Origin of the sequence: Donghicola mangrovi (genome assembly GCF_013377535.1) — a bacterium.
Taxonomy (GTDB): domain Bacteria; phylum Pseudomonadota; class Alphaproteobacteria; order Rhodobacterales; family Rhodobacteraceae; genus Donghicola; species Donghicola mangrovi.
Genome location: NZ_JABCJE010000003.1, coordinates 170697 through 531934, shown reverse-complemented (window position 1 = coordinate 531934; position 361238 = coordinate 170697). Strand labels below are relative to the sequence as shown.

Below are 361238 nucleotides of genomic sequence, written 5' to 3'. Positions count from 1 at the left end.
CACCCTTCAGGCTCATATCGCCATTGGATGAATGTTCAGTGGCAGGTCACCTTCACCTGCTCTTCATCAATCGCAGCCTTCTTGCTGCTCCCGCGCTCGAAGACGCCAGAAGCGCCTTCGAGTAGAGCGCGCTTCCACTGATGGATCATCGTCGCCTCTCGGTGTTTGCTTCGCAATCACCTGCCGGTAACAGATGCACGCCGAACCGGCTCGCAAGCTCGGCGGCCGTTTCCTCACCCTTTAGGGCTTCCAGCGCGACCTTCGCCTTGAACTCAGGCGCATGCTGTTTCCGCTTCGACATCTCTGATCTCCTTCTCGTCGAAGATCAGCAGACTGCAAATAGTAGCTTATGTAAGTGTCCGAATTTCGGGGGGTAGCTCACGTGCATCTTTGAGGGTCAGGCTGTTTTAAGGAACGTTGTCGCAACTCAGAAACTCTGCGCTGCGGAATCGCTTCTCCAGATACACAATTTAAACACCCGCCCCGGCACCGAGGCCGTTTCTCGGAGAAAAGTCCGGAGAGGCTACTATCCGGACATGGGCATCGTACTCAGGAAGATTTCCTGCCCCAACCCTGAACTCAGATCCGTTGCCGGGGTTCGTCTTCGATCTCTTGTCGATCTTTTCCCCTAGTTCCGCGAGGTCTTTGAGCAACGGTAACAGGGCCTGCTCCTTAACTTCAGAGGTGTTTGGGTATGTCTCCGAGACATGCTGTCTGACGAGGTCGGTATAGCTTGTAGACGTCTTGTCATTCACGACTTTCGCCACTCCGATCAAGTTTTTCTCAAGCTCAGGAAGAAGGCAGAGTGCTCGGCGCCAACGATGTTCGTTATAGTCGAAGTCGTTGACCAGCTTCTCGGCGGCGGCAAGGCCATATCCTTGCAATTTTTTGATGGTGTCACCAGTCATGTTGATATTGCTGCCGCCCTCCTTGTTTTTGAGCCTGATCGTTACGATACGCTCATGCATCCCAGGCACTTCGCTCTGAAGGCTGTCTTGCCAGTCCTTGGCGACATTTCCGATCGCAGCAAAGAAGCCAACGACGTTTTTGAATAGGTTCACTTTCATCTTGCGCCGCGGCCACTTGCCCTGCTCGAAGACAAGACGATCTGTAGCGTCGTCTCCGGCGCCCTCGTTGATTGAACCAAGCGAGATCGCAAAGGTCGGCCGCGAGGGGAGCCATGCGTCAAAGAAGTGGACTGGAAGGTTGGAGGCGATGCCGCCATCCGAGAACAGGCAGCGTACCCATTCCTCGCCTGGCTTGGCACCATGGTCCTTTCGGTAGAGGGGCACGGCCTGCAGTAGGATCGGAAAACTGAGCGACATGCGCGCGATCAAGACGACTGGGAAATCGCCGCCTGTGGGCATTGGAAACAAGTCCTTCCCCCCAGGGCCCTCAATTCTCTTCCCCACAGCAATGCTTACCATGTAATCGACCACATTCTTGGGAATGATCCTTTCGAACTCTGCGGGATTAAAAAAATAGAGCTCCGGCACCATCATGGGCAATCTGAAGGGCCGCTGCGACGTCAGGTCTGTCGTCATGGCCGCGAATGCGATCCCCGGCTTCTCCTTCCCAGAGCCGTCGGGATCTCCCCGACCGTTTGCCAAATCGCCAGTCGTCAGCGGCTTGCCGCTCCCGGCAATGCCTGCAATCTCGTCAATCTTCCGTGCCAACCAATCACTTATCCCGTTATCCACCATGCCGTCCCGCTGTGATGTACCCGGCACCATGCCATAATCGTTGGCCTTAAGCTGGGCATGAACACCACAAATGGCGGAATAGGCCAACTGACCGAGAAACCAGCCGCCGCCGATAAAAACACCTAATGCACCGAGGCCAAAACCTAGACCTGCAAAACCTGCGACAGCACTGCCTCCGGCGATCAAGGACCCGTTCCGAGCGGCTTTTTTCCTATACGGCTTCAGATGCGGCCAAATTGTCTTGATATAATCCGGCATAGAGGGCTTATTCTCTGGATCCGCCCTCAAGTCTAAGCAGTCGAGTATCGCGTCGAAGAGCGGTTCCATGTCCTTTGACGGCTGGAGGAACCTGGTAAGGTTGTCGCCAAGCTCAGACGAAAGCGCTTCAACCATTGCAAATCCGCTGGCGTCCGTCCGTCCATCCGAAGTCTGCCTTCGGTATTCAGCTGCAGCCGCGACAGTTGCAGCCATTGCTCCGGCGGATGTTCCGCCTACGGACCTCAGGCGAAAGTGCTTTCCTAGCAGGGCTATCGCTGGGGGATAAACGACACCTGACGTGGTGCCACCCTTCATGACCAGATCGCATTCCTTCAAAGTGCATTCTCCCCAGATTGAATCTAACAATGATACAACCTTCGCGAGCATCATGATGACATGTCAAACGCTTTCTGGTTGTTTTGGAAGGCTACCCGTTGCAGTGCTCTTGTCATAAGCAAGATCTGTGTCGACAAAGCCCCTGTGCTTGTGGCTGGGCTGTTTTTGAGTACAGCATAAGATCAAAATAGCGTTGCCGCTTGTCTGCTTCTTCTCAAAGGGTTCTGAAATCGCGGCAAGCACAAGTCGACGGCGACCGGCAGAAAGGGCTGAGAGCGGACCTGCGGCGGCGCAGCGCCAGAAGCGTATGCTCATAGTCGGCAGACGTCATTCCCGGCCCTGAGCGGACTTTGACCCCAGCGAATTGATGCTGCGAAGTGGCGCGTCGAACTGGTTGTTCGACGCCTGCACCAGATTTGCAGCGCGGCGGAACAAATCGAAAGAAGAGAACAAGCAGAATACACCCTTGGTGCCCGACGCTCGTGAGGATAAAGAAATTGCGAAGGGCAGATCCCGCTAGGTCCATTTTTGGTCGGCACGTCTGATTTTCGGACAGATGAGTTCCGATCTTAAGTAAGAACGCGCGTTTTTCATTCCTGCCGAGCATTTGATCTCAAAACGCCATTGAAGGCCAATTCGAAAGATGGATCGAGGGTTGTATTGTTCTTGGGCTGCAATCGGCCGTAGTTCTTCCAGTCATTCGATATGCTTCGACAATGCCAGAACTCGGCCGTCCGACTTTTGAACAAATCAGAGAATGGCAAATGCTCAAGTGAATGAGGACGCCATTGAAGCGCACCAAGCAAGCGATCAGGAACAATACACCATTTTGCCGGGCATGGTTTGGCCTCCTCGCGTTTGAATGTGTGGTCCGAGTGCCGAGCCTCGGCTTGCAATGTTGGCGACGGATATCTCCAACTGCCTTCAAACCTGACAAATCCGAACTTGGATTGGTGTGCCTGATCAAAGACATTCAGCCCGTTTGTGTGAACCAACTCGTCGATATCACAGTTCAGAACCGCCCTGGCCTTGGACAAAAACCGCAAACGCGCGATGTTCATGACGCAAGTCTGCAAAAACTGATCGCAAAGCAAATATGGGCGCTCTCCTCGGGGGCCATATGGCAAGGGAATGCTCAGGACTTTTGCCTTTTGAATTCCGGCCTTTCGAAGAACATCTTCGATCTCTTTGGGGCCATAGCCTGCGGAGCCATTATCCACAAATAGAACCGCATCTGCATTTTGATGATGGGCGTGGAATTTTGCCCAATCATGAATCCATTCCAGAGAATTATCCTTTGACAAAGTAAGCAGAACGTTGTGCGAGCGGAATGTTTCGGTGTCGCTGGCATTGACTTCGGTTTCTGCGCACCAGTTGCCAATGCGCACGGACACCTTTTGAGGAGGGTATTGCGCGGGCAATTCAATTAAGGCGTGTCTTTTGAATTCCCGAAACTTCGCATCGACGCGGATATTGTCCAAACGGAACCGCGCGGTCTTCAGAATGGTGCTCAAATTGTTCAGCCGCGGGCACACCAGAACAACTTTTCCTCTTACGTGAACCGCATCCACCCAGAGCGTGTCGGCATCGAAGTTCTGATCATATCCCGTGGTTTTATACTTGGCCGGAACCTCCGAAAGGCGCGTGTGACCGCTTCCGAACAGGGAGCAGGTCGCGAAATCTCTGGCAGAACTCACTGCGTTGAAGTTCAGTTTCATCAGAAAACCCTCCGGATTGTGCATGGCCAAGTGCGACCGGAGTACGTGCCTAAATATCGCGGCGTCTGACCTGAACCTTACGAATTTGTAATCCTTGGTTCGATGCGCGATGCATCTTGCTGGGCATTTGCAGCGCCCCTGCGCAGGCGGCACGCTTTCGAAAATTACCGATCTTTAATCTGCCGGTCATGCAAACCCATTTTCGCCCTCCCACCTTCAAGTCACACCCGATGAAAAAGGAGACTTTGAAATGAAACGGATGAAAGAATGGATGGCCGAGGTTCTGATTGCACTGGTCGTCCTTGCCAGTTTTGGATTTGGCCTGATGGCAATGGGCTTTGCTTTGGTCGTGGGCTTGGTGATTGCGCTGGCCGTCCGCCTAGTCGGGCCGCATCTATTGGCCGAAGCGGAAAAGCGCGCGTCGGAGTTACGCGAAAAGGCGATGAACCCGACCACTGGCGACACCACAGAGGCAGATCACGCAACCGCATAATTACCTCTGATCTCGTAGGACACGGCACCATCCAGTCCCGAAGGCTCCCTCCTTCGGGACTTTTGTTTTGTCCGATGGGGCCCTGAAAAAAGTGGAGACATTACCGATCAGTAATGTCTGGGCAACGCTTCGGGGCATTTTCGGGTGCGATTGATCGGCAACGGTTCGCAAAAAGGAAAGCCGATGCCTGATCCTCAGACCCCTCCCGCCGTCATCACGCGCGATTTGTCGGTTCGCTATGGCGATCATACCGCGCTGCATCCGTTGACCCTGAGCGTGGCGCAGGGCGAGGTGTTCGGATTTCTGGGTCACAACGGCGCGGGCAAAACGACCACGATCCGCCTGCTGACAACCTTGCTCAAGCCGACAGGCGGGGCGGCCTCGGTGGCGGGGCACGACATCAGGTCAGCCCCCCTCAAGGTGCGGTCCGCGATTGGCTACCTGCCAGAAAACGTTCGCCTCTACGACCGCTTCACCACCCAGGAGAACCTGATGTTCTTTGCCCGTCTGTCCGGGCTAAAGGCCAAAGCTGCCAAAGAACACGTTGCCGAAACACTGCATTTTCTGGGCATTGATCATCTGGCAGATCGCCGCGTCGGCACCTTTTCCAAGGGGATGCGCCAGCGGGTCGGGTTGGCACAAGCGATCCTGCACGCGCCCTCGGTCCTGTTTCTGGACGAGCCGACCTCGGGCCTTGACCCGATGGGCGTGCGTCATCTGCGAGAGGTCATTGATCGTCTGCGGGACAACGGCATGACCATTTTCATGAACACCCACCTGCTGAGCGAAGTTGCCCGCAGCTGCACCTCGATCGGCGTTTTGGCGCAGGGGCGTCTGGTGTTCCACGACAGCATTTCAGCCTTGGACGGGTATGACGAACGCGCACTCGAGGAGCTCTATGTCGGGGTCGCCCGCCAAGGAGAGGCCGCATGACCGAAGGCGTGATTGTACGGCAGGCGCTGTCCGGTCTGATCCGCGATCGTGGCGTCTTGCTGCTGGCGGCGATCTTTGCCGTGATGGTGTCGGTCTCCGCCTGTCTGGGCTGGAGCGCGACCCAGACGGTGAACGCGATCTATGGGCAGGCGGTGGTGTGGCTGACTGACCAAGGCGGGGTGATCCCACCGAACCCGCTGCACGAGGCGCCGCCGCTGGCCAGTTTGCGAAACCTGCCGGTCTATGTCTCTTTCCTTGGGGCCTTTGCGGCCATCGTGATCGGCCAAGCACTGGTCGAAGCAGACCGGCGTGCCGGCGTACTGCCACTGATCGGCTCACGTCCCGCGACCCCGCAGGCCGTGGCCCGAGGGCGGGTGTTGGCTCTGATCACGGCGACGGGTGGATTGATGGCTGTGGCCGCAATCGTCGCGGTGGTTGCGCTGCAGACACTGCCCGTCCAGATGCACCAAGCCGACTGGATCGCGCTGTCCCAAGCACTGGCGCTGGGTTGGCTTTATATCGCGATCTTTGGCCTGCTGGCGTTGGGACTGGCAGCGCGCCTGCCCGGAACGGCGGCGGGGCTATTGGCGGCGACGGTCATTTGGCTGGCAATCACCTTTGTGCTGCCTGCCTTGACCGGCAACGTGAACCCGACCGCCGCGATCAATCCGGTCTCTGCGCTGGCGTCCGTGCCCGACACGCCGGTGTTTCATGTGCTTTCACGTCTTTTGGGGCCGCTGTCGCTGTCCGAGGCCTTTGGTTGGGCCGAAGCGCAGATCATGGGCTACCTGCCCGAAGGGTTGCCCCCGCGCGCACCGCTGCCCGTGTTGGACCTGGGGCTGGCGACATGTGCCAGCGCCGCCTTTGCCCTCTGGGCCAATCAATCCATTGACCCGAACGGAGGCCTAGATGCCTGAGACCCTGTCCCCCACCGCGCAGATGGTCACCATCGGCCTGCGCGATGCCCGCGAAGCGTTGCGGGACCGCTTTGTCCTGATTGCCACGCTGGCCCTGACGGTGGCTGCGCTGACCTCTCTGGTGACGGGCGCGATGGCGCTGCACGGGGATGCGGCCACCTATGCTCAAGCCAAGGCGCTGCTTTTGAAACTGGGCAAAGACACCTCGGCAATCGCAGCGCCCGAGTTATACCCCTTGAAGCTGCTGCGCGGCACTATCGAGCAGATCGAGATCATGGGGGCCGTGATCGCCCTTGTGGCGGGGTATCGCGCGGCGGCGGCAGAGCGCGGGCGTCAAACGCTGGCACTGATCCTGACCCGTCCCTTGGCACACTGGCGCTATCTGGCGGCCAAACTGGCGGGGGGCGTGGGGTTGGCTATGGCCTCTCTGGGGGTGGTGTTTGTCGTCACCGCTTTGATCCTGCCCGTGGTATCGGGCGTCGGGCTAACTACGGACGATCTGCTGCGTCTGGCCATCACGTGGGGCGCAGGTGTGCTGTATCTGTCGGCGCTTTATGCCTTGGGGTTCGGGCTGTCCTTGTGGGCGCGATCTCCGGTGGCGGGCCTGATCGGAGCATTTGCCTTGTGGCTTTTGGTCGTGCTCGTGGCCCCGCAGATCGGCGATACGATGGACCCCGATAACCAAGTCGCAGGCGGCATCTATGCGCAGCTGTCTGTCCCCAAAGCCGAACAGGACCGCATCAAAGCCGGCTTTGCCACCTATGAAACGATCCGCGGCGGCATCGAGCAGGCCTCTGTCACCAAGCATTTCGAGCGGTTCACCTTTGCGGTTCTCGGGATCAAGGACACCTACACGGGCAAGCCCCTTGGTCCGGTCCTGACCGAAAAATCCGGCGATCTGCTGTTCCTGATTTTCTTCACCCTCGGCTTCGGCGGCCTTGTGCTGCTGCGCCCGATTGACCCCGACCGTCTGACCAAGGAGACCTGACCCATGAAGACGCTTTCCCCCGCTCTCGCCATTCTGCTGCTAATCGGCACGCTATCGCCCGCGTTGGCGGCTGACACCGATGCGGATGCCGATGGTATTCCCGATATCGCCGAACCCTTGCTGCATACCGATCCGATGAACGCGGATACTGACGGCGACGGCATCGGTGATCTGGCCGACAGTGACGCCATCAACGCCCCGAGCCCTATTGCTGAGGGTGGTGCCGCAGCCACCTATCGCATTGGCGAGCTGCTGGTTGAAAACAATGTTGATCCCGTGGCCAAGAAAGACGCCCCTGATCATCTCGAACTACAGGTATTCAACGACGGCAGCGCGGACCTGACCGACTATACGCTGTTCTATACCTTTACCGACAACGACAGCGGCGTGACCGAAGCCTATGTCGTGCGTCCCGCGGTTCTGATCCCCGCAGGCGGCGAAGCGCGCATCCACGTGGACGAAGGCACCATGCCCGGCCACCTGAGGGCGAACCCCAACTCGATCTACCTGACCTCGATGGCGGGCAAGCATGTGACGGCCACCCTGCAAGCCACCGGTCAGGCAGCCGTTGAGGCAACCGTTGAAAAGGACCCGGGCGGAGCGGAACAAGCGGACTAATCCGGCGTCCTGAACATCTCATGGGTGACTAAAAACGCCGGTGGACGATGGGTCCGCCGGCGTTTTCCGTTTCGATATATTGCCCCGTGTCCATTCAGTCAGGAAACGCGATCCTGACCTCTAAACCGGGGCTGGCGTCCCCAAGCGCAAGGGGCGCGCCATGCAGATCCGCGATGGCCTTAACCATAGCAAGCCCGAGGCCCGAACCAGGGGTCGATCGGCTTGCCTCGAGCCGCGCGAGACGGCGCAGGACAACGTCTCTTTGGTTTGCCGGAATGCCCGCGCCACCGTCCCGCACGATCAGCGTCCGCCCAATGACGGCCAGATGGATGTCCGTTCCTGCAGCATGACGCAAAGCGTTCTCGATCAGGTTGGCGATCAGGCGTGACAGCAGGTTGCGGTCCCCGGTCACGGGCAGCGGCCCGTTCAGGGCATGGGTCAGGTGAATGCCTGCATCCTCGGCCGAGGCGTCGTAAATCTCGGCCATGTCAGCGACCAGAGCCCCCAGATCAACGGGCCCGAAGGTATCGCGGCCTTGCCCGCCCTCAAGCTGCGCGATTTGCAGAAGGGACTGAAAGGTATCAATGATTTGCGCCGTTTCCGTGCGCGCCTGATCCAGCTGATCACGGGCATCCTCCGGCAAATCCGTATCCCCCAACGCCTCGAGACGGACCGCCAGCCGCTGGATCGGGGTCTTCAGATCATGGGCAATGTCCGCGCCGATCTGGCGCAAAGCACCTGTGGCGGCCTCTTGGGCTTCGGCCATGCGGTCCAGATCGCGCGAGATGTCCCCCAGATCAGTGTCGGGATGGGGGCTGCCAACCCGCGCGGTCAAAGTCCCGCCAGCAAGCGTGTGAAGCGTGCCGCGGATCGCCTCAACGCGGGCACTGGTGCGCCGCACCACAACAATCCCGATGGCAGAGGTCAGCATCAACGCAGGCAGCAAAGCAAACCCGAGGATCGCCACGAATGTCTCGCTCAACTCTGCCACGCTATCGCGGCCGACGGCGACCAGCAGCGCACCGGGGGCCAGATCTGCGCGGCGCACAAGATAGCTGTCCGCGATAGGCTCCGGCAGGGCAGTGGCGTCCGCATCGATGATGCCTTCGGGCAGGTCCGAGACGCTGCCGACCGTTTGATCCCCGATCGTCAGCCGCAGCAGCATAGCCCTTGGATCGGCGGCTGAGATGATCTCGTGCGCGCGTTCCAGCCGCTCTTCGGGTTCGGGGATGGCGCGCAAATCCTCGATCACCTGCTCTGCGCGCAGGGTGATGTCCGCAGCCAACGCATCCCGCATCACCCAGAACGCCATCGCAAGCCCGACGGACATGAACAGGGTGAACACCGCGATCAGCAGCACCGAAAGCCGCAGTGGGGTCGAACGCAGGGTCTTCATTCGGCGATCCGGTAGCCAGAGCCTCGGACCGTCTCGATCAGGGTGACCTCGAAGGGTTTATCCACCTTGGTGCGCAGGCGGCTCATGTGGCTTTCGACGACGTTGGTTTGCGGGTCAAAGTGAATATCCCAGACCCCTTCCAGCAGCATGGTCCGGGTCTGCACGCGCCCTTTGCGCCGGAGCAGATGCTCCAGCAGCGCAAACTCGCGCGGCTGAAGGTCGATGGTCTGTCCCCCGCGGGTGACCTTGCGGGTCAGCAGGTTCATCTCCAGATCAAGGGCCTTCAGGATCGTCGGCTCATCGCTTGGCGGAGGGCGGCGTGACAGCGCCGTCAGGCGCGCCGAAAGCTCCCCAAAGGCGAAGGGTTTGGTCAGATAGTCATCGGCGCCCGCGTTCAGCCCTTCGATCCGGTCATCCACCCCGCCCAAAGCGGTCAGCAGCAGAACCGGAACAGGCTTCTTTGAGGCCCGCAGTGTGCGCAGGATCGACATGCCGTCCACCTCGGGGACCATGCGGTCCAGAACCATCACATCATAGCTGCCGGTCATCGCCTGCATCAGACCATCGCGGCCATTGTCCAGCAAATCGACAACATGCCCTTCGGCCCGAAGCCCCGAGGCGATGTAGTCGCCGGTTGTCGGATCGTCCTCGATCACCAGAATATGCATGGGGCCTCCGAAGGGGATAAAGTGGTAAAGGGCGGCCGGTTTTGCCCGCCGCCCCACAAGGTTAACGATTTGCGCAGTCGGTGTCAGTCATCGTCCTGCTCGTCGGTCTCGTCATGGTCATCTTGCGTTTCCATGACCTTTTCGGCCGAGCCATCTGCAGGGTTCACAAACCAGGTCTGCACCGTTCCTGCGGCATCGGCGATCTCGACTTCATAGCCCCAGAGGCCAGCATCGTTATTCTCCCAACCGGCCGCCAGCGCGGTGCCACCGGTCAGCGACTGCGCCGCATCTACGGCTTGGGTCAGGTTCATGCTGCTCTGCATGGCTGCCTGCACCTCCTGAGCGTCGGACATCTCGGTGTGATCGGTGCCTGCCCAAGCGGTTCCTGCCAGACCTACAGCAAATGTTGCGGGGATGAGGGACATAGCGATGATACGTTTCATGGATCTAACTCCTGTTCAGGGCCGGCGGGATGCCGTGGCCTCGTGTCAGTCAGATGTTGAGCAGGATTTGGCATTGCATGACGCCCGCATTGATTAACCGTAATCATCACGTCCGTCACATTACGCTTTCCCAACCTTGCCGTCAGACGCGCGCAGATATCGGGGATCATGAAGGCCTCATCGCAATTTCGGGTGAGGACCCACTTCATGAAACAATTGCTGCTTGCCACCGCGCTAATCGCTCTGCCGGTGGCCGTATTCTCGGGCGTCGAGCACTATATCATCGCCCCCAAAGCCATAGACACCAGTGTCACAACCACTTTGCTGGCCCCTGCCGCAACCCTAGGGGATATGTCGGCCTTTGCCGCCATCGTCACCGACACGCAAAAGATCGCACAGACCGGCGATTTCATCGCAGCCGAGACCCGCATCACCGACCTCGAAACTGCGTGGGATGACGCCGAAGCCACCTTGCGCCCCAAGGCCCCGCTGCTGTGGGGGAATGTGGACGACAAGGCTGACGCTGCATTCTCGGCGCTTCGCACCGGCCAACCGGATGGGGCCCATGTGGACGAGGCGCTCGCTCAACTACAGGCCACGCTGGCTGACCCGTCCCTTGGCCTCGCGCCCGTGAGCACCGCTGAACTGCTGAACGGGATTGCTGTCAGCGATGCGGCCGGCCATCCGCTGCCCTGCGAAGTGATGCTGACGGACCTGCGCGACGGTATCGCGGCGGGGCGCACTTCTGCCGACACCCAGCCCCAAATTTCTGACCTGCAGTCCAAAGCACTAGAGCGTTGCAACGCCGATGACGACCGCCGTGCCGATGCCTTCACCGCTCAGGCGCTTGCCCTTCTTGCCCCCGCACAGGTGACCAAATGACCTCGATTTATGCCCGCTCCGACCTGATCGACGGGTCCAACCCCAACCCGCTGAACAAAGTGCCCGAAGTCACGGCTGCCTTCTGGCTGATCAAGCTGATGGCCGTAACCATGGGGGAAACCGCCGCCGATTATCTGAACGTCAACCTCGGCCTTGGCCTTTCGACCACCTCGATGATGATGAGCGTCATCCTGATCGGAACCTTGGCGCTACAATTCTCGCGCAGCCGCTATGTGCCCTGGACCTATTGGCTGAACGTGGTGCTGATTTCGGTCGTCGGAACGCTCCTGACCGATAACCTTGTCGACAATCTTGGGGTCAGTCTTGTGACCTGCACGATCGGCTTTTCCCTGCTGCTCGCGGGCACCTTCGCCGCGTGGTTCGCCACAGAAGGCACCCTCTCGATCCACGACGTCGACAACACCCAGCGCGAGACCTTCTACTGGCTGGCGATCCTGTTCACCTTTGCGCTCGGCACCGCTGCGGGCGATCTGGTGGCCGAACAATTTGCCTTGGGATATCTGGCGTCCGGTATCCTCTTTGGGTCGGTTATCGCGTCGCTGGCGATCGGGTACTTCTTTCTCGGGCTGGACGGCATCTTGGCCTTCTGGCTGGTCTATATTCTGACACGCCCCCTTGGCGCGTCCTTCGGAGACCTACTTTCCCAGCCGACAGACTACGGCGGCATGGGGTTTGGAACCATCCTGACCAGCCTCGGTTTCCTCTCGGTGATCGCTCTGATCGTCGTGGCGATGACAATCGCCCACCGTCAAGAGCGCTGATTTAAACTTCGATGATAGAGCGGACGGCCCGATGTGCCGTCCGTTATATTTCAAGGTTCACGCAAAGAGCCTAGCAGGTCGCTGAAGAAGCCGGGCCTGGCGCACGTTTGAAGAACATGGTTCTCCCTTCTGGCTATCGACCGAGGGAGAACGTCATGCGGGGATCGGACAAAGCAAGCGGGTCGCTTTTCAGCTACGTTGATTTGGATTCCCGCATTCCGGGGCGCCATCCGCTGCGGCTGATCCGTCGGGTGGTCAACGAGGCACTGGACAGCCTTGATGCCGATTTCGACGCGCTCTACACCGATTTCGGCCGCCCCTCGATCGCGCCCGAGAAGTTGATCCGGGCTAGCCTGTTGCAGATTCTGTTCTCGATCCGCTCGGAGCGGCAGCTGATGGAGCAAATGAATTACAACCTGATGTTCCGCTGGTTCGTGGGGCTCGGGATCGATGACAGCGTCTGGGTCCCCACCCTATTCACGAAGAACCGCGATCGGCTGCTGAACACCGACATGTCGCGCAAGGTCATGGCCGCGATCCTCGAGCATGCACAGGTGGCGCCTCTCCTGTCGGAGGATCATTTCTCGGTCGACGGCACGCTCATCAAAGCCTGGGCTTCGATGAAGAGTTTCCAGCCGAAGGCGCCAGACGATCACCCGGGCGATGATGATCTAGGCGGCCCGCCCGGCCCGAGCGATACCCGGACCACCGAAAGCACCGCATCTTCCGAGACGCCCAAGATGACCCGCCCGACCCAACGCAGCCGCAATGACGAAGTCGACTTCCGCCGCGCGAAACGCTCGAACGCCACCCATGCATCGACGACTGACCCTGCTGCGCGGCTCTATCGCAAGTCACCCGGCACCGGTGCGATGCTCTGCTTCATCGGCCATGCCTTGATGGAAAACCGGGCCGGTCTGATCGTGCAGGCCGATCTCACCCGGGCCGATGGCACGGCCGAACGCCGCGCGGCACTGGACATGATCCATCGACATTCGCCGGGCTCCACCCGGCGCCTGACCCTCGGGGCGGATCGCGGCTACGACGTCGCCAGCTTTGTCGCTGATCTCCGCCAGGCGTGTGTCACACCTCATGTCGCTCAGAAGCGCCGACATTCCGCCATCGATAGCCGAACGACACGACATCCCGGATACGTCCTCTCCCTCAAGCACAGCAAACGCATCGAAGAGACTTTCGGCTGGGCCAAGACCACAGGCGGCATGGCGCAGACGATGCTGCGCGGCATCGAGCATGTACGCGCCCGCTTCATCATGACAATGGCCGCAGGCAATCTCGCCAGATTGCCGAAACTCCTTGCCATGTGAGACGCCCGAGGGCCAGCTGGAAGCGCCACAACGGCGCAAGAGGGGGAAAAGCACGACGGACATCCGAGGAAAGTGTTCCGCAGAAACGACTATTTCAGCGACCTGCTAGACACCCGCCTTGCTTGGTTTCTGCTGCCTGATTTCAAAGTCAACGGGCGACAGCGATGCGTTTTTTGTGTGTTTGCGCTTCGGGTTGTAGAAGTTTTCGAAGACGTCGCTCCCGGCAGCGTATCGCGACACCTTATGATAGACGCCCCAAGGTGTCTCTCTCTGCCTTCGCGTTCGCGGCTTCCGTCATCAATTCGGATGAATACTGACCCTACCAAAACTATACGAGATGCTAAGACGCCCCCAGTTCATAGAATTTCAAGATTGGCTATGATCGCATCCGGGTCCTCGATCGATTTGAAACTGATCCAGTCTTCTTCGCCGTAGCGCAGGCTGAGCCAATCGCCGATGACTTCAAAATCATAGTGCTCGACTCCACTCAGAACGATGACATCGCCTTCTTTGCCATTGAAGTCGGCGATCAGATCCTGACCGTGGCCGCTTTTGAACTGGAAAGTGTCCGCGCCTCGGCCGCCGGTAAGAGTGTCGTTCCCCAGTTCTCCCCAAAGCGTGTCGTCATTCACGCCGCCATTCAGGTCATCAGCGCCCTTGCCGCCCGCCAACAGATCATTGCCTTTGCCGCCCTCAAGGGCGTTGTCATTGGGATCCCCGACAATGCTGTCACCGAATTTGGTCCCGCGGACATTCTCGATACGCACCCAGCTGTCGGTGCCGTAGGAGCCCAAGTCTTGTTCCCCGAGCGACAGCTTGATGTCCACAGCCTCTTCGCCGAAGGAAAAGTCGAGCCAATCGCTGCCTCCGCCGCCATCGTAGATGTCATCCCCGTCACCGGAGAGTGCGATGAAGCTGTCTCGGCCCGCCCCGCCGTCGATGACGTCAGAGCCGCGAAGACCCACAAGCGTATCGTTGCCGCCCTGCCCTTCGAGCAGGTTGTCGTCGTTGTCTCCGGTCAACTCGTCGTGTCCGTCCGTGCCTAGCAGGGCCTCGAAGCCTGAGGCGGTGATGCTTCCACTTCCCACGTCCTGCGCCGTGCTCACAGCCAAGCTGAAAATGACCCCGCTGAGCCCCTCATCAAAGCCTAAGGTGTCATAACCCTCGCCACCGGTCGCGGTATCCTCGCCATTTCCGGCCAGCACGGTGTCATTTCCGGTGCCACCATACAGACGGTCATTCCCGCCGTTCCCGGCCAGCAGGTCGTTGCCGTCATTCGCCGTCAACACGTTGTCTTCGTCATTGCCGGTCAGTTCATCATCGCCGCTCGCGGTAGTCACGTCCTCGATCCCGATCAGGGTGTCGGTGCCTTCGCCGGTGGCGACGCCTTCGGTCAGGTCGACGGTGATGTCATTCCCGCTCTGATAAACCGCCAGATCCGCGCCCGCGCCCCCATTCAACGTGTCGTCTCCGCCGCGCCCCTCGAGCGTGTCGTTCCCGTCATTGGCGATCAGAAGGTTATCGGCAGAGTTGCCTGTAATACTGTCCGTCCCGTCCTGAGTGATCACGTTCTCGATGTTGACGAAATCCACGGTCAGACCGAGCTCGTCGTTGTATTTGGTTTCCCCCAGATCGACAATGCGGTCCAGTTTGCCCAGAAATTCCAGCGTGTCCTCACCGGAGCCGCCGTTGATTTGCTTCTGGCCGGTCTCGACGACGAAAAGGTCATCGCCGTCGTCGCCGCGCAGCATTTCGAAGCCGCTTCCGCAAATGATGGTGTCATCGCCGGAACCGGCCTCGACGCTGTCATCGCCATAGCCAGTCTCGATCCAGTCGCTGCCGCCCCCACCATAGAGCGTGTCATCCCCGACCCCGCCATAGAGCGTATCCGCGCCCCCCTCGCCGTACAGGATGTCGGCGCCAGTACCGCCCGACAGGGTGTCTTCGCCCCCTTGGCCGTGAAAGAGGTCAGCGCCGCCATTCCCCGTGATCTCGTCATTCAGGTCGCCGCCATACACGACGTCGCGGCGGTTAGAGCCGTTGAAGGTCAAGGTCAGGTTCGTGCCCGTGTTGTACCGTACGAAGCCAGAAAAATCGCCGGACGTTTCCTCGGTCAGTTCGGCCAGTGTCTGTCCGTAGCCGTAGAGCCCCAATCCCGTGTCCACGGACACCCCGACATCGGTAGACGCATCGAACAGCACGACATCGCGCCCCCTTTGGCCCCCGATACTGGCATTCACTCCTTCGATCACAAAGTTATCGTTGCCCTTGCCGCCGCGCACGTACGCGCCACTTGCGGCGACAATCAGGTCATCCGCATGATCGCCACCGTTTACCCTGATTGTACTGGTCAGCACAGTGATGTGGTCTTCGCCGTCATAACCATTCAGATCGGTAAAGGCATTCGCCGCGTCCTCGTCGACGACAAAGATGTCATTCACCACCGATCCTTTGATCTGCTCAAGCCCCGCATAGTTGACGACGGCCGAATTGCCCGTCAGCAGATTGGTCACCTGGCGGGTGGTCATATCCAGCAAAAAGCCCGCGCTTGAGGACGATGTGGCAAAGCGGAGGATATCTTTGTTGGTCTCGCCATCCACCGTGTAAGCGAACGCGCCTAAATCATTGATCCAGAAGGTATCGTTGCCGGATCCTCCATAGAAATTCCCGCCGTCCTCCAGATAGATTTTGTCCTTACCTGCGTTTCCGTAGACCGTATCAAGACCCTCCTCGCCATTGAGGGTGTCGTTGCCGCCACCCCCTTCGATCAAGTCCGCATCATCGCCGCCATAGAGCCTGTCGCCCCCGCCGTCGCCATAGAGCGTGTCATCCTGAGCGCCGCCCCACAGCTCGTCCCGCCCAGCGCCACCCTCAAGGCTATCCGCGCCATCCTCGCCATAAAGGGTGTCATTGCCCCCCGCGCCAAGGACCGTGTCGGAATTCCCGCCTGCGCTGATCTCATTGGCGACACGGTTCCCGGTGATATGGTCCGCGCCACCCGCTGTTATGGCGTTCTCGATCACTGAATCCTGCTGGATCCAGAGGTTGTTCACACCGCCCAGAATGTCGGAGTATTGACCAGATCTCAGATCAAGGACGGCATCGAAATTGAACGCCGCCGCCGAGGACCGCAGATTCAGTTCATCCTCTCCGCCGGTGTCGATGATCGTCAGGGCCGGTACGACAATTCCTCCCACTTCGATCATTTGCTGTTCGAGCAGGTCGAAGTTTTCGTTAATGAAACTGTGGCTCACATTGCCGTTGAAGCCCCAGCGGGTGGCCTCCTCCTCCATGCTGAAATCGATATTGTAATGCATATCGAGCGCCAGCAGATCGACCTCGCGGTAGGTCCACGGACGACTGCTGAAATCAAATATCCCCGGTTCAAACTGGTTCGGCGCGACATAGGACATGATCGAGTATCCGCGGCTGTCATTGCTGAACACCCGTTCGCTCGACGAAACGGTCCCGTTGTAGTCCCCCAGATGCCCCAGCCCCAGCAGGTGGGTGAATTCGTGTATGAAAACGCTTCGGTATTCCATCACACTGTAGGGATCATCCAGATCGAACGCGGACAATTCAAAGCTGATATCCGGATGATCCTGATAGTGGTCACGATCGGTGAAGGGCAGGCCCAATCCCAAATCCGCCGAAGCCGCAGCAAATTCGGTCCCCCCGAAAAAGGCGTCCCAGTCATCGACCCGATGAATATTTACATCCCCGTCGTCGCCATCGCCGACCTTGAAGGAGACATCGATATTCATCACATCCGCAACATAGCGAAAGGAGTCTTTGACGATGTCTTTGATCTCCTGAGGGATCGGGTCATCCTCGTCGAAATGGACCTTGATCTTGTTGTTTTTGGGGAACCAGCCACTGCTGCCGAAATTGAATTTGCGCCAATGCCCGTCGACCCCACCGCTCCACTCGAAATAGCCATGACGTAGCTGGTAAACCATGTCATCAAGTGATCCGTTCTGCATGGCGCGCCCTCCTCTGGCTGGGGCGCAGAAGCACCCTCATCCTTGAAAGGGTACCCGACGGCAGATCATCTTGTGGCGACAGGCAGGCTATCTTTGGCGTGGAAGGGCAGTATCATCCGCACAGGGGCCGCGTGAATTCCCGAATAGTCGGCGCGTGGCCTGCATCTGCCAAAGAAAGTCCCAATCGGAGTTTCAAAAATGGGGCTGCCACATTCGGGCCACTCACAAATGAGTTTCGTACTGCTACAGGATAAAATTGTCTTCCTGTAATGACCCCACATTCTTGATCAGGATTTCGAAATCAGCTCTGCGGTCGCCATCAACATCGGCGGAAACCAAAATGTGTCGCCCCGTATCGGTGACCCAAACGCTATTGGCCGACGCACTGGCAGCGAAATCGAAACTCTGATTGCCGCTCGCTCGCAGGTCAGCGTCGATGTCGCTGAGGTCGATATAATCCTCTCCACTATCGAACTGCAGGATTTGGTCGCGCCGCCGCCCGGTGGAGCTGTCGTCCGCTGTCTCAAAGACAAAGACATCGGTATCCCGATCACTTCCGGCAAAGAGCCTGTCAGATCCGCTTCCCCCGATCAGGGTGTCCGCGCCGCTGCTGCCCTTTAGAACGTCGCCGCCACCGCCACCGCGAAGGACATTATCCTCTGCGTCGCCAGTTAGCTTGTCGCTATTCGATCCCCCGATAAGGTTCTCGATCCTGATGGCCTGCAGCCAGCCCCCGCCGTCCACATCCGCCGCCGCCCGCGGCGCGGCAAAGTTCTGGAACGCCCCGTTTTTGCTCAGGGAAAAGGTCAGCTTTGCATCAAAGGACGAAAAATCTATGGTGTCGCTGCCGGCCTGCCCCCGGACAGTCAACAAGTAGGAAGGGTCGGTTTCGGTCACCTTAATGATGTCATCGCCGCTCCCCAAGGATGCCGTGGCGATGCCGCCTGCCCCCATGATCACCGTGTCTGCGCCGTCGCCTGTGCGAATGGTATCGACATAGCCACCACCCGTGGTCACTGTGTCATCGGCTCCGGACAGGCTGATCGTGCCTGCGCCTTCTGCGCCAATCGTCACATCCACCAGAGCGTCATTGTACACCAACAGCGATCCGATCCAGCCGTCGGAATGGATCTCATGGGCATTGTCAGAGTTCCCGAACAGAGCAATCTGCGCAACCCCGCCGGACCCGATATCCATGGTCATGTTGCTGTTATAGCCTGCGATCGTCTCGATATTGCCGGCGTCCGTGGTGATTGACTGATCCCCATTGTTGGCCTTGATGCTGTAAATGCGACTGGTGTCGCGCACATCGAATCCGGCATCCCCCTCGACCTCGACGTAGTTCAGGGTGGAGTTCCGTTTGACGACAACGTCACTGGTGCCAAAGCTGCTCACGGTCCCCATACGGGCGCCACCTGTGATCGTCAGGCTGTCATGCCCGTCTCGCAAACGCAGGGTCCCCATCCAGCCGCCGTCCAGAGTGACGGTATCATCGCTCGATCCCAAGGAGGCTTGCTGAACGGTGCTGTCCGTCATCCTCAGATTGGTGGTGCCGTCGCTATAGACGGTCAGCCCACCCACGTTCCCTTCATCGACGGTGATGGAATGTTGGCCCGTTGACAGGGTAATTTGGTCAATCCCACCAGAGTTGATGTTGATGGTATTGCTGGCCTCCACAAACGATGCGACCGACGTGACATAGCCTTCGGTCACGGTCACCGAATTGACGCCACCGCGCACTTTGATCAGGCCTGCCCCACCGGTGCCCACGGTCACCGTATCGTCCCCATCAACATCGATTTCCCCGACGTATCCTGAACCCGTGATCACGCGGTTCACGTCCGCCTCGAGCGTGATCGCTTTGGTATTCTGGGAGCCAAGGGTGACGTCATGCAAATCACCGTCATACCCCTCGATAAACCGCACTTTTGTCGTTTCCAGAACGACATCAGAATTATCGCCAAGCTTCAGGTAATGGATATTGCGCCCAAGGCCATCGTCAATATCGCGGATGATTGCGGTGTTCAAAGTTTCCGCCCCGAACCGGAGCGCCGAAATCGACCAATCAGACCCACTGAGCAATGTAGTCGTAATCAGATGGTTGCCGACCGTTTCGTCATAGATGCTCAAATAGCCCAACCATCCGCCATCGTCCCAGCAATCCGTTCCCCACAGAGTGTCGTAATCGCTCGACCCGTCCAATGCGATTTCAAGTCTATTCGCCCGCATCTGTCATCTCCCCTAAATCCACTTGCGAATGGTAGGCGAAGACGCTGGGTGCTCAATTCGAGGGAGACCGTGCAAGGGGATGCTTTTGGCAGCAATTCAGACGGGACAGCACCATCGGGCGTATCAAACGCATTGCGGATCAGATTGCAAACTGCCTGAAAGAACCAATTTCCTTTGAAGGCGCCAAATGGCGTCATTCATGATACTCTAGCTAAAATGTTTCTTCTTCATGGTGTTTGGGATTAAGGCACCGCAGAATTTTCACAAGATGAGCGATCTAGGACAATTAGCATCAGGGGAACAGTACTACATCATCACCAAGATGAGCTATCCCATCCCCGGCCGTTTTAGCGGCGAAACACCGTTCACGTTCAGGAACACCGAATAGAGCGACGTCGTTCCGGCGATAAAGAGCCGGTTCAGTTTTGCCCCGCCAAAGCAAACATTTCCAACGATCTCGGGAATTTTGATTTTGCCGATCAACTCGCCTGCGGGGTTCAGGCAGTGAACGCCATCCGCCGCCGAACTCCAAATCCGGCCCCCTTGGTCCAGCCGGAAACCGTCAAAAAAACCAGCTGTGCAGTCCGCAAAAACCTCGCCCCCCGAAAGGCCCAAACCATCTTCGCTGACGGAAAAGCGGCGGATGTGGGCCGGGCCGCCTGCCTCGTGGGTGCCGCCAGTGTCCGCGATATAGAGCGTGCGTTCATCTGCCGAGAACGCCAACCCGTTGGGCTTGACGAAATCGGTCGCGACCGCTGAAACCTCGCCGCTGCTGGGGTCGATCCGATAGACATGGCACGCGCCAATCTCGCTTTCGGCCCGCTCGCCTTCGTAGTCCATCATGATCCCGTAGCTCGGGTCGGTGAACCAGATAGAGCCATCAGATTTCACCACCACGTCGTTGGGCGAGTTCAGCCGCATACCCTGCCATGCGTCGGCCAGCACGGTGATAGAGCCATCATGCTCGGTTCGGGTGACGCGGCGGGTCAAGTGTTCGCATGTGACAAGGCGCCCTTGGCGATCAACCGTATTGCCATTGGCATTCATCGAGGGTTGCCGGAAGACCGAGACCGACCCGTCGGTTTCGTCGAAACGCATCAGCCGGTTGTTCGGGATATCGGACCACAGCAGATAACGGCCCGCGGCAAACCAGACCGGCCCCTCGGACCAGCGCGCGCCGGTCCAGAGCCGCTCAACGCGCGCATGGCCGATCACACACTCCCCGAATTCGGGGGCAATCACCTCGAAGCCGGTTCCTTCTAGCAGTCCGAACATCTGTCTTCTTCCTTGTTCACTGTCTCGCACGCGCCGGGCGATGAGCCCGTCAAACAGAGTGTCGGGCCCCTTGGGGAAAAGGGCCCGACCTCCGGCCGATGTGTCCACCTGCCGGAGTCTCTCTCCTTCGATCTCCGAAATAGCTTGCCCTAGTGCGGATCACGAAAGGGGATGGAAAGGACGGTGGCATCCTTTCCGAGGAGCCCTCACTTACCCCAAAGCCCAGCGTAAGCCTCGCGATAGGGGCTGTCCGGATCAAAGCTGTTGCTGTCCCCCATCTTGGCCAGCCCGTCTTGGGTAACCAAGGCAGGCGTGGTGATGTAGCCAGAGCACGCCTCGCCCGAGATGGCGCGGTTCAGTTCGTCCACCAACTGCCAGCCCTGAAGGTTCAGCGGCTCGGCAACCGTGATCGACTGATAGTTGCCCGTGCGGATGCGTTGGAACGCCGCTTCGGACCCGTCGCCCGCAGAGCCAGCCTTGGGGGCATCGGCGCTAGGCACCCCGACCGAGGCCAGCGCAGGCCCCATGAAGTCGAAGTACAGATCGTTGATGGCCAAAGCGTGGGTCCATTTCGCGCCGTACTTCTGGAGCAGGCCCGTGGTCAGGGGCCCCATGCGCGACGATGTTTCCGCGATGGGCGTGTCGACGTACTCCAGCACGGTGCCGCCACCCGCTTCGATGGTGGCTTTGATCTCGTTCGCCTTGTCGATGGCGATCTGGTAGGTGGAGTCGGTAAAGATCACCACGCCAACATCCTTGCCACCGTCATTGATCGCCCAATCGGCTGCCACATCGGACACAGCCATCGCATCGGTCGAAACGTTCGCAAAAATGCCGCCAGGGGCATCGCAGCCGATCTTGGGTCCGCTGTGCCAAGCCACCATCGGGATGCCAGCCTTTACGACCTCTTCCAAGGCCGCCTGCTGTTCCACCGCATCAAAGCCGTTGATGATGATCCCGTCGGGTTTCAGCGCCATCGCCTGCCCGATCGCCCCGGTACGCCCTTGGATCGAGCCTGCGCCGTCCAGCACTCGCAGGCCCCAACCGATTTTGGCAACGGCTTCCTCCACGCCGTTGGTGACCCCCAGAATACCGCCGTTTTTCAGATCGCCGGCCACGACGACAATCGACTTGCCTTCGGCGGCTTTGGGGCCGGTGCTGGGCCCGTCAAAGGCCGTCTCGGCCAAGACCGGCGACGCAATGGCTGCCATCATGGCAATCGTCGACATCGAACTGATAAATCTACGCATGAGCATTCTCTCCTCCCAGAAACTCTTCGTTATTTTTTGGCGCCCTTGCGCCGTTGGGCGTATCCCGCGATGCCGATTGCGATCAGCAAGGTGACGCCGTTGAACATCGGCTCGACCCAGAAGGACCCGCCGAATTGTTGAATGCCGGAAATGCCGACCGCCAGAATGGTCACGCCAATGATGGTGCCCCATACGTTGACCCGGCCCGGTTTGATGGTGGTGGAGCCCAGGAATGCCCCCACCAGAGCGGGCAGCAGAAACTCCAGCCCGACCGAGGCCTGACCGATGCGCAGTTTCGATGCCAGCAGCACGCCCGCAAAGGCGGTGATAAAGCCCGAGGACATAAAGGCGCCGATGACGAACTTGCGGGTCGGGATGCCGTTCAGCTGCGCGGCGCGCTGGTTGGCGCCGATCGCATAGAGATAGCGACCGATCGGCGTGAACTCGAGCACGAGCCACATGATCAGGGTGATCCCCAGCACGTAAAAGCCCGTGATCGGAAGGCCAAAGATAAAGGTCCCGTTGACCGCGTAGAAGCTGTCAGGCAGCGCACCAACCATCTGACGCCCGCCTGTGTGCCACAGCGCAAGCGCATACAGGACGGTGCCGGTGCCAAGGGTCGCGATGAAGCTGTCGATCTTGGCGACCTCGACCAACATGCCGTTCAGAAAGCCGGTCAGCAGCCCAAGCGCCAGCACGATCACAATCACGACCGGCCAAGGCAGCCCAAGCATGGTCTGAAGCGAGATCGCCAGAATGTGCCAGAGCACGATGCCATAGCCCACGGTCAGGTCGATGCGGCCCGCTGCCATCGGGATCATCGCCCCAAGCGAAAGCAGCGCGATAATCGCCTTGTCCGAGATGATCGCACGCAGGTTCAGCATCGTCGGAAAGGTCGTCGGCAGCAGGATCGAGAAGGCCGCAATCAGGATCGCGGTCAGGATCACGAGGCCATAAACCGGCAGCAAACGCAGCATACGGGTTTTCGTGTCGGCATTACGCAGTTCGGCCCGTGTCGGTTCGAGGGCATTGGACTCAAGCGACGGCATGGCTGGCTCCTTGAGGGGCGACCGCATTCGAGGCGGAGGCTGTCTGAATTAGATTTTCGGTACTTAGGGCGGGGCCGGAGAGTTCTCCGACGATCCGGCCCTGGCTGAAAACGATGGCGCGGTGACAGATCAGCGAGACTTCCTCGAAATCGGTCGAGACGACGATAATGCCGACCCCTGCCGCCATAGCTTTGTTCAAAAGCGCATAGATCTCGGCCTTGGCGCCGACATCGACCCCTGCTGTCGGGTCCTCGCAGATCAGCAGCTTGCGGCCACTTTCCAGCCACCGCCCGATCACGACCTTCTGCTGGTTCCCACCAGACAGGCTCTCGATCGCCATGGACTGGTCGTTGGGGGATAGCGCGACCTCGGCCCCGATCTTTTCGGCCAGCCGCGTCTCATCCTGTGGTGTCAGAAACGAGAACAGCTTACGCCCCACAGAGGCCGGATTAAGGTAGGTGTTCTCGCGGATTGTCAGGGACATGGCGACGGACTCCTCGGTCCGGTCGCGGGCCACGAGGCCGATCCCCGATTTCAACGCCGTCTCGGGCGAGGTCAGGTTGGGCTTTTCCCCGTTGAGGCGGATTTCGCCGGAAAAGGGAGCCGCCCCGAACAGCGCCCGCGATACGGCTTCGTGCCCTGCCCCGCGCAGCCCGACCATGCCGACGATCTCGTTGCGGTGGAGCGCGAAATCGACGGGGCCCGCCTCGGCCACATGCAGATCAGAGACGGTCAGCAGCGCCGGACCGGCCTCTGTCACGGGCTTCATCACTTGCCGCGTTTTGCGGCCCACGATCATGTAGACCAGTTCCTCGGGGGTCGTATGCTCGATATCGCGCATCCCCACCAATTCGCCGTCTCTCAGCACAGCGACGCGGTCGGCAATGCGAAAGATTTCATCCAGACGGTGCGAGACGTAAATCATGCCAACGCCCTGATCCTTGAGCGGACGCAAGGCTTCGAACAGACGCTCCACCTCATCGGCTGGCAAAGAGGCCGTGGGCTCGTCCAGCACCAGAAAGTCACAATCGACGGCCAAAGCACGGGCAATTGCCACCAGCGATTTCTCGGTCCGCGACAGGTCCTGAACGCGGGTGGTCGGGTCAATGTCGCAACCAACCTTGGCCAAGGCGCGGGCGGCAAAATTCTCGACCTCGCGCCACCGGATCAACCCGCCTTTGCGGGCATAGCCCAGCGCCAGCGCGATATTCTCGGCCACGGTCATCCATTCGATCATGCCAAGATCTTGGTGAATAAAGGCAACGGACTGCCGCTGGCCAAAACCGCCGGGGCGATGTTCATAGGGCTGGCCGTCAATCAGGACCTGCCCTTCGTCGGGGCGATGAATGCCGCCCAAAATCTTGATCAGTGTGGACTTGCCTGCGCCGTTCTCTCCAAGCAGGGCGACAACCTCGCCTCGTTCGATATTCAGAGAGACATTCCGCAGTGCGTAGGTGCCACCGAAATGCTTATTTATCCCGTTGAAAAACAGGTTTCTTCTTGCCTCCGCAAGCATCTCGATCCTCCTCCAGGATGCTTGTACGGATAGCTCGATGCTCCTCAACATCGCCTTGAGTTACCCGTAACGTAAGGGTATCATTATTTCAAATTGGCGGTCCGTCAATATAAATAAGTTACCCGTAACGTAGGTGTCGGACCCTAGAAACAGGCAACTGGAAAAGTGAACAAGAACAGCAAGGTAAGCCTCGCGGAGGTCGCAGCGGCGGCGGGGGTGTCGAAAATGACCGCCTCGCGTGTGCTGCGCGAAGAAGGCGGCTATTCCGAGCAGACCCGCGACAAAGTCATGGCCGAGGTCGAGCGCCTGGGCTACCTGCCGAATCGACTGGCGACGGTATTTGCGGGCGATACCAGTTCCACGTTTGTGGGGGTCTCGATCCCCGGTCTGGGCAATGAGATTTTCACCCAAGTGCTCGAAGGGATCGACCGCAAACTGGGCGCCTATCAGCATCAGACCATGCTGGGGATGAACGAGCATTCCCTCGACCAAGAGGAACGCTGGATCGAAACAGTGCTGTCGTGGAAACCGGCCGGACTGATCGTGACAGGGCGGGCCCACAGCCCCAAGGCCGTCCATATGATGCGCGGCGCGGGCATCCCCGTGGTCGAGATTTGGGACTACAACTCCAGCCCGATCGACATGTGCGTGGGTCTGGACCATTTCGACAGCGGCTATGCGATGGGACGGCATCTGGCCGAACGCGGCTACCAGCGTTTCGGCTACGTTGGCACCTTTCACCAGACCGCAAATGCCGCTGCGGCGCGCCTGTCCGGCTATCGCAAAGCCATCGAGGACGCCGGAGGCACGCTGGTCCAGCCGGTGCTTCTGCGGGATGTGCCGGGCTTCTATCCTGGTCATTACGGGACCGAGCAGCTGCTTGCGGCGCATCGCGGCGTCGAGGTGATCTATTACCAGAACGACAACCTAGCGGTTGGCGGTATTCACTACTGCCAGAAATTGGGGATGAGTATTCCAGAGGACATCGGCATCGCCGGTTGGGGCGACATGCCGATCGCCGCCATCCAGCCCGTCCGGTTAACCTCGACCGCCGTGCCCCATCTGAGGATCGGCCAACTGGCCGCCGAAATGGTGCTTTCCCGCATCCAAGGCCACGAGATCAAGAAGACCCGGGATGTGGGGCATGTTTTGATCCCCGGTGCGACTGTGCTTTGAAGGTTCTGATCTATTCAGAATTTACTGGGTCAGTTAGTTCACGACCTAAGGTGCCCTACCCACCCAATTGCGCAAAAACAAAAAGGCCGCCCGAAAGCGACCTGTTTCCGATTGCGATGTGGGCGCCTCAGCCAGCCAGCCCCAGAACCCACGCCAGCACCAGCGCCCCTGCCCCAAGTCCGGCAAGGCCGATATACAGCCTGCGGGTGATCTTGCGCTGGATGACCATCATCTCCATGCGGTCATAGCCGTAGTGGCGGCCGAAATCCTGATAGGACCCGCCATACTGGTTACGCGCCACAGCGACGCGCGCGGGTGCCGAATGCCTGTCAAAATGGTTCATGTGCATAGTCCGTTCCCACCAATTCCCCCGAGTCCATTTTCGCAAACTGCACCCAAATTAAGAATAATCTCTTAACGGCACCTGCCGGAGCATTCCGGATACCCGCCCCACCCCATCGGTTAGGGCAGATGCTCAATCGCACAGATAGGCCAGCCGCAGACCGCCCCAGTGCCGCCCGTTCACGATGATCGGCGCCGAAACGTCCTTCATCATCTTGAACTCGCCATTGCCCATGTCGCGGCGATAGGCTTGCAGCAGGAACGGACGCTTGCTCTGTCCCGCCGCCAGACCCACGCGGTCGTTAAAAATCCGGCGGTTCCGCGAATGCTTGGCGTTGTATTCGGGGTCACCGAACCGCTGGGGCTGGCCGAATTTCAGGTTGTGAGTCGGGATATAACCGTTCCGGTCAATCGCCGCGCAGAACACCACCTTGTCCGAGAATTCCAGCATCGGCTCCTGAAAGGACGGCAGAAGCGCATCGGTCAGGTGGGTAAAGCGGGTCATGTGCTGCTTGGGATCGCTGCCCGGAACCTCGATGTAGTTGTCATCGAAAAGCTCGCGCTCTCCGATCCGACCGTGGCGGACCGCGCTCGTCAAGGCTTGGGAAATCCCGTCGGCGACCCGTTTGACGACCTCGATATAGGGAGTATCAAAGGTCTCGACCCCCAGTTGGGCCGACAGGGCCGTCAGGGTTTCCGCGCCCTCGTTGATCTGCAGAAGGGCGTCGTTGGCCTTGGCCAGACTGCCCGCCGATTGTTCGACGTTGACGATCAGCGCGTCGATGTCATTCTGGGTGTCCTTGATCGACACGTCGATCACCCCAGAGGCCGCCACGATATCCTGCTGGGCCGAACGCACTTTGCCCAAGGTCACGGGGATCGCGTCGATCTCGCCCTCGACGCCGGTGGTCTGCTCGCGGATGCGGCCCGCCAGTTCGCCCGCGGTCGAGGCATTGCCCCGCAGTTCCGCCAGTTCCTTGTTCAACTGATCGATCGTGTCCGAGATTTCCGAAGTCGCCTGCCCCGCCTGGTTCGACAGTTCCTTGACCTCGCCCGCGACGACCATAAAGCCACGGCCGTGTTGCCCTGCCCGCGCCGCCTCGATCGAGGCGTTCAGCGACAGCAGGTTCGTCTGACGGGAAATCCCCGCCACATGGCGCGACACCTTGGCGACCTGATCCAGCGCAGCCTGCAGCCCCTCGAGCTGAGCGGACATCTGGCTGACCTGCTCGGTCAGGCGGGTCACGTTCGCCACCATAGAGTTCAGGTTGCCGCTGGTTTCCGCCATCCGGCCCTCGGCCTGCTGAGAGATGTCCAGCGCACGCTCGGCGGCACTGCTGACGACCCGGCTCTGCTCTGACATCTGCAGGGCACGGCCATGGATGCCGCGAAACCGTTCGGCCTGTTCTTTGACGCGGTCTGCGGTGTCATTCACGTCGCCAGAAACTTCGGCGACCGCAACGCTCAGGCCGCCAACGCGTCTGGCGATGCCACTAATAGCCTTATCACGCTGAGCCTGATCCGCCCCCTGATGGAGTTCAGAGTTCGGAAACATCGCGATTTCAGCCATTGGATCCCCCGGGAATTTGCTAAGATATTGTCCAAGGGAACGACATATCGCGAAAACCCTATAGACCAATCCGCAATAAGGATGCCTGCGACCCATACGGATAGCATGGGCGCCTTAACGGCCGCGACAGAACGCAACACAAGTCGATGAAAAGTAAGGGGAAAATGGCGCACCCAAAGGGATTCGAACCCCTGGCCTCTGCCTTCGGAGGGCAGCGCTCTATCCAGCTGAGCTATGGGTGCGTCGTGATGCGGTATAGCGGGACCGCTAAGGCCCCGCAATCGCAAAATTATCCAAGCAGTTCCTGAGCCAGCTCCAGCGCGTCGACCAGAGCGTCCACCTCGGCGGTGGTGTTGTAGGCGGCAAAGGACGCGCGGCAGCTGGCGGTGATGCCCAGATGCTCCATGAGGGGGCCACAGCAGTGGTGGCCCGCGCGGACGGCAACGCCTTTTTTATCGAGGATGGTCGAGATGTCATGGGCATGGGCCGCCCCCGACATAGTAAAGCTGAAGATCGCGCCCTTGCCCGGTGCCTTGCCCTGCACCTGCAGCCAGTTCAGGCCCAAAAGACGCTCCTGCGCATAGTCGCGCAAACTGGCTTCGTGGGCCGCGATGTTCGCCATGCCAACGCCCATCATCCACTCCAGCGCCACACCCAGACCGATCTGCTGGACGATGCCGGGGGTGCCGGCCTCGAGCATCATGGGGGTGTCGTTATAGCTGACAGCGTCCTTGGACACCTCGCGGATCATATCGCCGCCACCCATAAAAGGACGCATCTCGGCCAGACGATCCTTGGCGATGAAAATCGCGCCAGAGCCCGAGGGGCCATAAAGCTTGTGGCCAGTGATTGCATAGAAATCGCAGCCGATGTCTTGAACATCGACCGGCATGTGAACCGACGCCTGAGAGCCATCGACCATCACCGGCACGCCTCGCTCACGAGCCGCCGCACAGATGGTTTTCACATCCACCACAGTTCCCAGCACGTTCGACATCTGGGTGATGGCGATCAGCTTGGTCTTGGGACCGATGGCGTCGATGACCTTTTGCGGATCAAGGCTGCCGTCTGCTTCGGGATCGACCCATTTCAGCACAACCCCCTGACGTTCACGCAAAAAATGCCAGGGCACGATGTTGGCGTGGTGCTCCATCGTGGACAGGACAATCTCGTCCCCGGCTTGCATACGGGGCATGGCCCAACCATAGGCGATCGTGTTGATCCCCTCGGTGGTACCGGTGTTCATGACGATTTCGTCTTCGCTCGGGGCGTTCAGGAAACGGGCGACGATGCCGCGCACACCTTCGTATTTCTCGGTCGCAAGGTTCGACAGGAAATGCAGGCCGCGGTGGACGTTCGCATATTCTTCGGAATAGGCGCGGGTGATGGCGTCGATCACCACTTGGGGCTTCTGCGCGCTGGCACCGTTGTCCAGATAGACCAGCGGCTTGCCGTTCACCTGCCGCGACAGGATCGGAAATTCGGCGCGGATGGCGTTTACATCAAACATGGGCAGAGCCTCCGATAGAAATTACACGCCGAGCAGCGACATCAGCACGACCAAGCCCAATGTAATGCCCGTAAAGGCCAGAACAACCGAGGCAATGGCGCGGCCGAGCGTTTCAAACCCGTGCGCAACTTTGACAAATCTGACGGTCAGCCACAGGGCATAGAAAACGACCATCAAGGAAAAGACATCCCCCAGCGACGGGATGGCCAAGGATAGAACGCTCTGCGGGATTTGCAGGGCAATCAGCATGACCTGCATCCAGCTAAGCACCAGAACGATCTGGTCTAGACGCGCGTTCCCCTCGAGGGCGCGGCCGGTTCCCAGCATCGCAAAGGACAGCACCGACAGGTTGGCGGTCATCATCACCACCAGCGTAAACGGCGGGATCACCTGCCCCAGTCCGGTCGGAAGCAGCAGCTCGGTGCCATAGAACATCATCACGCTGGCGATGATGGTCAGGCCGAACAGATGCCAGACGGCCTTGGACGACAGGTTCAAAGACAAAAGTTGCGCGGCCACCGCATCGGGGTCGCGCAAGGTCGCTAGAATGGTTTGCCAGACGAGAGAAACGTTCAGAGTCATGGCCCTTGCCTATGCGTCAACTGTCCCTGTGGCAAGTGGGCCCGTCCAGTAGGCCACACGCAGCCCGCTGATCAGGAACCAAAAGAAGGCCGCAACCCACAGCGTGCCAACCGCGGTCACGCCCTTGCCGGGGGCCAGCCCTTCGGTCAGGCCATGGAGCAACAGCAGCGGAACCGAGGCGAAAAAGCCCCAGAACAGCGCCAGCCGCGCGCCATAGGATTTCCCTTTGCCGCCAATGATGCGGACGATCAGGTGCAGCACCCCCGCCAGCACATAGAACAGCAGCGGCGCGAAAAAGACCCACGCCATCAGGGGGCCGGTCATGGCCTCGGTAAAGTCCTGACCGGTAGTCACGGCCTCTCGGGAAATGCGGGGCCACTGGCCAACAAAGGTCAGCCCGCAGCCCGCAATCAGCCAGAAAAGGGCGCGATCCTCGCGCTGGCCCATGCTGGACAGGCGGGTGAACACCTGTCCGGGCCGGCGATAGGTCGCGACCATATCCTGAGTGACCGACATTACAGATCGTCTTCCAGATCAAGCCACGCGCGGATGCGACGCAGGATCGCTTCGCGCAGCTCTTCGGATTCGATCTCGTCCACCGCCTCGGCCAAGAAGGCCAGAACCATCAGGTCCTGCGCCTTGCGCTTGGGCACGCCACGGGCACGCAGGTAGTACAGCGCATCCTCGTCAATCGCACCCGAGGTCGAGCCGTGCGAACACGCCACGTCATCGGCATAGATTTCCAGTTCGGGCTTGGCGAGGAACTGGCTGTCCTCGTCCAGAAGCAGCGACTGGCTGATCTGGTAACCGTCGGTCTTCTGAGCGCCCTGCTTGACCAGGATTTTGCCCTGGAACACGCCGGTTGCACCGTTCGACAGCACCTTCTTGAACACCTGACGGCTTTCGCAGTTCACGGCGTCATGAGTGATAAAGATGGTGTCGTCCTGATGCACGTCCTTACCGTCCGCCATCAGCGCGCCTGCCACGTGGGCAATCGCGTCATCGCCGGTCAGCTCGAGGATGCATTCGTTGCGGGTCATCTTGCCGTTCGGGGTCAGGGTGAACGACTTGAAAGTGCTCTCGGAGCCCAGACGCGCGAACATGTGGGTCAGCAGCTGACGTTCCTGATCGCGGCCTTGGCTGCGCACGTGGTGGAAGGCTGCGGTGTCGGCCACGGTGACTTCGGTCACAGTGTTGGCGCGGGCACCAGCGGCACCGGTTTCCAGCAGGGTCACGGATGCGCCCTCTTCGACCTTGATCACGTGGTGCAGCACCACGTCCGAGGTGTCAGAGCTGCGCTCGTAGACCACGTGGATCGGCTTCGCTGCCGCGCCGGTGGCACGGATCACCAGACCATCGGTCGCATAGGCGGTGTTCAGGGCCGCCAGCGGACGCTCGACGGGGTCCTGCCCTGCGGTTTCCAGCGCGCCGTAGATGTCCTTGGCCCAGTGGATGTCAGCTTGCGCGGCATCGGCCAAGCGGCTGATTTCCACACCGTCCAGCGCCAGCGCGTCAGAGGCATCCGCATCGAACGCGCCGTCACGGAAGACAACGGTCAGAACGTCCACGCCCTCGAAAACCTGCGTGCCAGCATCTTCGGCCAGCGCCGCAGCAACCGGTTCAGCCGAGGTGAACGCATCGGGGCGGGTGTATTTCCAGTATTCGTCGCGGCGGATGGGCAGACCCATCGCGTCCAGACGGCCAGCGGCATCTTTGCGGGCAGCGGTAATCCACTCGCCGCCTTCGGGCATCGACAAGGCGGGCTGGCGCGCGGCCAGAGCGTCCTGTTTCTGCTGCTTCAGCTGTGCTCGTTTGATCGCCATTACGCGTTCTCCGCCAGCAGGTCTGCGTAGCCGTTCTTTTCGACTTCCAGAGCCAGCTCGGGGCCACCGGTCTTGATGATGCGGCCGTTCGCCATGATGTGCACAACGTCAGGAACGATGTGGTCCAACAGGCGCTGGTAGTGGGTGATCACGAGGAACGAGCGGCCTTCGGAACGCAGGGCGTTCACACCGTCGGAAACCAGCTTCATCGCGTCCACGTCGAGGCCCGAGTCGGTCTCGTCGAGGATGCACATCTTGGGCTCCAGTACTGCCATCTGCAGGATCTCGTTACGCTTCTTCTCGCCGCCCGAGAAGCCCATGTTCACGGGGCGCTTCAGCATGTCGCCGTCGATCTTCAGGGTTTTGGCCTTTTCGCGGACCATCTTCAGGAAGTCGGTCGCCGACATTTCCTCTTCGCCGCGGGCCTTGCGCTGTGCGTTCAGTGCGGTGCGCAGGAAGGTCATGTTCGACACGCCGGGGATTTCCACGGGGTACTGGAACGCCAGGAACAGGCCTTCGGCGGCGCGCTCTTCGGTTTCCGCTTCCAGCAGGTCAAAGCCGTCCATGGTGGCCGAGCCTTCGGTCACTTCGTAGCCATCGCGGCCCGACAGAACGTAGCTGAGGGTCGACTTGCCCGAGCCGTTCGGCCCCATGATCGCGTGGACCTTGCCGGTTTCGACAGTCAGGTTCAGACCCTTCAGGATCTGCTTGTCCTCGTCTTCAAGTTTGACGTGCAGGTTTTTGATTTCCAGCATTTTTTCGTTCCTTCTAAGGTCGGATCAGCCCAGCACCACGGCGGTGCCCGAGGCCGAGACCATCAGCATGTTGTTGATTACTTCGTAGTCCAGATCGACGCCGACGACAGCGTTCGCACCACGGGCACGGGCGCGCTCTTCCATCTCGGCCAAAGCGGTTTCGCGGGCCTCGGCCAGCGATTTCTCATAGGCACCGGACCGGCCACCGATGATGTCGGTGATGCCCGCAAAGATATCGCGGAACACGTTCGCGCCGAGGATGGCCTCGCCGGTGACGATGCCCTTGTAGTCGGCGATCTGGTAACCTTCGACAGAGGGTGTGGTGGTCACGATCATCACTTCATCTCCTTGCGGTGCAGGTCCATATCCCTGCGTTGCATCTCTTGGGTTTTGTTCCGGCGGAAGGACCGCACGATAAAAACAGTTCCTATGACGATCGGTTGAACCAGATAGAACAGAACCATGAACATCAGGGCCTGTGTCTTGCCTTCCAGTCCGAACAGCTTCCCGAACAGAAGCGTGATCCCCGCCGTCGCAACCATCAGTGTGAAGAGGATCAGTCCGAACACAAGGCGCAGACTGAACCGTTCTTTGAGCGCGGCCCCAGAGTAATGGTTCCGAATACCGGAACCTGCCTCAGGGCCGCGATCCATTATCCCACCGAGCCTTCCAGAGAGATTGCAACCAGCTGCTGCGCTTCCATGGCGAATTCCATGGGCAGAGCCTGAAGCACCTCTTTGCAGAAGCCATTGACGACCAGCGCCACGGCCTCTTCCTCGTCCATGCCGCGCTGACGGCAGTAGAACAGCTGATCGTCGTCCACCTTGCTGGTGGTCGCCTCGTGTTCCACGCGGGCCGAATTGTTCCGGACCTCGATGTAGGGAACGGTGTGCGCGCCGCACTGGTCCCCGATCAGAAGGCTGTCACACTGGGTGTAGTTGCGGCCGTTCTTGGCCTTGGGGTGCATGGTGACCTGACCGCGATAGGTGTTCTGCGCCTTGCCCGCGCTGATCCCTTTGGAAACGATGCGCGATTTGGTGTCACGGCCCAGATGGATCATCTTGGTGCCGGTGTCCGCCTGCTGCATGTTGTTCGCGATGGCGATCGAGTAGAACTCGCCCTGGCTTTCGTTGCCGCGCAGGATGCAGGACGGGTATTTCCACGTCACAGCCGAGCCGGTTTCCACCTGGGTCCACATGATCTTGGCGCGGTCGCCACGGCAATCGGCGCGCTTAGTCACAAAGTTATAGATGCCGCCCTTGCCGTTCTCGTCCCCGGGGAACCAGTTCTGAACGGTCGAGTATTTCACCTCGGCGTCTTCTTCGATGATGATCTCGACCACAGCGGCGTGCAACTGCGCGGTGTCACGCTGGGGGGCGGTACAGCCCTCAAGGTACGACACATAGCTGCCCTTGTCCGCGATGATCAGGGTGCGCTCGAACTGGCCGGTGTTTTCAGCGTTGATGCGGAAATAGGTGGACAGTTCCATCGGGCAGCGAACCCCCGGCGGAATGTACACGAACGAGCCGTCCGAGAAGACCGCGCTGTTCAAGGTGGCGTAGAAGTTGTCGGTCGCGGGTACAACGCTGCCCAGATACTTCTTCACCAGCTCGGGGTGCTCTTTGATCGCTTCGGAGATCGAGCAGAAGATCACGCCGGCCTTCTTCAGTTCGGCCTGAAAGGTGGTACCCACGGAAACCGAGTCAAACACCGCGTCCACGGCAACCTTGCGGCCCTCGGACGGCGCGTTCTCGGCGCCCTCGATCCCGGCAAGGATCATCTGTTCCTTCAGCGGGATACCCAGCTTTTCATAGGTCGCCAGCAGCTTGGGATCGACCTCGTCCAAGGACTTGGGCTTGGTCTCCATGCTCTTGGGACGGGCATAGTAGTATTGGTCCTGAAAATCGATCTCGGGATAGGTGACCATCGCCCAATCAGGCTCTTCCATCTGCTCCCAACGCTCGAACGCTTGCAGACGCCATTCGGTCATCCACTCGGGCTCGCCGTTCTTTTCGGAAATCAGACGTACGATATCGGGGTTCACGCCTTTGGGGGCGTATTCCATCTCGATGTCGGTGTCCCAGCCATACTTGTAGGCCCCGCCCATCGCGCGGACGGTTTCGACCGTTTCCCGATCCACGCCCTCGCGGATCTCTTCATCCAAGGTTGCCATTGGCGTCCCTCCTGTTCGCATACCGTTCACGCCCCGCGGGCGCGAAATTTCCTGAACTGCTTGCCCCATGCATCCGCAAAGCGCAGCACGTCCTCTTCCGTTACATCCGGCCCCAGACTGATGCGGATCGCACCGCTGGCTGTGGCCTCGTCAAATCCCATCGAAGTCAGCACGCGGCTGGCGCGCACCTTCCCGCTCGAGCACGCAGATCCGGCGCTGATCGCAAAACCGGCCAGATCCATCTGCATCACTTGCGTCTCGCCCTTCCATCCGGGAACCGCCACCACAGTGGTGTTCGGCAGGCGCTCCGCCCCTTTCCCGACAAAAATAGGCAACTCCGAGTCATCTTCCAGAGCGTTTTCTAGAATATTTCTAATTTCCGCAACCCGTTCCCAAACGCCATCGGCCAGATCACGGGCCGCGGCCTCGGCGGCTGCCCCAAAACCGACCATTCCGATGACATTTTCAGTCCCCGACCGGCGGCCCATTTCCTGACCGCCGCCCTTGATGCGGCTCTCCACATCCAGACCGCGCCGCAGAACCAAAGCGCCAATGCCCTTAGGCCCGCCAAGCTTGTGCGCCGACACCAGACCCATCTGCGCTCCGCTCCAGTTGAACGCGAACGGCACCTTGCCAAAGGCCTGCGTCATATCACTGACAGCCAGCCCCTCGGGCAGCGTCTGCAACACACCGGTCTCGCTGTTGGCCAGTTGCAGCACCGATCCCGCCGGATCATCCACGCGCACCGCCCCATCAGCCGACACAGGCAACTCCGCCGAAACCCAAGCCGCAACCGCATCATGCTCGACCGCCGCGCCCTTCAGCCCGCGCCCGGCGCAAGCCAGCGCCGCCGCCTCGGTCGCCCCAGAGGTAAAAACAACATCCGCTCCCTCTGCCCCCAGTGCCGACGCCACCTGCGCCCGCGCCTTCTCGACCAAAGACTTCGCCGCACGCCCCTCGGCATGAACGCTCGACGGGTTGCCGACCACATCCATGGCCGCAATCATCGCCGCCTTGGCCTCGGGCCGCAAAGGCGTGGTCGCATTCCAGTCCAGATAGACGCGCTTCACAGCCCCAGTCCTTCTTCTTGGTCAAAATACTCCGGGGGAGTCGCGCAGCGACGGGGGCAGCGCCCCCATTCAACAGTCATCACTCGTCCACCACGTCGAACAGGTTCGGCACCGCAGGGCACGGGGCCAGCTGGTTCTTGATCACGTCCTGCAAACGGGTCTGGTGCAGGAAAACATAGACATGGGCGCTCAGCCCTTCCCACAGACGGTTCGACAGCGACTGCGCCCGCGATCCCGACAGCGCACCAGATGCCCCTGCCCCTTTGTGCATCGCACTCACCGTCTCATCGACCGCACCCAGAATATCTGCCACCCGAATATCGGACGCCGAGCGCGCCAGACGATACCCGCCTCCGGGCCCGCGCACCGACTCAACCAGCCCCGCACGGCGCAGTTTCACGAACAGCTGCTCCAGATAGGGCAGCGAAATGTCTTGCCGCTTCGAGATTTCACCCAGAGTAACCAGATGATCCTCGGGTTGAAGGGCCAGATCGACCAGCGCAACCATTGCATAACGGCCTTTAGTGCTCAGTTTCATTGGTCACCCCCACGGCGAATAGATTGACGTGCGCAGCCCCAACGCTTACATCGCAGTGCACACAACCGATCGTCAGATCCGGATTTAGAACCCTTCTAAGGTGGTTGAGCAATTCCGTCAAGAATTCCCGACCCCAATATTCAGGAGAGCGTCAGCCCATGCCCGAGGTCATTTTCCCCGGACCCGAAGGCCGCCTCGAAGGCCGCTACCACCCTCAAAAAGACCGTGACGCCCCGATTGCCATCGTCCTGCATCCGCATCCGCAATTCGGCGGCACGATGAACAACAAGGTCGTCTACAACCTGCACTACGCCTTCTATAACATGGGCTTTACGGTGCTGCGCTTCAACTTCCGCGGCGTCGGCCGCAGCCAGGGTGAGTACGACCAGGGCGTGGGCGAGTTGTCGGATGCCGCATCGGCACTCGATTACCTGCAGTCCATGAACTCGAACTCCAAGCATTGCTGGGTTGCGGGCTTCTCGTTCGGCGCGTGGATCGGTATGCAGCTTCTGATGCGCCGCCCCGAGATCACCGGCTTTGTATCGGTCGCTCCGCCGGCGAACATGTACGACTTCAGCTTCCTTGCGCCCTGCCCCAGCTCGGGTCTGATCATCAACGGCACCGCCGACCGCGTCGCGCCGCCCGCTGATACGGTCTCGCTGGTGAAAAAGCTGCAGGAACAGAAGGGCATCACCATCACTCACGAGCAGATGGAAGGTGCGGGCCACTTCTTTGAAGAGCCCCACATGGAGCCGATGATCGACCACGTCAGCGGTTACGTCAAACGCCGCCTGACCGAGAACAGCCGCTAAGCCATGTCGATCACCGAAGACCTTGCCGACAAGCTGGCCATCGACGTGATCGCCGCCATGGAAACGCTGGGAGACGACCGTCTGCCCGACGAGGTTGCTGCCGTGATCGGCGCGACCTCACCCACCACCGAAGAGGCCTTCCGCACCGCCGTGCGCGTGCGGATCGCCGAACAGCGCGCCCGCAAGTTTCTGGCCGAAAAGCTGGGGACCCTCGCGGAATGAGCATGGACCGGATTTCAGCGCAGCTCGCCTTTCTGACCGAGGCGGATCGCCTGAAATCCGTCAACCGCGCCACGACGCTCTGCGATGCCTCGCGCCGCGAAAACTCTGCCGAGCATAGCTGGCACATCGCCCTTTACGCCCTGACCATGGCCGAGCACGCCATCCGCCCCGTCAATGTCGGGCGGGTGATTCAGATGTTGCTCTTGCATGATATCGTCGAGATCGACGCAGGCGATGCCCCCATCCACGGCGCCCCCGACCCCGAGGCGCAGGCGGCACTAGAACAGGCCGCCGCCGACCGTCTGTTCGGCCTGCTGCCCCCCGACCAGCGCGACACTTACCGCGCCCTGTGGGAAGAGTTCGAGGCAGCCGAAACCGACGACGCGATTTTCGCCAAGTCCATCGACCGCGTGCAGCCTGTCATCGCCAATCTGGAAACCGGCGGCGGCAGCTGGATCGAATACAGCGTGACCACGGCGCAGCTGGAAACCCGCGTCGGCTCCAAGGTCAAACGCGGCGCCCCCGCCATCTGGGAAGCGTTGAAACTACGTATCGACCGCTGGTTCGAGGCGAACACCTGACATCGCCGCAGTGCAGCTTTGCGCACGCAGCATCTAGACAGGTCAACAATACTGCCCTAAATTGGGCAGTATGCCAGCCTCCTATCATATCCCCCCCTCCCCGCAGAAACACACTCTGCTCGAAGACCTTCAGGGTCTGTCGATCGGCCTGATCACCACCTCGATCGGCCTGACCTTTCTGACCCAACTCGGGTTCATCACAGGGCAAACCGCAGGGCTTGCGCTGATCATCAGCTATCTGACGCACCTGAGCTTCAGCTGGGTGTTCTGGGGGATCAACATCCCCTTCTATATCGTCGCGTGGTTCTACATGGGCCCCGAATTCACCATCAAATCCGCGATCAGCGTCACGATCCTGTCCATCCTGATGGCCGTGGTGCCCGGCCTCATGCCCTTTTCCGAGCTGAACCCGTGGTTCGGGACCGTGGCGTTCGGGGTGCTGACCGGCTTTGGCCTGCTTGGGACGTTCCGGCACAAATCGTCGCTCGGCGGCCTTGGCGTGCTGGCCCTGATGGCGCAGGAATACCTGAACATCCGCGCGGGTTACGTGCAGCTTGGCTTCGACGCGATCCTGTTTTCGGTGGCCTTTTTCCTGTTTGATCCCCACGTCGTCATGTTCTCTTTGCTGGGGGCAGTCATTCTGAATGGCGTTATAGCCTTTAACCATCGGCGCGACCGTTATATCGCGGACTGAGATTTTTCCCGATGATCAAAAAGACAATCGACATGGCAGAGCCGCATAATTCTATTAACCACACCATTGCCGACGACGCCCAAGCCTTTGCCCTTGGGACCACCATGTGTTCGCTGGGACTGCTGATCCTGACCAATCTGGGGCTGATCACCGGACAGACCGCCGGTCTGGCGGTTTTGCTCAGCTACATTACAGGGATCAAGTTCGGCATCCTGTTTTTTCTGGTGAACATCCCGTTCTACGTGCTGGCCTATCTGCGCATGGGCCCGCGTTTCACGATCAAAACGTTCATAGCCGTGGCGCTGCTGTCATTCATCGCAGACGCGCTGCCGAACTATGTACAGTTCAGCCAGATTGACCCCGTTGTGGGCACGATCATCATGGCGGGCGTTACGGGGCTTGGCCTGATGGTGCTGTTCCGGCATGGCGCATCCCTTGGCGGGATCGGTGTTCTGGCGCTGTATTTGCAGGACAAAACCGGCTTTCGCGCGGGTCACACCCAGCTGATCTTTGACGCCTGCCTGTTCACGGTGGCGTTCTTTATCCTGCCGTTGCCGACGGTTCTGTATTCGCTGCTGGGGGCGGTGATCGTGAACCTGATTATCGCGACGAACCACCGCCGCGACCGGTATATCGCGCTTTAGGCGACCTTGTGCGCCCGGTGCAGATCGGGCGCAAAACACCCCTGCTCCATCCCGTCCGGCCCGAACCGCAGCCAGCTGCCCGCAGGCACCTCGACCCAATCGGTTTCGTCGGTTTCCAAGGGTTCGGACACCACAGCCCACCCGTTCCGCGTATCGCTCCAGCGATAATAGAGCGAGGGCGCGAATTCATCCGACGCATAGCGCATCGCATAAAGGTTCACCCCGTCCGACAAGGCCGCCGCCAGTCGCATATGGGGCAAGCCGCCCTTTTCCTCGGACAGGATTTGCAGCCGGGCCACCGCTCGCAGCATGGCACCGTGGGGATCATCCTCCAGCCCCTCGTCCAGGGCGATCAGGAACAATGCCTCGCTGTCCGTGGCGCCCTTGCGGCAGTCGTACAGCTTGGCCGAGATCATCATGTCCACGTCTTTGCGGATGGCGTTGAAGCCCCCGATCTGGCCGTTATGCATAAAGCTCCACTTGCCCACCGAAAACGGATGGCAGTTGTTGCGGCTGGTCGCCGTGCCGGTCGAGGCCCGCACATGGGCCATAAACAGCCCCGACTTCACCTGATAGGCCAGTGAGCGCAGGTTCGGATCGGACCACGCGGGGTTCGTGTCGCGGTACAGACCCGGTTCCTCGCGGTCGCCATACCATGCCACGCCGAACCCATCCGCGTTGATCGCGGTCGAACATTGGGTCGCACAGTGGGACTGATGGACCAGCGAATGCTTGGGGTCCGTCACGACTTCGGACAGAAAGATCGGCTCTCCGATGTAGGCGGCCCAGCGGCACATTGGCGTATCCTTGGCGTTTGCGAATGCTGTCTTGCAGCATGCAATTTACAGGCCAGAAAAGTCAGGCACAAGTTACACCAAAGCGCCCCATGGGTCCCCGTATCCTTTTTGCACATGCCAAAGGCGGTTCGGGCTTATGGACAAGGCATCCTGACGCCGCTAGACAATTTCGGAACGCTTGGCCCACGCCAGAACGAAAGAGACGACATGCCTTCGCTGAACGATATCCGCTCGACCTTCCTCGACTACTTCGCAAAGCAGGGACACGAGGTTGTGCCCTCGTCGCCCCTGGTTCCGCGCAACGACCCGACGCTGATGTTCACGAACTCGGGCATGGTGCAGTTCAAGAACTGCTTCACCGGTGTCGAAACCCGCGATTACAAGCGCGCCACCACCGCGCAGAAATGCGTCCGCGCTGGCGGCAAGCACAACGACCTTGATAACGTCGGTTACACCGCACGCCACCACACCTTCTTTGAAATGCTGGGGAACTTCTCGTTCGGCGACTATTTCAAGGAACAGGCGATCCATTTCGCGTGGGAACTGCTGACCAAGGATTTCGACATCCCCAAGGACAAGCTGCTGGTCACCGTCTATCACACGGATGACGAGGCTGCAGACATCTGGAAAAAGGTCACCGGTTTCGAAGATCACAAGATCATCCGCATCCCGACCAAAGACAACTTCTGGCAGATGGGCCCGACCGGCCCGTGCGGCCCCTGCACCGAGATTTTCTTTGACCACGGCGAACACATTGCCGGTGGCCCTCCGGGTTCGCCCGACGAGGACGGTGACCGCTTCATCGAGATCTGGAACAACGTTTTCATGCAGAACGAGCAGTTCGAAGACGGCTCGATGATCGATCTGGAAATGCAGTCGATCGACACCGGCATGGGTCTGGAGCGTATCGGCGCCCTGCTGCAAGGCAAGCACGACAACTACGACACCGATCTGATGCGCAGCCTGATCGAGGCCAGCGCCGACGTGACCGACGGCGAGCCTGACGGCCCCGGCAACGTGCATCACCGCGTGATCGCTGACCACCTGCGCTCGACCGCGTTCCTGATCGCCGATGGCGTGATGCCGTCTGCCGATGGCCGTGGCTACGTTCTGCGCCGCATCATGCGCCGCGCGATGCGTCACGCGAACCTCTTGGGTGCCAAGGACCCGATCATGCACAAACTGGTGCCCGCACTGGTTCGTCAGATGGGCGCGGCCTATCCCGAACTGGGCCGCGCACAGTCGCTGATCGAAGAAACGCTGGAGCTGGAAGGCAAGCGCTTCAACTCGACCCTCGACCGTGGCCTGAAGCTCTTGGCCGACGAAGTGGCCGAGCTGCCCGAGGGCGCGCCCCTGCCCGGCGCCGCTGCGTTCAAGCTCTATGACACCTATGGCTTCCCGCTCGACCTGACCCAGGACGCGCTGCGCGAACAGAACCGCACCGTGGACACCGACGGTTTCGACGCCGCCATGGCCGAGCAAAAGGCCAAAGCCCGCGCGGCTTGGTCCGGTTCGGGTGAAACCGCCGATGCCAGCATCTGGTTTGATATCGCCGACGAAAAAGGCACCACCGATTTCCTTGGCTATGACACCGAAACCGCCGAAGGTCAGATCGTGGCCATCGTCAAGGACGGCGCCAAGACCGACAAGCTGGCCGCAGGCGACACCGCTCAGATCGTTCTGAACCAGACCCCCTTCTATGCGGAAAGCGGCGGTCAGATCGGCGACACCGGCGTGATCGAAACCGATACCGGCAAGGCCCGCGTCACCGACACCAAGAAGGCCGCTGGCGTCTTCATCCACATGGTCGAAGTCACCGAAGGCACCATCGACCGTGGTCAGGGCGCGGAACTGGTTGTGAACCACGATCGCCGCAGCGCGATCCGCTCCAGCCACTCGGCCACTCACCTGCTGAACGAGGCTCTGCGCCACGCTCTGGGGGATCACGTGGCCCAGCGCGGCTCGTTGAACGCCGAGGACCGTCTGCGCTTTGACTTCAGCCACAACAAGGCCCTGAGCGCCGAGGAACTGGCCCAGATCGACGCCGAGGTGAACGAGTTCATCCGCCAGAACACCAAGGTCGAAACCCGCATCATGACCCCGGACGATGCCCGTGGTCTGGGGGCGCAGGCTCTGTTCGGTGAAAAGTACGGCGACGAAGTTCGCGTTGTGTCCATGGGCAACCTGCCCGGTTCGGGCAAGGGCATGGACGGCGCGACCTATTCGCTGGAACTCTGCGGCGGTACCCACGTCGGCCAGACCGGCGAGATCGGCCTTTATCTGACCCTGTCCGATAGCGCCTCCAGCGCCGGTGTCCGCCGGATCGAAGCGCTGACCGGCCAAGCCGCCCTGAACTACCTGCGCGAGCAGGCAGAGCGCGTTTCCGAGATCGCTGGCGTCCTCAAGGCGCAGCCCGCAGACCTGACCGCCCGCGTTCAGACCCTGCTGGACGAGCGTAGGAAGCTGGAAAACGAAGTGGCCCAACTGCGCCGCGAACTGGCAATGTCCGGTGGCGGCAAGGCCGAAGTGGCGGCCCAAGACGTGAACGGCGTGCCCTTCTTGGCGCAGGTTCTGTCGGGCGTGACCGGCAAGGACCTGCCCTCGCTGATCGACGCACACAAGGAAAAGCTGGGCTCGGCCGCGATCCTGCTGATCGCTGAGGCGGATGGCAAAGTGGCCGTGGCCGCTGGCGTGACCGCCGACCTGACCGACAAAGTCAGCGCCGTGGATCTGGTCAAGGCAGCCGTGACCGAACTGGGTGGCAAGGGTGGCGGTGGCCGTCCCGACATGGCTCAGGGCGGCGCCAAGGATGCCGAGAACGCAGACGCCGCCATCGCGGCCGCCAAAGCCGTGATCGGAGCCTAAGATGCCCGCACTCTGGATCGCACACGTCCACGTCACCGACGCCGAGGCCTATGGCAAATACGCCAAGCTGGCCGGACCCGCGATTGCGGCCCATGGTGGTCATTTCCTCGCCCGTGGCGGGGACTACCACATCCTCGAAGGGGCAGAGCGCGAACGCCATGTGGTCGCGCAGTTTCCCTCGAAACAGGCGGCGATCGATTGCTATCATTCGGCGGAATATCAGGCCGCTCTGTCCCACGCCAAAGGCGCGGCAGAGCGTGATCTGGTCATCGTAGAGCTGACCGAATAACCGGAACGGAACCGGCCCCCACGGGGGCCATTCACCGGACCACCGGAAAACAAAAGGCCCCGAGGATCACCTCGGGGCCTTTGCTTTTAGGCCTGTTTCGCCATGCGCTTACGCTCGTGCGGATCGAGGTAACGCTTGCGCAGACGGATGCTGTTCGGGGTCACTTCGACCAGCTCGTCGTTGTCGATGTAGGCGATCGCTTCTTCCAGCGACAGCTTGATCGGGGGCGTCAGGCGAACCGCTTCGTCGGTGCCCGAGGCGCGAACGTTGGTCAGCTTCTTGCCCTTCAGCGGGTTCACGTCCAGATCGTTGTCACGGCTGTGCTCGCCGATGATCATGCCCTCATAGACTTCGTCCTGGGGGTCAATGAACATGCGGCCACGATCTTCGAGGTTCCACAGAGCGTAGGCAACCGCCTGCCCTGCTTCCATCGAGATCAGAACGCCAGCGCGACGGCCGGGGATCGGGCCTTTGTGGGGCGACCACGAATGGAACACGCGGTTCAGAACGCCGGTACCACGGGTGTCGGTCAGGAACTCGCCCTGATAGCCGATCAGACCACGCGACGGAACGTGCGCGATGATACGGGTCTTGCCGGTGCCTGCGGGCTTCATCTCGACCAGTTCACCTTTGCGGGTGCCGGTGATCTTTTCGATGACAGCGCCGGTGTAGTCGTCATCCACGTCGATGGTGACTTCTTCGATGGGCTCCATGCGCTGGCCGTCTTCGTCGCGGAACAGAACCTGAGGACGCGAGATCGACAGCTCGAAGCCTTCGCGGCGCATGTTCTCGATCAGAACGCCCATCTGAAGTTCGCCGCGGCCGGCAACTTCGAAGGCGTCGCCGCCGGGGGTGTCCGAAATCTGGATCGCGACGTTCGATTCGGCTTCTTTCATCAGACGGTCACGGATGACGCGGCTCTGAACTTTCTTGCCATCGCGGCCCGACAGGGGGCTGTCGTTGATGCCGAAGGTTACCGAAATGGTCGGCGGGTCGATCGGCTGTGCGGGCAGCGGTACGTTTACCGACGGCGCAACAAGGCTGTCTGCCACCGTCGCTTTGGTCATGCCCGAGATGGTCACGATGTCGCCTGCAACGGCTTCGTCGATGGGCTGCTGGCCCAGACCACGGAACGCCAGGATTTTCGCAACGCGGAAGTTCTCGATCAGCTCGCCCTTGCGGGTCAGCGCCTTGAGGCTGTCACCGGTTTTCAGGGTGCCTGCTTCGACGCGGCCGGTCAGAATGCGGCCCAGGAAGTTGTCGGAACCCAGAGTGGTCGCCAGCATCTGGAAGGGCTCGTCGGCGCGTTCCTGCTGCTTGGGGGCGTGCACGTGGTCAACGATCAGGTCGAACAGTGCGCTCAGGTCCTGACGGGGACCGTTCAGTTCGGCGTCACACCAGCCAGCGCGGCCCGATGCGTACATCGAGGGGAAGTCCAGCTGCTCTTCCGAGGCGCCGAGGTTCGCGAACAGGTCGAAACATTCGTCCAGCGCGCGATCGGGTTCTGCGTCGGGCTTGTCGACTTTGTTCAGAACAACGATGGGGCGCAGACCCAGGGCCAGAGCCTTGGAGGTCACGAATTTGGTCTGGGGCATGGGGCCTTCGGCGGCGTCCACCAGCAGGACCACACCGTCCACCATGCTCAGGATACGCTCGACCTCGCCGCCAAAGTCGGCGTGACCGGGAGTGTCCACGATGTTGATGCGGGTGCCCTTCCATTCGACGCTGGTCGCTTTGGCAAGGATGGTGATCCCGCGCTCGCGTTCCAGATCGTTGCTATCCATGGCGCGTTCGCTCACGGCCTGGTTTTCGCGGAAGGCACCGGATTGTTTCAGAAGCGCGTCAACCAGAGTCGTTTTGCCGTGGTCAACGTGCGCAATGATCGCGATATTGCGAAGATCCATGAGTTCAGCCTTTTCCTGTTCGTGCGCCCCCTACCGCGCAGACGCAGAAAAAGCCAGAAAGAAAGCGGCCCGAAGGCCGCTTCTTTTCATTTCGTGATTTATCCGTCGTCCGAAAGTCAGTCGTCCGAAAGGACGTCGTCGTTATCTTCGTTGGACATCGAGAAATCCAGCCCGTGGGCGGCGCGGATTTTATCCTCGATCTCGTTGGCGATCGACGGGTTCTCCTTGAGGAAGGTCTTGGCGTTCTCGCGGCCCTGACCGATGCGCTCGTCCCCGTAAGAGAACCACGCCCCCGATTTGTTGACCACGCCGGCTTTGACACCCAAATCAAGGAGTTCGCCGGTTTTCGAGATCCCCTCGCCGTACATGATGTCGAACTCGACCTGCTTGAACGGCGGGGCGACCTTGTTTTTCACGACCTTCACGCGGGTGGCGTTCCCGACAACCTCGTCGCGGTCCTTGATCGCGCCGATGCGGCGGATGTCCAGACGAACCGAGCTGTAGAACTTCAGCGCGTTACCACCGGTGGTGGTTTCGGGGCTTCCGAACATGACGCCGATCTTCATACGGATCTGGTTAATGAAAATAACCATACACTTCGAGCGGCTGATCGAGCCGGTCAGCTTACGCATCGCCTGGCTCATCAGGCGGGCTTGAACGCCGACGCTCGAATCACCCATGTCGCCTTCAAGTTCGCTTTTCGGGGTCAGAGCTGCCACCGAGTCCACGATAACCATGTTCACAGCGCCCGAGCGCACCAGCGTGTCGGTGATTTCCAGAGCCTGTTCCCCGGTGTCGGGCTGCGAGATCAGCAACTCGTCGAGGTTCACACCTAGCTTTTTCGCGTACTGGGGATCCAGCGCATGTTCTGCGTCCACGAACGCACACACCCCGCCCTTTTTCTGCTCTTCCGCGATGCAGTGCAGGGTCAAAGTGGTTTTACCAGAGCTTTCAGGACCGTAAATCTCGATGATCCGGCCCTTGGGCAGACCGCCGATCCCCAGCGCAATATCAAGCCCCAGAGAGCCGGTGGATGTCGCCTCGATTTCCTGCATGGGGTTGTTCTGCCCCAGCTTCATGATCGAACCCTTGCCGAACTGGCGCTCGATCTGTGCGAGCGCGCTTTCCAGCGCCTTCTGCTTGTCTGCCTGTGATTTGCTGTCCATGCTCAAAAGATCTGCCATTGCCATTCTCGACATCCTTATTCCACACCCTGACACGGGCGGCAATCATTGCGATGTTCTCGCCTTGTTCTCATATTGGACCAAAAAGAGAACATTGCAATAGAAACATGATGCAAATATTTTCGGACAAGCAGGTTAATGGGCGGTTATCATAAGCCCGAATAACAGAAGGGTTCCCGTATGCTGGTGTTTTGGAAGCAGAATTTGGCGCTATTATCCGTGCCCAAGACAGGGACCACAGCCCTCGAGGCCGCCCTGGCCCCCACTGCCGATATCGTGATCTCGAACCCGCCCGAGCTGAAACACCTGCCCGTTTATCGCTACACCCGATTCATGGAAAAGATGTTCGACAAGGCTACGGGCCGTAAACCGCAAACCATCGCCGTGGTCCGCGAACCCGTTGATTGGCTGGGCAGCTGGTACAGATACCGTCAGCGGCCCCAGCTGAACGGCCACCCCAATTCCACCGCCAATGTCGATTTCGATACATTTGTGCTGGAGTACACCAAGGGCAAACCCGCCCCCTTTGCCAACGTGGGGTCTCAGGCGCGGTTTCTGGCGGGGGATGACGATGCCCTGTGCGGTGTGGATCATCTGTTCCGCTATGACCGGCTGGACCAGCTCTATGCCTTTCTGGAAGAGCGGCTGGACACCAAGATCACGACCGAACGTCTGAACGTCTCCCCGACCCGAGAGATCGCCCTGTCGGACGAGGTCACCCAGCATCTGCGCCAGAAATGCCCCCGCGAATTCGAGCTCTACGAGGCAGCCAAGTAATCAGGCGGCCACGGCCTCGCCCATCTGTTCCTGCACCGTCGCGGTCAGGTCCGTCAGAGAGAACGGCTTGGGCAGGAACACCGAATTGGCGATGATCTTCTTGGCATCGCCAAAGGTTTCCTCGGCATAGCCGGACACGAAAACCACACGTAGGTCGGGGCGGGTGCGCATCGCCTCGGCCACCCAAGTGGGGCCGTCCATGCCGGGCATGATCACATCGGTCACTACCACATCCACGCTGAAATCGGGCGTTGCGAAATGGCGCAGGGCTTCCTCGGCCGACGCCGCCTCGACCACCTCGTAGCCGCGCATCCGCAGGGCACGGCTGGCAAAGGCGCGCACAGGGGCCTCGTCCTCGACCAGCAGCACGCGGCCGTCCCCATGGCGGATGCGGACGGGTTCGGGCGCAGGGATTTCCACGGGCGCTGGTTCGGCGCCATAGACCGGCAGCAAAATGTCGAACCGCGTCCCCTGCCCCGGCGTACTGCTGAGAAAGATATACCCACCGCTCTGTTTGACGATCCCATAGGCGGTGGACAGGCCCAGCCCCGTCCCTTCGCCCGCCTTTTTCGAGGTAAAGAACGGCTCGAACACCTTGGACTGGTGTTCATAGGGAATGCCCGTGCCGTCATCCTCGACCGAGATCAGGACATAGCGGCCTGCGGGGACCTGCGCACGGTCGCGCATGATCGGCATATCCAGCACCTGCTCGGAGGCCGTGATGCGGACCTCTCCGCCCTCAGGCATGGCGTCGCGGGCGTTTACCACGAGGTTCATCAGCACTTGCTCAAGCTGGCGCTTGTCGGCACGGATGGGGCCGGTCTCGGACTTGTGCTGTAGCTTCAGGTTCACCTTTTCTCCGACCAGACGGTTCAGCAGATGGGTCAGGTCCGACAGGGTCGCGCCCACATCCAGCCGCTCGGGGTTCAGGGTCTGCTTGCGCGAGAACGCCAAGAGCTGACTGACCAGCGCCGCCGCGCGGTTGGAGTTCTGCGCGATCTGGATCAGGTCCGCATATTCGGGGTCCTGCGGTTCGTGGCGCAACAGCAGCAGGTCGCAATGCCCCGAAATCGCGGTCAGCAAGTTGTTGAAATCGTGCGCCACCCCGCCCGCCAGCTGGCCAATGGCCTGCATTTTCTGGGTCTGGGTGAACTTGGCCTCCATGACCTTCAGGTCAGTGGCATCGTTCAGCACGACCATCACGCGGGGCAAATCCTGACCGTTCAGTTGCGGGGTCAAGGTCACCTGCACATAGCGTTCAGTGTCTTGCTCCAAGAGGCGCATGAATTCGGGCTGACCGGGGGCCTGACCGTCGCAGACCTGCTTCAGCCAGTCAGTCAGCGACCGGCCCAACCCCTCGAGCAAGCCCGAAAGATGCACAGGCAGCGGGCGCACGGTGGCCTCGTCGCCATAGATCAGACGGCGCGCGGCACGGTTCGCCGACAGCAGCGCCCCGTCGGCATTGCAGGTCAGGATGGCCACGGGCAGACGCTCGATCTCGGGCTGCTCGACGCGCTGGGTGCCTGCGGGGGGCGACACCAGCAGGATGTCGCGGCGGCCAGCCTCTCGGGACAGTTCGACGGCCAGATATTGGCGGATGGCGCGGTTGGTGCGCACGGTGATCAAGCGGCCATGCTCGACCGGCGGATCGACAAAGGCGTCGCGGGCGTGGCGGCGGGTGCCCCCCAGCATCTGCCGCAGGGCGTTGTTCATCCACAGGATCGCGCCGTTCCGGCCAAGGGTCAGCCGCGGCGCCTCGCCATAGGATTCGGGCAGCGGCATTTCCTCGATCACGGTGCGGTTGCAAAAGGTCCAGAGCACGCGCCCCTGCCCCAGCCGCGCCAGCGAGGTCGCATAGCTGTCCGAGGTCAGCGCGCACATCCCTTGGGCCTGCCGCCCCTCAAGGCAATCGGCCAGCAGCGTGTGGGCGCGCGGCGCATGTTCCCCAAAGAACCCGAACACAGGCGCCCCGATTTCAACGCCGGTCAGGACGGTGGTGATCATGGGGGCGAATTGCAGGACCTTGCCATTGCGGTCGGTGATCAGCGCAGGGCACGGGAACACATCCAAGAGCCCCTCGTACTGGGGATCCGCGGTTCTGGGGCGGGCCTTGGCGCGGGTTAACAGGACGATAACGCCCGTGGTCAGACCGGCCAGACTGACCAGCACCGCCACCAGAGCCGCAACACTCATCCCCGGCATCTCGGGCATCAGCGACACAGCCGCCGCGACCCCCAGCAGAAAGATGGAAAAGACGATCGCCGCCAAGGTGACCGGCAGCTGGCGCAGTGACTTCCAGAACTTTTTTGATGGCATGAAACGACGCCCCCGAACGAAACCCGCTCTTTTGCTAAGCCAAAACAATTAAGAGCAGCTTAACAAAAGGCGGGATCAATCAAAGGAGGTAATTTCTGTTAGGGCTTTCTAAATACTGCCACAAAGAACCCGTCCCCGCCCATCAGCGGCGTAAACAGGCGCTCTGTCTCTAGCGTCCAGCCCGGATGACCCGCCAAGAACGCCTCGACCTGCGCGTGGTTCTCGACCTCGAGGACCGAGCACGTCGCATAGGCCAGCGCCCCGCCAGCCGCCACCAAGGGCGCGGCGTCCCGCAGGATTTGCGCCTGAAGCGCCGTTACATCGTCCAGCAATGCTTGGGTCAAACGCCACTTGCCCTCGGGCGCGCGGCGCCACGAACCGGACCCAGAACAGGGCGCATCGCACAGCACCAGATCGAACGGCCCCTGCCCGCGCAACTCGGTCGTGCGGCAGATGCGAACGGCGATCTCGGCGCGGTCGGCACGGTCGGGCAGATCCTTCATCCGTTGGGGGTTGGCGTCGTGGGCGAACATGGTGGCGCGGGTCAGCGCGGCCATGGCCAGCGTCTTGCCACCGCCGCCCGCGCAATAGTCCAGCACCTTGCCCTGCTTGGGCAGAGGCAGCGCGTCGACCAGCGCCTGACTGGCGGCATCCTGTAACTCCACCTGACCAGTCAGATAGGCAGGCGATTGCTTGATGCGGCGGGCGTTTTCGGTGACCTCCAGCGCGGTGGGCGACAGGGGGTGCGGCACGGCCACAATCCCGTCCACGGCCAGAGTGGCCACGGCAGCCTCAACGTCAGAGGTCCGCAGGTTCACCCGCAGAAACACCGGCGCGCGGTGGCGCTGGATGGCCGCAACCTCGGCCGCGTCATCGCCAAGGCTCTGCTGCCACAGGGGGAAGAGCCACTCGGGGATGTCCAGCGCATCGGCGCCCTCGGGTGCGTGGCCGTAGCCCTTTTCGGCCTCGGTCATAGGCAGGGGCGCGTGACCCTCTCCGGTGAACAGGCTGTCCAGATCGACCCCCGCTTGGGTCAGCAGGCCGATCATCAGCCCGCGCCCGCTGTCATCACCGCCCACAGCCGCACAGGACGACCGCTGGCGCAGCACGTCGAACACGTGGTCGCGAATGGCGGCACGGTCCTTGGAGCCCGCGAACCGGGCGTTCCGCGCCCATGTGGTCAGCGCCTTTTCCGCCGGTTCCCCGTCGGTGATCTGGTCCAGAATCTCGATTGCGGCCTGAATGCGTGCGGCAGGTGTCATACGCGCCCCCTTTGGAATGGCAGAGGGCCGCCCGAACGCCGGACGGCCCCTGTTTTACAGTGTCAAACGGGCCTTAGCCCACGCGGTAGTTCGGCGACTCGCGGGTGATCTGAACGTCGTGGACGTGCGATTCCTTGAGGCCCGCGCCGGTGATGCGGACGAACTCGCAGTTGTGGCGCATCTCTTCGACGGTCGCACAACCGGTATAGCCCATGGCCGCGCGCAGGCCGCCAACCAACTGGTGCAGAACAGCCGCTGCGGGGCCTTTGTAGGGCACCTGACCTTCGATCCCTTCGGGGACCAGCTTGTCGCTGGCGGCATCCTTCTGGAAGTAACGGTCGGCCGAACCACGGGCCATCGCGCCAAGGCTGCCCATGCCGCGGTAGGATTTGAACGAACGGCCCTGATACAGGATCACTTCGCCCGGCGATTCATCGGTGCCCGCGATCATCGAGCCAACCATCGCGCAGCTTGCGCCCGCCGCGATGGCCTTGGCAAAGTCGCCCGAGAATTTGATGCCGCCGTCCGCGATGATCGGAGTGTCGCCTGCCGATGCCGCGCAATCCATGATCGCGCTCAGCTGGGGTACACCCACGCCAGCAACCATACGGGTGGTGCAGATCGAGCCCGGCCCGATGCCGACCTTGACCGCATCCGCGCCCGCATCGATCAGAGCAGCGGTTGCCGCGCCGGTCGCCACGTTGCCTGCCACGATCTCGACGCGATCGCCGAATTCTTTCTTGATGCGTGCAACCGCAAGGCCAACACCTTCGGAGTGGCCGTGGGCGGTGTCGATGACAACCATGTCCACGCCTGCTTCGATCAGGGCGGCGGTACGCTCGTAGCCCGCGTCACCCACGGTCGAGGCCGCAGCCACACGCAGGCGGCCCAGCTCGTCTTTGCAGGCGGTGGGATTCAGAACGGCCTTCTCGGTGTCCTTCAGGGTCAGCAGACCGGTCAGGTGGCCAGCAGCGTCCGTCACCAGCAGCTTCTCGATGCGGCGGGCCTTCATCAGGCTGATCGCTTCGTCGCGGTCTGCGGGTTCTTTCAGGATGGCCAGGTTGTCGCTGGTCATCATCGCGCTGACGGGGGTCTTGTCGTCGGTGGCGAAGCGCATGTCACGGTTGGTGACAATACCGACCACGCGGCCCTCGGCGTCCACAACGGGGAAGCCGGTGAAGTTGTAGCGGTCAATCAGGGCCTTGGCGTCTGCCATGGTCTGGTCGGGGCGCAGGGTTACGGGGCTGTAAACAATACCGCTCTCGAAACGCTTGACGCGGCGCACTTCGCGCGCCTGCGCCTCGATGTCGAGGTTGCGGTGGATCACGCCCATCCCGCCAGCCTGCGCAAGGCAGATCGCCATGCGGGCTTCGGTCACGGTATCCATAGCCGAGGAAAGGAGGGGAATGTTCAGGGCAATTTTCTTGGTCACTCGGGTCCGCGTATCAGCGGTCGAGGGCATCACATTACTTGCGGCCGGAACAAGCAGTACATCGTCGAAGGTCAGCGCCTCGCGAATCTTCATGGCGGGTCTCCGTGGAAGCTTCGTTTGGCGCTTCCCTATTGCACCGAATGCCCCAAGGGGAAAGCCTTATTTGCGCGTGCGGCAACATATCTGCCTTGCGTGTCGGTCGGGACTGGGGGATTTTCCGACGCTTCCGGCCTTTCCCTTGGCGGCGCAGGGCCTATGATCCGCACGCGCAACAGACTTTTCAGGAATATTCCCATGACCGACGCACTGGTTATTTTCACCCCCTCGGGCAAACGGGGCCGCTTCCCCATCGGCACCCCTGTGCTGACCGCCGCCCGCCAACTGGGGGTCGATCTGGATTCGGTCTGCGGCGGACGCGGCATCTGTTCCAAGTGTCAGGTCCAGCCTTCCTACGGCGACTTCCCCAAGTTCGGCGTACATGTGGCCGAGAACGCCCTCAACGACTTCAACGCTGTCGAGGAACGCTATGATCGTATCCGCGGGCTGAAGGCCGGTCGCCGTCTGGGCTGTCAGGCCACCGTTCAGGGCGACATCGTGATCGACGTGCCGCCAGAGTCTCAGGTCCACAAGCAGGTCGTCCGCAAGGCCGCGACCCAGCGCGACATCGTCATGGACCCCGCCACCCGCCTGTATTTCGTCGAAGTTCAGGAACCCGACATGCACGACCCGACCGGCGATTTCGAACGCCTGAAGGCCGCGCTGAAAGACCAGTGGCAGATCGAGGGCGTCACCGCCGCTCTGCCCTTCCTGTCGAAACTCCAGCCCACCCTGCGCAAGGGCGAATGGAAGGTCACCGTGGCCGCTCACAAGGGCCATCAGGACACCACCGTGCAGCTGCTGGACATCTGGCCGGGCCTGCACGAGGACGGCCTTTATGGTCTGGCGGTTGACCTTGGCTCGACCACCATCGCTGCGCACCTGTGCGATCTGGTCACGGGCGAGGTAAAGGCCTCCAGCGGCCGCATGAACCCGCAGATCCGCTTTGGCGAAGACCTGATGAGCCGCGTCAGCTATTCGATGATGAACCCCGGCGGGGACAAGGAAATGACCCGCGCCGTGCGCGAGTCCCTGAACGACCTGACCGATGGCATCGCCAAGGAAGCAGGCATCGATCCGTCCTTGATCGTTGAGGCAACATTCGTCTGTAACCCCGTGATGCACCACCTTCTTCTGGGCTTCGACCCTGTGGAGCTGGGACAGGCGCCGTTCGCTCTGGCGACCTCGAGCAGTGTGTCCCTGAACGCCCGCGAGATGGAGCTGGACCAGATGAACCCGAACGCCCGGGTCTTTGTCCTGCCCTGTATCGCCGGTCACGTGGGCGCGGACGCCGCCGCCGTGGCTCTGTCCGAAGAGCCGAACAAATCCGAAGACCTCGTGCTGATCGTGGACGTGGGCACCAACGCCGAAATCCTGCTGGGGGACAAGTCCCGCGTGCTGGCCTGTTCGTCGCCCACCGGCCCCGCGTTTGAGGGCGCTCAGATCAGCAGCGGCCAGCGCGCCGCCCCGGGTGCCATCGAACGGATCGAGATCGACCCCGTCACCAAAGAGCCCCGCTTCCGCGTCATCGGCTGTGACCTCTGGTCCGACGAAGAGGGCTTTGCCGAAGCGACCGCCAGCAGCGGCGTCACCGGCATCGCAGGGTCCGGCATCATCGAAGCACTGGCCGAGATGCGCAGCGCAGGCATTCTGGACGCCAGCGGTCTGATCGGCAGCAGCGAACAGGTCGGCACCCCCCGGATCGAGCCCGAGGGCCGCACCAACACCTATGTCATCCACGACAGCAGCGCCCAAGGCGGCCCCCGCATCACCGTCACCCAGAACGACGTACGGGCGATCCAGCTGGCGAAATCGGCGCTCTATGCCGGTGCGCGTCTGCTGATGGACGAACGCGGCGTGGATACGGTGGACCGCGTGGTGCTGGCCGGTGCCTTTGGCGCCCATATCAGCCCCAAGCACGCGATGATCCTTGGCATGATCCCCGACGTGCCGCTGGACAAGGTTACCAGCGCTGGCAACGCCGCAGGCACCGGTGCGCGCATCGCCCTGTGCAATGTCGCCGCCCGCAATGATATCGAGAAAATCGTGCGCCAGATCACCAAGGTCGAAACCGCGATCGAGCCGAAATTCCAAGAGCATTTCGTCAACGCCAACGCGATCCCGCACAAGACAGACGCCTTCCCGCACCTGTCGGAAATCGTCACCCTGCCCGATGTCAGCTACAACACCGGCGGCGGGGATGCAGGTGGACGCAAGCGCCGCCGCCGCTAATCGGCACAAGCCTCTTGACGGGCGGGATCGGTGATCGTATCTCGCCTGTCAGTGATGCGGGTATGGTGAAATGGTATCACACGAGCTTCCCAAGCTCTTGGCGCGGGTTCGATTCCCGCTACCCGCTCCAACATCTTTCCTGACAGTGTGAATTTCCGGCGTGGTCCCACGCAAATGGGCCCCTGTTTCCAAGGGCCCGTCCGGCTATTTCCCCAATCCGCGCAGCACCGCCCGTGCGGCTCGCAGACCCGGCGCCTCGCCGCCTTCGCCAAGGCGCTGCATGGTGGTGGACATTGCGGCCAACTGCTCGGACGGGTGGTTCAGAACTTCGGCGATGTAGGGGGCGATCAGTTCGGGTTTGCACTGGTCCCCGATTAGTTCGGGGATCACGCGGGTGTCCGACACCAGCGACACCAGCGTCACCGTATCGATCCGCAGCATGGCCGAGATGATCTTGCGGCTCAGCCAGCTCATGTCATAGGCGATGACCATCGGGGTCCGGGCCGCCGCCAGCTCCAAGGACACCGTCCCCGAGGCAGCCAGCGCCACATCCGCCGCACGGAACGCGGCCTTTTTGATGCGGTCGGCCTGTTCGCCCAATTCGCGGGGGTCCAGAACGATGGTGCGCTTCGGCCAGTCCGCCAGCCCCGCTTCGATCATCCCAGCGACCGCAGGCGCGGCGGGCAGAACGATTTGCAGATCAGGCTCGGCCTCCAGCACTTGCGCGAGGGCCTGCTGGAACACCGGCGACAGACGCGTCACCTCGGACCGGCGCGATCCGGGCAGCACCAGCAGCAAGGGCTGCTCGCCGATGCCATAGTGCAGACGGAAACGATCCGCCTCGGCGTCCGTCGCCTGTTCCTGAGTGGCGATGGGGTGGCCGACAAAGTCGCATTCCATCCCCGCCGCTTCCATATAGGGTGGCTCGAACGGCAACAGGGCCAGCACCTGATCGATGCATTTCGCCATCTTCACCGCCCGCTTGGGGCGCCAAGCCCAAACGCTGGGGGCGACATAGTGAACGGTGCGGATATGCGGGGCCTTGGATTTCACCAGCTTGGCCACGCGCAGACAGAAATCCGGCGCGTCGATGGTGATCATCACATCGGGCTTTAGGGCGATCACGGCCTCGGCGCATTCGCGGATGCGGCGCTTGAGGTGGAAATATTTCGGCAGGATCTCGGCGATGCCCATGAGGCTCAGTTCCTCCATCGGGAACTGGCTGGTCAGGCCCTGCGCCTGCATCAAGGGGCCACCGACGCCCGCATACTGGATGCCGGGTTGCAGGGTGTTCAGCCCCTGCATCAGCGCCCCGCCAAGGGCATCGCCCGAAGGTTCGCCCGCAATCACATAGACCTTCATGAACGGGGCTCCGCTGCCCAGAGGAAGACGCCCGTTTCCTCGGCCACTTGGGCAATCTGGGGACGGTCCAGCACCACCACGTTGCCCGCAGTGATGACGATGCCGTTCAGGCCCGCCTTGGCCGCAGCGCGCAGGGTGTCAGGCCCCACGGCTGGCATATCAACGCGCAAGTCCTGCCCCTGCTTGGGGGTCTTGACCAGCACGCCTCCCTTGGCCACGTGGCGAAGCTTGTCAGGGGTTTCGGCCACAAACCGCAGCATCGCGTCGGTGCCCTGCAATGTCTCGAACCCGAGGCACAGGCCCCGCGCCACCACACAGCCCTGCCCGATGTCCAAGGCCGCCGTATAAGCCAGAATATCAAAGCCTCGCGCTGCATCCGCCATATCCGCGTCCGAGGGCGCGGGCCCCGCCAACAACCCCGCCGTCGACGTCAGCGCGGGCAGCACCTCGTGGGCGCCGCGCACGGCAAAGCCCTGCCCTTCGAAGGTCTGGACGACCAGCCGCAGCACGGCGTCGTCCCCTTGCTGCATGGCGGCCAGCAGATGGGGCGCCAAGGCCCGCATGTCATCGTCGAATTGCGCAGGGTCCAAGGCAGGCCGCGACAGGCCACCGGCAAAGACCACCTCGGTCACGCCAGCATCCCGCAGCGCCGCATAGATCGCGCCAATCCGGTCAATGGGAAACACAGGGGCGTCTGGCCCCATCAGGTGCTGCACCCCTGCAAAGGTCAGCACATAGGCGTCAGGATGCGCCCGCAGGATCGCAGGAGGCAGCGCACCGCCCCCCGCCAATATGCCAAGACGCGCGCTCATTTCGGCGTCAGGAACGACCGGTCCGAAGCGCCCAGAATAAAGTCCGCCATGTAGCGCACATATTCGCTGTCGCTGTCCTCGGTGATGCGTTTGGCGCGCTCGTGGAAGGTGCCCTCGCCCTGAGCCAGCGTCTGGAACGCAGCGCGCAGCGCGGTGATGTCCTCGCGGGCGACGCCCTTGCGTTTCAGGCCGACCAGGTTCAGACCGTCCAGCTGACCGCGCGGGCCCTGCACCAGACCGTGGGGCAGCACGTCGTTGGTCACCATAGTGACCGCGCCGATGATCGCGCCGCGGCCCAGACGGACCCACTGGTGGATGCCCGACAGCCCGCCGATGATCACGTCATCCTCAACGTGGCAGTGACCGGCCAAGGCAGCCTGGTTCGCCATGATCACGCGGTTGCCCACGATCGCGTCATGACCCACATGGGCGCCGGTCATGAACAGACAGTCGTCGCCCACTTTGGTCAGGCCGCCGCCACCCTCGGTGCCGGGGTTCATTGTGCAGCCCTCGCGGATGCGGTTGCGTTCGCCCACGATCAGCTTGGTGTCTTCGCCCTTGAACTTCAGGTCCTGAGGCACTTCGCCGATGCTGGCGAAGGGAAAGATCACGGTCTCGTCGCCGATCTCAGTGTCGCCGGCCAGAACCACGTGGGATTTCAGGACTACGCCCTGCCCCAGTTTGACCTTGGGACCGACCACGCAGAACGGGCCGATCACACAATCCGCGCCGATGACCGCGCCATCCTCGATGATCGAAGAGGCATGGACCTGTGCTGTGGGATCGATGCTCATGCCGCGTCCTTGGGCATGTCCATCATGGCGGTAAAGTCGGCCTCGGCCGCCAGTTCGCCATCGACCATCGCCTGACCTTTGAACTTCCAGACCTTGCCGCCGGGCTTGCCGCGAACCAGTTCCACGTTCATTTCCAGAACGTCACCGGGGCGAACCATGCGGCGGAATTTACAGTTGTCGATCGCCATGAAGTAGATCTGCATGTTCTTATCTTCGAGGTTCAGGCTGGTGCCGACCATCACAGCGGTGGTCTGGGCCATCGCCTCGATGATGGTGACGCCGGGCATGATCGGGTTGCCGGGGAAGTGCCCCTGAAAGTGCGGCTCGTTCATGGTGACGCACTTGATGCCCTTGGCCGACTGGATGCCGTTGATCTCGATGACTTTGTCCACCAGCAGGAACGGATAGCGGTGGGGCAGCAGGCGCTGGATAAGGTCGATATTGGCTTCGGTGCGGGGCTCAGTCATGGCTGTACCTTCTGATGTCATTTTGAAGGCTGAGTACCAAGTTGCCTCAGGTCGGGCAAGCCGTTGGCGCGCCCCTACCCCCTGACCGTTTATTGCTGGCCGGTTTCTGCCGTTTCGCCCGTGCCAATACGGGCGTTTATTTCAGCGATCGCCTCATCTGTTACATCTGCTTGATCCAGCACGATGAAGTAATTGCGGCGATCGTCCAGCAATGTGGCGTCGTGACGGACCAGAATCTCTGTCAGGATCGGGCGCGCAAGTTCCAGAAAACGGGCATTCGCGGTCTCGGTCAGGCGGGCGAAATTGCGGGCCTTGGTATCCTGTTCGCGGCGGATGGTCTGGACCTTTTCATCAAAGGCATCGGCGCGGGCGCGGAACTGGTCCAGCGGGATGGTGTCCCGCAACTGGGTCAATTCAGCCTCTTCGGCATCCAGCTCTTCGGTGAAGTTGTTATTCTCGGCAGCGATTTGCTGGCGGGTTTTCTCGATCTCGGCGGCGGCGCGCTGGCCGAACAGGCTCTCGCGGAAGGCGCGTTCGAAGTCGATCACCAGAACGGCACTCGGGGCAACCTGAACAGGCTGCCCCTGACCGAAATCAAGCGTGGTTTGGGCGGAAACGGGGGACCATGCACACACAGCCATGGCCAGTGCAGCAATCCCCCGACGCATTAGAATTCAGCCGAAACGGTGAATTCGAAGGTGCGCGGCTTGTCCTGAGCGCGGCGCTCGACCGGCTCGGACCAGTTGAAGCGCAGCGGACCGATGGGCGTATCCCAGAAGACCGATACACCAACAACCTGACGCAGGCTGAAGTCGTCGTACTTGACGTTGGCGCCATAGGTTTCGTCCAGACCCCAGAGCGAGCCGATGTCATAGAACACACCGCCGGAGACGCCGTATTCCTCGGGCAGGCCGATGGGGAATTCCGCCTCGAAACGGGCCACGGCAAAGTTGTTACCGCCCAGTGCCGCATCCTCGGTCGTGTCACGGGGACCGATGCCGCCTCCCTCGAAACCGCGCATGTAGCGGCTGCCAAGGTAGTAACGGTTGATCGCACGGCTCGACCCTTGGGCAAAGGCGATGTTCGACGCTTCGAAGGTGGCGCGCAGATCAACCTCTTCGTTCAGGACCTTGGTGGTGGCCTGAGCGCGGAGCTTGGTCTCGACGTACTGGACGTCCTTGCCTGCCATGAAGTCCTGACCGAACGACAGGTACACGCCTGCGTTGGGGTTCAGACCGGTTTTGCGGGTATCGAAGCTGTAGGTATAGCCCAGACCGCCAGCTTGCAGCGCGGGTTCGTCAGCCTCGTTCTTGGTGATGACGCTGGCATCGTCGGCCACATCATACATCTCGGCATATTCACCCTTCAGGCGAACCTGAAGAGAGCCGTTTTCGCTGACGGGGAAGGTCAGTGAGGGTTCGAATACACCGATGTTGCTGGAGTAATCCGCATAGCTGGCCGTGTTGTTGGTGTAGGTCAGGTTCAGACCAAACGCCAGATCGCGGTCTAGGAATGCAGGCTCAACAAAGTTGATACCGGCGGTAAAATTGTTACTGGAGTTACCCAGCGACACGCTCAGCGCCTGACCACGACCCAAGAAGTTCCGCTCGCTGAACGAGCCGACCAGACCCACGCCATCCGAGGTCGAGTAGTTCGCGCCAAAGCTGATCGAGCCAGTGGGCTGTTCGGTCACGTCCACGTCCACGATCACCTGATCGCGGCTGGTGCCCTCGCGGGCGTTGACGTTCGCATCCTTGAAGAAGCCCAGAGCGCGGATACGCTCGGCGGCCTGACGGACTTCGCGCGGGTTGAAGGGGTCGCCCTCGACCACGGTGAATTCGCGGCGGATGACGCGGTCCAGAGTGGTGGTGTTGCCTTCGATGTCGATACGCTCGACAAACACGCGCTCGCCGCGGGACAGAACAAACTCCACGTCCAGCGTCAGGTCACGGTCGTTGCGGGTGATGCGCGGCTCGATACGGACGAACTGCAGCTGTTCCTGAACGGTCAGACGCTCCAGACGGGAGATCGAGTTCTCGACCAGCGTGGGCGAATAAACGTCACCGGATTTGATCTTCAGCGCCTTGGCAAAGGCGTCGGCGTCCACATTCGACAGCTCGGACGACACCGAAACTTTGCCCACGTGGAACTGCTGGCCCTCTTCGACATTGAAGACCATGAACACGCCGTTACGCTCGCGGGTCAGCTCGGGGGTGACGCCGGTGACGCGGAAGTCAACGTAACCACGGGCCGCGTAGAAGTCCGCCAGAACCTGACGGTCAAACGCAACGCGGTCCTGAATATAGGTGTCGCGGCGGATCAGGCGGCGCAGTAGGCCGGCCTGTTTGGTTTCCAGAACGCCGCGCAGACGACGGTCCGAGAACGCCTTGTTTCCGACAAAGCTGATACGCTCGACCTCGGTCACGTCACCTTCGAAGATTTCGTAAACCAGATCGACGCGGTTGTCGGTCCGCTTGATGATGCGGGGCTGGATGCGAGCGGCGATACGGCCCTGCTGGCTGTAGGCTTCGGCGATCTTGGCAGCGTCACGCTCGACCTGCGAGGGGTCCAGAACGCGGCGTTCCTGCGTTTCAACGATCGCGGCCAACGCGTCATCGTCCAGACGGCGGTTGCCCTCGAACGAGATGCGGTTGACGGTGGGATATTCCACCACGCGGATCACCAGAGTGCTGCCCTGAGGCTCCACTTCGACGCTTTCGAACAGTCCACTATCCTCGAGGCGGCGGAAACCCGCGTTCACCTCGCCTGCCGAGACGGTCTGTCCCTTGGCGATGCCCATATAGGACAGGATAGTTGCATCCTCGATGCGCTGGTTTCCGTCGATCTGGACAGAATTGAACGCAAAGCTTTGGGCCATGGCGGCCGTGGGCGCGGTAACAACACTGGTAAAAGTAGAAAAAACAGCAACGCTGGCCATCAGGCCCGCAGCTTTGGCAAAACCGCCTGCCTTACGGCGAGGAAATTCGGTCATGGCAGTGACCCCGTCAAATCATCTCAATTGGTTGTGTGACTATCGGGATATGGGCCCGTTGTCAAAAACCAACCGCAGCATGTGGCGTCTTTGTCGCCGGTTTAGACAAGATAGCTGCTGATGACGATGCCGAATGCCAGCCCGCACAGCACACCCAAGGGGAACAGGACACGGTCCCAGTTGATTCCCAGCAGAAAGGAAAGGCTGCGATAGCCTTGGGTCAGGGTGGTCATGGAAAAAGCCTCACTCGATACAGTTCGAATGAGGCTTCTTGTAAGATTGGATTACGTCAGAATTTGGGCAATCACGGGCAGAACAGGTCGTTCCCCAGCGCAAACACCATCAGCGACAGTATCAAGGCGAGACCTCCCGCCATCAGGGCGCGCAGGACCTTGTCGCTCGGGGGTTTGCCAGCCACAGCCTCGTAGGCAAAGAACACCAGATGGCCGCCGTCCAGCACCGGCACGGGGAACAGGTTCAGCAGACCCACAGCCGCCGACAGCGAGCCGATGAACCAGATAAAGTTCTGCGCCCCCTGCGAGGCCATCGCGCCAGACACCTCGGCGATGCCGACGGGGCCGGACATGTTGCAGGTGCTGATCGCGCCGGTGATCATGTGCCACAGGCCCGACACGGAGCCTTCGATCAGGAACCACAGCTGCGCGGCCCCTGCCCCGATCGCCTGAAGAACGCCAACGGGTTCCTTGGCCGCGTCAAAGAACAGACCGCCCACAACACCAATGCGCCAGACGGTCTGGAAGCCGCCCTCGGCGCTGGGTTCATCCACGCGCTTGGCGGACAGATCGATGGTCAGGTCCTGACCATCGCGCCAGACCGACAGGCTGATCGGGTTGCCCTCGGCCGATTTGACCACGTCGATCAGCTGGCTAAAGGCGTACATCGGCACGCCATCGGCCGCGGTGATCACGTCACCGGGGCGAATGCCAGCCTCATAAGCAGCAGAGCGCGGCGAGACCTGCTCAACCAAGGGCAAATAGGGGTGCGGGCCAACGGCGGTCACGGTCTGACCATCGCGCAGAACCTCGTACTCCAGATCCGCCTGAACGGGGATTTGCGCGCGGATGGTGTTCAGCCCATCCTCGGGCATGGTGATCCCGCCGACGGACACGATCTGGTCACCCGATTGCAGGGTGATCGTCGCGGGCAGGTCCTGAATATGGCCGATGGTCAGGGGCTCTTTGGTCTGCCCTTCCCACAGGATCACGCCGGTGAAAATCACGATAGTCAGGATGAAGTTAAAGATCGGCCCCGCCGCCACAGTCGCCGCCCGCGCCCACAAAGGGGCCCCGTGCATGGTGTGCCGACGGTCGTTTTCCGATAGCTGGCCGATGGCCGCAGCGTCCTTGCCGCTGGCCGCGTCGCTATCACCCAGGAATTTCACATAGCCACCAAGGGGAAGCGCCGCGATCTGCCAGCGGGTGCCACGTTTGTCGACGCGCGAAAACAGCACCGGACCGAACCCCAAAGAGAACACTTCGGCTTTGATCCCGCCCCAACGGCCGACGATGTAGTGGCCGTATTCGTGGACCGCGACGATGATGATCAGTGCGACAACAAACGATGCGATGGTGTACAACAGACCACCCAGATCGGGTGCCAGAGCGAGAATATCCAAAACTGCCTCTTACGTTACCAAATCCATGGCGATCTGATCCGCCGCCTTACGGGCCAAATGGTCCAGTTGAGCGACGTTATCAAGGGTTACTGGTAAATGAAGCGTGTTGCGCCGCGATAATTGATCCAAGGCACCGGCCACCAGATCGGCCATATCGGTGAACCGGATGCGCCCCGCGATGAAGTGATCGAGCGCCCTCTCCTTGGCCCCGTTCAGGACCGCGCCGGACAGGCCGCCGGTTTCCATCACCTCGCGCGCAAGGCGCAGCGCCGGGTAGCGCACGTCATCGGGCGCGCGGAATGTCATGCGGCCAATCGCGGCCAAGTCCAGCCGTTCGACCGGCAGATGGGCACGGTCCGGCCAGTTCAGGGCATAGCCGATGGCGTGGCGCATATCGGGCGCGCCCACATGGGCCATCAGCGCGCCGTCGTTGAAACCAACCAGCGCGTGGATCAGGGATTCGGGGTGGACCAGAACCTCGATCATCTCGGGCTTGCAGCCAAAAAACTCTTTGGTTTCTATGACTTCGAGCGCCTTGTTGAACATAGAGGCCGAGTCGATGGTGATCCGCTGCCCCATGTCCCAGTTCGGGTGAGTCGACGCCTGCGCGCAGGTGGCTTTGGGCAGATCCTCAATGGGCCAGTCGCGGAAGGCACCGCCGGATGCCGTGATGATGATCCGCTCGACGGCAGCCATATCCTCGCCCACCAAGCCTTGGAAGATCGCCGAATGCTCGCTGTCCACGGGCAGGATCGTCGCGCCGAATTTGCGCGCGGTTTCCAGCAGCAAGGGGCCCGCCGTCACCAGCGATTCCTTGTTCGCCAGCGCAAGGGTCGTGCCCTGCTCCAATGCCTTGAGCCCCGGCGCCAGCCCCGCCACCCCCACAATCGCCGACATGATCCAGTCGGCGGGACGGTTTGCAGCCTCGACCAAGGCGTCCTGACCTGCGGCGCATTCGATGCCAGAGCCATCGAGCGCGGCGCGCAGATCATCCAGTTTCTCGGGGTATGCGGTGACGACCAGCTCGGGCCGGAACTTCAGCGCGTCACCGGCCAGTTGGGCGATATTCGCGCCGCCCGTCAGAACAACGACCTGAAAGTCGCCCATGCGGCGACCAATCAGGTCCAGCGTGCTTTGCCCGATGGACCCGGTTGCGCCGAAAATACTTATGCGTTTCAAAGGGCCCCCACAACGAAAAGCGCGATCATGCAAGCGCCGACCAGCCCGTCGAACCGGTCCATGAAGCCGCCATGTCCGGGAATGAGGTTCGAGCTGTCCTTGACCCCTGCGCGGCGTTTCAGCCAGCTTTCACCGATGTCGCCCATTTGCGCGGCAAAGGCCATCATCGCGCTGACGGGAATCAGGATCGGTCCTGCGCCGGTGGTTGCCGCAAACAGGGCCCCCACCCCGCCAGCCGCGATCCAGCCACCTGCGGTGCCGGACCAAGTCTTTTTGGGCGACAGGCGCGGCCAGAATTTCGGGCCGCCGATGGCTTTGCCCACGAAGTACCCCGCCACGTCGGACGCGATCACCACGAACAGCAGCCAGAACACCCAGACGATGCCCGCATCGGTCCGCAGGTTCACCAGCACGTAGCCCGCCACCATGATCATCGCGGCAGCAAAGGCGATCGGCATGGGTTTGCGCACGCCGCCCGTGGTGGCCGCCATCATCCCCGCAATCACCGGCAGGATCGCCAGATTGGGCAGAACCGGCAGGAACCATGTCACGGCGGCCGCCAAAGCCCCCAGCATCATTCCCACGCGGTGATCCCGCGCCTTGCCCAAGAGGCGCAGTTCATAGATCATGCAGCCCACGGCAAGCGCGATCAGCGCCGAATACCACAGGCCCCCGAGCCACACACAGGCCAGACCGACCACCAGCATGACCACAGCCGACCCCGCCCGCGGGATCAGGTCAGCCCATTTCGCGGCGCTGCTCATGCGCGGACACCACCGTAACGGCGGTCCCGCTTGCAATAGCCCGCGATCACGTTGCCGAACACTTCGGCGCTGAAATCGGGCCACATGGTGTCGATGAATTCGTATTCCGCATAGGCCGACTGCCACAGAAGGAAGTTCGAGATCCGCGCCTCGCCGCTGGTGCGGATGACCAGATCGGGGTCGGGCAGAACGTGGGTGTCCAGATAACGGGCCAGCGTTTCGCCATCCACAGTCTCGGGGTCCACTTTGCCTGCGGCCACGTCCTGCGCCAGACGCTTGGTGGCGCGGGCCACCTCGTCGCGGCCGCCATAGTTCAGGGCGATGGTCAGGTGCACGCGGTCGTTATGCTCGGTCAGCTGCTCCAGCTCGTCCATGAGGGTCTGGAGCTTGTGGTCCAGACGCACGCGGTCCCCGATAAAGCGGACGCGCACGCCCTCGTCCTTCAGGGCGCGGGCCTCTTTGGTGATGTAGCGGCGGAACAGGCTCATCAAACCGGCCACTTCGACCTGGGTCCGTTTCCAGTTCTCGGTCGAAAAGGCGAAAATCGTCAGATACTTGACCCCGAGATCGGGGCAGGCCTCGACCACTTCGCGGACACGGCGTGCCCCTGCGTGGTGACCGAAAAGCCGGGGCTTTCCCCGGCTCTGGGCCCAGCGGCCGTTGCCATCCATGATGATGGCAACGTGCTCGGGTGCGTTCTTAGCGTGAGAATCGAGCGCCATACCGCACCCTCCCTGTAATCGTACTCAAACCTGCATGATTTCTTGCTGCTTGCCTTCGAGCGCAGCGTCAACCTGTTTGATGTACTTGTCGGTCAGGTCCTGAACTTCGGACTCCCAGTATTTCTGGTCATCTTCAGAGATGCTGCCCTTGGCCTTCTTGATCTGGTCCATGCCGTCGCGGCGCACGTTGCGCACGGCTACACGGGCGTTTTCGCCGTACTGGGCTGCAACGCGGGTCAGTTCCTTGCGGCGCTCTTCGTTCAGCTCGGGGATCGGCAGCATGATGATGGTGCCGTTGAGCTGCGGGTTGATGCCCAGACCGCTTTCACGGATGGCTTTCTCGACCTTGCCGACCATGGCCTTGTCCCACACGTTGATGGTGACCATGCGCGGCTCGGGAACGTTCACAGTGCCGACCTGGTTGATCGGAGTGCGCTGACCGTAGGCTTCGACCATGATCGGCTCCAGCATGGAGGCCGACGCGCGGCCCGTACGCAGCGATGCAAATTCGGTACGCAGCGCGCCCATTGCACCATCCATGCGGCGGGTCAGATCGTCGATATCCAGTTCAAACTCTTCGTCAGCCATGATTTTGTTCTTTCCTGCTTGGGGCGCAGCGCCCTGTCTTGGTTGGGTACAGCAAAGAGGGGCCGTAGCCCCCCAGAAGCTGCCTTATCCGTGAACGGAAGTATAGGTGCCCTGACCGGCCAGAATTCCGCGGAAGCCACCGGGCTCGTCCAGCGAGAATACGATGATCGGCAGGTTGTTGTCGCGGGCCAGTGCGATCGCGCTGGCGTCCATCACACCCAGATGCTGCGCCAGAACTTCGTCATAGGTGACTTCGTCATAGCGCTTGGCGTCTGCGTGTTTCTTGGGGTCTTTGTCGTAGACGCCGTCCACCTTGGTGCCTTTGAAGATGGCCTCGCAGGCCATTTCGTTGGCGCGCAGGGTCGCAGCAGTGTCGGTGGTGAAGTACGGGTTGCCGGTGCCGGCGGCAAAGATGCACACGCGCTTCTTTTCGAGGTGACGCACGGCGCGGCGGCGGATGTAGGGCTCGCACACTTCGTCCATGCGGATTGCGCTGATCACGCGGGTAAAGACGTCCAGCTCTTCCAGAGCGGACTGCATGGCCAGCGCGTTCATGATGGTGGCAAGCATCCCCATGTAGTCGGCGGTGGTGCGCTCCATCCCCTGAGCCGAGCCCGAAAGCCCGCGGAAGATGTTGCCGCCGCCGATGACCATGCAGATCTCGACGCCAAGGTCATGTACCGATTTGACCTCGCGCGCGATGCGCTGGACGGTCGGCGGGTGCAGGCCAAAGCCCTGATCCCCCATGAGAGCCTCACCGGAAATCTTTAGAAGAACACGTTTAAACTTGGGCTGTAGGCTGTCGGGCGTATTATCCATCGAAGATCCTCGGGGCGATGTCTTTCAGTCGGGCGCAAAATGTCGGAAAACGCGCACGGGATCAATGCAGAACCCTGCACATAATGAAATCGGAGTCTCTCTTGGCCGATGCACTGAATAGCTTTGATATCGCAACCATAGCGCCGGACCAACCGGTTCTGATCGCGGGCCCTACGGCCAGCGGGAAATCGGCACTGGCCCTGCGCATTGCCGAGTCTCAGGGTGGTATCATCGTGAACGCCGATGCGTTGCAGGTTTTCGACGGCTGGCGGGTGCTGACCGCGCGGCCCGACGATTCCGATCTGGCCCGTGCGCCCCACGCCCTTTATGGCAGTGTCCCGCTCGAGGCCGACTATTCCGTCGGCCATTGGCTGCGCGATGTGACGCCCTTTTTGAATGGCGCGCAGCGCCCGATCATTGTGGGGGGCACGGGGCTCTACTTTACGGCCCTGACCACCGGATTGGCCGAAATCCCTGCCACACCCCCCGAAATCCGCGCCGAAGCCGACCTCCGCGTCGCCACCGAGGGGTTCGAGGCCCTGTTGGCCGAATTGGACCGCGACAGCGCCAGTCGTCTGGATCGATTGAACCCTGTGCGGGTCCAACGGGCGTGGGAAGTACTGCGTGCAACCGGTCGCGGCATCGCAGCATGGCAGGACGACACCCCTGCCCCTATGTTGCCCTTGGCAACCTGTAAGGCAATCGCCTTGATGCCCGACCGCGACTGGCTGAATCACCGGATCGTGAAGAGGTTCGATTTGATGCTCGAACAGGGCGCCCTGGCGGAAGCGCACAAAATCGCGCCGGTTTGGAACCCCGCCTGGCAGTCCTCCAAGGCGATCGGCGCAAAAGAATTAATCGACCATGTCAACGGCGGAATCCCCCTAGAAACCGCACGAAATGAAGCCGTTATCGCCACGCGGCAGTACGCGAAACGTCAGCGCAGTTGGCTGCGAAGCAAGATGTCAAACTGGCTTAGGCTTGATCTAGACTAAAGTTGAGCATCTACTATCCGCATAGGGTGGTCACTCACCACGTTTGATACTTACAGATTAACAAACCATGAATCACGCACTGATCATCAATCCGACCGAGACGGCGCAATGGACCGTCGCTGACGGCAACAAACCCGTCCGCTTCCAATCGCTGAGCCAGTTTTTCAATGGCCCCGAATGGAAACGCGGAGCCATGCGTGGTTACAACGACCACCTGCTGATCTGGGTCACCCGTGGTCAGGGGCGTCTGATCCTTGGCGGTGCGCGCAGCGGCTATAACAGCCACAATGCTGTCTTTGTGCCCGCCGGAACCATGTTGAAATTCGAGTGTGGATCGCAGTGCTATGGCACCGTGGTCCAGATTTCCTCGGCGCTGCATTTGGGCTTGCCCACCAAGCCCATGCAGCTGCGCGTTCGCAACGCTGGCGACCAGTGCGAACTGACCAGTCACCTCGAGGTTCTGCAGCAGGAACTGGACATCCAGCGCCTGCGCTCTGAACGGGCAGCGATCTGTCTGCTAGGTCTGATCTCGGTCTGGTTGGAGCGGCAGAAAGAGGAATGCGGCACCGGTGCCGCCCCCATGGACCCGCGCGCATCCGAAGCTGTCAGCGCCTATACCGCGCTGGTCGAACAGCAATACGCCTCGGGCAAGACCACCACCGACTACGCCGCCGAACTGGGCCTGTCCCCGTCGGATTTGTCCCGTTATTGCAAGGACATGTGCGATCTGTCGGCCTCGGACATCCTGAACCAGCGCATCCACCTGGCCGCGCGCGAGGCTTTGGCCACCAGCGCCGCGACCTTCCAGCAAGTGGCCGAGGATCTGGGCTTTAGTTCTCCGGCCTATTTCACCCGCTCGTTCGAGAACGTGACGGGCGAGTCGCCGGAACGGTTCCGCGCCCGCGCAACCGCCGCCTGAGCGGGTTTTCCCGCAAGTTTGATGGTTTTTGCAAACAGAGCGGTTGACCCGCTCTGTTTTTCTATGCGCAACTTGGACCAGAAGGACCCCTCAAAACGGGCCCCTGGCCGGCCAAGTGAACACCGGCCCCCAAGAGGCTGAAATGACGCGTAAAACCCTGACCAATGCTCCGCTCCATCCTGCAATCTCCGGCCTGCACGGACAGATGGAACAAGGGGGCCTGAGTCGGCGCGAATTTCTGGCCTATGCGACTTCTTTGGGGATGACGTCGGGGGCGGCATTGGCCATGGCGGGGGTGCCTGCGCAGGCTCAGGAAGAGACCCCGCAAATCCCCATGACCGAGCTGCTGCGCTGCCAGATGCGGGTGCTGCGGGTGGACGATCCGCGCACCTTTGACTGGCCCGAAAAGGGAAACATTGCACGGGGTTGCTGTGAAAATCTGGTGCGTTGGCGAACAGATCACACCTTTGAACCCTGGCTGCTAGAGGGTTGGGAAGTCTCGGATGATGCCCGAACTTACACTCTCTATCTGAAACAAGGTGTTAGCTGGTCCAACGGTGATCCCTTTACCGCGTCCGATGTGGCTTACAACTTTGAACGTTGGTGCAATCGCAGCATTAGCGGTAACTCCATGGCCACGCGCATGGCCGCGATGTGTGACAAGGGCACCGGCTTCATCGCCCTTGGGGCGATGGTCATCAAAGATGACCACACCATCGTTCTGAACCTGTCGCGCCCCGACGTGGCCTTTATCGCCAACCTGTCCGACTACCCTGCGCTGATCGTGCACCCCAGCTTTGACAAAACGGGCGCGGACCTGACCGCAACCCCGATCGGCACCGGCCCTTACACCATCGAGCACGTGGACGAAGGCCAGTCCGCCGTGCTGCTGCGCCGCGACGGTTGGTGGGGCGGCACCCCTGCCTTGTCGCGGATCGAATATGTCGATCTGGGCACTGATCCGGCGGTCTATTCCCGCGCCTTTACCGAGGACCTGATCGACATGGTCCACGAGACAAGTGCCACTTATATTCAGGAATTTGATGATATGGACCTGTTCCGGTCCGAGATCGACACCTCGGCCACGCTGGTATGCCGGGCCAGCCGGAACTATGAACAGGACGGCGTGCGGGTGTTTGCGGACCCGCGCGTGCGGCGGGCGTTTGCCTTGGCGGTGGACAACAACATCGTGCTGGAACTGGGCTACGCGAACCACGGCACGGTCGGCGAGAACATTCCCGTCTCTCCGCGCCACCCCGAATATACCCCGAAAAAAGTCCCAGAAAGAGACGCCGCAGCGGCCCGCGCCCTGATGGCAGAGGCCGGACATCAAGACACCGAATTCGCGTTGATCACTGTGGACGATGACTGGAACGCCGCCACCGGCGACGCCATCGCTGTGCAGATGCGGGACGCCGGACTGAACGTCACCCGCCGCCGCATCCACGGCAAGGAATTCCGTGCCGAGTGGAAGCAGCACGGCTTGTCCTGCACCCAATGGAATGCGCGTCCCTTGGCGGTGCAAATCCTGAGTCTGGCTTACAGATCGGATGGCGTGTGGAATGAATGCGGTATCGCTAACGCCGATCTGGATACACTGATCGACCGCGCCTCTGGCACCACGGACATCGAATCACGCCGCCAGATTGTTGACCGGATCGAGGATATTCTTCTCGAGGATGCGGCCGTGATCCTGCCCTATTGGCGCAGGCTCTATCGCCATGTGCGGCGGGGCGTGGGCGGCACCGCCATGCATCAGGCGCTAGAGCATCATCACGACCTTTGGTACCGGACCGAAGTGCCCGCCGAAGCGGTCACTCCCCCAGAATAGCGGTGACGTAGGCGCGGGTCTCGGCGTAGGGCGGAACGCCGTTATGCTTCTGCACCGCTTCGGGACCTGCGTTATAGGCCGCCAGTGCCAGCTTCCAATCCTGGAACCGTTCGTACTGGGTGGCCAGATAACGGGCGCCCCCTTCGAGGTTCTGTCGGGGATCGCTGGGGTCCACGCCCAAGAGCTTGGCGGTGCCCGGCATCAATTGCGCAAGGCCCAGAGCCCCCTTGTGGGACTTGGCTCCCGCATTCCAGCCGGATTCGCGCTGCACCAGACGGGCGAACAGGTCCTCGGGGACGCCATGTTTGCGGGCGGCGTCCTTGGCCATGGCCAGATAGGGGCCGCTATAGCGCCCGCGATATTTCGGTGTGGAGTATTTGGTCGGCGTAACCACCGACGGCGGCATCAGTTTGATCGACGCGGCGTACTGGGACGCGGCGCGTCCGTCCAGCACAGCGGTCTGGGTGCGAAACGCCGCCATCCGCGCACGGGAACCAGCGGTGTCGGCAGAAACAAAAGTCGGCAATGACGTTGTAAAAATCGAAAATACAAATGCAGTCGTCGCGAAGGTCCGGATCGTAGTAAGACGCATGGACAGCCCCTCGTTTGAAAAACTCCGGCGACCTTAAACAAATCTGTGGATTTTTCCAAGCCAAAGGGGATCGGGCGTTTAAGCGGGACACGGGTTTGTGTAAGCCTGACGCGGATACGCAAGAACAAGGATTCGAAAGGGACCACTATGGCCGGATCGGTGAACAAGGTTATTCTGGTAGGAAATCTGGGACGCGACCCCGAGGTGCGCAGCTTCCAGAACGGCGGCAAGGTGGCCAACCTGCGGATCGCTACTTCGGAAACCTGGCGCGACCGCGCCTCGGGCGAGCGCAAGGAACGCACCGAGTGGCACACCGTCGCGATCTTCTCGGAGCCGCTGGTAAAGCTGGCCGAGCAGTATCTGCGCAAAGGCTCCAAGGTTTATATCGAGGGCCAGCTTGAGACCCGCAAATGGCAGGACCAGTCCGGTCAGGACCGCTATTCGACCGAGGTCGTGCTGCGCCCCTATCGCGGTGAATTGACCATGCTGGACGGCCGCAACGAAGGCGGTCAGGGCGGCGGTGGCGGCTATGGCGGAGGTCAGGGCGGCGGGTATGACCGCGGCGGCTATGACGATCGCGGCCCATCGGATATGGGCGGCGGCTACGGCGGCGGTCAGGGTGGCGGCGGCAGCCGTGATCTGGACGACGAAATTCCGTTCTAAGTTGAACGTGTGGGGGCCTTCGGGCCCCTTTCTTTTTGCTTTGGGATCTTGGCGGGTGTGGTGCCGTGAGTATTTGGGGCAAAGAAGAAAGCAAAAGGCCCGCTCTGGTGGCGGGCCTTGGTGTTTAGCGGCGGGCGTCGAGGGCCTCTTGCAACAGCGTGCGGACCATGTCGCGGGGTACGTCCGAGGTGACAAAGGCTTGGCCGATGCCGCGGGCGAGGATGAAGCGGAGTTGGCCGTCCACGACCTTTTTGTCCTGCCCCATCAGATCGAGCAGTTTGTCCGCGTCGGGCAGTTCGCCGGGAATGTCGGCGAGGTCCACTTTGGTGCCCATCTCGCGCAGGTGCTGGCGCAGGCGCGAGGGGTCTTCTTGGGGGCAGAGGCCAAGGCGCGACGAGAGTTCGAAGGCCAGCGCACAGCCAATGGCGACGCCTTCGCCGTGAAGCAATCGGTCGGAGTAGCCTGTGGCGGCCTCGAACGCGTGGCAGAAGGTGTGGCCGAGGTTCAGAAGCGCACGGTCGCCCTGTTCGGTTTCGTCGCGCAGAACGATTTCGGCCTTCATCTCGACCGAGCGTTTGACCGCATAGATGCGAGCGTCCACATCGCCGGCGGCCATTTTAGTGGCGTTCTCTTCCAGCCACTCGAAGAAGTTTGCATCCCCGAGGAGGCCGTATTTGATGACCTCGCCATAGCCGGCAAGGAAATCGCGCTGGGTCAGTGTCCCGAGGGCATCCGTGTCGGCCAGCACGAGGCTGGGTTGATGGAACGCGCCCACGAGGTTCTTGCCGTGAGAGGTGTTGATGCCGGTCTTGCCACCGACCGAGCTGTCCACTTGGGCCAGCAGCGAGGTCGGGATTTGCACGAAACGCACGCCGCGGCGCAGGACCGATGCGGCAAAGCCAACCAGATCGCCGATCACGCCGCCACCCAACGCCACAACCACATCGCGGCGCTCGACCTGTTCAGAGAGCAGCCATTCGACGGTGCGGGTGAAGTGGGGCCAGCTTTTGGTGCTTTCACCTGCGGGCAGGGTCAGGGCGGTCATGGTGATGCCCTCGGACTCGAGGCCCGCGCGCAGGGTTTCGAGATGGATCGCGCCTACGTTTTCGTCGGTGACAACGGCGACCTTTTTCCGGCGCAGCAAGGGGGCGATTTCGGCGCCCGCGCTGGCGATCAGGCCTTGGCCCACGCGGATGTTGTATTCACGGCCGGGCAGCGGAACAGAGACGGTTTCAATCATCACAGACCTCCAGAACATCGGGGCGGGTTTTCAGAGCTTCGATCACGCGCTCGGCCATCTCGGGAATCGGCAGGCGCGGTTCGGATGTGACGCGCAGATCAGCCTTGGCGTAGATGGGCACGCGCTTGTGGTAGATCTCGGTCAGGGTGGCCTTGGGGTCTTTGGTGCGCAGCAAGGGACGCGTGGTCTTGTTGCGGACACGGTTCCACAGGGTCTGCAGTTCGGCATCCAGCCAGACCGACACGCCCTTTTCGTGGATCACCTCGCGGTTGCGCGCCTGAAGAAAGGCCCCGCCCCCGGTGCTGAGGATCGCGCCATCGGTGGTGATCAGGCGCGAAATGACCTCGCTCTCGCGGGCACGGAAGAAATCCTCGCCGTCGCGGGCAAAAATCTCGGGGATCGACATGGCGGCGGCGCGTTCGATTTCCTCGTCGGAATCCATGAAGGGCACGTGCAGGCGTTCGGCCAGCGCACGCCCTACAGCTGTTTTCCCTGCTCCCATCATCCCGATCAGGACTACCGTCTTTTTAAGGCGTATCGTCATGGCTTCCGTTTAGGCGTATCGGCGCGTTCACGCTAAATTGCAATTCGTCGCCTTCAATGACGTGAACTTGACGGAAATGCCATATATAATCTCCGCCAAACCCAAACATACGAGAATGAGGGGACTATGGGGCGCATTATCAAATGGCTTTTTTATCTTGCAGTTCTAGGGGCCGTCGGGCTGGTCTGCTATGCCTATGTCGGGCCGTTCCTCGGGGCTGATTTCTCTGCCCCCGCTGACGAAGTCCGACAGGAGGTTATCCTGCATGTTCAATAAGGCCGCCATTCTGGTGGCCCTTTGGCCGGGGATCGCGGTGGCCCAAGCGCCACTTTCCGCGATCGACTGGCTGTCCAATTCCATCGAGGTGACACCCGCAGCCGTTCCGCCACTGGACAGCGGCGCGCTTGGTGGTGCGGCCGCCCCCGAGGTCACCGTGACCGCGCTGGAAAGTGTCACGTCCGATGCGGCGGGATTGCTGTCGCAGTCAGTCACCGGATTTCCTACGGATTTGTGGCGACGCAGCAGCCCCGATGATCTGGCGCGTCTGATGCAGCAGGCCGGAAATTCCGAACTGCCGTCGGTGCGCGCGCTGATGTTCACTCTGCTTCTGGCCGAGGCGGACGCCCCTGTCGGGATCAAGCGCAACGGGGATTTCCTGCAGTTGCGCGTGGATCAGTTGCTGAAGCTTGGCGCGGTCGAACAGGCCGAGGCATTGATGGAGCGCGCGGGCATCGACACGCCGCAACTGTTCCAGCGGGCCTTTGATGCCTCGCTTCTGACCGGCAACGAGGACGCCCGTTGCGCCGAGATTGACCGCCGCCCCGAATTGTCGGCCCGCTATCCTGCGCGGATCTTCTGCCTTGCCCGCCGCGGCAAGTGGAGCACCGCCGCGCTGGTTCTGGGCACCGCCGAGGCATTGGGCGTGCTGGAGCCGGACGAGGATGCGCTGCTGGCGCGGTTCCTTGATCCCGACCTCTTTGAAGAGGACGACCTGCTCGCCTTCCCCGAGGACCCGACCCCGCTGGAATTCCGCCTGTTCGAAGCGATCGGAGAGCGGATGCCAACCAGCACCCTGCCCCGCGCCTTTGCCCATGCGGACCTGCGCCCCGTGGCCGGTTGGAAGGCCCAGCTGGAGGCCGCCGAACGGCTGGCCCGCGCCGGTGCCCTGTCCGAAAACAGCTTTCTGGGCATCTACTCGGCGCGGCTTCCGGCGGCGTCCGGCGGTGTCTGGGATCGGGTCGAGGCCTTGCAGCGGTTCGAGACCGCTTTGAACCGCCGCGACAAGCAGGCGATCATGCGCACCCTGCCCGACGCTTGGACCCGCATGGGCGAGGTCGGCCTGCAGGTCACCTTTGCCCGCCTGTTCGGCACCCGTCTGCTGGACATCGACCTGGCCGGCGCGCATCAGCGTAACGCGCTGGAGGTGGCTCTATTGTCCCCCGGCTACGAAGAGGCCGCGCGGCGCCTGCCCAAGATCACCCCCACGGACATCATGCTGCGGGCCGCGGCCACGGGGAAAATGCCCGAAACGCCGCCCACCCAGCCCCGTCTGCGGGCGATCTATGACGGCTTCACCACGCCGCCCACCTCTGGGATGCAGGCCCTGATCGACAACCGCGCCATCGGCGAGGCAATCCTGCGCGCTATGGCCAAGTTGTCCCAAGGCACCCGCAGCGACCCGCGCCAGATCACCGAAGCCCTGTCGCTGTTCCGCGCCGTCGGCCTCGAGGAAACCGCGCGCACCGTGGCGATCCAGCTGATGCTGCTCGAGACGACCTGAGGCCCGGCGATGCAGGATCACCGCTGGATCTCCAGCTTTCTCGAGGCGCAGGCCGCCGAACAGAACGCGGCGACCAACACGCTTCTGGCCTATGGCCGCGATCTGAAAGACGCTGCGGACTGGCTGTCGCGCAAGGGGCTCAACTTTGCCGATGCCGTCCGCGCGGACCTCGAGGATTATCTGATCTTCTGCGAGGCGCAGGGCCTGTCCCAATCCACCCGCGCCCGCCGCCTGTCCGCGCTGAAACAGCTGTATCGTTTCGTCCACGACGAAGGCTGGCGCGAGAGCAATCCCGTCATCCAGATCAGCGGCCCCGGCAAGGCCAAGCGTCTGCCCAAAACCCTAAGCCAAGAGGACGTCACGCGCCTTCTGGATGCCGCCGCCGCATCGGGCCGCACCCCCGCCGATCAGGCCCGCAACACCTGCCTGATGGAACTGCTTTACGGCACGGGGATGCGCGTCAGCGAACTGGTCGGCCTGCCCGTTGGGGCCACGCGGGGCGATCCCCGTATGCTGCTGATCAAGGGCAAAGGCGGCAAGGAGCGCATGGTTCCCCTGTCCGAACCGGCCCGTGATGCGCTGATCCTGTGGCTCGAACACCGCGACGCCGCCGAAGAAGAGGGGCGCCTGCGCGGCAAACCCGTCTCGCCCTATCTGTTCCCGTCCCGCGGCAAACAGGGGCACCTGACGCGCCACGCCTTCTATCTGATGATCAAGGATTTCGCCGTTCAGGGCGGTGTGTCCCCGTCTGCGGTCACGCCCCACACCCTGCGCCACGCCTTTGCGACGCATCTTCTGGCGAACGGGGCCGACCTGCGGGCCATCCAGACCTTGCTGGGGCACGCGGACCTTGGCACAACCGAAATCTATACGCATGTTCTGCAAGAGCGGCTGAAATCGCTGGTTTTCGAGCATCACCCCTTGGCGAAAGGCTCCTGAGGCGCCATCTGCCCCCTACACTATTCTGAGAGACCAATGGATACCTCCCTTCTTGACGCTTCGTTCTACACGACCGCCGGTGGCATTCTGCTGCTGTTGCTGCTGTCCGCCCTGTTCTCCGGCTCGGAAACGGCGCTGACGGCGGCCTCTCGGGGGAAACTGCGCGCCAATGCGGACAAAGGCTCCAGCGGGGCCGAACAGGCGCTGAAGATCACCGAGGACAATGAACGTCTGATCGGCTCGGTGCTGTTGGGGAACAACCTCGTCAACATTCTGGCGACCTCGATGGCGACCGCCCTGTTCACCCGCCTGTTCGGGGAATCGGGTGTGGCGCTGGCAACCATGGTCATGACCCTGCTGGTTCTGGTCTTTGCCGAGGTGTTGCCGAAAACCTATGCGATCACCAATGCCGAGGTTGCCGCCGCCCGCGTCGCCCCGCTGATCACGTGGATTGTGCGCATCTTCTCTCCGGTGGTGTATGCGGTGCGTTCGCTGGTGCGTCTGGTGCTGCGTATGTTCGGCGTGCAGACCGACCCCGACAGCCAAATTCTGGCCGTGCGCGAGGAAATCGCCGGCGCCCTGCAACTGGGCCACTCCGAAGGCGTGGTCGAGAAAGAAGACCGCGACCGGATCCTTGGCGCACTGGACCTGAACGACCGCTACGTCGAAGAGGTCATGCTGCACCGCTCCTCGATCGAGATGATCAACGCGGACGCGCCGGTCGAGGATATTCTGGCCCAATGTCTGGAAAGCAACCACACCCGCCTGCCGCTCTATAAGGGCGATCAGGAGAATATTGTCGGCGTCGTCCACGCCAAGGACCTGATGCGCGCTATGGACGTGTTCCTGCGCGACCCCGAGGCCATGAAGACCTTTGACATCACCAGCGTCGCGATGAAGCCCTACTTTATCCCCGACACCACCTCGCTGGACGAGCAGATGCGCCAGTTCCTGCGCCGCCGCACGCACTTTGCGCTGGTGGTGGACGAATACGGTAGCATCGAAGGCCTGATCACGCTGGAAGACATTCTGGAAGAGATCGTCGGCCAGATCACCGACGAATTCGACGCCGAGGCCGAGCTGCCAATCAAGAAGTCCGACGACGGCAACTACATCGTGGACGGCGCGATGACGATCCGCGACCTGAACCGCGCCACTGAATGGAACCTGCCCGACATCGAGGCCAACACCATTGCCGGTCTGGTGATCCACGAGGCGCAGATGATCCCGACCCCCGGTCAGGTGTTCAGCTTCCACGGCTTCCGGTTCCTTGTTCTGGCGCGCGAGGCGAACCGCATCACCAAGCTGAAAATCCGTCCCCTGCAATAGGGGCTGGACAGTCCGCCGCGTTCCGGCCACTTTCTGAACAACCGTTCAGTTAGGGGAGGAACTCGGATGGATTTGACCGGCATTAAGGCCGTCGTGACCGGCGGCGCATCGGGATTGGGCAACGCCACGGCGCGGTTTCTGGCCGCATCGGGGGCGCAGGTCTTCCTGCTGGACCGCGACACCACGCGGGGCACCGAGCAGGCCGCAGAGATCGGCACAGGCTTTCAGGAATGCGATGTCACGGACGAAGGGTCGGTTCAGGCCGCCCTGTCCGCCGCCACAAACCACATGGGCGGGCTGACCGCCGCGATCAACTGCGCGGGCATTGCCACGGCCGAGAAAACCTTGGGCCGGAATGGCCCCCACGGGCTGGACAGCTGGAAACGCACCATCGACATCAACCTGACCGGCAGCTTCAACGTCGGGCGCTTGGCCGCTGAAATCATGTCGAAAAATGCGCCCGATGCGGACGGGCAGCGCGGGGTGATCGTCAACACCGCCTCCATCGCCGCGTTCGAAGGGCAAAAGGGCCAAGCCGCCTATGCAGCCTCCAAGGGCGGGATCGCGGCGCTTGCCCTACCTATGGCGCGGGACTTGGCCTCGGTCGGGGTACGCTGCATGGCAATCGCGCCGGGCATCTTTCGCACGCCGATGCTGGAAAGTCTGGGCCAAGAGGTCATGGACGGTCTGGCCGCCGACGTGACTTTCCCCAAACGCCTTGGTGACCCGCAGGAATACGCGCGCACCGTCGGGTTCATCCTGACCTGCCCCTATCTGAACGGGTCGGTCATCCGGATCGACGGCGCGCTCAGGATGCCTTAACCGGCGGCCTTTTCCTCGAGCATCAGCCACTCTTCTTCGGCAGCGGCCAGCTTCTCTTGCCGCTCGACCAGACCTTCGGAGGCCTTCTTGAACTTCAAGGGCTCCTTGGTGAAAAGGTCGGGGTTCGCCAGAAACTCTTCGAGCTTGGCGATCTCGACCTCCAGACGCTCCATCTCGGCGGGCAAAGCGTCCAGACGGTGCTTCTCGCTATAGGTCAGGCCGTCTTTGGTGGCCTTGGGCGCGGCGGCTTTGGGCTCTTCTTTCGGCTTCTCGACCTTGGGGGCGGCTTTGGCCTCTTCCTTGGCGGTCAGGGCCTTTTGCGCCTGATAGTCGGACCAACCGCCCGCATAGACGGTGGCCTTGCCGTTGCCTTCCATCGCGATGGTCGTCGCCGACACACGGTCAAGGAAGTCACGGTCGTGGCTGACCAGCAGCACGGTGCCGTCATAGCTGTCCAGCAACTCTTGCAACAGGTCCAGCGTTTCCACATCCAGATCGTTGGTCGGTTCGTCGAGCACCAAGAGGTTGCTCTCGCGCGCCATGATCTTGGCCAGCAAGAGTCGCGCCTTTTCACCGCCTGACAGGCTGCGCACGGGGGCACGGGCCTGCGCTTCGGCGAACAGGAATTCCTTTAGATAGCCGACCACGTGCTTGGGGGTGCCGCGCACCATCACCTGATCCGCCTGCCCGCTCACGCGCATGTCAGGATCGCCGGTCAGGCTGTCCCACAGGGTCATCTCGGGGTCGAGCTGCGCACGCGCCTGATCAAAGATCGCCGGCAGCAGGTTGGTGCCAAGGGTCACGGTGCCGGTGTCCGGCTGCTCCTGCCCCATCAGCATCTTCAGCAGGGTCGTCTTGCCCACGCCGTTCGGCCCGACAAAGGCCACACGGTCCCCACGCTGGATCTTGATCGAGAAGTCCCGCAGGATGACCTTGTCACCGTAGGTCTTGCTGATGCCTTCAGCCTCGACCACGCGCTTGCCCGACTGGGGGCCGCTTTCCAGCGCCATGGCGGCGGCGCCTTGGCGTTTGATCTGGTTGGCGCGCTGTTCGCGCAGGTCCTGAAGGGCGCGCACACGGCCCATGTTGCGCTTGCGGCGGGCGCTGATGCCTTCGACGGCCCAACGGGCCTCGGCCTTGATCTTGCGGTTCAGCTTGTGGCGCTGCTCGTCCTCGTCGTCCCAGACCTTGTCGCGCCACGCTTCGAAATTTTCGAAGCCCAGTTCCTGACGGCGCACTTCACCGCGGTCGATCCACAAGGTCGCGCGGGTCAGCGCACGCAGGAACGCGCGGTCGTGAGAGATCAGCACATAGGCGTCACGGGTATTCTTCAGCTCGTTTTCCAGCCAGGCAATCGCCTCGATATCAAGGTGGTTGGTCGGCTCGTCCAGCAGCATCAGTTCTGGCGCTTCGGCCATCAGCTTGGCCAGTGCGGCGCGGCGGCGTTCCCCGCCCGAGGCCACGTTCACATCGCGCGACGGATCGAATTTCAGCCCTTCGGCCACCATCTCGATCTTGTACATCTCGGAGGCATCCAGACGGCTCGAGGCGAAATCCCCCAGCGTCGCGAAACCTTCCATTGAGGGGTCCTGCTCCATGTAGCCCACGGTGATGCCCGGCCCGACCACACGGTCACCGCTGTCGGCCTCGACCAGACCGGCCATGACCTTCATCAAGGTGGATTTGCCGGACCCGTTGCGGCCAACCAAGGCCACACGGTCCCCCGGCTGAACGTTCAGCGAGAGGCCGGAGAATACAGGATCACCGCCGAAAGTCAGCGAGATGTCGGAAAGCTGGAGTAAGGGTGCGCGTGCCATGGCATCGCGCTATCCCTGCCCCGCATCGCCGTCAAGGGGTCAGCCCGCGACGGCGCGCAGCAGCTTCTTGCGGGCGGGCGGAATTGCCGCGATTTCGACGCCGGTAAAGACGTGGAGCGTGTTCATATGCCGGTCCACAACCGCGTGGTCACTGACCCAGCCCCCCATCATCAGATAGGTCTTCAAGAGGGGCGGCATTCGGCGCATGGCCAGCTTGGCATCGGGCTTGCGGCGCAGGCGGGCGGCAAAGCGAAAGACGTTGGGCGCCTTGACCTTGGGCAGCCAGCGCTTGGGGCCAAGGTGCCGTTCCTTGAGCAGCGCGAAGGCGTCGAAATATTCCTGCGCATCGGTCCCACGGAAACTGGAGCACCCAAACAGCATTTCGACCCCGGTATCGTCCACATAGCGGGTCATCGCGCCCCAAGCGACGCGCAGGATATCGGGATCGGTGACGGCGGGGTGAATGCAGAAACGGCCCATCTCGACCATCTTGCCCGAGTACCCCTCAAGCGCGGCCAGATCATAGTACTGGGCCGCATAGCAGCGCGAAATCTCGGAGCCCGAGGTCAGCGGCAACATCCGGAAACAGCACACCAGATCGCCGGAGCGCTGATCCTCGACCAGCATGTGGTGGCAGATGCTGTCATAGGCGTCGGCGTCCAGACCGCCCGCGCTGGGCTCTGCCCCCGTCTCGGCGACAAAGGCCAGATAGCGCAGGCGCTGCGCGGCCTCGATATCCGCGGGGGTTTGGGCCAGGCGGGTGCGATACCGCCCCTTCATCATGTTCAGCATCCGGTCACGTCCGCAGCGAAGAAGATCCACTGCGGATAGCATATCGCCTGCAAAGGCTCCGTGACAGGAAAAACCTTACTCGGAGAAGGCTTGACTCAAGTCCAGACCACCAACGTTGCCAAAGAGCTTCGTCAGGAACGGAACGTCATCCACATTGCTGCCGGTCACGCGGCGGGACAGCGGCACAACGCGGCCGTCCTGCAGGGTGTAGCGTTCGATGTTGGTCACAACACCCGCCTCGTCGAACCGGATCGCCACGATCTGGCGGTCGATGGTCTCGGGCTGCTTCATGCCATAAGAGCGCACGTTCTTGGAAACGTAGTAATACGCGTCGTTACGCATCACACCCGAAGTCGCGGGCGTGCCGATCACCTCGGCCACGGTATCGCGGGTATCGACGCCCACGGTGATCGCGGCCAGATCCTCGTCCGAGGGGGTATAACCGTGCAGACGGTACTGCGCGACGCAGCCCGCGACCGCAATTACTGCCGCCAGGCAAGTCGCCCGTCCTATCCATTTTCCCGCTCGCATACTGCTGCCCCTATTGAACTCGACGTCTATTAGCTTTTATCCCGATTACAGAAGGAAAGGCACCGGTTCAAGAATGCAAGACACAGCTCCCCTACCGCAGCACGCCCTGCGTATCGCCGATTTGCCCCAGCGCAAAGCCACTCGGGTCACTCTGACCCCGCCCCCCGAGGAAATGCGCGCTATCGCGGATGAACTGGGTCTGGATGGCCTGCGCAAACTGCGATTCGAGGCCGAATTGGCCCCGTTGGGCCGCAATGACTGGAAACTGACCGGATCGCTGGGGGCCACTGTGGTGCAGTCCTGCGTGGTCACGCTGGAACCCGTCACCACCCGCATCGATACCGCGGTCGAGATCAAATACCTGTCATCGATCCCCGAAGTCGAAGGCGAAGAGGTCGAGATGCCCGAAGATGACAGCATCGAGCCCCTGCCCGCCGTGGTCGATCTGGCTGAAGTGATGATCGAGTCGCTCTCGCTGAACCTGCCGCTTTATCCCCGTGCCGATGGCGCGGACCCCGTGGATTTGCAGGTTACAGAGCCCGGCAAGAAGGCCATGACCGACGAAGATGCCAAACCTTTCGCCGGTCTTGCAGCCTTGCGCAGTAAATTGGGCGGGGACTCCGAGGAAAATTCCTGATACCCCCCTTGCAGAATGCTGCAAAAGGCGTATTTTCCGCGCCTCATCGGAATTTTGGGTTGGACACGGAATGCGCCTAGTACTATAGGCCCCGTCAACCCGCAACGACGCCGGGCAACGCCCTTAGTAAGACAACTCCGGGCCCCGCCCGCCTAAAGCATAGAGGTAGGACAATGGCTGTCCAACAGAACAAAGTTTCGAAATCGCGCCGCAACAACCGCCGTGCCCACGACGCTCTGGTTGCAGGTAACCCCAACGAATGCACCAACTGTGGCGAGCTGAAGCGCCCCCACCACGTGTGCCCCTCGTGCGGCCACTACGCCGACCGTGAAGTGGTTGCCCTGACCGAAGAAGTCGATCTGGACGAAGACGCAGCATAAGCTTCTTCCTAAGGAAACGGGCGACCCATGACTGCGACCCAGACCACTGAGCGCACGGACGCCCGTACCGTCACCCTGTCCATTGATGCAATGGGCGGGGATCGCGGACCGTCCGTCGTTGTTGACGGCCTAGCTCTGTCCGCACAAAAAAACCCTGACATCCGCTTTATTGTCCACGGCCCCAAAGCCGAGCTGGAACAACTGATCGCCCGCAAGCGCGGTCTGATCGGCCGTTGCGAAGTACGCGACGCTGCCGGTGTGGTTAGCATGGAAGACAAGCCCAGTCAGGTGATGCGTCACGGCAAGGGAACTTCGATGTTCTCGGCCATTGATTCTGTCCGCGCTGGCGAGGCCGAGGTCTGTGTCAGCTGTGGCAACACCGGCGCGCTGATGGCGCTGTCGATGGTGCGCCTGCGCAAGATCCCCGGCGTGAACCGCCCTGCGATCGCTGTGCTGTGGCCCTCACGCAATCCCAACGGGTTCAACGTGATGCTCGACGTGGGCGCCGATGTGCGCGCCGACGAGCAAGACCTGCTGCAATACGCGCTGATGGGGGCCTCTTATGCCCGCAACGGTCTGAACCTGTCCCGCCCCCGCGTGGGCCTGCTGAACGTCGGCACCGAAGAGCATAAAGGCCGCGCGGAAATGAAAGCCGCCCACGACCTGATCGCCGCCAACGCCGAGGCCGGGACCTTTGATTTCGTTGGCTTTGTCGAAGGTGGGGACATCCCGTCGGACAAGGTGGACGTGATCGTGACCGACGGTTTCACCGGCAACATCGCCCTGAAAACCGGCGAAGGGACTGCCAGCCTGATCCGCTCTTTCCTGAAAGAGGCGTTCAGCTACAGCATCCTGTCCAAGATCGCGGCCCTCTTGGCGCTGACCTCGCTGAAGCGTCTGCAAAAGCGTATCGACCCCCGCCGTGTGAATGGCGGCGTCTTCCTTGGCCTGAATGGCACTGTGGTGAAATCCCACGGGTCCGCTGATTCGACCGGTGTGTCGGCAGCGGTGAAGCTGGCCTTCCAGCTGGCCCAGTCGGGCTTTACCAGCAAACTCGCCGCGCGGGTTGCATCTGCAGCGTCACTGCCTCAGGATGCGCTCAATTCGGGCGATAATTAAAAACGGTTCTGTGAAATGACTCTTCGAGCAGTTGTCAAAGGCGTGGGGCACTACCTGCCCGAGCGTGTGGTTCCCAACAGCGAGTTCGAAGAGAAAATCGAGACCAGCGACGAATGGATTCGCAGCCGATCGGGGATTGAGCGCCGCCATTTCGCCGCCGAAGGCCAGACCACCTCTGATCTGGGGATTCGCGCCGCACAGGCCGCGCTGGCCGATGCAGGCCTGCAGCCCAATGATCTGGACGCGATTATTGTCGCCACCTCGACCGCCGATCTGACTTTCCCTTCGGCCGCCACGATGATTCAGGCAGGCTTGGGAATGACTCGGGGCTTTGCATTTGACGTGCAGGCGGTTTGTGCAGGGTTCGTTTTTGCACTGACGAATGCCAACGGCCTGATTTTGTCGGGCTCGGCCAAGCGGGTTCTTGTGATTGGCGCCGAAACTTTCAGCCGCATCATGGATTGGGAAGACCGCGGAACCTGCGTTCTGTTCGGTGACGGCGCGGGCGCGCTGATCCTCGAGGCCGAAGAAGGCACCGGCTCGACCGACGATCGCGGCATCCTTGCGACCGACCTGAATTCGGACGGCCAGTACCGCGATATTCTGTATGTGGACGGCGGCGTGTCCACCGGCACGACCGGCTACCTGCGCATGCAGGGCAAGGAAGTGTTCCGCCATGCCATTGAAAAGCTTGCACAAACTGCGCACACCGCGCTCGACAAGATCGGGCTGACCGGCGATGACGTGGATTGGATCGTGCCCCATCAGGCGAACCTGCGCATCATCAAGGGCACAGCCCAGCGCATGGGCGTCCCCATGGAGCGCGTGGTCGTGACCGTTCAGGATCACGGCAACACCTCGGCGGCGTCGATCCCGCTGGCCCTGTCCGTGGGCAAGGAACGCGGACAGATCAAACAGGGCGATCTTGTGGTCACCGAAGCGATCGGCGGGGGCCTTGCATGGGGCTCCGTCGTGATCCGGTGGTAACGAAACGTACACCGCCGACAAGCTGTTGATATTGACTCGTAAAATCCAAGCGCCCTATTGTTCGTTTAGCAATGGGGAGAGCGATTATGGGTGAAAAGACCCTTACGCGGATGGATCTGAGTGAAGCCGTCTTTAACGAGGTCGGTTTGTCGCGAAATGAATCTGCACAGCTGGTTGAAAGTGTATTGGAACACATGTCCGATGCGCTGGTACGTGGTGAGCAAGTAAAGATTTCTTCATTCGGAACGTTCAGCGTCCGGGAAAAGGCGGCACGAGTCGGCCGGAACCCGAAAACCGGTGAGGAAGTGCCGATCCACCCCCGCCGTGTGCTGACTTTCCGGCCTTCGCATCTGATGAAGGATCGTGTCGCGGACGGGAACCGCAAAAAATAAGGCGACCCTATGGCGCATAAATCCCCCGATGCCTTTCGTACCATCAGCGAAGTCGCTGACTGGCTGGAAACGCCCGCCCACGTTCTGCGATTCTGGGAAAGCAAGTTCACCCAGGTCAAACCGATCAAACGGGCCGGTGGGCGCAGGTATTACCGACCAGCCGACATGGAATTGCTCGGGGGAATCAAGAAGCTGCTGCACGACGAGGGCATGACCATCAAGGGCGTGCAAAAAGTGCTGCGGCAACAGGGCGTGAAATATGTAAGCGGCCTGTCAGAGCCAGTTTCACTGGATGATACTGCATCTGTAACCGAGACTGAGGCACACCCCCCTGTGGCGCAGCCCGAGGCCACGCCCGCCGTGACCGAGGCTGTGGTGCCCGCTCAGGCGCCCCTACCCCCTCTGCCCGAAACGATCCGCACCCCGCTGGCCGAGGTTCAGGAAACGAACGCGCAGGGCAATCTGTTCGGGGACGGTTTCGAGGAAGAAGAAGAAATCGAGCTGCTGGAAGTCGAGGTCGAGGACGAACCCGCCCCGCCCCCGGCCGAGGTTATTCCCCTGCGCCGTGCCCCCGCACCGATTGAGGCCGCCGAGCCCCAACCAGAGCCCGAGTCTGCCCCCGCGATTCCCGAAAATATTTCCGCCGCAGCCGTTCCCACGCCCGCAGAGCCTGCGCCGCGTATTCTGGCTATGGTCTTGCAATCACCGGAAAAACACCTCGCGGCCCTGCAAAATATGGCTCCGCAGATCCGTGCGCTGCACGCACGCCTGTCGCAGACGAAATAATTTCGAAAAAGTTGTATTTCGCTCTTGCGCCTGCCGCCCACAACTGTAGAAAGCCCCTCACAACGTCGGGCTATAGCGCAGCCTGGTAGCGCGTCCGTCTGGGGGACGGAAGGTCGCAGGTTCGAGTCCTGCTAGCCCGACCATTAAAACGCCCGAGTGCCAACGGCCTCGGGCGTTTAATGTATCTGGGGGTCGGAAACGATCCAAAGCGAGGAGGCCGCGACAATGACCCAGCCCACCGGCGTTCTGCCGAGTCAGAAAATCTCTGAGATGGTTGAAAGCGGTGCGATCACGATCGCCGCGCCCCTGCTGACCGGACAGGTCCAGCCCGCAAGTCTTGATCTTCGTCTTGGCAATGTCGCCTACCGGATTCGCGCCTCGTTCCTGCCGGGCCACGGCACGCCCGTGGCGGACCGTCTGGACGACTTCACCATGCACCAGATCGACCTGACCAATGGCGCGGTGCTGGAAAAGGGCTGCGTCTATCTGGTCCCCTTGATGGAAGGCCTGAACCTGCCCGAGGGAATCACCGCTGTTGCCAATGCCAAGTCCTCGACCGGCCGTCTGGACCTGCTAACGCGCTGCGTGACCGACGGTGGCACCGAATTCGACCGCATCCCTGCGGGCTACTCCGGCCCGCTCTACGCCGAGATTTGCCCCCGCTCGTTCAGCGTTCTGGTGCGCCCTGGAATGCGCCTGAACCAGATCCGCTTCCGCAATGGCCAGAGCGTACTGGATGACGACGCCCTGCGCGCCCTGCACGCAGCAGAGACGCTAGTGAACGGGGAGCCGGTGATCAGTGACGGTCTGGGCTTCTCGGTCGATCTGAGGCTCTCTGGGACCGATCTGGTGGGCTATCGCGCCAAGCCCCATACGGGCGTCATCGATCTGGACCGGATCGGCGCCTATGACCCCGCCGAGTTCTGGGAGGAGATTCGCACCGATCAGGGCCGCATCATTCTGGACCCGGGCGCGTTCTATATTCTGGTCAGCCAAGAGGCTGTCCACATCCCCCCCGCCTATGCGGCCGAAATGGCGCCCTATCTGGCGATGGTCGGGGAATTCCGCGTGCATTATGCGGGCTTCTTTGACCCCGGTTTCGGACATGCGGCCGTTGGCGGCAGCGGTGCGCGCGGGGTTCTAGAGGTGCGTTGCCACGAGGCGCCCTTTGTACTGGAGCACGGGCAGGTCGTGGGCCGCCTGATCTATGAGCAGATGTCAGAGCGCCCCGAGACCCTATATGGCGCCGATCTGGCTTCGAACTACCAAGGTCAGGGCCTAAAGCTGTCCAAGCACTTCAAATAATCAGAAACGGCGCATCAGACGGCTGATCTGGCGTGCCTTTTTCGCGATATCACCGGCGTTCTGGCCGGACACGGGGCCGTTCTTGGCCCCGTTTTTCTTGGCGAAATGGTCGATGCCTGCGTTCACGCCCTTGTTGATCAGGCGGCGACCGAAGAGGCGCATCGCGATGTTGATGATCTGGTTGGCGTTCATGGGCGTCCCCTGTGATAGCGTTCCTCTAAAGGTACGCATGAGACGCGCCATTTCAACCCGGCTGGGGGAATCAATCCTCGAACAGCTCGGTCTGGCCTGCCATTTCCTCTTCTTCGTCCTCTTCGTCGCGCGAGGTCGGAATGGTCCCTGCCCCCAGCATCCGGCTGTCCAGCAGACCGGCGGCCCGCAGTTCCGACAGGCCGGGCAGATCGCGGGCGCTTTCCAGCCCGAAGTGGTCCAGAAACTCCTGCGTCACCACAAAGGTCACAGGCCGGCCCGGTGTCATCCGGCGGCGGCCAAAGCGGATCCACTCCATATCCAGAAGCTGGTCGATGGTGCCACGGCTGACGGTCACGCCGCGAATCTCTTCGATCTCGGCGCGGGTGACGGGCTGGTGATAGGCAATGATGGCCAGTGTCTCGATCGCGGCGCGGGACAGTTTGCGGACCTCCTCGCGCTCTTGCTGCATCAGGAAGGCCAGATCGGGCGCCGTCCGGAAGGCATAGGCATCGCCCACCCGCACCACACGCACACCGCGCCCCTCATAGCGTTTGCGCAAGTAGGCCAGCGCCTCGGCGGCGTCACAGCCGTGGGGCATACGGGCGTTCAGCTCGGCCACGGTCACGGGCTCTTGGCTGGCAAAAAGGATCGCCTCGACCATGCGCTCCTGCTCGCCGATCACCGGCGCGTCAAAGAGGCTTTTCTCGTCGTCATCGGGCTTATGGCTCACGGCGGCGTTCCCTTCTGCGCAGCTGGATGGGCGCGAATGTTTCGGTCTGGCGGATCTCGGCGCGGCCTTCTTTGACCAGCTCCAATGACGCGGCAAAGGTCGCTGCCGTGGCCGTCCGGCGGCGCTTGGGGTCATCCACCCAGCCGTCGGGCAAATAGGTCGACAGGTCCACCCATTCCCCGACAAAGCCGATCAGCCCGCGCATCCGCTCCAGCGCCTCTTCCATGGTCAGGATGCTGTCGCGGTCCAGCACAAAGGGGCGGAAGTCGTCTTTGGTCCGGATGCGGGCATAGCCCCGCATCAGGTCCAGAATGGTCGCGGTGTAGCGCACCTTGCGCACGCGCTCTACGTCCTCGGGCAGACCGCGGGCAAAGAAGTCGCGCCCCAACTGGTCCCGCGCCATCAACTGCGCGGCGGCGTCCCGCATGGCCTGCAGACGCTCCAGCTGGAAGGCCAGATGTGCGGCCAGTTCTTCACCGGTGGGACCGTCCTCGGTGGGATCGGGGGGCAGCAGCAGGCGCGATTTCAAGAAGGTCAGCCACGCCGCCATCACCAGATAGTCCGCCGCCAGTTCGATCCGCAGCTTCTTGGCCTTTTCCACAAAGGCCAGATACTGCTGCGCCAAGCGCAGAACGCTGACGCGGCGCAGGTCAACCTTTTGGGTGCGGGACAGGGTCAGCAGCACGTCGAGCGGGCCTTCGAAGCCCTCGACGTCGACGATCAGCGCCTCCGCGGCGAGCCGGTCTTCGACGGTCGCGCCATCGCCCCGCCCGCGGGGATCACTGCTGAATAGATCGTCCATTTCCTCACCCGTTCAAGAGCGCGGAAAGGTCTGCCTCTAGGGCCGGAATGTCAATATCGCTTGGGGTTCGGCGCATGGCCAAGGCCCGATCCGCGCGGACAATTGCCGCCTCGGTCAGGTCGCCGCAGACATTGGCGATGCTCTCCATCTCGGCCAGATTGCCGTTGCAGTGCAGAACCACATCGCAGCCCGCCGCAATCGCGCGTTCGGACCGGCGGGCCACCGTGCCGGACAATGCACCCATGCTGATGTCGTCGGTCATGATCAAGCCGTCAAAGCCGATCTCGTTTCGGATCAGCCCCATCATCTTGGGCGACAGAGTGGCCGGTTGATCATCCAGCGCCTCGAACACCAGATGGGCGGTCATCCCCAGCGGCAGGTCGTTCAGCGCCTTGAAGGCCGCGAAATCCACGTTCGTCAGGGTCTCGGCGTCCACATCCACGCGCGGCAGGTCCAGGTGGCTGTCCACGCGGGCCAAGCCATGACCGGGGATATGCTTCAGAACGGGCAATACGCCGCCGTCCAGATGCCCCTCGGCGCAGGCGCGGGCATTGGCGGCAACGGTTGCCACATCCTGCCCGTAGCAGCGGTTGCGCAGGAATGGGTGCGTGTCGGCACGGGCCACATCGGCCATCGGCGCGCAGTTCCCGTCGATGCCATAGGACATCAGCTCCGCCGCAATGATCCGGTAGCGCAGCCAATAGGCCCGCGCGGCATTCTCGCCTGCGGCCTCGGCCATGTCCAAAGGCGGGGTCCATTCACGGGCCAGCGGCGCCCGCAGGCGGGCCACCCTGCCCCCCTCTTGGTCGATGAAGATCGGCGCGTTCCAACCCACGGCCGCCCGCAGATCAGCGGTCAGCGCACGCAGTTGCGCGGCATCCTCGATATTGCGGGCAAACAGGATGAACCCCCAAGGCTGCGCAGCCCTGAAAAAGTCACGCTCGGCGCCTGTCAGCACAGGCCCCGAGCATCCGAAAATAGCAGCAAGGTTCATGGTTAGCGCAGGGCGACCGGAATACAGGCCGCGTTCCCTGCCATCAGCACCGAGCAGAAGCGGCGCGAATCGGCCAGATCGTTAAATCCGTAGACCCGCAGACGATAGAAAGTGCGCCCGCCGCTCTCGGCCTTCTGGATCACGCGGCCTTTGTTGGTGAAGAATTCGTTGAACTGGCCGCTGATGCGATCCCATTCCACACGTGCGATCTCGGGGCTCTCATAGGCACCCAGTTGCACCAGACGAGTGCCGGCGGGCAGCGCGGTCGGGTCCATTTCCTGAGCGGTCGAGGCCGGTGCCGCGAACTCGCCCACCGAAGCCACCTGCAGATCACCCTGCTCGACGGTCGGACGAATCTGGGGACGCAGCGCGCTGATGCTGGCGGTCATGGCCTGAGGCTCGACGGTGGTGGCCATCGTCTCCTCGAGGTTCAGCGAGCTGAGCGGGGTCACGTTCAAAGCCAGCTGATTCGCCAGTGCGGCAAAGTCATCCTCGGTATCAACGATGTTATCCAGCGGCACGGGCAGGTTCTCTTCGTCGGTCAAGACCTGAGAATCAATTCCCTCGATCCCCATGCCCGCGACTTCGAAGCCCGCGTCATCTGCAGTTACAGTATCTTCCACGGGCATAATCTCGGCCATGGCGCCATCTTCGGCGGCCACGTCGAGGGGTTCGGGGGCCAGAACGACCTGATCCACGGGCATGTCGTTGGCGCCTGCGGCGACCACTTCGTTCACGGCGAGACCCAGATTTGCGGCCTTTTCGCCGCCCGGTTCTTCGGGGGCAACGCGCACGGGACCTTCCATCGCGGCGACCACGGGAACCCCGCTTACGTCACGCACGATTGTCCCGTAACCCCATAGAACGACAGCAGAAACTACCGCAACCGAGGCGACAGAGCCGACGATGTTCATCAGCTTGCGACGGGGGCTTTCTTCGACGATGAAATCCTGCATGTAGTCCGCAGGGTCATCCCAACCGTAGTTGCCACCATACTGGTTGTAGGGCGTGTAACCGCCCTGAGACTGAAAGTCCGCCATCACTGCCTCTCTGTCCAGCGATCCCCGGAAACCGCTGGTTGTATCTACTGCTCGTGGTTCGCCTGTGGGCCGCGTCTTCAGCGCAGTTCCTCAGCTGGCGTAACACCCAAGATACCAAGACCTGCTGCAATAACAACGGCTGTTGCGCGTGCCAGTGCGATTTTTGCTTGCGATGTGGCGGAATCTCCCTCCTGCAGGAATCGCAGAGAGGTAATTTCGTTGCCACGGTTCCACAGGCCGTGCAAATCCGATGCCAATTCATACAGATAGAAGGCAATCCGGTGCGGTTCGTTGGTGCGCGCGGCGATCTCGACCAGACGCGGCCATTCGGCGATTTTCTTCAGCAGGTGAAGTTCCGCTTCGTGGTCCAGCTTGGAATGGTCGGCGGCCAGCAGGGTCGCGTCATCGGCAATGATATTCGCCTCGCCTGCCTTGCGCAGAACCGACGCCACACGGGCGTGGGCGTATTGCACGTAGAAGACAGGGTTGTCCTTGGACTGTTCCAGAACCTTGTCGAAATCAAAATCCAGCGGCGCATCGTTCTTGCGGGTCAGCATCACGAAACGGGTCACATCGGGGCCCACCTGCTCGACGACATCGCGCAGCATGATAAAGGTCCCTGCCCGCTTGGACATCTTGAAGGGCTCGCCGTTCTTGAACAGCTTTACCAGCTGGCACAGCTTGATATCGACGGGCACGCGGCCACCGGACAGCGCGCTGACTGCGGCCTTCATCCGTTTGACATAGCCGCCGTGGTCAGCGCCGAACACGTCGATCAGCAGGTCAAAGCCGCGCTGCACCTTGTCGTAGTGGTAGGCGATATCGGGCGCGAAATAGGTCCAGCTGCCGTCCGACTTCTTGATCGGGCGGTCCACGTCATCGCCGTAGTCGGTCGATTTGAACAGGGTCTGTTCGCGGGGCTCCCAATCCTCGGGCAGTTTGCCTTTGGGGGGCTCCAGCGTGCCAAGATAGATCAGGCCCTTGTCGGTCAGGTCCTGAATGGCGCCTTCGATGCGGCCGGTGCCATAGAGCGATTTTTCGCTGTAGAACACGTCCATCTCGACGTTCAGCAGGCGCAGATCCTCGCGGATCAGGTCCATCATCGCGTCGGTGGCATAGTTGCGCACTTCGGCCAGCCAGACAGATTCCGGCTCGTCGACATAGGCGTCGCCGACCTTGTCCTTCAGCGCCTGACCAACTTCGATCAGGTATTCGCCGGGATAGGTGCCGTCCTCGAACGCCACTTCTTTGCCGTGCGCCTCGAGGTACCGCAGATAGACAGAGCGGGCCAGAACATCGACCTGCGCGCCGCCATCGTTGATGTAGTATTCGCGGGTCACGTCGTAACCGGCGAAGTCCAGCAGCTTGGCCAGCGCGTCACCGAACACGGCGCCGCGGGTGTGACCCACGTGCAGCGGACCAGTCGGGTTGGCCGAGACGTATTCCACGTTCACCTTCTTGCCCGCCCCAAGGGTCGAGCGGCCATAGGCGGTGCCACCGTTCAGAACAGCCGACACAAGGCCCTGCCACACGGCGGGCGCCAGGCGCAGGTTGATAAAGCCGGGGCCAGCCACTTCGGCGCTGGTGATACGGTCGTCTGCTGCCAACTTCTCGACCAGCTTTTCTGCGATGTCGCGCGGCTTGGCCCCTGCGGGTTTCGCCAGCACCATTGCAGCGTTGGTCGCCATGTCCCCGTGCAGCGGATCACGCGGAGGCTCCACCGTGACGTTGGCGAAATCAAGACCCGCGGGCAGCGCGCCCTCGGCCTGCATTTGCTCCAGCGCGGCAAGAACAACAGCGTGAATGTCGGTAAAGAGGTTCATAGGTCCAATCCTGTCTGATTGAGGACCGGATGTACCAGCCCTATGCCCCGCGTCAATCCCGACGAGTCGTTTCATCCTTTGGCGGCAGCATCGCAAGCAAGGTCATCCCCGATTTTCCACGGGGCGGATGCTCTTTGCCCAAGAGGCGGATGGTGTCGTCGGTCAGCTCCATCAGGGGGATGCCGTCGGGGCGTTCGGCCTGCCACTGTTCGAACGTGTAGTCGTCGGTCAGCTTGGTCCGACCAAACCGCCAGCCCTGCAACATCAGGTTCCCCAATTCAAGATGGGTCAGGCCATGACCCAGTTCCCGCCCACCCAAAGTCACGGGCAGCGCGTGGCGGCGCGAATCCTCGTTCGCGCGGGTGATTTGCCAGACGTTCTCGCGCCCGAATTCGGGGGCAAGATCGGTGGCGACCAGCGTGTTATAGGCGTCGTTATCGGTTGCGGCGATGACCTTCTGGTATGGGACAAGGTCCAGCGCGTTATGGGCATCCTCGGACAGGATATCCCCGTAATAGGTGGTCAGACCGGCCTCGCGCGCGGTGCGCAGGCGAGCGCGGTTGCGATCCACGATCAGCACGGGCAACCCCGCATCCTCTAGCGCTTTGGCCAGTTCGGCGGACCAGCGCGAGCCACCCACGATCAGCACACCCGCCGGACCATGGGCGGTCAGCCCCAACCAGCGTGCCAAGGGGGCCAGCGTGAACCCGTGCAGCACCACCGTTGCCGCCACCAGCGCAAAGGCCAGCGCCGGAATTTCCGCCGCATCAGCGTAGCCAAGCCCCACAAGGCGCTCTGCAAACAGGCCCGCAACCGCCACCAGAACCACGCCGCGCGGGCCGGTCATGGCGATCAGGATGCGCTCGTTCATGGGCACATCGGACCCGATCAGGGAAATCATCACCGTGATGGGGCGGGCCAGCAGCACGACCACCACCACAAAGGCCAGCGTGGACCAGTCCATCGCGAACAGCGTCTCGCGGTCCATATTCGCGGCCAACAGGATAAACACGCCGGACACCAGTAGAACCGTGGCGTGTTCCTTGAAGCGGCGCAGTTCCTCGTAACTTGGCAGTTCCGCGTTCGCGAGCCAGATGCCCATGACCGTCACCGCCAGCAAGCCACTTTCGTGCAGCACCGCGTCCGAGGCCGCGAAAACCGCGATCAGCACGGTGAACAGCACCGGCACCTTCATGAATTCAGGGACAAATCCGCGGGTAAAGCTTTCGGACAGGCCCCAGCCCGCCACCAGCCCCAGCACCGCGGCAAAGCCGAGACCGACGGTGAATTCCCGCACAGCCTCGCCCACCGTTTGGGTGTCTGCGTTTACCAAAACCACGGTAAAGGCCAGAACCGCCGCCAGCGCCCCCACGGGGTCGTTCACGATGGCTTCCCATTGCAGCAGCTTGGCGGGACGTTGTTGCAGGCGGGCTTGCCGCAGCAAGGGCGCGATCACCGTAGGGCCGGTCACCACCATGATCCCGCCAAACACGGTCGAGGCCGCCCAACCCAGACCGGCCGCGTAATGCAGTGCCGCCGAGGACAGCGCCCACCCCAAGGGCGCACCGATAAACACAAGGCGCCGCACGCCGATGCGTGCCTCTCGCAAGGAATGGAAATCAAGGGTCAGGCCGCCTTCGAACAGGATGATGGCGACGGCGATACTGACCATCGGCTTCATGAGCGGGCCAATGTCCCGCGCCGGATCGAAAATTCCCAAGCCCGGCCCGACAATCAGACCGGCCAGCAGCATCAGCACAATCGCGGGCATCCGCAGACGCCACGCCAGCCACTGACTGCCAACCCCGAGGGCCCCCACCAGCGCAATCGCATTCACCGGACCCAGACCGGCCACTTCACTCGCTACTGACATTGGTTCCCTCGTCGTCTTTTCTTAGCGTTGCGCCGGTCCGTGCAGGTCCCCCAATCCTTCGCCGTGGCAGAGCCGCGCGTGTTCCAGCAGCGCAAAGCGGTCGGTCATTCCGGCCACATAATCCGCCACGCTGCGCGCGATCTCGGTTTCGCCCTGATCACGGACGGCGGCAATTTGCGCCTGCCAGTTCTCGGGCAGCAGATGCGGATCGTTCAGATAGATCTGGAACAGATCCTTGGTCACCTGAGTGACCCGCTTTCTGACTTCGACGACAGAGGGCGCACGGTACATGCGCGTGAACAGGAAACGGCGGATCACGTTGATCTGTTCCCGCAAATCGTCAGAAAAAGTGATGACGCTGTGACCGGCGTGGCGCAACTCTTCTACCGATTGTGCGCCGCTGGCGGCCAGCTTGGCCTCGGCGGTGTCGATCACGTCACCGACCATCACGCCAAAGACACGGCGCAGAGCCTCGTACCGGCGGCGGCGGCGGTCCAGAACAGGGTATTTCGCGTCCACCTCGGCATAGGCATCGCACACGATGGGCAGGGCTGCGACCTCTTCTTCGGTGAAAAGACCTGCGCGAAGACCGTCCTGCAAGTCGTGGTTATTGTAGGCAACATCATCCGCGATGGCCGCGACCTGCGCTTCGGCGCTGGCGTGGGTGGTCAGTTCCAGATCGTGGCGGGCGTTGTATTCGGCCAAGGCATAGGGATACGGCGCGGGCACCGGACCGTTATGCTTGGCGATCCCCTCCAGCGTTTCCCATGTCAGGTTCAGACCGTCGAAATCCGCGTAATGGGTTTCCAGACGCGTCACGATGCGGATCGCCTGTGCGTTGTGGTCGAACCCGCCATAGGGGGCCATCAACTCGGCCAGCGCATCCTCGCCCGTGTGACCAAAGGGGGTGTGCCCCAGATCATGGGCCAGCGCCACAGCCTCGGTCAGTTCCTGATTCAGGCCCAAGGCCCCTGCCATCGTGCGGGCCACCTGCGCAACCTCGAGCGAATGGGTCAGGCGGGTGCGGTAATAGTCACCCTCGTGCTCTACAAAGACCTGAGTTTTGTGCTTGAGCCTGCGGAACGCGCTGGAATGCAGAATACGATCCCTGTCCCGCTGGAAACATGAACGGAAGGTGCTGCCTTCCTCATCAAAGAGCCGCCCGCGACTACGGGCCGGATCACATGCGTAGGGTGCTTTCATGCCCCCTCCTTGTCGCTTTGTCCCATACCACATATATTCCATGTGTTGATCAAAGCAAAACATTGGAGATCAAAGATGAATCTGCCCCCCAAGGTCACGCCCCGCGCATTCGACCGCCTGCAAGAGATCGGCGCCGCGGCCTCTGGCAAGGCTCTGCGCGTCGCGGTCGAGGGTGGCGGCTGCTCTGGCTTCCAATACGACATCAAGCTGGACGAGCCGACCACCGATGATCTGGTGCTGGAAGGCGCCGGTGAAAAGGTGATCGTGGACAGCACGTCCCTGCCCTTTTTGGCGGGCGCGACCATCGACTTCAGCGAAGAGCTGATCGGCGCACGGTTCATCATCGACAACCCGAATGCCAGCAGCTCTTGCGGGTGCGGGACCAGCTTCTCGATCTGATCGCGAACTTACAGGCGCTCGTAAGGGCGCGAGAACACTTCGAAAAACGCCTCGAACCCCGGACAACCCGCGGCCGAGCGCAGCCGGTTGAACGCCGGAAAGCTGAGCTGGCGTTCGATTTCGGGCTGCATCTGCTGCCAGTTTCCGGAGCGGCGGGACTTCATTGTGCGGATGATTTCGGAGATCTCGCGCATGGGGCTGGTCATGACGCGCGGAAGTTGCGCCGAAAAACCACCCTCTGGCAGGGTTTCCGCAAAGACACCCTGATTGGCCGTGTAGGCTGTGACCTGCGCCGCGATATAGAATGTCAGGTGATCGGGTTTGCCCAGATCGAAACCGGGCTCCAAACGCACTCGGGACAACTGCTTTAGAATGTAATTCTCGATCGGTTGGGGCAGTACCATCCCCAGCATCCCATAGACGCTGGACAGCCGCGCCAAGGTCAGATCATCGCTTGCCAGATAGGCGTAAAACACCGCATTCCGCAGGCTGGATTTGATCGCGTCCGAGGCCAGCGACCGCAGCCCACCCATCGCCGTCAATTGCGCCACAGATTGCGCCAGCTCGACCCCCAAGGGGAGCTGCGCATAAAGGTCCGCGCGGGACACGCGCTGCATCGTGCGGCGGATGAGGGCCTGATCCTCGGCCTCTCCCAGACCGGAGGTGCCGTGCTGCCACATCTGCCAGCTCGCAAAAAGGCGTTGGTTGTCAGACGGTTCCGCCGCAATCAGATCGCGGGATTTGATCCATTGGACCATCCGCCCCGCCAGATTGCCGGACATGCCCTGACGCTCGAGCTCGGTCGCGATGGTCAGGATCATGCAATAGCTGTCAGGCTGGAACTGCAGAAATTCCGGCAGGGATTCGTAGGCATCCCGATACATCCGGCGGAATTCGGACCCTAGGCTCAGTCCGCAACGACGGGCCATCACCAGCAGGAACACGTTCTCGGTGATCCACGGCAGCGTTTCCGGACGGTGCCGGTGATTCAGAATGTTGTCGCCGATTTTCAGCCAGGATTCGGGTGTGACGTCTCTGGGCTTGAAGGCGACCACGTTGGCCCCTTGCGGACCATCCCTCAGCATATCCATCTCTTTAAAACCCATAACTACGAAACAACTCGCAACAAAACACCTAGAGCGGGTTCAGCTAATAAAGTGCCGCCGTGCGCTCTTTTTTATCAATAGCGGTATTGCACCGTAGATTCAGGGAAAAATCCATCCCCTACATCTGGGGAGAAGTTAAACCTATGCGTGTATTTCACTTTTCCCCACACGTCCCCGCTATCGGTAACGGACCCCGCGCGGCTTGCCCTTGGAGCGGGGATGGGCGATAGCTCAACCAAACGGGAGAGACGCCATGCAGATCGTGACCTACAACATCAACGGTATCAAAGCGCGCATAGAAACGCTGCTGGCATGGCTGAAAGAGGCCAGCCCCGATGTGGTCGCCGTTCAAGAGATCAAGTCCGTCGACGAAGGTTTTCCCCGCGAACTGATCGAGGAACTAGGTTACCGGGTCGAGACCCACGGCCAAAAGGGCTTTAACGGGGTCGCGATCCTGTCCAAGCTCCCGCTCGAGGATGTGACCCGGGGCCTGCCCGGTGACGACACCGACGAACAGGCCCGCTGGATCGAAGCCACCGTGATCGGTGACAAACACGCGGTGCGTTTGTGCGGCCTCTATCTGCCCAACGGCAACCCTGCTCCCGGTCCGAAATACGATTACAAACTGGCATGGATGGCCCGCATGGAGGCGCACGCCAAATCCTTGCTGGCGCAGGAAATGCCGCTGGTGATGGCAGGCGATTACAACATCATCCCGCAGGACGAGGACGCTGCCCGCCCCGAAGTCTGGCACAAAGACGCGCTGGCCCTGCCCACCAGTCGCGATGCGTTCCGCAGGATCGTGAACCTCGGCTTTACCGAGGCGTTCCGCACCCTGACCCGTGGTGGCGGGCACTATAGCTTCTGGGATTATCAGGCCGGCGCATGGCAAAAGAACGACGGCATCCGCATCGACCACTTCCTGTTGTCACCCGAGGCCGCCGATCTGCTGGTGGAATGTCGCATCGAAAAGGATGCGCGCGCCAAGGACAAACCCTCGGACCACGTGCCGGTCTGGCTGACGCTGGACGCCTGATCAGCGCAACAGCGGCTCTTTGGTGACGTCGTAGCCATAGAGCCAGTCGAACGACCCGACCAGCTTTTGCGGGGCAAAGCGGCTGACCAGCCCCATCCCCAGATGCGCCCCGATGCGCACGGGCCCCGACAGGTGGTATTTCCACGCATTGCCGTTCGCGGCCTCGATCACGCGCACGGCGCGGGCGCGGCGGACGTTCTGGTAAACGCTAAACGCCTGCGCCACATCCGCATATTTCCCCAGAGCAGCCACAAGAGCATAGGAATCCTCAAGCGCCATGTTCGCCCCTTGGGCCAGAAACGGCAGGGTCGGATGGGCGGCGTCGCCGACCAGAACCGCGCTGCCTTCGTGCCACTTTTCGGCGACGGGATGGCGGAACAGGCCCCAGACGTTCACATCTTTGATCTCGGCCAGAATGCGCTGGGGCTCGGGGCCGAATTCGTGGAAAGCCGCCCGCAGGTTCGACGGGTCATCGGGCTGCGACCACCCTTCGGCCGCCCATTGGGACCGCTCCTTGACCGCAACCACGTTCAACATCGAGCCATCGCGCAGGGGGTACACAACCATGTGCCGCTTGGGGCCCATGTAAACGCGCACGGCCCGCTTTTGTCCGGTGACGTTAGGCACGATCGCCCGCCACGCCACTTGGCCGGTAAAGAATGGCGCCTCGGACCCGTTGATCGCGGGGCGCACCACCGACCGCACGCCATCGGCGCCGATCAGAACCTCGGGGCGGAATTCGGGGCCACTGCACATCTTCATGTTCAGCGCCGCATCCAGCGAAACCGTATCCACCTTTTGCAAGAGGCGAACGCGGGCACCGGCATCGCGCACCGCACTGGCCAGAATGTCGATCAGGTCAGCCCGATGGGCAAAGTAATAGCCGGTCTCGCCCCGCTCTCGGCGGAGCTGGACTTTGGCCACCACACCCGAACGCCGGTAATCGCGCAGCTCGACGGCCTCGGCCTCGATGCTGCAAGCGCGGACCTCGTCCCCGATGCCCAAGGCATCCAGAACGCGCAACCCGTTGGGGCTGATCTGCAAACCGGCGCCGACTTCTTTGATCGCTTCGGCCTGCTCCAGCACTGTGACCGAAGCCCCTTGCCGCGCCAGACCCAAGGCCACTGCCAGCCCTGCGATCCCGCCACCGGCCACCGTGAAATTCTGGTTCATCCGAGGCATATCATACCCGCCAAATTCATAATTCGAGGTCTTAAATGACAAGCGCCGGACCCCATTGGAATCCGGCACCCGAAAAACTCTTTAACTATGGTGCGCGACCTTAGTCGTCGCGGTGAACTTTTTCGCGACGCTCGTGACGCTCTTGCGCCTCGAGGGTCATGGTCGCGATGGGACGTGCATCCAGACGCTTGAGCGAGATCGGCTCGCCGGTCATTTCGCAGTATCCGTATTCACCATTGTCGATCCGGCGCAGGGCCGAGTCAATTTTCGATACCAATTTGCGCTGACGATCACGTGTCCGTAGCTCCAGCGCGCGATCGGTCTCCTCACTTGCACGGTCAGTAATGTCCGGGATGTTCCGGGTACTGTCCTGCAGGGCTTCGATCGTCTCACGGCTGTCTTCAAGGATCTCGTCCTTCCACGCAAGCAGCTTGCGACGGAAGTACTCGAGTTGCCGGTCGTTCATGAACGGCTCGTCCTCGGCTGGCTGATAATCCTCAGGCAGAAAGACTTCTGCTTTCATTTCCGCTCCCCTGATCAAGCCCTCGTCTGAGGTACTTTGTTTGTCAGACATGTCGGGCCTCCTTCGCGGTCCACTTAACCTAGACGGGAGGGGATGTCACTACACAATGCGGCCCTGTTCCCCACGCTTTTCCATTCTGATAACCTGTTCCACAGCCTAGAAAATGTTAGGAAATCCTTAATGAAATTCTCCTCGACCGACAAATATGTCGCGCCAGCAGACCTGACGATTGCAGTAAACGCAGCCATCGCGCTAGAACGCCCGCTTTTGGTAAAGGGCGAACCCGGAACAGGCAAAACCGAGCTTGCCAGACAAGTTGCCGCATCTTTGGGCCTGCCGATGATGGAATGGGCAGTCAAATCGACAACCCGCGCCCAACAGGGTCTTTACGAATATGATGCGGTCTCGCGCCTACGGGACAGCCAGCTTGGCGATCCCCGCGTCGAGGACGTATCCAACTATATTCGTAAGGGAAAACTGTGGCAGGCGTTTGACGCGGACGGCAAAGTTGTCCTGCTGATCGACGAGATCGACAAAGCCGACATTGAGTTCCCCAACGACCTTTTGCAGGAACTCGATAAGATGGAGTTCTTTGTTTACGAGACCGGCGAGACGATTAAGGCAAAACAGCGGCCCATCGTCATCATTACGTCCAACAATGAAAAGGAATTGCCCGATGCCTTCCTGCGCCGGTGCTTTTTCCACTACATCAGCTTCCCTGATACGGAAACAATGAAGCAAATCGTGGATGTCCACTTTCCGGGCATCAAGTCAGCCCTCCTGACCGAAGCCCTGACCCAATTCTACGAGATTCGTGAAACCCCCGGTCTCAAGAAGAAACCCAGCACTTCCGAGGTCTTGGACTGGCTCAAGCTGCTCTTGGCCGAGGATCTGTCCCCCGAAGACCTGCGTCGGGACGGCAAAAACGCCCTGCCCCGCCTGCACGGTGCACTTTTGAAGAACGAGCAGGACGTTCACCTATTTGAAAGGCTGGCTTTTATGCTAAAAGGGAAACGATAGTTAACCTGCCTTACAATTTTCCCAGTTAAAGCATCATGTGGCCCGCATTGTTCGAGAAACCTGTCAGCACTGAAAAACAAGGATGGCTGACGTGTTTTCCGAAATCCAAAGCGACGCGGACCACATATCTCAAAGCCCCGCTAGAGGGCGAACAAACGGCACGAGCGATTCGCGGATATCGGCAGGTCCCACCCCATTTATCCCGGGTTCTTTGTGATGCTTCACCGCCTGCTTTTGCCAGTTCTTCTGGTTTTATCGGCATGTATGCCGACGATTTCTTCTTACGACCAACCCACCCGAGCCTTTACTGCTGACACCCAGATGCCCGCGATGCGGGTGTTCTCGAACCCGCGCTCGCAACCTGCGTTCCGGTCGAACGCCGAAATCGCGCGCGATATTCTTGACCTGTCCATGCGGCTCGAGAGTGGTCGCTACCTACCCTATTTCACCCGTTTCGAGGGGCCGATCACCGTTGCCGTGCGAGGAAATCCGTCTCCTACGCTAACGACTGATCTTGGCCGCCTGCTGTATCGCTTACAGACCGAAGCGGGCTTGAAAATTACACAAACCAATGAGCGTGACGCCAATATCCTCGTGAATGCGGTTACACGTAAGGACATCCAGCGCGTACTGCCGCAAGCCGCGTGCTTTGTGGCACCGAACGTGTCGTCCTTGGCCGAATACCGCATTGCCCGCCGCACCAATATGGCCAGCTGGTCTGCCATGCGCGAACGCAAGAGAATCACCATTTTCGTGCCCACTGATGTCAGCCCGCAGGAAACCCGCGACTGTCTGCACGAGGAACTGGCCCAGGCCATCGGCCCGCTGAACGATCTCTATCGACTGCCCGATAGTATCTTCAACGATGACAATATCCACACGGTGCTGACGGGCTTTGACATGCTGGTTATCAAGGCGATGTATGCGCCCGAACTGCACAGCGGCATGACCCGCCCCGAGGTTGCCAACCGCCTGCCCGAAGTTCTGGCCCGCCTGAACCCTGCCGGTCAGCGTCCGCCGTCCAAGCTGCTGCCCTATACCCCGACCCAATGGCGGAACAACATGATCACCGCGATGGGGCCCGGTGCCGGCATGAGCGCCCGCCTGAGTGCCGCCGAAGCCGCCCTGCGCATCGCCACGGCCAATCACCTGACCGACGTGCGGATGGGCTTTAACTGGTACGCGATCGGGCTTCTGACCGAACGCAGTGATCCCGACCGGTCGATTGCGGCCTTCCAGAACGCCTATCAGTACTATCAGGCCAATCAGGGAACCGAGATCCACCGTGCACAGGTCGCCTCCAAGATCGCCACCTATGCCCTGCACAACGGCAACCCGCAGATGGCGCTGGATTACATCGAACCCAGTCTTGCCGCCGCGATCCGTGCGGAGAACGCCGCCCTTCTGTCCAGCCTGATGCTGCTGCGCTCAGAGGCGCTGATGCGCAACGGAATGGCCACCGATGCCCGCGCTGCACGGGTGGACAGTCTGGGTTGGGCGCGGTACGGCTTTGGATCAGAGCGGGAGCTGAAACAGCGCCTGCGTGTGATCACCGGCTTCAGTCCCTTGTGATGCGCGCGGGCCCTGTAAACGCAGGGCCCGCAGCACTTTCCGCAAGGGGGCAAGAATGCTTTTCGTAATCGGCTTCATGATCTTTGGCGGCGCCATTGGCGGCCTTCTGGCCAGCCGCCGCAAAGGGGCCACCAGCGACATCATCCACTACATCGCGACCTATGCGGTGATCTTTGCCATTCTCGGCCTGTTGGTTCAGGTGATCCTGCTGCGCAACATGGGCTAAGGGGACACGCGATGTTCCTGCCCTTTTTCGAGAACCTTCGACGTCGCGGCGTTCCCGTCACCTTGCGGGAATATCTGGCGTTTCTGGAGGGGATGCAAAAGGGCCTGACCACCTATGACATCGAGGCGTTCTATTACTTTGGCCGCACCGCGATGGTCAAAGACGAACGGCATTTGGACCGCTTTGATCAGGCGTTCAGCGAAAGCTTTCAGGGGATCGAGAATATCCCCAACGATGCCGTTCTGGACGCGCTGGACCTGCCCGAAGAGTGGCTGCGCAAAATGGCCGAAAAGCACCTGACCCCAGAGGAAAAGGCGCAGATCGAGGCCATGGGCGGGTTCGACAAGCTGATGGAGACCCTGAAAAAGCGCCTAGAGGAGCAGAAGGGTCGCCATCAGGGCGGGAACAAATGGGTCGGAACGGCGGGCACCTCGCCCTATGGCGCCTATGGCTACAACCCCGAGGGCGTCCGCATCGGTCAGGACGAAAGCCGCCACCGCCGCGCGGTCAAGGTTTGGGACAAGCGCGAGTTCCGCAATCTGGACGACACGGTCGAACTGGGCACCCGCAACATCAAGGTTGCGATGAAGCGCCTGCGCCGTTGGGCCCGCGACGGCGCCCACGAGGAGCTGGATCTGGACGGCACCATCCGCGCCACCGCCGAACACGGTTACCTTGACGTGAAAACCCGCCCCGAGCGGCGCAATGCGGTCAAGGTCGTGCTGTTTCTGGATGTGGGCGGCTCGATGGATGACCACGTGAAGGTCGTTCAGGAACTCTTCAGCGCGGCCCGATCCGAGTTCAAGCATCTGGAATACTACTACTTCCACAACTGCTTGTACGAAGGGGTGTGGCGCGACAATGCCCGCCGCTGGACCGAACAAATCCCCACCCATGAGGTGCTGAACACCTACGGGTCGGACTACAAGTGCATCTTCGTCGGCGACGCCAGCATGAGCCCCTACGAGATCGCCATCCCCGGCGGTGCAAACGAGCACTGGAACGAGGAAAGCGGTGAAACGTGGCTGCGCCGCGCCCGTCAGCACTGGCCGCAACATCTGTGGATCAACCCTGTGCCTGAACGCTATTGGGCCTACACCCAGTCCATCCACATGATCCGCCAGATTTTCGAGGACCGCATGGTGCCCATGACCCTCGAGGGGATCGAACGCGGGATGAAGGAGCTTGGCAAATGAACCGGTTCAAGGCTGCTTGGCGCCGCCACCCCTATGTCAGCCTGCTGTTCGTGGTGGTGCTGGCCCTGACCTTGGCCTTTGGCATCCGCACGGTGACCAAGGCCCGCGACTTCTGGCACGCCCCCATCGCGCAGAACCAGCCCCTGCAAGAGTGGATGACCCCGCGCTACATCGCCGCCAGCTGGCACATCGACAAGCCCGACATGTTCCGCATCATGCAAGAGGTCACCGGCCTTGACCCCATGGCGACCGGCGATGGCAAACCCCAGCCCTTGGACCGCATTGCCGTGCAGGCCGATATGCCGGTTCAGGTGCTGATCGACGACCTGACCGCCGCCATTCTGGCCCATCAGAGCGAAAAGCATGACTGAGTTCCTGTTCGGTCTGGTCACAGACTACGGCGTTTGGGTGATCTTTGCGTCGTGCTATCTGTCTTGCCTGCTGATCCCGATCCCCAGCTCGCTGATGATGCTGGCCAGCGGTGCTATGGCGGCCGTGGGTGACATGGTCCTGTGGGAAGTGGCGCTGGCTGCCTTTGCCGGAGCGGTTCTGGGAGACCAGAGCGGATACCGCATCGGGCGCACCGCTGGCGACGGCCTTGGCCGACTGACCAAGAACAGCGCCAGCCGCCAGAAACTGCTGACCCGCGCCCACACCACGGTCGAAAAACACGGCGGGATCGGCGTGTTCCTCAGCACGTGGCTCTTTGCGCCCCTTGGCCCGTGGGTCAACATGGTGGCCGGTGCCACCCGCATGAACTGGCTGCGCTTCAGCTTCTGGGACACATTGGGAGAGGCGATCTGGGTCAGCGCCTATGTGGGCCTTGGCAATGTTTTCTCGACCAGTTTCAGCGCCGTGGGCGAGATCCTGAGTAACGCCATCGGCTTTGTCACCGGACTGGCGATGACCGCCCTTCTGGGGATGTATCTGCTGCGCCGGGCGCGCCGACAAAAATCCTGAATTTCGGGGAACCATCCCGCATCTCCCGTGTTGTTCCCTCGAGATTGACGAGTGAATGACGACGGAGAAAGACGATGATCAACAAGCAAGGCTCTGCCCACTGGACCGGTTCCCTGAAAGAGGGAAAAGGATACGTTTCCACCGAATCTGGCGCGCTTGATGATCAGCCCTATGGCTTCAACACCCGTTTCGAAGACGGCGTCGGCACCAACCCCGAAGAGATCATCGGCGCGGCCCACGCGGCCTGCTTCTCGATGGCGCTGTCGATGATCCTTGACCAGAAAATCCCCGACAGCATCGCCACCACCGCCACCGTCTCGATGGACAAGGACGGCGAAGGCTTTGCGGTCAAGAAAATCCATCTGGACGTGACCGGCACTGTCCCCGGCATCACCGAGGAAGAGTTCATCACCGCTGCCACCACGGCCAAGGAAAATTGCCCCATTTCCCGCCTTCTGATGGGCGGCACGGCAGAGATCACGATGGACGCCAAGCTGGCCTGATCCATCCCACAGTTTTGCGGCGCTGTTCGCGCCAGTAGCGCGCCCGATGATCCCCCTCCCATCGGGCGCTTTTCTTTTGCCTGATCAGGCCCCACATATAGGGCATGCTCAGATTTACACCGATCCTGCTTGCCGCCCTTGCGGGCTTTGTCATGTACCACTTCAGCGCGTGGCGTACGGCGCGCGAACTGGACGCGCGGTCCAGTGAACTGGCCGATAACACGCTACTGCGCCTATGTGACCAGCTGGCCGCCGCGCTGGAACTTCCGCGGATCCGGGTAAACATCTACGACATCGACGCCGTGAACGGGCTGGCCGCGCCGGACGGGCGGATTTTCATCACGCGGGGCTTCTATGACCGCTACCGTTCCGGTCAGGTCTCGGCCGAGGAAATGGCCAGCGTTATCGCCCACGAATTGGGGCATGTGGCGCTGGGGCACACCCGCCGCCGGATGATCGACTTTACCAGCCAGAACGCCCTGCGCACGGCGCTGGCGCTGATCCTCTCGCGGTTTTTGCCGGGGATCGGGGTTTATATCGCGGGGTTTCTGGCCAGCATGTTGGGGGCGCACCTGTCGCGCGGGGACGAATACGAGGCCGACGCCTATGCCTCGGCTTTGCTGGTCAAAGCGGGCATTGGGACCGAGCCCCAGAAATCCATGTTCCGCAAACTAGAGGCCCTGTCGCAGGCCCGCTCGGGCGTGGTGCCCGCATGGTTGATGAGCCATCCCAAAACCCCCGACCGCATCGCCGCGATCGAGGCAAACGAGCGGAAGTGGCGTCTTTAACCCAGCCGTTTGCCCAGACGGGGCATCCGCGCCTTTTTCAGCAGGGCGCGGGCGTCGCGGTGAACGTGATCCATCTTCTCCGCGTTTGAGCGAACGGTTTCTACCAGTGCCGCCACGGTATCGGGAGCAGTGTCGTGCAAAGTCAGCAGGAACTGGTCAGGATCGAGCCGCTGGATCCCCTCTTCGGCCAGTGTGTGGCGGGGGAAATCCTTGGCGTTCATGGTGACGATGGTATCCGCCGACCCTTTGATCGCGGCGGCCAGAACGTGCACATCGCCGCTGTCGGGCAAATACAAACGGGGCTCGATCTGCTCGAACCCCGAAACAGTGGCTGCGGGGAAATCCGCCCGCAGCATCACGATTTCGCCCTCGGCCTGCATCCCCTCAACAGGGCCCAGACGGGCGGCTGCCCTACGCCATTCCTCCAAAATCCGTGCGGACCAGAGCGGCTGATAGAGGCCCGCCTTGGCGGCCCCGATCAGCACTTCTCTCATCACCGTCGGATAGAGGACACAGGCGTCGAGCAGGACCTTCATACGCGGTAGAACAGCGCTTTGAGGTAGCCGCTTTCGGCCAGTTGCGGCAGCAGCGGGTGATCGGGACCAGCGTAGCCGGTATAGATAAGCTGGCCATTGCGCCCTGCCCGACCGATGCCGCGGGTACAGGCGGCGCGGAACTTGGTCAAATCCGCCGCGTGCGAGCAAGAGCACAGACCGATATAGCCACCCTCTTTGACCAGCGGCGCCGCCAGACGGGCCACGCGTTCATAGGCCCGCAGACCGGCATCCAGCGCCTTTTTCGAGGGAGCGAAAGCGGGCGGGTCACAGATGACCACGTCGAACATCTCGCCTTCTTCGGCCAGCGCCTCGAGCGTTGCGAAGGCATCGCCCTTGCGGGTGGTGAAGCGATCGCCAAAGCCCGAAACGGCTGCGCCCTGCTCGGCCAGTTCCAGCGCGGGGGCAGAGCCATCTACCGCCAGAGCCGAGGTCGCACCGCCAGCCAGCATCGCCAGACCAAAGCCGCCCACATGGCTGAACACGTCCAGCACGCGGCTACCGTTCGCCAGTTGCGCGGCGAAAGCGTGGTTCGGACGCTGGTCATAGAACAGACCGGTTTTCTGCCCGCCCACAACGTCGGCCATATAGGTCGCGCCGTTCATGGGAACGTGGATCGGTGCCTCGGGGGCGGTGCCGATGGTGACCTCGGTCACTTCGTCCAGCCCTTCCAGAGTACGCGCGCGGCCCGTACCGTTCTTGATCACGGTGGTCACACCGGTCACGTCCACCAGCGCCTGCGCCAGATCGGCAAAGCGTTGATCCGCCCAAGCGGCGTTCGGCTGCACAACCGCCAGATCGCCGAAACGGTCGATCACCACACCGGGCAGGCCGTCGGCTTCGGCGTGGACCAGACGATAGAACGGGTCTTTGTACAGACGCGCGCGGTGATCCAGCGCCCGCTTCAGACGGGCGGCAAACCACGCCTTGTCCACCTGTGCCGTGGTGTCGCGATCCAGCATCCGCGCCATGATGCGCGAGTTGGGGTTCACGGTCACAAGGCCCATGGGGGTGCGATCTGCATCCTCGAGCACAGCCAGCGCGCCCGCTTCGATATTGCGGGTGCGGCGGTCGGTCACCAGTTCATTGTCATAAACCCAAGGGAAGCCGTGGCGGATGGCGCGGGCTTCGGCGTTGGGCTTCAGGCGGATTGTGGGGTACGATTGGGTCATATGCGCCCTCTACTCCCGAATATGGGTTCGTAAAAGATCAATCTGCACGAAGGTTTCATACAGCCAACCTTGTTAGCGCTAACCGTACCTGTTATAGAGCGGCCAACAGGACGCCAAAGGAGCTACCCATGCCCCTCAATAATACGATCCACGAAGTCACCCAGCGCATCCGCGACCGCTCGGCCCAGCGCCGTGCGCGGTACATGGACCAGATGAAGCGCGCCGCCGATCAGGGCCCCGCACGCGGGCATCTGGCATGCGGCAACCAGGCACACGCCTATGCCGCGATGGGTCAGGACAAGGACGCGCTGGCCGCTGGCCGTGCGCCCAACATCGGTGTGATCACCGCTTATAACGACATGCTCTCGGCGCACCAGCCCTATGAGCGTTACCCCGAGTTGATCCGCCAAACCGCCCGCAAGGTCGGCGCGACCGCTCAGGTCGCTGGCGGCGTACCTGCCATGTGCGATGGCGTGACCCAAGGCCAGACCGGCATGGAACTGTCGCTGTTCTCGCGTGATGTGATCGCGCTGGCGGCGGGCGTGGGCCTCTCGCACAACACCTTCGACGCGGCGCTCTACCTTGGCGTCTGCGACAAGATCGTTCCCGGTCTGATCATCGCCGCGGCGACCTTTGGCCATATCCCCGGCATCTTCCTGCCCACGGGCCCCATGACCAGCGGCCTACCCAACGACGAAAAGGCCAAAGTCCGTCAAAAATTCGCCACCGGCGAGGTTGGCCGCGAAGAGCTGATGGCCGCCGAGATGGCCTCCTATCACGGGCCGGGCACCTGCACGTTCTACGGGACTGCAAACACCAACCAGATGCTGATGGAGTTCATGGGCCTGCACATGCCGGGCAGCTCCTTTATCAACCCGAACACCCCCCTGCGCGATGCGCTGACCGTGGCGGGCGTTGAACGCGCCGCAGCCATCACCCAACTGGGTAACGAATACACCCCCGTCTGTGACGTGCTGGACGAGCGTGCCTTTGTGAACGGTGTGGTCGGTCTGATGGCAACTGGCGGCTCGACCAACCTTGTGCTGCACCTGCCCGCCATGGCCCGCGCCGCTGGCGTCGAGCTGACGCTGGAAGATTTCGATCAGCTGTCTTCGGTCGTGCCGCTGATGGCCAAAGTGTATCCCAACGGTCTGGCCGATGTGAACCACTTCCACGCCGCTGGTGGCCTTGGCTACATGATCGGCGAACTTCTGGATGCAGGTCTCCTTCATGATGACACCCAGACCATCGCCGGTCAGGGTCTGGCCCGCTACACCGAAGAGCCCAAGCTGATCGACAACGCGCTGACTTGGGTCGAAGGCCCCAAGGAAACCCAGAACGACAAGATCCTGCGCCCCGCCACCGATGCATTCCAGCCCACCGGCGGTCTGCGCCAGCTGGCAGGGAACCTTGGCACCGGCATCATGAAGGTCTCGGCCGTCGCCCCTGAGCGTCACGTGATCGAAGCCAAAGCCCGCGTGTTCGAAGATCAGGCCGATGTGAAAAAGGCCTTCCAGAACGGCGAGTTCACCGAGGACACCATCGTCGTCGTCCGCTTCCAGGGCCCACAGGCCAACGGCATGCCGGAACTGCACAGCCTGACCCCGACCCTCGCGGTTCTACAGGACCGCGGACTGAAGGTCGCTCTGGTCACCGATGGCCGCATGTCGGGCGCATCGGGCAAGGTTCCTGCCGCGATCCACGTCAGCCCTGAAGCGGCGCTTGGCGGCCCCCTCGCCCGTGTTCAGGACGGTGACCTGCTGCGCGTCGATGCAAAAACCGGTGTGATCGAGAACCTCGCCCCCGATTTTGCCGGCCGCACGCCGGCAGTCGCCGACCTGACCCCGAACAAATCCGGCATCGGCCGCGAACTCTTCGAAGCATTCCGCCAGAACGTGGGCCTTGCTTCGAATGGCGCTGCGGTTGTTGTATGACACCACTGACTTCGGCCTCCGGATTTTGAGTATTTGAAGCAAGAAGAAGCGCAAGTTCAGACTTCTTTTTGCGGAAAATACTCCCGCCGGAGGCAACAAACCCAACCGATTTCGACACCGAGGACTGATGAATGACCCCCGCAGAAGCCAGCGCTAAATCTCTCGAAATCTGCCGCAAGGCGCCCGTGATCCCCGTTCTTGTGATCGACGAGCTGGCCCACGCGCGCCCGCTGGCCGAAGCCTTGGTCAAGGGTGGCCTGCCGGTTCTGGAAGTCACCCTGCGCACCCCGATCGCGCTGGACGCCATCCGCGAGATGGCCAAGGTCGAAGGCGGGATTGTTGGTGCGGGCACCTTGCTGACCCCCGCCGATGTTGCCGCCGCCAAAGAGGCTGGCGCATTGTTCGGTGTGTCGCCCGGCGCCACCGACACTCTGCTAAGCGCCTGCGAAGCGGCGGACCTGCCCTTGCTGCCCGGTGCGGCCACCGCGTCCGAGGCGATGGCTCTGCTCGAGCGCGGCTACACCGTTCAGAAGTTTTTCCCCGCCGAGGCCAATGGCGGCGCCAAGGCACTGAAGGCCATCGGTGCGCCGATCCCGCAGGTCACCTTCTGCCCGACCGGCGGTGTTAGCCTGAAGAACGCCCCCGACTATCTGTCGCTGTCGAACACCGTCTGCGTTGGCGGCAGCTGGGTCGCCCCCAAAGAGATGATGATTGCTGGCGATTGGGACGGCATTGTCGCCCTGGCGCAAGAGGCCGCTCAGCTGGCCCGCTGATCCAAGGTCAGCCCCTGAGATGCAGAACGCGGCCCCGATCAGGGCCGCGTTTCTTGTTCCGCCTTATTCCATATCGCGGGGCCGCGACCGCCATCCCCCACGTCTGCGCGGGCGGTCGGTGTTGGCCAGCCCTTCGTTCAAGACGGTGGTCATGGGGTGGTTTTCGTCGCCGCCATAGACCGCCAGCAGCGCCGCCAGATCCGCGTGCAGGTCATCGCCCGGAACGCTCAGCGCCCAATCCAAAAAGATGCTGCGGCATTCGCCAAGGGTGATCCCGTCGATCCGGTAGGCCTCGCGGATCAGGCCTTTGGGGTCATGGGGATCCTTCACTGTGTTCATCCGGTGTTTCCTCTGCTCGGGCGGTCAGAACGCTTTCGATCTGTTCCGTAGCAAACACATAGCCCTGAAGCAGGCGCTGTTCCAGTTGCGGCATATTTTCGGCGTTACAGACACGCAGCAAGAAGCCTGCCCCACCGCTGCCGATGGTGTCAGGGTTGATCGGCCCCTCGCCCAAGAGGCGCGAGGATATCTGGACCTGCCAGAGCTGGCGGTAGAAATCTGCGATCTGCGCGGCGACCTCCGGGCTGATCCAAGCCAGCGACTGGGCCGCCTGAAGGCCCGCCATCACGCTGCGGTCCGGCAGGCCGGCCATCAGGGCAGCCGCTTGGGCAAAGAGTTCGATGTCCTGCATCCGGCCATCGCCCGCCTTGACGTCCCACACGCTGGCGGGGGTTTTGGCGGCGCGGATGCGGGCGCGCATATCGGCCACATCACGCAGGACCTTGCCCTCGGACCGCTCTCGCTGGATCAGGGTCTGGCGGAAAGTTTCGATGTCGGCAGCCAGATCGGGCTGGCCGATCACCACCGCGGCGCGGGTCAGGGCTAGGTGCTCCCACGTCCAGGCCTCGGTCTCCTGATAGGCTTGGAAAGCGTCCCAACTGGTGGCCACCGGCCCCTGATTGCCCGAGGGGCGCAGGCGCATGTCCATCTCATAGAGGCGCCCTTCGGCCATGGGCGCGGTCATCGCCGTCACCAAAGCCTGCGTCAGACGGGCGAAATAGGTGCGCACATGCAAGGGGCGCTTGCCGTCGGATTCCTCAACCCCCAATGGGTCATAGATCACGATCACATCCAGATCAGAGGTCGCCGTCTGCATACAGGCACCAAGACTGCCCATCCCCAGAACCGCCGCCCCCCGCCCCGGCGCGGGGCCGTGCTTGCGGGCAAATTCGATCTGCACGGCTGGGAACAATCCGGCCAAAGTCGCAGCCGCCAGATCGGCATATTCGCGGCCCGCTTCCTCGGCGGTGATCAGGCCGCGCAGCAGGTGAACACCCACGCGGAAGTGCCATTCCTTGGCCCAGCGGCGGGTGGTGTCGAGTTGGCGCTCGTAATCGCCCTCTTGCTCGAGCCGCGCGGAGAGTTCGGCGATCAGCGCCTCGCGCCCCGGCCAAGGGGCAAAGAAACTGCCCCCGATCACCCCGTCCAGCACCGCCGCGTTCCGCGACAGATAGCGGGCCAAAGCCTGCGCCGTGCTGGCGATATCGACGATCAGGTCCACCAGTTGGGGGTTCGCCTCGAACAGGGAAAACAGCTGCACCCCCGCAGGCAGACCTGCCAAAAATCCGTCAAAGGCGATCAGCGCCTCTTCGGGTTTGGGGGCGGCGGTCAGCTTGGTCAGGATCTCGGGCTTCAGGCGATTGAAAATCTCGACCGCGCGGGCCGACCGAAGGGCGGGATAGGTTTTCCAGCGCTCGACGACCTGCTGGTCCAGTTCGGCGACCTGCTCGCAGGGTTTGGCGGGGGCGTCGGGAGCAAAGAAATCCTCGGTCAACTCGTGCACCGCAGCAAGGCGGCTGCGCACGTCCGCCTCGAAGTCCGCCTGATCCATGTCCATCATCATCGCGATGCGGGTCATTTCCTCGGGCGCGGTGGGCAGGCTGTGGGTCTGCGCGTCGTTCACCATTTGCAGGCGATGCTCGACCTCGCGGTGGGCGCGGTAGTGGTCGGTCAGGGTTTGGGCGACCTCGGGGGTGATCCAGCCCTTGGCGGCCAGCACGTTCAGGCCGGGCACGGTGCCGCGCACCCGCAGATCAGGGTCGCGTCCGCCCGCAATCAACTGGCGGGTCTGGGTAAAGAACTCGATCTCGCGGATGCCGCCACGCCCCAGTTTCATATTGTGTCCGGGCAGGCAGACGGGGCCGTGCAGCCCTTTGTGATTGCGGATCGCCAGCCGCATATCGTGGGCGTCCTGAATGGCGGCAAAGTCCAGATGCTTGCGCCACACGAACGGCGCCATCGTTTTCAGGAACCCGAGACCCGCCTCGATATCGCCCGCGCAGGGGTAAGCCTTGATATAGGCGGCGCGCTCCCATGTGCGGCCGAGGCTCTCGTAATACCGCTCGGCGGCCTCCATCGGCATACAAACCGGCGTGACCCCCGAATCGGGACGCAGGCGCAGATCGGTGCGAAAGACGTAGCCCTCGGCGGTGATGTCCGACAGCATCGCACACATTTTGCGCGTCGCTCTGATCAAAGATGCGCGAGCGTCCAGATAGTCGTCGCGGGAATATTTCGTCTCGTCGAACAGGCAAATCAGGTCGATGTCCGAGCTATAGTTCAGCTCGCCCGCGCCCATCTTACCCATGGCAAGGGCAACCATCCCCCCTGCGGTTTCGATGTCATCCTCGGTCATGCCGGGCAGCTTGCCGCGCCGGATTTCCGCCCCCACACAGGCAGTCATCGCCAGATGGGTGGCCAACGCGCCAAAGTCAGTCAGCGCGCCGGTCACCTGCTCCAGCCGCCAGACGCCCGCCAGATCGGCCAGCGCGGTCAAGAGGGCCACGCGCCGTTTCCCTTGGCGCAGCGCGGTAGGACGCTCATCGGGGGCGGTCGCCCGCAGGCGTGCGAATTCACCGGCCAAGGCCCCTTCGGGGTCATCCATTGCAGCGGCGATCCAACCGGTTTCCACCGCCATCAGCCCGCGCAAATAGGGGCTGCACCCTGCGGTCCCTTCCATCAACCCACGCAGTTCGGGGGCCAGCATGGGGAACAGGGCTGCCCCTTCGGCTCCACGTTCGGGATTGAAAGGACGAGGCGTGCGGGTCATACGGGATGCGAATGTCATGACGCATGTTTGGGTTCGTCCCGACGGCCCGTCAATGCCCCAGATCAAATCCGGAGACCCCCATGAGCAAGAGTCTGAAGCGCGTCCGCCAAGCCCTGATCGACGCCGGATTCGAGCCCGAAATCATGGAAGCCGGAGAGAGCCGCACCGCCGAACAGGCCGCAACCGCCGCCAGCTGCCACGTGGACCAGATCGCCAAGTCGATCATCTTTCGCGGGGAAACCAGCGGCGAGGCGATCCTGTTCCTGACCGCAGGCGGCAACAAGGTCTGCGCCGACAAAGCCAGCGCCCTGGCGGGTGAGCCTTTGGGTAAGGCCGACGCGGACCTGATCCGCAGCCAGACCGGCTTTGCCATCGGGGGCGTGTCGCCCGTGGGGCACCTGAACCCGATCCGTGCTTTTCTGGACCCGCGCTTGCTGGAATTCGACCTGATCTGGGCCGCAGCGGGCACCCCGCGGCACATCTTTTCGCTGAAACCCGCGGACCTAGGGCCCCTGAGCGGTGCCCAAGTGGCTGATTTCACGGAATAACCCAAATAATGTAAAAAGTTTTCACATTGCCCCTTGTAAGGGGACTGCTCCATCACGATCTCTTGCAATGTGAAAAGCATTCACATTCACCCTGAACGGAGCACCCGATGTCTACTTTTGCTGACCCCATTCCCCACCACCGCCAAGGTTGGTTCTCGCGCACCGAAGCGTGGCTTGATGCCCGCGGCAAGGGCGCATGGATCGCCGCGATGGTCCTGTCCTTTATCTTCTTCTGGCCCGTTGGCCTTGCCCTTCTCGCCTACATGATCTGGAGTAAGAAAATGTTCAAATCGTCCTGCTGCAGCCACAAACGCCGCTTTGGTTCGCAATTCCGCTCGTCGGGTAACAGCGCATTCGACGCCTACAAGGCCGACACCCTGCGCCGCCTCGAAGACGAACAGGAAGCCTTTGAAACCTTCCTCAAGCGCCTGCGTGATGCCAAGGACAAGGCAGAGTTCGACCGCTTCATGGACGAACGCGGTAAATCGGCCACCGAAACCGAGACTCCGAACGCCTGATCCGATAGAAAGGGTCCGCCCGCTCCGGCGGGCCCTCCTTCCCCTCCTCTGCCCCACCGGTCCCTGACAATGAGCTATTTCGACCTACTGCCCGATCCTGACCGCCACGAAGAACTGTACGCGGACACCCCCACCAAGCGCCTGCTGGCGTGGCTGGTGGACATGGTGATCGTCGCCCTGATGTCGGCGCTGGTCCTGCCGTTCACCTTCTTTGCGGGCATCTTCTTCTTTCCGATGCTGATGATGGTGGTCGGATTTGCCTATAGAACAGTCACTCTGGCGACCGGTTCTGCAACATGGGGTATGCGTTTGATGTCGATGGAACTGCGCACGATGCAGGGTCACCGCTTTGATCTGCCCACCGCCTTTTTGCACACGCTGGGCTATTCTGTGTCGCTGGCCGTCTTTCCGCTACAGATTGTATCGATTGTCCTGATGTTGACCTCAGCGCGGAGACAAGGCCTTACCGACCATATCATGGGAACCGTTCCTATGAACAAGATGACGCTATACTGACGTTTGTGTCACCTATTTGACTGCCCCCTTGGCGTAAGGGGGCGGCGTTGCTATCGTCCTAGGCGAACATCAAAGTGACACACATGCGCCATACACCCCCGCTGACCCCCCAGTTTTATGTGACGGCCCCGCAGGGCTGTCCCTATCTGCCGAACCGGATGGAACGCAAACTGTTCACTGCTTTGCAGGGGGACAGCGCCACCGGCCTGAACGACGCCTTGTCGCAGCAGGGGTTCCGCCGCTCGCAGAATGTGCTGTACCGCCCGTCCTGTTCGGACTGCGCCGGGTGCCTGTCGGCCCGCATTCGTGTCAGCGACTTTGCCCCCAATAAAACCCAGTCCAAAACCCTGCGCCGCAACAACACGCTGGAACGCGAGGTCCGCAGCCCTTGGGCCACCGAAGAACAGTTCGACCTGTTCCGCCGCTACCTCGAGGCCCGTCACGCCGATGGCGGCATGGCCGACATGGACATCTTCGAATTCGCCGCCATGATCGAGGAAACGCCGGTCAAAACCCGCGTGATCGAATACACCGACGTGGCCACCACCGATGATCCGCTGACCGCCGTTTGCCTGACCGATGTTCTGCAAGACGGCCTGAGCATGGTCTACAGCTTCTACAAACCCGAACTGCGCAACCGCAGCCTTGGCACCTTCCTGATCCTCGACCACATCCGGCTGGCACAGGAAATGGACCTGCCCTTTGTCTACTTGGGCTACTGGGTCCCCGGTTCGCCCAAGATGAACTACAAGGCAGGCTTCAGCGGGATCGAGCTGTTCCGCCACGGCGCATGGGAGCCGATGACCACCCCTGACGAATACTCGGTGGACCTGCACCCCCTGTCGACCGAACCGATCTCGGAGCAAGTGTCGAACCTGATCCTGCCAAACGTGCGGGCCGTCGGTCGCTAACACGCCCCCTCCCTTCATCTTGGTAAAAATACCCAAATTCCCAACGAAAAAGGCCCCGCACTGACGGGGCCTTTTCTTTGAGATTTCTCGGATGCCTTACTTCGGCATCAGATCCGGCACGATGGTCACGATGCCCGGGAACAGCCACAGGATGGCAATGCCCAAAACCTGGATCAGCACGAACGGCGCCACACCGCGGTAGATATGGCCGGTCGTCACCTCGCGCGGGGCCACGCCGCGCAGATAGAACAGCGCGAAACCGAACGGCGGGGTCAGGAACGAGGTCTGCAGGTTCACCGCAATCATGATGGTCACCCACTTGGGGTCAAACGACCCGCCATAGATCACCGGACCCACGATCGGCACCACGATGTAGATGATCTCGAGGAAGTCGAGAACAAAGCCCAGAACAAAGAGAACCAGCATCACCAGCAAGAAGACGGTGAACTCGTTGTCGAAGCTCTTGAGGAACATCTGGATGTAGTGCTCGCCGCCGAACGAAATGACGACAAGGTTCAAGAGCTGCGAGCCGATCAGAATGGTGAACACCATGCTGGTCACTTTGGCCGTCTCGCGGATGACCGGCCCCAGAACGCCCGAGCGGAACAGGGTCCAGCAGGCATAACCCACACCGAAAACGATATAGAGGTAGGCCGCATAAGCCAGAGTGAACGCACCCCAGGTTTCGGCGCTGACGCTCTCGGTGTTGATACGCAGGTCAAAGTTGATGCCCAGGATCAGCAGGATCAGCATGGCGAAGGTCGAGTTGATGATGACCTTGCCCGACTTTTCCTCGTCCTGCAGCTTGCGATAGGCCGCCAGCATCACCGCGCCCACAGCACCCAGCGCAGCCGCCGGAGTGGGGTTGGTGATCCCGCCAAGGATCGAGCCCAGAACCGCCACGATCAGAACCAGCGGCGGGAAGACCACGCGGATCAGTTCGTTCTGGCCCAGACGGGCGGCGGCGGCCTTCATCGACCACAGGGTGATACCCACAGGGATCGCCATGATCGCAAAGGTCATGGTCGAGCTGGTCAGCGGGTTGATCAGCACGATATCCGCCAGCAGCGCCAGGATCAGACCGACGCCACCAATCAGCAGCGGACGGGGGTCCTGGCTGGGGGCGATTCCCCGTGCCATCAGCAGAACGATCCCCAGCATGATCACCATGATCGACACACCGGTCCCGATGGGCGCCGCAGCGGCAACCTTCTCGGCACGGGCGGCTTCGATCTCTTCGGGGGTCAGACGGACGCTTTCCTGCAGACCGCCCGCATCGGCAATCGCCTGGTTTTCCGCAACCGCGGTATCCCAAGCCTCTTGGCCGTGCAGTTCGATCATCGAGGCCTGACATTCCGGGCTGACATTGGTGCGCAGGCTGGCTGCGATACCGGCGTCGCTAAAGCTGTCAACGGTCACGTCCTGCGAGCCAACGATATTCATCTGGCCGAGGAACAGCATACCGGCAATCAGCGCAACGGGCAGACCCAGAAGCCAGGTCAGACCTTCGCGGCGGGTGATCACCTCGGTCGAGTGGCTTTCTGCGAACTGCACCGCAGGGGCACGGCTGGGGTAAAGCAGCGCGTAACCGAACGAGTACAGACCATAAAGCAGCGCCAGCAGGATACCGGGCAGCAGCGCCGCCTGGAACAGGGTACCGACCGACAGAACCGCAGGCTCACCCAGATAGGTCAGCGCGTCCGAGCACCCCAGCGCACGTGCGCGCTCTTCCTGAGCGGTCGAGTACAGGTCACCGGCCAGCGTCCCCAGCAGAACGATCACGATCGACGGAGGAATGATCTGGCCCAGAGTACCGGACGCGGCGATCACACCGGTCGACAGTTCAGGCGAGTAGTTGTTGCGCAGCATGGTCGGCAGCGACAAGAGGCCCATGGTCACAACGGTCGCGCCCACGATACCGGTCGATGCCGCAAGGAACGCGCCCACAACCACAACCGACACCGCCAGACCGCCGGGCAGAGGTCCGAAAACCTTGGCCATGGTGGTCAAGAGGTCGTTCGCGATCTTGGAACGTTCCAGCGTGATGCCCATCAGAACAAACATCAGAACGGCAAGCAGGGTCTCGATCGACTGGCCTGCCAGAACGCGCTCGTTGATGCGGTTCACGATGAACGAAACGTTGCGGTCCAGCGCGGTTTCCCAACCTTGGGCGAACACGTGTTCTGGGATCCTTGGCAACTCGGGGTATCGGAAGATCGAGATGATTTCCTCTTTGACCCCGCTGGCCACGAGCGCCCGATAGGCGTCAGAGCCGGTGTCGATGGCCTGATGGATCAGCAGGCCTGCGCTGTCCAGCGCCGCAATAATACCAAAGGCAATCGCCCCTGCCCCGCCAATGGCGAACGCAACAGGAAAGCCCGACAGGATGCCCGAGAACAGGCACAAAAAGACGATGATCAGGCCGATCTCTACGCCGTCTAGTCCGAATAGCATGTCATATCCGCCTTGAGTTAATGGGTGCCTTCGTAGGCTTCTTCGCCTTCACCCAGCGTATCGCGGTCTACAAAGCGGCCGGCAGAGTCCGGGCCCTCTTTGAATTCCAGATAGGAACGCCAGAAGAACGCGCAGGCATGGAGGAACACCATACCAGCGAAGGTCACGAGCAGGATTTTGAACAGGAAGTAGCCGGTAAAGCCGTTGGCCGAGAAACCGATGGTTTCCACGTTCCAGCGCAGGGCGCGGGCTTTCATCACCATGCGGTCCAACTGGTCCGAAGCCGAGGGCTTGGGCACGATCAGGTGGCGCCACAGGAAGAACCAGCCGTACATCCAGATGATGGTGGCCAGCGGCATCATGAAGATCATGGTACCGACCATATCCATCACGCGCTGGGTGCGGTGGCTGACCGACGCATAGATCAGGTCAACGCGCACGTGGCCGCCCTGAACAAAGGTGTAGCTGACGCACATCGCAACCACGATGGCGTTCCACAGCTTCAGTTCCTCGGACCACCAGCTGACGTCAAAGCCGATCGGAATGCCGAAACCCAGCACCACATCGGGGCGGGCAAAGATACGCTGCATCAACACGATGACCGTCTGCTGGAGAACCATGATCAGACCGGCCCAAGCCGCAAACCGGCCCGCCGCGTTCGCAAACGCCTCGAGCCCGCGTACGCAGGCCCACATGAAGTTGTTCTTCCACACGCCGATGGCTGTCAGCAGCAGGAAGGTCGTGAAGATGACAAAGAAAAATTCAACCGAGCCGCCGTAGTAAACAAAGCGCACAAGCGACTCTTTGTTCGACCAGTCCAGCCAAAGGCCGGGATGCGACACAGCATAGAAGAAATTGTAGAAGGCCATTGCGATGTTGGACAATGCCCAGACAAGGCCGTCCCACACCGAGAGCAAGGCGCCCCCCAGCCCGATGCTTTCCTGTTCCATGATGTCCCCGATTTCCCGCCTGAACGCGGGCTATTTTTGCGGATCCCCTCCGCACGAAATTAGGGCACCGCACGACGGCGGTGCCCCGGTATGCAACGGCTGTGATTAGCCGCGGTTCAGAACGCGGTCACGCTGCTGAACGTATGCGTTGTCTGCGCGCTGCAGCCATTCCGAGCTCGACTTCATCGAGGCTTCGAAGCTGGCACGGATTTCGGCGTACATCGGATCGTCCATGAATTCGTCCATGGCTTTCAGCGATGCGGTGCCGAACAGGTCCCAAACGTCGTCGGTGAATTCCATCAGCTTGACGCCCTGGCTCTGGATACGCTTCAGCGCGGCTGCGTTGTTCGCGATACCCTGGGTCAGGCTGTGTGCGGTCGCGGCCTTGGCTGCGGTTTCCATGATCGCCTGCTGCGAGGGGGTAAGGCTGTCCCAGATGTCGCGGTTGAACGCAACCGACAGGGCCGAACCCGGCTCGTGGAAGCCCGAGGTGTAGTAGAAGTTACAGACTTCCTGGAAGCCCAGACGTTCGTCCGCGAAGGGACCGATCCACTCGGCACCGTCGATCGCGCCCGAAGCCAGCGCCTGATAGATTTCGCCGCCAGGGATCGACTGGACCGATGCGCCGGTCAGACCCAGAGCGCGGCCACCGATGCCGGGCATACGGAACTTCAGACCGTTGAAGTCGTCTGCCGAACGGATTTCCTTGCGGAACCAGCCGCCGGGCTGCATGCCGGTCGAACCTGCGTGGAACGACTTCAGGCCAAAGATTTCACCCAGCTGGTCGTACAGTTCCTGACCGCCGCCGTGGTACATCCAGGTCGACAGTTCCTGCGCGGTCGCGCCGAACGGAACCGAGGTATAGTAGTAGTAGCCGGGGTGCTGGCCGCCAAAGTAGTAATCTGCCGAGTGGTACATGTCGGCCTGACCCGACGATACGGCGTCGAACACTTCGAAGCCGCCAACCAGTTCGCCCGCTGCTTTCTTGTCGATGGTGATCTGGCCATCGGTCATCGCGCTGACGACGTTGTTGAAGTACACGGCCGCGTCATCGAACACCGCGAAGCCATGGGGAACCGAGGTCACCATGGTCAGAGTACGGTTGCCCTGCGCAATTGCGGGTGCTGCCAGCGAGGTTGCCGCAGCCGCAGTACCGCCAAGTGCCGAGGTCTTCAGAAAAGAACGACGATCCATATGGTCTCTCCTCCCAATTATTGCCCGGCCTTTCGGCGGGCGGATCGTTATCAGGTGGGGGAACCCTAGCGACGGATTGCCGATTGGCAAATACCAAGTTCTACGTAGTTTGCTCTATCTGGATAGATTTCTTGACCAAAATCAGGGACTTTTTCGCAATAAAAAGCTCCGGTTCGCGCAACTTTCCTGTCCGCCCCCGCTTGATCTTGGACCTGACCCATGACCGAATCAAATCCATGAAACGGATTCTTACGCGCTTTCACCTCAGTTATGGGCAGAAACTTTTCCTGCTGGCGACGCTGCCCCTGATCGGGGCGGTGGCGGCAATCTCGGTCATTGTGGCGCTGCAATCGCGCGAGCTGGCCGAGCGCGAAGTGCGCACCCTAGAGGCGCAGCTTATTAACGTTAAAAAGCAAGAGCTTAAGAACTACGTCACGCTGGCGCGGAACAGTTTCTACTACATTTACGGGAACGCCGCCCCCGATGACGAGACCGCAAAACGCAAGGTCATGCAGATTTTGGCGGCGATGATTTACGGCTCCGAAGGGTTCTTTTTTGTCTACGATTATGACGGAACGAACCTCGTTAGCCCGCGCCAGACGGACATGATTAACCAGAACTGGATGGGCCTGAGCGATTCGGAGGGCACGCCTGTGGTAGACGAACTGATTCGGATTGCCCGTTCCGGTGGTGGCTATCACACCTATCTGTGGCCCAAGCCCAGCACCGGCCAAGAGGCCCAGATGATCACCTATGTGACCAGTTTCCCCAGTTGGCGGTGGGCCGTCGGGACCGGCGTTTTTGTGGATGACGTGATCAAGACCGTGGCCGCCTCGCGCTCCGAGGTCGAGGCCCGCGTGCGGCGGACGTTCATCTATATCGGCGGGATTACCTTGGCCTCATTGCTGCTGGTGTTTGGCACGGGGATGCTGATCAACGTGCGCGAACGCCGTTTGGCCGATGCCAAGCTCAAAAGCCTGACCCAGCGTGTGTTCGATGCGCAGGAAGAGGAACGCGGCCGCGTGGCCCGCGAGTTGCACGACAGTATCAGCCAAATCCTGGTCGGCGTCCGCTACGGGCTGGAACTGGCCAAGAAGCGGTTCGCCAACAACGACCCCCGCGCCCCCGAGGCGATGGACCGCGGCATCGACAGCCTGTCCGGCGCGATCCAGGAGGTCCGGCGCATCAGCCGCGACCTGCGCCCCGGCGTGCTGGACGATCTGGGCCTTGGGCCGGCGCTCAAGGCGCTGACCGATGACTTCAGCACCCGCACGGGGATCGAGACCAAATTCTCGACCGTGGTGTTCCGCAACCGTCTGGATCAGGACGCCAAGATCGCCCTCTATCGGATCGCCCAAGAAGCCCTGACTAACGTCGAGCGCCACGCAGGCGCCACCGAGGTCACCATCGACCTGCGTGGCCACCGCAGCGGCGCGACCATGACCATTTCCGACAACGGCCACGGGTTTGAAACCGCGCGCCATGCCAGCCCGCGTCAGGGCCTTGGCCTGCGCAACATGCAGGAACGGGTCGAACAGCTGGAAGGGTCAATTTCCATTCAGTCCAGCCGCGCGGGCACGCGGATTACGGCCTCTGTCCCCCTCACCCACTTGTTGCCGCCGGAAACCGGCAGTACCTCGGGCAAGAGCAAATTGGCCAAGGAGGCACAGGAATGACCCAGTCCCCCATCCGTATCCTGATCGTGGATGACCACCCCATGGTCGCCGACGGGATCGAGGCCATTCTGGAAGGCTACGACGATATTCAGGTCGTCGGCGTGTTGGGCAATGGTCAGGACGCCATTGACCAGTTCGAAACTCTGGACCCCGATGTAATCCTGTTGGACCTGAACATGCCCGGCGTGGGTGGCCTGACCGCGACCGAGATCATCCTCGAGCGCCGCCCCGACACCCGCATCCTGATCCTGTCCATGCACGACACGCCCGAATACATCAGCAGCGCCCTGTCCCACGGGGCCCGCGGCTATGTTCTGAAAGATGTCCCCACCGAAGAGATCAAGACCGCCATCGACGCCGTCATGCGCGGCGAACGCTACCTGTGCACCGGCGCGCGCGGATCCCTGACCCCAGAGGAAACCGGCGACCGTGAACCCCTGACCTCGCGCGAGCAAACGGTGCTGTTGCAGCTGGCTCAGGGGAAATCGAACAAAGAGGTCGCGGCGGAACTGGACATCTCGGTCCGGACGGTCGAAACCCACCGCAAGAACATCAAGCGCAAGCTGGGGATCAGCTCGACGGCGGGGCTCACGCGCTATGCTTTGGAACACGGGGTTCTGCAAGGGACAGGTCACGGACTCTGACCCTTCGCAATAATTTTATTTCAAACATGCCCATTCCAGCGAAATTTCCTACAAATGCGGTTGACCTCGGTTTTAGGCGCTTTTAATCAGGGCGCAGCAAACGGAGAGCCCCTATGGACCAGTCGGTCGTACTAGTCGTGGAGAAATGGCGCATGGGCCGGTAACGGACACCATAACGGTACCCCATGCGCCCCCGAGAAGATCGGGGGCTTTTTTGTTTCAGATAGAATTGACGTCGTAAACGGAGACACGCAGATGACACGTCAGATGACCGGAGCGAAAATGGTAGTCCAAGCCCTGAAAGATCAGGGTGTGGAAGTCGTGTTCGGATACCCCGGTGGCGCTGTGCTACCGATCTACGACGAAATCTTTCAGCAGAACGATATCAAGCACATCCTCGTGCGTCACGAACAGGGCGCGGTTCACGCCGCCGAGGGCTATGCCCGCTCGACCGGCAAACCCGGCGTTGTTCTGGTGACCTCGGGCCCCGGCGCGACGAATGCTGTGACCGGCCTGACCGATGCGCTGCTTGATTCTATCCCGCTGGTGGTTCTGTCGGGTCAGGTTCCGACCTTCATGATCGGCTCGGACGCCTTCCAGGAGGCTGACACCGTTGGCATCACCCGCCCCTGCACCAAGCACAACTGGCTCGTCAAAGACACCGACAAGCTGTCCGCGATCATCCACGAGGGTTTCCACGTGGCAACCAGCGGCCGCCCCGGCCCCGTGCTGATCGACATCCCCAAGGACGTCCAGTTCGCATCGGGTGAATACACCGGCATCAAGCAGGCCCGCACCAGCCACTACCAGCCCAAGGTCAAAGGCGACCTCGAGATGATCACCGAACTGGTGGCCGCCATCGAGAAAGCCGAGCGCCCCGTGTTCTACACCGGCGGCGGCGTCATCAACTCGGGCACTGGTGCCAGCCAGCTGCTGCGTGAACTGGTGGATGCGACCGGCTTCCCGATCACCTCGACCCTGATGGGTCTGGGGGCCTATCCTGCTTCGGGCAAGGGCTGGCTGGGTATGCTGGGGATGCACGGCCTTTATGAGGCGAACCTCGCGATGCACGGCTGCGACCTGATGATCAACATCGGCGCCCGTTTCGATGACCGTATCACCGGCCGCATCGACGCGTTCAGCCCCAAGTCCAAGAAGGCGCATATCGACATCGATCCCAGCTCGATCAACAAGGTGATCCACGTGGATATGCCGATCGTTGGCGACGTTGGCCACGTTCTGGAAGACGTCCTCAAGGTCTGGAAGGCCCGCGGCCGCAAGACCAACACCGAGGGTCTGGCCAAGTGGTGGAAGCAGATCAACGAATGGAAGGCCGTGAACTGCCTGAGCTACAAGCAGGAAGGTCCGACCATCAAGCCGCAGTACGCCCTGCAGCGTCTGGAAGCCCTGACCAAAGGCATGGACCGCTATGTCTGCACCGAGGTTGGCCAGCACCAGATGTGGGCCGCGCAGTACCTTGGCTTCGAGGATCCGAACCGCTGGATGACCTCGGGCGGTCTGGGCACCATGGGCTACGGCCTGCCCGCTTCGGTTGGCGTGCAGATCGCACACCCCGACGCGCTGGTGATCAACGTCGCCGGCGAGGCAAGCTGGCTGATGAACATGCAGGAAATGGGCACCGCGATGCAGTTCCGCGCGCCCGTGAAGCAGTTCATCCTGAACAACGAACGTCTGGGCATGGTGCGCCAGTGGCAGCAGCTGCTGCACGGCGAGCGTTACTCGCACTCGTGGTCGGAATCGCTGCCTGACTTCGTCAAGCTGGCAGAGGCCTTCGGCTGCAAAGGCATCCTGTGTAAGGACCCCAAGGATCTGGACGACGCGATCATGGAAATGATCAACTACGACGGTCCGGTGATCTTTGACTGTCTGGTCGAGAAGCACGAAAACTGCTTCCCGATGATCCCCTCGGGCGAGGCACACAACAAGATGCTGCTGGGTGACGTGAACGCGACCAACGCGATCGCTGGCTCGGGCGCAGTGCTGGTCTAACGGCAACAGAACATCAAGGCGGCGGGTGCGCCCGCCGTCCCCATTGGCAGGCCCCGCCTGCTGTTCAGGGAAGAGGAATTTAGGACATGTCGCCGCTAAACATCAAAAAAGGCTCGTCGAAACATTCGGCCTATGCGCTGCGCGCCAACTTTGCCGAAGGTGAAGAGACCCACACTCTGGCCGTTCTGGTCGACAACGAAGCGGGCGTTCTGGCCCGTGTGATCGGCCTGTTCTCGGGCCGTGGTTACAACATCGAAAGCCTGACCGTGGCCGAAGTTGACCACGAAGGCCACAAGAGCCGCATCACCATCGTGACCACCGGCACCCCCCAGATCATCACCCAGATCAAGGCACAGCTTGGCCGTCTGGTGCCCGTCCACGACGTGCACGACCTGACCGTCGAGGGCCCCTCGGTCCAGCGCGAACTGGGTCTTCTGAAAGTTGCCTGCACCGGCGAAAAGCGCGTCGAAGCGCTGCGTCTGGCAGACATCTTCCGCGCCAAAGTCGTGGACAGCACCCTGTCGAGCTTTGTGTTCGAGATCACCGGTGCCCCCGACAAGATCGACGCCTTTGCCGACCTGATGCGCCCGCTGGGTCTGGCCGAAGTGGCGCGAACTGGGGTGGCCGCACTATCGCGTGGCGCGTCCTGATATCCGTTTGCGGGACTTTTCGGAACCAAGCTTCCTTTCAATACTTGTCTTATTGAAAGGAGGCACCCATGCCGGACAACACCGCACCAGACCCCGACCCCAAAGCCAAACAGGCCACCGAGTCTTCTGATCGCCAAGAGGGCTCGAAATCCAAGAAGAAGGCCGACGCGCCTGACTTCATCTTTACCGACTTCGCCAGTATCTGAAGTATGGGAACGCCAGCGTCCCCTGCTATAAGGGGGCATGGCGACTCCGGTTACATCCATCAAGAACATCGGGCCTGCTCAGGCCAAAGCGCTGGCGGCTGCCGGCATTCACGACGCCGAAACCCTGCGGGAGATCGGCGCGCACGAAGCCTATGGGCGCATGATGGCCGCGGGCCAACAGCCTCATTTCATTGGGTATTACGTGCTGGTGATGGCGCTGCAGGGGCGTCCGTGGAACGACTGCAAAGGCAAGGAAAAAGAGGCCCTGCGCGCGGCGTTCGACGATCTGAAAGACGCCAGACATGACAAGGGCCGCTCCGAGCTGGAAGCGGCCCTCGATATGATCGGGGTCATTGACCCCAGAACCCGTAGGAAGGCTTAGCCGACCAGTTCCAGGCCCGAGAAGAAGAACGCGATTTCGTTCGCTGCGGTTTCGGGAGCGTCCGAACCGTGAACCGAGTTCTCGCCAACCGACAGAGCGAATTCTGCGCGGATGGTGCCAGCTGCTGCGTCTGCGGGGTTGGTTGCGCCCATGACTTCGCGGTTCTTCGCGATTGCGCCTTCACCTTCCAGAACCTGAACAACGACGGGAGCCGATGCCATGAACTCGCACAGTTCGCCGTAGAAGGGACGCTCTGCGTGCACTTCGTAGAACTTGCCTGCCTGAGCGGGGGTCAGGTGGATGCGCTTCTGGGCAACGATGCGCAGACCTGCGTCTTCGAACTTGGCGTTGATTTTGCCAGTCAGGTTGCGGTTGGTTGCGTCGGGCTTGATGATGCTGAGGGTGCGTTCGGTAGCCATTGGAAACCTCTTTGGAGTTAGAGCTTAGCGGGCCGAAACCCGCGATCCCGCGCCCCCTAGCATGGAAAAGATCGTGGGGGAAGACGGCTTTGATGGCGTTAACGTGGGTTATCCGTGAATTTCACGCAGGTTTCATGATTTCCCGCCAATCCCGCGAATGGCCGCTTTCCGAGGGCACCGCGCTCTGCTAATCGCGGGACATGCTCAAGATTTCTGACCTCTTCTATTCGATCGAAGGCCGCCCCCTGTTTGAAGGGGCCAGCGCCACCATTCCCGACGGCCACAAAGTGGGTCTGGTCGGCCCGAACGGCACAGGGAAAACCACGCTGTTCCGCCTGATCCGCGGAGAGTTGACGCTGGACAGCGGCGACATCAGCCTGCCCTCGCGCGCCCGCATCGGCGGCGTCGCACAGGAAGTTCCGGGCAACGAGGTCAGCCTGCTGAACACCGTTCTGGCCGCCGACACCGAGCGCGCCGAACTGATGGCAGAGGCCGAAACGGCCACCGACCCCAACCGCATCGCTGAAATCCAGACCCGTCTGGCCGACATTGATGCCTGGAGCGCCGAGGGCCGCGCGTCGACCATCCTCAAGGGTCTGGGCTTCGATTACGAGGCGCAGCAGCGTCCCTGTTCGGCCTTCTCGGGCGGTTGGCGGATGCGGGTGGCGCTCGCGGCGGTGCTGTTTTCGGCGCCTGACCTGCTGCTCCTCGACGAACCGACCAACTATCTCGACCTCGAAGGGGCGCTGTGGCTTGAGGATTACCTCGCCACCTACCCCCACACGGTCATCGTCATCAGCCACGATCGCGGCCTCTTGAACCGCGCCGTGACCGAGATCCTGCACCTCGAGGATCGCAAGCTGACCCTGTACCAAGGGGGCTACGACCGCTTTGCCAAAACCCGCGCCGAACAGCGCGCCGTTCTGGCCGCCGCGGCCAAGAAACAGTCCGCCCGCCGCGAGCATCTGCAATCCTTTGTGGACCGGTTCCGCGCCAAAGCGACCAAGGCAAAACAGGCCCAAGCCCGCCTGAAAATGATCGAAAAGATGGAGCCCATCAGCGCCCCCGAAGAGGCGGCCAAGCGGGTCTTCACCTTCCCCGAGCCCGAGGAACTGTCGCCCCCCATCGTCGCGATGGAAGGGGTCGAGGTCGGCTATGGCGACACCCCGATCCTCAAGCGCCTGAACCTGCGCATCGATCAGGACGACCGCATCGCCCTGCTGGGCAAAAACGGCGAAGGTAAATCGACCCTGTCGAAACTGATCGCCGGCCGGCTGGAGCCGATGGCGGGCAAGCTGTCGAAATCATCCAAACTGCGGATCGGGTTCTTTGCCCAGCATCAGGTGGATGAGCTGTACGTCGATGAAACGCCCCTCATGCACCTCCAGCGCCTGCGCCCCGAGGAACATCAGGCCAAACTGCGCGCAAAACTGGCGGGCTTTGGCCTTGGGGCCGATCAGGCCGAGACCGAGGTCCGCAAGCTGTCCGGCGGCCAGAAGGCCCGTCTGTCCCTGCTGCTGGCGACCTTGGATGCGCCGCACCTATTGATCCTCGACGAACCGACCAACCACCTTGATATCGAGAGCCGCGAGGCCCTGGTCGAGGCGCTGACCGCCTATTCCGGCGCGGTCGTTCTGGTCAGCCACGACATGCACCTCTTGGGCATGGTCGCGGACCGTCTGTGGCTGGTCAAAAACGGGCGCGTGTCCCCGTTCGAGGACGATCTGGAAGCCTATCGCAAGCTTCTTCTGACCAGCGACACCCCTGCCCCCGCCAAGGCCAAAGCCGACGACAAGCCCAAGCGCCCCGGCCGCGACGCCATGCAGGCGCTCCGTTCGGACGTACGCAAATGCGAGGAACGGGTCGAGAAGCTGCTGGAAATGAAGGACAAGCTCGAAGTCAAACTGGCTGACCCCGACCTCTATGACCCCTCGCGCATGGACGAAGCCGTTCAGTGGCAAAAGAAAATGGCCGAGGTCGATGAAGCGCTCGTTCGGGCCGAAGGCCTGTGGGAAGACGCCCTGATGAAGCTAGAAGAGGCCGAAACCACCTAAGGCCCGAAATCCTTGCGCCACAGCGGGGCTGGTGTTCCGTCCCGCAGACCCGACAGGAGCCCGACATGGATACCAATTTCCTGATCACCGCGTTCGCGACACTGTTCGTGATTATTGACCCGATCGGCCTGACCCCGCTGTTCGTGGCGATGACGCAGGGCATGTCCCCTGCCCGCCGCCGCGCCATCGGGATCCGCGCCTGCACCATCGCGGCCTGCATCCTGTTCGCGTTCTCGATCTTTGGCGAGGCGCTCTTGGGCTTCATCGGCATCTCGATGCATGCGTTCCGGATTGCGGGGGGCATCCTGCTGTTCCTGACTGCGCTCGACATGCTGTTCCAGCGCCGCACCAAACGGCGCGAGGATCAGGCCGAAGAGGCCGAAGAAGACCACGAGCATGACCCCTCGGTGTTTCCCATCGCCATCCCCCTGATCGCCGGTCCCGGTGCGATTGCCACCATGATCCTGCTAACCGGCCAGACCGAAGGCGTTCTGGGCTATCTGTCCGTGCTTGCGGTGATGCTGGCGGTGCTGTCGATCATGCTGGCGCTGTTCTTTACCGGCGGGATGATCGAGCGCGCCTTGGGCCGCGTGGGCATCAACGTGGTGACCCGTCTCTTGGGGATGCTGCTGGCGGCGCTGTCGGTGCAGTTTGTACTGGACGGGCTGCGGGGCTTTGGCTTCGCGGGGTGACAAACCGCGATCGGTTTCTTACATCTACACCGCCTCGTGTTTGTGAAAGGTTCCGATGTTCACCGATCTGATTTCTGACGATTACGCCAATATGGCGTATCTGGTCGTTCTCCTCTGCGGTTTACTGGGCTTTGGGTTGTTGCGGATGATGCGCAACCCCGTGCAAACCCTGAAAAGTGTCGTGATCTGGATCGTCCTGTTCTGCATCATCGTCGCAGGCGTACAGATCATGGAGGAGCGCGAAGCCCCAACCGCGCAGTATTCAGCCGAGGCGCAGACCGTCACGGTGGGCCGCTCTCCGGACGGGCACTTCTACTTGACGCTCGAGGTCAACGGCACCCCCACAAGGTTCGTCGTGGACACAGGCGCGACGGCGATCGTCTTGAAAAAGAAAGATGCCAAACGCGCAGGGCTTCCCGTGGACACATTGCCCTACAACGGAATCGCCCGTACCGCGAATGGCGAGGTTCGGACGGCGCGGGTAACTCTCCAGACTTTGGCGCTGAAAGAGTTCACAGATCAGAATGTCCCCGCCTCGGTGAATGGCGGCGGTCTGGATGTGTCGCTGCTGGGAATGCAGTATCTGTCGCGGTTCTCGTCCATCGAGATCAAGAACGATACGCTGATCCTGACCCGCTAAGGCGTTACTTTTCCGCCTTTTTCTCCCACCGGCCGGATTCTTCGGACCAGTATTGCGCCGAGCACCCCGCATCGGTCAGGGATTTCCACTGCCCCCGCGCACGGGTCAACTGGTCGTGGTCATAGCCGTCGAAGACGATGCACACGCGGTCAAGCGCATTCACCTCGGTCGGGGCCACATCGGCTCCGTCGATGGCCATCAGGCAGGCGGCCCCGTTCGGGATGTCCGCACCTGCGGTCAGCAAAACGGGCTGGAGCGCATCATGCGCCCCGCCCGCCAGTCCGTGGGGCAGGAAGTGATCCTCCGGCCCCATCCAAAGTTTCTGGTCCAGCCATTCCAGACGGCCCACTTGCGTGCCGCGCACCGCGACACGCCACCCGTTCCCCAGTGACCGGTCGATCAGCAGGGACAGCGCCTCGTCCAGCGAGGATCGCGTCAGGTGATAGAAGAAGGCCGCCCCCACCGGATCAGCCCTCGTACTGGTCGCGCACCAGACGGTCCAGCGCCATCACGCCCCAGCCGCTGGCGCCTTTGGGGTGGAGGATGTGCTCGGCACGGCTGGCGACCCCGGCGATGTCCAAGTGGATCCACGGGGTCTCTTCCTTGACGAACCGCAGAAGGTACTGCGCCGCCGTGATAGAGCCTGCAGGGCGACCACCCACGTTCTTCATGTCAGCAATCGGGCTAGCGAGCTGTTTGTCATAGGCCGGTGCCAAGGGCATCCGCCATGCGCCTTCGTTTTCGGCGCGGGCGGCGGTCAGGAAGGCATCGCAGAACACGTCGTTGTTGCTGAAAACGCCCGCATGTTCGTGGCCCAGACCGATGATGATCGCGCCGGTCAGGGTCGCCAGATCGATCACGCCTGCGGGGTTGAAACGCTCTTGGGTGTACCACAGGGCGTCACATAGCACGAGGCGGCCTTCGGCGTCGGTGTTGATAATCTCTACGGTGTCACCCTTCATGGTGCGGACGATGTCACCGGGGCGGGTGGCGTTGCCGCTGGGCATGTTCTCGACCAGACCGATGATGCCGACCACGTTGGCCTTGGCCTTGCGCAGGGCCAGCGTCTTCATCACGCCGGTCACAACGCCAGCGCCGCCCATGTCCATGGTCATGTCTTCCATGCCAGCGGCGGGCTTGAGGCTGATGCCGCCGGTATCAAACACCACGCCCTTGCCGACCAGAGCCAGCGGCGCGTCGCCCTCTTTGCCGCCCTTCCACTGCATAACGACCAGCTTCGAGGGGCTGACAGAGCCCTGCCCCACACACAGCATCGCGCGCAGGCCCAGTTCAGCCAGCTTGTCCTCTTCGAGGATCTCGATCTCGACCCCCAGATCGGCCAGCGCGGCGGCGCGGTTGGCAAATTCGGTGGTGGTCAAAACGTTTGCAGGCTCGGACACCAGATCGCGGGTCAGGAACACGCCCTCGGCCAGAGCGGCCTTGGGGGCGTAGGCGGCGGTTGCCGCGTCCACGTCAGACACCATGACCTGAAGGCCCGCAGGAACGGGGCCCTGATCGCCGGTCTTGTGATCGGTGAACGTGTAAGTGCGCAGAACGGCCCCCAGCGCGACCTCTTCGGCGTGCTTCAGGCGGGCGGCTGCCAGAATGACGGGATCGGTGCCACGGGCGCGGGCCAGCGCGGCGCCGGCCTTGCGGCTGTCATCAGCGCCAGCCTTCTTGTCCAGCACGACGATGTCCACGGCCTTGGCGTTGCCGGCGGGATAGGACAGGGTCACGACCTCGCCTGCCTTGCGCTTGGCCCATTTCTCGTCGCTGACGGCTTTTTGAACGGCACCCTTGGTGTTGCGGTTCACCCGCTTGGCCAGCATGTCCAGCTGGCCATCGGGGCCCACAAAGACGGCAATCCGCCCCTCGGCGGCATCCAGCAGATCTGCATCGGCGGCGATAAATTCTACGGCAACGGGTTGCGTCATCGGGTTCCTCCTTGTTTATCCCAGACCTAGCCCGCACAGCCGGGTTTTGCCAGATACCAGTTTGCACCCGTCGGGCTTTCCGCTAGGGTCCGCACATTATTCGAACGGGGGAAAGAGTGGGACGCACCGATCGCTATATGCTGTCGCAGCTTATGGTGCTGTTTGGATTCTTTGCCCTTGTTCTGGTCAGCATCTACTGGATCAACCGCGCGGTGATCCTGTTCGATACGCTAATCGGGGACGGGCAATCCGTGGCCGTGTTTCTGGAATTCTCGATGCTGTCGCTGCCTGCGGTGATCGGCTTGGTGCTGCCCCTGGCCAGCTTTGCCGCCGCCGTCCAGCTTACGAACCGCATGTCCAACGAGAGCGAGCTGGTCGTTATGCAGGCCACCGGCTTCAGCCCGTGGCGGATGGCGCGGCCCGTGGCGATCTTTGGCATCGTGGTGGCCCTTCTGGGGGCGATTCTGACGAACGCGCTGATCCCCACCTCCAGCCAGCAGCTGAAGCTTCGAGAAAAAGAGATTTCCCAGAACATGACCGCCAAACTGCTGAAGGACGGCGTGTTCCTGCACCCCACCCGCGGGGTCACGTTCTATATCCGCAACATCGCGGAGAACGGCACGCTCGAGGATATGTTCCTGTCCGACAACCGCGATAGCGAACGGCGCATGACCTACACCGCCAAGCAAGCCTATCTGACCCGATCAGAAAACGGCCCGCGCATGGTGATGGTCGATGGCATGACCCAAGCGCTGGACCGTGCCACGAACCGCCTGTCGGTCACCTATTTTCAGGATTTCGTCTATGACGTCAGCGGCTTCCTGACCGACGATGCCAAGATCGATCCCAGCCGCGATTTCCTGTCCACATGGGACATGCTGACCCGCACTGCCGAGATGGCCGAACTGGCCCGCGACTCCGAAGGCGAAATCCTTGAGGCTGCGCACAAGCGGATCAATGATCCGATCCTGTGTCTGGTGACCGCGCTCTTGGGCTTTTCTGCGCTGATTGCGGGCGGGTTTTCCCGTTTCGGGTCGGGCACTTATGTGCTGCTGTCCATCGTCCTGATCATCGTGCTGATGATCATCCAGAGCGCCGTCAAAGATCCCGCCCGCGCGAATGCGGCCCTGTGGTGGCTGACCTACCTGCCCTCGGTCGCGGGGCTGGCGATGATCGGCGTGCTCCTGTCCTTTGCATCGGGCTATTTCCGCCGCGCCCCCAAACCGGAGGCTGGCGTATGATCCTGCATTTCTACTTTGCCCGCCGGTTCCTGAGGGCGTTCTTTGGCACATTCGGGGTGCTTCTGGCGCTGACCTTCCTGCTCAATCTGGTCGAGGAGATCGGGCGTTTCGGCCCCGACACGATCACCTTTCTGGGGGCACTGGAACTGACCGCGCTGAAGGTGCCGAACAGCATCTACCAGATCACCCCGCTGATCATGATTCTGGCGACCTTGATTCTGTATCTGGGTCTGGCCCGCAGCTCCGAGATGGTGGTCACCCGTGCTTCGGGGCGGTCGGCCCTGCGCGCGCTGGTGTCCCCGTTTCTGACCGCCCTTCTGCTGGGGGTGCTGATGGTGGCCGTGGTGAACCCCATCGTCGCCACCACCACCAAGCGCTACGAGGCGCTGAAAACCAGCTACAAAGAGGGCGGGATCAGCGTCTTTTCGATCAGCAAAGAGGGGCTGTGGCTGCGACAGGGCAGCGATCTGGGCCAAACCGTGATCCGCGCACTGACCGCCAATTCCGATGGCAGCGCCCTGACCGATGTGACCTTCATCAGCTTTGGTCCCGACGGCACGCCCCTGCGCCGGATCGAAGCTGGCACCGCCACGCTGGACGATGGTGCGTGGAACCTGACAGATGCCAAATCGTGGGACCTGTCCAGCAACCTCAACCCCGAGGCCAACGCCGCCCACCATGACGCGCTGGCCATCCCCACCACTCTGACCCGTCAGGGCATCGTGGACACCTTCGGTGACCCGCTAATCGTGCCGATCTGGCAATTGCCCGCCTATATCGCCGATCTGGAAACAGCCGGTTTCTCGGGGCGTCGCCACGCGATCTGGCTACAGATGGAGCTGTCGCGCCCGCTGTTTCTGGCCGCGATGGTGCTGGTTGGGGCGGCGTTCACCATGCGCCACACCCGCTTTGGCCGGACGGGCATCATGGTACTTTCTGCGGTTTTGCTGGCGTTTGCCCTGTACTTCATGCGCAACTTCGCGCAGATCCTTGGCGAAAACGGGCAACTGCCATTACAACTTGCAGCATGGGCGCCCCCTGTGGCGGCAATTCTTCTGCCGCTTGGTCTCATTCTGCACCTCGAGGACGGATAATGCGTAAAACTTGGTTCGGGAAAGCCGCTCTGATCGGAGCCCTGTTCGCCTCGACGTCGGCGCTAGCACAGGCCACCCAGACAGAGGACGCGCCTGTCTATCTGATCGCCGATCAGGTCTTTCTGGACGGAGAGGACCTGCTGGTTGCCTCGGGCCACGTAGAGGCCCGTCAGGGCGAGCGTCGTCTGATCGCCGAGAAGATCACCTATGACCAGACCAGCGACACCCTGACGATCGAGGGCAGCATCCGTCTGGAAGATGGCAGCAACACCGTGGTTCTGGCCGACAGCGCCGAGCTGAGCGATGACATGCGCGAAGGCATCCTGCGCGGAGCCCGCCTGATCCTCGAGGATCAGTTGCAGATGGCCGCCGTGGAAATGCAGCGCACCGGCGCCCGCTATCAGCAGCTGTCCAAGGTTGCCGTGACCTCGTGCCATGTGTGCGACGATGGCAAGCCGCCCCTTTGGCAGATCCGTGCCCGCCGCGTGATCCACGATCAGGAAACCCGCAACATCTATTTCGAGGGCGCACAGCTGCGCGTTCTGGATGTGCCGGTGTTCTACCTGCCCAAGATGCGCCTGCCCGACCCGACCGTCAAACGCGCCCGCGGCTTCCTGATCCCCGAGATCGTCAGCAGCTCGACCTTGGGCACAGGTATCCGCACGCCCTACTTCCTGCCGATTGGCGACCACGCGGACCTTACGGTCAGCCCCCTGCTGTCCGCCGAAACCAAGACAGTGGAACTGCGCTACCGTCAGGCCTTCTACAACGGTGATATCGAGATCAACGCCGCCGGATCGCAGGACACCCTGCGTCAGGACGTGGGTCGCAGCTATGTGTTTGCCGACGGTAAATTCCAGCTGCCCAAGAAATTCCGCCTGCAATTCGACATCGAGACGACCTCGGATTCGACCTATCTGCAGGACTACGACTATTCGTCCAAGGACCGTCTGGACAGCGCCCTGCTGCTGACCCGCGACACGCGCACCAGCTCGTTCGGGCTGGGGGGGACGTTCTTTGAAACCCTGCGCAGCTCTGAGGAAAACGACACTCAGGCCAGCCGCGTGGGCGAAGCCCGGTACGAGCTGCGCATGACCCCGCAGGCCATCGGCGGCGAGGCCCGACTGGGCCTGCTGATGCACGAACACGTCCGTGACAGCCGCACCGATATCGTGGGCCGCGATGTTCAGCGCGTTGCCAGCTCTTTTGATTGGCGTCGCAGCTGGATTGTGGGTAACGGTTTTGACTTCCAGCTTCTGGGGGGCGCGACCACCGGCTACTTCGATCTGGACGACGACAGCACACTGCGCGAGCGTACCGACTATACCATCCCCTATGCGTCCGCGACCCTGCGCTGGCCGCTCGAGGCTGTCGGCGCCCAAGGCGGCACCCATCTGTTGGAACCCGTGATCCAGCTGGCGTGGTCCAAGGATGACACCACCAACATCCCCAACGACGAAAGCACCGATGTCGAGTTCGACAGCGGCAACCTCTTCTCACTCAGCCGCTTCCCTGCCCCCGACCAGACCGAGGATGGCCTGCGCGCCAATATCGGCCTTGGCTGGACACGTTGGGGCGCTGATGGCAGCTATTCGCACCTGTCCCTTGGCCGCGTGATCCGCGCCGAAAAGGACAACCGCTTCTCGGGCAGCTCTGGCCTTGCGGGGCTGGAATCCGATTGGCTGTTCGAAACCCAGATCGGTCAGGTCGAAGGCCCCATGCTGACCGCCCGCAGCCTGCTGGACGACCACCTACGTCTGGCCAAGGTCGAGGCCCAGTTGGGCTGGGAATTCAACCGCGGCACGCTGGACGCCACCTATCTGTGGCTGGACAAAGACGCCCAAGAAGACCGCGACAGAGAAGTGTCGGAATGGACCCTTGGCGCGAATTACCAGTTCGCCGATTTCTGGACCGGCGCGGTGGAATGGCGCTATGATCTGGTGGACGATTACACGTCCAAGGCAGGCCTTGGCCTGCGTTACGAAAACGAATGCGTCAAGGTGGACCTTTCCGCCTCGCGCCGCTTTACCTCATCCGATAACCTTAATCCGTCCACGACTGTGGGGCTGACCGTTTCGCTGAGTGGTTTCAGCGCTGGACGCAGCTCTGGTGCCGTGCGACAGACCTGTAAGACCTGACCCTGACTGACCCAAGAGAGGGACCATGCGCAAACTTCTGTTTTTATCCGCGACCCTTCTTTCGCTGATGCCGGCCGTTGTGCCTGCGCAGGGATTGTTTTCACCTGTTGTGCGGGTAAACGAAGACGCCATCACCGGTTACGAGCTGAACCAGCGTGTGCTGTTGCTGCGCACCTTTGGCACGCCCGGCAACATCCCCAAACTGGCCGAAGAACAGCTGATCGACGACGCCCTGAAAATTCAGGCGGCCGAGCAGATGGGCATCACCGTATCGCCCGACGACATTCAGGGCGGGATCGCCGAACTGGCCGGTCGTGGCAGCCTGTCTCCCGATGAATTCGTGGCCAGCCTGACATCGGCGGGTGTGGACCGCACCACGATCGAGGCCTTCGTTCTGCCCGGTCTGGCATGGCGTCAGGTGGTCCGTCAGAAATACGCCTCCCAAGCGACCGTGACCGAAGAGGAAATCGACCGCGCGATGGCACTGACCGGCAACGGCGGTGGCCTGCGCGTTCTGTTGGGCGAGATCATCCTGCCCGCCCGCCCCGAAGTCCCCGGCGAGGTCGAGCAAGCCACCCGGATCGCCAGCCGCGTGACCAAAACGAATTCGCCCGCCGAATTCTCGTCCTTTGCGCGTCAGTATTCGGCGACCGCTTCGCGCAATGCGGGCGGCCGGATGCCGTGGATGCCGATTACCCAGCTGCCGCCGATCCTGCGCCCTCTGGTGCTGTCCATCGGCATCAATGAAGTGACGCAACCCATTGAAATCCCGAACGGGATCGCCCTATTCCAGCTGCGCGGCCTCGAGGAAACCGAAGCCCCCGCGCCCGAATACGCGGCCATCGAATACGCGCAGTATCTGATCCCCGGCGGCCAGACCCCGGCGGCCTTGGCCGAAGCGGCGCGCGTCACCGGCATCACCGACACCTGCAACGACCTTTACGGCGTGAACAAGGGTCAGGACCCCGCCCGACTAGAGCGCGTCAGCCTGCCCCCCGCCGAGATCCCGAACGACATCGCCATCGAGCTGTCCAAGCTGGACGCCGGTGAAACCAGCACCGCGCTGACCCGCAATGGCGGTCAGACCCTGGTTCTTCTGATGATGTGCGGCCGCACCGCCGTGATCAATCAGGAAGCCAGCCGCGAAGATGTCGCCAACAACCTGCGCAACCAGCGTCTGGCCGGCTCGGCGGACAGCTATCTGGGTCAGCTGCGCGCAGACGCACGGATCACCCGTCCATGACACTGCCTCCGATTGCCCTGACCTGCGGTGAACCCGCAGGTGTTGGCCCCGAAATCGCTGCGCGCGCCTGGGAGACCTTGGGCGCGCGTTTGCCCTTCTTCTACATCGGTGATCCGCGGCACCTGCCCGCTGGCACGCCCGTGGTGGAAATCCACGCGCCCGCAGACGCCCTGCACGCCTGTGCCAGCGGCCTGCCCGTGCTGCGCCACGACTTCCCCGCCGACAACACTTGGGGCCAGCCGGATGCGGCCAACGCCCCCGGTGTGGTCGAGGTGATCGCCCGCGCCGTCAAACTGGTCCAAGAAGGTCAGGCCAGCGCAGTCTGCACCTTGCCCATCAACAAGCACGTCCTGCAAAGCGGGGCGGGTTTCGCCTATCCCGGTCATACGGAATATCTGGCGGCGTTGGGCGGCGTGGACCGCGTGGTGATGATGCTGGCCAGCCCCGAGCTGCGCGTTGTGCCCACCACCATCCACATCGCCTTGGATCAGGTCGCGGCAGAGCTGACGCCCGAGCTGCTGGAAGAAACCATCTGGATCACGCACCGCGCCCTGATACAGGATTTCGGGGTCGAAAGCCCCCGCATCGCCGTGGCCGGTCTGAACCCTCACGCTGGTGAAAACGGCGCCATGGGCCGTCAGGAGCTGGACATGATCATCCCCCTGATGGACAAGCTGCGAGCCGAAGGGCTGGCCATTGCGGGCCCCATGTCCGCTGACACCATGTTCCACCCCGCCGCCCGCGCCCGCTACGACGCGGCGGTCTGCATGTACCACGATCAGGCCCTGATCCCGATCAAGACGCTGGCCTTTGATTCCGGCGTCAACGTGACCCTCGGCCTGCCGTTCATCCGCACCTCGCCGGATCACGGCACCGCCTTTGACATCGCGGGCAAGGGCATCGCCAACCCCGCCAGCACGATTGCCGCACTGGAAATGGCCCGCGACATGGCCATCGCCCGTGCAGGAGCCAAGACATGAGCGCCATCGACAACCTGCCCCCTCTGCGCGAGGTGATCGCCACCCACGGCCTGAGCGCGCGCAAGTCCTTGGGCCAGAACTTTCTTCTGGACCTGAACCTGACCGCCAAGATCGCCCGTCAGGCGGGGGATTTGTCCGGCTGTGACGTGCTGGAGATCGGCCCCGGTCCCGGTGGCCTGACCCGCGGCCTTCTGGCCGAGGGCGCGCGCCGCGTGCTGGCCATCGAAAAAGACAGCCGCTGTATCCCTGCATTGGCCGAGGTCGCCGCCGCCTATGACGGCCGCCTGCAAGTGATCGAGGGTGACGCCCTAGAGGTAAACCCCCTAGAACATCTGACGCCCCCGATCCGCATCGCCGCGAACCTGCCCTACAACGTGGGCACAGAGCTGCTGGTGCGCTGGCTGACCCCGCAGGAATGGCCGCCCTTCTGGACCAGCCTGACGCTGATGTTCCAGAAAGAGGTCGCCGAACGCATCGTCGCCGCCCCCGGCAGCAAGGCCTATGGCCGTCTGGCCATTCTGGCCCAGTGGCGGGCCGACGCGCGCATCGTTATCAACCTACCTCCCGAGGCCTTTAGCCCGCCACCCAAGGTATCCTCGGCCGTGGTGCACCTGACCGCCCTGCCCGAGCCGCGCTATCCTGCGGACGCCGCCACCCTGAGCCGCGTTGTGGCCGCTGCGTTCAACCAGCGCCGCAAGATGCTGCGCGCCAGCCTCAAGGGCGTGGCCGCGGATATCGAGGACCGGCTATTGGCCGCGGGCATCCAGCCCACCGAGCGCGCCGAGCAAGTCAGTCTGGAACAGTTCTGCGCCCTGTCCCGCGAAATCAAGAAATCCTGAAACGCAAAAAGCCCCCGAAATCCGGGGGCTTTTTCTTTGGCCATCAAAGGCCTGACTTATTCGGCGGCAGCTTTGTCCGCGCTGGCTGCGGGGGCATCGCCACCCTCTGCCTTTTTGGGTGCGCGGGGCTTGCGGGGCGCGCGCTTGGTCTTGGGCTTGTCCTCGCCACCTTCGGCCTGATCTGCGGGCTTCTTGGGGGCGCGGGGCGCACGGGGCTTGCGCGCGGGCGCTTCGGCAACTTCGGCCACAGGCTCGGGCTGAGCGTTCGCCGCGCTGCTTTCCGGCGTTTCGACCAAACCGTTGTCGTCGTCGTTGTCGTCATCGAACGACACAACTTCCGAGGCGCTGTTGTCCATGTCGTCGGACGCTTCGTCCTGATCGACCTTGGTCACCAGATCATCGGACTGATCCGCATCGGTGTCCCCCGCCTGATCGCTGTCACGATCACGGCGTTCCTGACGCTCTGCGCGTTCGCGGTCCTTCTCGGCCTGACGTTCGCGCATTTCGCGTTCCTGCTGCTCGCGACGCGCGTCAATCTCGCGCTGGGCTTCGCTAAGCATCCGCAGGTAATGTTCTGCGTGCTGCTGGAAGTTCTCAGCAGCCACACGGTCGTTCGACAGTTGCGCATCGCGAGCCAGCTGATTGTATTTTTCAATGATCTGCTGAGGCGTGCCGCGCACTTTGCCCTCGGGTCCCGAACTATCGAACACCCGGTTAACAATGTTGCCCATCGAGCGGTTGTTGCGGTTCGATTTGGACCGCGACCGTGATTTGGAAGATCTCATAGGTTTTGCTGTCCAGCCTTTAGTGGCCTTGTGCTCCGAGTGTTTGACCCGAGGGTCATCACCATGAGCAGGATTATTTTTGGCTTAATGTCACGGGGGCGGTTGGCACCGCACCAGCCTGCGACCTTTCCTGAGTAATCATGTTGCCCCCCTGCTTGCAAGGCCAAAGCGCAGGCCGAGGGTCCAAATCCTGCAAAAATTCGCCTAAATTGACGGTTTTATTGCCGAGACAACCCGATCGTGCCCGTTCATATCCTTGTGAATAGAAACTTGGGACAGACCGGAATCGGCAAAGATGCGTGCGACGGCGGGCCCTTGGCGGTAGCCGATCTCGACCAGCAGGCGGCCATTCGGGGTCAGGTGGGTTATCGCGCCGGCGGCGATGGTCACATAGGGGGCGGTGCCCTCCACGCCCGGGGTCAGGGCCAGATGGGGCTCGTGAAGGCGCACCTCTGGTGACAGATCGGGCATTTCGGCGGCGTCGATATAAGGGGGGTTCGACACGATCAGATCAAATTCACCGTTAACGGCAGAGAACCAGTCGGACTGGATGAAGGAACACCTCTCCGCCACCTCCAGCGCCTGCGCGTTCCCCTGCGCCACGGCCAATGCGGCGGGCGACAGGTCAGCGGCCACCCCCTGCGCATCCGGCATTTCCGCCAGCAAGGTCAGGGCGATACAGCCCGTTCCAGTGCCCAGATCCAGCAGACGGGCGAACGGAGCCTCTAACGCCAGACCAACCAGCGTCTCGGTCTCGGGGCGCGGGTCGAGTGTGTCGCGGGTCACGGTGAACCGGCGGCCATAGAAATCGCGCCCTCCGGTCAGGTGGCTGACGGGTTCGCGGGCACAGCGGCGGGTGATCAGGGTGTCGAACGCCTCGGCCGTGCCATCAGGCAGGGCGTCGTGCATCATCAGGATCAGTCGGCCCGCGTCCACGCCCACCGAATGGGCCAGCAGGCGCCGCGCATCGACCGCTGGATCAGGCACGCCCGCATCCCGCAGACGCTGGATCGCAGCGGTCAAAGCCTGTTGCAGGGTCATCCGTCCAGCTCGGACAGCAGGGTCGCCTGATGGTCGGCGATCAGCGCGTCGATCACGTCGTCCAGATCGCCCTGCATAATCTGGTCCAGCTTATAAAGGGTCAGGTTGATCCGGTGGTCCGTCATCCGCCCCTGCGGGAAGTTATAGGTGCGGATGCGTTCGCTGCGATCCCCGCTGCCCACCTGCGACTTACGGCTGGCGGCGCGTTCGGCATCGGCGCGCTGACGCTCCATGTCAAAGAGGCGCGTCTTCAGAACCTGCATCGCGATGGCGCGGTTCTGGTGCTGGGATTTTTCGGAGCTGGTCACCACGATTCCCGTGGGCAAGTGCGTGATCCGCACCGCCGAGTCCGTGGTGTTCACGTGCTGACCGCCCGCCCCCGAGGACCGCATGGTGTCGATCCGGATGTCGTTGGCGTTGATCTCGATATCCACGTCCTCGGCCTCGGGCAGCACGGCCACGGTCGCGGCCGAGGTGTGGATGCGCCCGCCGCTCTCGGTTTCGGGCACCCGCTGGACGCGGTGCACACCGGATTCGAACTTCAGGCGGGCAAAGACGCCCTCGCCCTTGACGCTGGCGACGACCTCTTTGATGCCGCCAAGCTCGGTCTGGGCCATTTCCAGAATGTCGAACTTCCACCCGCGGCCTTCGGAATAGCGCTGGTACATGCGCAACAGATCACCGGCGAACAGGCCCGCTTCGTCTCCGCCGGTACCGGGGCGGATTTCGATGATTGCGGGCCGGTCGTCGGCAGCATCGCGCGGCAGCAGCGCCAGACGCATCCGGTGCTCCATCTCGGGCAGGCGCGATTTCAGCTCGGGCAGCTCTTCTTCGGCCAGTTCGCGCATGTCGGGGTCGGCCAGCATGGCTTCGGCCTCGGCCATATCGTCCAGCAGGGTCTTGTAGTCGCGGATTTCGGCGACGACCGGCTTCAGCGTCGCGTATTCGCGGGACAGTTGGGCGATCTCGTCACTGAAATCGCCGCCCGACAGCTTGGCCTCGAGGAATTCGTACCGCTGTACGATCTGGTGGAGTTTTTCATAAGGTACCATGCCGCCTAAGTTTCCCAAGGCCGCGCAATCGTCAAGAGGCGTTGGCGGGCAGTTGTGAAATCCAGCCGTCCACGCGGGCCTTGTTCACGCCGAAATCGGACTGGCCAAAGCGCAGGCGGCCGAACACGATCACTCTGCCCTCTGCCGCCGTGACCGTGGTGTAATCGGGAAAGCCCCAGAAGAGCGAGCGGGTCACATAAGTGATGCTGCCCTCGGCCACCGAGCCCGCCAGTCTAACGGTCCGCGGGGTGCTCAGGGCGATCTGGTCCAGCGCCTGCATCAGGGCTTGCGGATCGGCGGCGGGAAGGATGCGGATGACGCCCCCTTCCCTGTCTTCGTCCTTGGTAAAGGTCAGCGTGCCGTGCCAACGGGCCGGATCACTGGGGGCCAGCCGCACCCACGCCATCAACGCGCCGGTTGCGAGGGCGACCATAGCAAGGACGAGAACTGCGATCTTCATGGGCTGGCTCCTTTGGTGAATGACTTAGGCAGTCTTGCGGCGTGTCCAACACCACAGGGCCAGAATTTCCATCGCCACATGGGCCCCGGCAATCGCGGTCGCGCCGGTGGTATCGAACGGCGGGGACACTTCGACCACGTCACCGCCCACCAGATTGATCCCCGCGATGTCGCGCAGGATGATGGACGCCTGCCCGCTGGTCAGACCTCCCCAGACAGGGGTGCCCGTACCCGGCGCAAAGGCGGGGTCCAGACAGTCGATGTCAAAGGTCAGGTAGGTCTGGTTGTCACCAAGGATGTCTTTGATCTTTTTCGCGACGGCGACGGGGCCGGTTTCATGGACCTCTCGGGCGTCGATGGTGGGCACGCCAAGGTTATCGTCGTTCACCGTGCGAATGCCGACCTGAACGCTGCGCTTTGGGTCGATCAGGCCCTCTTTGACCGCCTTGTAGAACATGGTGCCGTGGTCGATCCGGTCAAAGTCGTCATCGGCCCAAGTGTCCGAATGCGCATCGAAATGCAGCAAGGACAGCGGCCCGTATTTCTCGGCATAAGCGCGCAGAATGGGGAAGCTGATGTAATGGTCACCACCCAACGTGATGCTGGCCGCGCCCGCGTCCAGAATGCCCTTGATATGAGCGGTCAGCTTGGCCGGAAAGCTGGGGGTGTGCGCATAGTCAAAGGCCAGATCGCCATAGTCCACCACCGCGAATTCCGACAGCGGATCAAAGCCCCAGCCATAGGGCGGATCATACGGCTGCAGGGTGCTGGCCTCGCGGATTGCGCGGGGGCCAAGGCGGGTGCCCGTGCGGTTCGTCACCGCCTGGTCAAAGGGTACGCCGGTGATGGCCACGTCCACGCCGGTCAGATCCTTGGTATATTTACGTCGCAAGAAAGACGTCGCCCCGCCGAAAGCGTTCTCATATCGCAACCCGCGCGGATTGCTTTCGGTGAACGCGGTATCAACCTGTTTCTTTGCGTCTTCGAGCGCCATGGATCACTCCTGTTAAGGTTACTTGCGGGGTTGGCCGGTTTCGACCAGACGAGCGAAATAGCTGGCCCCGATGGGCGCGATCTCGTCGTTGAAATCAAAGGCGGGGTGGTGGCACACGGGCCCGTCCCCCTGCCCCAAGAACAGATAGGACCCAGGCCGCGCCTGAAGCATATAGGCGAAATCCTCGGCCCCCATTTCGCGGTCGATCGTGTCGTCCACATTGGCGTCACCGACCACCTGACGGGCCACACCTGCGGCAAAGGCCGTTTGCGCGGCGTCATTCACCGTGGGCGGGTAGTCGCGGAAATAGACCAGATCGGCCTCGACCCCATAGGCAATCGCCTGACCGCGCACGATTTCGTTCAGGCGGCGTTCGACCATGTCCTGATCCTCGGGGTCAAAGCTGCGGACGGTGCCGTTGATATAGGCGCTGTCGGGGATGATGTTTTCGGCGCTGCCTGTGTGGATCTGGGTGACCGAGACCACCAGATCATTCAGCGCATGGTGGTTGCGGCTGATGATCGTCTGGATCGCGGTCACGATCCCGCAGGCCGCGACCACAGGGTCAACACAGTTGTGGGGCTGTGCGGCGTGGCCGCCCTTGCCCTGCACGTTAATGGTGAACGTGTCGACAGCGGCCATGATCGGGCCCGGCGTGGTCACGAACTGCCCCACGGGCACATTGGGCGCGTTGTGCAGGGCAAAGACCCGTTCGATCTTGAACCGGTCCATAATCCCTTCTTTCACCATGACGCCCGCGCCGCCGCCATCCTCCTCGGCGGGTTGAAAGATCAGCGCGACCTTACCTGCAAAATTGCGCGTCTCGGCCAGATATTTCGCGGCCCCCAGCAGCATTGTGGTGTGCCCGTCGTGGCCGCAGGCGTGCATGGCGCCCTCAACTTCGCTGGCATAGTCCGCGCCGGTCGCCTCTTTGATAGGCAGCGCGTCCATGTCGGCGCGCAGGCCGATGACGGGGCCGCGGCCCTGCCCCTTGATGATGGCGACAACGCCGCTGGTCGCGATGCCCTGATGGATTTCGTCGACGCCGAATTCCTGCAGTTTTTCAACAACAAAGGCGGCGGTGTTGTGGCAGTTGAACCCCAGTTCCGGCATCCGGTGCAGATGGCGGCGCCATTCGGTCATCTCGGGCGCGAAATCTGCGATACGGTTAATGACGGCCATCACTGGACTCCTTTGGCGTGGGGGGGCACGTTGGCACCAAATCCGAAACTGAAGGGACACGCAATGCCCCAAGACCCCATCCACACCCTGTCCGGCACCGCACGTCTGCGTGAAATCATGCGCCGCCTGCGCGATCCGCAAAATGGTTGCCCCTGGGACATAGAACAAAGCTTTGCCACCATTGCACCTTACACGATCGAAGAGGCCTATGAGGTCAGCGACGCGATCGAGCGCGAGGCATGGGACGAGCTGAAATCGGAACTGGGGGACCTGCTGTTCCAGTCCTATTTCCACGCCCAAATGGCCGAGGACGCGGGCCTCTTTACCCACGAGGACGTGGTAAACGCCATCAGCGAGAAAATGATCAGCCGCCACCCCCATGTGTTTGGCGACGAAAGCCGCGACAAATCCGCCGAACAGCAGACCGTGGACTGGGAAGTGGTCAAGGCCGCCGAGCGCGCCGCCAAGAAACAGACCGGCGTGCTGGACGATGTGGCGCTGGCCCTGCCCGCCCTGCTGCGCGCGGTCAAACTGCAGAAACGCGCCGCGCGGGTCGGCTTTGACTGGCCGGAAACCACCATGGTTCTCGACAAAATCCAGGAAGAATGCCGCGAGCTGGTCGAGGCCAAGGAAACCTTGACCCAAGCGGAAATCAAAGAGGAAATGGGCGATCTGCTGTTCGTCATGGCCAATCTGGCCCGCCACTTGGGGGTCGAACCCGAAGAGGCCCTGCGCGACACCAACGCCAAATTCACCCGCCGTTTCCGCAGTATCGAAGCCGCACTGGCGGCGATGGGCAAGACGCCCGCGGACAGCACCCTAGAGGAAATGGACGCCCTGTGGGATGCCGCCAAGGCCGATGAAAAAGCTGTGAAGGGATAATAGACAATTCTTATCAGGTATTGACCCGAGTTATTTAGTCGGGTTTAACCGCAGCAAATTCCGTGTGCGAGGAGGATCTCTATGTTCGCCACCGTAAAAACCGCCCTGCTGACTGGTGCCGCCGTTCTGGCCGCCGTGCCCGCCTTTGCCGAAGAAGTGAACGTCTACTCGAACCGTCAGCCCGAATTGCTGCAACCCCTGCTGGACGCCTTTACCGAAGAGACCGGCATCGATGTGAACATGGCCTATCTCAGCCAGGGTCTGGTCGAACGCCTGCAGGCCGAGGGCGACCGCACCCCCGCCGATCTGGTGTTCACTGTGGACATCTCGCGCCTTGATGCGGTGGTGGATGCGGGCCTGACCCAGCCCCTGATGTCCGACTACCTCAAGGAACACGTCCCTGCCCTTTACCACGACCCCGAGGGCCAGTGGTGGGGTCTGACCACCCGCGCCCGCGTCGTTTATGCGTCAAAGGACCGTGTGGCCGATAGCGACATCACCACCTACGAAGATCTGGCCGATCCCAAGTGGAAGGGCCGCATCTGCACCCGCTCGGGCACCCACGAATACATGCTGGCTCTGAGCGCCGCCATGATCGCCCACCACGGCGAGGAATACACCAAGACCTGGCTTCAGGGCCTGAAGGACAATCTGGCACGCAAACCCGAGGGCAACGACCGCGCGCAGGTCAAAGCCATCTGGGCCGGCCAGTGCGACATCAGCCTTGGCAACACCTACTACATGGGCCAGATGCTCGAAGATCCCGAGCAGATCGAATGGGCGAACAGCGTGCGTATGCTCTTCCCTGTGTTCGAGGGCGGCGGCACCCACATCAACATCTCGGGCGTGGCAATGACCAAAAGCGCGCCGAACCACGACAACGCGGTGAAGTTGATCGAATTCCTTGCCTCGCCCAAGGGTCAGGAAATCTACGCCGAGGCCAACAGCGAATACCCGATCTCGCCGGAATCGAAACCGTCGGAGCTGGTGGCAAGCTGGGGCACCTTTACCCCCGACAGCCTTGATCTGCGCGAACTGGCGAACCTGCGCGATGACGCCCTGCGCATCACTCAGGAAGTCGATTTCGACGGCTGATCACAGGCCGATCCCGACATGAAAAACGCCCCGCAGATCGCTCTGCGGGGCGTAGTCATTTCCACTGTCCCGATCGGGATTATGCGGCCTGCACGTCCAGCTTCACGAGCGTCTGGTTCAGCAGGATGTAAGCGATTTCGCCAAAGGTCACGGGGCCGGTAAAGGTGCCGGTCGATTTGCCTTCAAGCTCGCCATAGAGGTAGTTCAGGATGCAGTTGCACGAGTACTGGCCAACGCCGGTATCACCGAGGTTCGACGCAAAGGTGCCTGCGTAGTCGCTGATCGGCGACGCCAGCTGGTATTCAACGCCGGGGGTCACGGGCGCGTAGAACGCGACGGTGCCATTGTCGGTGTCAACGGCCTGAACCGACACGTTCACCAGAGCGCCCGCATAGTTTGCGACCAGCGGCAGACGGGTGTCGATGTTGTTCTCGGTCAGGTATTCGGCAAAGTTCACTTCCATGCCGTTCACAACAGCGGTGGTGACGCTGAAGCCCTGCTCTTGGAAGGTGAAGGTGGTTTTCGCATCGTGACCCTGATTGAAGATGTTCACGATGTCGGTGTTGACCTTCGAACCCGCGGGCAGCTGGATGTGCAGGCAGACGGCGCCATCTTCGACGGCGGTTGCGGTCGAGCCATCATAAACGGTCGGCTTGGCCGAGCCCAGCTCGTCCAGATGCACGCCCGAAATCCAGCCAACCAGCGGCTGTGCAAAGAGCGAACCCATCGCGGGCGCATCAACGGCAAACTTGGTGTGAGTGCCCGAGAAGGCGGGGATCAGCATGACGGTGAAGCCGCCAGCCTTGTAGCCTTCGGCGATGGACTTCAGGTTGTCGGAACTCACGGTGCGCACGGTTGCGCCTGCGGTGCCTTCGAAGGTGGTGCAGAAGACCTTGTCACGGATCACCGCGCCGCCGCTTTCAGTCACGAAGTAGACAGAGCTACCACCGATCCAGTTCCCCGCAGGCAGCTGCGACAGCAGCGCAGTGTCACCCGCTACGGTCATAACATCACCAGCGGTGATACGCGCAGAAGCCTCGGCTACAGTCAGAAGTTCGTTTTTCATAGGAGTCTCCAGTGCGGGGATTAGATGTTAGCCAAATCGTTGGCGGCGAAATCGTTCTGGGTCGCGAATTCGGTCAGTTCGGCGACTTTGGACGCCAGAGACGAAGGATCACCCGCGACTTCGCTACGAAGGCGGCCCACGGTGATACGAGTGGCAAGCGAGGCTTTGGAAAGATCGCTGGAGCTAAGAAGAATTTGCTCGAGCTGAGCAGAGCCGGGCACAGACATGTGTTCATCCTTGTTGGTTTGGGCCAGAGAATCCGCAAGTGTTCGCGAATTGAGGATGAAATAGGCGTAGCGCCTAACATGCGTGCGGCGCAGCCAATCTGAGGTATCGCTGCGCCGTGAAATAGGGTTGTTTCCTACCCAGATGGCTAGGAGAATTTGATTTTACAGCGCCTTTTGAGCGATATCGGCAGCCAGTTTGGCCACAGCGCCCGCTCGGGCCGCCGCGATCTGGGCCGGACCATAGGGGGCGGCAACTGGCTCTTGGATGTCGAACAGAACCGATTTATCGCGGCCCCGCCCTTCGCTATCGACGACGAAATACTGGCCGGTCAGCTGGAACCGATTGTCCGCCCGCCCCAGCATTTCGGTAAAGCGCACATCCACGCGGCCCGCTGCATAGGCGTCGAAGGGCCACGGTTCGGGGGCCACGGTCGCGCCGGTGATCTGCGACAGATGACGGGCCAGCGCCATGGTCACCGAGCGCGCCGGATCATCCGCCCACAGCAGGCTGTCGCCGCTCTTGATCGTGCCATCGGTGTTCTGCGAGGCGATCTCTTCTTCGCTGGCATAGGTCGGCAGGCTGACCAGCCGCATCTCGAGCGAGGGGAAGCTGGTGCGCACGCTCACGTCGCTGGTCACCTCGGGGGTGGACAGGCGGGTTTCGGGGCCAGAGCAAGCAGCCAGCGCGGCCAGAGCGAGGATCGGTAAAGCTTTCATCATTATCAGCGTCCCAGAATAAGCGAGTTCGGTTTGCGTTCCAGCGTGCTGGCCAGACCGTCGATGGCGCGGGCGGCCTCGGTCAGGGCGCGCAGGGCGGTGCGCGCGTCGCGGTTCAATTGCGAATTGCCGTCATAGCCGCTGAGCGTGGCTTGCGCCTGCCCCAGCAGTTTGTTCAAGCGGTCCACCAGCGCGGGCAGATCATCGGTCGCGCGGGCCACAGCGTTGGCCGCATCGCTGGCCGACTGAAGCGTGGTGTTGACGTTCGCGACCGTGCCGCCTTCGCGCAGGTCTTTCAGGACCAAGGCGACCTCTTGGAGGGTGGCGGACAGATCGGCGGGCAGTTGGCGCGCTTGGGGCGTATCGATCAGGCGGTCCACCGATTGCATCAGCGCGGACAAATCCCCCGACAGCTGATCCACCGGCACGGTTTCCAGCTTGGCCACCACAGCGTTCACCCGTTCCAACAGCTCTGGCACCCCGTCGATCGAGGCGTTGGCCTTGTCCACGGTGCCTTGCAGGCTTTTCAGGGTGTCGGACAGGGTCACGACCATCTGCGCCTCGTTGATTTGGGTCAGGGTCGCGTTCAGCTCGGTCGCCACGCCGCCCAACTGGGTCAAGAGGGTGTTCAGCTGTTCCGGCACGGCCTGCACCTGCTCTGATCCCACCAGCCCGCGGATGTCGCCAAGCAGGGCGCGGATGTCCTTGGGGGTGGACTGGGTGTCCTCGTTCGCGACCAGCGCCGTGGCGCCGTTCAGGAAGTCGATGGCGCTTTGCAGCAGCTCCTCGATCGGCAGGTTGTTCACGCGGTTGAACATATCCTCGGCGGTCGCGGCCACGTCGGTCAGCTCTGGCGGCGCGGTCGGGAAGACGGGATAGGGCTGCGCGGTCTGGTCCAGAACGGCCTCGGGCGCTTCGGGCATAGTGACCAGATCAACCTTGAGGCCCCCAGTCAGAATTGAGGCATTGGTCAGGCGGGCGCGCATCCCCTCTTTGACGCTTTCGGACAGGAATTCCAGCGGGTCCATGCCATCCTCGGCCAGCCCCAGACGTTCGGGCTGTAGGGCCATCGTGGCCAGCAGGCGCACGCGGTTGTCGCCAAAGCGTTCGGGGTCCACCAGACCGGTCAGGTTGGTGATCCGGCCCACACGCAGGCCCGACAGTTCCACGGGCGCATCGGGGCGCAGGCCCGACACGTTGTTGTCAAACACCAGCGTCAGCTCGATCTCGGGGCCGGCCTCGCGGGCGAACAGGCTGGCGCGGGCGGTCTCTTCGTCGTCGAACAGGTCATAGCGGTCGCCATCCTTGGCGCGCACGCCGCCAGACGCCGCAGTGTCGAACGTGATCCCCCCCGCAATCAGCGAAGAAATGGTTTCGAAATCTACTGACGCCCCGTCCGGCCCGAAACTGAGCGAGAAGCCTGACGTGTTCCAGAACCGCGTGGTCGAAGTGATCAGCTTGTCATAGGGCGCAAAAATCACGGCATCCGCCAGAACGGTCTGGCCATCCTCGGAGATGCGGGCGTCGCCCATCTCGCCGACCTCGATCCCGTGGTACAGGATCGGAGAGTTCGCCTCGATGCTATCCTCGCCCACGGCGCGCATGGTCAGGCGCAGGCCCTCTTGGCCCGATGCCAGCAGCGGGGCGGCGTCCTGACCGGTGAAGTGGTCCTGTTCGTCGCCGATGGTGTTGTCCCACTCGCCCTCGATAAAGACGCCGGACAGCACGGTATCCAGTCCGGTCACGCCGCGGGTGGTCACCTCGGGGCGGACGACCCAGAACAGGGCGTCATTGTCCACATAGGGCGCTACATCCTTGTCCAGACGGACGGAAACGCGGACGTTCTTCATGTCGCCTTCCAGTCCGACCTTCTCGACCAGACCGACGGTGACATCACGGAACTTCAACTCTGTCTCGCCCGCGCGCACACCCGAGGCGTTGGCAAAGGTGATCTCGATCAGCGGGCCGCGGGAATTCCAGTGGTTCCACGCGATGGCCAGCGCAATCGCCAGCGCCCCCAAGGGCACCAGCCACACGATAGAGGCCCGTTCCACCAAGCTCTGGCGGGCGGGTTCGACGGTGACAGCGGGCGTATCAGGTTCACTCACGATGGGTCTCTTTCGTTACGGGGGCGTCAGGGGCGGTGTCGGAGTCCCAGATCATCCGGCTGTCAAAGCTCTGGGCTGACAGCATGGTAAAGATCACCGACAGGGCAAAGGTCAGCGCCGCTGGCCCCGGAGAGATTTGAGCCGCCACATTCAACTGCACCAGCGCAGACAGAATGGCGACCACGAAAACGTCGATCATGGACCAGCGTCCGATGTATTCGACCAGTTCATACAGGTGCTGGCGGCGATGGGCCGACAGCCGCGCCTGCCGGTTCACCGACAGCGCAAGATAGGCAATGGCCCCGAACTTCGCGACCGGAATCCCGACCGAGGCAATCAGGATGATCAGCGCCACCGGAATATCCCCGTGGTGGATCAGCTCGAACGCGCCCTCGACGATGGTAGACTCGGTTTCGGCGACCAGCGTTCGGGTGCGCAGCATGGGTTCCAGATTGGCGGGGATATAGGCCATCAGCGCCGCCACCCACCAAGCCCAGACCCGCTGCAACGATTTGGTGTCCCGCGACTGAAGGACATGGCTGCAGCGGTCACACTTGGCGCCCTCGTCCTGCATCGACCAGACGGCCCCGCAGCGGGTACAGGCCAAGAGGCCACAGTCACGGGCGGACCGGATATCGGGGTGATCGCTCATGCCTTGCGTTTCTCCAGCGCGGTCCAGACGGACCAGCGGCACATCATGTTGTCCTGTAGCAGAACCACGATCACCAGTACGCCCATCATCCAGAAGGCCGACCCCAGATGGACCTGCGCAAGGGCGGACACCTTGACCAGCGCAACCCCGCAACCCAGCACGAATATCTCGGCCATGGACCAAGGCTTCAGCGCCTCGAACAGGCGAAAGGCGCGGGTGGCCCCCGGCGCGGGCGGGCGCCCCATCACCATCGGAGCCAGCACATAAAGCGTCAGCACCATGCGCATCATCGGCACCAGCACGATCAGCGCCCCCACCGCCAGTGACAGCACAAAGAGCGGCCCGTCAGAAAAGGCCAGCACAGCATCCATCACCGAGGTCTCGTTATGGAAACCCGCGCGGCTGATTTGAAGGAACGGCAGGAACAGCGCCGCGATCACCAGAATAAGGTTGGTCACCGACAGCGCCAGAATGCGGATAAAGGCGTTGCGGCGCGGCGCGATCAGCACGGTACGGCAACGGGTGCAGACGGCGCGCTCGCCGAACTGGGGCTGCTTTTGCACAAACAGCGCATCACAATGGGGGCACACGATGTATCCCGAATGTTGTGGATGCGGCATCCCGAAATCCTTGACCATACACACCTGTTAACAGGTGTCCCTATACTTGTCATTGCAATGCAGCAAAACAAGTCAGGGTCGGTTAATCAATGCGACCAACGCCCTGCCCCACCCGCCGCAAAGAAAAAGGGGGTGCCGAAGCACCCCCAAGGTTCGCGAAACCGGGCTCATTATATTACCGCCCGTTTGAGTTTTTGCCTGCGTCCCGTTTCGCGTGTAGGAGCGAACGCATCCGCTCCGGAACGCTGTGGTGTGGGTCGTTGCCCTAACCGCAGATGCCATTCAAAGGCTCTTGCGGACTCTGTTTGTTCTCAGTGCAATACCCGGCGCGAGGCCGCATTGACCGAGAACGTCGCGGTGCACGCACCGCCGCCGTTGGTAAAGTAATCAAGCACCGAATAGGTCACTGCCATCCGGCCACCATCATCGCTGAGCAGAACAACCATGCGGTCGTCCAGTGCCTCGGCCAGAAAGCCTTCGGCGTCAGCGGCGAATTCGGCCTCGATGGTGTTGCCGCGCATTTCCACGCGCTCTGCAACACAGGCATGTCCGGCGATATCAAAAACCAACTGCATCTGTCTCTTCTTTCATGGGGTCGATCAGCGCCGACCCTCACCCTGTTGTTTCTTACGCAAGGCCCCCCGTGGGTGCCCTGCCCTTTTGCCTCTTCATCACACCCGCGCGGCGGGGCGATCAGAGCGCCCCTGCGGTTAACTGCATCCGCTTGTCGCGCCGCAGGTGTTACACTTCATGCAGGTGCCGTTGCGGACGAGAGTGTAATTCCCACAATCACCGCAGGCTTCGCCTTCGTAGCCCTGCATCTTTGCCTTTGCCCGTGCGTCGATTCCCCCAGCCGGGGCTGAGTCGGACTCTGACACCAGAGTTGTAAGGGCTTGAAGTGACTCAGTTTTGGAGTCAACGGATTCGCTGTGGATATGTCCGCCTGTTTGCAATGCAACCAGATCTGCGGGGACCCGTTTACGTAGATAACCGGTCGAACTGATCTGGCGCAGCACGTGCAGCGGGTCGTTTCCACGGCTGTTCGGCACCTCGCGGAAGTTCTTCTGGCCCTGCTCGTCGTTGCGATGCAGATCGTCGAAAGACGCGCCTTGGGGCTTGATATGCGCCAGATCGGTGCGATCCAGATAGCTGACCGCCAGCTCGCGGAAGATGTAGTCCAGGATCGAGGTCGCGTTCTTGATGCTGTCGTTGCCCTGCACCAACCCCGAGGGTTCGAACTTGGTAAAGGTGAAGGCATCCACGAACTCTTCCAGCGGCACGCCGTATTGCAGACCGACCGACACCGCGATGGCAAAGTTGTTCATCATCGCGCGGAAGCCGGCACCCTCTTTGTGCATGTCGATGAAGATCTCGCCCAAGGAGCCGTCGCCATATTCACCGGTCCGCAGGTACACCTTGTGACCGCCCACGACGGCTTTCTGGGTGTAGCCCTTGCGGCGCTCGGGCAGCTTGGTGCGCTGGGTGCGGGCGATTTCCTTGACGATGACCTTCTCGACGATCTTCTCGGCGATGAAGGCGACCTTTTCCTGTGGGGTGCCGGTTTCCAGCACCTCTGCGGCCTCGTCATCATCCTCGACCAGCGCGGCGGCCAAAGGCTGGCTCAGCTTCGAGCCGTCACGGTAAAGCGCGTTCGCCTTGACCCCCAGTTCCCACGATAGCTCGTAGGCCTTCTGGCAGTCCTCGATGGTGGCGTCGTTGGGCATGTTCACGGTCTTGGAGATCGCACCCGAGATAAAGCTTTGCGCGGCGGCCATCATGCGGATGTGGCTTTCGACGCTCAGGTAACGCTTGCCCTTCTTGCCGCAGGGGTTGGCGCAGTCGAACACGTTCAGGTGCTCGGGCTTCAGGTGCGGCGCACCCTCCAGCGTCATGGTCCCGCAGACGTGATCGTTGGCGGCATCAATCTCGGCTTTGGTGTAGCCAAGGTGGCGCAGCAGGTCGAAGGTCGGGTCCACCAGCTTGGGCGCGGGAATACCCAGCACGTCCTTGCAGAAGGTTTCCCCCAGCGTCCACTGATTGAACACGAAGCGGATGTCGAAGGCCGTTTCCAGCGCGGTCTCGATCTTTTCCAGCTCTGCATTGCCAAAGCCGTGGCCGATCAGGCTGGTGTGGTTCACGCCCGGCGCGTTGCCAAGGCTGCCGTGACCGACCGCATAGGCGATGATCTCTTCGATCTGGGCAGAGCTATAGCCCAGCTTTTCCAGCGCGCTGGGAACCGAGCGGTTGATGATCTTGAAGTAGCCGCCACCGGCCAACTTCTTGAATTTCACCAGCGCGAAGTCGGGCTCGATGCCGGTGGTGTCGCAGTCCATAACCAGACCGATGGTGCCCGTGGGCGCGATCACCGTGGCCTGCGCGTTGCGGTATCCGTGCTGCTCCCCAAGGCGCAGAGCCTCGTCCCAGCAGGCGGCCGCGATGGCGGTCAGGCGCGGATCGGGGCAGTTGGCGATGTCCAGCGGGATCGGCTTGACGGCCAGCGCCTCGTAGCCGTCGGCATTGCCGTGGGCCGCGTTGCGGTGGTTGCGGATGACCCGCAGCATGTGCGCCGCGTTGCGCTGATAGCCGGGGAAGGTCCCCAACTCGCCCGCCACCTCGGCCGAGGTCGCATAGGCCACGCCGGTCATGATCGCGGTCAGGCTGGCAGCCATCGCACGCCCTTCGGCACTGTCATAGCCCAGACCCATCTGCATCAGCAGACCGCCAATGTTGGCATAGCCCAGACCCAAGGTGCGGAAGTCATAGGACAGCTGCGCGATTTCCTTGGACGGGAACTGCGCCATCATCACGCTGATCTCCAGCGTCAGGGTCCACAGACGCGAGGCGTGCATGTAGTTTTCGACCTGGAACTGACCGTCCTTGTAGAACTGCAGCAGGTTCATCGACGCGAGGTTACACGCGGTATCGTCAAGGAACATGTATTCCGAGCACGGGTTCGAGCCGCGGATCTGCCCGTCCTCGGGGCAAGTGTGCCACGCGTTGACCGTGTCGTGGTACTGGATGCCCGGATCGGCGCAGGCCCAAGCTGCGTGACCGATCTGCTCCCACAGGTCGCGGGCTTTGATGGTCTTGGCGACTTTGCCATCAGTGCGGCGCAGCAGTTCCCAATCCGCATCATCCTTGACCGCCTGCAGGAAGGCATCAGTCACACGGACCGAGTTATTCGAGTTCTGGCCGGACACGCTGGCATAAGCCTCGCTGTCCCAATCGGTGTTGTAGGTCGGGAATTCGATGCTGGTGTAGCCCTGCTTGGCATAGTCCAGCACGCGCTTCACATAGGTCTCGGGGATCGCGTTCCGTTTGGCACCGCGAATGGCGGCCTTCAGCGCGTCATTTTTTGCCGGATCAACAGCGTCCTCGGTGCAGCCATCCCACTGGCGGATAGCTGCAAAAATCTCGTTCAGCCGGGCCTCGTGCATCTTGGAGCCGGCGACGATGCTGGCAACCTTCTGCTCTTCCTTGACCTTCCAGTTGATGAATTCCTCGATATCGGGGTGATCGGCGTCACAGATCACCATCTTGGCCGCGCGGCGAGTGGTGCCGCCCGACTTGATCGCGCCAGCCGCACGGTCGCCGATCTTGAGGAAGCCCATCAGGCCCGACGATTTGCCGCCGCCCGACAGCTTCTCGCCCTCGCCGCGCAGGCTGCTGAAGTTGGTGCCGGTGCCCGAGCCGTATTTGAAAAGACGCGCCTCGCGGACCCACAGGTCCATGATGCCGCCTTCGTTCACCAGATCATCGCTGACCGACTGGATAAAGCAGGCATGGGGCTGCGGATGTTCATAGGCCGAGTTCGACTTGACCAGCTTTCCGGTCTGGTAATCGACGTAGAAGTGCCCCTGGCTGGGGCCGTCGATGCCGTACGCCCAATGCAGGCCGGTGTTGAACCACTGGGGGCTGTTCGGCGCGGCCATCTGGCGGGCCAGCATATAGCGCATCTCGTCGAAATAGGTCTGCGCGTCCTCTTCGGTGGTAAAGTACCCACCCTTCCAGCCCCAATAGGTCCAGGCGCCCGCCAGACGGTCAAACACCTGCTTGGCGCTGGTCTCGCCGCCCATTTCGGCGCCCTCTGCGGGGACCGAGCGCCACAGGAATTCCGGCACGCCCTTTTCGCGCACGGGCTTGGTTGCCGAAGGCACGCCCGCCTTACGGAAGTATTTCTGGGCAATCACATCGCTGGCGACCTGGCTCCACTTGGCCGGGACCTCCACTTCGTCGAGTTTGAACACCACAGTCCCGTCAGGGTTGCGGATCTCGGAAGTAGTAAGCACGAATTCCAGCTCGGCATAGGCGTCCTGTCCGGCTTTGGTGAATTTGCGTTCGATCTTCATGTGGTGCCCCGTCTCCGGCAAAATCTAGTCGTCCCGCCAAATTGGCAGGCTTCGGCGCAAGGCCGCTCTGTTACGTTTTTTATTGGCTTTCGCGTGGTTTCCCGATTCCCAAAGACCCGGAATCGCCCACAGTGCCTGTCCGCCTCACTGCCACCAAATGTAGTGCGACTTGTGATTGCCACCACAATCTGGCGTAGGGACAACTACATGGTCAACGGATTTTTTACCGACCTATTTCCACATTTAGGGTTGCATCGCAGGCCGTTTTCACAGGCCCGTGAAGGGCGGTGATTCATGCAACCGTTAATCCCCAGTTAGGCAAAATAGTAACGAATTCAATTTTCCCTTAATTCACGCAGGATTACGCAGGTGGCCTTAAAGTTATCCCCAATTTGCGCAAAAGACGGACAACTTAAACGCGCTCCCAAAAGGATAGTTTTGTTAACCGGATGATAGATCGATGTAGGGGAAATGTTACCCGCCTCACTTGCGGACTCGGCATTTGTGGCAAGGCCAAAGGTTAACAAATGGCTTTGTTTTGTTAACGCTTTCCAAAAGTGACTGCGAATCCAGCAGTATCATTTTGGAATCAGTGAAACGGCAAATTGTGGTGAAAGTGGTCGGGGAGGCGAGATTCGAACTCACGGCCTTCTGTACCCAAAACAGACGCGCTACCAGGCTGCGCTACACCCCGACTTGCCCCTTCCTAGTCCGAAGAAACGACAAAGAAAAGAGCGATTTGGATTATTTTGCGCTGCAAGGCCACGCAGCCTCTGCCCCAAAGGCGGAATGCTGCAATTGGGTGCCCACAGTGATCCCCATCGCGTGCGACAGGCCACCGTTGATTTCTAGCACAGCGAGACGCGGCCCCGTCGAGCGGATCGGTGTCTCATCCAATGGGCGGGCGTTTTCGTGAACTTCTTGTACGGTGCCAGTGGCATCAACATACAGTAGGTCCAGCGGGATCAGCGTATTGCGCATCCAGAACGACACAGGCTGCGCGCGGTCATAGACGAACAGCATCCCGTGCGAAGATGGCATATGCTCACGATGCATCAGACCCAGCGACCGCTCGGCGTCATCATCGGCAATTTCGATTGAGAAGGATGCGGTGCCCCAGTCGCCACGCAGGTTCACCCGCGAGTCAGAGCACTCTGCAAAGAGCGGGCCAGCGAGAACACTCAGGAAAACGGCCCAACCCAGATTTTTCATTCAGCAGTCGATCTCATCGCTGCTTCCCATGCGCAGACTTCGGTCGCCATGCGGCCGCGCTTGCCTTCGATCACCCGCAGGCCCACGGCCTCGCCGGGTTGCAGGTCCGCCAGACCGGAGCGGCGCAGAACCTCGATGTGCACGAACACATCTTCGGGGCGGCCCCAGACGTTGGCAAAGCCAAAGCCCTTGCCCTTGTCGAACCACTTCACCCGTGCAGGAACCAGCTCGGCAGAGGCGATCACTTCGGGGTCCATTTCCTCGAAGTCGGCCAAGGCGACGGCGCTTGCGGTGCTCGGGGGCTCGATCGCCAACACGGCAACCGCCTGAACCCCACGCTGCGTCTCTTGCGCGAGGATCTCGATGCCCGCGCCATCTGCAACTGAACTCTGACCAAAGTTACGCAGGACATTTGCATGAAGCAGAATATCTGCTCCGCCCTCGTGTGCTACGACAAAGCCAAACCCCTTGGCAGGATCGAACCATTTCACGTGGCCTACAACGCGACGGCCACTCTTTTCTCCGTTCACAGCATCATTTCCAAAAATTTCCCCAACGCCATCAGTTGTGATGCGGGTTCTTGTAACATGCAACCCCAAAGATTTTGCACAAATGTCGTAGCAACAGACTGTTTTTTGTATCGCAGTCGATTTTCAGGGATTTAGTCGCGAAACCGACCATTTTTCGTTTAAATTGTCGCGTTTCCATTGGAATCGGTCATGCAAACGGAAGGCCCCGTCTGCCCAAAATTCGATCTCTAAAGGATTGATTCGGAACCCACCCCAGTATGGCGGACGGGCAGGATTCGGACCCTTCAAAGCAGTTACCTTTGCAACTTCTGCCATCAGTGCCCCACGGGTCGCCAACGGGCGCGACTGCTGCGAGGCCCACGCCCCCAGACGGCTCTTTAGCGAGCGTGACGCATAGTAGGCATCCGCCTGCGGACCATCTTCGCGCTCGACCAGACCGCGGACGCGGATCTGACGGCGCAGGCTTTTCCAGTGCATGACAAAGGCGGCCTTGCCGGTGGCGGCGATCTCCTGGCCCTTGGCGCTCTCGTAGTTGGTATAGAAGACGAAGGCGGCGGGTTCGATTTCCTTCAGCAGGACCATCCGCACGTTCGGCAGCCCGTCCGCATCGGCAGTGGCCAAGGCGATGGCGTTCGGGTCGTTGATCTCGGTCCCTTCGGCCTCGGTCAGCCAGCGCTGCGCAATCTCGAACGGATCATCCCCCGCGAAAATTCCGCTGCGGTGTTCCTGATCATCCATGGTCTATCCCTTCACCCACACGTGTTCACGTCCTAGTAGTGCCTTGATGCACACTCGCCAATCGCCTAAACGACATCAACAATCCAAAGATTTGAGCGGGGGATACCTCATGTCAACAGCACTGATGGCCGGCAAGCGTGGCCTGATTATGGGCCTGGCGAACGACAAGTCGATCGCATGGGGCATTGCCCAGGCTTGCGCAGACGCAGGCGCGGAACTGGCGTTCTCCTATCAGGGCGAGGCGCTACTGAAGCGCGTGCAGCCTCTGGCCGAACAACTGGGCTCGAACATTGTCCTGCCCTGCGACGTGAATGACGAGGCCTCGATCGACGCCCTCTTCGCCGAGCTCGAAGCAAAATGGGGTAAGCTGGACTTTGTAGTCCACGCCATCGGCTTCTCGGACAAGAACGAGCTGCGCGGCCGTTACGTGGACACCACCCGCGGCAACTTCACCATGACCATGGACATCTCGGTCTATTCCTTCACCGCTGTCATGCAGCGCGCGGAAAAGCTGATGACCGAAGGCGGCAGCGCCGTGACCCTGACCTACTACGGTGCAGAGCAGGTGATGCCCCACTACAACGTCATGGGCGTGGCCAAAGCCGCTCTGGAAGCCTCGGTCATGTATCTGGCCGAAGACCTGGGCAAGAAGAACATCCGCGTCAACGCCATCAGCGCCGGCCCGATCAAGACGCTGGCCGCCAGCGGCATCGGCGATTTCCGCTACATCATGAAGTGGAACGAGTACAACTCGCCCCTGCGCCGCAACGTGACCATCGAGGATGTGGGCAAGTCGGCCCTGTACCTCCTGTCCGATCTGGGCAGCGGCGTGACCGGTGAAAACCTGCACGTCGATGCGGGCTACCACGTTGTCGGCATGAAGGCAGTCGACGCGCCCGATATCTCCAAGGGCTGATATGCTCTCGGTTTTGCTCTCTGTGTTCGCGGTCCATCTTGTGGCCGCGATGAGCCCCGGCCCGGCCGTCCTCATGACGGCGCGGGTCGCAATGCTTCGGGGGATGGCATCCGCTGTCGCCCTGAGCATCGGGATCGCACTGGGGGCCTGTGTGTGGGCCGCAGCGGCCCTCTTGGGTCTGGCCACACTGTTCGAGATCGCCCCCAAGCTGCTGATCGCCCTCAAAGTGATCGGCGCGACCTACCTGATCTGGTGCGCCTACAAGATGTGGCGCGGCGCGCGCGAACCGCTCGACGTCGGCACCGTCAAGGCCCCCAAAATCTCGCCCCTACGCGCGGTCATCCTCGGGGTCACCACCCAGCTGGCCAACCCCAAACCGGCGGTTTTCTTTGGCGCGGTCTTTGTCTCGGTCGTTCCGCACGATGTTGACGTAACGACGCTTCTGGCAATTCTTTTGATTGTCTTTTGCAACGAAGCGATCTGGAATATCTTCGTCGCTCGTCTGTTTTCACTTGAACGGACCCGCGCCGGATACATGCGCCTCAAGACACCGGTGGATCGGGTGCTTGGTGGCCTCTTGGCCGCGCTGGGTCTCAAGATCGCCACGACCTGAAGGATAACAAGAAATGACCGAACGCCTGCCCCACGAAAAAGGCTTCCACGTCAGCTGGGATCAACTGCACCGTGACGCCCGCGCTCTGGCGTGGCGCCTGCAAAGCGATGCCCCCGAAGAGGGTTTCAAGGCCGTCGTCGCCATCACCCGCGGCGGCATGGCCCCCGCGATGATCGTCGCGCGCGAACTCGACATCCGCACCGTCGATACGATCAGCGTCAAAAGCTACAACCACCAGACCCAGTCCGCCCCTACGGTGATCAAGTCCCCCGACATGGACATCATCGGCGACGGCACCGGCATTCTGGTGGTCGATGACCTCGTCGACACCGGCAAAACCCTCGAGGCCGTCCGCGCCCTCATGCCCAAGGCCCGCATCGCCACCGTCTACGCCAAGCCGATGGGCCGCCCGCAGGTCGACACCTTTGTCACCGAGGTCAGCCAGGACACCTGGATCTTCTTCCCGTGGGACATGGCGCTCCAATACGTCGAGCCCTACCGCGGCAAAGACTAAAGACCGCAAGGGCGCCCACCGCAGGCGCCCTTTTCTTTTGCCCCTTCATCTTGGCGCGAAATACCCTCGGGGGTGAATTGGCGCCCCGCGCCAAGAGGGGGCAGACAGCCCCCTTCCCCCGACCAAGGCACAACCACCCCTCCCATTTGCGTGCCCACATAACACCACCGCTTGCGGCCCGCCCTATGCTTGCTTAGACAGTGGCGGACACAAACACTTCAAGGAGGGGGCACATCATGGCAAAATCCGGCAAAGGCTCCAAGATCGTTGTCTGGGCTCTGGTGGGCGGGCTTGTCGCCGGCCTCGGCGGCTTTGGCGTGACCAACTTCGGCAGCTCGCTCGGCAATGTGGGCAGCGTGGGCAAAACCCCCATCCCCGTTGACGCCTATGCCCGCGCCCTGCGCGGCGAGCTGGACGCGCTCTCGGCCCAGATGGGCACCACAGTCAGCTTTGCGGATGCAGCCCAGATGGGCATCGAACAGCGCGCGCTGGGTCAGGTCGTGGTCGGTGCCACCCTCGATAACGAAACCGGTCGCATCGGCGTATCGGTCGGCGACAAATCCGTGGCCGAGCAGATCATGGACATCCCCGCCTTCAAAGGGACCAGCGGCAAGTTCGACCGCGAGACCTACAAGTTCGCGCTGGACCGCGCGGGCCTGAACGAAAGCGAGTTCGAGGATCAACTGCGCCGCGAAAGCGCCCGCACCTTCCTGCAAGGTGCCGTTGCCGGTGCGGTGAAGCCCTCTCAGGACTACATCAACACCCTGCTGACATATATTGGCCAGCAGCGCGACGTCACCTACATCGTCCTGAACACCAAGGACATGCCCACCGACCAGCCCCTGCCCACGGACGCGCAGGTCGAGGCCTTCTATCAGGAACACATCGCCGACTTCACCCTGCCAGAGCGTAAGGCGATCACCTATATCGAGATGACCCCCTCTATGCTGGCGGACTCGGTCGAGGTAGATCAGGCCATGCTCCAGCAGGCCTATGACGACAACAAAGACAAATACTACACCCCCGAGCGCCGACTGGTCGAACGTCTGGTCTATCCCGACGCCGAAACCGCCGCCGCCGCCAAAACCCGTCTGGACGCAGGCGAAGTCACCTTCGAGGAACTGGCCAAAGAACGCGGTCTGGAACTGGCGGATCTGGATCTGGGGGACGTTTCTCTGGATGATCTGGACAGCGCAGGCGAAACCGTTTTCGCGGCTGCGGCTGACACCGTTGTCGGCCCCCTCGACAGCAATTTCGGCCCTGCCCTGTTCCGTGTGAACGCCGTCCTGCCCGAGCAGGTCACCACCTTCGAAGAAGCCGAGCCCGAACTGCGCGAGGAATTCGCCATCGACCGCGCCCGCCGCGTGATCGAGCAAAAGGCCGAAGAGCTGAACGACATGCTCGCCGCCGGTGCGACCCTCGAAGAGCTGGCCTCGGAAACCGAAGCCAAGGTTGGCACCATCGAATACTATGACGGCCTGACCAGCGACATCGCCGGCTACCCCGAGTTCCGCGACATCGCGGGCGCTCTGTCGAACGAGGATTTCCCCGAAATCCACCAGCTGAACGATGGCGGCATCTTTGCGGCCCGCGTTGACGGCACGCTCGAACCCACCCCCCGCCCGCTGGACGAGGTTCGCGACGAAGTGGTTCTGGCATGGCAAACCGCCGAAATGCAGGCGCTGCTCCGCGCCGAGGCCGAGACCGTGAAAGCCGCGCTGGAAGCCAACAACATGGCCACCCTCGACGCCTACACGATCGAGACCGCTCAGCATGTGGGCCGCGGCCAGATGCTGCCGAACACCCCTGCGGTCCTGAACGCACATATCTTTGAAATGGAGCAAGACGCGATCGATCTGGTGGACGGCGAAGAGAAAATCGCGATCGTCCGTCTGGATGGCGTCTCGGACCCCGACATGGAGTCCGAAGAAGTTGTGCAGATGCGCGGCTTCCTCGAACAGCAGGCTGCCTCGCAAACCGCCGAGGCCCTGTTTCAGGCCTATCTGACTGCTCTGCGTGATGATGCGGGCGTGCAGCTGAACCAGACCGCCATGAACGCGGTCAAAGCCCAGTTCCAATAAGAAAGGTCCGCAGCCGTGGCTCTGACCCCCGATTTTGACAGTTTTGCACAGGCCTACGAGGCCGGAGAGCATCAGGTCGTTTACACCCGCCTCGCCGCTGACCTCGACACGCCTGTGTCGCTGATGATGAAGCTGGCAGGCGACGCCCCCGACGCGTTCGTTCTGGAATCCGTGACCGGCGGCGAAGTGCGCGGCCGCTATTCGATCATCGGCATGAAGCCCGATATCATCTGGGAATGCCGTGGCACCGCCTCGCGGATCAACCGCCACGCCCGTTTCGACCCCACCGCATGGGACGACCAGTCCGAGGCTCCGCTGGAGGCGCTGCGCAACCTGATCGCGGAATCGCGCATCGACCTGCCCGAGGATCTGCCCGCGGCCTCTGCCGGCCTGTTCGGCTACTTGGGCTACGACATGATCCGTCTGGTCGAGCATCTGCCCAACGTGAACCCCGATCCGCTGGGTCTGCCCGACGCGCGTCTGATGCGTCCTACCGTAATCGCCGTTCTGGACGGCGTGAAGGGCGAGGTAACGCTGGTCAGCCCCGCTTGGGTCACCCCCGGGATGACCGCCCGCGCAGCCTATGCCCAAGCCGCCGAGCGCGTGATGGACGCCCTGCGCGATCTGGACCGCCCCGCCCACGCCCCCCGCGATCTGGGAGAGGCGCAGCAACTGGGTGAGCCGGTCTCGAACTTTACCAAAGAGGGCTATTTCGCCGCCGTCGAAAAGGCCAAGGAATACATCCGCGCCGGTGACATCTTTCAGGTGGTGCCGTCCCAGCGCTGGACGCAGGATTTCCCCCTGCCGCCGTTTGCGCTTTACCGCAGCCTGCGCCGCACGAACCCCTCGCCGTTCATGTTCTACTTCAACTTCGGCGGTTTCCAGGTGGTTGGCGCCTCGCCCGAGATTCTGGTGCGCGTGTTCGACAAGCAGGTCACCATCCGCCCGATCGCAGGCACCCGTCCCCGTGGCGAGACCCCCGAAGAGGACAATGCGCTCGAGGCCGATCTGCTGGCCGACAAGAAGGAACTGGCAGAGCACCTGATGCTGCTGGATCTGGGCCGCAACGATACTGGCAAGGTGTCCAAGATCGGCACCGTTAAGCCCACCGAAGAGTTCATCGTCGAGCGTTACAGCCACGTGATGCACATCGTCTCGAACGTGATTGGTGAGCTGGCCGATGATCAGGACGCCCTGTCGGCGCTGATGTCGGGGATGCCTGCGGGCACTGTTTCGGGTGCGCCCAAGGTCCGCGCGATGGAGATCATCGACGAGCTGGAGCCCGAGAAGCGCGGCGTTTACGCGGGCGGTCTGGGGTATTTCAGTGCCAATGGGGATATGGACATGTGTATCGCCCTGCGCACCGCCATCGTGAAGGACAAAAAGCTTTATATTCAAGCGGGTGGCGGGGTCGTCTATGACTCTGACCCCGAGGCGGAATATCAGGAGACAGTCAACAAATCCAAGGCGATCAAGCGTGCAGCAGAGGATGCGGCGCGGTTCGCCGGTGGTTCTAACCGCTGAGGGGGTTGGGGGCACTGCCCCCGCCCTGCGGGCTCCCCCGGAGTATTTGGGCAAGAAGAAACTAAGGGCGGGCTTTTGTGGCCCGCCCATTTTTATTTGTCTGCCTGCTGTTTCAGGATGGCTGATGCGGGGGCCAGAGAGACCTGGCTGGCGCGGTCCTGAAGGGCCCAGATCAAGAGGGCCGACAGGGTTTCGGGCCGCAGGCGGGTCAGGACGACGACGCCGTCTTCGCTCTGGCGGGCGCGGAAGGCCGCGTTGTCGAGGAAGCGGCGGATCACGTCGGCGTTCTGGTCCTTGCCATCCAGATCGCGGAAGATGGCGGCGGCGGGCACGCCCTCTTTGACGGCGACTTTCTGGGCAGTGTTCAGGCCCTTGGGCTGCAGGACGAGGCCGTAGCCGCTGTCGGACAGGACGGCGGTGACCTGATCGGTCAGGGCGCGGCTTTGCTGGAGGGACCCGTCGTCCGCCTCGAGAAAGCCGATGGTTTCGGGCAGCGCGTCGAAGATCGCGCCGAGGGCGATTTCCGCATCCGCAGGACGGGCGCCTTGGGGGAAGCTGGCGGTGGCGAGGATTTCGAAACCAGCGGCACGGTAGGCGTCCATGCGTTCACGGGCATCGGGGGCCAGTGCGTCGATCGCGATGGTCACCGGATAGGGGAAATCGCGCAGGACCTCCGGGCCGAGGGCGCTGTTGGGCGTATCCAGCACGATGATCGACATCATCGGACGATCCTCGGGGTTCGAGAAATCGGTCGAGAAGACATCGAGCGGCTTGTCGCCCTGAGGCAGCAGCGCCTCGGCTTCGGCCTCGGCGGCGCGGCGGTTGTCGATCAGGTTGCCTGCGGGCTCGGAGAGGCCGGGTTCGGGGGTGATGGTGTCCATGTCGATGGTTTCGGGCTGCACGGGGGGCAGCTCGGGGGCGACGTCGGACACGATGGGGGCCGGAGCCTCGGCATGTTCGGGCTCGGTGACGGGGGCTGCGGGTTCGGGCAGCGCGTCCGCCTCGGTGGTGTCGGGCATTTCGGCCTGCTCTGGGGCGGCCTCGGGCAGCGGCGCCGGTTCGGGCTCGGTCGCAGGCACGGATTCGGCGGTCAGGTCCTCGGGGGCCTCGGGCGCGTCAGAGGGTTCGGGCGCCGCATCGGGGGTGATTTCGGCGACGGGCGCTTCGACCTCGGGGGCCGGTGCGGGCTGATCGGGGGCTTCGCCGACCTCGGGCACGGGCACAACGGGGGTTTCGGGCGCTTCGGGCGCGGGTTCAGCGGCCGGTTCGGGAGCGGTTTCAGGCGCAGGTTCTGTCAGGGCAGCGGGCGCTTGCGGAAGATTTGCCGACGGTTCGGGCGCTTCGGACAACAAAGAGACCGTCACAGCCCCTGCCACGGACACCACTGTGCCCCAGATTACACCGTTCCAAAATCCGCCTGCCAACTGCCCTACTCCGTCCTGTTTCCCGCATTAGCGGTGCGACTGTCCCCCCCTGCAAGGGGAAATCCATCGGTTAATGCCCGGTCGCGCCCTTGACGCCGCTTGCCAAGCCTGAACATGTATACCGCGACCCGCATCCGGGGCTCTACCCATTTATTCGAAGGTTCGCCCATGCTTCTGCTGATCGATAACTATGACAGCTTTACTTACAATCTGGTACACTATCTAGGCGAGTTGGGCGCTGATGTTGTCGTCAAGCGGAATGATGCGCTCGATGTGCAACAGGCTATGGCGTTGAAACCCGCGGGGATTCTGCTGTCGCCCGGACCCTGCGATCCCGATCAGGCTGGTATTTGTCTGGCCCTGACGGCGGCGGCTGCGGAAACCAAGACCCCCCTGATGGGCGTCTGCTTGGGCCACCAGACCATTGGTCAGGCTTTTGGCGGGAATGTGGTCCGCTGCCACGAGATTGTGCACGGCAAGATGGGCACCATGCATCACACCGGTAAGGGGCTGTTCGCCGGACTGCCCTCGCCCTTTGAGGCAACGCGCTATCATTCGCTGGTTGTGGATCGGGCGACCCTGCCCGACTGTCTGGAAGTGACCGCCGAGCTATCGGACGGCACCATCATGGGTCTGCAGCACAAAGAGCTGCCGATTCACGGCGTCCAGTTCCACCCCGAGTCGATTGCCAGCCAGCACGGTCACGCGCTGCTGAAAAACTTCCTGAACGAAATGAAGGTGCCCGCATGAGTGACGCGATCAAGCCCCTGATCTATGCCGCATCCGAAGGCCCCCTGAGCCGCTCTCAGGCCAATGAGGCGTTCAATATCCTGTTCGAGGGCGAAGCGACCCCCGCGCAGGTCGGTGGCTTGCTAATGGCGATGCGCGCCCGTGGCGAGTCGGTGTCCGAATACGCCGCCGCCGCTGCTGCCATGCGCGCCCGCTGCGTACCGGTGACCGCGCCCGAGGGGGCGATGGACATCGTGGGCACCGGTGGTGACGGCATGGGCACCCTGAACATCAGCACCGCGACCGCGTTCGTCGTGGCTGGCGCTGGCGTTCCCGTGGCGAAACATGGCAACCGCAAGCTGTCGTCCTTGGCCGGTGCCGCGGACGCGCTGGGTGTTCTGGGGATCGAGGTTATGGTTGCCGCCGACGTGGTCGAGCGTGCGCTGGCCGAAGCGAATATCGGCTTCCTGATGGCCCCCATGCACCATCCAGTGATGAAACACGTCATGGGCGTGCGCACCGAGTTGGGCTGCAAGACGATCTTCAACATCCTTGGCCCGCTGACCAACCCCGCTGGGGTCAAGCGCCAGCTGACCGGCGCCTTTGCGATCGACTTGATCCACCCGATGGCCGAGACCCTGCAGCAGCTTGGCTCTGAAAAGGCGTGGCTAGTCCATGGCTCGGACGGCACCGACGAGATAGCGATCACCGGCACCACCGCCGTGGCCGCGCTGGAGAATGGCGCAATCCACACCCGCGAAATCCACCCCGAGGATGCTGGCCTGCCGGTGCACCGCCTCAAGGATATCCTTGGCGGCACTCCCGAGGAAAACGGTCAGGCCATGCTGAACCTGTTCAGGGGCGAAGCGGGCGCGTATCGTGACGCGGTTCTGCTGAACGCGGCCGCCGCGCTGGTCGTGGCCGACAAGGCATCCGACCTGAAAGAAGGGGTCGCCATCGCGGCCGAAAGCATCGACAGTGGTGCAGCCATCAAGGCCGTGGAAACGCTGGCCAAAATCACTTCGGGGGCAGCATGAGCGGGACCATCCTAGACAAGATCAAAGCCTACAAGCTGGAAGAGGTCGCCGCCGACAAAGCCGCCCGTTCGCTGGCCGAGGTCGAGGCCGCCGCCCGTGATGCAGGCCCCGTGCGCCCCTTTGCCGACAGCCTGATGAAGGCATCCCGCGAAGGGTACGGCCTGATCGCCGAGGTAAAAAAGGCCAGCCCCTCCAAGGGTCTGATCCGCGCCGATTTCGATCCCGCGACTTTGGCCAAGGCCTATGAGGATGGCGGCGCGACCTGTCTGTCGGTGCTGACCGACACACCCAGCTTCCAAGGGGCAAAGGAATTCCTGGTTCAGGCACGAGAGGCCACCAGCCTGCCCGCCCTGCGCAAGGACTTCATGTACGACACCTATCAGGTGGCCGAAGCGCGCGCGCTGGGGGCCGACTGTATCCTGATCATCATGGCCTCTGTCAGCGATGCGCAGGCGCAGGAACTGGAAGACGCGGCCTTTGGCTGGGGCATGTCCGTTCTGATCGAGGTCCACGACCAAGAGGAACTGGAACGCGCCACCGCGCTGAAGTCCCCTCTGATGGGCATCAACAACCGCAACCTCAAGACCTTTGAAACCACCTTGGACACCACCAAGACGCTGGCGAAACTGGTCCCTGCGGATCGCCTGATCGTGTCGGAATCGGGTCTGTTCACCCCCGAGGATCTGGCCGACATCGCCCGCTATGGCGCCCGCACCTTCCTGATCGGCGAAAGCCTGATGCGCAAGGACGACGTGGCCACCGCCACCCGCGATCTGCTGGCAAATCCCCTGACTTCCGGAGCGCTGTAATGACCGGCCTGACCCATTTCAACGAAGCGGGCCAGGCCCACATGGTCGACGTGTCCGACAAGGCCGTCACCAGCCGCATCGCCACCGCCAAGGGCTGGGTCCGCATGGCCCCCGCCACCATGGAGATGATCGCAGACGGCGGCGCCAAAAAGGGCGACGTTTTGGGCATCGCCCGCCTTGCCGGGATCATGGGCTGCAAAAAGACGCCCGAGTTGATCCCACTGTGCCACCCGCTGCCGATCACCAAGGTCTCGGTCGATCTGGAAATCGACACCGACCTGCCCGGCGTGCAGATCACCGCAACCGTCAAGACCACCGGCCAGACCGGCGTCGAGATGGAGGCCCTGACCGCCGTTAGCACCGCCGCGCTGACCGTCTATGACATGGTCAAGGCGGTCGATAAGTACATGGAAATCGGCGGTATTCGTGTGACGCTGAAAGACGGCGGCAAATCCGGAAGGATCGAGGCAGAATGATCCCCGTCGCAGAGGCTCTTGACCGCTTGTTCGCGCTGGTTCGGCCTCTGGAGGCCGAGGACGTTGCTTTGACCGATTGCGCGGGCCGCGTGTTGGCCCGCACAGTGAAGGCCCGCCGCACCCAGCCGCCCTTTGCCGCGTCCGCGATGGATGGCTACGCGGTGGTCGGCGATCTGGTCGCCCCCGGCGCAAAGTTCACCGTGATCGGAGAGGCCGCCGCAGGCCATGCCTTTGACGGCGTGGTGGCCTTGGGTCAGGCAGTGCGGATTTTCACCGGCGCGCCGATCCCCTCGGGGGCCAGCCACGTGGTGATCCAAGAGGATGTCGAGCGCACCGGCGACACCATCACCCTGAAGGACAATCTGGACAGCGGATCGAACATCCGCCCCGCTGGCGGCGATTTCGTCGAAGGAGCCGAACTGGCCGGCCCGCGCCGCCTGTCCCCCGCCCATATCGCGCTGGCGGCGGCGATGAACCTGCCCAAGCTGCCCGTCACCCGCCGCCCCATCGTGGCGATCATGGCCACCGGAAACGAGCTGGTCATGCCCGGCGAAACGCCCAAAGACGACCAGATCATCGCCAGCAATAACTTTGGCCTAAAGGCGCTGCTGGAATCGCGCGGGGCCGAAGTGCGTATGCTGCCCATCGCCCGCGACACCCACGAAGCGTTGCGTCTGGGCTTTGATCTGGCCCGCGGGGCCGATCTGGTGGTGACTATCGGCGGCGCGTCGGTCGGCGACCATGATCTGGTTGCGCCTGTGGCCGCCGATCTGGGAATGGAAACCAGTTTCTACAAAATCGCAATGCGTCCGGGCAAACCGCTGATGGCGGGCAAATTGGGCGACATGGCGATGGTCGGCCTGCCCGGTAACCCTGTTTCGGCGCTGGTCTGCGGCCAGATTTTCCTGTGCCCGTTGATCGACGTGATGCTCGGCCTGCCCGCTGCGGCGGCGCCCCGCCTGACCGCGCGGCTGGCTGCGCCCTTGGCCGCGAACGGCCCCCGAGAGCATTACATGCGCGCACGGGTCGAGGCAGGCGAAATCAACGCTTACGACAATCAGGATTCGTCGCTGCTGGGGATACTGGCGGATGCCAACGCGCTCTTGGTGCGCCCCGTCCGCGACCCCGCCCAAGATATCGGGGCCACGGTCGAATATATCGCAATTTAGCGGTCCCAATTGACACAAAACGGGAACACAGGTAGAACAAACCCTAGATATTGATTGTCCGGGGGCACCGATGCTGACCAAAAAGCAGAAAGATTTGCTGGAATTCATTCACGAGCGGGTACAGCGCGACGGCGTGCCGCCCTCGTTCGACGAGATGAAAGAGGCACTGGATCTGCGCTCCAAGTCCGGCATTCACCGCCTGATCACGGCGTTGGAGGAACGCGGGTTCATCCGCCGCATGGCACACCGCGCCCGCGCCATCGAGATTGTGAAACTGCCCGATGCGATGGGCGGCTTCGTCCCCAAGGTTATTCAGGGCGACAAACCGGCCCCCGCGCCCGCCCCTGCCCCGCGCGGTATTCCTGTTGAGCGTGGCGACGTGGCCGAACTGCCGCTGATGGGCCGCATCGCCGCCGGTGTCCCGATCGAGGCGATTGGTGACGGTGACACCAGCGTGGCCGTGCCGGGCATGATGTTGCGCAGCCGCGGGAACCACTATGCCCTAGAGGTGCGCGGGGACTCGATGATCGAGGCTGGTATCAACGACGGCGATCTGGTCATCATCGAGGAGACCGAGAGCGTCAAGAACGGCGACATCGTCGTTGCTCAGGTCGAGGGGTATGAAGCCACCCTGAAAACCTATCGCAAGAACGGCAGCTCCATCGCGCTCGAGGCTGCAAACCCCGACTACGAGACCCGCGTGTTCCGCGAGGGTCAGGTGGAAATCCAGGGCCGCCTTGTGGGCCTGATCCGCAGCTACTGATCTGCTTGGGGCCCGTGATCGGGCCCTTTTCTTTGGCGGGTGTTCCAGAGCCGGTCGCCGGTGATGTCCCGAGACGACGTGATCTGCAGGTCCCCGCCCGTGATGCGGAATGCGAGGGCACCGCTATGGCGCAAATCTTCGGCGGTGGTGATTTTGCAGTCTCCTTTGGCGATGTCCTGCGGCCGGGGCTGATCGGAAATGATCCAGACCTTTCCGGTGCAGGTTTCGATCCCATTGGCCTCCCTTCGACCCCGCAGCGACACAATCCGCCACTCCCCCGCCTGCCATTCCAGCAAACCGTCCGCATTCCGCTGCCAACCCTCTCGCGCGGCGGCAGAGGGCTGGTCCGCTGGATCGCCGTCATTCTCGAGCCAGACCTGAGCGACAAAGCCCGCGCCCTTGGGTTGGCTCAGCACGCGCCCTTCGCCGCCGAGGATACCCACCAGTCTGCCATCGTCGGACACCAATCCCTCTGGCCGGTTCACCGATTGCCACAAGGCAACCGCCACCACGAAAAGGAGGCCTCCGGCCAATCGGGTGCGCCCTTGCCAAAGGCACAGGATCAGGCCACCGGCGGTCACGACTGCAAAACTGGCAACGTCCGGGGATGGCACCGGCGTTACCGCCGAGGGCAGCCCCGAAACACCTGAGGCCACTGCAAGCACCCAGTCGATCCCCCAGCCCATGGGCACAAAGCCGATCCACTCAAGCCCGAATGGCATCAGGCATACGCCCAATATTCCAGCGGGCATGATCAGCGTGCCCATCAGGGGGGTCGCCAGAAGGTTCGCCACCAAGCCGTAATCGGTCAGACGATTGAAATGCGCCGCTGCAAATGGGGCGGTCGCGGCGCCTGCCATGGCCGAGGACAGGACGGTCATAAGGATCACGCGCAGGACCTTGGACGGGATGCGCTGTTGGAGGGGGCGCATGACCTCAAAGCCCGCGATCAGGCCGGTGGTGGCGGCAAAGGACATCTGGAACCCCGGCCCGACCAACGCGTGGGGTTGCAGCACCAGCAGGACCAGCGCGGCCATCGCGACAGAGCGCAGGCTAATCACCTGCCGATCGGCCAGCACCGCGCACAGGCCCACAGCCACCATGACAAAGGCGCGCTGGGTCGCCACGCTGGCCCCAGAGATTGCCAGATAGGCCGCCGCACAGATCAACGCGGCGACGGCGGTAATTTTCTTGGTGGGCAGGTAGAGCGCCCATGCGGGCACCAATACCAAGAGGCGCCGCACCAGCCCGTAGACCAGCCCCGCCAAGAGCCCCATGTGTAGGCCCGAAATCGCCAGCAGGTGCGCCAGATTGCTGTCCCGCAAGGCCGCCACGGTTTCCGGGGCCACACCGGAACGGTCTCCGGCCAGAAGGGCGGCGGCGACCTCGCCGGTCTGGCCGTGGATGGCGCGCCTGATCCGCGCGACCAGATCGCGGCGCAGGCCGGTCAGGGCCATTTCCTCGGGGGCGTCATACAGCAAAAGCGCGGGGTTGCGGGTGTAGCCCACTCCGCCAAGTCGCTCGAACCACGCGTGGCGCTGGAAGTCGAACCCACCGGGCTCGACCGGACCCGAGGGGGGCGAGAGGTGGGCGGTCATCATCACGGTTTGGCCCAAGGCGGGCTGGAGCCAGTCTTGGGGGCCGTGCAGGGAGACGCGGACGGTGGCGGGCGCGGCGCGGCGGTCCAAGACCACTTGGTCCAGCAGCAACCGCGGCGCGCCTGTGCCGGAGCGGTCAATCTCGATGATCCGGCCCTGAAGGGGGCCGTAGTAGCGGCCGGACAGAACGGGGGCGGCCTTGGCCCGCGCCTCGGCCCCGGCCAAGGCGTACCCGCTGGCAACCAGCGCCGCGGCGATCACCAGCGGCCCCCAGTAAATCCCCAGCCACCGCCCCGCCAGCACCAAAGGCAGTGCCGCACAGGCGCTGGTCCACAAGAGCCACATGGGCGGCTCGAACGGCAGCGCAAAGTACAGCGCCACCCCCAGCCCCAGAAAAACCGGTGTCCAATGGAACAGATGGCCCTGCTGTTTCAGCCAGACCGCGTTGATTGCCGCTAGCGCACGCACTCTTGCCACACAAATTTGGGGTCGATAGACACGGGGCAAACGCTGCACGAACTTTCCTAAGCAAAGGTAAATCCCCTCATGACCTCCGCCGTAGTCACCCGTTTTGCACCCTCGCCCACCGGCTATCTGCATATCGGCGGGGCCCGTACCGCCCTGTTCAACTGGCTATATGCCCGCGGCCGTGGCGGCAAATTCCTGCTGCGGATCGAGGATACCGACCGCGAACGGTCGACCCCCGAAGCGACCGCCGCGATCCTGAAAGGTCTGGACTGGCTGGGCCTTGACCACGACGGAAAGGCAATCAGCCAGTTCGAACGCGCCGACCGTCACCGCGAAGTGGCCCTGGACTTGCTGGCCCAAGGCAAGGCCTACAAGTGCTTCAGCACTCAGGACGAAATTCAGGCCTTCCGCGACGCCGCCAAAGAAGAGGGCCGCAGCACCCTGTTCCAGAGCCCCTGGCGTGACGCCGATCCCAGCACTCACCCCGATGCGCCCTATGTGATCCGTCTGAAGACCGCGACCGAAGGCCAGACCATCATCGAGGACGAAGTTCAGGGCACCGTGAAAATCGGCAACGACCAGCTGGACGACATGGTTCTGCTGCGCTCGGACGGGACCCCCGTTTACATGTTGGCCGTGGTGGTCGACGACTATGACATGGGCGTCACCCACGTGATCCGCGGCGACGACCACCTGAACAACGCGGCGCGCCAGATGGGCATCTATACCGCGATGGGCTGGCCCCTGCCGGTCTACGCGCACATCCCGCTGATCCATGGCCCCGACGGCAAGAAGCTGTCGAAACGCCACGGCGCGCTGGGTGTCGAGGAATATCAGGCCATGGGTTACCCCGCCGCTGGCATGCGTAACTATCTGGCACGACTGGGTTGGAGCCACGGCGACGACGAATTTTTCACCGACGAACAGGCAAAAGAGTGGTTCGACCTGAACGGGATCGGCAAATCACCTGCTCGCCTCGATTTCAAGAAACTGGAGAATCTGTGCGGCCAGCATATCGCTATAGCGGAGGACGCGTCGCTTCTGGCGGAAATCGAGGAATTTTTAGCCGCGACCAATCAGCCCGCACTTTCGGACGCGAAAAAAGAGATGCTGGGGAATGCGCTGTTCTGCCTAAAGGATCGCGCCAAAATTTTCCCGGAACTCATTGAAAAGGCTGCGTTTGTTTTCGCCGAGCGCCCCATCGCCCCTGACGAGAAGGCCGAGAAAAACCTTGATACGGTATCCCGTGGTATACTGTCAGAATTGACGCCGCACCTGCAAAATGCTAGCTGGAGCCGTGACGCGCTGGAGGAGGTTATGAACACATTCGCCGAAGCTCGCGGGCTCAAATTTGGCAAGCTTGCCGGTCCCTTGCGGGCCGCACTGTCCGGTCGTTCGGTCTCTCCCAGCGTTTTCGACATGATGATTGTTCTCGGGCGCGAGGAAACTCTTGCCCGCTTTAACGATGCAGCAAACGGTTGAACCGTATGTGCTGATAAAAAGAACCCGCTTCCGGCCTCCACTGGCCGGAATAAGGGACTAGAATAGAGCGTACCCCGGTCGTTTTACCGACCACGGGAGGTCGCCTTTGGACCCCGCGTCCAAGGGCATTTCAAGAGGAATGACGATGGCTGAAAATACTAAGACCGCGAAGCTGACGATTGGCGAGAACACCTACGATCTGCCGATCCTCTCGCCCACCGTGGGCCCTGATGTGCTCGATATCCGCAAGCTCTACGGTCAGGCAGGTGTTTTCACCTACGACCCGGGCTTCACCTCGACCGCAGCGTGCGACAGCACCATCACCTATATCGACGGTGAAAAAGGCGAGCTGATGCACCGTGGCTACCCCATCGACCAGCTGGCCGGTCAGTCGCATTACCTCGAAGTCTGCTTCCTGCTGCTGTACGGACACCTGCCCACCGCAGCCGAGCTGGAAGATTTCGAAACCACCATCACCCGTCACACCATGATCCACGAACAGATGCACATGTTCTTCCGTGGGTTCCGTCGTGACGCGCACCCCATGGCCACCATGGTGGGTGTGGTTGGCGCCATGTCGGCGTTTTATCACGACTCGACCGATATTTCGGACCCCCGCCAGCGTGAGATCGCTTCGCACCGCCTGATCGCCAAGATGCCCACCATCGCGGCAATGGCGTATAAATACTCGATCGGTCAGCCCTTCGTGTATCCGCGCAACGATCTGGATTACGCAGCAAACTTCATCCACATGTGCTTTGCCGTTCCCGCAGAGCAGTACCACGTGGACCCGATCCTCGCCCGCGCAATGGACCGCATCTTTACCCTGCACGCTGACCACGAGCAGAACGCGTCGACCTCGACCGTTCGTCTGGCATCGTCGTCGGGCGCGAACCCCTTTGCGTGTATCGCAGCCGGCATCGCCTGCCTCTGGGGCCCCGCACACGGCGGCGCAAACCAGGCATGTCTGGAAATGCTCAAGGAAATCGGCACCGTCGATCGCATCCCCGAGTACATCGCCCGCGCCAAGGACAAGAACGATCCGTTCCGTCTGATGGGCTTTGGTCACCGCGTCTACAAGAACATGGACCCCCGCGCGACCGTGATGAAGCAGTCGGCAGACGAAGTTCTGGAACTGCTGGGTGTCGAAAACAACCCGCTGCTGCAGGTTGCCAAGGAACTGGAACAGATCGCCCTGAGCGACCCCTACTTCGTCGAGAAGAAGCTGTTCCCGAACGTCGACTTCTACTCGGGCATCATCCTCGAGGCGATGGGCTTCCCGACCTCGATGTTTACCCCGATCTTCGCGCTGTCGCGTACCGTAGGCTGGATTTCGCAGTGGAAAGAGCAGCTGTCGGATCCGCAGATGAAAATCGGCCGTCCCCGTCAGCTGTACCTCGGCGAGAACGCACGCGACTACACCGACATCGAAAACCGCTAATCGCGAGTTTCCCCGGAAAACAAGAAAGCCGCCCCGAAGGGCGGCTTTTTTCGTTAGCCGTTCGGGCTGCGATCAGGCCGCGCCGCTGAAATGCTCCAGCGCGACAGCGTTCAGGATGTCGTAGCCCTCGGGTAGCACGGTCTTGATCAGGAACAGGTCTTTGCCGTCCAGCGCCAGCACCGTGTACCCGTCCGCATCGACCGAGGCCGTCAGTTCGGGCGTCGCGCTGCCCCAATACTTGACCATCAGGTAATCGTCAGCAGGGTTAAAATCCTCGACCACAGCGATTTGGGCTCCGCCGTCGTGATCGATCAGAACGAACAGATCGTCGCCCTCGCCCCCGATGGCAGTATCCCCTGCGCCGACCAGCAGCAGGTCGTCCCCGTAGCCGCCGTCCAGAAGGTCTGTCCCATCTGAGCGGGTCTGGCTGTCGAACACGATGTCGGCAAAGCCCTCGCCATCAGAGCTATAGAAATCGACATGGATATCATCGGCCGCAACGCCATTCAGGGTGTCATCCCCTGTCCCACCGTTCAGCTTGTCGGCCTGATCGCCGCCCTTCAGCTGGTCATCGCCAGCACCGCCCGACAGGGTGTCCTTGCCGTCGCCGCCGACCAGAATGTCGTCACCAGCCTCGCCCGAGGCACGGTCGTCGCCGTCCTGCAGGAACATCACATCATCGCCCGAACCGCCGGTCAGATCATCGTCCCCGTCATTGGTATCCACCGCATCCAAGGAGGACAGCGTGATGTTATCCAGCGTGAAGCCTTCGGTATCGCCGTTGATTACCATCACCAGCGTCTCGCCATCATAGAGGTTCACGCCGGTGTCGGTCTCTTCGATGCTCAGATCGGGGATGCCGGTGGTGGCAGAGTAGATGTACTCGATGTCATCACGGGCCTCGTAATCGGTGATGGTGGCCGGTGATGCGCCATCAAGCATCTGATGCTGAACGACTGCAAAGTAATCCGAACCTTCGCCGCCCGACGCCGTATCCCCCGGACCAAAGGCGATCATGTCATAGCCCGCGCCGCCCTCGATCAGATCGGCACCGCTGGCGTCTGCACGGTCCAACGCAACCGCGATGGTTTCGTTGTTCAATGCGACTGTCAGACCGTTCGATAGCTCTGAGAAGATGGATCCGACGCCCAAATCATCTGAAGACGTACTAAGCGCGCTAAAGTCACCAGTAGAAATGATCACATCCCCGCCCGTGCCACCAATCAGGGTGTTGTTGCCACTGACATCGATCAGAAAATCATTGCCGCTCTGGCCGTCCAGCAGGTCGTTGCCGTTGCCGCCAAACAGGGTGTCCGCCTGCCCGCCACCAAGCAGTGTATCCGCACCGGCTCCGCCATAGAGCAGATCCTCGGCGTTGCCGCCATCAAGGGTGTCACTGCCCGAGCCGCCGTCGATAACATCGCGCCAGCCTTCGCCGTTCAACGCGTCATCGCCCGTATACCCCGAGAGCCAGTCCGCCCCCGCGCCGCCGGTCAGCGTATCGTCCCCTTCCATGCCGTCGATGGTATCGTCACCCTCGGTGCCGGACAGGTCGTCATCGTTCTCATCCCCGATAATATCCGAGGACCCGTCGCCGCTCGATCCGTCATCCCCGCTATTGCTGCTGGAGTCCGATCCGTCGCTGCTGCTCTGATCGTCGGTCGAGCCGGAGCCATTGTGGGCTTCGTCCTCGGTCTGGCCATCGTCGTGATAGCTCTCGTCCTCTGATCCGTTGGAATTGTCAGAGCCATTCCAATCGTACTGGTCGGCCAGAACGTTGTAGATCCCATAGCTCATCAATAAGGAAAATAATGAAATTCCTAGCATAATCGCACCACTGAAAACGGCGTCTTTGACGCTCAATATTTAAAAGGCAGAAAAAGCTGCCTGACCCGTTTTCAGATTTTGGCAAAAATAAGGCAAAAGCAAGTGGGGAATTTAAGGGTCTATTAACGTAAAAGGCCCCGTCCCGATGGGGGCACAGGACCTGACAGTCTGTTTTGATCTTATTCGTGCGCCCCGCTTATCCCGCAATGAGAGGCCTTAGCAGGCCTATCCAAAGCGGGCGCGGGATTGTTTCCCTTGGGAAATCAGCGCCCTTCGTAAGAGGCAGGGCGTTTTTCAAGGAACGCCAGAACCCCCTCTTTGAAATCGCGGGTGCCGCCGCACGCGCCTTGCAACTGCGCCTCGACGAAAAGCTGCTCCTCGAGGGTGTTGTTCCAGCTGCCCCGCAGGGACGCCTTGATGTGCTGGTAGGCGATCGAGGGGCCGCTGGCCAGCTTGGCCGCGCGGGCGCGCCAGTGGGCGTCGAAATCGGTGTCGGGTATGGCCTCCCAGATCATGCCCCAGTCGTCGGCCTGACGGGCGGTGATGGGCTCTGCGAAGAGGGCCGCGCCCATGGCCTTGGCCGCGCCCATCTGGCGGGGCAGCCAATAGGTGCCACCAGCGTCGGGGATCAGGCCGATACGGGCAAAGGCCTGCAGGAACACCGCGCTTTCGGTTGCGATCACCACGTCGGCCGCCAGCGCAAGGTTGGCCCCTGCCCCCGCCGCCGTGCCGTTCACTGCGCTGATGGTCGGCACGGGGCAATCATAGATCGCCTGCAGCATGGGAACGTATTCGTCGCGCAGCACACGCTCCAGGTCCAGCGCGTTCAGGTTGCCCGCATCCGACAGATCCTGACCCGAGCAGAACGCCCGACCAGAGCCGGTCATGACCAGCACCCGCGCGTTTTTGCCCGCATCCTTGACCGCCTCGAGGATCTCTGCCCGCATCTGCGAGGACAGCGCGTTCATCACATCGGGACGGTTCAGGGTGAGCACCGCGATGTTGTCCGCAATCTCGTAGGTGATGGTCTGGAATTGCATGGAAGGCCTCCTCTGGTCTCTGGCCCGCATCAAAGCGGAAAGGCCAGAGACAGAAAAGAAAAACCCAGCGTCAGTCCCGCAGGATTTCGTTCAGGCGCGCCTCTTCCTCGGCGCTCAGGCGGTCTTCGGTGGTGGGGCGCGCGGTGGATCGGCCGCGCAGATAAAAGAACGCCAGAACCAGCCCGATCAGGGCCATGATCGGCCCCGCCAGCCACAGAAAGATATTCGAGCCGTTGGTCGTGGGGTTCAGCAGCACGTATTCGCCGTAGCGGTCCACGACGTACTCCACGACCTCTTCGTTGGTGTCGCCTGCCACCAGCCGTTCCCGCACCAGAAGGCGCAGGTCACGGGCCAGTTCGGCGTTCGATTCGTCGATGCTTTCGTTGCGGCAGACCAGGCAGCGCAGACCGGCGGAAATGTCCCGCGCCCGCTCTTCCATGGCGGGATCGGGCAGGATTTCATCGGGCTGCACAGCGTGGGCCAAGGGCGCCGACAGCAAAAGCGCCAAGATCAGGAACAGGCGTTTCATTCTGCGGGCACTCCTTGGGGGGCGGATTTGCGCGCCCCGGCCGCGACGCGATAACGGCGGTCCGACAGGCTGAGCACGCCGCCCAATGCCATGATGATCGCGCCCGACCAGATCCAGTCGGCCAGCGGCTTGATATAGGTGCGCACGGCCCAACCGCCATCGGCCTGCGGATCGCCGATCACCACATAGACGTCACGCAAGAAGCCGCTGTCGATCGCAGCCTCGGTGGTGGGCATCTTGGCCACGGGATAGACCCGCTTTTCCGGATCGAGGTTGGCGATCAGCTTGCCGTCCTTGGACACCGTCACGTGGCCGGTGGTCGAGATATAGTTCGGCCCCTTCACCTCTTCGACGCCATTGAGGACCAGCGAATAGCCCCCGACCTCAAAAGGTTCGCCGATTTGCACGGTCCGGATGTCTTCCTGTTGCCACGCCATCAGGCAAGAGATGCCGATGAACACGACCCCGAGGCCGGAATGCGCCAGCGCCTTGCCCCAGTCTGCGCGGGGCATACGGGTCAGACGGCCCAAACGGTTCGCACCGCGTCCCGTACGGCTCCAGAGATCGACGGCGGCACCGGCGATCATCCAAGAGCCCAGCAGCAGGCCGATGGGACCAAGGGCGGTTTTGCCGGTCTGGATCGCATAGGCCAGCACCGCAATCGCCACGGCCAGCACCAGCGCGGGCACCAGATGGCGGCTGACGCGGCCAAGGCTGCCACGCTTCCACGGCAGCATCGACCCAAGCGGCAGGATCAGACCCAAGACCACCATGAAGGGCGTAAACGCCATGTTAAAGAACGGCGCCCCTACGGACAGTTTCCGGTCAAAGAACATCTCGGCCACCAGCGGCCAGATGGTACCGGTGAAGACCACGAACGCGGCCACGGCCAGCAGGATGTTGTTCAGCACCAAGGCGCTTTCGCGGCTGACCATGCCAAAGACGCCCTTGGCCTCCATGACATTGGCGCGGGCCGCGAACAGGGTCAGCGCCCCGCCCATAAAGAACGCCAGAATGAAAAGGATGAACACGCCGCGCTCGGGGTCATTGGCGAACGCATGAACCGAGGTCAGCACGCCCGAACGCACGATGAACGTCCCGATCAGCGAGAACCCGAAGGCAAGGATCGCCAGCAGGATGGTCCAGCTTTTCAGAGCTTCACGCTTTTCCACCACGATGGCCGAGTGCAGCAGCGCCGCCCCCACGAGCCACGGCATAAAGCTGGCGTTTTCCACGGGGTCCCAGAACCAGAAGCCGCCCCAACCCAGTTCGTAATAGGCCCACCACGACCCCAGCGCGATGCCGATGGTCAGGAAGACCCACGCGGCCAGCGTCCACGGACGCACCCAGCGCGCCCAAGCGGCGTCCACGCGCCCTTCGATCAACGCGGCAACGGCGAAACTGAAGGCCATGCTCAGGCCCACATAGCCTAGATACAGGAACGGCGGGTGAAAGGCCAAACCGGGGTCCTGCAGCAGCGGGTTCAGGTCCTGCCCGTCAAAGGGCGGCACCGCGAGGCGCAGGAACGGGTTCGACGTAAAGATGATGAAGGCAAAGAATGCCACCGCGATCGACGATTGAACCGCCAGAACGCGGGCCTTCAGCGTGGGGGGCAGCGCCCCTCCGAACCACGCGGCACATGCGCCGAACAGGGTCAGGATCAGCACCCACAGCAGCATAGAGCCCTCGTGGTTGCCCCAGACGCCGCTGACTTTGTAGAGCATCGGTTTGGCGGAATGGCTGTTCAGCACCACCAGTCGCAGGCTGAAATCGGACACCACAAAGGCGTGGGTCAGCGCGGCAAAGGCCGCAGCCGTCAGCAAAAATTGCGCAACGGCGGCAGGTTCGGCCACGGCCATCCAGCCGTGCCAGCGTTTATGGGCGCCAATCAGGGGAACGATTGCCTGAACGATGGCAACCAGAAAGGCGAGGATAAGGGCGAAGTGTCCGAGCTCTGTAATCATGCGCGGATATTAGGCGTTTGCCTGTGCGGGGCCAATCACAATCGGCCCCGACTAAGGTTCACTTTGTCGCGGCTTTGCCACCCGCTATGGTGCGCCATTCGGATAAGGCCGGATTGTCGGTTGGTGCGGGCTCTTCCAGTGCGCGGATCTGGCTGACCACTTGGGGCACCCGCGCCGCCGAGGCCAGCATATCGCGCTGGAAATCCTGCGTTTTCGCCTGATGCCGCGCCCCAAAGTAGAAGCTGACAATCACCCCCATCAGCCACCACAGGGGCTCTGGCACCAGCGACAGCCCTTGCATCCGCGCCGCGAACCACACCGGATCATGCATCGCCATCCCGAAGAGCCCCAGCACCCCCAGCGCCAGCATGGGACGGGGCAAACGGTTAAGCCCGTCTACCACCCCGTCGAACCACCCCCGCTGGGGACGCGCATATTCGGCGGCCAGCTGATTCAGCGCGGCGGAATGCATCTGGGTGGCCCGCTGCCCCGAGGCCTCGGCATTCTCGCGCCAGACTTCGGCGGTGTCGGCGATCACGTTGCGGCCCCCGAACAGCAGGTCCATCGCCCGCCACATCATCCCCATGCCGCCACCCGCGCCAGATGGTCGGCGTCCGTCAGGTGGTAGCGCGGTGAGATGAATTCCTCGGCCCGCGCGATCCAGCCGCCTTTGCCCCCGTCGCGGCGGCGGGCGTATTTGCGGCTGGCAGGGCGGTCATCTGCCAGACGGTAGTAATAGTTCCGGCGGGCAATCCCGTAGGCATCGCGCAGGTGGCTGGCCGACACCGCCGCCGCCGCATGGCAGGCCGCCACGGTAATAGGCCCGATCACGCCGTCATCGGTCAGGCCGTGGCCCATCTGGGTCAGCAGACGTTGCAGAACCTTGATCGCATTGGCCCCAGCGTTGACGTACATGTCGAAAACGGTGTCGTGCAGGACCTCTGGCAGCTGGTCGATGCGCGGTTTCAGGAAGTAGTGATCAAGGAAAATCTGCACCGCCTGTTCGCGGGTCAGCGCCCGCACATCGGCGGCATCCACGCGGCCATCGCCGGTCAGGTCCAGCCCCAGACGCTGCATCGTCCCAAGGGTCACGCCGTGATTGGTCGCGCCGCCCGGATCATCGGGATCGTTCACATAGCCGCCCTCGCGCGCGACGATGTCCCAAGCCATTTTCGTGATTTTGTCCATTCGAACCCCCGAATGCTGTTTCGGGGGCCGATGGTTAGCCGGTCAGGTTAACTACCGGTGCCCTTAGCGTTCGGGTCCACGTAAACGCCCTGCTCCTTGAGCGCATCCACAACTTCTTTGGGCATGTAGGTCTCGTCGTGTTTGGCAAGGATTTCAGTCGCTTCGAACACGCCGTTGATATAGCGGCCGGTGCCGACCATACCCTGCTTTTCACCGAACAGGTCGGGCAGAACGCCGGTATAGACAACGGGCACAGTCGCCCCGCCATCGGTGACCGAGAAGCTGATCGTCTCGCCCTCGCCGCGCTTCAGGCTGCCCTCTTCGACCAGACCGCCGATGCGGAAGGTTTCATTGGGTGCCGGCGGCTCGGCCACGATCTGGCTGGGAGCGCGGAAGAAGTTGATGCCGTCGCGCATCGCATAGCCGATCAGGCCGGTGGACACGATCAGGGCGACGACCGCAACTGCGATCACCTGAATGCGGCGTGTCTTTTTCAGCGACTTCATCCGAACCTCCTCCGAATATTCGTGTTCCGCAATATATGCGGATGCGCCGCAAGGTCCAAGCCCCTGCGGCGCGATGTCATTACGGGAAGCAAGGCGCCAGCATCAGGCCGGTCGTTTCCTCGATCCCGAGCATCAGGTTGGCGTTCTGCAGCGCCTGCCCGCTGGAACCCTTGGTCAGGTTGTCCAGCGCGGCGACCACGATGGCGCGACCTTCGATCCGGTCGGCAACCACGCCGATATGGCAGAAGTTCGAGCCACGGATGTGACGGGTCGAGGGCAGTTCCTTGAAGGGCAGAACCTCGATAAAGGGTTCGTCCTTGTAGGCCGCTGCCAGCGTCTCGTGGATTTTGGCCGCGTCGCCGTGGACATAGCTGGTCGCCAGAATGCCACGGTTGGCGGGGATCAGGTGGGGGGTGAACTGGATTTTCACCGGACGGCCCGCGATGGCCGAGAATTCCTGATCGAACTCGCCCAAATGACGATGGGTGCCGCCAGCGGAATAGGCGTGATAACCCTCGGACAGTTCGGCGTGCAGCAGGTTCTCTTTCAGAGAGCGGCCCGCGCCGGAAACTGCGCATTTCAGGTCCAGAATGATGTTGTCCAGATCAATGACGCCAGCGGCGATCAGCGGGCGCAGCACGTACTGGCCGGTGGCCGCGTTACAGCCGGTGCCGGCCACCAGACGGGCGTTCTTGATGTCGTCGCGGTAGAACTCGGTCAGGCCATACACGGCCTCTTTCTGCATCTCGACCGCGGCGTGGGGGTTGCCGTACCACTTCTCGTATTCCGCCGGATCGCGCAGACGGAAGTCCGCGGACAGGTCCACGATTTTCAGGGTCTTGGGCAGCTGGTTAATGACCTCTTGGCTGGTCTTGTGCGGCAGGGCGCAGAAGCACAGGTCGATCTGGTCAAAGTCGATCTCTTCCATCTTGACCAGCGCGGGCAGGTCCAGATGGCGCAGGTGCGGAAAGACTTGGGCAATGGTCTGCCCGGCCTTGGAGTTCGCGCCAAGGGCCGCGATCTCGATCTCGGGGTGGGTGGCGATCAGACGGATCAGCTCTGCCCCGGTATAACCCGAGGCGCCAATGATGGCGACTTTGTAGGACATGGGGAGTATCCCTTTATTTCAAACGGTTATCACGCAGAACGAAACTTGATTTCGCGGCGCAGGAACTGGGTGGCGCGGGCGGACACCTTGGCCGGATTGCCCGAGGTCAGGAACATGCTCTCGGTGCCCGACCCCAGCATCTCGGGACGGCGCTGCAGATAATCGGCAAGGCTCTCGGCCACGAGATTGGCCTGACTATACACTTCCACATCCGCGCCCAAAGCCTCCTGGAAGGTGCTCTCCATCAAAGGATAGTGAGTGCAGCCCAGAATGGCGGCGTCGGGATGGGGCATCTTGCGTTTCAGCGCGTCCACGTGGCTGCGGACCAAGGCTTCGGCCAGGATCATATCGCCGTCCTCGATCGCATCGACGACACCGCCGCAGGCCTGAGCCTCCACGTCGACACCGATCGCGCGGAAGGCCAGTTCGCGTTGGAACGCACGACTGGAAACGGTCGCGGGGGTCGCGAACAGGGCGACGTTGTTCACCTTGACCTGACGCGGCGGGCTGTTGTCACCCCACTGGCGTTCGGTCAGCGCCTCGATCAGCGGCACGAACACGCCAAGGCAGCGCTTGTCTTTGGGCAGCCAGCTTTCTTGCATACGGCGCAGGGCGGCGGCGCTGGCGGTGTTGCACGCGATGATCACCAGATCGACGCCCTCGGCCCACATACGCTCGACCGCTTTGGTGGTCAGGTTGTAGATGTCATCCGCATCGCGCACCCCGTAAGGCGCGTGTGCGTTATCCCCGAAGTACACCAGCGGCACGTCCGGCAGACGGCGGCTTACCGCGTCCAGAACGGTCAGCCCGCCAAGCCCCGAGTCGAAAATCCCTACTGCCATCTGCCCTAGCCTTTGCGCTTTTCTTCGAATTCGAAGCCATAATCATACGATTTGAACGGCTTTGGCGACAGGGCATACGTGCTTTTTCGAAGGAAATCCATCATCTCTCGCGTGTCCTTTGATCGCGATTGCAGTTCGGCCACGGGGATCGGTTCGCCCACCACAACGCGGACCGGCGTGCCGACGCGCGCCCTGAATTCGCGGATCAAAAGCCCCATGCGCAGGGCCAGATGCAGGTGGCTGGCCAGCTGGAACATGCGGCTGTTGTGGCCGTCGAAATAGATCGGCACAACCACCGCCCCCGACTTCGCGATCATCTTGGCGGTAAAGCTGCGCCAGCCCGGGTCCATCGGCTGCGAGAACGGCGTCGCAGATGTGGATACCGTGCCCCCCGGAAACACCCCGATCGCCCCGCCCGCCGCCAGATAGTCCAGCGCGGCCTTGCGGGTTTCGAGATTCAGCTTCACCGCCTCTTTGGTTTCGTCAAAGGAAATGGGCAGAACGATGCGGTTCAGATCCTCGGCCCGGCGAAAGACGCTGTTGGCCAGAATGCGGAAATCCCCACGGGTTTTTGACAGGATGTGCCCCATCATCAGCCCGTCCAGAATGCCGTAAGGGTGGTTCGAGACCACGATCAGCGGGCCGGTTTTCGGGATGTTGTCCAGCGAGCCCCCGATCAGGTCCAGCGACAGGCGGTAACGGTCCACCATCACCTGCCAGAAGTCGCGCCCTTGGGCGACCTCGACCTCATAGCCCATGGCGCGGCGGATCAGACCAAGACGCCCCGTCACGTTTTCCATCAGACGAATCAAGGCCTGCCCGCCCTTGGACGGGACCGAGGTGGAATAACTGATTTCCCGGGCGACCTCGCGGTCCTTGGACATGATGAGCCTCCTGCCAGTAGCCCTGACAGACCATGCTTGCGCCCCCGAGGGAAGCCCCCGAAGGCGCGGTCGGTGTTATTCGGCCGCCTTGGCCATTTCCGGCCCGCCCGCATGGAACGCGGCCAGCAGATCGGTGCGGGTGGCGGCGGCCTTGGCAGCGTTGGCCTCTTTGACGGGGCCAAAGCCGCGGATGTCCAGCGGCAGGCGCGCAAGGGCCAGCGCGATGTCGCGGGTGGCGGGCGTGACCTTGGGCAGAATATCGGCCAGATCGGCCTCGTATTGCCGGATCAGGGCGCGCTCCATCCGGCGCTCGGCGCTGCGGCCAAAGGGATCGAACGGGGTCCCGCGCAGGGGCCGCAGTTTGACCAGCAGCCGCAGCCAACGGTCCATCCCCGTCCCATAGGCGCGCTTTTGCGGACGGCCATTCGCCCCCTCTTTGACCCAGAGCGGCGGGGCCAGATGATAGGTCATCTCGAAGTCGCCCTCGAACGCCTCGGCGGCGTGGGAACGGGTTTGCAGCAAAAGACGCGCGACCTCGTATTCATCCTTGTAGGCCAGCAGTTTGTGATAGCCCTCGGCCACGGCCATCTTCAGCTCGGGGTCGGTGATCCCGTCGAGCCGCTTGGTGAACCGCCGCGCCAGACGGTCGCCACCATAGGCCCGCAGGTGATCCACTCGGAATGCGATACGCTCGGCGTCCGACTGGGGCAGGTTCACCACCACGGGGGCACTCAGGGCATAGGCATCTTCGGGGAACAGCACCGCCCAGCGCCCGGTTTCAAAGGCCCGCAGGTTGTTGTCCACCGCCGCGCCGTTCAGGCGGATCGCCTCGACCAAGGCATCATGCCCGATGGGAACCAGCCCGCGCTGCCACGCCGCGCCCAAGAGGATCATGTTGGAATAGATGCTGTCCCCGAGCGTGTTCTTGGCCAAAGTGCTGGCATCGAACATCTGCACGCGCTCTTTCAGCCGCGCCTCTAGGGCCAAAGACAGGCGGTCAGTCGGCAGTTTGAATGCGGGGTTGCGGGTGAAATCGCCGGTGACCGTTTCGTGGCTGTTCACCACAGCGCCTGTGCGCCCCGCGCTGGTCAGGCCAAGGGTTTTCGCCCCCGCGCTGACCACCAGATCCCCGCCGATCAGGGCATCGCATTCGCCCGTTGCCACACGAATGGCGCTGATGTCGTCGGGGGAATTGGCCAAACGGCAATGGATGTGCACCGCGCCGCCCTTTTGCGCCAGACCGGCCATTTCCATCATGCCAGCGCCCAGCCCCGCGATTTGCGCCGCCTGCGCCAAGACCGCGCCGATGGTCACAACGCCCGTACCGCCGACGCCGGTGACAACGACGTTCCACGTGCCGTTGATGGTGGGCAACTCGGGCAAGGGCATGTCCGGCAGGTCCAGCGCCGTGGTCGTCTGTTTGCGCAGCTTGGCCCCTTTGACCGTGACAAAGGACGGGCAGAAGCCATCAAGGCAGCTGAAATCCTTGTTACAGGCGGACTGGTCAATGGCGCGCTTGCGGCCCAGTTCGGTTTCGACCGGCGTGATCGCCACGCAGTTCGACTGCACCCCGCAATCGCCGCAACCCTCGCAGATATTGGTGTTGATGAACACGCGCTGATCGGGATCGGGGAACGCGCCCCGCTTGCGGCGGCGGCGTTTTTCCGCGGCGCAGGTCTGGATGTAGATGATGGCAGAGACGCCTTCGATCTGCGCGCAGTCCTCTTGCACGCGGGGCATCTCGCTGCGTTCGTGCATCTGAAGGCCCTCGGGAAAGGCGTCCAGATCGACCTCTTCTTTGGGATCACAGACCACCGCGATGTGCCCCACCCCCATGGCTTGCAATTCGCGGGCGATGCGCTGGGGGGACAGGCCGCCTTCGTTCGGCTGGCCGCCGGTCATCGCCACCGCATCATTATAAAGGATCTTGTAGGTGATGTTGGTCCCCGCTGCCAAAGCCGCGCGGATCGCCTGAACGCCCGAGTGGTTGTACGTCCCGTCCCCGAGGTTCTGGAACACGTGCTTGCGGTTGCTGAATGGCGCCTCGCCGATCCAGTTCGCCCCCTCGGCCCCCATGTGGGTAAAGCCAGTGGTGTTCCGGTCCATCCACTGCACCATGTAGTGACAGCCGATCCCCGCATAGGCGCGGTGGCCGTCAGGCACCTTGGTGGATGTGTTGTGCGGGCAGCCCGCGCAGTAATAGGGCAGACGGGCGGCGATATCCTCGGCGTTGTCGGCGCGGCGCGCCTCAGCCAAGGTCGAGAGGCCCGCGCGGACCCCATCGGTGCCGCGCCCCTCCTCGATCAGGATCGCACCGATCTTTTCGGCGATCATCACGGGGTCCAGCGCCATGCGGGTGGGGAACAGTTCTTCGCCGTGGTCGGCCCCTGCCCCGCCGCCCTTGTGCCAGCCATAAACGCGGCGACCGCGGCGGTCGTCGAAGATGCTTTCCTTGACCTGCACCTCGATCAGCTTGCGCTTCTCCTCGACCACGATGATCAGGTCGAGCCCCTCGGCCCAGTCGTGGAACCCGTGCATGTCCAGCGGCCAAGTCTGCCCGACCTTGTAGGTGGTCAAGCCCAGACGTTCAGCCTCAGTGGCGTCAATGTTCAGCAGGTTGAACGCGTGCACCAGATCGAGCCAGTTTTTACCGGCAGCGACAAAGCCGATCTTGGCCCCCGCCTTGCCCCAAACCCGCTTGTCCATGTTGTTGGCGCGGGAAAAGGCCTCGGCGGCGAAACGCTTGTAGTCGATCATCCGCGCCTCTTGGGCGTGGGGCGTGTCGCCGAGGCGGATGTTCAGCCCGCCCTGTGGCATGGCAAACCCCTTGGGCGTCACCAGCTGCACCCGCTGGGGATCGCCATCGACAACGCCGGTCGCCTCGACCGTGTCCTTCATGGTTTTCAGACCGACCCAGACGCCTGCATAGCGCGACAGGGCAAAACCATAGAGGCCGAAGTCCAGAATTTCCTGAACCCCCGCAGGGTTCACCACAGGCATATAGGCATCGACCATCGCCCAATCGGACTGGTGCAAGACGGTGCTGGATTCGCCGGTATGGTCATCGCCCATCGCCATCAGGACGCCGCCATGACGGGACGAGCCCGCCATATTCGCGTGGCGCATCACGTCGCCAGAGCGATCGACGCCCGGCCCTTTGCCGTACCACAGCCCGAAGACGCCATCGTATTTCCCCTCGCCGCGCAGCTCGGCCTGCTGGCTGCCCCAGAGCGCGGTGGCGGCCAGATCCTCGTTCAGTCCGGGCTGAAATGTAATGTGGTGTTTCCCCAGCACGCGGCCTGCACGCATCATTTGCAGATCGACCGCGCCAAGCGGAGATCCGCGGTACCCTGTCACCAATCCGGCGGTATTCAGCCCTGCAAGGCGATCCCGCTCTTGCTGCATGAGCATCAATCGGACTAAAGCCTGCGTCCCGTTCAATAGAATCGGGGATTTGGTCAGATCGAAACGATCTTCCAACGTAATCTGGTGCATGCTCATCTTGCGCCTCCCCTCGCTCAATGTGCTTGCCTTATGATAGCACAACATTAGGTCACATATTCTGACCCACAAAGGTTAAAATTCGCGGTTTGGCACAATTTTTGGTGTTTAATCCGTTCAAATGAATGACATTTCGTCTATGGTGCGAATAACGGGCAGAAAGTTACAAAGATGGACTGGGATAAATTACGGATATTTCACGCGGTTGCCGATGCGGGCAGCCTGACGCATGCCGGTGATGTGCTTCACCTGTCCCAATCTGCCGTCAGCCGACAGATCCGCGCCTTGGAAGAGAGCCTGAACACCACTCTGTTCCACCGCCATGCCCGTGGACTGATTCTAACCGAACAGGGGGAACTCCTGTTCGACGCGACCTCTGCCATGTCGCGCCGTCTGGATGCTGCGTCTGCACGGATCAAGGACAGCGAAGAAGAGGTCTTTGGCGAGCTGCGCGTCACCACGACCACCGGTTTCGGCACCATGTGGTTGGCCCCGCGCCTGACCAAACTCTATGAACAGTACCCAAACCTGAAAATCGACCTGATGCTTGAGGAGCGTGTTCTGGACCTGCCCATGCGCGAGGCCGACGTTGCCATCCGTATGAAGGAACCCAGTCAGGCCGATCTGGTACGCAAGCGTTTGTTCAACGTGCGGATGCGGATGTATGCGTCCGAGGAATACATCAAGAAGAACGGCGCGCCCGAGAAACTGGAAGAACTGGCCAACCACCGCCTGATCTGCCAGAGCCCCAGCACCCCGCAGGTCGGGGCCGGTGCGCAGCTGGTTGCGTCCATTCTGGCCAACGATATTTCGTCGACTTTGACCGTAAACAGCTATTTCGGTGTGCTTCAGGGGGTCATTCACGATCTGGGGATCGGGGTTCTGCCTCAATATTTGGCAGTCGACTTCCCTGAGCTCGTCAGAGTGCTGCCAGAAATTGAAAGCGCCGAGGTTCCGGTCTACCTTGCTTATCCAGAGGAGCTGCGACAGTCCCAACGGATCGCGGCCTTCCGAGAGTTTGTACAGTCCGAGATCGCCGAATCCCGTCGCGCGAATCCCGATGAACCGCCGCTGTGATGTAAGGCGCATGTAAAGCTATGCCGTTAGCGCATAGCGGCCATGTTGCGCCTGCGGCAATTCGTGTCTTGATCGAGTCACCAGTGCGGCCTATTTGAGCCTTCGAAGCTGAAACACATTTTGGTGGATCATCTTCATACCTCCCTGTTGGACTTTGGCCGGGCTTAGTGCTCGGCCTTTTTTTTGGCCAAACGGCATCTGGCTCTGGGGACCGGCCTGCGTCCTGCGGGAACACTCTATTAACGTGAAAATGCAGTTCAGCGCAGTTTTGCGCCCCCAAGCCCCTTTTCCCCGTGGCATCTCTGTCATAAAAGCGCGGCAATCCGTCTTAAGGGGACTTATTCCATGCAAGAGCCGGCGATCACGCCCGACCTCATCGAGGCCCACGGTATCAAGCCCGATGAATATGCCGAAATCCTTCGCATCCTGAACCGCGAGCCCACCTTTACCGAGCTCGGGATCTTCTCGGCGATGTGGAACGAGCACTGCTCGTACAAGAGTTCCAAGAAGTGGCTGCGCACGCTGCCCACCACTGGCCCGCAGGTCATTTGTGGCCCGGGCGAGAACGCTGGCGTTGTCGATATCGGCGACGGTCAGGCTGTCATCTTCAAGATGGAAAGCCACAACCACCCCTCGTACATCGAACCCTATCAGGGTGCGGCGACCGGCGTGGGCGGCATTCTGCGCGATGTGTTCACCATGGGCGCACGTCCCATCGCGGCGATGAACTCGCTGTCGTTCGGTGAACCGAGCCACCCCAAGACCAAGCGTCTGGTACACGGCGTTGTCGAAGGCGTTGGCGGTTACGGCAACTGCTTTGGCGTTCCCACCGTTGGCGGCGAACTGCGCTTCCACAAGGCGTATAACGGCAACTGTCTGGTCAACGCCTTTGCGGCGGGCCTCGCGGATGCGGACAAGATTTTCTACTCGGCAGCGTCCGGCGTGGGCATGCCCGTGGTTTACCTTGGTGCAAAGACCGGCCGTGACGGCGTTGGCGGCGCAACCATGGCGTCGGCAGAATTCGACGAGACCATCGAAGAAAAGCGTCCCACCGTTCAGGTCGGCGACCCCTTCACCGAAAAGCGTCTGATGGAGGCTTGCCTCGAACTGATGCAGACCGGTGCTGTAATCTCGATCCAGGACATGGGCGCGGCGGGTCTGACCTGCTCGGCCGTGGAAATGGGCGACAAGGGCGAACTGGGTATCCGTCTGAACCTCGACGACGTGCCCTGCCGCGAAGTCAACATGACCGCTTACGAGATGATGCTTTCGGAATCGCAGGAACGCATGCTGATGGTTCTGCGCCCCGAAAAGGAAGCAGAAGCCAAGGCCGTGTTCGACAAGTGGGATCTGGACTTTGCCATCGTTGGCGAAACCATCCCCGAGGACAAGTTCATCATCATCCACAAGGGTGAAGTGAAAGCCGACCTGCCCCTGCGCGCCCTGTCGGGCAACGCACCGGAATACGACCGTCCCCACGTTCCCACCGCCCCCGCAGCCGAGATGGCTCCGGTTGCCGAGGTGAACGCGATCGACGGCCTGAAGGCGATCATCGGCTCGATGAACTATTGCTCGCGTCAGTGGGTTTACCAGCAGTACGACACTCAGGTGATGGCAGACACCCTGCGCACCCCCGGTGCCGGTGCAGGTCTGGTCCGCGTACACGGCACCAACAAAGTGCTGGCCTTCACCAGCGACGTAACCCCGCGCTACGTCAAGGCGAACCCCGTACAGGGTGGCCGTCAGGCCGTGGCCGAAGCGTTCCGTAACCTTGTGGCCGTTGGCGCGAAGCCGCTGGCAACCACCGACAACCTGAACTTCGGCAACCCCGAAAAGCCCGAGATCATGGGCCAGTTCGTCGGCGCCATTCAGGGTATCGGCGAGGCATGTCTGGCGCTGGACACCCCGATCGTATCGGGCAACGTGTCGCTCTATAACGAAACCGACGGCGAGCCGATCCTGCCCACCCCCACCATCTGTGCGGTTGGCCTGATCGACCACGTGGACAACATCATCGGCGGCGACGTGCGCGAAGGCCACGTGGCTCTGCTGGTTGGCGAAACCGCCGGTCATCTGGGTCAGTCGGCCCTGCTGGCCGAAGTCTTCAACCGCGAAGACGGCGATGCGCCCCACGTCGATCTGGATGCAGAACGCAAGAACGGCGAGTTCATTCTGGCCAACCGCGAACTGATCCGCGCCTGTTCGGACCTGTCGGATGGTGGTCTGGCCGTTGCTGCCTTTGAAATGGCCGAAGCCCATGGCGTCGGTATTTCGCTGGACGCATCGGACACCGCGACCCTGTTCGGCGAGGATCAGGGCCGCTACCTGATCGCGTGCAACTTCGACATGGCCGAAGCTCTGATGGTGGCTGCTGCGGATGCAGGCGTTACCATTCAGTCTGTCGGTAAATTCCACGGTGACGCCGTTTCGTTCGGCGGCATCGCAGCACCGCTGGCCGAGCTTTCGGCCCAGTTCCGCGGTGCGCTGGCCGAACGTCTCGGCTAAGCGTCAAAACACTCTACCAAATCGGTGTTTACAGCAGCGTGCCCCTTGCGAAGGGGGCACGCGGCCCCTACCCTTGGGTTCGGTACAAGACGGAGGCCACAAGCACATGCCAATGCGTGCTGAAGAAATCGAAAACCTGCTGCGCGAAACGTTCCCAGACGCAAAGATCCAGATCACCGACACTGCCGGTGACGGAAACCACTTTGCCGCCGAGGTCGTGGACGAAAGCTTCCGCGGGATGAACCGCGTCCAGCAGCAGCGTGCGGTCTATGCCGCCCTCAAGGGCAAAATGGACGGCTCGCACGGAGAGCTGCACGCGCTGGCGCTGACCACGCGCGCGCCTGCATGAATAATGGCACCTTCTGGGGACTGATCGCTGTGGCGCTTGGCCTTTTCATTGCTGGAAAAGTCATGGGTCGACGCACATATGTTCCATTAGCCAGAAGGCAGCCGAAGCCCAGATCGCCAGAAACGCCCGAATTGGGACTTGAAGCGGTCGATCACGAGGCCTTGGCACGGTCCCACCGTCAGAACGCTTCGCTTGAACGCGGTGTGAGCTGGCTCGGGGGCAGCTTTAGTCAGGCCGACATTCATATCCCGCCAGAGGCGGATGATGCAGACTACGCCCGGCGGTATCACCGGGCCCACAATCGCAAGACCTCAAGGAGGGTCAAATGAGCGACGCACAAGCACAGATCAAAGAAACCGTCGAAAGCAACGACGTGGTTCTCTACATGAAGGGCAGCAAAGAGATGCCCCAGTGCGGTTTCTCGAGCCGCGTGGCAGGTGTCCTGAACTTCATCGGCGTTGACTACAAGGACGTGAACGTTCTGGCCGACGAAGGCATCCGTCAGGGCATCAAGGATTTCTCGGACTGGCCGACCATCCCCCAGCTTTACGTCAAAGGCGAGTTCGTTGGTGGCTGTGACATCATCACCGAGATGACCCTGTCGGGCGAACTGGACACCCTGTTCGAAGAGAACGGCATCGCCTTCGACAAATCGGCCGCAGACAAGATCCGCGAAGCCAACGCATAATCGGCCCCCACAGGGCTGAAACGCAAAGACCCGCCTGCTGAACAGGCGGGTCTTTTGTTTTGTCCGGTGCGGCGGGGATCAGGCGGTTGCCTTTTCCTCGACCTCGTCTGCCAGTGCCTCTGCGCGGCCAGCCAGAGCAGCCAGCGCCTCGGTCAGACCTTCGGGGATCACGGGGACCTCGACGGTGACCGTTTCCGGTGCACGGGCCTTGAGCGCGGCATTCTCTGCCTCCAGCTCTGCGACGCGGGCCTGAAGGGCAGCGGCGTCCCCTGCCCCCGCGACCTTGTCCGCCAGCATCAGCCCCGCCATCAGCAGCATCCGCGATTCCGGCATCCGGCCGATCTGCTGGACCAGCACTTGCGCCTCTTCGTCCAGCAATGCCGCTGCACTGTGCAAATAGCTTTCTTCACCGGCCTGACAGGCCACATCGAAAAACCGTCCGCCGATCGAAACCTGAACGTGGGGCATTATGCGCTCTCCTCTGGGGTGGCAACGCGGTTGGCGCCTTCGACAACTGCCAGCAAGGCTTTCATTTCCGTCGCCTCGGCGGCGCGTTCCGCACGCAGGGCGGTCAGTTCTGCGGCCATGCCCTGATCCACGGTCTCGGCGCTGGCGGCACCGTTTGCCTCGCGCAGGGCGGTGTTGGCGGCCACCAGTTCGGCATTCGCAGCCTTGAGGCTGGCGATCTGCTCTTCGAGCTCGGCCACCAACGAGGTGGTGATCTCCGGCTCTGCCTTGGTCAGCTTGTCCTGAACGGCATCCAGCTTGTCCTGCAATGCCTCGCTATGGGCCAGCGCGGCCCGCAACTCCAGCTTCATGGTATCCGCATCGACCTTGCTCATGGCGCCTTCGGGCAAGCCGCCCGCGCTGGGTGCGGCAGCAACCATCTGCACGCCTTGGCCGATCCGGTCGAGCGCCGATACGATCCGACGCTGGAGTTCCTCGATCTCAGTCATTCTCGCTTGCCTTTCTTCGAGACAACACTGCTCTTGGGCCCCGCCGAATCGCGAAACCGTCGCTACAGGGTACTTTATCCGCATCCCCGCCAAAATGCGCCCCTTTGGGCGTTTTTAGGCCGATCAGGCACGTTTACACCTGTTGAACTATCGCTGGACCCTGTTATTCAGCGCCCAGACACGCTTCTGACAGAGGAAATGCCCGTGGATATCGAAGCCCTCCGCAACGCGAACCCTGAACACTGGATGAAAGCCACCGCCATCCGCACCCTGACGCTGGATGCCGTTGCTGCTGCGAACTCCGGTCACTCCGGTATGCCCATGGGCATGGCCGATGTTGCGACCGTTCTGTTCGAAAAGCACCTGAAATTCGACGCCAAGAACCCCGACTGGTTTGACCGCGACCGCTTCATCCTGTCGGCCGGCCACGGTTCGATGCTGATGTACAGCCTGCTGTACCTCACCGGTTACGAGGACATGACCCTCGAGCAGGTCAAGAACTTCCGCCAGTGGGGCGCGATCACCGCAGGTCACCCCGAATACGGCCACGCCAAGGGCATCGAGACCACCACTGGCCCGCTGGGTCAGGGCATCTCGAACGCGGTCGGTTTCGCAATGGCCGAAGCGTCGCTGCGCGGCCGCTATGGCAAGAAGATTGTCGACCACTACACTTATGTAATCGCGGGTGACGGCTGCCTGATGGAAGGCGTCAGCCAAGAAGCCATCGCGCTGGCAGGCCGTCAGGAACTGTCGAAGCTGATCGTCTTCTGGGACAACAACAACATCACCATCGACGGCACCGTTGATCTGACCGACCGCACCAACCAGGTTGCGCGCTTCAAGGCGTCGGGCTGGCACGTGCTGGAAATCGACGGCCACGACCCCGTTGCCATCGACGAGGCCATCAACAAGGCGAAAACCTCGAAGAAGCCCTCGATGATCGCGTGCAAAACGCACATCGCTCTGGGTCACGCTGCGCAAGACACTAGCAAGGGCCACGGCGCTCTGACAAACGCGGACCAGCTGGCGGCTGCCAAGGCTCTGTACGGCTGGAACTACGGTCCCTTCGAGATCCCCGCAGACGTCAAAGCCCAGTGGGAAGCCATCGGCACCCGCGGCGCGGCCGAGCGTGAAGCATGGGAAGGCCGCTTTGCCGAGGCATCGGCCAGCCGTCAGGCGGAATTCACCCGCATCATGACCGGTGAAGCCCCCAAGAAGCTGTCGGCGACCATCAAGGCGCTGAAAAAGCAGATCTCGGACGAGGCCCCCAAGGTTGCGACCCGCAAGGCGTCGGAAATGGCTCTGGAAGTCATCAACCCGATCGCGCCCGAAACCATCGGCGGTTCGGCTGACCTGACCGGCTCGAACAACACCAAGACCGGTGATCTGGGTGTCTTCGCCCCCGAGGACCGCAAGGGCCGCTACGTTTACTACGGTATCCGCGAGCACGGCATGGCCGCTGCGATGAACGGCATGGCCCTGCACGGCGGCGTCCGCCCCTATGGCGGCACCTTCCTGTGCTTTGCGGACTATGCCCGTGGCTCCATGCGTCTGTCGGCGCTGATGGGCGTTCCGGTGGTTTACGTCATGACCCACGACTCGATCGGTCTGGGTGAAGACGGCCCGACCCACCAGCCGGTCGAACATCTGGCCTACTGCCGCGCGACCCCGAACACCTATCTGATCCGTCCCGCAGATGCAGTCGAGACCGCCGAAGCGTGGGAAATCGCGCTGACCTCGAAGTCGACCCCGACCGTGATGGCTCTGTCGCGTCAGAACCTGCCCACCGTCCGTACCGAGCACAAGCTCAAGAACATGACCGCTCAGGGTGGTTACGTTCTGGCCGAAGCCGAGGGCAAGCGTCAGGCGATCATCATGGCGACCGGTTCGGAAGTCGAGATCGCGATGGAAGCCAAGAAGCTGCTCGAAGCCGAAGGCATCGGCACCCGCGTTGTCTCCATGCCCTGCATGGAGCTGTTTGACGCGCAGGACGAAGGTTACCGCAAGAAGGTCCTGCCCGCAGGTCCCGTCCGCGTGGCCGTCGAAGCCGCTGTCCGTCAGCCCTGGGACAAGTACCTGCTGGGTGAGCGCGGCCGCGAGACCAAGGCAGCGTTTGTCGGCATGACCGGCTTTGGTGCCTCGGCCCCCGCAGAAGAGCTGTACGAGAAGTTCGGCATCACCGCGGCAAACGTCGCGCAGCAGGTCAAGAACCTGCTCTGATCCACTTCGGATACAAGAATACCGAGAGGGCGTCCCGTGGGGCGCCCTTTTCTTTTGGGTCAGTGAAGGGATGGCTGAGTCGAGCAGTGAGTATTTGAAGCAAAAAGAAACCGGCAGGATTCGCGGGGTGGCGCGGGGCGATGCTGCATTGCAGAACTGTTAGCGATTGACTGTTAGCGCAAACCTGTGCGCGGGGCACAGTTTATCGCTAACATACTGATAGATTTGCCATATTTTCTTTGCCCATTGGGACGGGTTGGGCCATACACCCGTTAACTCCCTCAGCTCGGTTTCAGGAGATTACCTATGACCATCACCGTTGGTATCAATGGCTTTGGCCGCATCGGTCGCTGCACTCTGGCGCACATCGCGGAAAGCGCACGCAATGACGTTCAGGTTGTGAAGATCAACGCAACCGGCCCCATCGAGACCAACGCGCACCTGCTGAAGTATGACAGCGTGCATGGCCGTTTCGGCGGTGTGGTCAAGGTAGACGGCAGCACTCTGGATCTGGGCCGCGGTCCGATCGACGTGATGTCGACCTACAACCCCGAAGAGCTGGACTGGGATGGCGTGGACGTTGTTCTGGAATGCACCGGCAACTTCAACGACGGCATCAAGTCGAAGGTTCACCTGGATCGCGGCGCGAAGTCGGTTCTGATCTCGGCCCCCGCGACCAACGTGGACAAGACCATCGTTTACGGCGTGAACCACCGCAGCCTGATCGCCGGCGACCGTATGATCTCGAACGGGTCGTGCACCACCAACTGTCTGGCGCCTCTGGCGAAGGTTCTGAACGACGCGATCGGTATCGAGCGCGGCATCATGACCACCATCCACAGCTACACCGGTGACCAGCCGACCCTGGACCGTCGTCACAAGGACCTGTACCGCGCCCGCGCAGCGGCGATGGCTATGATCCCGACCTCGACCGGCGCCGCCAAAGCCCTGAAAGAAGTCCTGCCCGAGCTGGAAGGTCGTCTGGACGGCACCGCAATGCGCGTTCCCACCCCGAACGTGTCGTGCGTTGACCTGACCTTTGAAGCAGGCAAGGACGTCACCGTAGCAGACGTGAACGAGATTGTTCGCGAAGCTGCTGCTGGCCACATGGGCCACGTTCTGGGCTACGATCCCGAGCCCAAGGTTTCGATCGACTTTAACCACACCACCCAATCGTCGATCTTTGCCCCCGACCAGACCAAGGTTGTGGGTGGCCGCACCGTGCGCGTTCTGGCATGGTACGACAACGAATGGGGCTTCTCGTGCCGCATGGCCGACGTGGCCGCAGCGATGGGGCAGCTCCTTAACTAAGGAGCGGTTCCCGCGTGACGAACAGACTGAGTTTGATTCTAGGCGCCCTGATTCTGGGCGCCTTTTGCTATGACTGGATGGCTTTGGATGGGCGCAGCACCATTTTCCTAGCCAAAAAGGGCGTTCTCCTGATCGAATACATTGAATTCTGGCGCTGATCGGCGATTTCGCCTGATCGGTTGACATCTCGTGCGATATCGCCATGTTAGCGTTAACTTTGTTAGCGTTATCAGCGAACCTGTTCGCGGGAGGAATCAATGACCGTAAAAGTCGCCATCAACGGTTTTGGCCGCATCGGCCGCAATGTTCTGCGTGGGATCATCGAGTCGGGTCGCACCGATATCGAGGTCGTTGCCATCAACGATCTGGGCCCCGTCGCCACCAATGCCCACCTGCTAAAGTATGACAGCGTGCACGGCCGCTTCCCCAGCACCGTGTCGGTCGGCGAGGACATGATCGACGCAGGTCGTGGCCCGATCCGCGTCACCGCGATCCGTGACCCCAAAGACCTGCCCTGGGGCGACGTGGACGTTGCGCTGGAATGCACCGGCATCTTCACCGACCGCGAAAAGGCTGCCCTGCACCTGCAGAACGGCTCGAAGCGCGTTCTGGTATCGGCCCCCGCTGGCGGCGCAGACAAGACCATCGTTTACGGCGTGAACCACAAGTCCCTGACCGCAGACGACCTGATCGTGTCGAACGCATCGTGCACCACCAACTGCCTGTCGCCCGTGGCAAAGGTGCTGAACGACAAGATCGGCATCGTCAAAGGCTTCATGACCACCATCCACAGCTACACCGGCGACCAGCCGACCCTCGACACCATGCACAAGGACCTGTACCGCGCCCGCGCTGCAGCCCTGTCGATGATCCCGACCTCGACCGGCGCGGCCAAGGCTGTTGGTCTGGTTCTGCCCGAGCTGAACGGCAAACTGGACGGCGTGGCCATCCGCGTTCCCACCCCGAACGTGTCGGTTGTCGACCTGACCTTCGAAGCGACCCGCGCGACCACTGTTGCAGAGATCAACGCCGCGATCCACGAGGCAGCCGCAGGCTCGCTCAAGGGGATTTTGGGTGTCACTGACGAACCTTTGGTCTCCTCGGACTTTAATCATGACCCGCACAGCTCTATCTTTGCTACGGATCAGACCAAAGTTATGGAAGGCACCATGTGCCGTATCCTGAGCTGGTACGACAACGAGTGGGGCTTCTCGAACCGTATGGCAGACACCGCGGTGGAGATGGCGAAGTTTATCTAAATCGCTAAGGATATGAATTGATTACGACCCAGACTGTTCTTCAGGAACTTATCACGCTCTGGGTCGTCATCGACCCCATTGGCACCCTGCCCGTGTTCTTGGCTGTCACGGCAGGGATGTCCGCCGCCCAACGGCGCAGCACGGCCATCAAGGCCATTCTGACGGCCTTCCTTGTCCTCGTTCTTTTTATCGTTGTAGGGCAGATCGTGCTCGAGGCTTTGGGGCTGGGTTTGGCCAGTTTCCAGATCGCTGGTGGCCTCGTGCTGTTGCTGTTCGCGCTGACCATGATCTTTGGTCAAGGCAAACCCCAGAGCGAAGTCGATGCTGTCGACACCGTGGACACCACCGAAACCGCGATATTCCCGCTGGCGATCCCGTCCATCGCCTCGCCCGGTGCGATGCTGGCCGTTGTGGTGCTGACAGACAACGACCGCAACGCGATTTCCCATCAACTGATGACCACCGGCATCATGAGCGTGGTGCTTCTGGCGGCCTTTGCCATCATGCTGCTGGCCAACCCCATTCACCGTATCATCGGGAATGGCGGGGCCTCGATTATAAGCCGTGTGATGGGGATGATTTTGGCCGCCGTGGCCGTGGACGCGATCCTGAACGGGTTTGTATCCATCGGCGCCTTGGCCCCGTTTGATCCCGCCAGCTAAGGGCTACAGCGCCGCGATCCAGTTGTGATCCGGATGCTGGCGCAACAGGTTCCGCAGATCAGCGCCCCACATCTGCCAGACATCCTCGGGGATCGGCTGGTCGAGGCGCGCTTGGGTCAAGGTGCCCTGACGCGCGGCAAAGAATGTCAGATCATCCAGATGCGCGGCCACCAACGGGGCCTCCGCGGGACGCACGACAAACTCCAGATCTTCGTGATCGCGGGTTTTCTGCCCCAGCCACAGATCCAGCGCCCAACCGCCCGCAACGTACCATGTCACGGCAAGGTCGCTCAGGCGGTTCGCCAGCAACTCTGGCGTCCATGCATTCCAGCAATCGTCAGGAAGTGGGGCCATCTCAGGCCCCGTGGTATTTCCCGTTCAGGGCCTGCGCCACGGCGGGGGTCACGAACTTGGTCACGTCACCGTCCAGACGGGCGATTTCCTTGACCAGTTTGGAGGCGATCGCCTGATGCTGCGCTTCGGCCATCAGGAACACGGTCTCGATCGAGTGATCCAGTTGACGGTTCATGCCCACCATCTGGTACTCGTATTCAAAGTCCGACACAGCCCGCAGGCCACGAATGATCAGCTGGGCCCCCACATCGCGGGCACAGTTGATCAGCAGGTTTTCGAAAGGATGCGCGATGATCTCGACGCCGGTTTCCGCAGCCAGTGCCGCGCATTCCGACTGGATCATGGCGACCCGCTCGTCCAGCGAGAAAAGCGGGCCTTTGTCACGGTTGATGGCGACACCGATCACCAAACGATCCACCAGCGCAGACGCGCGGCGGATGATGTCGATGTGTCCCAGCGTGATCGGGTCGAACGTTCCCGGATACAGTCCGATGCGCATGGTGGCTCCTTCCCCCGTTTTTCTGCGACGCAACAATATTGCGACGCAGAATGCAAGGGGGGCGCGACTATTGGCCCATGATCATCCCTTCTAGGGCTTCTTTCTCCATGGCAACGTGGCTCAATTGCGCCTTGACGACGTCACCAAGGCTGATCACGCCGATCACTTCGCCATCCTCCAGAACGGGCATGTGGCGGAAGCGGCCATCGGTCATCTTCTGCATGACCTCTTCGGTCAGCGAACCCTTGGCGCAGGTCACCAGATTGGCGGTCATCAGCGCGGAAACAGGTTCGTCCAGCACCGATTGGCCACGGTTGGCAAGCTCGCGGACCACGTCACGCTCGGACAGGATGCCGTCGGGATGCTTGCCGTCTTTGGACACCAGCACCGTACCGATGCGGTTGGCGGCCAGAATTTTGATCGCTTCTGAGACGGTCGTCTCGGGCTGAACTGTAAAAACGCCCTGCTGCCCTTTGGAACTCAGGATTTGTTGCACCAGCATAGTCTACCTCCCGAAATAAAATTTCTTAAAGTCGAGCGTCTGCGCAATCTCCCATGCTGTCAAGCGCTCGCTTCCAGTCTGGCAATCTCGTTACGGACGCCTTCTGCCACCAGTTTGGCGAAGCGGTTCATTCGTTCAAGTCGACGATCGTCTGCATGCCTAATCAGATAGAAACCTCGCTTTAGACTAATGAGTTCGGGTAGAATGCGCCGGACGCCAGTGGTCGAGGGAATCGCAAAGTCGTGGACCACCCCGACGCCGCCCCCCTGCCGCACCCAGTTGAACTGCACCGAGACAGAGTTCGACCCGAGGCTCACGCGATCGACCCCCAATTCCGTCAGGTAATCCAGTTCCTTGTCAAAAATCATATCAGGAATGTAGCCGACCATCCGGTGCCCTTTCAGATCGGCCAGAGACTGGATCGGCGGATGCTGCGCCAGATAGCTTTCCGAGGCCGCCAGATGCAGGTGATAGTCGCTGATCTTCTGCACGGTCAGGCGGCCCGTGGTGGGGCGACTGACGCCCACGGCCATATCCGCCTCGCGCCGCGACAGGTTGAATACCCGCGGCAAGGCCACGATCTGCACCTCGAGGTCGGGGTTATCCTCGACGATCTTGGCGCAGACCTGCGGCAGGACATAGTTCGCGCAGCCATCCGGCGCCCCGATGCGGATTTGCCCCGACAGCCCGCCGCTTGGCGAACCGACGGTTTCCAGCGCCGCGTCCATGGCCTGCTCGACCCGCACAGCTTCGGTCAGCAGGCGCTGGCCGCGTTCGGTCAGGGCGTAGCCTTGGGGGGAACGGGCAAAGAGCGGCGCCTCTAACGCCTCTTCGAGCCGTGTGATCCTGCGGCCCACGGTGGCCGGATCGACGCGCAGCAGGTTCCCCGCCCCCGTCAGCCCCCCTGCCCGCGCCACCGCCAAAAAGATCCTTAGGTCATCCCATTGTACTGACATCAGCGTACCTGCATTTGCGCAAAATGAATTTGGAAAACTTCCTCTGTTTAGGGGATTAATGCAAGACTATTGTCCCCTCAACCAAAACTCCGGGAGGACGCAATGCAAGAGCTTACCCACTACATCAACGGCGAGATGGTCAAAGGCACCTCGGGTCGTTTCACCGATGTCTACAACCCCGCCACTGGCGAAGTTCAGGCCAAAGTGCCGCTGGCCACCATCGAAGAGCTGAACAAAGCCATCGAAGACGCGGCCGTAGCTCAGGTTGCATGGGCCAACACCAACCCCCAGCGTCGCGCCCGCGTGATGATGAAGTTCGGTGCCCTGATCAACGAGCACATGGAAGAGCTGGCCGAGCTGGTCTCGAAAGAGCACGGCAAAACCATCCCCGACGCCAAAGGCGACGTTCAGCGTGGTCTGGAAGTGGTCGAAGTTTGCATGGGCGCTCCCAGCCTGCTGAAGGGCGAGTACATGGACAACGGCGGCCCGGGCATTGACCTTTATGCGATGCGTCAGGCGCTGGGTGTTGTTGCAGGTATCACCCCCTTCAACTTCCCCGCAATGATCCCGCTGTGGAAAATGGCCCCCGCGATTGCTTGCGGCAACGCCATGATCCTGAAGCCCTCCGAGCGCTGCCCCTCGACCTCGCTTCGTCTGGCCGAACTGCTGACCGAAGCAGGCCTGCCCAAGGGCGTTCTGCAGGTCATCAACGGTGACAAAGAAGTCGTTGACGGCATCCTCGACAACGAGACCATCCAAGCAGTTGGCTTCGTGGGTTCGACCCCGATCGCACAGTACATCTATGGCCGCGCAGCAACCAACGGCAAGCGTGCTCAGTGCTTCGGCGGCGCGAAGAACCACATGATCATCATGCCCGACGCGGATCTGGACAAAGCCGCTGACGCGCTGATCGGCGCAGGCTACGGCGCGGCTGGCGAACGCTGCATGGCGATCTCGGTTGCTGTTCCTGTCGGTCAGGAAACCGCAGACAAGCTGATCGAGAAGCTGGTTCCCCGCATCGAAAAGCTGAAAGTCGGGCCCTACACCGCAGGCGACGACGTGGACTTTGGCCCGGTTATCACCGCAGCCTCCAAGAACCGCATCAACAGCCTGATCACCTCGGGTGTCGAGCAAGGCGCAAATCTGGTCATCGACGGCCGTGATTTCAGCCTGCAGGGTTATGAAAACGGCTTCTTCTGTGGCCCGTCGCTGTTTGACAACGTGACCCCGGACATGGAAATCTACAAAGAAGAGATCTTTGGCCCCGTTCTGTCGACCGTTCGTACCGACAGCTACGAAGAAGCTCTCGACCTGATCATGACCAACAACTACGGCAACGGCACCGCGATCTACACCGCAGATGGCGACACCGCCCGTGACTTCGCACACCGCGTGAACGTGGGCATGGTCGGCATCAACTTCCCGATCCCGGTTCCGCTGTCCTACTTCAGCTTCGGCGGCTGGAAGAAGTCGGCCTTCGGCGACCTGAACCAGTACGGCCCCGACGCGTTCAAGTTCTACACCAAGACCAAAACCGTCACCGCACGCTGGTTCTCGGGCATCAAGGACGGTGCCGCGCTGAACTTCAAAGCGATGGACTAAGGCTTGGCCTAACAAACAGAAAACCCCGCCAGAGCGATCTGGCGGGGTTTTTCTTTTCCGGCTTCTGCCGCGTTAGCCCAGACTGGCCAAGCGGTGATGCAGCGCGGCCCCGATGGCCTGAACCGTCCCCTCGCGCAGGGCAGTGTCGGTCTTCAGGTAATCGCCCCACAGAACCTCGGTCGACAGATCGAAGCTTTCGTCAAACAGCGCGCCCAGATAGCGCAGGATTTGCGCGTCGCTGGCGGGCTGCATCTTCATCGCGGCGCGGATCGCTTGGGGCAGATCGGCGAAATCGCTCTGGAACGCGGCCCCTGCCCCCACGCAGCGATGCTGCGCGTCGCCAATCAGCAGCGCGGGCTTGCTCAACAGGAACGCCTCCCACGCGGCAGTGCCGGTGATCACGGTGGTCAGCGCGGCCCCTTGTAGCAGGTCCAGACCTGGGGTGCGCGGATCGACCATGATTACGCCAGGCAAGCTCTCGATCTTTTCGTAGAACCCGTCGGGGCGGCGGCCCAGCATGTTCATGTGTTCCTTGACCACCAGACGGGTGTGGGCCGGAATTGCCTTAGTCAGCGCCTCGATCACCGCCAGCTGGTCGGTATACATGGGCGACAAAACCATAGTCGATGCCTCGGGCGCCACATGCAGCGGGAAGAACACATAGTCCCCCGCCAAGGTCGCCGGATCGACAAAGGCCCGACGCATCGCGCGGCCACGGCGCAGGGCCATCACGCCCTCGAACAACTTGCGGCGGGCGCGCTCCATCTTCTCGGGGCTTTTGCGCAGATAGCCGGGCAGCGCGGATTTCCAAGCCGATTTGGCGTTCTTCAGGAACTCTTTGTACGGGGCCTGACCGAACCGCTTGGCGCGGGAAAACTTGTGGTAATCGGGCGCTTCGGGGCGGTCGCGAAAGCGGGTAAAATGGTCCAGCGCAGCTGCCTGACCGGCCTCGGAAATGGGGGCATCGCTGGCATAGCGCCGCGCCACAGGGGCCAGAAATCCGCAGCGGTTGTCATCCACCAGATAGCGTTTCCCCAGCCGCGTCGGCGCCAGACGGACAAAGGGAATGCCCCGCCGCGCAGCCACTTCGGACATCGCAAACGCAGGCGCACCTGCCACTGCGTAGCAGAACACCAGATCGGGCTGGACACGGTCGAACACCTCTTCGACAAAGGCGAATAGGCCCAGCACATAGTTGCGCGGACCATCCACCGGATCGGCGATCATCAGGTCCCCCAACAGGTCGGGCCGCGTCCCGCCGTTGGTCACATACCCGCGCCCCACGCGGCGATCCGACGTGACCGCCGCCCCATAGGTGCCTGCGGGATAGAGCCGGTCAAACGCCTGCAACACCTCGGCATCAGGCCGCGTCACGGCCCATTGGAATTCCCGTTCGGGCAGAAAATGCATCTCTCCGCCCAAGTCCCCCAGACAGCGCGACACCACTTGGGGCACGTCCCGCGATCCGGTGCAGAGGCCATGCACAATCGCGCCGCCTTCGCGGGCGGCCCAGTCGCGGGCGATGTCGGCCCCAAACTCTCGGAACTTGGGAGCGAACAGGAAAAGCGCCGATCTGGTCATGGAAATCCCCTAAGTTGTTCTGAGTTGGCTACCGCAATGGCCGGTCAAAAGAAACCGCCTAGCGCAGCGCCTGTTGCACCGCATCCGCCACCGGCCCCGCCAGAAGCTGCGCCCCTGCGAAGGACAGGTGGTCGTCATCGACATAGAGCGACTCGCCGTCCAGATCGTTCAGACACCGGCCCTGCACGGCGGTATCACAGTAGACATCGCGCGGCTCGACCAGCGTCAGTCGGTCGCTGACCAGGCCGCGGAACAGCTCCACGATCCGACCATTCCGCGCGTCGTACTGCGCGGCAGATGTGGTCAGGTTCGTCTGCCCGTCATCCAATTCCCGCAGGGACATCTTGACCAGCGTGTCGGGCACGTTCCAACCCGCCTCGGGGATCGGCCCCACCAGCACGATGCGGAACTCCTGCGCCAAGGCATTCAGACGGTCCACATAGGCGGCGATCACACGGTCACGGCGCGCCTCGTCATTCAGGCGGCCGCGGTCATTCAGATGGTCGGCGGTGTCGATGAACTGGGGTGGTCCGGGCTCGTACCCACCCTCGCCGTTCACAAACCGGTGGCCGTTCCAATAGAGCGTAAACCGAGAGGACAGCACCAGCGTGTCGATCCCCGCCTCGCGCGCATATTCAAGGGCGTTGCGGTTGAACTCCATGCAGCGATGGTTGTCGGGCTTGTCCACGCGGAACATCTCGGGCAGCGCCACACAGCCAGAATAGGCCACCGCATAGGATGCGATCCCCCGCTGGCTCAGGGCCTCTTGAATGGCGGGGGAAATGGCGTTGGCATGGCTATCGCCAAGGATCATCACGCGGGGGGCCTGCCCCTCGGGGCCTTGGATGCAACGTTTATAGGGGTGACCGTCCAACCCTTTGTCCTTGTCGAACAGGCATTGGCGGCGGTTGTCGCTGGGTTCGGCATCGGCGGCCCACGCCTGTGCGCGGGCATCCAGCCGGTCCGGCAGACCTTTGGCGCCGTACACAGCGAACCCGGCCCCACATAGAGCAAACGACACCACGGCCAGCGCCAGAACGGGGCGCATTCCGGCCTCGAACCACGGCAAACGGCGGCGGCGAATGGGTTCCTCGATGAACCGGTAGCTGAGCCAGCCCATCAGGACGGCCCCTACCGCCAGCGCGCCCATCACAAAGGGCGAGGGCTGCAACACGGGGATCAAACGGGCAAAGGCGAACATCGGTTGGTGCCACAGATAGGCGCTATAGCTGACCAGCCCGATCCATACGAACGGCCCCCAAGACAGGAACCGCGCAACCCAAGTACCCTGCCCCGCAAACAGCACAATCAGCACCGTTCCCAGAACGCCCGCCCACACGGGCATCGACGGCCACGGCAGGACCGGTGGCAGCGCGATCACGATCAGCAGCATCGCGAGCCCGATTGCCGACAGCACATTCCCGCGCCACGGGGCGCGATCCATCAGAACCACGGCGCAGAGTGACCCTGCCAGCAGCTCCCAGAACCGCGAGAAGGTGAAAAAGAAGTTCACCTCTGGCTCGTTGCGCCAGCCCCACTCGTTCAGCAGGAAGGACAGGATGAACATGACCAGCGCACCGATCAGCACCGCACGCCGGCCGAAACGGGCCAGACCCAGCAGGATCAAAGGGAACAGGAAATAAAACTGCTCCTCGACAGCAAGGCTCCAGGTATGCAGCAGTGGCATCTGTTCGGCGTCCAGTGCAAAGTACCCCACGCTGTCCCAGAAATGCACGTTCGAGATAAACAGCACCGTCGCGGCCAGCGACCGCGCATAGGCCTCAAGCTGCTGGGGCACCATGAACACCGCCGCCAAAGGCAGCGTCACCGCCAGCATCAGATAGAGCGCGGGCAGAATGCGCCGCGCCCTGCGCTGATAGAACCGCTTCAGGGAAAACTGCCCGTCCTCGATATCCCGCAGGATGATCGAGGTGATCAGATACCCCGACAGCACAAAGAAGATATCGACCCCGACAAAGCCCCCGCCCATGACATGCAGACCCGCATGGAACAGGATCACCGGCATCACGGCAAAGGCACGCAGCCCCGTGATTTCAGCACGGTATTTCATCGGCGCCTCCTTTGGGCGGGATCAGTCGGACAGGTTATCCAGCTTGACCGGAGTATTGGCTGCGACGCCCTCGACCACGCGGCGGCCGATGATCGCTTCCAGATGCTTGGGCGCAGCGCCATAACCGGGGCGCACGCTGCGCACGGCCTCGGGGGTGATCACGCCGCCTGCGGGGATGTCCTGCACGAAATACAGAGAGCGGCGGAATTTGACGTTGCCGGTCTCGCTGGATTTGCGGCCATAGTCCACCTGCCCCATCGCCTGCCAAGCGGTGCGCGACCCGTCGACCAGCGCCTTGAATTCTGCCGGTTCCAGCGAAAACGAGTCATCAGGTCCGCCACCGGTGCGATCAAGGGTAAAGTGCTTCTCGATCATGCAGCCCCCCAGCGCGACCGAGGCAATGGCCGTGGTGTTGTCCAGCGTGTGATCCGACAGACCGGTCAGCACGCCGAACCGCTTCGCCATATCGGGCATGGTCAGCAGGTTGTAGTCGGACGCAGGCGCCGGATAACCGGACACGCAGTGCAGCACGACCAGTTCCTTGCAGCCAGCCGAGCGCGCAGCCTCGATCGCTTCGCCGATTTCCTCGGCGTCGGCCATGCCGGTCGAGATGATCATGGGCTTGCCGGTAGATGCCACATAGCGGATCAGCGGCAGGTCCACGGCCTCGAAGCTGGCGATCTTGTAGGCGGGGGCATTCAGGTCCTCGAGCAGGTCCACAGCCGTGAAATCGAAGGGCGAGCTGAACATGGTGATGTTGTGCTTGCGCGCATGGTCGAACAGGGGCTTGTGCCAGTCCCACGGGGTGTGCGCCCATTCATAAAGGCTGTAGAGCGTGTGTCCGTCCCACAAACCGCCCTCGATCTTGAAGTCGGGCAGATCCGAATTCAGCGTGATCGTGTCGGGACGATAGGTCTGCAACTTGACCGCACTGGCGCCGCATTGCGCGGCGACCTCGATGATCTTTTTGGCGGTCTCGATGTTGCCGTTGTGGTTGGCGGACAGCTCGGCGATCACATAGGGCGGCTGGCCGACCCCGATTTCGGTTCCGTCGATCGAGATATTAAGCGTTTTCATCATGCGGCTCCAATGCGGAGAGTTTCTCGAGGCTCAGCTTGTAGCGGTGCCCCCGGATTTCGATAATGGCGGGATAGCGTTCGGGATCACAGACCCGAAGCCGGTCAAAGACCTGTTCGATGCTCTGGCTGGTATCCAGCACGCTGTCGGCGGGCGTGCGGCGGCGATAGTAGCTGACGCCCTCATCGGATTGGGGCGTGGGGGCGGCACCGGCCTCGACCATGCGGATCGCGTCGTCCATCAGCTCGACTTCCTGCTGGAAGAGCGCTGCGTTGATCTCGTCGAAGGTGGCATGGTCCGGAATGTGGAAATGCCGCTTGGCCCAGATCGCCCCGCTGTCCACCGGATCGGCGGCGTCCAGCATCGACAGGGTAAATTCCGTGCGGCCTTCGATCACCTGCCAGACAAGGGGGCTCCACCCCCTGCCCTGCGGCAGGTCCGAGGCATGGAGCACGAAGCAATGCTTGTACTTGGCGCGCACGTCTTCGGTCACGATTTCACTGCATGAGACCAGAAACAGCAGGTCCGCCGGTTCCGCGATCTTGACCGACGTCACGACCCGCGCATCGTGGTCCGCCTGATTGCGGGCGACCCAATCGTTGAGCCACGCCTGAACCGGATGTTTGGGATCAGAGCAGATGATCTCGATCTTCATTGGCAGAACTCCCTCAGGGTTGCGGCGACCTTTTGTGCGCCCGCGCCATCGCAGATCGCGGCGGCTTTGCGGGACATGGCCAGCAGGGCATCGCCGTCCCTCAGCCGGTTCAGACCTGCCCGCAGGCGGTCCTTCCAATCGGCGTCGCGCTGGTCCCCGACCCAGATCGCCGCACCAGAGGCGTCCATCGCGGCGGCGGCGGGTTGCTGGTTGTCGGCGATGGTCAGCATCAGGGTCGGCAGGCCCAAGGCACAGCGTTCCCAAGTGGTCCCACCCACCGCGCCAACGGCCAGATTCGCTGCGGCCATACGGGTGCCGATGTCGGTGATATCCACCGCAACCTCACAGCTGAAAGGCATCTGCGCCGCTTGGGTACGGACGGTGTTCAGATGGGGCGCCTTGCCCCCCATGACCACGCAAACGCTGATATCAGTGCACCAGTCGCGCAAAACCTCCAGCACATCGCCGGTCGCATTGTTCAAATCCACGCCGCCCATAGCGATGATCAGCCGTTCAGGCGACTTGGCGGTGCGTCGTGCCAAAGCCTCGGCCCGAAGATCGCGGAACTCGGGACGTAGCAGCGCATAGGTCGGACCTGCCAGAACGCGGGCGCTGTCAGGGACCAGCCCGTCATAATCTGCGGCCTGACGACCCAGATTTTGGTCCATCAGCAGATCGCAGACGTGCGGACGGTCAGCCAGATCGTCGATCACCAGCAGACGCGTGCCCTCGGGCAAGGCCGCCCTTTCCCATTCCGCGTCAAAGGCATAGTGGTCCAAGACCAGCCAGTCTGCCCCGTTCAGCACCGCCCGCGTTTCGGCGGCGTCCTGTCGCCAGTCCACACCGGCCCAAGCGGAATGATGGGTGCGCAACTCAATGTCCCCGCCGTTTGGCGAGGGCAGCAGATGCACAGGGAACCCCGCCGCTTCGATCAGACCGATGCGGTTTCCGTCCAGATCACGGCAGATAAAGGCGCACTCGGCCCCTGCACCCGCCAGTTCCTGCGCCAAGGTCAAACAGCGCGCCACATGGCCGCTCCCTATGGTCAGGGAAGAATCCGCTCGGAACACCACGCGCATCGCTCAGGCCTCGCCTCGGTTCAGGGCGAACTTGCGGCGCAAGGTCTCCAGATCGTCGGGGGTGTCCACGTCCTGCACATGTTCGGCGGGCACTTCGTAGCCGCGCAGACGGGCGGGATAGAAATCGGGCTGCTTGATGAACATCTCGGTCCGCACCCAATAGAGCGTCCCGTTCGAGGCTGCCACATGGGGATGGGCCTGCGATTTGAGCATGTTCAACTCGGGCCAGAGGGGCACCATATTTCCCGCCTCGTCCAGTTTCATCGCCTTATAGGGATGGATTGGATAGCCCGAGACCCCCATCACCCCGTCGCAGCCCTCATCGGCCAGCGCATAGGACGCCCGCAGATCTTCGGACGTGATCAATGCCGCCGTCGCATAGACGCAGCAGAACCATTCGGGTCGCTCATCCAGCTGGCGCAGCAGGTCCGCGCACACGGCCTTGACCGGCGCGACATCGTCGCTCAGGCCCGCGCCGCGCATGGATACCTCGGCACCATAGGCAAGGGCCACATCGGCCATCTCGGCATCATCGGTGCTGACGATCACACGCGAAAACAGGCCGCTTTCTTGGGCGGCCCGCACGGGATAGCTCAGCAAAGGGTGCCCCGCCAGATCGGCGATATTCTTGCGCGGGGTGCGTTTAGAGCCCCCCCGCGCAGGGATTATGGCAATCGGCTGCATCAGGCCTTCGCGAAGTCGCTCACGTTCAGCATGTCGCCGACCTTGACGTCACGGGTCAGGACGGTGTCGCCCATGGCCTCGTACTCTTTGGGGGTCAGGCCATAGCCGGGGCGGCGGAATTCGACCGCCAGATCGGCCAGACGGGTGCCCGCAGGCGCGTCCGCATTCGCGAACACCGAACGACGGATCGCCAGCGCCTTTTTGCGGGCTTCGGCGTCCATCACGCGGCGCGGGCTGCCTTGGCATGCTTCGACAGCGCGGATCGCATCGACGAACGCCTTCATGTCCTGAGGCTCCAGCGACATGATGTGCTCGACCGAGCGGGTGGTGCGGTCAAAGGTGATGGTCTTTTCGATCAGGTTGGCGCCCAGCATGATCGCCGAGATATCCAGATCCCAACCGGGGTTGTGGTCCGAATAGGCGACGGCCAGTTCAGGGAACAACTGACGCAGGCTCTCGACCACGCGCAGGTTCACTTGGTCGTAGCGCGCCGGATAGCCCGAGGGGCAATGGTGAATGATGATCTGGTCGTTGCCTTCGGAACGGATCACGTCCACGGCTTCTTCGATCTCGCCAAAGCCGGCGTTGCCAGTGTCGATCTGCAGCGACACACCGGTTTTCGCCGCATAGCGCAGCAGCGGCAGGTGGGTCACGTCAGCGGACGCGATCTTGATCGACTGGCAGCCGATATCGACCAAAAGGTCAATCTCGTCCTCGAAGCCGACGGTGGCAAAGAACGCCAGCCCAAGGCTGTCTGCGTGCGCTTTGACCTCGCGCCATTCGTCCTTGGACAGGGCGCGGCGGGCCAGAATGTCATAGAGGGGCTCGGACACAGTCTCGGTCGCGCCGGTTTCGCGGTCCACCAGAACGTCATAGGTGAACAGCTGCTTGCGGTCGGCAACCAGACGATCGGGGTCGAGGATCTGGAACTTGATCGCATCACCACCGGCTTTGTGCGCCTCGGTGATCAGGGCCTTCGCGCTTTCGACGCCGTCATGGGTCGGGCCAGCTTCGAAGGTCAGGAAGCAGGGATGCCCTGCGCCAATCGTTTTCCCGCCAATCTTGATCATATCAAAGTCCTCTCTGACTGGTTACTTGCCAGTGCTGTGGGTAAGCGCGTTTTCGAGTGCGGCGACCACCTGATCCTGTTCGGCATCGGTCAGACCGGCGTACAGGGGGATCGAGATGGCGCGCGAATAGTAGTCCTCGGCCACGGGGAAATCCCCGATATTGTGGCCCAGATCGCGGTAATAGGGCTGCGTGTGCACGGGGATATAGTGCAGGTTCACACCGATCCCGTTCGCGCGCAGATGTTCGAACACCGCACGGTGCTGTGCGGCATCGTCCAGACGGATCACATAGAGGTGCCACGCAGAGCGCGCCCCTTCGATCCGGCCGGGGGTTTTCAAAGGCAGATCGGCCAGCAAGGCGTCATAGTGATCGGCCAGCGCATTACGGCGGTCGATAAACTGATCCAGACGGGCCATCTGCGACAGGCCAAGTGCGGCCTGCATTTCGGTCATCCGGTAGTTCCATCCCAGATCAACCTGCTGGTAGTACCACGGACCGTCCGCCTCGTGGGTCATCAGCGCGGGATCACGGGTCACACCGTGGCTGCGCAGCAGACCCATGCGCTCGGCCAGAACGGGGTCGTTCGTGGTGGCCAAGCCGCCCTCGGCTGTGGTGATGATCTTGACGGGGTGGAAGCTGAAGATGGTGATGTCGGAATGTTCGCAGGCGCCGACCTTGGCACCCTGATAGCTGGCGCCGATGGCGTGGCTCGCATCCTCGACGATCTTGATCCCGTACTTGCGGGCCAGAGCGGCGATTTCGCCAGCGCGGGTGGACTGGCCGCACATGTGCACGGGCACGATGACCTTGGGCAAACGGCCAGCGGCCTCGGCCGCCTCCAGTTTTGCCGCCAAGGCATCAGGGCACATGTTGAAGGTATCCGCGTCAATATCGACGAAATCCACATCCGCGCCGCAATAGCGCCCGCAGTTGGCCGAGGCGACAAAGGTGATGGGGGTCGTCCACATCAGATCCCCCTCGCCCAATCCCAGCGCCTTGACCGCGATGTGCAGCGCCGAAGTTGCCGAGTTCACGGCCACCCCGAATTTCGCGCCCACATAACCGGCAATGGCCTGTTCAAAGGCCGGAACAGCCGGCCCTTGGGTCAGGAAATCCGATTTCAGGACATCGACAACCGCGTCGATATCGGCCTGCGAAATATCCTGACGGCCATAGGGGATCATCAGATCGCTCCGATCTTTTCACGGTTGGCGTCTATCCACGCCTGCAGCTCTTCGTCCTTCATCCACTCGGTGTTGTTGTCGCTCGAGTAGACAAAGTCCTCGGCCACGCGCACACCGTCCTTGATACGGGCGCTGTCGCTGCCCCAGTTGTTCAGGTTCGGCAGGATTTTGAAGTGCTCTTCGTATTCGTAGGTGAACATCGCATCTTCGGCGCCGACCATCTGCTCATGGATCTTCTCGCCGGGGCGGATGCCGATGATTTCCTGGCTGGCTTCGGGCGCAATCACGCGGGCCACGTCGGTCACCTTCATCGAGGGGATCTTCTTCACATAGATCTCACCGCCGATCATGTCTTCGAACGCGTGCCAGACCAGTTCAACGCCCTGCTCGAGCGAGATCATGAAGCGGGTCATGCGCGGATCGGTGATCGGTAGAACGCCCTTGTCCTTGATCGACATGAAGAACGGAATGACCGACCCGCGCGACCCCATGACGTTGCCATAACGCACAACCGAGAAGCAGGTGTCATGGCCGCCCGCATAGGCGTTGCCCGCGACGAACAGTTTGTCCGACGCCAGCTTGGAGGCACCATAGAGGTTGATCGGGCTCGAGGCCTTATCGGTGGACAGGGCAACCACGCCTTTGACCTTCTTGTCGATGGCGGCGTCGATAACGTTCATCGCGCCGTTCACGTTGGTCTTGATGCACTCGAACGGATTGTATTCGGCAGTCGGCACGATCTTGGTTGCGGCGGCGTGCACCACATAGTCCACACCGTCAAACGCGCGGTACATCCGTTCACGATCACGGACATCACCGATAAAGAAACGCACGCGCGGATCGTTCTGGAACAGCTTGGCCATTTCCCACTGCTTCATCTCGTCGCGAGAGTAGATGATGACCTTTTTGGGATTGTAGCGTTCCAGTGTCATCGGAACAAAGGCGTGACCGAACGAGCCGGTGCCGCCCGTCACGAGAATGGTTTTGTTTTCGAACATACGACCTGCCCGCACTTGCATGGGGGCTAAGGGCCCCGCCTGAATTTACCCGTCCTTAGCAGTGTGAATGGGCTTTGACCAGATGGACGGGCCGACAGCCCTTTGCATTCTGTGCCTGTGTGGTCTAGTCCTGCACAGGTTTTATTCCCCCACGAGGCCGCCATGGGTCAGATCCGAATCCTATTTCCCTATACCGGCGATAGTGTTGGCGGCAGTCACATTTCCTCGCTGACATTGGCGCGGGCGCTGCCGCGGGACCGGTTCGAACCGGTGGTCGCCGTGCACGATGCGGGGCCGCTGGACGGATACCTACGGGGGCTGGATATGCCGTGGCTGGATGCGCCACATATCGCCTATCCCGATACCAGCAGCTACGGCAAACAGATCGGGCGCTACATGCGCGCCCTGCCCGCCCTGGTCCGGTTCATCAAGCAGCACAAGATCAACGTGGTCCATACCCACGACATCCGTATGCACCTCAGCTGGTCGGTGGCCGCACGGATCGCGGGCGTGCCCCATGTCTGGCACCAGCGCACGCCCACATCCGCCAAACGGCTGGACCGCTATACCGCACTGTCGGCCAAGGTGATCGGGGTTTCCGAATACTGCCGCGCGCAGTTCCCGCCCGCGATGCAGGCCCGCGCCGATGTCATCTATAACCCGTTCGAAATTCCGCCCGCGCCTAACACCGCCGCCGCCCGTCTGGCGTTGAAGCAACGCTTGGGTCTGCGGGCCGACGCGCAGGTCGTGGCCTATGTCGCCAACTTGGCTGAGCGGAAACGCCCCCAGTTCTTTGTCCAAATCGCCAAGGCTCTGCGCGAACAGGGCCGTCACAACCTGCACTTTGTCATGCTCGGAGAGGCACGAGAGCCCCAGAACACCGAAGTCCAGAACGCCATCGAGGCTGCTGGCCTGCGCGGCATCTGCCGTCATATGGGCCCGCAATATCCCATTCTGCCTTGGATGGCCGGTGCGGATCTGATGATCGCCCCTGCCGTCCACGAAGCCCTTGGCCGCACCATGATCGAGGCGCAACTTCTGGGCACGCCCCTTTTGGCCAGCGACCACGGCGGCAATCCCGAAATCATCGGGCACATCCAGACCGGCCTTCTGGCCCCTGCCGATGATCTGGAGGCCTTTACCGCCGCTGCCGCGCAGCTGCTGGACGACCCCGAACTGGCCGGAACGCTGACCGCGAATGCCCGCGCCTCGGCCGAAGCCAAGTTCAGCCTGAACCGCCACTTGACCCAAATGCTGGCGGTCTATGACGCCCTGCCTCGCCGATAACAGGTTCCCATTCGCGCCGATAGCCATTAGGCATCGCCGCAACCGCATGGATGGATGCTCATGAAAATTCTTTACGTGATCCGCAAACGCGAGAACCGCCACTGGGCCAAGCGCCTGCAACGCTGGGTCACAGGTTTCACCGACGGGCAGGACGGCTTCTTCGAGGCCAGCCTGCACTATGGCACCGACGTGACCCGCCGCACCTTCGAAGAAGTGATGGCGATGGGCCGCGACCAGCTGGCCCGTTTCGACGCGATCGTGGTGAACGCAAAGTCCGGCTTTCCGTGGCGCGAACCCGAGGTGGCCGCCAAGATCATCCGTGGCTGGGGCCGCCCCGCCGCGCTGTTTCTGGGTTCGGCCCGCCCGCAGGACATGGCCCCCGATGGGGTGTGTGACCAGTTCGACATCCTGTTCAAGCGCGAACCCTTTGCCGATCTGGACCGCTATGACATTTCGGCCACGAACAAGGCCAAGATGGTAACGACCCTGTTGTCGAACCAGCTGGTGAACATGAGCTGGCGGTTCAAACACCGCAACGACAGCTTCGTGCCCGCCCAGTTCGGTTATGAAACGCCCAAATTCGTCGACGTGTTCTTTCTGGGCAAGGTCAGCCATGTGCGTCTGGACAACCGCGTTGCCGCTTGGACCAAGGTCAAAGAACAGCTTGGCGATCTGAACTGCATTGGCGGCCTGTCCCCCAATGACGAAAGCCCCGTGCCCGACCATCTGCGCGGCGAGATCATGCCAAAGCCCGACTACCTGAAAACCCTGCTTGAGACGCGGATCAACCTCGCCCTCTCGGGCATCGGGCCGTTCACCCACCGCCATCTGGAGCTGTTCTATGCAGGGGCCTTTGCCCTGTCGAACAATGACATCGAGCCCCTGTGGCTGCGGGCGCCGGTGGTCAAGGGGCAAGACTATGCCGCCTTCGACACCGAGGACGAGATGATCGACATGATCCGCTATTACATCGCCCACGATGCCGAACGCGAGGCCATCGCCAAGAACGGCCGCGCCTGTTTCGAGCGCCTCTATGATGTGCCCGCCCACTCGGTCGAGCTGCGTGATGCCCTGCAAAAGGTGATCCGATGACCCTCCCCCGCGTTTGCATCGCCACCGGTGACTACTATCGCCTTGGCGAGACCTTCGTGAACCGCCACATCGCCGAGATTTTCGGCGGCTCTGTGGGCGTGATCACCGGCCGCTATCATGGCGAGAACCCGCTGGACAAACCCGTGTTCGAACGCCGCCAGCGGTCCGGCGGGATTGGCGCGCTTCTGCAGGGCTTGCTGTGGTACATCCCCTACAACACGATCAAACACGGCACCTCGCGCCTGCCCTATGGTCAGGCCAAAGAGGATCTGATCGCGTTTTTGCAGGAGCATCGGGTCGAAGTAATTCTGGCCGAATTCGGCACGCAGGCGCTGGCGCTGGCGCCATTGGCCAATGAGCTGAACATCCCGATCTTCACCTATTTCCGCGGCACCGATGCGTCCAAGCACATCCAGCGCGAGCGGATCGTGAAGGCCTATAACAAGATGATGCCGCGCCTATCGGGCGTGTTCTCGGTCAGCCAGTTCCTGCTGGATAACCTTGCGCGTCATGGGGTGGATGTGAACCCGAACGCCCATGTGGTGCCCTCGGGCGTGGATATCCGCCGCTTTGTGCCCGGTGAAAAGCGTCCCGGCAGCTTTCTGGCCGTTGGCCGGTTTGTCGAGAAAAAGGCCCCCCAGATTACCCTGCGTGCCTTTGCCAAGGCCGCGCAGAACCACCCGGAGGCCCGTCTGGATTTCATCGGCTCTGGCCCCCTGCTGGAAGAGTGCCAGAAACTGGCCGCCGATATGGGCGTTGCCAATCAGGTTACGTTCCACGGCCAGCAGCCTCACGAATATGTCCGCCAGCACCTGCTGACGACCGAAGTGTTCCTGCAGCACTCGATCACCGCCGCCGACGGCAATACCGAAGGCCTGCCCACCGCGATCCAAGAGGCCTTGGCCTGCGGCTGCATCACCATCTCGACCCGTCACGCGGGCATCCCCGAGGCGGTCGAGCACGGCGTGAACGGCTACTTGGTTGAGGAATGGGACGAGGACGGCTTTGGCCGCCAGATCGCCGCCGTTCTGGACCAGGCGGACCGCAGCGCCATGGCCGCCGCCGCCCGTCAGACCGCCGAGGACAAGTTCGACAATGACAAGGGCCTCGCCCGTGTCGAGCGCATCATTCTGGAGACGATCGGCCGTCAGGCCTGATCCATCTCCAGATTGAACAGACTGCGATAAAGCGCGGTTTCCACCATCAGGGCCTCGTGGGTGTCAAAGCCCACGACCCGACCGTGATCCAGCACCAGCACCCGATCCACCCACTCCAGCGTCGAGGGACGGTGGGTCACGAACAGCATGGTGCTGTCCTTGGCGCCTTGGACAACGGCCTCCATCACGGCGCGGTCGTTTTCCCCGTCGAGCGCACTGGTGGCTTCGTCAAAGATATAGACCTTGGCCTGTTTCACCAGCGCGCGGGCGATGCCGACGCGCTGCTTCTGACCGCCGGACAAATTGGACCCATTGGGGCCAACAGCCGCGTTCAGACCGCCCTGTAGCTTTTCGATCACCGGCTCCAGCGCGGCGCGGCGCACGGCGTCCAGAACCTGAGCCTCGGTCGCGGTGGGATGACCGTCCAGAATGTTGTCATGGATGGACCCGTCAAACAGGAACACATCCTGAGAGATCAGCGCAATCCCGTCGCGCAGGGCATCGGGGGCCACTTCGCGCAGGTCCAGCCCACCCAGCCGCACCACCCCGTCTGTGGGGTCATAGAACCGCTGGCACAGGTCGATAAAGGTCGTCTTGCCCGCGCCCGAACGGCCCACAATCGCGATGCGTTCGCCCGCCTGAATGGACAGGTCCACGTTATGCAGCGCAGGCGCGTCATCGGCGTAATAAAAGCTCACATCCTCGAACGCGATCGAGGGTTTGACATCATCCAGCTTTAGCGTCCCGCTGCGGGTTGCGGCCTGCGGGGTGTCCAGCATCTGGTGCATCATGGTGACGTGCACGAGGCCCTTCTGGATATCCACCAGCGTTTTGGACACGCGCTCGGCGGGCTGATAGGCCAGCAGGAAGGCGGTGATGAACGCGGTGAATTCACCGGGGGTCTTGCCGTTGGTGATGGTCTGCCAGCTGGCGTACATCACGAACAGGCCGATCACGACTCCGCCCAACAGCTCCATCAGGGGCACGGTGGCGTTGGTCGCCTTGGCGATGCCGACCACGCGCTTTTCCAGATCCTCGACCACATCGGCGAACCGACGGGCGGATTTCTCTTCCAGCGCATAGCTTTTGACGGTGCGGATACCTTCGATCGATTCCACACCGGTCGAGGCCATGACCTGCAGCAGTTCCGTTTCATGCTTGGAGTGCTTGCGGACGCTCTTGATCAGGCGGCCGACCATGAAAAAGATCAGCGGAAACAGGCCCAGACAGATCAGCGACATCGTGGCATCCTGACGCACCATCACGATCACCAGCGCGATCAGGGTCAGCACATCGGTGATCAGCTTGTTCGCGATACTCACCACGACCGAGCCGCAGGATTTCCCGAACATCATGATGCGCTGCATATGCTTCGCCGGATGCAGACCCGCAAAGAAATCCACGTCCCGATAGAGCACGTTCTCGAACAGGGCGCGCTGGTTATGGGCCGCGATCTGGCGGTTCATGACCGTCTGGATCACCGAGTTCCCATACTGGAAAAAGCTTTTGGCAACGCTGATCCCGATGACCAGCGCGGCAACCATCCACGCCTCGGACACGTTTTCGGACACGAACACATCGTTCACGATCCGCTTGGTGGACCATGCCAGCAGACCCGTGAACACGGAAACACCCACCATGAACACGACGTTCAGGGTGAACAGTTTCCAACGGGGCAGCAGCTCTTCTTTCAGCAGACGCTTGGTAGTCTGCATGGGGGTCGCCTCGGCGGGCTTGGCGGGCATGGGGGCTCCTCGCTTTGGGCCAATTCGCGCTAGGATTGGCATATACGCGGCGCGACCCCCTCTTGCAATCATGCGGGGATCAGGGCAACTTCTGAACACATGTTCAATTCATGCACCGGAGGGGAGGCCGCGCCATGGATTTCGCACTGACCGAGGAACAACAGGCCATATTCGATATGGCCCGCGCATTCGGCGAGGAGCACATCGCCCCGAACGCCCAAATCTGGGAGCACGAAGGCACAATCCCCAAGGATCTGTGGCCCAAACTGGCCGAACTGGGATTCGGCGGACTGTATGTGTCCGAGGACAACGGCGGCTCGGGCCTGACGCGGCTCGACGCCACGCTGGTGTTCGAGGCCCTGTCGATGTCCTGTCCTTCGGTGGCGGCTTTCCTGTCGATCCACAATATGTGCGCCAAAATGCTGGACAGCTTTGCCAGCGACGAGATGCGCGACCGATACCTGCCCGCCGCCTTGTCGATGGAAAAGGTGTTCTCTTACTGCCTCACCGAACCCGGATCGGGCAGCGACGCCGCCGCCCTGCGCACCCGCGCCGCGGCCACTGATCAGGGCTACAGCCTGACGGGCACCAAGGCGTTCATCTCGGGCGGTGGCTATTCCGACGCCTATATCGTGATGGCTCGCTCGGGCGATGACAGCCCCCGCGGCATCTCGGCCTTTGTGATCGAGGACGGCACCCCCGGCCTCAGCTTTGGCGGGCTCGAGGACAAGATGGGTTGGCGCTCCCAGCCCACTCGTCAGGTGCAAATGGATGACTGCCACATCCCCGCTGCGAACCTGCTGGGCACCGAGGGCGAAGGGTTCAAATACGCGATGAAGGGCCTGGATGGCGGGCGCCTGAATATCTCGGCCTGCTCGCTGGGGGCTGCGCAATCGGCGCTGGACAAAACCCTGACCTACATGGCTGAACGAAAAGCCTTTGGTAAATCGATCGACCAATTTCAGGCCCTGCAATTCCGCCTCGCCGATGCGGAAATCGAACTCCAGGCCGCCCGCACCTTCCTGCGCCACGCCGCATGGAAGCTGGACCAAGGCGCGCCCGACGCCACCAAATTCTGTGCCATGGCCAAGAAATTCGTGACCGAAGCAGGCAGCCGCGTCGCCGACCAGTGCCTGCAACTGCATGGCGGCTATGGCTACTTGGCGGACTACGGCATTGAAAAGATCGTGCGCGATCTACGTGTGCACCAGATCCTTGAAGGCACGAACGAAATCATGCGCCTGATTGTGGCGCGTCAGCTCTTGGCCGAAAAATGACATCAGACATTTCCATCCGCACCGAGGGGCGCGCAGGCCGCATCACCCTGACCCGCCCCAAATCCCTGAACGCCCTGTCCTATGACATGTGCAAGGCGATCGCCGCCGCGCTGGACGCATGGGACACCGACCCCAGCGTCCACCTGATCCTGATCGACGCCGACGGCGACCGCGCCTTCTGCGCCGGTGGCGACATCGCAGCCATCTACCACCAAGGCAAAGCAGGCGACTACGCCGAGGCCCGCCAGTTCTGGGCCGACGAATACCGGATGAACAACCGGCTCGCGACCTATGCCAAGCCGATCGTCAGCTTCATGCACGGCTTTGTCATGGGCGGCGGCGTGGGCGTGGGCTGCCACGTCAAACACCGCATCGTCGGGGATACCACGCGCATCGCCATGCCCGAATGCGGCATCGGTCTGGTTCCGGACGTTGGCGGCACCGCCCTCTTGGCTGCGGCCCCCGGCCACCTTGGCGAATACCTTGGGCTGACGGGCGCGCGCATGGACGCGGGCGACGCGATCCGCGCTGGCTTTGCCGACCACTACATCGCCGAAGCCGCATGGGACGATCTGAAAACCCAGCTGATCGAAACCGGCGACATCACCGCCCTGACGGCCACGCTGCACCCCGCCCCCGAGGCCAGCCTGACCCTGAAACAGGACCTGATCGACGAACTGTTCTCGGCCGACACCCTGACCGCGCTCTTCGACCGCCTCGAAGCCAACTCCTCGGATTTCGCGGCAGACACCCTGAAGTCCCTGCGCCATCACGCGCCCCTCGCCATGGCCACCTCCATGACCCTGATCCGCCGCCAGCGCCCCACGCCCGACCTCAAAGACGCGCTGACGTGGGAATACCGCTGCACCTACCGCGCGCAGGAACAGGGCGACTTCCTCGAAGGCATCCGCGCCCAAGTCATCGACAAAGACCGCACCCCGAAATGGACCCATGCCAGCCCCGCCGATCTGACCCAAGCGGAAGTCGACCGGATGATCGAACCGCTCGGGGATCACGAACTGCGTTTCTGACTTCTTCTTTGCTGAAAATACTCAAAATCCCCGCGATCCACAGGGCGCTCCATCGCGGCACAGCCAGACCACAGCGCCCACTGGGAGGACACAATGAAAATCGCATTTATCGGCCTTGGGAACATGGGCGCACCGATGGCCACCAATCTGGCCAAAGCGGGCCACGAGGTCACCGGCTATGACGCGGCGGGTGTCACCGTCGACGGCATCACCCCCGCCCAATCCGGGGCCGAGGCTGCACAGACCGCAGACGTCGTGATCACCATGCTTCCGAACGGGGCGATCCTGCGCAAAGTCGCGGACGAAGTGATCCCCGCCATGCCCGCAGGGGCGATCCTGCTGGATTGCTCGACCGTTGACGTGGACAGCGCCCGCGCGGTGGCCGAGCAGGCCCAAGCGGCCGGCCTTGGCGCGCTGGACGCTCCGGTCTCGGGCGGCATCGGCGGCGCGGCGGCGGGCACCCTGACCTTCATGGTCGGCGGGACCGAGGACGCGTTCAACACCGCCAAGCCGCTCTTTGACATCATGGGCCAGAAGGCCGTGCATTGCGGCCCCTCGGGCAACGGTCAGGCGGCCAAGATCTGCAACAACATGATCCTCGGCGTCACCATGATCGCCACCTGCGAGGCTTTTGCCCTGGCCGACAAGCTGGGCCTCGACCGTCAGGCGATGTTCGACGTGGTCTCCACGTCCTCGGGCGCCAGCTGGTCGATCAACGCTTACTGCCCTGCCCCCGGTGTTGGCCCCCAGTCCCCTGCGGACAACGGCTACAAGCCCGGTTTCGCCGCAGATCTGATGCTCAAGGACCTGCGCCTGTCCCAACAAGCCGCCGCCAGCGCCGATGCGGACACCCCCATGGGCCAACTGGCCGAAGCCCTTTACCAGAGCTTTGTCGAAACCGAAGGCGGCAGCGGTCAGGACTTCAGCGCCATGCTCCCCCGCTTCTCGGGGCGTAGCCGCGGCTAACATCCGCCGATCCCATCACAGGGCCGCGAGCGCAGGAAACTGCCTCGCGGCCTTTGCGTTATTGCGATGAAGATGAAAGGAACTCGTTATGAAACGGACTGCTCTTATTCTCGCGACCGCGATGGCTGCCACTCTGACCGCCCCCATGGCCTTTGCCGCCGGTAACGGCTGCCCTCCGGGTCTGGCCAAGAAAGACCCCGCCTGCGTGCCTCCGGGCCAAGCCAAGAAGATGTACAACCACGACCGCGATGATCATGACGACCGTCACGATGGCACCTACCGCCGCGGCGACCACATTGACCGCTATGACCGCCTGACCGATGCCGAACGCTATGGTCTGCGCGATGGCAGCTATGTGGTGTCGAACGGCTATGTGTATCGCATCAACTCGAACACCGGCGAGGTTCTGGCCGTGATCGGCGCGCTTCAGAGCCTGCTGAACTAACGGATGCTGCGGCCAAAGCGCCGCAGCCCATCCCTCTGGTAGCGGGCCAACCTGAATGCTATATTCGAATTATAGAATATCATTCAGGAGCCCGTTATGTTCTCGAAAAATATTGGCGGCATTGACCGCATCCTGCGTATCGTTGTCGGCGCGGCCTTGCTGGTCGGCTTCCTGTTCAACGGGGACGCAGAATATGGATGGCTGTACCTGTTCGGGATCATCCCGCTGGCAACCGGCCTGCTGTCCACATGCCCGCTCTATAGCATCTTTGGCATGAACACCTGCCCGCGCAAATAAGCGCTACTTGTCAAAGGGCGTCGGCCCCTCGACCCCGAGGTGCTCGGCGAATTTGAAGCAATACTGCATCCAGTCGGCCACTTCCTGGCGGTTGGCTGGATCGTCCCAATTGCCGTCCTCCCAGCGTTTTTCCCAAACCACCCGCTTCTGAACAGCCATCTCGCTGACGTAAGAGGCATTGCGCATCCGCTCTGCCTCTGCGCGCATGTTGGTGGCGGTGCCGACGTAATAGTCCAGCATCGCATTCTGGCCGGGAACGGGGGTTTGATCGCCGGTCAGCGCCTCGATCAAAACGGCGCATTCCACCAGACTTTCCTCGAACGGTTGGCCCGCATGGGCCGTGCTGCTGGCCATCAGACCCGCCAGCACAAGGGCAAACGCCTTCATCACACTCTCCTTCACTCACACGTCAGGAGAGGTAACACATAAATCCGACCAGACAATGACACGAAAGAGGCGGGACTTGCGCCCCGCCCCCTGTTATTCCGCCGCCACCCGCTTGGGGTTCAGCATATCGACCAGATAGCGCCCCGTGTGACTGCGCGGCTCTTTGGCCACCGCTTCGGGGGTGCCGGTCGCGACCACTTCGCCGCCACCATCGCCGCCCTCGGGGCCGATGTCGATGATCCAGTCGGCGGTCTTGATGACATCGAGGTTATGCTCGATCACCACCACGCTATTGCCCTGCTCGACCAGTTCATGCAGCACTTCCAAGAGCTTGCGCACATCCTCGAAATGCAGGCCGGTGGTCGGTTCGTCCAGAATATACAGGGTCCGGCCCGTGGACCGCTTCGAAAGCTCCTTGGACAGCTTGACGCGCTGCGCCTCGCCGCCTGACAGGGTCGTCGCCTGCTGGCCCACCTTGATATAGCCCAGACCCACCCGCATCAGGGCGTCCATCTTCTCGCGGATGCTCGGCACCGCCTGGAAGAATTCCTGTGCGTCCTCGACGGTCATATCCAGCACGTCGGCGATGGATTTGCCCTTGAACTGCACCTCAAGCGTCTCGCGGTTATACCGCTTTCCCTTACAGGTTTCGCAGGTCACATATACGTCGGGCAGGAAGTGCATCTCGATCTTGATGACACCGTCACCTTGGCACGCCTCGCAGCGCCCGCCCTTGACGTTAAAGCTGAAGCGGCCCGGTTTGTACCCGCGCGCCTTGGCCTCTGGCAGACCAGCGAACCAATCGCGGATCGGGGTGAACGCACCGGTATAGGTCGCGGGGTTGGACCGCGGGGTGCGCCCGATGGGGCGTTGATCGATGTCGATCACCTTGTCCAGATGTTCGAGCCCCTTGATGGTCTGGCAGGGCGCAGGCACCTGTTTGGCGCCGTTCAGCCGCATGGAGGCGGTCTTGAACAGAGTCTCGATCGTCAGGGTCGATTTGCCCCCGCCCGACACGCCGGACACGCAGACGAACTTGCCCAAGGGGAAGTCCACCGTCACATCCTTGAGGTTGTTGCCCGTCGCCTTGACGACCTGAACCTTCTTGCCGTTGCCTTCGCGGCGCTCGGTCGGGACGCTGATTTCCCGCTTGCCCGACAGGTATTGGCCGGTCAGCGAATTGGGATCATTCGCCAGATCAGAGGGCGTCCCGTGGGCTACCACCTGCCCGCCATGCACCCCTGCCCCCGGCCCGATGTCGAACACATAGTCCGCCTCGCGGATTGCATCTTCGTCATGCTCGACCACGATCACTGTGTTCCCCTGATCGCGCAGGTTCTTCAACGTGGTAAGCAAGCGGTCGTTGTCCCGCTGGTGCAGACCGATCGAGGGTTCGTCCAGAACATACAGCACGCCCGTCAGACCACTTCCGATCTGGCTGGCCAAGCGGATGCGCTGGCTTTCACCGCCCGACAGGGTGCCCGCATTGCGCGACAGCGTCAGGTATTCGAGGCCCACGTTGTTCAAGAAGCCCAGACGTTCGCGGATTTCTTTCAGGATCGCGTGGGCGATTTCATTCTTCTGTTTGGACAGATGTTCGGGCACCGTCAGGCACCACTCATAGGCCTGCTTGATCGACATCTGGACCACTTGGCCCACATGCATCCCGCCGATTTTCACCGCCAAAGCCTCGTCCCGCAGACGATAGCCGTGGCACGCTCCACAAGGACGGTTGTTCTGATACCGCTCGAATTCCTCGCGCACCCAGCTCGAGTCCGTCTCGCGGTAGCGGCGTTCCATGTTCGGGATCACGCCCTCGAACACACGGCTGACCTGATAAACGCGGCCGCCCTCGTCATAGCGGAACTGGATTTCGTCGTCGCCCGAGCCGTACAGGAATACCTGTTTGACGTGGGCGGGCAGATCCTTCCACTTGGTGTTCTTGTTGAATTCGTAGTGCTTGGCGATGGCCTCGATGGTCTGCAGAAAATAGGGCGACTTGCCCTTGCGCCACGGGGCCAAGGCACCGTCATACACCTTCAGGTCTTCGTCCGGCACCACCAGCTTTTCGTCAAAGAACAGCTCCACCCCAAGGCCGTCGCACACAGGGCACGCCCCGAACGGCGCGTTGAACGAAAAGAGGCGCGGCTCGATCTCGGGGATGGTGAAGCCACTGACAGGACACGCGAAATTCTCGCTGAACGTAATCCGCTCCGGATCGCCCTCGCGGGGCGCGGTTTCCAGAATGGCGATGCCATCGGCCAAATCCAGCGCCGTGCGGAAGCTGTCCGCCAGACGGGTTTCCATCCCTTCGCGCACCACGATCCGGTCGACCACCACGTCGATGTCATGGCGGTACTTCTTGTCCAGGGTCGGCGGCTCGTCCAGTTCATAGAACTCGCCATCCACCTTGACCCGCTGAAAGCCCTGCTTGCGCAGCTCCATAAACTCTTTCTTGTACTCGCCCTTGCGGTCCCGAACGATGGGCGCCAGCAGATAGGCCCGAGTGCCCTCCTCCATGCCCATCACACGGTCGACCATGTCCTGCACCTGCTGCGCCTCAATCGGCAAACCGGTCGCGGGGCTGTACGGCGTTCCCGCCCGCGCGAACAGCAGACGCATATAGTCGTAAATCTCGGTAACCGTCCCGACAGTGGATCGGGGGTTCTTGCTGGTGGTCTTTTGCTCGATGGAAATCGCCGGGCTCAACCCGCTGATGTGATCCACATCGGGCTTTTCCATCATATCCAAGAACTGCCGCGCATAGGCGCTCAAGCTCTCGACATAGCGGCGCTGGCCTTCGGCATAGATCGTATCAAACGCCAGACTGGATTTCCCCGAGCCCGACAATCCGGTGATCACCACCAACTCGTCGCGCGGAATATCCACGTCGATGTTCTTCAGATTATGCTCGCGCGCGCCGCGCACCTCGATGAACTTCAGCTCGGCCATTCCGGATCCCCAAAGACAGACTTCCATCAAATAGGTCAGATGCGCCGAGTCTCCAACAGTTCATTAAGAACTTTTTAAGAACATCGCCCGATCAGCCACCCCAAAACGCCGATTCCAGCTTCTTTTTGCGAAAAATACTCAAATCCCCTGCCCTCCACCGGCCCAAAGAAAAAGGGCGAGAGCAGCCCGCGCCACTCTCGCCCCCTCAATCTCTCACCTGACGGGATCAGATGTGGATCGCACGATCCCATGCGTCCAAGGTGCTCTCGTGCATCATTTCCGACAGGGTCGGGTGCGGGAACACGGTTTCCATCAGGTCCGCCTCGGTGGTCTCCAGCTTCTGGCCGATGACGTAGCCCTGGATCATCTCGGTCACTTCCGCGCCGACCATGTGGGCCCCCAGCAGCTCGCCGGTTTCCGCGTCAAACACGGTTTTCACCATGCCTTCGGGCTCGCCCAAAGCAATCGCCTTGCCGTTCCCGATAAAGGGGAAACGGCCAACCTTGACCTTGTAGCCCTTCTCTTTCGCCTTGGCTTCGGTCAGGCCGACGCTGGCGATCTGCGGGTGGCAATAGGTGCAGCCGGCGATGGTTTCGGGCTTCACGGGGTGCGGATGACCGCCCGCGATGAACTCGGCAACCATGACACCCTCGTGCGAGGCTTTGTGCGCCAGCCACGGACCTTGGGTCGCGTCGCCAATCACAAACAGGCCGTCCACGCCGGTGCGGCAGTATTCGTCGGTCACAGCAAAGCTGCGGTCGATTTTCACACCCAGCTCTTCCAGACCGATGCCGCCGGTGTTGGCCACGATGCCAACCGCCGAAATCACAGTGTCGAACTCTTCGGTCTCGACCTTGCCGCCCATTTCGATGTGCGCCACGACCTTGCCGTTGCCGCGGTCCAGCTTCTTGACCATGGCTTTTTCTTTGATCTTGATGCCCTGCTTCACAAAGGACTTCTTGGCAAAGGCCGCGATTTCCGCGTCCTCGACGGGCAGGATGCGGTCCTGCACTTCGACCACGGTCGTGTCAGCGCCAAGGGTGCTGTAGAAGCTGGCGAATTCGATGCCGATCGCACCGGACCCGATGACCAGCAGCTTCTTGGGCATACGCTTGGGGGTCAGCGCGTGCTTGTAGGTCCAGACCAGATCACCATCGGCTTCCAGACCGGGCAGCTCGCGGGCGCGGGCGCCGGTGGCGACGATGATGTTCTTGGCAACCAGTTCCTCGGTACCCTTGTCAGTGGTCACGGTGACTTTGCCTTTGGCAGGCAGGGTCGCGGTGCCCATGATCACGGTCACTTTGTTTTTCTTCAGCAGATGGCCAACGCCGCCATTCAGCTGCTTTGCCACACCGCGCGAACGGGCCACGACTGCGTCCAGATCGAAACCGATCTTTTCCGCCGACAGGCCGAATTCCTTGGCGCGATGCATCATGTGGTACACCTCGGCCGAGCGCAGCAGCGCCTTGGTCGGGATGCAGCCCCAGTTCAGGCAGATCCCGCCCATGTGTTCACGCTCGACCACGGCGGTCTTGAGCCCCAGCTGTGCTGCGCGAATAGCAGCAACATATCCGCCGGGGCCCGCCCCGATCACGACAACATCGAATTCCTTGGCGGCCATTGGCTCTCCTCCGATTCCAGAATTAGTTTGACGTTAAACTATCTTGGTCGGGGCATCAATAAAGCCGTCAGCCAACAACTTCCAGATGTTGTTTTTCCTGCCACTCCCGCAGCAATCCGCCGTAACCGCCGTTGCCCAGAAAATCGGCTTCGGCTTTGGTGGTGGCGCGGCTCAGCGCCTCGTTCCGATAGGGGAAGCGGCCGAATTTACGAATGATTTCACGGTGAACTTTCGCGTGCAGCAGGTTGCCTGCGCCGCTTTCGGGCAGCCGTTCATGCATCAGGCGCACGCAGCGGTCCTGATCGCACTGGCTCTCGGAATGCATGAGGGGCAGGTAGAAAAACTGCCGTGCGGGTTCGTGAATACGCAGATCCCAGCCGTGGTCGATGGCGACTTTGGCTGCGGCGCGGGCCGGAAAATCGGTAGCAAAGGACTGACCTTCGCCGCGGAACATGTTTCTGGGGAATTGATCGGTCAGAATAATATAGGCCAGCGCACCGGTCGGGTAGGTCAGCCACAGGCCATAGGCACCCTCTGCGGCCTCTTCCCACGCCACCAGAAATTTGTCGCGGATTTTCGCGTCCAGCTCGGGGGTGCCGTTATACCAGCCTTTGGGACCAACTTCGTCCAACCAGAACTCGAGTACCATTTCGGGGGTCATGCCTGTCTCCTCCACTCAAACCATCATAGAATCGTTACGTAAGGTTGAGTGGAGATGACAGTCACAATTTATAACAGATCGCTGCAGTTGCCGCGTTCAGTGAGCCTCGTGCACAGGATTGGCCGTCGAATCCTCTAGCGCGGCCTCGACTGCCAGTTGGGTCGCGGTGGCGTAAACCGGCGAGTAAGAGCCATAGTCCTGAACCGCCGGCGCCGCGCGTTTGGTCATCCGGTAGGCCGCGTAGGCCACCAGCGCCACCAGCAAAAACGCGATGATCAGGAAGAAGCCGTTAGGGCCAAAAACCTCCATCAGCCAGCCGGTAATGATGGGGCCCGCGATGGCGCCAAAGCCGTTGATGAACACCAGACCGCCCGAGGCCGCGGCCATATCCTGCGGTTCGAGATAGTCATTGGTGTAGGCGATCATCAGCGCATAAAGCGGGTTCGTGACCGCCCCGATCAGGCCAGACGCCACCAGCAGCAAGGTGAAATTGCTGCCCGAGAACATGCCCAGAACCGCCCCCGCCGCACCGATGGCGGACAGGATCAGGATCAGCAAACGGCGGTCCATTCGGTCGGAAATCCAGCCGATGGGGTACTGCACGACCAGCGCCGCTGCAAAAAACATCGAGATGAATATCGAAATTTGTCCGGTGGTTAGCCCAGCTTCGGTACCGAAAACCGAGGCCATACCGAACTGCGCCGCGAACACGCCGCCCAGCAGGAACATCCCCATGCACCCCAAGGGCGAGATGTTATACAGCTGCCGAAGCGTCATCGGTTTCGTCTGGTCGAACGCAGGGGTCGGGTTCACCGACAACAGAATGGGCGTAAAGGACAGCGAGACCAGCACCGACGGGATCACGAACAGCAGATAGCCCCCCACATCGCCGACGTTCACCAGACCCTGCGCCGCGACCAGACCAAAGATCTGCACCAGCATATAGAGCGACAGCGCCTGCCCTCGGGTTTCGTTGGTGGCGGTGTTATTCAGCCAGCTTTCGGCGGTCACATATACGGCGGAAAAACAGAAGCCCACGGCCACCCGCCCCAGCGTCCATGCCCAAGGGTGCGCGAAGGCCGGATACAGGATCAGCACCGCCGACACGGTCGAGGCCAGCGCCGCGAACACGCGCACGTGCCCCACACGGCGGATCATTTCTGGGGCCATACGCGACCCGCCCAGAAAGCCCAAGAAATAGGCAGACATGACCACAGACATCTCGAAGGTGCCGAACCCTTCGTAGGCACCGCGCAGACCCAGCAAGGTCCCCTGCATCCCGTTGCCAACCATCAGTAGCAAAAGACCCAGCAGTAGCGGCCATGCGCTGGCGAGTACCTGTAGCATCACATCTTCCCAGAGTTTGCGTTTCAGTTCGCGGGCTTAGAGCCAAGGTGACCCTATCGGGGGCACATCGCAAGCCCTCAATCCCTGACACACCGACTAGGGAATCAACAGAGAGGCATCCCCATATGAAAAGAAACGGTATTCTTGCGAAATCGCATGGTCGTATGCGGCCAAAATCCGGTCACGACCGACAAGAGCCGACACAAGCATCATCAAAGTCGACTTGGGCAGGTGGAAATTAGTCATCAGGGCATCCGCAACGCGGAACTGGAACCCCGGATAGATAAAAATGTCCGTATCACCGGCCCACGGACGTATCGCGCCGGTGTCACGCGCCGCAGTCTCGATCAGGCGCAGGGCGGTGGTGCCCACGGGGATCACACGCCCGCCAGCGGCCTTGGTCGCGGCGATCTCGGCGGCGGCGGCTTCGCTGACCTCGCCCCATTCAGAGTGCATCTTGTGGGTGGTCACGTCATCGACCTTGACCGGCAGGAACGTCCCCGCCCCCACATGCAGCGTCACATAGGTAAAGCCCACGCCCATCGCCGCCAGCTTGTCCAGAAGCGGCTGGTCAAAGTGCAGGCTGGCCGTGGGGGCCGCCACTGCGCCGGTGTTGCGGGCCCAGACGGTCTGGTAATCCTCTTTGTCCTGACTGTCGGCGGGACGTTTGGCGGCGATATAGGGAGGTAAGGGCATCGCACCCGCCTCGGCCAGCGCCGCATCGAAATCGTCGCCGGTCAGGTTGAATTCCAGAACCGCCTGCCCTTCTTCGCGCGCAACAAGCTGCGCCTTGAGGTCAGCCGAAAACTCGACCCATTCGCCTTCGCCGAGTTTGCGCAGCGGTTTGACCAGCGCGGCCCACTGCCCGTTCGGGCGCGGCTCCAGCAGGGTCACTTCGATTTTGGCACTGACGCGGCCTTGGGCGCTGTCCCGCCAGCGTTGCCCGAACAGGCGCGCGGGAATAACCCGCGTGTCGTTCAGCACCAGCCGGTCGCCTGCCTGCAACAGATCCGGCAGGTCATAGACATGCAGGTCCGTCAGCCCCTCGGGGCGCGACACCAGCAGGCGCGAAGCACTGCGGGGCTTGGCCGGACGGGTGGCGATCAGGCTTTCGGGCAGGTGGAAATCGAAGTCACTTAGTTTCACTGGCTTACCTTTGGCGGAGGACGGCGGAAAATCTCTCTGAACATGCCGGGGGTCAAGACCGAAAGCGGATTGACCCCGACTTGCGGGTCAGAGGTAGAGCCCGTGAGGGTAAAGTTAAACCCGAACAGCCCCTCGCCCTGACGTGTCAGGAAACCGCCGATGCCGTTCAGCATATAGATCGGGGACAGCACGCCTTGCAGGTCCATCCGCCCCGAGACCAGCCCGATCACCCCGTCCAGCGACAGCCCCATCGAAGGGCCGACGGCGCTGGCCTCTTGCAGGATGAACTGCTCGGGGGTCAGGCGGAATTTGGCGTCTACGCTGGAAAAATAGATGCCACCATTGGCCATCTGATCCAGCAGGCCCACCACGCTGACCGCGTTCAACAGGGCCGTCACCGCAGGCGCATCGTAAAGGCGCGTGTTGGTGATCCCCAGCACGCCGTCATACTGGCCGGCGGTTTTGGCGGGGGTCAGTGTCAGCACCATCTGACCGCCATTGGCTTGGGTCAGGATGCCCGCGTCGCGCATGACATCGCCGCCATCCTCGCTGGTGACGCGCACGGCGGTGCGGTCGCGGCTGGGGGCAACCAGCCCCTCAACAGGCGCGCCGCCATTCACCCGTGCCGAGAATGTGCCCCGCAGACCGCCCGTGGTCTCGAAATCCCCGTTGAATTTCTGCAAGGTGATGCTGTTGGCCACGCGGACCTTCATGGCGGACAGGCGGATCGGGCTGCCCTCTTCGTTCGAGGGTTTGGTCTCTGGCATCTTGGAGATATCCAGCAAGCCCCCTGTCAGGGCGATCATCGGAGGGCGCGCGCCGCGCAGGGCCAGATCGACCCGCGAATCCAGCCAGTTCCCTGCCCGCAGGCGCGCCAGATTGACCTCGGCCACCTGATCGGCGGCGTTCATGGACAGACTGCCCTTCAGCGACAGACCGGCGGCCTCGAATTCGATGTTGTTCACGGCCAAGGGGTTCAGTTTGCCAGAAACATCCAGCTTGCCTTCGGCGGCTTTGGCCTTGGCCCAGCCAAGGGCGTCCAGCCCCACCCCGACCCCACGCAGACCGCTGGTCAGGCGGAAGTCGATCGGCTTGTTCGGAGGCAGCTTCAGGTCCAGCGTGCCGGTTCCCTTGCCCGAAACCCGCACCGAGCCAAGGTCGATATTCAACGTATCCAGCGCCCGTTCGCTGAGCTCCACATCGGCGTTTACCGCAGGGATACCGCCCCTCGGCAGGCGGAACGTCCCGTCGAAGGGCAGCGCATCGAACCGGCCCTTGCCGCTGATGCTGACCTCTTCGGGGCGGGCATGAACGGACAGGGTGTCGGCGGCCAGCACGTGATCCTTGACCAGGGTATCGGTGCGCACTTGGCGGACGGTTGCCTTGATGTCGTACTTTACATCGTCCGGCCCAAGCTTGGGCTTAAAGGGAATGCGGATCGTCCCTGTCACGCTGGCCCGACCATCGGCCAAAGTCACCGGCAGGTTCGCCTTGGACATGACCGCCAGCGGCTCTTCGTCGATCAGGCTTAGGAAAGCGGTCACGGTCCCGCTGCCCTTCAGGTCAACGCGGGCATCTTCGGGCGGTCGGCCGAATTTCGGGATTTCATAGCGCGAGCCTGCGATGTCGATCGGCCCGCCCTTTTTCGGGCGCACCTGCCCCTGATCGACCTGCAAGGCAAAGCGGGTGTTGTCCAGCACAGCTCGCCCCGCCGCCCCGCGGATCGGGGACATGGTGTTCACATAGCGCAGATCGGCTCCGTCAAAGCCGAACTCCAGATGGTGGCGAACCTTCTGTCCCGGATCGGCGGTCAGATGAACCTGCACGTCGTGCAACATGCCGCCGGTGATGTTGTCTTTCAGCCAGTCGCGGGTCTTGGCGTCCTTGCCATCGGGCCAATAGGCGAAAACATCGGCGGGCTTTACCTGTTTGGTTTCGGCCAGCAGGCTCATGGCCCAACCGCCTTTTGCGGCCTCGACATGACCAGAAACGTTGGCGGTGCCCTCGGGGACCTGCACGGTCAGTTGCCCCAATTCCAGACGGAAATCGGGAATGCTCAGGCGGAAGCTGGCGTCGGCCTGTTTGATGTCCAGCGCCTTGGTCATGACGCCCACGGGGGCGGCGTTGATCTCGGACAGGCGCACTTGCCCGATCATCGCGTGGGGCCAAGGGCTGCCATCCTCGGTGATCAGGCGGGCGCTGCCTTCGGCCCGACCGCTGATACCGTCACTGTCCACCGACACTTCGTCGAACAGCAGCATCCCAGCGGCGGGCTCGTAGTTGAAATAGGTGCGCGCGCTGTTGAAGGGCACCGGCTTGGCGTCCTGATTGGGGCGCAAACTGCCCTTCCCGACCGAGAGCGAGGCGCTCAGGTTCTCAAGCGCGCCATCGTCCCCAAGCTGACCGCGCAGCGACCCCGACAAGGGCGCATCCAAGGCAGAAAAGAACGACAACGCAGGGGCTTGGGTCGCGATATCCTGTGCCAGCAGGTCACTGACTGTCAGCCCGAAATCCGCGGACATCTCGCCGATGGTGCGCCAATAGCTGCCCTCGATCGTGGCGGCGGTCGCGCCCCCTGTCAGCAGGGTCAAGGCCGAGGCCGCGTGGATATCATTCCCGTCCCGCTCGACCGAGAAACGCCCGCCATCCACCGTCCAAGACCGCTCGGCCCGCTGGTCCACATAGCGCAGGGTCACGCCGTCCAGCTGGACGGTGCGCAGGGGCTCTAGCTCGGGGGTAAAGAACGCGTCGTCCAGAACGGTGATCAGATGGGGGAAGTCCATCTTTTGATCCACGGGCACGTCGGCGGAACTGAAGGCCAGCTCGAACGTCCCATCGGGTCCGCGCGTCAGGTCGATGACCAGACCGTTGATCGCGATGTGTTCAGCCGCCAGCACCCCGCGCAGCAGACTGCGGCCCGCGATATTCACCTTCATATCGGCGATCCGCGCCAGCGCCGCACCATCGGCCTGCTGGATACGGGTGTTCCGCAGATCAATCCACGGGCGCAGCCCCGCGCCAACGGTCAGGTAAATTTCACCCAGTTGCACGCGGGCACCGGTGCCCTGCCCTGCCAAAGCCTTCTCGATCCGCACTTCGGCCCATTCGGGCACCCGCAGCGGACGGTCCACCAGATACAGCGCCCCGCCCACCGGCAGCACCACCGTCACCAGCAAAACGACCGTCAGAAACACCCAAAGCTTCCGGTGGCCACGGGCCTTGCCGGAGTTTTTTTCTGTGGATTCAGCTGCCTCGGTCTCTTTCTTTTTGGTCATCGGGCCCTAGACTGCGCGGAAACAAACAAACTCCAAGGTATATGCCCATGATTGAAGTTGGCGCGAAAGCCCCCGAATTCACACTCCCCCGTGATGGTGGCGGCGAAGTTTCGCTGAGCGGCCTCAGCGGACAGGCCGTGGTTCTGTATTTCTACCCCAAGGATGACACCCCAGGCTGCACCAAAGAGGCCATCGCGTTCACCGAACATGCGGACGCTTTCGGGGCCGCAAACGCTGTGGTTCTGGGAATTTCCAAGGACACCGTTGCCAAGCACGACAAGTTCCGCGACAAGCACGGCCTCAGGGTCGCGCTGCTGTCGGACGAAGCCAGCGACGTCTGCGAACGCTACGGCGTGTGGAAGGAAAAGAACATGTACGGCCGCACCTACATGGGCATCGAACGCACCACGGTGCTGATCGACGCGTCGGGCACCATCGCCCGCATCTGGCCCAAGGTCAAAGTGCCCGGACATGCCGAAGAGGTACTGGAGGCAGTGAAGGCGCTGTGACGAAAACGCTGGCAGACATGGCCACCGAGGTTCTGACCTGCGGTGACGGACGCGAGAAAACCCGCATCTCGAAACAGCACGCAGAGGCCTGGTTCGCCGCGCGCAAGGCTGGCACTCCCATTCCCGTGGGCACCGCCAATCCGCCCTTGCGCCCTGCCCGCCCCGCCAAGCCCGACCTTCTGGACCCGCGCGATGTGCCCCGCCGCCGCCCCGGCAGCCCTCAGGGGCGGATCGCGCTGCTGCACGCGGTGGCGCATATCGAACTGAACGCTGTGGACCTGCATTGGGACATCATCGCGCGGTTCGGCCATGTGCCCATGCCGATGGGGTTTTACGACGACTGGGTGAAATCCGCCGCCGAAGAATCAAAGCATTTCAATCTGGTGTGCAACTGCCTCGAGGCGATGGGCAGCTACTACGGCGCCCTGCCCGCCCACGCCGGCATGTGGCAAGCCGCAGAGGATACCGCCGAAGACCTGCATGGCCGGTTGGCCGTGGTGCCTATGGTCCTTGAGGCCCGCGGGCTGGACGTGACCCCCGGCATGATCGAGATTTTCCGCAAGGCAAACGCCACCGACGCGGTCGAGGCGCTGGAAGTCATCTATTCCGAAGAGGTCGGTCACGTGGCTTTCGGGTCCAAGTGGTTCCACTTCCTCTGCGGGCGCGAGAATCTGGACCCCAAGGATGTGTTCCACGAGCTGGTGCGCAAATATTTCCATGGCCACCTCAAGCCCCCCTTCAACGAGGAAAAGCGCGCAGAGGCCGGAATCCCCCCGGATTTCTACTGGCCGCTGACGGAAACAGGCTCGGTCACGGAAATCTGATCCGGCCCTGCAACTGCGCTGATCCAGAAATCGGCAGGTTCCCGCCGAAATGGCATAATACGGCCATCGCTCGGCGGGTCCGGGGCCAAAAAGGTTGCGTCAAAAAGCGCCCCCGGTTTATCCCCGTGTCACGCCTTCGTGGAGTGTCGGCGTACGTACACGACCCAGGGGACGATACCAGTGAGAAGCCGCGTTAACCGCTTTATCGAAACACGCTTCGGCAATGTGTTTCCGGAACGCCGGGTATTTTTGCGTTCGGACAATGAAACCCGCTTTATCCGCCTGACCCCGCTGACCCAGATTACCGCATTGGGTGGCTTGGCCTTGATCATGTCATGGGCCGCCATCTCGACCTCGATCCTGCTGATGGACAGTATCGGTTCGGGCAACGTGCGGGCGCAGGTGCAGCGCGAACAGGAAAACTACGAAGATCGCCTGAACCGTCTGGCGCTGGAACGCGACATGCGTGCCGAAGAAGCCTCGGCCGCACAGGAACGCTTCAACCTCGCGCTTCAACAGATTTCGGTCATGCAGACCCAGCTTCTGGGCTCCGAAGACCGCCGCCGCGAACTCGAGACCGGCCTGACCGTTGTGCAGGACACCCTGCGCCGCGCCATGACCGAACGCGACACCGCGGCCGAGCGCGCGCAGGCCATGGAAGCCGCGCTGAAGGGCGAAGGTGGCAGCGCCGCCATCCCCATGGGCAGCGAAGTGAACGGCGCCGTCGATGCGCTGACCGTCGCCCTGTCGGAAACCGCCGCCGAGCGTGACGCCAAAGCCCAAGAGGCCCGCGACGCCATGGTGCAGGCCGACGAGATCGCGATGCAGCTGAAGCTGATGCGCGACCAGAACGACCGAGTGTTCCGCCAACTTGAAGAAGCGATGACCGTCTCGGTCGAGCCGCTGAACAAGATGTTCCGTTCGGCCGGTATGAACCCTGACGCCATCATCAACCAGATCCGCAACCGGTACTCCGGTCAGGGCGGTCCGCTGATGCCGCTCAGCTTTGGTCCCGAAGAAGAGCAGCACACCCACGAGATCGACCGCGCAAACCGTCTGCTGGAACAGCTGGACATGCTGAACATCTACCGCATGGCCGCTGAAAAGGCGCCCTTTGCGGTTCCGGTGAAATCCGCGTTCCGTTTCACCAGTGGCTTTGGCATCCGCCGCGACCCCAAAACAGGCGGTCGCCGGATGCACGCCGGTGTAGATTTTGCCGGTCCCACCGGAACGCCGCTTTACGCGACCGCCGATGGCGTAGTAATCCATGCGGGCTGGGCGTCTGGTTATGGTCGTTTGGTTAAAATCCAGCACGAATTTGGTATCGAGACAAGATATGCCCACTTGTCCAAACTTAACGTGACCGTCGGGCAAAGGGTCTCGCGTGGTGACCGTATCGGTGATATGGGAGCTTCAGGGCGCGTGACCGGCGTACACCTGCATTACGAGGTGCGCGTCGGGGGCAAAGCCGTAAACCCGATGGTATATATCAAGGCTGCTAATGATGTTTTCTAAGAGCAAGATCAACGAACCCGGCCCCAAGGCCACCGAAACTCCGGCACCGACTCCCGCTCCTGCTGAGAAGACCGATTTCAAGGCACCCGTGACCAAGGCGAAGCCGCCGGCATCGGTACTGTCGTCGGATCTGCATGTAGAAGGCAATATCCGCACCACCGGTGACGTTCAGGTCGAGGGCACCGTTGACGGTGATATCCGCGCACACCTGCTGACCGTTGGCGAAACCGCCACCATCAAAGGCGAAGTGGTTGCCGATGACGTCGTGATCAATGGCCGTATTGTGGGCCGCGTTCGTGGCCTCAAGGTGCGTCTGACCTCGTCTGCTCGTGTTGAGGGTGACATCATCCACAAGACCATCGCGATCGAAAGCGGTGCGCACTTCGAAGGTTCGGTACAGCGTCAGGACGATCCCCTCTCGACTGCTGGCGCCAAGCGCATCACCGGCCCCGACAGCAACGCATAATCGCTTGCATCTGCGCCCTGGCCACTCGGGCGCGTGGATGGGTTGAAACGCCAAAGGCACCGCATCGCGGTGCCTTTTCTTTTGCGCGGGGCCTAGGGATCAGGCGTTGTTGCTAAGAATCCGGTACAGGTGCCACGTGGCGTGCCCCAGCACCGGCAGCACCAGAAACAGCCCCACAAAGCCCGGCAGCATCGCCACAAAGGTCGAGAGCGCCACAATGGCCGCCCACGCGAACATCGGCACCGGCGCCTGCACCACGACCTCGAAGCTGCTGATCATCGCTGTCACGAAGTCCACATCGCGGTCCACCACCATCGGCAGGCCCACCACGGTGATCGCAAAGATCAGCATGGCAAAGACGGCCCCGACGACCGAACCCACCCCCAGCATCATCAGCCCGTTCGGCGTCAGAAACACCTGCATGGAACTGGAGACGTTGGTCATCGTGCTCAGACCCATGAACAGCGCAAAGATCATATGCGCCAGAAAGAACCAGAACAGGAAGATGATCACCACCACGGCGCTCAGCCACGGCAACTGGCGGCTCCCCTGCCCTTTGACCACGCCAAAGATGCGGTGCCAGTCCATCGCCAGCCCGAACTCGAGCCGCCGCGAGGTTTCATACAGGCCCACCGCCGCAAAGCTGCCCAGCAAAGGAAAGCTGATCACCGCCAGCACCAGCCAATAGGTCTGCCCCGTGGCGATGGTGATAGCACTCATGATCCAGCCGACCACCACATAGACCGCCGCAAAGATCAGCCCGTACACAGGCGAGCGCCGGAAATCCTGAATGCCGCGACGGATCGCCAAAGTGATATCCGCCATGCGGGCTGTTGCCAGTTCAGGTGCTCCGAGCTTGCTCTCGGGCTGGATGGCGTCCATGGATCGTGACCTCCCCTTCATTCTCCAAAGGCGAGACTAGCCCACGTCTTTGCCTGACGCGAAGATGTATTTTGGCTATACCAATTCGAGGGGCCAGAAAAACAAAGGCGACCCGAAGGCCGCCCTGTCATTATTCGCTAAAGTTCGCTTCGGCCCGCGATTTGCCGCTGACATCCAGCGCCAGAGTGGCGGCCATGAAGCCGTCCAGATCGCCGTCCAGCGTCCCTTGGGTATCCGAGGTCTCGTGGCCGGTGCGCAGGTCCTTGACCATCTGGTAGGGCTGCAGAACGTAGGAACGGATCTGGTTGCCCCAACCCGCATCGCCCTTGGCTTCGTGAGCGGCGTTGATGTCCGCGTTCCGGCGGTCCAGCTCCATCTGGTACAGACGCGATTTCAGGGCCTTCATGGCGATATCGCGGTTCTGGTGCTGCGACTTTTCAGACGATGTCACAACAATGCCGGTCGGAATGTGCGTGATCCGCACCGCCGAGTCGGTGGTGTTCACGTGCTGACCACCGGCGCCCGACGAACGATAGGTATCGATGCGGATTTCGCTGGGGTTGATTTCGATCTCGATGTTGTCGTCGACCACGGGGTACACCCAGACCGAGCTGAACGAGGTATGGCGACGCGCCGCCGAGTCGTAGGGCGAAATGCGGACCAGACGGTGCACGCCGCTCTCGGTTTTCAGCCAGCCATAGGCGTTGTGGCCGCTGATCTTGTAGACCACCGATTTGATGCCCGCTTCTTCGCCCGGAGACATGGACTGCAGTTCGACCTTGTAGCCCTTCTTCTCGGCCCAGCGGACGTACATGCGCGCCAGAATCGAGGCCCAGTCGCAGCTTTCAGTACCACCGGCACCCGAGTTGATCTCGAGGAAGGTGTCGTTGCTGTCGGCCTCGCCGTTCAGCAGAGCTTCGAGTTCCTTTTGGGCGGCGCTTTTCGCCAGCTCTTTCAGGGACTTCTCGGCCTCTTTGACGACCTCGTCGTCCTCTTCCATCTCGCCAAGCTCGATCAGTTCGATGTTGTCGGCCAGATCCTGCTTGATGCCTTTGTAGACATCCATCGCGTCGATCAGCACCTGACGGTCGCGCATCAGCTTCTGGGCCGCCTCGGGATCGTCCCACAGGGTCGGGTCCTCGACGCGGGCGTTGAATTCCTCGAGCCGGTGTTGCGCGGTGTCCCAGTTCAGGCGCTGGCGCAACAGCTCCAGCGATTTTTCGATCTCGGCCACGGTGTTCTGTGCTTCTGCGCGCATCGTCGTCCTATGGATTTGAAATGTCTGCGGGCGCCGCGCGGGGCGGCGCACCTTGTCAGGCAGCGGTGATAGACCAGCAAAGGCCCTTGGGCAAGGTCAGTAGAGACCACCAGCACTGAGCGTGCCGAAATCTGCCTTGGGTCCGACAACCGCCGTCCCCCCGCCAGAGGTGGTCACCTGCTTGGGCGCATCGTCGGATTCGCCGCGGTCGAACATCGGCAGGTTCGAGCCCACCGCGAAACCACCGTCGAAGGCCACGCCGAACACCGGCTCTTCGCCATCGCGGAAGTATTCGGCCACCACGTAGTCGCCGCTGGCATCGTCCGCCAGACGCGCACCGGTGAAACGGTCGATCTTGATAAAGTGGCCACCCGGGGGCACCGCGAACGGGCCGCCGCCATATTTCTTGGTCGCCGCCTTCATCAACTCGGTAAAGATCGGACCACAGAGCGTGCCGCCATAGGCGCCCTTGCCCATCGGACGGGGGCTGTCAAAGCCCATGTAGCAGCCCGCCACGATGTTCGAGGTGAAGCCCACGAACCACACGTCTTTGGCGTCGTTGGTGGTACCGGTCTTACCAGCGGTCGGCACCGACAGGTGCACGCTGCTGGCCGCAGTACCGCGCTGGACCACGCCTTCCATCATCGAAGTCAGCTGGTACGCGGTGATCGCATCCATCACACGCTCGCGCTTCGAGGTGATGCGGGGGCCGTGGCCGTTGGGAATCGACGGGTCAGCACAATCGACGCAGGTGCGTTCTTCGTGGCTGTAGATGGTTTTGCCGTAACGGTCCTGAACGCGGTCCACCAGAGTGGGCTGCACACGCTCGCCGCCGTTGGCGAACATCGCATAGGCCGCGACCATCTTGTACAGAGTGGTCTCTTCAGAGCCCAGCGCGTTCGCCAGGAAACGGCCCATGTTGTCATAGACGCCAAAGCGTTCAGCGTAGCGCGCGATGGTGTCCATGCCGACCTCTTGGGCCAGACGCACGGTCATCAGGTTTCGCGACTGCTCGATGCCGGTCCGCAGCGGGGTCGGACCGTAGTATTTGTTCGAGCTGTTCTTGGGGCGCCACAGGCCTTGGGGGGTGTTCAACTCGATCGGAGCGTCGATCACGATGGTCGCGGGCGAATAGCCGCTGTCCAGCGCCGCCGCATACACGAACGGCTTAAAGCTGGAGCCCGGCTGGCGCTGCGCCTGCGTCACGCGGTTAAACACCGAATCCTGATAGGAGAAGCCCCCCTGCATCGCCAGAACGCGGCCGTTTTCCACGTCCATCGCCATCAGACCGCCCTGAATTTCAGGGGTCTGGCGCAGGGTCCAGCGGATAAAGCTGCCATCCGAATCCTTGGTCATGCGGCGGACCAGAACGACGTCGCCCTTTTCGACCAGATCACCGGCAACGCGGGCTTTGTTGGCCAGCTTGCCGCTGTCCAGACGTTTGCGGGCCCACTGCACATCCTCGGCGGGGATGAAGTGGCCATCGCTGTCCTCTTTCACGCCTTCGATGCCGATACGGGCCGCGCTGTCGCCAATGGACAGAACCACGGCGGGGTACCACTGGCCGTCCAGAACGATGTCACGGGGAACCTCGACAGCGGACAGCGCCTCGCGCCAATCGGCTTCGTTATCCAGCTTGGCGGTGTCGATCTTTTTGCCGGTGCCACGCCAGACGCCGATGCCACGGTCATAATCCTCGAGCCCGCGGCGCAGCGCCTCGCCGGCGACGGATTGCAGGTCGGGGTCCACGGTCGCGCGCACCGACAGACCACCGGTAAAGAATTCACCCTCGCCGAAGTCGCTGCTCAGCTGACGGCGGATTTCGTCGGTGAAGTAGTCGCGATAGGGCAGCGCGGTGCGGAAGTCCGCATAATCGCCGTTCTGAACGGATTTCAGCGGCAAAGCGATCTCGGCGTCGCGGATTTCGGCGGTGATATATCCGTTGTCTTCCATCTCGCGCAGAACATAGTTCCGGCGCTCGACGGCCTCGTCATAATCGCGGACGGGGTGCAGCTTGGCCGGTTTCTTGGGCAGCGATGCCAGATAGGCCGCCTCGCCGGGGGTCAGCTCCATCAAGGTCTTGTTGAAATAGGTCTGCGCCGCAGCAGCCACACCATAAGAGTTCGCGCCCAGATAGATCTCGTTCAGATAAAGCTCGAGAATCTGGTCTTTGGTCAGGGTGTGTTCGATACGGGTCGCAAGGATCAGTTCCTTGATCTTGCGCTCGGCCTGACGGTCGCCGGACAGCAGGAAGTTCTTCATCACCTGCTGGGTGATGGTCGAGGCCCCGCGCACGTTGCGCCCGCGCGACACGACTGCATCACGGGCCGCCGAAGCAATCCCGAGCAGGTCATAGCCCGAGTGGTGGTAAAAGTTCTTGTCCTCGGCCGAGATAAACGCGGCCTTGACCAGATCGGGGATCTCGTCGGCGGGCACGAACAGGCGACGTTCCTTGGCGAATTCGTCGATGATCTGGCCTTCGCCGGAATAGATGCGGCTGATGGTGGGGGGCTCGTACTGGGCCAGCGCCTCGTGGCTGGGCAGGTCGCGCGCGTACATCCAGAACACCGCACCAATGCCAAGGGCCACCATGAAGATGCCCAGAGTAATGGCACTAAAGATTGCCCCGAAGAAGGATAAGATGAATCGCACCACTGGCTGGCCCTCGTGTCAAACGTGCCCCCTCATATAGTCCACACCCATTGGGGTCAAAACACAAAGCCCGGATTGTTGCCGAAAGGCGGGCTATTGCCGGATCAGCTGGCCTTCGGCGGCGTCGGCAATGGCCCAATCCAATATGGCGGCGGTGATGGCCCCGGCGGTTTTTGCCCGCCAGTCGGGGTTGGTCAGGTTCGCCCGATCCCGGTCCGAGGACAGGAACCCCACCTCTAGCAGCACGGACGGAATATCGGGGGCCTTGAGCACCGAGAACCCTGCCCCCCGCAAAGGACGCGAGTGCATGGGGTTGCCGTTGGCCTTCAGCGCGTCCAACAGTTCGGCAGCGATGCGGTCCGCGCGGGGCTTCGTGTCGGTACGGGCCAGATCCATCAGCACATGGGCGACCACATCGTCCTGCCCCGTCAGGTCCACCCCCGCCAGCAGATCGGCGCGGTTGTGACGCTCGGCCAGCTTTTGCGAGGCTTTGTCCGAGGCCTCCTCGGCAAGGGTATAGATGGTGGCACCGCTGGCCCCGCCCCCCTCTAGCGCGTCCGCATGAAGCGAGATGAACAGATCGGCACGGGCCTCGTGGGCGATGGTCACACGGGTTTCCAAGGGAACAAAGTCGTCCACCTCTCGGGTCAGGACCACGTTGACCTGACCGGTGCGGACCAGCGCGTCGCGCAGTTCCAGCCCGAAGGTCAACATCAGGTTCTTTTCGTCCCACTTGCCGCGCTGCGCACCGGGGTCAACGCCCCCGTGGCCGGGGTCAATCACCACGGTCAGCTTGCCGTCCCCGCCGTGGCGGCTGCGTGCGGGATCGACCTGCGCGGCGGCGGGCATTCCCCAATCGGGATCAGCGGGCGCCACGGAACGGGCAGCGAAATCGGCAGCGGTGGTGCGGGTCAGGGACAGTTGCAGCTTGGCCTGACCGGTATCGGTGTCGATCCGCAGATCAGAGGCCCCAAGCGCCAGCGGCCCCTCCAGATCCAGAATCATCCGCGTCCAGCCGGGGCGGTACTGGCCGAAACGGGCGTCCTTGATCCCCTGCGAACGTGTCAGGCGCGCAGCATCAAGGCCGGTCCAGTCCACCTCTCGGAAGTCGGCGATCAGGCGGGCGGGGTCGTCCAGAGTGAACACGCGGTAGGGCACGCCTTGGGTCAGGCCAACGGTCAGGGTCAGCCCCCGATCGGTGTCCTGCACTGTGGTCTGATCGGGCAAAACCCGCGCCCGCCCCGTGAAATCGGCAGCCAGCGCGGCGCCTGCCAAACCCAGCGCCAGAACCAAACCTGTAACAATACGCATAACCATCTGCTCGGCCTCTGACCGTGTTTTCCCAGATAGATACACGGTCTGGCCCCCGGCGCAAAGTTATCATGAAGGTGATAACGTAAGGCCCACTAAAGACGGCAGAAAACCGCTATCGGTTTGACATGAATTCGGTCAGACGGCGCAGACCTTCTTCGATATCAGCGGTCGCGCGGGCATAGGAGAACCGCAGCGTCCCCGCCCCGCGATCGGGATCGAAATCCAGACCGGGGGTCACGGCCACGCCAGCCTTGTCCAGAATTTCGGCGCAGAAGGCGCGGCTGTCGTCGGTCAAGTGGCTGACATCCGCATAGACATAGAACGCCCCGTCCGGCGGCGCGATGCGGTCGAAACCGGCCTTGGGCAGCCCTTCGATCATCAGTTGGCGGTTGCGGGTATAGACCTGCAGGTTGGCGTCCAGCTCCTCTTTGCACTCCAGCGCACCAAGGGCCGCGATCTGGCTGGCATGGGGGGCGCAGATAAACATGTTCTGGGCCAAACGCTCGATCCGGCGCACGTGGTCCGGCGGGACCACCATCCAGCCCACGCGCCAACCGGTCATGCTGAAATACTTGGAGAAACTGTTGATGACATAGACATCATCGGACAGCTCCAGCGCGGTGACCGCTTTGGCCTCGTATTCGATGCCGTGGTAGATTTCATCGCTGATAAAGGCGGTGCCCTCAGCCTGCGCGGTGTTGATCAGCGCGCCCAAAGCATCCTTGCCCAGCATCGTCCCCGAAGGGTTCGCGGGGCTGGCGACCATCAGACCCTGCAGCCCCATGCCCGCGAAATCGGACGGTACGGGCTGATAACGGTTCTCCGCCTTGGTCTGCAGCATCACCGGCTCAACGCTCATCGCCTTGAGGATCTGGCGATAGCTGGGATAGCCCGGCGCACCGATCCCCACGCGGTCCCCCGCATCAAAGAGCGCCGTAAACGCCAACAGGAACGCCCCCGAAGAGCCCGACGTCACCACCACCCGCGCGGGGTCCAGATCGACGTTGTACCATTCGCCATACAGCCTCGCGATCCGCGCCCGCAGTTCGGGGATGCCCAAGGCCACGGTGTACCCCAGCGATCCGCCTTCCATCGCGGTGGCCAGCGCCTGACGCGCACCCGAGGGGGCGGCAGTACTGGGCTGACCGACTTCCATATGGATGATGTGGCGCCCGGCCTCTTCGGCACGGCGGGCGGCCTCCATTACATCCATCACGATAAAGGGATCGACATCGCTGCGGGTTGAATTTCGCATGGGGTCCTCTCTAGGGTATGCGAAAGTCATTTCAGGCGACGAAAGGATCGTCAATGCGCCTTGCCGCCCGAGTGCTGGCCGCCGCCCTTTGCCTTAGCGTCATTGGCACCCTGCCGGCCAAAGCCGTGGGGCTCTTGCGCGATCCCGATATCGAACATGCGCTGAATACCATCGCCTCGCCCATCCTGAATGCCGCCGGTCTGGGGGCGCGGGTCAAGGTGCTGGTGGTGAATGATCAATCCCTGAACGCCTTTGTGGTGGATGCGGACCACATCTTTATCCACGCGGGCCTCTTGGCGCGGCTTGAGAACGCCCGCCAACTGCAATCCGTGATTGCCCACGAGGCTGCGCATATCTCGAACGGCCACATCGCCCGCCGCATGACGAACGCACGCACCGCCCGCACTTCGGCGGGCTTGGGTCTGGCGCTGGCCGCCGCGGCCGCCGCAAGTGGCGCTGGCGGCGCGGCAGCGGGCATCGCCATCGGCACCCAGTCCAGTGCGCAGCGCGTTTTGTTCGCCCACACCCGCGCCGAAGAGGCCAGCGCCGATCAGGCCGGTGTCCGCTATATGGTGAACGCGGGCATCAACCCCGATGGCGCGGTCGAGGTGATCGACATCTTCCGCGGCCAAGAGGCCCTGAGCGTTTCGCGCCAGGACCCCTACACCCGCACGCACCCCCTGTCGCAGGACCGGTTCCGCGCCCTTCAGGGCTTTGCGGCGGCCTATGGCGGGCAAGCCTGGCCCGACAGTGGCGCCGCCGATTACTGGTTCGCCCGCGCCCAAGGCAAGCTGACCGCCTTTACCCGCGCCCCCAGCTGGACCCTACGCCGCGCCAAATCCAGCGCGACCGATGACATCCGCCTGATGCGCGAGGCCGTTGCCTATCACCGGCAGCCCGACGTGAAAAAGGCCGTCGCTACCATCGACAAACTGGCCTCTGCCCGCCCCAAAGACCCCTATGTCCAAGAGCTGCGCGGTCAGATCCTGCTGGAAAGCCGGAATTTTCCCGCCGCAGCAAACGCTTATGGAGCCGCTGTCAGCTTGTCGCCAAAGGATCCGTTAATCCTTGGGGGCTACGGTCGCGCCTTGCTGGCGCTGGATACCGCCGATGGCAACAAACGCGCCCTCGCCGCACTGGAAAAAGCCCGCAGTCTGGACCCATATAGCTCGGGTGTACTGCGTGATCTGGGGATGGCCTATGCCAAGGCAGGACAGAATGGCATGGCCTCGCTGGTGACCGCCGAACGATATGCCCTGACGGGCCGACTGAAAGACGCCGCGCTGCACGCCAAACGGGCCGAGGGCCTGCTGCCGCGCGGTTCCGCCCCTTGGCAACGGGCACAGGATGTGTTGACTGCTGCGAAAGCCGCGCCGAAATGAAAGGACGCCAAATGATCCGTACCCTCGTCACCGCCAGCGCACTGGCCTTGACCGTCGCCAGCAGCGCCGCTGTCGCGGAAACCGATCTGAGCAAAATGACCGACGCAGAGCGCGAAGCCTTCCGCGCCGAGGTTCGCGCCTATCTGCTCGACAACCCCGAAGTCATCATGGAGGCCGTCGGCGTTCTGGAACAGAAACAGGCCGCTGCCGCAGCCGATGGCGACCGCACCATGGTCGAAACCAACAAGGACGCGATCTTTGCGGATGGCTATTCGTGGGTTGGCGGCAATCTCGATGGCGACGTGACCATGGTCGAATTCCTCGACTATCGCTGTGGCTACTGCCGCAAAGCCTCGGCCGAGGTGGAAGAGCTGGTGAACGGCGATGGCAACATCCGCTTCATCGTCAAGGAATTCCCGATCCTCGGCGAAGAAAGCGTGATCTCGTCGCGCTTTGCCCTGTCCGTGCGCAAGGTTGGCGGCGATGACGCCTACAAAGCTGCCCACGACGCCCTGATCACCTACAAAGGCAGCTACGAAGAGCCCGCCCTGCGCCGTCTGGCCGAAGGTCTGGGGATCGACGCAGACGCTGTGATCGCTGGCATGAACGACCCCGAAATCAACACCATCCTGCAGTCGAACCGTGATCTGGCGAACCGTCTGCAGATCAGCGGCACCCCGACCTTTGTGATGGATGACACGATGCTGCGCGGCTACGTCCCGCTGGATCAGATGCAGGCCATCGTCAAAGACATCCGCGGATGATCAAACATCTGGCCGCCACTCTGATGATGGCGGCCAGCCCCGCCCTCGCGCTGGACATGACGCACCTGTCAGACACCGAGCGCGCCATCATGGGCGAAGAAATCCGCGCCCTTTTGATCGAGGAGCCGGAGCTGATCGACAGGGCCATGAACCCGCCGATCCCCGACCCCACAGCCTTTTATATCGAAGAAGACCAGCGCCGCATGGCCGAACAGGCCGACCGTATCGCGGCCCAGCCCGGTGACATGGTCATCGGCCCCTCTGGCGGCCCCACGATCACCGCCTTCCTCGGACCTGACCCTCAGTCCATCGAACTGGCCCATACCCTGCGCGCCCTGCTGGCAGAGACGCCCGAGGTCAGCCTGACCATCAAACACTGGCCCGCCGCCAACACGCTGGCCGCCATCGGCCAACTCCACGGCCCCGACGCCTACTGGGCCGCAATGGATGCACTGGCCCAGAACACCCCCCTAGAAACCCTTGCCGCCCAAAACGGCTGGCCCCTGCCCCCGATCACAGAGCGCGCGGCGCAACTCGACACCGACCGAAGCGCCCTCGCCGCCGCGCTGGATCTGGACCGCCCACCGATGCTGCACATCAACGGCCTGCTGGTTCGCGGCCCCGTCCCCGAGATCGCGATCCGCAAATACCTGTCCCGCTAAACGAACAATGGGAGCAGCGCGCGCCACTCCCCCTGTTTCTTCTTGCAAAAATACTCACGGCACCACAGCGACGCCGCGCAGCCCCGACCGCTTACTCGGCCGCCGCAGCCGCCGCCTCGGCATCCAGTTCAGAGGCGCGCTTTTCCACCTGCTCGACGATGTGGTCGATCATCTGGTCGTTGGACATCTTGTGGCTCTGCTTGCCCGCCAGATAGACCATCCCGCTGCCTGCCCCACCGCCAGTGAAACCGACATCGGTCATCAGGGCCTCACCGGGGCCGTTCACCACACAGCCGATGATCGACAGGCTCATGGGCGTCTTGATATGCTCCAGCCGCTTTTCCAGCGCCTCGACGGTCTTGATCACGTCAAAGCCCTGACGCGCGCAGCTGGGGCAGCTGATGATGTTCACACCGCGATGGCGCAGGCCCAAAGACTTCAGGATCTCATAGCCGACCTTCACCTCTTCGACCGGATCGGCGGACAGGCTAACGCGGATCGTATCGCCGATCCCCATCCATAGCAGGTTCCCCAGACCGATCGCCGACTTGATGGTGCCGGACATCAGACCACCCGCCTCGGTGATCCCCAGATGGATCGGCGCATCGGTCGCCTCGGCAATGCCCTGATAGGCCGCCGCCGCCAGAAACACGTCGCTGGCCTTCACGCTGATCTTGAACTCGTGAAAGTCGTTGTCCTGCAGAATACGGATATGCTCCAGCCCGCTCTCGACCATCGCGTCGGGGCATGGCTCGCCATATTTCTCCAGCAGGTGCTTTTCCAGACTGCCCGCGTTCACGCCAATCCGGATCGAGCAGTTGTGGTCGCGCGCGGCCTTGATGACCTCTTTCACGCGGGTCTCGTCGCCGATGTTACCGGGGTTGATGCGCAGACAGGCGGCGCCAGCCTCGGCGGCTTCGATCGCGCGCTTGTAGTGGAAGTGGATGTCCGCGACGATCGGAACAGGGCTTTCCTTGACGATCTCTTTCAGCGCGATGGCGCTTTCGCGGTCAGGGACCGAAACGCGCACGATATCCGCGCCCACTTCGGCGGCTGCCAGAACCTGACCCAAGGTCCCCTTCACATCGGTGGTGACGGTGTTGGTCATCGTCTGAACGGTGATCGGCGCATCGCCCCCCACGGGGACATTGCCCACCATGATCTGGCGGCTCTTGCGGCGATATATGTTGCGCCAAGGGCGGACGTGGTTCAGCGACATGGGCACGCACTCCGGTTAATCAGACGTCGTGCCACAGATAGTTCCGATGGGGCACGGGCGCAATCGCCCCATGCCTCCAATCGGCAGAAGTTTGTTATTCGGCGGCGGCGGGCTGCTCGGGGGTCTGGTCGGTCAGCGCCAGTTCGGCAACAACCTTGGCCAGATCCTGATCGCTTTCCAGCGAGGCAACCGAATAGGTCTCCGACAGCGATTTGCTGTCCAGAGCCAGATTTTTGGTGACGACGCCACGCTCGCCTGCAGGGCCGTAGTGGGTGCCGTTGATGTCGAAATACACCGCGCCGGATTCGCCAACACGGATGGTCGGCGCCTCTTCGGTCTGGGGCACGTCGAAACTGTCACCGCCGTTCATGATGCCTTCAAAGATCACCGAACCTTCGGCCGAGCGGATGCGGACCCAAGCGGGACGCACGGCCACAACGGCCAGACGCGGCAGACCATCGGCCACAACCTGCGGGGTCGCGTTGGCAACGGGGGGTACATCGCCGGTGGGCAGCTCGGCCACTTCGGCGATTTTGGGCAGTTCGGGCTGCGCGAAAACGCCAACCGAACGCGGATCGAGCGAGGCAATCGGCGCATCGCGGGGCACCAGAACGGGCACATCCAGCGCCTCGGGACGGTACAGACGATCCAGCGCCTCGGCGGGCGGGTTGAAGATACCAGCGGCATCAGCAACCTGCTCGGTCTCGGCGTGTTCGACCAGCGGATCAAGGTCGCTGACCAGCATCGGGGTGTGTTCGACCGGGGCCAGCTGAACGCGCTGAATCTCGGTAAAGACGCTCCAGCCGCCAAAGCCCAGAAGGCCGATCACCGCCAGCAGAGCGATGGACGAACCGATCGCGCCGGGCTCGATCCCTGCGAAAATGCTTTCTTTGCCGGGAACGAAGGGCGTGCCGGATTCCAGCAGCGGGTCAGCGTTCATACGGCGGCTGCGGATGGCGGGCTGACCTTCGCGCTTGCGCGAGGACGCCTCGGGCGCCATTCCGTGTGCGGTGGAAAAACCGCTTTCTTTGCAAAAGGCGTTAAACACAACATCAGGCTCCAGCCCCAAATAGCGGGCATAGGATCGCACATAACCGGCGATAAAACCGGGGGTGTCGAAAACGCTGGGATCGCAGTTTTCGATGGCAGCAATGTAAGACGCCTTGATGCGAAGCTCGCGTTGAACGTCGAGCAGCGACTTACCAATCGTGGCGCGTTCGCCACGAAGGACATCACCTAGGCGCAGCTCAAAGTCGTCGAACCCTTTCGGGGTCGGCTCCGCCGGTGTGGTATTCGCATGGGATTTGAAACGCATACCCAAATTGACTGCCCTAATTTGCCTGACCGTAACACGGCGACCGATTCATTCGATTCGCCGTGGCCTGTTATTAGGGCAAGAATACCACAGTGCGTAGGAGAATTCAGCGTCCTACTTGATTAAGCGCTTAATTCGGCACGATTCAGCGCACAGTGCGACCAGAGGTCGTCCATCGCCTTCACCAATGCGTCCATTTCCTTGGGACCGTGTACGGGCGACGGGGTAAACCGCAGACGTTCGGTCCCACGCGGAACGGTGGGGAAGTTGATAGGCTGCACGTAGATCCCGTAGTTCTCAAGTAACATGTCAGAGAGCTTCTTGCACTTGACGGGGTTACCTACGTGAACAGGTACGATGTGGCTACCGTGGTCGATCAGCGGAAGACCCATCGCTTTCAGACGGGTTTTCAGGATCTTCGCCTGGGTCTGGTGCGCATCACGGATCGACTGGTCTTCTTTCAGCACAGCAATGCTGGCCGCCGCGCCTGCCGCCACAACGGGGGGCAGCGAGGTGGTGAAGATGAAGCCGGGGGCATAGGAACGGATCGCGTCGCACATCTTGGCCGATGCCGCGATGTAGCCGCCGTGCACGCCGAACGCCTTGCCCAGAGTGCCGTTGATGATGTCGAGACGGTCCAGCAGGCCATCACGTTCCGCCACACCGCCACCGCGGGGGCCGTACATGCCGACAGCGTGCACTTCGTCCAGATAGGTCAGCGCGCCGAATTCTTCGGCCAGATCGCACAGCTCTGCGATGGGGCCGAAATCGCCGTCCATCGAGTAAACCGATTCAAAGGCGATCAGCTTGGGTGCGTTCGGATCGTCGGCTTCCAGCAGCTCGCGCAGGTGGGCGACGTCGTTGTGACGGAACACACGCTTGGCACCACCGTTGCGGCGGATGCCCTCGATCATCGAGGCGTGGTTCAGCTCGTCCGAGTAAGTGATCAGGCCGGGGAACAGCTTGGGCAGCGTCGAAAGAGTCGCGTCGTTCGCGATGTACGCGCTGGTGAAAAGCAGCGCCGCTTCTTTCTGGTGCAGGTCAGCCAGCTCGGCCTCAAGGCGTTTGTGGTAGACGGTGGTGCCCGAAATGTTGCGGGTGCCGCCCGAACCGGCGCCGGTGGCGTCCAGAGCTTCGTGCATCGCCTCAAGCACTTTGGGGTGCTGGCCCATGCCAAGGTAGTCGTTGCCACACCACACAGTGATGTTCTGCTCCGAGCCATCTTCCTTGCGCCAAACGGCGTGCGGATAGTTGCCCTTGCGGCGCTCAATGTCGATGAAGGTCCGGTAGCGACCTTCGTCATGCAGGCGGTTCAGAGCTACGTCGAGCTGTTGGGTGTAGTCCACCGGTGTCTCCTGTGTTTGGTTGCCCCGTCCGCCAATGGCGATCCAAGACATGCCTACCTAGGCATCCCGTCGATTTAGACCGGATATAGGTTACTGTTCGCGTAGGCAACAGGCTACAAGGTGCCGCAGGTATTAGACTTTGATCTGCATCAACGTGCTTGACAGTAGGGTGACTGGACAGTGCCAGCGCCGGTGCTAGGGTCGGCCCCAGAGAAATTCCGGAGATATAGTATGACCCTGAACCCCGTTCTGGACCGGATCGACTCGGATCTTGACGCCTCTATCAACCGTCTGATGGAGCTGCTGCGGATCAAATCGATCTCGACCGACCCCGCCTATGCCGCCGATTGCCAGACCGCCGCCGACTGGCTGGTCGCCGATCTGCAGAGCTTTGGCATCGACGCGTCCAAGCGTGAAACCCCCGGTCATCCGATGGTCGTCGGCCACGTTCCGGGCGACGGCCCGCACGTGCTGTTCTACGGCCATTATGACGTGCAACCCGTTGATCCGTTAAACCTTTGGCACAGAGACCCCTTTGATCCCGCGATCGAGGAAGTGGACGGTGTGCGCATGATCCGCGGCCGCGGCGCCAGCGATGACAAAGGCCAGCTGATGACCTTTGTCGAGGCCTGCCGCGCGTGGAAAGCGGTCCATGGCACCCTGCCCTGCCGCATCACTTTCTTCTTCGAGGGCGAAGAGGAAACCGGCTCTCCGTCGCTGGTCCCCTTCATGAAGGAATTCGCCGACGAACTGCGCGCTGACCTCGCGCTGATCTGTGACACCTCGATGGTTGCGCCGGGTGTTCCGTCGATCGCCAGCCAGCTGCGCGGGATGCTGAAGGAAGAGTTTACCCTGATCGGTCCAAAGATGGATTTGCACTCGGGTCACTATGGCGGGACCGCCCTGAACCCCCTGCACGCCATTTCGGACATCGTTTCGTCGTTCCATGATTCGACCGGCCGCGTGAGTGTCGAGGGATTCTACGAAGGCGTGCACCCCCTGTCCGACGAGCTGAAACGCCAGTGGGAAAACTGCGGCTTTGACGAGGACGACTATCTGGGCTCCGTCGGGATGAGCAAAGCTCACGGCGAAGAAGGGTTCTCGACCCTCGAACTGCAATGGGCCCGTCCGACGCTTGAGGTGAACGGCCTTTGGGGCGGTTACAACGGCAAGGGCAGCAAGACCGTGATTCCGTCCGAAGCCCACTGCAAGATCACCTGCCGTCTGGTCGGTGACATGGAGCCCGACCACGTCCGCGCCGCCGTCCGCAAGCACGTCGAAGACCGCCTGCCCCAAGACGCCTCGGTCCGTTGGGACAACGACGTGGATGGCGCCAAGGCCGCCGTCATGAACATCGCCCGCCCCGAGTTCGAAGCCGCCCGTCAGGCTCTGTCCGACGAGTGGAACCGCGAAGCCGTGTTCGTGGGCATGGGCGGGTCGATCCCGATCGCGGGTCTGTTCAAGGACATCCTTGGCATGGACGCGATGCTGATCGGGTTCGCTCAGGACGACGACCGCATCCACTCGCCCAACGAGAAGTACAATGTGGAAAGCTTCCACAAAGGGACCCGTTCCTGGGCCCGCGTGCTGGAAGCCTTGTCGCGCAAGTAAGAAACAGAAAAGCCAAGGCACCGCGCCTTGGCTTTTTCATGTCAGGCAAAGATCACGTCGACGTGGTCCTGCATGTAAACCTTGAGCCAAGGGGTGAACTGCTCTGGCGTTTCGCTCAGACGGCGCTCCAGGTCCGGCAGGGTGACCCATTCCACCGCCTCCACTTCGGCGGGGTTGGGGGTGATGGTCAGCCCCTCTGGCGCGTCAGCCACGAAAATTTGCACCACTTCATGCTCGGTCAGCCCCTGCCCCACATCGGCGCGGTACTCGACCTCTTCGCGGAAGGTGACGGTGATTCCGGTGACCCCCAACTCCTCGGCCATACGGCGCAGGGCGCAGACATCCGCAGCCTCGCCCCAATGGGGGTGCGTGCAGCAGGTGTTCGCCCAAAATCCGGGGGTGTGATATTTGGTCAGCGCGCGCTGTTGCAGCAAAATGCGATCTCCGTCCCGCAAGAACACCGACACGGCCGGATGGCGCAGGCCCAGCCTGTGGACCTCAAGCTTTTCGACCGGTGTCAGGACGCCGTCGCGCCAAGCGGGGATAAGATCAGCCATAACGCGCCCGTTCCGTTGCACTTCGGGGCGCGGACATAGCCCGACAGCCGCCCCTTCGCAAGCGACCTAGCCTCGCAAACGATCGGGGTTGTTGCGCCAGATCGATCCGTTCAGCGCAGCCGCCACGGTGACCCACGCCCAATACGGCAGGAACATCAGCCCTGCGATCCAGTCGATCTGCCACAGGGTCACGGTGGTCGCCCCGATCACAACCCACATGAGCGAGATGATCAGCATCCCCGCCCTGATCCGGTGCGCCCCGAAAAACACGGGCGTCCACAGGGTGTTCAGGGCAATTTGCAACCCCCACAGGGCCATCCCCAGCCCAAGGAGCGGTCCACCGGCAGCAACCGCCCGTGCGCCCGCCAGAGCCATCAGAATATAAAGGGTCGTCCACACCACAGGGAAAGCCCAGTTCGGCGGGGTAAACGATGGTTTTTTCAGGGAAATGTACCACTCACCGGGCTGGAACAGCACTCCGGTCGCGGCGGCGGCGCCAGTGGCGCACAAAAGAATGATGAAAACGGTCCAATCCATGCTTCGCAACGTAATGCGAGGCATCTGCGCTTCAAGCGCCACTTCTATTGAATTTTCCGGTAAGGGAGAAGAAGTGGCGCGGTTGACGGGGCTCGAACCCGCGACCCCCGGCGTGACAGGCCGGTACTCTAACCAACTGAGCTACAACCGCGCATCTACTTCGTCAGAGGTTTCACATTCAGCAGTGGCGCGGTTGACGGGGCTCGAACCCGCGACCCCCGGCGTGACAGGCCGGTACTCTAACCAACTGAGCTACAACCGCTCGCTGCTGTGTGTGACGCCTCATCAGCGTGTGGGCGGTGTTTATGTCGAGGGCGCGGTGGCGTCAAGCACATCCAAACATCTTTTTCAAAAAAAGTTCACGCAGCCCTAGCCCCGCCGGACCGGCAGCGGCACAAACGCCTTATTATCAAGGGGCGGAAGGCTAAAAAGCCCGTTTTCCCAATCGGTTGCCCGCCACGCCTCTTTTGCTTCGCGGATGCGTTCGCGCGAACTGGAGACAAAGTTCCACCAGATATATCGGGGTCCATTCATGGTCGCGCCGCCCAACAGCAGGACTCGCGCACCCGCTGGCCCCGCCTGCAGGCTCAGGGCATCTTTGGGGCGGAAAACCAGCATCCGACCGGCCTGAAACACGTCATTCCCGACGGTCACGCTGCCCGCCAGAACATAGACGGCGCGGTCCTCTTGGTTATCCGGCAGGGGCAGTTTGGCGCCGGAGTCCAGAATCGCCTCGGCATAGAACATTTCGGACGTGGTCGGCACATCGGCACGGGCCCCGAAAATATCCCCCAGAATCACGCGCACATGGGCCCCACCATCGGCCAACACCGGAGAGGCCGCCGCCGCCGCATGGTGAAAGGTCGGTTGGACCCCCTCTAGGTGTTCGGGCAAGGCGACCCAGCTCTGGACCCCGTGCAGCGCGTCAGGCCCCTGCAGAGACAGCCCATCGGTCCGCTCGGAATGGGTGATCCCCCTGCCCGCCACCATCAGGTTCACATCGCCCGGGGTGATCCACTGCTGCGTCCCCAGACTGTCGCGGTGATGCAGCCGCCCCGACATCAGGTAGGTCACCGTCGCCAGCCCGATATGGGGATGGGGCAGCACATCCAGACTGCGCCCGTTCAGCATCTCCATCGGGCCCATCTCGTCAAAGAAAATGAACGGCCCAACCATCTGCCGCTGCTTCGAGGGCAACGCCCGCTGCACCTCGAACCCGCCGATGTCGCTGGCGCGGGGTACGATCAGCGCCTCGATCGCGTCGCTTGAGGATTGGGGATTGCCGCACATGGCCTGCCTCCTGCGTTGGGGTCAGGCAAAAATCTAAACACCTTCCTCCCCGATTGGAGAGGGGATTTTCACACATTTGGTGTTTTGAGCCGCACAGAGGGTCGGCTATCGTGAATGTACAAGTACAAAAGACCGGCTCACCCGAAACGGGGACCGGTCAAACACACGAAACATATCAGTAAGAAGGGGGCGACGAACCGTAGGGTAAAAAAAACCGTTTTAAGCCGCTCACTAAGCCTGCGGCTCGTCGCTTACTCGCAAACACACACGAGTTAAAAATCTGCACCTGCACCGCTGTATTACAGCCCTCGGTGACTTTCAAAATACTTAAGACGTATGACCCGAATCCAACAAGCCTTGTGTCGTGAAATGCACACTTTTGACGCTTTATGGCACGAAATTCACCTCACGCTTCGTGAAATTCCGCTGATTTTCACGCGGCGTGAATCGGTTGTTTTTCTTTGTTTAGCAGGGCTTACGCTGATCGCCTTGGATCCGCACGATTTTCTGGACCATATCACGATCATTGAAGCGGCCTTCGTTTGGGTTTTCGCAGAAGGCATTTTTGCAGTGGTGTATTTCGCGATTTTGCTCGGAATCGCGATGTTGCCCGCGAAAAATCCACAGCGCGTATATCTTCCGATACCGAGCGCGGCGGCGTTCGCTGTCACAACCGTTTTCACCGAGAGTCTGATCGGCGCCCTGAGCAATGGCGTCTACATTCCCAAGATATGGCCGGACATCATCGCCTTTGCCGCGGTGGCCCAGTTGTTCGAATTTCTGTTCGTCCGCTATCTGCTGCCCGACGTTCTGGCCGACATCCGCAAGAACACCCCCCTACCCCCGACGGAGTCTATGCTGACGATCGGGGATCACACTTGGTCCATCGACGACATCGCGGCGATTTCCTCGAACCAGCACTACCTGCGGGTCGATCTGTGCGACGGCACCCAGACCACCGTCCGTGCCCGTATCTCTGACGTGATCGACACGATTGAACCGGACCGCGGCCTGCAGCCCCACAGATCGTGGTGGGTGGCCCGCCACGCGGGGCCGGAGCTGATCTCCGAAGGGCGCAAACGGTGGCTCACGACCCAGCATGGACACAAGATACCCGTAGCCAGAGGTCGAATTGACGAAGTCGAAAAATGGCTCGACACTCATCCTGTCCACTCACCGGGCACCCCAGAGTCATGAAGCGCCTACAAAGAACACTGATCAGACCATTCACGCTGTTTGACGCCCTTGGGCGATCTTATCGCGTGCAGCTTCAGGCCGCGATTCCGGCAATCTTTTCCACGACCAGCGGGCTGTTCTTTCTGATCCTGACGCTGCTGCTGTGGATCAGCGACCCGCAAGATTATCTGGACTACATGCCGTGGGAATCGGCGCTGTTCCTCTGGGCTTCGGGGATTGCGCTGATGGTGCTGACCTACACGGCGATCCTGACCGTCTGGGCCTCTTTCCCGGAGGCGCGCCGCATCGCGATCCCGATCCTGTTTGCGGGCCTGCCTGCCTTTGTCGTGGCGACCGCCTATCACCGCTTTGTCGGGGGCATCCTGTCTGATGGCGCGTGGGTGCAGAACCTGTGGCCGAGCCACTTCTACATGCTGCTGATCCAGCTGGCGTTCGAGGCGATGTATCTGCGCTACGGCCTGCCCAAGTCGTTTCAGGACCTCGCCGCCCGCAGGGACGAAGCAGAGCCGCCCCTACCCGCGCCCATTGCCGATATCCCTGTCCCGCCGGAGCCCACCCACAGCTCTGTCATTGCGCTGCCGGGGGAAACACCCATCCGGCTGGCCGACATCCTGCACGTCCGCGCCCAAGAGCACTACATCGAGGTGCACACCGCCCGCGGCGAACCCAAGATTATCCGCGCCCGCATCGCGGACTTTTTGGCGCAGGTGAACGACGATCATGGCATCCAGCCGCACCGGTCCTGGTGGGTGTCTGTCCATGCGGCCAAGTCCTTGGTCACGGAGAATGGAAAGCGCTTTCTGGCCCTGCACAGCGGGCTGAAAATCCCTGTATCACGCGCGCGTCTCGGCGATGTTCAGTCTTGGCTGGACGAACTGTGAGTCTTTGATTTTCAAGGGAAAGTGGTGGGTGATGAGAGACTCGAACTCCCGACATCTTCGGTGTAAACGAAGCGCTCTACCAACTGAGCTAATCACCCGGTAGGGCGGTGTTTACTGCCCCAGTTTGGGGAACGCAAGAGGCGTTTTAAAAAAAGTTCATCTATTTGAGAATAGTTTGCTGACCGTCCCGAAACGCGAAAATCACGCCCTGCCCGTCAGGCACATCGCCAAGGCGATCCATCCCGTAACCCATGATCTGCGTGCGCAAAAACCGCGAGGTAAAGCCGTGGGTCACGATCACCGCAGGCCGGGTCAGACCGCTTAGAAACGCCCCCGTGCGCGCCCACAGGCTGTTGAAACGCTCGCCCTCGGGGGCGCGTGCGTAAAAATCCAAAACGCTCTCGTTTTCGGTGTGGGCTGGCCAGCGCTCGGCAATTTCGGTCAGCAGAAGGCCCGCCCATTGGCCCATGCCGATCTCGGCGATGCGCGGCTCGGGCTGCACCTCGGCCCCAAAGACCCGCGCAATCGGGGCGGCGGTTTGCAGCGCCCTGCCCTGCGGGCTACTGAACAGATCGAACTCTCCTGCAATCAGCCCCTGCCCGCGCAGCAGGTCGGCCATCGCTTCGGCCTGCGCCAGGCCCTTGGCCGTCAGCGGCGAATCCAGCCCACCCTGCATGCGCCCTTCGGCGTTCGCGACAGTCTCGCCATGGCGCAGAATATAGAGGTCTGGCAGGGGCATCGGGGGCTCCTTGATACAGAAAGGGCGCGCCCTCTGCAGGGTGCGCCCGGGAATTCTGGTGGGTGATAAGGGATTTGAACCCCTGACATCTTCGATGTGAACGAAGCGCTCTACCACTGAGCTAATCACCCGTTGGGGCGGGGAATTAGCTGTCTTCGCCCTGGCCTGCAAGCGCTTTCTTGCCCTTGCCTTTGGGTTTTTCCGGAGCCTTTTCAGCCACTCCCTTGGCCTGACGCAGGCGCAGGGTCATCACGGTGGCGTTCGCGCCGGTCTTGGTGCGTTTCGCGACCAGACGGCCCAGCGGAGGCAGGTTCACTTCCTGACCGTTGGCAATTGCCGCACCCAGAACCTCGAGAACCGCTTCGACAGCGTTCTTCACGTCGGGCTTCTTCATATCGACCTTCTGGCCGACAGCCTCGATCAGGTCTTTTTTCTTCATAACGGGGCCAGCCACGTTGGGCTCGGTGGTCGAAACAACGGTCATGTCGATGTTTTCCGCGGTGTTGGAGGACTGATTCATAAACAAATTACCTTTCAAATATGCTGCTTCGAACAGCTTTACGCGCTTCGCTGCAAAAGAAAAGGCGCGCTGAAACAGCGCGCCTCAATTCTAGGTATTGTTCACGGATTAGTGCGCAATCGGAGCGGCCGAAGCCTGTTCCTGCTGGCGTTTTGCCGCTGCCGCCTCTTCTGCGGCCTCGTCCCACTCGACCGGTTCGGGCTGACGCACCAGCGCCTGTTCCAGAACCTGAGACACATGCGTGACGGGGATCAGTTCCAGACCCTCTTTCACGTTGTCCGGGATGTCGGCCAGATCCTTGACGTTTTCTTCGGGGATGAAGACCGTCTTGATCCCGCCGCGCAGCGCCGCGAGCAGTTTTTCCTTGAGGCCGCCGATGGCGGTCGCATTCCCGCGCAGGGTAACCTCGCCGGTCATCGCGATGTCCTTGCGCACCGGAATACCGGTCAGCACGGACACAATCGCGGTCACCATAGCCAGACCTGCCGACGGGCCATCCTTGGGCGTTGCGCCATCGGGCACGTGCACGTGGATGTCCCAAGTGTCGAACTTCGGCGGTTTGACCCCGATCTGAGGGCTGATCGAACGCACATAGCTGGATGCCGCGTCGATCGATTCCTTCATCACATCGCCAAGCTTACCGGTGGTCTTCATGCGGCCCTTGCCGGGCAGACGCAGAGCTTCGATCTGCAAGAGATCGCCCCCGACCGAGGTATAGGCCAGACCGGTCACAACACCGACCTGATCCTCTTTCTCGGCCAGACCATAGCGGTGGCGCTTCACCCCAAGGAAATCCTCGAGGTTGTCCGAGGTGACGACGACCTTGTCGACCTTGTTCTGGATGATCTTGGTGACGGCCTTACGGGCCAGTTTCGCCATTTCACGTTCCAGATTCCGCACCCCAGCCTCGCGGGTGTAGTAGCGGATAACGTCGGTCAACGCCTCGTCCGTGACTTCGAACTCGCCCTTTTTCAGGCCGTGCGCCTCGATCTGTTTGTTGATCAGGTGCTTGCGCGCGATCTCGGTCTTTTCCTCTTCGGTGTAGCCCGACAGGGGAATGATCTCCATGCGGTCCAGCAGCGGCCCGGGCATGTTGTAGCTGTTCGACGTGGTCAGGAACATCACATCGCTCAGGTCATATTCGACCTCGAGGTAGTGATCGACAAAGGTCGAGTTCTGTTCCGGATCCAGCACCTCCAGCATCGCCGAGGCCGGGTCGCCACGGAAGTCCTGACCCATCTTGTCGATTTCATCGAGCAGGATGAGCGGGTTCGTGGTCTTCGCCTTTTTCAGCGCCTGAATGATCTTGCCGGGCATCGAGCCGATATAGGTCCGGCGGTGACCGCGGATCTCGGATTCGTCACGCACACCGCCAAGCGAGATGCGGATGAATTCGCGGCCGGTCGCCTTGGCCACCGATTTACCCAGCGAGGTTTTACCAACACCCGGAGGGCCGACGAGGCACATGATCGGGCCTTTCAGCTTTTTGCTGCGGCTCTGCACGGCGAGGTATTCAACGATACGCTCTTTGACCTTTTCCAGACCGTGGTGATCGGCATCCAGAATTTCCTGAGCGCGGCCCAAGTCTTTCTTCACGCGCGAGCGCACGCCCCACGGGATCGACAGCATCCAATCCAGATAGTTGCGGACCACGGTGGCTTCGGCCGACATCGGGCTCATGTTCTTGAGCTTTTTGATCTCGGCGTCGGCCTTTTCCTTGGCCTCTTTGGACAGCTTGGTCGCTGCGACCTTTTCTTCCAGCTCGGCGACTTCGTTCTGTTCGTCGCCATCCCCCAGCTCGCGCTGGATCGCCTTCATTTGTTCGTTCAGATAGTATTCGCGCTGGGTGCGCTCCATCTGGGTTTTGACGCGGCTCTTGATCTTTTTCTCGACCTGAAGGACCGACATCTCGCCCTGCATCAGGCCGTAAACCTGCTCCAGACGCTCGGCGATGACGACCATCTCCAGAAGCTCCTGCTTCTGATTGACCTCGATGCCAAGGTGTCCGGCGACCAAGTCGGCCAGCTTGCCGGGTTCGTCGGTTTCCGCGACGTTGGACAGCGCCTCTTCGGGGATGTTCTTCTTGATCTTGGCGTAACGCTCAAACTCCTCGGCGACCGAGGTTTCCAGCGCGATCACAGCCGCCTCGTCGCCCATTTCCTCATCAAGGTATTCGGCGCGGGCTTCGAAAAACGCTTCGTTGTCCAGATATTCGATAATTTTAACGCGAGCCACACCTTCGACCAGCACCTTCACGGTGCCATCGGGCAGCTTCAGCAGTTGCAGCACATTGGCCAGCACACCGACGCGATAAATGCCGTCGGCAGTGGGATCGTCGACGCTGGCATCGATCTGGCTGGACAGCAGGATCTGCTTGTCATCAGACATGACCTCTTCCAGTGCGCGAACCGATTTCTCGCGCCCGACGAACAGCGGCACGATCATGTGGGGGAACACAACGATATCGCGCAGCGGCAGGACGGGGTAAGAGGAGTTGAGAGGTTCTTGCATAACGCATCCTTGTTCTTGGCAAGACAGCCCGGCCCCACGATTGCAGCAGCTCTGGCCATCTCCACGTTTCCGGATATTCATTTGGGGGTCTGCCCCCGCATTTACAACCGGTTTTCCTCTAGAATGCCCCCGCATCCATCAGGCTGCAAGGGGCACTTACGCTTTGATCGGGTCAGAAATGCCGGACCAACGGCACCTGCCCCGAAGTGTGCAAGACCCGCACCAAAATGCGGGTCCTGACCAGTATATAATGCGCGTCGCAACTATGTCCCGCTGCGGACACGGTTATTTTACGAGGCATCCAGCAGCGGATAGTCGGTGTAACCCTTGGCGCCGCCACCATAATAGGTGTCCTTGTCGCCCTCGTTCAGGGGGGCGTGTTTGCGCAGGCGGGTGACCAGATCGGGGTTCGCAATGAACGGACGGCCGAACGCCACCAGATCGACACCATCGGCCAGACGCTTTTCGGCCAGATCGTAGTCATAGCCGTTGTTGCCCATGTAGGTGCCTTTATACAACGCGCGCAGCTCGTCGAACTTGCCGTCACGGGCGCCGCCGGTCTGGCCCTCGACCACGTGCAGGTAGGCCAGTTTGTATTCGTTCAGACGCTCGAACACGGGCTTGAAGGTGGCCATCGGGTCGCTGTCCGACACACCGTTCGCGTTCGAGAACGGCGACAGGCGCAGGCCCACGTGGCCCTCATCCCATTCGGCGACCACGGCATTCAACACTTCGAACAGCAGGCGGGTCCGGTTAGCGACACTACCGCCATAGCGGTCCTCGCGCTTGTTCGAGCCGTCCTTGAGGAACTGGTCAATCAAGTAGCCGTTGGCCGCGTGGACCTCGACACCGTCAAAACCGGCCTCTTTGGCACAACGGGTCGCGTGGGCGTAGTCCGAGATCACACGGGTCATCTCGTCGGTTTCCAGCGCACGCGGGGTCGAGGTGTCTTCGAACCCGTTCTTGGTAAAGGTCTTCACCCCTGCCGCAATCGCCGAGGGCGCAACGGGCGGCTGTTCAGCAGGCTGGATCGAGGTGTGCGAAATCCGCCCCACGTGCCACAACTGCACGACGATCTTGCCACCTGCGGCGTGAACCGCATCAGTCACTTTCTTCCACGCGGCGATCTGGCCGTCGGTGAAGATACCGGGGGTCTGGATATAGCCGCGGCCTTCGGGGCTGATGTTGGTGGCCTCGGTGATGATCAGGCCGGCGCCAGCGCGCTGACGGTAGTATTCGACGTGCAGGTCGTTGACCTCTTGGGTGACATCATCGGCGCGGTTGCGGGTCAGCGGGGCCATCACAACGCGGTTGGCCAGTTTGATCTTGCCTGCGGTGAAAGACGTGAAAAGCGTATCGGTCATGGGAAAATCTCCTTTCGTCGGCCCGTGGAATGCAGGCCGTTGCTATCCAGCTAGGAACGCAAACAGGCACCGCAAGTTCCCCTGCGGTGCCCGTGTGAACACATCCTTGTGCGGTGGTGGTGGCAGGTCACTCGGGCTTGGTCACCGAACACTGCACATTCTGGGGCTGATCGCAGATGCGCAGATCGGCGTTAAAGGCCAACCCCTCGGGGCAGCTGACTTCGGTGACGGTGCTTCCGTTGCATTTGCAGTATTTTGCGCAGTCCTCTGGATGGGGCATGTGCACAATAAGGACCGAGGTAATCTGCGGGCATTGCACCTGCGCGCATGTCGTCGCCTCCTGTGCGATGACAGGGGCTGCAATCACAAGCATCAGGGCAATCAATGTCGTACGCATAAAAAATGGCTCCGGTATCAAATCCGGAGCCAGAATTAACGCAAAGCGCCCTGATCTATTAGCGCAATTCGCCTTACAAAGGTTCGATGTCCCCTTCGGCGCGTTTTGCGTGGAAATCGGCTTCCCACTGGGCAAAAGTGCCCGCTGCAATCGCATCGCGCATGCCCTGCATCAGATCCTGATAGTAATGCAGATTGTGCCAAGTCAGCAGCATGGACTGGATAATTTCCTTGGCGCGGAAAGTATGATGCAGATACGCGCGGCTGTAGTTGCGGCACGCGGGGCAGCTGCATTCTTCGTCCAGCGGGCGCGGGTCGTCCTGATGGCGGGCATTCTTGATGTTCAGCACACCGCGGCGCGTAAACACCTGCCCCGTCCGGCCAGAGCGCGACGGCAGCACACAGTCCATCATATCAATACCGCGCTTTACGGCGCCCACGATGTCGTCGGGCTTGCCCACCCCCATCAGGTAGCGCGGCTTTTCCACGGGCAGCATGTCGGGTGCATAGTCCAGCACGTCGAACATCATTTCCTGTCCCTCGCCCACGGCCAGACCGCCGACGGCATAGCCATCGAACCCGATGGATTTCAACGCCTCGGCGCTTTCCTCGCGCTGCTCGCGGAAGGTGCTGCCCTGCTGGATGCCGAACAGCGCATGACCGGGGCGGTCACCGAACGCATCGCGCGACCGCTGCGCCCACCGCATGGACAGGCGCATGGACTCCAAAGCCTGCTCTTCGGTGGCGGGGAACGGGGTGCATTCGTCGAAACACATCACGATGTCCGACCCCAGCAGGCGCTGGATCTCCATGCTGCGTTCGGGGGTGATCTCGTGGCGCGAGCCGTCCACGTGGCTTTTGAAGGTCACGCCCTTTTCGGTCAGCTTGCGCAGGCCCGACAGGGACATCACCTGAAACCCGCCCGAGTCGGTCAGGATCGGACGCTCCCAGTTCATGAACTTGTGCAGGCCGCCCAAACGGTCGATCCGCTCGGCGGTGGGGCGCAGCATCAGGTGATAGGTGTTGCCCAGCAAAATGTCCGCACCGGTGGCGCGCACGCTCTCGGGCAGCATCGCCTTGACCGTCGCGGCGGTTCCAACCGGCATGAAAGCTGGCGTGCGGATATCACCCCGTGGCGTCGAGATCACGCCTGTGCGAGCTTTGCCGTCTGTCGCCTTGAGTTCAAAGCTAAAACCTGTTGCCATAGTCATACTCTCGTTCTATCGCGCAGCTAGAATGCCGCGCTGTAACCCTACTGGTTCGCGTACAGGAGCCTAGCCATTATGATTGACCAGACTGACACCGCGCCTCGCGCGCAAGAGCCTTTGACCCTTGGGTGGGAGGAATGGCTCAGTCTGCCTGATCTGGGCCTGCCCGCCATGCGCGCCAAGGTCGATACCGGCGCAAAGACCAGCGCATTGCATGCCTTTGACATCGAATCCTTTGGCAGCGCAACCCGTCCGCGCGTGCGTTTCACCGTGCATCCGATTCCGGGGCGCGAAGATCTGATCATCCCCTGCTCGGCCGAGATCGTGGACCGCCGCGAGGTGACCTCTTCGAACGGGGAAACCGAGACGCGCTATGTGATCCAGTCGAACCTGCTGATCAACGGCCAGAGCTGGCCCATCGAGCTGACCCTGACCGACCGCCGTTCGATGAACGCCCGGATGCTGCTGGGTCGTCAGGCGCTGATCGACCACGTCACGGTCAGCCCCAACGACCGGTTTTGCCAGCCAAAACTCAGCTATGACGTCTATCACAGCAACAAGATCGCCAAGGCAGCCCCCCGCCGCGCCCTGCGCGTGGCCGTCCTGAGCCGCGAGGACAACTATTCCACCGGACGCCTGGTGCATGAGGGCGAATCCCGTGGCCATACGGTCGAGGTGATCGACACCGCCCGCTGCTATATGGCGATCAACGCGCTGGCCCCCGAAGTGCATTATGACGGCAAGCGCCTGCCCCGTTACGACGCCGTGATCCCGCGCATCGGCGCGTCGATCACCAGCTACGGCACCGCGATCATCCGCCAGTTCGAAACCATCGGCACCTATTGCGTGAACGGCTCGCAGGGGATCACCGCCAGCCGCGATAAACTCTATGCCCACCAGCTGATGGCCAAGGCCAAGATCGGGATGCCGGTCACCGCCTTTGCCAGCTCGCCCAAGGACACGGGCAACCTGATCGGCCTCGTGGGCAGCGCCCCCCTGATCGTGAAACTGCTGGAATCGACTCAGGGTAAAGGCGTCGTTCTGGCCGAAACCAAGAAGGCCGCCGAGTCGGTGATCGACGCTTTCCGCGGTCTCAAAGCCAACTTCCTTGTTCAACAATTCGTCAAAGAGGCCGCTGGCGAGGACATCCGTTGTCTGGTGATCGACGGCAAAGTCGTGGCCTCGATGAAGCGCACCGGCGCCGATGGCGACTTCCGCTCGAACCTGCATCGCGGCGGCACCGCCAAGGCCGTGCGCATCACCAAAGAAGAACGCGAAACCGCGATCCGCGCCACCCGCGCCTTTGGCCTCGGGATGGCGGGCGTGGACCTGCTGCGGTCGGTCGATGGGCCCAAAGTGCTCGAGGTCAACTCCTCGCCGGGGCTCGAGGGCATCGAGAAAGCCAGCGGCAAAGATATCGCCGGGCTGCTTTTTGATGCAATCGAGATGAAGGTTCGCCCCAATCCTGTGCGCCGCCGCAAAACCGACACCGCTATCGAAACCTAGGCCTCTGGACCTCGGTCATCGCATTCCCTATATGATCTGTCAGGAAATAGGACAGGACATGAACATGACCGAGGCCAACGAACAGCTTGAAGGCGCCCCGCTGATCAAGCCCTCTAGCACCGACCATGATCTCTATGACTCGGTCGTAGAGGCGTGCCGCACCGTTTATGACCCGGAAATTCCGGTGAACATCTTCGATCTGGGCCTGATCTACACGATCGGTATCTCGCCCGAGAACGAAGTTCGTATTACCATGACCCTGACCGCGCCCGGTTGTCCGGTTGCGGGTGAAATGCCCGGCTGGATCGTCGACGCGATCAGCCCCATCCCCGGCGTCAAGGATGTGGACATCGAAATGGTGTTCGAACCGCCGTGGGGCATGGATATGATGAGCGACGAAGCCCGGCTTGAACTGGGCTTCATGTAATCCTGTCAGCGCGACAGCGTAGAAAGGAAACACCATGTTCAGCATTCCCGGCAAACAAGCCGTGACCATATCTGACACTGCCGCCAAGCAGATCCGCAAACTTATGGAGCGTGATGGCTCCGAAGGGCTGCGGATCGGCATCAAAAAGGGCGGCTGCGCAGGCATGGAATACACCATGGAATACGTCACCACCGTGGACCCCAACGACGAGGTCGTCGAACAGGATGGCGCACGGGTGTTGATCGCTCCCATGGCGCAGATGTTCCTGTTCGGCACCATGATCGACTATGAAACCTCGCTGCTGGAGTCGGGCTTCAAGTTCCGCAACCCGAACGTTGTGGATGCCTGCGGCTGTGGCGAATCCATCAAATTCAAAGACATCGACGAACTGAAAGCCGAACAGGGTCAATAACCCCGAGGCATCCTGCCCGCTTGACCAATGCCCCCCTCTCGTAAATGGTGCGTCAAAAGCAACTCTGGGGGGGCATATAATGCGTCGTAAACTCGCTGCGGGTAACTGGAAAATGAATGGCCTGGCAGAGGCCTTGTCTGAACTGAACGAACTGACTGTGACCTACGGCGAAGCGCCCGTAGACATCCTGATCTGCCCCCCTGCCACCTTGATCGACCGCGCCAGCGAAGCGGCCGAAGGCAGCGCCGTGGCTATCGGCGGCCAAGACTGCCACCCCAAAACCAGCGGCGCGCATACCGGCGATATCTCGGCGGAAATGCTGCGCGATTCCGGCGCCAGCCACGTAATCATCGGCCACTCCGAGCGCCGCGACGACCATGGCGAAAGCTCTGCCCTGATCGCGGCCAAAGCCACCGCCGCCTATGACGCGGGCCTGATCGCAGTGGTCTGCTGCGGCGAGCACCTGAGCACCCGCGAAGCTGGCGAAACCCTGCCCCATATCGGCAAACAAATCGCAGAAAGCCTGCCTGACGCAGCCACTGCAGAAAACACTGTCATCGCCTACGAACCCGTCTGGGCCATCGGCACCGGCCTGACCCCGACTGTCGAGCAGATCGCCGAAGTCCACGACTTCATCCGCGCCGAACTGATCGCCCGCTTTGGCGAGACCACCGCAAACGGCATCCGCCTGCTCTACGGTGGCTCGGTGAAGCCCTCGAACGCAGCGGAAATCTTTGCGACCTCGAACGTCGACGGCGCACTGGTCGGCGGCGCGAGCCTGAAAGCAGCGGACTTCTCTGCCATCATCGACGCGCTCGTGGCTGCCTGAGTGCCATGAGTATTTAAAGCAAAAAGAAGCCGGTTTCTTTTTGCACCAAATACTCAAAAGTCCTGACCTAAAAGAAAAGGCGCCGGTCCCGATGGGGCGGCGCCTTTGAAGTTTGAGGGGAGGAACGGGCGCGGGAGGAGCGCCCGTGTTTCTTATTATTTTGTTATGATTTCCGGACCCATGAAGGTCGTCGGCAGGTAGGTCGAGAGCCACGGAATGTAGGTCACCATGATCAGGAAGACGAACAGAACAGCCAGGAAGGGCAGAGCTGCGCGCACCACCGCCATCATGGGCATACCGGCCACACCCGAGGTCACGAAGAGGTTCAGACCAACCGGCGGAGTGATCATGCCGATTTCCATGTTTACGACCATGATGATGCCCAGATGGATCGGGTCGATCCCCAGTTCGATGGCGATCGGGAACACCAGCGGCGCGACGATCACGATCAGGCCCGAGGGCTCCATGAACTGGCCGCCGATCAGCAGGATGACGTTCACGATGACCAGGAACATGATCGGGCCGAAACCTGCGCTCAGCATCGCACCTGCGATTTCCTGAGGGATCTGCTCGTCGGTCAGAACGTGCTTCAGGATCAGGGCGTTCGCGATGATGAACATCAGCGTGACGGTCAGCTTACCGGCGTCGAACAGGGTGTCCTTGGTGTCCTTGTGGAAGAACGCGGTCACGATGGCCTTGGGCTTTTCGATCAGGGACAGGTTGCGTTCGCCTTCGGGGCGGGCAAGCGGCCCCATGTCGCGGTACACGAAGGTCGCGATCAGGAACGAATAGACGGCAGCAACGGCGGCGGCTTCGGTGGGGGTAAAGATACCGCCATAAATCCCGCCAAGGATGATCACGATCAGGAACAGACCCCAACCAGCTTCACGGCCAGAGGTGACAACTTCGCCCCAGCCTTTCCATTCGCCTTTGGGCAAGCCCTTGATCTTGGCGATGGCATAGATGGTGACCATCAGCATGGTGCCCGCCAGCAGACCGGGGATCACACCCGCCAGGAACATGCGGCCAACCGACACGTCGGTTGCCGACGCATAGACCACCATCACGATCGACGGAGGGATCAGGATACCAAGGGTACCCGCGTTGGCGATGACGCCTGCGGCAAAGTCCTTGGTGTAGCCGACCTGACGCATACCGGCGATCACGATCGAGCCGATGGCAACCACGGTCGCAGGGGACGAACCGGACAGAGCCGCGAACAGCATACACGCAAACACGCCTGCAATCGCCAGACCGCCGGGGAAGTGCCCCACCAGCGCGATCGAGAAGCGGATGATCCGGCGCGCCACACCGCCCGTCGACATGAACGACGACGCAAGGATGAAGAACGGGATCGCCAGCAGGGTATAGTGACCCGCCATCGCCTGAAAGAACGTCTGCGCAATCGACGACAGCGAGGTTTCAGACAGTACCAGCAGGAACAGGATCGACGAGAAACCAAGGCTGACCGCGATCGGCACACCGATCAGCATCAACCCGATGATGGTGACAAATAGGATTGCGACGTCCATCGTTTATTCCTCGTAGTTCATGTGGCGCACGTCATCGACGGCGTCTTCGGCTTCGTGGCTTACGATCAGGCTGTCGGTCTCGCCGCGCATGACGGCGATCAGGGCTTCGACAAAGCGGAACAGAAGCAGGAACATGCCGAAAGGCAGAATGAAGTAGGGGATGAACCGCGGCACTTTTTCATAGTGGTCGCCATCGTTCATCAGGGGCTCGATCCAGCGCAGCCATTCGGGCATCGGCAGCTCGAGCACTTCGTACCAGCCGCGATAAGAGGTGCGCTTCATCTCTTCGAAGCCGGTGGGGAACCAGCGGCCCTCGGTCTGGGGCAGGTTCGCGAAGTTGGCCCAGTAGTCCCACGCGCCTTTGAACAGCAGAAATGCGTAGAACACACAGATGGCCGCAGCCACCAGCGCCAGAATGCGGCGCACGGGGGCAGAGAACATGTTGGTCAGCGCGTCAACGCCCAAGTGGGCGGTCACTTTGACCGAATAGCTGATGCCGAACAGGACCAGCCACGCAAACAGGAATGTCGTAGCCTCAAGGCCCCAGCTCATGCTGGCGTTGAAACCATAACGGAGAATGACGTTCAAAAATGTGACGAGTGTCATCAGGCCCAGAATTAACGCGATTACCGTTTCTTCCAGAGAGTTGATGAACCGCCCCAAAGCCGTTTTCGGCTCGTATTTCGCAGACATGGGGACGCTCCTGATGGGCAGGTCTGTTAAGCAATGCCCCGGCCCCCATAGGGAGGCCGGGGCGATTTCACGTGAGTGATGTTAGATTAGTGCTTGGCGTTGATCGCCTGAGCGGCGTCGATGTTGTCCTGACCGACGTCTTCTTTGAACTGTTCCCAAACGGGCAGCATCGCATCGACCCAAGCCTGACGCTGTTCTGCGGTCAGCTCGACGATCTTGCCGCCGGCATCCAGAACGGCCTGACGGGCTTCGGCGTCAACTTCGGCGATCGCCGCGTTACGCGAAGTGGTCACTTCGTTCACGATGGTTTCCAGCTGGGTGCGGACGTCCTCGGGCAGGCTGTCCCACCAATCGGTCGAGGTCACCAGCATGTAGTCCAGAACACCGTGGTTGGTTTCGGTGGTACCGTCCTGCACTTCGAAGAATTTCTGGCCGTAGACGTTCGACCAGGTGTTTTCCTGACCGTCAACAACGCCGGTCTGCAGCGCGCCGTACACTTCCGAGAAGGCCATCGGCTGGGGCGATACGCCGATCGCTTCCATCTGCGCCTTGATCACTTCGGACGGCTGAACGCGGAATTTCAGGCCAGCTGCGTCGGTGGGCAGAACCAGAGGCTTGTTTGCCGACATCTGCTTCAGACCGTTGTGCCAGAAGCCCAGGCCCAGCAGGCCGCGCTTGACCATCGATTCCTTCATCGCCTGACCGGTTTCCGAGTTCTGGAACTCGTCCACGGCTTCCATGTTCTTGAACATGAAGGGCAGGTCGAAAATGCGGAAGACTTTGGTGAACTGTTCGAACTTCGACAGCGAAGGAGCCGCCATCTGGACGTCGCCCTGCAGCATGGCTTCCAGAACTTTGTCGTCATCGTACAGGGTCGAGTTCGGGTAGACTTCCATACAAGCCTTGCCGTTCATCTCGTCGTTGATGCGCTGTTGCAGCAGCGACGCGGCGATGCCCTTGGGGTGCTTGTCGGTGTTGGTCACGTGGCTCAGTTTGATGACGATTTCGCCTTCATCACACTGCGCCATGGCGCCTGCTGCGCCGGTAACGGTCAGAGCGACTGCGGTCGCTGCGGTTGCGAGAAATTTCATGGGTCTCCTCCCCCTTTGAAATTAAAGTACGCGACCCCGTCATCGGGATCCTGCGACAGAGATAACCGCAGGGGCCCGCAAAGGCTCAAGAAGAGAATTACGTTTTTGTGATAATCGCGTTTTCCCGCATATTTACAGGCGGTTAAGGGTTGCATGGGGTGCAACCCAGCTATGCGGCAATGCAGCGGAGTGCGAAATTCCGCACACGGGATTTTCGGCTTGTGCGGAAAACCGCACACACCGCAAATCAGTCTGGACGGAAGTCTTCGGGCCGAATCCCGTGGCGGGTCAGCTTGTCGTAGAAAGTTTTACGGGGCAACTTTAGCGCCTTGGCGGCGGCAGTCGCCTGCCCCGAATGTTTGCGCAGCCCCTCGATCAGAAGCGACCGCTCCACCTGCGCCATCTGTTCGGCCAGCCCGAGGCTGTGATCCTCGACCACGTCCCCCAGTCCCAGCGCGAACCGCATGGCCGCGTTCATCAGCGCGCGGGCGTTACCGGGCCAGTCCTGCGCCATCAGGCGTGCGATGATGTCGGGGGTAATTTCGGGTGGGGTGACGCCCGCCTGCTCGGCCGCCTGCGCCACATAATGGCGGAACAGGACGGGGATATCCTCGGGGCGTTCACGCAGGCCGGGGATATACACCCGCACCCCTTCGAGGCGGTAATAGAGATCGGCGTTGAACTGCCCTTCGGCCACCATCGCCGCCAGATCCCGCGTGCTGCCCGCCAGAACCCGCGCCGAGCTGTTCTCGAGCCGCGTCATCAGGGCGAACTGGGTTTCACTGGGCAGCAGCGCGATCTCGTCCAGAAAGACGCTGCCCATTTCGGCGCGTTCCATCGCCTCGGCAAGTCCGTCGGGGGTCAGGCCAGCGGCGCTGCGTTTCTCGAAGGGTTGCTTGGCGCGCGGAGACATCAGGTGGATCACTTCTGCCACCTTGTAGACGCCAGAGCCGGGCGCCCCCGTCACCAGCACATCCGCCCCCGTCGGGGCCACCGCGCGGATCGAGTTACGCAGGGTCTCGAACACGGCGGACTTGCCAAACAGCATCCGTGCGGCAGCATCCCCTTCGCTGAGCTGCGCCCGCAGGCGACGGTTTTCCAGAACCAAGGCGCGGTGGGTCAGCGCCTTGTCCAGCGCGGTCATCAGGTCTTTGGACGCGCAGGGCTTTTCCAGAAAGTCAAAGGCCCCTGCCCCCATCGCCTGCACCGCCATGGGAATATCCCCTTCGCCGGTCAGCAGGATCACGGGCAGGTCGGGATCGACCCCGCGCACATAGTCCAGCAGGTAGAACCCGTCGCGTCCCGGCATCCGGATGTCTGACAGGATCACGCCGTTGAAATCCGCCTTGATCTGGTCCTTGGCCGCCACGAAAGAGCCGCACAGAATGGGCGATAGCCCCTGCAAATCCAGCGTCTGACCCAGAGCCTCGCGGACGGGGGCGTCATCTTCGACGACCAGAACGGAACGGATCATGGGGTGCTGTCCTCTTGCCATGGCTTTAGTTCAACGGTGAACAATGCGCCGCCCTCGGGCGCGTTTTCGCCCCGTATCATGCCGCCAAAGCTTTGGACCAGCCCATAAGAGATCGACAGCCCCAGCCCCATCCCTTCGGAGGCACCGACTTCTTTGGTGGAATAGAACGGGTCGAAAATCTTTTCCGGCGCGGTGATGCCGGGGCCGGTGTCGGCGACGCTCAGGATCACTTTTTCCGGCTCGTGGGCGATCGAGATGGACAGGCAGCGGAAGGTCTGGCTGCTCATGGCGTCCAGCGCGTTCGAGATCAGGTTCAGCACCACCTGCTGAAGCCGCACCTCGCCCCCGCGCACCTGAACGGGCCTGTCACGGTCGGACCAGACCAGCGCGACGCCCTCTTGGGCCATGCGGGCCTCGGACAGTTCCAAGGCGCTGGCGATCACGCCGGTCAGGTCCACGCGGCCCACAGGTTCGCTTTCCTGACGGGCAAAGGCGCGCAGGTTCTTGATGATGCGGCCCATGCGGCGGGCCATGTCGGAAATCCGTTCCAGATTGGCGCGGGCCTCGGGAACGCGGTCCCGATCCAGATAGAGCGCAGCATTCTCGGCGAAATTCTGGACCGCCATCAGGGGTTGGTTCAACTCGTGGCTCAGACCTGCGGACATCTTGCCCAAGGCGCTCAGCTTGCCCGCTTGCACCAGATCAGCCTGCGCGCGCTCCAGTTCCGCCGTGCGTTCGGCCACGCGCTTTTCCAGGAGCAGGTTCGCCACGGCCAAGGTCCGCCGCCGCTCGGTCGCCAGAAACAGCATCGCGCCAAAGGCCAGACAGACCGCCGCCAGCACCGCCGCCTGCAAGCTGGCCAGCTTGGCCGAAGGGGCCACATCCACCAGCGCCTCGGCCCGCATCCCGATCACGGGCAGGTCCTGGACCAGATGCAGCGCCTGCGCGGGCACATAGCGCCCCGCATCCAGACGCCAGAGTTCCAGCTTGTTCCGCTGCTCCACCTGATAGGACAGGAAGGGCCGCAGAGGCGCGGTCCGGTAATCCGCATTGGCGCTGGTCAGACCGACACCCCGTTGCAAATACAGCAACTCTTCACGGTTCGAGACAAAGACCACCCCCAGATCGTCCGTGAAGAACACCACCGGCAGGCCCCCGCGCCAGTCGGTCTCGGTCCGTTCGATATCGACGACAACGACGACAACGCCCTGAACCTCTCGGGTCAGGCCAAACACCGGCGCCGCGTAATAGAACGCCCGCCGACCAAAGCGCGGGCTCACCGCGTGATAACTGCCCAAGGCCCCATCCATCGCCCGCAGGAAAAACGGTGCGTCGCCCCACCCTTGGGGCGGATCCCCGATGGCGTTGGCGACCACGTTCCCCTTGGTGTCCAGCAGCACCACGTCGAGCGCGGTCGTCTTGTCCGCCGAGCGCACAAAAAGCTGCCGGATCGCATCGGGGCTGACCGGCGCCTGCACCAGCGGGTGGTCCGCCAGATAGACCCCCAGTTCCCGATAGCGCTGCAATTCGGCCCGCAACCGGTCCGCCGCCAGCGCAAGGTCCGCCCTGCCCCGCTGGGCCGTCTGCTCGAGCGCCTGCGTGAACGCATAGTTATAGAGCGCGGTCGACACCGCCCCCACTGCGATCACGAATGCTGCTGACAGGCCGATGCGGCGCCACAATCCGGTATTCATGCCCCAGTGCTAGCAAATCTGCGGGGACCTGCACCAGAAGAATGCCGCCAAAACCCTTCGACAGAGTTTATTGCCGCAACTGTTTGCACGCCCTTGCGCGGGACGCTGCAGTTGCGCAATGTCCCGCCATGGCAGGTTTGAAACAGTCCCCGACAGAACCAGAGTTCGTCCAGAACCCCTATCCGTTTTACGCGTCTGCGCGCGCCGCGGGGCATGTCCATGTGTGGGACGACTATGCCATGCCAGCGGTTTTCACCCACGAGGCTGTCAGCGCCCTGCTGAAAGACAAACGCTTTGGCCGTGAAATCCCCACCGAGATGCGGCAGGCCCCGCCCGCCCATCTGACCGATTTCTACGGGGTCGAGGATCACTCGATGCTCGAACTCGAAGCCCCCCGCCACACCCGCCTGCGGTCGCTGGTCCTGCGGGCCTTTACCAGCCGCCGGATCAAAGGCCTCGCCCCCGAGATCGAGCGCCTGTGCCACCATCTGATCGACGAGATGCCCATGGGCGGGTGCGATCTGCTGCCCGCCTATTGCGCCATGGTGCCGGTGATCGTGATTGCGCGGCTGCTTGGCGTCCCCGAGGGGATGGCGACCCAACTGCTGCTGTGGTCCAACGCGATGGTCGGCATGTATCAGGCGGGCCGCACCCATGATGACGAGGTCGCCGCCAACACCGCCGCCCGCGAGTTTTCTCTGTTCATGCGGGATTATATCGCCGACCGCCGCGCGACCCCTGCGGATGACCTGATCTCGGAACTCATCGCCGCCGAGGAAAACGGCCAGCGCCTGACCGTGGACGAGATGATCACCACCTGTATCCTGCTGCTGAACGCGGGCCACGAGGCGACGGTTCATACGCTGGGCAACGGTGTGAAAGCGCTGATCGAGAACAATGTTCCGGTTTCCGCCCTGCAAGGGGACGCTGTTCAGAACACGGTCGAGGAAATCCTGCGCTACCACCCGCCCCTGCACGTCTTCACCCGCTATGCCTACGAGGATATCAGCCTGTTCGGCCATGACTTCCGGCGCGGGGATCAGGTGGCGTTGATGCTGGCCTCGGCCAACCGCGACCCTGCGGCGTGGACTGATCCGAACCGGTTCGACCCGACCCGCCCCATAAAGACGAACAGCAGTTTCGGCGGCGGCATCCATTTCTGCATCGGCGCACCGCTCGCCCGTCTGGAAATGCAGATCGCCCTGCGGGTTCTGTTCGAACGCCGCCCGCGCCTTGCGCTGGCAGGCACCCCCGAATACGCAGATGTCTATCATTTCCACGGGCTAGAGGCGCTGAACGTCACCTACTAAGGCGGCAGATTACAGCGGCAGGGCCGTCGTGCTCTTGATCTCTTCCATCGACAAAAGGGCGGTGACGTTGTGGACGCGCACCTCGGAAATCAGCGCCTGATAGAACACGTCATAGGCCCGCGCGTTCTGCACCCGTACCTTCAGAATATAGTCGATGTCACCGGCCAAACGGTGCGCTTCCTGCACCTCGGGGCGCTCTCGAACAGCTTTCAGGAACTTCTCCTGCCATTCCTTTTCATGGGCGCTGGTGCGGATCAGAACAAAGAAGCACGCCTCGAACCCCAAGGCCTCTGGGTCCAGCTTGACGGTCTGCGGACCGATGACCCCGGATTCGCGCAATTTGCGGATACGGTTCCACACCGGCGTCTTCGAAGACCCGACTTTCTTGGCGATTTCGTCCAGAGACTGAGCCGCATCCTCTTGCAGCTCGGAAAGGATTTTCCGGTCTATCTGGTCAAGGCGCACGCTCATTCCTGTTTTCTCCTGTTTTGGCAAACCGGCGTTCCAAGCGGCCGCTAGAATGGAACAAACGTCCTTATTGGCCGCGCCATATAGCCAATATGGGGGAAAATTTCCTATGTAAAGGACCAAGATCACCCATCATGGAATCCCTGTCACATGGCACAGAACCGGACATATGCAGCACTGACCGGACGACGCGTTGTCGTTTCGGGCGCTGGCGTGTCCGCGATGGCCGCCCTGACCGACCTGATCCGCGCCGGTGCCCGTATCACCGTCTATGCGGACGAGGTTGCACAGGAAATCAGCGCACTGGCCGGCGAAGGCCGCCTGAAACTGGTGCAGCGCGGGATTGTGATTGGTGATGCGATCGGGGCCGACCTTACCCTTGGTGCCAATGATGACGACCTTTTCGATGCACATGCCGAATGGGTCGCCCTGCATGACAGCACCGAATTCCAGTTGGCCACCGACCTTTCCTTTTCCGGCGCTGCACTCTATGCGGCCCGTCCCACATTCGATCTGACACAGGAGCTCGCCTGATATGGCCCGCAAATTCACGCCCAAGGTTGTGACCGCCAACCACCTTCTGGAAGGTGATGTGATCTACCTGACCGCCGATGACCGCTGGACCCGCAACCTGAGCGAAGCAGAGATGATCGACGACGAAGCTCACGCCGACATCCGCCTGCTGTTCGCCGCAGCGCAGCAGTCTGTCGTTGTCGGCCCCTATCTGGCTGATGTAGAGGCTGGCGCCAATGGCCCCGAGCCGACCCATTTCCGCGAAGATTTCCGCCGCACTGGCCCCTCCAACTATTTCCACGGCAAGCAAGCCGCCAAAGCCGAGGCATAAGCGCATGTACAAGTACAACGAATTCGACGCCGCCTTTCTGGCAGAGCGTAACCGCCAGTTCCGCGCACAGGTTGAACGCCGCATCGACGGCTCCCTGACCGAGGACGAATTCCGTCCCCTGCGCCTGATGAACGGCCTGTACCTGCAGCTGCACGCCTACATGCTGCGCGTGGCGATCCCCTATGGCACCCTGTCGTCGGACCAGATGCGCCAACTGGCCCTGCTGGCCGAGAAGTGGGACAAAGGCTACGGTCACTTCACCACCCGTCAGAACATCCAGTACAACTGGCCCAAGCTGCCCGACGTGCCGGATATGCTGGACGCGCTGGCCGAAGTGGGCCTGCACGCCATCCAGACCTCGGGCAACTGCATCCGTAACGTGACCGCCGACCATTTCGCTGGCGCTGCCGCTGACGAACTGATCGACCCGCGTCCCGTGGCCGAACTGCTGCGCCAGTGGTCCACCGACCACCCCGAATTCCAGTTCATGCCCCGCAAGTTCAAGATCGCGATCACCGGCTCGCCGAACGACCGCGCCGTTGTGGCGGCCCACGACATCGGTCTGCGCGCCGTTCAAAAGAACGGCGAGATCGGCTTTGAGGTGCTGGTAGGTGGCGGTCTGGGCCGCACCCCGATGATCGGAAAGGTCATCAACCCCTTTGTCGCCAAAGAGGACCTGCTGCCCTACCTCGAAGCCATCGTCTCCACCTGGAACATGGAAGGCCGCCGCGACAACAAATACAAGGCGCGCATCAAGATCACCGTGCACGAGCAGGGTCTCGATACCTTCCGCGCCAAGGTCGAAGAGCGCTATGCCGCTGTCCGCGACCAGTTCCGTGGCTACGACCAGAAGCTGCTGGCCGAGATCGAGCAGTACTTTGCCGCGCCCGCCTACCGTGACGGCGACGTTGCTGCCTATACCACTGCTTACAACGCCGATCCGGTGTTCCGTGCTTGGGTTGACACCAACCTGACCGCCCACAAGCGCGCCGACCACGCGATCGTCACCATCTCGATCAAGGCGCACGGCAAGACCCCGGGCGACGCGTCGGCCGAGCAGATGCGCCTGATGGCCCATCTGGCGGACAAGTACGCCTATGGCGAGCTGCGCATCAGCCACGAGCAGAACGTGATCCTGCCCCACGTCCACAAGTCGGACCTGCCCGCCCTGCACAAGGCGCTGAAGGCAGCGGGCCTTGGCACCGCGAACATCGGTCTGGTGTCGGACATCATCGCCTGCCCCGGCATGGATTACTGCGCGCTGGCAACCGCCCGTTCGATCCCGATCGCTCAGCAGATCGCGACCCGCATCGACGAGCTGAAGATCGAGCGCGAAGTCGGCGAGCTGAAGATCAAAATCTCGGGCTGCATCAACGCCTGCGGACACCACCACGTTGGCCACATCGGCATTCTGGGTCTGGACCGCGCGGGCGTTGAAAACTACCAGATCACTCTGGGTGGCGACCACACCGAAACCGCGGCCATCGGCGAACGCGCCGGCCCCGGCTTCAGCTATGACCAGATCGTTCCTGCGATTGAACGCCTGATCACCGCCTACCTGGAGCTGCGCACCTCGGCCGAGGAACGCTTCATCGACGCATATCGGCGTGTGGGCCCCGCCCCCTTCAAGGCGGCGCTCTATCCCGAAGCAGAGGAAAAGGCGAATGCAGCCTGAACGCAAAAGCGACTTTCTGTTCGGCGGTCAGCCTGACGCCACGCCCCCCGCGGGCGTGGATCTGGAAGACCTGCGCACACGCGTTGCCGAACTGAACGAACGCTACAAACACCACGGCGCGACGTCCGTGCTGGAACAGGCGCTTCAGGACCCCCAAGCGGGGAAACTGGCGCTGGTCTCCAGCTTTGGCGCCGAATCCGTCGTCCTGTTGCATCTGGTGTCGGTCATCGACCGCAGCACCCCTGTGCTGTTCATCGACACCCAGATGCTGTTCGCCGAAACGCTGGCCTATCAGGCCGAGCTGGCCGAACGTCTGGCCCTGTCGGACATGCGCGTCATCCGCGCCGCCGACACCGAGATCGCGCGCAATGACCCCGACGGGACGCTGCACCAGTTCAACACGGACGCCTGCTGCGCCCTGCGCAAAACCGTCCCGCTGGAAAACGCGCTCAAGGGCTTTGACGGCTGGATCACCGGCCGCAAGCGTTTCCAGTCGGGCACCCGCGCGGCCCTCGAATTCTTCGAGGTCGAGGACGGCACCGGACGCATCAAAGTGAACCCGCTGGCCCGTTGGGCCCCCGAGGACATCAAGAACTACATGGAAGAGAACCGCCTGCCCCGTCACCCGCTGGTGTCCAAGGGCTATCCCTCGATCGGCTGTGCGCCCTGCACCTCGCCGGTCAAGGAAGGCGAAGACCCCCGTGCCGGCCGCTGGCGCGGACAGGACAAAACCGAGTGCGGCATCCATTTCGTGAATGGCAAAATGGTCCGCAAAGGAGTGAACGCATGACTGTAATCGTGACCGACGCGGGTTTTGCCGCAGATGACTGGACCGGTGACTTCGAGGGCCGTGATGATGTGGCCGATCTGGCCCCCGACGCGGACCTGACCGGCATCGAGACCCGCTTTAACCAGCTGGCCCTGATCCGTGTGGCATTTCCGTCCTTTTCAGATGGCCGCGGTTTTGGTATTGCACGCCGCCTGAGAGACATGGGTTACACCGGCCGCCTGCGCGCTCAGGGCCATGTGATCTCTGACCAATACGCGATGGCCCGCCGCTGCGGCTTCGATGAGGTCGAAATCAGCACCGAGCTCGCCGCCCGCCAGCCCGAAGACCAATGGAAGTTCCGCGCCAACTGGCAAGCGCATGACTATCAGTCGCGCCTCCGCGCCAGCTGAGTCACTTTCAAAATCCAGAATGTGTCGCTAAACTAGGGCGGCAGAGAAAAGAGATACCCCGATGACCGAACAAACCGCTGTCCAAGAGCAATCCGCTTCGAAAGTCGTCCTTCCCGATGCGCAGACTGTCACTTCGGTAAAACACTGGAATGACCGCCTGTTCTCGTTCCGCGTATCGCGCCCCGCGTCGCTGCGCTTCCGTTCGGGCGAATTCGTCATGATCGGCCTGATGGGCGATCCCGATCCCAAAACCGGCAAGCAGAAACCCCTGCTGCGCGCCTACTCCATCGCCTCGCCCGCATGGGACGAGGAGCTCGAGTTCTACTCGATCAAGGTGCAGGACGGCCCGCTGACCTCGAAACTCCAGCACATCCAGCCCGGTGACCAGATCATCCTGCGTCCCAAGCCCGTTGGCACGCTGGTGCACGACGCCCTGCTGCCCGGCAAGCGTCTGTGGCTGTTCGCAACCGGCACCGGCATCGCGCCGTTCGCTTCGCTGATCCGCGAACCCCAGACCTACGAGGACTTCGACCAGATCATCCTGACCCACACCTGCCGCGAAGTCAGCGAACTGCAGTACGGCAAGGAACTGGTGGAATCGGTCCGCACCGACGAGCTGCTGAACGAACTGATGGGCGAAGGTTTCGCGGACAAGCTGGTCTACTACCCGACCACCACCCGCGAAGAGAGCCCCAAGATGGGCCGCATCACCGACCTGCTGAAAGACGGCACCGTCTTCCGCGACCTCGGCATCGAGGGCCTCTCGCCCGAGACCGACCGCGGCATGGTCTGCGGCTCCCTGCCCTTCAACAAGGACATCATGGAGATCCTCGAAGGCGCCGGCCTGCGCGAGGGTGCAAACTCCGAGCCCGCAGAATTCGTGGTGGAAAAAGCCTTCGTCGGCTAACCCTCCCCACATCCGAACACAAAAAGGCGCGGTCAGGAAACCTCCCGACCGCGCCTTCTTTTTGCTGAAAATACTCACGGCACCACATCACCACCCCGCGCCCCAATGAATTAGGGCGGCGCCTCACGACACCGCCCCAGACCCGTTCTTAAATTCCAATCCGATTACAGATCCAGTGCGTCCCGCAGCTGCGCCAGCACTTCACGCAGAGCCTCGGGTTGGTCCTGAGCCTGAGTCAGAGCCGCATCCAGAGTGGTCTTCTGCATGTCATTCAGGTTCGAGCCGTCAATGATCGCCTGAACCTTGGCAAAAACGAAGCCTTCCTCGGTCAGCAACTGCTCCAGACCAACCTTGTCGGTGCCAGCCACAGCGGCGGCGGTCTCGGCGTCCATCTCTGCGCCTTCGGTGGCCTCTTCGGCAACTTCACCGGGACGAGTGGTGGTGACCAGATCGCCATCGGTGGCTTCACCCAGCGCGTCAGCAGTTACGGCTGCGGCATTGTCCAACGCCTCGACAGTGGCACGACCCGCATCGTCAGCACCCTCGGCAATGGCTTCACCGGCGGCATCAGCCTTTTCAGCAGCGGCATCGGCGGCCGCTTCGGCCTTGGCCTCGGCCTTGTCGGCCGCAATCGCTGCGTCTTCGGTCAGTTCCTGCGCGGAATTCTTGGCGCCTTCATAGGCATCCCCGATCGCGTCACCGGCGGCGTTCAGCGCCTCACCTGTGGCCTCGACCGCGTCATTTGCAACGCTAGACACAGCATCTGCCGCGTCACTTGCGGCCGCACCAACGGTCTGGCCCGCATCCGATACAGCCTCGGCGGTCTTGTCCGCTGCGGCTTCGGCATTGGCCTGAGCGGCCGCGGCGTTCTCGGAAACGCCCTCGCGGATGTCGTCCTCGCCCGGACCTTTGAAAAGCGTGTAGCCCCCTAGAATGACCAGAACGGCGACCAGCGCGATTGCCAAATTCTTCATGAATGTGATCCTCTCTTTCGTATGCCCTCCTAACGCGTGGATCGCGCAGTTGTTCCCGAACTGTGATTACGGGGCCCACAAGTGGTGAATTCCCTAGAAATCATGGCAAATGGGCGAATACGCGCTTGAAAGATGGGCGCACTCGCCTTAGTTTCCGCACTCAATTTCCCGTTCATGATTGAAGGAACACAGCCATAGGACGCAGACCGCATAACGCGCCGCCCACCCGCGAGACTGGCCCCCGTATCAACGGCGCCATCCGTGGACCCGAGATTCGCCTGATTGGCGCCGACGGTGAAAACGTCGGACTGATCCATCCTGCCAAGGCATTGGACATGGCAGTCGCGGCAGGTCTCGATCTGGTGGAAATCTCCCCGAACGCCAAGCCGCCCGTGTGCAAGATCATGGACTTCGGCAAGTTCAAATACGAACAGCAAAAGCGGGAGTCCGAAGCGCGCAAGAAGCAGAAGATCATCGAAGTCAAAGAGGTGAAGTTCCGTCCCAATACGGACACCCACGACTACGAAGTGAAGATGCGCAACGTCGTCAAGTTCCTGGAAAAGGGCGACAAGGTTAAGGTCACCCTGCGTTTCCGTGGCCGCGAGATGGCGCACCAGAACCTGGGCCGTGAGCTCTTGGAACGTGTCGCAGCGGACATCAAGGAACTGGGCAAGGTCGAGCACATGCCCAAGATGGAAGGTCGCCAGATGATCATGGTGATCGGTCCGCTTCCGAAATAAGGCTACGGCTTTACCGGATCAGAATTTGGGGCGCGTCCTTTTTGGGGCGCGCCTTTTTCTTTGGGCTCTGGGCGGCGTCGGGGACAGTGCCGTGAGTATTTTTCGCAAAAAAGAAGCCTGATGGGCGGTTATTTGGCGGGGGCGTGCGCGCCCTTGGGCAGGCGGCGATTGCGGGGGTGCGGACGGGTCGGGATTTCTTTGAGGAGGCCCCCGACGCCCATGGCCGCGATATCCTGATTGGTGACGGTCAGGCCGCAGGCGATGCGGGCGAGGATCCAGTCGGCCCCGTTCAAGGCCGGTGAACGGGCGCAACCGGGCAGGCCGATCACGGGGCGTTGGCCGATTTGGCCAAGGAACAGCAGGTTCCCCGGATCGACGGGCATGCCAAAGCGGGTCACCGTGCCGCCCGCGCTGCGCAGGGCGGCGGGGGCCACATCGTTCGGGTCCGATGTGGCAGAGCCCGTCAGGATCAGCACCAGATCGGACTGGCTGTTTCTGATGTGCTCGGCCAATTCATCGGTGCGGTGGGCGCTGGTTGTGACCGTGTTCAGGGTGATACCGAGGGCGTTCAGGCGCCCTTCGATCGCGTCTTGGCCAGCTAGGCCGGGGCCGCCCGAGACTTCGGTCACGATCAGGTCGGCGGTGCGCAGGGTCACGGGGGCAAAGGAAATGGCGTTCTCGGCGGCTGCAGCGGCGCGGGTCAGGTCGGTCTGGTCCACCGCATAGGCGATGATTTTGACCGTTGCGATCATGCCCCCCTGCCCCATTTGCTGGAACGGCGGGACGGTGGCGCAGGTGATCATCGGATCGATGCTGTTCAGGGCCTGAATGGCGGCCCCATCGATCAGGGCGACTCCCGGCCCCGGTGCCAGCAGGTTCACCCGCCCCGTGAAGGCATCGGTCAGCAGCACGGCATCCGTCGCGACCGAGGTTGCCAGACGCTCAGCGGCGGTGTCTTCGTCCAGATCGGTGGGATCAAGGCGGGCCACGATCACCTCGGTCAGGCCAGCGCGGCGCAGGGTGTCGATGTCTGCGGCGGTCAGGACAGCGCCTTTGCGCAGACGACTGGATTCGGTGCCGACCGAATGGGCCAGCACCGCGCCCACCGCCTGATCCAGCGGAACGGGGCCGAACCGCATCAGCCTTGCCTCAGGGTTTTGATGACTTGGGCCAAGATCGACACAGCGATTTCAGCGGGGCCAGAGGCGCCGATGTCCATGCCCACGGGGGCGTCCAGTCGGGCGATGTTGTCGGCCGAGATGCCAGCGGCGGTCAGCCGTTCGACCCGCTTGGCATGGGTGCGGGTCGAGCCGAGCGCCCCGATATAAAACGCCGGACTGTCGAAGCCGCGCATCAGCGCCGGATCGTCCAGCTTTGGGTCGTGGGTCAGCAGGACCAAGGCCGTGCGGGCGTGGATGCCGATACGGTCCAACCCTTCGTCCGGCCAGTCGGTGACGATGCGGGTTTCGGGGAAGCGGGATTCGTTGGCAAAGCTTTCGCGGGGGTCCAGAATGATCGGGTCGAACCCCGCGATGCGCGCCATGGGGACCAAGGCCTGCGCGATGTGAACGCCGCCCACGATGACCATTTGCAGGGGTGGGTTGTGGATGGCGACGAACGTGGTGCCGTCCTCCTCGACCCCGGATCGGTCCAGCCGGAAGCGTTGCGCGTAGCCTTCGGTCGCCAGCGTGGGTGTGCCGCCATCGAGCCCCGTGACCAGTGCTGCGGGCGTGCGAGCCGCGCGGTGGGCCACAAGTTCGGCCAGAACTGCTTCGGGCAACGCAGCGCCAACGGGCTGCACCAGCACGCGGATCGTGCCGCCGCAAGCCAGCCCCACGGCAAACGCATCGCCATCGCTGACGCCATATTCCAACAGGCGGGGTTTGCCGTCCTCAAGCGCCTCCATAGCCTCGACGACCACAGCGCCCTCGACACAGCCGCCGGACACCGAGCCCGCCATTTCCCCGTCGCCGGAGATCACCAGCATACTGCCCACGCGGCGGGGGGCGCTGCCCCATGTTTCCACCACAGTGGCCAAGGCTGCGCCGCGACCGGCGCGGTGCCACGTCAGGGCGCGTTCCGGGATGTCGTCGAAACGGTCGGATATGGTCATAGGGGCTCCTCCTGCGGGGGATCGTGGCACCATCCGGCAGGACAAAGCAAGGCCCCCGAACGGGCCGTTCACAAGGGCGTTAGGCCCACGCGTCCCCCAGATCGGCGCGGGCGCGGTCGATCCAGTGATCCTTGAGCCACGCACAGGGGCGCGAATGGCGGATCCACGACCCGTTATAGCCCGCCACAGCCTCTGGCATCTTGGGTCGACCGTGGAAGCACACGACCCGCGCGTTCTCCGGCAGGATCGGATCGCGCAGATAGTTCACCGGAGGCAAACCAAGGCAATCGTATTTGAAGCTGACCACCAGATCCTCGGGGATATAGGCGAAATCGCCCTTCTCCATCCCCTTGTGCGAGGTGTAGCGCTGTTCCGATCCGCGTGCCTCTTCGACGACCTTGTATGTGTCGGCGGCCAGATCATCGTACAGGTAACCATGCAACGCAGGATCAAAGCGGAAGACGCTGCCGTGGCCGGTGGGGCGGCCCTTGCGCTTTTCGACCCAGTCGTGGCGCATGGCGATCTTGCCGGGGGCCATCTCCCAGATCGGGGTCAGATCGCCGGTGATCACCACGTCCAGATCAAAGCCCAAAATGGGCCCCTGCAGATCGTGGATCAAACCGGATTTGAACAGCGAAGTTTTGCGCATCGCCCCCTGACGGTTGGCCACCGCCAAGGCCGCGTCCATGTCCGCCTGATAGGGCTCATTCGGCAGGTCCAGAACCTCGATATCGGGGTGGAAGCCCTCGGAATGCTCGGTCATGCAGAAGAAACGCACAGGCACGTTCAGGTTCCGGCGCACACCGGAATAAAGGCGGTTCACATATTCGGGGCCGAACAAAGTGCCCCATTTGATGCAGATGATGTTCGCCGGCTGCATGATCGCCCCGCTTTTTGACCTGTCTTGCCCTGCGCCTTACCGCGCCGGACAGGGTTTGGCAAATCAAGCGGTGCGCGCACCCTCTAGATAGGTGCGCAGCAGGCGGGCGTTGCGGATGTTGGCCTTGAACCCGATGTCCAGCACGTCCCCGACCAAGGGGAACAGCCCGATGAACCAGTCCAGCACCATATTCCACGCCATTTCCAGCAGCACAGACATCGGCGCCCCCGCCCCGCGCGCCAGCCCGATAATATAGAGCGACGGCAGCAGCGCCACGCTGTCCCCGATCCCCGGAATCACCCCGAAAATCGCGTCCCAGCCAAAGCGGATCTGCGTACCCGGCACGCGAAAGGCGCGGTCCATCAACCGCGCCAATCGTTCAGCTCTTTCGAGCCTCTGGAAGTGTTTGTCAGTGATCATGCGTGACGATGATCCGGTCCAACCGTTGCGATCACCCAGACCGCGTGGACGATACCGGGGATATAGCCCAGCAGGGTCAGCAGAATGTTGATCCAGAATTGTTTGCCGATGCCCACCTGCAAGAAAACACCCAGAGGGGGCAGGAAGATTGCAGCGATAATACGAATAATATCCATAACTTGGTCTCCTTTTTGCCTGCGACCGTCGATTGCAGTCTCAACCAATCCGCAGGCAAAAAGTTCCCAAATGCTTTACGCCGTCAGCGGCAGTCGGGCCTCGACCATGCCCACAAACCAGCTGCAACCGGCGGGGATAATCTCGTCGTTGAAGTCGTATTCGGGGTGGTGAACCGGCGCGCTGTCACCGTTGCCGACCAGAATATAGGCCCCCGGACGTTCCCGCAGCATATAGGCGAAATCCTCGCCCCCCATGATCAGCGGGGCCTCGGCGCACTGGCCGGTCAGGGACCGCGCCACATCGGCCGCATACTCGGTTTCAGCGGGGGTGTTCACCATCACCGGATAGCCGCGCAGCACCCGCAGATCGGCGCTGGCCCCGTGGGCCGCAGCGGTCTGGGTGATCAGCATCTTCAGACGCTCTTCGGCCTGATGGCGCACATCGTCATCCAGACTGCGGATCGTCCCGCGCAAGGTCACCTGCTCGGGGATCACGTTGAACGCCTTGGAGCTGCTCTCGATCGAGGTCACAGACACCACCACCTGCTGCACAGGGTCCACCGAACGCGAGGCGATGGTCTGCAGCGCCGTCACCACATGGGCCGACACCACGATCGGGTCGATGGTTTCATGGGGTTTAGCGGCATGACCGCCCCGCCCTTGCAGAACCACCTCGAACTGGTCGGTCGCGGCAAAGAACCCGCCGGGCCGGATCGCGAACGTCCCCGCCGGAACGCCCGGCCAGTTGTGCATCCCGTAGACCTCGTCGATGCCGAAGCGGAACATCATCCCGTCCTCGCACATCTCGCGGCCGCCGCCGCCGCCCTCTTCGGCGGGTTGGAAAATCACCACCGCCGTGCCCGCGAAATTCCGCGTCTCGGCCAGATATTTCGCAGCCCCCAGCAACATACTGGTGTGCCCGTCATGGCCGCAGGCGTGCATCTTGCCGGGGTAGGTGCTGGCATAGGGCTTGCCCGTCGCCTCGGTGATCGGCAGCGCGTCCATGTCGGCCCGCAGGCCAATGGTGCGCCCCTCGGCCCGCCCCTTGATCACGGCCACCACGCCGGTGCGCCCGATGCCTGTCACGACCTCGTCACAGCCGAACGCGCGCAGGCGATCCGCCACCACTTGGGCGGTGCGGTGCACGTCGAACAGCAGCTCGGGATTGGCGTGAAAGTCTCGTCGCCAAGCGGTGATCTCTGGCAACATTTCGGCGAACCGATTCTTCAACGGCATAACGCTCTCCGATTTAGTATGGGGGCAACCTATGCCCGCGCTGCGCGACTTCCAAGTTTTCCGGCAGAAAAGGACATCACACGCCGCGCCCAAGCGCCCGCAAAACCAGCATCACCCGACAGCAGGCCGGACACAACGCCCGTCCCAAGCCGCCCGCCCCAATCGGAACAACATTCCAGCATGACTCCCCACGCACTATAAGACGGAGCTTGCCAGAGCGGGTTTTCGCCCTCATTCCAGAACAAATTCCCGTTTTCCAAAGGTGAAGCGATGTTTGAACAACTGGGTCTGGGTGACGTTACCCCGCGCGAAGCCAGCATCTGGCTGGCACTGGCCATTGGCGTGGTCTTCGGCCTTCTGGCCGAGCCGACCCGTTTCTGCTTTCGCCGTGCGGTCGCGGGCCCTGCTGGCGAACGTCGCAGCGCCGCTGGCCTGTGGCTGTGGGCGCTGGGGATCGCTGTTCTGGGTACCCAAGGCGCGGTCCTTTCGGGCCTGATCAGCTTTGACGGCCACCGCTTTACCACCACTGCCCTGCCCGTTCTGGCGATTATCCTTGGCGGTCTGGCCTTTGGCACCGGCATGGTCCTGACCCGCGGCTGCATCACCCGCCTGACCGTCCTGACCGCCACCGGCAACCTGCGCGCGCTGACCGTGATGCTGGTCTTCGCCGTCACCGCCCACGCCGCGATGAAGGGCGTGCTGGCCCCTGCCCGCACCGCTCTGTCCGGCCTGACCAACGATTTGGGCATCGGCACCTTGGCCGACCTGCCCGGCGGCGCTCTGGTCTGGTCGCTGGTGATTGCGGTCCCTGCGCTGGCCTATGCGCTGACTTCCCGCCTGCATCCCCTGACCCTGATCGCGGGGGCGGTTCTGGGCCTGTTGGTGCCCGCCGCGTGGGTCGGCACCGGCTATGTCCTGCTGGATGAATTCGACCCCATCGCGCTGGAAAGCCTCGCCTTTACCGCGCCTGTGGCCGACAGCCTGTTCTACGTGATCGCCAGCACCGCGGTCGAGCCGACCTTTGGCGCGGGCCTCGTGGGCGGTGTTCTGGCGGGCGCTCTGGTGGCCAGCCTCATCGGCCGCCGCTTTGAATGGCAAGGGTTCGAGGCCCCCGCGCAGATGGGCCGCTACATCACCGGAGGCGTTCTGATGGGCTTTGGCGGCGTACTGGCCGGCGGCTGCACCATCGGCGCAGGCCTGGCAGGGGTGCCGACCCTTGGCCTGTCGGCGATCCTTGCTCTGCTGTCCATCGCGGCAGGCGGCGTGATCGCCGCCTGCCTGCTGGATCGTGTCAGTGCACCTGATTCCGGATTTTCCGGATCATCAGATACACAATCCCTACAACCGGCAGAGTGACCAAGGCCGTCAGCTCGGTCTTTTCCAGATGCACGGCCTTGGCCAGCGGGGCCAGCACATAGCTGGCCAAGCTGACCGCATAGTAACTGATCGCCACGACCGACAGCCCTTCGACCGTCTCTTGCAGGCGCAGTTGCAGGTCGGCGCGGCGATCCATGCTTTCCAGCAGGGCCTGGTTCTGCGCGGATCGGTCCACATCCACACGGGTCTGTAGCAGCTGCGCGGCGCGAATGGCGCGGTCCGACATGCTGGCCAAACGGCGCTCGGTGGATTTCACCGTCCGCATCGCAGGGTCGTACCGGCGCATCATGAACTCGGCAAAGGTCTGACGGCCCGCCACGCGGCTCTCGCGCAGGACCTCGATCCGCTGGTTCACAATCGCCTCGTAGGCGCCCGTGGCCCCGAACCGGAACGACGCCTGCGCCTGCAGGTTCTCCAGCTCGGCCGAGATCGCCAGCAGCTGGTGCAGGGTCTCTTCGGGCTGTTCGTGATTGGCCACGGCCATATCCGACACCAGACGGGTCAAGCGACTGTCCACCTGCCCCAGCTGATCCCCCATCGCCCGCACCCGCGCCAGACCCAGCATCGACATGCTCTTATAGGTCTCGATCTCGCACACACGCTGCAAGATACGGCCGATGCGGCGCTCGCCGGTGTGGGCGGCGGGGAAGATGACGAATCGCATGTGACCCGCCGGATCGATCCGGAAATCGCCCGCAATCGTGGCCGCATCATCCAGCACGCTGCTGATCGCCAGACTTTCGGCGACGAACCAGTCGTTGACCTTGCGGCTGACCTCCTCGGGTTCGGGGCGCGGCTCGATGCGGATCATCGCCGAGGTCACCCGCAAACCGGGCGATCCGTTCAGCCAATCCTCGGGGAAGACATCGAAATCAACGGGATCGAACGCGCGCTCCCCCAGCCCCTCAAGGAACACGGTAAAGGTCACAAATTCGGTGTGTTGTTCCCATTTCAGGACATGCTTGCCGATCTCGCCCGACCAATGGGTGGCACCGGGCTGCGGATGGGGCGCGCCGTAACGGTCCAGCAGGGCGATCAGATGATCGCGGTCCTGCGACTTGTTGCGGTTGGCGGCGTCCTTCTCGTGCTTGATGGCCAGAAAGATCGCGCGGCACGGCGCGGTCAGCATCGGGAACGGGCGCGCGTGCAGCTCGTTCGCAAGCGCATAGCGCAACGGGTGGTCGGGAATGGTATTCATATGCGAACCTTTTATCTTTGCAGGCAAGCTACTGATTTCCGCTCGCCAATCAAGAAAATAGTTCGCAATTTCAGTGGGTTATATGTGCGCGACTGTATACCGAAGCTTTCGGGACACCTTTCGCGCACCTAAGCCATTAATTCTGCGCGAAAAACGGGTTTCCGCCTGCGGGCTGCGACTTTTTGCTGCGCATATGGACTTCGGTCAGAACAGCGTTCGGGGCAATCCGCGCAAGGGTGCGCAGGTCGGGGGCCATGGGCATGACCAGTTCGCGGGTCTTGCCATTTTCAGTCAGGACAACCACCCATTCGCGAACGGCAGCGGGTTTGTACTGGGCCAGTACTTCCGCCTTGTGGTCGAGACGCTTGAGCAGTTCATACGAGACAGTCATAGTGCGTTCCTTCGAAAATCCTCTGCTGCCCGAACAAGGGCGGAACGCAACGCAGGCCTTTGGAAACCTGCAAACCTAGGCAGCACCGTACGGGGTCACGATTACGGGACACTGTGTCCCATGGACCTCTCTAACGGCCGCCCTTTGCTGACTTTAAGCTAAAGCTATTTAGACTTTCGGAGCACTAACAAAAATCGCAAGGGTTGCTTTGCGCGCATGTCCGTTATCCACAGGGCTATATTTGCACAGTTTTTGACCCCGATCAAAGAGTCTCCCTATCCGTTCGCCTACAGAACCCGCCCATAGAAAAAGCCGCCCCCGTGTCCGAGGGCGGCCCATTTCAGGAAAACTCCCGAAATTTCTGCTTATTTGATCATCGGCAGCAGGCTGTCGATCGAGGCTTTCGCATCGCCGTAGAACATGCGGGTGTTCTCTTTGTAGAACAGCGGGTTCTCGATGCCCGAGTAGCCGGTACCCTGACCACGCTTGGACACAAACACCTGCTTGGCCTTCCAGCATTCCAGAACCGGCATGCCGGCGATGGGGCTGTTGGGATCTTCCTGAGCGGCAGGGTTCACGATGTCGTTCGAACCGATCACGATGGCCACATCGGTCTCGGGGAAGTCGTCGTTGATCTCTTCCATCTCCAGAACGATGTCGTAGGGCACTTTGGCCTCTGCCAGCAGAACGTTCATGTGACCGGGCAGACGACCTGCAACGGGGTGGATCGCGAAACGCACCTCTTTGCCAGCCGCGCGCAGTTTGCGGGTCAGTTCCGACACCGACTGCTGCGCCTGAGCCACCGCCATGCCGTAGCCGGGGATGATGATGACGCTGTCAGCTTCGTTCAGAGCGGTGGCAACACCGTCTGCATCGATTGCGATCTGCTCGCCTTCGACTTCCATTGCGGGACCGGTGGTGCCGCCGAAGCCACCAAGGATAACGCTGACGAACGAACGGTTCATCGCCTTACACATGATGTAGGACAGGATCGCACCCGACGAACCAACCAGCGCGCCAACAACGATCAGAAGGTCGTTGCCCAGCGAGAAACCGATCGCAGCCGCGGCCCAACCCGAATACGAGTTCAGCATCGAAACCACAACGGGCATGTCCGCGCCGCCGATACCCATGATCAGGTGGTAGCCGATGAACAGCGCCATCAGGGTCATGATCGCCAGCGGGAAGAAACCGCCGGTGCCAAAGTACCAGAACAGGCAGAGCAGCGAGATGATCGCAGCGCCTGCGTTCAGGATGTGCCCGCCGGGCAGCTTGGTTGCGGCCGACGACACTTTGCCTGCCAGCTTGCCATAGGCAATGACCGAACCGGTAAAGGTCACAGCACCGATGAAGATGCCCAGGAACAGCTCAACGCGCAGGATGTTCTGCTCGACGGGGGTTTTGTGCGCCAGCAGCGCGCCAAAGCCTTCCAGAGCGTGACGCTGCTCTTCGGTCATGCCCAGAACGCGGCCCAGCTCGATATGAGCAACCAGACCGACGAACACAGCCGCCAGACCCACCAGCGAGTGCATCGCAGCAACCAGCTGGGGCATCTCGGTCATCTGGACGCGCTTGGCGACCACGTAACCGATGGTGCCGCCGCCTGCGATCAGCAGGATCGACAGCAGCCACAGACCGGCACCGGGGCCAACCAGAGTGGCCGCAATCGCCAGCGCCATGCCGACGATACCGTACCATACAGCCCGCTTCGCGCTTTCCTGACCCGACAGGCCACCCAGCGACAGGATGAAGAGGACAGCGGCGACGACATATGCCGCCGTAGTGAAACCGAATTCCATAATCGTCTACTCCTTACGATTTCTGGAACATGGCGAGCATGCGCCGTGTCACGAGGAAGCCGCCGAAGATGTTGATGCCAGCCATAAAGACCGACAGAGCGGCAAGGAGGATCACCAGGAACGAGCCCGAGCCGATTTGCATCAGCGCGCCCAGAATGATGATCGACGAGATCGCGTTGGTCACAGCCATCAGCGGGGTGTGCAGCGAGTGGCTGACGTTCCAGATCACCTGGAAACCGATGAAGACCGACAGAACGAACACGATGAAGTGCTGCATGAAGCTGGCGGGTGCTACCAGACCAGCGGCCAGCAGCAGTGCGCCGCCAACGGCCAGCAGGGTCACCTGGGTCTTGGTCTCTTTTTTGAAGGCCGCGACTTCGGCTGCACGCTTTTCTTCGGGCGTCAGTTCCGGCGCTTTTTCCTTGGGCTTCTGGGCCGCGATGGCCTTTACCTTGGGGGGCGGCGGCGGGAAGGTGATCGCGCCCTCGTGGGTCACGGTCGCGCCACGGATCACATCGTCTTCCATGTTGTGGTTGACCTTGCCGTCCTTGTCGGGGGTCAGGTCGGTCATCATGTGACGGATGTTGGTCGAGTACAGGGTCGACGCCTGAGCAGCCATACGGCTGGGGAAGTCGGTGTAGCCGATAACGATGACGCCGTTGTCGGAAACAACGCGCTGATCCTTCTGGGTCAGTTCGCAGTTGCCGCCCTTTTCAGCCGCGAGGTCAACGACCACCGAGCCGGGCTTCATCAGTTCGACCATATCCTTGGTCCACAGAACCGGCGCATCACGGCCCGGAATCAGGGCGGTGGTGATGACGATATCGACGCTGGGGGCCAGTTCACGGAACTTTTTCAGCTGCGCTTCACGGAACTCGGGGCTGGACGGAGCCGCATAGCCACCGGTGGCCGCGCCATCCTGTGCCTGCTCTTCAAAGTCCAGATAGACGAATTCTGCGCCCATGGATTCGATCTGCTCAGCCACTTCGGGACGAACGTCGAACGCCAGAGTGATCGCGCCAAGGCTGGTCGAGGTACCGATGGCGGCCAGACCGGCCACACCTGCGCCTACGATCAGAACCTTCGCGGGGGGCACTTTACCTGCCGCAGTCACCTGACCGGTGAAGAAGCGACCAAAGTTGTTACCCGCTTCGATAACCGCGCGGTAACCCGCGATGTTGGCCATCGACGACAGAGCGTCCATCTTCTGCGCGCGGCTGATGCGGGGCACCATGTCCATCGCGATGACGTTCGCGCTTTTCGATTGGCACAGCTCCAGCAGCTCTTTGTTCTGGGCGGGCCAGAAGAAGCTGATCAGGGTCTGGCCAGCGGACAGGCGCTTGGCTTCGGTGTCGTTGGGTTCACGGACCTTGGCGACGATGTCCACGGCTTTCCACAGCTGGGCTGCGGTCGGCAGGATCTCTACGCCGGCTTTTTCATAGTCGGCATCCGAGAAACCGGCAGCAGCGCCGGCGCCAGTCTCGATGGCACATTCGTACCCAAGCTTTTGCAGCTGGAGTGCCGAGTCAGGAGTCATCGCAACGCGACGTTCCCCCTCGTACACTTCCTTTGGTGTCCCGATTTTCACAGGTATAGTCCCCCTTCACTTAACGTAACCACCTCTGGGAGAGGCCTGTTACGGACGATTTTCGTGTAACTTGCGCAAGATTATTTCACAAGCAGGCAATTTTCATGATCTTTATGACGGCATTTCATCAGATCCACCTGCGTGTTTTATGACAGTATCGCGCGAAATCCGCTCGGAATTTTCTCCTCAGGCGATCTTCTTCCGGAATGACGAACCGACGTTCGATCACCCAAACAAAGACTGGCAAGAGGGTTAGCGCAAACACGGCATCAAATCGCAAAACAAAGCCCGCCAGCACCAGCAGGTCGCCCAGATAGATGGGATTGCGGCTGCGGCTGAAGATCCCCGAGGTCACCAGATGGTCGGCCTCTTGGTGGGGCATGAGCGTTGTGCGTTGGCGGCGCATTTCATAAACGGCCAGAACCATCAGGATCAGGCCCCCGCCGATCAGGACGCCAGCCATCAGCTGGGCCCATTGGCCGCCAAAGGACAGCCACATCGGTTCCTTCTGTCCGATGACACGGGCGGCCAGAATGGCCAGCACGAGCCAGACAGGCGGAATATCGATGATCTGCACAAATCTGCGCATACGCCGCCCTCCTCCTTTTGCGATGCAGGCGCAGTGTTGCTGCACAGCGGCATCGGTGCAAGTCAGACCATCGGATCGTGGCGGAAGGTCGCAATTCCGTGACCGAAATGCACCTTTTGGACGCTACTTTGCATTTTTCAGCATCAATCCTGTGCGCCCGAGGTATCGCCGCGTCAGCCCTTGCCTGTGGCCCTGCCCCGCGCCACCATTCCCCGCACCCGCCGACAGGAGTCCCCATGACCGATTTCACCGCCACCCGCGCGCTGTTCGATTTGCCCGAAGGGCTTGTTTATCTGGACGGAAACTCCCTTGGGCCCCTGCCCCGCGCCACCGCGACCCGCATCGCCCGCACGGTGACCGAGGAATGGGGTCAGATGCTGATCGGGGGCTGGAACAAGGCCGGATGGATGGCCCAACCTGCCGCCCTCGGGGACCGGATCGGGCGGCTGATCGGCGCCCCTGAGGGCCATGTGATGGTCGGCGACACCCTATCCATCAAGGTCTTCCAAGCCCTCGCCGCCGCCCTGCAAATGCGGCCAGATCGGAAAGTGGTACTTTCCGACAGCGGAAACTTCCCTTCGGATCTTTATATGGCCGAAGGCCTGCTCGGCGCCCTTGGCCCCGACTACGCGCTCCGAGTCGTCGCCCCCGAAGAGGTCTCCGCCCACCTGACCGACGAGATCGCCGCCCTGATGCTGACCGAGGTTGATTACCGCACCGGCCGCAAACACGACATGGCCGCTTTAACCGCGCAGGCCCATGCGGTCGGCGCGCTGACCGTCTGGGATCTGGCCCACTCGGCGGGCGCGATCCCCGTGGACCTGACCCGCGCGGATGCGGATTTCGCCGTGGGCTGCACCTACAAATACCTGAACGCCGGCCCCGGAGCGCCCGCCTTTATCTACGTGGCGCCCCGTCACGCGGACATGGCCCGCCCGATCCTGTCAGGCTGGCTGGGTCACGCCGCGCCCTTTGCGTTCGAACAGGCCTACCGCGCAGGCGAGGGAATCGCCCGTATGCGTTGTGGCACCCCACCGGTGATCCAACTGGCCGCCTTGGACGCCGCTCTGGACATCTGGGACACCGTGGACATGACCGCCCTTCGCGCTGCGTCCATCGACCTGTCCGAAGCCTTTATCGCGGGGATCGAGGCCACCTGCCCCATGCTGACCCTCGCCTCGCCCCGAGACCCCGCCCAGCGCGGCAGCCAAGTGTCGTTCCGCTTCGAAGAAGGCTACGCCGCCATGCAAGCCCTGATCGCCCGCGGCGTGATCGGCGATTTCCGTGCCCCCGACATCATGCGGTTCGGCTTCACTCCACTCTATATCGGGATGGATGACGTGACCCGCGCGGTTCAGATCATCGCAGACGTCATGGGCCAGCGCCTGTGGGACGCGCCGGAATACAAGCTGCGGGCGGCTGTGACCTGATCGGGCGGATTGCGCCCTTGGCCGGTGGCGGTTGCCTCCGGCAGGGGTATTTTTACCAAGCTGAAGGAGCGGGCGCGCTTTAGGCCGTGAGTTTGTACGGGCGGCGCTGGTTGTGCCAGCTGCACAGAGCCTCGCCAAAGGCTTGGAACAGCGGGCGCGAGACCGGATCGTTGCAGGCATTCCATTCGGGGTGCCACTGCACCGACAGCGTAAAGCCCGCCGCATCGCGCACATAGATCGCCTCGGGGGTGCCGTCGGGGGCGTGGCCGTCGATCACGATGCGCTTGCCCGGTTCCTTGATCCCTTGGCCGTGGAGCGTGTTGGTCAGCACCTGCGCGGCGCCCATCAGGCGGTGAAAGACCCCCCCTTCGGAGAAAGTCACCGTGTGGCGCAGGGCGAACTTTTCCTCGAGCGTGCCGTCGGGGGGCATCCGGTGGTTGTCGCGCCCGGGCAGGTCGCGGATTTCAGGGTAAAGAGAGCCGCCCATCGCCACGTTCACCTCTTGGAAGCCGCGGCAGATGCCCAAGAAGGGTTGGCCCCGTTCGACGCAGGCCCGCACCAGCGGCAGGGTGATCGCATCACGGGCGCGGTCTGGGGTGCCGTAGGCTTCGGTCCATTCCTCGCCATATTCTTCGGGGTGGACGTTTGGCCGCCCGCCCGTCAGAAGAAACCCGTCGCAGGTGTCCAGCAGGTCTTCGACCGAGACATAGCGCGGGTCGGCGGGAACGATCAGCGGCAGGGCATGACAGACATCGGCGACGGCTTCGGAATTCATCGTGCCGCCCGCATGGACGGGGTAGCTTTCGTTGAGCAGCGCGTGGTTGCCGATGATGCCCACAACGGGTCGGGACATGGGGTTCCTCCGGTTGGTTGATATAAACGTAGGCTTTTCCATGCCCTACGCAAAGTGCGCAAAGTGAGGTGCGGGTGTGCAGGGATTAGACGTTCTGGCAGGGCAGAGTATGTTCACGTGGGGCGTGCTGGCCTATTTGGCCGTGAACGCCCTGACATTTCTGCTGTTCGGCTGGGACAAGCTGCGCGCCATTCTGAAAAAGCGCCGCACCCCTGAATTCCGCCTTCTTTTCATGGCCTTTATCGGGGGCAGCGTGGGGGCCAAGGCCGCGCAAAAGGTGTTCAACCACAAGACAACCAAGCAGCCCTTTGCCCGCCGTCTAAACCGGATTTGCGGGCTGCATCTGGCGCTATTGGCCCTGTGGCTTTTGTGGGACTTTGGGGCGTTCGGCACGGCACCGGTCCGAGCAATAGCGGACCTCCTCCCAGACCTTCGCCCATTTTTTACGCCATAGGAACGGGCGCCCGCAGGTGGCGCAGTCCTTGGACGGCAGATCGGATTTGCGGCGCATTTTGCCCATGATCACAGGTCCAAGGTCATCTGGCGGGAATCGCCCCGCCGGCGCGGGCTGCGATCATTGACGAACCGACGCGCGCGGTCCTGACGGCTGGCATGGCGCTGGATCACGCGGGCGGCCTCGGGGGCGTGGCCCGCATCGCGGCGGATTTCCCAGATGCGGTCACGGGCAGCGCGGGCGGCCTGCGCCACATCGACCACGGGCGCGGGATAGGCCAGCTTGGTTGCCCCGTCCCAGCGCCAAGGCTCTTGGAGCAGCGCATCGGGCACAGCGGCCAGTTCGGGCAGCCAGCCGCGGGTAAAGGTGCCCGTCGGGTCCTGATCGTGCCCCTGTTTGATCGGGTTATAGATGCGGGGAATGTTGATCCCCGTGGTCCCCGACTGCATCTGGACCTGAGACCAATGGATCCCCGGCTCGTAATCCGTGAACTGCCGCGCCAGATGCGCCCCCGTCAGCCGCCAATCCAGCCACAGATGGTAACTGGCCACCGCCATCACCATCGACCGCATCCGGAAGTTCAGCCAGCCCGTCGCCGCCAGCGACCGCATACAGGCGTCCAGAAATGGCAGCCCCGTCTCGCCCCTTTCCCACGCGCGGCGCAGGTCCGCATCATCCCCGCGCAGCCCCTCATAGGCAGGGTGCATGGCGCGGTGTTCAATGGCGGGCTCATCCTCGAGCTTCTGCATGAAGTGGTCCCGCCACGCCAAACGCGATTCAAACGCCCGCAAGGACCCCTTCCACGCGCCCGCAGCCGATTGGCGGCGCACAGCACCCGCCCCTTCGGCCTCTCGCGCCGACAAAGTACCCCACGCCAGATGGGGTGAAATCCGCGAACAGGCGACCGCCCCCTGAAGGGGCGTCGACATCTGCCGCTGATAAAACTCCCCGCGAACGGCCAGAAAACTGTCCAAGAGGGCCAGCCCCTCGGCGCGCCCGCCCTTTTGCCGAACCGGGCAGGCGTCGACCAAGCCCAAATCCGGCATCGGGTCCGACGCCGCCATCACCCCGCGCAAGCCCACAGGCACCGGCAAAACGCCCTGCCCCATGAACCCGTCCCGCAAACCGGCCCAGCCATCACGGGATTTCAGCCGCCGCACCACGCCGGTCTGGGGCAGTTCCACAAACCGCACGCCAGAGCGCCGCGCCCAGTCCCCCACCCGCAAATCACGGGCATAGGTCCAACCGTTCCCGATTTCCTCATGGGCGACCACCTCGGTCACACCATGACGCCCGCGCAAATCCTCCAGAACCGCAACCGCATCCCCGACCCGAATACACAAGGGCACGCCCAGCCGCTTCAGCGCCACATGCAACTCCCGCAGGCATTCCAGCACAAAGGCCCACTGCCGCCCCGACGCATCGCTTTGCGCCCAAAGCTCCGGCTCAACAACATAAAGGGCAAGCACATCGCCCCGCGCCGCCCCATAGGTCAGCGCAGGATGATCGCTCACCCTTAAATCTCTTTTGAACCAGACGATTACGGCCATCAGGCCCCCTGATCAGTTCACACCCACAGCGGCGGGGGCGGTATCGGTCGGGGCGCCATCCTCGGCGACCTGTTCATTGGCGCCGACCGACACGAAAACGATGATCGCGATCATCGCCACGCCGAATGTCACCGCGGCGCCGATGCCCCACAGACTGGGTTTATGTTGGTTCTTCTGGCTTTCAAGGTTGGTGTCCGGTGCAGACATCAGAAAAATCTCCTTTGATCTGTGTTGGGTGTTCCATTCCCCAAAACAACACATACAGTCAGGGACAGGTTCCCACTCGGACCTCGAATACCCATAGGAGAAGCGATGAAAGACGCCGCGCCCCAGACATTTTATCTGGCAGATTACACGCCCCCCGCCTTTCTGATCGACGAGGTCAGCCTGACCTTCCGCCTTGCACCAGAGGCCACTCGCGTCATCAGCCGCATCCATTTCGTGCCCAACCCCGACGCCACCGACCGCACCTTTTTCCTGCACGGCGAACAGCTGAAATTGATCAGCGCACGCATCGACGGACACGACGCCAACCCCGAAATCACCGCCCACGGCCTGACCGCCGAAGTCCCCGATCATGACTTCACATGGGAAGCCGAGGTCGAGATCAGCCCCGCCACCAACACCGCGCTCGAGGGTCTGTATATGTCGAACGGCATGTACTGCACCCAGTGCGAGGCCGAGGGTTTTCGCAAGATCACCTACTACCCCGACCGCCCCGATGTGATGGCCCCTTTCCACGTCCGGATCGAAGGCGACCTGCCCGTCCTCTTGTCCAACGGCAACCCCGTGGATCAGGGCACCGGCTGGGCCGAATGGCATGACCCGTGGCCCAAGCCCGCCTATCTCTTTGCACTGGTCGCAGGCGATCTGCGCGCCACTTCGGGCACCTTTACCACCCGCAGCGACCGTCAGGTCGAACTGAACCTCTGGGTCCGCCCCGGTGACGAAGGCAAAACCGCATTCGGCCTGCAGGCCCTGAAGGATTCGATGAAATGGGACGAGGATGTCTATGGCCGTGAATACGACCTCGACCTCTTTAACATCGTCGCCGTGGACGACTTCAACATGGGCGCGATGGAGAACAAGGGGCTGAACATCTTCAACTCCTCCGCCGTTCTGGCCAGCCCCGAAACCGCCACCGACGCCAATTTCGAGCGTATCGAAGGCATCATCGCCCACGAATACTTCCACAACTGGACCGGCAACCGCATCACCTGCCGCGACTGGTTCCAACTCTGTCTGAAAGAGGGTTTGACCGTCTTCCGCGACCAGCAATTCACCTCGGACATGCGGTCAGCGCCGGTGAAACGCATCAGCGACGTCCTGATGCTGCGCGGCCGCCAGTTCCGAGAGGACGCAGGCCCCCTCGCCCACAATGTGCGCCCCGAATCCTATCAGGAAATCAACAACTTCTACACCGCGACTGTCTATGAAAAGGGCGCCGAAGTCATCGGGATGCTCAAACGTCTGGTGGGCGAGACCGACTATTACCGCGCGCTCGACCAGTACTTCCAGCGTCACGACGGTCAGGCCTGCACCATCGAAGACTGGATCACGGTATTCGAGGATGCCACCGGCCGCGACCTGACCCAATTCAAACGCTGGTACACGCAGGCGGGCACCCCCCACCTGACCGTGACCGAGGAATGGGTGAACGGCAAATACAACCTGCACTTCACCCAAGAGACCAAGCCCACCCCCGGCCAGCCCACCAAAGAGCCGCTGGTGATCCCGATTGCCGTCGGCCTCTTGGCCCATGACGGCAGCGAAATCGTCCCAACGACTCTGCTAGAAATGACCGAGGCCCAGCAGACCTTCAGCTTCGAAGATCTGACCGAACGCCCCATCCCCTCGATCCTGCGCGAATTCAGCGCGCCTGTGATCCTGCACCGCGACACCAATAACGGCGAGCGTGCGTTCCTCTTGGCCCACGACACCGACCCCTTCAACAAGTGGGAGGCAGGTCGTGCCTTGGCCAAAGACGTGCTGGTCCGCATGGTCACCGACGGGACGAACCCCGACACCGGCTTCCTTGATGCCCTCCGTCAGATGGCGCTGGACGACACGCTTGACCCGGCCTTCCGCGCGCTGGCGATGGCCTTGCCCAGTCAGGACGACATCGCCCAGACCCTGTTCGCCAGCGGTGTCACCCCCGACCCCATCGCGATCTATACGGCGGTCAAAACCCTGTCCCGCGCCATCGCGGAACACATGGCCGATGACCTGCCCGCGCTGCTGGCATCCAACACCGTCACCGAGCCCTACCAGCCCAACGCCGAGCAATCGGGCAAACGGGCGCTGGCCAACACCGCCCTGTCCCTGCTGTCCAAACTCGACCAAGGCGCGGCGGCGCAGGCCCAGTATGACGCGGCCGACAACATGACCCAGCAGCTCTCGGCCCTGTCCTGCCTGATCCGCGCAGGCACCGGCGCCGATGCCCTCGGCAAATTCGAGCAGCAGTGGCACGCGGACCGTCTGGTGATGGACAAATGGTTCGGCCTGCAGGTCATGCTGGCAGAGCCCGAGGACACCGCGCAGGTCGTGGAGACCCTCACCGCCCGTCCCGATTTCGATATGAAGAACCCCAACCGCTTCCGCGCGGTTTTCGGGGCGCTCTCGGGGCATCCGGCGGGCTTCCACCACCCGTCGGGCGATGGCTACCGGATCATGGCGGACTGGCTGATCAAGCTGGACACCGTGAACCCCCAGACCACCGCCCGCATGTGCAGCGCCTTCGACACGTGGAAACGCTATGACGCCGATCGCCAGGCGATGATTCGCGAACAGCTCGAACGGATCGCCGCCAAACCGGACCTGTCCCGCGACGTGACCGAGATGGTCGGACGCATCCTGGCGGCATAAGACCGCCCATCACAGGCATCGCGCCCAAAGGTGCTTTGCCTGTGACCTCCGATTTCGATAGCTTTGGGGAACAGACTGTCGCCCAAACGGGTTGTCACATTTAGTTCAAGATTTTCTGGTGTCTGATCGGACATGAAAGACCGCATTGATCCCCTGATTGCCGAACGCGCCCCGTGGCTATTTGCGGACCGCTTCGGAACAAGCGCCGCCCGTGCCATCCTGAACGGGATGCTCAGCTACGACCGTACCCTGCGGATCGGAACTCAGGTGCGTGACCTGCCTGCCAAGCAGATCATGCGCCACATGGCTGGCCTTCTGGCCCGCGATGTCGAGGTGTCGGGCCTTGCCAACCTGCCCACCTCTGGCCCCGCCCTGATCGTGGCCAACCACCCCACGGGGATCGCCGACGGGATCATCCTTCAGGACGTGATCGCCCGCGTCCGCGAGGATGCCTATTTCTACGCCAACTCCGACATCCTGCGCATTCTGCCCCAGTTCGGCAGCATGATTGCGCCCGTCGAATGGCGGCACGAGAAACGCAGCCACGCCAAAACCCGCGAAACCATGGCCTATACCCGCAAGGCCGTGGACGAAGGCCGGATCGGCGTGATCTTCCCCTCGGGCCGCTTGGCCAAGCGCCGCGGCCTGAAGCTGCACGAACGCCCGTGGATGGCATCCGCCGCCATGATCGCCCGCAAGTTCGACCTGCCCGTCATTCCGGTGAACATCCGCGCCCGCAACTCGGCGCTGTTCTATCTGTTCGACTTCATCCACCCGACCTTGCGCGACATCACCCTGTTCCACGAGACGCTCAACAAGCACCGCCAACCCTTCCGCATCACCGTGGGCGAGCCGATTTCGGCCCGCGCCCTGCCCGTCCGCTCGGAAGAGGGGATCGAGATGCTGCGCGAGGCAACGCTGGCTTTGGGCGGCCGCTATGCCCCCACCGTGGACCTCTGGCAGAACACCCGCCGTCCGAAATGGGTGAAACAGCTGGGCTAAGGCTGGCAAAAACACCACGCCCGTTGATCCCCCCGCACGCATGGGCTAATCCCTCTGCCAACAGCAGGCGCACCCGCGCCTCCCATTGGATTCCGTTAGCCAAACGAGGCCCCCATGCTTGATCTGACCTTCGAGCCCCCGAAACCCAAAGTCATCGCCGGTGCCAAATACGATTGGGAACTGGTCATCGGTCTCGAGGTGCACGCGCAGGTCAGCTCGAACGCGAAACTGTTCTCGGGCGCATCGACCAAATTCGGCGCAGAGCCGAACAGCAACGTGGCCTTCGTGGACGCGGCCATGCCCGGCATGCTGCCCGTGATCAACGAATTCTGCGTCGCGCAGGCGGTCCGCACCGGCCTTGGCATCAACGCCGAGATCAACAAGTGGTCGGCCTTTGACCGCAAGAACTACTTCTACCCCGACCTTCCGCAGGGCTACCAGATCAGCCAGCTCTACCACCCCATCGTGGGCGAGGGCGAGATCATCGTGGACATGGGCCCCGGCGTCGCCCGCCGCGTGCGCATCGAACGCATCCACCTCGAGCAGGACGCGGGCAAGTCGATCCACGACATGGACCCCAACATGTCCTTCGTGGACCTGAACCGCACCGGCGTCGCGCTGATGGAAATCGTCAGCCGCCCCGACATCCGTGGCCCCGAAGAGGCTGCGGCCTATGTCGGCAAACTGCGCCAGATACTGCGCTACCTCGGCACCTGCGACGGCAACATGCAGAACGGCAACCTGCGCTGCGACGTGAACGTCTCGATCTGCCGTCAGGGCGCCTATGAGAAGTTCATCGAAACCGGCGATTTCGGCCACCTCGGCACCCGCTGCGAGATCAAGAACATGAACTCCATGCGCTTTATCCAGCAGGCCATCGAATACGAGGCACGTCGCCAGATCCAGATCGTCGAGGGCGGCGGCAAAGTCGATCAGGAAACCCGCCTCTATGATCCGGACAAGGGCGAAACCCGCTCCATGCGCTCCAAGGAAGAAGCACACGATTACCGCTACTTCCCCTGCCCCGACCTCTTGCCGCTGGAAATCGACGACAGCTTCATCGAGGACATCCGCGCATCGCTCCCCGAGCTGCCCGACCAGAAGAAAGCCCGCTTTGTCACCGAACTGGGCCTGTCGGAATACGACGCCTCTGTCCTGACCGCCGAGGTCGAGGCCGCCGACTACTTCGAAGCCGTGGCCGCTGGCCGCGACGGCAAACTGGCCGCCAACTGGGTCATCAACGAACTCTTTGGCCGCCTTAAGAAAGACAACAAGGACATCACCGAAAGCCCCGTCTCGCCCGAACAACTGGGCAAGATCGTCGGCCTGATTTCCTCGGACGCGATCTCGGGCAAAATCGCCAAGGATCTGTTTGAAATCGTCTACACCGAAGGCGGCGACCCCGAAGCCATCGTCGAAGAGCGCGGCATGAAGCAGGTCACCGACACCGGCGCCATCGAGGCCGCCGTGATCGAAGTGATCGAAGCCAACCCCGCGCAGGTCGAAAAGGCCAAAGCCAACCCCAAACTGGCGGGCTGGTTTGTGGGTCAGGTGATGAAAGTCACCGGCGGCAAAGCCAACCCCAAAGCGGTCAACGATCTGGTCATGGCCAAACTGGGCCTCTGATTATTGGCGAAAGCTGGAAATGCGAAAGGCGCTCCGATTGGGGCGCCTTTTTTCTTGTTCCAAAATAGCGCACTCTTACCCTTACTCAAGAACAGGGGTTATCTCGTGCAAGAATTATATCAGATTTTGCGCCAAGCTATTCTCAACATTAATGAATGTTATTTTCAATTACCCATTGACGGTGGCAGTCCAGTCTACAGAGAGCGCGTTTACTGCTACGAATTATATCATCAAATGAGACTGCTCTGGCCCAAAGACTGCCAGTTCATCTTGAACGGAGAAGTAGACAAAAGGGCTCATCCTTTACTTACGAATCTGGGAGCAGCCAACAAAATCCCAGATCTTCTTGTCCACACTCCAGGAAGCATGGCCAACAACTACGCAATAATCGAAGTCAAATCTTCAAACTTAGAAAAATCTGGCATCCAAAAAGACTTACAGACTTTCGAAAAATTTTTGGCATACGTTGGCTATCAGAGAGCAATATACCTTATATTCGGATGGCGTGCAGAGGACCGCATTGAAAAGATCGAGAGGGAAGCTCGAGACCTTGAATGCAAAATACCTATTGAAATTTGGACACATTCTGCCCCCAACACCTTACCCCAAATAATCTACATCAATGAAAGTTAATTTCGCTAGGAACGCCGTTCCATTCCCCCTAAATCCGTCCCCCAACTCACCCAAAAACGTACCGACGTCCCCCATACGTAAACCATACGCAAAACAGCCCTGCCTTTTGTCGTAAAATCAGGGCCTTACACCCCTTTTCGCCAGATCAGGTGTAACCTCTGATTAACCCGCCTGCCGGACCCCATCGGCAACCTTCCGCAAAGTTGTGTGAACCCGTCCGCGAACCCTTGGCGGGTGTCCTTCATGTCGTTATACAGCGGCCTCGGTTTACAGAGGACAGTTGCCATGGCGCAGTATGAATTCCGCGTGATTCCCGCTCCGACCAAGGGCCAGAAGGCCCCCGGTATCAAAACCAACGAGGCGCGTTTCGCCTATGCGGTCGAAGAGCTGATGAACGATCTGGCGCAGGACGGCTGGATGTATCACCGCGCCGACACCCTGCCCATGGAGGTCCGCGAGGGCCTGCGCGGCACCAAAACGACCTTCCAGACCCTGCTGGTGTTCCGCCGCGAGATCGCCGAAGAAGTTGTGGAAGTTCAAGCCCCTAAGGCGACCACCATCATCGAGCCCGCTCCGCTCAAGGCGCCCAAAGCGGCGCCCCCTGCCCCCGCGCCTGTGGTCACCGCAGCCCCCGTGGAAGAGCCCAAAGAAGACAAGCCCGCCAAGGCCGAGCGCACCAAGACCACGATCACCAACGTGCGTCTGTCGCCCCGCCTGAGCAACGCCAAGGTCACCGTCGAACAGGCCGAAGAAATCCGTGAATTCGAGCCCGACGAGCCCGTGGTTGTCCGCGAAGAAGAGCCAAACAGCGTTCTGATGTCCCGGGCGCAGCGCCTGTTCGCCGCGCCCAAGAAAACCCTGCGTTAATCAGGGCTTGTCGCTCAGGTTCAGGGCCAAAGCGTGGATTTTCTCCATCAGGTCCGCCCCCAGCGCCGCATGGACGGCACGGTGGCGGGCCACCCTGCTCTGACCGGCAAAGGCCGCGCTGACGAGCGTGACATTGAAATGGCTCTCGCCCCCTTCGCGGTAGCCGCCATGACCACGATGCTTTTCACTATCATCATGAATTTCAAGAACTTGCGGCGCGAATGCCGCTTCCAGTCTCGCCCGCATCTCTGCCGCTACCGGCCCCACATATTCTGACATTTTTTTCTCGTAACCCCTTCAATCCGGCGTCAGTCGGTTTAAACTCTCTCGTCCGAGTCGAAAAGGGAATCCCCATGATCAAACGCGACGACCCCTTTGGTTTCGATATGTCCGTTTCCAACGCCAAGAAGAAGAACCCGCGCGGTCGCCGCGGGATGTCTGGCGCGTCGGAAACCTCGACCAGACTGTGCGAAAAGGACGGCTGCAACGAAGCCGGCAAATACCGCGCGCCCCGCGCACCGGACGTGCTGGATGAATACCTGTGGTTCTGCAAGGACCACGTGCGCGAATATAACCAGCAGTGGAGCTTCTTTGACGGCACCACCGAGGCCGAGCTGAACGCACAGCGCAGCAAGGACCGCGTCTGGGAACGCACCACCAAGCCGATCGCAGACCCCGAGCAGCGCGCCTGGGCCCGTCTGGGCATCGAGGACCCCCACCAGGTTCTAGGCAAAAACGCGACCCGCAACCCCGGCAAATCGGCCAACGGGCACACCCGCAAACTGCCCCCGACCGAACGCAAAGCGATCGAGATCCTCGAGGCCAAGGACCACTGGACCAAGGCCGAGGTGCGCAAATCCTACAAGGCCCTCATCAAGGTCCTGCACCCCGACATGAACGGCGGCGACCGCTCGGACGAGGAAAAACTACAAGAGGTTGTCTGGGCCTGGGACCAGATCAAGGACAGCCGGAACTTCAAATAACCGCGATCAGGCTGCCCCTCCCCCGGGCGGCCTTTTCACATCCCGAACCGTCCCGTTGCTTCTTCTTTGCCCAAATACTCACGGCACCACGCACGCCACAGGCAAACCCTATCCCATAGGCAAACCGTCACCAATCTGCCGCGCTGTTAGCGCACAAATACCTCTTCCCCTTGTGGCTCCGCGCATTATGGTGCACCACGCAAGTGATGGTTTGAAAGCAAGAAGGTGACAGCTATGGGCGACCGCAAAGCAGCTGTGGTGAAACCGACCGAACAGATTTCGGTACGCGACGTATTCGGCATCGACACCGACATGATCGTGCACGGCTTTGCCGAAGAAAACGACCGTATCCCCGAGCTCGACCCGACCTACAAGTTCGACCCCGATACCACTCTGGCCATTCTCGCCGGCTTCGAAAAGAACCGCCGCGTGATGATTCAGGGCTATCACGGCACCGGTAAATCGACCCACATCGAACAGGTTGCCGCCCGCCTGAACTGGCCCACCGTGCGCGTCAACCTCGACAGCCACATCAGCCGGATCGACCTGATCGGTAAGGACGCGATCAAGCTGAAGGACGGCAAGCAGGTCACCGAATTCCACGAGGGCATCCTGCCTTGGGCGCTGCGCAACAACGTCGCGATCGTGTTCGACGAATACGATGCGGGCCGTGCAGACGTGATGTTCGTGATCCAGCGTGTTCTGGAAACCGACGGCAAGCTGACCCTTCTGGACCAGAACGAGATCATCAAGCCGCACCCCTATTTCCGTCTGTTCGCCACCGCGAACACCGTGGGCCTTGGCGATACCACCGGCCTCTATCACGGCACCCAGCAGATCAACCAGGCGCAGATGGACCGTTGGAGCCTTGTCGCGACCCTGAACTATCTGTCGATCGACGCGGAAACCAACATCGTTCTGTCCAAGAACCCCCACTACAACACCGAGGCGGGCCGCAAGACCATCAAACAGATGGTCACCGTTGCGGACCTGACCCGCAAAGCCTTTATGTCGGGCGATCTGTCCACCGTGATGAGCCCCCGTACCGTCATCGCTTGGGCCCAGAACGCAGAGATCTTCCGCAATGTCGGCTACGCGTTCCGCCTGACCTTCCTGAACAAGTGCGACGAGCTAGAGCGCCAGACCGTGGCAGAGTTCTATCAGCGACTCTTCAACGAAGAACTGCCCGAAAGTGCAGCAAGCGTCGCGATGAGCTAAGGCTCTGAAAAACCGACATTCCAAAGCCGCCCCGCAACGGGCGGCTTTTTTGTTGGATCACGTTTGCGGCACTCGCCTTTTGGATATGGCATTTGCCGGAAAGCCTGTATTTGCCAAAATCCGCATGTGACATAAATTTGTTACATGAAACACAATGCCCTATGCCGGACTGGTGCTGTGGCCTTGTTGTGTATGTTCGGGTCAGCACCCTCCGCACTTCCCTTTTGGGCCCACCAACGGGTCCAGTTGTTCGCCACATGCGCGGGCCGCCTAGAAGCCATGTCTCTGGATCATCGCGAGATGGACCGGAACCGAAGAGATACGATGCGCGATCAGGTTCAGGGCTTCCAGACCCTGGTCGAAGCGATCATGCCCGACGCCTTAGCCGAGGATATGCCCGAGGTCATGCCCAAACAGTGGCGCGCCATCGGCTGGTCCGAAGTCGCGCATCTGTTGACCGAAGTGCAATATTCCGTTGATCAGGGACGGGTCGAACGCGCCTCTGACCTTCTCGAAACGCGCATAAAGGAATGCGAAGGACTGCTTTTGTCATAGGGATTTAGGGGTGTGCTATGGTCAAGCCCGCTTTAGGGGTCTAGGTTGCGCAGGATAGAAGTTCGACCTGCGAAGGCTGACCCCATGAAGAAGTCCGACAATCCCGCCGATCCTTTCAAAAAGGCGCTGGCCGAGGCCACGCGCGTGCTGGCGGACAACCCCGATCTGACGGTCAGCTATTCGGTCGATCCCGCTGGCATGAACGGCGACACCATGCGACTGCCGCAGGTGTCCCGCCGTATGACCCGCGACGAGGTTCTGCTGGCCCGCGGTACCGCCGATGCGCTGGCCCTGCGCCACCGCTACCACGACGCCGCTGTGGGGGCCCGCTATATGCCTCAGGGTGAGCTGGCACGCAGCATCTATGACTCCATGGAGATCGCCCGTTGCGAGGCCATGGGCGCCCGCGACATGCCCGGCACCGCTGGCAACATCGACGCCAAGATCGCCCACGAGGCCCGCACCCGCGCCTACGAACAAATCACCGACGCCAAGGACGTGCCCCTGTCCGTGGCCGCCGGCTATTTGGTGCGCACGCTGGCCACCGGCCGCGACCTGCCTGCAGGTGCCGACAACGCGCTGGACCTGTGGCGCGAGTATCTGGAGGGTCAGGGCGCCGACACCCTTGGTGATCTGAACGAGGTTCTGTCCGACCAGCAGGCCTTTGCCAAATTCGCGCGCAAATTCATCACCGATCTCGGCTACGGCGACCAGCTTGGCGAAGACCCCGACCAGCTGGACGACGAGAACGAGGACGAAGAAGCTCAGGATCAGCCCCAGGACGACGAGGAAAACCCCGAGTCCAACGGCGATGACGAGAGCGAAGGCGATGACGCCGAAGCAGAGCCCGACCGTGCGCAGGACCAGCAAATGGACCAGCAGCAGGCTCAGGTCTCGGTCGATCAGGATTCTGACGTCGAGATGGACGAAGAAATGGAGATGCCAGAGGGCGACGCCCCGATGGAGCCCCCGCCCCCTGCGCCCTTCTCCGAAGCCGACCCCGACTACAAGGTTTTCGAGACCAAGTTTGACGAGGAAATCCGCGCCGAGGACTTGGCCGATCCCGCTGAACTGGAGCGTCTGCGCGCCTATCTGGACCAGCAGCTGGAACCCCTGAAGGGGGCCGTCAGCCGTCTGGCGAACAAGCTGCAGCGCCGCCTGCAAGCCCAGCAGAACCGCAGCTGGCTCTTCGACATGGAAGAAGGGATTCTGGACGCAGGGCGCCTTGCCCGTGTGGTCGCGAACCCCACCACACCCCTGTCGTTCAAGGTCGAGAAAGACACCGAATTCCGCGATACCGTGGTGACGCTGCTCTTGGATAACTCCGGCTCGATGCGGGGCCGCCCCATCAGCATCGCAGCCATCTGCGCAGACGTTCTGGCCCGCACGCTGGAACGCTGCAGCGTCAAGGTCGAGATTCTGGGCTTTACCACCCGCGCGTGGAAGGGCGGCCAGAACCGCGAGCTGTGGCTGCAACAGGGCCGTCCCCAGCAGCCCGGCCGCCTGAACGATCTGCGCCACATCATCTACAAACACGCCGACGCCCCGTGGCGCCGCGTGCGGCCGAACCTTGGCCTGATGATGAAAGAGGGCCTGCTGAAAGAGAACATCGACGGTGAGGCGCTTGAATGGGCACACCGCCGGATGCTGGCCCGCCCCGAGGCGCGCAAGATCCTGATGGTGATTTCCGATGGCGCCCCCGTGGATGACAGCACCCTGTCGGTGAACCCTGCGAACTTCCTCGAGAAACACCTGCGCGACGTGATCGCCATGGTCGAGAAGCGCAAGCAGGTGGAACTGCTGGCCATCGGTATCGGCCACGACGTGACCCGTTACTACGAGCGCGCCGTGACCATCACCGATGTGGAACAGCTGGCCGGTGCCATGACCGAGCAGCTTGCCAGCCTGTTCGACGCCGATCCGCGGGCCCGCGCCCGTGTTATGGGCATCAAGAATTCGATCCGGAGAGCTGGATGACCTTTCAATCTTTCGCCGTGACCGCGCGGCCCGAACAGGGCCCGCCACGGCTGGCGGCCTTGCGTGCCGAAATGGCTGCCCAAGGGCTGGCCGGATACCTTGTGCCCCGTGCGGACGCCCATCAAGGCGAATACGTGGCCCCTTGTGATGACCGTCTGGCGTGGCTGACGGGGTTCACCGGATCGGCGGGCTTTGCGCTGGTTCTGGCGGATCAGGCGGGGGTGTTCATCGACGGGCGCTACCGCGTGCAGGTCAAATCGCAGGTGGCGGATTGCTATACCCCCGTGCCGTGGCCCGAGACCTCTGCCGGTGACTGGCTGGCGCAGCATCTGGACGGTGGTCTGGTGGGCTATGACCCGTGGCTCCACACCCCGCGCGAGATCGAGGCGATGGAACAGGCGCTGACCCCAAAGGGGATCGGCCTGAAACCCACCGCCAACCTGATCGACGCGATCTGGGCCGACCGCCCTGCCCGCCCGACCGCCCCCGCGGAGGCTTTCCCAGTCGAGATCGCCGGCCTGACCGCCGCCGAAAAGCGCGAGATGGTGGCAGACACCCTGCGCGCTGCTGGCCATGCGGCTTGCGTTCTGACCCTGCCTGACAGCATCTGCTGGCTGTTGAACATCCGCGGCTCGGACATCGCGCACACGCCGATCGTCCAGTGCTTTGCCATCGTGTTCGACGACGCCCGTGTGGCCCTGTTCGCAGACCCCGCCAAGTTCGACGGCATCGATCTGGGCCCTGAGGTCAGCATCGCCCCCCGTGACGCCTTTGAAGCCGCGCTGGGGCAGATCGCCAGCCCCGTGCGTCTGGACAAAACCAGCGTACCGGTTCTGGTCCAGCAGGTCCTGCAAAGCTGGGAGATCGACATCGCTTGGGGCGACGATCCTTGCGTTCTGCCCAAAGCCCGCAAGACCCCCGCCGAAATCGCCGCCACCCGCGAGGCGCACCTGCGCGACGGTGCCGCGATGGTCGAATTCCTGTGCTGGCTGGATCAGCAGCCCCCCGGCGCCTTTACCGAGATCGACGTGGTCAAGGCGCTCGAGGGCTTCCGCACCGCCACCAACCAGCTGCGCGAAATCAGCTTCGAGACCATCTCTGGGACCGGCCCGAACGGGGCCATCGTCCACTACCGCGTCAGCGAGGAATCGAACCGCACCGCCCAAGACGGCGACCTGCTGCTGGTGGATTCGGGCGCGCAGTATTTTGACGGCACCACCGACATCACCCGCACCATGCCTGTCGGCACCCCGACCGCCGAACACAAGGACCGCTTTACCCGCGTCCTGAAAGGCATGATCGCAATCAGCAAGGCACGCTTTCCCAAAGGGATCAGCGGCGGCGATCTGGACGTTCTGGCGCGAAACAATCTGTGGCAGGCCGGACTGGATTACGATCACGGGACGGGCCACGGGGTCGGCGTTTACCTTGGCGTCCACGAAGGACCGCAGCGCATTTCCCGTGTCTCGCGCCTGCCGCTGGAGCCGGGAATGATTCTCTCGAACGAGCCAGGCTACTACAAGGAGGGCGCCTACGGGATCCGGATCGAGAATCTGATCGTCGTCCAACCCTTTGAAATTCCGCAAAATGGTGACACTCAGCGCACCATGCTTGCCTTTGAAACGATCACTTGGGTACCGATTGATCGCAGACTGATAGACCTGTCCCTTCTGACCGCTGACGAACGCGCGTGGCTGGATACTTACCATGCGACATGTTGTGAGAATCTTGCGTCAAGACTGTCGCCAAACGCGAAAACGTGGTTAGAGAGCATGACTGCGCCGCTCTGACACAACAGTGTCACCAAAGACTGGCACAGCCATAAAAAACACAGGGGGACTACGCATGTCGGAAAACATCAAGATCCATGCAAACGCAGGAACTTATGTCGTACGTGCAGGCGGTGCGGTGTTGGGCGAAAGCTCGAACACTCTGGAATTGGTAGAAGGCGATCATGCGCCGGTGGTTTACTTCCCGCAGGAAGACATCGCGATGGCGTTCCTTGACCAGTCGGAACAGCGCACCACTTGCCCGTTCAAAGGGGAAGCCCAGTACTACAACATCGTGACCAAAAGCACGACCATCCACAACGCCGCTTGGGCCTACGACAAACCGAGCGCCGCGCTGGAAAAGCTGCAGGGTCACATTGCCTTCCACGCCAGCGAAAAGCTCGCGATCGAAGAGCTCTGATCCCAAGGGATTTCTGATTTCAGAACGGATAGGGGCGTGCCGGTGGCGCGCCCTTTTTCTATGGGGTCAGCTGTGTTCTTCGGCAGCGGTGGCCGCCAGCGCGCGGTTAAAGGTGCGCAATGCGTCCACCTGAAACACCGCCCCGATAATCGTCGCGGGCTGGTCGCCAAAGGCCGCCTTCATCACCGGAATGAATGCCGCGCCAGTTCGGTCGAACAGCTGCATCGCGTCGGTCAGGGTCTGCCCAGCCGTCACATAAGTGCCCTCTGCCGCCAGTTCCTCGAGCTGGTCAAAGGGGGCGGCGTGTTCGTGATCCAGCGGGCGCATCACCGCGTTCACGCTGTACATCCCCAGCAAATAGGCCTGAGGCCCCGCCGCCAGTTGCAGGTTCCGCCGCGCCAGCAGCGTCAGAAAGAACGACTGCGCCACCATGCGGCTGGACAGCGCCGTAGACATCGACACAGCCACCATGACCGCCAGACCGGTGTGCCAGTCCCCCGTCAGTTCAAAGATGATCAGCGTGGTCGAAATCGGGGCCCCCAGCACGGCCGCAGCCACCGCCCCCATCCCCGCCAGCGCATAAAGGGTCGGCTCGCCCGACACATCGGGGAACACGCCTGTTGCGATCAGACCATAGGCCAGCCCCGTCAGACCGCCCACCATCAGCGCGGGCGAAAAGACCCCCCCACCCATGCGCCCCGCCATCGTGATGGACACGGCCAGAACCTTGAGCGCCGCCAAGACAATCGCCTCCTCCAGCAGCATCCGGCCAGCCAAGGCACGCGCGGTGGTCTCGTACCCCACGCCGATGATGTGCGGAAAGGCCAGCGCGATCACCCCCAAAAGCAGACCCGCCGCCATGGGCCGCGCCCACCCCGGAATGTCGAGGGCGGCTTGTACACGGTTTCCTAACTGATCCGCCCAAAAAATGGAGCGCATCAGAACAACCGCCACCAAGCCACTTACCAGCCCAAGGATAAAGAACGCAGGCAGCTCCAGATAGAACTGAAGGAAGGTCCGAGAGGACAGAACAAACTCGCTGACATCCCCGAAGGCCAGCCGCGACACCACCGTCCCCGCCACACTGGCCACAACAATCGGGGCAAAGGCGTGGATGGCGAAATGGCGCAGCACCACCTCAAGCGCGAACAGCGCCCCCGCAATCGGCGCGTTAAAGCTGGCAGAGACCGCCGCAGCCACCGCACAGCCCAAGAGGTTCCGCCCCGTGATCCCGTCCGCCTTGATCCATTCGCTGGTGCGCGTGGCGATCACACCGGCAAGGTGCACGACCGGCCCCTCTCGCCCCGAGGAGCCGCCACTGGACAGGGTCAGCAACGAGGCCAGCGCCGAGGCAAGGCCCTCTTTCATCTCGACCCGTCCGCGGTGCAGGGCCGCGCCCTCGATCACATCAGCCACAGACCGCACGCGCCCATCGGGTGTAAAGCGATGCAGGATCAGCCCCACCGCCAAACCGCCCAAGGTCGGGATCAGCACGATCCACATCCAGCTCAGTCGGCCTAGATGGGTGTGCAGGTGGTTAATGTCCGTCGTCCGGTAAAGGAAGCTTTGCAGCAGCTCGATTCCTATCCGGAACCCGACCGCCGCTGCACCCGACACCACGCCGACAATCAGCGCGATCAGCCAGAATTGGAACTGGCTCGGCCCCTTCTTGACGATCACCGCGTAGCTTTCGCGGATTTCACCCATCAGATGGCTGATTGAATCCTTAAAAAAGTCTTTCACCTTCGTCCGCCACCGCGCGTTTACCTTTCTCGAAGCGATCGGGATGTTTAATGTGCCGGAAACCAATGCAGAAGGCCGGGCATGACAAAATCCGATGCGCTCCACGAGCTTAGCACCTTACTAGGACAACGACTCAGCACCTCCAAGTTTGAACTTGAGGCACATGGGCGCAGCGAATCCTATTTTCCTCTGACCCTGCCCGATGGGGTGGCATTTCCGACCTCGACCGAAGAGGTCAGCGAGATTGTCCGCATCTGTGCCCGCCACGGATTGCCCGTGATCGGCTGGGGGGCTGGCACATCGCTAGAGGGGCACGCGCTGGCCCATCAGGGCGGTGTGGTCGTGGACTTCCGCAACATGGCCGCCATTCTGGACGTCCACGCCGAGGACATGACCGTCACCGTGCAGCCCGGCATCACCCGCGAAGCCCTGAACGAGGAACTGCGCGCCACCGGCCTGTTCTTTCCCGTTGATCCAGGCGCGAACGCCACGCTGGGGGGCATGGCCTCGACCCGCGCATCGGGCACTACGGCGGTCCGCTATGGCACCATGCGCGACAACGTCATGGCGCTTGAGGTTGTGCTGGCCGATGGCCGCGTGATCCGCACCGGCAGCCACGCCCGCAAATCCGCTGCGGGCTTTGACCTGACCGCCCTGATGATCGGGGCCGAGGGGACGTTGGGCCTGATCACCGAGCTGACGCTGAAACTGCAGGGCCAGCCCGAATCCGTGGGCGCGGCGGTTTGTGCCTTTGATTCGATTTCGGATGCGGTGGAAACCGTGATCGAGACCATCCAGTTCGGCCTGCCCATGGCGCGGATCGAGTTCATCGACGCCGACACCGCTGCCGCCGTGAACGCCTATTCTGGATCCAAGCTGCCCGAGTGTCCCCACTTGCTGGTGGAATTCCACGGATCGGAAACCGCGCTGGCCGAACAGGCCGAAGTATTCGGCGGCATTCTGGCGGAACATGGCGGCAAGGGCTTTGACTGGGCCACCGCCCCCGAGGATCGCAAAGCCCTGTGGCACGCTCGCCACCACGCCTATTGGGCGATCCTGAACAGCCGCCCCGGTTGCCGTGCGGTGGTGACCGACATGTGCGTCCCGATTTCCCGACTGGCCCAAGCGGTCGAGGCAACCCGCGCTGACATCGCTGCCAGCGGGATCAAGGGGCCTATTCTCGGCCACGTGGGCGACGGGAACTTCCACGCCATCCTGATGATCGACGACGACAACCCCGCAGAGCTACAGATCGCCAAGGATCTGGCCGACCGCATGGCCCGCCGCGCCTTGTCCTATGGCGGGACAGTCACCGGCGAGCATGGGGTCGGTTACGGCAAGCTGGACTATATGGCGCTGGAGCACGGCGGTGGCTGGGATGTAATGGCCAGCATCAAACAGGCTCTGGACCCGCAGAACATCATGAACCCCGGCAAAGTGGTGCGCGTGGCTGGGTAATGCCCCTATGCACAGTCGCGTTTGAGGAGAAGGCCGCGCTGGGGGTATTTTGACCAAGAAAGAGTGGGGGCGGTTTCGCCCCCTTTGTTTTATGTGCCCAGTAGGGCGCGTGCAGCGTCCCGTGCGGGGTCGGTGATCGTATCGCCCGAGATCATGCGGGCGATCTCATCGACGCGCTGGCCGTGATCCAGCGGGACCACCCGGCTTAGCGTCTGGCCGTCCTGAACCGATTTGCTGACCTGCCAGTGATGTTGACCCAGCGCGGCAACTTGCGGCGAGTGGGTGACGACCAGCACCTGCCCTTCGGACGCCAAACGCGACAGACGGCGGCCCACGGCATCGGCGGTTGCCCCACCCACGCCTCGGTCAATCTCGTCAAAGATCATGGTGACGCCAGAGGTATTCTGCGACAGGCAGACCTTGAGCGCCAAAAGGAAGCGAGACAGTTCCCCGCCCGAGGCGATCTTGGCCAGTTGGCCCGCCGGCGCCCCCGGGTTGGTCGCCACGGTGAACGAGACGTTATCGCGCCCCTCGGGGCCCGCATCGCCAGCCTCGATCAAGGTGTGGAACACGGCACGCTCCATCTTTAGCGGGGCGAGTTCGTCCATCACAGCGCGGTCGAGGTGCGCGGCGGCATCGGTGCGCGAGGCGGTCAGGGCCTCGGCCGAGGAGGCATAGGCGGTTTCGGCGGCCTTCAGTTCGGCTCGCAGGCGGCCAATATCACCCTCGCCCGCATCAAGGCGCGTCAGACGGGTGCGCAATTCTTCGGCAAAGGTGCCCAGATCATCGGGGGCGACGCCATGTTTGCGGGCCAGCCCACGGATGGCGAACAGACGCTCCTCGAGCCCTTCCAGTTCGGCTGGGTTAAAGTCGAGGTTTTCGAGCACCCGCTCGACCCCCTGAGTCGCCTCGCCAAGTTCGTTGAGGGCGCGGCCCAAGGCGGCAATCGGTTCGTCCAGCTGACCGTCTGCATCGGCGGCGATTCCGTCGAGCCAGCGCATCCCGTTGCCCATCGCGCCCTCTGCCCCATCGAACCCAAGGATGTGATAGGCGCGGGCCAAATCATCGCGGATTTTCTCGGCGGCTTGCATGCGGCGGCGCTTGGTATCGAGTTCCGCATCCTCGCCCGGAAGGGGGTTCAGCTGGTCTAACTCGGCCACCGCGTGGCGCAGGAATTCCTCTTCGCTGCGCATGGCGGCGAGTTGTTCTTCGGCCTCGGCTAAGGCCTTGGAGGCGCGGCTGCGGGCCTGCCACATCGCGCGGGTGTCGGCCATCATCGCGGCGTGACCGGCGAATTCGTCCAGCAGTTGGCGGTGACCACGCGGGTTGAGCAGGCCGCGGTCGTCGTGCTGCCCGTGCAACTCCACCAGCGTTTCCGACAGATCGCGCAGCACCTGCCCCGACACGCGGCGGTCGTTGATCCAAGCGGTCTTGCGGCCATCCACGGTGTTCACGCGGCGCAGGATCAGCTCGCCATCGGCGTCGATCCCGGCTTCGGCCAGAATGGCATTTGCGGGGTGATCGGCGGGCAGATCGAATTCGGCGATCACCTCGCCCTGATCGGCACCGGCGCGCACCAGTTCGGCACGCCCGCGCCACCCCAAAACAAAGCCCAGACTGTCCAGCAGAATGGATTTGCCCGCGCCGGTTTCACCCGTCAGCACGTTCAGCCCCGGCTGGAATTCCAGCTGGAGCCGATCGATCAACAACACATCCCGAATATCAAGCGAACGCAGCATGCGATGTTCCGGTCCCCTGCCCCGTGATCAGAGCCATTCGCCCTTGATCATCTGGCGGTAAATTTTGGCCAGCCAGCTGTCGCCCTTGGCTTCGGGCTTGAGACCGGCATCGGTCAGCAGCTTGTAGGTATCGGCGTACCATTCGCTGCCCTGATAGTTGTAGCCCAGGATCGCCCCTGCGGTCTGCGCCTCGTCGGTCAGACCCAGCGACAGGTAGCTTTCCACCAGACGGTGCAGCGCCTCGGCGGTGTGGGTGGTGGTCTGGAAATCCTCGACCACAACGCGGAAACGGTTGATCGCAGAGGTATAGTGACCCTGCTTCAGGTAGTAGCGGCCGACTTCCATTTCCTTGCCCGCAAGGTGATCGAAGGCCAGATCGAACTGCAGGATCGCGCTTTCGGCATATTCGCTGTCGGGATAACGCTCGATCACGGTGCGCAGGGCTTGCAGCGCCTGAAAGGTCAGGCCCTGGTCACGGCCCACATCGTCGATCTGGTCATAGTAGGACAGCGCCAGCAGGTACTGGGCATAGGCCGCGTCCTCGTCCGCAGGATAGAAGTCGATGTAACGCTGCGCCGAGGCGCGGCTGTTCTCGTAGTCCTTGTCCTGATGGAAGGCGAAAGCCTGCATGATCAGCGCGCGCTTGGCCCATTCGGAATAGGGATACAGGCGCTCGATCTCGCCAAAGTAGGTGGCGGCTTTCTCGGGCTTTTTGTTGGCCAGCTCGTATTCGCCGCGCTGGTAGATCTGTTCAGCGGTAAAGTTTTCGAGGGGTTCACCAGTCTGGCCGCCCTCTACGAAACTTTCATTATTTGCAAAGGGGCGCGCTTTGAAATCGGAGCAGCCCGCCACAGTCAGGCCAATCAGTGCTGTCCCGAAAATCGTCTTGAATGCTTTGCCCATGCTCATACCTGCCCACAATAATTCAGGATCCGGCAGGCGCGTGCGCCTGCGGTCAACGGCGTGTTAGCACAGAAATTTCTGGTGCAAAATGCCTTTGCCACCCTGCCGCGATCACGCGACGGCGGCAAGGTCCGAAACATGCAGGCCCGTGCCCGGCAGGCGGGCAACGCAAGCCGCGTCGCAATCCACGATGCGATAGGCGGTCGGGTCGGCGAACAGAGCGCGCAGCAGCATGTTAGTCAGAGTGTGACCGGCCTTGTAACCCCGATAAAGGCCAAGGATCGGTGCGCCCGCCAGCGCCAGATCGCCAAGGGCATCCAGCATTTTGTGACGGACGGGTTCGTCGGTGTGGCGCAGGCCGCCGGGGCTCAGGACTTCGTCGCCATCAACAACGACAGCGTTTTCCATAGTCCCACCCAGCGCGAGGCCTTTTTCACGCATCATTTCAACGTCGGAGGCGCGGCAGAAAGTCCGGCTGTCACACAGCTCACGGACGAAGGTGCCGTTCGCCATGTGCAAGGTTTTCTGCTGATGTCCGATCGCGGCGTCAACAAAGTCGATCTCGAAATCGATGCGCAGCGAATCCGCGGGCGAGAGCGAAGCAGTCGCGTCACCCTTCTGGACAAACACGGGCTTCAGCACTTCGATCGCGTACAGAGGCTCTGCCAGTAGGCGAACGCCCTGCTTCACAATTCCGCGAACGAACTGCGCGGCGCTGCCGTCAAGGATCGGAACCTCGGGGCCATCAATCTCGATCAGGGCGTTGTGGATGCCGGTGCCCGCCAGCGCGGCCATCACGTGCTCAACGGTGGACAGGCTAACGCCGTCCTTGTTGACCAGCTTGGTGCATAGGGGTGAATGCTCGGCCACATCCCAGCGGGCGGGGATCAGAGGGTCGCAACCAATAACGTCGGTGCGGCAGAACCAGATACCGTGATCCGCCGAAGCAGGACGAATAGTCAGGCGCGCGGGCTGGCCGGAATGAAGGCCTACACCGGTAAAACTGACGCTATGACGGATCGTGGTTTGCACTGAAGCCCCAATAATCTGACGCGGATTGTCCGCTGGTAGCAAACAGTTAACTTTGAGCAGCCCGACTCTCAATTCAATCTTTGCAACACGGTGAAACATCCCCACACGAAAGACGGGCGAAAATATGCCTAAGGGATCTTGGCAGCTGTAACACCATGATTTCAAAAACAAAAAAGGCCACCCGAAGGTGGCCTTGAATGTTTCAATCCTCGCGGATCAGTTTGCCTGACGGCGCAGGAAGGCGGGGATTTCGATCTTGTCTTGGGCAGGATCGTTATCAACATCTTCCTCGAACGACTGAACCGGAGGCGCAACACGGCGCGCTGCCTGCGGGTTTCCACGCTCGGGCTGCGGCTGCTGGCGGGTCGGTTCGTTCGAGTGGCCGGTCATGCGGTTGATCAACGAGTTGATGCCGAAACGCGACTTCTCGGGCTGGGGCGCAGGTGCGGGCTGACGTGCAGGTGCCTGAGCGGGCATGCCACCCATCGGACGCTGCTGCTGGCCACCACGGTTCACGGCTGCGGTCAGGCGGGCCATGGTCTCGGGGCTGGCGGTGCCCGGCGCGGGACGCTGGGGTGCAACGAAATCACCACCGTGATCAGCTGCCGGATACTCGTCCATGCGCGGCTGGTAGGCCGGAGGGGGCAGGTCTTCGGGCTGCTGGGGCTGAGGCGCGGCAGCGCGGGGCTGCTGAACCGGAGCCTGATAGGATTCCTGCGGCAGCGGCGCGGGGCGCTTGGGCTGCATGCCGGGCGCAGGAGTCTGATAGCTGACCGGCTGCTGCTGGGGTGCAGGCTGCTGATACTGGGGCTGCGGCGCGGGCTGCTGGTACTGGGGTGCGGCGGCCATGGGCTGCTGCATCGGTGCCTGTGCCTGCGGCGCGGGCTGGGGCGCCGGAGCGGGCTGCTCTGCGGTAACGGTCTGGGTCAGCGGCTCTGCCATCGAACGACGGGGCGCGGGCGCCTCCATGTGGCTGCTCGATGCGTCGATGCCGGTCGCCACAACGCTTACGCGCATGACGCCATCCAGAGTGGTGTCGAGGGTCGAACCAACGATGATGTTCGCGTCCGGATCCACTTCTTCGCGGATGCGGTTCGCAGCTTCGTCCAGTTCGAACAGGGTAAGATCGTGACCGCCGGTGATGTTGATAAGAACACCCTTGGCGCCGCGCAGGCTGATTTCGTCCAGCAGCGGGTTGGCGATCGCCTTTTCGGCGGCCTGAATTGCGCGATCTTCGCCAGCGGCTTCGCCGGTACCCATCATCGCTTTGCCCATCTCGTCCATCACGGCGCGAACGTCCGCAAAGTCGAGGTTGATAAGACCGGGGCAAACCATCAGATCGGTCACGCCTTTGACGCCCTGATACAGAACGTCGTCAGCCATGCTGAACGCTTCGGTAAAGGTGGTCTTTTCGTTGGCCAGACGGAACAGGTTCTGGTTCGGGATGATGATCAGCGTGTCCACGACCTTCTGCAGGGCTTCGACGCCCTCTTCGGCCTGACGCATGCGCTTGCCACCTTCGAACTGGAAGGGTTTGGTCACCACGCCAACGGTCAGCACACCCAGTTCACGGGCGGCCTGCGCGATGATCGGAGCCGCACCAGTACCGGTGCCGCCGCCCATACCCGCGGTGATGAAGCACATGTGTGCGCCTGCCAGATGATCGACAATCTGCTCGATGCTCTCTTCTGCAGCTGCGGCGCCAACGCTTGCCTTGGCACCTGCACCCAGACCCTCGGTAACCTTCACACCCAGTTGGATGCGGCTCGAGGCCTGGCTCTGCTGAAGGGCTTGCGCGTCGGTGTTCGCCACCACGAATTCCACGCCCTCGAGCTGTTTCTCGATCATGTTGTTGACCGCGTTGCCGCCGGCACCGCCCACACCGAACACGGTGATGCGGGGCTTGAGGTCATCGTGTCCGGGCATCGAAAGGTTCAAAGTCATGATCTGTCCGCCTGCTTGTCGCCCGTGCCACCGGGCAGTTTTGTCCCTGATTACATTTTATTCTACGCGGCCTAAGCCACGGCGTCATCCAAAAAGTCAACCTGACAACACAAAATATGGTCGGGCGGTAGCCCTAAAAAGCGGCATTTCGCCGATTTTACCAGATATTGCGCTTACCAGTTGTCCTTGAACCATTTCATCGCGCGCTGCAACGAACGGGCGGGATATCTCTCGACAGGCATGTCGAAATCCCACCACTCGTCCTGAGGATGCGCAGCGAAGCAGCAAAGGCCAACTGCACTTGCGAATCCGGGGCCCGTGGCCGCCTGAGGAAGTCCGTGTACGCGCAGGGGCCGGCCCAGACGCACTTGTTGCCCTAGTATCTTGCTGGCCAGCCCGTCAAGGCCGGGAATCTGACTACCGCCGCCGGTCAGCACGATCTGCTGGCTAGGAAGGTGGTCAAATCCGGCCGCATCCAACCGCGCACGCACTTCTTCAAGGATTTCCTCGACGCGCGGGCGCATGATGCCGATCAGCTCGGTCCGGCTGACGGTGCGGCGGTCGTGTTCCCAATCGCCGCTGTCGCCATCCAGATCGATCAGTTCGCGGTCGTCCATGCCGGTCGCATAAACCCCGCCGTAGAAAGTCTTGATCCGCTCGGCGGTGCTCATGGGAACCGAGAGTCCCATCGAGATATCGCTGGTGACATGATCGCCACCCATACGGACCGTGTCAGCATAGATCATGTGCTTGCGCATAAAGATCGAGATGCCGGTGGTGCCGCCGCCCATATCGATGCAGGCCGCACCTAGTTCCTTTTCATCCTCGATCAGGGCCGAGGTGCCCGAAACGTAAGCAGAGTTTGCGAAACCCGCCAATTCGAGGTCGCAACGCTTGATGCAGTATGCCAGATTCTGGATCACGCTCGCATCAATTGTCAGCATATGCATATCACAGCTGAGTGTGTTGCCGATCTGACCGCGCGGATCGATCATCCCCGAGCGGTGATCCAGCGCAAAGTTCACGGGCTGCGCGTGCAGCACTTCGCGGCCTGAGCCGTAATCCGGCACCTCGCAAGAGGCCAGAACGCGGGCGATATCCTCTTCGGTCACCTGCTGACCATCCAAATCCACCGCACCGGCCAGACCATAGCTGCGCGGACGCGCGCCCGAGAAGGTCGCGATCACGTGGTCAACGCGCACGCCGGCCATCTTCTGCGCCGCCTGAACAACGGTGCGAATGGCGCGCTCGGTTTCTGCCATGGCGTCGATCTCGCCGAAGCGGACACCGCGCGAACGGGTAGTCGCCGCACCGACAACACGGAAGCCCGCCTGCCCCGCCATCGAGCCGATATCCTCGCCCTCGACAAAGGAGTCGGTCCGGTCGAACCTGAGCACGAGACATGCGATCTTGGACGTGCCGACGTCCAAAATTGCGATCACCCCGCGCTGAAGGGCCGCTTTTCGTAGTCCGCGCATCGCGCGCTGTGTTTCGTAAAGCTCGATCATCTGCCTCAATCCTCGATTTTTACCCCCCGGACGCGCAGCAATTCTTTGTGTGCTGTTTCTGTCATCCGGATCGTCGGCCTGTCGGCCAGTCTCATATCCACGACTGCCACATCGCGGGTCAGAAGCTCTTTTGCCTGTTCAAGAGCGATCACGCGCTCGAGCGCGCGAATTGCGTCGTCTTCTGGCAGCAGGATGCGCTGATCGCGGTCCAGCACCAGATCCCAACGGCGGTTGCTGACACGCACAATGCCGCGCACACGTTCTTTTAGCGGTGCTGCGGCGGCGATCAGTTCCAGTGCCTCGGGGACGTTCTGTTTTGCACCCTCGCCTACAATGAGCGGCAGGTCGGGGCGTTCGATACGGGTGCCCAGTTTGTCGGCGCGCACCCCTTCGGCGTCGATGACTTCGACACCTTCGGGACCACGCCACAGGGCCACGGGAATGCGTTCGGTGACATTGACCTGAAGCACCCCGCCCGAGCGGATTTGCAGAGTGACATCCTTGACGGCATCAATGCCGCGGATTTTGTCACGCAGTTCCCCAAGGTTCAGATCGAACGAGCTGAGCGGGAAATTCGCCGGCATCAGTTCGTGGATCGCCTTGAGTGTTTTTTCGTTCGCACCATCCACGGACATCATCTGGACCATGAATTCGGGACGCTCCTGAAAGTCGCGCTTAATCCCTTCGATTCCGGCGAACAGATCAGCACGGCGCTGTTCGTTCCCCAGATAGATGCCAGCCACCAGCGCCACCACCAACACCGGCAAACCTGTGCGCAGACCGGTCCGGAACACGGGGGTCAGCCACAGACGCTGGACCTTGTAGGCCCAACGGGACGGTGCAGGATCGGCGCGGCGGGTCATCTGTTGCAAGATGCGTCCTCCACCAGCCAACGGCAAAGCTGACCAAAGGTCATGCCCGCGACCCCGGCCTGTTCGGGGCTTAGCGATGTGGGGGTCATACCGGGCTGGGTGTTCGTCTCGAGCAGGATCAGACCATCCACACCACGGCTTTCATCCCAGCGGAAATCGGTGCGGCTCATGCCACGGCAACCCAGAGCGTTGTGGGCCCGCACGGCATAGTCAAAGCACGCGTCACGGATTTCATCGGGAATCTCGGCAGGAACAACATGGCGCGAACCGCCGACACTGTATTTCGCACTGTAATCGTACCAGCCCTCGGTGATGATGTCGGTCACGCACAGGGCACGATCCCCCAGCACGGTGGTCGTCAGTTCCCGGCCAGGCGCAAAGGTTTCGACCATCACGGTCTCAGGCATTTCGTCAGAAAGCTGGGGCGGTGTATTCGCCCCGTCCAGCACCAGATAAACACCGACGCTGGAGCCTTCGTTATTGGGCTTCACGACATAGGGGGCGGGCATCACGTGACGCGCGCGGACCTCGTCGCGGCTGGCAAGGACGCTCTCGACCACGGGCAGACCTGCCGCGCGGTAGACTTCCTTGCTGCGGGCCTTGTCCATCGCCAGTGACGACGCAAGAACACCCGAATGGGTATAAGGGATGTGCATCCATTCCAGAATGCCCTGAACGCAGCCATCCTCGCCCCAGCGACCGTGGAGCGCGTTGAACACAACATCAGGTTGAATTTCAGCAAGGCGCGCGGGCAGATCAGGGCCGGCATCGACCTCGACTACCTCGAATCCTTCGCCCCGAAGTGCAGCGGCGCACTCTTTTCCGCTGGACAAGGATACCTCGCGCTCTGCCGAGGGACCGCCCAATAGAACCGCTACAGTCGGGTGTGCCCTGCTCGACATCACCACATCTGCCTCTAATATTCCGGCCGTTGTTGGCCTTATTATACATCTGTTTACAGTTGAGCCCAAAACGTCTCAAATTGCTACAGATTTTTCGTTAATTTCACTAACAATCAGGTAACGCAATCAGGATTTTGTACCAATCCGGATTACTTCCCATTCTAGCTCTAATCCACTGGATTGAAAAACGCTTTTTCGGACGAGTTCCCCTAACCTTTCGAGATCATCCGCAGTTGCCTCTCCGGTGTTCACAAGGAAGTTCGAGTGCATCGGGCTCATCTGCGCTCCACCAATGGTAGCACCGCGCATTCCTGCATCGTCGATCAGCTTCCATGCCTTCAGGTCATGCACGTCATCGGCGCGACCTGTGCTGGAAAACCCTGCCGGATTGCGAAAAGTGCTACCGGCAGTGCGATCTTTTGTCGGTTGGGTGGCGTCGCGCTTTGCAAGTTGGTCCGCCATTTTCTGTTCCAGTTCCGCAGGATCACCCGCGGGCGCCTCGAACACCGCGGACACCAGAACCCAGCCCTCTGGCAAGGTGCTGTTACGATATCCGAATTGCAGGTCGGCCGCGGACAGAGTCACCACCTCCCCTTCGCGGGTCACGGCCTGAGCAGAGACCAGATGATCGGCCACATATGTGCCGTAACATCCCGCGTTCATCCGGATCGCCCCCCCGATCGAGCCGGGGATGGTGCGCAAAAATGTCAGATCAAGCCCTTCGGCGGCGGCTTTGCGTGCAGCCATGGAATCAAGCAAGGCCGCACCCACGGTTACGCGATTTCCGTCAAAGCTGATGCCGTTAAATCCGCGCCCGAGACGCACCACCACAGCGCGGATACCGCCGTCGCGCACAATCAGGTTCGACCCCACACCCATAGGAAATACTGACACATCGACGGGAATCGCCTTGAGGAAGGCGCACAGATCCTCGAGGTCGGCAGGCTGGAACAACCAATCCGCAGGGCCCCCGACCCGTAACCAGGTCAGGTCCGCCAAAGGCCGGTTTTGTGTCAGGGTGCCACGAACCTCAGGCATCTGCATCGGGTGTTCTCCTATTGCGGGTCAGCCAGCGCCACAGGTAGATCACCGGCCAGCGCAGAATTGACAGACCTGCTGCCAGAAACCCGAGCCCTATCCAAGGGCCATTCGTCAAAAATAAAGCGACCAGCAAGGGAATGCCGGTCGCAATCAGCCCGTAGGCACACATCCATAGACGTCGGCCGCGAAACAGCATCGCCATCAGCGCGGCCAGCAAAACCCAGACGCACGCCGCGCCCAAAACCAGATCAGCGGCGGACATCATGGACACCTTTCCTTAGCTCCCCAGACGGGTCGGCAGGTTGTTCGCCCATGCACTGATGGTCCCTGCTCCAAGGCAGACCACCATATCACCGGGCTGGGTCTGTTCGCGCACCAGACGCTCCAGATCCTCTTCGTTGTGCAGAGCGCGGGCGTGGCGGTGCCCGTGGCGGATCAGACCGGCCACCAGATCATCACGGCTTGCGCCCTCGATCGGAGCCTCGCCTGCGGCATAAACCTCGGCGATGGCCACCACGTCTGCTTCATTGAAGCAGTTGCAGAAGTCGTCGAACAACGAATGCAAGCGGGTATAGCGGTGGGGCTGGTGCACGGCGATCACGCGGCCAGAGGTCGCCTGACGCGCAGCCTTCAACACGGCGGCAATCTCGACCGGGTGGTGGCCGTAGTCGTCGATGATGGTCACACCGTTCACTTCGCCCACCTTGGTAAAGCGGCGGTTCACCCCACCAAAGGCCGCCAGCGCAGCGCGGATTTCCTCGGCCTTCATGCCCAGATGACGGGCCACGGCCACAGCGGCCAGCGCGTTCGAGACGTTGTGGTCCCCCGGCATGGGCAGGGTGCAACCTTCGATCACGATGTCCTCTTGCTGAAGACGGATGTCGAAATGGGCCACGCCGCCCTCGTACCGCAGGTTCACCGCCCGCACATCCGCCTGAGCGTTAAAGCCAAAGGTCGTCACGCGGCGGTCGGTGATCTTGCCCACCAGCGCCTGAACCTCGGGGTGGTCGGTGCAGCACACGGCCATGCCATAGAACGGAATATTCGACACGAACTGGTAGAAACCTTCGCGCAGGGTGTCGAAATCGCCCCAGTGTTCCATATGCTCGGGGTCGATGTTGGTGACGATGGCGATGGTTGCGGGCAGACGGTTAAAGGTGCCGTCGCTCTCGTCCGCTTCGACAACCATCCACTCGCCCTGCCCCATACGCGCGTTCGAGCCATAAGCGTGGATAATCCCGCCGTTCACGACCGTGGGGTCGATCCCGCCAGCCACCAGCAGTTCGGCAACCATAGTGGTGGTGGTGGTTTTCCCGTGGGTGCCCGCAATCGCGATGTTTGACTTCAGGCGCATCAGTTCGGCCAGCATCTCTGCGCGGCGCACCACGGGCAGACCGCGGCGGCGGGCCTCGTCCAATTCAGGGTTGCCGCGTTTGATCGCGGACGAGATCACAACGACCTCTGCTCCCTCAAGGTTCTCGGCACGCTGTCCTTCGAAGATGGTTGCGCCCATGCCCGCCAGACGATCGGTGATCTTGCTGGTTTTCTGGTCAGAGCCCTGAACCGTGTAGCCGTGGTTGATCAGCACTTCGGCAATCCCCGACATCCCGATCCCGCCGATCCCGACAAAATGGATGGGACCGACATCGGTGGGCAGCTTGGTCGCAGCGTTCATAGTAAATCGTCTTTCTTATTTGGCTTGGGCCAGCCCCTCGACCAAGGCGACCAGACGCTCGGTGGCGTCAGGGCGACCAACAGACAGGGCGGCTTGGGCCATGTCGTGGGCCTTGGCGGGCTGGGTCAGAATTTCCGTGATGGCACTGGCCACCGCGTTTGCATTGAATTCGCCTTCGGGGATCAGAATGGCGGCGTTCGCATCGGCCATACCCCGCGCATTGGCAGTCTGGTGATCGCCGGTTGCCGCGCCGAAAGGCACCAGAATGGCCGGACGCCCGATCACCGTCAGATCCGCAACCGAGGACGCCCCCGACCGGCTGATCACCAACTGGGCCGAGGCCATACGCTCTGGCACATCCGAGAAGAACGGCAACACCGTCGCGGAAATCCCCGCTTCGGCGTAGTAGGCTTTGACGCGATCCTCGTCCTCGCCCCGCGCCTGATGGCTAACATGCAGACGTTCGCGCAGGTCGGCGGGCAAGGCGGCAATCGCGGCAGGCACCACATCCGACAGAATGCGCGCACCTTGCGAGCCACCGATCACCAACAGGTTCAGCGGGCCGCTTTCGGTGGGCGTGAAATAGGGTGCGCCAGCTTCGGCCAGCACAGCCTCGCGCACGGGGTTGCCGGTATAGGTCCCTTCGACCCCGTCGGGCAGATTGGTCGGCCAGGTACCGCACGCAACTGCATTCACTTTGGCAACAAATACCCGATTGACCCGCCCCAAGACACCATTCTGTTCGTGGATCATGCGCGGCAAGCCCATCCACGTGGCCGCCGAAATCGCAGGGATCGACGGGTAGCCACCGAAGCCCACAACCACCGCCGGACGGTCCGAGGACATCGCGCTGCGGGCCGACAGGATGCCGCCAATGATCTTGAACGGCGCCAGCAGTTTCGCCAGCACCCCGCCCCGCGCAAAGGTCGCGCTGGACACCTGTTCGATCACCACATCAGCAGGAAAGGCGCCCGTGTACCGCGCGCCCCTTGGGTCTGTTGACAGCTTGACGCGCCACCCTTTTGCCAGCATCGCCTCGGCCAAAGCCTGAGCAGGAAACATGTGCCCACCGGTTCCCCCGGCAGCGATCAGCAAAAGTGGCTTGGTCATAGACGCCCCCGTCCTCGCAACAACTCACCGATTTGGCCTTGCGGCCGCTTGCGGGTAAACGCCAGAAGCATCCCGACTGCAATACCCATCGCGATCAGCGACGAGCCACCGTAGCTCACGAAGGGCAAAGTCATGCCTTTCGCGGGCAGAAGACGCACGGCCACGCCCATGTTGATCATCGCCTGCACCCCGAACGAGCACGCCAGACCGGTGCCCGCCAGACGAATAAAGGGATCGCGTTCCTTGACCAGACGAACCAGAGAACGCACGACCACCAGCGCATAGAGCGCAATAATCGCCCACACTAGGATCAGGCCGTATTCCTCGGCGGCAACCGCGATGATAAAGTCCGTATGCGCGTCAGGCAGCGACCATTTCACCTCGCCCTCGCCGACGCCCACACCAAAGAAGCCGCCCTCGCGGATGGCGTTGGTGGCGTAGCCGAGCTGGGTGCGCGGATCGACATCGGGGCTGAGAAAGCCGTTGATCCGGCGGGCAAAGTGTTCCGAATTGTGGTAGCTGAAAATCCCGCCAAGGGTCACCAGACCGGCAATCCCCGTCAGCAGCAGCATAGGCGCACCGGCCACAAAATACATCGTGCCCCATGCGAACAGCACCAGCGCCGCCTGACCGAAGTCCGGCTGGAACGCCAGCAGGATCACGATAAAGCACGTCAGCAGGAAAGAGATCAGCTTGCCCGGAGGGCCGTTCAGCTCTTGGCCCGCGGCCATCAGCCATGCGGCGGTCACGATGTACATCGGCTTGAGGAATTCCGACGGCTGGAACGAAGCAAAGCCCAACGAATACCAGCGCACCGCCCCTTTGCCAAAGTCCGTGCCCAGAAACGGCAGCAGCATCAGCGACACCAGCGCGCCCGCAAAGCCAAGCACCGCATAGCGGCGGATCAGCTGGGGCGACATCATCGACACCACGAGGGCCGCCATGATCGCCATGCCGCCAAAGAACGCCTGCCTCTGGACGTAATAGAATGCGTTCAGGCCGTTACGACCTGCCAGCGGCGGAGACGCCGCAAAGCCCAACAAAAGACCAACACCGAAAAGCGCAACAATACAGCTGAGCGTCCACTTATCGACCGTGCGCCACCATCTGGGAAGGATAGGTTCGCCGGTTTGGACGCGCACAGCGCCATAGACCATTTCTGTCATGGGTGACCTGCCGAATTATGCCTCTGCTCTGTCCCTTTGCGGGATCTGCAAGCGATTCTATCGTGAAAGAGACGCTGTGGCCAGTGTCCTCTTGATTCCTTGGCAAATTCGCGACAATCCGCCGGTATGACCTATGACACACTGATCCTCGGGGCCGGAGCGGCCGGAATGATGTGCGCTGCCCACTGCGGTGGACGCGTGCTTGTCGTCGACCATGCCAAGGCTGCGGGCGAGAAAATCCGCATTTCCGGCGGGGGACGGTGCAACTTTACCAATATGTTCGCCGAACCGGCGAATTTCATCTCTGGAAACCCGCATTTTTGCAAATCCGCGCTGGCCCGTTTCACCCAGTGGGACTTTGTCGCGATGGTCGACAAGGCGGGAATCAAGTGGCACGAAAAGACCCTTGGCCAGCTCTTTTGCGATAACAGCGCAAAGGATATCGTCAAAATGCTGCTCGATCTGATGGCGCAGGCAGGCGCCGAGCTGTGGCTGGAAACCGCCGTCGAAGAGGTGAGTCGCGAGGGCGATCTGTTTCAGGTGCGTCTTGTTAGATCCGGTCGCTCCATGACGGTCGAGGCCAAGCGCGTTGTGCTGGCCACGGGCGGCAAATCCATTCCGAAAATGGGGGCCACGGGCATCGCCTACCAGATCGCCCAAGGGTTCGGCCTGAAGGTGACCGACACGCGCCCTGCCCTCGTGCCACTGACATTCAGCAGCCAGCCCTTTGCGGGCATCTCGGGGACGGCGATTCCCGGTCGGGTGCGCGCTGGAAACGGCAGCTTTGACGAGGCAGTATTGTTTACACATCGCGGGCTATCCGGCCCCGCGATCCTGCAAGCGTCGTCCTATTGGACCGAGGGCGATAGCATCCACATGACCCTCTGCCCCGAGAATGACTGGATGGCGCTGCTGCGACAGGCCCGCACAGACACGCCCCGCCGCCAGATCGGCACCGCACTGGCCGAGCACCTGCCCAAGAAGCTGGCGCAGCTTCTGGACGAGACGTGGGGCCTGCAGGACCAGTTGGCCAACACCACCGACAAACGCCTGTCCGAGGTTGCCGCCCTGCTGGCGGACTGGGAACTGACGCCCACCGGCTCCGAAGGGTACCGCACCGCCGAGGTGACTTTGGGCGGGATCGACACGAACGGGTTGTCCTCCAAAACAATGGAGGCCAAGGATGTCCCCGGCCTCTATGCGATTGGTGAATGTGTGGATGTGACCGGCTGGCTTGGGGGCTTCAACTTCCAATGGGCTTGGTCGTCGGCCATGGCCTGCGCCAAAGCGATCGCGGCAGAGGGCTGATCAGCCCTCTTTATCCTGCTCGATCCCGTATTTCTGGAAGAGTTTGCCCTGCGTCATAAAGAACGCGAGAATCGCCAGCGTCAGGCCAAAGGTCTTGAAGCTTACCCATGTCTCGGTGCTCTGGGTGCGCCAGATCACTTCGTTCAGCAGCGCGAGGCCAAAGAAGAACGCGCAGACGCGGCGGGTCAGGATCATCCAGCCCTCGTGCTGCATGGGCAGGGCTTCTTCCATTACGACGCGCAAGTAGCTTTGGCCACGCAACAGGCCAAAGCCGAGGATCAGGCCAAAGATCAGGTAGATCAGGGTCGGCTTCATCTTAAAGAAGCGTTCGTCGTTCAGCCAGACGGACAGGCCGCCAAAGACCACGACCAGCACCAGCGTCACCGCCTGCATCTTGGACATATGGCCCGTCAGCTTCCACAAAAGGCCCGAGCAGATGACCATCAGCGGCACGAACGCCGCCGTCACCGCAATGAAGCCGCTGTACTCCTGACCGCCCACAACAAAGGTTTTATCCTTGAGCAGGACATAGGCCACGAAAAAGGCCAGCACCGGCCCGTATTCCAGAACGCCCTTGATCATCGGGCTGACGTGTTTGGGGGTTGCCATGGGGTTAGCCTCCGAATTCCACAACGATCGCGCCGAGGGCGATCAGCGACATTAAGATAATTCTGCGCGGCCCGACCTTTTCCCCCAGCACGATCCAGCCGATCAGCGCCGCGAACACGGTCGAGGTTTCCCGCAGGACGGCGGCCTCGCCGACTTTGTCCAGACGGGTGGCCAGCATGATGGTCCCAAAGCTGCCAAAGGCGATCAGGCCCCCGATCACGCCGCGCAAGGCCAGCGGCCCCAGCGCAGGACGGTCCGCCATTTTGCGCCAGCGGTAGGTGGCATAGACCGGCATCGCCAGCGCATCGATAAAGAAGAACCACGACAGGAAGGTGAACGGGTCCGCCGTGGCACGTATGCCGTAGGCGTCGTAGGTTGTATAAAGCGCGACAAAGGCACCGGTGATGAACGCCAGTACCAACGCGGGGACCAGCGTGTCGCGGTCGACCTCGATATGGATGTAGTTATAGAGCGCGAGGCCAAAGATCCCCGTCAGCAGGATCGCCACCCCCAGCCACTGCCCCGCGCTGAAGGTTTCCCCGAAAATCAGGAACGCGCCGATCACAGTGAACAAGGGACCAGTGCCGCGCACCACGGGATAGACCACCGTATAGGCCCCCCGCGCATAGGCCATCCCTTGCAGGATTTTGTAGACTAGATGGATCGCGAACATGCCCGCAAAAATCGGCCACATATGCGGCTCGGGCCACGGGAACACAAAGAGGGCAAAAGGTGCGGCCATCAGACCATAGCTGGCATCCATCGCACCGCGGCTGAGCCAAGGGTCATGCCGCCCCTTTTGCAGAGCACCAAAGAATGCGTGCAGGATAGCGGCCGAGACCGCGAGGATCAGGGCAAGGGTGTGACCTGCTTCGGTCCCTTCGAGGGAGAGGAGCCAATCGCTCAAGGGCTGCGCCTTTCGGGGATGGGGGATGGGGGCGCTGCCCCCGCCCGCTGATGCGGGCTCCCCCGGGGTATTTTTACAAGGTGAAAGATTATTCGATGCCCACGAGGGCTTTGGCGAAATCTTCGGGGTCGAAGGCGTCGAGGTCGTCGATCTGCTCGCCCACGCCGATGGCATGGATCGGCAGGCCGAACTTGTCCGCCAGCGCCACGAGGACACCGCCGCGCGCTGTGCCGTCGAGTTTGGTCATCACGAGGCCCGAAACATCGGCGATCTGTTTGAAGATTTCGACCTGAGTGACCGCGTTCTGGCCCGTGGTAGCGTCCAGCACCAGAAGGGTGTTGTGGGGGGCGTCGGGGTCTTTTTTGCGGATGACGCGGACGATTTTCGCCAGCTCTTCCATCAGGTCCGAACGGTTCTGCAACCGGCCTGCGGTGTCGATCATCAGCAGGTCGGCGCCTTCGGCTTCGGCCTTGGTCATGGCTTCGAACGCGAGGCTGGCGGGGTCGGACCCTTCGGGCGCGGTCAGGACGGGCACGTTGGCGCGCTGGCCCCACACCTGCAGCTGTTCGACCGCGGCGGCGCGGAAGGTGTCACCGGCAGCGATCACCACGTTCTTGCCCGCCGCTTTGAACTGGCTGGCGAGTTTGCCGATGGTGGTGGTTTTGCCCGAACCGTTCACGCCCACGACCAGCACGACCTGCGGCTTTTTGGGGTAGATCGGCAGGGGGCGGGCCACGCCCTCCATGATGCGGGTGATTTCGCGGGCCAGAAGTTCCTTGATCTGGGTCTGGCTGACGCGCTGGCCAAGGTGGCTTTGGGCGATGTTCGCGGCGACACGTTGGGCCGTTTCCACGCCCATGTCCGAGGCCACGAGCAGATCCTCGAGCTCTTCGAGCATGTCGTCGTCTAGGGTCCGGCGCGGGCTGGTATCGGCACCGGTCAGGCGGCCCAGAATACCGGCCTTGGGCGCAGGGGCAGCCGCGGGGGCGGCTTGGGCGACGGGTTCGGGGACAGGCTGCGCAGCGGGCGCAACTTCGGGCGTTTCATCGGCCCCGTCTTCGATCAGCGCCTCCAGCCCTTGATCGAGCTTGGAGGAAGATTTGAACATGCGGTCGCGGAGCTTGCGGAAAAACGCCATTGGCACCCCTTTATATAGCTGGCACAGAGGTAAACCTTCTGTGGTCGAAAGAAAAGGCACGGGACACCCCAAAATTACTGCCCTATGGTGCTTCAAACCTCCGGAGTTTTCATGCTGCGTTTTATTGCTGCTTTTTCACTGATCCTCCCTGCGGCTGTTTTGGCCGATGACGCACTGACCGCCGATGAATTTGCGCGCAAGGTCGAAGGCAAAGTGCTGACCTATGGTCTGTCCGGCGAACCTTATGGCGCCGAGGAATACCTGCCCAACCGCCGCGTGCGCTGGTCCTTTCTGGATGGCAAATGCGACGAGGGCTACTGGTACCCCGAGGGGGACAGCATCTGCTTTGTCTACAATGACACGCCGACACCCCAGTGCTGGTCGTTCTTTGACACCGGCGATGGGCTGCGGGCGGATTTCCTGACCGACCCCGATGACCAGAGCCTGTATGAGGTGGATCGGGGCAACGGACCGCTGTCCTGCCCCGGACCCGAGGTCGGCGTTTAGAACAGGCTGCCTTGGCTGGGGCCGGTGTCCTTGGTCTTTTTGGTGGGCTTTGCGGCGCCGCCGATCTGGATGCGGCCGTCGGCGAATTCGATCTCTAGCGCACCAGCGGTTTTGGCGGCGGCGGCGCTGGTGATCACGTTGTTGTCGCTGCGGACAACCGCATAACCACGATCCAAAGTCCGATGATAGGACAGCGTTTCCAACAGGCGCGCCGAGGCATCCAGCCGGTCCTGCCGCTGGGTCTCGTTGCGTTTTTGCGCGTCGCTCAGACGTTGGGTCAGGCGGGCCAGTTCGGTGGTCTGGCGGGACAACTCGGCACTCAGGGCTTCGGGGCGCAGTCGGGCCGCACGGGCGTTTAGGGCATCGCGGCGGGCGGCGATCAGACGGGATTCGGCTGGGGCCAGACGGGCGGCCAAACGTTCTGCCCGCTGGGCTTCGGACTGGATGGCGCGGCGCAGGGTGCCGGGGCGCAGGCTGCCAGCGGCCTCGGACAGGCGCAGACGGCGGGCATCCACATTGCGGCGCAGGGCCGAGGGCAGACGTTCCGACGCAAAGTCCAGCCGTTGGCGCGCGTTCTCGACCAGCCGCTCGGGGCGCGGCAAAGCGCGGGACAGGTCGCGCAACCGCTGGCCACGCAGGTCCAACGCACGGGACATCCCCCGCCCCAGACGGGCGGCGTAATCATCCAGCGCATACATCAGCTCGGTCCGCACAGGCACAGCAATCTCGGCGGCGGCGGTGGGGGTCGGCGCGCGGCGGTCGCTGACAAAGTCGATCAGAGTGGTGTCTGTCTCGTGTCCCACAGCCGAAATCAGCGGGATGTCAGAGGCCGCGGCGGCGCGGGCGACAATCTCTTCGTTGAAACCCCAGAGATCCTCGATCGAACCACCCCCACGCGCCACAATCAGCACATCGGGTCGCGGCATCGCGCCGCCGGGGGTCATGCGGTTGAACCCCTCGATGGCGCGGGCGACTTCGGGGGCGCATTTTTCACCCTGCACGGCGACCGGCCAGATCAGGACCTTGCGCGGGAAACGGTCGCGCAGGCGGTGCAGGATATCGCGGATCACCGCACCCGAGGGCGAGGTCACCACGCCGATAATCTCGGGCAGATAGGGCAACGGGCGCTTGCGGGCGGGGTCGAACAACCCCTCCCCTTCGAGCTTTTTCTTGCGGGCCTCCAGCATGGCCATCAGGGCACCCACACCGGCGGGGCGCATATCCTCGATCACCATCTGGTATTTCGACTGGCCGGGAAAGGTGGTCAGGCGGCCGGTGGCGATGACCTCCAGCCCCTCTTCGGGGCGGGTGGGCAGACGGCTGACGACGCCCTTCCAGATAACCGAGGCCAGAACGGACTTGTCATCCTTGAGGTCCAGATAGACGTGACCCGAGCGCGGCCACGACACGCGACCGATCTCTCCGCGAATCCGGATGTGGCTGAATTCACCCTCGACCATGCGCTTGACCGCGCCTGACAGCTCGGAAACGGTAAATTCGGGTGCATTCTGGCCCGGTGCGTCGTCTTCGAACAGGTCCATGCTTGCCTCGCTTGTTCTTTGGTTGATCCCAAACTAGAACGCCCGCAACGAAAACCCAAGCGGGAGAAGCCCATGAACATCCTGATCCTTGGCGGCGGTGGCCGCGAACATGCGCTGGCGTGGGCCGTGTCGCAGAACCCCAAGTGCGATAAACTGATCGTCGCCCCCGGCAACGCGGGCATCGCACAGATCGCCACCTGCGCCTCGCTGAATGCCGAAGACCCTGCGGCGGTTCTGCAATTTGCCGAGGCCGAAGCGATTGATCTGGTCATCATCGGCCCCGAAGCGCCCTTGGCCGCTGGCGTCGCAGACCGTCTGCGCGAGGCGCAAATCCCCGTGTTCGGCCCCAATGCGGCGGCGGCACGTCTGGAAGCCTCGAAAAGCTTTACCAAGGAAATCTGTGACGCGGTGAACGCGCCCACGGCCGCCTATGCCCGTTTCACCGAGGCCGAGCCCGCCAAAGCCTACATCCGCGAACAAGGCGCACCCATCGTGGTCAAGGCCGACGGTCTGGCCGCTGGCAAAGGCGTGATCGTCGCGATGGAAGAGCAAGAAGCGCTGGACGCGATCGACGACATGTTCGGCGGCGCCTTTGGTGCGGCTGGCGCAGAGGTCGTAATCGAAGAGTTCATGACCGGCGAGGAAGCGAGCTTCTTCGTGCTGGTCGATGGCAATGACGTGCTGCCCGTTGGCACCGCCCAAGACCACAAGCGCGTCGGCGAAGGCGACACCGGCCCCAACACCGGCGGCATGGGCGCCTATTCGCCCGCACCGATCATGGACGCCTCGGTGACCGAAAAGGCACTGGAAGAGATCGTACGCCCGACAATGGCCGAGATGGCCCGCCGCGGCACTCCCTATTCGGGCGTTCTGTATGTCGGTCTGATGATCGAAAACGGCCAGCCCCGTCTGGTGGAATACAACGTGCGCTTCGGTGATCCCGAGTGTCAGGTGCTGATGATGCGTCTTGGCGCTCAGGCGCTGGACCTGATACAGGCGTGTGCCGAGGGTCGTCTGTCCGAGATGACCGTGAACTGGGCCGATGACCACGCGATGACCGTCGTCATGGCCGCCGAGGGCTATCCCGGCAGCTACGTCAAAGGCACCGAGATCAAAGGTCTGGACGCGATCGAGAACGACAGCATGAACGTTGTCTTCCACGCGGGCACCAAGGCCGAAGGTGGCAAGGTGCTGGCGACCGGTGGCCGTGTGCTGAACGTCACTGCCCGCGGCGCGACCCTGCAAGAGGCCCGTGATCGCGCGTATGGCATGGTTGACCGCGTGGAGTGGCCCGAAGGCTTCTGCCGCCGCGATATCGGCTGGCGTCAGCTGCAGCGTTGAGGGGGGTTGGGGGCTCTGCCTCCGTCCGCTGACGCGGCCTCCCCCGGAGTATTTTTACCAAGATGAAGATCAGGGCGTGCACTTAAGCGCGCCCTGAATGCTTTCGGGGCCTTGGTAGGCGGCGATGGGGCGCGAGGTGAGCTGGCCGTTCTCAAAGGTGGTCGCCATGATCTGCGACCAGTCGGAGTTGCCTGTGATGATTTCAGGCTGCGGTCCGCAGGTGCGGATGCCACTGGCGATATAGGGCCAGCCGATCTGGTGATTGCTGAGGTTCGGAGCCTCGGCGATCTGGGTCAGGGTGGCGGTGTCGCCGACCGCCTCGTACCGGTAAAGGCGCAGGGTGCGGGCCAAGTGGGGACGGTCGATCAGGGCGATTTCCTTGTGACCGTCACCGGTGAAATCCGCCGCGCCAATCTTGGCCATCCAACGGTAGGGCTGACCGATGAATGCGGTCGCAGCAGCCAAGGACAGCGTCCCGTCATAGAGCCGATAGATCGAAAGGCGCGAGCCGTAGGACTGGTGGCTTTCGACGGTCAGCACTTCGGCAGTGCCATCGGCATCCAGATCGACAAGGAGGGGGTCGGTGTCCTCGAACACGATGTCCGTGGGCCATTCGATGGCCAGCGCCCTGCCCTGATCGGTTTTGATCCGCAGGATGGTGTGTTCGGTGGTGTCCCCCAGAACGCCGTGGGGGTAGCGGGTGGTCGGGCCGTCATAGCCCGCCCACGTGATCGTTTCGGCCAGCGCCGGAGTGGCCAGAAATGCCAGACCCAGCGCCGCCGCCCGCAGCATCAGATCTGCTTTTCGGGCATGTGGACGACCAGACCGTCAATGGCGTCGCTGACCTTGATCTGGCAGGTCAGGCGCGAACGCTCGGGGTCGGGCTGGTAGGCAAAGTCCAGCATGTCCTCTTCCATAGCGTCTTTGGCGGGCAGTTTCTCGACCCATGCGGGGTCTACGTAGACGTGGCAGGTCGAGCATGCGCAGGCGCCGCCGCAATCGGCTTCGATGCCCGGAATGCCATTGTCACGTGCGCCTTCCATAACGGTCAGGCCGTTCGCGACCTCTACGACATGTTCGGTACCGTTATGCTCGATGTAGGTAATCTTGGCCATCTTGCTGGTCTTCCCTTTCAAAACTCGCCTTTACCTAGTCAATCAGGCCGCATCTCGCCAGTGGGAAAATGGCCGCTGCACTGTGGGACTAGGCCACCGTTGCATTTCGGGCTAGTGTCAGCGCAAAAGCGGCTAACGCATGATCGAGGAAGAGTGGTGTCAAGGTTCGGAGCAGGTTTACCGGGAATGGGGCTGGCGTTGCTGTTGCAGGGCTGTGGCGGCGGGGTCGTGACCACGGCCTATCTGTCAGAGCCGTCGGACATTGGCTATCATTCCTATGGGCCTGCGGACGCGGCGCCCGGCACCTGTTGGGGGGTCGAGTTTACCCCCGCGATCATCGAAACCGTCACCGAACATGTGCTTGTCACCCCCGAGACCACGCTGGATGACGGCACCGTGCAGCCTGCGGCCTATAACACCGTCACCCGCCAGAACATGGTTCAGGATCGTGGCGAGCAGTGGTTCGAAACCCCCTGCGAGAGCGACCTGACCCCCGATTTCATCGCCTCGCTCCAGCGGGCGCTGGAGCTGCGCGGGTATCTGCGGGGCACGGCGGACGGGGTTCTGGACGTGCGCACTCGGCGGGCCATTCAGGCGTTCCAGCATGACTTCGGGCTCGACAGTGATGTCCTGAGCATGAAAGCCGCGCGGCAACTGGGCCTTGTCGCCTATGGCCGCGAGGAATTCGGGATGGCGCCGCAAAGCTGACCCCGGAAAACAGATCGGGCGCTGACCTGCGAAGGCCGCGCCCGATGTTCGGTTGGGTGGTGGAGCACCCTACCCCTTATTCAGCGTCCACAGTCAGAGCCACAAAGCGGGGCTCGCCCATGCGGCGGATCAGCAGCAGCACCGATTTTCGGCCGCCTTCGCGGGCCTCGTCGATGCGGGCTTGCAGGTCGCCGATCACTTCGATGGGCTGCTGGCCCACTTCGGAGATCACGTCACCGGCGCGCAGACCTTTGTCGAAGGCTTCGCTGTCCTCGGCCACTTCGGTGATGACCAGACCTTTGCTGGCGGGGGGCAGCTGCAGTTCGGTGCGCACGGTGTCGTTCAGTTCCGACAGGCTCATGCCCAGAACTTCGGCCTTCGAGGGCTCTGCCTGTGCGGCAGGTGCGGTGGTGTCCTCGGTGCCTTCGGCGGTTTCGCGGCGACCCAGAGTGACCAGAATGGTCTGGCTCTTGCCTTCACGGACCACAACGACGCGGACCGATTTGCCATCGGCAGTGTCGCCGACCTGACGGACCAGACCACGGGTATCCTCGACGTTCACGCCGTCAAAGCTGGTGATCACGTCGCCCGCTTGGATGCCAGCGTCCAGACCGGGGCCCGGGGGGACATCGGTGACCAGAGCGCCCTTGGCGCTTTCCAGACCCATGGCTTCGGCCACATCGGGGGTCACGTCCTGAATGCGGACACCCAGCCAGCCGCGACGGGTTTCACCGAATTCCTGCAGCTGCGACACGACCTTGGACACGACGTTCGACGCCATCGAGAAACCGATCCCGATCGAGCCACCGTTCGGCGACAGGATGGCGGTGTTCACGCCAACCACTTCGCCGTTCATGTTGAACAGCGGGCCGCCCGAGTTGCCACGGTTGATGGCGGCGTCGGTCTGGATGTAATCGTCATAGCTGCCAGAAAGTTCGCGGTTACGCGCCGATACGATACCGGCCGACACCGAGAAACCCTGACCCAGCGGGTTACCAACGGCCAGCACCCAGTCGCCCACGCGGGCAGTGTCGCTGTTGCCGAAGGGCACATAGGGCAGCGGTTTTTCAGCTTCGACCTTCAGGACCGCGATGTCGGTCTTGGGGTCGGTGCCGATCACCTTAGCGGGCAGGTTCTGGCCGCTGGTGAATTCGATCATGATCTCGTCCGCGTTCTCGATCACGTGGTTGTTGGTCACCACGAAACCGTCTTCGGAGATCACAAAGCCCGAACCCAAGGCAGAGCTACGGTGGGGCTGCTGCGGGGCATCGGGGTTCTGAAATTGGCGGAAGAAATCCTCGAACGGGGACCCTTCGGGGACCTGGGGACCGGGGCCTGTGTTGGTCTCGACCATGGTGGAGGTGGTGATGTTCACCACCGCAGGGCTGACCTTTTCGGCCAGATCGGCAAAGCTGTCGGGTGCCGCCTTGACAGTGGTCGTCAGACCCTGTGCCATCGTCATCATTGCGACCAGCCCCGCCATAACAGCCATGCGCACCGCTCCTCGGGTCATGTACGCATTCGTCTTAGTCTGGGAATTCAATTGGGGTCTCCTTCTGGAACACAAGCCGTGTGCATTGTTCAACACCTAGGAGTTCATCCGTGCAACACAAACACCGGTAAGATTATCTCAAGACCATGTGATGCGTTGAAACTTCAGTGCGGCAAGGCGTCGGCCACGATCCAGAGCAGGGTCACACCAATGGTCAGGGCGACCAATCCCATCGTGCGCCGATCCTCGAGCGAAAGCTGCCGCATCGCCTCGAGCATTTTTTCGATAAGCGAAGGGGCCAGCGCATAGGCCAGCCCCTCGACAATCAAGACCAGCCCAAGGGCCAGAATTGCGGTTTGCATCAGTTGCCTCCGGCCTCGGGTGCGTCGCTCTTGAGATAGTCAAAGAACTGGCTGTCCGGGGTCATGACCATGCTGCTGTTGTCCCCTTTCAGAGCCGTCTCATAGGCCTGAAGCGACCGGTAGAAGGCAAAGAATTCAGGATCAGCACCAAAGGCTTCGGCGAAAACGCGGTTCCGTTCGGCGTCCGCTTCGCCTCGGGTCACCTGCGCCTCGCGTTCGGCTTCGGACAGGGTCTCGACGACGGTACGGTCGGCGGTTGCGCGGACACGCTGCGCGGCCTCGTTACCACGGGCGATCTCGTCCGCGGCTTCTCGCTCGCGCTCGGCGCGCATACGGGCAAAGGTCGCGTCAAGGTTCTGGTCCGGCAGGTTGGTCTGCTTCAGACGCACGTCCACCACATCAAGACCCAAGCTACGGGCCGACACACGGGCGTTGTCACGAATGCGCAGCATCAAGGAGCCACGGTCCGACGACAGGATGGTGTCCGAAGTCACCTGATCGGCACCCAGAACCTCGCGGATTTGGGCGTTCAGGATCGAGCTCAGACGGTCCTCGGCGGCGCGAACACCGCCCACACCGACGGCCTGACGGAATTTGACCACGTCCGAAATCCGGTAACGGGCGAACGCATCCACAACGAGTCGGCGGTCATCCGAGGGGGTGACCTCGATCACATCGGTGTCCAGCGACAGGATGCGGTCGTCGTATTTCACGACTTCCTGGATGATCGGGATCTTGAACGCCAGACCCGGCTCTTCCTTGACAGCCTTGATCTGGCCGAACTGCAGAACCAGCGCCTTTTCACGTTCGTCCACGACGTAGAGAGAGGACAGCGCGACGATTACCCCAACGAAAAGAGCGGGCAGAATGATTGCGGTCTTACGCATCTTAGTTGCCTCCCTGCGTGGTGGTGGTCCGGTTCAGTTCATTCAGCGGCAGATAGGGCACGATGCCGTTGCCGTTCTCCCCGCCAACCAGCGACTGGTCGAGGATGGTCTTGTTCACGCTACCCAGCACCTTTTCCATCGTTTCGATGTAAAGACGGCGGCGCGTGACCTCGGGGGCCTTTTCGTATTCTTCACGGACGGCGCTGAAACGAGATGCCTCACCCAGAGCGTCGTTCACAACGCGGGCACGGTAACCTTCGGCCTCTTCGAGGATCTCGGCGGCTTTACCACGGGCTTCGGCCAGAACGCGGTTCGCATAGGCGTCAGCCTCGCGCTGCAAACGGTCGCGCTGCTGTTCGGCGGCCTGCACTTCGCGGAAGGCGTCGATCACTTCGCTCGGCGGGTCGGCGCGATCAAGGTTCACACGCACGATGCTGATGCCGCTGTCGTATTCGTCCAGCGTGGCCTGAATGTTCTGCATCGCGGTGTCGGCGATCAGACCACGGTCACGGTTCAGAATGGGCGCCAGGTTCGAGGCCGCGATAATCTCGCGCATCACCGATTCCGACACGGCCTGAACGGTCAGCTGGGGATCGCGGATGTTGAACAACAGCTTCGCGGGATCGTTGATGTTCCAGACGACTTGGAAATCAATGTCCACGATGTTCGCGTCGGTGGTCAGCATCAGGCCGTTGCCATTGCCGCTGCGCGACATGCCCACGTCCTCGGTCCGTTCGGAGGTCACGTTGATGACCTCTGCGTTGACCACAGGCCAAGGCGCAAAGTTCAGACCGGGGTTGCCGGTGCGATAGTATTCACCAAGGAACAGCTCGACCGACTGCTCTTCGGGTTTCACGGTGTAGAAGCTGGCCATGCCCCACAGGACCGCCGCAGCCAGAACACCCAAGCCGATTGTGCCACGGGTCAGACGGGGGCCACCTGCCCCGCCGGTGCCACCACCGACCGGACCATTGCCGCCGTTGCCACCACGACCGCCCATCAGGACACGCAGCTGCTCTTGACCCTTTTTCACCAACTCGTCGATTTCGGGGATTTGGTCGCCCTTGGGGGGACGCTGTCCGTTACCGCCATTCGAGCCGCGGTTGCCACCGCCACCAGAGCCTCCGCCGCCCCAGGGGCCGCTCCCGTTTCCAGCCATATAGCCTCTTCCCTTTCAATTTTTCGTTAGGCTTTGCCCCTAAGGTGTGGGCAAAGCCTGAGAATTCAAGCGGTCCGCGTCGGTTTCCGCATGGTCACAAGCTCTTCGGACATGGTCGGGTGTACGGCGCACACGCGATCGAAGTCCTCTTTGGTTGCTCCCATTTTAACGGCGATACCGGCCAGCTGGATCATCTCGCCTGCGCCGGGCGCGACGATATGACAGCCCAGAACCTTGCGGGTGGCCTGACTGACAACCAGTTTCATCAGTACACGGGTCTGACGACCGGCAAAGGAACTTTGCATCGGGCGGAAAGAGGTCACATAAACCTCGATGGGTTCCTGCTGCGCGGCTTGCTCTTCGCTCAGGCCGATGGTGCCCATTTCCGGCTGGGTAAAGACGGCGCTGGGGATCAGTTCGTGATCGACGGCGGTCTTGTTGCCCTTGAAGACGGTTTCCACGAAGGCCATGCCCTCGCGGATGGCGACGGGGGTCAAGTTCACGCGGTCGGTCGCGTCGCCGATCGCATAGATCGAGGGGACCGCCGTCTGGCTGTATTCATCGACAATCACCTGACCCGAGCGGCCCAGTTCGACACCAACCTCTTCGAGGCCCATGTTGGTGGTCGCGGGCTTGCGGCCGGTGGCGAACATCACCGCGTCAAAGGTGTCGGTCGAGCCGTTGGTGGCCTTGGTCCAGACCTTGCCGCCCTCTTCCTTCATCTCCAACACGTTGGTGCCAGTGTGCAGCTTGATGCCGTCCGCGATCATCTCGTCGGCGATCAGACCGCGGGCCTCATCGTCAAAGCCGCGCAGGATTTGCGCACCGCGATAATAGAGGGTCACGTCCACGCCGAGGCCGTTCATAATGCAGGCGAATTCGCAAGCAATGTAACCACCGCCGACGATCAGCATTTTCTTGGGCAGTTCGGGCAGGTGGAAGATGTCGTCCGACACGATGCCCAGATCAGCGCCCGAAATGTCGGGACGCACGGGCGTGCCACCGGTCGCGATCAGAATGGTTTTGGCGGTTTTCTTGGTGCCGTCGGCCAGCTCAACCGTGTGCGCATCGGCAATCCGTGCGCGCTGATCGAATGTCTCGACGCCCGAGCCCGCCAGCAAGCGGCGGTACACACCCTCAAGGCGATCCAGTTCCTCGTTCAGCTTGCCCTTGAAGGTGTCCCAGCTGAAATCGGTGATGCTGGCCTGCCAGCCATAGGCCTGCGCATCAGCGGCAATCCCGCTGTATTCACTGGCGAAAACCATCAGTTTCTTGGGAACGCAGCCGCGGATCACACAGGTTCCGCCGTAACGGTCGCCCTCTGCCAGACCAACTTTGGCCCCTGCTTCGCCAGCCGCGACACGAGCAGCGCGCACGCCGCCCGACCCCCCGCCGATCACGAACAGATCGTAGTCGAAATCCATCTCTTACTCTCTTTGTTGCGGCGCCAGTCAGATGTCGCGGAACAGATTGTCGGGTTCGACAAACTCGATCAGCGACTCCTCGACGGTGCCGTTGTTAATGTCGCGGGTTTCGACACGACCGTCGCCGTATCCAATAACCACCCGGTCGCAGATATCTATGAACAGCCCATTTTCAACCACCCCCGGCACCTGGTTCAGCACCATTGCCAATTGGCGGGTGTTGCCGATGCGCTTGAGATGCAGGTCGAGGATATAGTTCCCCTCGTCCGTGATGTAGGGGCGGTCGCCGTTCATGCGCAGGGCCGTTTGGGTGCCCATTACATCTAGGCTGGCAATCATTTCCTCGACCAATGCCTTGCTGGTTTGCCAGCCAAAGGGGATGACCTCGATCGGCAAGGGGAAAGCACCAAGAGTTTCGACCCCTTTGGCTGCGTCGGCAATCACGACCATCTGGTCGCTGGCCGTTGCCACGATTTTTTCCTGCAACAGCGCGCCGCCGCCGCCCTTGATCAGGTTCAGCTCGCCGTCGAATTCGTCAGCGCCGTCGATGGTCAGGTCCAGCCACTTGGCCTCGTCCAGCGAGACGACCTTGATCCCGACATTGCGGGCCAGTTCCGCGGTCCGCGAGGACGTGGGCACACCGATGATCTTGAGCCCGCGTTCGCGCACCAACTCGCCAAGGCAGCGGACCATCCAAGCGGCGGTGCTGCCCGTGCCAAGACCGACGCGCATGCCATCTTCCACAAATTCGACCGCACGCTTGGCAGCTACGAATTTTGCCTTATCAATCGGCGAAAGCTCTACGGTCATGCCCTGACTCCATCCTGTTTGCCGTGCTTATAGGAGAGATGCCGCACCTGTGCGAGTGGAATGGACCGTTTGGTCGGCAATTGGGCCGGAATATCGCTAAAATCCCGCGATTTAGGGCGCAAATGGCAGGGTTCGGGCGTTATGCGGGCGTTGGCCTGATGGACCCGTTCCGACATTGAGTATTTTTGCAAAGAAGAAACAGGCGCCGCGCTAGGTCGATCAAAGATTGTGCGATATGTCAGGAGAAATGTCGCGCCGCGTTGGGCCGCAACCGCCTGAGACCATGCGATGACGCCAACCTGTGCGCGACAGTCGCATTTGGCCCGCTTCGGGGTGCGGCGCTTTGACATGCTGGGAGTAACGCTGTTTCGTCCAAGGGGGCCTGCCATGTTCATTTCGGTCTTTGATGTCTTCAAGATCGGTGTCGGTCCGTCCTCGTCCCATACGATGGGGCCGATGGTGGCTGCGGGGCGGTTCCTAGAGCTGTTGCGGAATGCGCCTTTTACGGCCCACGGGCTGCGGGGATCGCTGCATGGATCGCTGGCGTTTACGGGTGTGGGGCATCATACGGATCGCGCGACCATTCTGGGGCTCGCGGGCTTTACCCCCGCTGAATTCGACGCGGTGCGTGCCGCCGAGGTGATGGCAGAGATCGAGGCAACCGGACGCATCAATCCCCCCGGCCTTCCCCAGATGGATTTCGCGCCCAAGCAGGACCTGAAGTTCGACTATGGCCCCAACCTGCCCGGTCACGCCAACGGGATGATCCTGATGGCGACCGACAAGCAAGGCGACGTGATCCTGCAAGAGACCTATTATTCCATCGGGGGCGGATTTGTTCTGACCGCCGATGAGTTAGCCCACGGCGCGGACAAGGATGAAGGGGCGCCTGTGCCCTACCCCTTTAAGTCTGCGGTCGAGATGCTGGAGATGGCGGCGGCCTCGGGCAAGACGATTGCCCAGATGAAGCGCGCCAACGAGTTGACCCGCCGCTCTCATGCGGAGGTGGATCGCGGGCTGGATGGTCTGTGGCAGGTGATGGACAACTGCATCAACCGCGGGCTCGAGACCGAAGGCATCCTGCCCGGTGGTCTGAATGTGCGCCGCCGTGCGCCCGGCATCTATCAGGCGCTGATGGCCGAGCGCGGGATGAACCTGACCGCCCCGCACACCATCAACGACTGGATGAGCACCTATGCCATGGCGGTCAACGAGGAAAACGCCGCCGGTGGTCAGGTGGTCACCGCCCCGACCAATGGCGCGGCCGGTGTGCTGCCCGCGACCATCCGCTATTGGTTGGACCATGTGCCCGGCGCGACCCGCACCAAGATCCCCGAGTTTCTGCTGACCGCTGCCGCGATCGGCGGTCTGGTCAAGTTCAACGCCAGCATCAGTGGCGCCGAGGCGGGCTGTCAGGCCGAGGTTGGCAGCGCCAGCGCAATGGCTGCGGCGGGCCTGTGTGCTGTGATGGGCGGCACCACCGAGCAGATCGAGAATGCCGCCGAGATCGCCTTGGAACATCACTTGGGCATGACCTGCGATCCGGTCAAAGGTTTGGTGCAGGTGCCCTGCATCGAGCGGAACGGGTTGGGCTCGATCAAGGCGGTCAGCGCGGCCAGTCTGGCCCTGCGCGGCGACGGGAAACATCTGGTGCCGCTGGACGCCTGTATTGAAACGATGCGCCAGACAGGTCATGACATGAGTGAGAAGTACAAAGAGACCTCTCTCGGGGGTCTGGCCGTCAACATTCCGAACTGCTGAGGCGTCATGTCCGCCAACACCGACCGCACCTTGCTGGGCATTTTCTACATGGTGGGGTTCTGCCTGTTGGCTCCGCTGATGGACGCCTTTGCCAAGGCCACCCCTGCCGAAGTGCCCGCAGCACAGATCATCACCGCGCGCTTCGTGGTGCAGATCGTGCTGCTCTGGCCCTTGGCGGTGGCGATGGGGCAGTTCGCGTGGCCGACGCGGCGGTCCATCGGGCTGCACTTCCTGCGGGCGGGATCGTTGCTGCTGGCGACGTGGTTCTTCTTTAGCGCGGTGCGGGCGATGCCCTTGGCCAGCGCCATCGCGATCTTCTTTGTGGAGCCGTTTGTGCTGACCTTCCTTGGGGCGATTTTCCTGAAGGAAGAGGTCGGCATGCGGCGCATCATGGCCTGTCTGGTGGGCTTTGGCGGGGCGCTGCTGATCATCCAGCCCAGCTTTAACAACCTTGGGGTGGTGGCATTGTTTCCACTTGGGACAGCAGTGCTGTTTGCCACCTACATGATCCTGACGCGGATGATGTCCCAGTCCCTACATCCGGTGACGACCCAGCTACATACGGCCATCGCGGCTTCGGTGCTGGTGGTGCCGGTGCTGTGGTTCTATGACGGCAGCGGGATTACGGCGCTGGACCCTGTCTGGCCCGATCAGACCGCCATGTGGACCCTGCTTGGCGTCGGGGTGATGGCGACGGTGTCGCATATCTCGATCACCTTTGCCCTGCGGAATGCGCCTGCAGCCACTATCGCGCCCCTGCAATACCTCGAGATCATCTCGGCGACCGCCGTGGGCTATCTGGCCTTTGACGAGCTGCCGAATGGCCTGACATGGGTGGGGATCGCGATCATCGTCGGCTCTGGCCTTTATGTTTTCGCGCGCGAGCGGGTGCGCGAGCAGAAGATCACGCGCCCAACCCCCGCACCCTGATCAGCCCCAGCGCTCTGCAGCCATCAGCCCGGCCACGGCAGCATCCGCCGCATCCCGTGGCAGCATCACCAGCATTTTGGGCGCGTCGTACCACAGTTCGACCCGCCCGCCCTGATCCACGCGGTTCGAGGTGCCCACGCGCCCGTCCGGCTGCATGGTGATCCCGTCCACCGGCCAGACCAGCCCTTGCGAGCGCCCCGCAACCGGCGCCATGGGATAGAGCGAGAACGCCATCCCCTCGGACAGCTCCAGCACCAGATGGCGGGGGGCAACAAAGATCACCTCTTCGCCGGACAAAAGGATGCACCGTTTGTCCGGACGCAGGCACAAAGTGGAAAACGCAGCTAACGTGTGATCGATTCTACGCCCTGTGAATCCCAGCCCCAGAATCAAGGGGGCCTCGATGCTGCGCAGACATTTGTCGAAATCGGTGCTATCTTGTTCTGATATTGGAAATAGCCGGTCGGGACCTATCTCTGACCGAGCTGTGGCCGAAACCGAATCAAAATCCCCGATCACAGCGTCCGGCATCCACCCCAGATCGAGGGCACGGTCCGCTCCTCCGTCTGCTGCGACCAACAAATCTGCGTATCCGCGGGCCCACGCAACATCGACCGTATGGGTTTCTCCGCCCCCGATCACTGCAATTGGGTCGTCAGAGGAAACAATAGCTGACATAATGCACCTTAAATATCTTTTTTAGAAACCCGCCACAATTGAGCCACGGATTCATACTGGAATAACCTTTGTTTTGGTCCGTTTCCCAACTTTGTAAGTGTTATTCACAGTTCTGCTAACGAAAGGAAGCGAGCGAGAGATGGTAGGCAACAACAAAATTCTCACCGTTTCGTATGGGACGTTCTCGTGCACCCTAGAGGGTTTCGAGGAGTCTTTCGACACGATGAAGGCGATTGCCGAATATTTCCGGGATCTCGCAGCAGAGGACCGGTATTTCGGCGCAGAGCCCCCAACCCCCGACGCCGAGATGCTTGCCCGCATCGCGGAGCGTGAAATCGCACGCCGGGTCGAAGCACGTACCGAGCGCGGGGGAATTGTCCTGCGCCCGACCGCAACACAGCTGCCCTTGGCCAATGTGCCTGCACAGCCCCAACCCGCCGTGGCTCAGCCCACCGTGGCCGAGGCGCCCGTGCAGCAGGTTGCCCCGCAGCCCGCAGCAGAGCCCGCCCCTCAGGCGGCTCCGGCGCCGATGGCAGCCCCTGTGGCGCCTGTGGCTCAGGAACCCGCTCCTGCCCCCGAACCCGCCCCGGCAGCTGCTCCTGCCCCGGCGCCCGTTCAGGCAGAAGCCGTTGCAGAGCCCACTCCGGCCCCCGCAGTAGAGGCTCCTGCAGATGCGACGGTCTTCAAGGCTCCGGCCTCGAAGGACGACGAAGGCGCCGCTGGCGTCGCCGCCAAACTGCGCCGCATCCGCGCGTTGATGAACAACGAAGCCCCCGAGGCGATCGAGGACAGCAACGAGAACCTTGGTGACGATGCGCCCATGACCGCAACGCTCGACGTTGCTGCCATGTCGCCCGAACTGATCCCCGCCGCCCCCGTCTTTGAAGAAGACGAAAAGGTTGCAGAGATCGAAGTCGCCGAGATCGAGGAAGAGACCTTTGATCTGACCGCGGATGCCGAAGAAGAGGCAGCGGACGATATCGAGGCCTTTGAGGTCGAAGAGAACCTGCTGGCCGAGGACGACGCCGAAGAGGATCACGCCGCCGAGGATATCGCCGCGCTGGTCGCCGAGGCCGAAGCTGTCGTCCCGCATATCGAAGAAGCTGCCGAGCCCGAAGCTGCAGCCGCAGCAGAAACCGCCGAAGTCGAGGCCGTCGAACAGCAGCGCCCTGCGCCCCGCACCGTTCTGCCCCCGACCTTTGATCTGCAGATGATCGCCGCCGCCGAAGCCGCCGCCCGCGAGGCCAAAGCCAAGGAAGCCGAAATCGCTGCAGCCGAAGCAGAAGCTCTGGCACAGGCTCAGGCCGAAGTAGAAGAAGACGTACAGGACGAAGACGCCCTGCGCATCGCCAGCGTTCTGGGGAACCTTCAGGACGAGGACGACGCCGAAGAAGAAGCCGTGGCGGAAATCGAAGAAGAGTTCGAAGAAGAGCTGTCGCTCGACGCGGATGATGATTTCCTGGATGGCGAAGACACTCTGGTCTTTGACGAGGAAGACAGCCTCGAGTTCGACAACGCAGACGAGGATTTCGAAGAAGAGACCCTTGAGGCAGACGACGAGCCCGAAGCCGAAGCCGAAGCCGAGGAAGAGACCGTAGCGGTCGAAGACGTCGAAGCCGAATACGAAGATCGTCCCCGCCGCGTGCGCGTCCTGCGCCTGAAGCGTTCGGACATGGCCAAAGCTCTGGCAGAGGACGCAGCCGCGCCCGAAGAAGAGCCCGAAGCAAACACTCTGAGCGACGAGGACGAGGCCGATCTGATGCGCGCCCTGGCCGAAGTCGAAGCAGAGATGGAGCCCGAAGCCGAAGACGAGATCATCGCTGATGTCGCCGAAGTCGAGGAAGAGATCGAGATCGTCGCAGTCGAAGAAGAGCTCGACCTGCCCGAAACCGTCGAACCCATCGCTGCTGCCATCCGCGAAGAGCGTCCCGCTGGCCGTGATGTTCTGGCCCGCGCCGGTGCCGGTGACGATGCTGCCGCGCGTCTGCTGGAAAAGGCCAAGTCCGAAATGGACGCGCCCGAAAGCAACCGCCGCCGCAACGCGATCGCGCACCTCAAGGCCGCCGTCGCTGCGACCCGCGCCGAAAAGGGCCTGAGCCTGCGCAAGCGCGAAAAGGCCCCCGCCCCCGAGGCGGTCAAACCCGAACCCATGCCCGTGGCAGAGGCGATCCGCCCCCGCCGCCCGCAGACCTCCGAAGCGCCCCGCGCCGAACGTCCCCGCCCCACCGAAGCCCCGCTTCGTCTGGTCGAGGAACAGCGCGTGGACACCTCGAAAGCAACCGGTCCGGTTCGTCCGCGCCGCGTTTCCTCCGAGGACACTGCCCGCCGCGACCGGTCGGACTTTGCGACCTACGCAGCCGAGAAGGGGGCGACCCGCCTGCCCGATCTGCTCGAGGCCGCGGCCGCCTACACGGCTTGTGTCGAAGGCCGCGACCCCTTCACCCGCCCGCAGGTTATGACCCTGCTGAAGTCGGTGATGGACGATGGCCTGAGCCGCGAGGATGCCCTTCGGGCGTTTGGACAGCTCTTGCGCGACGAGAAGATCTCGAAGCTGCAAGGGGGCCGGTTCACGGTCAACGAGAACATCCGTTACCAGCCGCGCGCGATGGCGTCCGGCGAATAAGTCTTTTCTAGAGACCAGCAAAAAAGGCGGCCCGCAAAGGTCGCCTTTTTTCGTTGGATGGGTCGGGATCAGTCGTCCGAATGGGGGTCCAGCGTTTGCGCCAAAGCCTCGAGCTGGCGGATCGCGGCGGTCCAGCCCGCCTCGAAGCCCATGTCCGCGTGGTTTTTCGACAGTTCCGCAGTCCGGTGCATGGCACGCACAGAATACAGCGTTCCCTCGCCCGCGTCCTCCAGAGTGATGGAGGCCGTGAACATCCCCTCGGGGTTGGGACGCCATCCACCGCGCATCAGATCGGTGAAGACGATGCGCGACTTGGGGGTCACTTCGACAAAGCAGCCCTCGGATTCGATCTTGGCCCCGTCGGGCATGATCATCCGCGTCGCAAAGGCCCCGCCCGCACGGAAATCGTGGCGCAGGGACACGGTCTTGACCGGCGCAGGGGTCCACCACTGTTGCAGCAGCGACCCGTCCCGCCACGCCCGCCAGATGGCGGATCGCGGAGCGGCCAGTTCGAGTTTCAGCGTCAGGTCAAAGTGCTGGCTTTCAGGCATGGTCGCTCCGGTCTGTTGGACTTAGCTGGCGGGAACAATCACCGGCGGCGTTGCGTATTGCTGGCGCTCGGCGATCAGGCGTTTGATCTTTTCGCGCAGCAGATAGTCAGGGATCGGCTCGGGAGCGTTCTTCAGAACCGAGTCGAGGCTCGGGTCATCCAGCATCTCCTGATAGAGTTCGATCTTGCGCGAGAGTTCATAGTATTTCTTGCCACGTTCGGTGGCCACGGCGCGGGATTCGGCGTTCACATCGCCGCAGATGTCCTGCAGCGCGTCGCCGGTTTCCTTGGCGACAGTATAAGCGTTCTCGATGGTGCAGTACTTGGAGGTATCGCGCACCTTGGGGATCGGGATAATGATACAGCCGGACAGGCCCAGTGCCATCGCTACAGTCAGAGCTGAGAGGGGAATCTTGTTCATTTCAAATCCTCTGGATGAATGACTCCCAGCCTATCCCTTTGAGAACACGCTGTCATGTCCCTGCATATAGTTGCGCCCTATCATTTTCGTGACAAGGAAAAGGGGCTGCATTTCTGCAACCCCTTTCATCTTACTTATCGTCGATAAATCGCTTCGGCTCTGCATCGGGGTCGGCCTGCCCGATCCCTTTGAACACCGCCTTGAAAGGAAGTGCCCAGACGATGCCGAGCCCGACATAAATCAACAGCTCCAGCCACACGGGCGGGCGGTCGATCGTGCTCATGATCGTGACCGCCACCACTGCATAACCGGGCAGCCCCAGCAGCAGGATCACCAGCGACAGACGCCGGCGCGCTTTGTAGCTCAGCGCCATTAGTCAGCGAACGGGTCGGTCACCAGAATGGTGTCGTCCCGCTCCGGCGAGGTCGAGAGCAGCGCCACGGGGCACTCGATCAGCTCTTCGACGCGTTTGACGTATTTGATGGCGTTGGCGGGCAGATCGGCCCACGAACGTGCGCCTTCGGTCGATTCCTGCCAGCCGGGCATTTCCTCGTAGATCGGGGTGCAGCGGGCCTGCTCGTCTGCCGCGGTGGGCAGATAGTCCAGACGCTGACCATCCAGATCGTAGGCAACGCAGATTTTCAGGGTCTCGAAGCCGTCCAGAACGTCCAGCTTGGTCAGCGAGATGCCGTTGATGCCCGAGATCGCGCAGGTCTGACGGACCAGAGCCGCGTCGAACCAGCCACAGCGGCGCTTGCGGCCGGTGGTGGTGCCGAATTCGTGGCCACGGGTGCCAAGGCGCTCGCCATCATCATCCAGCAGTTCGGTCGGGAACGGCCCTTCGCCAACGCGGGTGGTGTAGGCCTTTACGATGCCCAGAACATAGTCGATCGAGCCCGGCCCGATGCCCACGCCAGTGGCAGCCTGACCCGCGATCACGTTCGACGAGGTCACATAGGGATAGGTGCCGAAATCGATGTCCAGCAGCGAGCCTTGCGCGCCTTCGAACAGGATGCGTTTGCCGGCTTTGCGCTTCTCGTTCAGGACCTTCCACACCGGAGCGGCGTAGGGCAGGATTTCCTTGGCGATCTCGGCCAGCAGGTCGATCAGACCAGCGCGGTCGACTTCTTCGATGCCAAGACCCTTGCGCAGGGGGTTGTGGTGCTGAAGGGCGCGGTCAACGCGGGCCTCGAGGGTCGCCTTGTCTGCCAGATCGGCAACGCGGATCGCACGGCGGCCCACTTTGTCCTCATAGCAGGGGCCGATGCCGCGACCGGTGGTGCCGATCTTGGTGCCAGCCGAGGCAGCCTCTTCGCGGGCGCGGTCCAGTTCACCGTGCAGCGGCAGGATCAGCGGGGTGTTTTCCGCGATCATCAGGTTCTCGGGAGTGATTTCCACGCCCTGCGCACGAATGGTCTCGATTTCCTTGATCAGGTGCCAGGGGTCTAGAACAACGCCGTTCCCGATGACAGACAGCTTGCCGCCGCGCACAACACCCGAGGGCAGCGCATGCAGTTTATATACCTTGCCGTCGATCACCAGCGTATGGCCGGCGTTGTGACCGCCCTGGAAGCGCGCGATCACATCTGCGCGTTCGGACAGCCAGTCCACGATCTTGCCTTTGCCTTCATCGCCCCACTGAGCGCCGACAACCACAACGTTGGCCATAAGGGATCCCCTATTGTCAGATCTTCAAACCGTGCCTCCTATAGCGATGTGCTGGAGCGGGTGAAACCACTATTTCATGAAACCGTCGTGTTCGAACGCCGCAGGCGCGCAATCCCGCCCGTTAAAGGCGAAAACGACATTCCCTTCCCCCGAATTCGACAGTTTCACAGAAAGTCTGGCCCGCACGGCTTGCCCCCCGCGCCGATTTTCCCTACATGGGCGGGCAACAATTGAGTTGCTGCAGGTCCGTCATGGAAAACGTCGTTCTGATTATCCACCTTATTCTGGCACTGTCTCTGATCGGTATCGTTCTGATGCAGCGGTCCGAGGGTGGCGGCCTTGGCATGGGTGGCGGCGCCGGTGGCGTCATGTCCAGCCGCGCGGCAGCAACCGCTCTGGCAAAGATCACTTGGGGTCTGGCAGCTGCGTTCATCTGCACCTCGATCGCCCTGACCGTGATCGCGGCAAGCAACTCGGCGGACAGCTCGGTTCTGGACCGTCTGGGTGGCACCGACACCCCCGCGGCAGAGCAGCCCGCAGACGCGCCCGCAGGCTCTGATCTGCTGCCGCCGTCCACTTCGGACGCGCCTTTGGTGCCCTCGGCAAACTAAGCTACAACTATTAGAAGATAGCGAACCGGACCCAACAGCATCTTGCGGTCCGGTTGCTAAAACTTTGCGAATCCGCTAAGGCTCAAATCCCGTGATGCTGCGATTCTAACGGGTCGCTGCGGGCATTGCTTTTTTTGGCGGAATGATCACGGGAGCGCAGACCGAATGGCGCGGTTCATATTCATCACTGGTGGCGTTGTGTCTTCGTTGGGCAAAGGTCTTGCCTCTGCGGCGCTTGGCGCACTGCTTCAGGCGCGGGGCTTCTCGGTCCGTCTGCGCAAGCTTGATCCCTACCTGAACGTGGACCCCGGCACCATGTCGCCGTTCGAGCACGGCGAAGTGTTCGTGACCGACGACGGCGCGGAGACCGACCTCGATCTGGGACACTACGAGCGTTTCACCGGCGTGGCTGCGCGCAAGACCGACTCGGTCTCGTCGGGCCGCATCTATTCGAACGTTCTCGAGAAAGAGCGTCGTGGCGACTACTTGGGTAAAACCATCCAAGTGATTCCCCACGTCACCAACGAGATCAAGGATTTCATCTCGATCGGCGAAGACGAAGTGGACTTCATGCTCTGTGAAATCGGCGGCACCGTCGGTGACATCGAGGGCCTGCCCTTCTTCGAAGCGATCCGCCAGTTCGCCAACGAAAAGCCCCGCGGCCAGTGTGTGTTCATGCACCTGACCCTGCTGCCCTACATCAAGGCATCGGGCGAACTGAAAACCAAACCGACCCAGCACAGCGTGAAAGAGCTGCGTTCGATCGGTCTGGCCCCCGACATTCTGGTCTGCCGTTCCGAAGGCCCGATTCCCGCGAAAGAGCGCGAGAAGCTGGCGCTGTTCTGTAACGTGCGCCCCGACGCCGTGATCGCCGCGCAGGATCTGAAATCGATCTACGAGGCGCCGCTGGCCTATCACCGCGAAGGTCTGGATCAGGCCGTTCTGGACGCCTTCCAGATCAACCCCGCACCCAAGCCCGACCTGTCGCGCTGGAACGACGTGGCGGACCGCATCTACAACCCCGAGGGCGAGGTCAAAGTCGCGATCGTGGGCAAGTACGTGCAGCTCGAAGACGCCTACAAGTCGATCGCCGAGGCGCTGACCCACGGTGGCATGGCCAACCGTGTGAAGGTCAAAGTGGAATGGGTGAACTCGGAAATCTTTGACCGCGAAGACCCCGCGCCCCATCTCGAAGGCTATGACGCGATCCTCGTGCCCGGCGGCTTTGGCGAGCGTGGCACCGAAGGCAAGATCAAAGCGGCCCAGTTCGCCCGCGAGCACAAGGTTCCCTATCTGGGCATCTGTCTGGGCATGCAGCTGGCCGTGATCGAAGCCGCGCGCAACGTGGCGCAGGTCACCAACGCAGGCTCCGAGGAATTCGACCACGAAGCTGGCCAGAAGCGCTTTACCCCCGTTGTCTACCACCTCAAGGAATGGGTGCAGGGCAACCACAAGGTCGAGCGTTCGGTCAAGGACGACAAGGGCGGCACCATGCGCCTTGGCGCCTACAACGCGACTCTGGCCGAGGGCTCGAAGGTTGCGGAAATCTACGGCACCCAGCACATCGAGGAACGCCACCGTCACCGCTATGAGGTGGACACCAAGTACCGCGAACAGCTTGAGTCCTGTGGCCTCAGCTTCTCGGGGATGTCGCCCGACGGCCGCCTGCCCGAAATCGTGGAATGGAAAGACCACCCGTGGTTCATCGGCGTCCAGTTCCACCCCGAACTGAAGTCCAAACCGTTCGAACCCCATCCCCTGTTCCGCGACTTTGTTCGCGCGGCCAAGGAATGCTCGCGTCTGGTCTGATCCGGCGCCACATCGGGAAAATTTTGCAGGGCTCCTTACGAAAGTAGGGAGCCCTGAAACTTTTTCTCAACTTCGGCGTTAGTAGGTCAACAAGACGACGCGGAGGTCATAATGTTCGAGAGTCTGAAGTCCCTGTTTGCTGCCCCTGCCCCCGTATTCGAGGAGCCGGAAATCGACAGCCGCGTTGCAGTGGCGGCCTTGCTGGTTCACGCCGCCAAAACCGCGGGCCCCGTCACCTACGAGGAAATCAGATCGATCGACCGCAGCCTTGCCCGCCATTTCGGACTGAACGTTCTGGAAGCCATGAAGCTGCGCGCCGATGGCGAACGTCTGGACCGCGCCCGTGCGGATACCGGCAGCATCATCGCCTCGATCCGCCGCGCGCTGAACCCCGAGGAACGCTTCGGTGTCCTGAGCAGCCTGTGGGAGGTGATTCTCCTCAGCGGGATCAACTCGCCCCACAAAGACGCGCTGCTTTACGCCACCCGCACCGGTTTCCAGATTCCCGGTGACGAGGCGCATATCGCCCGCGAACACGCACAGCTTGCAATGTAACCTTGGCGGGCCGCGACGGCGTGGCTATATCAGACCCATGTTTGCAGATTTCCTACGCCGCCTCACCGCCCCCGCCATTGATCCCCTGACCGAAGGGGATGCGCGCCTTGCGTTGACCGCCCTCTTGGTCCGCATCGCCCGCTCGGACGAGGATTACGCGCTGTCGGAAATCGAATTGATCGACCGGATCACCGCGTCCCGCTATGGTCTGTCCCCCGCTGACGCCCGCGCCCTGAGGGCCGAGGCCGAGCAGCTGGAAGCCGAAGCCCCCGACACCGTCAAATTCACCACCGCGATCAAACACGCCGTCCCCTACGAGGACCGCCTCGGGGTGATCGAATCTCTGTGGCAGGTGGTTCTGGCCGACGGTCAGCGCGACGATGCCGAGGATGCGCTGCTGCGAACCGTCTCGCGCTTTCTGGGGATTTCGGACATGGACAGCGCATTAGCCAGACAGCGCGTTCAGGGCAATTAAACGCCCCCAAGCAGAGAAGAATGCGCAACTTTCAATCCTCTGCTTAAAAAGTGTCACTTTACTTTACGTAAATTTTTGACCGATCGTTGCATTTCCCCTGCGATTAGGCGTTACTACCAGCCAATCCAAATGCAACCATCAGGGTTCTTGTGGCTGACAATCAACCAGTTATCGAAATCCGCAACCTCCACAAACGCTACGGCGACCTCGAGGTTCTCAAGGGTGTCGACATCACCGCCCCGCGCGGACATGTCATTTCGCTGATCGGCTCTTCGGGGTCGGGCAAATCCACGCTTCTGCGCTGCGCCAACCTGCTAGAGGACAGCCAGCAAGGCGACATCTTGTTCGAGGGCGAGCCCGTCAAATGGAAGGGTCAGGGTCTGGCCCGTCGCCCCGCCGACGCCAAGCAGATCATGCGGATCCGCACCAACCTGTCGATGGTGTTCCAGCAGTTCAACCTGTGGTCCCACATGACCATTCTGGAAAACGTGATGGAATGCCCTGTCACCGTTCTGGGCCGAGACAAGGCTGAGGTTGAACAGAAAGCCCGCATGTATCTGGACAAGGTCGGCATTGGCGACAAATGCGATGCGTGGCCCGCGCAGCTGTCCGGTGGCCAGCAACAGCGCGCCGCCATCGCCCGCGCCCTGTGCATGGAACCCAAAGCACTTCTTTTCGATGAGCCCACCTCTGCCCTTGATCCCGAGCTGGAACAGGAAGTGGTGCGCGTCATCAAGGCCCTCGCCGAAGAGGGCCGGACCATGATCATCGTCACCCATGACATGAAAATGGCCTACGACGTCTCCGATCATGTCGTGTTCCTGCATCAGGGCCTGATCGAAGAACAGGGCACCCCGGACCAAGTGTTCAAGGCGCCCAAATCAGAGCGGCTGCAGCAGTTTCTCAGCCATACGACGGCCGCCTGAACCAACCCAAGGGGAGTATAAAAATGAAAAAACTACTGATCACCACTGCGGCTCTGGCCCTGTCTGCCACCAGCCTGCTGGCCGCCGACGTTGTCCGTCTGGGCACCGAGGGCGCCTACCCTCCGTACAACTTCATCAACGACAAGGGCGAGGTTGACGGCTTTGAGCGCGAGCTTGGCGACGAGCTGTGCAAACGCGCCGAACTGACCTGTGAATGGGTCACCAACGACTGGGATTCGATCATCCCCAACCTCGTTTCGGGCAACTACGACGCCATCATCGCCGGCATGTCGATCACCGACGAGCGCAAAGAGAAAATCGACTTCTCGGAAAACTACACCCAGCCCGATCCGTCGGCCTACATGGCGCTGGCAGGCTCCAGCCCTGATCTGGCAGGCGGCGTGATCGCAGCGCAGGCCGCCACCATTCAGGCCGCCCACGTGACCGAATCCGGCGCAACCCTGGTCGAGTTCGCCTCGCCTGACGAAACCGTTGCAGCCGTCCGCAACGGCGAAGCCGACGCGGTTCTGGCCGACAAAGCCTTCCTCGCGCCCATCGCCGAAGAGAACGCCGACCTCGAACTGACCGGCGACGACGTCCTGATCGGCGGCGGCATCGGCCTTGGCATCCGCAAATCGGACAACGCCCTGCGCGACAAGTTCACCGCCGCCATCCAGTCGATGAAAGCCGACGGCAGCCTGAATGAACTGATCAAGAAGTGGCTGCCCGACTCGGCCCCCTTCTAAGACCTGCGAAGGGAGGGCATCCCCCTCCCTTCTTCTTTGCACAAATACTCACATCCAGACCTCGCCAAGAGGCCCGCCATTTTCAGCTTCTGCACCGACCCCGACACCCTAGGCCAATTCCAGTGGCTCGCCTGCTATCTGACAACCGGCAAGCATATGGGATTCTACATCTCTTTTGGCACCGTACTGCTGCTTCTGGCGGTCACGGCCCCGACGGCATTGCTGTTCGGCTTTGGCGGGGCGTCCGCGGCGCGGTCGACCTTTCTGCCCCTGCGCTGGTTTGGCAAAGCCTATATCGCCATCGTCCGCGGGGTTCCGGACATCGCCTTCTTTCTGTTTTTCGTCATCGCTCTGGACCAAGGGATCGAGTGGCTGCGCCATCAGGTGAAGTGCCCCGATTGGGATCAGCCCATCCGGCAGGGCAATGACTTTGTGGTCTGTGCGGCGGCCAAGATGCCTCTTGGCAACGCCCCCCAATGGATCCACGAGGTGTACGGCTTCGGCCTTGCGGTGGTGACCTTTGCCATCGTCTTCGGAGCCTTTGCGGCGAACGTCATGTACGGCGCGATGCGGGCCGTCCCCCGCGCCCAACTCGAAACCGCCGAGGCCTATGGCATGACCCCCCGCCAGACTTTCTGGCGCATTCTGGTGCCCCAGATGTGGGTCTATGCCCTGCCCGGCCTTGGCAACCTGTGGATGGTCCTGATCAAGGCGACACCGCTGCTGTTCCTCCTCGGGGTCGAGGATATCGTGTACTGGGCCCGCGAACTGGGGGGCGCGAAAACCGCGCGGTTCACCGACTATCCCCATGCGGACTGGCGCCTGTGGTACTTCTTTGTGCTGCTGCTGTTCTATCTGGGCTTTACCCGCGTTTCCGAAATCTACCTTGACCGCATCATGAAGAAACTGACCCACGGACAGGCCACCACCGGCGGCGAAGCCCAGCGCAAAGGGGCCGCCACATGAGCTGTCTTCAGACCATCGCGGATTATAGCCTGCGGTCCTTGGGCATGGGCGAGCGGTTGCTGCCCAAGTCGGACTTTACCCTCTGCCAGCAGTTCACGCTGATCGGCTCGGGGATGCTGCACAACATCTACTTCGGGCTTCTTGCGCTGATCGCGGGCTTCTTTCTGGCGGTCGCTTTGGCGGTCGGCAAGAACAGCGCGAACCCGCTGCTGCGCAAACCGGCCGAATGGACGATCTTTGTGTTTCGGGGGTCGCCCCTGTTCATCCAGTTCTTCTTTGCCTACTTCCTGTTCCTCAGCCTCAAGGGCGTGGCGCCGTTCTTTGGCCCGCTGACCTCGGCTTGGCTGGGGGCGCTGGTGGTGCTGTTCCTGAACACCGCCGCCTACTCGGGCGAGATTTTCTATGGCGCGCTGCAGTCGATCCCCAAGGGCGACCTCGAGGCCGCCGATGCCTATGGCCTGACCG

General features: G+C 61.9%; 340 protein-coding genes, 8 tRNA genes and 1 pseudogene (1 of these 349 only partly in view). 150 read left to right on the top strand and 199 right to left on the bottom strand.

What is annotated here, in order from left to right:
• Nucleotides 1–145: 145 nt before the first annotated feature.
• From HJ536_RS10515 to HJ536_RS10505, 3 genes are all read right to left on the bottom strand, one after another.
• Entirely contained in the window at nt 146–301 is a 156-nt protein-coding gene (locus tag HJ536_RS10515; protein WP_177157657.1) for a hypothetical protein, read from the bottom strand.
• Between the two features lie 169 nt (nt 302–470).
• Nucleotides 471–2174, bottom strand: a complete 1704-nt coding sequence (locus HJ536_RS10510; protein ID WP_338082429.1) for a patatin-like phospholipase domain-containing protein — start codon at nt 2172–2174, stop codon at nt 471–473.
• Between the two features lie 713 nt (nt 2175–2887).
• A complete protein-coding gene (locus HJ536_RS10505; protein ID WP_177157655.1) occupies nt 2888–4015 on the bottom strand; it encodes a hypothetical protein in 1128 nt (375 codons plus the stop codon).
• A 250-nt stretch (nt 4016–4265) separates the two neighbouring features.
• On the opposite strand from HJ536_RS10505, the gene HJ536_RS10500 reads away from it, so the two are divergent.
• The 5 genes from HJ536_RS10500 to HJ536_RS10480 all read left to right on the top strand — a co-directional run bounded on the left by HJ536_RS10500 (nt 4266) and on the right by HJ536_RS10480 (nt 7964).
• Entirely contained in the window at nt 4266–4508 is a 243-nt protein-coding gene (locus HJ536_RS10500) for a hypothetical protein (RefSeq protein WP_176853169.1), read from the top strand.
• 183 nt (nt 4509–4691) lie between these two features.
• Complete coding sequence (locus tag HJ536_RS10495; protein WP_177157654.1) at nt 4692–5441, top strand: ABC transporter ATP-binding protein; 750 nt, start codon at nt 4692–4694, stop codon at nt 5439–5441.
• On the top strand, nt 5438–6358 hold the full coding sequence (locus tag HJ536_RS10490; protein ID WP_177157653.1) for a hypothetical protein: 921 nt from the start codon (nt 5438–5440) through the stop codon (nt 6356–6358). Before HJ536_RS10495 ends, HJ536_RS10490 begins: the two co-directional genes overlap by 4 nt.
• Nucleotides 6351–7346 (top strand): ABC transporter permease, encoded by a 996-nt coding sequence (locus HJ536_RS10485; protein WP_177157652.1) that lies wholly within the window; start codon nt 6351–6353, stop codon nt 7344–7346. Before HJ536_RS10490 ends, HJ536_RS10485 begins: the two co-directional genes overlap by 8 nt.
• Before the next feature lie 3 nt (nt 7347–7349).
• Nucleotides 7350–7964, top strand: a complete 615-nt coding sequence (locus HJ536_RS10480; protein WP_177157651.1) for a hypothetical protein — start codon at nt 7350–7352, stop codon at nt 7962–7964.
• 94 nt (nt 7965–8058) lie between these two features.
• Here HJ536_RS10480 and HJ536_RS10475 read toward each other — a convergent pair whose 3' ends face one another.
• The 3 genes from HJ536_RS10475 to HJ536_RS10465 all read right to left on the bottom strand — a co-directional run bounded on the left by HJ536_RS10475 (nt 8059) and on the right by HJ536_RS10465 (nt 10471).
• Complete coding sequence (locus HJ536_RS10475; RefSeq protein WP_177157650.1) at nt 8059–9360, bottom strand: HAMP domain-containing sensor histidine kinase; 1302 nt, start codon at nt 9358–9360, stop codon at nt 8059–8061.
• A complete protein-coding gene (locus tag HJ536_RS10470) occupies nt 9357–10028 on the bottom strand; it encodes a response regulator (RefSeq protein WP_176853163.1) in 672 nt (223 codons plus the stop codon). The genes HJ536_RS10475 and HJ536_RS10470 overlap by 4 nt, the downstream gene beginning before the upstream one ends.
• A gap of 83 nt (nt 10029–10111) precedes the next feature.
• Nucleotides 10112–10471 carry a hypothetical protein gene (locus tag HJ536_RS10465; RefSeq protein ID WP_177157649.1) on the bottom strand — a complete coding sequence of 120 codons (360 nt, stop codon included), beginning with the start codon at nt 10469–10471 and terminating at the stop codon, nt 10112–10114.
• Between the two features lie 207 nt (nt 10472–10678).
• Here HJ536_RS10465 and HJ536_RS10460 point away from each other — a divergent pair, with 207 nt between their 5' ends.
• From HJ536_RS10460 to HJ536_RS10450, 3 genes are all read left to right on the top strand, one after another.
• Entirely contained in the window at nt 10679–11353 is a 675-nt protein-coding gene (locus HJ536_RS10460) for a hypothetical protein (protein WP_177157648.1), read from the top strand.
• Nucleotides 11350–12135, top strand: a complete 786-nt coding sequence (locus HJ536_RS10455; protein ID WP_177157647.1) for a COG4705 family protein — start codon at nt 11350–11352, stop codon at nt 12133–12135. The genes HJ536_RS10460 and HJ536_RS10455 overlap by 4 nt, the downstream gene beginning before the upstream one ends.
• Nucleotides 12136–12290: 155 nt before the next feature.
• A complete protein-coding gene (locus HJ536_RS10450) occupies nt 12291–13460 on the top strand; it encodes an IS5 family transposase (protein WP_177157646.1) in 1170 nt (389 codons plus the stop codon).
• A 356-nt stretch (nt 13461–13816) separates the two neighbouring features.
• Here the strand turns inward: HJ536_RS10450 and HJ536_RS10445 are convergent, their stop codons facing one another.
• The 6 genes from HJ536_RS10445 to HJ536_RS10420 form a co-directional block, all read right to left on the bottom strand.
• Nucleotides 13817–17443, bottom strand: coding sequence for a M10 family metallopeptidase C-terminal domain-containing protein (locus HJ536_RS10445; protein WP_177157645.1), 3627 nt, complete (start codon nt 17441–17443; stop codon nt 13817–13819).
• Nucleotides 17444–17686: 243 nt separating this feature from the next.
• On the bottom strand, nt 17687–19672 hold the full coding sequence (locus HJ536_RS10440; protein ID WP_177157644.1) for a M10 family metallopeptidase C-terminal domain-containing protein: 1986 nt from the start codon (nt 19670–19672) through the stop codon (nt 17687–17689).
• 327 nt (nt 19673–19999) lie between these two features.
• A complete protein-coding gene (locus HJ536_RS10435) occupies nt 20000–20947 on the bottom strand; it encodes an SMP-30/gluconolactonase/LRE family protein (RefSeq protein ID WP_177157643.1) in 948 nt (315 codons plus the stop codon).
• 206 nt (nt 20948–21153) lie between these two features.
• Nucleotides 21154–22197, bottom strand: a complete 1044-nt coding sequence (locus HJ536_RS10430) for a substrate-binding domain-containing protein (protein ID WP_177157642.1) — start codon at nt 22195–22197, stop codon at nt 21154–21156.
• Nucleotides 22198–22226: 29 nt separating this feature from the next.
• Nucleotides 22227–23246, bottom strand: a complete 1020-nt coding sequence (locus HJ536_RS10425; protein ID WP_177157641.1) for an ABC transporter permease — start codon at nt 23244–23246, stop codon at nt 22227–22229.
• The gene (locus HJ536_RS10420) at nt 23233–24762 is read right to left on the bottom strand and encodes a sugar ABC transporter ATP-binding protein (protein WP_177157640.1); all 1530 of its coding nucleotides are present in this window, start codon (nt 24760–24762) and stop codon (nt 23233–23235) included. The genes HJ536_RS10425 and HJ536_RS10420 overlap by 14 nt, the downstream gene beginning before the upstream one ends.
• 165 nt (nt 24763–24927) lie before the next feature.
• Here HJ536_RS10420 and HJ536_RS10415 point away from each other — a divergent pair, with 165 nt between their 5' ends.
• Entirely contained in the window at nt 24928–25938 is a 1011-nt protein-coding gene (locus HJ536_RS10415) for a LacI family DNA-binding transcriptional regulator (RefSeq protein WP_338081962.1), read from the top strand.
• Nucleotides 25939–26065: 127 nt separating this feature from the next.
• On the opposite strand, the gene HJ536_RS10410 is transcribed toward HJ536_RS10415, so the two are convergent.
• From HJ536_RS10410 to iscR, 13 genes are all read right to left on the bottom strand, one after another.
• Nucleotides 26066–26281, bottom strand: a complete 216-nt coding sequence (locus HJ536_RS10410) for a hypothetical protein (protein ID WP_177157639.1) — start codon at nt 26279–26281, stop codon at nt 26066–26068.
• Nucleotides 26282–26413: 132 nt separating this feature from the next.
• A complete protein-coding gene (locus HJ536_RS10405; RefSeq protein WP_228028690.1) occupies nt 26414–27850 on the bottom strand; it encodes a methyl-accepting chemotaxis protein in 1437 nt (478 codons plus the stop codon).
• A gap of 165 nt (nt 27851–28015) precedes the next feature.
• Nucleotides 28016–28092: transfer RNA gene (locus tag HJ536_RS10400), tRNA-Arg, on the bottom strand.
• A 47-nt stretch (nt 28093–28139) separates the two neighbouring features.
• Nucleotides 28140–29360: a cysteine desulfurase gene (locus tag HJ536_RS10395; RefSeq protein ID WP_177157638.1), complete on the bottom strand. Its 1221-nt coding sequence runs from the start codon at nt 29358–29360 to the stop codon at nt 28140–28142.
• Between the two features lie 21 nt (nt 29361–29381).
• Nucleotides 29382–29942, bottom strand: a complete 561-nt coding sequence (locus HJ536_RS10390; RefSeq protein WP_177157637.1) for a YIP1 family protein — start codon at nt 29940–29942, stop codon at nt 29382–29384.
• Nucleotides 29943–29951: 9 nt separating this feature from the next.
• Entirely contained in the window at nt 29952–30458 is a 507-nt protein-coding gene (locus tag HJ536_RS10385; RefSeq protein ID WP_177157636.1) for a YIP1 family protein, read from the bottom strand.
• Entirely contained in the window at nt 30458–31765 is a 1308-nt protein-coding gene (gene sufD, locus HJ536_RS10380; protein ID WP_177157635.1) for a Fe-S cluster assembly protein SufD, read from the bottom strand. The genes HJ536_RS10385 and sufD overlap by 1 nt, the downstream gene beginning before the upstream one ends.
• Nucleotides 31765–32520, bottom strand: a complete 756-nt coding sequence (gene sufC / locus HJ536_RS10375; RefSeq protein WP_176853182.1) for a Fe-S cluster assembly ATPase SufC — start codon at nt 32518–32520, stop codon at nt 31765–31767. Before sufC ends, sufD begins: the two co-directional genes overlap by 1 nt.
• Nucleotides 32521–32544: 24 nt before the next feature.
• Complete coding sequence (locus HJ536_RS10370; protein ID WP_176853183.1) at nt 32545–32856, bottom strand: heavy metal-binding domain-containing protein; 312 nt, start codon at nt 32854–32856, stop codon at nt 32545–32547.
• A complete protein-coding gene (locus HJ536_RS10365) occupies nt 32856–33173 on the bottom strand; it encodes a hypothetical protein (RefSeq protein WP_177157634.1) in 318 nt (105 codons plus the stop codon). The genes HJ536_RS10370 and HJ536_RS10365 overlap by 1 nt, the downstream gene beginning before the upstream one ends.
• A complete protein-coding gene (gene sufB / locus HJ536_RS10360; RefSeq protein ID WP_177157633.1) occupies nt 33173–34693 on the bottom strand; it encodes a Fe-S cluster assembly protein SufB in 1521 nt (506 codons plus the stop codon). Before sufB ends, HJ536_RS10365 begins: the two co-directional genes overlap by 1 nt.
• Nucleotides 34694–34719: 26 nt before the next feature.
• Entirely contained in the window at nt 34720–35763 is a 1044-nt protein-coding gene (locus HJ536_RS10355) for an aminotransferase class V-fold PLP-dependent enzyme (RefSeq protein WP_177157632.1), read from the bottom strand.
• Nucleotides 35764–35842: 79 nt separating this feature from the next.
• Nucleotides 35843–36301: a Fe-S cluster assembly transcriptional regulator IscR gene (iscR, locus tag HJ536_RS10350; RefSeq protein ID WP_176853187.1), complete on the bottom strand. Its 459-nt coding sequence runs from the start codon at nt 36299–36301 to the stop codon at nt 35843–35845.
• A 158-nt stretch (nt 36302–36459) separates the two neighbouring features.
• Between iscR and HJ536_RS10345 the strand changes: the two genes are divergently transcribed.
• The 5 genes from HJ536_RS10345 (at nt 36460) to HJ536_RS10325 (ending at nt 39254) form a co-directional block, all read left to right on the top strand.
• A complete protein-coding gene (locus HJ536_RS10345) occupies nt 36460–37113 on the top strand; it encodes an alpha/beta hydrolase (protein WP_176853188.1) in 654 nt (217 codons plus the stop codon).
• 3 nt (nt 37114–37116) lie between these two features.
• Nucleotides 37117–37335, top strand: coding sequence for a hypothetical protein (locus HJ536_RS10340; protein WP_177157631.1), 219 nt, complete (start codon nt 37117–37119; stop codon nt 37333–37335).
• A 2-nt stretch (nt 37336–37337) separates the two neighbouring features.
• On the top strand, nt 37338–37916 hold the full coding sequence (locus tag HJ536_RS10335; RefSeq protein ID WP_176853190.1) for an HD domain-containing protein: 579 nt from the start codon (nt 37338–37340) through the stop codon (nt 37914–37916).
• A gap of 70 nt (nt 37917–37986) precedes the next feature.
• Nucleotides 37987–38610: a YitT family protein gene (locus HJ536_RS10330; protein ID WP_177157630.1), complete on the top strand. Its 624-nt coding sequence runs from the start codon at nt 37987–37989 to the stop codon at nt 38608–38610.
• 32 nt (nt 38611–38642) lie between these two features.
• Nucleotides 38643–39254, top strand: a complete 612-nt coding sequence (locus HJ536_RS10325; protein WP_176853609.1) for a YitT family protein — start codon at nt 38643–38645, stop codon at nt 39252–39254.
• On the opposite strand, the gene HJ536_RS10320 is transcribed toward HJ536_RS10325, so the two are convergent.
• A complete protein-coding gene (locus HJ536_RS10320) occupies nt 39251–40051 on the bottom strand; it encodes a class II glutamine amidotransferase (protein ID WP_176853192.1) in 801 nt (266 codons plus the stop codon). The genes HJ536_RS10325 and HJ536_RS10320 overlap by 4 nt on opposite strands.
• A gap of 207 nt (nt 40052–40258) precedes the next feature.
• Here HJ536_RS10320 and alaS point away from each other — a divergent pair, with 207 nt between their 5' ends.
• Complete coding sequence (gene alaS / locus HJ536_RS10315) at nt 40259–42916, top strand: alanine--tRNA ligase (RefSeq protein ID WP_177157629.1); 2658 nt, start codon at nt 40259–40261, stop codon at nt 42914–42916.
• 1 nt (nt 42917) lies between these two features.
• Entirely contained in the window at nt 42918–43205 is a 288-nt protein-coding gene (locus HJ536_RS10310; protein WP_177157628.1) for a DUF1330 domain-containing protein, read from the top strand.
• A gap of 86 nt (nt 43206–43291) precedes the next feature.
• Here the strand turns inward: HJ536_RS10310 and typA are convergent, their stop codons facing one another.
• On the bottom strand, nt 43292–45109 hold the full coding sequence (typA, locus tag HJ536_RS10305) for a translational GTPase TypA (protein WP_176853195.1): 1818 nt from the start codon (nt 45107–45109) through the stop codon (nt 43292–43294).
• Between the two features lie 116 nt (nt 45110–45225).
• Nucleotides 45226–46299 (bottom strand): recombinase RecA, encoded by a 1074-nt coding sequence (gene recA / locus HJ536_RS10300; protein WP_176853196.1) that lies wholly within the window; start codon nt 46297–46299, stop codon nt 45226–45228.
• 198 nt (nt 46300–46497) lie between these two features.
• On the opposite strand from recA, the gene HJ536_RS10295 reads away from it, so the two are divergent.
• Nucleotides 46498–47070, top strand: coding sequence for a gamma-glutamyl kinase (locus HJ536_RS10295; RefSeq protein ID WP_338082428.1), 573 nt, complete (start codon nt 46498–46500; stop codon nt 47068–47070).
• Here the strand turns inward: HJ536_RS10295 and HJ536_RS10290 are convergent, their stop codons facing one another.
• The 3 genes from HJ536_RS10290 to guaB form a co-directional block, all read right to left on the bottom strand.
• Nucleotides 47071–49386, bottom strand: a complete 2316-nt coding sequence (locus HJ536_RS10290; RefSeq protein ID WP_177157626.1) for a hybrid sensor histidine kinase/response regulator — start codon at nt 49384–49386, stop codon at nt 47071–47073.
• Nucleotides 49387–49484: 98 nt separating this feature from the next.
• On the bottom strand, nt 49485–50648 hold the full coding sequence (locus HJ536_RS10285; RefSeq protein WP_176853199.1) for an RsmB/NOP family class I SAM-dependent RNA methyltransferase: 1164 nt from the start codon (nt 50646–50648) through the stop codon (nt 49485–49487).
• A gap of 73 nt (nt 50649–50721) precedes the next feature.
• Complete coding sequence (guaB, locus tag HJ536_RS10280) at nt 50722–52173, bottom strand: IMP dehydrogenase (RefSeq protein WP_176853200.1); 1452 nt, start codon at nt 52171–52173, stop codon at nt 50722–50724.
• A 201-nt stretch (nt 52174–52374) separates the two neighbouring features.
• Between guaB and HJ536_RS10275 the strand changes: the two genes are divergently transcribed.
• Both HJ536_RS10275 and HJ536_RS10270 read left to right on the top strand, forming a co-directional pair.
• Nucleotides 52375–54408, top strand: coding sequence for an ASKHA domain-containing protein (locus HJ536_RS10275; RefSeq protein ID WP_177157625.1), 2034 nt, complete (start codon nt 52375–52377; stop codon nt 54406–54408).
• Nucleotides 54409–54464: 56 nt separating this feature from the next.
• A tRNA-Gly gene (locus HJ536_RS10270) sits at nt 54465–54538 on the top strand.
• Nucleotides 54539–54612: 74 nt separating this feature from the next.
• Here HJ536_RS10270 and lpxB read toward each other — a convergent pair.
• The 13 genes from lpxB to pyrH all read right to left on the bottom strand — a co-directional run bounded on the left by lpxB (nt 54613) and on the right by pyrH (nt 66543).
• Entirely contained in the window at nt 54613–55770 is a 1158-nt protein-coding gene (gene lpxB, locus HJ536_RS10265; protein ID WP_177157624.1) for a lipid-A-disaccharide synthase, read from the bottom strand.
• Entirely contained in the window at nt 55767–56582 is an 816-nt protein-coding gene (locus HJ536_RS10260) for an LpxI family protein (protein ID WP_177157623.1), read from the bottom strand. Before HJ536_RS10260 ends, lpxB begins: the two co-directional genes overlap by 4 nt.
• Nucleotides 56579–57376 carry an acyl-ACP--UDP-N-acetylglucosamine O-acyltransferase gene (gene lpxA / locus HJ536_RS10255; protein WP_177157622.1) on the bottom strand — a complete coding sequence of 266 codons (798 nt, stop codon included), beginning with the start codon at nt 57374–57376 and terminating at the stop codon, nt 56579–56581. The genes HJ536_RS10260 and lpxA overlap by 4 nt, the downstream gene beginning before the upstream one ends.
• Nucleotides 57373–57843, bottom strand: coding sequence for a 3-hydroxyacyl-ACP dehydratase FabZ (gene fabZ, locus HJ536_RS10250; RefSeq protein ID WP_176853205.1), 471 nt, complete (start codon nt 57841–57843; stop codon nt 57373–57375). Before fabZ ends, lpxA begins: the two co-directional genes overlap by 4 nt.
• Nucleotides 57844–57932: 89 nt before the next feature.
• Nucleotides 57933–58484: an OmpH family outer membrane protein gene (locus tag HJ536_RS10245; RefSeq protein ID WP_177157621.1), complete on the bottom strand. Its 552-nt coding sequence runs from the start codon at nt 58482–58484 to the stop codon at nt 57933–57935.
• A gap of 26 nt (nt 58485–58510) precedes the next feature.
• Nucleotides 58511–60835: an outer membrane protein assembly factor BamA gene (bamA, locus tag HJ536_RS10240; protein ID WP_228028689.1), complete on the bottom strand. Its 2325-nt coding sequence runs from the start codon at nt 60833–60835 to the stop codon at nt 58511–58513.
• 101 nt (nt 60836–60936) lie between these two features.
• Nucleotides 60937–61068 (bottom strand): hypothetical protein, encoded by a 132-nt coding sequence (locus HJ536_RS21095; RefSeq protein WP_265575597.1) that lies wholly within the window; start codon nt 61066–61068, stop codon nt 60937–60939.
• A gap of 71 nt (nt 61069–61139) precedes the next feature.
• A complete protein-coding gene (gene rseP / locus HJ536_RS10235; protein ID WP_177157620.1) occupies nt 61140–62471 on the bottom strand; it encodes an RIP metalloprotease RseP in 1332 nt (443 codons plus the stop codon).
• A 9-nt stretch (nt 62472–62480) separates the two neighbouring features.
• Nucleotides 62481–63650 carry a 1-deoxy-D-xylulose-5-phosphate reductoisomerase gene (gene dxr, locus HJ536_RS10230; RefSeq protein WP_177157619.1) on the bottom strand — a complete coding sequence of 390 codons (1170 nt, stop codon included), beginning with the start codon at nt 63648–63650 and terminating at the stop codon, nt 62481–62483.
• Entirely contained in the window at nt 63647–64414 is a 768-nt protein-coding gene (locus HJ536_RS10225; RefSeq protein ID WP_176853209.1) for a phosphatidate cytidylyltransferase, read from the bottom strand. Before HJ536_RS10225 ends, dxr begins: the two co-directional genes overlap by 4 nt.
• Nucleotides 64411–65136: an isoprenyl transferase gene (locus HJ536_RS10220; protein ID WP_176853210.1), complete on the bottom strand. Its 726-nt coding sequence runs from the start codon at nt 65134–65136 to the stop codon at nt 64411–64413. Before HJ536_RS10220 ends, HJ536_RS10225 begins: the two co-directional genes overlap by 4 nt.
• A gap of 24 nt (nt 65137–65160) precedes the next feature.
• A complete protein-coding gene (gene frr / locus HJ536_RS10215; protein WP_176853211.1) occupies nt 65161–65724 on the bottom strand; it encodes a ribosome recycling factor in 564 nt (187 codons plus the stop codon).
• Nucleotides 65725–65808: 84 nt separating this feature from the next.
• Nucleotides 65809–66543 carry a UMP kinase gene (gene pyrH / locus HJ536_RS10210; RefSeq protein ID WP_176853212.1) on the bottom strand — a complete coding sequence of 245 codons (735 nt, stop codon included), beginning with the start codon at nt 66541–66543 and terminating at the stop codon, nt 65809–65811.
• 83 nt (nt 66544–66626) lie between these two features.
• Here pyrH and miaA point away from each other — a divergent pair, with 83 nt between their 5' ends.
• The 3 genes from miaA to HJ536_RS10195 all read left to right on the top strand — a co-directional run bounded on the left by miaA (nt 66627) and on the right by HJ536_RS10195 (nt 70288).
• Nucleotides 66627–67538 carry a tRNA (adenosine(37)-N6)-dimethylallyltransferase MiaA gene (gene miaA / locus HJ536_RS10205; protein ID WP_177157618.1) on the top strand — a complete coding sequence of 304 codons (912 nt, stop codon included), beginning with the start codon at nt 66627–66629 and terminating at the stop codon, nt 67536–67538.
• Nucleotides 67539–67605: 67 nt separating this feature from the next.
• Nucleotides 67606–68457, top strand: a complete 852-nt coding sequence (locus HJ536_RS10200) for a helix-turn-helix domain-containing protein (RefSeq protein WP_177157617.1) — start codon at nt 67606–67608, stop codon at nt 68455–68457.
• 142 nt (nt 68458–68599) lie between these two features.
• The gene (locus HJ536_RS10195) at nt 68600–70288 is read left to right on the top strand and encodes an ABC transporter substrate-binding protein (protein WP_177157616.1); all 1689 of its coding nucleotides are present in this window, start codon (nt 68600–68602) and stop codon (nt 70286–70288) included.
• On the opposite strand, the gene HJ536_RS10190 is transcribed toward HJ536_RS10195, so the two are convergent.
• Nucleotides 70272–70880: a lytic transglycosylase domain-containing protein gene (locus tag HJ536_RS10190; protein ID WP_176853216.1), complete on the bottom strand. Its 609-nt coding sequence runs from the start codon at nt 70878–70880 to the stop codon at nt 70272–70274. The genes HJ536_RS10195 and HJ536_RS10190 overlap by 17 nt on opposite strands.
• Nucleotides 70881–71027: 147 nt before the next feature.
• Here HJ536_RS10190 and ssb point away from each other — a divergent pair, with 147 nt between their 5' ends.
• Nucleotides 71028–71543, top strand: coding sequence for a single-stranded DNA-binding protein (ssb, locus tag HJ536_RS10185; protein ID WP_176853217.1), 516 nt, complete (start codon nt 71028–71030; stop codon nt 71541–71543).
• Nucleotides 71544–71667: 124 nt separating this feature from the next.
• On the opposite strand, the gene aroB is transcribed toward ssb, so the two are convergent.
• Nucleotides 71668–72783: a 3-dehydroquinate synthase gene (gene aroB / locus HJ536_RS10180; RefSeq protein WP_177157615.1), complete on the bottom strand. Its 1116-nt coding sequence runs from the start codon at nt 72781–72783 to the stop codon at nt 71668–71670.
• Nucleotides 72776–73327 carry a shikimate kinase gene (locus HJ536_RS10175; protein WP_177157614.1) on the bottom strand — a complete coding sequence of 184 codons (552 nt, stop codon included), beginning with the start codon at nt 73325–73327 and terminating at the stop codon, nt 72776–72778. Before HJ536_RS10175 ends, aroB begins: the two co-directional genes overlap by 8 nt.
• A gap of 265 nt (nt 73328–73592) precedes the next feature.
• Between HJ536_RS10175 and HJ536_RS10170 the strand changes: the two genes are divergently transcribed.
• From HJ536_RS10170 to HJ536_RS10155, 4 genes are all read left to right on the top strand, one after another.
• Nucleotides 73593–75107, top strand: coding sequence for a hypothetical protein (locus tag HJ536_RS10170; protein WP_228028375.1), 1515 nt, complete (start codon nt 73593–73595; stop codon nt 75105–75107).
• A 9-nt stretch (nt 75108–75116) separates the two neighbouring features.
• Nucleotides 75117–76046 (top strand): site-specific tyrosine recombinase XerD, encoded by a 930-nt coding sequence (locus tag HJ536_RS10165; RefSeq protein WP_177157613.1) that lies wholly within the window; start codon nt 75117–75119, stop codon nt 76044–76046.
• Nucleotides 76047–76082: 36 nt separating this feature from the next.
• Nucleotides 76083–77375 (top strand): HlyC/CorC family transporter, encoded by a 1293-nt coding sequence (locus tag HJ536_RS10160; protein ID WP_176853236.1) that lies wholly within the window; start codon nt 76083–76085, stop codon nt 77373–77375.
• A gap of 66 nt (nt 77376–77441) precedes the next feature.
• A complete protein-coding gene (locus HJ536_RS10155; RefSeq protein WP_177157612.1) occupies nt 77442–78197 on the top strand; it encodes an SDR family NAD(P)-dependent oxidoreductase in 756 nt (251 codons plus the stop codon).
• Here HJ536_RS10155 and HJ536_RS10150 read toward each other — a convergent pair.
• The 3 genes from HJ536_RS10150 to HJ536_RS10140 form a co-directional block, all read right to left on the bottom strand.
• Nucleotides 78194–80014 carry an ABC-F family ATP-binding cassette domain-containing protein gene (locus HJ536_RS10150; RefSeq protein WP_177157611.1) on the bottom strand — a complete coding sequence of 607 codons (1821 nt, stop codon included), beginning with the start codon at nt 80012–80014 and terminating at the stop codon, nt 78194–78196. The genes HJ536_RS10155 and HJ536_RS10150 overlap by 4 nt on opposite strands.
• A gap of 39 nt (nt 80015–80053) precedes the next feature.
• Nucleotides 80054–80806 carry a GNAT family N-acetyltransferase gene (locus HJ536_RS10145; RefSeq protein ID WP_176853613.1) on the bottom strand — a complete coding sequence of 251 codons (753 nt, stop codon included), beginning with the start codon at nt 80804–80806 and terminating at the stop codon, nt 80054–80056.
• Nucleotides 80807–80881: 75 nt separating this feature from the next.
• Nucleotides 80882–81337 (bottom strand): outer membrane protein assembly factor BamE, encoded by a 456-nt coding sequence (locus HJ536_RS10140; protein WP_177157610.1) that lies wholly within the window; start codon nt 81335–81337, stop codon nt 80882–80884.
• Between the two features lie 73 nt (nt 81338–81410).
• Between HJ536_RS10140 and HJ536_RS10135 the strand changes: the two genes are divergently transcribed.
• The 8 genes from HJ536_RS10135 (at nt 81411) to HJ536_RS10100 (ending at nt 86943) form a co-directional block, all read left to right on the top strand.
• Complete coding sequence (locus HJ536_RS10135) at nt 81411–81974, top strand: YceD family protein (RefSeq protein ID WP_177157609.1); 564 nt, start codon at nt 81411–81413, stop codon at nt 81972–81974.
• 173 nt (nt 81975–82147) lie between these two features.
• On the top strand, nt 82148–82354 hold the full coding sequence (gene rpmF / locus HJ536_RS10130; RefSeq protein ID WP_176853241.1) for a 50S ribosomal protein L32: 207 nt from the start codon (nt 82148–82150) through the stop codon (nt 82352–82354).
• 27 nt (nt 82355–82381) lie between these two features.
• Nucleotides 82382–83473: a phosphate acyltransferase PlsX gene (plsX, locus tag HJ536_RS10125; RefSeq protein WP_177157608.1), complete on the top strand. Its 1092-nt coding sequence runs from the start codon at nt 82382–82384 to the stop codon at nt 83471–83473.
• 15 nt (nt 83474–83488) lie between these two features.
• Nucleotides 83489–84460, top strand: coding sequence for a beta-ketoacyl-ACP synthase III (locus tag HJ536_RS10120; protein ID WP_177157607.1), 972 nt, complete (start codon nt 83489–83491; stop codon nt 84458–84460).
• Nucleotides 84461–84546: 86 nt separating this feature from the next.
• Nucleotides 84547–84852 (top strand): integration host factor subunit alpha, encoded by a 306-nt coding sequence (gene ihfA / locus HJ536_RS10115; protein ID WP_176853244.1) that lies wholly within the window; start codon nt 84547–84549, stop codon nt 84850–84852.
• 9 nt (nt 84853–84861) lie between these two features.
• Entirely contained in the window at nt 84862–85638 is a 777-nt protein-coding gene (locus tag HJ536_RS20890) for a MerR family transcriptional regulator (protein ID WP_228028688.1), read from the top strand.
• Between the two features lie 66 nt (nt 85639–85704).
• Nucleotides 85705–85781: transfer RNA gene (locus HJ536_RS10105), tRNA-Pro, on the top strand.
• A gap of 82 nt (nt 85782–85863) precedes the next feature.
• A complete protein-coding gene (locus tag HJ536_RS10100) occupies nt 85864–86943 on the top strand; it encodes a 2'-deoxycytidine 5'-triphosphate deaminase (protein ID WP_176853246.1) in 1080 nt (359 codons plus the stop codon).
• Here the strand turns inward: HJ536_RS10100 and HJ536_RS10095 are convergent, their stop codons facing one another.
• The 8 genes from HJ536_RS10095 to HJ536_RS10060 form a co-directional block, all read right to left on the bottom strand.
• Nucleotides 86944–87135 carry a hypothetical protein gene (locus HJ536_RS10095; RefSeq protein ID WP_177157606.1) on the bottom strand — a complete coding sequence of 64 codons (192 nt, stop codon included), beginning with the start codon at nt 87133–87135 and terminating at the stop codon, nt 86944–86946.
• Between the two features lie 70 nt (nt 87136–87205).
• Complete coding sequence (gene scpB / locus HJ536_RS10090) at nt 87206–87796, bottom strand: SMC-Scp complex subunit ScpB (protein WP_420811091.1); 591 nt, start codon at nt 87794–87796, stop codon at nt 87206–87208.
• A gap of 58 nt (nt 87797–87854) precedes the next feature.
• Complete coding sequence (locus HJ536_RS20885) at nt 87855–88667, bottom strand: segregation and condensation protein A (protein ID WP_176853249.1); 813 nt, start codon at nt 88665–88667, stop codon at nt 87855–87857.
• A gap of 4 nt (nt 88668–88671) precedes the next feature.
• Nucleotides 88672–89661, bottom strand: a complete 990-nt coding sequence (locus HJ536_RS10080; protein WP_177157604.1) for a glycoside hydrolase family 3 N-terminal domain-containing protein — start codon at nt 89659–89661, stop codon at nt 88672–88674.
• A gap of 2 nt (nt 89662–89663) precedes the next feature.
• Nucleotides 89664–90701 (bottom strand): SPOR domain-containing protein, encoded by a 1038-nt coding sequence (locus tag HJ536_RS10075; protein WP_177157603.1) that lies wholly within the window; start codon nt 90699–90701, stop codon nt 89664–89666.
• Nucleotides 90702–90778: 77 nt separating this feature from the next.
• A complete protein-coding gene (gene argS / locus HJ536_RS10070; protein ID WP_177157602.1) occupies nt 90779–92524 on the bottom strand; it encodes an arginine--tRNA ligase in 1746 nt (581 codons plus the stop codon).
• A 52-nt stretch (nt 92525–92576) separates the two neighbouring features.
• Complete coding sequence (locus HJ536_RS10065) at nt 92577–94397, bottom strand: cation:proton antiporter (protein WP_177157601.1); 1821 nt, start codon at nt 94395–94397, stop codon at nt 92577–92579.
• Nucleotides 94398–94418: 21 nt separating this feature from the next.
• Nucleotides 94419–95600, bottom strand: a complete 1182-nt coding sequence (locus tag HJ536_RS10060) for a deoxyguanosinetriphosphate triphosphohydrolase (protein WP_176853254.1) — start codon at nt 95598–95600, stop codon at nt 94419–94421.
• A gap of 75 nt (nt 95601–95675) precedes the next feature.
• On the opposite strand from HJ536_RS10060, the gene HJ536_RS10055 reads away from it, so the two are divergent.
• Entirely contained in the window at nt 95676–95999 is a 324-nt protein-coding gene (locus HJ536_RS10055; protein ID WP_177157600.1) for a HesB/IscA family protein, read from the top strand.
• Between the two features lie 8 nt (nt 96000–96007).
• Here HJ536_RS10055 and HJ536_RS10050 read toward each other — a convergent pair whose 3' ends face one another.
• Entirely contained in the window at nt 96008–97084 is a 1077-nt protein-coding gene (locus tag HJ536_RS10050) for a DUF6902 family protein (protein ID WP_177157599.1), read from the bottom strand.
• Nucleotides 97085–97358: 274 nt separating this feature from the next.
• Here HJ536_RS10050 and xth point away from each other — a divergent pair, with 274 nt between their 5' ends.
• Nucleotides 97359–98141, top strand: coding sequence for an exodeoxyribonuclease III (gene xth / locus HJ536_RS10045; RefSeq protein ID WP_177157598.1), 783 nt, complete (start codon nt 97359–97361; stop codon nt 98139–98141).
• Here the strand turns inward: xth and HJ536_RS10040 are convergent, their stop codons facing one another.
• Nucleotides 98142–99314 (bottom strand): FAD-dependent monooxygenase, encoded by a 1173-nt coding sequence (locus tag HJ536_RS10040; protein WP_228028687.1) that lies wholly within the window; start codon nt 99312–99314, stop codon nt 98142–98144.
• A 109-nt stretch (nt 99315–99423) separates the two neighbouring features.
• Nucleotides 99424–99846: an RNA polymerase-binding protein DksA gene (gene dksA / locus HJ536_RS10035; protein ID WP_176853614.1), complete on the bottom strand. Its 423-nt coding sequence runs from the start codon at nt 99844–99846 to the stop codon at nt 99424–99426.
• A gap of 180 nt (nt 99847–100026) precedes the next feature.
• Here dksA and HJ536_RS10030 point away from each other — a divergent pair, with 180 nt between their 5' ends.
• The 8 genes from HJ536_RS10030 (at nt 100027) to HJ536_RS09995 (ending at nt 106111) form a co-directional block, all read left to right on the top strand.
• Entirely contained in the window at nt 100027–100866 is an 840-nt protein-coding gene (locus HJ536_RS10030) for an AAA family ATPase (RefSeq protein WP_176853259.1), read from the top strand.
• 264 nt (nt 100867–101130) lie between these two features.
• Nucleotides 101131–102438: a DUF2927 domain-containing protein gene (locus HJ536_RS10025; RefSeq protein ID WP_228028686.1), complete on the top strand. Its 1308-nt coding sequence runs from the start codon at nt 101131–101133 to the stop codon at nt 102436–102438.
• 55 nt (nt 102439–102493) lie between these two features.
• Nucleotides 102494–102664 carry an apolipoprotein acyltransferase gene (locus HJ536_RS10020; RefSeq protein ID WP_177157595.1) on the top strand — a complete coding sequence of 57 codons (171 nt, stop codon included), beginning with the start codon at nt 102494–102496 and terminating at the stop codon, nt 102662–102664.
• An 11-nt stretch (nt 102665–102675) separates the two neighbouring features.
• On the top strand, nt 102676–103860 hold the full coding sequence (locus HJ536_RS10015) for a vWA domain-containing protein (RefSeq protein WP_177157594.1): 1185 nt from the start codon (nt 102676–102678) through the stop codon (nt 103858–103860).
• Nucleotides 103857–104231: a hypothetical protein gene (locus HJ536_RS10010; RefSeq protein ID WP_177157593.1), complete on the top strand. Its 375-nt coding sequence runs from the start codon at nt 103857–103859 to the stop codon at nt 104229–104231. The genes HJ536_RS10015 and HJ536_RS10010 overlap by 4 nt, the downstream gene beginning before the upstream one ends.
• Nucleotides 104224–104820, top strand: a complete 597-nt coding sequence (locus HJ536_RS10005) for a DedA family protein (RefSeq protein WP_177157592.1) — start codon at nt 104224–104226, stop codon at nt 104818–104820. Before HJ536_RS10010 ends, HJ536_RS10005 begins: the two co-directional genes overlap by 8 nt.
• A gap of 74 nt (nt 104821–104894) precedes the next feature.
• Nucleotides 104895–105323 carry an OsmC family protein gene (locus HJ536_RS10000; RefSeq protein ID WP_177157591.1) on the top strand — a complete coding sequence of 143 codons (429 nt, stop codon included), beginning with the start codon at nt 104895–104897 and terminating at the stop codon, nt 105321–105323.
• A gap of 104 nt (nt 105324–105427) precedes the next feature.
• Nucleotides 105428–106111 carry a M48 family metallopeptidase gene (locus HJ536_RS09995; protein ID WP_177157590.1) on the top strand — a complete coding sequence of 228 codons (684 nt, stop codon included), beginning with the start codon at nt 105428–105430 and terminating at the stop codon, nt 106109–106111.
• Here the strand turns inward: HJ536_RS09995 and HJ536_RS09990 are convergent.
• Entirely contained in the window at nt 106108–106647 is a 540-nt protein-coding gene (locus HJ536_RS09990) for an RSP_2648 family PIN domain-containing protein (RefSeq protein ID WP_177157589.1), read from the bottom strand. The two genes, HJ536_RS09995 and HJ536_RS09990, sit on opposite strands and share 4 nt — an antisense overlap.
• The gene (locus HJ536_RS09985) at nt 106644–107837 is read right to left on the bottom strand and encodes an RSP_2647 family RNA methyltransferase (protein ID WP_177157588.1); all 1194 of its coding nucleotides are present in this window, start codon (nt 107835–107837) and stop codon (nt 106644–106646) included. The genes HJ536_RS09990 and HJ536_RS09985 overlap by 4 nt, the downstream gene beginning before the upstream one ends.
• Nucleotides 107838–107965: 128 nt before the next feature.
• Here HJ536_RS09985 and edd point away from each other — a divergent pair, with 128 nt between their 5' ends.
• Nucleotides 107966–109771 (top strand): phosphogluconate dehydratase, encoded by a 1806-nt coding sequence (edd, locus tag HJ536_RS09980; RefSeq protein WP_177157587.1) that lies wholly within the window; start codon nt 107966–107968, stop codon nt 109769–109771.
• Between the two features lie 131 nt (nt 109772–109902).
• Nucleotides 109903–110544: a bifunctional 4-hydroxy-2-oxoglutarate aldolase/2-dehydro-3-deoxy-phosphogluconate aldolase gene (gene eda, locus HJ536_RS09975; RefSeq protein WP_177157586.1), complete on the top strand. Its 642-nt coding sequence runs from the start codon at nt 109903–109905 to the stop codon at nt 110542–110544.
• Between the two features lie 63 nt (nt 110545–110607).
• Here eda and HJ536_RS09970 read toward each other — a convergent pair whose 3' ends face one another.
• A complete protein-coding gene (locus HJ536_RS09970; RefSeq protein WP_176853271.1) occupies nt 110608–110883 on the bottom strand; it encodes a hypothetical protein in 276 nt (91 codons plus the stop codon).
• A complete protein-coding gene (locus HJ536_RS09965) occupies nt 110858–113671 on the bottom strand; it encodes a [protein-PII] uridylyltransferase family protein (protein ID WP_177157585.1) in 2814 nt (937 codons plus the stop codon). Before HJ536_RS09965 ends, HJ536_RS09970 begins: the two co-directional genes overlap by 26 nt.
• Nucleotides 113672–113733: 62 nt before the next feature.
• On the opposite strand from HJ536_RS09965, the gene HJ536_RS09960 reads away from it, so the two are divergent.
• From HJ536_RS09960 to HJ536_RS09945, 4 genes are all read left to right on the top strand, one after another.
• Complete coding sequence (locus HJ536_RS09960; protein WP_177157584.1) at nt 113734–114201, top strand: YbaK/EbsC family protein; 468 nt, start codon at nt 113734–113736, stop codon at nt 114199–114201.
• Nucleotides 114202–114308: 107 nt separating this feature from the next.
• Nucleotides 114309–114719, top strand: coding sequence for a DUF2852 domain-containing protein (locus HJ536_RS09955; RefSeq protein ID WP_176853274.1), 411 nt, complete (start codon nt 114309–114311; stop codon nt 114717–114719).
• 63 nt (nt 114720–114782) lie between these two features.
• The gene (locus HJ536_RS09950) at nt 114783–115235 is read left to right on the top strand and encodes an RDD family protein (protein ID WP_176853615.1); all 453 of its coding nucleotides are present in this window, start codon (nt 114783–114785) and stop codon (nt 115233–115235) included.
• An 83-nt stretch (nt 115236–115318) separates the two neighbouring features.
• Complete coding sequence (locus HJ536_RS09945) at nt 115319–116146, top strand: arginyltransferase (protein WP_177157583.1); 828 nt, start codon at nt 115319–115321, stop codon at nt 116144–116146.
• Nucleotides 116147–116242: 96 nt separating this feature from the next.
• Here the strand turns inward: HJ536_RS09945 and HJ536_RS09940 are convergent, their stop codons facing one another.
• The 3 genes from HJ536_RS09940 to HJ536_RS09930 form a co-directional block, all read right to left on the bottom strand.
• Nucleotides 116243–118600: a TRAP transporter large permease subunit gene (locus HJ536_RS09940; RefSeq protein WP_177157582.1), complete on the bottom strand. Its 2358-nt coding sequence runs from the start codon at nt 118598–118600 to the stop codon at nt 116243–116245.
• A 17-nt stretch (nt 118601–118617) separates the two neighbouring features.
• A complete protein-coding gene (locus HJ536_RS09935; protein WP_176853277.1) occupies nt 118618–119550 on the bottom strand; it encodes a TRAP transporter small permease subunit in 933 nt (310 codons plus the stop codon).
• Between the two features lie 105 nt (nt 119551–119655).
• Nucleotides 119656–120744 (bottom strand): TRAP transporter substrate-binding protein, encoded by a 1089-nt coding sequence (locus HJ536_RS09930; protein ID WP_177157581.1) that lies wholly within the window; start codon nt 120742–120744, stop codon nt 119656–119658.
• Nucleotides 120745–120980: 236 nt separating this feature from the next.
• Between HJ536_RS09930 and HJ536_RS09925 the strand changes: the two genes are divergently transcribed.
• The 6 genes from HJ536_RS09925 (at nt 120981) to HJ536_RS09900 (ending at nt 126312) form a co-directional block, all read left to right on the top strand.
• Nucleotides 120981–122420, top strand: coding sequence for a cache domain-containing protein (locus tag HJ536_RS09925; RefSeq protein ID WP_177157580.1), 1440 nt, complete (start codon nt 120981–120983; stop codon nt 122418–122420).
• Entirely contained in the window at nt 122417–123064 is a 648-nt protein-coding gene (locus tag HJ536_RS09920) for a response regulator transcription factor (RefSeq protein ID WP_176853280.1), read from the top strand. The genes HJ536_RS09925 and HJ536_RS09920 overlap by 4 nt, the downstream gene beginning before the upstream one ends.
• 255 nt (nt 123065–123319) lie before the next feature.
• Nucleotides 123320–125074, top strand: a complete 1755-nt coding sequence (locus tag HJ536_RS09915) for an acetolactate synthase 3 large subunit (protein WP_177157579.1) — start codon at nt 123320–123322, stop codon at nt 125072–125074.
• An 86-nt stretch (nt 125075–125160) separates the two neighbouring features.
• A complete protein-coding gene (ilvN, locus tag HJ536_RS09910) occupies nt 125161–125724 on the top strand; it encodes an acetolactate synthase small subunit (RefSeq protein ID WP_176853282.1) in 564 nt (187 codons plus the stop codon).
• Between the two features lie 68 nt (nt 125725–125792).
• The gene (locus HJ536_RS09905; RefSeq protein ID WP_177157578.1) at nt 125793–125930 is read left to right on the top strand and encodes a hypothetical protein; all 138 of its coding nucleotides are present in this window, start codon (nt 125793–125795) and stop codon (nt 125928–125930) included.
• Nucleotides 125931–125967: 37 nt separating this feature from the next.
• Entirely contained in the window at nt 125968–126312 is a 345-nt protein-coding gene (locus tag HJ536_RS09900) for a TfoX/Sxy family DNA transformation protein (RefSeq protein ID WP_177157577.1), read from the top strand.
• On the opposite strand, the gene ndk is transcribed toward HJ536_RS09900, so the two are convergent.
• Nucleotides 126309–126731 carry a nucleoside-diphosphate kinase gene (gene ndk, locus HJ536_RS09895; RefSeq protein WP_176853285.1) on the bottom strand — a complete coding sequence of 141 codons (423 nt, stop codon included), beginning with the start codon at nt 126729–126731 and terminating at the stop codon, nt 126309–126311. The genes HJ536_RS09900 and ndk overlap by 4 nt on opposite strands.
• 200 nt (nt 126732–126931) lie before the next feature.
• On the opposite strand from ndk, the gene HJ536_RS09890 reads away from it, so the two are divergent.
• The 3 genes from HJ536_RS09890 to HJ536_RS09880 all read left to right on the top strand — a co-directional run bounded on the left by HJ536_RS09890 (nt 126932) and on the right by HJ536_RS09880 (nt 130117).
• A complete protein-coding gene (locus HJ536_RS09890; RefSeq protein WP_177157576.1) occupies nt 126932–128785 on the top strand; it encodes an ABC-F family ATP-binding cassette domain-containing protein in 1854 nt (617 codons plus the stop codon).
• A 65-nt stretch (nt 128786–128850) separates the two neighbouring features.
• Nucleotides 128851–129477: a MarC family protein gene (locus tag HJ536_RS09885; protein ID WP_176853287.1), complete on the top strand. Its 627-nt coding sequence runs from the start codon at nt 128851–128853 to the stop codon at nt 129475–129477.
• Nucleotides 129478–129532: 55 nt separating this feature from the next.
• Nucleotides 129533–130117 carry a retropepsin-like aspartic protease family protein gene (locus tag HJ536_RS09880; RefSeq protein ID WP_177157575.1) on the top strand — a complete coding sequence of 195 codons (585 nt, stop codon included), beginning with the start codon at nt 129533–129535 and terminating at the stop codon, nt 130115–130117.
• 4 nt (nt 130118–130121) lie between these two features.
• On the opposite strand, the gene HJ536_RS09875 is transcribed toward HJ536_RS09880, so the two are convergent.
• Complete coding sequence (locus tag HJ536_RS09875) at nt 130122–130580, bottom strand: DNA polymerase III subunit chi (protein ID WP_177157574.1); 459 nt, start codon at nt 130578–130580, stop codon at nt 130122–130124.
• A 4-nt stretch (nt 130581–130584) separates the two neighbouring features.
• Nucleotides 130585–132051, bottom strand: a complete 1467-nt coding sequence (locus HJ536_RS09870; protein WP_177157573.1) for a leucyl aminopeptidase — start codon at nt 132049–132051, stop codon at nt 130585–130587.
• Between the two features lie 116 nt (nt 132052–132167).
• Between HJ536_RS09870 and lptF the strand changes: the two genes are divergently transcribed.
• Genes lptF through rsmA form a run of 6 tightly spaced genes read left to right on the top strand, consistent with a single transcriptional unit; the run spans nt 132168 to nt 139586 of the window.
• Nucleotides 132168–133292, top strand: a complete 1125-nt coding sequence (gene lptF, locus HJ536_RS09865; RefSeq protein ID WP_338082427.1) for an LPS export ABC transporter permease LptF — start codon at nt 132168–132170, stop codon at nt 133290–133292.
• The gene (gene lptG / locus HJ536_RS09860; protein ID WP_176853291.1) at nt 133289–134386 is read left to right on the top strand and encodes an LPS export ABC transporter permease LptG; all 1098 of its coding nucleotides are present in this window, start codon (nt 133289–133291) and stop codon (nt 134384–134386) included. The genes lptF and lptG overlap by 4 nt, the downstream gene beginning before the upstream one ends.
• A complete protein-coding gene (locus tag HJ536_RS09855) occupies nt 134386–136524 on the top strand; it encodes an LPS-assembly protein LptD (RefSeq protein ID WP_228028685.1) in 2139 nt (712 codons plus the stop codon). The genes lptG and HJ536_RS09855 overlap by 1 nt, the downstream gene beginning before the upstream one ends.
• Before the next feature lie 25 nt (nt 136525–136549).
• A complete protein-coding gene (locus HJ536_RS09850) occupies nt 136550–137767 on the top strand; it encodes a peptidylprolyl isomerase (RefSeq protein WP_177157571.1) in 1218 nt (405 codons plus the stop codon).
• Nucleotides 137764–138747, top strand: a complete 984-nt coding sequence (pdxA, locus tag HJ536_RS09845) for a 4-hydroxythreonine-4-phosphate dehydrogenase PdxA (protein ID WP_177157570.1) — start codon at nt 137764–137766, stop codon at nt 138745–138747. Before HJ536_RS09850 ends, pdxA begins: the two co-directional genes overlap by 4 nt.
• Entirely contained in the window at nt 138744–139586 is an 843-nt protein-coding gene (rsmA, locus tag HJ536_RS09840; protein ID WP_177157569.1) for a 16S rRNA (adenine(1518)-N(6)/adenine(1519)-N(6))-dimethyltransferase RsmA, read from the top strand. The genes pdxA and rsmA overlap by 4 nt, the downstream gene beginning before the upstream one ends.
• Nucleotides 139587–139642: 56 nt before the next feature.
• Here rsmA and HJ536_RS09835 read toward each other — a convergent pair whose 3' ends face one another.
• The 6 genes from HJ536_RS09835 to HJ536_RS09810 form a co-directional block, all read right to left on the bottom strand.
• Complete coding sequence (locus tag HJ536_RS09835; protein WP_177157568.1) at nt 139643–140371, bottom strand: DUF4167 domain-containing protein; 729 nt, start codon at nt 140369–140371, stop codon at nt 139643–139645.
• Nucleotides 140372–140575: 204 nt separating this feature from the next.
• Nucleotides 140576–141412 carry a peptide chain release factor N(5)-glutamine methyltransferase gene (prmC, locus tag HJ536_RS09830; RefSeq protein WP_177157567.1) on the bottom strand — a complete coding sequence of 279 codons (837 nt, stop codon included), beginning with the start codon at nt 141410–141412 and terminating at the stop codon, nt 140576–140578.
• Nucleotides 141409–142464: a peptide chain release factor 1 gene (gene prfA / locus HJ536_RS09825; RefSeq protein ID WP_176853298.1), complete on the bottom strand. Its 1056-nt coding sequence runs from the start codon at nt 142462–142464 to the stop codon at nt 141409–141411. Before prfA ends, prmC begins: the two co-directional genes overlap by 4 nt.
• Before the next feature lie 31 nt (nt 142465–142495).
• Entirely contained in the window at nt 142496–142924 is a 429-nt protein-coding gene (locus HJ536_RS09820; protein WP_177157566.1) for a DUF1499 domain-containing protein, read from the bottom strand.
• 24 nt (nt 142925–142948) lie between these two features.
• Nucleotides 142949–143917, bottom strand: coding sequence for an agmatinase (gene speB, locus HJ536_RS09815; RefSeq protein ID WP_177157565.1), 969 nt, complete (start codon nt 143915–143917; stop codon nt 142949–142951).
• Between the two features lie 18 nt (nt 143918–143935).
• Nucleotides 143936–145099 (bottom strand): M20 aminoacylase family protein, encoded by a 1164-nt coding sequence (locus HJ536_RS09810; protein ID WP_177157564.1) that lies wholly within the window; start codon nt 145097–145099, stop codon nt 143936–143938.
• Between the two features lie 63 nt (nt 145100–145162).
• On the opposite strand from HJ536_RS09810, the gene mazG reads away from it, so the two are divergent.
• Both mazG and HJ536_RS09800 read left to right on the top strand, forming a co-directional pair.
• Entirely contained in the window at nt 145163–145981 is an 819-nt protein-coding gene (gene mazG / locus HJ536_RS09805) for a nucleoside triphosphate pyrophosphohydrolase (protein WP_176853302.1), read from the top strand.
• A gap of 81 nt (nt 145982–146062) precedes the next feature.
• On the top strand, nt 146063–147076 hold the full coding sequence (locus HJ536_RS09800; protein ID WP_177157563.1) for a Fe(3+) ABC transporter substrate-binding protein: 1014 nt from the start codon (nt 146063–146065) through the stop codon (nt 147074–147076).
• Nucleotides 147077–147155: 79 nt separating this feature from the next.
• On the opposite strand, the gene HJ536_RS09795 is transcribed toward HJ536_RS09800, so the two are convergent.
• From HJ536_RS09795 to pdxH, 12 genes are all read right to left on the bottom strand, one after another.
• Entirely contained in the window at nt 147156–148142 is a 987-nt protein-coding gene (locus HJ536_RS09795; RefSeq protein ID WP_177157562.1) for a DUF6976 family protein, read from the bottom strand.
• Nucleotides 148143–148162: 20 nt separating this feature from the next.
• Nucleotides 148163–148369: a hypothetical protein gene (locus HJ536_RS09790; protein ID WP_176853305.1), complete on the bottom strand. Its 207-nt coding sequence runs from the start codon at nt 148367–148369 to the stop codon at nt 148163–148165.
• Nucleotides 148370–148531: 162 nt separating this feature from the next.
• Complete coding sequence (locus tag HJ536_RS09785) at nt 148532–149089, bottom strand: PqiC family protein (protein ID WP_177157561.1); 558 nt, start codon at nt 149087–149089, stop codon at nt 148532–148534.
• Nucleotides 149090–149091: 2 nt separating this feature from the next.
• The gene (locus HJ536_RS09780; protein WP_177157560.1) at nt 149092–151194 is read right to left on the bottom strand and encodes an MlaD family protein; all 2103 of its coding nucleotides are present in this window, start codon (nt 151192–151194) and stop codon (nt 149092–149094) included.
• Nucleotides 151187–151846: a paraquat-inducible protein A gene (locus HJ536_RS09775; protein WP_177157559.1), complete on the bottom strand. Its 660-nt coding sequence runs from the start codon at nt 151844–151846 to the stop codon at nt 151187–151189. Before HJ536_RS09775 ends, HJ536_RS09780 begins: the two co-directional genes overlap by 8 nt.
• Nucleotides 151843–152466 (bottom strand): paraquat-inducible protein A, encoded by a 624-nt coding sequence (locus HJ536_RS09770; protein ID WP_176853309.1) that lies wholly within the window; start codon nt 152464–152466, stop codon nt 151843–151845. Before HJ536_RS09770 ends, HJ536_RS09775 begins: the two co-directional genes overlap by 4 nt.
• A 311-nt stretch (nt 152467–152777) precedes the next feature.
• Nucleotides 152778–153041 carry a hypothetical protein gene (locus tag HJ536_RS09765; RefSeq protein ID WP_176853310.1) on the bottom strand — a complete coding sequence of 88 codons (264 nt, stop codon included), beginning with the start codon at nt 153039–153041 and terminating at the stop codon, nt 152778–152780.
• A gap of 135 nt (nt 153042–153176) precedes the next feature.
• On the bottom strand, nt 153177–156815 hold the full coding sequence (locus HJ536_RS09760; RefSeq protein WP_177157558.1) for a vitamin B12-dependent ribonucleotide reductase: 3639 nt from the start codon (nt 156813–156815) through the stop codon (nt 153177–153179).
• A 617-nt stretch (nt 156816–157432) separates the two neighbouring features.
• A tRNA-Pro gene (locus HJ536_RS09755) sits at nt 157433–157509 on the bottom strand.
• A 50-nt stretch (nt 157510–157559) separates the two neighbouring features.
• A complete protein-coding gene (locus HJ536_RS09750; RefSeq protein WP_176853312.1) occupies nt 157560–158027 on the bottom strand; it encodes a DUF192 domain-containing protein in 468 nt (155 codons plus the stop codon).
• Complete coding sequence (locus HJ536_RS09745) at nt 158024–158557, bottom strand: cold shock domain-containing protein (protein ID WP_176853313.1); 534 nt, start codon at nt 158555–158557, stop codon at nt 158024–158026. The genes HJ536_RS09750 and HJ536_RS09745 overlap by 4 nt, the downstream gene beginning before the upstream one ends.
• A 123-nt stretch (nt 158558–158680) precedes the next feature.
• Nucleotides 158681–159295: a pyridoxamine 5'-phosphate oxidase gene (pdxH, locus tag HJ536_RS09740; protein ID WP_177157557.1), complete on the bottom strand. Its 615-nt coding sequence runs from the start codon at nt 159293–159295 to the stop codon at nt 158681–158683.
• 109 nt (nt 159296–159404) lie between these two features.
• Here pdxH and fabI point away from each other — a divergent pair, with 109 nt between their 5' ends.
• The 5 genes from fabI (at nt 159405) to trpE (ending at nt 164943) form a co-directional block, all read left to right on the top strand.
• Nucleotides 159405–160211, top strand: a complete 807-nt coding sequence (fabI, locus tag HJ536_RS09735; RefSeq protein ID WP_177157556.1) for an enoyl-ACP reductase FabI — start codon at nt 159405–159407, stop codon at nt 160209–160211.
• Between the two features lies 1 nt (nt 160212).
• A complete protein-coding gene (locus HJ536_RS09730) occupies nt 160213–160824 on the top strand; it encodes a LysE family translocator (protein WP_176853316.1) in 612 nt (203 codons plus the stop codon).
• Nucleotides 160825–160837: 13 nt separating this feature from the next.
• Nucleotides 160838–161338, top strand: coding sequence for a xanthine phosphoribosyltransferase (gene gpt / locus HJ536_RS09725; protein WP_176853317.1), 501 nt, complete (start codon nt 160838–160840; stop codon nt 161336–161338).
• 236 nt (nt 161339–161574) lie between these two features.
• The gene (locus HJ536_RS09720; protein ID WP_177157555.1) at nt 161575–163419 is read left to right on the top strand and encodes a peptidyl-prolyl cis-trans isomerase; all 1845 of its coding nucleotides are present in this window, start codon (nt 161575–161577) and stop codon (nt 163417–163419) included.
• A gap of 15 nt (nt 163420–163434) precedes the next feature.
• Nucleotides 163435–164943 (top strand): anthranilate synthase component I, encoded by a 1509-nt coding sequence (gene trpE, locus HJ536_RS09715; RefSeq protein ID WP_177157554.1) that lies wholly within the window; start codon nt 163435–163437, stop codon nt 164941–164943.
• 92 nt (nt 164944–165035) lie between these two features.
• On the opposite strand, the gene HJ536_RS09710 is transcribed toward trpE, so the two are convergent.
• Nucleotides 165036–166367 carry a divergent polysaccharide deacetylase family protein gene (locus HJ536_RS09710; protein WP_177157553.1) on the bottom strand — a complete coding sequence of 444 codons (1332 nt, stop codon included), beginning with the start codon at nt 166365–166367 and terminating at the stop codon, nt 165036–165038.
• 168 nt (nt 166368–166535) lie between these two features.
• Between HJ536_RS09710 and HJ536_RS09705 the strand changes: the two genes are divergently transcribed.
• The 6 genes from HJ536_RS09705 to lexA all read left to right on the top strand — a co-directional run bounded on the left by HJ536_RS09705 (nt 166536) and on the right by lexA (nt 171350).
• A complete protein-coding gene (locus tag HJ536_RS09705; protein WP_176853321.1) occupies nt 166536–167117 on the top strand; it encodes an anthranilate synthase component II in 582 nt (193 codons plus the stop codon).
• Nucleotides 167114–168133, top strand: coding sequence for an anthranilate phosphoribosyltransferase (gene trpD, locus HJ536_RS09700; protein ID WP_177157552.1), 1020 nt, complete (start codon nt 167114–167116; stop codon nt 168131–168133). Before HJ536_RS09705 ends, trpD begins: the two co-directional genes overlap by 4 nt.
• Entirely contained in the window at nt 168130–168942 is an 813-nt protein-coding gene (gene trpC, locus HJ536_RS09695) for an indole-3-glycerol phosphate synthase TrpC (protein ID WP_177157551.1), read from the top strand. The genes trpD and trpC overlap by 4 nt, the downstream gene beginning before the upstream one ends.
• Nucleotides 168942–169418: a cyclic pyranopterin monophosphate synthase MoaC gene (gene moaC / locus HJ536_RS09690; protein ID WP_176853324.1), complete on the top strand. Its 477-nt coding sequence runs from the start codon at nt 168942–168944 to the stop codon at nt 169416–169418. Before trpC ends, moaC begins: the two co-directional genes overlap by 1 nt.
• Complete coding sequence (locus tag HJ536_RS09685; protein WP_177157550.1) at nt 169415–170587, top strand: molybdopterin molybdotransferase MoeA; 1173 nt, start codon at nt 169415–169417, stop codon at nt 170585–170587. Before moaC ends, HJ536_RS09685 begins: the two co-directional genes overlap by 4 nt.
• Before the next feature lie 70 nt (nt 170588–170657).
• On the top strand, nt 170658–171350 hold the full coding sequence (lexA, locus tag HJ536_RS09680) for a transcriptional repressor LexA (RefSeq protein WP_177157549.1): 693 nt from the start codon (nt 170658–170660) through the stop codon (nt 171348–171350).
• Here the strand turns inward: lexA and HJ536_RS09675 are convergent.
• Nucleotides 171344–173416 (bottom strand): ComEC/Rec2 family competence protein, encoded by a 2073-nt coding sequence (locus HJ536_RS09675; RefSeq protein ID WP_338082426.1) that lies wholly within the window; start codon nt 173414–173416, stop codon nt 171344–171346. The two genes, lexA and HJ536_RS09675, sit on opposite strands and share 7 nt — an antisense overlap.
• A 78-nt stretch (nt 173417–173494) precedes the next feature.
• Between HJ536_RS09675 and gltX the strand changes: the two genes are divergently transcribed.
• A complete protein-coding gene (gene gltX, locus HJ536_RS09670; RefSeq protein ID WP_177157547.1) occupies nt 173495–174898 on the top strand; it encodes a glutamate--tRNA ligase in 1404 nt (467 codons plus the stop codon).
• A gap of 145 nt (nt 174899–175043) precedes the next feature.
• Complete coding sequence (gene gltA / locus HJ536_RS09665) at nt 175044–176339, top strand: citrate synthase (protein WP_177157546.1); 1296 nt, start codon at nt 175044–175046, stop codon at nt 176337–176339.
• A gap of 72 nt (nt 176340–176411) precedes the next feature.
• Here gltA and HJ536_RS09660 read toward each other — a convergent pair whose 3' ends face one another.
• From HJ536_RS09660 to HJ536_RS09610, 11 genes are all read right to left on the bottom strand, one after another.
• Nucleotides 176412–178136 (bottom strand): calcium-binding protein, encoded by a 1725-nt coding sequence (locus tag HJ536_RS09660; RefSeq protein WP_177157545.1) that lies wholly within the window; start codon nt 178134–178136, stop codon nt 176412–176414.
• Between the two features lie 293 nt (nt 178137–178429).
• The gene (locus HJ536_RS09655) at nt 178430–179206 is read right to left on the bottom strand and encodes an enoyl-CoA hydratase-related protein (protein WP_176853331.1); all 777 of its coding nucleotides are present in this window, start codon (nt 179204–179206) and stop codon (nt 178430–178432) included.
• 70 nt (nt 179207–179276) lie between these two features.
• Nucleotides 179277–179735, bottom strand: a complete 459-nt coding sequence (locus tag HJ536_RS09650; RefSeq protein WP_177157544.1) for a cytochrome c-type biogenesis protein — start codon at nt 179733–179735, stop codon at nt 179277–179279.
• Nucleotides 179732–181699, bottom strand: coding sequence for a heme lyase CcmF/NrfE family subunit (locus HJ536_RS09645; protein WP_177157543.1), 1968 nt, complete (start codon nt 181697–181699; stop codon nt 179732–179734). Before HJ536_RS09645 ends, HJ536_RS09650 begins: the two co-directional genes overlap by 4 nt.
• A gap of 58 nt (nt 181700–181757) precedes the next feature.
• Nucleotides 181758–182285: a holin family protein gene (locus tag HJ536_RS09640; RefSeq protein ID WP_177157542.1), complete on the bottom strand. Its 528-nt coding sequence runs from the start codon at nt 182283–182285 to the stop codon at nt 181758–181760.
• Nucleotides 182276–182887, bottom strand: coding sequence for a holin-associated N-acetylmuramidase (locus HJ536_RS09635; protein ID WP_177157541.1), 612 nt, complete (start codon nt 182885–182887; stop codon nt 182276–182278). Before HJ536_RS09635 ends, HJ536_RS09640 begins: the two co-directional genes overlap by 10 nt.
• 47 nt (nt 182888–182934) lie before the next feature.
• Nucleotides 182935–183393 carry a cytochrome c maturation protein CcmE gene (gene ccmE, locus HJ536_RS09630; RefSeq protein WP_176853336.1) on the bottom strand — a complete coding sequence of 153 codons (459 nt, stop codon included), beginning with the start codon at nt 183391–183393 and terminating at the stop codon, nt 182935–182937.
• 79 nt (nt 183394–183472) lie between these two features.
• Nucleotides 183473–184501 (bottom strand): N-acetyl-gamma-glutamyl-phosphate reductase, encoded by a 1029-nt coding sequence (argC, locus tag HJ536_RS09625; RefSeq protein WP_176853337.1) that lies wholly within the window; start codon nt 184499–184501, stop codon nt 183473–183475.
• A 29-nt stretch (nt 184502–184530) separates the two neighbouring features.
• A complete protein-coding gene (gene murI, locus HJ536_RS09620) occupies nt 184531–185343 on the bottom strand; it encodes a glutamate racemase (RefSeq protein ID WP_176853338.1) in 813 nt (270 codons plus the stop codon).
• A gap of 5 nt (nt 185344–185348) precedes the next feature.
• A complete protein-coding gene (locus HJ536_RS09615; RefSeq protein WP_177157540.1) occupies nt 185349–186227 on the bottom strand; it encodes a lysophospholipid acyltransferase family protein in 879 nt (292 codons plus the stop codon).
• Nucleotides 186228–186302: 75 nt separating this feature from the next.
• Nucleotides 186303–189728, bottom strand: coding sequence for an indolepyruvate ferredoxin oxidoreductase family protein (locus tag HJ536_RS09610; protein ID WP_177157539.1), 3426 nt, complete (start codon nt 189726–189728; stop codon nt 186303–186305).
• 171 nt (nt 189729–189899) lie between these two features.
• Between HJ536_RS09610 and HJ536_RS09605 the strand changes: the two genes are divergently transcribed.
• The 4 genes from HJ536_RS09605 (at nt 189900) to grxD (ending at nt 194347) form a co-directional block, all read left to right on the top strand.
• Nucleotides 189900–190805: a LysR family transcriptional regulator gene (locus tag HJ536_RS09605; protein ID WP_176853341.1), complete on the top strand. Its 906-nt coding sequence runs from the start codon at nt 189900–189902 to the stop codon at nt 190803–190805.
• A gap of 345 nt (nt 190806–191150) precedes the next feature.
• The gene (gene purL, locus HJ536_RS09600) at nt 191151–193310 is read left to right on the top strand and encodes a phosphoribosylformylglycinamidine synthase subunit PurL (protein WP_176853342.1); all 2160 of its coding nucleotides are present in this window, start codon (nt 191151–191153) and stop codon (nt 193308–193310) included.
• 106 nt (nt 193311–193416) lie between these two features.
• Complete coding sequence (locus HJ536_RS09595; protein WP_176853343.1) at nt 193417–193659, top strand: BolA family protein; 243 nt, start codon at nt 193417–193419, stop codon at nt 193657–193659.
• 325 nt (nt 193660–193984) lie between these two features.
• Nucleotides 193985–194347 (top strand): Grx4 family monothiol glutaredoxin, encoded by a 363-nt coding sequence (gene grxD / locus HJ536_RS09590; RefSeq protein ID WP_176853344.1) that lies wholly within the window; start codon nt 193985–193987, stop codon nt 194345–194347.
• 78 nt (nt 194348–194425) lie between these two features.
• Here the strand turns inward: grxD and HJ536_RS09585 are convergent, their stop codons facing one another.
• Together HJ536_RS09585 and HJ536_RS09580 are read right to left on the bottom strand one after the other, a co-directional pair.
• Nucleotides 194426–194815 (bottom strand): cell division protein ZapA, encoded by a 390-nt coding sequence (locus HJ536_RS09585; protein WP_177157538.1) that lies wholly within the window; start codon nt 194813–194815, stop codon nt 194426–194428.
• Nucleotides 194815–195303, bottom strand: a complete 489-nt coding sequence (locus HJ536_RS09580) for a hypothetical protein (RefSeq protein ID WP_176853346.1) — start codon at nt 195301–195303, stop codon at nt 194815–194817. Before HJ536_RS09580 ends, HJ536_RS09585 begins: the two co-directional genes overlap by 1 nt.
• A gap of 204 nt (nt 195304–195507) precedes the next feature.
• Between HJ536_RS09580 and tkt the strand changes: the two genes are divergently transcribed.
• The 4 genes from tkt (at nt 195508) to HJ536_RS09560 (ending at nt 200755) form a co-directional block, all read left to right on the top strand.
• Complete coding sequence (tkt, locus tag HJ536_RS09575; RefSeq protein ID WP_177157537.1) at nt 195508–197523, top strand: transketolase; 2016 nt, start codon at nt 195508–195510, stop codon at nt 197521–197523.
• A gap of 306 nt (nt 197524–197829) precedes the next feature.
• The gene (gene gap, locus HJ536_RS09570; RefSeq protein WP_176853348.1) at nt 197830–198834 is read left to right on the top strand and encodes a type I glyceraldehyde-3-phosphate dehydrogenase; all 1005 of its coding nucleotides are present in this window, start codon (nt 197830–197832) and stop codon (nt 198832–198834) included.
• Nucleotides 198835–199091: 257 nt separating this feature from the next.
• A complete protein-coding gene (gene gap, locus HJ536_RS09565; RefSeq protein WP_177157536.1) occupies nt 199092–200093 on the top strand; it encodes a type I glyceraldehyde-3-phosphate dehydrogenase in 1002 nt (333 codons plus the stop codon).
• A gap of 17 nt (nt 200094–200110) precedes the next feature.
• On the top strand, nt 200111–200755 hold the full coding sequence (locus HJ536_RS09560; RefSeq protein ID WP_194245679.1) for a MarC family protein: 645 nt from the start codon (nt 200111–200113) through the stop codon (nt 200753–200755).
• Nucleotides 200756–200758: 3 nt separating this feature from the next.
• Here HJ536_RS09560 and HJ536_RS09555 read toward each other — a convergent pair whose 3' ends face one another.
• The 4 genes from HJ536_RS09555 to HJ536_RS09540 form a co-directional block, all read right to left on the bottom strand.
• Entirely contained in the window at nt 200759–201109 is a 351-nt protein-coding gene (locus HJ536_RS09555; protein WP_177157535.1) for a nucleotidyltransferase domain-containing protein, read from the bottom strand.
• 1 nt (nt 201110) lies between these two features.
• On the bottom strand, nt 201111–201608 hold the full coding sequence (gene coaD / locus HJ536_RS09550; protein WP_176853351.1) for a pantetheine-phosphate adenylyltransferase: 498 nt from the start codon (nt 201606–201608) through the stop codon (nt 201111–201113).
• Nucleotides 201609–201675: 67 nt separating this feature from the next.
• Nucleotides 201676–202110 (bottom strand): CBS domain-containing protein, encoded by a 435-nt coding sequence (locus HJ536_RS09545; protein WP_177157534.1) that lies wholly within the window; start codon nt 202108–202110, stop codon nt 201676–201678.
• A 59-nt stretch (nt 202111–202169) separates the two neighbouring features.
• Nucleotides 202170–203066: a LysR family transcriptional regulator gene (locus HJ536_RS09540; protein ID WP_176853353.1), complete on the bottom strand. Its 897-nt coding sequence runs from the start codon at nt 203064–203066 to the stop codon at nt 202170–202172.
• A gap of 102 nt (nt 203067–203168) precedes the next feature.
• On the opposite strand from HJ536_RS09540, the gene HJ536_RS09535 reads away from it, so the two are divergent.
• Nucleotides 203169–204668 (top strand): CoA-acylating methylmalonate-semialdehyde dehydrogenase, encoded by a 1500-nt coding sequence (locus HJ536_RS09535; RefSeq protein ID WP_176853354.1) that lies wholly within the window; start codon nt 203169–203171, stop codon nt 204666–204668.
• Nucleotides 204669–204740: 72 nt separating this feature from the next.
• Here HJ536_RS09535 and HJ536_RS09530 read toward each other — a convergent pair whose 3' ends face one another.
• From HJ536_RS09530 to pseB, 9 genes are read right to left on the bottom strand one after another with little or no spacing between them, the layout of a single operon-like run.
• Nucleotides 204741–206249: a hypothetical protein gene (locus HJ536_RS09530; RefSeq protein WP_177157533.1), complete on the bottom strand. Its 1509-nt coding sequence runs from the start codon at nt 206247–206249 to the stop codon at nt 204741–204743.
• Nucleotides 206250–206307: 58 nt separating this feature from the next.
• Nucleotides 206308–208320 carry an acyltransferase family protein gene (locus HJ536_RS09525; RefSeq protein WP_177157532.1) on the bottom strand — a complete coding sequence of 671 codons (2013 nt, stop codon included), beginning with the start codon at nt 208318–208320 and terminating at the stop codon, nt 206308–206310.
• A gap of 21 nt (nt 208321–208341) precedes the next feature.
• Nucleotides 208342–209397 carry a pseudaminic acid synthase gene (pseI, locus tag HJ536_RS09520; RefSeq protein WP_177157531.1) on the bottom strand — a complete coding sequence of 352 codons (1056 nt, stop codon included), beginning with the start codon at nt 209395–209397 and terminating at the stop codon, nt 208342–208344.
• Nucleotides 209384–210052: a formyltransferase family protein gene (locus HJ536_RS09515; protein ID WP_177157530.1), complete on the bottom strand. Its 669-nt coding sequence runs from the start codon at nt 210050–210052 to the stop codon at nt 209384–209386. Before HJ536_RS09515 ends, pseI begins: the two co-directional genes overlap by 14 nt.
• Nucleotides 210049–211131, bottom strand: a complete 1083-nt coding sequence (gene pseG / locus HJ536_RS09510; protein ID WP_177157529.1) for a UDP-2,4-diacetamido-2,4,6-trideoxy-beta-L-altropyranose hydrolase — start codon at nt 211129–211131, stop codon at nt 210049–210051. Before pseG ends, HJ536_RS09515 begins: the two co-directional genes overlap by 4 nt.
• Before the next feature lie 3 nt (nt 211132–211134).
• Entirely contained in the window at nt 211135–211815 is a 681-nt protein-coding gene (locus HJ536_RS09505) for an acylneuraminate cytidylyltransferase family protein (RefSeq protein ID WP_177157528.1), read from the bottom strand.
• Nucleotides 211815–212885, bottom strand: coding sequence for an N-acetylneuraminate synthase family protein (locus HJ536_RS09500; protein WP_177157527.1), 1071 nt, complete (start codon nt 212883–212885; stop codon nt 211815–211817). The genes HJ536_RS09505 and HJ536_RS09500 overlap by 1 nt, the downstream gene beginning before the upstream one ends.
• Before the next feature lie 21 nt (nt 212886–212906).
• On the bottom strand, nt 212907–214070 hold the full coding sequence (pseC, locus tag HJ536_RS09495) for a UDP-4-amino-4,6-dideoxy-N-acetyl-beta-L-altrosamine transaminase (protein ID WP_177157526.1): 1164 nt from the start codon (nt 214068–214070) through the stop codon (nt 212907–212909).
• Nucleotides 214070–215068, bottom strand: coding sequence for a UDP-N-acetylglucosamine 4,6-dehydratase (inverting) (gene pseB / locus HJ536_RS09490; RefSeq protein WP_177157525.1), 999 nt, complete (start codon nt 215066–215068; stop codon nt 214070–214072). Before pseB ends, pseC begins: the two co-directional genes overlap by 1 nt.
• A 162-nt stretch (nt 215069–215230) precedes the next feature.
• Between pseB and HJ536_RS09485 the strand changes: the two genes are divergently transcribed.
• Genes HJ536_RS09485 through HJ536_RS09475 form a run of 3 tightly spaced genes read left to right on the top strand, consistent with a single transcriptional unit; the run spans nt 215231 to nt 218604 of the window.
• Nucleotides 215231–216355, top strand: coding sequence for a glycosyltransferase family 4 protein (locus HJ536_RS09485; protein ID WP_177157524.1), 1125 nt, complete (start codon nt 215231–215233; stop codon nt 216353–216355).
• A gap of 60 nt (nt 216356–216415) precedes the next feature.
• Entirely contained in the window at nt 216416–217447 is a 1032-nt protein-coding gene (locus HJ536_RS09480) for a glycosyltransferase (protein ID WP_177157523.1), read from the top strand.
• Entirely contained in the window at nt 217444–218604 is a 1161-nt protein-coding gene (locus tag HJ536_RS09475) for a glycosyltransferase (RefSeq protein WP_177157522.1), read from the top strand. Before HJ536_RS09480 ends, HJ536_RS09475 begins: the two co-directional genes overlap by 4 nt.
• Here HJ536_RS09475 and HJ536_RS09470 read toward each other — a convergent pair.
• On the bottom strand, nt 218595–220349 hold the full coding sequence (locus HJ536_RS09470; protein WP_177157521.1) for an ABC transporter ATP-binding protein: 1755 nt from the start codon (nt 220347–220349) through the stop codon (nt 218595–218597). The genes HJ536_RS09475 and HJ536_RS09470 overlap by 10 nt on opposite strands.
• 134 nt (nt 220350–220483) lie before the next feature.
• On the opposite strand from HJ536_RS09470, the gene HJ536_RS09465 reads away from it, so the two are divergent.
• The 5 genes from HJ536_RS09465 to HJ536_RS09445 all read left to right on the top strand — a co-directional run bounded on the left by HJ536_RS09465 (nt 220484) and on the right by HJ536_RS09445 (nt 224365).
• Nucleotides 220484–221626 carry an acyl-CoA dehydrogenase family protein gene (locus tag HJ536_RS09465; protein ID WP_176853366.1) on the top strand — a complete coding sequence of 381 codons (1143 nt, stop codon included), beginning with the start codon at nt 220484–220486 and terminating at the stop codon, nt 221624–221626.
• Nucleotides 221623–222657 (top strand): enoyl-CoA hydratase/isomerase family protein, encoded by a 1035-nt coding sequence (locus tag HJ536_RS09460; RefSeq protein WP_177157520.1) that lies wholly within the window; start codon nt 221623–221625, stop codon nt 222655–222657. Before HJ536_RS09465 ends, HJ536_RS09460 begins: the two co-directional genes overlap by 4 nt.
• A 51-nt stretch (nt 222658–222708) precedes the next feature.
• On the top strand, nt 222709–223623 hold the full coding sequence (mmsB, locus tag HJ536_RS09455; protein WP_338082431.1) for a 3-hydroxyisobutyrate dehydrogenase: 915 nt from the start codon (nt 222709–222711) through the stop codon (nt 223621–223623).
• Between the two features lie 88 nt (nt 223624–223711).
• Entirely contained in the window at nt 223712–224068 is a 357-nt protein-coding gene (locus HJ536_RS09450; RefSeq protein WP_228028684.1) for an excinuclease ABC subunit A, read from the top strand.
• A 96-nt stretch (nt 224069–224164) separates the two neighbouring features.
• On the top strand, nt 224165–224365 hold the full coding sequence (locus HJ536_RS09445; protein WP_176853369.1) for a YgaP family membrane protein: 201 nt from the start codon (nt 224165–224167) through the stop codon (nt 224363–224365).
• Between the two features lie 3 nt (nt 224366–224368).
• Here the strand turns inward: HJ536_RS09445 and HJ536_RS09440 are convergent, their stop codons facing one another.
• The 7 genes from HJ536_RS09440 to HJ536_RS21205 form a co-directional block, all read right to left on the bottom strand.
• On the bottom strand, nt 224369–224752 hold the full coding sequence (locus HJ536_RS09440) for a hypothetical protein (RefSeq protein WP_177157518.1): 384 nt from the start codon (nt 224750–224752) through the stop codon (nt 224369–224371).
• 93 nt (nt 224753–224845) lie between these two features.
• Nucleotides 224846–227704, bottom strand: coding sequence for an excinuclease ABC subunit UvrA (gene uvrA / locus HJ536_RS09435; protein WP_176853371.1), 2859 nt, complete (start codon nt 227702–227704; stop codon nt 224846–224848).
• A 226-nt stretch (nt 227705–227930) separates the two neighbouring features.
• Entirely contained in the window at nt 227931–229325 is a 1395-nt protein-coding gene (lpdA, locus tag HJ536_RS09430) for a dihydrolipoyl dehydrogenase (protein ID WP_176853372.1), read from the bottom strand.
• A 67-nt stretch (nt 229326–229392) separates the two neighbouring features.
• Nucleotides 229393–229986 (bottom strand): DUF924 family protein, encoded by a 594-nt coding sequence (locus HJ536_RS09425; RefSeq protein WP_176853373.1) that lies wholly within the window; start codon nt 229984–229986, stop codon nt 229393–229395.
• A 96-nt stretch (nt 229987–230082) separates the two neighbouring features.
• Entirely contained in the window at nt 230083–231333 is a 1251-nt protein-coding gene (locus HJ536_RS09420; RefSeq protein ID WP_176853374.1) for an MFS transporter, read from the bottom strand.
• 96 nt (nt 231334–231429) lie between these two features.
• On the bottom strand, nt 231430–232479 hold the full coding sequence (gene queA, locus HJ536_RS09415) for a tRNA preQ1(34) S-adenosylmethionine ribosyltransferase-isomerase QueA (protein WP_177157517.1): 1050 nt from the start codon (nt 232477–232479) through the stop codon (nt 231430–231432).
• Nucleotides 232476–235754 carry a YhdP family protein gene (locus tag HJ536_RS21205; RefSeq protein WP_177157516.1) on the bottom strand — a complete coding sequence of 1093 codons (3279 nt, stop codon included), beginning with the start codon at nt 235752–235754 and terminating at the stop codon, nt 232476–232478. The genes queA and HJ536_RS21205 overlap by 4 nt, the downstream gene beginning before the upstream one ends.
• Nucleotides 235755–235801: 47 nt before the next feature.
• Between HJ536_RS21205 and bcp the strand changes: the two genes are divergently transcribed.
• From bcp to HJ536_RS09390, 4 genes are all read left to right on the top strand, one after another.
• Nucleotides 235802–236263 (top strand): thioredoxin-dependent thiol peroxidase, encoded by a 462-nt coding sequence (gene bcp, locus HJ536_RS09405; protein WP_176853377.1) that lies wholly within the window; start codon nt 235802–235804, stop codon nt 236261–236263.
• Nucleotides 236264–236280: 17 nt separating this feature from the next.
• Nucleotides 236281–237087 carry a ferritin-like domain-containing protein gene (locus tag HJ536_RS09400; RefSeq protein WP_177157670.1) on the top strand — a complete coding sequence of 269 codons (807 nt, stop codon included), beginning with the start codon at nt 236281–236283 and terminating at the stop codon, nt 237085–237087.
• Between the two features lie 180 nt (nt 237088–237267).
• The gene (locus HJ536_RS09395) at nt 237268–238602 is read left to right on the top strand and encodes a DUF5930 domain-containing protein (protein ID WP_338082425.1); all 1335 of its coding nucleotides are present in this window, start codon (nt 237268–237270) and stop codon (nt 238600–238602) included.
• Complete coding sequence (locus HJ536_RS09390) at nt 238592–239068, top strand: bactofilin family protein (protein WP_176853621.1); 477 nt, start codon at nt 238592–238594, stop codon at nt 239066–239068. The genes HJ536_RS09395 and HJ536_RS09390 overlap by 11 nt, the downstream gene beginning before the upstream one ends.
• 99 nt (nt 239069–239167) lie before the next feature.
• On the opposite strand, the gene HJ536_RS09385 is transcribed toward HJ536_RS09390, so the two are convergent.
• From HJ536_RS09385 to HJ536_RS09365, 5 genes are all read right to left on the bottom strand, one after another.
• On the bottom strand, nt 239168–239950 hold the full coding sequence (locus HJ536_RS09385; protein WP_177157515.1) for a DUF2189 domain-containing protein: 783 nt from the start codon (nt 239948–239950) through the stop codon (nt 239168–239170).
• A 130-nt stretch (nt 239951–240080) separates the two neighbouring features.
• Entirely contained in the window at nt 240081–241208 is a 1128-nt protein-coding gene (gene prfB / locus HJ536_RS09380; protein ID WP_176853380.1) for a peptide chain release factor 2, read from the bottom strand.
• 96 nt (nt 241209–241304) lie between these two features.
• Nucleotides 241305–243863: a PBP1A family penicillin-binding protein gene (locus HJ536_RS09375; RefSeq protein ID WP_177157514.1), complete on the bottom strand. Its 2559-nt coding sequence runs from the start codon at nt 243861–243863 to the stop codon at nt 241305–241307.
• A 90-nt stretch (nt 243864–243953) separates the two neighbouring features.
• On the bottom strand, nt 243954–245171 hold the full coding sequence (locus HJ536_RS09370) for an N-acetylmuramoyl-L-alanine amidase (RefSeq protein WP_228028683.1): 1218 nt from the start codon (nt 245169–245171) through the stop codon (nt 243954–243956).
• A gap of 115 nt (nt 245172–245286) precedes the next feature.
• Complete coding sequence (locus HJ536_RS09365) at nt 245287–246429, bottom strand: pyridoxal phosphate-dependent aminotransferase (RefSeq protein ID WP_177157512.1); 1143 nt, start codon at nt 246427–246429, stop codon at nt 245287–245289.
• 53 nt (nt 246430–246482) lie between these two features.
• On the opposite strand from HJ536_RS09365, the gene HJ536_RS09360 reads away from it, so the two are divergent.
• From HJ536_RS09360 to HJ536_RS09350, 3 genes are read left to right on the top strand one after another with little or no spacing between them, the layout of a single operon-like run.
• Nucleotides 246483–247811 carry a M48 family metalloprotease gene (locus HJ536_RS09360; protein ID WP_177157511.1) on the top strand — a complete coding sequence of 443 codons (1329 nt, stop codon included), beginning with the start codon at nt 246483–246485 and terminating at the stop codon, nt 247809–247811.
• Nucleotides 247812–247822: 11 nt separating this feature from the next.
• Nucleotides 247823–248575 carry a DsbA family protein gene (locus tag HJ536_RS09355; protein ID WP_177157510.1) on the top strand — a complete coding sequence of 251 codons (753 nt, stop codon included), beginning with the start codon at nt 247823–247825 and terminating at the stop codon, nt 248573–248575.
• Entirely contained in the window at nt 248572–249237 is a 666-nt protein-coding gene (locus HJ536_RS09350) for a DsbA family protein (protein WP_177157509.1), read from the top strand. The genes HJ536_RS09355 and HJ536_RS09350 overlap by 4 nt, the downstream gene beginning before the upstream one ends.
• Before the next feature lie 91 nt (nt 249238–249328).
• Here the strand turns inward: HJ536_RS09350 and ispG are convergent, their stop codons facing one another.
• The 3 genes from ispG to hemA form a co-directional block, all read right to left on the bottom strand.
• On the bottom strand, nt 249329–250456 hold the full coding sequence (ispG, locus tag HJ536_RS09345) for a flavodoxin-dependent (E)-4-hydroxy-3-methylbut-2-enyl-diphosphate synthase (RefSeq protein ID WP_176853387.1): 1128 nt from the start codon (nt 250454–250456) through the stop codon (nt 249329–249331).
• Nucleotides 250457–250550: 94 nt separating this feature from the next.
• On the bottom strand, nt 250551–251771 hold the full coding sequence (locus tag HJ536_RS09340) for a helix-turn-helix domain-containing protein (protein WP_176853388.1): 1221 nt from the start codon (nt 251769–251771) through the stop codon (nt 250551–250553).
• A 122-nt stretch (nt 251772–251893) separates the two neighbouring features.
• Entirely contained in the window at nt 251894–253117 is a 1224-nt protein-coding gene (hemA, locus tag HJ536_RS09335; RefSeq protein ID WP_177157508.1) for a 5-aminolevulinate synthase, read from the bottom strand.
• 231 nt (nt 253118–253348) lie between these two features.
• On the opposite strand from hemA, the gene HJ536_RS09330 reads away from it, so the two are divergent.
• Nucleotides 253349–254728: a dipeptidase gene (locus HJ536_RS09330; protein ID WP_177157507.1), complete on the top strand. Its 1380-nt coding sequence runs from the start codon at nt 253349–253351 to the stop codon at nt 254726–254728.
• Between the two features lie 41 nt (nt 254729–254769).
• On the opposite strand, the gene idi is transcribed toward HJ536_RS09330, so the two are convergent.
• From idi to HJ536_RS09305, 5 genes are all read right to left on the bottom strand, one after another.
• Entirely contained in the window at nt 254770–255285 is a 516-nt protein-coding gene (idi, locus tag HJ536_RS09325) for an isopentenyl-diphosphate Delta-isomerase (RefSeq protein WP_177157506.1), read from the bottom strand.
• A 66-nt stretch (nt 255286–255351) separates the two neighbouring features.
• On the bottom strand, nt 255352–255822 hold the full coding sequence (tspO, locus tag HJ536_RS09320; RefSeq protein WP_177157505.1) for a tryptophan-rich sensory protein TspO: 471 nt from the start codon (nt 255820–255822) through the stop codon (nt 255352–255354).
• Between the two features lie 74 nt (nt 255823–255896).
• Nucleotides 255897–255973 (bottom strand) — tRNA-Asp (locus tag HJ536_RS09315).
• A gap of 34 nt (nt 255974–256007) precedes the next feature.
• Nucleotides 256008–256084, bottom strand: a tRNA-Asp gene (locus HJ536_RS09310).
• Between the two features lie 107 nt (nt 256085–256191).
• Nucleotides 256192–257112, bottom strand: coding sequence for a pirin family protein (locus tag HJ536_RS09305; protein WP_177157504.1), 921 nt, complete (start codon nt 257110–257112; stop codon nt 256192–256194).
• A gap of 336 nt (nt 257113–257448) precedes the next feature.
• Between HJ536_RS09305 and HJ536_RS09300 the strand changes: the two genes are divergently transcribed.
• Complete coding sequence (locus tag HJ536_RS09300; RefSeq protein WP_177157503.1) at nt 257449–258309, top strand: LytTR family DNA-binding domain-containing protein; 861 nt, start codon at nt 257449–257451, stop codon at nt 258307–258309.
• Entirely contained in the window at nt 258306–259190 is an 885-nt protein-coding gene (locus HJ536_RS09295; RefSeq protein WP_177157502.1) for a LytTR family DNA-binding domain-containing protein, read from the top strand. The genes HJ536_RS09300 and HJ536_RS09295 overlap by 4 nt, the downstream gene beginning before the upstream one ends.
• A 22-nt stretch (nt 259191–259212) precedes the next feature.
• Here HJ536_RS09295 and HJ536_RS09290 read toward each other — a convergent pair.
• The 8 genes from HJ536_RS09290 to tgt form a co-directional block, all read right to left on the bottom strand.
• Nucleotides 259213–259288, bottom strand: a tRNA-Val gene (locus HJ536_RS09290).
• Between the two features lie 62 nt (nt 259289–259350).
• Entirely contained in the window at nt 259351–259929 is a 579-nt protein-coding gene (locus tag HJ536_RS09285) for a histidine phosphatase family protein (protein ID WP_177157501.1), read from the bottom strand.
• Between the two features lie 56 nt (nt 259930–259985).
• Nucleotides 259986–260060 (bottom strand) — tRNA-Val (locus tag HJ536_RS09280).
• A gap of 14 nt (nt 260061–260074) precedes the next feature.
• Nucleotides 260075–260449 carry an HU family DNA-binding protein gene (locus HJ536_RS09275; protein ID WP_177157500.1) on the bottom strand — a complete coding sequence of 125 codons (375 nt, stop codon included), beginning with the start codon at nt 260447–260449 and terminating at the stop codon, nt 260075–260077.
• 108 nt (nt 260450–260557) lie between these two features.
• Nucleotides 260558–262960 (bottom strand): endopeptidase La, encoded by a 2403-nt coding sequence (gene lon, locus HJ536_RS09270; RefSeq protein WP_176853398.1) that lies wholly within the window; start codon nt 262958–262960, stop codon nt 260558–260560.
• A 290-nt stretch (nt 262961–263250) separates the two neighbouring features.
• Nucleotides 263251–264324: an alkene reductase gene (locus HJ536_RS09265; RefSeq protein WP_177157499.1), complete on the bottom strand. Its 1074-nt coding sequence runs from the start codon at nt 264322–264324 to the stop codon at nt 263251–263253.
• 127 nt (nt 264325–264451) lie between these two features.
• Nucleotides 264452–264721 carry a chitin binding peritrophin-A domain-containing protein gene (locus tag HJ536_RS09260; RefSeq protein WP_176853400.1) on the bottom strand — a complete coding sequence of 90 codons (270 nt, stop codon included), beginning with the start codon at nt 264719–264721 and terminating at the stop codon, nt 264452–264454.
• 73 nt (nt 264722–264794) lie between these two features.
• Nucleotides 264795–265925 carry a tRNA guanosine(34) transglycosylase Tgt gene (tgt, locus tag HJ536_RS09255; RefSeq protein WP_176853401.1) on the bottom strand — a complete coding sequence of 377 codons (1131 nt, stop codon included), beginning with the start codon at nt 265923–265925 and terminating at the stop codon, nt 264795–264797.
• A 78-nt stretch (nt 265926–266003) separates the two neighbouring features.
• Here tgt and rimK point away from each other — a divergent pair, with 78 nt between their 5' ends.
• The 4 genes from rimK to tpiA all read left to right on the top strand — a co-directional run bounded on the left by rimK (nt 266004) and on the right by tpiA (nt 269102).
• On the top strand, nt 266004–267434 hold the full coding sequence (rimK, locus tag HJ536_RS09250) for a 30S ribosomal protein S6--L-glutamate ligase (protein WP_176853402.1): 1431 nt from the start codon (nt 266004–266006) through the stop codon (nt 267432–267434).
• Nucleotides 267435–267498: 64 nt separating this feature from the next.
• The gene (locus HJ536_RS09245; protein WP_176853403.1) at nt 267499–267861 is read left to right on the top strand and encodes an SUF system Fe-S cluster assembly protein; all 363 of its coding nucleotides are present in this window, start codon (nt 267499–267501) and stop codon (nt 267859–267861) included.
• Between the two features lie 34 nt (nt 267862–267895).
• The gene (locus HJ536_RS09240; RefSeq protein WP_176853404.1) at nt 267896–268273 is read left to right on the top strand and encodes a HesB/IscA family protein; all 378 of its coding nucleotides are present in this window, start codon (nt 267896–267898) and stop codon (nt 268271–268273) included.
• A gap of 79 nt (nt 268274–268352) precedes the next feature.
• Nucleotides 268353–269102 (top strand): triose-phosphate isomerase, encoded by a 750-nt coding sequence (tpiA, locus tag HJ536_RS09235; protein ID WP_177157498.1) that lies wholly within the window; start codon nt 268353–268355, stop codon nt 269100–269102.
• 155 nt (nt 269103–269257) lie between these two features.
• Here tpiA and HJ536_RS09230 read toward each other — a convergent pair whose 3' ends face one another.
• The 5 genes from HJ536_RS09230 to HJ536_RS09210 all read right to left on the bottom strand — a co-directional run bounded on the left by HJ536_RS09230 (nt 269258) and on the right by HJ536_RS09210 (nt 275586).
• The gene (locus HJ536_RS09230; protein WP_176853406.1) at nt 269258–270634 is read right to left on the bottom strand and encodes a TRAP transporter large permease; all 1377 of its coding nucleotides are present in this window, start codon (nt 270632–270634) and stop codon (nt 269258–269260) included.
• Between the two features lie 3 nt (nt 270635–270637).
• A complete protein-coding gene (locus HJ536_RS09225) occupies nt 270638–271327 on the bottom strand; it encodes a TRAP transporter small permease (RefSeq protein WP_177157497.1) in 690 nt (229 codons plus the stop codon).
• Nucleotides 271328–271413: 86 nt separating this feature from the next.
• Nucleotides 271414–272418 (bottom strand): DctP family TRAP transporter solute-binding subunit, encoded by a 1005-nt coding sequence (locus HJ536_RS09220; protein ID WP_177157496.1) that lies wholly within the window; start codon nt 272416–272418, stop codon nt 271414–271416.
• A 247-nt stretch (nt 272419–272665) separates the two neighbouring features.
• On the bottom strand, nt 272666–273892 hold the full coding sequence (locus HJ536_RS09215) for a sigma-54-dependent transcriptional regulator (RefSeq protein WP_176853409.1): 1227 nt from the start codon (nt 273890–273892) through the stop codon (nt 272666–272668).
• A complete protein-coding gene (locus HJ536_RS09210) occupies nt 273889–275586 on the bottom strand; it encodes a sensor histidine kinase (RefSeq protein WP_177157495.1) in 1698 nt (565 codons plus the stop codon). The genes HJ536_RS09215 and HJ536_RS09210 overlap by 4 nt, the downstream gene beginning before the upstream one ends.
• Before the next feature lie 128 nt (nt 275587–275714).
• On the opposite strand from HJ536_RS09210, the gene HJ536_RS09205 reads away from it, so the two are divergent.
• Entirely contained in the window at nt 275715–276896 is a 1182-nt protein-coding gene (locus tag HJ536_RS09205; protein ID WP_177157494.1) for a cytochrome P450, read from the top strand.
• Nucleotides 276897–276905: 9 nt separating this feature from the next.
• Here the strand turns inward: HJ536_RS09205 and HJ536_RS09200 are convergent, their stop codons facing one another.
• Entirely contained in the window at nt 276906–277367 is a 462-nt protein-coding gene (locus tag HJ536_RS09200) for an Lrp/AsnC family transcriptional regulator (RefSeq protein WP_176853412.1), read from the bottom strand.
• A 147-nt stretch (nt 277368–277514) separates the two neighbouring features.
• Between HJ536_RS09200 and HJ536_RS09195 the strand changes: the two genes are divergently transcribed.
• The 6 genes from HJ536_RS09195 to HJ536_RS09170 all read left to right on the top strand — a co-directional run bounded on the left by HJ536_RS09195 (nt 277515) and on the right by HJ536_RS09170 (nt 281969).
• Nucleotides 277515–277898, top strand: coding sequence for an NAD(P)-dependent oxidoreductase (locus HJ536_RS09195; protein WP_176853413.1), 384 nt, complete (start codon nt 277515–277517; stop codon nt 277896–277898).
• A 1-nt stretch (nt 277899) separates the two neighbouring features.
• Complete coding sequence (locus HJ536_RS09190; protein WP_176853414.1) at nt 277900–278208, top strand: DUF2849 domain-containing protein; 309 nt, start codon at nt 277900–277902, stop codon at nt 278206–278208.
• 4 nt (nt 278209–278212) lie between these two features.
• The gene (locus HJ536_RS09185; protein WP_176853415.1) at nt 278213–279883 is read left to right on the top strand and encodes a nitrite/sulfite reductase; all 1671 of its coding nucleotides are present in this window, start codon (nt 278213–278215) and stop codon (nt 279881–279883) included.
• Nucleotides 279873–280673 carry a phosphoadenylyl-sulfate reductase gene (locus HJ536_RS09180; RefSeq protein ID WP_177157493.1) on the top strand — a complete coding sequence of 267 codons (801 nt, stop codon included), beginning with the start codon at nt 279873–279875 and terminating at the stop codon, nt 280671–280673. Before HJ536_RS09185 ends, HJ536_RS09180 begins: the two co-directional genes overlap by 11 nt.
• Complete coding sequence (locus tag HJ536_RS09175; protein WP_177157492.1) at nt 280670–281062, top strand: DUF934 domain-containing protein; 393 nt, start codon at nt 280670–280672, stop codon at nt 281060–281062. Before HJ536_RS09180 ends, HJ536_RS09175 begins: the two co-directional genes overlap by 4 nt.
• A gap of 61 nt (nt 281063–281123) precedes the next feature.
• Nucleotides 281124–281969, top strand: coding sequence for a ferredoxin--NADP reductase (locus tag HJ536_RS09170; RefSeq protein ID WP_176853418.1), 846 nt, complete (start codon nt 281124–281126; stop codon nt 281967–281969).
• Nucleotides 281970–282133: 164 nt separating this feature from the next.
• Here the strand turns inward: HJ536_RS09170 and HJ536_RS09165 are convergent, their stop codons facing one another.
• Nucleotides 282134–282943 carry a hypothetical protein gene (locus tag HJ536_RS09165; RefSeq protein WP_177157491.1) on the bottom strand — a complete coding sequence of 270 codons (810 nt, stop codon included), beginning with the start codon at nt 282941–282943 and terminating at the stop codon, nt 282134–282136.
• Between the two features lie 194 nt (nt 282944–283137).
• Between HJ536_RS09165 and infC the strand changes: the two genes are divergently transcribed.
• Nucleotides 283138–283683: a translation initiation factor IF-3 gene (gene infC, locus HJ536_RS09160; protein WP_176853622.1), complete on the top strand. Its 546-nt coding sequence runs from the start codon at nt 283138–283140 to the stop codon at nt 283681–283683.
• 128 nt (nt 283684–283811) lie between these two features.
• Here the strand turns inward: infC and HJ536_RS09155 are convergent, their stop codons facing one another.
• The 6 genes from HJ536_RS09155 to HJ536_RS09130 form a co-directional block, all read right to left on the bottom strand.
• Entirely contained in the window at nt 283812–284822 is a 1011-nt protein-coding gene (locus HJ536_RS09155) for a molybdopterin-binding protein (RefSeq protein ID WP_177157490.1), read from the bottom strand.
• Nucleotides 284822–285796 carry an XdhC family protein gene (locus HJ536_RS09150; protein ID WP_177157489.1) on the bottom strand — a complete coding sequence of 325 codons (975 nt, stop codon included), beginning with the start codon at nt 285794–285796 and terminating at the stop codon, nt 284822–284824. The genes HJ536_RS09155 and HJ536_RS09150 overlap by 1 nt, the downstream gene beginning before the upstream one ends.
• 79 nt (nt 285797–285875) lie before the next feature.
• The gene (locus HJ536_RS09145; protein WP_177157668.1) at nt 285876–286679 is read right to left on the bottom strand and encodes a glycosyl transferase; all 804 of its coding nucleotides are present in this window, start codon (nt 286677–286679) and stop codon (nt 285876–285878) included.
• A gap of 60 nt (nt 286680–286739) precedes the next feature.
• A complete protein-coding gene (locus HJ536_RS09140) occupies nt 286740–287096 on the bottom strand; it encodes a DUF4112 domain-containing protein (protein WP_177157488.1) in 357 nt (118 codons plus the stop codon).
• Nucleotides 287093–287272: a YqaE/Pmp3 family membrane protein gene (locus HJ536_RS09135; RefSeq protein WP_176853423.1), complete on the bottom strand. Its 180-nt coding sequence runs from the start codon at nt 287270–287272 to the stop codon at nt 287093–287095. The genes HJ536_RS09140 and HJ536_RS09135 overlap by 4 nt, the downstream gene beginning before the upstream one ends.
• Before the next feature lie 75 nt (nt 287273–287347).
• Nucleotides 287348–288508 carry a M20 aminoacylase family protein gene (locus HJ536_RS09130; protein WP_177157487.1) on the bottom strand — a complete coding sequence of 387 codons (1161 nt, stop codon included), beginning with the start codon at nt 288506–288508 and terminating at the stop codon, nt 287348–287350.
• Between the two features lie 270 nt (nt 288509–288778).
• Here HJ536_RS09130 and HJ536_RS09125 point away from each other — a divergent pair, with 270 nt between their 5' ends.
• A complete protein-coding gene (locus HJ536_RS09125; RefSeq protein WP_177157486.1) occupies nt 288779–289864 on the top strand; it encodes a YeeE/YedE family protein in 1086 nt (361 codons plus the stop codon).
• On the opposite strand, the gene HJ536_RS09120 is transcribed toward HJ536_RS09125, so the two are convergent.
• From HJ536_RS09120 to HJ536_RS09100, 5 genes are all read right to left on the bottom strand, one after another.
• Complete coding sequence (locus HJ536_RS09120) at nt 289800–291083, bottom strand: DUF3422 family protein (RefSeq protein ID WP_177157485.1); 1284 nt, start codon at nt 291081–291083, stop codon at nt 289800–289802. The genes HJ536_RS09125 and HJ536_RS09120 overlap by 65 nt on opposite strands.
• Before the next feature lie 136 nt (nt 291084–291219).
• Nucleotides 291220–291474 (bottom strand): hypothetical protein, encoded by a 255-nt coding sequence (locus HJ536_RS09115; protein WP_177157484.1) that lies wholly within the window; start codon nt 291472–291474, stop codon nt 291220–291222.
• 365 nt (nt 291475–291839) lie between these two features.
• Complete coding sequence (locus HJ536_RS09110) at nt 291840–293273, bottom strand: NAD(P)(+) transhydrogenase (Re/Si-specific) subunit beta (protein WP_177157483.1); 1434 nt, start codon at nt 293271–293273, stop codon at nt 291840–291842.
• Between the two features lie 13 nt (nt 293274–293286).
• The gene (locus HJ536_RS09105; RefSeq protein ID WP_177157482.1) at nt 293287–294861 is read right to left on the bottom strand and encodes a Re/Si-specific NAD(P)(+) transhydrogenase subunit alpha; all 1575 of its coding nucleotides are present in this window, start codon (nt 294859–294861) and stop codon (nt 293287–293289) included.
• A gap of 127 nt (nt 294862–294988) precedes the next feature.
• Nucleotides 294989–295450 (bottom strand): methyltransferase family protein, encoded by a 462-nt coding sequence (locus tag HJ536_RS09100; protein WP_176853430.1) that lies wholly within the window; start codon nt 295448–295450, stop codon nt 294989–294991.
• 236 nt (nt 295451–295686) lie between these two features.
• Here HJ536_RS09100 and kynU point away from each other — a divergent pair, with 236 nt between their 5' ends.
• Nucleotides 295687–296880 (top strand): kynureninase, encoded by a 1194-nt coding sequence (gene kynU, locus HJ536_RS09095; protein ID WP_177157481.1) that lies wholly within the window; start codon nt 295687–295689, stop codon nt 296878–296880.
• A gap of 79 nt (nt 296881–296959) precedes the next feature.
• Here the strand turns inward: kynU and HJ536_RS09090 are convergent, their stop codons facing one another.
• The gene (locus tag HJ536_RS09090) at nt 296960–297733 is read right to left on the bottom strand and encodes a gamma-glutamyl-gamma-aminobutyrate hydrolase family protein (RefSeq protein ID WP_177157480.1); all 774 of its coding nucleotides are present in this window, start codon (nt 297731–297733) and stop codon (nt 296960–296962) included.
• 109 nt (nt 297734–297842) lie between these two features.
• On the opposite strand from HJ536_RS09090, the pseudogene HJ536_RS20880 reads away from it, so the two are divergent.
• Nucleotides 297843–298031 (top strand): annotated as a pseudogene (locus HJ536_RS20880) (DUF1294 domain-containing protein); the annotation flags it as partial.
• 51 nt (nt 298032–298082) lie between these two features.
• Here the strand turns inward: HJ536_RS20880 and HJ536_RS20875 are convergent.
• Genes HJ536_RS20875 through HJ536_RS09075 form a run of 3 tightly spaced genes read right to left on the bottom strand, consistent with a single transcriptional unit; the run spans nt 298083 to nt 299944 of the window.
• Nucleotides 298083–298253 carry a DUF2256 domain-containing protein gene (locus tag HJ536_RS20875; RefSeq protein WP_228028381.1) on the bottom strand — a complete coding sequence of 57 codons (171 nt, stop codon included), beginning with the start codon at nt 298251–298253 and terminating at the stop codon, nt 298083–298085.
• 2 nt (nt 298254–298255) lie between these two features.
• A complete protein-coding gene (locus HJ536_RS09080; RefSeq protein ID WP_177157479.1) occupies nt 298256–299737 on the bottom strand; it encodes an FAD-binding domain-containing protein in 1482 nt (493 codons plus the stop codon).
• A 12-nt stretch (nt 299738–299749) separates the two neighbouring features.
• Complete coding sequence (locus HJ536_RS09075) at nt 299750–299944, bottom strand: hypothetical protein (protein WP_176853435.1); 195 nt, start codon at nt 299942–299944, stop codon at nt 299750–299752.
• Between the two features lie 105 nt (nt 299945–300049).
• Between HJ536_RS09075 and pepN the strand changes: the two genes are divergently transcribed.
• The 5 genes from pepN to HJ536_RS09050 all read left to right on the top strand — a co-directional run bounded on the left by pepN (nt 300050) and on the right by HJ536_RS09050 (nt 306730).
• Complete coding sequence (pepN, locus tag HJ536_RS09070; RefSeq protein WP_177157478.1) at nt 300050–302602, top strand: aminopeptidase N; 2553 nt, start codon at nt 300050–300052, stop codon at nt 302600–302602.
• A 132-nt stretch (nt 302603–302734) separates the two neighbouring features.
• Nucleotides 302735–303604, top strand: a complete 870-nt coding sequence (locus tag HJ536_RS09065) for a lysophospholipid acyltransferase family protein (protein WP_176853437.1) — start codon at nt 302735–302737, stop codon at nt 303602–303604.
• A gap of 114 nt (nt 303605–303718) precedes the next feature.
• Complete coding sequence (gene gatB / locus HJ536_RS09060) at nt 303719–305230, top strand: Asp-tRNA(Asn)/Glu-tRNA(Gln) amidotransferase subunit GatB (protein WP_176853438.1); 1512 nt, start codon at nt 303719–303721, stop codon at nt 305228–305230.
• Between the two features lie 105 nt (nt 305231–305335).
• On the top strand, nt 305336–305863 hold the full coding sequence (locus HJ536_RS09055; RefSeq protein WP_177157477.1) for a methionyl-tRNA formyltransferase-like protein: 528 nt from the start codon (nt 305336–305338) through the stop codon (nt 305861–305863).
• Nucleotides 305864–306148: 285 nt separating this feature from the next.
• A complete protein-coding gene (locus HJ536_RS09050; protein ID WP_177157476.1) occupies nt 306149–306730 on the top strand; it encodes a DUF4177 domain-containing protein in 582 nt (193 codons plus the stop codon).
• Here HJ536_RS09050 and HJ536_RS09045 read toward each other — a convergent pair whose 3' ends face one another.
• Nucleotides 306731–307009: a BolA family protein gene (locus HJ536_RS09045; RefSeq protein ID WP_194245047.1), complete on the bottom strand. Its 279-nt coding sequence runs from the start codon at nt 307007–307009 to the stop codon at nt 306731–306733. It abuts the gene before it with no gap.
• 77 nt (nt 307010–307086) lie between these two features.
• Here HJ536_RS09045 and HJ536_RS09040 point away from each other — a divergent pair, with 77 nt between their 5' ends.
• The 6 genes from HJ536_RS09040 (at nt 307087) to HJ536_RS09015 (ending at nt 313653) form a co-directional block, all read left to right on the top strand.
• Nucleotides 307087–307713, top strand: a complete 627-nt coding sequence (locus HJ536_RS09040; protein ID WP_176853625.1) for a DnaJ domain-containing protein — start codon at nt 307087–307089, stop codon at nt 307711–307713.
• Nucleotides 307714–307947: 234 nt separating this feature from the next.
• Nucleotides 307948–308931 carry a cobaltochelatase subunit CobS gene (gene cobS, locus HJ536_RS09035; protein ID WP_176853440.1) on the top strand — a complete coding sequence of 328 codons (984 nt, stop codon included), beginning with the start codon at nt 307948–307950 and terminating at the stop codon, nt 308929–308931.
• A gap of 324 nt (nt 308932–309255) precedes the next feature.
• Complete coding sequence (locus HJ536_RS09030) at nt 309256–309486, top strand: hypothetical protein (protein WP_177157475.1); 231 nt, start codon at nt 309256–309258, stop codon at nt 309484–309486.
• An 84-nt stretch (nt 309487–309570) separates the two neighbouring features.
• Nucleotides 309571–311463 carry a cobaltochelatase subunit CobT gene (cobT, locus tag HJ536_RS09025; RefSeq protein ID WP_177157474.1) on the top strand — a complete coding sequence of 631 codons (1893 nt, stop codon included), beginning with the start codon at nt 309571–309573 and terminating at the stop codon, nt 311461–311463.
• Nucleotides 311460–313253, top strand: a complete 1794-nt coding sequence (locus tag HJ536_RS09020) for an aminopeptidase P family protein (RefSeq protein WP_177157473.1) — start codon at nt 311460–311462, stop codon at nt 313251–313253. Before cobT ends, HJ536_RS09020 begins: the two co-directional genes overlap by 4 nt.
• A 55-nt stretch (nt 313254–313308) precedes the next feature.
• Nucleotides 313309–313653, top strand: a complete 345-nt coding sequence (locus HJ536_RS09015) for a DUF427 domain-containing protein (protein ID WP_176853444.1) — start codon at nt 313309–313311, stop codon at nt 313651–313653.
• Between the two features lie 66 nt (nt 313654–313719).
• Here HJ536_RS09015 and HJ536_RS09010 read toward each other — a convergent pair whose 3' ends face one another.
• Nucleotides 313720–315360 (bottom strand): chloride channel protein, encoded by a 1641-nt coding sequence (locus tag HJ536_RS09010; protein WP_177157667.1) that lies wholly within the window; start codon nt 315358–315360, stop codon nt 313720–313722.
• A gap of 117 nt (nt 315361–315477) precedes the next feature.
• Here HJ536_RS09010 and HJ536_RS09005 point away from each other — a divergent pair, with 117 nt between their 5' ends.
• Nucleotides 315478–316854: an FAD-binding oxidoreductase gene (locus HJ536_RS09005; protein WP_177157472.1), complete on the top strand. Its 1377-nt coding sequence runs from the start codon at nt 315478–315480 to the stop codon at nt 316852–316854.
• An 89-nt stretch (nt 316855–316943) separates the two neighbouring features.
• Here the strand turns inward: HJ536_RS09005 and recN are convergent, their stop codons facing one another.
• The 12 genes from recN to ftsW all read right to left on the bottom strand — a co-directional run bounded on the left by recN (nt 316944) and on the right by ftsW (nt 330746).
• Complete coding sequence (gene recN, locus HJ536_RS09000) at nt 316944–318593, bottom strand: DNA repair protein RecN (RefSeq protein WP_177157471.1); 1650 nt, start codon at nt 318591–318593, stop codon at nt 316944–316946.
• Nucleotides 318594–318620: 27 nt separating this feature from the next.
• Nucleotides 318621–319502 carry an outer membrane protein assembly factor BamD gene (locus HJ536_RS08995; protein WP_420811090.1) on the bottom strand — a complete coding sequence of 294 codons (882 nt, stop codon included), beginning with the start codon at nt 319500–319502 and terminating at the stop codon, nt 318621–318623.
• Between the two features lie 105 nt (nt 319503–319607).
• Entirely contained in the window at nt 319608–320528 is a 921-nt protein-coding gene (gene lpxC, locus HJ536_RS08990; RefSeq protein ID WP_177157470.1) for a UDP-3-O-acyl-N-acetylglucosamine deacetylase, read from the bottom strand.
• 216 nt (nt 320529–320744) lie between these two features.
• A complete protein-coding gene (gene ftsZ / locus HJ536_RS08985) occupies nt 320745–322472 on the bottom strand; it encodes a cell division protein FtsZ (RefSeq protein ID WP_177157469.1) in 1728 nt (575 codons plus the stop codon).
• 173 nt (nt 322473–322645) lie between these two features.
• Complete coding sequence (gene ftsA, locus HJ536_RS08980) at nt 322646–323980, bottom strand: cell division protein FtsA (RefSeq protein WP_177157468.1); 1335 nt, start codon at nt 323978–323980, stop codon at nt 322646–322648.
• A 5-nt stretch (nt 323981–323985) separates the two neighbouring features.
• Entirely contained in the window at nt 323986–324843 is an 858-nt protein-coding gene (locus HJ536_RS08975) for a cell division protein FtsQ/DivIB (protein ID WP_176853627.1), read from the bottom strand.
• Nucleotides 324840–325754 (bottom strand): D-alanine--D-alanine ligase, encoded by a 915-nt coding sequence (locus HJ536_RS08970; RefSeq protein ID WP_177157467.1) that lies wholly within the window; start codon nt 325752–325754, stop codon nt 324840–324842. Before HJ536_RS08970 ends, HJ536_RS08975 begins: the two co-directional genes overlap by 4 nt.
• 126 nt (nt 325755–325880) lie before the next feature.
• Complete coding sequence (gene murB, locus HJ536_RS08965) at nt 325881–326798, bottom strand: UDP-N-acetylmuramate dehydrogenase (RefSeq protein WP_177157466.1); 918 nt, start codon at nt 326796–326798, stop codon at nt 325881–325883.
• Complete coding sequence (locus HJ536_RS08960) at nt 326785–327060, bottom strand: DUF2484 family protein (RefSeq protein ID WP_228028383.1); 276 nt, start codon at nt 327058–327060, stop codon at nt 326785–326787. Before HJ536_RS08960 ends, murB begins: the two co-directional genes overlap by 14 nt.
• A gap of 12 nt (nt 327061–327072) precedes the next feature.
• A complete protein-coding gene (gene murC / locus HJ536_RS08955; RefSeq protein ID WP_177157465.1) occupies nt 327073–328470 on the bottom strand; it encodes a UDP-N-acetylmuramate--L-alanine ligase in 1398 nt (465 codons plus the stop codon).
• A 15-nt stretch (nt 328471–328485) separates the two neighbouring features.
• A complete protein-coding gene (gene murG / locus HJ536_RS08950; RefSeq protein WP_177157464.1) occupies nt 328486–329580 on the bottom strand; it encodes an undecaprenyldiphospho-muramoylpentapeptide beta-N-acetylglucosaminyltransferase in 1095 nt (364 codons plus the stop codon).
• The gene (gene ftsW, locus HJ536_RS08945) at nt 329577–330746 is read right to left on the bottom strand and encodes a putative lipid II flippase FtsW (RefSeq protein WP_176853455.1); all 1170 of its coding nucleotides are present in this window, start codon (nt 330744–330746) and stop codon (nt 329577–329579) included. Before ftsW ends, murG begins: the two co-directional genes overlap by 4 nt.
• A 126-nt stretch (nt 330747–330872) precedes the next feature.
• On the opposite strand from ftsW, the gene HJ536_RS08940 reads away from it, so the two are divergent.
• Nucleotides 330873–332054, top strand: coding sequence for a BaiN/RdsA family NAD(P)/FAD-dependent oxidoreductase (locus HJ536_RS08940; RefSeq protein WP_177157463.1), 1182 nt, complete (start codon nt 330873–330875; stop codon nt 332052–332054).
• Here the strand turns inward: HJ536_RS08940 and HJ536_RS08935 are convergent, their stop codons facing one another.
• The 3 genes from HJ536_RS08935 to ftsY form a co-directional block, all read right to left on the bottom strand.
• On the bottom strand, nt 332055–332663 hold the full coding sequence (locus HJ536_RS08935; RefSeq protein ID WP_177157462.1) for an inner membrane-spanning protein YciB: 609 nt from the start codon (nt 332661–332663) through the stop codon (nt 332055–332057).
• A 4-nt stretch (nt 332664–332667) separates the two neighbouring features.
• Entirely contained in the window at nt 332668–333570 is a 903-nt protein-coding gene (locus HJ536_RS08930; protein ID WP_177157461.1) for an EamA family transporter, read from the bottom strand.
• Nucleotides 333571–333658: 88 nt separating this feature from the next.
• Nucleotides 333659–334708 carry a signal recognition particle-docking protein FtsY gene (ftsY, locus tag HJ536_RS08925; RefSeq protein ID WP_177157460.1) on the bottom strand — a complete coding sequence of 350 codons (1050 nt, stop codon included), beginning with the start codon at nt 334706–334708 and terminating at the stop codon, nt 333659–333661.
• Between the two features lie 111 nt (nt 334709–334819).
• On the opposite strand from ftsY, the gene HJ536_RS08920 reads away from it, so the two are divergent.
• Entirely contained in the window at nt 334820–335215 is a 396-nt protein-coding gene (locus tag HJ536_RS08920; RefSeq protein ID WP_176853460.1) for a hypothetical protein, read from the top strand.
• Here HJ536_RS08920 and xseA read toward each other — a convergent pair.
• Nucleotides 335212–336756, bottom strand: a complete 1545-nt coding sequence (gene xseA / locus HJ536_RS08915; RefSeq protein ID WP_177157459.1) for an exodeoxyribonuclease VII large subunit — start codon at nt 336754–336756, stop codon at nt 335212–335214. The two genes, HJ536_RS08920 and xseA, sit on opposite strands and share 4 nt — an antisense overlap.
• A 72-nt stretch (nt 336757–336828) precedes the next feature.
• Here xseA and purD point away from each other — a divergent pair, with 72 nt between their 5' ends.
• Nucleotides 336829–338097 (top strand): phosphoribosylamine--glycine ligase, encoded by a 1269-nt coding sequence (gene purD, locus HJ536_RS08910; protein ID WP_177157458.1) that lies wholly within the window; start codon nt 336829–336831, stop codon nt 338095–338097.
• A 69-nt stretch (nt 338098–338166) separates the two neighbouring features.
• On the opposite strand, the gene HJ536_RS08905 is transcribed toward purD, so the two are convergent.
• Both HJ536_RS08905 and HJ536_RS08900 read right to left on the bottom strand, forming a co-directional pair.
• Nucleotides 338167–338889, bottom strand: coding sequence for an FG-GAP repeat domain-containing protein (locus HJ536_RS08905; RefSeq protein ID WP_228028680.1), 723 nt, complete (start codon nt 338887–338889; stop codon nt 338167–338169).
• On the bottom strand, nt 338889–339212 hold the full coding sequence (locus tag HJ536_RS08900; protein WP_176853464.1) for a 2Fe-2S iron-sulfur cluster-binding protein: 324 nt from the start codon (nt 339210–339212) through the stop codon (nt 338889–338891). Before HJ536_RS08900 ends, HJ536_RS08905 begins: the two co-directional genes overlap by 1 nt.
• 186 nt (nt 339213–339398) lie before the next feature.
• On the opposite strand from HJ536_RS08900, the gene HJ536_RS08895 reads away from it, so the two are divergent.
• The gene (locus HJ536_RS08895) at nt 339399–339920 is read left to right on the top strand and encodes a peptidoglycan-binding domain-containing protein (protein WP_177157457.1); all 522 of its coding nucleotides are present in this window, start codon (nt 339399–339401) and stop codon (nt 339918–339920) included.
• A gap of 76 nt (nt 339921–339996) precedes the next feature.
• Here HJ536_RS08895 and HJ536_RS08890 read toward each other — a convergent pair whose 3' ends face one another.
• The 6 genes from HJ536_RS08890 to rpiA form a co-directional block, all read right to left on the bottom strand.
• Entirely contained in the window at nt 339997–341412 is a 1416-nt protein-coding gene (locus tag HJ536_RS08890; RefSeq protein WP_420811089.1) for a DegQ family serine endoprotease, read from the bottom strand.
• 164 nt (nt 341413–341576) lie between these two features.
• Nucleotides 341577–341774 carry a DUF2065 domain-containing protein gene (locus tag HJ536_RS08885; protein WP_176853466.1) on the bottom strand — a complete coding sequence of 66 codons (198 nt, stop codon included), beginning with the start codon at nt 341772–341774 and terminating at the stop codon, nt 341577–341579.
• Nucleotides 341774–342661, bottom strand: coding sequence for a protease modulator HflC (gene hflC, locus HJ536_RS08880; RefSeq protein WP_177157456.1), 888 nt, complete (start codon nt 342659–342661; stop codon nt 341774–341776). The genes HJ536_RS08885 and hflC overlap by 1 nt, the downstream gene beginning before the upstream one ends.
• 1 nt (nt 342662) lies before the next feature.
• Complete coding sequence (gene hflK / locus HJ536_RS08875; protein WP_176853468.1) at nt 342663–343820, bottom strand: FtsH protease activity modulator HflK; 1158 nt, start codon at nt 343818–343820, stop codon at nt 342663–342665.
• A 65-nt stretch (nt 343821–343885) separates the two neighbouring features.
• A complete protein-coding gene (gene gor / locus HJ536_RS08870) occupies nt 343886–345244 on the bottom strand; it encodes a glutathione-disulfide reductase (RefSeq protein WP_177157455.1) in 1359 nt (452 codons plus the stop codon).
• 27 nt (nt 345245–345271) lie between these two features.
• Nucleotides 345272–346054 carry a ribose-5-phosphate isomerase RpiA gene (rpiA, locus tag HJ536_RS08865; protein ID WP_176853470.1) on the bottom strand — a complete coding sequence of 261 codons (783 nt, stop codon included), beginning with the start codon at nt 346052–346054 and terminating at the stop codon, nt 345272–345274.
• A gap of 387 nt (nt 346055–346441) precedes the next feature.
• On the opposite strand from rpiA, the gene HJ536_RS08860 reads away from it, so the two are divergent.
• Entirely contained in the window at nt 346442–347815 is a 1374-nt protein-coding gene (locus HJ536_RS08860) for an L-serine ammonia-lyase (RefSeq protein ID WP_177157454.1), read from the top strand.
• Nucleotides 347816–347821: 6 nt separating this feature from the next.
• Complete coding sequence (locus HJ536_RS08855) at nt 347822–348745, top strand: DMT family transporter (RefSeq protein WP_177157453.1); 924 nt, start codon at nt 347822–347824, stop codon at nt 348743–348745.
• Here HJ536_RS08855 and HJ536_RS08850 read toward each other — a convergent pair whose 3' ends face one another.
• Nucleotides 348746–349423, bottom strand: a complete 678-nt coding sequence (locus HJ536_RS08850; protein WP_194245675.1) for a thiamine diphosphokinase — start codon at nt 349421–349423, stop codon at nt 348746–348748.
• A gap of 139 nt (nt 349424–349562) precedes the next feature.
• Here HJ536_RS08850 and HJ536_RS08845 point away from each other — a divergent pair, with 139 nt between their 5' ends.
• Nucleotides 349563–352046, top strand: coding sequence for a hypothetical protein (locus HJ536_RS08845; RefSeq protein ID WP_177157452.1), 2484 nt, complete (start codon nt 349563–349565; stop codon nt 352044–352046).
• A 68-nt stretch (nt 352047–352114) separates the two neighbouring features.
• Here the strand turns inward: HJ536_RS08845 and HJ536_RS08840 are convergent, their stop codons facing one another.
• From HJ536_RS08840 to HJ536_RS08825, 4 genes are all read right to left on the bottom strand, one after another.
• Nucleotides 352115–352597: an SRPBCC domain-containing protein gene (locus HJ536_RS08840; protein WP_176853475.1), complete on the bottom strand. Its 483-nt coding sequence runs from the start codon at nt 352595–352597 to the stop codon at nt 352115–352117.
• 21 nt (nt 352598–352618) lie between these two features.
• Complete coding sequence (locus HJ536_RS08835) at nt 352619–353017, bottom strand: hypothetical protein (RefSeq protein ID WP_176853476.1); 399 nt, start codon at nt 353015–353017, stop codon at nt 352619–352621.
• 130 nt (nt 353018–353147) lie between these two features.
• The gene (locus HJ536_RS08830; RefSeq protein ID WP_176853477.1) at nt 353148–353390 is read right to left on the bottom strand and encodes a DUF2842 domain-containing protein; all 243 of its coding nucleotides are present in this window, start codon (nt 353388–353390) and stop codon (nt 353148–353150) included.
• A complete protein-coding gene (locus HJ536_RS08825; protein ID WP_177157451.1) occupies nt 353390–354685 on the bottom strand; it encodes an adenylosuccinate synthase in 1296 nt (431 codons plus the stop codon). Before HJ536_RS08825 ends, HJ536_RS08830 begins: the two co-directional genes overlap by 1 nt.
• A gap of 251 nt (nt 354686–354936) precedes the next feature.
• Here HJ536_RS08825 and secG point away from each other — a divergent pair, with 251 nt between their 5' ends.
• The 8 genes from secG to HJ536_RS08785 form a co-directional block, all read left to right on the top strand.
• The gene (gene secG, locus HJ536_RS08820) at nt 354937–355296 is read left to right on the top strand and encodes a preprotein translocase subunit SecG (RefSeq protein WP_176853479.1); all 360 of its coding nucleotides are present in this window, start codon (nt 354937–354939) and stop codon (nt 355294–355296) included.
• Nucleotides 355297–355461: 165 nt separating this feature from the next.
• The gene (locus HJ536_RS08815) at nt 355462–357105 is read left to right on the top strand and encodes a CTP synthase (RefSeq protein ID WP_176853480.1); all 1644 of its coding nucleotides are present in this window, start codon (nt 355462–355464) and stop codon (nt 357103–357105) included.
• Nucleotides 357106–357216: 111 nt separating this feature from the next.
• Nucleotides 357217–357660 (top strand): TerB family tellurite resistance protein, encoded by a 444-nt coding sequence (locus tag HJ536_RS08810; protein WP_176853481.1) that lies wholly within the window; start codon nt 357217–357219, stop codon nt 357658–357660.
• A gap of 37 nt (nt 357661–357697) precedes the next feature.
• Nucleotides 357698–358135 (top strand): tellurite resistance TerB family protein, encoded by a 438-nt coding sequence (locus tag HJ536_RS08805; RefSeq protein WP_177157450.1) that lies wholly within the window; start codon nt 357698–357700, stop codon nt 358133–358135.
• A 149-nt stretch (nt 358136–358284) separates the two neighbouring features.
• Complete coding sequence (locus HJ536_RS08800) at nt 358285–359061, top strand: ATP-binding cassette domain-containing protein (RefSeq protein WP_176853483.1); 777 nt, start codon at nt 358285–358287, stop codon at nt 359059–359061.
• A gap of 23 nt (nt 359062–359084) precedes the next feature.
• Nucleotides 359085–359807, top strand: a complete 723-nt coding sequence (locus tag HJ536_RS08795) for a transporter substrate-binding domain-containing protein (RefSeq protein WP_177157449.1) — start codon at nt 359085–359087, stop codon at nt 359805–359807.
• A 78-nt stretch (nt 359808–359885) separates the two neighbouring features.
• Nucleotides 359886–360773, top strand: coding sequence for an ABC transporter permease subunit (locus HJ536_RS08790; RefSeq protein WP_177157664.1), 888 nt, complete (start codon nt 359886–359888; stop codon nt 360771–360773).
• Nucleotides 360770–361238: the 5' portion of an ABC transporter permease gene (locus tag HJ536_RS08785; RefSeq protein WP_177157448.1), read on the top strand. It continues 338 nt past the right edge of the window; 469 of the gene's 807 nt are visible here — the first part of the coding sequence; it begins with the start codon at nt 360770–360772; its stop codon lies off the right edge, out of view. Before HJ536_RS08790 ends, HJ536_RS08785 begins: the two co-directional genes overlap by 4 nt.

Coding starts and splice junctions, on each gene's coding strand:
- HJ536_RS10515 (WP_177157657.1), bottom strand. CDS start 301: ATGTCGAAGCGGAAACAGCATGCGCCTGAGTTCAAGGCGAAGGTCGCG.
- HJ536_RS10510 (WP_338082429.1), bottom strand. CDS start 2,174: ATGGCTGCAACTGTCGCGGCTGCAGCTGAATACCGAAGGCAGACTTCG.
- HJ536_RS10505 (WP_177157655.1), bottom strand. CDS start 4,015: ATGAAACTGAACTTCAACGCAGTGAGTTCTGCCAGAGATTTCGCGACC.
- HJ536_RS10500 (WP_176853169.1), top strand. CDS start 4,266: ATGAAACGGATGAAAGAATGGATGGCCGAGGTTCTGATTGCACTGGTC.
- HJ536_RS10495 (WP_177157654.1), top strand. CDS start 4,692: ATGCCTGATCCTCAGACCCCTCCCGCCGTCATCACGCGCGATTTGTCG.
- HJ536_RS10490 (WP_177157653.1), top strand. CDS start 5,438: ATGACCGAAGGCGTGATTGTACGGCAGGCGCTGTCCGGTCTGATCCGC.
- HJ536_RS10485 (WP_177157652.1), top strand. CDS start 6,351: ATGCCTGAGACCCTGTCCCCCACCGCGCAGATGGTCACCATCGGCCTG.
- HJ536_RS10480 (WP_177157651.1), top strand. CDS start 7,350: ATGAAGACGCTTTCCCCCGCTCTCGCCATTCTGCTGCTAATCGGCACG.
- HJ536_RS10475 (WP_177157650.1), bottom strand. CDS start 9,360: ATGAAGACCCTGCGTTCGACCCCACTGCGGCTTTCGGTGCTGCTGATC.
- HJ536_RS10470 (WP_176853163.1), bottom strand. CDS start 10,028: ATGCATATTCTGGTGATCGAGGACGATCCGACAACCGGCGACTACATC.
- HJ536_RS10465 (WP_177157649.1), bottom strand. CDS start 10,471: ATGAAACGTATCATCGCTATGTCCCTCATCCCCGCAACATTTGCTGTA.
- HJ536_RS10460 (WP_177157648.1), top strand. CDS start 10,679: ATGAAACAATTGCTGCTTGCCACCGCGCTAATCGCTCTGCCGGTGGCC.
- HJ536_RS10455 (WP_177157647.1), top strand. CDS start 11,350: ATGACCTCGATTTATGCCCGCTCCGACCTGATCGACGGGTCCAACCCC.
- HJ536_RS10450 (WP_177157646.1), top strand. CDS start 12,291: ATGCGGGGATCGGACAAAGCAAGCGGGTCGCTTTTCAGCTACGTTGAT.
- HJ536_RS10445 (WP_177157645.1), bottom strand. CDS start 17,443: ATGCAGAACGGATCACTTGATGACATGGTTTACCAGCTACGTCATGGC.
- HJ536_RS10440 (WP_177157644.1), bottom strand. CDS start 19,672: ATGCGGGCGAATAGACTTGAAATCGCATTGGACGGGTCGAGCGATTAC.
- HJ536_RS10435 (WP_177157643.1), bottom strand. CDS start 20,947: ATGTTCGGACTGCTAGAAGGAACCGGCTTCGAGGTGATTGCCCCCGAA.
- HJ536_RS10430 (WP_177157642.1), bottom strand. CDS start 22,197: ATGCGTAGATTTATCAGTTCGATGTCGACGATTGCCATGATGGCAGCC.
- HJ536_RS10425 (WP_177157641.1), bottom strand. CDS start 23,246: ATGCCGTCGCTTGAGTCCAATGCCCTCGAACCGACACGGGCCGAACTG.
- HJ536_RS10420 (WP_177157640.1), bottom strand. CDS start 24,762: ATGCTTGCGGAGGCAAGAAGAAACCTGTTTTTCAACGGGATAAATAAG.
- HJ536_RS10410 (WP_177157639.1), bottom strand. CDS start 26,281: ATGAACCATTTTGACAGGCATTCGGCACCCGCGCGCGTCGCTGTGGCG.
- HJ536_RS10405 (WP_228028690.1), bottom strand. CDS start 27,850: ATGGCTGAAATCGCGATGTTTCCGAACTCTGAACTCCATCAGGGGGCG.
- HJ536_RS10395 (WP_177157638.1), bottom strand. CDS start 29,360: ATGTTTGATGTAAACGCCATCCGCGCCGAATTTCCGATCCTGTCGCGG.
- HJ536_RS10390 (WP_177157637.1), bottom strand. CDS start 29,942: ATGACTCTGAACGTTTCTCTCGTCTGGCAAACCATTCTAGCGACCTTG.
- HJ536_RS10385 (WP_177157636.1), bottom strand. CDS start 30,458: ATGTCGGTCACTCAGGATATGGTCGCGACCTATCGCCGGCCCGGACAG.
- sufD (WP_177157635.1), bottom strand. CDS start 31,765: ATGGCGATCAAACGAGCACAGCTGAAGCAGCAGAAACAGGACGCTCTG.
- sufC (WP_176853182.1), bottom strand. CDS start 32,520: ATGCTGGAAATCAAAAACCTGCACGTCAAACTTGAAGACGAGGACAAG.
- HJ536_RS10370 (WP_176853183.1), bottom strand. CDS start 32,856: ATGATCGTGACCACCACACCCTCTGTCGAAGGTTACCAGATCGCCGAC.
- HJ536_RS10365 (WP_177157634.1), bottom strand. CDS start 33,173: ATGGATCGCGGCCCTGAGGCAGGTTCCGGTATTCGGAACCATTACTCT.
- sufB (WP_177157633.1), bottom strand. CDS start 34,693: ATGGCAACCTTGGATGAAGAGATCCGCGAGGGCGTGGATCGGGAAACG.
- iscR (WP_176853187.1), bottom strand. CDS start 36,301: ATGAAACTGAGCACTAAAGGCCGTTATGCAATGGTTGCGCTGGTCGAT.
- HJ536_RS10345 (WP_176853188.1), top strand. CDS start 36,460: ATGCCCGAGGTCATTTTCCCCGGACCCGAAGGCCGCCTCGAAGGCCGC.
- HJ536_RS10340 (WP_177157631.1), top strand. CDS start 37,117: ATGTCGATCACCGAAGACCTTGCCGACAAGCTGGCCATCGACGTGATC.
- HJ536_RS10335 (WP_176853190.1), top strand. CDS start 37,338: ATGGACCGGATTTCAGCGCAGCTCGCCTTTCTGACCGAGGCGGATCGC.
- HJ536_RS10330 (WP_177157630.1), top strand. CDS start 37,987: ATGCCAGCCTCCTATCATATCCCCCCCTCCCCGCAGAAACACACTCTG.
- HJ536_RS10325 (WP_176853609.1), top strand. CDS start 38,643: ATGGCAGAGCCGCATAATTCTATTAACCACACCATTGCCGACGACGCC.
- HJ536_RS10320 (WP_176853192.1), bottom strand. CDS start 40,051: ATGTGCCGCTGGGCCGCCTACATCGGAGAGCCGATCTTTCTGTCCGAA.
- alaS (WP_177157629.1), top strand. CDS start 40,259: ATGCCTTCGCTGAACGATATCCGCTCGACCTTCCTCGACTACTTCGCA.
- HJ536_RS10310 (WP_177157628.1), top strand. CDS start 42,918: ATGCCCGCACTCTGGATCGCACACGTCCACGTCACCGACGCCGAGGCC.
- typA (WP_176853195.1), bottom strand. CDS start 45,109: ATGGATCTTCGCAATATCGCGATCATTGCGCACGTTGACCACGGCAAA.
- recA (WP_176853196.1), bottom strand. CDS start 46,299: ATGGCAATGGCAGATCTTTTGAGCATGGACAGCAAATCACAGGCAGAC.
- HJ536_RS10290 (WP_177157626.1), bottom strand. CDS start 49,386: ATGCCATCAAAAAAGTTCTGGAAGTCACTGCGCCAGCTGCCGGTCACC.
- HJ536_RS10285 (WP_176853199.1), bottom strand. CDS start 50,648: ATGACACCTGCCGCACGCATTCAGGCCGCAATCGAGATTCTGGACCAG.
- guaB (WP_176853200.1), bottom strand. CDS start 52,173: ATGAAGATTCGCGAGGCGCTGACCTTCGACGATGTACTGCTTGTTCCG.
- HJ536_RS10275 (WP_177157625.1), top strand. CDS start 52,375: ATGACCGACGCACTGGTTATTTTCACCCCCTCGGGCAAACGGGGCCGC.
- lpxB (WP_177157624.1), bottom strand. CDS start 55,770: ATGAAGGTCTATGTGATTGCGGGCGAACCTTCGGGCGATGCCCTTGGC.
- HJ536_RS10260 (WP_177157623.1), bottom strand. CDS start 56,582: ATGAGCGCGCGTCTTGGCATATTGGCGGGGGGCGGTGCGCTGCCTCCT.
- lpxA (WP_177157622.1), bottom strand. CDS start 57,376: ATGAGCATCGATCCCACAGCACAGGTCCATGCCTCTTCGATCATCGAG.
- fabZ (WP_176853205.1), bottom strand. CDS start 57,843: ATGACTGAGCCCCGCACCGAAGCCAATATCGACCTTATCCAGCGCCTG.
- HJ536_RS10245 (WP_177157621.1), bottom strand. CDS start 58,484: ATGGCTGTGTGTGCATGGTCCCCCGTTTCCGCCCAAACCACGCTTGAT.
- bamA (WP_228028689.1), bottom strand. CDS start 60,835: ATGACCGAATTTCCTCGCCGTAAGGCAGGCGGTTTTGCCAAAGCTGCG.
- HJ536_RS21095 (WP_265575597.1), bottom strand. CDS start 61,068: ATGACCACCCTGACCCAAGGCTATCGCAGCCTTTCCTTTCTGCTGGGA.
- HJ536_RS10225 (WP_176853209.1), bottom strand. CDS start 64,414: ATGAGCAGCGCCGCGAAATGGGCTGACCTGATCCCGCGGGCGGGGTCG.
- HJ536_RS10220 (WP_176853210.1), bottom strand. CDS start 65,136: ATGGCGCTCGATTCTCACGCTAAGAACGCACCCGAGCACGTTGCCATC.
- frr (WP_176853211.1), bottom strand. CDS start 65,724: ATGGCTGACGAAGAGTTTGAACTGGATATCGACGATCTGACCCGCCGC.
- pyrH (WP_176853212.1), bottom strand. CDS start 66,543: ATGGATAATACGCCCGACAGCCTACAGCCCAAGTTTAAACGTGTTCTT.
- miaA (WP_177157618.1), top strand. CDS start 66,627: ATGAAATCGGAGTCTCTCTTGGCCGATGCACTGAATAGCTTTGATATC.
- HJ536_RS10200 (WP_177157617.1), top strand. CDS start 67,606: ATGAATCACGCACTGATCATCAATCCGACCGAGACGGCGCAATGGACC.
- HJ536_RS10195 (WP_177157616.1), top strand. CDS start 68,600: ATGACGCGTAAAACCCTGACCAATGCTCCGCTCCATCCTGCAATCTCC.
- HJ536_RS10190 (WP_176853216.1), bottom strand. CDS start 70,880: ATGCGTCTTACTACGATCCGGACCTTCGCGACGACTGCATTTGTATTT.
- ssb (WP_176853217.1), top strand. CDS start 71,028: ATGGCCGGATCGGTGAACAAGGTTATTCTGGTAGGAAATCTGGGACGC.
- aroB (WP_177157615.1), bottom strand. CDS start 72,783: ATGATTGAAACCGTCTCTGTTCCGCTGCCCGGCCGTGAATACAACATC.
- HJ536_RS10175 (WP_177157614.1), bottom strand. CDS start 73,327: ATGACGATACGCCTTAAAAAGACGGTAGTCCTGATCGGGATGATGGGA.
- HJ536_RS10170 (WP_228028375.1), top strand. CDS start 73,593: ATGTTCAATAAGGCCGCCATTCTGGTGGCCCTTTGGCCGGGGATCGCG.
- HJ536_RS10165 (WP_177157613.1), top strand. CDS start 75,117: ATGCAGGATCACCGCTGGATCTCCAGCTTTCTCGAGGCGCAGGCCGCC.
- HJ536_RS10160 (WP_176853236.1), top strand. CDS start 76,083: ATGGATACCTCCCTTCTTGACGCTTCGTTCTACACGACCGCCGGTGGC.
- HJ536_RS10155 (WP_177157612.1), top strand. CDS start 77,442: ATGGATTTGACCGGCATTAAGGCCGTCGTGACCGGCGGCGCATCGGGA.
- HJ536_RS10150 (WP_177157611.1), bottom strand. CDS start 80,014: ATGGCACGCGCACCCTTACTCCAGCTTTCCGACATCTCGCTGACTTTC.
- HJ536_RS10145 (WP_176853613.1), bottom strand. CDS start 80,806: ATGCTGAACATGATGAAGGGGCGGTATCGCACCCGCCTGGCCCAAACC.
- HJ536_RS10140 (WP_177157610.1), bottom strand. CDS start 81,337: ATGCGAGCGGGAAAATGGATAGGACGGGCGACTTGCCTGGCGGCAGTA.
- HJ536_RS10135 (WP_177157609.1), top strand. CDS start 81,411: ATGCAAGACACAGCTCCCCTACCGCAGCACGCCCTGCGTATCGCCGAT.
- rpmF (WP_176853241.1), top strand. CDS start 82,148: ATGGCTGTCCAACAGAACAAAGTTTCGAAATCGCGCCGCAACAACCGC.
- plsX (WP_177157608.1), top strand. CDS start 82,382: ATGACTGCGACCCAGACCACTGAGCGCACGGACGCCCGTACCGTCACC.
- HJ536_RS10120 (WP_177157607.1), top strand. CDS start 83,489: ATGACTCTTCGAGCAGTTGTCAAAGGCGTGGGGCACTACCTGCCCGAG.
- ihfA (WP_176853244.1), top strand. CDS start 84,547: ATGGGTGAAAAGACCCTTACGCGGATGGATCTGAGTGAAGCCGTCTTT.
- HJ536_RS20890 (WP_228028688.1), top strand. CDS start 84,862: ATGGCGCATAAATCCCCCGATGCCTTTCGTACCATCAGCGAAGTCGCT.
- HJ536_RS10100 (WP_176853246.1), top strand. CDS start 85,864: ATGACCCAGCCCACCGGCGTTCTGCCGAGTCAGAAAATCTCTGAGATG.
- HJ536_RS10095 (WP_177157606.1), bottom strand. CDS start 87,135: ATGAACGCCAACCAGATCATCAACATCGCGATGCGCCTCTTCGGTCGC.
- scpB (WP_420811091.1), bottom strand. CDS start 87,796: ATGGTCGAGGCGATCCTTTTTGCCAGCCAAGAGCCCGTGACCGTGGCC.
- HJ536_RS20885 (WP_176853249.1), bottom strand. CDS start 88,667: ATGGACGATCTATTCAGCAGTGATCCCCGCGGGCGGGGCGATGGCGCG.
- HJ536_RS10080 (WP_177157604.1), bottom strand. CDS start 89,661: ATGAACCTTGCTGCTATTTTCGGATGCTCGGGGCCTGTGCTGACAGGC.
- HJ536_RS10075 (WP_177157603.1), bottom strand. CDS start 90,701: ATGGCGGACTTTCAGTCTCAGGGCGGTTACACGCCCTACAACCAGTAT.
- argS (WP_177157602.1), bottom strand. CDS start 92,524: ATGAACCTCTTTACCGACATTCACGCTGTTGTTCTTGCCGCGCTGGAG.
- HJ536_RS10065 (WP_177157601.1), bottom strand. CDS start 94,397: ATGTCAGTAGCGAGTGAAGTGGCCGGTCTGGGTCCGGTGAATGCGATT.
- HJ536_RS10060 (WP_176853254.1), bottom strand. CDS start 95,600: ATGAAAGCACCCTACGCATGTGATCCGGCCCGTAGTCGCGGGCGGCTC.
- HJ536_RS10055 (WP_177157600.1), top strand. CDS start 95,676: ATGAATCTGCCCCCCAAGGTCACGCCCCGCGCATTCGACCGCCTGCAA.
- HJ536_RS10050 (WP_177157599.1), bottom strand. CDS start 97,084: ATGCTGAGGGATGGTCCGCAAGGGGCCAACGTGGTCGCCTTCAAGCCC.
- xth (WP_177157598.1), top strand. CDS start 97,359: ATGCAGATCGTGACCTACAACATCAACGGTATCAAAGCGCGCATAGAA.
- HJ536_RS10040 (WP_228028687.1), bottom strand. CDS start 99,314: ATGAACCAGAATTTCACGGTGGCCGGTGGCGGGATCGCAGGGCTGGCA.
- dksA (WP_176853614.1), bottom strand. CDS start 99,846: ATGAAAGCAGAAGTCTTTCTGCCTGAGGATTATCAGCCAGCCGAGGAC.
- HJ536_RS10030 (WP_176853259.1), top strand. CDS start 100,027: ATGAAATTCTCCTCGACCGACAAATATGTCGCGCCAGCAGACCTGACG.
- HJ536_RS10025 (WP_228028686.1), top strand. CDS start 101,131: ATGCCGACGATTTCTTCTTACGACCAACCCACCCGAGCCTTTACTGCT.
- HJ536_RS10020 (WP_177157595.1), top strand. CDS start 102,494: ATGCTTTTCGTAATCGGCTTCATGATCTTTGGCGGCGCCATTGGCGGC.
- HJ536_RS10015 (WP_177157594.1), top strand. CDS start 102,676: ATGTTCCTGCCCTTTTTCGAGAACCTTCGACGTCGCGGCGTTCCCGTC.
- HJ536_RS10010 (WP_177157593.1), top strand. CDS start 103,857: ATGAACCGGTTCAAGGCTGCTTGGCGCCGCCACCCCTATGTCAGCCTG.
- HJ536_RS10005 (WP_177157592.1), top strand. CDS start 104,224: ATGACTGAGTTCCTGTTCGGTCTGGTCACAGACTACGGCGTTTGGGTG.
- HJ536_RS10000 (WP_177157591.1), top strand. CDS start 104,895: ATGATCAACAAGCAAGGCTCTGCCCACTGGACCGGTTCCCTGAAAGAG.
- HJ536_RS09995 (WP_177157590.1), top strand. CDS start 105,428: ATGCTCAGATTTACACCGATCCTGCTTGCCGCCCTTGCGGGCTTTGTC.
- HJ536_RS09990 (WP_177157589.1), bottom strand. CDS start 106,647: ATGAAGGTCCTGCTCGACGCCTGTGTCCTCTATCCGACGGTGATGAGA.
- HJ536_RS09985 (WP_177157588.1), bottom strand. CDS start 107,837: ATGACCCAATCGTACCCCACAATCCGCCTGAAGCCCAACGCCGAAGCC.
- edd (WP_177157587.1), top strand. CDS start 107,966: ATGCCCCTCAATAATACGATCCACGAAGTCACCCAGCGCATCCGCGAC.
- eda (WP_177157586.1), top strand. CDS start 109,903: ATGACCCCCGCAGAAGCCAGCGCTAAATCTCTCGAAATCTGCCGCAAG.
- HJ536_RS09970 (WP_176853271.1), bottom strand. CDS start 110,883: ATGAACACAGTGAAGGATCCCCATGACCCCAAAGGCCTGATCCGCGAG.
- HJ536_RS09965 (WP_177157585.1), bottom strand. CDS start 113,671: ATGACATTCGCATCCCGTATGACCCGCACGCCTCGTCCTTTCAATCCC.
- HJ536_RS09960 (WP_177157584.1), top strand. CDS start 113,734: ATGAGCAAGAGTCTGAAGCGCGTCCGCCAAGCCCTGATCGACGCCGGA.
- HJ536_RS09955 (WP_176853274.1), top strand. CDS start 114,309: ATGTCTACTTTTGCTGACCCCATTCCCCACCACCGCCAAGGTTGGTTC.
- HJ536_RS09945 (WP_177157583.1), top strand. CDS start 115,319: ATGCGCCATACACCCCCGCTGACCCCCCAGTTTTATGTGACGGCCCCG.
- HJ536_RS09940 (WP_177157582.1), bottom strand. CDS start 118,600: ATGCTATTCGGACTAGACGGCGTAGAGATCGGCCTGATCATCGTCTTT.
- HJ536_RS09935 (WP_176853277.1), bottom strand. CDS start 119,550: ATGGAACAGGAAAGCATCGGGCTGGGGGGCGCCTTGCTCTCGGTGTGG.
- HJ536_RS09930 (WP_177157581.1), bottom strand. CDS start 120,744: ATGGATCGTCGTTCTTTTCTGAAGACCTCGGCACTTGGCGGTACTGCG.
- HJ536_RS09925 (WP_177157580.1), top strand. CDS start 120,981: ATGAAACGGATTCTTACGCGCTTTCACCTCAGTTATGGGCAGAAACTT.
- HJ536_RS09920 (WP_176853280.1), top strand. CDS start 122,417: ATGACCCAGTCCCCCATCCGTATCCTGATCGTGGATGACCACCCCATG.
- HJ536_RS09915 (WP_177157579.1), top strand. CDS start 123,320: ATGACACGTCAGATGACCGGAGCGAAAATGGTAGTCCAAGCCCTGAAA.
- ilvN (WP_176853282.1), top strand. CDS start 125,161: ATGTCGCCGCTAAACATCAAAAAAGGCTCGTCGAAACATTCGGCCTAT.
- HJ536_RS09905 (WP_177157578.1), top strand. CDS start 125,793: ATGCCGGACAACACCGCACCAGACCCCGACCCCAAAGCCAAACAGGCC.
- HJ536_RS09900 (WP_177157577.1), top strand. CDS start 125,968: ATGGCGACTCCGGTTACATCCATCAAGAACATCGGGCCTGCTCAGGCC.
- ndk (WP_176853285.1), bottom strand. CDS start 126,731: ATGGCTACCGAACGCACCCTCAGCATCATCAAGCCCGACGCAACCAAC.
- HJ536_RS09890 (WP_177157576.1), top strand. CDS start 126,932: ATGCTCAAGATTTCTGACCTCTTCTATTCGATCGAAGGCCGCCCCCTG.
- HJ536_RS09885 (WP_176853287.1), top strand. CDS start 128,851: ATGGATACCAATTTCCTGATCACCGCGTTCGCGACACTGTTCGTGATT.
- HJ536_RS09880 (WP_177157575.1), top strand. CDS start 129,533: ATGTTCACCGATCTGATTTCTGACGATTACGCCAATATGGCGTATCTG.
- HJ536_RS09870 (WP_177157573.1), bottom strand. CDS start 132,051: ATGACGCAACCCGTTGCCGTAGAATTTATCGCCGCCGATGCAGATCTG.
- lptG (WP_176853291.1), top strand. CDS start 133,289: ATGATCCTGCATTTCTACTTTGCCCGCCGGTTCCTGAGGGCGTTCTTT.
- HJ536_RS09855 (WP_228028685.1), top strand. CDS start 134,386: ATGCGTAAAACTTGGTTCGGGAAAGCCGCTCTGATCGGAGCCCTGTTC.
- HJ536_RS09850 (WP_177157571.1), top strand. CDS start 136,550: ATGCGCAAACTTCTGTTTTTATCCGCGACCCTTCTTTCGCTGATGCCG.
- pdxA (WP_177157570.1), top strand. CDS start 137,764: ATGACACTGCCTCCGATTGCCCTGACCTGCGGTGAACCCGCAGGTGTT.
- rsmA (WP_177157569.1), top strand. CDS start 138,744: ATGAGCGCCATCGACAACCTGCCCCCTCTGCGCGAGGTGATCGCCACC.
- HJ536_RS09835 (WP_177157568.1), bottom strand. CDS start 140,371: ATGAGATCTTCCAAATCACGGTCGCGGTCCAAATCGAACCGCAACAAC.
- prmC (WP_177157567.1), bottom strand. CDS start 141,412: ATGACCCTGCAACAGGCTTTGACCGCTGCGATCCAGCGTCTGCGGGAT.
- prfA (WP_176853298.1), bottom strand. CDS start 142,464: ATGGTACCTTATGAAAAACTCCACCAGATCGTACAGCGGTACGAATTC.
- HJ536_RS09820 (WP_177157566.1), bottom strand. CDS start 142,924: ATGAAGATCGCAGTTCTCGTCCTTGCTATGGTCGCCCTCGCAACCGGC.
- speB (WP_177157565.1), bottom strand. CDS start 143,917: ATGGCGCTCGAAGACGCAAAGAAACAGGTTGATACCGCGTTCACCGAA.
- HJ536_RS09810 (WP_177157564.1), bottom strand. CDS start 145,099: ATGGCCGTCATTAACCGTATCGCAGATTTCGCGCCCGAGATGACCGAA.
- mazG (WP_176853302.1), top strand. CDS start 145,163: ATGCCCCAAGACCCCATCCACACCCTGTCCGGCACCGCACGTCTGCGT.
- HJ536_RS09800 (WP_177157563.1), top strand. CDS start 146,063: ATGTTCGCCACCGTAAAAACCGCCCTGCTGACTGGTGCCGCCGTTCTG.
- HJ536_RS09795 (WP_177157562.1), bottom strand. CDS start 148,142: ATGAAAAACGAACTTCTGACTGTAGCCGAGGCTTCTGCGCGTATCACC.
- HJ536_RS09790 (WP_176853305.1), bottom strand. CDS start 148,369: ATGTCTGTGCCCGGCTCTGCTCAGCTCGAGCAAATTCTTCTTAGCTCC.
- HJ536_RS09785 (WP_177157561.1), bottom strand. CDS start 149,089: ATGATGAAAGCTTTACCGATCCTCGCTCTGGCCGCGCTGGCTGCTTGC.
- HJ536_RS09775 (WP_177157559.1), bottom strand. CDS start 151,846: ATGAGCGATCACCCCGATATCCGGTCCGCCCGTGACTGTGGCCTCTTG.
- HJ536_RS09770 (WP_176853309.1), bottom strand. CDS start 152,466: ATGCCGCATCCACAACATTCGGGATACATCGTGTGCCCCCATTGTGAT.
- HJ536_RS09765 (WP_176853310.1), bottom strand. CDS start 153,041: ATGCAGTTGGTTTTTGATATCGCCGGACATGCCTGTGTTGCAGAGCGC.
- HJ536_RS09760 (WP_177157558.1), bottom strand. CDS start 156,815: ATGAAGATCGAACGCAAATTCACCAAAGCCGGACAGGACGCCTATGCC.
- HJ536_RS09750 (WP_176853312.1), bottom strand. CDS start 158,027: ATGAAAAATCTGGGTTGGGCCGTTTTCCTGAGTGTTCTCGCTGGCCCG.
- pdxH (WP_177157557.1), bottom strand. CDS start 159,295: ATGGATGATCAGGAACACCGCAGCGGAATTTTCGCGGGGGATGATCCG.
- fabI (WP_177157556.1), top strand. CDS start 159,405: ATGTCAACAGCACTGATGGCCGGCAAGCGTGGCCTGATTATGGGCCTG.
- HJ536_RS09730 (WP_176853316.1), top strand. CDS start 160,213: ATGCTCTCGGTTTTGCTCTCTGTGTTCGCGGTCCATCTTGTGGCCGCG.
- gpt (WP_176853317.1), top strand. CDS start 160,838: ATGACCGAACGCCTGCCCCACGAAAAAGGCTTCCACGTCAGCTGGGAT.
- HJ536_RS09720 (WP_177157555.1), top strand. CDS start 161,575: ATGGCAAAATCCGGCAAAGGCTCCAAGATCGTTGTCTGGGCTCTGGTG.
- HJ536_RS09705 (WP_176853321.1), top strand. CDS start 166,536: ATGCTTCTGCTGATCGATAACTATGACAGCTTTACTTACAATCTGGTA.
- trpD (WP_177157552.1), top strand. CDS start 167,114: ATGAGTGACGCGATCAAGCCCCTGATCTATGCCGCATCCGAAGGCCCC.
- trpC (WP_177157551.1), top strand. CDS start 168,130: ATGAGCGGGACCATCCTAGACAAGATCAAAGCCTACAAGCTGGAAGAG.
- moaC (WP_176853324.1), top strand. CDS start 168,942: ATGACCGGCCTGACCCATTTCAACGAAGCGGGCCAGGCCCACATGGTC.
- HJ536_RS09685 (WP_177157550.1), top strand. CDS start 169,415: ATGATCCCCGTCGCAGAGGCTCTTGACCGCTTGTTCGCGCTGGTTCGG.
- lexA (WP_177157549.1), top strand. CDS start 170,658: ATGCTGACCAAAAAGCAGAAAGATTTGCTGGAATTCATTCACGAGCGG.
- gltX (WP_177157547.1), top strand. CDS start 173,495: ATGACCTCCGCCGTAGTCACCCGTTTTGCACCCTCGCCCACCGGCTAT.
- gltA (WP_177157546.1), top strand. CDS start 175,044: ATGGCTGAAAATACTAAGACCGCGAAGCTGACGATTGGCGAGAACACC.
- HJ536_RS09660 (WP_177157545.1), bottom strand. CDS start 178,136: ATGAGCTATGGGATCTACAACGTTCTGGCCGACCAGTACGATTGGAAT.
- HJ536_RS09655 (WP_176853331.1), bottom strand. CDS start 179,206: ATGCAATTCCAGACCATCACCTACGAGATTGCGGACAACATCGCGGTG.
- HJ536_RS09650 (WP_177157544.1), bottom strand. CDS start 179,735: ATGAAACGCCTGTTCCTGATCTTGGCGCTTTTGCTGTCGGCGCCCTTG.
- HJ536_RS09645 (WP_177157543.1), bottom strand. CDS start 181,699: ATGATTACAGAGCTCGGACACTTCGCCCTTATCCTCGCCTTTCTGGTT.
- HJ536_RS09640 (WP_177157542.1), bottom strand. CDS start 182,285: ATGGGGATGATGTGGCGGGCGATGGACCTGCTGTTCGGGGGCCGCAAC.
- HJ536_RS09635 (WP_177157541.1), bottom strand. CDS start 182,887: ATGGACAAAATCACGAAAATGGCTTGGGACATCGTCGCGCGCGAGGGC.
- ccmE (WP_176853336.1), bottom strand. CDS start 183,393: ATGAAGTCGCTGAAAAAGACACGCCGCATTCAGGTGATCGCAGTTGCG.
- argC (WP_176853337.1), bottom strand. CDS start 184,501: ATGTCCTACAAAGTCGCCATCATTGGCGCCTCGGGTTATACCGGGGCA.
- murI (WP_176853338.1), bottom strand. CDS start 185,343: ATGGCAGTAGGGATTTTCGACTCGGGGCTTGGCGGGCTGACCGTTCTG.
- HJ536_RS09615 (WP_177157540.1), bottom strand. CDS start 186,227: ATGTCCAAGGACCGCGAGGTCGCCCGGGAAATCAGTTATTCCACCTCG.
- HJ536_RS09610 (WP_177157539.1), bottom strand. CDS start 189,728: ATGAGCATGCACCAGATTACGTTGGAAGATCGTTTCGATCTGACCAAA.
- HJ536_RS09605 (WP_176853341.1), top strand. CDS start 189,900: ATGGACTGGGATAAATTACGGATATTTCACGCGGTTGCCGATGCGGGC.
- purL (WP_176853342.1), top strand. CDS start 191,151: ATGCAAGAGCCGGCGATCACGCCCGACCTCATCGAGGCCCACGGTATC.
- HJ536_RS09595 (WP_176853343.1), top strand. CDS start 193,417: ATGCCAATGCGTGCTGAAGAAATCGAAAACCTGCTGCGCGAAACGTTC.
- grxD (WP_176853344.1), top strand. CDS start 193,985: ATGAGCGACGCACAAGCACAGATCAAAGAAACCGTCGAAAGCAACGAC.
- HJ536_RS09585 (WP_177157538.1), bottom strand. CDS start 194,815: ATGCCCCACGTTCAGGTTTCGATCGGCGGACGGTTTTTCGATGTGGCC.
- HJ536_RS09580 (WP_176853346.1), bottom strand. CDS start 195,303: ATGACTGAGATCGAGGAACTCCAGCGTCGGATCGTATCGGCGCTCGAC.
- gap (WP_176853348.1), top strand. CDS start 197,830: ATGACCATCACCGTTGGTATCAATGGCTTTGGCCGCATCGGTCGCTGC.
- gap (WP_177157536.1), top strand. CDS start 199,092: ATGACCGTAAAAGTCGCCATCAACGGTTTTGGCCGCATCGGCCGCAAT.
- HJ536_RS09555 (WP_177157535.1), bottom strand. CDS start 201,109: ATGGCCCCACTTCCTGACGATTGCTGGAATGCATGGACGCCAGAGTTG.
- coaD (WP_176853351.1), bottom strand. CDS start 201,608: ATGCGCATCGGACTGTATCCGGGAACGTTCGACCCGATCACGCTGGGA.
- HJ536_RS09545 (WP_177157534.1), bottom strand. CDS start 202,110: ATGCTGGTGCAACAAATCCTGAGTTCCAAAGGGCAGCAGGGCGTTTTT.
- HJ536_RS09540 (WP_176853353.1), bottom strand. CDS start 203,066: ATGTCAGTACAATGGGATGACCTAAGGATCTTTTTGGCGGTGGCGCGG.
- HJ536_RS09535 (WP_176853354.1), top strand. CDS start 203,169: ATGCAAGAGCTTACCCACTACATCAACGGCGAGATGGTCAAAGGCACC.
- HJ536_RS09530 (WP_177157533.1), bottom strand. CDS start 206,249: ATGACCAGATCGGCGCTTTTCCTGTTCGCTCCCAAGTTCCGAGAGTTT.
- HJ536_RS09525 (WP_177157532.1), bottom strand. CDS start 208,320: ATGAAATACCGTGCTGAAATCACGGGGCTGCGTGCCTTTGCCGTGATG.
- pseI (WP_177157531.1), bottom strand. CDS start 209,397: ATGAAAACGCTTAATATCTCGATCGACGGAACCGAAATCGGGGTCGGC.
- HJ536_RS09515 (WP_177157530.1), bottom strand. CDS start 210,052: ATGAAGATCGAGATCATCTGCTCTGATCCCAAACATCCGGTTCAGGCG.
- pseG (WP_177157529.1), bottom strand. CDS start 211,131: ATGCGCGTGGTGTTCCGAGCGGATTCTTCCCTGACCATAGGGAGCGGC.
- HJ536_RS09505 (WP_177157528.1), bottom strand. CDS start 211,815: ATGCAGCCGATTGCCATAATCCCTGCGCGGGGGGGCTCTAAACGCACC.
- HJ536_RS09500 (WP_177157527.1), bottom strand. CDS start 212,885: ATGATCAAGATTGGCGGGAAAACGATTGGCGCAGGGCATCCCTGCTTC.
- pseC (WP_177157526.1), bottom strand. CDS start 214,070: ATGATCCCCTATGGCCGTCAGGATATTTCGCAGGCCGATATCGACGCG.
- pseB (WP_177157525.1), bottom strand. CDS start 215,068: ATGTTCGAAAACAAAACCATTCTCGTGACGGGCGGCACCGGCTCGTTC.
- HJ536_RS09485 (WP_177157524.1), top strand. CDS start 215,231: ATGGGTCAGATCCGAATCCTATTTCCCTATACCGGCGATAGTGTTGGC.
- HJ536_RS09480 (WP_177157523.1), top strand. CDS start 216,416: ATGAAAATTCTTTACGTGATCCGCAAACGCGAGAACCGCCACTGGGCC.
- HJ536_RS09475 (WP_177157522.1), top strand. CDS start 217,444: ATGACCCTCCCCCGCGTTTGCATCGCCACCGGTGACTACTATCGCCTT.
- HJ536_RS09470 (WP_177157521.1), bottom strand. CDS start 220,349: ATGCCCGCCAAGCCCGCCGAGGCGACCCCCATGCAGACTACCAAGCGT.
- HJ536_RS09465 (WP_176853366.1), top strand. CDS start 220,484: ATGGATTTCGCACTGACCGAGGAACAACAGGCCATATTCGATATGGCC.
- HJ536_RS09460 (WP_177157520.1), top strand. CDS start 221,623: ATGACATCAGACATTTCCATCCGCACCGAGGGGCGCGCAGGCCGCATC.
- HJ536_RS09450 (WP_228028684.1), top strand. CDS start 223,712: ATGAAACGGACTGCTCTTATTCTCGCGACCGCGATGGCTGCCACTCTG.
- HJ536_RS09445 (WP_176853369.1), top strand. CDS start 224,165: ATGTTCTCGAAAAATATTGGCGGCATTGACCGCATCCTGCGTATCGTT.
- HJ536_RS09440 (WP_177157518.1), bottom strand. CDS start 224,752: ATGAAGGCGTTTGCCCTTGTGCTGGCGGGTCTGATGGCCAGCAGCACG.
- uvrA (WP_176853371.1), bottom strand. CDS start 227,704: ATGGCCGAGCTGAAGTTCATCGAGGTGCGCGGCGCGCGCGAGCATAAT.
- lpdA (WP_176853372.1), bottom strand. CDS start 229,325: ATGGCCGCCAAGGAATTCGATGTTGTCGTGATCGGGGCGGGCCCCGGC.
- HJ536_RS09425 (WP_176853373.1), bottom strand. CDS start 229,986: ATGACCCCCGAAATGGTACTCGAGTTCTGGTTGGACGAAGTTGGTCCC.
- HJ536_RS09420 (WP_176853374.1), bottom strand. CDS start 231,333: ATGCTACAGGTACTCGCCAGCGCATGGCCGCTACTGCTGGGTCTTTTG.
- HJ536_RS21205 (WP_177157516.1), bottom strand. CDS start 235,754: ATGACCAAAAAGAAAGAGACCGAGGCAGCTGAATCCACAGAAAAAAAC.
- bcp (WP_176853377.1), top strand. CDS start 235,802: ATGATTGAAGTTGGCGCGAAAGCCCCCGAATTCACACTCCCCCGTGAT.
- HJ536_RS09400 (WP_177157670.1), top strand. CDS start 236,281: ATGGCCACCGAGGTTCTGACCTGCGGTGACGGACGCGAGAAAACCCGC.
- HJ536_RS09390 (WP_176853621.1), top strand. CDS start 238,592: ATGTTTTCTAAGAGCAAGATCAACGAACCCGGCCCCAAGGCCACCGAA.
- HJ536_RS09385 (WP_177157515.1), bottom strand. CDS start 239,950: ATGGACGCCATCCAGCCCGAGAGCAAGCTCGGAGCACCTGAACTGGCA.
- prfB (WP_176853380.1), bottom strand. CDS start 241,208: ATGCGCGCAGAAGCACAGAACACCGTGGCCGAGATCGAAAAATCGCTG.
- HJ536_RS09370 (WP_228028683.1), bottom strand. CDS start 245,171: ATGCGTATTGTTACAGGTTTGGTTCTGGCGCTGGGTTTGGCAGGCGCC.
- HJ536_RS09365 (WP_177157512.1), bottom strand. CDS start 246,429: ATGCGAAATTCAACCCGCAGCGATGTCGATCCCTTTATCGTGATGGAT.
- HJ536_RS09360 (WP_177157511.1), top strand. CDS start 246,483: ATGCGCCTTGCCGCCCGAGTGCTGGCCGCCGCCCTTTGCCTTAGCGTC.
- HJ536_RS09355 (WP_177157510.1), top strand. CDS start 247,823: ATGATCCGTACCCTCGTCACCGCCAGCGCACTGGCCTTGACCGTCGCC.
- HJ536_RS09350 (WP_177157509.1), top strand. CDS start 248,572: ATGATCAAACATCTGGCCGCCACTCTGATGATGGCGGCCAGCCCCGCC.
- ispG (WP_176853387.1), bottom strand. CDS start 250,456: ATGTCGCTGAACCACGTCCGCCCTTGGCGCAACATATATCGCCGCAAG.
- HJ536_RS09340 (WP_176853388.1), bottom strand. CDS start 251,771: ATGCGTTTCAAATCCCATGCGAATACCACACCGGCGGAGCCGACCCCG.
- HJ536_RS09330 (WP_177157507.1), top strand. CDS start 253,349: ATGACCCTGAACCCCGTTCTGGACCGGATCGACTCGGATCTTGACGCC.
- idi (WP_177157506.1), bottom strand. CDS start 255,285: ATGGCTGATCTTATCCCCGCTTGGCGCGACGGCGTCCTGACACCGGTC.
- tspO (WP_177157505.1), bottom strand. CDS start 255,822: ATGGATTGGACCGTTTTCATCATTCTTTTGTGCGCCACTGGCGCCGCC.
- HJ536_RS09305 (WP_177157504.1), bottom strand. CDS start 257,112: ATGTGCGGCAATCCCCAATCCTCAAGCGACGCGATCGAGGCGCTGATC.
- HJ536_RS09300 (WP_177157503.1), top strand. CDS start 257,449: ATGACCCGAATCCAACAAGCCTTGTGTCGTGAAATGCACACTTTTGAC.
- HJ536_RS09295 (WP_177157502.1), top strand. CDS start 258,306: ATGAAGCGCCTACAAAGAACACTGATCAGACCATTCACGCTGTTTGAC.
- HJ536_RS09285 (WP_177157501.1), bottom strand. CDS start 259,929: ATGCCCCTGCCAGACCTCTATATTCTGCGCCATGGCGAGACTGTCGCG.
- HJ536_RS09275 (WP_177157500.1), bottom strand. CDS start 260,449: ATGAATCAGTCCTCCAACACCGCGGAAAACATCGACATGACCGTTGTT.
- lon (WP_176853398.1), bottom strand. CDS start 262,960: ATGCAAGAACCTCTCAACTCCTCTTACCCCGTCCTGCCGCTGCGCGAT.
- HJ536_RS09265 (WP_177157499.1), bottom strand. CDS start 264,324: ATGACCGATACGCTTTTCACGTCTTTCACCGCAGGCAAGATCAAACTG.
- HJ536_RS09260 (WP_176853400.1), bottom strand. CDS start 264,721: ATGCGTACGACATTGATTGCCCTGATGCTTGTGATTGCAGCCCCTGTC.
- tgt (WP_176853401.1), bottom strand. CDS start 265,925: ATGGCAACAGGTTTTAGCTTTGAACTCAAGGCGACAGACGGCAAAGCT.
- rimK (WP_176853402.1), top strand. CDS start 266,004: ATGATTGACCAGACTGACACCGCGCCTCGCGCGCAAGAGCCTTTGACC.
- HJ536_RS09245 (WP_176853403.1), top strand. CDS start 267,499: ATGACCGAGGCCAACGAACAGCTTGAAGGCGCCCCGCTGATCAAGCCC.
- HJ536_RS09240 (WP_176853404.1), top strand. CDS start 267,896: ATGTTCAGCATTCCCGGCAAACAAGCCGTGACCATATCTGACACTGCC.
- tpiA (WP_177157498.1), top strand. CDS start 268,353: ATGCGTCGTAAACTCGCTGCGGGTAACTGGAAAATGAATGGCCTGGCA.
- HJ536_RS09230 (WP_176853406.1), bottom strand. CDS start 270,634: ATGGACGTCGCAATCCTATTTGTCACCATCATCGGGTTGATGCTGATC.
- HJ536_RS09225 (WP_177157497.1), bottom strand. CDS start 271,327: ATGTCTGCGAAATACGAGCCGAAAACGGCTTTGGGGCGGTTCATCAAC.
- HJ536_RS09220 (WP_177157496.1), bottom strand. CDS start 272,418: ATGAAATTTCTCGCAACCGCAGCGACCGCAGTCGCTCTGACCGTTACC.
- HJ536_RS09215 (WP_176853409.1), bottom strand. CDS start 273,892: ATGATCCGTTCCGTTCTGGTCGTCGAAGATGACGCCCCCGTCCGCGAG.
- HJ536_RS09210 (WP_177157495.1), bottom strand. CDS start 275,586: ATGAATACCGGATTGTGGCGCCGCATCGGCCTGTCAGCAGCATTCGTG.
- HJ536_RS09205 (WP_177157494.1), top strand. CDS start 275,715: ATGGCAGGTTTGAAACAGTCCCCGACAGAACCAGAGTTCGTCCAGAAC.
- HJ536_RS09200 (WP_176853412.1), bottom strand. CDS start 277,367: ATGAGCGTGCGCCTTGACCAGATAGACCGGAAAATCCTTTCCGAGCTG.
- HJ536_RS09195 (WP_176853413.1), top strand. CDS start 277,515: ATGGCACAGAACCGGACATATGCAGCACTGACCGGACGACGCGTTGTC.
- HJ536_RS09190 (WP_176853414.1), top strand. CDS start 277,900: ATGGCCCGCAAATTCACGCCCAAGGTTGTGACCGCCAACCACCTTCTG.
- HJ536_RS09185 (WP_176853415.1), top strand. CDS start 278,213: ATGTACAAGTACAACGAATTCGACGCCGCCTTTCTGGCAGAGCGTAAC.
- HJ536_RS09180 (WP_177157493.1), top strand. CDS start 279,873: ATGCAGCCTGAACGCAAAAGCGACTTTCTGTTCGGCGGTCAGCCTGAC.
- HJ536_RS09175 (WP_177157492.1), top strand. CDS start 280,670: ATGACTGTAATCGTGACCGACGCGGGTTTTGCCGCAGATGACTGGACC.
- HJ536_RS09170 (WP_176853418.1), top strand. CDS start 281,124: ATGACCGAACAAACCGCTGTCCAAGAGCAATCCGCTTCGAAAGTCGTC.
- HJ536_RS09165 (WP_177157491.1), bottom strand. CDS start 282,943: ATGAAGAATTTGGCAATCGCGCTGGTCGCCGTTCTGGTCATTCTAGGG.
- HJ536_RS09155 (WP_177157490.1), bottom strand. CDS start 284,822: ATGCGGTTCGGCCCCGTTCCGCTGGATCAGGCGGTGGGCGCGGTGCTG.
- HJ536_RS09150 (WP_177157489.1), bottom strand. CDS start 285,796: ATGACCATATCCGACCGTTTCGACGACATCCCGGAACGCGCCCTGACG.
- HJ536_RS09140 (WP_177157488.1), bottom strand. CDS start 287,096: ATGATCACTGACAAACACTTCCAGAGGCTCGAAAGAGCTGAACGATTG.
- HJ536_RS09135 (WP_176853423.1), bottom strand. CDS start 287,272: ATGGATATTATTCGTATTATCGCTGCAATCTTCCTGCCCCCTCTGGGT.
- HJ536_RS09130 (WP_177157487.1), bottom strand. CDS start 288,508: ATGCCGTTGAAGAATCGGTTCGCCGAAATGTTGCCAGAGATCACCGCT.
- HJ536_RS09125 (WP_177157486.1), top strand. CDS start 288,779: ATGTTTGAACAACTGGGTCTGGGTGACGTTACCCCGCGCGAAGCCAGC.
- HJ536_RS09120 (WP_177157485.1), bottom strand. CDS start 291,083: ATGAATACCATTCCCGACCACCCGTTGCGCTATGCGCTTGCGAACGAG.
- HJ536_RS09115 (WP_177157484.1), bottom strand. CDS start 291,474: ATGACTGTCTCGTATGAACTGCTCAAGCGTCTCGACCACAAGGCGGAA.
- HJ536_RS09110 (WP_177157483.1), bottom strand. CDS start 293,273: ATGGAATTCGGTTTCACTACGGCGGCATATGTCGTCGCCGCTGTCCTC.
- HJ536_RS09100 (WP_176853430.1), bottom strand. CDS start 295,450: ATGCGCAGATTTGTGCAGATCATCGATATTCCGCCTGTCTGGCTCGTG.
- kynU (WP_177157481.1), top strand. CDS start 295,687: ATGACCGATTTCACCGCCACCCGCGCGCTGTTCGATTTGCCCGAAGGG.
- HJ536_RS09090 (WP_177157480.1), bottom strand. CDS start 297,733: ATGTCCCGACCCGTTGTGGGCATCATCGGCAACCACGCGCTGCTCAAC.
- HJ536_RS20875 (WP_228028381.1), bottom strand. CDS start 298,253: ATGGGCAAAATGCGCCGCAAATCCGATCTGCCGTCCAAGGACTGCGCC.
- HJ536_RS09080 (WP_177157479.1), bottom strand. CDS start 299,737: ATGGCCGTAATCGTCTGGTTCAAAAGAGATTTAAGGGTGAGCGATCAT.
- HJ536_RS09075 (WP_176853435.1), bottom strand. CDS start 299,944: ATGTCTGCACCGGACACCAACCTTGAAAGCCAGAAGAACCAACATAAA.
- pepN (WP_177157478.1), top strand. CDS start 300,050: ATGAAAGACGCCGCGCCCCAGACATTTTATCTGGCAGATTACACGCCC.
- HJ536_RS09065 (WP_176853437.1), top strand. CDS start 302,735: ATGAAAGACCGCATTGATCCCCTGATTGCCGAACGCGCCCCGTGGCTA.
- gatB (WP_176853438.1), top strand. CDS start 303,719: ATGCTTGATCTGACCTTCGAGCCCCCGAAACCCAAAGTCATCGCCGGT.
- HJ536_RS09050 (WP_177157476.1), top strand. CDS start 306,149: ATGGCGCAGTATGAATTCCGCGTGATTCCCGCTCCGACCAAGGGCCAG.
- HJ536_RS09045 (WP_194245047.1), bottom strand. CDS start 307,009: ATGTCAGAATATGTGGGGCCGGTAGCGGCAGAGATGCGGGCGAGACTG.
- cobS (WP_176853440.1), top strand. CDS start 307,948: ATGGGCGACCGCAAAGCAGCTGTGGTGAAACCGACCGAACAGATTTCG.
- HJ536_RS09030 (WP_177157475.1), top strand. CDS start 309,256: ATGCGCGATCAGGTTCAGGGCTTCCAGACCCTGGTCGAAGCGATCATG.
- cobT (WP_177157474.1), top strand. CDS start 309,571: ATGAAGAAGTCCGACAATCCCGCCGATCCTTTCAAAAAGGCGCTGGCC.
- HJ536_RS09020 (WP_177157473.1), top strand. CDS start 311,460: ATGACCTTTCAATCTTTCGCCGTGACCGCGCGGCCCGAACAGGGCCCG.
- HJ536_RS09015 (WP_176853444.1), top strand. CDS start 313,309: ATGTCGGAAAACATCAAGATCCATGCAAACGCAGGAACTTATGTCGTA.
- HJ536_RS09010 (WP_177157667.1), bottom strand. CDS start 315,360: ATGGGTGAAATCCGCGAAAGCTACGCGGTGATCGTCAAGAAGGGGCCG.
- HJ536_RS09005 (WP_177157472.1), top strand. CDS start 315,478: ATGACAAAATCCGATGCGCTCCACGAGCTTAGCACCTTACTAGGACAA.
- recN (WP_177157471.1), bottom strand. CDS start 318,593: ATGCTGCGTTCGCTTGATATTCGGGATGTGTTGTTGATCGATCGGCTC.
- HJ536_RS08995 (WP_420811090.1), bottom strand. CDS start 319,502: ATGAGCATGGGCAAAGCATTCAAGACGATTTTCGGGACAGCACTGATT.
- ftsZ (WP_177157469.1), bottom strand. CDS start 322,472: ATGACTTTGAACCTTTCGATGCCCGGACACGATGACCTCAAGCCCCGC.
- ftsA (WP_177157468.1), bottom strand. CDS start 323,980: ATGATCGAGCTTTACGAAACACAGCGCGCGATGCGCGGACTACGAAAA.
- HJ536_RS08975 (WP_176853627.1), bottom strand. CDS start 324,843: ATGACCCGCCGCGCCGATCCTGCACCGTCCCGTTGGGCCTACAAGGTC.
- HJ536_RS08970 (WP_177157467.1), bottom strand. CDS start 325,754: ATGTCGAGCAGGGCACACCCGACTGTAGCGGTTCTATTGGGCGGTCCC.
- murB (WP_177157466.1), bottom strand. CDS start 326,798: ATGCAGATGCCTGAGGTTCGTGGCACCCTGACACAAAACCGGCCTTTG.
- HJ536_RS08960 (WP_228028383.1), bottom strand. CDS start 327,060: ATGATGTCCGCCGCTGATCTGGTTTTGGGCGCGGCGTGCGTCTGGGTT.
- murC (WP_177157465.1), bottom strand. CDS start 328,470: ATGAACGCTGCGACCAAGCTGCCCACCGATGTCGGTCCCATCCATTTT.
- murG (WP_177157464.1), bottom strand. CDS start 329,580: ATGACCAAGCCACTTTTGCTGATCGCTGCCGGGGGAACCGGTGGGCAC.
- ftsW (WP_176853455.1), bottom strand. CDS start 330,746: ATGACAGAAATGGTCTATGGCGCTGTGCGCGTCCAAACCGGCGAACCT.
- HJ536_RS08940 (WP_177157463.1), top strand. CDS start 330,873: ATGACCTATGACACACTGATCCTCGGGGCCGGAGCGGCCGGAATGATG.
- HJ536_RS08935 (WP_177157462.1), bottom strand. CDS start 332,663: ATGGCAACCCCCAAACACGTCAGCCCGATGATCAAGGGCGTTCTGGAA.
- ftsY (WP_177157460.1), bottom strand. CDS start 334,708: ATGGCGTTTTTCCGCAAGCTCCGCGACCGCATGTTCAAATCTTCCTCC.
- HJ536_RS08920 (WP_176853460.1), top strand. CDS start 334,820: ATGCTGCGTTTTATTGCTGCTTTTTCACTGATCCTCCCTGCGGCTGTT.
- xseA (WP_177157459.1), bottom strand. CDS start 336,756: ATGGACCTGTTCGAAGACGACGCACCGGGCCAGAATGCACCCGAATTT.
- purD (WP_177157458.1), top strand. CDS start 336,829: ATGAACATCCTGATCCTTGGCGGCGGTGGCCGCGAACATGCGCTGGCG.
- HJ536_RS08905 (WP_228028680.1), bottom strand. CDS start 338,889: ATGCTGCGGGCGGCGGCGCTGGGTCTGGCATTTCTGGCCACTCCGGCG.
- HJ536_RS08900 (WP_176853464.1), bottom strand. CDS start 339,212: ATGGCCAAGATTACCTACATCGAGCATAACGGTACCGAACATGTCGTA.
- HJ536_RS08895 (WP_177157457.1), top strand. CDS start 339,399: ATGGGGCTGGCGTTGCTGTTGCAGGGCTGTGGCGGCGGGGTCGTGACC.
- HJ536_RS08890 (WP_420811089.1), bottom strand. CDS start 341,412: ATGGCTGTTATGGCGGGGCTGGTCGCAATGATGACGATGGCACAGGGT.
- HJ536_RS08885 (WP_176853466.1), bottom strand. CDS start 341,774: ATGCAAACCGCAATTCTGGCCCTTGGGCTGGTCTTGATTGTCGAGGGG.
- hflC (WP_177157456.1), bottom strand. CDS start 342,661: ATGCGTAAGACCGCAATCATTCTGCCCGCTCTTTTCGTTGGGGTAATC.
- hflK (WP_176853468.1), bottom strand. CDS start 343,820: ATGGCTGGAAACGGGAGCGGCCCCTGGGGCGGCGGAGGCTCTGGTGGC.
- gor (WP_177157455.1), bottom strand. CDS start 345,244: ATGGATTTCGACTACGATCTGTTCGTGATCGGCGGGGGGTCGGGCGGC.
- rpiA (WP_176853470.1), bottom strand. CDS start 346,054: ATGACCGTAGAGCTTTCGCCGATTGATAAGGCAAAATTCGTAGCTGCC.
- HJ536_RS08860 (WP_177157454.1), top strand. CDS start 346,442: ATGTTCATTTCGGTCTTTGATGTCTTCAAGATCGGTGTCGGTCCGTCC.
- HJ536_RS08855 (WP_177157453.1), top strand. CDS start 347,822: ATGTCCGCCAACACCGACCGCACCTTGCTGGGCATTTTCTACATGGTG.
- HJ536_RS08850 (WP_194245675.1), bottom strand. CDS start 349,423: ATGTCAGCTATTGTTTCCTCTGACGACCCAATTGCAGTGATCGGGGGC.
- HJ536_RS08845 (WP_177157452.1), top strand. CDS start 349,563: ATGGTAGGCAACAACAAAATTCTCACCGTTTCGTATGGGACGTTCTCG.
- HJ536_RS08840 (WP_176853475.1), bottom strand. CDS start 352,597: ATGCCTGAAAGCCAGCACTTTGACCTGACGCTGAAACTCGAACTGGCC.
- HJ536_RS08835 (WP_176853476.1), bottom strand. CDS start 353,017: ATGAACAAGATTCCCCTCTCAGCTCTGACTGTAGCGATGGCACTGGGC.
- HJ536_RS08830 (WP_176853477.1), bottom strand. CDS start 353,390: ATGGCGCTGAGCTACAAAGCGCGCCGGCGTCTGTCGCTGGTGATCCTG.
- HJ536_RS08825 (WP_177157451.1), bottom strand. CDS start 354,685: ATGGCCAACGTTGTGGTTGTCGGCGCTCAGTGGGGCGATGAAGGCAAA.
- secG (WP_176853479.1), top strand. CDS start 354,937: ATGGAAAACGTCGTTCTGATTATCCACCTTATTCTGGCACTGTCTCTG.
- HJ536_RS08815 (WP_176853480.1), top strand. CDS start 355,462: ATGGCGCGGTTCATATTCATCACTGGTGGCGTTGTGTCTTCGTTGGGC.
- HJ536_RS08810 (WP_176853481.1), top strand. CDS start 357,217: ATGTTCGAGAGTCTGAAGTCCCTGTTTGCTGCCCCTGCCCCCGTATTC.
- HJ536_RS08805 (WP_177157450.1), top strand. CDS start 357,698: ATGTTTGCAGATTTCCTACGCCGCCTCACCGCCCCCGCCATTGATCCC.
- HJ536_RS08795 (WP_177157449.1), top strand. CDS start 359,085: ATGAAAAAACTACTGATCACCACTGCGGCTCTGGCCCTGTCTGCCACC.